Source organism: Pseudomonas oryzicola (assembly GCF_014269185.2).
GTDB lineage: Bacteria > Pseudomonadota > Gammaproteobacteria > Pseudomonadales > Pseudomonadaceae > Aquipseudomonas > Aquipseudomonas oryzicola.
This window is the reverse complement of sequence record NZ_JABWRZ020000002.1, coordinates 168,521-623,024: the sequence shown is the minus strand read 5'-3', so window position 1 is coordinate 623,024 and position 454,504 is coordinate 168,521. Positions and strand designations below refer to the sequence as shown.

The following is a 454,504-nucleotide window of genomic DNA, read 5'->3' as shown; positions in this document are numbered from 1 at the left end:
TGATGCGCTACTGCCAGATCGGTTCGGTGCCGTTGTCGCACTTCCTGTCCAGTGAGCAGATCGAGCAGATCGTCGAGCGCACGCGCAAAGGTGGCGGCGAGATCCTTGGCTTGAAGAAGCTGGGCAGCGCCTGCGATGCGCCGGGCGTGGCCATTGCGCAGATGGTGGATGCGATCGCCAACGGGCGCAACCGCATCTTGCCGGCGGTGGCAATTCTGGAGGGCGAGTATGGGCGCAAGGATATTGCCATGGGCGTGCCTTGCGTATTGGCCGATGAGGGGCTGGCGCAGGTTATCGAGTTGCCGCTGGATGCGCAGGAACAGGCAATGTTCGACCAGTCGGCCGATCAGGTGGCGCGGGATATCGCCGAAATGAAAGCGCTGTGACTGTGTGGGAGCGGGCATGCCCGCTCCCACAGGGACCCTGCCTGCTGAGCCTGGCCCTTAGCGCTGATACGCCCGGCCAAAATGCCGCTCCAGCCGCGCCTGCACCAGCTCCAGCAGGATCGACAGCACCCAGTAGATCACTGCTGCCGTGGTCAGCATCTCCAGGTAGCGGTAGCTCGAGCGCCCGTACGACTGCGCCAGGAACATCACCTCCCAGACACCCATCACCGAGATCAGCGACGAGTCCTTGAGCATCGAGATGAACTGGTTGGCCGTCGGCGGAATGATCACGCGCATGGCCTGGGGCAGGACGATGTGCCAGAAGATCTGCGGCGTGCGCATGCCCAGCGCCAGCGCCGCTTCACGCTGCCCGCGGGCGACGCCGAGGATGCCGGCGCGGAAGATCTCGCTCAGGTAGGCCCCATAGTTCAGCGACAAGGCGATGATGCCGGCACTGATGGCGCCCGGCACCAGGCCCAGCTGTGGCAGCCCCAGGTAGATCAGCAGGATCTGGATCAGCAGCGGTGTCCCGCGAAAGAACGAGGTGTAGAAGCTGGCGATGCCCACCAGCACCGCACTGGTCGACAAGCGCGCCAACGCGGCGGCAAAGCCGAACAGTACCGACACCACCATCGAACACAGGCACAGGAACAGGGTCAGCGCCGCACCCTGCAGAAAACCGTTGGGCCCGAGCTTGAAACCGGCGAGGTTCGGGAACTTCTCCAGGATGATCGAGAACTTCAGGTCGAAGCTGAGAAAAAATGCGACGAACAGGCCGAACAGCGCCAGCCAGGTCAGCAGCAACCGGGTGCGAAAGCCGAACAGGCCGGCACCCGTGGCTTTCACCACGGGTTTGAGGGACGGGGGAAAGGTGCTCATTTGCTGATATCGGCGCCGATCCATTTCTGCGACAGCTTGGCCAGGGTGCCATCAGCCTTCAGCTCGGCAAATACCTGACGCACCTTGGCATCCCACTCGGGGTCGCCTTTTTCGATGGCTACCGAGTTCGGCTCTTCATACAGCGGGGCGCCGGCCAGCTTGAAGCGCTTGTCCTGGTCCAGGCGCGGCTGCGCCGTCACCAGATTGGTGAGGATGGCGTCCAGGCGCACACCGGCACCCAGGCCCAGGTCCTGGAAGGCGACGTTGTCGGTGTCGTACGGCGCGATCTGCACGAAGTCGAAGGGGTAGTCGATCTTCTGCTCTTCCTTGCCTTCTATCACCAGGTTCTTGTTCAGGTAGCTCTCGTAGCTCGATGCACTGGTCAGACCAACCTTGCGACCGTCCAGGTCTTTCGCCCCATGGATGCGTTCATCCTTGGCGTTGACCACGATCACCGCAGGCGATGCGTAGTACTCCACCGGGAAGTCGAACACCTCGGCGCGGGCCTTGCTCGGGGTCATCGAGCAGATGCAGATGTCATAGCGGCCACTCCAGCGGCCAGCGGCGATCACGTCCCACGACGGGGTTTCCAGGCGCAGCTTGACGCCCAGCTTGTCTGCCACGGCCTTGGCCACATCCACGTCGAAACCAGCCAGCTGGTTCTGCTCGTTGACGAAGGAAAACGGCGGGTAGCTTTCCATCAGCACGTTGACCAGTTCCTTGCGCGATTCAACCCGCTCCAGCGTGGCGCCAGCAAAGGCCTGGGAAGCAGTAGCGAGCAGCACGAGGCCCGCACCGAGCACAGTAGAAAATCGCATGCACATAACCTGAAATGTTGGCCAATTGGGAGAAAGCGTATTTAATAGTTATAAATGAAACTCACATAATGAATTTAATTCATAAGAACCTGCAGAGTAGTTATATGAAACAGCGAGCGATGGTGATTCTCGACGGTGGCATGGGCCGTGAACTGCAGCGCAGTGGGGCGCCGTTTCGCCAGCCCGAATGGTCGGCCCTGGCGCTGAGCGAGGCGCCCGAAGCGGTGGTCGGCGTACATGCCTCGTTCATCGCCGCCGGTGCCCAGGTCATTACCAGCAACAGTTATGCGGTGGTGCCTTTCCACATTGGCGAGGAGCGTTTTGCCAAGGAAGGGCGCCAGCTGGCCAATATCGCGGGGCAGCTGGCGCGGCACGCAGCCGATGTCGCTGCGCACCCGGTCAAGGTCGCGGGCTCGTTGCCGCCGCTGTTCGGCTCCTACCGCCCGGACCTGTTCCAGCCCGAGCGCGTCGCGGAAGTGCTGTCGCCGCTGTTGCAGGGCCTGGCTCCGCACGTCGACCTGTGGCTGGCAGAAACCCAGAGCTCGGTGGCCGAAGTACGGGCCATCCATGCCCACCTGCCGGAAGACGGCAAGCCGTTCTGGGTGTCTTTCACCCTGCAGGACGAAGAAGTGGACGACACCCCGCGCCTGCGTTCCGGCGAGCCGGTGGCCGATGCCATCGAAGCCGTGGTCGGTATGGGTGTGGCGGCCGTGCTGTTCAACTGCAGCCAGCCCGAGGTCATCGGTGCTGCGGTGGATGTGGCGCGCTCGGTGATCGAGCGACACAACGCTGACGTTGCCATCGGCGCCTATGCCAACGCCTTCCCGCCGCAGTCGAAGGAAGCCACCGCCAATGATGGCCTGGATGAGCTGCGCGAAGACCTCGATCCGCCGGGTTACCTGGCATGGGCCGCTGACTGGCGCAAGCGGGGTGCGAGCATGATCGGTGGCTGCTGTGGCATCGGCCCGGAGCACATTGCCGAGCTGAAACACAATCTGTCGTGAAGCCATAAGGGGGCAGGGTGGCTGCCGTACCGCCCGGTCCCCCAGCCATTAAAAAAAACGCCAGTCAGACCCGGATTCCATCGTTTTTCAGTCTCCCGCCATGTCCCTATAGTCCGCTGAAAGCCGATGCTCGATCGGCATACACAACTCAGCCGTGCGGAAAACCGGATATGAACAACAACGAAAAATTCGAGGGCAGTGCAGCGGCCGGTGTCGGTACGCGCGTGGTGTGGGGCGGGGAGCAAGTGCAGCACCCGTACAACGCCACCCAGACCCCGATCGTGGTCAGCGCCGCCTACGGCTACAACGATATCGACGCCTGGTACGACGTGGCCCTGGGCAAGCTGCCGGGCTACATCTACAGCCGCATGAGCAACCCGACGGTCGCCACCCTGGAAGCCAAGCTGTGCGAGCTGGAGCAGGCCGAGTCGGCAGTGGCGTTCAGCAGTGGCATGGCGGCCATCAGCGCGGTGCTGCATACCTTCCTCTGCACCGGCAAGCGCGTGGTGTCGACCCGCGACAGCTACGGTGGCACCAACAAGATCTTCGAAGAGTTCCTGCCGCGCATGGGCGTGCAGGTGTGCCTGTGCGATACCCTCGATACCGAGGTGCTGGAGCGCGAAATCGCCGCGGGCTGCGACCTGCTGTACCTGGAAACCCCTACCAACCCGACCTTGAAGGTACTGGACATCCAGCGCCTGTGTGCGGCCGCCCGGCAGGTAGGTGCGGTGGTGGTGGCCGACAACACCTTCGCCACCCCGCTGAACCAGAACCCGCTGGCCCTGGGCGTGGATGTGGTGGTGCACAGCGCCACCAAATTCCTCTCCGGGCACGGTGACGTGCTGGGCGGGGTGGTTTGCGGTGCCGAGCCACTGATGGCGCAGGTACGTCACTACCGTGAGATCAACGGTGCGGCGCTGGACCCGTTTTCCGCCTACCTGATCATCCGCGGTATCAAGACCCTGGCTTTGCGCCTGCGGCAGCAACAGGCCAGTGCCCAGGCCCTGGCCCAGTACCTGAGCAGCGAACCGCTGGTCGAAGCGGTCAATTACCCGGGGTTGCCCGAGCACCCGGGCCATGCGATTGCCAAGGCCCAGATGCGCGGCTTCGGAGCCATTGTCAGCTTCGTGCTCAAGGGCGGCATGCCCACCGTGGCGCGGCTGCTGCCGCGCCTGAAGTATGCCCATCGGGCAGGCAACCTGGGCGCGGTGGAAACCATCTATGGCCCGGCGCGCACCACCAGCCATGTGGAAAACACCCTCGAAGAACGCTTGGCCCTGGGCATCTCCGAAGGGCTGGTGCGTATTTCGGTGGGCATCGAAGACACCGAGGACCTGCTGGCAGACCTGGCACAGGCTTGTGCATCGGTGCGCCAGGAGTTGGCCGCAGCAAAGGAATTGCACGGTGACGCGTACGCCGGCCTGGCCGAAGTACAGGCCTGAGGCAGGCGCGTGGCACCCGTTCCTTGCGGTGGGTGCCAGTTCATGAAGTCGAACAAAAACAATATGCAAGGCAATTCGCTTCGCTCTGCCAAGACGAGGTCGTTGCAACGTCCTTGCCCGCCAACTTTCATGAGAAAACCACAATGTCCCTGCAGACAACTACAACGAGAAATGCTTCTGCGCATGGCTTCAAGCAGGATATGCAAACCCGCCATATCGTCATGCTGGCGCTGGGCGGTGTCATCGGTACCGGCCTGTTCCTGACCTCGGGCTACACGGTCAACCAGGCGGGGCCCCTGGGTGCGGTCATCGCCTATATCCTCGGCGCGATCATGGTCTACCTGGTGATGATGTGCCTGGGCGAACTGGCGGTGCACATGCCCGAGGTCGGCTCGTTCAGCAGTTATGCCACGCGCTACATCGGGCCGGGTACAGGCTACATGGTGGCCTGGATGTACTGGCTGACCTGGACCGTGGCCATCGGCTCGGAATTCACCGCCGCCGGTATCCTCATGGTGCGCTGGTTCCCCGAAACGCCTGTGTGGCTATGGAGTGCCCTGTTCGGCCTGGCGGTGTTCATCAGCAATATCATTTCGGTGCGCTCGTTTGCCGAAACCGAATTCTGGTTGTCATTGATCAAGGTGCTGGCCGTGGTTGCCTTCCTGGTGGCAGGTGGTGGAGCGATCCTCGGCGTCTTCGAAATCACTCAGGCCCACAGTGTCGGGCTGGGCAACTTCACCCGCGAAGGGCTGTTCCCCACCGGCTTCTGGTCGATTGCCATGACCCTGCTGGCGGTGGCCTTCGCCTTCTCGGGCACCGAGCTGATCGGCATTGCCGCCGGCGAAACCCGCGACCCGGAAAAGAACGTACCCAAGGCCATCCGCACCACGGTGCTGCGCCTGGCGCTGTTCTTCGTCGGCACCATTTTCGTCCTCGCCACCTTGTTGCCGCGTGAGCAGGCCGGCGTGGTGGAAAGCCCGTTCGTGATGGCCTTTGAAATGATCGGCATCCCCTACGCGGCGGACATCATGAACTTCGTCATCATCACTGCACTGCTGTCTGCAGCCAACTCCGGGCTCTATGCCGCTGCACGCATGCTCTGGACCCTCAGCGACCAAGGCAACATGCCACGCCGCTATGCCGCGCTGTCCCGCCGCGGCACGCCGTTCAATGCCATCGTCCTGAGCATGGCCGGTGGCATGGCTTCGCTGCTCAGCAGTGTGTTCGCGCCCGACACCATCTACCTGGCGCTGGTGTCCATTTCCGGGCTGGCAGTGGTGGTGGTGTGGATCAGCATCGCAGCCAGCCAGATGGCCTTCCGTCGTCATTACCTGGCCAATGGCGGCAAGCTCGAAGACCTGAAGTTCCGCGTGCGCGGCTACCCGTTCGTGCCACTGGCGGCGATCTTCTGCTGCGTACTGGCCTGCGTCGGCATCGCCTTCGACCCGGCCCAGCGCGTGGCCCTGTACTTTGGCTTGCCGTTCATCGCCTGGTGTTACCTGGCGTACTGGCTGACCTGCAAGTACCGCGCGCAGCGTTCGCTGCCGCTGCAGGCCGTGACGCCAGGTTCCGAGGCTGCCTGAGCAGAGTGATACTAGGCCACCGGAACGTTGCCACGAGAAACCGCCGATGACCCAGAAAACCCTGCCCCCCTTGAACTGGCTGAGAGCCTTCGAAGTGTCGGCGCGTTACCTGAACTTCACCCATGCCGCAGAAGAGCTGCACCTCACCCAGGGCGCCGTGAGCCAGCAGATACGGCATCTGGAAGGCCAGCTGGGGGTGGCGTTGTTCAAGCGTCTGCCCCGGGGGCTGGGTTTGACCGAAGAAGGGCAGTCCTACTTGCCGGTGGTGCAGGACGCGATCAGCCGCCTGGCGGTGGGCACCAATGAAATCTTCGGGCAACGCCAGCGGCGGCCCCTGAAGGTGCGCGGCAGCCTGTCGTTCCTGCACTTCTGGCTGGCCCCGCGGCTGGCCGATTTCCGCCGTGCCCACCCGCAGGTGGATATCCGTTACATCAGCAACCTGTGGGTCAAGGAGCTGGATGCCGAAGACGACCTGGAAATCCGCTGGGGCAGCGGCCAGTGGACTGGTGTGGAGGCACAGCGCCTGACCCGCGACCTGCTGGTGCCGGTCTGCTCGCCTGCGCTGATCGCAGGCTCCCCGTTGCGCGAGCCGCGCGACCTGGCCCATGTGCCGTTGTTGCATGTGCTGGGTTACGAGGAGGGCTGGGGCTACTGGCTGGAGCGGGTTGGCGCCGATCAGGTCGATTCCTCCAGCGGCCTGCAGTTCGACACGTTGGTGTCAACCTTGCGTATGGCGGAGTTGGGGCTTGGGGTGGCGCTGGCGCGTTCCTCGCTGGTCGAAGACTTGTTGCAGGAAGGGCGGCTGGTAGCGCCTTTTACCCAGCGTATCGAGGCCAGCGAGTCGTTCTACCTGGTGCGCGGCCTGGGTGAGGCGTTGTCCAGCGATGCCCAGGCCTTCAGCCACTGGCTGGTGGCGATGGCTCACCGTTAATTCAATACAAACCTGGAGCACCGATGCAGTACACATCCACGCGCGGCAACGAGATACGAGTTGATTTCCGCACGGCGCTGCTTTCCGGGCTGGCCGCCGATGGCGGGCTGTACGTGCCGACTGCGGTGCCGATATTCAGCCAGCAGGAAATCGCCAGCTGGTCCTGGCTGCCGTTCGATGAACTGGCCTGGCGGGTGATGGCACCGTTTGTCGGCGATACCCTCGATGAGCCGACCCTCAGGGCGCTGGTCAGCGACAGCTATCGCGGGTTCAGGCACCGTGGCATCGCGCCGTTGCAGCAGATTGGCCATAACGAATGGATCCTGCAGCTGTTTCACGGGCCGACCCGCTCCTCCAAGGACTTTGCCGCGCAGTTGCAGGCGCGGCTCATCCGTCATTTCCTCGGCGCCGATTGCGAGCGGGTGATGCTAGTCGGTGCCAGCAACGGCGATACCGCGGTGGCGGCCATCGACGCCTTGCGTCATTGCCCGACGGCACGCCTGCTGGCGCTGTACCCCAACGCCGGTACGCCGCCCGATCGGGCCGCGGTGATGCGCAGTGCCGCGGGCGAAAGCGTCAGTTGCGTGGCCGTGGCCGGCAGCTTCGATGACTGCCAGTCGCTGGTTTCGGCGCTGCTGCGCGCATGGCCGTGCCCCGAGCTGATTCCGGTCAGCTTCAATTCGACCAACTGGGTCGGCGTGCTGGCGCAGATCGTGTTCTATTTCCACGCGGCGCTGCAGTTGGGCGGGGGAATCCGGCCGGTCGGTTTCAGCATTCCCACCGCCAGTTTTGCCGAGATCTACGCGGGCTTCATCGCCCAGAAGATGGGCCTGCCGATCAACCAGATCATTGTCTCCACCAACCGCAACGATGCCTTGCACCGGTTCATCCATTGCAACCGCTACAGCCGTGGCTCAACCAGCCAGACCTTGTCGCCGGTCATGGACTTCTCGCTGTTCTCCAACCTGGAGCGCTTCGTCTGGGAGCTATACGACCGCGACGGCGGGGCGACCAGGGCGCTGATGGAGCACTTCGAGGATTGCGGTGAGCTGAGCATCGGCAACCGCCAGTGGCTGCACGCGCGCATGCTGTTCGACTCGTACGCCGTGGACGACGCGCTGATCCGCGAGGAAATCGTCACGCTGTTCCAGGAAACCGGCACTGCGGTAGACCCGCATGCGGCAACCGGGGCATTCGCCGGGCGCCTGCACCGGCGCAACATTGGCGCGCCGATCGTCACGCTGGGGCAGTTTGCCCCGGAAAAGTCCGCCGCGCTGCTAGCGGAACTTGGGGCCTGGCACGGCGAGGTGCCAGCCAGCGGCGCTGGCGCTGCAGGCAGCGGGCCGCTGCTCGCGCCCGAGGACCTGGCGGGGGTTCATGAACTGCTGGCCCAGTTGCAGGCAAGACGATGAAGCGCATTCTCGACCCCCTCGACGAGCGCATTCTCGCCGAACTCACCGCCAATGCGCGCATTGCCCATGCCGAGCTGGGGCTGAAAGTGAACCTGTCGCGCAACGCGGTTCGCCAGCGCATCGAGCGCCTGGAGCGTGACGGGGCCATCCAGGGCTACACCTTGCGCATTGGCGAAGGACGACGGCCGACCTCGTTGATCAACGCGGTGATCTTCGTCTACCGCTACGACCGCATGCGCGGTGAAGCGGTGCTCGATGCCCTGCGCCAGATCCCCGAGGTGATCCAGTGCGAGGTGCTCAGCGGCGAATTCGACCTGCAGCTGCGCGTCGAGGCCTCCAGCCCGGAGCGGGTGCATCATGTATGGAAGGAAATTGCTGCCATGCCCGGGGTCGAGAACACGGTGACGTCGTTCGTCCTGGCCACGGTGATCTGAACCGCGTCTTTGCCCTCGACAACCCTCGATACAACAACGCCGCCTGGGCTTGCGCCCTGGCGGCGTTGTGCATTCCTGGGGCGCTCGGATGTGGTTTGGGCACTGGCCAGATTGGCCAATAAATACAGCGGATTGCCATATTCAACTGGCACTGCCCGGCTCATAGGCTTGTCCTCATCGACCCATCGCCTGGAAAGGACAGCAAACATGACCGAATACAAGATCGCACTCGTTGGCTTTGGCGGCGTGAACCGTGCCCTGGCCCAACTGATCGCCGAGCGCAACGCGCGCTGGCAGCAAGAACTGGGCTTTGCCCTGAAGATCGTCGGTGTCACCGACCTGTTCCTCGGCTCGGTGATCGACCGCGATGGCCTGGATGCCGCCAAGCTGGCGGCCTTGCCTGCTGAAAAGGGCGCCCTGGCGCAGTTCCCTCAGGGTTCGGCAGAGGCATTCAACGAAGCGGTGATCAAGCAGTCCGGCGCCGACATCATCGCCGAAGCTACCTTCACCAACCCCAAGGATGGCGAGCCGGCGGCGACCTTCTGCCGCTGGGCACTGGAAGCGGGCAAGCACGTGGTCACCACCAACAAGGGGCCAGTCGCCTTGCATGCCCAGGCGCTGAAAGCCCTGGCCAAGGCCAACGGCGTGTCGTTCGAATACGAAGGCGCGGTGATGAGCGGTACTCCCGTGCTGCGCATGGCTCGTCAGACGTTGGCTGGCGCAGGCCTGGTCGGCTTCGAGGGCATTCTCAACGGTACTTCGAACTATGTACTGACGCGCATGGAAGAGGGGCTTGGCTTTGCCGATGCGGTGGCGCAGGCCCAGGCGCTTGGCTACGCCGAGGCAGACCCGACGGCCGATGTCGAAGGGCATGACGTGCGCCTGAAAGTGGTCATCCTTGCCAACGAACTGCTCGGTGCCTGCCTGCAGGTGAATGATGTCGCTTGCAGCGGCATCAGCCGCCTCGACAGCGCGGCTATCCAGCAAGCGCAAGCGGCCGGCCAACGCTGGAAGCTGATCGGCAGCGCCAGCCGGGAAGCCGATGGCTCGGTGCGTGCCAGCGTCGAAGCGCGCCTGTTGCCTGGCAACCACCCCCTGGCCGGCATCAGCGGCGCGACCAATGCGGTGGCGTTCGACACCGAGTTGCTGGGCGCCGTGACCGTGTCCGGCCCGGGTGCGGGGCGTGTCGAAACGGCCTTTGCCCTGTTGTCGGATATCGTCGCCATCCACACCGCTGGCCGTTCGGCCTGAGGAGCTACGTTCATGAGCCTGACTTCCCTGTCCCGGGTAGCGTTCCAGCAACCCGCCTTGATCGATGTGTATAGCCCCTACGACGGCAGCCTGGTCGGCAGCGTCGCCAACCTCACTGCCGACGCGGTGCCGGGCCTGCTGACGCGTGCTCGCCAGGGTGTACGCGAAAGTGCCGCGCTGCCCCGGCACCGTCGCGCCAGCATCCTTGAGCAGGCCGCCCGCCTCATCGAACGCGATGCTGCCGATTTTGCCGGGCTGATTGTCGATGAAGCGGGCAAGACCCTGCGCCAGGCCGAAAAGGAGGTAAAACGCTGCATCAACACGCTCAAGCTGTCAGCCGAGGAAGCGCGGCGCAACGCCGGAGAAGTGGTGCCGTTCGATGCCTATGAAGGCTCCGAGTCGCGCCAGGGCTGGTTCACCCGCGAGCCGCTGGGGCTGATCCTGGCCATCACCCCGTACAACGACCCGCTGAACCTGGTGGCGCACAAGCTGGGCCCGGCCATCGCCGGCGGCAATGCCGTTATCCTCAAGCCTTCCGAGCTGGCCCCGTTATCGGCGCTCAAGCTGGTGCAGTACCTCACCGATGCAGGGCTGCCGGAAGCCGTTGTCAGCGTTGCCACCGGCGGCGCCGAGCTGGGCAAGGCGCTGGTGGCTGTGCGTGATGTGCGCATGGTTTCCTTTACCGGCGGCTTCGCCACGGGCGAGCAGATTGCCAAGGGCGCGGGCCTGAAAAAGCTCGCCATGGACCTGGGCGGCAACGCCCCGGTGCTGGTGCTCAAGGATTGCGACCTCGAAGCCACTGTCGAGTCGTGCGTATCGGGCGCGTTCTGGGCCGCCGGGCAGAACTGCATCGGCACCCAGCGCATCCTGGTCGACGCCTCGATCTACGAAGCGTTTCGCCAGCGCTTCGTCGCCCTGACCCAGGCCATGGTGCTGGGTGACCCGGGCCTGCGCGAAACCGACATGGGGCCGATGATCAGCGAAGCCGCTGCACGGCACATCGAAGAACGTGTCAACCAGGCCCTGCAGGGCGGCGCCCGCCTGCTCTGTGGCCACAAGCGCCAGGGCGCCAATTATGCGCCGACGGTGCTGGAAGGTGTCGATCACAGCAGCCGGCTGTGGCGTGAAGAGGTGTTCGCCCCGGTGGTAATGCTGGCGCCCTTCGAGGACATCGAACAGGCCGTCGCCCTGGCCAATGCCCCTGAGTACAGCTTGCATGCCGGGGTGTTCACCCGCGACTTGTCCTTGGCGCTGAGCCTGGCGAAGCGCATCGAGGCAGGCGGCGTGATGATCAACGACTCGTCCGACTACCGCTTCGACGCCATGCCATTCGGCGGTTCCAAGTATGGGAGCCTGGGCCGCGAGGGGGTGCGGTTCGCCTATGAGGACATGACCCAGCCCAAGGTCGTGTGCATCAACCAGATGGGCTGAGAGGGGAAGCTTATGATCGAGCGATATGGGGTCGGCCAGCGGATGTCGTTGGCGGTCAGCTACAGGGGCCTGTTCGAAACCGCTGGCGTGGTCGCCGACGACCTGCAGCTGGACGTGCAGGGGCAGTTGCGCCAGGCACTGAATACGATCGACAGGCTGATGGCTGAGGCCAGGGTGACCAAGGACCAGTTGACCCGGGTTCAGCTATGGATCGCCGACTACCGCCACTTCGACCTGGTGAACGAGGTGTATGACGCCTGGTTGCAGGGTTGTGCAAAACCGGCACGGGCCTGCGTCGGCGCCGACCTGGGGGAGCGCTACCTGGTCGAGGTGCAGGTGTTTGCCGTGTGTAGCGAGCGCCCGTGACCCCCAGTGGCGTATGTCTGCGGGTCAGCGCACCAGCCGTGGTACCAGCCGTACATAGACGAGCTCGCTTACCAGCTCGACCAATGTCTGGGTAATCACGGCGGCCGCCGCCAACCCGCGCACCTCTTCGGGCAACGCCAGCGCCAGCGGCAGCACCACCAGCGAGTTGCGCGTGGCGGCGCTGAAGGTCACCGAGCGTGCTTCGGTGGCCGACAGGCACAACAGGCGCGCCGCGAACATGCCGAGCAACGGTGCCGCAAGCATGAAGCCCAGGTATACCGGAACCACCGGCAGTAAATGCTTGAAGTCACCCTGCACCACGGCGATCTGCGAGGCGATCACCACCAGCAATACCAAAGCCATCGCCGGTACCGGCAGCCATGCCCAGGCGTGGTTCCAGGCGGCGACTACACGTGAGCGACGGGCGCCAGCGCTGGTCACTACGGCCAGGGCCATCGGCAGCACGATCAACAGCACGAACGCTTCCACGAACGGAGTGATGGCGAGGCGCACGTTGTCGCCCAGCATCAGCGCCAGATACAACGGCAGCAGCGCCAGTTGCGCCAGCAGCAGCACAGGTGTGGCGGCCAGGGTCAGGCGCGCATCGCCCTTGCCAATGTGGGTAAACACCACCACGTAGTCGATGCACGGGGTGAGCAGCACCAGCAGCGCACCGACGAGGAGTGCCGGCTGGTCGATCAGCCCACGGGTGATGGCCCAGACCAGCAATGGCACAAGAATGAAGTTGGCCAGCAGCAAGGCCGCCATGAAGCGGCGGTTACCCAGGCCTTGGCGCAGGTCGAGGAAGGGGATTTGCAGGAACATCGCGTACATCAGCACGGCGATGGCGGGCGTGACCAGAGCTTGCAACGGGCGTGCGGTATCGCTGGCCAGCAGGCCGAAGGCGACGGCGGCGAGTACCGCAGCGAAGTAAATGGGGATCTGATGGGTTTCGAGTTGTTCTCTGGTCAAAGGTCAGCCTGTGTCTGATCATGCTCAAGATGGACAGAGTACCGTGATAGCGGGTGGTAGTTTTACTTATCAGCACTTTTAGCAGGTCTGTTGTCGGTCAACCGGCCCCACAGGTTCCAGAGCCAGTTGAGCGTCGAGTCGGTCAGGCAACACTCCCTCCCCGGTTTGCGGGCCGCTGCGTAGGTCAATGTCCAGCGCTTGAGCGGCCTCAAAGGTGACAGGGAAGGTCAGTGCTGCCTGGTCAGTCGTGGCTGGGCTTGTTGGAAAAGTGATTGAAATCAGCCTTGAGCCCAGTCGACTCCGCGTTCGACGATGTTCAGGCGCAAAGATGTGGCAGGCACGGACCTGCGAGTGATGAGGTAGCCGCCTTCACCGTCGCCGATCAGGTTGGTGGCCAGGCTTTGCGCGCTCGTGGCGCATTCCAGGTTGAGCATGGCGAAGTCGTTGGGCAGGTTGGCAAGGGTGACGGTTTGCCCTGTATGAGCCAGGCGCAGCAGCCAGGGCGTCGGGACGGCGCCCTCTACCGGAGCGACGTTGGCAACGCCGTATTTGCTCTTGAACACAGCTTGCCCGTAATGCGCACCACTACGCACATACAGGTGGTAGCCCTGATCGCTGTGACGGAAGTAGAAAAGGGTGGGAGATATCTCGCTTTTGAGGTGGAAATCGACGTGCCCGGCTTCTCGAGCAGCGTCCCAGGCTTCGTCAGGACCGCTCAATACTCCAAGCGCCTGAGCAATATCCATCATGCCCAGGCTGGAGTCGGGGTGGGGCACCTGGATAATGCCTTCTGCTGCGTCGCTGAGCACGGTAAGTGGATGGCCGTTGACCAGCAGCGTGGCAGTAAAGGAAAGGGATTCGTGAGCCGTCATGTGCAGTCTCCTGCTCGCTGATTAGAGGAAACGGCAGGTTATGCAGCCTGGTTCACCCAACCCATTCGGAAGAGATACCACCCTCAGGCGCCAGGTATGAAAAAGCCCGGCACAAGGCCGGGCTTTCTCTACCTCAGGCTGGGGCCAATCAGTTGCCGTAGACCGGCAGCTTTTTGCAGATGGCCTTGACCTTCTCACGTACGGCGTCGATTACCGCTTCGTTGTTCAGGTCAGCCAGGATGTCGCAGATCCAGCCAGCCAGCTCGCGGCACTCGGCTTCCTTGAAACCACGGGTGGTCACGGCCGGGGTGCCGAAGCGCAGGCCCGAGGTGACGAACGGGGAACGTGGGTCGTTCGGTACCGAGTTCTTGTTGACGGTGATGAAGGCTTTGCCCAGTGCGGCGTCAGCATCCTTACCGGAGATTTCCTGCTTGATCAGCGACAGCAGGAACAGGTGGTTCTGGGTGCCGCCGGAAACCACGTCGAAACCACGCTCGATGAACACGCTGGCCATGGCCTGGGCGTTCTTCACTACCTGCTGCTGGTAAGCCTTGAACTCAGGCTGCAGGGCTTCCTTGAAGCAGATGGCCTTGGCCGCGATGACGTGCTCCAGCGGGCCACCCTGGGCGCCCGGGAACACGGCGGAGTTCAGCTTCTTCTCGATCTCTTCGTTCTTGCGAGCGAGGATCAGGCCGCCGCGCGGGCCGCGCAGGGTCTTGTGGGTGGTGGTGGTGACCACGTCGGCGAACGGCACCGGGTTCGGGTACACGCCAGCGGCAACCAGGCCGGCAACGTGAGCCATGTCGACGAACAGGTAGGCACCGACCTTGTCGGCGATGGCGCGGAAGCGGGCGAAGTCCAGAACCTGCGAGTAGGCCGAGAAACCGGCAACGATCATCTTCGGCTTGTGCTCGACAGCCAGGCGCTCGACTTCGTCGTAGTCGATCAGGCCGTTGGCATCGATGCCGTACTGGATGGCGTTGTACAGCTTGCCCGAGGCGCTTACCGAAGCACCGTGGGTCAGGTGGCCACCGTGGGCCAGGCTCATGCCCAGGATGGTGTCACCGGCCGACAGCAGGGCCAGGTAGACAGCGGCGTTGGCCTGGGAGCCGGCGTGCGGCTGAACGTTGGCGTAGTCGGCGCCGAACAGCTCCTTGGCACGGTCGATGGCCAGTTGCTCGACGACGTCGACGTACTCGCAACCACCGTAGTAGCGCTTGCCCGGGTAGCCTTCGGCGTACTTGTTGGTCAGGACCGAGCCCTGGGCTTCCATGACTGCCGGGCTGGTGTAGTTTTCCGAAGCGATCAGCTCGATATGCTCTTCCTGGCGCAGAGCTTCTTGCTGCATGGCTTCGAAGAGCTCGGCGTCGTACTTGGCAATGGTCAAATCACGGCTGAACATGGCGGTCCTCAAGGATCGGGGTGAATTGGGGGGGCATTCTAACCGATTGATTCGCCGCTGGCATATGAAGTGGCATCAAGTCGCGGACCAATGGGCTTCATGTTGCATCCCGCGCCGTGCCTGGGCTGGGCGGGGATCGGAGTTGACTCGCAGGTCCGTTTTTCAGGCCGCGGCCCCAGGCCCGGCACGGGCTCCTGCAAGTGCCCGCGTATGCCAGGAAATCGCAGGCTCAATTGAACATGAACAACGTCTCGTTGGCGAACTGCGCCTCGAACTGATGCGCCGGCATCGGCCGCCCGAACAGGTAGCCCTGCACTTCGTCGCAACTGTGCTCGCGGAGGAATTCCAGCTGCTCGTGGGTTTCGACGCCTTCGGCGATCACCGCCAGGTTGAGGCTGTGGGCCATGGCGATGATCGCCCGGGCAATCTGTGCATCCTGCTCGCCTTCCGGCAGGCCGTCGACGAAGGTGCGGTCGATCTTCAGCACGTCGATGGGAAACTGCTTGAGGTAGTTCAGCGACGAGTAGCCGGTACCGAAGTCGTCCACCGCGATGCTCAGGCCAAGGTTTTTCAGGCCGGCCAGAATCTGCAGCGCTTCGTTCACTTCACGCATCAGGATGCTTTCGGTCAGTTCCAGCTCCAGGCAGGCTGGCGGCAGGCCGGTTTCTTCCAGGACCCTGGCGATGCGCGTACCCAATTGGCCGTCGGAAAACTGCCGTGCCGAGATGTTCACCGAAACCTTCGGTACGCGCACTTTGGCCTTGTGCCAGGCCTTGAGCTGGCGGCTGGCTTCGCGCAGCACCCAGTCGCCCACGTCGACTACCAGGCCGAGCTCCTCGATCACCGGGATGAAGTCGCCCGGTGGCACCAAGCCGCGGGTCGGGTGCCGCCAGCGCAGCAGGGCTTCGGCACCGGTCAGGCGCTTGCCGTCGCCGCTGAACTGCGGCTGGTAGTAGAGGATGAACTCGTTCTGCTCCATGGCATGGCGCAGGTCGCTTTCCAGCTCCAGACGCTCCAGGGCGCTGGCGTTCATCTCGGCCTGGTAGAACTGGAAGTTGTTCTTGCCACGCTCCTTGGCGTGGTACATGGCGGTGTCGGCGTTCTTCATCAGTTGGCTCAGTTCGCTGCCGTCCTGCGGGCTGAGGGCGATGCCGATACTGGCGGTGACGAAGAACTCGCGGTTCTCCAGCACGAACGGCCGCACCAGGCTGGCGAGGATGTTCTCGGCCACGTGAATCGCGCGGTTGAGCGCTATCTCGCGGGTGGCACGTGGTTGCAGCAGCAGGGTGAACTCGTCGCCGCCCATGCGCGCCACGGTATCGTCGTCGTCCACGCAGGCCAGCAGGCGTTGGGCCATGTCCTTGAGCATGCGATCGCCGGCGGCGTGGCCGAGGGAGTCGTTGATCGGCTTGAAACGGTCCAGGTCGAGGAACATCAGCACCACCCAGGCCTTCTGCCGCTCGGCCTGCTGCAGGGCGTTGTACAGGCGATCCTGGAACAGCGTGCGGTTGGGCAGGTGGGTGAGGGCATCGTAGTACGCCAGGCGGTGAATGCGCTGCTCGCTGGCCTTGCGCTCGCTGATGTCGGTGAAGAAGCACACGTAGCTGGCCAGGTCGCCCTCGTCGTCCAGCACCGCAGTGATGCCGACCCAGGCCGGGTAGTGGTCACCGTCACGGCGCTTGAGCCACACTTCACCTTCCCAGCTGCCGCGCTGGTGCAGCTGCTTGACCACATAGCGCAGGTGGCCTTCCTGCTGTTCGTCGACGGTGAGCATGCCCGGCAACTGGTCGAGCACCTCGCTCACCGCGTAACCACTGACGCGGCTGAACGCCTCGTTGGCCTGGACGATATAGCCGGCCGGGTCGGTGATGAGAATGGCCGATGTCGAGTGCTCGAATACCGTGGCAGCCATGCGCAGGTCTTTTTCGGCGCGGCGTTGCTGGCTGATGTCGCGGCCCACCCCGAGCACGCCTTCGAAGTGCTGCTCATCGTCCCATACCAGCACCAGGCGCAGTTCGATGGGGATCTTGCGGCCATCGGCGCGCAGGCAGTCGAACAGGAACAGCTGGGTTGGCAACTGGCTGCGCAGCTGGGCCAGCAGCGCGGGGTCGCCCATGGCCTTGCTGACGCGCTCCATCAAGCTGTAGATGCCGGTCAGCTGCGCCGGGTTGGCGATGATCGACTGCCAGCCATTGGTGAAGATCCAGTCGGCCTGGTAGCCCAGCACGCTCTGCACCGAGGGGCTGACATAGTTGAGCTGGAGCCGGCTGTCGGTGGAGAAGATCACGTCGCTGATGCTCTCGGCGAGCATGCGGTAACGCTGTTCGCTGTCGCGTAGCGACTGGCTGGCTTCGATCTGCACTGTCACGTCCTTGCCCACGCCGATGATGCGCGTGACCAGGCCATCGGCGTCACGGGTCAGCACCTGTTCGCGGATGTCGTAGCAGCGCCAGCCGCCATCGCGATGACGGAAGCGCAGTTGGCAGTGCAGCGGCTGGTCATGGCCGCTGTCGCGCTGCTGGCGGCGCAGTGCCTGGTAGTGCGTGGCGTCTTCGGGGTGCAGCAGCAGCTCCCAGAAGCGGTCGCCCATCTGCGCCAGTTCGGTACGGTCGTAGCCCAGAGTCTGGCCGAGATGGCGGTTGCTGAAGATCATCCGCTGGCTGAGCACTTCCTGCACGTACAACTGGTCGGGCACGGTGCGCACGACGTCCGACCAGAAGCTTTCGCGCTCCAGCAACGACAGCTCCACCTGCTTGCGGCTGGTGATATCGCTGATGCTGAGGATCACTGCCTGGTAATCACGGCGCTGTTGCGGCAAGCGGGCCATCAGCCACAGGTGCAGCTCGCCACCCAGGGGTGCCGGCAGGCGCACTTCGAGCTCCAGCAACGCGCGTTGTTCGATCAACGCATCGATCAATTGCATGCCCACACTGTCGCGACCATCGCCGGTGCCGTCGATCAGGCGCTGCCAGGCACCTTGGTGGCACTCGATGTTCAACAACTGGCGTGCCACCTGGTTGATCTCGGTGATCTTCAGTTCCAGCAGCAGCGAGCGGCGCAGGTTCGGGTCGAGAGCCAGGCTGTGCTTGAGCGCGGCGCGGTTGCGCAAGTGGTAGCGGTCGAGCTGGCCGGGCAGGCTGGACAGGTCGAGCACGCACAAGGCCACGCCGGTGCCTTCGAAGATTTCCTGGTAGCGCCGGCGGTCTTCCTGCAGCGCCCGGTGCCGGCGGCGCATGTTGATCAGCGCCACAACCGGCAGCATGGCGCAGAACAGCACCAGCAGGCATTTGCCCAGCAGTGCGGGCAGCAGTGTCTGGCGCGCCAGCTTGGCGTCGAACAGGCCGCGCAGCTGCCAGGTGCTGTTATCGATGAAGGCCAGCATCACGCTCTGCAGCGGCGCATTGCTGCCAGGGGTTGGCGCATGGCGCTGCAGCACCTCGCCGCTGCGGCTGTTTTCCAGCAGCCACAGCGGACGACCGGGGCCATCCAGGTAAGTGATGAGAGGCCGGTAGTACGCCGGCGCCAGGCGCAACAGCCAGTAGCCGCTGTGTTCATCGGAACCCTGACGCAGCAACAGGTAGACGGAGCTGTTGTCGGCCGAATTGGTGAAGAAATACGGGTGGCCCTGGCTCAGCTTGAGCAATTCGTCAATCAACTGACGGTCGGGGCTGCCGGCAAGGCTGTCGGCCTGCAGCTGCCCGGCGGCATCCAGCCAGGCCAGGCTCTGCAGGTCCGGCAGATGCTTGCGCAAACTGGCCAGCACGGCGGGCAGGGCGGTGGGCGTCGGTACATTGGCGTAGGGCTGCACCACATTCGTGGCCTGTTGGGCCTTGAATGCCAGGTTCAGGCTCAGGTGGTCGGCCAGCTCGGAGGTGCCTTCCAGGGTTTTCTTGCGCAGGTCGGCCTGGGTATGGCTGAACTGGGCGAACAACTGCCACAGCAGCAAACCCAGCAGGATCAGGGCCAGCAGCGCCAACGCACCCTTGATCGACCCGCGCAGGGAGGCAGCGGGCGCCTGGGGCGCGGAACGCAATGACGGCGGATGAGAGAGATTGGTCAAGCGTTGATCCTGCGATTGGGCTGGCGATGGCAGGGGTTGATGATGCACGGTATGTGCCGGTATCTGGTTGCCAGACCGCGGTGGCGCACTATAAGGCCGGACACCCGAAACGGGCTAGCATGCCTAGGATTATGGCAAAGTGCCAGCCAAGATGACCGGTGGTGCCTGCCGTGTGGTTCGGCAAGCCCCTGCAACCTGTGCGAGAATAGCGCCCGCTTTACATGACAACGCATCGGAGATGTTCGGTTTTGGTTACTCACTTTTCCTCCAATGGCCTCGATTCCGCCTGCGGGCGCAGCAGTCAGACCCTTGTCAGCACTGCTGTGACCGAGGACGTATCCTGCAAGTCTTGCCAGCGTTCGCTGAGCAAACCCGAGCTGGCCACTGCCGCCAGGGGCAAGAGCCCATCGCTGGCTGAACTGCGCAAGACCGCCAAGGCGGCAGCAGAGCCGGCAGTTGCCGTAGTTGCGGCCAGCAAGCCGGCCACCAGGGTGGTCAGCGTGCCTGCTGCGCAGCCGGCCAAGGTGGCGCAACAACCGGCCCGTGCTGGTGGCTTCAGTGTCAAGGCAGCCTGGGCCGCGCGCCTGGCCGAGCAGGGCGACCGTTGCCGCTTGCCACGCGGCAAGGCCAAGCAACGTCACGTCTGAGCCATCTTCGGCTGTTGTGCCGGCCCTTTCGCGGGCGAGCCCGCGAAGCGGCCGGTACTGGCAACCATTTTCCCCTGGGGATCACCCCACCATCGGCCCCTCCTGTGCAACGCTGCGCGTTGGCGTAGAATGGTCGACTTTGTTCAATGACACCCCGTAAACACATCCCCCTGGCCAGCGCGCCGGGGCGATCGTCGATGTCTTTACCTATCTGATTAGAGGGCTTGGTTTTGGCTCAATACGTCTACACCATGCATCGGCTGAGCAAGGTCGTGCCGCCGAAGCGGGAAATTCTCAAGAATATTTCCCTGTCGTTCTTCCCGGGCGCCAAGATTGGCGTGCTCGGCCTGAACGGCGCCGGTAAATCGACCCTGCTGCGGATCATGGCGGGCGTCGACAAGGAATTCGACGGCGAAGCCCGTCCGATGCCCGACATCAACGTTGGCTACCTGCCGCAGGAACCGCAACTGGACCCGAACAAGTCGGTGCGTGAAGTGGTCGAGGAAGCGGTCAGCGTGATCAAGGACGCCCAGGCCCGCCTGGACGAGGTCTACGCGGCCTATGCCGAACCCGATGCCGACTTCGACAAGCTGGCCGCCGAGCAGGCCAAGCTCGAAGCCATCCTGCAGGCAGCCGACGGCCACAACCTGGAGCGCCAGCTGGACGTTGCCGCCGACGCTCTGCGCCTGCCGGCCTGGGATGCGCGCATCGAGCACCTGTCCGGTGGTGAAAAGCGCCGTGTGGCCCTGTGCCGCCTGCTGCTGTCGGCTCCCGACATGCTGCTGCTGGACGAACCGACCAACCACCTGGACGCCGACTCGGTGGCCTGGCTGGAGCGTTTCCTGCACGACTTCCCGGGTACCGTGGTAGCGATTACCCACGACCGTTACTTCCTCGACAACGTCGCCGGCTGGATCCTGGAACTGGACCGCGGCGCCGGCATTCCGTACGAAGGCAACTACTCGGGCTGGCTGGAAGCCAAATCCGAGCGCCTGGCGCAGGAATCGAAGCAGCAGAGCGCTCATGAAAAGGCCATGAAAGAGGAACTGGAGTGGGTGCGCAAAGGCGCCAAGGCCCGCCAGTCCAAGTCCAAGGCCCGTCTGCAACGCTTCGAGGAAATGCAGTCTCAGGAATTCCAGAAGCGCAGCGAAACCAACGAGATCTACATCCCGGCCGGTCCGCGCCTGGGCGACAAGGTCATCGAGTTCAAGAACGTCACCAAGGGCTACGGCGACCGCGTGCTGATCGACAACCTGTCGTTCTCCATGCCGAAAGGCGCCATCGTCGGTGTGATCGGTGGTAACGGTGCCGGTAAGTCGACCCTGTTCCGCATGCTGATGGGCAAGGAGCAGCCGGACTCGGGCAGCATCGAGATCGGTGAAACCGTGCAGCTGGCCTGCGTGGACCAGAGTCGTGAAGACCTGGACGGCAGCAAGACTGTATTCCAGCAGATTTCCGACGGTTCCGACGTGATCCGCATCGGCAACTACGAGATCCCGTCGCGTACCTATGTGGGCCGTTTCAACTTCAAGGGTGGCGACCAGCAGAAGTTCGTCAAGGACCTGTCCGGTGGTGAGCGCGGCCGTCTGCACCTGGCCCTGACCCTGAAGGAGGGCGGTAACGTCCTGCTGCTCGACGAGCCGTCCAACGACCTCGACGTCGAAACCCTGCGTTCGCTGGAAGAAGCCCTGCTGGACTTCCCGGGCGCCGCGATCGTGATTTCCCACGACCGCTGGTTCCTGGACCGTGTGGCTACCCACATCCTGGCGTACGAAGACGACTCGAACGTGGTGTTCTTCGAAGGTAACTACACCGAGTACGAAGCCGACCGCAAGAAGCGCCTGGGCGATGCCGCTGCCCAGCCGCACCGTGTACGGCACAAGAAGCTGGCCCAGTAAGCCGGATTCTGCTGCACAACAATGGGGCCGTTCGTGGCCCCATTTTTGTGCCTGGCTGGAAATTGGAGTTGGCTTCATTTCGCGGGCATGCCCGCTCCCACAGCAGCCCTTGGAACCTCAGGCCTGTAATGAGCCTGTGGGAGCGGGCGAGCCCGCGAAGAAGCCGTCGCCGACATCGGGTTTTGTATACACTTATAGAAAGCGCACCAAATAATTTCAAATAAACGACATGTCGCCCTGTTCCGGTGCGATTGCTTCTTGGTACATTCGGGAAAAAACCAATAAGTCCAATCCTCGGTGAGATGTCTACCATGATCGAATCTGTCGACAATTTCCTCGCGCGCCTGAAGCAACGCGACCCGGCCCAGCCCGAATTCCACCAAGCGGTGGAAGAAGTGCTGCGCAGCCTGTGGCCGTTCCTCGAAGCCAACCCGCATTACCTGCAGGCCGGCATTCTGGAGCGCATGGTCGAGCCGGAGCGCGCCGTGCTGTTCCGCGTGTCCTGGGTCGATGACCAGGGCAAGGTTCAGGTCAACCGCGGCTACCGCATCCAGATGAGCAGTGCCATCGGCCCGTACAAGGGCGGCCTGCGCTTCCACCCGTCGGTCAACCTCGGCGTGCTCAAGTTCCTGGCTTTCGAACAGGTGTTCAAGAACTCCCTCACCTCGCTGCCCATGGGCGGCGGCAAAGGCGGCTCGGACTTCGACCCGAAAGGCAAGAGCGACGCTGAAGTGATGCGCTTCTGCCAGGCGTTCATGAGCGAGCTGTACCGCCACATCGGCGCCGACCTGGACGTGCCGGCCGGTGACATTGGCGTGGGCGCCCGCGAAATCGGCTTCATGTTCGGCCAGTACAAGCGCCTGGCCAACCAGTTCACTTCAGTGCTGACCGGCAAGGGCATGACCTATGGCGGCAGCCTGATCCGCCCGGAAGCCACTGGCTACGGCTGCGTGTACTTCGCCGAAGAAATGCTCAAGCGCCAGGACAAGCGCATCGACGGTTGCCGCGTGGCGATTTCCGGCTCGGGCAATGTGGCCCAGTATGCGGCGCGCAAGGTCATGGACCTGGGTGGCAAGGTCATCTCGCTGTCCGATTCCGAAGGCACGCTGTACGCCGAGGCCGGCCTGACCGACACCCAGTGGGATGCGGTCATGCAGCTGAAGAACGTCAAGCGTGGCCGCATCAGCGAACTGGCAGCACAGTTCGGCCTGGAGTTCCGCAAGGGCCAGACCCCATGGAGCCTCCCGTGCGACATCGCCTTGCCGTGCGCCACACAGAACGAGCTGGACGCCGAAGACGCCCGCACCCTGCTGCGCAATGGCTGCATCTGCGTGGCGGAAGGCGCCAACATGCCGACCACTCTGGCGGCTGTGGATATCTTCCTCGACGCCGGCATCCTGTATGCCCCGGGCAAGGCCTCCAACGCTGGCGGCGTAGCCGTGTCGGGGCTGGAGATGTCGCAGAATGCGATGCGTTTGCTGTGGACCGCCGGTGAGGTGGACAGCAAGCTGCACAACATCATGCAGTCGATTCACCATGCTTGCGTGCATTACGGTGAAGAGGCGGATGGCAGCATCAACTACGTCAAAGGTGCGAATATCGCAGGCTTCGTCAAAGTGGCTGATGCGATGCTGGCGCAGGGCGTGGTCTGATTCGAGACCTTTGGGGCCGCACAGCGGCCCCTCAGGGTTCAGCCTCGACTTCGAGGATCTCGATCACCTGCTCTCCTACCGGTCGCCGCCAGACCACCTCATCCCCAGGTCCCGCCCCCAGTAATGCCTGCCCCAGCGGCGAGCCCCAATTGATCAGCCCGTGCCCGGCATCTGCTTCGTCCTCGCCTACCAGCCGCACCACGTGTTCCTGGTTCTGGGCATCGACAAATCGCACCCGGCTACCAATCTGCACCTTGCTCTGCGACGTAGCCGCCGCCACCACCTGGGCGCTCTGCACCCGCGCGCTGAAATAGCGCAGGTCTCGCTCGGTATCGGCCAGGCGCTGCTTGTCGCCACGCTCGCCTTGTGCCAGCAGCTCGTTGCGCAGGGCATTCAGCTCGGCCACGCGGTCTTGCAGCTGGCGCAGGCCACTGGCGGTCACGTAGTTGGGTTGTTCGCTGACCCGCCGCTCGACGGGCTGGTCGGCCTGGGCGGCAGCCTGGTCTTCGTTGACGAATGCTCGGCTCATGGTTACCTCCTTGTGCAGGAGACCATCATGGCTGGCTGCCGGTTTCAAGGAATGTCCGATTACGACTCAGTCGTGCCGATAAGCCTTGGCGGCGCCGCGATCCTTTTCCTGCTGCCAGTCGCGTTCACGCTCATCCCAGAAGCGCTCGTGGTACTGGCGCTGTTCTTCACTGTTCTGCATGGCCTGGCACTGGCGGAAGCCGTCGTCCCAGCCCGATTCGTACTGTCGGTCGTGCAGGTAGCGTGGCACATCCTTGCGGAAGTCGCCGACCATCAGCCCGGCCGCCTGCCTGCCGCTGCTGCAGCCATCTTCGTAGCCGTCGGCGAATGCGGGGGGATAGCCATGGTTGACCATCTGTTCATGGGTCGTTTCGCAACCCGCCAGCAACAAGGCAATGCACAAGCCCGACCAATACCGCGACATGACCACCTGGACCTTCGGAGAGATACCGGAAAGTCTAGGTGGCGATTTGTCGGGGGGCTGTCAAAACAGTGTCAAAGGGTCGGTTGGTTCACACTCAATAGTGGTACCACTTCAACTCCAGCATCACCTCGTTCTGCGCCGTTGCCAGGTGGCTGAACTCGCGCGAGGCGCTCAGGCGCACCCCCAGGTTCTGGCTGATTTCCCACTGCTGGTTCAGGCTCACGCTGCGTCGCACCTCGCCATTGCTGAAGTAATCCCCCTTGGCCTCGAGCGTCATGTTGCCCAGCCCGTTGCGCCACAGCAGCCCGCTGTTGAATCCCGCCGCCGGGGCGATGAACTGGGCAAAGTCATTGTGGTGTTCGACTCGAAGCGTGCCCAGCGCAAAGCCCAGCAACCCGTCCGCCAGCTGCCAGGTGCCGCCCGCTCCGCCATTCACATGGCTCACCAGCACTTCGTCATCATGCTTGCCCGGTACCCGTTCCAGCCCACCGGCGACCTGCCACGACCACGGCTTGAGCAGCTCATTGCGCGGGGTCAGCGAGCGGATGGTAGCCAGGTCCAGGCGCTGTACCTGCCAGTCGTTGCCTTCGTACTGGCGCACTTTCAGCTGCAGGATCTCGATCTGCGCCCCCAGCGGGAAGCCATAAGCGTTGTCATTCAGGTCGTGGTAGGCCATGCGCAGGCCATACTCGGCGTAGGCGCGGTCGTCACGGGTGCCTGCGCCCAATTGCCAGGTGCGTGATTCGTGGCCGTCCTCGGGCAACCCCGGGCGCTCGATGTCCAGCGCTGGTGGCGGGTTGCGGTTGATCGCCTGCAGCAGCTCGAAGCTGCGCCGGGCCTGGCCGGCGTCGCGCTCCTGGCCGTTGGCGCGGTAACGCTCCAGGCGATACGCGGCATCCTGCACCAGCGCCTGGCGCTGGCGGGGCAGGGCGGTAAAGTCACGGCTCTGCAGCTGTGCGGTGTCGGCGCTGATGGCCAGCACCTGCTGCTTTTCATGATGGTCCAGCGGTTCGGCCCGGGCCAGCAGCTCGCGCTCGCGCGAAGGGCGGTATTTCACGCTGGAGACCAGGCCGGACTGGCGCACCGCCTTCACCGTGTCGGTGGGGATGGCCGTGAGCGGGAACTGTGAGGTCAGGTCCAGGCTCGGCCGGGCTACCTGCAGCAACTCCAGCAGGCGATACGAGCAGTTTTCGTCGAAGAAGAAGTAGTCGAACTGGATCTGCTTCAGCTCCCACACGTGCTCGACCATGCGCCCGGTTTCGGCTGGCGTCAGGTCCAGCTGGTATTCCCACAGGTCGCGGTTTTCCAGGCTGCGGTACTCGGAGAGTTTTTCCTGGTAGGGCATCAGTGCGAACAGCCCCGGGTAGCCGCCCATCAGGCCTTTCCAGGCATACAGGATGCTGTTGTCGCTGCCTTCGATATAGGCGCCGAAGTTGATCGCGTAGCTCAGCAGCGTGGTGTCGTCGCTGCGGGTTTTCGACTGGTCGATGCGCAGCAAGGTATGGCCGAACATCGAGGACGGGCTGTTCAGGTAGGCCGCCGGGAAGATCAGCGCCGCGCTGTGCGGGTCGATCGATTGGTACCAGGTGGTGAATTCCTGGCAGGCCGGCTGTGGCAAGCCTTGCAGGTCGAGCTGTTTGCGCAGCCAGCGGGTGCGCGCGGGGAAGCGGCACTGGGCGTGCTGGTCGCCGAGGCTGGCCGGGGCGTACAGCGCTTCGACCGTGGCTTGCAGCTCCTGGTCGGGGTGGTGCGCGCCATCCTGGGCGAGGAAGAACGCGTCATCGTCCACATAGCTGCGCCAGCCACCGAGCTTGGCGGTTTCGTAATGGCCCAGGGCAATCCAGTAGGGGCTGTTGGCCAGTTGCTGGAGACGGCCTTGGTCCAGCACAGGTGTGGCATGTACAGGGGCGCAGGCACACAGCGCCAGGGCAACGAGGCGTTTGAGCATATCGGGCAACTACTTCTTAACGATGCCGAAAAAAGGCGAAACCCGCCCCGTAGCCGGGGCGGGAGCAGCTGCGCTTAGGCCTCGGTGGCGTATTTGGCCAGGCGTGGATCGTTCTTCAGAACGGCCAGGGTGTTGCTGTGTACCGTTTCGGCAGTGACGTCGGCACTGCTGAAGATCTGGTTGAAGTGCTGGTGGGTGACCGCTGCGAAGTAGCCACGGTCTTCCGGGGCCACGCCGAGCACCACGGCATAGGTGGTCAGTGCTTCGCCCTGGCCCATGGCCATGTCTTCGGACAGCTCGTTCATCATGCCGTTCATGGCGAACCAGGACTTGCCGCCGTAGGTCAGCGAAGCCTTGGTCGAGCAACCGTTGGTGCCGGACGTCATGCCGAACGTAGCGTTACCGGAGGTGCCGTTGGTGGTGGAAGCCAGGAAGTGTGCCGGAGTGCCACGCTGGCCTTCGAACAGCATGTTGCCCCAACCGCAGTTCGGGCCGCCTGGCGCTTCGGCCATGGCGTTAAGCGAAACCACGGTGAACAGAGTACCCAGAAGAATCCGTTTCATAGCATTTGTTCTCTATTTGACTTAACCAAGGGTCAGGGTTTCTGGCAACTCGGTTGCCAGGTCGGGAAAGCTTTTCACCCACCCGCGCAGCTTGGAGTTTAGGCACGATCTAAAGGTTGCGTTGCTGATTGCGAAAAATTTGCTGTCGGATGACCCGCTGCGGCTGCGAGATAAAGTCCTGCGGAGCCTTGCAAGGCGCGCGCGGGCAGCGCCAGAATGCTGCGTATCTGCCCCGCCGAAGTAAGGAAACCCAATGCCCGATCCTGTCGCTGCGCGCCTGCGTCTCGCGCCTGAAGCCCTGACCCGGCGTTTCTCCCCCGAGCAGTTTGCCTTTACCAATACCGACGATCTGGAGCCGTTTCGCGGAGTCCTGGGCCAGGAACGTGCTGTCGAGGCCCTGCAGTTCGGCGTGGCCATGCCGCGCCCCGGTTACAACGTATATGTGATGGGCGAGCCCGGCACCGGCCGCTTCTCGTTCGTCAAGCGCTACCTCAAGGCCGAGGGCAAGCGCCAGCAAACCCCGGCGGACTGGGTCTACGTCAATCACTTCGATGACACCCGTGAGCCGCGCGCGCTGGAATTGCCCTCCGGCAGCGCCGGGGCGTTCATTGCCGACATGAACGGCCTGATCGACAACCTGTTGTCGACGTTCCCGGCGGTGTTCGAGCACCCGTCCTACCAGCAGAAGAAAGGTGCCATCGACCGTGCCTTCAACCAGCGCTACGACCGCGCCCTGGATGTGATCGAGCGCGCCTCGCTGGAAAAGGACGTGGCCCTGTACCGCGACGCCAGCAATGTCGCCTTCACCCCGATGGCCGACGGCAAGGCCCTGGATGAAGCCGAATTCGCCCAGTTGCCGGAAGAGGTGCGCGAGCAGTTCCACGAAGACATCGCCCTGCTCGAGGAACGCCTGAACGAAGAGCTGGCCAGCCTGCCGCAATGGAAGCGCGAGTCGAACAACCAGCTGCGCCAGCTCAACGAAGAAACCATCACCCTGGCCCTGCAGCCGTTGCTGGCACCGTTGTCGGAAAAATACGCGGAGAACGCGGCGGTCTGTGCCTACCTGCAGTCGGTGCAGTTGAACCTGCTGCGTACGGTGGTCGAGCAACTGGTCGACGACAGCAAGAGTGACGCCGCCGCGCGCAAGCTGCTCGAAGAGCAGTATGCCCCCAGCCTGGTGGTCGGCCACCACGCCGACGGCGGTGCGCCGGTGGTGTTCGAGCCCCACCCGACCTACGACAACCTGTTCGGCCGCATCGAATACAGCACCGACCAGGGCGCGCTGTATACCTCTTACCGCCAGCTGCGCCCCGGCGCGTTGCATCGTGCCAACGGTGGTTTCCTGATCCTCGAAGCCGAGAAGATGCTCGGCGAGCCGTTTGTCTGGGACGCGCTCAAGCGTGCCCTGCAGTCGCGCAAGCTGAAGATGGAGTCGCCGTTGGGCGAGCTGGGCCGCGTGGCTACCGTCAGCCTGACGCCACAGATGATCCCGCTGAACGTCAAGTTGATCATCATCGGTTCGCGCCAGCTGTACTATGCGCTGCAAGACCACGACCCGGACTTCCAGGAGATGTTCCGGGTGCTGGTGGACTTCGATGAAGACATGCCCATGGTCGACGAGAACCTGGAGCAGTTCGCCCAACTGTTGCGCACCCGCACCAACGAAGAGGGCATGGCGCCCCTGACCAGTGATGCGGTGGCGCGCCTGGCCACCTACAGCGCCCGCCTGGCAGAAAACCAGTCACGCTTGTCGGCGCGTATCGGTGACCTGTTCCAGCTGGTCAGCGAAGCCGATTTCATTCGCCAGCTGGCCAGTGACGAGATGACCGACGCCGGCCATATCGAACGTGCACTGAAGGCCAAGGCCACCCGCACCGGGCGTGTTTCGCAGCGGGTGCTGGACGACATGCTGGCCGGCATCATCCTGATCGATACCGAAGGCGCGGCCATCGGCAAGTGCAACGGCTTGACCGTGCTCGAAGTGGGCGATTCGGCGTTCGGCATGCCGGCGCGTATCTCCGCCACCGTCTACCCGGGCGGCAGCGGCATCGTCGACATCGAGCGCGAGGTCAACCTCGGCCAGCCAATCCACTCCAAGGGCGTGATGATCCTTACCGGCTACCTGGGCAGCCGTTATGCCCAGGAGTTCCCGCTGGCGATCTCGGCGAGCATTGCCCTGGAACAGTCCTACGGCTATGTCGATGGTGACAGCGCCTCGCTGGGCGAGGCCTGCACGCTGATCTCGGCCTTGTCGCGCACCCCCCTCAAGCAATGCTTCGCCATCACCGGTTCGATCAACCAGTTTGGTGAAGTGCAGGCGGTGGGTGGGGTCAACGAGAAGATCGAAGGCTTCTTCCGTTTGTGCGAGGCGCGTGGCCTGACCGGCGAGCAGGGGGTGATCATCCCGCGTGCCAACGTCGCCACGCTGATGCTCGACGAGCGCGTGCTGCAGGCGGTGGAGAACGGCATGTTCCATGTCTATGCGGTCAGCCAGGCCGACGAGGCGCTGAGCCTGCTGGTGGGCGAGGAGGCCGGCGTGCTGGATGACAAGGGCCAGTTCACGGAAGGCAGCGTCAATGCCCGCGTAGTAGAGCGCCTGCGCGAGATTGCCGAGATGATCGGCGAGGAAGAAATCGAGAAGGCGGAGAAAGAGCGCCTGGAAGAGGTGATTGCCCAGGCCAAGCCGGCCTGAGTCAATAAATCGGCGCTGGCGGCGATGTGCTACCGTTCAGCGCCGGTTTTCCATCTTTTCGTGCTGTTCTTCTATGCTGGAACTTAAGGACGTTATCAGCGTTCAGGATGGAAACAGCCTGACTCCAGGCTGAACAAGGCTCTTTGGAGGGGACGCGGCCATGCGCAACCTCAGCCTCACACGCCAGTGCCTGGGCCTGGTGACCCGTATCGAATGTTGCATCCGACCGCTGGCCGGGGACAACGGTATGTGGACGCTGCTGTTCGCTGCCGGAATGGCCGGTGAACAGCCTTCCGCGATCAAGGCCCAGGGGCCGTTTCATGGGCCGCTGGTGGCCGAGTCGGTAATGAATGCCATTGTCGACAGCCTGACCTTGCATGGCTACCAGGTGGCCGAGGACCCGCAGATCTGGTGTTTGCATCTGCAGGCGCAGTTGCGGCGGATCAATGGCGATCGTTGTCGTAACCTTGGCGATTTCCAGTTTCATCCTGAAACCTGAAGCATTACCGGGCTGCAGCGCAGCCCCTTTTCAGCGGGCTTTTGCTGCAACAGGTGGCTGGCTATACTCGCCGTCGCTTTTTTAGTCACCTGATGAGTCCCAACCCTCCATGGAACGTATCCTCGAAAACGCGATGTATGCCTCGCGCTGGCTGCTCGCACCGATCTACTTCGGTCTGTCCCTTGGCCTGTTGGCCCTGGCGCTGAAATTCTTCCAGGAAGTGATCCACGTCCTGCCCAACGTCTTCGCCCTGAGCGAAGCCGACCTGATCCTGGTGATCCTGTCGTTGATCGACATGTCGCTGGTCGGTGGGCTGCTGGTGATGGTGATGATCTCCGGCTATGAAAACTTCGTCTCGCAACTGGATATCGACGAAAGCAAGGAAAAGCTCAACTGGCTGGGCAAGATGGATTCTTCGTCGCTGAAGATGAAAGTCGCGGCGTCGATCGTGGCCATTTCGTCCATCCACCTGCTGCGGGTGTTCATGGATGCGCAGAACATCTCCACCGACTACCTGATGTGGTACGTGATCATCCACATGACCTTTGTGGTTTCGGCGTTCTGCATGGGCTACCTGGACAAGCTCACCAAGCACTGAGTGCTGTCAGGCCTCTTCGCAATCCCTTTGGGAGCGGGCAAGCCGGCGAAGGGGCCGCCTCGGCCTAACTGACGAGCGGCGTCAGTCGTACCTTGTGTATTCTGCGTTTCTGTACAAAAAATGAGCTTTCATGCGTGGTTCCCGTCCCGAGGTGCTCTCATGAACCTGCATCAGCTCAACACCGAGGCCAGAGCTGGCCATGTCGAAGAACTGAACCTGATCGCCATCGAAGGCGGTGACTACCTGCTCGAGGCCCGGGTCAAAGGCCACGCCCATCCGCTGTCCGACACCCGTGGTCAACGCTTGCGCGTGCACTCGGTAGAGGATGCGCGCAAGCTGCTGCAAACCATTCCCATGGTTTCGATGAACCTGGTGCACTGGTCGGTGCAGGACGAAATGTGTGGCATGGGTACGCACCCGGAAGAAGACTTGAAGGTGCCGATTTCCCAGCGCTCGGCCTGGTAGCTGCTCGCGGCGCCCCAGTGTGCTAGGCTGCTCGCCCTTTTCATCAAGGGCGCGGCTTCACTGCGCCCTGCAGTGGAGCACGACAATGTCCGAACTCAACCTGTCCACCGACGAAACTCGCGTCAGCTACGGCATCGGCCGTCAGCTGGGCGGCCAGCTGCGTGACAACCCGCCACCAGGCGTGAGCCTGGAAGCCATCCTGGCCGGCCTGACCGACGCCTTCAACGGTGCCGACAGCCGCGTCAGCGAAGCCGACCTGTCGGCCAGCTTCAAGGTCATCCGCGAAGTGATGCAAGCTGAAGCGGCCGCCAAGGCCGAAGCCGCTGCCGCCGCTGGCAAGGAATTCCTGGCTGAGAACGCCAAGCGCGAAGGCATCACCACCCTGGCTTCGGGCCTGCAGTTCGAAGTGCTGACCGCAGGTGAAGGCGCCAAGCCGACCCGCGAAAGCAACGTTCGCACCCACTACCATGGCACCCTGATCGACGGCACTGTGTTCGACAGCTCCTACGATCGTGGCCAGCCGGCCGAATTCCCGGTTGGTGGCGTGATCGCTGGCTGGACCGAAGCCCTGCAACTGATGAACGCCGGCAGCAAATGGCGCCTGTACGTGCCGAGCGAGCTGGCTTACGGCGCCCAGGGCGTCGGCAGCATCCCGCCGCACAGCGTGCTGGTGTTCGACGTCGAGCTGCTCGACGTTCTGTAATACCGCTGGGGCCGCTTTGCGGCCCTTTCGCCGGCAAGCCAGCTCCCACACCGACCGCATTGACTTCAAGGTCCCTGCAGGAGCCTGGCGTGCCAGCGATGAGGCCGGGCCTGCCAACCTCAATTCCAGTCCGTTCCCCCAGGGCGCAATGCCCGCGCATAGCAGAACAGAAACAGGTTGCGCACCAGCTCCTTGAGCACCCCAGGTTCACTCGAGTTCAGCCCGCTCATGTCCAGGTCACCCTGGTCACGCAGCTCGTCGAGCGCTTCTTCTTCAAGCACCGCGCATACTTCGCCGGTTTCCCGATGAAGGATGCGCAGATAGGGGTGGGGGCGGTCCAGCCAGGCGTCGATCAGATAAGTCATGGCTATTCTCCTTGGATAGTGGCTCCAATGAGAATAATTCTTATTATCTAAATAGCAAGCGCCAATTGGCGGTTTCTGCGTTATCAGACTTTACGCACGAACTCGGACTTCAGCTTCATGGCGCCGATGCCGTCGATCTTGCAGTCGATGTCGTGGTCGCCATCGCACAGGCGGATGTTCTTGACCTTGGTACCGACCTTGACCACCAGGGACGAACCCTTGACCTTGAGGTCCTTGATCACGGTGACGGTATCGCCGTCCTGCAGGATGTTGCCGACCGAGTCCTTCTTTACCACCTCGTCGCTGGCTGCCTCGGCATCGCCGCTGGCCGACCATTCGTGGGCGCATTCAGGGCAGATCAGCTGAGTGCCATCCTCATAGGTGTATTCGGAGTTGCATTTTGGGCAGGGTGGCAGAGTGCTCACTTCGGTTCCTCAAACAGACAGGCGGTAAAAGCCCAACATTGTAAGAGGTATTTGTTCAGAAGGGATTATGTCCGGACAAAAGCATTCGCGGGCTTGCCCGCTCCCACTGGGATAGCACCAACCTCAAGGGCTGCACTGATCCTGTGGCAGCGGGCAAGCCCGCGAATGAAGTTGACGCGATCTATCAGTGAGTGCGCGCTACGGCAAATTCGCTCAGCTCGACCAGCGCATCACGGTATTCGCTGGCCGGCAGCACTTCCAGGCACTGGATGGCACGCTTCACGTAGTCACGCGCCAGCTCGGCGGTGTAGTTCAGTGCACCCGACGCCTCGACCGCCGCGCGAATCTGCTCGAGGTCTTCCAGGCCACCCTTCTGGATCGCCTGGCGCACCAGGGCAGCCTGTTCGGCGGTGCCTTCGCGCATGGTGTAGATCAGTGGCAGGGTAGGCTTGCCTTCGGCCAGGTCGTCGCCGACGTTCTTGCCCAGGGTTTGCGAGTCGCCCTTGTAGTCCAGCAGGTCGTCGACCAGCTGGAAGGCCACGCCCAGGTGGTCGCCGAAGGTGCGCAGGGCTTCGCGCTGCTCGTCGCTGGCATCGGCCAGCGCGGCGGCGCTGTGGGTCGAGGCCTCGAACAGCATCGCGGTCTTGCCGCGGATGACCTCCATGTAGACTTCCTCGGTGGTGCTGGCATCGCGTACCCGCGACAGCTGCAGCACTTCACCCTCGGCAATCACCCGGGTGGCCTTGGACAGGATCTGCATGACCGGCATCGAGCCGAGTTCGACCATCATCTCGAACGAGCGCGAATAGAGGAAGTCGCCCACCAGCACGCTTGGCGCATTGCCCCACAGGGCATTGGCGGTGGAGCGGCCACGGCGCATGCCGGACATGTCGACCACGTCGTCGTGCAGCAGGGTGGCGGTGTGCAGGAACTCGATGGTGGCGGCCAGCAGGCGCAGGTCGTCGCCTTCGCGGCCCAGGGCCTTGCCGCACAGCAGTACCAGCAGCGGACGCAGGCGCTTGCCGCCGGCCGACGTGATATAGTCGCCGATCTTCGATACCAGCGGCACGCGCGAGGTCAGCTGCTTCTTGATGATCTCGTCGACGGCGCTGAAATCATCAGCCACCGCTCGGTAGAAGGATTGGGGTTGCATCGGCTGCTCCAGTGAGGTTGCGCGGCATGCTAGGTCGCGGGTCCCGGTGTGTCAAGGCACGGTGCCGCCTGCCCGGGGGCGGTACTTGCAAGCAAAACCGCGGTTGCGTACAATCGCGCACCCTAACTTCCTGGGCAGCACCTGCCTTACGCAATTGCACCGGGCCGTTCCAGCCCTGTGCAGCCATGCCAGCCAATACTCATCATATAAAGCGCTGGGTGAGCAGGATTATCGGAGAAATACCATGTCTTACGCAGTAATCGTTACCGGCGGCAAGCAGTACAAAGTCGCTGAAGGTGAATTCCTCAAGATCGAAAAACTGGAAGTCGCCACTGGCGAATCCGTGACCTTCGATCGCGTTCTGCTGGTCGCCAACGGTGAAGAAGTCACCATCGGTGCTCCAGTTGTTGCTGGCGCTAAAGTAGTGGCCGAAGTCGTTTCGCAAGGCCGCCACGACAAGGTTCGCATCATCAAGTTCCGTCGTCGTAAGCACCACATGAAGCGCATGGGCCACCGCCAGTGGTTCACCGAGATCAAAATCACCGGTATCCAGGCTTAATCCCCTAGATCCCCTGAATTTATTTGGAGAATTGAACCATGGCTCACAAGAAGGCTGGTGGTAGTACTCGTAACGGTCGCGACTCAGAATCGAAACGCCTTGGCGTGAAGATGTATGGCGGCCAGGTTATCAAGCCAGGCAACATCATCGTCCGCCAGCGCGGCACCGAATTCCACGCCGGCTACGGTGTTGGTATGGGCAAGGATCACACCCTGTTCGCCAAGATCGAAGGCGTGATCAAGTTCGAGAAGAAAGGCGAGTTCAATCGCCGTTACGTGAGCATCGTCGCAGCTTAATCGCGACGTCGCTCCAGAAGCCCCGTCATGCGACGGGGCTTTTTCGTTTGTGGTGAGCCTCTTGCAAAGCTGTTTGTATGGGCTGCCGGCGTGGGTTTCTACGGTCGTACGGGGCCGCCGCGCTCATTTTTGCAAGAGCCTCAGGTTTATCAGTATTCAGCTCGTCGGAAGGCGAGAGGCGGTTTTGAATGAAGTTTGTTGACGAAGTATCCATTCGGGTCAAGGCCGGTGACGGTGGCAACGGTTGCATGAGCTTCCGTCGCGAGAAGTTCATCGAGAACGGTGGTCCCAACGGCGGTGACGGTGGCGACGGCGGCTCGGTGTACATGGTCGCCGACGAAAACCTCAACACCCTGGTCGACTATCGCTACACCCGTCACCACGAGGCCCAGCGTGGCGCCAACGGTGGCAGTACCGATTGCACCGGCAAGAAAGGCGACGACCTGTTCCTGCGCGTACCGGTCGGCACCACCGTGATCGACGCTTCCACCCAGGAAGTGATCGGTGACCTGGTTACCCCGGGGCAGAAGCTGATGGTCGCCCAGGGCGGCTGGCACGGCCTGGGCAACACCCGTTTCAAGTCCAGCACCAACCGTGCACCGCGGCAGACCACCCCAGGCAAGCCGGGTGAACAGCGCGACCTGAAGATGGAAATGAAAGTGCTGGCCGACGTCGGCCTGCTGGGCCTGCCGAACGCCGGCAAGAGTACCTTCATCCGCTCGGTTTCGGCGGCCAAGCCGAAAGTGGCCGACTACCCGTTCACCACCCTGGTACCGAACCTGGGTGTGGTCAGCGTCGACCGCTGGAAGAGCTTCGTGATCGCCGACATCCCCGGCCTGATCGAAGGCGCTTCCGAAGGTGCCGGCTTGGGGATCCGCTTCCTCAAGCACCTGGCGCGTACCCGCGTGCTGCTGCACCTGGTGGACATGGCGCCGCTGGACGGTAGCAGCCCGGCCGATGCGGCCGAGGTCATCGTCAACGAGCTGACCCGCTTCAGCCCGTCGCTGGCCGAGCGTGAGCGCTGGCTGGTGCTGAACAAGGCCGACATGGTCATGGATGACGAGCGCGACGAGCGGGTCAAGGAAGTGGTCGAGCGCCTGCAGTGGGAAGGCCCGGTCTACGTGATCTCGGCCATCGCCAAGCAGGGCACCGAGAAGCTCAGCCACGACCTGATGCGCTACCTCGAAGACCGCGCCGACCGCCTGGCCAATGACCCGGCCTACGCCGAAGAGCTGGCCGACCTCGACCAGCGCATCGAAGACGAGGCGCGTGCCCAGCTGCAAGCCTTGGACGACGCTCGAACCCTGCGTCGTACTGGCGTCAAGAGCGTGCACGACATCGGCGACGATGACGGTTGGGACGATGATTTCGAGGACGACGAAGACGGCCCGGAAATCATTTACGTGCGCGACTGACCGGTTGCAGTACACTAAACGCCGCTCTCGGGAGCGGCGTTTTTGTATCCACGGTATCTACAGATTCGACATAGGTTGGAAGAAGATGCGAAGCAAGGTGACGGGCGCCAAGCGCTGGGTCGTGAAGATTGGCAGTGCTCTGCTGACCGCCGATGGCAAGGGCCTCGACCGCGGTGCCATGGCCGTTTGGGTCGAGCAGATGGTTGCGCTGCGTGAGGCGGGCGTGGAGTTGGTTCTGGTCTCCTCCGGGGCCGTGGCTGCCGGCATGAGCCAGCTGGGCTGGACTTCGCGACCGAGTGCGATGAACGAGCTGCAGGCGGCCGCCTCGATTGGCCAGATGCGCCTGGTGCAGGCCTGGGAATCGAGCTTCGGCGAGCACGGCAAGCACACCGCGCAGATTCTCCTGACCCATGACGACCTGTCCGACCGCAAGCGCTACCTGAACGCCCGCAGCACCCTGCGCACGCTGGTCGACCTGGGCGTGGTGCCGGTGATCAATGAAAACGACACCGTGGTCACCGACGAGATCCGTTTCGGCGACAACGACACCTTGGCGGCGCTGGTGGCCAACCTGGTCGAGGCCGACCTGCTGGTGATCCTCACCGACCGCGATGGCATGTTCGACGCCGACCCACGCAACAACCCCGAAGCCCAGCTGATCTACGAAGCCCGCGCTGACGACCCGGCGCTGGATGCCGTGGCCGGCGGCACCGGTGGTGCCCTGGGCCGTGGCGGCATGCAGACCAAGCTGCGCGCCGCACGCCTGGCGGCGCGTTCCGGTGCCCACACCATCATCATCGGTGGCCGCATCGAACGCGTGCTGGACCGGCTCAAGGCCGGCGAGCGCCTGGGTACCCTGCTGTCGCCAGAGCGCGGCATGCTCGCGGCGCGCAAGCAGTGGCTGGCGGGCCACCTGCAGACCCGTGGCACCCTGGTGCTGGATGCTGGTGCCGTGCAGGCCCTGCGCCAGGCCAACAAGAGCCTGCTGCCGGTTGGCGTGAAGACCGTGCAAGGCAGCTTCCGCCGCGGCGAAATGGTGGTGTGCGTCGGCCCGGACGGTCATGAAGTGGCGCGCGGCCTGGCCAACTACAGCGCCCTGGAGGCGCAGAAGATCATCGGCCAGCCATCGGATGCCATCGAAGGTATCCTCGGCTACATCGCGGAGCCCGAGCTGGTGCACCGCGATAACCTGGTTCTGGTCTGAGGGGGCCTACGTGCTGAAAAGGATGATTGCCGTGGTGGCACTGGTCCTGCCGATGCTGGCCGGGGCTGAGGAAATCGGCCAGGTGTCCACCGTGTTCAAGTTCCTCGGGCCGAACGATCGAATTGTCGTCGAGGCGTTCGACGACCCCAAGGTCGAGGGCGTGACCTGCTACCTGTCGCGGGCCAAGACCGGCGGCGTGAAGGGTGGGCTGGGGTTGGCGGAAGACCGGGCCGAGGCATCGATTGCCTGCCGTCAGGTGGGGCCGATCAATTTCAAGGGTGAGCTGAAGGATGGCGAGGAGGTGTTCAAGGAACGCACCTCGCTGGTGTTCAAGACCATGCAGGTGGTGCGCTTCCTGGACAAGAAGCGCAATACCCTGGTGTACCTGGTGTACAGCGACCGCATGATCGAAGGCAGCCCGCAGAATGCGGTGACCGCGATTCCGATTCTGCCTTGGGCTCATTGATAGCCTGACAGATCGCCGGGAGGCCTTTGGCCTCCATCGCGACACAAGGCCGCTCCCACAAAGGTCCTGCGTACACCGGTCAATGTGGGGGCGGCCTTGTGTCGCGAAAGGGCCGCCAAGCGGCCCCACTACTCCGATATCAGGCCAACTCTTCGGCCTGATGATCCTCACGCACAACCGCCTTCACCTCATCCCGACGGCTGATGAACTTCCAGTCCGCCTCGTCGATGTAGATACCGTTCGGCCCGCTGCCACCTTCCAGGTCGATTGCCACGCGCGCCGACACCTGCGGCTTCACGCTCGCCAGAATCGGCACGAAGCCCAGCTGCAGGCTGGTCTCCAGCAGTGCGGCCTGGTTGCGTTCGTCGATGTCCGCCGCTTCGTCCAGGTAGTACGGCAGGCGGATGCGCCCGGCCAGGTCACGGTCCATCAGGTGCAGCAACAGGTACATGTTGGTCAGCGCCTTGATGGTCATGGTGGTGCCGTTGGATGCCGCGCCGTCGATGTCGGCGTGGATCACTGGCTGGCCGTTGACCTTGGTGATCTCGAACGCCAGTTCGAACAGGTCCTTGAGGCCCAGCTGGTTGTGGTTGGCCGCCACCAGGCGTGCCAGATACTCCTTGGCCTCTTCGTTCTTGTTGTCCTGCTCGGCGCTCTGGGTGAGGTCGAACACCGACAGGGTCTCGCCCTCTTCGTACTGGCCGGCGCTGTGGATGATCTGGTCGATGTGCTTGAGCGCCTCCTTGTTCGGTGCCAGCACCACGCGGAAGCTCTCCAGGTTGGACACCTGGCGCCGGTTGATCTCGCGGTTGAACAGGGCCAGTTGATGCTCGAGGCTGTCGTAGTCGCTACGGATGTTGCGCAAGGTCCGGGCGATGTCGGTGACCGCGGCGCGACGGGCCTTGGCCAGGGTCAGGGCCTCGTCGGTGCGGTGCGCATAGGCGTTCACCAGCAGTTGCAGGCGGCGTTCCATGTCGTCTTCGCTATCGAACTTGGCCACGCCCTTGAGGCGTACCTGGGCGTACAGCGCCTCGATCTGGTTATCCACCCGCTGCAGGCTCTGCCAGCTGTCCTGGTAGTCGTTGAGCAGCGGCAGCAGGTTGTCCATCGAATCGTCGATGGCCTCCATGTACGGCGTGCCGTAGGGCAGGTCGGCCGGCAACAGCTGGCGACGGCGCAGGGCGTCTTCCAGGGTGCGCTGCTTGGCTTCGAGGTCGCCGATCTGCCGGCCTACCAGCTGCAGCTTGGCCGACAGCTGCTGGACGCGCTCGGTGAAGGCATCGCTGGAGCGCTTGAGTTCGTCCTGGGCGGCTTCGAGCTGCGCCAGCTGCTCCAGCTTCTCGGGCTCTTCGGCGGCCAGGGTTTCGCTGCGGCGGAAGTCTTCCAGCGCTTTCTGCGCGTCCAGCACCTGCTGGTACAGGGCTTCGGTCTGGGCCTTGGACGCGGAGCGGTCGGCGGCTACGGCTTGCTGGGTCTTGAGCTGCTTCAGCTCCTTTTCCAGGCGCTCCTTCTGGTCGCGCAGGGCGGCGCGGTCGGCCAGGGCCTGCAGTGCCGGCGGGTCGATGTGCGACAGGTCGATGGACAGGCCGGGCGCCTCGAAACGCTCGCCCTTGAAGCCGTCGAGCACCGCTTCCAGCGATTTTACCCACAGCTCGCTGTCGTCCAGCTCGATACCCCGGTCGCCCAGCGGCAGGCTGAACAGTGCCCCGTTGAACAGGCGCATCAGGCGGTCGACGTCCTGCTGCGAGAACTCTTCGCGCAGGCGGGCGTAGCTGTTGTTGTCTGCGTGGTCGAGCTGCTGGCGGACCTGCTTCAGGCGTTTTTCCAGGTCGCGAACACGTTCGTCCAGGTCTTCGGCGCTGAACTGCCGCGACTGGGCCAGGGCGCCGGCCAGTTCGTCGTGGGCGTCCTTGGCTGCCAGCAACTGCTGCTCCAGGACCTTGACGTCATCGACCAGGGCAAAGCGGTGCTTGAGCACCGACAGCTCGCCCAGCCAGCGCTGGATGCCGGTGATTTCCCGCTCCAGGCGCATCAGTTCCTGGGTGCCGCCGCGCTGGTCGTTCTGCAGGCGGTCCTGCTCGCCACGGTAGTGCTCGGCCTGGATCACCAGCTCTTCCTTGCGTGCCATGGCGTATTCCTGCCAGGTGGCCAGCAGGGTGTCGAGCACTGGTGAAATGCGGTGCAGCTTGCCGCGCAGGATGTCGCGCTGCGCTACACCCCCGGCCAGGGCCTCGACCAGTGGGCCGGCGGCGACCAGGGCGTTGTAGTCCTGCTCCATGCGGCGTACATCGCGGAAGGCCTCTTCGCAAGCAGCGATGTAGTCGACACTGCCGGAGCGCAGGCTGTGCTCGAAGGCATCGAGGAACAGCTGCTTGAGCTTGGCGGCGGTGATTTCGCGCATGTGCAGCAGGTTGATGAACAGCGCGCGGAAGGTTTTCAGGCTTTGCTCGCTGGTCGAGCGCAGCGGGATCATGGTCAGGTCCAGCGGCACCGAGGTGTGGCCGCCGACCAGCAGCCGGCGCAGCTCGTCCGGCTTCACTTCATAGGCCTTTATGCCCAGGCGTTCGAGGTTGGTGAACAGCTCTTTCTGGCGCAGGCAGGTGTCGTTCTTCTGGTAGTGGGCCAGGTCCAGTTCGCCCTTGTAGGCAAAGAACTGGTGGCCGAAACCGCCGCCCGGGCCACGGCCGACCACGCCGATCACGTGCGGGCCGTGGGGCAGGCTCAGCTCGCAGAGAATGTACGAGGTGTCGCTGGCGAAGTAGAAGCGGCGCGACTGCTCCAGGCTGTACTTGCCGAAGCTCATGTCCGACATGCGCGCCAGAATCGGGAACTGCAGGGCGTTGATCGACGCCGATTTACCCAGGTTGTTGGCACCGTATACCGACAGCGGCTGCTCCAGCGGGAACAGGCCAAGGCTGTAGCCGGCGGTGTTGAGCAGTGCGAAGCGGCGGATGCCGTAGCGTTCCTGGCTCATGCGTCAATCTCCTGTTGCTCTTCGCGGATCGCCCGGGCGAGGGCTTCCTCTTCGCTTTCCTCACCCTCGAAGGGGCTGAGGTCGAGCGGGTCGTCGGTGCGGTTGAGTTCTTCGGCGCTTTCTTCCTCGACCAGCACCGGGGTCGGCAGTGGCAGGTCGCTGTGCAGGGTGGCCGCCAGGTCGCGGTCCTGCTGCACGGCCAGGCACACGTCGAGGAAGCGGTGCATCGGCGGCAGGAAGCGGTAGATACCGCCTTCCTCGAAGGCGAAACCGAGCTGGGTCATGCGCCGCAGGATTTTTTCTTCCAGCTCGTCCACGGTCTGCACTTCGGCCTGCAGGAACAGGTCGCGATACTTGTCCAGCAGCGACGGCAGTTCGTCGCGGCCGATGCTGCCGCCATCGAGCACCGCCATCGGGTCGCGGCCCTGATCGGCCAGGTGCTCGACCAGGATGAAGGTGAACAGCGACAGGCGCTGCGCGGTCTTGTTGACCTGCGCGGCGGTCATGTCCGGCACGAAGTAGTAGAAACCACGGGTGTCGCACACCAGTTCGAAGCCCAGGGCCTTGAACAGGGTGCGGTACTGGTCCTGGAAGTTGGACAGTTGGGCGTACAGCTCGGGGTCGCGGCGGCTGACGTGGAAGCCTTTGAACAGCTCGCGGAAGATCGGCGCGAGCTGGGACAGTTCGGAAAGATCAAGATGCATGGGCTGGGCTCGCGTTGGTTTCGGTAGACGCAGTGGCGTCTTCGCGGCTGGAGGTCAGGGCGAACGAGCGCAGGCTGACCAGGTGTTCCTGGGTGGTGTATTCGCGGCGGTCGAGGCGTTCGCGCTTGAAGCGCTTTTCCCGCGACAGGCGCGAGAACCAGTACAGCAGCTCGTCGGTGGCGCTTTCCGGTTCCTGTTCCAGCAGCCAGACCATCAGGTCGGGCAGCGGTAGGGCCTGTTCGCAGCGTTCGGCCATTTCCTTGACCGTACGCGGTGCACGGGGCAGGGCGCCGGACTGGGTCTTGTGGGCCTTGGGGAAACGCGCCGGCTTGGGCTCGAAGCGAGCCAGGGCGTAGACGTAGGCTTCAACCTGGCTGGCACTGCCGAGGAAAGTGCTTTGCGGGCGGGTGAACAACGGCATCGCGGCTTGCGGCACGGCGTCGATGCCCTTGCGCCGGATCACCGACAGGGCCAGCGCGGCGCCACGGGTCACGGCATTGTGCCGGCGGGCTTCTTCACGCAGCGGCAGCAACAGTTCGCGGGCATGGCGCAGGGTCAGCTGGGCGCTGGTCTGCATTTCCAGGATGCGCGCGTGGGTGCGCAGCAGCATGTCGTCGTCGACCAGGTGGCCCAGGCGCGCCTGTTCGCCGAGCAGTTTCAGCAGCACGGTCTCGACCTTGCGCACGCCCTGCTCGAAGGCGCCGTCGGCGTTGACCAGCTGGATCATCGGCTCGACGTACTCGTCCCAGGTCGCCAGTACTTCGGCATAGCGCTGGCGCAGCGGGATCTGGCGGTTGCTGGTCTTGGCCCGTTCGGCCACGGCTACCAGTGCCTGTTCGTCGTTGTCGAGCTTCTTAAGTACATCGCGCACGCGCATGTCGAGCAGGCGCAACTGGCGCGCCAGGTCGTCGCTGTCGCGGTTGTCGAAGGCGTCCTGGATATGCCCGGCCAGGCGCTCCAGGTGGCGCAGGTAGGCTTCGATCTCCAGGCACAGGCCCAGCCGGTGTTCGCGGCGCAGGTAGGCGAGGAAGTCGTGGATCTGCGCGTTGAGCTCGAAACGGTTCGGGCTCTTGGCCACCGGGACCAGGATGTCCAGGCGGATCCACACGTCGAGCAGCTGGGTGATGTCCTGCGGGGTGCTCTCGACCTGCTGACGGGCAACATGCTGGCGCAGTTCGACCAGGCTCAGGGTGCCCTGGTCGAAACGCTCGCACAGCGGCTCGATCAGGGCCCAGTGTTCGGCTAGGGCGCGCAGGACGCGCTTGGGTTCGATCATTGGCTTCGACTCGTTGCCAAGAAAAAGGGGGCGATTGTACTGCATCCGGGGGGGAGGTTTTCACCCCTTGGTCTGTAATGGGGGATCACCCTTGCTTTGATGAGGGTTTCACTGGCCCTTTTGCGGGCACGCCCGCTCCCACAGGTACTGCGCAAGGCCCTGTGGGAGCGGGCGTGCCCGCGAAAGGGCCGGTACAGGCAATAAAAATCCGCCGACCAGTTGCGGCACTCGCATGCCAACGGCGTTAGAATGGCCCTTTGTCTTCACCCCTCGGAACCCCGCCCCTTGCTCACCGAACCCCGTCGCCGCGCCTACCTTTCCGCCATGCAAGTGGTGCACTGGCTGCCGCGCGCCGAACTGCCGTTCGCTGCACCGTCGCGGCCCGAGCTGCTGCTGCCGGTGGCTCCGGTCGAAGACCTCGATTTCGAAGTCAGGCCCGCAGCCGCCAACGAAGCGCCCGCCACCCCGCAGGCGCGTTCCGGCGAGCGCCCGAAAATCGAAATACCGCGCCCGGCCAGTGCGCCCAAACCGGTCGCCAAAGCCGCCGAGGCGGAGGAGCCGGTCGCAGCCGCTCGCCCGGCACCCGTGCCGCCCCCGCGCTTCTCGCTGCAGCTGCTGCGCGCCGGCAGCTGCCTGCTGCTGGTGGAACTGGCCACCGGCCAGCCGTTCCAGAGCCGCGACCCGTCCTACCTGCTGCTCAAGGACATGCTGCGCGCCGCCGGCCTGCCCGACGCCCCGCAGATCATCGGCGAACCGGTGCGCTGGCCGCTGCTGGTGCGCGGCAACCTGGACCAGGGCCCGGAGGCCGCGCGCGATTTTGTCCAGGGCTTTGTCCAGGCGCGCCTGGAAGACGCCCCGTGCGCCTGCCTGTGGCTGGTCGGCCTGCCGGCGCTGCGCTTTGCCGCCAATGCCGACAGCGACGCCTATTACCAAACCCTGACGCTCGAGGGCCTGGGCGACGCCTGGGCCTTGCCGGGCCTTGAACTGTTGATGGACGAGCCGCAGCGCAAGGCGGACGTCTGGAAAGCCATGCGCCAGCTGATGGCGCGCTGGAAGAGCGTTGAATGAGTGACTCGATCAGCTTCCGCCCGATGACCGAGGCGGATCTGGATGCCGTACTTAAAATTGAATATGCCGCGTTCAGTCATCCCTGGACCCGTGGGATCTTTCAGGATGCGCTCAAATCCTACGAAGTCTGGCTGATGTTCGACGGCCAGCAGCAGGTGGGGCATGGCGTGATCAACGTGATCATCGACGAGGCGCACCTGCTCAATATCACGGTCAAGCCGGAAAACCAGGGCCGTGGCCTGGGCCTGCGCCTGCTCGAACACCTGATGGCCCGGGCTTACCAGCTCAATGGTCGCGAGTGTTTCCTGGAAGTGCGTGCCAGCAACCAGTCTGCCTATCGCCTGTACGAGCGCTATGGTTTCAACGAAATCGGGCGCCGTCGCGACTATTACCCGATCGCCGGCGGCCGCGAGGATGCGCTGGTGATGGCCTGTACCCTGCTCGAAGACTGAGCAGGCCTGCACGGCCCCCTTCGCGGGCATGCCCGCTCCCACAGATGAAGTGCAAGGCCTGAGGCTTATGCTACCTGTGGGAGCGAGCGTGCTCGCGAAGACACCGGATGTCGTTTACAGACCCTGCGGTTGAGCCTCGACCGGCTTGTCCAGTTCGCGCAGGCTTCGGGTCACGCTGGCGGTATTGCATTTTGCTGCAGCCTGCTCCGGCGTGTACTTGCGCACAGTGCGGAAGAACAGTTCACAGGTCTGCTTTTTCTGTGTCACCTGCCACTTGGTCGCGCAGGCATCCAGTGTCAGCTTGGCATCGGCCCGTTGATTGCGCCCCATCCCGGCTTGCCAGCAGGCGGCTGTCAGATCCTGCCCCATCATCTTCAGCCCGGCGGCATCGGCTGCGTCCTGATTGCCGCCATGGCTATCCTTGTCCGCTGCATACCAGATGGCACTGGGGTGGTTGGCGCCCAGTACCGGCACCTTGGCCCCGGCTTGCGGGCTGATGGTGACCAGACCCAGCACATTCACCTGCGGGCCGTATTGCTGCTGGATCCAGCTGCGCACCGGCGCGCCGAAGGCAACCATCGGTAGCGGTTTGGCGGGGTTCTGCAGGGTCATCTCGCTGACCATGCGCACCTGATAGTCCTTGAAGTAGCTGTAGGTGTCCTTCAGCGTTTCACCGGCGCTGGCCGGTGCGGCGATGGGGGCGATATCGATGATGGTCTGGTAGGCCGGGGTCTGGCTGGCGTCGACACCGTTGAAGGTCAGCAGCTCGGCCCAGCGGTCGGTGGTGTTGGAGCGCAGGTAATCCTGGGCCTGGGTCAGCGAGTAATCCGGCGGGAAGTGCAGCAGCTCGATACTGCGGCGGTTCTGCAGGGCCATGCCCAGCGGCAGGAACAGGTACCAGTCGTAGGACCATTTGCCGTCCTTGTTCAGCTGGGTGGCGCCCTGGTAGGCCAGTTCACCGGTGTCGAGCAGTTTGCGCAGGGGCTTGGCATAGCTGGCGGGTACACCGGTGATGGTCGCCTGCAGGCGGTCGTTGTCGCGGCTGACCTTTACCTGGGCATCGGCATGGCCATCGCGCCGTACGCTCTGGGTCAGGTAGTGCTCGACGGTCTGTTCCAGGGTCCAGTCGCGATAGCAGATGACGTGGCAGTTGTTGGGGAAGGCGAACAGGCGGGTAACGCGTTGGGTGTCGCCCAGGTCGATGTGCGCGTCGGCTGCGGCCAGGCCGCTGAAGGCGAGGGCGATGAGGCCCGGTAGGGCAATCTTGTGCATGCTTAACTCCTTGTCGTGCGCCGCCGTGTTTGGCAGCGTTGCACATACTGGGGCAGGGAGAACAGGGATGGAAAGGGCTAGATGGTTGCTGCTGGCGCTGGGCATGCTGGGGGCTGCGGTGCAGGCCGATGAGCGTGACCTCTGGATGTTCGCGCAATGGGCCGGGGACCATCAGACCCGGCCATTTCGCCAGATGCTGGTGGACGCCCGCCTGTATGGTGTGGTGCCGATCCATCAGTTGCTGCGTTCGGCTTCGGACTGGCGGCTGTGCCGGGCTTCGCCTTTTGCGCTGCCGCCTGCGAGCAACTGGCCGGCAGTGCGGGCCACGCTGTCGTTGATCAAGGTGCTCGACCAACAAGGCATCCTGCGCCAGTTCGAGGTGGTGTCGGCCTACCGTGACCCAGGCCTCAACCGCTGCGCGGGGGGTGCCGTGGGTAGCGCGCATACTCGCGCCTTTGCGGTGGATATCCTGCTGCCGGCGTGGGCCGACCCCAACCCGCTATGCCGTTTCTGGCAGCAATCCGGCCAGGCCTGGAACATGGGGCTTGGGCGCTACCCGAGCGGGCGCATTCACATCGATACCGCAGGCTATCGCACCTGGGGCGGTGACGGCCGTTCGGGTTCGTCGTTCTGCACCAGGCCCAGCTGAGCCAGGCAACTGCGGCATTCGTCCGTCACCCAGGCGGCGAAGCGCTGGCGCTTGCCGTCGTCCTGCAAAGGCTGGGGGCTGAGCAGGTGATAGGCCGAGCCGTCGCGCACAAAACCGAAGGGGGCTTGCAACTGCCTGCTGTCGAGTTCGTCGCGTACCATCAGGGCGGAGGCCATGGCCAAGCCCAGGCCAGCGCTGGCGGCCTGGATCGACAGGTAGAAGTGCTCGTAGTCGCTGCGCTCGCTATGCCGGGCCTGCTGGCCGCTCAGGCGCAGCCAGGTGGGCCAGGCAGCGGGGCGGGTGCTGCTGTGCAGCAGGCGCTGGTGGTCGAGCCGCACGTTGGCGGTGGGGTGGCACACCGGGCCGATCCATTCATCACAAATCTTCACGCTATGCAGCTGGTTGCCCCAATGGAAGTCGTCGCGGCGGATCGCCAGGTCGACGCCGCTGCGGCTGAAGTCCAACGGCCCGCCTGCAGCCACCAGGTGCAACTGCAGGTCGGGATGGGCAGCGTGGAAGCGGGGCAGACGCGGAATCAGCCAGCGCATGGCGATGGTGGGCTCGCAGGACAGCACCAGCACATTATCGCGGCCCTGTTGTTGCAGGCGCTGCACTGCGCCTTCAAGCTGCTCGAAAATCGCCTGGGTAGTGCTGTGCAAGGCACGCCCGGCCGGGGTCAGGAAAATGGCCCGGTTGCGGCGTTCGAACAGTTCCACGCCAAGGCTTTCTTCAAGCAGGCGCACCTGGCGGCTGACCGCACCATGGGTGACGTGCAGGTGCTCGGCTGCGCCCACGAAGCTTTCGGTCTGCGCGGCGATGTCGAAATAGCGGAAGGCGTTCAGTGGCGGCAGCTTCATGGCGTCCCTGTTTGCCTGTGCCGGCCTGTTCGCGGGTAAGTCCGCGAAGAGGCCGGCACAGGCCCTTATGATCAGTGAGAAAAACTAGCAGATTCATCTCACTTTAAATCGATTTTTCCATGTTCATAAGCGCTCGATAATCAACGCATCTGTGCATTTCCATCGTCTATCGAGAGCCCGTCATGACCGAACTCATCGCCATCTCCCTGTTCACCCTGCTCGCCGTCATCAGCCCCGGCGCGGATTTCGCCATGGTTACCCGCAGCAGTTATGCACAGGGCCGCAAGGCCGGGCTGGCTGCCGCCGTGGGCATTGCGCTGGGCGTGCAGGTGCACGTGCTGTACACGGTGCTGGGGATTGCCCTGATCATCAGCCACAGCCCGGCATTGTTCCTGGCCATGAAAGTGCTCGGGGCGGGTTACCTGATCTACCTGGGTTACCGGTTGCTGACCCGCCGCAGCCAGGTAAGCGTGGACGGGGAGGCGGGCCAAGCGGGTTCGCTGGTTGCACTGCGTACCGGCTTTCTGACCAATGCTCTCAACCCCAAGACCATGCTGTTCGTGATCAGTGCCTATACCCAGGTGGTTCAGCCGGGCAGCTCACTGGCACTGGACTTGGCTTATGGCGGGTTCATGTCGTTTGCTCACTGGGCCTGGTTCAGCCTGGTGGCGGTGTTCTTTTCCAATGCGGTATTGCGCAAGGCGCTGCTGGCAAAGCAGCAGCTGGTCGACCGGATGATCGGCGTCGCGCTTATCGGTCTAGGCCTGGCCGTGGCGTTCGCCGGGGTGAAGTGAGGGAGGGCGAGTTTTCTGCAGGCAAAGAAAAAGGGCTTACCTTGCGGTAAGCCCTTCGTCTTTGTTTGGTGGCTACACAGGGACTTGAACCCCGGACCCCAGCATTATGAATGCTATGCTCTAACCAACTGAGCTATGTAGCCGATGGCGCGCATTATTCTCTTGAACGGCCCCCCTGTCAACACTCATTTCAAAAAAAATTTGCACGCTTTCAAAAACTTAGCGGCCAGGCACGGTTTCTACCTGCGCTGACGGGATTGGTCTGCCAGCGACAAGGCCGTTTCACCCAGCAATGGCGGGGATGAGGCAGGGAGGGGGCTAATCGGAGTCAGCCCATTTCCAGGAAATGTATGACAGGGCTGTAAAAAAGGTAGCTAGGTAGCTATCTATTTCCTGATAATCGGATCCCAGACTACGGACGGAGATTCAGGCACATGGCTATCAGCGCCTCCACGGCGTCCACCAGTGCAGCGGCGAGCCACGCTACGCCGTTGGTGATGCGCATCATCGGTTTCTGCGCGCTGGCGCACCTGATCAATGACCTGATCCAGTCGGTGCTGCCGGCGATCTATCCGATGCTCAAGGCCAACTACGACTTGAGTTTCGCCCAGATCGGCATGATCACCCTGACCTTCCAGATCACGGCCTCGTTACTGCAGCCCTGGGTCGGCTTCTTCACCGACCGCCGGCCAGCACCCAACCTGTTACCGCTCGGCACCCTGTGCACCCTGGTGGGCATCGTGATGCTGGCTTTCGTCGGCAGCTTCCCCATGATCTTGCTGGCGTCGGCGCTGGTAGGCATCGGCTCATCGACCTTCCACCCGGAGACCTCGCGCATCGCCCGCCTGGCTTCGGGCGGGCGTTTCGGCCTGGCCCAGTCGACTTTCCAGGTGGGTGGCAACAGCGGTTCGGCGCTGGGTCCGCTGCTGGCGGCGGCGATCGTCATTCCGTTCGGCCAGAGCCATGTGGCCTGGTTCGGCCTGGCCGCGTTGTTCTTCCTGTGCGTCACCCTGATGCTGCGCAACTGGTACAAGGAACACCTCAACCAGGCCAAGGCGCGCAAGGTGGTGCAGGCGACCCACGGCATTTCCCGCACGCGGGTGGTCGCGGCGCTGATCGTGCTGGGGCTGCTGGTGTTCTCCAAGTACTTCTACATGGCCAGCTTCACCAGCTACTTCACCTTCTACCTGATCGAGAAATTCCAGGTATCGGTGGCCAGCTCGCAGCTGCACCTGTTCCTGTTCCTCGGTGCGGTGGCGGCGGGTACGTTCTTTGGTGGGCCCATCGGTGACCGCATCGGGCGCAAGGCGGTGATCTGGTTCTCGATCCTCGGCGCGGCGCCGTTCACCCTGGCACTGCCGTATGCCGACCTGTTCTGGACCGCGGTGCTGAGCGTGGTGATCGGTTTCATCCTGGCTTCGGCGTTTTCCGCCATCGTGGTGTATGCGCAGGAGCTGGTACCAGGCAGCGTCGGCATGATCGCCGGCATTTTCTTCGGGCTGATGTTCGGCTTCGGCGGCATTGGCGCGGCACTGCTGGGGTATGTGGCAGACCTGCGCGGCATCGAATATGTATATGGGCTGTGCTCGTTCCTGCCATTGTTCGGGTTGTTGGCGGTGTTCTTGCCGAGTACCGGTAAGCATTGATCTTGCCGGGGCTGCAAGGCAGCCCCGGCGATTGACGACCTGACCCCCTTGGCCTAGAGTGCCGCCTCTTCCCCAGCCACCTGCGTAGTAGCCATAGCAATGCGCCGTACCCAGTCCCAGCCAAACGCCCGCCAGCCTGCTCTCCAGGCTCTGCGTCGTGCGTGGCCGAGCGACACTGTGCTCAAGCGCCGCCGCAGCGTGCTGTTTGCCTTCACCTTCTCGCCACACCTCGCCTGACCTGATCTGCGCTTTCGCGTCGCGCGCCGTCCTGGCGTGCGCGCCTGTGTCTGCACGTCTTTTTGGTTTGCAAGGAGTGGTACATGAACATGCGTTTGCTGGCGGGCCTGTTGTTCGCCGTCTCGGTTGTGGGTTTCAGCCTGGGAGCCAGCCTGCCGCTGGTGTCGTTGCGCCTGCATGAGGCCGGGGCGAGCACGCTGGAGATCGGCGTCATCTCGGCCATTCCTGCTGCGGGCATGATGCTCTCGGCGTTTCTGGTCGATTGCTGCTGCCGCCATTTCACCCGGCGCACCCTCTATCTGCTGTGCTTCAGCCTGTGCACAGTAAGTATCGCCCTGCTCGAATCGGCGTTCGGCTCCCTGTGGCTGCTGGCGTTACTGCGCCTGGGCCTGGGGCTGGGCATGGGTATCGCCATCATCCTCGGCGAATCGTGGGTCAACGAACTGTGCCCGGAACATAACCGCGGCAAGATCATGGCCCTGTACGCCACCAGTTTCACCGGCTTCCAGGTGCTCGGCCCGGCCATGCTGGCCGTGCTGGGTGCCGACAGCCCATGGATCATCGCCGTGGTCACCGCCTGCTATGGCCTGGCATTGCTGTGCATCGTGCTGACCGTGCCCAACGACTTTGTCGAACATGAAGAAGGCGACAAAAGCTTCGGCCTGGCCGGTTTCTTCCGCGTGGCACCGGCGTTGTGCGTGGCGGTGCTGTTCTTCTCGTTCTTCGATGCGGTGGTGCTGTCGCTGCTGCCGGTCTATGCCAGCAGCCATGGCTTTGCCGTGGGCGTGGCGGCGTTGATGGTGACGGTGGTGTTTGCCGGCGACATGCTGTTCCAGCTGCCGCTGGGCTGGTTGGCCGACCGGGTCGAACGTACCGGGCTGCACCTGGCCTGCGGGCTGGTGGCGATGGCGATCGGTATCGGCTTGCCATGGCTGCTGAACATGGCCTGGCTGCTCTGGCCGCTGCTGGTGCTGCTGGGGGCCGTGGCCGGAGGTATCTACACCTTGGCGCTGGTGTTGATCGGGCAGCGCTTCAAGGGCCAGGACCTGGTTACCGCCAACGCCAGCGTAGGGTTGCTGTGGGGTGTCGGTAGCCTGGTCGGGCCGCTGTTGAGCGGTGCGGCGATGGACGTGGCGCCGCATGGTCTGCCGATGGCGCTGGCACTGATGGCCGGCTTGTTCGTGTGCTTTGCCCGGCAGTCGTACCGGCGTGCGGGGCGTTTGCGGGCGTTGGCTGACTGAGGGTATTCAGGCCGCGGCGATGCTCACCCAATAGCGCGTGCGATAATCGACCCGCACCGGCAGGCTGCGGGTGAGCAACTGCAGGATCTGCCCGGTGTCGTTCAACTGGTAGGTGCCGGACACGGTCAGCCCGGCCACCTCGGGTGCGCAGCGCAGCAGGCCCGGGCGGTAGCGGGCGAGCTCGGCGATGAACTCGCCCAGCGGCATCTGTTGCACGCTGAGCACTCCGTCGGTCCAACCCCATGGATCGCTGCGCAGCGTCACCGCCTGGAAGCTGCCGCTGGCCCACACCTGCAAGGTTTCGCCAGACAGCACCCGGCGTGGCGAGGCAGAGGCGGGGAACAGCGTGACGTCACCCCGGCGCACTGCCAACAGCAGGCCGTGCTCGTTCTCGCGCAGCAGCAGTTGGCCGCCGAGGGTGGTCATAGGGCCGACGCGCGTGTCGATGCGGAATGGGCGGTTGTCGTTGGGGTTGCTGTCCAGGCTTACCTCGCCGCGCAGCAGTTGCAGTCGGCGTTGCCCGGCACTGTAGTGCAGGTCGATGGCGCTGGCAGTATTGAGCTGGATGTGGCTGCCATCGCTGCCTTGCAGTTGGCGGCGCTCGCCAGTGGCGGTACGGCTGTCGGCCAGCAACTGAGGCAGGCCCAGCGGTTCACGCGCGGCCCAGCCCAGGCTGCCGGCCCCGGCCAGCAAGGCCAGCAGCTTGAGGTGGTCGCGGCGACTGCTGCGTTGCTGCTGGCACGTCTGCAGGGTGCGCCGGCTCAGGTCGTTGGGTAGCCCGGCCAGCTCGTCGCCAAGGCGACTCACTCGCTGCCAGGCCAGGGGGTTGTGCGGGTGGCTGGCCAACCATTGCTGGAACTGCTGCTCGAGACGTGGGCTGGGGCGGTCGAAGCGCAGCTTCACCAGCCAGTCGATCGCCTGGTCAACGTGCGCCTGCGCGGGCGTGCTGTCAGGCATCGGCATAGCGCAACCGGTAGCAGGCGCCCAGGGCCTTGGCCAGGTCACGCTCGACCGTGGCGCGCGACACGTTCAGGCGTTGGGCAATCCGCACGATGCTCAAACCCTCGAGTTGCGCCAGCAGGAATGCCTGGCGAGCGCGCGGCTTCAGTTGCTGCAAGGCCTGGTCGAGGCGCGCCAGGGTATCCAGTATGACCAGTCGATGTTCTTCGCTGGGCACGTGGGCTTCGGGCAGATGGGCCAGGCTTTCCTGGAAGGCCCGTTCCAGCGCGCGGCGGCGGAACTGGTCGATCATCAGGCCACGGGCAATGCTGCTGAGGTAGGCGCGTGGCTCCTTCAGTGGCGACACCTGGCGCGCCCGCAACAGCCGCACGAAGGTATCCTGGGCCAGGTCGGCGGCATGCTCGCTGCACCCGACCCGGCTGCGTAGCCAGCCGCGAAGCCAGGTGTGATGGGCCTGATAGAGCAGAGCGACCTCGGCCGGCTTGAGCATGTCGTTGGTCTGCATCTTGGTGAAGGCCCGGTTCCGTGCGCATGCGATTGTGAATGGTTCTCAATTCTATGCGGGGATGAGGCTACTGGGCAACGGTATGCGAGCAATTACCGCGCAAGAACCGGCGTTTACCCATTGCATGGCTGCGCTAAGCTGGACCTGCAATCGACCTGATGGAGGTGCCATGATCCTCGCCGACCTTTCGCCTGACGCCTACCGTGAGGCCACTGAATACCTGGCGGCGCTCGACCCGGACTGGTCACGGCATATCGCCGCGACCGGGCCTTGCCTGCACCAGGCCACACCGGGGCGTGAACCCTATGAAGTGCTGGTGCGGGCCATTGCCTACCAGCAACTGCATGCCCGTGCCGCAGAAGCGATTATCGGGCGGTTGCTGGCGCTGTTCCCGGACACCGCGTTCCCAGAGCCGGAACAGTTGTTGGCGATTACCCCGGAAACGATGCGCGCCTGTGGCTTTTCGGCAAGCAAGATGGCGACGGTACAGGGCATTGCCCAGGCCCGGCTGGAGGGCCTGGTGCCGACCCGGGAAGAAGCCATGGCCATGGCCGACGAGGCGTTGATCGAGCGGCTGGTGGCGCTGCGCGGGGTAGGGCGGTGGACAGTGGAAATGTTGTTGATCTATAGCCTGGCCCGTTCGGATGTGCTGCCGGTGGACGATTTCGGCGTGCGTGAGGGATACCGGCGGCTGAAAGGCCTGGACAAGGCGCCGACGCCGGCACAGATGCGCTCTCTGGGGGGCGGTTGGCGGCCGTATCGCACCGTGGCGGCGTGGTACCTGTGGCGGGCCTGAAGAGGGCGGCACAGGCAGCAACCTATCAGGACACTGACCAATGAATTTCTACACCACCCCCGAGCAACGCTGGCAAGCCGTAGAATCCCGGGACACCGCTGCCCGCGGCCACTTCGTCTACGCCGTGCGCACCACCGGTATCTATTGCCAGCCCGGCTGCAAGTCACGCCTGGCCAAACGTAGCAACGTTGCGTTCTATGACACCCCGGCCGCCGCCGAAGCGGACGGTTACCGCGCGTGCAAACGCTGCACCGCAACCACCACGCCCTGTCGCCACAGCCAGCTGATCACCCGCGCCTGCCGCCTGATCGAAGCGTGCGACCCCGCGCCCAGCCTGGACCAGCTCAGCGCCGAGCTGGCCATCAGCCCGTTCCACCTGCACCGGCTGTTCAAGGCCGAAACCGGCCTTACCCCCAAGGCCTACGCCACGGCCTTCCGTGCCCGACGCCTGCGTTCGCACCTGGGGGATGGCCAGCGTTCGGTCACCGATGCCATCTACGACGCCGGCTACAACTCCAACAGCCGTTTCTACGAAAGCGCCGAGCAACGCCTGGGCATGCGCCCGCGGCAATACCGCGCCGGTGGTGCCGGGGCGACCATTCACTTCGCCCTTGGCCAGTGTTCGCTGGGCGCGATTTTGGTGGCCCAGAGCGAGAAGGGCATCTGCGCGATCCTGCTGGGCGACGACCCCGAAGCTTTGCTGCGCGACCTGCAGGACCAGTTTCCCAAGGCCAGGCTGATCGGCGGCGATAGCGCCTACGAACAGCTGGTTGCCGAAGTGGTGGGCTTTGTCGAAGCGCCGTCATTGGGCCTGGCCCTGCCGCTGGATGTGCAGGGCACCGCCTTCCAGGAGCGAGTGTGGCAGGCCCTGCGTGAGGTGCCGGCCGGTAGCCGGGTCAGCTATACCGAGATCGCCGAGCGCATTGGTGCGCCGAAAGCGGTACGTGCGGTGGCGATGGCCTGCGCGGCCAACCACATTGCTGTGGCGATCCCTTGTCATCGGGTGGTGCGCCGCGACGGCGACATCAGCGGCTATCGCTGGGGCGTAGCGCGCAAAGCGCAACTGCTCAAGCGAGAAACGGCACTCTCCTGAAGGCCTGAAGCCGCGTAGAATCCCCCGCCAAATCGAATTGCAAGAGGAATATTCGATGAGGCGTGTCAGCCTTGCCCGTTATTGCCCAGGCCTGCTGGTCCTGGTGGCCTTTATGCTGGTTGTTGCCAGCCCTGCCTGGTCGGCCAACGCCACGCCGTTATCCAACCTGGCTGTCGCCGAAGCGCCCGTGCTGGATGAAAACGCCAGCTTCGAGCAACTGAGCGAACGCCTGGATCAGATCCGCCAGGGCGTAACCAGCGAGGCCAACGACGACCTGCTGTCGCAACTGCGACTCGGCGCCGTGCAGGTTCAACGCCAGGCTGATGCATTGAGCGCCCTGCGCACTGCCGACGTGGAAAAACTCGATGACAAGCTCAAGGTCATCGGCCCGCGTCAGCCGGACGAAGCAGCAGCCCTGACCCAGCAGCGCAAGGAACTGGAGGCTGAGAAAAAGGCACTGGTGGCGCAGCAGGACCAGGCCATCAAGCTGACCCAGTCGGCGCGCGACCTGTCTACGCAGATCGTCAACCTGCGCCGCAGCCAGTTCAACTCGCAGATCACCAGCCGCGCAGCCTCGCCGCTCAGCCCGGCATTCTGGCAGAGCATCATTCGCCCCACCCAGGATGATGTGGCGCGCTTGCGTGACCTGCGTGGCGAGGCGGCCGATGCCATTGGCAGTGCCTTCAGCGCCGAGCACCGCTGGTTGTTCATCACCAGCCTGGTGGCGGCGATTCTGGTCTGGACCTTGGTGCGCCGTGTATTCGAGCGCCTGCTGGCCAGCGCCATGGTCCGCTGGCTGCCGGAAGGCCGCCTGCGCCGCAGTTCGTTGGCGTTGGGCGTGAGCCTGGCAACCCTGGGCACCATCGCCGGCTCGGTTTCGCTGCTGCGTTGGGGGCTGGAGAGCAGCGCCGAACTGGGCTCCGATATCGCCAGCCTGGCCAACCATGTGCTCGCTCTGGTGGTGTTCAGTGCCTTCATCACCGGCCTGGGCCGGGCCATGCTGATGCTGCAGCGGCCGTCCTGGCGCCTGCCGCCGATCCATGACGAAGTGGCCAGCGCGCTGGGCTGGTTCCCCAAGGTGCTGGCGCTGGCGCTGATGGTCATGATGACCATGGAGCGCATCAACAGCGTTATCGGCGCCAGCCTGGCGTTGACCGTGGCCGTCAACGGTCTCACTGCGCTGGTGGTGTCGGTTACCTTCGCCGGTGCACTGCTGCGTTATCGCCGCACCCTGCGCAAGCATGACCTGCAGCGCCCCACGGGCCTGGCCGGGTTGATTCCGTTCGTGATGGTGATCTGGCTGACACTGATTCTGCTGGCCCTGCTTGCCGGTTACCTGACGCTCGCCTACTTCCTCACCGCCAAACTGCTGTGGGTCAGCCTGGTGATCACCTGTGCCTACTTGCTGACCACCTTCCTTGGCGACCTGTGCGAAACCTTGCTGTCGCCGCGCCAGCCCGGTGGCCTGACGCTAGCCTCGACCCTGGGTTTGGCTCCCCGTCACCAGGCTCAGGCCAGCACCATCCTTGCCGGTATCGGCCGCACCGTGGTTCTGTTCCTGGCGCTGTTGCTGGCCCTGATGCCGTCGGGTACCAGCCCCAGCGAGCTGCTGCTGAGCCTGGCTGACTGGGACGGGACCGGTGGCAAGCTGCTCGGCAACATGAACATCGTGCCCCAGGACATCCTGCTGGCGCTGGTGATTTTCTTCGGCGGGCTGTTCGCCATCCGCGTGGTCAAGCGCTGGCTGAGTGAGCGTCTGCTGCCGGAAACCGACATGGACGCTGGCATGCGCGCCTCGTTGGTCACCCTGGTGGGTTACCTGGGCTTCATCTTCCTGGCCATGCTGGTGATGTCGACCTTGCGCATCAACCTCACCAGCCTGACCTGGGTGGTCAGTGCCCTGTCGGTGGGTATCGGTTTCGGCTTGCAGCAGATCGTGCAGAACTTCATCTCCGGCCTGATCCTGCTGACCGAGCGCCCGGTTAAGGTGGGCGACTGGGTCAGCCTGGCTGGTGTCGAGGGCGATATCCGGCGCATCAACGTGCGCGCCACCGAGATCCAGATGTCCGACCGTTCGACGGTGATCGTGCCCAACTCGCAGTTCATTTCCCAGAACGTACGTAACGTGACCATGGGCAATGCGCTGGGTGTGGTCGGTATCACCCTGACCTTGCCGCTGGAGACCGATGCCAACCGCGTGCGTGAGCTTTTGTTGGCGGCGTATCAGGAGCATGAGGCAATTCTCGACGCTCCGGCCACGTCGGTGTCGTTCAAGGATCTGACCAGCAGTGGCATGGTGATCGGCGTGAGTGGTTACGTGGCGGGGCCGCGGCAGGTGTCGGGTACCCGCAGCGACCTGCTGTTCACCATCCTTGGGCGTTTGCGTGCCGAAGGCATTGCCCTGTCTTCGCCGCAGAGCCTGGTACTGGTGCAGGACAACGCGCGGACGGCTGACGAAACGGCGTGAATGCTTGGGGGCGCAAAGCGCCCCCGCATTCTGGCGGCAACCCTATCTTTGCAAGATCAGCCCAGACACCGCGTCACATGCTTCACCGACTGGTACGCCGACAACCCCCACGGCCCCAGCTCGCGGCCGATCCCGCTGCCCTTGGTGCCGCCCCACGAAGTTTCGACGAACACAGCCTGCACCGAGTTGATCCACACATGGCCAACCTCCAGCGCATCGGCCACCCGCTCGGCGCGCGCCAGGTCGGCGGAGCACACCGTCGCCACCAGCCCGAAGCGGCTGTCGTTGGTTTCGGCAATCGCTTGCGCCTCGGTAGCGAAGCGACGCGCGCACAGCACCGGGCCAAAAATCTCCTCGTTCCACAAGCGGCTGTCCTTCGGCACATCGGTATACAGCGTCGGGCTGACGAACCAGCCATCCCGGTCCAGCGCCCTGCCACCGGCCAGGCACTGCAAACCTTCTTCCCGCGCCGTGGCAAAGTAGCTGGCCACCTTCAGCCACTGTGCCTGGCTGGTCAGCGGCCCCATGTCGACCTCTTCGGTCAGCGGGTTGCCCACCCGCAGGTTTTCCAGTGCCGCCTGCAAGCGAGGCAACAGCGCATCGGCAATGCCGTCGTGCACCAGCAGCCGCGACGTGGCCGAACACATCTGCCCGGCGTTCCAGGTGATGCCGGCGACGATCCAGTCCACCGCCTGGTCGACATCGCAATCATCGAACACCACGATTGCCGATTTGCCGCCCAGTTCCAGTGTTACCGGCCGGCACTGCGCTGAAGCGCTGCGCATCACCTGGCTGCCGACGCTGTTGCTGCCGGTGAAGGACAGCTTGTCCAGGCCCGTGTGGTTGCCCAGTGCGGCGCCGGTCTCGGCCTTGCCGTTGACGATGTTCAGCACCCCGGCGGGCAGGCCCAGGCTGTCGGCGATCTGGCCGTAGGCCTGTTCGACCAGCGGGGTAACCTCCGAGGGCTTGAGCACCACGGTACAGCCCGCTGCCAGGGCCGGGGCGAGCTTCCAGGCGCTGGTCACCAGCGGGAAGTTCCACGGCACGATCAGACCGACCACACCCACCGGTTCCAGGCGGGTGCGCGCAGTGAAACCCGGGGCAGCCAGGGGTACCTCACGGTTTTTCGACGGCAGTTGCTCGGCCAGCTCGGCGTAGTAGTTGAACGTGGCAATGGCATCATCCAGGTCGATTTCCGCCTCGTGGCGCGGCTTGCCATTGTTGCGCATCTGCAAGCTGATCAACGCTTCGCGGCGCTGGCCCAGTTGCTCGGCAAAGCCGCGCAGGTAGCCAGCGCGCTCGCTGGCGCTGGTGGCTTTCCAGGCGGGCAGGGCAACACGGGCGGCGGCCACGGCCTGGTCGACCTGGGCTGCGCTGGCCGCCATCAGTTCGGCGAACGGTTGCCCCAGCGCAGGGTCATTGACGCTGATGCAGTCGCTGCCCTGGCCTTCGACCCAGCGGCCGGCGATGTAGTGGGAAGTGGTCATGGTCAGTTTCCAGTCAGGCCATTTCGGCAGTGGTTACCGGCGTATGCGCGGTGCTTTTGCAACGCACCCAACGCGGGCCCAGGGGGCCATACACGCCAGCGGGTTCGGGGAACAGGTTGAGCAGTGCCAGGTACAACACACCGGCCAGGCCCAGGGTGACCGGCAGGCTCAGGTCGATGCCGCCAGCCAGGTCACCCAGTGGGCCGACGAATTGCCCCGGCAGGTTGACGAAGCACAGGCCGACTGCCGCGCTGGGGATCCATGCCCCCATGCCGCGCCAGTTCCAGCCATGCAGGAACCAGTAGTGGCCGCCACGCTGGCCGCGGGTGAACACCTGCAGGTCATCGGCATGGTAGAAGCCGCGGCGGGTGACCAGGCCAAGGATCATGATCACCATCCACGGGCTGGTGCAGGTGATGATCAGCACGGCAAAGGTCGACACACTCTGTACCAGGTTGAAGGTGAAGCGGCCGATGAAGATGAAGCCGATCGCCAGCACACCGATCAGCAGGGTGGCGCCGGCACGGCTGAGCAGGCGCGGGAACACGCTGGACATGTCCAGGCCGGTGCCATACAGCGCGGTGGTGCCGGTGGACATGCCGCCGATCACGGCAATCAGGCACACCGGCAGGAAGAACCAGCTTGGCGCCACCGCCAGCAGGCCACCGACGTAGTTGTTGGCGGTGATGTAGTCGGGTGCCTGGGTCGCTACCAGCGTGGCGGTGCACAGGCCGAACAGGAACGGGATCAGCGTCGCCCCCTGGGCCGCGATTACCGCCAGCATGATGCGCGCCTTGGGCGTTTCTCGCGGGATGTAGCGCGACCAGTCGCCCAGAAACGCACCGAACGACACCGGGTTGCTCATGGCCAGGATCGCCGCGCCGACGAATGCCGCCCAGAAGCCTGGCTGGCCGAGGTTGACGCTGCCGGCGTAACCGGCATCGAACGGCCCGGCAAAGGCGACGATGCCGAGCAGGAACAGCAGGCTCGAAGCCCACACGGCTACCTTGTTCACCCACAGCATGAAGCGGAAGCCGAAGATGCACACCACCAGCACCAATACCGCGAACAGGCCATAGGCCAGGCCCAGGGTCAGGTCGGTTTCCGGCAGGCCGGCCAGGCGCTTGGCACCGCCCACCAGGGCATCTCCGGAACTCCACACCGACAGCGAGAAGAACGCCACCGCCGTGAGCAGTGACAGGAACGAGCCGACGATGCGCCCGTGCACGCCAAAATGCGCGCCCGACGACACCGCATTGTTGGTGCCGTTGAGTGCGCCGAACAGGCCCATCGGTGCGAGGATCAGGGCGCCCACGCCGACGCCAAGCAGGATCGCCCATACCCCGGCCTGGAACGACAGCCCGAACAGTACCGGGAAGCTGCCCAGCACTGCCGTGGCGAAGGTATTGGCACCGCCGAAGATCAGGCGGAACAGGTCCAGCGGGGAGGCGTCGCGTTGATCGTCAGGGATCTGTTCGACGCCGTTGGTCTCGATACCGGTCGAGTGGCTCATGGTGATGCTCCAGCGCGGTTGTTGTGGGCCGACGCGGTGCGCGGGCCTTCTTGTGGGTGCGATGGCAGGGCGGCAAGGCCGCAGGAAAGATGAAGATCAGCCCGGGGAGACGACTGACAGGTGCTCGTGGCAGGCCAGCCAATGTTCGCCGTGGCGGCGGAAGACGATGGTCTCGCGTTCGCTCAGCTGGTGTTCTGCACCGGCACTGCGGATGTGCGTGGCCACGTCATGCATGAAGATCGCCACATCGCCTTGCAGGCTCACCTGGGCGTTGCCTGATTCGCAGGCGAGCACGGCAAAGCCATCGGCCTGCCACTGCGCCCACAGTTCTTCATAGGCCCGGCGTGACAGCAGGGGCTGCGGCAAGGTGTGGAACAGGAAGGTGGCGTCTTCGCTGAAGCAGGCGAAATAACGGGCGGTGTCGTTGCTGGCGAACGCGGCAACGAGATCGGCGGCGGCTTGCCGTACCTGGAGTGTCTGGTCCACGGGAGTGGCCTCACGGTTCTTGTGATTATGGGTGAAGCGATTCTGGTGGCGGCCGGCGGGCGGAAAAATCGCTGCAGGCAAATAATCAGTTCAGGAATTCGTGAAGTGAACCTGCAAGCGCGCTGGGCAGCACAGGCAGCCGCGAGTGAACCGACTGGCGGCATGCCCCGTCGCAGATCCTTGCCTACGCTGATATTCCCAACCCGCCGAAGCAAGGAGATTCGCCATGGCCTTCCAATACAAGCGCCTGGACAAGAACAATGCCGCCGTGCTGCTGGTCGATCACCAGACCGGTCTGCTCTCGCTGGTGAGGGATATCGACCCCGACCGCTTCAAGAACAATGTCCTGGCCCTGTCGGACCTGGCCAAGTACTTCAAGCTGCCGACCATTCTCACCACCAGTTTCGAAACCGGCCCCAACGGCCCGCTGGTCCCCGAACTGAAAGAGCAGTTCCCCGACGCCCCCTACATCGCCCGCCCCGGCAACATCAATGCCTGGGACAACGAGGACTTCGTCAAGGCGGTCAAGGCCACCGGCAAGAAGCAGTTGCTGATCGCCGGGGTGGTTACCGAAGTGTGCGTGGCTTTCCCGGCACTGTCGGCGCTGGAGGAGGGGTTCGAGGTATTCGTCGTCACCGACGCCTCCGGTACTTTCAATGAACTGACCCGTGACTCGGCCTGGCGGCGCATGGAGGCGGCGGGAGCGCAGTTGATGACCTGGTTCGGCGTGGCCTGCGAGCTGCACCGCGACTGGCGCAACGACATCGAAGGGCTGGGAACCCTGTTCTCCAACCATATTCCGGACTACCGCAACCTGATGACCAGCTACAACAAGCTGGCCAGGTAAAGACTCCAAAGCCACCTACCCTGTGGAAGCGGGTCAGCCCGCTCCCACAATCAGCCGAACACCCACAAAATCAATCGGCTAGAGGCAAATCCTGCGGAAACTGCAAGCGAAGCGGCAAATCGCCATGGATCGACCATACTGATTCCTCAATCGCCTCAGGAGAGCGCCATGTCGAAGCCGTCCAGGAATAAAGCCACCCTCGACCAACCGGAAAAACTGGGCAGCAAGGCATACGAGAAGGAACTTAAGCGCCTGCATGTGGAGCTGGTAAAACTGCAGGAGTGGGTGGTGGCCAAGGGGCTGAAGGTCTGTATCGTCTTCGAAGGGCGCGATGGCGCTGGCAAGGGCGGCACCATCAAGGCCATCACCGAGCGCGTCAGCCCTCGGGTATTCCGTGTGGTGGCGCTGCCGGCACCGACCGAGCGGGAAAAGACCCAGATGTACCTGCAGCGCTATGTGGGCCATCTGCCTGCCGCAGGCGAGGTGGTGATCTTCGATCGCAGCTGGTACAACCGCGCCGGGGTTGAACGGGTGATGGGCTTCTGTTCAAGCGAACAGGTCGACAGGTTCCTCACCGGTGTGCCGCTGTTCGAAAAGCTCATGGCCGAGTCGGGCATCATCCTCATCAAGTACTGGCTTGAGGTCAGCGCCGAAGAGCAGACCCGGCGCCTGCAGGATCGCATCAATGACGGCCGCAAGCTGTGGAAACTCTCGCCGATGGACCTCAAGTCCTACACCCGTTGGGATGACTATACCCAGGCCCGCGATGACATGTTCGCCGCGTCGGACACCGCCTGGGCGCCCTGGTTCATGGCCCACTCCAACGACAAGCGGCGTACCCGGCTGAACATCATCAGCCACATGCTCAGCCGCATCCCCTACAAGGACATCACCCAGGACCAGGTGGTGAAGCTGCCCAAGCGCGGCAAGATCGGCAAGTACAAGGCTGTTGCCTACCCGTTCAAAGTGGTCGAAGAGCGTTTCTAGGTCCCCTCCCTGCGGGGAGCAGCAAGGGTGCAAACCTATGCCACATGACGGCAGCCTGCTACAGGCAACGGTAGTGTTCCTGCTGGCCGTGGTGCTTCTGGTGCCGCTGGCGCAGCGTCTGAAAATGGGCGCGGTGCCGGGCTATCTGCTGGCCGGCATCCTCATCGGCCCCTCTGTGCTCGGGCTGCTCGACAACCCCGAGAACGTGGCGCGGCTATCGGAAATGGGCGTGGTCATGCTGTTGTTCGTCATTGGCCTGGAGCTGTCACCGCAGCGCCTGTGGACCATGCGCCGGGCGCTGTTCGGCGTCGGTTCGCTGCAGGTAGGGCTGACGGCAGTCGCGCTGGGCCTGCTGGCGTATTTCGCGTTCGGCCAGTCGAAGGCTGCAGCAATCGTGCTGGGCCTGGGCTTGGCATTGTCTTCGACAGCGTTCGGCCTGCAAGTACTGGCCGAACGCAAGGACCTCGGCAAGCCCCACGGTCGCCTTGCCGTGGCCATCCTGTTGTTCCAGGACATAGCGGCCATTCCATTGATCGCCGTGGTGCCCCTGCTCGGTGGCAACGTCAGCACCGCCGACGAAGGCTCCTGGCCGCTGCTGGCGGTGGCGGTCGGCCTCGGCACGTTGATCGTCTTTGGCCGCTACCTGTTGAGCCCGGTGTTCAAGTGGACGGTCGGTTCGGGCTTGCCGGAACTGTCGACCGCTACCGCCTTGCTGGTGGTGCTGGGCACGGCCTGGGTGATGGAGCATGTGGGCGTGTCGATGGCCCTGGGTGCCTTTCTCGCCGGCGTGCTGATGGCCGAGTCGCCTTTCCGGCATGAACTGGAGACCCAGATCGAACCACTCAAAGGCTTGCTGCTGGGGCTGTTCTTCGTCGGCGTCGGCATGAGCGCCGACCTGCGCCTGCTGTTCGACCGGCCGCTGCTGGTGTTGGGGCTGACGCTCTTGCTGGTGGCCATAAAACTGCCGCTGCTGTATGGCCTGGGGCGTACGGCCGGTGGTCTCAACCAGGCGCAGGCGCTGTGCCTTGGCGTGGTGCTGGCCTCTGGCGGCGAGTTTGCCTTCGTGGTGTTCAAGCTGGCACTGGAGCACCAGGTGCTGGCGCAGCAGGTGCACGACCTGTTGGTGCTGGCCATCACCTTGTCGATGGCAGTGGTGCCCCTGGTAATGATGGCCCTGGCGCGACAACTGCGTGGCGACAGCCCCGCCCAGGCAAGCCCCGAAACGGGCCATTGAAACGCGCCACAAGGCGTAGCTTAAGGTCGGAGGTGAAGCATGCAACCGGGTATCAAGCTGGACAGCAGCCTGTCGCGGGGCTTGCTCGATGTGTTCATCAAGGCTGGCCTGATAGCTGCCCTGGTGATGTTTGCCTTCCAGACGTTCCAGCCGTTCCTGGAGCTGATGCTGTGGTCGGTGATCCTGGCAGTAACACTGTATCCCCTGTATTGCCGTATCCAGCGCCGGACGGGCCTCAAGGACGGTATCTCGGCGACCCTGGTGGTGGTGCTGGTACTGGTCGTGCTGCTGGTGCCGATCTACCTGGTGGTGATGTCCATCGGCGAATCGGTGGACAGCCTGGTGACCTTGCTCAAGAGCGGTGCCTGGAGCGTGCCGCCACCCCCTGAGTCGGTGGCGACCTGGCCGCTGATCGGGCCGAAAGTCCATGCCCTGTGGCTGGCGGCCTCGGAAAACATGGCCAGTGTGCTGAACCAGTGGATGCCGCAACTCAAGGGCGCAGGGCGCACGGTGCTGGGGGCTGCTGCCAGCGCCGGGGGCGCGTTCCTGCTGTTCATCGCGGCAATCGTCATCTCCGGCATCATCATGGCCTTCGGTGACCGTGGCGAAATCGCCGCGCAGCGCATCGCCATGCGGGTATCGGGCGAGGAGCGCGGCAAGCCCCTGGCCAAACTGTGCACCGCCACCATTCGCGCCGTGGCCCAGGGCGTGATCGGCATCGCCTTCATCCAGATGTTGCTGATCGGTGTCGGCTTCGTCGTCAAAGGGGTACCAGGTGCCGGGATGCTGGCCATCGTCATCCTCATGCTGGGGATCGCCCAGGCACCCGCCACGCTGATTACCGTGCCGGTGATCATCTATGTGTTCAACGCCGAAGGCTTCACCGTGGCCACCATCGTGTTCGCCATCTACACCTTCGTCGCGGGGCTTGCCGACAACGTGCTCAAGCCGTTGCTGCTGGGGCGCGGTGTGGACGTGCCGATGCCGGTGGTACTGATCGGCGCACTTGGCGGCATGGTGGTCAAAGGCATCATTGGCCTGTTCATCGGCCCGGTGATCCTCGGCGTCACCTATGTGCTGTTCTGGCAATGGGTGGCATTGCAGGTGCCGGAAAATCCCACAGAGCCGACGGCCTGAGCCAAGGCCTGCCATGTCCGGGCGCATCTACGGTTGTGCATTGAGCCTGGTTGCCATGTTCACCGGCTGCACCCAGGTCGGCCCGGATTTCCAGACGCTGCAGGACCCCTGGCTGCACAGTTGGGATACTCCTCTGCTGAAGCAGGCCGGGCAGCAGGCCGCGGCACCCGACCTGCGTCAGTGGTGGGCGGTGTTCGCCGACCCTGCGCTGGACGCCCTGATTGCCGAGGCTGATGCCAACAACACCAACCTGCGCGTAGCTGGCTTGCGCATCGCCGAAGCGCGCGCCCAGCTGGCTATCGTGCAGACTGGGCGTTATCCACAACTGCAGCAACTGCGTGCCCAGAGCCTGTACCTGAAGCAGGACCAGTCTGGCACCGCTAGTGCTCGCGACTCGGTGTTCTGGCAATCCAGCGCAGGGTTCGACATCGGCTGGGAAATCGATTTCTGGGGGCGCTTCAGCCGTGCCATTGAAAGCGCCGACGCCGCCTACTTTGCCTCCCAGGCCAATTATGCCGATGCCATGCTGCTGTTGCGGGCGCAGGTGGCCGATACCTACTTTGCCCTGCGCACCGCCGAGGCGCGGCTGGATATCGCCGAAGAAAACGCCCGGCGCCAGGCGCGCAGCCTGGAAATTACCGAGCGGCTGTTCCGCCATGGTGAAAACGACGAACTCGACTGGCAACAGGCGCGCACCCAGTTCCTCGCTACCCAGGCCACCATCCCCGAGTTTCAGAACCAGCTCAATGCCCTGCGCAACGTGCTGTGTTCGCTGTTGGGCCGGCCACCCGGGCCGTTGCCGCAGCTGGATGCAGGCCATGGCCAGCTGCCGTTGCCGGACCGTGCCGTGCTGCAGGACGTACCCGCCAACCTGCTGCAGCGGCGCCCGGACATCCGCGCCGCCGAGCAGGCAGTGGCCGCGCAGTCGGCGCTGGTCGGGGTGGCCGAGGCCGATCTCTACCCCCAACTGAGCCTGCTCGGCAGCATTGGCTGGAGTTTCGTCACGGCCAGTCACCTGCCCGACACCTTCGACCTCGCCGCCGGGCCAAGCCTGATCTGGAACCCGTTCGACTACGGCCGACGCAAGAATGCCGTGCGCGTGGAGGATGCCCGCTTGCAGCAGCTGATCGAGCTGTACCACCAGGGGGTGCGCGAAGCCGCGCGCGAGGCGGACGACGCCGCCAGCGGGCTGGTGCGCTCGCTGCAGAGCGCGCGCATTCGCGACCAGGCCTCGCAGGCCGCGCAACGCTCGTTGAGCCTGGCCAGCTCGCAGTACCGCGAAGGTTTCGCCGACTTCCAGCGCGTACTCGACGCCCAGCAGCTGCTGTTGCAGCAACAGGATGGTTACCTGGTCAGCCGCGGCAATGCCGTGAGTAGCCTGGTGACCTTGTACAAGGCCCTGGGTGGCGGTTGGGACGCCAGCCGCGCGCCGATCGACCCGGCTACACGCCAGCAGATGCAGCAACGAACCGACTGGGGCGAGCTGCTCGACGAGCCAGCCCCCAGCGTACATGCACAAGGTGAAACCAAATGAGTGACGCTGCACCAACACCGCCCCCGGCCGCGCCGGATCGCGGCATGCGCTGGGTACTGCTGCTGATTATCGTGAGCCTGCTCTGGTATCTGCTGGCCGACCGTTTCACACCCTACACTCAGCAGGCCCGCCTGCAGGCCTATGTGATACCGGTCAGTGCCGAGGTGGCCGGCCAGGTGAAGCGCGTGGCGGTGGGCAACAACCAGGAAGTACGCCGGGGCGAAGTGCTGTTCGAGCTGGACCAGGAGCAATACCGCATCGCCCTGGCGCGTGCCGAGGCCGATCTGGACACGGTGCGTCGGCAGATCGGCGCCCACACCGCCGGCATCGATTCGGCGCAGGCGGCGTTGGTGGCGGCGCAGGCCAACGAGCGCAAGGCGCGGCAGGACGCCGAGCGGCTCAAGCGCCTGATCGACGAAGACCCGGGTACGGTGTCGGTACGCCGCCTGGAAGGCGCCCAGGCCACTCGCGACCAAGCCATCAGCCAGGTGGCTGCAGCCCGCGCCGAAGTGGAGCGGGCACGGGAGCAGCAGGGCGGAGGGCAGGATGACAACGCCCAATTGCGCAGTGCCGCAGCCAATGTGGAAAAGGCCCGCCTGGACCTGGCACGCACCGTGGTGCGCGCCGATGCGAACGGCTTGATCACCGACCTGCGTACCGACGTCGGCCACTATGTCGGGGCCGGCAGCCCGATGATGACCCTGATTGCCATCCATGACGTGTGGATAAGTGCCGACATGACCGAAAACAACCTCGGCCGCCTGCGCCCCGACACCCCGGTGCTGGTGGTGCTCGACGCACTGCCCGGTATGGTGTTGAAGGGGCGCATTCGCAGCATCGGCTATGGCGTGAGCGTGGGCCAGAGCACACCGCCGGGTACGCTGCCGACCGTGCAGAACAGCCGCGAGTGGCTGCGATCGTCGCAACGCTTTCCGGTCATCGTCGAACTGGAACGTGACCAGTTGCAGGACAAGAGCGGACTGCGGGTTGGCGGCCAGGCCGAGGTCATGGCCCTGCCCAGCGAAGGCAACCCGTTGAACCTGCTCGGCCGGCTGTTCATGTGGTTGATGAGCTGGCTGTCGTATGCCTATTGAATTGCGCCGCCTGCGCGCCCTGCGCCTGGCCTGGGGTGTGGCGCTGTGCCTGGCGGTGAGTTTCGGCATTGGCTTGCCGGTGCCGATCCTGGCGCCGGTGTTCGCGGTGCTGTTGCTGGCCATGCGCAGCCAGCCTTTGCCGCTGCGTGCGGCACCGGCCCTGGCGCTGCTGGTGCTGCTCAGTTGCGGCAGCGGGCTGTTGCTGATTCCGCTGCTGCGCCATGCGCCGGTCAGTGGAGTGTTGCTGGTGGGCGTAGGCGTTTTCCTGACCTTGCGCTACGCCCTCAAGGGCGGTAACGGCTTGCTGGCGAACCTGCTGGTGATCGGGCTGACCATGATCGCCGCCGCCGGTACCAGCGACTTCACCCTGGCATTGTCGGTGGTCGAAGCATTGGCCAAGGGCATGCTGCTGGCGGTGTTGGGCACGGCCGTGGCACATCTGCTGTTTCCCGAACCTGCCGATGCGCCGTTGCAACCGGCACCGTCGCTGCTGGACCGTGAGCAGGTCAGCTGGGTGGCGCTGCGTGCCACGCTGATCGTGATGCCGGCGTTCCTGCTGGCGCTGATCGCACCGGACCAGTACATGCCACTGATCATGAAGGCGGTAAGCCTGGGGCAACAGGCTGGTGAGACCCGCGCGCGGCATGCCAGCCGGGAACTGATCGGCTCGACCTTGCTGGCCGGCTTGCTGGCGATCCTGCTGTGGGGGGCGTTGAGCCTGTTCGTGCACCTGTGGATGTTTTTCCTCTGGGTGCTGCTGTTCGCACTCTGGCAGGGGCGGCGGATGTACCAGGCCGTGCCCAACCGGCAGGGCCCGGCCTATTGGCTGAGCTGCCTGATGACCATGCTGATTCTGCTGGGGCAATCGGTGCAGGACAGTGCTGGCGGACAGGATGTCTACCGCGCCTTTGCCGTGCGCATGGCGCTGTTCCTGGCGGTGTCGGTGTATGCCAGTGCCATGTTGATCTGGATCGACCGGCTTCGGCTAAGGCGCGGCCTTCTTCGCGGGTGAACCCGCGAAGACGCCGATACGGAAAAACCTAGGGCTTCCAGTCAACCCCGCTCTCATCCAGATAAGCATCCACCGCCGCGCCCACAGTGGGATGAAACGCGGTCTCCCCCATGTGCTCGAACAATTCGAACTGGCGCATCTTGTCCTTCACCGGGTCTTTCATCTCGGCAAACTGCAACTCCACCCCCCGCGCCTCCAGGGCCCGGTCCAGCTCGGCGAGCATGTCCGCCGAGGTGACATCGATACTGGTCACCGGTTCTGCCGCAATCACCAGCCGTTGCACCGGGGTAGGCGACGCGTCCACCGCCGCCATCACCGTGCTCTGGAATTGTTCGGCATTGGCAAAGAACAACGGCGCATCCCAACGCAGCAGCACCAGCCCCGGAATGCGCCGGGCCTGTGGATAACGCTGCACGTCATGGTAGCCGCGGGTGCCATCCACCCGGCCCAGCACCGCATGATGCGGTCGCCAGCCATCCCACAGGAACTCGATCACCGACACCACCACGGCAATGCCGATACCGGGGATCGCACCGAACACCGCCACTCCGACAAAACAGGTGATGGACAACCAGAACTCCCACTGCTGCATGCGGAAGATGCGCTTGAGGTCGGCGACCTCGAACAGCCCCAGTGCGGCTGCAATCACCACCGCAGCCAGGGCGCTGTTGGGCAGGTATTGCAGCAGGTTGGGCGCCGCCAGCAGCAACAGTGTCACTGCCAGCGCACCGATGATACCGGTGAGCTGGGTCTGCGAGCCGGCCGCTTCGGCCACGGGGGTACGTGATGAGCTGCTGCTGATGGGGATGCCCTGGAACAGCCCGGAGGCCAGGTTGGCCACGCCCAGGCCGAACATTTCCTGGTTCGGGTTGACCGGCATCTTCATGCGCGCGGCATAGGAGCGCGACAGCACGCTGGTATCGGCGAATGACACCAGCGCCACGGCAATGCCGCCCAGTACCACTTCGACCAGGTCGATGTCGGAGACCCAGGGGAACACGAAGCTGGGCAGGCCTTGGGGTAGTTGGCCGAGTACCTTGACGCCCATCTGCTCGAGGTCGAGCAGGCTCACTGCGAGCGTTGCCAGGACCACGGCGATCAGGATCCCTGGCAGGCGTTTGAAGGGTTTGAGCAGCAGGATCAGCAGCAGGCTGCCGGCACCGACGATGAAGCTTGGCCAATGCCCTTGGCCGGCAAGCAGTGCTTCGCCCAGTTGCCAAAGGTCGCGTAAAGGCCCCTGGCTAGCGACCTTGATACCGAACAGCTTGGGCAACTGGCTGATCAACACGGTGAGGGCAATGCCGTTCATGTAGCCATAGCGGATCGGCTTGGACAGCAGTTCGGTGATGAAGCCCAGGCGCAACAGCCCGGCGATCATACAGAAGGCCCCGGCGACCAGGGCCATCAGGCTGGCGATGGCGATCGCCCGCTGCGGATCGCTGGCGGCGTACTGCACCACCACCGCCAGGATCGGTGCGGCCAGCGCCGAGTCCGGGCCCAGCACCAGGATGCGGCTGGGGCCGAACAGGGCATAGGCCAGCAACGGGATGATGGTGGCGTACAGGCCATAGATGCCCGGTACGCCGGAGGCCTCGGCGTAGGCGATGCCCACCGGTACCAGCATGGTGGTGAGCACCAGGCCGGCAGCGATGTCCTTGGGCAGCCAGGCGGGTTGGTAATGGAGCAGGGTGACCAGGCCGGGTAACCAGCGTTGCCAGTCGAAGCGGTTCTTTTCCGCCATGGTGCGCTCCGAGGGAACAGTGCTGAATCACAGCTTAGATGCTGTTTTTTCTGCCCGCTGGCAAACGCTGCCATGTCGAGAAGGCAGCACGAAGCTGCTTCTTGCCTATCGTCATTCGCTGCTAGCTCGGATGGTGCCCTGGGTGTTCAACACCAGCCAAATTTCCAGCGCTGGCTATCCCTGAGTTCTCGCCAGTCGAGCACCTGTTTGCGTCGGCTGTAGACGGCCTCCAGTTCAATCTGCAGAGGCGTACCGTCTTCGTCGCAAATCAGCTCGGTTACCATGAAGTGCTTTTCCCGGTTTACAGGCTGACACGCCGTCCATTTGGACGACCCCAGCTTGCGCGGATTGAATCTGTTCATCATGTGGATCCCCGGATCACGTTGAGGTTCGTGACGCTCTCCGCCCGACCGGGTCCGGGCCGGCGGAAGCTGCTGGCGACATTTCGAGCTGGGAGCCAGAGCGGGTATTGCTTATTTCTGGCTCTCGGCTAAATTGTACAAAACCTATACAATAATTCAATCTTGTACATATTTTGCCGATCGTCGCCGTAGCGGTGAGGAGTCCAAATGGCCCATTCGTTAGCTGAAAACTATCGCGAAATTCTGCTCGAAGTAGGCGAAGATCCGCAGCGAGAAGGGCTGTTGGACACTCCCCAGCGCGCGGCCAAGGCCATGCAGTACTTGTGCAACGGCTACAGGCTGAATATCGAAGAGGTTATCAATGGAGCGCTGTTCGAGTCCCAGAACGACGAGATGATCGTCGTGCGCGATATCGAGCTTTATTCATTGTGCGAGCACCACATGCTGCCCTTCATCGGCAAGGCGCATGTTGCCTACCTACCCACTGGCAGGGTGCTGGGGTTGTCCAAGGTCGCGCGCGTGGTCGATGTCTTTGCCCGCCGTCTGCAGATTCAGGAAAACCTCACCCGGCAAATTGCCTGTGCCATACAAGACATCACCGATGCGGCAGGGGTCGCTGTGGTCATCGAAGCCAAGCATATGTGCATGATGATGAGAGGTGCCGAAAAGCAGAACTCGGTGATGGTGTCATCCGTGATGCTGGGTGTGTTCCGCGACTCGGCGACGACGCGCCAGGAGTTTCTGCAACTGATTGGTCGAAACAATTGACCGCAACCTCTACGCCAGCGTCACCAGTGCCTCGCACTCGACCGGGAAATTGACCGAATTGGCAATGAAGCACTCATGATGCGCCTCCTCATGCAACCGCAAGGCAAGCTCACGGTTCGAACCGGCGCTGATGGTCACCTGCGGGCGCAGCAGCACATGGGTGAAGCGGCCTTTGCCCTGAGCGTCGCCTTCCACCATGCGTCCCAGAGGCTGGTCGACATAGGCCAGCACATTCACGCCATTTACCGCGCACAAGTGCAGGTACCAGAGCTTGTGGCACGCCGACAGTGAGGCCACCAGCAGGTCTTCCGGGTTCCAGCGCAGGGGGTTACCGCGAAAAGCCGGGTCGGCAGAACCTTCCAGAGTCGCCTTGCCCGGGGCTTCGACGCTGAAGTCACGAGCGTAAGCGGTGTAGCTGGATGTGCCGTTGCCATTGTTGCCGGTCCAGGCCACCTGGACCTCGTACTGGTGTTCTTTCATGGTTCCTCCTTGAATCGACCTTTCAACAACGGACAGCGCTCACGAGAGCGCTCTAGACGGTTGTGCATGGAGTCGCTCAGCGCTTTGGGCTTCGCTGCCACGCTAGGAACAGGCCCTGGGTGCGCATTTTGTCAAAAGTGACAACAACAACCTTGAGACCATAGAATATATTGATAGGCGAAACCAAGGACGTTTCTAAAAAATTGTCGATTCTGAGTGCCGCTCAGGTTTCCTTGAACTGTAGGCGGCGCAAACTTCGTGCGCCTTTGTTGGCGCCATATTCAAACGATGATCCTAGCGAGGGACTGCAATGAAAATGTATCGAGCATTAGCGCTTCTGCCTTTTTTTGTGACGGGTTGTTCGTCAACAGATATGCAGGGTGCGTTGAACTCGCTCAATGGTGTAGGGCAATCGATCAGTGCCAATCTGAAGCAGGTATCCCCTGCATCGGCTGGCACAACCAGCAAGAACAGCTTGCTGCGTACACCACTATACAACGCTTTGCGGCAGAATATCTCTACGGACGGGCGCGCACCTGAGTGGCCAAAGGTAGTTATCACGAACCTCGACATTCCGGCCGATCAACGTAGCCTGTCCCGCAGTCTAACCCTCAAGGCAAACGACTGCGTTCATTTCGACGCAGTGCTTTGGCACGATGCCAGAAGGTCCGAACATTTTGAGAACCTTTCCCTGTGCGCGCCGGACCTGCCCAAGCAGTCCAACAACTTTGTGTTGACCTGGAAGAGCTTTTCCGTTTCAGGAAAGACGACAGGCCAAGCCCGCACGGATGGACCAACGCCACCGTACAGCAAGTTACCCAGTGATGCGGCCATGGACAGTTGGGTGATGAACCAGTTTGGCCTTTACTATGTGGGCTCGATGTTGACACTGGTTGGCTACGATCCCAACTTCAGCGTTGATGATCGACGTTTTTGGATCAAGAACATCAAGTGATCTAATTGAAACGAAAAAGCCGCGCTATTGCGCGGCTTTTTCGTATCGAGCCGTTTGGGGTGGCTAATTAAACAGAATGGAAGGCGTTGCCTGACGCAGACGTTGAAGCGCAAGTGCGGGGTCAGCCACTCGAGAATGGCATTCTGCGCCAAGGCGTTGGTGGCGTTTCGTGCAGGACGGAGGGTAGAGCCTGCCGCAAGCAAATAGCTGGAAACAGCCCCGGCAACCTGTCTGATGTAAGAGAATTCTGAACTTGAAAGTAAATGCTTCCGTTCAAGTTAGCTTGGGAATTACCCTACGCGCTCCGCTGCCGTTTCTCTGTTGTCGATGTAGAGCATCAGGGCTAATTTCCCCGAGTCGTCGTGCTTTGGCGACCGGGTGTGAGAGCCCGGCAGTACATCGTGCCGTGTTATGGCAGCCGTTCGTGGGCAGGCTTCGGCCTGGCCGGAATTCCGATGTTCGCCGGTCTCTCACCTCGCGTTCGGCTGCCACCCTGATTCTGTGAGAGGAAGAGGGTGATAGCTCCGCAAACCGAACTCGGAGAAATCATCATGAAGAAGCTTGTTCCCGAGCCGCCCGTCAAGGTTACTTTCTTCCCGTTCTACACCATCAACAAAGACATGCCCTCACCCGAGGCATTGCTCTTTGCCATTCAGTTGCTACGTGGGATTGAAGATACTCTCGACGAGTACATCTGCGGCAATGCAGGCCAGCCGGGTATCGGCATGCTTCAACACTGTGCACAACAGGCAGATGGGGAGGGCGTTGGCTGAGCTGGTCCTGACTCGGGAGGCGGGGGAGATCACCTGGCACTGATGCCAGAGGCTGTGCAAAGCATGGGCGCCGCACAAAACAAAACCCCTTGAAGCCATGGGCCTCAAGGGGTTTGTCAGTAATGCAGACTGGCGCTTAGACGTTGAAGCGGAAGTGCATCACATCACCGTCCTTGACGATGTAGTCCTTGCCTTCCAGGCGCCATTTACCGGCTTCCTTGGCACCGCTTTCACCCTTGAACTGGATGAAGTCGTCATAAGCCACCACTTCAGCGCGGATGAAGCCTTTTTCGAAATCGGTGTGGATAACCCCGGCCGCCTGCGGTGCGGTGGCACCCACGCGCACGGTCCAGGCGCGTACTTCCTGCACGCCGGCAGTGAAGTAGGTCTGCAGGTTCAGCAGTTCGTAACCGGCGCGGATCACACGGTTCAGGCCAGGCTCTTCCAGGCCCAGGGCCTCGAGGAACATGTCCTTCTCTTCACCGTCTTCCAGTTCGGCGATTTCTGCTTCGATCTTGTTGCACACCGGCACCACGACCGCGCCTTCTTCCTCGGCAATGGCCTTGACCACGTCCAGGTGCGGGTTGTTCTCGAAGCCGTCTTCGGCCACGTTGGCGATGTACATCACCGGCTTGCTGGTCAGCAGGTGGAAACCGCGAATGACCGCCTTGTCTTCGGCGCTCATGTTCTTCATCAGGCTGCGCGCTGGCTTGCCTTCGGTGAAGTGCGGGATCAGCTGCTCGAGAATGGCCTTCTGCGCCAGGGCGTCCTTGTCGCCGCCCTTGGCGTTGCGGGCAACCTTCTGCAGCTGTTTTTCGCAGCTGTCGAGGTCGGCGAAGATCAGCTCGAGGTCGATGATCTCGATGTCACGCTTGGGGTCGACGCTGTTGGAAACGTGGATCACGTTTTCGTCTTCAAAGCAGCGCACCACGTGGGCAATGGCGTCGGTCTCGCGGATGTTGGCGAGGAACTTGTTGCCCAGGCCTTCGCCCTTTGACGCACCGGCCACCAGGCCGGCGATGTCGACGAATTCCATGGTGGTCGGCAGGATGCGGTTGGGCTTGACGATTTCAGCCAGCGCATTCAGGCGTGCATCGGGCATCGGCACGATGCCGCTGTTGGGCTCGATGGTGCAGAAAGGGAAGTTCTCCGCCGCGATGCCAGACTTGGTCAGGGCGTTGAACAGGGTGGACTTGCCGACGTTGGGCAGGCCGACGATGCCGCAATTGAAACCCATGGGTATTCCCCTCTCTAAAGGAAATCAGGCCTTCTGGCTGTGCAGCTCGCGCATCGCCTTGGCGAAGTCGCCGGCAAGCACGTCCGGCAGCACGCCGAGGGCAAAATTGATGCTGGCGTCGAGCTTCTCCTGCTCGGCGCGCGGCGCGCGGCCCAGGACGAAGTTGGAGACCAGTTTGGCGTCACCCGGGTGGCCGATGCCAAGCCGCAGGCGGTGGAAGTCGTTCTGGTTGCCGAGCTGCGCGATGATGTCGCGCAGGCCGTTGTGCCCACCATGGCCACCGCCGCGCTTGAGCTTGGCGACGCCCGGGGGCAGGTCGAGTTCGTCATGCGCCACCAGGATCGCTTCCGGCTTGATGCGGAAGAAATTGGCCAAGGCCGCCACGGCCTGGCCGCTGCGGTTCATGTAGGTGGTGGGGATGAGCAGACGAACGTCGTTGCCCTGATGGCTGAATTTAGCCGTCAGGCCGAAATATTTGCGGTCAACGGTCAACGAGACACGCTGGGCGCTGGCAATGCGTTCAACGAAAAGAGCCCCTGCGTTATGCCGGGTCTGTTCGTATTCGGGGCCGGGGTTACCCAGGCCGACGATCAACTGGATGGCGGTCACGTCAGGGGCTCTTCCTTGGAGTTGGTGGGTTACAGTGCGCGCGGCACTGTAACCCGATCAACGCCGGCGCGCGAGTGGATTACTCGGCAGCGCCTTCTGCTTCTGGAGCAACGCGTGGAGCGTGAACGTTGGCAACAGCTTTGTCATCACCGTGGGCCAGAGCGACGAACTCTACGCCTTTCGGAGCTTTCAGGTCCGACAGGTGGATGATGGTGCCGATTTCAGCGTTGGCCAGGTCGACTTCGATGAACTCAGGCAGGTCCTTGGCTTCGCAGGAAACTTCGATCTCGGCTTCTACGTGGGAGATCTCGCCGCCTTTCTTGACCGGGGCTTCTTCGTTGATGAAGTGAACCGGTACCTTGGCGGTCAGTTTCTGGCCAGCAACGACGCGAACGAAGTCGGCGTGCATGATGAAGCCTTTGGCCGGGTGGCGCTGCAGGGCCTTGACCACGACGTTCTGTTTGGCGCCGTCGACGTTCAGTTCCAGAACGTGGCTGAAGGCAGCCTCGTTTTCGAACAGCTTGGTGATTTCCTTGGCCAGGATGGTCAGGGACTGAGCGTCCTGGTTACCACCGTAGACAACGGCTGGGATGTTCGCGGAGTGACGCAGGCGGCGGCTCGCACCTTTCCCCAGGTCAGTACGCGCTTGGGCGTTCAGAGTGAATTCGGTCATTTTGTTTCTCCAAAATAGCCCCCCGAGGGCGTTTGCGACCAGCGCCAACGGGGATGGCAAAAAAGCCCCGCCCCAACAACCAGTGTTGGGGCGGGGCGCTTTTCGTCAGCGTGTGTTCCGCTTAGCGGAACATCGCGCTGATCGATTCTTCGTTGCTGATGCGGCGTACCGCTTCAGCGACAACCGGTGCGATATCCAGCTGGCGGATACGGTCACAGGCTTGAGCAGCGGCGGACAGCGGAACGGTGTTGGTCACCACCAGCTCGTCCAGTACCGACTTCTCGATGTTCTCGATCGCGCGGCCCGACAGGACAGGGTGCGTGCAGTAGGCGTAAACCTTGGCAGCACCGTGTTCTTTCAGGGCTTTGGCCGCGTGGCACAGGGTGCCGGCGGTGTCGACCATGTCGTCTACCAGGATGCAGGTGCGCCCTTCGACGTCGCCGATGATGTGCATGACCTCGGAGTGGTTAGCCTTCTCGCGGCGTTTGTCGATGATACCCAGGTCGACACCCAGGGACTTGGCGACGGCACGTGCGCGCACGACACCACCGATGTCCGGGGAGACGATCATCAGGTTCTCGAAACGCTGGTCCTCGATATCGTCGACCAGTACGGGCGAGCCGTAGATGTTGTCGACCGGGATATCGAAGAAACCCTGGATCTGGTCAGCGTGCAGGTCGACGGTGAGTACACGGTCGATACCGACGACAGTGAGCATGTCAGCGACGACTTTGGCGCTGATGGCTACACGTGCCGAACGCGGACGGCGGTCCTGGCGGGCGTATCCGAAGTAAGGAATCACGGCGGTGATTCGGGATGCTGAGGAGCGGCGGAAGGCGTCGGCCATCACTACCAGTTCCATCAGGTTATCGTTGGTCGGGGCACAGGTCGGCTGAATAATGAAGACGTCTTTACCGCGAACGTTTTCATTGATCTCGGCACTGATCTCGCCGTCGGAAAACTTACCGACAGAGACGTCACCGAGAGGGATATGCAGCTGACGTACTACACGCCGAGCCAGATCGGGGTTGGCATTCCCCGTAAAGACCATCATCTTGGACACGCGCAGTACCTGGAGGCTGAGGGTAACCTGGATGAGTATAAGGAAAATGGCAGGGGCGGCTGGATTCGAACCAACGCATGGCAGGATCAAAACCTGCTGCCTTACCGCTTGGCGACGCCCCTGTATCTGTTGCTGCGAACGCTTATGCGCTCGACTTCTTGATCAGACTTTGCAGCTTGCGATGCAACATCGAAATATTGCTTCCTTTCGCCACAAACCCTGTTTGGGTCGCTGAAAGAAGGGCCAGAACTTTATCAGCTTCGGCTTTGCTTGGGAAGGCCCCAAACACACAACTTCCAGTTCCGGTTAGTCGAGCTTCAGTGAATTTGCCCAAAGAATTCAACGCATTGCGAACTTCCGGGTAACTCTGCTCTACCACCGGTTGGCAGTCATTTCGACTGTTTCCCTCGGGAACGGGGCGCATCTTAAGGGGCAGTGAATCACGTGTCAACTGCGGATGTGAAAAAATTTCTGCTGTGCTGACAGACACTTGCGGCACCAGCACGACATACCAGGGCTCGATCGGGTCGACCGGGGTCAGTTGTTCGCCCACGCCCTGGGCGAATGCCGCATGGCCGCGCACGAACACCGGTACATCGGCACCCAGGCTCAGGCCCAGGGCGGCCAGGCGGTCTTCGTCCCAGTCCAGCTGCCACAGGTGGGCGAGGGCCAGCAGGGTGGTGGCGGCATCCGAGCTGCCACCACCGATGCCACCGCCCATGGGTAGTATCTTGGTCAGCCAGATGTCGGCGCCCAGCATTGTGCCGGATTGTGCCTGCAGCATGCGTGCGGCACGCACGATCAGGTTGCTGTCGTGCGGCACGGCCTCGATCTCGGTGTGCAGGCGGATCGCGCCGTCGTCACGCACGGCGAAACTCAACTCGTCGCCGTGGTCAAGGAACTGGAACACGGTTTCCAGCTCGTGATAGCCGTCGGCACGGCGGCCGATGATATGCAGCCACAAGTTGAGCTTGGCCGGGGCGGGCAGGGTAAGTGTGTGCATGTGTCAGTGCCCCAGCTGGCGCGGCTGCCAGTCCTTGACCACCAGGGTCACGTCGAGGTCCTTGCCGTGCAGCTTCAGGCGTTCGGGCAGCCAGTAGCCGTTCTGTTCGGTGTAGCTCAGGTACTGTACCTGCCAGCCATCCTGGTCGAGGCTGGCCAGGCGGCTGTCGCCGTCCAGGGTCAGTTTGCTCTTGCTGTCGGGGGCGGGCAGGCCGCGGACCCACCAGACCAGGTGCGAAACCGGCAGTTGCCAGCCCAGCTGTTCTTCCAGCAATGCCTCGGGGCTGCTGGCCTCGTAGCGGCCCTGGTTGGCCACTTCCAGCACCACGCCGCCGGGGCGGCCGGTCAGGCGTGCGGCGCCACGGCCCAACGGGCCGGCCAGGCGGATGTCGTAGTAGTCCTGGCGTTGCAGCCAGAACAGCGTGCCGCTGCCGGAGTCGCGCGGGGCGCGGATGCCGACCTTGCCGTTGATCTGCCAGCCATCGAGGCTGCTCAACTGCTCTTTATGGGCGCGCCACTGTTGTGGGTTGCCGTGGCCCTCCAAGGCCTCGCGGCTACCGAAGCCGGCACAGCCGGCCAGCAGGGTGATCAGGGTGAAGGTGATGCAATGGCGCAGGAACATGGCGTTAAAGGGTCTCGGATCCGGTCAGGCGCAGGAGGGTTTTGCGCAGGATGGGGCTGTCGGCCTGGGCGTCGAAGCCCTTGGCCCAGACCTGGCGGGCTTCGCGGCGCTTGCCGTTGGCCCACAGTACTTCGCCCAGGTGGGCGGCCACTTCATGGTCGGGGAAGCTGGCGAAGGCCCGGCGCAGGTACGACTCAGCCTCGTCAAGGTTGCCCAGGCGGTAGTTGACCCAGCCCAGGCTGTCGAGTATCGCCGGGTCATCCGGGGTCAGCTGGTGCGCCTTGTCGATCAGCGCCTTGGCTTCGCTGTAGCGGGTGGTGCGGTCGGCCAGGGTATAACCCAGGGCGTTCAGGGCCATGGCGTTTTCCGGCTCGCGGGCGATGATCGCGCGCAGGTCTTTTTCCATCTGTACCAGGTCATCGCGCTTTTCCGCCAGCATGGCGCGGGTGTACAGCAGGTTGAGGTCATCCGGGTAGCGCTGGATGGCTTGCTGCAGGACCTGGCTGGCCTGGGTGTCCTTGTTGTTGTTGCTGTAGCTTTCCGACTCGATCAGGTACAGCTGGATAGCGTAGTCCGGCTGGGCTTCGCGGGCCTCGGCGAGCAGGCGGGAAGCTTCGCTGCCGCGGCCGTTGGCAACCAGTATGTCGGCCTGGCGCAGCTGCGCCGGCAGGTAATCGGGGCCTGGGCCGACCAGAGCGTATTCACGCAGCGCGCCGGCGGGGTCGTGGCGCTCCTCGCGGATGCGGCCCAGGTTCAGGTGCGCGGCGTCGACATTGCTGTCGCGCTCGATCAGCTCCTGCAGATAGCCTTCGGCTTCATCCCAGTCCTTGTTTTCCAGGCATACCAGGGCCAGCGAATAGCGCAGTTCGTCGTCGTCGGGGTATTGCTGGACCAGGCTGAGGAACTCGCCCTTGGCATCGGCGATGCGGTCCTGTTCGACCAGGGTGCGGGCGTAGGTCAGGCGCAGGCGTTTGTCGTCCGGGTTGTCGCGAATCGCTCCGCGCAGCAGGGGCAGGGCCTCCGGACCACGGTCCAGGGCCTGCAGTAGACGGGCGCGGAGCAGGATGGGGGCGACCTCGCCGTTTTGCGGCGGGTGCGACTCGAGCAGCTCGAGGGCCTCTTCGGCTTTGCCATCCTGATTCAGCAGCAGGGCCTTGCCGAACACCAACTGGCTGTTTTGCGGGTACTTGACCAACAGGCGCTCGAAGCTTTGCAGCAGGCCGTCGCGGGTGCTCTGGTCAGTCTCTGCCGCAGACAGGGCCAGGAAGTCGAAATGGGTGTCGCCCTGGCCTTGCAGGACCTTTTCCATGTACGCCATGGACTCGTCATAGCGGCCGGCGCGGGCCAGCTGGATGGCAGCGGCGCGCTGGGCGTCGAGGTTCTGCGGGTCGTTGCGGGCCCAGACCAGCGCATTGTCCAGGGCCGGTTCGTCGGCGCCGAGGTACTCGGCAATGCGGTAGGCGCGCTCGGAAACTCCGGGGTCCTGGGTTTTCGCGGCCTGGTCGGTGTAGTTGGCCAGGGCGATGTCGAAGCGGTTGCGCTGGCCGGCCAGCTCCGCCACCAGCAGGCTATAGAGTGTTTCCTGTGTGAACGAGCCATATACCACGGGCTTTTCCGCCTCGCGCTTGGCGGCCTCGGCAGTGGGAGGCTCGGCCTTTTGTGGGGCCAGGCTCTGGCAGCCCTGGAGCAGGGCGAAGGCAAGCAGCAATGCGTATGGTTTGTTCATAAAAGGCTTTAGAAAGACTCACCGGCGGTCGGAGCATGATGACACAAGCGCGGGGGCAAACCCACCTGCGAAGGTATGAAGCTATCGCTTCGCTCATGAAGACCGCGCCATGCACGGGCGGTTCGTCCCAGAGCAGTCACGATGGTACCTGGACTGTCGTTTTTGCTCTTGCTTTTGCTTCTAAGCGCGCAGTAGTCCAGGCGCCGCCGAATGCGACTTCAGGAGCCCTTCGCTCGGCCTCCTGAAGTCGCGAAGATCAAGATCAAGATCAAAAGCGGAGCAGAGCAAGAGCGGAGCATGCCTGAAATCGCTGCTTGTGCGGGCCTGGAGGCGGCGATAGCCGCAGCGCTACCAGCGCAATAGCGAACGGTGGTTGTCCTGAAACCTGCGAAAGAGGACAATTATCGGCTTCCCGTCACAACCAGCGACCTTGCATGGCCTTTCTTGCACTTGGTATCAACCATAAGACTGCCTCGGTAGACGTACGCGAGCGCGTGGCGTTTACCCCAGAGCAGCTGGTGGACGCCCTGCAGCAGCTCTGCCGGCTGACATCCAGCCGCGAAGCGGCGATCCTGTCGACCTGCAACCGCAGCGAGCTTTACATAGAGCAGGATCACCTGTCCGCCGATGCCGTGCTGCAATGGCTGGCCGACTATCACCGGCTCAACCTGGACGAACTGCGCGCCAGCGCCTACGTGCACGAAGAACACGAGGCGGTGAAGCACATGATGCGCGTGGCCTCGGGCCTCGATTCGCTGGTGCTCGGCGAGCCGCAGATCCTCGGTCAGATGAAATCCGCCTATGCCGTGGCGCGTGAAGCCGGTACCGTCGGCCCATTGCTCGGGCGCCTGTTCCAGGCCACCTTCAGCGCCGCCAAGCAGGTGCGCACCGACACCGCCATCGGCGAAAACCCGGTGTCGGTGGCGTTTGCCGCCGTCAGCCTGGCCAGGCAGATCTTCAGCGACCTGGGCCGCAGCCAGGCCCTGCTGATCGGCGCCGGCGAAACCATCACCCTGGTCGCCCGCCACCTGCACGAGCAGGGCGTGCGCCGCATCGTCGTCGCCAACCGTACCCTGGAGCGGGCCAGCATCCTCGCCGAACAGTTTGGCGCACATGCCGTGCTGCTGGCCGATATCCCCCAGGAACTGGCCAACAGCGACATCGTCATCAGCTCTACCGCCAGCCAGTTGCCGATCCTCGGCAAGGGCGCGGTGGAAAGCGCACTGAAGCAGCGCCGGCACAAGCCCATCTTCATGGTCGACATCGCCGTGCCACGCGACATCGAAACCGAAGTCGGCGAGCTGGACGATGTCTACCTGTACACTGTCGATGATCTGCACGACGTAGTGGCGGAAAACCTCAAGAGCCGCCAGGGCGCAGCCCAGGCCGCCGAAGAGCTGGTGGCAGTCGGGGCTGAAGATTTCATGCTGCGCCTGCGTGAGCTGGCCGCAGTGGACGTGCTCAAGGCCTACCGCCAGCAAAGCGAGCGCCTGCGTGACGAAGAACTGCAAAAGGCCCAGCGCCTGCTGGCCAATGGCGGCAACCCCGAGGACGTGCTGGCCCAACTGGCCCGGGGGCTGACCAACAAACTCCTGCATGCGCCCAGCGTGCAACTGAAAAGGCTCTCGGCCGAGGGCCGCCTCGATGCGCTGGCCATGGCCCAGGAACTCTTTGCCCTCAACGAGGGCTCGACGGACAAATCCCCGCAATGAAAGCGTCGCTGCTGAACAAACTGGAAATCCTCCAGGACCGCTTCGAAGAACTCACCGCACTGCTCGGTGATGCCGAGGTCATTTCCGACCAGACGCGCTTCCGCGCCTATTCCCGTGAATACGCCGAAGTCGAGCCGGTCTACGCTGCATATAAAGAGTGGCGCAAAGTCCAGGACGACCTCGAAGGCGCCCAGGCGCTACTCAAGGACAGTGATCCGGACCTGCGCGAAATGGCCGTTGAAGAAGTGCGTGAAGCCAAGGAGCAACTGCTGACGCTGGAGGCGCAGCTGCAACGCATGCTGCTGCCCAAAGACCCCAACGACGGCCGTAACGTGTTCCTCGAAATCCGCGCCGGTACCGGTGGCGACGAGGCGGCGATCTTCTCCGGCGATCTGTTCCGCATGTATTCACGCTACGCCGAAAAGCGTGGCTGGCGCCTGGAAATCCTCTCCGAGAACGAAGGCGAGCACGGCGGCTACAAGGAAATCATCGCCCGCGTCGAGGGTGACAACGTGTACGGCAAGCTCAAGTTCGAGTCCGGCGCGCACCGTGTACAGCGCGTGCCCGAAACCGAGTCCCAGGGCCGTATCCACACGTCGGCGTGCACCGTGGCGGTACTGCCCGAGCCGGACGAACAGGCCGCCATCGAGATCAACCCGGCCGACCTGCGTGTGGACACCTACCGCGCATCCGGTGCCGGCGGCCAGCACGTCAACAAGACCGACTCGGCGATCCGCATCACCCACTTGCCGACCGGCATCGTGGTCGAGTGCCAGGAAGAGCGTTCGCAGCACAAGAACCGCGCCCGCGCCATGTCCTGGCTGTCGGCCAAACTCAATGACATGCAAACCAGCGCCGCGCAGAACGCCATTGCCACCGAGCGCAAGCTGCTGGTGGGCTCTGGCGACCGGTCCGAGCGCATCCGCACGTACAATTATCCACAGGGCCGGGTAACCGACCACCGTATCAACCTGACCCTGTACTCGCTGGACGACATCCTCGCCGGTGGCGTGGAGGCGGTGATCGAACCGCTGCTGGCCGAATACCAGGCCGATCAACTGGCCGCCCTGGGGGACTGATGACCATCATCGCCAGCCTGCTGCGCAACGCGCAGTTGCCAGAATCGCCTACCGAGCGACTGGATGCCGAGCTGTTGTTGGCCGCGGCCATCGGCAAGTCGCGCAGCTACCTGCACACCTGGCCCGAGCGGATCGTCAGCAGCGAAGATGCCGAGACCTATGCCAGCTACCTGCAGCGCCGCCGCGACGGCGAGCCGGTCGCCTACATCCTTGGGCAGCAGGGTTTCTGGACGCTCGACCTGGAAGTGGCCCCACACACCCTGATCCCGCGGCCGGATACCGAGCTGCTGGTCGAAACCGCCCTCGAGCTGCAGCCCGCCACGCCAGCCAAGGTCCTTGACCTGGGCACCGGCACCGGCGCGATTGCCCTGGCCCTGGCCAGCGATCGCCCGGCCTGGCAGGTAACTGCGGTGGACCGGGTGGAGGAGGCCGCTGCCCTGGCCGAGCGCAACCGCCAGCGCCTGGGCCTGGCAAACGCCCAGGTGCGGGTCAGCCACTGGTTCGACAACCTGGCCGGCGAGCGTTTCGACCTGATTGTCAGCAACCCGCCCTACATCGCCGCCGCCGACCCGCACCTGGCCGCCGGCGATGTGCGTTTCGAGCCCAGCAGCGCGCTGGTGGCCGGCGCCGATGGCCTTGACGACCTGCGCGTCATTGCCGCCCAGGCCCCCGCCCACCTGGTCGCGGGCGGCTGGCTGCTGCTGGAACACGGCTACGATCAGGCAGCGGCAGTACGCGCCTTGCTGGCTGAACAAGGCTTCAACGAGGTCGCCAGCCGCACCGACCTGGGCGGCCATGAACGCATTACCCTGGGGCGCCTGCCATGCTGAGTGATCAGGAACTGCTGCGTTACAGCCGGCAGGTATTGCTGGCTCAGATCGACATTGATGGCCAGTTGCGCCTCAAGCAGAGCAAGGCGCTGATCGTCGGGCTCGGTGGCCTTGGTTCGCCGGTCGCCTTGTACCTGGCCGCTGCCGGGGTGGGCGAGTTGCATCTCGCTGACTTCGATACCGTCGACCTGACCAACCTGCAACGCCAGGTCATTCACGACAGTGCCAGCGTCGGCATGAGCAAGGTCGATTCGGCCTTGCAGCGTTTGCAGGCGATCAACCCGGAAATCAGCCTGGTCGCCCATCGCCAGGCACTGGACGAGGATTCGCTGGCCGCTGCGGTGGCGGCAGTCGACCTGGTGCTGGACTGCTCCGATAATTTCAGCACCCGCGAGGCAGTCAATGCCGCCTGTGTAGCAGCGGTCAAACCCCTGGTCAGCGGTGCGGCGATCCGCCTGGAAGGGCAGCTGTCGGTATTCGACCCACGGCGCGATTACAGCCCTTGCTATCATTGCCTCTACGGCCATGGCAGCGAAGCCGAACTTACCTGCAGCGAAGCCGGGGTAATCGGCCCTCTGGTCGGCCTGGTAGGCAGCCTGCAGGCCCTGGAGGCCATGAAGCTGCTGGCCGGGTTTGGCGAGCCGCTGGTCGGGCGCCTGCTGTTGATCGATGCCCTTGGCACCCGCATGCGCGAATTGCGGGTCAAGCGCGACCCGGCCTGTTCGGTCTGCGGCAAGCGCGATGGCTGAGCGCTCGGCGCCGATCGGCGTGATGGATTCCGGAGTTGGCGGCCTGTCGGTGCTCACCGAGATCCAGCGCCTGCTGCCCAACGAGACGCTGCTGTACGTGGCCGATTGTGGCCACGTACCTTATGGCGAGAAGACGCCAGACTATATCCGTGAGCGCTGCCGACGCATTGCCGGGTTCTTCCATGAACAAGGCGCCAAGGCCATGGTGCTGGCCTGCAACACGGCAACGGTGGCTGCGGTGGCCGACCTGCGTGAGTTGTTTCCGAGCTGGCCGCTAGTGGGCATGGAGCCCGCGGTAAAGCCCGCCGCGGCCGCTACGCGTTCGGGGGTGGTGGGAGTGCTGGCGACTACCGGTACCTTGCAGAGCGCCAAGTTCGCCGCCTTGCTCGACCGTTTCGCCAGCGACGTACAGGTCATCACCCAGCCTTGCCCTGGCCTGGTAGAGCGGATCGAGGCGGGTGACCTGGGCAGCCCGGCGTTGCGCCAGTTGCTGTTGGGTTATGTGCAGCCCTTGCTGGCTGCGGGCTGCGATACCCTGATCCTCGGCTGCACCCATTACCCCTTCCTGCGCCCGTTGCTGGCCGACATGGTGCCTGCCGACGTGGCAATCATCGACACCGGCGCCGCGGTGGCGCGCCAGTTGCAGCGGTTGCTATCTACTAATGACCTGCTGGCCGATGGGCCTGCCGGCGATACCCGCTTCTGGACCAGCGCTGATCCGCAAGCGTTGAGAAAAATCCTGCCTTTGCTGTGGCAGAAGTCCGACAGTGTGCAAAGCTTTGCGTTGTGAAAAAAACGTGAAATCGAGCTGAACTATCGTACCACTGCCGCTTTCTACCGTTTGCCTGACTTGAGGCGGACACTAATAACAGCATCAGGAAGAAGGATGTTTCTCATGAAGAAACTGCTGTGCTTGGCGGCGGCTGCCGTCGTAACCCTGGGGCAAGCATTGACGGCGCAGGCTGCCGACGTTTCGTTTTCGGTGGGGCAGACCGGCGACTCGACCATGGTCTATCGGTTGGGGCTGCAGTCGAACTGGGACGCGAGCTGGTGGCAGACCAGTGTCGGTCGCCTGACCGGCTACTGGGATGGGGCCTACAGTTACTGGGAGGGGGATGAGACCGCCAGCAACCACAGCCTCTCGTTCGCACCGGTATTCGTCTACGAGTTTGCTGGCGACTCGGTGAAACCGTACATCGAGGCAGGTATTGGCGTGGCGGCCTTCTCCAGCACCGAACTGGAGGACAACGACCTAGGCTCGTCGTTCCAGTTCGAAGACCGTATCGGCTTTGGTCTGCGCTTTGCCGGTGGGCATGAGATCGGGGTACGGGCGACCCACTATTCCAACGCGGGCATCAAACAGCCCAACGATGGGGTGGAAAGCTATAGCCTGCATTACCGCATGGCGCTCTGAGCCAGCCCGGCAGGCGCGCCCTGCAGGCGCCGTGCCGGCTAGCGTGGCAGAGGCCACAACCTGCTTGGGTCAAGGGTTTCCAGCACCAGCTCCGGTTCCCGCTGCGGCCACCGCCGCAGCAGTTCTTCTGCCGCGCTCTGCGGTGTCCAGGCCTCCGGTATCGCCTGCGCAGGGGTCACTGGTGCCTTGAGCGACTGTGGCCCCACCACGGTCAGCTCGACCCCTTGAGCCTTCAATGCCTGGCGCTGCTCGCGGATCCACTGCGGCATGTTGTTCCAGCCCGCGTTCGGCTGCGTCGGCGCGTACAACTGCAACGCTGAGTAACGGTTGAAAATCGCCATCACCTGCGGCGAGTCGCCTTGGGCCAGTAAAGGCAGGGTATTGACCAGGCAATGTTCGCCGGCCAACTGGTTGCTGGTGACGATCGCCTCGAACAGCTCGCTGTCTGCCTCATTGTCCGCCAGGTAATCGCTGGTCCCTGCATTGAGGATCAGACCATCCAGCGAGCACCAGGCATGGCAGACCTGTCGGGCGGCCTGCGCCGCCTGCTGTTCGTCATGCAGTTGCCAGGGCAAGCGCAGCAGTTGGCGGCCATAGCGCACCGCCAAGGCGTCCAGCGCCTCGTCATCCTTGCCACTTGCGGCAACCCGGTGCCCTTGCCCGAGTAACCCCTCCACCAACGCCAGGCCTAGTCCACTGCCGGCGCCCGTCACCCAGATATTACGAACATTACTCACGATATTGCCCTCTGATTCTGCCGACGCGGGAGGTTCTTGAATGCTTCCAGTGCGCGTTGGCGACTGCTGTCGAGATCGACAATGGGACTGCGATACGAATGTTTAGCAAAAAGATCGGCTGTCTTCATCGGCAGATGAATTGTTTTTTCATCTAGCCCCTGTAATTCAGGCAACCAGTGGCGAATGAAGTGCCCCTGGGGATCGAAACGCTGTGACTGCGAAACCGGGTTGAAGAGGCGGAAATAGGGTACAGCGTCGGTGCCGGTGGACGCGCTCCACTGCCAGCCGCCGTTGTTGGCGGCGAGATCGCCATCGATCAGGTGGCGCATGAAGTACCGCTCGCCCTTGCGCCAGTCGATCAGCAGGTTCTTGCTGAGGAACATGGCCACGATCATGCGCAGGCGGTTGTGCATCCATCCGGTGTGCAACAGCTGGCGCATCGCGGCATCGATGATCGGAAAGCCGGTGCGGCCCTGTTCCCAGGCTTCGAGATCGGCCGGTGCGTCGCGCCAGGGCAAGGCTTCGGTGTGGGGGCGGAAGGCGCGGTGGCGCGAGACCTGTGGATAACCGGTCAGGATGTGCTTGTAGAATTCGCGCCAGAGCAGTTCGTTGATCCAGGTTTGCACGCCGCTGCTGCCGCTGTCGAGCTCGCCCCGGTTGCTGGCCAGGGCGCCATGCAGGCACTGGCGCGGCGAGATCACGCCTGCGGCCAGGTAGGGGGAGAGCTGGCTGGTGCCAGGCTTGGCTGGCAAGTCGCGCAGTTGTTGATAATCGTCGATGGTCTGGTCGACAAAGCGGGCCAGCCGCGCCTGTGCCTCGGCTTCACCGGCAGGCCAGTGTTCGCGCAGGGCGCGCCCCGGCTGTTCGAAGCCATTCACCTGCGTGGGTATGGGGTCGCTGGCGATCTGTAGCGGTGCCTGACGCTGCACCCGCCGGGCCAGGGCCGGCAGGCTGCGGTGCAGGTGCTCCAGGCAGCTCTTCCTGAACTGGCTGAATACCTGAAAGTAATCACCACTGCGGGTGAGGATGGTACCCGGACGGAACAACAGCTGATCGAGATGGCTATGAACCTGGATGGCTGAGCCTTCCAGCAAGGCCTGCGTGGCGTCGTCGCGGCGCTGCTCGTTGAGGCCGTACTCTTCGTTCCAGTGCACACGTTGCACCCGATGCTGGCGGCATACCTCAAGCACGGTCTGTGGCGCCTGCTCCCAGGTGTCGACCGTGCGAATCAGCAGAGGAATGTTCAAGCGCGCCAGTGACTGACTAAGGTCGCGCAGGTTGCGCAGCCAGAAGTCGACTTTGCAGGCGGCATCGTCATGAGCCCGCCACTGCTCGGGGCTGACCAGCCACAGGGCGATGGTCGGGCCGCTTTCACTGGCGGCACTGAGTGCGGTGTTGTCATCGATGCGCAGGTCGCTGCGCAGCCAGGTCAATTGCATGATGGGTCCAGTCCTGCAGGCGGCCGGTGATTGCCTTGAAGCAAGCGCAGGGCGGCCTGGGGGGTGTCGAAGAAGGAGAGGTCGGGGTGGTCGAGGTTACCGAGCTGCACTTCGTGCATGGCCATTGTCGATCCGCCCAGCAGGGCGGGAGTTGGCAGACTGTGCAGCATGCGTTGCAGCGCCTTTGCATCGATGCGCGGGCCAAGGTGCAGGATGACGGCTCGCACTTTCAGGGTGGTGGCGGCATGGCTGAGTTGAGCACCAGCGATGGGATGCTCCAGCACTTCGACGGCGATACCGTTATTGGTCAGCAGCCAGGCGCATAACCATAGTTCTGGGTTGAAGCCGCGCTCGTGATCATCGGCCAACAGCACCGCCGGGCCCTGCAGCAACTGGTTGTCGTGATAGACCCGGGCACCGAGCTTGCTGCGCAGCCATGTGTTGAAAAAGATCTGCTCCAGCCCTGCATTGAAGTAGTTGCGCCAACGCAGGTCGAGTATGTCGAGCAGCGGCAGCAGCAATTGCTCGCACAGGGTCACTGCCGGGTACAGTGCCATGGCTTGGTTGAGCTGCTGGTCGAGCGCGCGTTGGGAGAGATTGGCGATGGCTTCGACCAACTGGAACTGCCTGGCCTGCCAGTCTCCTTTGGGAGGCGTGGCAGTGGGCTTGTCGAGCAGCTCGCCTACCTGGCTGACTGATGCACCGCGCTGCAGCCAGGCGAGGATTGTCAGTACCCGCTCGACCTGGTCCAGCGGGTACAGGCGATGGCCCTTCGCGGTGCGCTGAGGCTTGAGCAAGCCATAGCGCCGCTCCCAGGCCCGCAGGGTAACCGGGTTGACGCCGGTGCGGCGGGCCAGTTCACCGATGGGCAGCAGAATCTCAGACAGCATTGCGCAACCCCAGGCGCTCGGGATGCGGTTGCAGGTAGGCCTGTTGCAACAGGTACGGATCGGGGTGCTTGCGCAAATGGTGCTTGAGCAAGGTCAGCGGCACGACCAGCGGCACGACGCCCTGCTGGTACTGGCTGATGATGCTCTGCAGTTCGGCCTTGTCCTGGCGTGTCAGGGCATCCTTGAAGTAGCCGCTCAGGTGCTGCAGCACATTGCCATGGGTGCCGCGGCTGGCGCAGCGACGCAAGGCCTGCATCAGCTGGCTGAAGTAGCGCGGCCCTATGCTTTGCGGGTCGTCATCGCGGCGCATGCTGCCGAGCATGCGCCCCAGGGTGCGGTAGGCCTGGGGGTTGTTGGCCATCAGCAGGTACTTGTAGCGCGAATGGAAATGCACCAGCGCCCCGCGGCTGAGGCCCTCGGCCAGCAGACGCTGCCAGTCGGCATAGGCGTACACCCGGCTGATGAAGTTCTCGCGCAGTACGGCGTCGTGCAGGCGGCCTTCTTCTTCCACGGGCAGGTCGGGACGCTGTGCGCAGAACGCCTGGGCGAACACGCCACGCCCGCTGTGGAAGGCCGGGCGGCCGTTGTCCTGGTAGACTTTTACCCGCTCCAGCCCGCAGGACGGCGACTTCTGCATGAAGATGTAGCCGCAGATGTCATCGAGCTCTACCGCCATCTGCTCACCATAGCTACGCAGCGGGCCGGTCAGGTCGATGTCGGGATTGCGCGTGCCAACCACTTCCGGTTGCTCGGGGTCGCCGACCAGGCGAATCGGGTCGCGTGGTACACCCAGGCCGATGGCCACCTCCGGGCACACCGGCAACCAGTCGAAATGTTCCTCGAGCTGCGTTCGACACAAGTCGGAGGCCTTGTGGCCGCCGTTGTAGCGCACGCTGTGACCAGTCAGGCAGGCGCTGATGGCAATGCGCGGCTTGCGGTGCGTGGAGGGGTCGTGCATGGCTGTCTCCATAAACCTGTACATGGTCAATAACTTGTACAGGTTCATTCCAGCACAGCCAAGAAATTATGCAAACTAGTTTTTTTGTATAACTAGGTCACTCAAGGTGTTCCAGCAACCGCCGCGCTGCCTCCTGGCCGCTCAGCCAGGCACCTTCGACACGCCCGGACAGGCACCAGTCGCCACAGGCGTACAAGCCTTGGTCGGCATCGGCCAGCGCCCCCCACTCATGGTTGCTGGTCGGGCGGGCGTACAGCCAGCGGTGGGCCAAGGCAAAGGTCGGCGCCGGTACCACGCAGCCGACCAGCTCGGCGAATTCGCCCCACAGCTGTTCGATCACCTCTTCCTTGGGCAGGTCGATGTGTTGCCGGCTCCAGGCTGAGGTGGCATGCAGCACCCAGGTGTCGAGCTGCTCGTCACGGCCAGGTTTGCTACGGTTGCGCGCCAGCCAATCGAGCGGGTTGTCCTGTACGAAGCAGCCTTGCATAGGCGTGTCCAGCGGGGTCTGGAAGGCCAGCGCGACGGCCCAGGTGGGCTCCATCTGTACGCCAGCTGCAACGGCCGCCAGCTTCGGGGTAGCGGCCAGCAGCGGCGTGGCCTGTGGGGCCGGCACGGCGATGACCACGCGGCTGTACGGGCCGTGGCTGCAGCCGTCGGTATCCTGCAGGTGCCAGTACTGCTTGCCTCGGAATACCTCGGCGATGCGGCAGCCGAAGTTGACGGTTACATCCTTGAGCAGGCCGCGGGTGATGGCGCTCATGCGCGGTACCCCCACCCAGCGCGTCTGCTCGTCGGGAGAGGGGCTGAGTTCGCCATCACGATAATTGTACAGCTGCGGCTTCCACTGCTCGGCCCAGCCGGCGGCAACCCACTGTTGCACCTGCTCGACGAAGCGCCGGTCGCGGGCGGTAAAGTACTGGGCACCGAGATCCAGCGCGCCAGCTTCGCTGCGCTTGCTGGCCATACGCCCGCCACTGCCATGCCCTTTGTCGAACAAGTGCACGGACTGCCCGGCCTTCTGCAAAGCCTGGGCGGCAGACAGGCCGGCGATACCGGCCCCGATGATGGCGATAGGTACTGTCATGATGGCCTCTTTAAACCTTGCTGTGAGCAGACTACGCTTTCAGGCAAACCTGTACAATGCACAAATTCTGTATAAGGTTATTCCGCTTTGGCGGGCAGGTTGGCCTATGTTTATCCGAGAGCGTCGGGTCAAAAAAGTGCCTTGTTGTTAAAAATAGACCACCGCCGCATTCTGCGAGGACACAGCCATGCATATATTACTGACAGGCGGCACCGGGTTGATTGGCCGTCACCTGTGCCGGTACTGGCTTGGCCAGGGGCATCGACTGACGGTGTGGAGCCGGCGGCCTGAGCAGGTGCCGACAATCTGTGGGACTGGTGTGCGTGGCATCGGCCACCTGGAGCAGCTGGAAGCTGGCGAACAGCTCGATGCGGTGATCAACCTGGCTGGTGCACCGATCGCCGACCGGCCCTGGACGGCAACTCGGCGCAACCTGCTGTGGGCCAGCCGCATCGCCCTTACCGAACAGTTGCTGAGCTGGCTGGGCAGCCGTGAGCAACGCCCGGAAGTGCTGATTTCCGGTTCGGCGGTGGGCTGGTACGGGGATGGGGGCGAACGCGAGCTGACCGAGGCTTCACCGCCGGTGCGTGAAGATTTCGCCAGCCAGTTGTGCATTGCCTGGGAAGAAACCGCCCTGCGTTCCCAGGCCCAGGGCATTCGCGTGGTGCTGGTACGGACCGGGTTGGTGCTGGCCGGTGATGGCGGCTTTTTGTCGCGCCTGCGCATGCCCTTCAAACTGGGACTGGGCGGGCCGCTGGGCAATGGGCGGCAGTGGATGCCCTGGATCCATATAGACGACCAGGTCGCCCTGATTGATTTTCTCTTGCAGCACAAGGACGCCAGCGGTCCCTATAATGCCTGCGCCCCAGAGCCGGTACGCAACCGCGAGTTCGCCAGGCGCCTGGGCCGCACCTTGCATCGCCCGGCGTTGCTGCCGGTGCCGGCAGTGCTGCTCAAGGCCGTGCTTGGCGAACTGTCGGTCCTGCTGCTCGGCGGCCAGCGCGCGCGCCCGGTACGCTTGCTGGCGGCAGGCTTTACCTTCCGCTTCAACGATTTGCAATCGGCCCTGGACAACTTGTCCAGCCAACTCTGACATAGGACGCTGCATGACCGATCACGCCCTGCTGCTGGTCAACCTGGGTTCCCCTGCTTCCACCTCGGTGGCCGATGTGCGCCGCTACCTCGACCAGTTCCTCATGGACCCGTATGTGGTCGACCTTCCCTGGCCGCTGCGGCGCCTGCTGGTGTCGCTGATCCTGATCAAGCGGCCGGAGCAGTCGGCACACGCCTATGGCTCGATCTGGTGGGACGAGGGCTCGCCGCTGGTAGTGCTGACCCGGCGCCTGCAAGCGGCAATGGTCGACCACTGGCCCCACGGCCCGGTGGAAATCGCTATGCGCTACGGCCAGCCGGCCTTGCCTGACGTGCTGGAACGGCTTGCGCAACAAGGTGTGCGCAAGGTGACCCTGGCCCCGCTTTATCCACAGTTCGCTGACAGCACGGTGACCACCGTGATAGAGCAGGCCAGGCAGACCATCGACAAGCAGCGGTTGCCGCTGCAGATGCGCGTGCTGCAACCGTTCTACCAACACCCGGCGTACATCGAGGCGCTGGCCGCCAGCGCCCGTCCTTACCTGGAGCAGCCGTATGACCACGTACTGCTCAGCTTCCACGGCCTGCCGGAACGACACCTGAAGAAGCTGTTCCCGAAAGGCAGCCGCCACGACCTGCGGGCTGCCGATTGTTGTCATGATGCATCCAGCGAAGTGCGTGCGGTTTGCTACCGTGGGCAGTGCCTGGCCACGGCCAGGGCTTTTGCGCAGAGCATGGGCATTGCCGAGGGTAAATGGTCGGTATCGTTCCAGTCGCGACTGGGCCGGGACAAGTGGATCGAGCCCTACACCGAGACGCGGCTGGATGAACTGGCCAAGGCCGGGGTGAAGAAGTTGCTGGTGATGTGCCCGGCGTTTGTCGCTGATTGCATCGAGACGCTGGAAGAGATCGGCATGCGTGGCAGCGAGCAGTTTGTCGAAGCCGGTGGGCAGGAACTGGTGCTGGTGCCTTGCCTGAATGACCACCCGGAGTGGGTGAGGGTGTTGGCCGATATGTGCAAGAACGCTTGAATAGCTGGGGCCGCACAGCGGCCCCAGGATCTCAAGGCATCGGATCATCCAGCTTCTTGTGCTTCCAACCATCATTGCCCGGCAGGATCAGGTTCAGGGCGATCGCCACGATGGCGCACAGGGCAATGCCCTTCAGGCCCCAGTCGTCCGGGCCATCGCCGCTGCCGATGAGCACGCCGCCGATACCGAACACCAGGGTCACCGAGACGATCACCAGGTTGCGCGCTTCGGCCAGGTCGATCTTGTGGCGGATCATGGTGTTCATGCCCACCGCTGCGATCGAGCCGAACAGCAGGCACAGGATGCCGCCCATCACCGGCACCGGGATGCTCTGCAGCAGCGCACCGAACTTGCCGATGAAGGCCAGGGTGATGGCGAAAATCGCCGCCCAGGTCATGATCTTCGGGTTGTAGTTCTTGGTCAGCATCACCGCGCCGGTCACTTCGGCGTAGGTGGTGTTGGGCGGGCCGCCGAACAGGCCGGCTGCGGTGGTGGCCAGGCCGTCACCCAGCAGGGTGCGGTGCAGGCCGGGTTTCTTCAGGTAGTCACGGCCGGTCACGCTGCCGACTGCGATCACCCCGCCGATGTGCTCGATCGCCGGTGCCAGGGCAACCGGGACGATGAACAGGATGGCCTGCCAGTTGAACGCCGGCGCGGTGAAGTTGGGCAGCTCCAGCCAGGGGGCGGCGGCGATTTTGGCGGTATCGACCACGCCAAAGGCGAACGACAGGGCAAAGCCTACCAACACGCCGGCAATGATCGGCACCAGGCGGAAGATGCCTTTGCCGAACACGGCGACGATCAACGTGGTCAGCAGGGCGGGCATCGAGATCATCATCGCGGTCTTGTACGGCAGCAGCACACTGCCGTCCCCGGCCTTGCCCATGGCCATGTTCGCAGCGATCGGTGCCATGGCCAAACCGATGGAAATGATTACCGGGCCGATTACGACCGGTGGCAACATGCGGTCGATGAAACCGGTGCCCTTGATTTTCACCATCAGGCCCATGAAGGTGTAGACGAAGCCTGCGGCCATCACGCCGCCCATCGTTTCGGCCAGGCCGAACTGGCCCTTGGCGAGGATGATCGGGGTGATGAAGGCAAAGCTCGAGGCCAGGAACACCGGTACCTGGCGGCCGGTGACCAGCTGGAACAGCAGAGTGCCGATGCCGGCGGTGAACAACGCGACGTTCGGGTCGAGGCCGGTGATCAATGGCATCAGCACCAGCGCGCCGAACGCCACGAAGAGCATCTGCGCGCCCGAAACGACCTGGCGCCAGAGCGGGTCGTTGAAGCCGTCCTGCATGGTCAGGCGTCCTTTTGCTTGGTGCCGAAGATCTTGTCACCGGCATCGCCAAGGCCAGGCACGATATAGCCGTGCTCGTTCAGGCGCTGGTCGATCGACGCGGTGTAGATCTGCACGTCCGGGTGGGCTTTTTCCACCGCTTCGATGCCTTCCGGCGCGGCCACCAGGACCATGGCACGGATTTCCTTGCAGCCGGCCTTCTTCAGCAGGTCGATGGTGGCGACCATCGAACCGCCGGTGGCCAGCATCGGGTCGATGATCAGGGCCAGGCGCTGGTTGATGTCCGGGGCGAGCTTTTCCAGGTAGGTGTGGGCTTCGAGGGTTTCTTCGTTGCGGGCAACGCCGACCGCGCTGACCTTGGCCCCCGGGATCAGGCTGAGCACCCCGTCGAGCATGCCGATGCCGGCGCGCAGGATCGGCACCACGGTAATCTTCTTGCCAGCGATCTTTTCAGCCTGCACCTTGCCGCACCAGCCGTCGATCTCGTAGGTTTCCAGCGGCAGGTCCTGGGTCGCTTCGTAGGTCAGGAGCGCGCCGACTTCCTGGGCGAGTTCGCGAAAATTCTTGGTGCTGATATCGGCACGGCGCATCAGGCCGAGCTTGTGGCGGATCAGCGGATGGCGGATCTCACGAGTGGGCATAGGGGGCTCCGAAAGGCGGGCAAAAAAACCGGGCTAGATTAATCTATTCAACCTGTGCTGTCGTCTGGTCATTTTGGACGTTAGTCCATAAATGCTTGATCTGTGACGAGCGGATGCGTACCTTTGCCCGCTTTTCCAAAGTGCCACCCGGAGAGCGCCATGTCCGCCGATCTCGAGCATATCCGTCAAGTCATGCATGAGGCTGACTGCCTGTACACCGAAGCCGAAGTCGAAGCGGCCATCGCCAAAGTCGGCGAGCAGATCTGCAAGGACCTGCACGACAAGAATCCGGTGGTGTTCTGCGTAATGAACGGCGGCCTGATCTTTTCCGGCAAATTGCTGACCCACCTGCAGTTCCCGCTGGAGGCCAGCTACCTGCACGCCACCCGCTACCGCAACCAGACCAGTGGCGGCGAGTTGTTCTGGAAGGCCAAGCCGGAAGTTTCGTTCATTGACCGTGACGTGCTGATCGTCGACGACATTCTCGATGAAGGCCATACCCTCAGCGCCATTATCGAGTTCTGCAAGCACGCCGGCGCGCGCTCGGTGCACACTGCAGTGCTGATCGACAAGGACCACGACCGCAAGGCCAGCCCGGACCTCAAGGCCGACTATGTGGGCCTGCCCTGCGTCGACCGTTACATCTTCGGATATGGCATGGACTACAAAGGTTACTGGCGCAACGCCAACGGCATCTTCGCCGTCAAGGGGCTGTAACCATGTGCCAGCCTGCGTTCATCGACCAAGCGTTGTTCGCCGGGCTGGCCGCGCAGGCTGCTGCCAATCCACGCCGGCGTCAGCACCATAACTTCCACGAGATGGAAGAACCCTGCCACCGCATGGCAGCGGGGTTGCAGCCAAGCACTTACATCCCGCCGCATCGGCACCTGAGCGACGACAAGGCGGAAACTCTGATCGTGCTCAAGGGGCGCCTGGGCCTGCTGCTCTTCGATGAGCAGGGCGCGGTGACCGGCAAGCGGATATTGCAGGCTGGCGGCGACTGCCTGGGCGTGGACCTGGCGCCCGGCACCTACCATGGGTTGGTGGTACTGGAGCCGGACAGCATCCTGTTCGAGTGCAAGGCCGGTCCGTACCGCCCGGTGGGCGAGGGCGAACATGCGCACTGGGCACCGCGCGAGGGTGACGGGCGCGTTGCCGAGTACCAGGCCTGGATGCTTGCGCAGTTCGATTGATGTGGCCGCCCCTGGCCCAAACCCAGCATGCTAGAGTGCCCCTTCATACAAGGAGCCTCACATGCGTGCGTTTCTTCCCGTTCTGCTGGCGGTCAGCCTGCCACTCGCCGCCGCACCGCTGCACAGCCAGTTCCTGCCACCTGACGACCAGGCCCTGCGCCAGGAAGCGCCGACCGGCCAGCAATTGCTGCAAGTGACCGATTATTCGGTGGTCGTCGGGGCCCAGCGCCAGTCCGACCAGCAGCCGATCCCGATCACTTCATCATTGCAGGTGCGCCTCAAGGGCAAGCCACTAAACAAGGGCGCCACCATTGCCCAGGTGCTGCTGACCTTCGACGGGGAAGCGGCGAAGAGCCTGAAGAAGCCGGTGTATGACGAGAAGACCCGCACCCTGAGCCTGAATTACCCGGTCAGCGACTACCGGGTGATCATGGACCTGCTGCGCAACGAGACGCTGTATGTGCAGTTCCTCACCTACGGTAACGGCCATATCTGGGCCGACCTGCACACCGGCACCGTACGTACGCGTTGAGGCGCGCGGCCTGCGGGGGGTACACTGCCGGCCTTCGAAATTCCGTGATGGTCCAGTTGGAGTCGGCAATGCGTAAAGACAAGAAACAGGTAATCGGCGACGAAATCAGCGACGACTACATCAAGACGTTCCTGCAATTCGAGCCCGCCGACGGGGTGACCTCGCCGTCGCTGCACAAGCTGGTCAAGGCCTACCGCGGCCTGCGTGTCGATGACTTCGAACGCTTTATCGGCTTCTTCGTCGAAGCGGGCCTGGACCTGGATGGCAAGGACGAGCACGGCAAGACCTTCGTCGAGCAGATTGCCGACCAGCGCAATGCGGCGGAGTACCTCGAGATCATCGCCAAAGCCCGTGGCTGATAAAGGTCCAGGCACAAAAAAACGCCCCGAGGGGCGTTTTTTCGTTACCGGTCAAGTCAGGCGTAATGCTTGGCCGCCGGGCTGCTCTCCACCAGGTCCAGCGCCACGTCGTTGTCGGCACTGATCTTGTGGTACAGGGCAGCGTCGGTCGCCAGGGTCTTCTCGCGAGCCGGGAAGATTTCCTTGAGCTTGGCAGCCCAGGCACCTTTGGCCTGCTCGGGGAAGCAGCGCTCGATCAGTTCCAGCATGATCGACACGGTTACCGAAGCACCCGGCGATGCGCCGAGCAGTGCGGCCAGACTGCCGTCCTGGGCCGAAACCAGCTCGGTACCGAACTGCAGCACACCGCCTTTCTTCGGGTCTTTCTTGATGATCTGCACACGCTGGCCAGCCACTTCCAGGCGCCAGTCTTCGGCCTTGGCCTGTGGGTAGAAGCGACGCAGGGCCTCCAGGCGCTGTTCCATCGACTGCATCACTTCACTGACCAGGTACTTGGTCAGGTCCATGTTGTCGCGGGCCACGGCCAGCATCGGGCCGATGTTACCCATGCGCACCGACAGGGGCAGGTCCATCAGCGAACCGTGCTTGAGGAACTTGGTGGTGAAGCCGGCGTACGGCCCGAACAGCAGTGATTTCTTGCCGTCGACCACACGGGTGTCCAGGTGCGGTACCGACATCGGCGGGGCGCCGACCGCAGCCTGGCTGTAGACCTTGGCCTGGTGTTGCTTGACGATTTCCGGGTTGTCGCAACGTAGCCACTGGCCGCTGACCGGGAAGCCACCGAAGCCTTTGCTTTCCGGAATGCCAGACATCTGCAGCAGTGGCAGGGCCGCGCCACCGGCGCCGAGGAAGACGAAGCGAGCGTCCACTTCGCGGCTGCCGCCGCTGTTCACGTCCTTGATGCTCACGGTCCAGCCGCTGCCGTTACGGCGCAGGCCGACGACCTTCTTGCTGTACTTGACCTGTGCATGCTCGGCGTCGCCCAGCAGCTTGAGCAGCTTGTTGGTCAGTGCGCCGAAATTGACGTCGGTGCCCTTGAGGACGCGGGTGGCGGCGATGCGCTGGTCGGCCGGGCGGCCTGGCATCATCAGCGGCATCCATTCCTTCATCAGCGCCTTGTCTTCGGTGTATTCCATGTCGGCGAAGGCATGGTGCTGCTTGAGCAGCTCGAAGCGCTTCTTGAGGAAGGCAATACCCTTGTCACCCTCGACGTAGCTCAGGTGCGGGACAGGGTTGATGAAAGCACGCGCCGAGCCGAAGTTGCCCTTCTTGCTCAGGTAGGCCCAGAACTGGCGCGAGACCTCGAACTGGGTGTTGATGTGCACGGCCTTCTTGATGTCGATGCTGCCATCGGCGGCCTGCGGCGTGTAGTTAAGCTCGCACAGGCCGGCGTGGCCGGTACCTGCGTTGTTCCAGGGGTTGGAGCTTTCCGCGGCTCCGGAGTCCATCGCCTCGACGACCTCGAGTTTCAGGGTCGGGTCGAGCTCCTTGAGCAGTACGGCCAGGGTGGCACTCATGATGCCCGCGCCTACCAGTACCACATCAACCGATTCGTTCTGCGCCATTTAACGCGTCTCCACAATCTACAGCTACCTAATTGACAGCATAGGACCTGGGGTCACCAGGATCGCCATGTCCGACTTATCGCAGTTCTTGCAACTTCCGCGGGCACCGCCAATCAGTCTTCGGGTTCGCTATTGAACGCCGTTTGCCACGGGTGCGGCAATTCGACTTATGGTCAAGGTGTCGTGCGTGCGTTATGGAACGGCTCAGATGCTCATCCGGGATGAGCGCATTTGCCGCCTGTTCAGGGCTGTTCGGGACACATCTGCCGCTTTTGCACATGCCAGACTGTTCATTTGCTCGCCACACTCTTGTGAAGTTGTGAAAACCGTTTTTTCACGCTCTTTTGGAGACGTGAACCTCAAAAGGGGGCTGCGCGATGGCAACCCGCAGGTTCATGCAGTGTGAAGGGCCGGAAAGCAGGCACGACAGCCGATGCAAGACCTGAGTGGAAGGCTCTCTGTGGGCGAAGCGGTGAAGTTGCCGGGGTCAATCGGCGATGCGGGGCCCGATCAGGAGACGTCCTTATAATCGGGGGGAGATTATAGCGATGTCGCGCGCAGAAATGTCGCCATTCGTGGTTTTTATTGCAGCGTTTGTCAGGCCGCGAGGATGCGCTGGTGCCAGCGGCGGCTTGCTCGTGCGCAAACCCGGGCGCTGGCGGGCAGCTCGCGGCCCAGCCAGGCGAGCTGGATTTCCTCGACCCGGACCCAGCCGCTGCCGCTGGGCGCCTGGCTGCATTGCTTGAAGGCCAGGCATTTGCCGTCGGCGTCGAGGTGGGCATAGGCGTTGTGGCGCGGGCGTCGGAAGAGCAGGGTCCAGAGCGAGGCCATGGCAGCAGGTCCTGTGCGTTAGGGCTTGGCGCTAGGATAAGGGCGTGGCGATGAAACGATTGTGACAAGCGGGCCGGACCGATGACTGGTCGATGTGTCGCTGGGTATACTGTGGGCCTTCGCCGCATTTTCTGGAGTAACGCGCATGTTGCAACGTCTGTTGTTCGGTTTGATCGCCGTGGCCAGTCTCAGCCTGGTTGGTTGTGCCCACAGCCCGCAACAACTCAACCCGCAACCCACGCTCAAGGCCCAGCTTGCCCCGGTCGGCCATGGCCAGCCGGTCGTGGTCCGGGTCGTTGATGGCCGGGCGTCGCAGTCCCTGGGCACTCGTGGTGGCATGTACCCCGAAACCAGCACCATCAGCGTCAGCGGTAACGACATCGTGCCCAAGCTACAGGCCCAGGCCGAAGCCGCAGTGCGCCTGCTCGGCTTTACCCCGACGCCGAATGCCTACAACGCGCCGAAGCTGACCGTAACCCTGGCCGAATTGAAGTACCAGTCGCCGAAAGACAACCTGTACGTCACCGAGGCGACCATCGGCGCTACCTTCCGTGCTGACGTTGCCAATGGCGGCCGCAGCTACAGCGGCCGTTACGGTGCTTCGCTGGACCAGCGTTTCGGCATGGCGCCGAACCAGGAGACCAACAACCAGTTGGTGGGCGATGTGCTGAGCGATGCCCTGACCCGCCTGTTCAAGGACCCGACCATCGGGCAGGTGCTGGGGCAGTAAGCCTCTAGCCGCATGAAGAAAACCCGCTGCCTGTGTTTCAGGTAGCGGGTTTTTTGTTGGCTGTACTTTTCGCGGGTTCAGCCGCGAAGAGGCCGGCCCAGGCTTACGCAGCTTCTATCCGGAAATCCAGCACGCTGAAGCCGGTATGGGTATCGATATCCGGCAGGCTCTCATGCGCATGCCCGCCCAATGCGCAATACACCAGCCATTGGCGGTCCTGCACGTTGATGGCAAAACCATCGATCAGCGCCTGTTGGTCATCGTTCTGGGTAACCAGATAGAGGCGGTCCTGGTTTTCGGCGTGCAGCATGAACAAGCTCCGGATCATGGAAAGGCCGACAGGATGGCCTGTTCAGATGACGAGCAGGTGACAGATGAAATTTAATGACACTTTGTCGCCCGGGCGGGGCGTCAGGGCTTGACTTGGGTAGAATGCGGGCCTTTGCCGTCGCTCACACCGAGGTTGCGTGATGTCCTTGCAAGTGCTCTGGGGGTTTCTGGCCGCCCACCCGACCAAGCTGATCAATCTGCTGGCGCTGCTGCTGACCTGCCCGGGCGGGTTGCTGCTGCACAGTGCACGGCGCCGCGAGGCGGAAACCCGCGAGATGCTGGCGCTGGAGGATGTGCTGGTCGATGCATTCGACCTGCGGGTACCGCGGTATTTCTATATTCTTGGTTTTTCGTGCCTGGCGATGGCTTTGCTGCTGTCCTGGCTCAGTACCTGGGTCTGATTTCGGGGCTGCAAAGCAGCCCCGGCGTGCCATCAGGCAACCGATGCCTGCTGCCTGACCTGATACTGGTTACGCACCGGCGTCGCATACTGCAACACCAGGTACGGCCGCTGCTCTTCAGGGCAAGCCTCCAGGCGGCGTTGCCATTCCTCCCTGGCGCGGGCCAGTTCATCAGCCGGGAATACCTTTTCGGCATTCGGCACCTGCAACGACTCATCCTTGCCGTCCCACATCGCATACGCCAGGTAATGGACCGGGAACAGCCGGTAGCCACCGAGGATCTGACGGTCGATTTCCGCGGCCAGTTGCTTGGTGTCCTCGTAGTACTCGGTCACCGGTGGGGCGAAATTGATATGTACCCTGCCTTTGTAGCCGGTAATACCCTTGGCGATGCTGTTGTCGTCCTCGCCCGGTGCCTTCTTGTAGGTGCCGGTGGTGGCGCGGATATAGAGCTCGCGGGCCTTGGCCTGGTCGCACGGGTCGTATTCGTAGCTGATCGACACCGGCGTCAGGTTCAGGCTCTGGATCACTGCGCCGAACGGTTCGTCCTTGCGGCTCATGTGGAACATCTTGAGGATCGCCGAATCGGTGCGATCGTCACCGTCCTTGGCACGGCCTTCGGCCTGGGCGATCCAGATCGACGTAACGTCGTTGCGGATCGAGTGGTTGATGTACGCCGAAAGCAACTGGTAGGCGGCCAGTTTCTCGCGCCGCCCACTGATAGAACGGTGCACGATGAAGCTCTTGTTCAGGCGCATCATGTCGCTGACAAAGGGTTTCTGCAGCAGGTTGTCACCGATGGCGATGCGCGGCGTGGGCAGGCCAGCGTGGTACACCGCGTAGTTGACGAAGGCCGGGTCCATGACGATGTCGCGGTGGTTGGCCAGGAACAGATAGGCAGTGCCGGCCTTGAGCTGCTCGACGCCAGAGTAGGTGACGCCGTCGGTAGCGCGATCGATGGTCTGGTCGACGTAGTACTCGACTTTGTCCTGCAAGGTCGAGACACAGGTAACACCGGCGAATTCCTTGCGCAGGCGGCGGGCGATCAGCGGCTTGAGCAGCCAGCCCAGGGCGCCGGCCGCACGCGGGAAGCGGAAGTGCGTGAGGATATCGAGGAATGCCGGGTCGCTGAGCAGGCGTGCCAGAACGGCAGGGACCTCAGCGTCGTCGTACGGTCGGATGGCATCGAATTCGCCCATCATGCTCTCTTGTTGGAAACGGCTAGGGTAATAAGGTAGGGACGGGCTCCGAAAAACGGCTCGGACGCACGCAGGCCCTGTAAACAGACCGGCAATTATACGCATAAGTCACTGCGGAGACCGCGATGCTGGAAACCGACTTCTACGATTGCCCTTATTGTGGCGAACGGGTGGAAACTACCGTCGACCTGTCTGCTGGCGACCAGGTCTATACCGAGGATTGCCAGGTGTGTTGCCAGCCTGTGGTGTGCATTCTGCAGGTGCATGGTGACGAATGGTTGCTCGAAGTCCGCCGTGAGGATGACACCTGATGCAGCGCATCTACGAACCGGAAAGCCTGCTCGAGGCGGAAATGCTGGCGGGTATGCTCGCCAGCGAAGGGGTCGAGGTGCACGTGGTTGGCCGTGACCTGGTTGGTGCCGCCGGTGAACTGCCCCTGCAAGGCCTGTTGGGGCTGGCTGTGGTCGATGAGCAGGCCGAATACGCACGACAGCTGATCGATGCGTACAATGACGCCCAGCCACTGGTTGGCGACGAACCGGAGAGTTTCCCCGGTACCTTGATCTGCTAGGTTCTGAATTCGCCCATGTGTGGACGTTACGCGCTGTTTCGCTGGCCCCAGGCGCTGACCTGCCTACCGGGCTTTCCTGCCGGGCAACCGGCTCAATGGAACATCTCGCCCGGAGCTTCGGTGCTGATCCAGCGCCAGTTGGACGGCCAGTTGCAACTGGCCAAGGCGCGCTGGGGGCTGACCCCGGCCTGGCTCACCGACCTGTCCCGCACCCCTGCCCATGCCCGCGCCGAGACGCTGGCCGAACAGCCGATGTTTCGCGATGCGTTCCGCCAGCGGCGCTGCCTGATGCCGGCCAACGGTTTCTACGAATGGCGTGGCAGTGTGCGCAAGCGCCCGTATTGGTTGACCCCAGGGGAGGGCGCATCGCTATACTTCGCCGCCGTGTGGGAGGCTTACCCGGTGCAGGACCAAGTGTGGCTGAGCTGTGCAGTGGTGACCCAGGCGGCAATGAACCAGCGCCGGCCGCTGATCCTGGACGAAGCAGGGCAGGCGGCCTGGCTTGACCCGGGCACGCCACTGACGCGCCTGCACGAGCTGCTGGCCAGCCCGTCGGCACAGTTGCGTGAGCGGGCATTGGCCAACTTTGTCAATGATCCGAAGCTGGACGCCCCGGAGTGCCTGACCCCGGCCTGATGGCCTGTCTGCACCCCGAGTTTTCGGGCTTCAGTGTGAAATCTTCTCTACGGCTATGGCGGCCCACAGGCCAGTCAGCCTAGGATACGGCGCATGTAGGAAAGGGAGTGTTTTCATGCGTAAGTCTTTTGTCGTCAGCCTGTTGAGTGCTGGCATCCTGCTAGCCGGCTGCCAGGCGGTGAATACCACCAGCGGCGGTGCTGTCGGCGTCGAACGCCAGCAATACATGTTCAGCATGCTTTCGGCCGATGAGGTCAACCAGATGTACGCCCAGTCGTACCAGCAGACCCTCGGCGAGGCGTCCAGCAAGGGTGTGCTCGACAAGTCCAGCGCCGATGCCAAGCGCGTGCAGGCCATCGCCAACCGCCTGATCGCTCAGACACCCAAGTTCCGTCCGGACGCCGCGCAGTGGGACTGGCAGGTCAACGTGATCAAGAGCGATGAACTCAACGCCAACTGCGGCCCGGGTGGCAAGATCATCGTTTATACCGGGCTGATCGACCAGCTCAAGCTCACCGACGCGGAAATCGCGGCGGTGGTCGGCCACGAGATCGCCCACGCCTTGCGTGAACACAGCCGCGAGGCAATGTCCAAGGCGTACGGTGTGGAAATGGCCCGCCAGGGTGCTGGTGCCATCTTTGGTCTGGGCCAGAGCAGCATGGCCCTGGCCGACACCGTGGTGAACTATGCCATGACCCTGCCCAACAGCCGGGCCAACGAAAACGAGGCCGACCTGATTGGCCTGGAGCTCTCGGCACGTGCCGGTTACGACCCGAATGCCGCGATCACCCTGTGGAACAAGATGACCAAGGCTTCCGAAGGTGCACCGCCCGAGTTCATGAGCACCCACCCGGCGTCGGAGAGCCGTATCGCTTCGCTGCAGGCGGCGATTCCGAAGGTGATGCCGCTGTATCAGGCGGCCAGGAAGTAATTGCTGGTCATGGGGCCGCGAAGCGGCCCCGCCTTCCAGGTTATCCCACCCAGCCACTGGCCTTCATCGCCGAATAAACGGCCACGATCGCCAGCACGAAGAACGCCGTCGCCGCCAGGCGACGGATCAGCGTCAGCGGCAGTTTGTCGGCTGCGAAATTACCTGCCAGCACCACCGGTACGTTGGCAATCAGCATGCCCAGGGTAGTGCCGATGATGACCATGATCAGGTGCGGATACTGAGCTGCCAGCATCACCGTGGCGACCTGGGTCTTGTCACCGATTTCTGCCAGGAAGAACGCGATCAGCGTCGTCAGGAACGGCCCGAAGCGGCGCGCGGGGCTCTCGTCATCATCCATCTTGTCCGGCACCAGGGTCCACAGTGCAGTGGCGGTAAAGCTCGCGGCCAGCACCCAGTGCAAAGCCGAATCGCTGAAGAAGCTGCCGACCCACGCTCCCACGGCACCGGCCGCAGCATGATTGGCCAGGGTCGCCGCGATGATGCCGGCGATGATTGGCCATGGCTTGCGGAAGCGGGCAGCGAGAATGAGCGCGAGCAGTTGCGTCTTGTCACCAATTTCGGCGAGCGCAACGATTGCGGTGGGGACCAACAGAGATTCCAGCATCAGGATTCCTACGGGGGCGGGTCGACACGGCTATGACACGTACAGCCTCCCCGCCCCGGGTAAGGTGTGCGTGTCATAGGTCTTGTCAAACCCCTGGATCCGTCTATGCGGATCTCGCCATGCAGGCTGCATGGTGGGTCGCACGCGCCATGGTCTGTGGACCAAGTATGTTGACGCGCACCGGGCGAGCTGGGCGCTCGCGGGAGACTACTCCCCTAGGACGGTGCGGATTCTGCCTAGGCAAAACGCATTCGGCAAGCGCTGTTTTTATCCACGTGTTGCCCGGTAGATGCGAAACCCGTCGGCTTCGTCGCGCACCTGGCAGTTGCCCAGCGCACCTTCGATCAGCGGTTGGTAGCGCAGGAAGCTGTTGGCGACCAGGCGCATTTCACCACCTTTTCGCAGATGAATTGCGGATTTTTTCAGCAGGTTTTCCGAGGCCTGGTAGTTGGTGTGAACCCCGCTGTGGAACGGCGGGTTGCTCAGGATCAGGCTTAGCTCGGTGGGTGCCGCGTCGATGCCGTCGCCGCTGATCACTTCGCCTTCCAGGCCATTGGCCGCCAGGGTCAGGCGGCTGGCGGCCACGGCGAAGGCATCCACGTCCAGCAGTGTCACGCGGCTTTGCGGATAACGGCGTTTGACCGTGGCGCCGAGCACCCCGGCGCCGCAGCCGAAGTCCAGCACATGCCCGCTCGGCAGGCCATCGAGGTGCTTGAGCAGCAGGGCAGTACCGCGATCGAGACGCCCATGGCTGAACACCCCGGGCAGGCTGACCACGTGCAACGGGCCGTCTTCCAGAGCGAGTTCGAAGCGTTCGGCCAGGCTTGCCAGGGGTTTGGCTTCTGGCGCCTGGGCGATGGTTACTTGCCACAGCTGGCAATGGCGGGCGCTGTCGAGTTTGCGCGGTTTGCCGAACGCCTGCAGCTGCCTGGCTGCGCCTTCGATGCCACCGCGTTTCTCGCCGACCAGGTACAGGTCGCGGCCGCCCAGGCGCGATGCCAGGGCATTGAGCAGGTAGGCCGCCAGTTCGCGGGACTTGGGCAGGAACAGTACGGCACTGTCGAAAGCCACCTCCGGCGGCTCGACCCCGTAGTGGCTACGGCCGGCGTAACGGCTTTCGAGCATGCCCTGATCGCCGGCATGCCAAGTCCATGCCTGGGCCTGGGGCAACTGGCCGAGCAGGCCGTCGGCTGGGGCGCCGGCGACCAGCAGCGGCCCCTGGAACAGCTCTGCCTGGCGGAGCAACACTTCACTGCGCGGGTCCATGGACGACGCCTCCTGAAAAAGTGGCGCAGTGTAGCAGAGCCGGGCGCCGCGCTCAGCTGACCACGCGGCGCGGCTGCCCGGCGAAGAAGGCCTGGGCGTTCTCGCTCAGCTGGCCGACGATGCGCTGGCGCGACTCCACTGCGCCCCAGGCGCTGTGCGGGGTGATGATCAGGCGCGGAATGCCGGGTTCAAGCAGCGGATTGCCGTTGATCGGCGGCTCCACGCTCAGCACGTCAGTGGCGGCGCCACCCAGGTGGCCGCTGCGCAGGGCATCGGCCAGCGCCTGCTCGTCGATGAGGCCGCCGCGAGCTGTGTTGACCAGCAGTGCGTTGGGCTTGAGCATGGCCAGTTCGCGGGCACCGAGCATGTGCCGGGTGTGCTCGTTCAGCGGGCAATGCAGGCTCAGGGCGTCGACGTGCGGCAGCAGCTCGTCCAGCGGCAGCCGGTCGGAGCGTTCCGGGCGGCCGGGGATCTGCCCGCTCAACACGCGCATGCCAAAGGCTTCGGCCAGCCGCGCCACCGCGCCGCCCAGCTCGCCGTGGCCGAGCAGGCCCAGGGTCTTGCCTTCGAGTTCGACGATGGGGAAGTCCAGCAGGCAGAACTGGCTGGCCTTGGCCCATTGGCCGTTGGCTACCGCCTGGTTGTAGTCGCACAGGCGGGTGGCCAGTGCCAGCAGCAGGGCGAGGGTGTGCTGGGCCACGGACGGTGTGCCATAGCCCTGGCAGTTGCATACGGTGATGCCTTGGGCACGGGCCGCCGCCAGGTCGACATTGTTGGTACCGGTGGCGGCGATCAGGATCAGTTGCAGTTGCGGGTTGGCGGCCAGCGTCGCGGCGTCGAGCATGACCTTGTTGCTGACCACCGCTACCGCGCCCTGCAGGCGTTCGGCGACCTGGTCCGGGCGGGTGGCGGCGTAGAGCTCGAATTCGTCGAACTGCTGCTTCAAGGGCGAGAGGTCGAGATCGCCCAGGTCCAGGGACTGGTGATCGAGAAACACGGCGCGACGCGGGCTGGGCATGGGGCTCTCCGGGGCAGGGCAGGGGATCGGTGTTCTGGGCCGCGAAAGGGCCCTCAAATCCTGAAGCTGTCGGCGCAGTGTCTAGCCCGCGGTTACCGCCCGTCAACGCCCGCCACTCATACCTTTGGCGCACAAATCATTCCTTCGGCTGATTTGGCCGTCACATTGGCGGACTACAGTAGTTGCCAGAGTTGCCCAGCCCGCCTTTTCCGAAAAGGGATACCCATGTTGCAGACCCGCATCATCAAGCCCGCCGAGGGCGCCTATGCCTACCCGCTGCTGATCAAACGCCTGCTGATGTCTGGCAGCCGCTATGAAAAGACTCGCGAAATCGTCTACCGCGACCAGTTGCGGCTGACCTATCCACAGCTCAACGAGCGCATCGCGCGCCTGGCCAACGTGCTGACCGAGGCGGGGGTGAAGGCGGGTGACACCGTGGCCGTGATGGACTGGGACAGCCACCGCTATCTGGAGTGCATGTTCGCCATCCCGATGATCGGTGCGGTTGTGCACACCATCAACGTGCGCCTGTCGCCTGAGCAGATCCTCTACACCATGAACCATGCCGAAGACCGCGTGGTGCTGGTCAACAGCGACTTCGTCGGCCTGTACCAGGCCATTGCCGGGCAATTGACCACTGTCGACAAGACCCTGCTGCTGACCGATGGCGCGGACAAGACCGCCGAGCTGCCCGGGCTGGTCGGCGAATACGAGCAATTGCTGGCCGCCGCCAGCCCGCACTACGCTTTCCCGGATTTCGACGAAAATTCGGTGGCCACCACTTTCTACACCACGGGCACTACCGGTAACCCCAAAGGTGTGTACTTCACCCACCGGCAACTGGTGCTGCACACCCTGGCCGAAGCTTCGGTGACCGGCAGCATCGACAGCGTGCGCCTGATGGGCAGCGACGACGTATACATGCCGATCACCCCGATGTTCCACGTGCACGCCTGGGGCATCCCCTACGTTGCCACCATGCTTGGCATGAAGCAGGTTTACCCGGGGCGCTACGAGCCGGAGATGCTGGTCAAGCTGTGGCGTGAGGAAAAGGTCACGTTCTCCCATTGCGTGCCGACCATCCTGCAGATGCTGCTCAACTGCCCGACCGCCCAGGGGCAAGGCTTCGGCGGCTGGAAGATCATCATTGGCGGCAGCGCGCTCAACCGTTCGCTGTACCAGGCCGCCCTGGCACGCGGCATCCAGCTGACGGCGGCGTATGGCATGTCGGAAACCTGCCCGCTGATTTCCGCCGCCCACCTGAACGACGAGCTGCAGGCCGGCAGCGAGGATGAGCGCGTCACCTATCGCATCAAGGCCGGCGTGCCGGTCCCGCTGGTGGAGGCGGCGATAGTCGACGGCGATGGCAACTTCCTGCCCGCTGACGGCGAAACCCAGGGCGAGTTGGTGCTGCGTGCCCCGTGGCTGACCCTGGGCTATTTCAAGGAACCGGAGAAGAGCGAGGAGCTGTGGCAGGGGGGCTGGCTGCATACCGGTGACGTCGCCACCCTGGACGGCATGGGCTACATCGACATCCGCGACCGCATCAAGGATGTGATCAAGACCGGCGGCGAGTGGATTTCTTCGCTCGATCTGGAAGACCTGATCAGCCGCCACCCGGCCGTGCGCGAAGTGGCCGTGGTGGGGGTGGCCGACCCGCAATGGGGCGAGCGCCCGTTTGCCCTGCTGGTTGTGCGTGAAGGCCAGGCCATCGACGCCAGGGCACTCAAGGAGCACCTCAAGCCCTTTGTCGAGCAAGGGCATATCAATAAATGGGCGATTCCAAGCCAGATCGCCATTGTTACTGAAATTCCCAAGACCAGTGTAGGCAAGCTCGACAAGAAACGCATCCGCCAGGACATCGTCCAGTGGCAGGCCAGCAACAGCGCCTTCCTTTCCACGCTATAACTGCCCTGCGGGTCGCGTTGCCTGGCACGCGACCCGCACCCTAGAGCGGTCTGGCCTTGCCAAACGGCGGAAATACGCCATCCTTTAGCACCGCCAGCGCGCCACCGACAGCACGCGGCTGCGCGTTGGCAGCACGGAGCGCAAATCACACTTTAGAGGGATCAAGCGCCTGTGCCTTGCTGGCTATAGTCGGGGCCAGGGGATTTTCAGGAATGGGGGTAGGCGACATGTGCAAGCCGTGTCGTCGCGGGCGCAAGCCTGCAATCCGGTTGCTCGGGCCGTTCTTGAAAGGACTCACTGCCATAACAAAAAAAGTACATGGAGTAGCGTCGATGAAATCTGCAAACCCGTTCTGGCGCCGGGCCAAGTTGCCCTTGGCCGTCAGCCTTGCTTCCACGCTCGCAAGTCCTGCTTTCGCTGTCAGTTTCAACATTGGTGAAATCGAAGGCCAGTTCGACTCGTCGCTCTCCATCGGCGCCAGCTGGTCGACGGCCAACCCCAACAAGAACCTGATCGGGGTGAACAACGGCGGCAAGGGCCTGTCGCAGACATCGGATGATGGCCACCTGAACTTCAAGAAGGGCGAAACCTTCTCCAAGATCTTCAAAGGCATCCATGACCTGGAGCTCAAGTACGGCGATACCGGTGTGTTCGTGCGGGGCAAGTACTGGTACGACTTCGAACTCAAGGACGAAGGCCGCGAGTTCAAGGACATCAGCGACTCCAACCGCAAGGAAGGCGCCAAGTCGTCCGGCGCGGAGCTGCTCGATGCCTTCGTCTACCACAACTATTCCATTGGCGATCAGCCGGGCTCGGTACGCCTGGGCAAGCAGGTGGTCAGCTGGGGTGAAAGTACCTTCATCGGTGGCGGCATCAACTCGATCAACCCGATCGACGTGTCGGCGTTCCGCCGTCCGGGGGCCGAGATCAAGGAAGGCCTGATTCCGGTCAACATGTTCTACATTTCGCAAAGCCTGACCGACAACCTGTCGGCAGAGGCCTTCTACCAGATCGAATGGGACCAGACGGTTGTCGACAACTGCGGCACCTTCTTCTCGCAGCCGGACATCATTGCCGACGGCTGTACGGACAACCTGCGTGTGCTCAACAGCAGCCGTACGGTGCCGGGCGCGGCGCAGCAGTTCCTGGCCAGCCGGGGCGTGAACATCAACGAAGAGGGGGTGATGGTGCGCCGTGGCGCTGACCGCGATGCGCGTGACAGCGGCCAGTTCGGCGTAGCGATGCGCTACATGTTCGAGCCGCTGGACACCGAATTCGGCGCCTATTTCATGAACTACCACAGCCGTGCGCCAATCTTCAGCGCCACAGGTGCACCGCCTTCCGTGTTTGGCGGGTTGAGCGCCCTGCCTGCACAACTGCGTGCGCTGGCACCGCTGATCGTGGCCGGCAATTCCGAGTACTTCGTCGAGTATCCCGAAGATATTCGCCTTTATGGCTTGAGCTTCTCCACCACTTTGCCCACCGGGACCGCCTGGAGCGGCGAACTCAGCTACCGCCCCAACGCACCCGTGCAGCTCAATACCACGGATATCCTGTTCGCCGGGGTCCGTCCGATTGGCGGCGCCTTGAGCAATGCTTCGTTGCTGAGCGGTACGCCAGGGCAGGACCTGCACGGCTATCGCCGCAAGGAAATCACGCAGTTCCAGACCACCCTGACGCACTTCTTCGACCAGGTGATGGGCGCCAGCCGCATGACGGTGGTCGGTGAGGTGGGTATCACTCATGTCGGCGGCCTGGAGAGCGCACACGATACCCGATACGGTCGTGACCCTGTATTCGGCCCCGGCCCGCTGCCATCCACCGGCGGTGCCAATACTTGCCAGGCGCTCAATGCCAGCACCATCGCGGGCGCAGGCGCTGGAGCCTCTACCGCCAACCTGTCTCGCAACTGCGAGAACGATGGCTTTACCACCAGTACTTCCTGGGGTTACCGCGCTCGGGTCATCTGGGACTACAACGACGTTTTCGCCGGGGTCAACCTGAAACCCAGCGTGGCCTGGTCGCATGACGTTTCCGGCTACTCGCCAGGCCCTGGCGCCAACTTCGAGGAAGGCCGCAAGGCGGTCAGCCTGGGCCTCGACGCCGAGTACCAGAACACCTACACGGCAAGCCTGTCGTACACCAACTTCTTCGATGGCGAGTACACCACCGTGGATGACCGTGACTTCGTCGCGCTCAGCTTCGGCGTGAACTTCTAAGCATACAGATCCAGGACGACACGACATGAACAAGACCAGAAGTCTGCTGAAGGCCGGTGTACTGGGCCTGTCCCTGCTGGCGACCAGCGTCATGGCTGCGGTATCCGCCGACGAGGCGGCCAAGCTGGGCAGCACCCTGACCCCGATGGGCGCCGAAAAGGCCGGCAACGCCGACGGTTCGATCGGCCCATGGGAGCCGTTGTCGAAGAGCGCCGGCAGCGCCGACGGCAGGGGCTTCCTGTCCGACCCGTACGGCAGCGAAAAGCCGCTGTTCACCATCACCGCGCAGAATGCCGACCAGTACAAGGACAAGCTCTCGCCGGGCCAGCTGGCCATGCTCAAGCGCTACCCGGACACCTTCAAGATTCCGGTATACAAGACCCATCGCGGTTCCACGGTACCGGCTGACGTGTTCGCCGCCATCAAGGAAAACGCCACCAAGACCACTTTGGTCGAAGGCGGCAACGGCTTGAACAACTTCCGCACCGCTGTGCCGTTCCCGATTCCGAAAAGCGGCCTGGAAGTGATCTGGAACCATATCACCCGCTACCGCGGTGGCAGCGTCAGCCGCCTGGTGACCCAGGCCACCCCACAGCAGAATGGCTCGTTCAACCCGGTGTACTTCTCCGACCAGTTCGTCTTCCGCGAAAGGATGAAGGACTACGACCCGAACAACCCGGGCAACATCCTGTTCTACTTCAAGCAGGAAGTGACTGCGCCTGCACGCCTGGCAGGGACCGTGCTGCTGGTGCACGAAACCCTCGACCAGGTGAAGGAACCGCGCAAGGCGTGGATCTACAACGCTGGCCAGCGCCGCGTGCGTCAGGCGCCGCAGGTGTCGTATGACGGCCCGGGTACCGCCGCCGATGGCCTGCGTACCTCGGACAACCTGGACATGTTCAACGGCGCGCCAGACCGCTATGACTGGAAGCTCGAAGGCAAGAAGGAGCTGTACATCGCTTCCAACGCCTTCAAGCTCGACGACCCCAAGCTCAAGTACACCGACATCATCAAGGCCGGGCACATCAACCAGGACCTGGCGCGTTACGAGCTGCGTCGCGTGTGGCATGTGGTCGCCACCTTGAAGCCGGGCCAGCGGCACATCTATGCCAAGCGTGACTTCTACATCGACGAAGACACCTGGCAGGCAGCGGTAATCGACCAGTATGACGGCCGTGGCCAGCTGTGGCGGGTGTCCGAGGCCCATGCCCAGCCGTACTACAACGTGGAGGTACCGTGGTACACCCTGGAGGCTATCTACGACCTGCAGTCGGGCCGTTACCTGGCCCTGGGCATGAAGAACGAAGAGAAACGCGCCTACGACTTTGGCTTCAGTGCCAGCAAGGCGGACTTCCAGCCAGCGGCATTGCGCCAGTCGGGTATTCGCTAGGTTGTGTAGTTCCACGCCCCGGCTTGCCGGGGCGTTTTTATTTGCCTGATCCGGCCTCTTTACAGGTAAGCCCGCCAAGAGGCCGGATCAGCCGATAAACCTGCTGAATACCTCACCAAACCCCCGCCCCAGCCCCTGTCCTTCAGCGTTGTTGCTTTTTGTCGTAGTCTTTTCCGGCCCAACTGCGCCCATTATCTTCAAATGCGCAGCATTACCCGCTAGTCTCGCAAACATCCATATCGCCGTAGTCTTCCAACCAGAACGAGCCGGCCATGACAGATCTGTCCCGTATGCATGGATTCACCAGCCAGGCCCTTGGCCTGCTGGGCGGGCGTTTCTTCCGGCCGCCCTTGCCGGACGGCCATGTACCGCGCCTGCGTCTGTGCGAGCGGCTGCAGGCCGGCCTCGGCGGGCGGCTGTTGCTGGTCAACGCCCCTGCGGGGTTCGGCAAAAGTTCGCTGGCCATCGAATTTTGCGAGGCGCTACCCGAACACTGGCGCAGCCTGTGGCTGGGCCTGAGCCAGCGCGATGCCGACCCTGGCCGTTTCCTCGAACGCCTGCTCGAAGGCTTGCAGCAGTATTGCCCGGCGCTGGGCGGCCAGGCCATGGGCCTGCTGAAGATGCGCCAGCGCCACCAGCCATTCGCCTTCGAGGAATGGCTCGATGGCCTGCTCGACGAGCTGGCGCTGTATCTGCAAACCGACACGCCGCTGTTGCTGGTGCTGGATGACTACCACCTGGCCCAAGGGCCGGTGCTCGACCGTTGCCTGCAGTTCTTCCTCAATCACCTGCCGCCCGGCCTGGTGCTGCTGGTCACCAGCCGCCAGCGCCCGGACTGGCACCTGGCGCGTCTGCGCCTGTCGCGGCAACTGGTCGAGCTCAATGAGCAGGACCTGCGCCTGACCGCTGAAGAGTCCTTGGCAGTGATCGGCCGTCAGCCCACCGGCCTGCGTGGCCAGGCCCTGGACAACCTGATCCAGCGCAGCGACGGCTGGGTGGCCGGGTTGCGCTTCTGGCAGTTGGCGGCCAGCGAGTCGTCTGACGAGCAGGCCCTGCCCCAGGCATTGCATGGCGGCGAAGGCCTGATCCGCGACTACCTGCTGGAAGAAGTCATCGACAGGCTACCCGTCGACGTGCAGGCCTTCCTGTACGACACGGCCTGCCAGGAGCGCTTCTGTGCCCCGCTGTGCGATGCCGTGCGTGGCCGCCACGACAGTGCCGCGATCCTGCAGTTCCTGCAGGCACACCAGGTGTTCCTGGTGCCGCTGGACGAACATGGCAACTGGTTTCGCTATCACCACTTGTTCTCCGACCTGTTGCGCAGCCGCCAGGCCAGCCAGCCGCTGGCAGCGCTGCAATTGCGCGCCAGCCGCTGGTTCGAAAGCCAGGGCCTGCTGGATGAAGCGGTGGAGCAAGCCCTGCGTGCCGGCCACCTGGATGTCGCCGCCAACCTGGTGCAGAGCCTGTCCGAGGAGCAGTTACTGGCCGAACAGAACGTCGGCATGTTGCTGCGCTGGAAGATGGACCTGCCCGACAGCCTGTTGATCAGCACGCCGCGGCTGATCGTACTGTACAGCTGGGCGTTGGGCCTGGCCTGCCAACTGGACGCGGCCGAGGAACTGGCAGGCTACCTCAGCCGCTTCCTGCCGGCGCCTTCGGCAACCGCGCAAAGGTCCATGCTGGCGCAGTGGCTGGCGCTCAGTGGTGTGATCGCCCGTGGCCGAGGCGACCGCGAGCGCACCCTGGCCTATTGCGCTGAAGCGCTGCAAAGCCTGCCGAGCAAGCGCTATGGGCAGCGCCTGGTGTGCCTGTCGACATTGTCCAACCTGGCGATTGCCGATGGCGATTTCTGGCGCGCCCGTGGCTGGAACCGCGAGGCCCTGGAACTGGCGCAGCGCGTCGGCAACCCCTTGTTCGAGGCCCTGGCCCATTATGACCGCGCACGGGTGCTGCACGCCCGTGGCGAGGTGCTGCGGGCACTGGACGAAGTGCGCCAGGGGCTGCAACGCCTGCAAGGGCTCTCGGCGCAGCGCCTGTATGCCGTGCGCGCGCGCCTGACCCTGTACGAGGGCTACCTGCTGGTCTCACGCCTGCAACCGGCTCAGGGCCGTGCACGCTTGCGTGCAGGACTGGGCGAGGCACGGGCGTGCCGTGATATCAGCGTGCTCATCGGCCACTGCGTGATCGCGACACTGGATGGCCGCGAAGGGCACTTTGCCGAGGCCTTTGCCGAACTGGCCGAGGCCGAGCGGCTGATGCACATCTGGGACGTTCCGCCGGTCTACTACCTGGCCATGATCACCCTGGTCAAGTGCGAGTTGTGGCTGGCCCAGGGGCGCTTGGACCTGGCCGAGTCCTGGTTGCTGCGCCTGGGCCAGACCTACGGCGGCGAACAACCGGCGGCGGCACCGGAATTCCACCCGTTGCTGCCACTGCACATCGCCTTGCAGCAGGCGTTGCTGGAACGCACCCAGTCGCGTGGCGACGACGCCGAGCAACGCCTGGCCAGCCTGGTCGAGCGCGGCCAGGCCAGTGGCGGCATGCTGCTGGCCGTCAACGCCCTGTGCCAATGGCTTGCCTTGTTGTTGGGCGCAGGTCGGGAAGGGCAGGCCGCCCAATTGTTGCCCAGGCTGTTGGAAGCCGCCCGTGGCGGCGTGCTGCAACCGTTTCAGCCGTTGCTGGAGCAGCACCCGCAGTGGCTTCACGAACACTTGCAGGCACGCGCCGCTTGCCCGGTGCAGGCCGAGCTGCTCAAGCGCCTGCCACAGATGCCCTGCACCGGTAGCGGCGAAGCGCTGAGCGGCCGTGAGTTGGCGGTACTCGAACTGATTGCCCAAGGCTGTTCCAACCAGCAGATCAGCGAGCGGTTGTTCATTTCCCTGCACACGGTGAAAACCCACGCCAGTCATATCAACAGCAAGCTGGGGGTAGAGCGGCGTACCCAGGCGGTGGCCAAGGCCAAAACCCTGGGGCTGCTGGCCTGAAACTGGCTGCGCAGGGCATTGCCCGCTAGCATCATGACCGCGGTCAGGCTCGCTGGCCGCCAATGCTCTACCCTCATCTTTTCCGACCAGCTGCCGATACAGCTATCGCTGGCATCGCTTCGCGCGATTTTTCAATTATTCCAAGGCAGGTCGTGTTGATGCTGCAGTACGGGCAAAAGAGCTTTCTGATCGTCGACGACTTTACCGACTTTCGCACGTCGACCCGGTCCATGCTGCGCGAGCTGGGTGTGCGTGATGTGGACACTGCCGACAGCGGCGAGCAGGCGTTGCGCATGTGCGCGCAGAAGCGCTATGACGTGATCCTGCAGGATTTTCACCTGGGCGATGGCAAGAAGAACGGCCAGCAGGTGCTCGAAGACCTGATCCTCGACAAGCACATCAGCCATGAGTGCATATTCATCATGGTCACGGCCGAGAGCAGCCAGGCCATTGTCCTCAGCGCCATCGAGCACGAGCCCGATGCCTACCTGACCAAGCCGTTCAACCGGGTTGGCCTGGCCCAGCGCGTCGAGAAGCTGTACCAGCGCAAGAACCTGCTGAAGCCGATCCTGCAGGCGCTGGACCGCGACCGCCCGGCCGAAGTGCTGGCTGCCTGCGCCGAACTGTGCAAGCGTGACCCGCGCCTGGCGCCGCTGTGCCTGCGTTATCGGGCCGATGCCTTGCGCAATCTCAATCGCTTCGAGGAACTGGAGAAATTTCTCAAGGCCATCCTCGCCAGCCGCCCGCAGCCGTGGGTGTACGCGGCACTGGGCAGCCTGATGCACAAGCGTGGCCAGGACGCCCAGGCGCAGGGGGTGTACGAGCAGGCGCTCAAGGCCTTCCCGATCATGCCGAGCCTGTACGATGGCATGGCCGAGGTGCTGGTAGCCCAGGGCGAAACCAGGCGTGCCCAGAGCATGCTGGAAGAAGCCGTGCGGCTATCGCCGTTGTCGGTGCGCCGGCAGTCGACGCTGGGCAAGCTGGCATTGGAAAACGAAGACTTCGAAAGCGCGTCGAAGGCGTTTCGCCATGCGGTGAACCAGGGCCAGAGCTCGCGCTACAAGGACCCCGAGAACAACCTCGGCCTGGTGCAGTCGCTGATGAGCAAGAATTCCGGCTTTGGCCTGGATGCGCGCACCCGGGTCGAGATCAATGCCACGCTCAGCGAGGTGGCCAAGGACAACCCCGAGGACCAGGGGCTGCAAGTGCGCGCGCGCATGATGAAGGCCGCCAGCCTGCAGCAGGCCGGCGACCCTGAAACGGCGGCCAAACTGACCGAGCAGGCTCTCCAGCGGCTGGACAAGATGAATCAGTTCTTCTCGGTCGATTCGGCCCTGACTGTCGCCGCACAGTTGCAGGCCATGGGCCAGGAAGCCGCCGCCATCGGCGTGCTGAAGGGCTGTGTGGAAAGCTATGGTGATGACCCCAAGGTCATGGAGAAGGTGGGCAAGCTGACCAGCGACCCGAGCGTGCTCAGCGCCATTACCGAAGCCGTCAGCCTCAATCGCCAAGGCGTGCGCAGTTACCAGGGGGGGCAACTCGGCGAGGCGTTGCAGCTGTTCCGCAAGGCGTTGGGCTTGCAGCCGAAAAACATCAGTATCGCCTTGAACACCGCCCAGGCGCTGCTGCGCATCGGCGGTGAAAACCCCCAGCCCGCGATCATGCAGGAATGCCGCGACGCCCTGACCAGCGTGGCCGGCATTCCCGCCAGCGACAACCGTTACGACCGTTACCGCAAATTGCACATTCGGGTGTTCGGCGCATGAATCAAGACAGCAAAGGGCTGGATTTCTCCACGGTGATCGCCTCCACCGTGCACGACCTGAAGAATTCCCTGTCGGCACTGATCCAGTCCCACAACCAGTGGATGGAGCGCTTGCCCGAGGAACTGCGCGGTGGTACCGAGCAGGGGGTGATGGAGCATGAGTTTCGCCACCTCAATGGCATGCTGGTGCAGCTGTTGGGGCTGTACAAACTGGATGTCAATCAGCTGCCGGTGTGCCCGGACTACCACGAGCTGGACGACTTCATCGAAGCCCAGCTGGCCGCACACGAGGAAGTGCTCAGGCACAAGGACATCCTCGCCACCTGGCGCGTCGACACCGACAACCCACTGGGCTTCTTCGACCGCGAACTGGTGGCTTCGGTGGTCGCCAACGTCATCACCAACGCCACCCGCTTCGCCGCTCATGCCTTGCTGATCACCATCGAGGAAGCCGACAACCAGCTGGCCATCTGCGTCAACGATGACGGGCCAGGTTATCCACAGCGCATGCTCGAACGCCAGGAGGAATTCATCCAGGGCATCGACTCGAGCACCGGCAGTACCGGCCTCGGCCTTTACTTTGCCGCACGCATCGCGGCGCTACATGAAAGCGGCGGGGTGCGTGGGCGCATCGAGATCGCCAATGGCGGGGCGCTCGGCGGGGGGCTGTTCAAACTGTTTTTGCCTTGAAACTGGCTGGGTTTGCATTTCGGACTGGCACGCGTGCAAACTCTTCCGATCTACCAGCTTCCGTATTTCCCATGCAGAATTCATCGTCAGCGCTTATCCGCGAAACCTTCCCCGTAGGGCCTCTGCAATGTAATTGCACCCTGATTGGCGACCCGCTGAGTAGAAAGGCCATCGTCGTCGACCCGGGCGGCGACCCGGAGAAAATCCTGGCCCGCCTGCAGGCCCATGGCCTGACGCTGGTGAGCATCATCCACACCCACGCGCACTTCGATCACTTCCTGGCCTCTGGCAAGCTCAAGGCGTTGACCGGTGCCACCCTGCACCTGCACAAGGGCGATCAGGCGCTGTGGGACAACCTGGAAATGCAGTGCCAGATGTTCGGCGTGCCATATACCCCGGTACCGGCGCCAGACCGCTGGCTGAATGACGACGAAGAGCTGGCCTGCGGCTGCGGCGTGGCTCTGCATACGCCAGGCCACACGCCGGGCTCGATGAGTTTCTGGTTTGCCGATGCCAAGCTGCTGATCGCCGGTGACACCCTGTTCCGTCGCGGCATTGGCCGCACCGATTTGTGGGGCGGCGACCAGCGGGCTATCGTGCGTTCGATCAAGGAGCGGCTGTACCGGCTGGATGAAGAGGCCGTCGTGGTGACCGGCCATGGGCCTGATACCCGGCTGGGCGACGAGATGCGCGAAAACCCCTTCGTGCGGGCCTGATGGCACATGAAGGCACTTTCACGGAATTTTTCGTTGCCTATGCAATCCAAGGCTGGCATAGATCCGTTTGCGATCTCTCGCATTCATGAATTCAGTAGGAGCTTGTCCATGTTCACCATGCGTCGTCTGATTATCGTCGCAACCGCCGCTGCCCTGATGACCGGCTGTGCCGGCCAGAACCCGTATGACAGCCAAGGTCAGGCGCAGGGTTCCACAGGGATGAGCAAGACCGCCAAGTACGGTGGCCTGGGCGCGCTGGCCGGCGCTATTGCCGGTGCCGCCATCGACCACAACAACCGCGGCAAGGGTGCGCTGATCGGCGCTGCTGCCGTGGGTGCCGCCGCCGCCGGTTACGGCTACTACGCCGACAAGCAGGAAGCCGAGCTGCGTGCGCAAATGGCCAACACCGGTGTGGAAGTGCAGCGCCAGGGTGACCAGATCAAGCTGATCATGCCGGGCAACATCACGTTCGCCACCGACTCGGCCAACATCGCGCCAAGCTTCTATTCGCCGCTGAACAACCTGGCCAACTCGTTCAAGCAGTTCAACCAGAACACCATCGAGGTGGTCGGCTTCACCGACAGCACCGGCAGCCGTCAGCACAACATGGACCTGTCCCAGCGTCGCGCGCAGGCAGTCAGCACCTACCTGACTTCGCAGGGCGTGGACGCCTCGCGTATTTCGGTACGTGGCATGGGCCCGGACCAGCCTATCGCCAGCAACGCCGATGCCAATGGCCGTGCGCAGAACCGTCGGGTGGAAGTGAACCTGAAGCCGATTCCGGGCCAGCAGTATGACCAGCAAGGCCAGGTTCAGCAGTATCCCTGATCGACCCTTGGGGCCGCCGCAAGGCGGCCCCAGCTTTTAGCGCGCCACGCTGGCCTGAATCGCCGTCAGGGCGATGGTATGCACGATATCGTCTACCTGGGCCCCACGCGGCAAGTCGTTCACCGGCTTGCGCAGCCCCTGCAGCATGGGCCCCAGGCTGACCCCGTCGGTACTGCGCTGCACTGCCTTGTGCGTGGTGTTACCGGTATTCAGGTCGGGGAACACGAACACCGTGGCACGCCCGGCCACCGGGCTGTCCGGCGCCAGCTCACGCGCAATCGCCGGGTTGGCTGCGGCGTCATATTGCAACGGCCCATCGATCAGCAGCTCCTGTGCCGCCCCCTGCGCCAGGCGGGTCGCTTCGCGCACTTTTTCGACTTCTTCATCGCTGGCCGAATCGCTTGAATAACTGATCATCGCCACGCGCGGTGCGATGCCGAAGGCCTGCGCCGATTCGGCACTCTGGCGGGCGATTTCGGCCAGTTCGGCAGCGCTCGGGTGCGGGTTCATCACGCAGTCGCCGTACACCAGCACCTGCTCGGGGAACAGCATGAAGAACACCGACGACACCAGGCTCGAGCCCGGTGCAGTCTTGATCAGCTGCAGGGCCGGGCGGATGGTGTTGGCGGTCGAGTGCACCAGGCCCGATACCAGGCCATCCACTTCATCCAGCGCCAGCATCATGGTACCGATCACTACCGGGTCTTCCAGTTGCTGCTCGGCCATTGGCGCGTTGAGGTTCTTGCTCTTGCGCAGCTCGACCATCGGCTCCACGTAGCGCCCGCGAATCAGTTCCGGGTCAAGAACTTCCAGGCCCGGTGGCAGGGTGATGCCCTGCGCGCGGGCCACCGCGTCGACCTCCTCGGGCTTGGCCAGCAGCACGCAGCGGGCGATGCCACGGGCCTGGCAGATGGCCGCAGCCTGTACCAACAGTGGCTCGGCGCCTTCCGGCAGGACGATGCGCTTGTTGGCCTGCTGCGCCCGCTGGATCAGCTGGTAGCGGAATACTGCCGGCGACAGGCGCAGTTCGCGCGGAGTTCCGCAACGCTGGTGCAACCAGGCGGCGTCGAGGTGGCTGGCGACGAAGTCGGTGATGAATTCGGCGCGCTCGCGGTCGTCCACCGGGATTTCACGGTTCAGCGAGTTGAGCTGGTTGGCGGTGTCGTACGAGCCGGTACTGACCGACAGAATCGGCAGGCCGGCCTGCAGGGCGCCACGGCACAAACCGAGGATGCGCGCGTCAGGCTTGCTGTCGCTGGTCAGCAGCAGGCCTGCCAGCGGTACGCCGTTGATCGCCGCGAGGCTGACGGCGAGGATGATGTCGTCGCGGTCGCCCGGGGTGACCACCAGCGTGCCCGAGGTCAGCAGCGGCACCGTGTTGGCCACGGTACGTGCGCAGATGATGATCCTGCTCATGCGTCGCTGCTCGTAGTCGCCGGCGTTGAGCACCTGGGCACCGAGCAGCTCGGCCACGTCGCGGGTGCGCGGGGCGTTCAGTTCCGGTTGGTAGGGGATGCAGCCGAGCAGGCGGAAGTCGTCGCCGCGCAGCAGCGGCGAGTGCTCGCGCAGGCGGGTAGAGAATTCCGCCATGCTCTCGTCGGTGCGCACCTTGTTGAGGATCACCCCGAGCACTTTCGGGTCCCGCGGACCACCGAACAGCTGCGCCTGCAGTTCGACCCGGCCAGACAGCTCGCTGAGCACTTCGTTTTCCGGTGCCGATACCAGGATCACCTCGGCATCCAGGCTCTTGGCCAGGTGCAGGTTGACCCGTGCCGCATAGCTGGCGTGGCGGGTAGGCACCATGCCCTCGACCACCACTACGTCGTTGCCGATGCAGGCTTGCTGGTACAGGCGGATGATTTCTTCGAGCAGTTCGTCCAGCTGGCCTTCGCCGAGCATCCGTTCGACGTGGGCCAGGCTCAGCGGTACCGGGGGCTTGATGCCGTGGGTGCGGGCGACCAGTTCGGTGGAGCGCTCGGGGCCAGTGTCACCCGGGTGCGGCTGGGCGATCGGCTTGAAGAAGCCAACCTTCAGGCCGGCGCGCTCCAGGGTGCGCACCAGGCCCAGGCTGATGGAGGTCAGGCCGACACCGAAGTCGGTCGGCGCAATGAAAAATGTCTGCATGCGTGCTTCTCGAAATAAGCGGTGCAAGAAATTAGCGGCCAAGGGTAGCGCTATCGGCCCCCTGTGCGCACCAGCCGCAAGCGAAAGGCTGGCCGATGTGCTGCGCGCGCCGAGCCGGGTCCAGCACCCACGGGCGAGCCTGCCACGGCGGCTGGTGGCGCAGATGCTGGGTATGGCCGCAGGACAGTTCGGCCACCCAATGGCCTTCTTCGTCCTGGTGAAAGCCGATGATCCGACTGATGGGCCGCTGCTCATCCGCAGCGCGGTCGCAATCGGACGATGGCTTGGTTACACTTGTGCGCTCTACATTCTTTTGCAAAAGGTCTTGCCCCATGCTGATCGCCGCCAACAAGGCTGTCTCCATCGACTATACCCTGACCAACGACGCCGGGGAGACCATCGACAGCTCCGCCGGTGGCGCGCCGCTGGTTTACCTGCACGGTGCCGGCAACATCATCCCGGGCCTGGAAAAAGCCCTGGAAGGCAAGCAGGCCGGTGACGAACTGAACGTTTCCGTCGAGCCGGAAGACGCCTACGGTGAATACCTGGCCGAGCTGGTCAGCACCCTGAACCGCAGCCTGTTCGAAGGCGTCGACGAGCTGGAAGTGGGCATGCAGTTCCACGCTTCGGCGCCGGATGGCCAGATGCAGATCGTCACCATCCGCGACATCGACGGCGATGACATCACTGTGGATGGCAACCACCCGCTGGCCGGCCAGCGCCTGACCTTCCAGGTCAAGGTAGTCAACGTGCGTGACGCCAGCGACGAAGAAATCGCTCACCGTCACATCCACGGTGAAGGTGGCCATCACCACTGATTTTCTGCGCTAAGCTCAGAAAGTCGCCAGGCGCTCGGGCAAGCCGACTTGCCTTCCTTTGGGAGGTGGACGGCTTGGACGGGCGCCTTTTTAATGGGTGGAATTCGCCTGCGCGGCAACCGGCAACCTGAGAGGGATTCATCATGAGTGCATTTCACGACCTGAAACTGGACGCGCTGAACGGCGGGGAGCTGCCTCTCGCCCCCTTCAAGGGCCAAGTGGTGCTGGTGGTCAACGTAGCTTCCAAGTGCGGCCTGACACCGCAATACAAGGCTTTGGAAAATCTCTATCAGGACTACAAGGACAAGGGTTTCAATGTGCTTGGCCTGCCGTGCAACCAGTTTGCCGGCCAGGAGCCGGGCAGTGAAAAGGAAATCCAGGAGTTCTGCAGCCTCAATTACGGGGTGAGCTTCCCGCTGGGAGCAAAGCTTGAGGTCAACGGGCCACATCGCCATTCGCTGTATCGCCTGCTGGCGGGCGAGGGCGCCGAATTCCCCGGCGACATCACCTGGAACTTCGAGAAGTTCCTGGTTGGCAAGGACGGGCGGGTGCTGGCGCGCTTCTCGCCGCGCACGGCGCCGGATGATCCTGCGGTGGTGCAAGCCATCGAAAAGGCGCTCGCCTGAACCGGGGCCGCTTTACGGCCTCGGCGGTTCAGCCCCGAGGTGCCGTTGAGCCTGGCTTGGCCCTGAGCGTGGCTGCTTGAGCTTGCTCAGCTGCCGCGCTGGTTTGTCGGCAGGCGCTGTACAGATAGCCTTCGAACTGCTCGACAATCGCTGGCCAGCCCTGGCGGCTGGCATGCTGCCGTGCATTCAGGCGCACCCGGCGCAAGGTTTCCGTTTCTTCCAGCAGCCAGCAGGCTGCATCGACAAATGCTGTCTGGTCCCCCGGCATGGCTAGTGCACCGCTGTGGCCATGGCGAATATGCTGCGCTGCGGCCGCCTCGTCATAGGCGACCACCGCCAACCCCGAAGCCATGGCTTCGAGCACCACGTTGCCAAAGGTCTCGGTCAGGCTTGGGAACAGGAACAGGTCACCGCTGGCATAGTGCTCGGCCAGCACTTCGCCGCGCTGGGCGCCGCAGAACACGGCATCGGGTAGCTGCTGCCCGAGGGTGCTGCGCTGCGGGCCATCACCTACCACGATCAGGCGCAGGTGCTTGTGTGGATAAGCCTTGTGCAAAGCATCGAGGCATGGGCGCAGTAAGCTCAGGTTCTTTTCCACCGCCAGCCTGCCGACGTGCAGCACGGCGATATCGTCCGGGCCAAGCCCCCAACTGTCGCGCAATGCCTGGCTGCGGCGTGCCGGGTTGAACAGGCAGGCATCGACCCCCCTTGCCAGCAGTTCCAGGCGTTCGAAACCACGGCGTTCAAGTTCCAGGCGCTGGCTGAGGCTGGGAACCAGGGTGGTGGTCGTGCACCGATGGAACCAGCGCAGGTAATGGGTGAGCACGCGCGTCAGCAGGCCCAGCCCGTACTGGCCGGAATACTGCGGGAAATTGGTGTGAAAGCCGCTGACCACCGCCACTCCAAGGCGTCGCGCGGCGCGCAGTGCGCTGAGCCCCAGCGGCCCTTCGGTGGCGATGTACAACACATCCGGGCGTTGCCGACGCCAGCGGCGCAACAGCTTGTGCATCGACACCTCGCCCCACTGCAAACCGGGGTAGCCAGGCAATGGCCAGCCACGGCATAGCATCAGGGCCGGGTCGTTGTGCAGCGGCCCTTCACCGGCCTGGCGCGGGCGCACCACCTCTACCGTGTGGCCGCGTTGGCACAAGCCTTCGCTGAGGCGGCCAAGGGTGTTGGCCACGCCATTGATTTCGGGTGGGAAGGTTTCGCTGACCAGCGTAATACGTAGGGCAGGTGTATTCATGACAAAAAGTTTCCGCCTGCTGAGTTGCGCCAATGTGACAGCTATGTGGCAGATGGATGACGCCTGATCGCTGACGCTTTTCGTTGTATGAATTTTTCCTTGCGAGGCACTCAAGAAGGTATGAGCGGCAGCCGATGCAGATGCATTCGACGACCTGATGCGCTCCAGGAGAGCGGTGATGTTCAACAACAAGCTCAAGCAAGAAATCCGGCAACTGCGTGAAGACCTGATGTCCATCGAACAGGTCAAGAGCAGCCTCGACAGTGAAATGTTGGTACTGCAACTGGACCCTCAGGGGCGGATCGAGATGGTCAACGGCAACTTCGAGAGCGAGATGCTCTACCGTGCCGAACAACTGCTTGGTCGCAACATCGAGGAAATCGTCCCGGCGCAGGTGAAGTCGCTGGACTTCTACCAGCGCATGAAAGGGGCGATCAGCCGCGGTGAACACCTCAATGGTGCCTTCCGCCTGCTGCGCGGCAATGGTCAGGAAGCCTGGCTGCGGTCGATCCTGCAGCCGGTAAAGGACAGCCAGGGACGCATCAAGTATTTCACTCTGCATTCCAGCGACCTGACCCGAACCATCGAGACCTCTCGCGAGCACGAGAGCCTGATCAAGGCGTTGATGCGTTCCACCGCCGTGATCGAATTCGACCTCGACGGCAACATCCTAACCGCCAACGATCGATTCCTGACCACCGTCGGTTACCGCCTGGAACAGATCCGGGGCAAGCATCACCGCATTTTCTGCGAGCCGGAGGAGGCAAACTCGGCCGGCTATCAGGCGTTCTGGGACAAGCTGCGCCGTGGCGAGTACGTTGCCGAGCGCTTCAAGCGTATCGATGCCCACGGCCGGGTGGTCTGGCTGGAAGCTTCGTACAACCCGATCTTCGATGCCCATGACGTGCTGTACAAGGTGGTGAAGTTCGCCACCGTCATCACCGACCAGGTCAACCAGGAACATGCGGTGGCCGAGGCGGCGGACGTGGCGTTCAATACCTCGCTGGGCACCGATGCCAGCGCCCGCAAGGCCACCGATGTGGTGACCCAGAGCGTCAGCGTGATGCGTGGGCTGGAGGCCTCGATGCAAGAGGCGGCCGAGGGCATCCAGGCGCTGGACACCCAGTCGCGGGTGATCGGCTCGATCATCAAGACCATCAGCGACATTGCCGGGCAGACCAACCTGCTGGCGCTGAACGCGGCCATCGAAGCGGCCCGCGCCGGCGAGCAGGGGCGTGGGTTTGCCGTGGTTGCCGATGAAGTGCGCCAACTGGCCTCGCGCACCAGCACCGCCACCGAGGAAATTGCCCGGGTGGTGCAGCAGAACGAGCAGCTGGCCCAGGCGGCAGTGGCGATCATCGACACCAGCAAGCGCCAGGCCGAGCAGGGGCTGGCGCTGGCGGACGAGACCGGGAGCGTGATTGTCGAGATCCAGGACGGGGCGAAGCGGGTGGTGGATGTGGTGGGGCAGTTTTCCAGCCGGTTGAGTCTTTGATATGGCCTGGGGTTTGTAGCGCCTATGAAATCGAGCTCCGTCCAGGTGGGGCTCGATCTCAGGAACGACAAAGAACTGCCCTGTGCATGATGCCGGCTGAACAGCTCAACTTTGCTGAACCTGCTGTAAACACAGTCGCATTTTCCTACAACTGACTCAGAAACCTCCGATCCGAATCCATGATGGGATTTCCCCCTGCACACGTTGTCAGGGAGACACCTCATGTACCTGGATTACCTCGTGCCCTCCTGGCACGAGATCGAGTCACGTGTCATCGCCATGGTGGGCTACCAAAGCGGTGGCCAGTTCCGCACCAGCCTCAATGAAGAGGTCGCCTCGCTAGGCCTCAACCTGCGCCGGATCGAAGCTGTCCGCACCGCCTTCTACCACGCCGAATGGCAGGCGGCGCACACGCTGCGCCAGCGCTTCGCCGATCTCGACATCAACAGCATCGTCGACGAACTGCTGATGGTCGTGCGGCAGATGGCGATGATTGTCGCAGGCAGCACCATTACCGGTGGCCTGCTTGGCGCGGGGGTTGGCGCATTCGCCAGCGGCGCCGGAACCATTCCGTTCGCCGGCGCGGGCGCGGCCATGGGCCTCAAGGTCAGTGGCTGGATCCTCGGCGCGCTGGGGATGGCCTCCATCGCCGAGTTCTTCATCGAGGGCTTGCCGCGTATCGGCGAGTACTACGTCGATGGCATTCGCTTCGCCTGGGAAGGCACCTGCGCCAGTGAAGGCACGGGCCCGCTCTGCCGGGACGATCCCTATGCGATATCCCGGGCCACGCATCAGATTGCCCAAGGCCACGTGGAAGTCGTGCTGCTGTTGTTGGGGGCGATCGTGTCGTACCTCACCCGCGGCCGCGGCGATGCCCGGGTGCTAGCCCAGGAGATGGCGGCCAGCCGCAAAGGTGCGCGGCTGGGGCAATGGATGCTCAAGCATGAAGAAGGGTTGAAGAAACGGCCGGACCTGCAGGTGCCGGAGCGGCGCAAGGGGGCAGCGAATGAGCCGCAACCGGTGCAGCCGAATCGGCCAGCGGGAAAAGACAAGGAGCCCTCGACGGGGAAGCCCGGTAGCATGCCGTTGCATACGGTGGCGTGTTTCAAGGCAGACAAATTGCCAGTATCCAAGCATGGCGAGTTTGAACGGCAGTTGAAGGGACAGCAGGATGGGCTAAACCGGCTGACGGTTGAAGAGTTTCTTGAAAACCTTACTCATCCAGTCAGGCGGGATCCGAACATTGCCAGGAAAGCAAGGAAGAAACTGTATGATAAATTGAAAGTTAGAATTCAGAAAGATTTGATGAAAAGTATGAGCCCTATCGAAGCTAAAAAGCTTTCAGTAAAGCAAGCAAAGGAAACCATGTCGTCGCTTGCGGCATTGCATAATCCAGATTTGAGCGCGGGTGGTAGGGACGCTATTTCTGACTTCGGCGACAGACAAGTCAACTCTACTATAGGTCCGCAGTGGAAAAATAGAGTGGGAGGATTAAAGCAAGCTGCTGAAGAGCTATCCAGATCGGGTGGTGCATCAAGCCTTTTGAATGTCAGGTTGCATAAATGCCAATAGTTAGAGATTTTTAATATGGATGAATTCTTTTCAATTTTTATAAAGGAAATGGGTAATCCTGTATTCCGCCAAGAGGTTCCGCCTTCGAGCATACAGCGTTATAGTGGAAAATTGCCGGAAAAATTATTGGAATATTGGGCTGAGCACGGATGGTGTGGATACGGCGACGGGATATTCTGGACTGTCAATCCACAGGATTACGAGGGGGTGGTCGCTTCATTCATTGAAGGTACTGCATTAGAGGGGCGTGATACGTATCATCTAGTCGCTCGCGGTGCCTTTGGTGATCTCTATCTATGGGGTGAAAATTCCGGGTTTTCATTGGACATCATAGCCTACGCGTCACGTTATTCTGGCAATGACCATGAATTAGCGACAGCTGATATCGATAGGGAAGTGCAAGGTTTTTTCCTGGGCATGGAGAAGGAATCCAATGATTTCGGCGACCTATTCGAGCCAGCAAAGAGAAAATTAGGCATGCTAAAGCACGATGAAATGTATGGTTTTGTTCCGGCCTTGGCGTTCGGTGGGCCAAGTGAGCTTGCTAACATCGAAAAGGTTAAGGCAGTGGAACATTTGATATTGCTTTCTCAGATTTCTACTCTAGAACCCTACAGCTTCTCTGACTTCTAGAAACGCAATCTGCGAAAAGGGGCCGCCCTGCAGCCCCTCGCTCCCTCAGTTACGCTCCCGCACCCAGAACAACGTAGCCCCGGCCACCGCCGCCGGCATCATCAGCACGTTCACCAGCGGGATCATCAACGCCAGGTAGGTAATGCCGCCAAAGCCCAGGCTCTGCCAGCGTTTCTGGCGCAGCCAGGCCAGCATGTCCTGCCAGCTCATCTTGTTGTTGTCCGCCGGGTAGTCGATGTACTGGATGGCCATCATCCAGACCCCGAAGATCAGCCACAGCGGCGCCGCCACCACGTTGACCACCGGTACCAGCGACAGGATGAACAGGCCGATGGCCCGCGGCAGGAAGTAGCCCAGCTTGCGCATTTCGCGGCTGAAGGTACGTGGCACCATGGCCACCAGCTCGGCCCAGCTGAAGGCCGGGAAGGTGTCTTCGCCACGCAGCACCACCTCGACCTTTTCCGCCAGGAAGCCATTGAACGGTGCGGCAATGATGTTGGCCACCAGGGTGAAGGTGAAGAACACCATCAGCACCACCAGGGCGACGAACAGCGGCCAGAGGATGTAGGTGAGGAAGCTCAGCCAGCTCGGCAGGGTGGGCATCAGGGCATCCACCCACAGGCTGAACTGGTGGCCGGCGAAGTAGATCAGGCCACCGAACAGCAGCAGGTTGACCGCCAGCGGCAGCAGCACGAACAACCGCAGGTTGGGGCTCAGCACCAGTTTCAGGCCTTCGCGCAGGTACTGGGGGCCAGACAGGACAGGGGCTTGCATCGGGAGACTCCGCAGAGAAGGTAAACGCGCTGACCTTACCGAGTTTGCCGCGCCGACGAAAGGCGGGCAGCGGCAGGGAAACGGGGTGTAACAAAAGCGCCAGTCCATGGCTATCCGAACAAATCGATGGATAGGCGATGCCTATGAGGTGGATTGTCTAAGGATATTTCCTTAATCTTTGCCACCTCGCTACAGTGCGTTCAACTTTGCGCTTTTCGGGCCTGCGCGTTGTAGCCTTCCCCAAGTGCTGCGTGGGTCCCTTTTAAATTCCAGCTGGCGCAGCCGGTGCCCATGATGCCGGCCCGTGCGGCCCGCTCGACAGGAGTTCGACATGTCTGAAGTACGTCATTCGCGCGTCATCATTCTCGGTTCCGGCCCTGCCGGTTACAGTGCCGCGGTATACGCCGCCCGGGCCAACCTCAAGCCGCTGCTGATCACCGGCATGCAGGCTGGCGGCCAGCTGACCACCACCACCGAAGTCGACAACTGGCCGGGCGACCCCCATGGCCTGACCGGCCCGGCGCTGATGCAGCGCATGCAGGAGCACGCCGAGCGTTTCGAAACCGAAATCGTCTTCGACCACATCAATGCCGTCGACCTGGCCAACAAGCCCTTCACCCTGCAGGGTGACAGTGGCAAGTACACCTGCGATGCGCTGATCATCGCCACGGGTGCCAGCGCCCGCTACCTCGGCCTGCCGTCCGAAGAAGCGTTCATGGGCAAAGGTGTCTCGGCCTGCGCCACCTGCGACGGCTTCTTCTACCGCAACAAGCCGGTTGCCGTGGTCGGCGGCGGCAACACTGCCGTTGAAGAGGCGCTGTACCTGGCCAACATCGCCAGCAAGGTCACCCTGGTGCACCGTCGCGATACCTTCCGCGCCGAGAAGATCCTGGTCGACAAGCTGCACGCCCGTGTCGCCGAAGGCAAGATCGAGCTCAAGCTCAACGCCACCCTGGATGAAGTACTGGGCGACAACATGGGTGTGACCGGTGCGCGCCTGAAGAACAGCGACGGCAGCAGCGACGAAATCAAGGTCGACGGCGTGTTCATCGCCATCGGCCACACCCCGAACACCTCGCTGTTCGAAGGCCAGCTGACCCTGAAGGACGGCTACCTGGTGGTCAACGGTGGCCGTGAAGGCAATGCCACCGCCACCAACGTCGAGGGCGTGTTCGCCGCCGGTGACGTGGCTGACCACGTTTACCGTCAGGCCATCACCTCGGCCGGTGCCGGTTGCATGGCGGCACTGGACGTCGAGCGTTACCTGGACGGTCTGGCCAACGCCTCGTTCTGATCCGGGAATGCCGGGGCCGCTTTGCGGCCCATTGCGACACAAGGCCATTGCAACAGAATGGCTACGCCCCAGATGTCGCATGAAAAAACCGGCCAGAGGCCGGTTTTTTCATGCCTGCAATTCGATTACAGGCTCAGTCGCATCGACAGGTCCACTGCCTTCACATCCTTGGTCATGGCACCAATCGAGATGTAGTCCACCCCGGTCTCGGCAATCACGCGCAAGGTCTGCTCGTTGACCCCGCCGCTGGCCTCGAGCTTGGCCTTGCCGGCGGTAATGCGCACCGCTTCGCGCATTTCCTCCAGGTTCAGCTCGTCGAGCATGATGATATCCGCACCGGCGGCCAGCGCCTGGCGCAGTTCGTCCAGGCTTTCCACTTCGATTTCCACCGGCTTGCCCGGTGCAATGCGGTGCGCTGCTGCCACGGCCTCGGCCACGCCGCCACTGGCTGCAATGTGGTTTTCCTTGATCAGGAAGGCATCGTACAAGCCGATGCGGTGGTTGTCGCAACCCCCACAGGTCACCGCGTACTTCTGCGCCAGGCGCAGGCCCGGCAGGGTCTTGCGGGTGTCGAGCAGGCGTACCTGGGTGCCTTGCACCAGGTCGGCGAGGAAGCGTGCTCGGGTGGCGACACCGGACAGCAGCTGCAGGAAGTTCAGCGCACTGCGTTCACCGCTGAGCAGCGAGCGTGCCGGGCCTTCCAGGTGGAACAGCGGCTGGTCGGCCGTGGCGCGTTCACCATCGGTCACTTGCCAGTGCACCGCCACGCGAGGGTCGAGTTGACGAAACACCGCATCGACCCAGGCGGTGCCAGCAATCACACAGTCTTCGCGGGTGATGATGGTTGCCTTGGCCAGGCGCTCGGCCGGAATCAACTGTGCGGTTATATCGCCACTGCCGATGTCCTCCAACAGTGCGCGGCGCACGTTGGCTTCGATTTCAGCGGTCAGGTCGGCAAGGCGTAGGTTCGGCATGGTCGGCTCCACAAGCTAGATGCCCGCGATTATAGGGCAGGGGGCTGGTGTGTACAGCCGCCTTGGCTGCGACCTTTGGTCGGTCGGATTGAGCAATCGGGGCAAATCAGGGTCACTTGCCAGCGAGTGAAACGGCGCTGGCAGCGGTATGGATTTTTGCTGATAATGGCGACCAGTATTTGGCGTCATAGCTTTGACGATTTTCAGTCCCTTCGGGCGAGGCCCCCTGCAAGGAGTCCAGGATGCAAAAAGAAGGCAAGGTGGTGCCCTTGGCGGCCGCCATCGACCGAGGGGGGCATGTGGCCCTGCCTTGCCTTCCGGTATTGCTGCTGCAGGTGCGCGACAAGGCCGCCTTGCAGTTGCGCCAGGGCCTGCAGGATTTGTTCGACAATGCCGATGACACCCTCTTCGAGATGGCCGACAAGGCTTTCGACCGCGGTGACCAGCACCTCTACTTCGAGGCCATGCGTGACCTGCGGCTGAAGCGCAAGAGCATCGAACGGGGCTTTCTCGACACCTTCTACGACGCCTTTTCCCGTATGGGCCAGATCGACCTGCTGGCCCGCCTTGGGGAACCTGGCGACCTGCGCAGCCAGGCCCAGGCCGAGCGGGCCGCCGCGATCGAAGGCATGGTCGCACGGGTGCTGTCGCGGGATGGCATTGCCCTGCAGCAGCTGGGCCTGCGCTTGCAGGCACTGCTCGACCGCCCCCTGCATGAGCAGCACAACCCATTGGGGCCCGCGGCACTGTGTGGCTTCTTCCTCGATGCCGGGCGTAACCTGGGGGTTGGCCTGCGGGTAAAGCTGGTCCTGCTTAAACTGTTCGAGCGCTATGTACTGCGCGATGCCGATGTCCTCTATGGTGAAGCCAACCAGTTGCTGGCTGCTGCGGGCGTGCTCTCCGAGTTGCCGCCGGCACCTCGCCGGCGTGCCGAAGACCGGCGTATGGGCGCTCGACGTGGGGCGGCAAAACTGGCGCAGGAGGTTGGCGCCGACGCGGCAGGGCAGGCCTTCCTTGCCTCGTTGCAGCCCCTCCTGGTCCCGTTGCGCGGGCAGTTCGCGCCGCGTCTGCAAACGGTGGCTGCTGCCCAGCCGATAAGCACTGGCGACCTGCTGCGCCTGCTTTCCCATTTGCAGCACTATGTGCCCGCTACCCACGATGACGAGGATTTCGAGCTCGGCCAGCAGCTTGAACAATTGCTCTTGCGGGTCAGCGTGCGCAGCGGCACACGTCGGCGCATCGAAGTGGCCGACGAGGACATGATCAACCTGGTTGGCCTGTTGTTCGGCTACATCCGCAGCGACGACAATTTGCCGGCCAGCCTGCGCGCGTTGATCGCGCGCCTGCATATTCCGCTGTTGAAAGTCGCCCTGCTGGACAAGGGGCTGTTCAGCCGGGCCAGCCACCCGGCCCGGCGGCTGCTCAACGAGATTGCCGCCGCCGCCATCGGCTGGGAACGCGCCGGCGACGGGTTGCGCGATAGCCTGCACCTGCGAGTGGAGCGGACCATCCAGCGTCTGCTCAACGATTTCTCCGAAGATACCAGCCTGTTCGCCGAACTGCTTGAAGACTTCCTCGCTTTCCACCAGGACGAGCGGCGGCGCAACGAGTTGCTCGAACAACGCACTCGCGATGCGGAAGAAGGGCGTGCCCGCGCCCAGCAGGCCAGGCAACAGGTGCAGCAGGCGCTTAACCAGCGCTTGCGCGGCCGGGTATGGCCGCAGGTGGTGGTGCAGATGCTGGTGCAGTCGTGGAGCCAGGTCATGTTGCTGGCCTGGCTCAAGCAGGGCGAGGCTTCTCAGGCCTGGCGGGATACATTGCAGACCATGGACACGCTGCTGGCCAGCATCACCCCGCCACATGAAGCACAAGCCTTGCTGCAGCAGGTGCCCGGCTTGCTCAAGGCACTGCGCGGTGGCTTGGCCAACGTGGCCCTGGACTCGGCTGCGACCCGTGAATTTTTCTTGCAGTTGGAGCAATTGCACTTGCGCGCCTGCGCAGCTACCGCGGTGCCGTCGGGCGCAGAGGCTCAACGCCTGAACGAGGTGCTGGTGGCCGAGGATATCGTGTTGGCCATTGCCGAAGAGCCCGCCTGCGCGCCGTTGCCCGTTGCCCATGGCCACGCCGCTGCGCTGCATCAGGTACAGCGCCTGCGTATCGGTACCTGGGTCGAGGTGCTCGATGAGGACGAACCGCTGCGTTGCAAACTGGTGGCGCGCATCGACAGCAGCGACAGGCTGGTGTTTGCCAACCGCACCGGCATGAAAGTGCGCGAGTGGAGTGGCGCCAGCCTGGCCCAGGCCCTGTACCGGGGCGAGGTGCGGGTGCTGGATGACGGACTGCTGTTCGAGCGAGCGTTGGATGCGGTGCTCGAGGCGCTACGACAGCAACGGGGCCTGTAGGCGCAAACATTACAATCATTCACATGCAAACGGCCTTGGCCACAGGGCATACTGGTGCTCTGTTCACGGCGCTTTCAGGATCTGCCCCATGCAATTGGACCGTGCCACCGGCTGGTTCCACGGAATCGGAATTACCCACTGCCCCTCGCCGAATTTCAATGCCCGCCCCGAAGGCGAATCGATTTCCCTGCTGGTGATCCATAACATCAGCCTGCCTCCGGCCTGTTTCGGCACCGGCAAGGTCCAGCAATTCTTCCTGAACCGCCTGGATCCTGACGAGCATCCGTATTTCGCCAGCATCAACCACCTGACCGTGTCGGCGCACTTGTTCGTCGAGCGCGACGGCGCGGTGACCCAGTTCGTGTCATTGCTCGACCGTGCCTGGCATGCCGGCGTGTCATGCTTCGACGGGCGCGAGGGCTGCAACGACTTTTCCATCGGTATCGAGCTGGAAGGCACTGACAGCCTGCCCTATACCGATGCCCAGTACACGGCGCTGGAGCAACTTACCCGGCATATCCGCCGTGCCTGGCCGGCCATCGACCTCGGCCGCATCCAAGGCCACAGCGACATTGCCCCGCAGCGCAAGACCGACCCTGGCCCGGCCTTCAACTGGCTACGCTATCGGGAAGCGCTGCAGCACAACGAGGACAAGGCATGAGTTTTCTGGTGTTGTTGCTGGCGCTGTGGGTCGAGAAGTTCTCTGCGCTGCGCCATCAGGTGCAGCGTGACGGGTTCTTCCTTGGCGAGCTGGTGCGCCTGGAGCGCAGCGGCAAGGTGCACCCGTGGTGGACGCTGGCCATTCTGGTGCTGGCTCCGGTCGCGTTGCTGGTGTTGCTGCTACATGTGCTGGACCCTGTGGCGTATGGCCTGCTGGCCTTGCCGGTGCACCTGCTGGTGCTGATCTACAGCCTGGGCCGCGGCGATGCCAAGGCATCCCTGGGGCCATTCCGCGATGCCTGGCGCAGGGGGGATGACCAAGCTGCGCTGCACGTGGCAGAGCGTGACCTCGGGCTGGCCGCCGACAATCCCCGCAGCCTGCTGATAAGTGTTCAGGGCAACCTGTTGTGGCAGGTGTACCAGGGCTTTTTCGCGGTGATCTTCTGGTACTTCGTGCTTGGCCCGGGCGCTGCGCTGGCCTATCGCCTGCTGGCGCTGTGTGGCGAGCACAGCAAGCAAGCGGCGCTGAAGGCACGCGCCGAACAGCTACGGCATGTCATGGACTGGCTGCCGGTACGGGTATTGGCATTGAGCTTTGCCTTGGTGGGCAATTTCGTCGCGGTAACGCGGGTGATGCTGCATGAGTTGCTGAACTGGCATATCAGCGCCGCGCATCTGGTGGCTCGGGTCGGACGCATTGCCGACGACATTCCTGAGGAAGAAGACGACCAGCGTGGGCTGGGGCGGTTGGACAGCCTGTGGGAATTGCTGCTGCGCTGTGCGGTGCTGTGGTATGCCGGGTTTGCGCTGTGGACGGTACTGGTTTGAACTGGCCTTTTCGCGGGTGAACCCGCGAATGGGCCAGCAACGGCGATAGTACCGCTACCAGCCAAGCACCTCACAGGCATTGCGGCTGCTGGCTTCTGCCAGCGCCCTGACGTCCACCCCCATCACCTCCGCCAGCACCGCGGCAATCTCCGGCAGATGCTCCGGGCTGTTCCGTTCGCCCGGGTACATCACCGGTGCCATGTCCGGTGCATCGGTCTCCAGCACCACGCTCTCCAGCGGCAACCGCGCCAGAGTCTTGCGCAGCCGCAGTGCCTGTGGCCAGGTCCCGGCACCGCCCAAGCCAAGCCGGAAGCCCAGCTTGATGTATTCCCTGGCTTCCTCGTAACTGCCGGCAAACGCATGAATCACCCCCGCCCGGGCGGGCCTGTAGCGCTTGAGTGTGGCAATCACCTGGGCGTGGCTGCGGCGCACGTGCAGCAGGGCGGGCAGCTCGAAGTCGCAGGCGATTTGCAGTTGTGCTTCGAACAGGTCCTGCTGGCGCGCCTTGTCCAGGTCTTCGAGGTAGTAGTCCAGGCCGAACTCGCCCACGGCACACAGCCGAGGATTGTCGCGCAGGCGCTCCAGCCACTCGCGCAATTGCGCCAGGTGCTCCGGGCGGTGTTGGTCGAGGTAGATCGGGTGCAGGCCGAGCGCGGCGAACAGGTGCTGATCGCTGCAGGCCAGGTCCCACACCCGTTGAAAATTTGCCTGGTACACCCCCAGCACCACCATCCGTTCCACCCCACGCGCCGCCGCGTTGGCCAGCAGGCGCGGGCGGTCGACGTCAAAGTCGGGAAAGTCCAGGTGGGTGTGGGTGTCGATCAGGCGCATGTTCAGGCCGCTGCGATGCGTTGCTTGAACGTTCGACCGACGGCGTGGACACCAGGTTCGTAGCGTTTTTCTTCGATCGCGGCCAACGCCAGTTCCAGGGCGGTGGCGGCAATCAGGCCGTGCTGCTGGGCCATGGCGTTCACCGGCAGCGGCAGGAAGTCGAGCAACTGGTTGTCGCCAAAGGTGCCCAGCTGCAGCTGACGTGAATCGGCCGGGCGCGCCTGAAGGGCGTCGAACACCCCTTGCAGCAGCACGTACGAGGTGGTCACCAGGGCATCCGGCAGGCCGCCGAGGTCGTCAATCAGCTGTTGCATCAGGCGTTGGCCGCATTCGCGGCTGAACGCCTCGCCCTGGTAGCGGCGAACTTCGCCGGCATAGCCTTGCAGGGCCTCGTCGAAGCCGCCGGCGCGGGCCTGGCTGACCGAAAGCTCTGGGCGTGCGCCGATCAGGGCGATGCTGCGCGGGGCGGCGTTGAGCAGGCTGGCGGCCAGTTGGCGGCTGGCATCGCGGTCATCGCTGATGACCGAACAGAAGTGCGCCGGGTCCAGACGGCGGTCGATGGCGATCACCGGTAAGCCCTTGTCCTGCAATTCGCGGTAGCTGTCGTCCTGCGGTGGCAGGCAGCTGGCAACGAACAGTGCGTCACAACGGCGCGCGCGGAACAGCTGCTGCAATTGGCGCTCGCTGTCGGGCTGGTCGTCGCTGCTGGCGATCAGCAACTGGTAACCACGGGCTCGGGCACCTTGTTCGAGCTGCTTGGCGATGCGAGCGTAGCTGGGGTTCTCCAGATCGGGGAGAATGAAGCCCAAGGTACGCGTATGCCGGCTGCGCAAGCCAGCAGCCTGCGGGTTGGGGGTGAAGCCATGGGCTTCGACCACCGCACGCACCCGCTCGACGGTGCTGTTGCTGATGCGCTGTTGTTCGGCCTTGCCATTGATGACGTAGCTGGCAGTGGTCACGGACACACCGGCCAGACGGGCGATATCGCTGAGTTTCACCGAATTTTCCTTGTTATTACCGGGGCTGGCTGTGAAGCCTGACCGGGTAGTTTGACCCGGCAGCGGCGCCACGCGCAGACGACCATTGTCGCAATTGTCCGACAGGATGGGGCTTTTTCCCTGGCAGATTATCGAGTAACGTGGCCGCCTGGTCAGATTAAACGTTTCAGCTACCGATTTTTCTGCCTCGGTTGCCATCGTGCAAGGCTGTCGAACTGGCCGTTCATGTGAATTCCACAACAATACTCCAGTACCCGACCGGGAACTGCAAAAGGAGAAGGTCATGCTCGAGCTCGCCAAGGAGCAGATAGCCATGGGCCAGAAGGCCGCCAGCAAGGCCGAGGCATTGTGCCTGCTGGCCGACCGGCTGGTCGCTGACGGCCTGGTCGCCGAGGGGTACCTGCAAGGGCTGCAGGCCCGCGAGGCGCAGGGCTCCACATTCCTTGGCCAGGGCATTGCCATTCCTCACGGCACCCCGCAGACACGCGACCTGGTGTATGCCACCGGCGTGCGCCTGCTGCAGTTTCCCGAGGGGGTGGACTGGGGTGATGGACAAATGGTCTACCTGGCCATTGGCATTGCCGCCCGCTCCGACGAACACCTGCGCCTGTTGCAACTGCTGACCCGTGCGCTGGGCGAGACCGACCTGGCCGAAGCGTTGCGTCGCGCCGGTTCCGCCGAGGCGTTGTTGAAGCTGTTGCAAGGTGCGCCACAGGAGTTGGCGCTGGATGCACAACTGGTCGGCCTGAACCTGCCCGCTGAAGACTTCGACGAACTGGCCTGGCGCGGCGCCCGCTTGTTGCAGCGGGCCGAGTGTGTCGACAGCGGGTTCGCTGCCGTGCTGCAGCAGGCCGAACCGTTACCGCTGGGCGAGGGCCTGTGGTGGTTGCACAGCGAACGCCAGGTGCGCCAGCCGGGCTTGGCCTTCATCACCCCGCAACAGCCATTGCGCTACCGCGACCAGCCGCTCAACGGCCTGTTCTGCCTGGCCAGCCTCGGCGCTGCCCACCAGGCCTTGCTCGAACGCCTGTGCGAAGTGCTGATCGAAGGGCGCGGGCAGATGCTCTACCAGGCCACCAGCAGCCGCGCAGTACTGGAAGTGCTGGGCGGTGAGGCGCCGGCGGACTGGCCCAGCGCGCGTATCGTGCTGGCCAACCCGCATGGTTTGCATGCCCGTCCAGCCAAAGTGCTGGCGCAACTGGCCAAAGGTTTCGAGGGGGAAATCCGTGTGCGCCTGGTCGATAGCGCGCAGCCAGCGGTGTCGGTGAAGAGCCTGAGCAAGCTGCTCAGCCTTGGCGCCCGCCGTGGCCAGGCGCTGGAACTGGTGGCTGAACCAGGCATTGCCGCCGATGCCTTGCCGGTGCTGCTGGCTGCCATCGAACAAGGTTTGGGCGAAGAGGTGGAACCGCTGCCGCAGGCCAGCGCAGCTGCTGCCAGCGCTGCCGCCGAAGTGCTGCAGGCACCACCGGCCGGTAGCCGTGTCCAGGGGGTGGGCGCCGCCCCGGGTATTGCCAGTGGCCCGGCGCATGTCTGTGTCGAGCGCGAGCTCGACTACCCCCTGCGTGGCGAGTCGTACGCCCAGGAGCGGGCAAAGCTGCGTGAAGCCTTGGCAACTGTGAATAGTGAACTGCAAGCCTTGGTCCAGCGCAGTGACAAGGCCATTGGCGAGATCTTCGTGACTCACCAGGAAATGCTCGCCGACCCGGCCCTGAGCGACGATGTCGAGCAGCGCCTGACCCAGGGCGAAAGTGCCGCGGCGGCGTGGATGGCGGTGATCGAGGCGGCGGCACGCCAGCAGGAGTCGCTGCACGATGCCTTGCTCGCCGAACGTGCCGCTGACCTGCGCGACATCGGCCGTCGGGTGCTGGCGCAACTGTGTGGCGTGCAGGCGCAGCCCGAACCGCAACAACCGTACGTACTGGTGATGACTGAAGTCGGTCCGTCCGATGTCGCCCGGCTGGACCCGAGCCGTGTTGCCGGTATCGTCACTGCCCAGGGCGGTGCCACCGCCCACAGCGCCATTGTCGCCCGTGCCCTGGGCATCCCGGCGGTAGTAGGCGCTGGCGCCGCGATCCTGCTGCTGGAGGCGGGTACGCCGTTGCTGCTCGATGGCCAACGCGGAGTGGTCAGCGTGGCGCCGCCGGCAGATGAACTGCAACGTGCCCTGGCCGAGCGGGATCTGCGCGAGCAACGCTTGCAGGCGGCCTGGGCCAACCGCTTCGAGCCGGCAGTTACCCGCGATGGGCATGCCATCGAGGTGTTCGCCAACATCGGCGAAAGCAGCGGTATCGCCAAGGTGGTGGAGCAGGGCGCCGAAGGCGTGGGCTTGCTGCGCACCGAGCTGATTTTCATGGCCCACCCCCAGGTGCCGGACGTGGCCACCCAGGAGGCGGAATACCGGCGTGTGCTCGATGGCCTCGACGGTCGCCCGCTGGTGGTGCGTACCCTCGATGTCGGCGGCGACAAGCCGCTGCCGTACTGGCCGATCGCTGCCGAGGAAAACCCGTTCCTCGGCGTGCGCGGGGTACGCCTGACGTTGCAGCGCCCGCAGGTGATGGAGGACCAGTTGCGCGCCTTGCTGCGGGCCGCCGACCAGCGCCCGCTGCGCATCATGTTCCCGATGGTTGGCCAGGTGCACGAGTGGCGCGAAGCGCGGGCCATGGTCGAGCGCCTGCGGGCGGAAATCCCGGTGGCCGACCTGCAACTGGGCATCATGGTCGAAGTGCCGTCGGCGGCCCTGCTGGCCCCGCAACTGGCGCGCGAAGTCGACTTCTTCAGCATCGGTACCAATGACCTGACCCAGTACACCTTGGCCATCGACCGTGGCCACCCCAGCCTCTCGGCCCAGGCCGATGGCCTGCACCCGGCGGTACTCAGCCTGATCGACATGACCGTGCGCGCTGCTCATGCCCACGGCAAGTGGGTGGGTGTGTGCGGTGAACTGGCCGCCGATCCGCAGGCGGTGGCCGTGCTGCTCGGCCTGGACGTGGACGAGCTCAGCGTCGCGGCGCGCAGCATTGCCGAAGTCAAGGCCCTGGTCCGCCAGGCCGATCACCAGACGGCCCGCGCCCTGGCGCGTGAGGCCCTGCAACAGGACAGCGCCGCAGCGGTTCGCGCGCTGGTGGAGCGTTACTGAATGGCCAACATCCTCACCCTCACCCTCAACCCGGCGCTGGATATCACCATCGGCCTGGATACCCTGCGCCCGGGACAGGTCAACCGCAGCCAGACGCGGCATAGCCACGCAGCGGGCAAAGGGCTGAACGTTGCCCAGGTACTGGCCGACCTGGGGCATAGTGTCACGGTTGGTGGCTTCCTCGGCCGCGAAAACCTGCAGCCGTTCGAAGCACTGATCCAGTGGCGTGGCTTTGCCGACTGCTTTGTCCGCGTGCCTGGCGAGACCCGCAGCAATATCAAGCTGGTCGAGGCCGATGGCCGTGTCACCGACATCAACGGCCAGGGCCCGGAGGTCGATGAGGCGGCCCGCAACGCCTTGTTGCGCCTGCTGGAGCAGGTCGCTCCGGGGCATGACGCGGTGGTGGTGGCGGGCAGCCTGCCGCGCGGCATCAGTGCCGAGTGGTTCCGCCAGTTGCTCGAACGACTGAAAGCCCTGGGGCTGAAGGTTGCTCTGGACAGCAGCGGCGAAGCCCTGCGTGCTGGCCTGCAGAGTGTCCCCTGGCTGGTCAAGCCGAATACCGAAGAGCTGGGCGAAGTGCTGGGCCTGGCTGTAGATAACCCGCAACAGCAGCGTGCCGCCGCCACGCGCCTGGTGGCCAGTGGCATCGAACACGTCGTGGTGTCGGCGGGCGAGCAGGGCGTCAGCTGGTTCACCCGTGACCTCGCCGTGCATGCCCGCCCGCCCAAGGTGCAGGTAGCCAGCACGGTAGGGGCGGGGGATTCGCTGGTGGCCGGCATGGTTCATGGCCTGCTGCAGGGCGAAGCCCCGGCACAGACCTTGGCCCGTGCCACCGCGATCGCCGCCCAGGCCGTTACCCAGGTGGGTTTCGGCATCTGTGACCGGGAGCAACTGGCGCGCCTGGAAGCCGCCGTGCAACTGACAGAACAACAAGAGGGTTGCCGATGAACATTGCCATTGTCACCGCCTGCCCCAACGGCCAGGTGTCGAGCGTGCTGAGCGCGCGTTTGCTGTCTGCCGCGGCTCAGCGGCGCGGCTGGAGCACCAGCGTCGAAGTGCAGGACGCCGAGCACCCCGAGCGGCAACTGAGCGCCGCGCAGATTGCCGATGCCGACTGGGTACTGGTAATCAGCACCGGGCCGGTGGACCTGGCCCGCTTCGTTGGCAAGCGTGTCTACCAGAGTACGCCATCCCAGGCCTTGACCGATCGCGAGGGTTTTCTCGATGAAGCAGCGGCCAACGCCAAGCTGCTGACGTCAGTGGCAGCCGGCCCGGCCGAGGTGGCCAGCACCGGTGCACGCATCGTAGCGATCACGGCCTGCCCGACGGGCGTCGCACATACCTTCATGGCCGCAGAAGCGCTGCAGCAGGCCGCGCAGCAACTGGGCTACCAGCTCACCGTCGAGACCCAGGGTTCGGTCGGCGCGCGCAACCCCTTGTCTGCCGAAGCCATCGCCGCCGCCGACGTGGTGCTGCTGGCCGCCGACATCGAAGTGCCCACCGCGCGTTTCGCCGGCAAGCGCATCTACCGTTGTGGTACCGGCATCGCCCTCAAGCAGGCCCGTGCCACCCTGGACAAGGCCCTGGCCGAAGCCAAGGTGGAGAATGGCGCCGATGCCGCTGCAGCGGCTACGCCAACCAAGGGTGAGAAGACCGGGGTGTACAAGCACCTGCTCACCGGTGTGTCGTTCATGCTGCCCATGGTGGTGGCGGGTGGGCTGTTGATCGCCCTGTCGTTCGTGTTCGGTATCGAGGCCTACAAACAGCCGGGCACCCTGCCGGCGGCGTTGATGCAGATTGGTGGTGAGGCTGCATTCAAGCTGATGGTGCCATTGCTGGCGGGTTATATCGCCTGGTCGATCGCCGACCGCCCGGGGCTGGCACCCGGCATGATCGGCGGGCTGCTGGCCAGTACCCTGGGAGCTGGCTTCATCGGTGGCATCGTCGCCGGCTTCCTCGCCGGATACAGCGCCAAGGCCATTGCCCGCTGGGCACGCCTGCCCAGCAGCCTGGAGGCGCTCAAGCCAATCCTGATCATTCCGTTGCTGGCCAGCCTGTTCACCGGCCTGGTGATGATCTACGTGGTTGGCCAGCCGGTGGCGGCGATGCTCGCCGGCCTTACCCACTTCCTCGACAGCATGGGCACCACCAACGCCATCCTGCTTGGGCTGTTGCTGGGCGGCATGATGTGCGTCGACCTCGGCGGGCCGATCAACAAGGCCGCCTATGCCTTTTCGGTGGGGCTGTTGGCCTCGTCAAGCTACGCACCGATGGCAGCGACCATGGCCGCGGGGATGGTGCCGCCGATCGGCCTGGGTATTGCCACCTTCCTGGCCCGTCGCAAGTTCGCCCAGAGCGAGCGCGAGGCGGGCAAGGCAGCCCTGGCGCTGGGCCTGTGCTTCATTTCCGAAGGGGCGATACCGTTTGCCGCCAAGGACCCGCTGCGGGTCATTCCCGCCAGCATCGCCGGCGGCGCGCTTACCGGGGCCTTGTCGATGTACTTCGGCTGCAAGCTGATGGCACCGCATGGCGGCCTGTTCGTGCTGCTGATCCCGAATGCGATCAACCATGCGGCACTGTACTTGCTGGCAATCGTGGCTGGGAGCCTGCTGACAGCGGTGGTGTATGCGCTGATCAAGAAGAGCGAAGGGGTAGAACTGGCGGTGGCACCGGCGAAAGGCTAGAGGCCTGGGTTGGCCGCACCGGCCGCTTCGCGGACTCATCCGCGAGGCGGCCGGTGCTGGCTAGCGACGATGCTTCTGCCGCAACGGCACCAGTAAGTCGCCCAACCCGTTATGGTCGATCTCATGCATCAACGCCAGCAACCCACCCAGTTCCCCTGCCGGGAATCCTTTGCGCGCGAACCATGCCAGGTAGTCCCCCGGCAGGTCGGCAATCAACCGGCCCTGGTACTTGCCAAACGGCATGCTGCGGGTCACCAGCAGTTCGAGGGTTTCCGGCTTCATCATCGGCGCACCTGGCTGTAGGGAGCGCCGACCATACTGCAATCTGCACGAACGCCCAAGCGGCAATCATGCAGAACGCCGCTTGCCGATGTTCCGTCTTGTTACCTAACTACTTGATAGTTGGGGTGTTTCGTTTTTGAAACGGGTTGGCACGATCGCTGCTCCTACCCAGTGGACTATCACCTGCCAAGGAGTATTGCCATGAGCAACCCGAACAAAGAAGTGATCGATGTACTGAACGACCTGATCGAGTACAGCAAGGACGGCGAAAAGGGTTTCCGCGAATCGGCTGATGATGTCAAGAACCCGGAACTGAAAGCGTTCTTCGTGCAACGTGCCGGCGAATGCGCCAATGCTGCAGGTGAGCTGCAAAGCGAGGTGCGCCGCCTGGGTGGTGATCCGGAAACCTCGACCAGCCTGAGCGGCGACTTGCACCGTGGTTGGGTCAACTTCAAGTCCATGCTTACCGGCAAGAGCGAAGAGGCGGTATTGAACGAGGTCGAGCGTGGTGAAGATTACGCGCTCAAAGCGTACAAGGACGCCAGGGAAAAACTGGTCAAACTGGGCCGCACCGCCAGCGACCAGACCTACAACCTGGTGGAAAAGCAGCTGCAGGGCGTACAGCGCAATCATGACCAGGTCAAGGCACTGCGCAACGCTGCACGCGCCAGTTCCTAATCGGCCGGCCCTTCTACCCGGTTGCGGCCCTTGGCCTTGGCCCGGTAGAGCGCTTCATCCGCTGCACCCAGCACCCTTGCCAGGTCGTGCTGGGTGCCGGAAACGCCGATGCCGATGCTCACCGTGACCGAGTGGGCATCATCGGCGAACGGCGCCAGCGCCTCGACACTGGCGCGGATGCGTTCGGCCAGCCAATGCGCGCCCGCCAGGTCGGTTTCCGGCAGCACCACCTGGAATTCCTCCCCACCATAACGCGCCGCCAGGTCGGCAGGGCGGCGGATGCAAGCCTCGATGGTCTTGGCCACTTCGCGCAAGGCATGGTCGCCACCAGCATGGCCGTGGCGTTGATTGAATGCCTTGAAATGGTCCACATCCACCATCAATACCGCCAACGGCTTGCGGTTGCGCTGCGCACGCGCCCACTCCTGGCGTAGCACCTGGTCCAGGCGGCGGCGGTTGGCCAGGCCGGTCAGGCTATCGGTGGAGGCCAGCGTTTCCAGGCCTTGTTCGGCCTCGTGTCGGCGGCGCAATTCGCGGCCCAACAGCAGGGTCAGCCAGAGGATGCCCACGCACAGTACGCCGGTGGCGACGCTGACCATGATCGCGGTGCGGCGCCAGGACTGGAACACTTCGTCGGCAGAGTGCGCCACCAGCACAATCAGCGGCAGCTGCGGGACTCGAGCAAAGGTATAGATGCGCAGTTTTGCGCTACTGCTGGAGCGGGCGGTGAAGCTGCCGCTCTGTTCGTTGAGTATGCGTTTGAAATTGGCCCGGTCGGCGTAGTTGGTGCCGATCAGTGGCGCCTGTGCGCGTGAGGGCTGGCGCGCGAGCAACTGGCCGTCAGTGTTGATCAGGTTGATGCTGCTGTCGTCGCCAATGTCCAGGCGCCGAAACAGTTCGCTGAAGTACGACAGGCGCAGCGCGCCAGCCGCCACCCCGGCAAACTGGCCGTCAGGCCCGGAGATGCGTCGGCTGAAACTGATGCACCAGTCCAGGTCGCCAAGCTGCGCCTTGAATGGTGGGCCCACCAGCAGGCCGAGATTGGCATCGCGCTGGTGCGCCTGAAACACACCGGTAGCGCCGAAGTTGGCGGTACGCGGTACGCTGCTGGTGGAGTCGCCCACCACATTGCCCTGTTTGTCGAGCCACAGCACGTCACCGCGCTTGCGGTCGACGAAGGCTTCATTGAACAGCAGGCGCTGGCGCAGTGGACCGGGTATGTTCGGCAGTTCCTTGCGCCCGACCGCCCAGATCAGGCCCTTCAGGGACTGGTCGTAGAGCTCGACGTTGCGCAGGATATCGCTTTCGATCAACTGGACGATGTTGTTGGACGAACGGATCGCCGACAGCTCGACGCTGTCGCGCTCACGGGCCAGCAGGTAACTGACGATGGCCACAATGGCGAGCACGGCAAGGCAACTGCCCAGGTTGAGGATCAGCTCGGGGTGTGACCTGTAGAGTGCGAAACGCGGGGGTCGGGGGGTCATGCTCGCTACTGCGTGGGCAGGGCCATTCGCGGCGGCCATATTCTAGGGAAGTGAGGATTGTCGAACAAGATTTGTCCGACGGAATTACGCAGGCGATTCTGCGCAGCCCATCGCTGGCGAGCTCCCACAGCTACCGCGTTGCCTGCTTCGCGGATAAATCCGCTCCTACAGATGTGAACTGCCCTGTAGGAGCGGCTTCAGCCGCGATCACCGGCGAAGCCGGTGCCATCCACCGTCTTAGCGAACCGAGGGCAAAGCCTTCGCTGGCGGTTTCGAATCAGAACACGTTCAACGGGTAATCGACGATCACCCGCAGTTCATCGTTGTCGCTGTTGCTGTCGATCGACGCATAGCCCTGGCTACCACGGTGCACGGCATAGCGCAGTAGTACCGACAAGTCCTTCAGGTCACCCGCCTGGAATACGTACTTCAGATCCAGGTCACGCTCCCAGTGCATGGCGTTCTTGCCATCGGCACGGTAATAGTCGTAGTGGCTGGTGTCCTGAGTGGCCTTGGTCAGGTCGGCCTCACCGCGTGAGTATGACAGCGAGCTGGTCAGGCCTGGGACGCCCACGCCAGCGAAGTCATAGTTGTACTGCAGCTTCCACGAACGCTCGTTCGGCGCGTTGAAGTCGGAGTACATGCGCGAGTTGTCCAGGTAGATGCTGTCGCCAAGGTTGATGTAGTCGAACGGCGTGTTGCCATTGACCCGCTGGTAGGCGGCGGTGACGCTGTGGTACCCGGCGTTGACGGTGAAATGCACGCTGTAGGTGTTGTTGTCGATCTTGCCCAGCAGTGCCTGGCCGGTGTCCTGGGTGTGATAGAAATGCACGCCCGGGTTCAGACTGACCAGGTCATTGACCACGTAGGTATAGTCGACGTCGGCGTAGTACTGGTTCCAGATGTCCTTCAGCTCGGCGGCATACAGGTTGGCGGTGATGTTCGGGGTACCGCTCCACGATGCGCCGGCCCAGCTCAGGTGCTTGCTCTTGTCGTGCTCGTCCAGCGCGCCGTAGTAGGTGTCGATACGGCGATGGCCGCTCTGGTTGTAGGGCTTGGTGAAGCTCACCTGGCCACCTTCGAGCAGCAACCCATCGATGCTGGTGTTGGTCAGGCTCAGGCCACGGAAGGTCTGCGGCAGCATGCGGCTTTCGCCGCCGGCAATCACCGGGTTGGTGAGGAACAGGTCACCGGCTTTGAGCTCGGTGTCGAATGCCTTGAGCTTGACCGCAGCCCCGGCGGTGGAGAAGGAATGTGGCGCCGCACCCAGCTCGCCATCGTCCTTGATGTGCTCGGGCAGGATGCTGGTGCCGGCGTGGCCGCCACCGCCATCGAGCTTCAGGCCCAGCATGGCATGGGCATCCAGGCCAATGCCAAGCACACCTGGGGTGTAGCCCGATTCGAAGCGCGCAACCGCGCCCTGGCCCCACTCGCGGGTGTCACGCACGCCGGCGTTGTGGTTGTCGCGGTTGAAATAGGCATTACGGAAATGCAGGTTGAGGGACGACCCTTCGATGAAGCCATCAGCCTTGTCTTCATCTGCCTGGGCGGCGAAAGGGATCGTTGCAGTCAACGCAATGAACAGCGGGGTAAAACGAAACGCGGAAGGCACCGGTACTCGCTCCTTTGGTCTGGCGGTGGGGCAGTTGTTATTTTCGAATGTGCGTCTTTTTATAGGTGTACGTTACAGCCGGGCTGATGGTTGAAGCACATAAAAAAAGCCGCTGATCGGCAGCGGCTTTAAAAGGCTAACATATCGGCACCGGCAGTGCCCATGGCGTAGCCAAGGGAAAACGGGAGCAGTGTCAGCACTTGCTCAACTGTCGGCATTGGCATCGACAGAAACTTTTGAAGCTGTCTGGTTTGCGCCTTTGGCAGCATCAGCCTTCTGTGCGGCTACGGCTTCGCGGGCCTCTTGATGAATGGCGGCGAGCTCAGCGTTACGGGCGATGAACGCCTGGGATTCTTCGGCCATGGCCAGGGGCGACAACAACAGGGAAGACAGGATGAAGAGGCTGGCAATACCCTTACTGTTGGACATTTGAAACTACCTTCTTGCAGTGCAAGTGCTAATGAGGACAGGGCTAAAGTTAGTCCTTTCAATACATTCGAAACAGAGCCAACGGCGATAAGCACTGTTGCGCAAAAGGTAATTATCGCAGGGAAATCAATTGGACTTTCGCCGGGAACCCCCGTGCTAGACGTACTCATGCACGGGGCGCGTGCCGCCAGGTCAGAAGCCGATGAAGGCGTAGTACACCGGCGATTCATGGGTGGTGCGCAAACCCTGCTGGCGCAAGTTCGCCAGCAGCGCCTCATCCTCCACGTGCAGGGTCCACTGTGCTCCGGCATCTTCCGGCATTTGCGCCAGCGCAGCGGCAAACGCGCCCATGTCGGGCAGATAAGCAGTAAAACCGTTGCCCTTGAGCGCACTGGTGGTCATGCCTAGCGCCTGACATAGCGCCACCTTGGCCGCAATGTCATCCCGGTCGGCCTGGCGCGAGGCCTGCACCAGCGTCTCCAGCTCGGTGTCGATCAGCTGCGTGCCGTGAATCAGCACAGGCCCCTGCTGCCAGGCTTGCGGCGGGCAGTCCTTGCTGCCTGGACGCAGCGGAATATGCGGGTTGATTTCTACCGGGTAAATGCGGCAGACCAACGGGCGTTGGTCATAGATGGTGCATCGGTCGTTGTCGTCGAGGTTGCGGCAGCGCCCAGGGTTGAACGCGGCAAAGGTTACCGCGACGCGTATTTCGCCTTCGCCGCAGCGCACGGGATGGGAACGGCGCATTACGTGCTCGCGCTGCTCCTGCGGCATGCCAGGGCCGTCGGTCACGAAGGCTTCGAGCAACACGATCACCTGGCCGGCGTCTGCTGCCCAGCGACGGGTTTCGGCCAGGGTCAGCGGCACGTGGTGGCCGGTGCAGCACTTGCCGCAGCCGGTGCAGGCGAAACGCAGGCTGCCGGTCACTTGGCCTCCAGGTTCCATTCGCTGACGAAGGCCCGCTGCTGGCGGCGGTCGTACAGGCACAGTTCGGTACCGGTACGCTGCTGCATGTGCTGCTGTGGGTAGACGCCTTCGATCAGCAGGGCAGTCATGCCGACCTGGTCATCGAACTCGGCGGGCTTGCTGCGGGCGTGGGCATCCTTGAACTGGCTGGCGGCCAGGCAGGCCTTGAGCATCTGCTGGCGCTGCTCGTTCCAGGCCTGGCTGGTAGAGGCCTGGGCGGCTCCGCTTAAAAGGGCGTAGACGACCAGGATGGAGCTGAAGAACTTCATGGCGATACCGGCAAGTTGCATGCGTGCGCGCGATTATGCCTGTCTCGACCCCGGTGGCAAGCCGGGGATTTTGTCGCTGGATTTGTCAGCGCTCGGCGAACACCACGGTACGCGCCGCCACCACCAGGCAATCGGTCAGCTCCGGCGAGGAGAACTTGGTGAGGATGGCATTGGCCCCGGCCAGCCTGGCCTTCTCGGCGCTCATGGTGCTGTCCAGCGAAGTATGCAGCAGGATGTACAGGTGCTGGAAATCAGGGGTCTCGCGCAGGGTGCGGGTGAACGCGTAGCCGTCCATCTCGGACATTTCGATATCGGAGACGATGATGTTGATTTCCTGCGCGGTGCCTTGCAGCTCCAGCAGCACATTGATGGCGTCCTTGGCGCTGCGCGCGGTGTGGCATTCGATGCCGAGGTTGCGCAAGGTATGCACCGACTGCTGCAGGGCCACCTGGCTGTCGTCTACCACCAGGATGTTGGCCGCGGCCAGCAGGCTGATGTCTTCTTCACTCAAGGTTTTCTGAGGAGGCTCAGGCACCGGCGGGGCAATGGCGTGGATGACTTTTTCGATGTCCAGCACCTGCACCAGGGTGTTGTCGACCCGGGTCACGCCGGTAATGAACGAGCGGTTGCCCGAGCCGTAGGGTGGCGGTTTGATGTCGGTGCTCAGGCAATGCACGATACGGCTGACCGCCTGCACATGCAGGCCCTGGCGCGATCGGCTGATCTCGGTAACGATCAGGCAGCCGCCGTGCGGGTCGGTCAATGGCTGCTCACCGATGGCGCGGGACAGGTCGATGACTGACAGCGAATGGCCGCGCAGGGTCGCCACGCCTTTCACGTGCGGGTGCGATTCGGGCAGCTTGGTCAGCGGCGGGCAGGGGATGATCTCGCTGACCTTGAGCAGGTTGATTGCCATCAACTTGCCGCTGCGCAGCGTGAACAGCAGCAGGGACAGCGAGTCCGCGCGGGCATTTTGCGTGGCCATGGTGACCTTCGTCGGGAACAGGGGTAACCGGTTATCGGCCTGATCTGTTCGGGCTTTAGGGGCAACCCCTCAGCGTAATCCCAGGCGGTGCGCAAGACGGCTGAGATTGGCCCGATCCAGGCCCAGTTCTCGGGCGGCGGCCGCCCAGTTGTGCTGATGCCGTTGCAGGCAGACTTCGATCAGCTGGCGCTGGTAGACGTCGACGGCTTCGCGCAGTCCACCTTCGGCCAGCGCCGCCGCCTGTATGGGGGCAGCAGGGGAGGGCGGGGTACCGGGCGCGGCCGTTACGCGCAGGTCCAGGTCGATGGCTTCCAGGGTGAGGATGCGTGGTCTGTCCGTGTGCTGGCCCAGCGCCTTGAGCGCCGAGCGACCGATCAGGTGTTCCAGTTCGCGCACGTTGCCTGGCCAGTCGTAGGTCAGCAGTGCCGCCTGGGCGCCGCTGCTCAGGCGCAGGCTGTTCAGGCCCAGGCGCGAACGGTTCTGTTCGAGGAAGTAGCCAGCCAACAGCAGCACGTCGCGCCCGCGTTCGCGCAACGGCGGCACATGCAGCGGGTACACGCTGAGGCGGTGGTAGAAATCGGCGCGGAAGTTACCGCTGCGCACCTCCGCCGCCAGGTCGCGGTTGGTGGCGGCGATCAGACGCACATCCACCCGGTGCTCGCGGTCCGAGCCAAGGCGTTGCAGCTGGCCGCTTTGCAGGACACGCAGCAACTTGGCCTGCACTGTCAGCGGCAGTTCACCCACTTCGTCGAGGAACAGCGTGCCACCGTTGGCCAGCTCGAACTTGCCGCGGCGCTCGCCATGGGCACCGGTGAAAGCGCCGCGCACATGGCCGAACAGTTCGCTTTCCACCAGCGTGTCGGGCAAGGCGGCGCAGTTGAGGCTGATCAGTGGTTTGTCGGCGCGGTTGCTGGCCTGGTGCAGGGCCTGCGCCACCAGTTCCTTGCCAACCCCGGTTTCACCGGTTATCAGCACGGTCAGGTCGCTGCCACCGACCAGGCGGATTTCTTCCACCAGGCGCTTGTGGGCCGGGCTCTGGCCAATCAGTTCTCTGTCCTGGCCGCTGGCCTGGCGGTAGATCTCGGCGCGATGGTGCTCGTCTTCGGCACGCAGGGCCAGGTGCTCGATACGTTCGGCCACGGTAACCGTGGCGGCCGCCAGGCTGGCGAAGGCCTGCAGGGCTTCCAGCTCCAGGCTCTGGAACTGCCCGGGGGTGAGGGCGTCGAGGGTGACCAGGCCCCAGGGGCGCTCATCGACCATCAGCGGGCAGCCCATGCAGTCATGCACTTCCAGGTTGGCATGGGCGGCGTTGACCAGGCCATCGTAAGGGTCGGGCAGCTCGGAGTCGCTGGCGAAGCGGGTGGGCTCCGGGCGGCTGAGCAGAATCTGGAAACGGGGGTGCTCGCTGACCCGGAAGCGCCGGCCAAGGGTGTCCGGGCTCAGGCCGTCCACCGCCAGCGGTACCAACCATTCACCGTCCAGGCGCAGCAGCGCGGCGGCATCGCATGGCAGTAGCCCGCGCATGGCCTGCAACAGGCGGCGGTAACGCTCCTGGTCGGGCAAGTCGCGAGACAGGTCACTGACCAAGGGCAGCAGGGCGGTGAGTAGCGGCTTTGTAGTCATATGGACTCCTGTGGGTCGATATGACTATACGCGCGGATAGGTCGTTTTGACATGATGCCGGTCAAGACCCTGATTTTGCTGGAGAAAAAAGTTGGCACGATTGCTGTAACAACCGCGGCAGTCATTCGAAGCCACAGGCTCAGGAGTTGTCGCAATGCTCAATGCCGAACAACGTGCAATCATCAAGGCCACTGTCCCCTTGCTGGAAAGCGGTGGCGAAGCGCTGACCACCCACTTCTACAAGATGATGCTCAGCGAGTACCCACAGGTACGCCCGCTGTTCAACCAGGCCCACCAGGCCAGCGGTGACCAGCCGCGTGCCCTGGCCAACGGCGTGCTGATGTATGCCCGCCACATCGATCAACTGGAGCAGCTGGGCGGCCTGGTCGGTCAGATCATCAACAAGCACGTCGCCTTGCAGATTCTGCCGGAGCACTACCCGATCGTCGGCAGCTGCCTGCTGCGCGCCATCGAAGAGGTGCTGGGCAAGGACATCGCTACCCCTGCCGTCATCGAGGCCTGGGGCGCGGCCTATGGCCAACTGGCCGAGATTCTGATCGGCGCTGAAGAAAATCTCTACAAACAGAAGGAAGAAGCCGAAGGCGGCTGGCGCGGTACCCGTGAATTCCGCCTGGTACGCCGTGAGCAGGAAAGCAGCGAGATCGTTTCGTTCTACTTTGCCCCAGTGGATGGCAAACCGGTGCTCAAGGCCGAGCCTGGCCAGTATATCGGCCTGAAGCTGGACATCGACGGTGCCGAGCAGCGCCGCAACTATTCCCTGTCGGCCCTGTGCGATGGCAAGGAATATCGCATCAGCGTCAAGCGTGAGCAGGGCGGCAAGGTTTCCAATTACCTGCATGACCAGTTGGCCGTGGGCGATACCCTGCAGCTGTTCCCGCCGGCAGGCGATTTCACCCTGGCCGCGGGCGACAAGCCGCTGGTACTGATCAGTGGTGGCGTTGGCATCACCCCGACCCTGGCGATGCTGCAGGCGGCCTTGCAAACCCGGCGCGAGGTGCATTTCATTCACTGCGCGCGTAACGGTGCCGTGCATGCCTTCCGTGACTGGGTCGACGGCCTGGCCGCGCATTATCCACAGCTCAAGCGCTTCTATTGCTATGCCGAGCTGGAAGGTGGTGCTGCTGCCGATGCGGTGGGCTTGCTAAGTGAAGACCTGCTGGCCGAGTGGCTGCCGCAGGAGCGTGATGTGGATGCCTACTTCCTTGGGCCGAAGGGCTTCATGGCGGCGGTCAAGCGCCAGTTGAAGGGCCTGGGTGTGCCTGAGCAGCAGAGCCGCTACGAGTTCTTCGGGCCAGCGGCGGCGCTGGAGTGATGTAGCGCCTGTATCGGCCTTTTCGCGGGTTTACCTGCGAAAGGTCCGGTACGGGCTTGCGAAAGTTGTCATCCCAGCCGCTGGCAAGCCAGCTCCCTTGCGGCATTGCTCCCGCCCGTGGGTAATCGAGAACGAAACGGTCGACAGCATTCGCTGCCTGGGGGCTGGCTTGCCAGCGGCTGGGCTACCCCACCTTATGCCTATATATAAGGAAGGATTAAAATCGCGGTTCAGGTTTCATCCTTAATTCTCCTTTAATCACGGTATCCTTCACTCCCGGGTGTCGAGGGGCTTGGCCCTGCGTGGCACCCGGGCAGCCGCTTTTTTGCCGCCCGACGTTGAACCGACGTCGCAGCGGCCGGTCTCAGCCACACCGGATAGCCCTGCGCCGCGCTATCACGCCGCTTCCTCGGCACGCCACAGGCCCTGCCGGCGTGTAGACTTGCGCCCAGGCAGGCGGACCACGCTGCCACTATCCATCGAAGGAACCGGCAATGAACGAACAAACATCGCGCCTGAATCGGGAACGGCGCTTTCTGGTGCTGTTGGGCCTGATCTGCATTTCACTGATTGGTGGCGCCCTGTACATGCAGATCGTGCTCGGCGAGGCGCCGTGCCCTCTGTGCATCCTGCAGCGTTATGCGCTGCTGTTCATTGCCCTGTTCGCCTTCATCGCGGCGGCGATGCCCGGGCGCCGTAGCCTGACCTTCTTCGAGGCTCTGGTAGTGCTCAGCGCCATTGGCGGAATCGTTGCGGCCGGCAACCATGTGTATATACTCGCCAACCCCATGGTCAGTTGTGGCATCGATACCCTGCAGCCGATCGTGGACGACCTGCCGCTGGCCAAGCTGTGGCCGCTGGTGTTCCAGGTCGATGGTTTCTGCAGCACGCCGTATCCGCCGATCCTCGGCCTGTCCCTGGCGCAGTGGGCGTTGCTGGCGTTTGTCCTGACGGCTGTGCTGGTTCCGCTCGGAATCTACCGCAACCGACGCCGGGCTTAGACAAAAGTACCGAATGGCATGGGGTCTTTTACGCCCCATGAGAAGAGTGAAAAGTTGCTTCCCGCTTGACTCAGATCAACCCGTAGGCCTTGCGGAATGCGGCTTTGGGGGCTAGCAAGCGGGGTGCGACAAACTGTCGCGAAGTTGAATTTTTGAGCAGTATTGTTGCGGATTCTGTAAAAGACTGTTGCTCAATAAGTCATAGTCAAGGGTTGGCGACCTATCTACAATCGCCCCCAATTTCCGTTCGGCACTGCTTGCGAGTCGCAGGATTGAAGGAAGCCCCAGCGCTCCTTTTTGCTGACTTCGTCAAGTTTCGCCCAACGGCGATACCGGGCGGACCCCCCTCCGCGTTTTCCCGCACCAAATGGACTTGGTCTGAAGTACAGGCCTGTTGCCTACGAAACCATAAGCACCGCTAACCCGCTTGACGCCAAGGTCCTGCAGTCGGACCCGGGCAGGAGCGAGTACGGGCGCGAAATGCCGCACTTGGCAGGACGAAGTGTTGGCTACCAAAACACAAATTGCATTGAAGCAAGCTGATCTAGAGGTCGTGAGATGAGTAAAAAGCGTTACCCCAGACTGTTTGGCATATTGCCCTTTTTAGGCATGCTTTTACTCAGTGGGTGCAACTGGACCCTGCTCGACCCGAAGGGCCAGGTCGGCATTGAGCAAAAGAACCTGATCCTCATCGCTACCGGTCTGATGCTGCTGGTGGTGATTCCGGTCATCATCATGACCGTGGTTTTCGCCTGGAAGTACCGTGCTTCCAACAAGGCCGCCACCTACACCCCTGACTGGTCGCACTCGACCAAGATCGAAGCCGCGGTGTGGATCATCCCGATCCTGATCATCATCGCCCTGGGTTACTTCACCTACCACTCCACCCACAAGCTGGACCCGTATCGTCCGCTGGATTCCGATGTGAAGCCGGTGCAGATCGACGTGGTCGCGCTGGACTGGAAATGGCTGTTCATCTACCCGGAGCAGGGCATTGCCACGGTCAACAAGATCGTCTTCCCGGCTAACACCCCGGTCAACTTCCGCGTCACTTCCGACGCCGTGATGAACTCGTTCTTCATCCCGGGCCTGGGCGGCCAGATCTACGCCATGGCCGGCATGACCACCAAGCTGCACCTGATCGCCAACGAAAACGGCGAGTTCGACGGTATCAGCGCCAACTATAGCGGTGCTGGCTTCACCGGCATGAAATTCAAGGCTACTGCCACCTCCCAGGAAGACTTCGACAAGTGGGTCGCCGAGGTCAAGCAGTCGCCGAAGAAGCTGGACAAGGCCGAATACGACGCCTTGGCCAAACCAAGCGAAAACAACCCGGTCGCGCTGTACAGCGAGGCTTCGCCTGACCAGTTCCAGCTGATCGTCGACAAGTACGAAGGCATGAACCGCGGTCGTCCGAGCCACGAAGAAGCAGGCAGCAAAGATCTGGCCACTACCAAGGGTGTGGAATCGAGTATGCAACCAGCTGCCGGTGCAGAGGAGTAAGAGATGTTCGGTAAACTAAGCCTGGAGGCGATACCCTATCACGAGCCGATAGTCATGGTGACACTTGCCATGATTGCGCTCGGTGGTATCGCTGTCGTCGGTGCTATCACCTACTTCCGCAAGTGGACCTACTTGTGGACCGAGTGGTTGACGACTGTCGACCACAAGAAGATCGGGGTGATGTACATCATCGTCGCGATGGTCATGCTGCTGCGCGGCTTTGCCGACGCCATCATGATGCGTACCCAGCTGGCTGCCGCTACCGGTGGCTCCGAAGGCTACCTGCCGCCAGAACACTATGACCAGATCTTCACCGCTCACGGTGTGATCATGATCATCTTCATGGCGATGCCGTTCTTCACCGGCCTGATGAACCTGGCGGTTCCTCTGCAGATCGGTGCACGTGACGTTGCCTTCCCGTTCCTGAACTCGCTGAGCTTCTACCTGCTGCTGGCAGGCGTGCTGCTGGTCAACATCTCGCTGGGCGTTGGTGAATTCGCCAAGACCGGCTGGGTTGCCTATCCGCCGCTCGCGGGCATTCAGTACAGCCCTGGGGTGGGTGTCGACTACTACATCTGGGCGCTACAGCTATCAGGCCTGGGTACGACGCTTACCGGTGTGAACTTCCTCGTCACCGTGATGAAGATGCGCGCACCTGGCATGAAGCTGATGGACATGCCGATCTTCACCTGGACCTGCACCTGGGCCAACGTGCTGATCGTGGCTTCCTTCCCGATCCTGACCGCTGCACTCGCTCTGCTGACTGTTGACCGTTATCTGGACTTCCACATCTTCACCAACGAGCTTGGTGGGAACCCGATGATGTACGTCAACCTGTTCTGGGCGTGGGGTCACCCTGAGGTCTACATCCTGATCCTGCCGGCCTTCGGTGTGTTCTCGGAAGTCACCTCGACCTTCTCCGGCAAGCGTCTGTTCGGCCACCACTCGATGATCTATGCATCGGGCGCCATCGCCGTGCTGGGCTTCGCTGTATGGCTGCACCACTTCTTCACCATGGGTGCCGGCGCCAGCGTCAACACCTTCTTCGGCCTGGCGACGATGCTGATCTCCATTCCGACCGGTGTGAAGCTGTTCAACTGGCTGTTCACCATCTACCAGGGCCGTCTGCGCTTCACCGCGCCGATCATGTGGACCCTGGGCTTCATGATCACCTTCTCCATCGGTGGCATGACTGGCGTTCTGCTGGCTGTTCCGGGCGCTGACTTCGTCCTGCACAACAGCCTGTTCGTAATTGCTCACTTCCACAACGTGATCATCGGTGGTGCGGTATTCGGCTACATCGCCGGCTTCGCCTACTGGTTCCCGAAAGCCTTTGGTTTCACCCTGAACGAGAAGTGGGGCAAAGCTGCCTTCTGGTTCTGGATCTCGGGCTTCTACGTAGCGTTCATGCCGCTGTACGCCCTGGGCTTCATGGGCATGACCCGTCGTCTGAACCACTCCGACAACCCGCTGTGGGAACCCTACCTGTACGTAGCCGTTGTCGGCGCCGTGCTGATCCTGTTCGGTATCGCCTGCCAGCTGATCCAGCTGTACGTATCGGTTCGCGACCGCAACCAGAACCTGGACGTGACCGGCGACCCATGGGGCGGCCGTACCCTGGAATGGTCGACTTCGTCGCCACCTCCGTTCTACAACTTCGCCCATATGCCCGAGAAGGTTGGCCTGGACGCCTGGCACGAAGCCAAGGAAGCCGGTGTTGCCTACAAGCCAGCGGCCAAGTACGAAGCGATCCACATGCCGAGCAACACCTCCACCGGTTTGTTCATGGGCCTGTTCCTGACCGTCTTCGGCTTCGCCTTCATCTGGCACATCTGGTGGCTGGTTGGCGCGAGCCTGGTTGCAACCATCGCTGTCTTCGTTCGCCACGCTGCGCGTGACGACCAGGGCTACATGGTTCCGGCCGAAGAAGTGGCGCGCATCGAAGGCGAGCGCATGAAAGCGTTGGCCAAAGCAGGTGCTCTGCCTGCCGGCGCACGTGTCGAATCGTTTGAGCGGGTGTAATCAATGTCCAGTCAAGTAATGCACGGTGCTGCTCATGGTCACGACCATGGGCATGACGACCACCACCACGACTCGGGCCAGATGACCGTACTGGGTTTCTGGCTGTACCTGATGACCGACTGCATCCTGTTTGCGTCGCTCTTCGCCACCTACGCGGTGCTGTCCGGCAGTTTTGCCGGCGGCCCGTCGGGTCATGACATCTTCCAGCTCGATTTCGTGGCTGTTGAAACACTGTTCCTGCTGCTGTCCTCGATCACCTTCGGCTTCGCCATGCTGAAGATGTTCGATGGCAAGAAAGCTGGCGTACTGGGCTGGTTGGCTGTGACCTTCCTGTTCGGTGCAGGCTTCATCGCGATGGAAATCTATGAATTCCATCACCTGATCGGCGAAGGCTTCGGCCCGAACCGCAGTGGCTTCCTGTCGGGCTTCTTCGCCCTGGTAGGTACCCACGGTCTGCACGTGACCGCCGGCCTGATCTGGATGGCAGTCATGATGTACCAGATCAACAAGCACGGCATCACGCCGACCGCCAAGACCCGCATGAGCTGCCTGAGCCTGTTCTGGCACTTCCTGGACGTGGTCTGGATCTGCGTATTCACCGTTGTCTACCTGCTGGGAGTTCTGTAATGGCTAACGCATACGACACTCATCACGAAGGTAACCACGGCAGCGTCAAGTCGTACATGATCGGCTTCATTCTGTCGATCATCCTGACTGCGATCCCGTTCGGCCTGGCCATGTCGCCAAGCCTGCCGAAGAACCTGACCGTTCTGATCATTGTTGCCATGGCCGTGATCCAGGTAGTCGTACACCTCGTGTACTTCCTGCACATGGACCGCTCGAAAGAGCAACGCAACAACGTTTCGACGTTCCTGTTCACCACCTTGGTGATCGCCCTGCTCGTCGGCCTGTCGCTGTGGATCATGTTCAGCATCCACTTCGAAATGTTGGCCAAGTGAGGTAAGACTGCATGTCCGTTAAGCACTTTATCCAAATCACCAAACCGGGGATCATTTTCGGTAACGTGCTTTCCGTGGCAGGCGGTTTCTTCCTTGCCGCGAAGGGCCATGTGGATTTCGCCCTGTTCCTGGCGGTGGTAGTGGGTACTTCGCTGGTAGTCGCGTCCGGTTGCGTGTTCAACAACTGCATCGACCGCGACATCGACCAGAAGATGGAGCGCACCAAGAACCGCGTCATGGTCCAGGGCGGCATGCCGCTGCCCCTCGCGCTGATCTACGCCACCCTGCTTGGGGTGGCGGGTTTCAGCCTGCTGTATGTCCAGGCCAACCCGCTGTCGGCGTTCTGCGCGCTGATTGGCTTCATCGTCTACGTCGGTTTCTACAGCCTGTGGCTGAAGCGTAAATCGGTGCACGGTACCCTGGTTGGCAGCCTGTCCGGTGCCATGCCTCCGGTGATCGGCTATTGTGCCGTCAGCAACAGCTTCGACCTGGCTGCGGTCACCCTGCTGGTGATGTTCAGCCTGTGGCAGATGCCGCACAGCTTTGCCATCGCGATCTTCCGCTTCAAGGACTACAGCGCTGCCGACATTCCGGTTCTGCCGGTGGCTCGCGGCATCCTTGCGGCGAAGAAGCAGATCGTGCTGTACGTGCTGGCCTTCGTGCTCGCAACCCTGATGCTTACCCTCGGCGGTTACGCCGGCCTCGGCTACCTGGCCGTGGCAGCTGCCATGGGCCTGTACTGGCTGTACATGGCCTGGGGTGGCTACAAGGCTGAGGATGACAGCAAATGGGCTCGCAAGGTCTTTGGCTTCTCCATCCTCACCGTCACTGCCCTGAGCGTGATGATGGGTGTGGACAGCCAGACCGCTGCGGACGTGCTGATGACCTACGCGCGCTGAAACTGCTGCCTGTAACACGAAAACCCGGCCTTTGTGCCGGGTTTTTTTTTGCCTGTTCCGGCGACAAGACCAGGGCTGAAACATAAATTTCCTGATTTTCAAAAAATATATCTGAAAATAAATAATAAAACGGGAAATTGACCTTTACAGAATTCATGTTTCGGCACTATCTTCTGTTCTTGGCCGCCACATCGGCCAACGTCGCTCGGACGGTTCCGGGCGCTTACGTACTCAGAGGAAGCCATGGCCAATTCAGGTTCGCCGCGCCGCTTTGCGCGCATCGATCGTCTCCCCCCTTACGTCTTCAACATCACTGCCGAGCTCAAGATGGCTGCCCGCCGCCGTGGCGAGGACATCATCGACCTGAGCATGGGCAACCCCGACGGCGCCACCCCGCCGCACATCGTCGAAAAGCTGGTGCAGGTCGCCCAGCGTGAAGACACCCACGGCTACTCCACCTCTCGCGGTATTCCGCGCCTGCGTCGGGCCATCTCCAACTGGTACAAGGAACGCTACGAGGTCGACATCGACCCGGAAAGCGAAGCCATCGTCACCATCGGTTCGAAGGAGGGCCTGGCACACCTGATGCTGGCCACGCTCGACCAGGGCGATACGGTGCTGGTGCCCAACCCCAGCTACCCGATCCATATCTACGGTGCGGTGATCGCCGGTGCCCAGGTGCGCTCGGTGCCGTTGGTGCCGGGGGTAGACTTCTTCAATGAACTTGAGCGGGCCATCCGCGAGTCGATCCCCAAGCCGAAGATGATGATCCTCGGTTTCCCGTCCAACCCCACCGCCCAGTGCGTGGAGCTGGACTTTTTCGAGCGCGTGGTGGCGTTGGCCAAGCAGTACAACGTGCTGGTGGTGCATGACCTGGCCTACGCCGACATCGTCTACGACGGCTGGAAAGCCCCGTCGATCATGCAGGTGCCGGGCGCCAAGGACATCGCCGTGGAATTCTTCACGCTGTCAAAGAGCTACAACATGGCCGGCTGGCGGATCGGCTTCATGGTCGGCAACCCGGAGTTGGTCAGTGCTCTGGCGCGGATCAAGAGCTACCACGACTATGGCACCTTCACCCCACTGCAGGTGGCCGCCATCGCTGCGCTGGAAGGTGACCAGCAGTGTGTGCGCGACATCGCCGAGCAATACCGCCAGCGCCGCAACCTGCTGGTGAAGGGGCTGCACGAGCTGGGCTGGATGGTCGAAAATCCCAAGGCCTCGATGTACGTGTGGGCGAAGATTCCGCCGGAGTATGCACACCTGGGTTCGCTGGAGTTTTCCAAGAAGCTGCTGGCCGAGGCCAAAGTGTGCGTGTCGCCGGGGATCGGCTTTGGTGACTACGGTGATGACCACGTGCGCTTTGCCCTGATCGAGAACCAGGACCGCATACGCCAGGCGATTCGAGGGATCCGGCAGATGTTCCGGGCTGATGGCTTGGCCCGCAGGTAATCCTGTCGGGGGCTGCCAGGCAGCCCCCGGTTTCGCAGCAGGGCGCGCTTTCCGCCTGCATTCCTGCACTATGCCCGCCTATCTTCAGCACTCATCTCTCACCACAGAGATTTCCCCATGAGTGTTTTCACCGCCTACTTCTGCGGTACCGGCTCGCACCGCTTCGACCAAGCCAACCCCAACTTCTGGAACGGTGAGCTGGTCTCTACCCTGGCCAGCAACGATCTGGGCCGCGAGTTTGCCCACTGGATCGCGGTGGACGGCCCCGGCAGTGGCAACCTGCAGGATGACAACCTGTTCGTCGAGCCCGGTGGCTATTTCAACTGGACCGGCCAACTGTTTGGCCATGGCTGGGAAGAGAACGTCAACCATGTGTTGCAGGTGATCAAGGGCGTAAGCAACTGGCAGCGCACCAAGTTGAGCGAGCAAGAATACCAGCATCTGAAAGACGCTGGCGTACCTGTTCCGGACCCTTCCTCCACTGCTTCCTGGTTCTGGCGAACCTACGATTATGGTGACCGCCACTCAACGCCCCAGGAACTGCAGGAGCGCATTATCAGCATTTTCCGCAAGCCGCGCATTCCAACTCAGGTCAATCTGGTCGGTTGGAGCAGGGGAGGGATTAGCTGTCATATGCTGGCCAATGCCATGGCTCAGGATCCGGTGTTGCGCGGCATACCGGTGAACATCTTCGCCATCGATCCGGTGCCTGGCGTCGGCAATGTACAGACCGAGCGCGTGACCTTGGCGGATAACGTCAAAGAATACGTAGGTTTCTATTCGCGGGATGAGCGCTCCAAAGGTTTTGCCTGTGTGATCCCTTCGGTCGCAAGCGGGATACAGTTATGCGTCTATCCCATGCCTGGCCGGCATGCCACGCTCGTCGGCAACGCCTCGGCAGATGGCGCAGGCGCGGGCAAGGTGCTGGCAGAGCCGGGGCTGATCGTTCGTCATTTTGCCGAAGTCTGCCTGACCCGCTGGGGTGTGCAGCTCGACAAGTGCCTGGCCCTGGACGACAGACAGTTGATGAAGTATCACCAGGCCATGGCGGCAGCGGATAGCCAATATCAGGCCATGCGCAGCGTGTCCTACACAGTACTCACCGAGGGTGAGAAGAGCGACCGCCTGGTGCACTGTGGTGAAGCGTACACCTACTTCAGCATGGTGCAGGGCAAGGAATATGACCCGAGCGCAGGGCTTGCTCTGCAGCGCGCGGATGCTACGACTTACAAGGCTATCTGCTAACAGAAACGGGTGGTCGTGCAGGTATTGGCCGCGCTTGGCCGGCTGCCGGATCAGCGGCAAAAATTTTTGCATCGCCCCCCTATCCAGCAGCCCCGGCTTGGATTGAAAATGGCGCCGCGGGCCACGCCCGATAACAACAACCTTCCCTCCGTGCCATCATGTCCGAATACAACCCTTGCCTTGACTGCGGCGCCTGCTGCGGGTACTTCCGTGTGTCCTTCTTCTGGGGCGAATGCCAGTCTTCCGGCGGCCTGGTACCGGATGATCTGGTGGTGCAGATCAACCCCACCCGTGTCGCCATGATCGGTACCGACGCCAAGCCATGCCGCTGCATCAGCCTGCAGGGCGAGATTGGCCAGCAGGTGGCGTGCACCATCTACGCCAACCGTTCCAGCCCCTGCCGCGAGTTCGAGGCGTCGTGGGTGGGTGGGGTACACAACCCCAGCTGTGACGATGCGCGAGCGGCATATGGCCTGCCACCGCTGACCCCGCCAGGGGCCAATGAGCCGCATTGGCCGGATGACGGCGCTGAGGTGGCCTGACCGCCAGCCAGCGTCGGTCCCCCGGATGCCTGAACCGTGCGCTTGACGTTAAACTGTCATTTCCCCAGCCATGGACAGGAGATCCGGCGTGACCCCACCCCGCAGTTTCCCCAGTGACCTCTGCCTTGACAGCCCGCGTCTGCAACTGCGCCCCATGCGTCATGCCGATGCGGCACAGTGGTTGGCAATCATGGCCGACCCCGAGGTCATGCGCTATTGGCACCATGCTCCCTGGCAAGACCTGGCCGAAGCCGAAAGCGCCCTGGCCGCCGATCGTGAGGCCTATGCCAACGGTGACCAGCTCAAACTGGGCATGTACCGGCGCGACAACGGTGAACTGATCGGCATGGTCCAGCTGTTCAACATCGACGATGTCTCGCGCCGTGGCGAGATCGGTTATTGCCTGGCCAGTGCTGTGCAGGGCCGAGGCTACATGGATGAGGCGCTGACCTGCTTCATCGATTACCTCGCCCACACCCTGCACATGCGCCGCCTGGAAGGCGAGATCGACCCACGCAATCAAGGCTCGGCACGTACCCTCGAACGCCAGGGCTTCGTGCTCGAAGGTACCCTGCGCGCGCGCTGGTGTGTGGCTGGCGAGCTGTCCGATTCCGGCATCTATGGCCTGCTACTGGAGCCGCCGGTTGCCTGACCGGCATGGCATCCCATCGAAGGTTTGGAAGCGGGGCCGGGCCTGGGTTATGGTCGCAGCCTGTTCCTTTCTTCCTGGTATGCCCCTTGCCCGTTTTCTACCTGAGCGCCAGCTTGCTGCTGTACCTGCTCGCACTGTTCTTCGATGGTGCGCTGATGAGTGGCGATCGTCACATGCCGGCCTTGCAGATGCTGTTGTACGGGCCTTGGGGCATGCCTTTCGGCATGTATCAGTGGTTCGCCAACCCACTGCTGGCTCTGGCGATCCTGGCCCATCGACGGTTCCGCCGGCTGGCGCTCCTGGTCGGGCTGGTTGCGCTGTACCTGGCTGCCAGCAGTTTCGGAATTGACCGCTTGCCGGACAACCAGAGCTACGCGTTTCATGAGCGTACTGGCTTTGGTGCCGGGTTCTATCTGTGGCTGGCGGCCATGATGGTGTTCTGCCTGGGGCAGGCCTGGCATTGCTGGAAGGCGCGCTGTGCCGCCGATATGCCGGGTTGGAGCTGGCTCGACGTGGTGTTGGTTGCGGCACTGGGCGTGGCGTTTTATGCCGCGACGCAGATGCCGACGTTACGCTTCGAGCCGGGCAGGGTGCTGATGCCGCAAGAGCCGCCGCAGACGCTTTGAAATCCACAGGGAGGGTTTGCATGATCAAGCATTACCTGGCAGGCACGGCATTGGCCTGTTCGCTGCCATTGGCAGCGGCCGATGATTACACGGCGGACTATGGGCAGTGCATGGACAGAGCGTCCAGCACCGTGGCCATGAGTGAATGCATCAGGGCCGAAACGCAGGTGCAGGACCAGCGGCTGAACCGGGTGTACAAACAACTGATGAGCAGGCTCGATGCCGGGCAGCAGAAGAGCCTGCGGGATGTGCAGCGCAAATGGCTGGCTTACCGCGATGGCAATTGCCAGTTCCATGTACAGGCCAGTGGCGGGACCATGGCGGCACTGGAAGGTGGCACCTGCCTGATGGACATGACCCGTGACCGCGCAGCGGAGCTGGAGCGGCTGCTCAGCCCGGGGCAGTGAGAAACCTGTACAGGCCGCCTGGTGGGTGAACCCGCTGCCACGAGCAGGCAGGCTCATGGCCACGCTGTGGGAGCCGGCTTGCCGGCGATGGGGCGCAAAGCGCCCCGTTTCTACCGGCGCGGTCTGCGCAACGCCCGCGCCTTCAGGTACTCGCGCACTTCCACGGCATCCCCGGCAAACTCGATACGCTCTGCCTTGGCTGCACGCTGGTAGGCATACATCGGGTCGTAATACTCACTGAGCAAACCTTCGATGAAGACCCGGTGCAGGTCTACCGAGCCGCTGCGCTGTTGTTCTTCCAGCGCCTGGCGCAGAATTTCCGAGAGCCGCTGATAGCGCTCGCCGCCGAGGCGTTTGTGGATCCTGCCCATGCTCTGCAGAAGCGCCTCGGCAAACATTCGGCGGCCATCTTCTTCACCATGCAGGCTGACGAACTCGGCGCTCAGGTTGATCACGTAGTCGCGCAGGATGCGCTCAACGCGGTTGGCCAGACTGTCTTCCAGCCACACCAGCGGGTAGTGCTGCATGCCCTGGTACAACTCCAGCGGTACGGTGCAGCTACCCACGATTCGGCCTTCATCTTCCAGCACGAACTGCTCGATACCCCGGGCGCGCTTTTTCAACACATCGATGGCCAGCCTGTTCTCGAAGTCGATCTGCGCTGGCTGTGCGGTGGCGCGCTTGCCAAAGCTGGAACCGCGATGGTTGGCGTAGCCCTCCAGGTCCAGCTCGTTGTCCAGCAGATGCAGCACATCGGTCTTGCCGGTGCCGGTCAGGCCGCCCACGAGCACGAAATCACATTGCGCGACCGCCTGTTGGGTCGTCTCCAGCAGGAAGTGGCGCATGGCCTTGTAGCCGCCCTCGACGAGGGGGTAGTCGATGCCCTTCTCATCGCGCAGCGCTTTCTGCACAAGATGCGAGCGCAGGCCACCACGGAAGCAGTACAGGTAACCATCAGGGTGGGCCCGGGCAAAAGCCGCCCAGGCCTCCAGGCGGGCCTCCCGGGTGGCACCACTGACCAGCTGGTGGCCCAGGGCGATGGCGGCGGTCTGGCCCTGCTGCTTGTAGCAGGTGCCGATCTTCTGCCTTTCCTGGTCGTTCATCAGCGGCAGGTTGACGGCGCCGGGGAAGGCGCCTTTGGCGAATTCGACGGGAGCACGCATGTCCATCATCGGCACATCGTCGAGGAACAACTGGCGGAAGTCGGTGCAGTCGGGGCGCATCAGATCACCTCGACCGCGTGGCTCTGTCGCTCGACCAGCTGGCCGATCGCTGCCAATTGCAGGCCCAGCCCGGCGGCTTCGGCAAGGAACTCGGCTTCCCCTTCCGGGGTGACCGCCACCAGCAGGCCGCCGCTGGTCTGCGGGTCGCACAGCAGGTGCTTCTGGTCGTCACTGAGGGCGCCGATCTTGTGCCCGTAGCTGTCGAAGTTGCGCAGGGTGCCGCCGGGGATGCAGCCCTCGGCCAGGTAGTGTTCGACACTCGGCAGCCGTGGGACAGCGGCGTAGTCCAGGTACGCGGTGAGGCCACTGCCTTCGGCCAGTTCCACCAGGTGGCCGAGCAGGCCAAAGCCGGTGACGTCGGTCATCGCCTTGACCCCGTCGAGTTTGCCGAAGCGGCTGCCGGGGGTGTTCAGGGTGCACATCCAGTCGCGGGCCAGGCCCTGGTCCTGTGGGCGCAGCTTGGCCTTTTTCTCGGCGGTGGTGAGGATGCCGATGCCCAGTGGCTTGGTCAGGTACAGGCGGCAGCCTGCGCTGGCGGTGTCGTTGCGCTTGAGGTGACGCTTGCTGACCACGCCGGTGACGGCCAGGCCGAAGATCGGCTCGGGGGCGTCGATGGAGTGGCCGCCGGCCAGCGGGATGCCGGCTTCGGCGCATACCGCACGGCCACCGCGAATCACTTCCCGGGCCACTTCCGGCGGCAGCACGTTGACTGGCCAGCCAAGAATGGCAATGGCCATCAGCGGGTCGCCGCCCATGGCGTAGATGTCACTGATGGCGTTGGTAGCGGCGATGCGGCCGAAGTCGTACGGGTCATCGACGATCGGCATGAAGAAGTCGGTGGTCGAGACCACGCCGCGCTCGTCGTCCAGCGCGTACACCGCAGCGTCGTCGCGCGAGGCGTTGCCGACCCACAGTTTCGGGTCCAGGGCCTGGGTACCGCTTTCAGCGAGGATCACATCCAGCACCTTGGGGGAGATCTTGCAGCCACAGCCGGCACCATGGCTGTACTGGGTCAGGCGAATCGGCTCGCTCATGTGCACCTCAGGAGGTCTATTTGATGCGCGATTGTAGCAAAGCTGGCCTTTGCGCCTGCGCCTCTTATAATTCCCGTCGTCGGCGCATAGGCCGACCCTTCCCCGCTATTGAACCGGAGAACACCCATGCTCAAACGCCCTCTGGCGCTCGCCGCCGGCCTCGTGCTGTCCTGCTGTGCCGTAGTCGCCCAGGCTGCTGAAACCCTGCGGGTCAGCGCCATTCCCGACGAAGCGCCGACCGAACTGCAGCGCAAGTTCAAGCCGTTGGGCGAGTACCTGGCCAGGCAACTGGGCATGGAAGTCAAGTTCGTGCCGGTTGCCGACTACCCGGCAGTGGTCGAGTCGCTGGCCTCCGGGCGCCTGGACCTCGCCTGGCTGGGCGGTTTCACCTTCGTTCAGGTCCGCCTGAAGGACCCGACCGCCACGCCGCTGGTGCAGCGTGAGCAGGATGCGCAGTTCACCTCCAAGTTCATTACCGCCAACCCCGACGTGAAGAGCCTGGCCGACCTCAAGGGCAAGTCGTTTGCCTTCGGTTCCATCTCGTCCACCTCGGGCAGCCTGATGCCGCGTTACTTCATGCTCAAGCAGGACAACATCAAGCCTGAAGACTACTTCAGCCGAGTGGCCTATTCCGGCGCCCACGATGCCACCGTGGCCTGGGTGCAAGCCGGCAAGGTCGACGGCGGCGTGCTCAACGCCAGTGTCTGGCAGAAGCTGGTCGATGCCGGCAAGGTCGATACCGCCAAGGTGAAGGTGTTCGCCACCACCCCGACCTACTTCGACTACAACTGGACCGTGCGCGGCAACATGGACCCGGCGCTGAAGGAAAAGATCAGAAAGGCGTTCCTCGACCTCGACCCGGCCAACCCGGAGCACAAGGCCATTCTCGACCTGCAGGCGGCCAGCCGCTTCATCGAGACCAAGCCTGAGAACTACGTGGGCACCGAGCAGGCTGCGCGCGAGGCCGGCCTGCTCAAGTGACAGACTCCTGCGAAGTGGCCATTCAGCTGCACGGCGCCGGCCTGCGCCATGGCCAGGTGCGTGCGCTTGATGCGGTGAACCTGCGCATCTGCCAGGGCGAACGCGTCGCCATCATCGGGCCGTCGGGGGCGGGCAAGTCCAGCTTGCTGCACCTGATGGCGACCGCCGTTCAGCCCAGTAGCGGGCGCCTGGAGCTGCTCGGCGAGCAGCCTTGGGCGTTGTCCGCCAGAGCCCGCCAGCGCCTGCGTGCGCGGATAGGCCTGGTGCACCAGGCACCACCCTTGCCGCCGCGCCAGCGGGTGGTGACGGCGGTGCTGGCCGGTCGCCTGGGGCAGTGGGGTGTGCTGCGCGGCCTGCTCAACCTGCTATACCCCTGTGATGTCCCGGGGGCGCGTCAAGCCCTGGCCGAGCTGGGCCTGGCCGACAAACTGTTCGTGCAGTGCGGGCAATTGTCCGGCGGCCAGTTGCAGCGCGTGGGCATTGCCCGGGCGTTGTACCAGCAGCCGCAGGTGTTGTTGACCGATGAACCGGTGTCGGCCATGGACCCGGTGCTGGCTGACCACAGCCTGGCCTTGCTCAACCGTCACGCCCAGGCCAATAGCGTGACCCTGGTGGCCAGCCTGCACGCGGTGGAGCTGGCGCTGGCGCACTTTCCGCGGGTGATTGGTATTCGTGAGGGGCAGGTGGTGTTCGACTGCCCGGCGCAAGCGGTGACCGAGCAGTTGCTCGATGCGCTGTACGCCAATGAACAGCTGGCTCCGCCGCCGACTCCGGGGCCGGCGCTGACCGTGCAGATCCCGCGATGCTGAAGGCTGACGCGCGCGACCCGGCCCTATTGCCAAGGTTGCTGCTGGCCCTGCTGGCGGTGGTAGTGCTGTGGCCGGGTGTGCAACTGAGCGAACTGAACCCGGGGGTACTGTTGCAGGCGCAGAACCGCCAGCAGATCGCCGGTTTTGTCAGCGCCTTCTGGCCGCCGGCTCACGGTGCGGACTTCCTTGAACTGCTGTATGAAGCCACCTTGCAGACGCTGGCTGTGGCCACCGCCGGCATGGCGTTGGCTTTGCTGCTGGCGATCCCGGCCGGGCTGCTGGCCAGCCGCGCGCTGTCGTTGCGCGCGGCCTCGCGTGGCGGTCGCGCCGGGCTGTGGTCACGTGTGCTGCGCCTGCCGGTGCGCTGGCTGCTGATATTCCTGCGCAGCGTGCCGGAAATCGTCTGGGCGTTGCTGTTCGTGCGGGCTGTCGGGCTGGGGCCGACGGCCGGTGTGCTGGCTATCGCCATCACCTACAGCGGCATGCTCGGCAAGGTCTACGCCGAAATCTTCGAGTCGGTCGACCAGCGCCCGGCCCACGCACTGCTGCAAGCGGGCAGTGGCAGGCTGGCGGCATTTTTCTACGGCATCCTGCCCAGTGCTGCGTCGGAGGTCGTGTCCTATACCGTGTATCGCTGGGAGTGCGCGGTGCGGGCCTCGGTGGTCATGGGCTTTGTCGGTGCCGGTGGGCTGGGGCAGCAGATCGACCTGTCGATGCGCATGTTCGCGGGTGCGGAAGTGGCGAGCATGCTGCTGACGTTCCTGATGCTGGTGATGCTGGCCGATCTGCTCAGCCGCCTGCTGCGCTGGAGGCTGGCATGAGCCGGGCGATCAACCTGTTGCTGCTCGGGGCCATCATCGCCGCAGTGGTGGCCTCGTTCGCGTACCTCGAGCTGGACTGGCCAGCGCTGTTCGGCAATGGCGGGCTGGGGCAGATGGCGGAATATGCCGGGCGCTTCCTGCACCCGGACCTGTCTGCCGGGCATCTGCGCGCGGTCGCGCATGGCGCGCTGGAAACCTTGGCCATGTCCGGGCTGGGCACTTTGCTGGCCATGGTGTTGGGCCTGGTGCTGGCGCTACCGGCCGCAGGTCGCTTCGGTTGGCCATTGCAGGGTTGCGCGCGGTTGCTGCTCAATGCCCTGCGGGCCATTCCGGAACTGGTGTGGGCCGCGCTGACGGTACTGGCCGCCGGGCTCGGTCCCAATGCCGGCACCCTGGCCCTGGCACTACACACCGCCGGGGTGCTGGGGCGGTTGTTTGCCGAGGCCCTGGAGAATGCGCCGCCGGAGCCGGCGGCGGCCATCCGCCTACAGGGTGGCAGCCAGCTGGCGGCGTTCTGCTTCGGCACTTTGCCTAACCTGTGGCCGCAGTTGCTGGCCTACAGCTTGTACCGCTGGGAGAACAACATCCGTATGGCCAGCGTGCTGGGGTTCGTCGGCGCCGGTGGTTTGGGACAGATGCTGTACACCACCTTGAGCCTGTTCCAGGAGGCGCAGGCCAGCACGGTGATCATGGGTATGCTGGTGCTGGTGTTGCTGGTGGATGCCTTGAGCGATGTATTGCGCCAGCGCTACGTGCGCGCCTGATCGGTAGCTGGGGGCTGCTCTCCAGGCTGGCGCTGTAGCTGTAGGAGCGGATCTATCCGCGAAGCAGGCGACGCGCTGGCTGGCACCGGCTGTGCCGGTGATCGCGGCTGAAGCCGCTCCTACGAGGATCGCGCAAGGCTTAGGATCCCGAGCAAGGCAGATGCTTGCGTGGTATCGGAATCGTTCACGCACCAACCACTTCGGCACATTGCGCTTCCCGCTGCATCGACTCCAGGTTGCGCTCGATCGTCTCGCAAATGCTGTCCATCTGGATCTGGTGCTCACTGAAGCGGAACGGGCTCTGCAAATCCGTTCCGATCCGTTCGATCGCCAACAGCATGAACCCTACAACCGTCGACGCCAGCGGCGTGAACCAGCCCAGCGACTCCACCAGCCCCACCGGCACGATCAGGCAGAACAGGGTAATGAACAGCCGCGGGAAATACACATAGGGGTAGGGGAGCGGGGTGTTGGCGATCCGCTCCATGCCGCCCTGGGCGTTGGACAGGTCTACCAGTGTCGACTCCAGCCGCGCCAGGCGAATGCTGTCCAGCCGGCCTGCCTGGTATTCCCGCGCCAGCAGGGCCGCCGAGCCGCTGAGAATGTCGTTGGCGAAGTTGTTCGAGCGGTTGCGCCGTTCGAACTCTGCGGGCGGGATGAAGGCCATCAGCTCATCCGGGCAGCTTTCACCCTTAAGGTGCGCCGCCAGGCAGTTCACATAGGCGATATGCCGACGCAGCAGGGTGGCCTTGACCGGGTTGAGCGCGTCATCCGGGTTATCGATCAAGGTCAGCGTTTGCCGGGCGAAGCTGCGCGAACTGTTGACCAGCGCTCCCCACAAGGTGCGTGCCTCCCACCAGCGGTTGTAGGCGCTGCTGTTGCGAAAACTCACCAGCACCACCAGCGCAGAACCCAGCAAGGTCAACGGGATCAGTGGCAGGGTGAACTTGCTGTTGAAGAACAGCATGAAGTCGATGGTGACCAGCACATCCCAGATCAGCAGCCAGAACAGCGACCAGCCGATGTAGCCGATGGTCTTCACGGCCAGGCGATACTTGCGGACGATGATGTCTTTCACGCGGGACGCCTCGAAAATGGGCAGATGCAGGATCCGACGTCGAGGTAGGGGTAAAGGTTCGCTGGGTGATTGTTGCAAGGGATTTTGAATTTCCCGTCCAGCCCAATGTGCTGTCTCGCTGAATCAGGCGGGTTGAATCAGCACCTGTTTCATTTGCACCAACGCCACCCGTGAACCCTCCCACGCCTGCCGTTCCTCGATACCGAACGGCACGAAGCCCAGCTGTGGATACAGCAGCAGGCCCGCTGTGTTGTGGTTGAAGCACGACACCCACACCTCCCTAGCTGCGAACTGTTGGCGGGCCAGGTCGATCATGGCCGCTACCAGGTAGCGTGCTACGCCGTGGCCGCGTGCGGCGGGGGCCACGACCACGTTACCCAGGGCGCACACGCCGCCGTGTTCGGCCTTGTAGAAGTTGGCGAAGGCCAGCACCGTGCCGTTGCCTTCCACCACCGTGGAGCCGCTGCGTTGGGCAATGGCATCGCTCAGCTGGGCGGGGGTAAGTGGGTAGTTGGCTTTGGGGAACATATGGAACAGTTCGGCCGGGCTTTGCGGGAAGCTGCAGATTCCGGCGATGTCGTCGGGCCGTACGGGGCGGTGGGTCAGGTGCATGGCGAGTCCTTGTGTGCTGGCTGATCGGGGCTCTTCGCGGGCAAGCCCAATCCCATGGAGTTGGTGCAGTATTGGTGGTCGCTGTTTGTAAAAACTATTTCCCCCCTTGGTTCGGGCTCGCGTTTCGCAGCAGCTCTTTGCGCAATTTGCCGGGGGACATGCCAAACAGGTTCTGAAAATGCCGAATGAAATGGGGCGCATCGGCAAAACCGCATTCAAAGGCGATTTCGCCGATATGTCGATCCGAGCTGATGAGCAGCCAGCGGCCAAACCTGAGCCGAACCTGGCGATAGAACTGGGCCGGAGTACTACTGGTTTCGGCAACGAACAGCCGCTCCAGCTGCCGTTTGCTGGTGCCGACAAGGTTGGCGATCGCGTCGATATCCAAAGGCTCGGTCATGTGCTTTTCCATCAGCATCACGGCCTCGTGCAGGCGCCTGTTCGAAGAGCTGGCGTAGCCCAGTGCCTTGCGCCGGTCGACGAAACTCCCCGAGCTGCTTTTCGCGACGGTCATCTGGTGCACAACCTTGCCGGCCCGATCCGGGCCGCAATGCAATCCGACAAGATGGATGGCCAACTCGATGACCGAGATACCGCCTGCGCAGGTGATGCGATCCTTGTCGATGAGGAAGTCGCTGTTGCTGACGAAGCGCAATCTGGGGAACAGGCGTTTCCAGTCGTCGCAATGGTAGGCATGCACGCAAGCTGTACGCCCCTCCATCAGGCCATGCCGCGCGAGCACGAAGCTGCCCGTGCACAGGCCGATCAATGGCACGCCAGCGGCAGCCGCCTGATGCAGGAATGCCGGATAAGTCTTTGGCGCTGTCTCCAGGTAGTCCAGTAGCCCACCAATCACCACGATGTAATCGAATTGATGAGGGTCGCTGAGTTCACTGTCGATGGGTACATCCAGCCCGCAACTGGAAACGACCCTTTGCCCGGGGCTACCGAGGACATTCCATCGGCATCGTATCGGGCGGCTCTGATCGCCCGTATCGGCAGCATGGCGCAACGCATCGGTCAGCCCCGAGAGTGACAGCAAGGGGAAGCGCGGCCATAGCACGATCCCGATGGACAACTCGGTGGCGCCGCGCCGGCTAGGCGGGTGTCGTGCCTGACCCTTGTCGAGTGCTTCCACGAGGCTTGCGCTGGAGGCGTTGGGCAATGCATCTCCGAAATGTCGCAAATGTTCAATCATTCCTGCAAACCATCCAACAAGTTATGCCGCTGATCACCATACGATGAGCGCCTGCCTAACACCATGCTGTTCATAGAAAAACAATCAAGGAGCACGTGATGCAGAAGCCCAATGTTCAACGGTTTGCCGGTATCTATGCGGGTTTGCTGGTATCCATGCTGGCCTCGCTACCGGCATTCGCTCTGGAAACGGTAGAGCCGGGAAGCCTGACTGTCGCCTTCACCGGGGATATGCCAGGGACCGGTTATCAGGACAGCCGGATGGTCGGCTACGACGGTGAAATCCTTCAACAAATATCCGAGAAGCTGGGTTTGAAGGTCAAACCTGCGTTGATGGACTGGGCCAGCACCATTGCCTCGGTACAAGCCAACCGCGTGGATGTCATGGCCGGCACCATGGGCTGGACCGAGCAACGCGCGAAGATCATGACCGTGAGCGACCCGATTCACTATTTCAAGAACGGCATCACCCAGACCGACAAGACCAACTGGAGCAGCCTCAAGGATCTGCAGGGCAAGAAAGTCGGCACCATCACCGGTTTTTCGTTCATCCCGGAGATGCGCAAGATCGAAGGGTTGCAAGTGGCGCTGTACGACACCTCGGATGCTGCGGTGCGTGATCTGCTCGCCGGGCGCATCGATGCAGTGATTGGCGACCCTCCAGTCATGCAATACGCCATTTTCCGCAATCAGCAATGGCACCTGCGCTTCAACGCGTTCACCGACAACGATCCGGAATTTCCACTGCTGACGGGCCTGGGGCAGGTGGTCTACGGCTTCAACAAAGAGGCCAGCCCGCAACTGGTGGCCGCCGTCAACGAGCAGATCCAGACCCTCTGGAAAAGCTGTGAAATGCGCAAGATCGGTGCCCGCTACGGCTTGACCCAGGATGTCTGGTATGTGCCGCAAGGCAACAACCTGAGGTCGGGTGTCGACCGCCCGGCGGACTGGCAATTGCCTGGTTGCAAGTAAGCGCTTGAGCGGATGAATCGGCCTGGCGGCCCGTGCCGGTTCATCGCCATACCGATAACAATAAAGAGGTTAACCAAGATGTCGACCCCGTCCGAACCTGCGTTGCTGCGCGTGCATGACCTGCACAAGAGTTATGGTGACCTGGAGGTGCTCAAGGGCATCAACCTGGAGTTGAAAGCCGGTGAAACGCTGTCGTTGATCGGCCCCAGCGGGTCGGGCAAGTCCACTTGCCTGCGCTGCATCAATTACCTGGAAAAACCCACCCGAGGCGATATCTGGCTGGGTGACGAACTGATCGGTCAGGTCAAGGACGGCAAGCGCATCCGCCTGATGAGTGATCGGGAAATGGCCCCACAGCGACGCGAGATCGCGATGGTGTTCCAGTTGTTCTACCTCTGGCCACATCTGACTGTGCGCGACAACGTCGCGCTGGGGCCGATCAAGGCGCAGGGCATGCCACGCAAGCAGGCCTACGAGCTGGCTGATGCCATGTTGGAAAAAGTCCACCTGCGGCACAAGGCCGAGGTCTACCCCGAGCAGTTGTCCGGCGGCCAGCAACAGCGGGTGGCTATCGCCCGCGCATTGGCCCAACAACCCAAAGTCATCCTGTTCGACGAGCCGACCTCGGCACTCGACCCCGAACTGGTGGGGGAAGTACTGGCCGTGATTCGTGAACTGGCGCAAGAGGGCCGCACCATGATCATGGTGACCCATGAAGTGCGCTTCGCTCGGGACGTGGCGGACCGGGTGATCTTCATGGACGGTGGGCACATTGTCGAGCAAGGGCCGTCGGCCCAGGTAATCGACAGCCCGCGTCATGAGCGTACCCGCAGTTTTCTCGGGCGCATGGCCATGGAGGGCGCTTGATGGCGAACTTCGAGGTGTTTCTCGGGCTGCTGCCCCTGTTGTTGAAAGGCGCGCTGACCGCCCTGGAGATTGCGCTATGCACCTTGCTGCTGGCGAGTGTCGGAGGCGTGGTGCTGGCCGTGGTGCTGACGTTCAGTCGGTCACGGCTGCTGCATGGCGTGATCGGCTGCTTCATTGAGTGGATGCGCAATGTGCCGGCGCTGGCGCATCTGTTCCTGATCTATTTCGGTCTTTCCTACCTTGGCATCAACTTGCCCGCTTGGCTGGCCGCTATCGTTGGCTTGAGCCTGGTCGGCAGTGCGGTGCTGGCCGATATTTTCCGTAGTGGCTTGCAGTCGCTGCATGTCGGCCAGCATGAAGCCGGGTTGGCTGTCGGCCTGAGCCGCATGCAGATTCTGCGCTGCATTCTCCTGCCCCAGGCCCTGCGCGTAACCTTGCCAGCGTTCGCCAACTACGTCACGCAATTGATCAAGGACACCTCCATCGCCTCGGCCATTGCCGTGCCGGAAATCATGTTCCTGGCGCGCAACCTGGTGACCTCAACCTTCCAGACGTCACTGATCTATCTGGCGGTGATGTGCATCTACGCCGCGATGATTATGCCGATCGGTGTGGGATTCATTCGGCTCGAACGTCATTTGGGGAGTGCGCGATGATCGGTTTCTTCCAGCAATACCCGGAGTACTGGAGCGACTGGAGCGTTCGCTTGCTGCTCGGCGCACGGATCACTGCCGAATTGTCCCTGATCGGGTTCGCCCTGGCGGTCGTGCTGGGCGCGTTGCTGGTCTGGGCGCTGAGAAGTCCTAACAGCATCCTCAAGCGCTTGGCTGCGTTGTTCATTCAGAGCATGCGTGCAGTACCGCTTCTGGCGTTGCTGCTGGCCCTGTATTTCGCGCTGCCCAGCCTGGGGTTGACCTTGTCCGGCTATTGGGCCGGGGCCATCGGCCTGGGTTTGCAGGGGGCCGCATACGTTGCGGAAATCCTCCGTGGCGGCCTGGATTCGCTGCATCGCGGCCAGCGCGAAGCTGCTATCGCCATTGGCCTGACGCCGCTGAAAGCGTTTACCTCGGTCATCCTGCCGCAAGTGTTTCGGGTCATATTGCCGCCCCTGCTCAATGCCTACGTATCGATCCTCAAGGACAGCTCGTTGTGCGCCCTGATTGCCACCGATGAGTTGATGCTGGCAGCGCGGGCCATCGCTTCGGAAACCTTCCTGCCAATGCATGTCTTCCTGCTGGTAGGGCTGTTCTATTTCGTTATCGCCTTCCCTCTTTCAATGCTGTCGCGGGTGCTTGAAAAGCACGTTTCACGCGGCCGCAAAACCGTGCGAGGTTGAACATATGAACACCATGGATCAGGTAGCTTCCCACAGCATTGCCCAGTTGCAACAGGCGTTGCAGGCCGGCTCGCTGACCAGCGAAGCGCTGGTGCGTGCGCAACTGGCGCGCATCGAGCGCTTCGACGAGCAGCTGAATGCGTATGTCGAGGCTTACCCCTCGCGTGCCTTGAGCGCGGCCATTGCTGCGGATCGTCAGCGTGCATCTGGCATAAACCTGGGGCCACTGCATGGCATTCCGGTGGCGATCAAGGACTTGTTCGAGATCGATGGCCAGGCCATCACCGGTGGCTCATTGGCGCAGGAACCGCGTGTTTCGAGGTTGACCGCCACCGCAGTACAACGCCTGGAGCGTGCCGGTGCGATCATTCTCGGCAAGACCCACACCGTCGAATTCGCTTTCGGTGGCTGGGGCACCAACGCGGTCATGGGCACGCCGTGGAACCCGTGGGACCGTAACGTACATCACGCGCCGGGTGGTTCCAGCAGTGGTTCGGCAGTGGCCGTGGCCAGTGGCCTGGCGAGTGCGGCGTTGGGTACCGATACCGGCGGTTCGGTGCGGATCCCGGCGGGTATGTGCGGCCTGGTCGGGCTGAAAACCACGCGTGGGCTGGTCAGTCGCCATGGCTTGATCGAACTGTGCCCTTCGCTGGACTCGGTAGGGCCTATCACGCACACGGTTGAAGATGCAGCGTGGATGCTGGATGCCCTGCTGGGCCCAGACCCGCTGGATCCGGTTTCGGCCCGGGCACCGGTATTCAGCGCCGCTGCGGGTCTCGAGCGGCCGGTAGCCGGTTTGCGCATCTGGGTGTTGCCGGAAGCGGAACGCGCGCTTATCGCTCCCGGGGTGCTGAAGGCCTATGACCTGGGGCTCAAACAGCTGGCCGCGCTGGGCATGCAATTGATCGAGCAACCGCTGCCCACGTCGCTGGAGCAATGCATGCGCATCGCTGGCGGGCTGATGAGCGCCGAGGGTTACGCCAACCTCGGGCGCTTGTTCGAGCGCGACGACCTGCGTTTCGACCCCCATGTCCAACGTCGCATACTCAGCGGGCGCGCCATCGACGCGGCGTCGTATATCCAGCTGCACAATCAGCGCCGCGCCGCCCGGCAAGCCATGCAGGAGGCGATGAGCAACATAGACGCCTGCGTTTTCCCGACCAACGCTATTGGCAGTGTGCCGTTGGAGGAGGTCGACGAATATGGCACGCCACTGGCCTTGTTAGGGCGCTTCGCCAACTTGTTGAACCTGTGCTCGGTGGCGCTGCCCATCGGCTTCGATGAAAAGCGTATGCCTGTCTCGATGCAGGTTGTCGGGCCGGCCTTCGCTGAAGCGCTGGTTCTTCGCATCGGTCATGCCTATCAACAGGTCAGCGACTGGCACACGCTACGGCCTGAGGGCTGGGCGCTGGCGGGCAAAGCGGTGGCATGATCCATGTGACGGTTTGATATATCCCTGAGTATCACTTTGGCAGTATTAAAGTTGCGGGCGTTTCAAACTTCTTGACCCTGTGTTTAGTTTTTTGTCGCTGTTGGTGAAGTTTATTGCTGCACGTCAAGTCAAGCCATTTTCTGCCCCGGTTAATGGCTTGCAGAGGGCAATACATGACTGTAAGCTTCGCCGCCCTCATCAGCTGTATAGTGTACCCGGAGATGTATTGTATGCCTTTAACACGGACTGTTATTGCTCTTTCCCTGGCGATGATCATAGGGCAAGGGTATGTTCAGGCTGCACCGTTGCTTGCTGTGGATAATGCGCAATCTGAACAGGCCGTGGCAACCAGTAACGCCTGGGTTGAAGTTAACCAGGCGGTGTTTGAAAACAATATCCGTATGCTGCAGAGCACCTTGACGAATAAAGCGAAGCTGTGTGCCATTCTCAAGGCGGATGCTTATGGGCACGGTGTCGCTTTATTGATGCCGTCGGTCATGAAAATGGAGGTGCCCTGCGTAGGCGTTGCCAGCAATGAAGAGGCTCGCATCGTACGGGAAAGCGGCTTCAAGGGTGAACTTGTCCGCGTGCGTACAGCGACGTTGGCCGAGGTGGAAGGTGCACTGCCATACCAGATGGAAGAGTTGGTCAGTGGCCTCGATTATGCTCGAAAAATGGCCGCCGTTGCGGAAAAGCACGGGAAGCGCCTGAAGGTCCACCTGGCCTTGAACGCAGGTGGCATGAGCCGTAACGGCCTTGAGATGAGCACTGAACACGGTCGGCAAGAAGCCTTGGCTATCACGCGTCTGGCGCCCCTGGAGTTGGTCGGCATCATGACTCACTTCGCGGTGCAGGATAAGGATGATGTTCGCCAAGGGCTCAATGCCTTCAATGAGCAAACGGCTTGGCTGATCAAGGCTGCCGGCATCGATAGAAGTAAAATTACTCTTCATGCGGCGAATTCCTACGCGACGTTGGAAGTGCCAGAGTCGCACCTGGACATGGTGCGTGCCGGTGGTGCCTTGTATGGGATGATGCAACCTTCGCATGCCCAGTACAAACCTGTCATGCAGGTCAAGTCATACGTGGCGTCTGTTAACCAATACCCTAAAGGCAATACCGTGGGGTATGACCGAACAGTGACGCTCAGTCGTGATTCAAGGCTCGCGAATATTCCAGTAGGCTTCTCTGACGGTTACCGTCGCGCGTTTACCAATAAAGGCGTTGTCCTGGTAAATGGACAGCGTGCGCCAGTGGTAGGGAAAGTTTCCATGAATACCGTCATGGTGGACGTGACAGATATTCCGGCTGTGGCGGCCGGCGATCAAGTTGTGCTGTTCGGTAAACAGGGTGAAAGTGAGATCACCCAGGGTGAAATCGAAGAACTCAGTGGGACATTGCTGGTTGACCTTGCTACCGTTTGGGGGAGCAGTAACCCGCAAACGCTGGTGACGGGTAAAACTTCTGATTAACCCATAAGCGTGGCGAGTCGCTACTGCGGCAATGATGCTCCGCAGTAGCGACGTTTGGCCGTGACACATCGTTTCCTGATGTTTATCCCGATGGGCGTCGGGCTGAAGTTACTGCACCGGGTCGCTCACCGGCTTGGCAAAGATGGCCTTGAGTTCGCTGGTCATCGGGAATTCCAGGTTCAAGCCTTTAGGCGGGATTGGCTGTTGGAACCAGCGTTGGTAGATGCCGTTGATTTCCCCTGAGCTGTACAGCTCGCCCAGCGACGCGTTCACCAGAGCGAGGAACTGCGGGTCACCCTTGCGCACCATGCAGCTGTAGATTTCCCGCGACTGCTCTTCCCCGACCACTATCCAGTTGTGCGGATCACGGGCCTTGGCGCGCTCGCCGTAAAGTAGCGCATCGTCCATGTAGAACGCCGCCGCCCGGCCGGACTGCAGCATCTGGAAGGCTTCGCCATGGTCCTTGGCGCTGACCACGAACATGTCCATCTTGTGATCGACGTTGTAGCTTTTCAGGTAGCGTTCGTTGGTGGTGCCGGCGGTGGTCACCACATTCTTGCCGCGCAGGTCGGCGAAACTTTTGATCCCGCTGTCCTTGGCCGTCAGCAACTGACCTTTGACATAGATGAACCCATAGGAAAACGCCACCTGTTTCTGCCGCTCTGCGGTGACGCCGGTCGAGCCGCACTCCAGGTCAACGGTCCCGTTCTGCACCAGGGGAATGCGGCTCTGCGAGGTCACCAGGTTGTACTTCACCTTGAGTTCGGGCAAAGCCAGCTTCTGCCGCACACGCTCGACGATCTTGTTTGCCAGGTCGACCGAGTAGCCCATGGGTTGGCCCGAATGGTCGCCCACGTAGGAGAACGGCACTGAAGCATCGCGATAGCCCAGGGTGATGCTGTTGGCTTTGGCAATCTTGCTTAGCGTGGGCCCCAACGTTGCTTCGTCAGCATGGGCCTGGGCACCTAGCAGCAGGGCGAGGGTGCAACCGATCAACGTGATTTTTTGCATTGTTGTTCTCCGTTGTGGGTAAGAGGGGGTCAGCGGCGTGCCGCGATCACGGATATTTCCACCAGCACCTGCGGGCGTGCCAGTTCGGCCTGCAAGGTGGTGCGGCTGGGGGCCTGGCCGGGCGACAACCAGGCGGACCAGACGTCATTCATCGCGGCGAAATCCCTGCCGATGTCCTTCAGGTAGATGGTCGCGCTGAGCAGGTGGTCTTTGTCGCTGCCTGCCTCGGCCAGCAGTGCGTCGATTTTTTCCAGTACCTGGGCAGTCTGGCCGGTGGCATCGGTGGCGTCACCCGGCACCTGGCCGGAGAGAAACACCAAGTCGCCATAGGTCACCGCGGCGGACAGGCGTGGGTTGGGCTGGATGCGGTCAATGATCATTGGGTAGTCCTTTCAGGGGTTGGGGTTCAGGCCGCACGGGGGGTAAAACCCTGCAGGTCGATGGCGGGGCGGCGCTGGCCAATCAGTTCGCTGAGCAGGCGTGCGCTGGCGCAGGCCAGGGTGAAACCCAGCGCGCCGTGGCCAAGGTTCAGCCACAGGTTGCGATACGCCGTTGCGCCTAGCAGCGGTACGCCGCTAGGGGTTGCCGGCCGCATGCCGGCCCATTCGACGGCGTAGTCATAGTCGCCGGCATTGGCGAAGGTTTCGCGAGCCTGGCGTTTGAGCAGGGCCAGGCGCTTGGGGTCGAGCGACGGGTCGAAACCGACGATGTCGACCATCGCCGCCACCCGCAACTGCGCACCGATGCGGGCGTAGACGATCTTGCGGTCGTAATCGGTGATGCTCAGGTCTGGCGCCCGGTGCTGGGTGCCGATCGGTACGGTCAGGCTGTAACCCTTGAGCGGGTACAGCGGCAGGTCGACGCCCGGCAGTGCCAGCAACGCACTGCGATGGCCGGCAGCAACCACCAGGTGCTCCACCGGCAGCACTTCGTCACCCAGCTCGATCGCACTCACCGCGCCATGCGCATGGCGAATGCCGGACACAGCCTGGCCCAGGCGGAACTGGCAACGTCCCGACGCCCGCAAGCGCACCGCCAGTTGCTGGCAGAAAGCGTGGCAATCACCGACTTCTTCATCCGGGGTATAGACGGCGCCGACAAAGGGCGCCTCCGCCAGCGCCGGGTCCAGGCGGGCGCAGTCGGCGTGCGACAGCACCTGCTGCTGCTGGGGCGCGGCAAGGTTGTTGCGTGCATGTTCGAAGCTGCTGGTCTGGCGGAAGGTGACCAGCTTGCCGTTGCGCCGCCAGTTGAAATCACCCAGGCCATCTTCTTCTCGCCAGGCCTGCAAGGTCGACTGGCTCAACAGCGCGAGGCGCAACAGGTGGCCTGCATTGGCGCGGTTGACCGAGGAGCGGCAAGCACCGAGGAACGCGGCCATCCAACGCCACTGTGCCGGATCGAAGCGTGGGCGCAATCTCAGCGGTGAGTCACCGCGCAGCATCCAGCCAATGGCCTGCAACGGCACACCGGCATCCGCCAGGGGCGCCACGTAGCGATAGGACAACTGGCCGCCGTTGGCGAAGCTGGTTTCACTGCCCAGCGAATCGCGAGCCTCGACCAGCGTCACCTCAACGCCGTCGCGCACCAGGGCGTAAGCCGTTGCCAGGCCAATCACGCCACCGCCAATGATGCATACATGCTTTGCCATGTCAGTCCTTGTTCGTGGTTGGAACAAGCTCGAGGTTAGGGCCAGGTGACAGGCGGCGAAAAATGAATAAAGATCGCTGAGCCATAAACAAAGGTTATAGGCTTGCCATGCGCCTTCGCCATATCGAGATTTTCCAGGCCATCCGCCAGACCGGCTCGGTCAGCGGTGCCGCGCAGTTGCTGCACGTGTCCCAGCCAGCCGTGACCAAGGTGCTGCAACACGCCGAGCAGCAGCTGGGCTTCCCGTTGTTTCTGCGGGTGCGCGGCAAGCTGCAGCCGACGCCCGAAGCGCTGGAGCTGGAGCGTGAGGTCGACAAGGTCACGGAGAGCCTGCAAGGGGTGCGCCGCCTGGCGCAAAGCCTGCGTCGTGAGCCGGGCCACAGCCTGCGCATCGGTGCGACCCCGGCGCTGGCGCTGGCGCTGTTGCCGCCGGCGATTCACGAGTGGACCCAGCGTTATCCGGACATCGCCTGTGAACTGTCCAGCGCCCACAGCCGCGAACTGGTGCAGAACCTGCTGATGCGCGAGATCGACGTCGCCCTGACCCTGCAGCAGCCCGATCACCCTGCGCTCAAGGCGCAGGCGCTGGCCAGCGGGGTGTTGGTGGCGTTGGCACCGGCAGGTTATTGGCCGCCAGCGGATGAGGGCAAGCCGCTGCCGTTGACGGCGCTGGCCGATGCGCCCTTGATCGGCCTGAGCAGCGCCGACCCGCTGTCGGCCCGCCTCGACAGCTACCTCAAGGCGGTAGAGCCACCGCCACGGGTGAGCATTGCGGTGCAGACCTATTCGCTGGCCAGGGCGATGGTCGAATCCGGGGCAGGGCTGGCGGTCATCGACCCGTTCACCGCGTTTGGCGCATCGCCTGGGGCGACCACCATTCGTCCGCTGGCACCGGCGCTGCCGATCAGCTTGTATGCGGTGACCCGCGCTGCCGAGCCGTCAGCGCATACCCTGAGCGAGCTGCTGGCCATCTTCAGCAGCCGTGCCCAGGGGCAGCTGGACCGTTGGCGCTGATGGAAAACCGGGCGAGTGAAAACCGATAGACACAAAAAAACCGGCTCAGTGGCCGGTTTCTCTGCTGTCCCGGGTCCGCTAGGGACCGCTTGGAACGATGTGATGGTGCCCGAGGGAGACTCGAACTTTGTCTTATAGGTCGCGGGATTTGTAGGTTTAACCAGTTCAGTCATGGGGTCTACTCATAATCCTACTCACACTTTATTGAGTGACCGGTCTCCTCAGATTTGAGGAGACCCTATAATCCTGGGCGAGCTCACGAAAATGATCACGGACGGAAATTATGGCTGACCAGGAAAATTGGATAAGTGCGGTACTGGGTTTTGGGGGAATGCTTGCGACCTTCGTGACAGCGGTTGCTACGATATTTCTGTGGCGTGTCACAAAATTACTCGCAAAAGAAACCACACGGATGGCCGAAGCGTCAGATCAGCCGCATGTGGTCGCGACGCTCAGCCCAAATCGCTGGTCTCTGCGTCACTTTGACTTGGTTGTGGATAACACTGGAAATGCCACGGCCTACGACATCCAAATTCAGTTTGATCCCGCTCTTCAAAATGGAGAGGCCCGCAGGGAGGATGCGAAAATTCCTTTTGAGTGCGTGAGTGTTTTGAAGCCAGGGCAGGGCTTGCGGAGCTACCTCGCCGACGTCAGCATCCTAGAGGGAAAGGCTTTCGAAGTTACGATTTCGTGGCGCCGAGGCAGCAAAGACAAACCGAGGGAAACCAATGTCTATACACTGGATATGGCTGACTATGCTGGAGCTAGTGAGCTTGGGCGCGACCCGGTAATCGGGATAGCTCGTAGCTTGGAGGGCGTGCAGAAGAGCCTGTCCAGCCTAACAGGCACCAAACGTCTCAAAGTTGACCTTTACACCGCTATTGATAGATCTGAACAAAAGCGTCGAGCGGCCAGGGAGTTGAGACGTATGAGGCGTGCACGTATTGCAACCCAGGCTTTGCAATCGCAGCAAGGCAGCGAAAGCTCTGACCCTAGGCCCACTCCTCAAGAACTACGTTAAATATGACTGCGATCCCGAAGGGGGCGGTATCCACCGTTCTTTCAGTCGCCAAGGACGGTTCGAGCTCGTGTGAGGCATCAATAAAATCAATGACTTAGCCTCACTCTTCGAGTGGGGCTTTTTGTCTGCAAGTGATATGTAAGAGAATGGCCCGACATCCCTATACGTCAGGCGTCATGATGAAGTCCTTTCTTCTCGCTGTTGCGAAGCTCGCCACAGGCCTCTTCCTTGCAAGTGTGGCCCTAGCCATCGTAATCGGGCTTTACTCATGGGTAGCTGATAGCTACGAGCGGCGCCAGGCCCAGCAGTACGAGTCCCCGAGGGAGTGGTCAGCAGACCTTAGCAAAAACCTCGGCATGGAGCTCCACGTCAAGACGAAGGTGGTGTCCGGGAAGCTCTTGCTATCCGTAGATGTTGCCGGCTATCCCGCATATCTAGCCGATCCTCGTCTAGCTGAACAAAACCGGAAGGCACAATTCATCCTTAACTTCATGGACTCGGATGGTTTCAGGGTCCTCAGTCAGCCGATCGAGCTTTCAGAATTTAGCGCCATTGTAGGCACGAAGGGCGTGGAAATTGGCCTTCGAACTCAACTAGAGAAATACGTCTCTATCGAGGAATATAAGAGGTTTAAGAGTCTTCAGGTTGAATGGACCCTGGAAACCAAGATCCCGCCAGCTACGGTATCAAACGTACAGAAAGACCAGCGTCTCCTAGATCACTGCGCTCCCGGAATTTCTCGCGCAGAAAGACTCAAGCGCTTGGCAAAGTATGGGGAGCTAAGGGAGACAGGCGTGGGCTTTTACTCCGCGGGCGGTCGATCCGTGAAATTTTTTTACGATGGAACGTTACTTAGTTGCAGTTAACGAGCGTCCTGCTCCGATCCCCGAGCTTAGGGGGCCTCAGATCTGAGGACACCCCTTTATCGTCCGGCAGCTCGGTTCAGTGGTTGCGCCGCTCGGACCATTTTCGCACGAAGCTGCTTCAGGGTTTGCTCCTGCATGTGGCGGATGCACGACTCGACATTGTTGGCTACCGTATCGCCGTGAACCTCATCCTCCATCAGCATGACCAGAATCCTTCCCATCACCTCACCCTGCAGGCAGCCGCGCTCGGTTTAGGTCTTTGCCGACGTTTCAGGGCCTAGATCAAGACACAAAAGGCGGCACCGGCCTGGCGATCTCATAATCCTTTGGTCCACGGTTCGAGTCCGTGTGGGCCCACCAGAAAAATCAAAGGCTTGCAGCGTCGCTGCAGGCCTTTTTCATTTTTTGTCAGGTCGGCTTTCCCCGTTCGTTCCCCGTTTTCGCGTAATCGTCTTCCCAGACAGGGTGTGGCGCCAAGCCTTCACAACTGTTTCAAACGTTGTCATGACGTATTGCCATCAGTCGCTTCCTTAGCGTACCCTCTTCTCGCCTCCATCCAGGTATTAAATTGGGTTGTTCAAACGCGACCCTACACGAAAACGCTATACGCAACATCGCGATGATAACTCTGGACGATACTCTGAACGAATAGGGTGAAATATGGATGGGGGCATCCTCATTAATGATTGTTTGAATCCAAGCACTACACCAGAAGATTTGGCATTCATGCTTGGCACTTCATACAACAAGATCAAGCGCTTTTATTACGATCGCGACATGAGCGCAAACTACCGGCACTTCACCATACCCAAAAAAAATGGTGAGCCGCGTCATATATTAGCGCCTGAGAACTGGCTAAAAACTTTACAAATACGCTTAGCTAGAAGACTGACCCTTCTCTATACCCCTAGAAAAGGCGTTACAGGCTTCATTAAAGAATCCGGAATCGTCGTAAACGCTGACAAGCACAAGCGCAGCAGCTATGTGTTCAACGTTGACCTACAGGACTTCTTCCCCTCAATTAATTTTCATCGATTAAGGGGTATGCTTATAGCTAAGCCATACTCACTACTACCTCAAACAGCAAGCGTCATAGCGCACCTCTGCACATACAGAGGTTCGCTTCCACAGGGCGCACCCACATCACCAGTTTTATCGAACATGTTTTGTGCCAGCATGGATCGGAAACTTTATGAATTGGCGATTAGGCACAAAGCAACTTATTCACGGTACGCCGATGACATAACTTTTTCATTTTATTGCCCCTTGCGCTACGTTAGTTCAGCAATCGTCAAAGCATCCGGAAGACAAGGCGAGCTAAGTCACTACAAAGCCACGCTAGGCGATGAGTTAAAATCAATAATCAACAACTTCGGCTTTGTTGAAAACGAGCGCAAGGTTCGTTTATTGTCGCGTACGGAACAGCAACTAGTCACTGGTTTACTAGCTAACGCAAAGGCTAATATTGACCGGAGATATATCCGCAAAACGGCGGCGATGATCCATTCGCTAGAGCGCGATGGTGAGACCGTAGCGAACGAGCGGCGTAAGGAGCAAAACGCAGACTCCTCAACGCCATTGGCGGCTCACGTTCAGGGAAGGCTCCTCTTCCTTCATCAGGTTTTAGGGAAGACTTCGCCTGTATATGCCCGACTGGCCAACCGATTTAACGTCCTTCCTTTAAAGTTCAAGGTTCCGCCACCACAGCTTACAACCTCAGAGCGCGAAGCTATTATCGCAGTAAGCAAATTCGTTCGCGCCAAATGCTGGGTCGTACAAGTGGCTATAGACGTAAATGATGATTGCATCATAGCGCAAGGCTCAGGATTCATGATCGAAAGCGGGATCTTGGTTACATGCGCGCACGTCCTAGAGGAAAAAGGCGTAACCGTAGATGAGTGCGAAATATACCAAGTAGACGATGACGGCCAGAAGTTAACAGCTGAAGTCATATATCGCAACAGAGCAATAGACATAGCAATCCTAAAGGTACATGACTGCGGCACCCAGGAATTCTTTCACTTGGAAACCGATGAAGAGCCAAACATCGGCGACCAAGTAGTTATCCTTGGATTCCCAAATGTCAAAGACGGCGCAAGGGTTGGTGTTATTCAGGCTAGAATTTCGAATAAATACCCGCTATACAAACCTGAGGTAATGCATTCCGAAGTTGATAAAATGCTCTACCCAGGCAATAGTGGCGGCCCTGTTATTAACTCTCGCCAGCGAGTGGTTGGAATCGCAGCCAAAGGAGCTGCCGGCAGCTCTGAGGGGCAGAATAGCTTTATACGCGTCTCTGAACTTATAAAAATTCTACCTGCGCTGAAAGAACGACTGTAGTTGGGTATCCTCAAAGTTGAGGACACCCCTGAATGGCTAGATCGGGTGCCTCAAAATAACTCAGGCTTAGTTTAAGCTTTGTCCTGCGCCATGATCGATGCCGAGATGATGGCCCCGCCCCAGCGCCGCTCGCCGATGCAAATTGGCACTGGTAAGCCGCTGGCTGTGGTGTTCTTGGCGCTGCCGAAGGCATAGCTCGCTAGGTTCTCGGGCGAGCCGCTGTGGCTTAGTCCGCTAGCCTGTGGGCTAAGCATCTGCAGAACCCCTCCCGCTACGTTGGCAATCCCTGCGCCCATCAGGCCGGCAGCTAGGCCGCCTGTGGCGAACGAAGCGGCGACGATCAGTGCTACGCCAAGCACAGTCTGCAACAGACCGCCCCGCTTACTGCCGTGAATGACGGGGACAAACCAGAGCTCCCGTGCGCCGCCTCGTTCCAGGTCACCCTCACCAATGTTTTTGCCATTCTTGAACACGGCGAAGCGTAGGCCGCGACCCTCAGCTTCAGCCAGGTCACGGGCGAAGCCCGGATAGTTCGCATCCAGCGCTTTGGCGGCCTCTTTTGCGTCACCGCGCTCTAGCACGAAGTGATGGTGCTTGCCGTATTTCTTGCCCAAGAAACCGCCCAGGCGGATTTTGGTTTTTGGCGCATAGTCGATCACGGTCCCAGTCATCACACCGCCTCTTGTGGCATAGCCAGGTGCACGCCCAGACGCCGGGCGAGCATTTCGCGGCACTGCAGTGCTTCCAGGCGAATGGAAGCCTTTCGGGCAGAGCAAGGGTTCCAATTGGGCGCATAGCTCGACATGGAAACGCGGGCGCCGCGCAGGGTGCCACGCAACAAGTCAGCGGATATGCGTGCCTCCTCCTCGGTGAAGAACACGCCATCGAGCTTCACCCTTCGGCCGGCCTGGACATGATCGACTTCCCACAGCAGATAGCAGGGGCCGCCTTTGTCCAGGGTGAAGGTAGCTACCTCGCAGGCTCGGGCGAAACGCTCTTGAAAGGTGGATGGAACTGGTTGAGTGATCATCAGCGGGAAGCCTCCGGGTGTTAACTCGTGGGTGTTAAGGCGTTAACTTTTTGGTGTTAAAGGTGTTAACCCTGTTAACGTCCGTCAGAGGGCGCTATCGGCCTGTACGCCTCTGTTTACGTGGCTTCCAGCCCTATGCACGTTCGGCATGGTGTTAACGTCGGATTAACATTTTTTGCTAAACGGGGAAAAATCTGTGCGTGGGGTCGGAGGCGGTCTAGGTCGGCGGACCTTCCAGACTTTCGACCCGCCCCCCCTCAGTAGTCCGGTGCTTTGTACGGCGGCGCCGACCGGATCTGCTCCAGCGCTTCTGCGCTCAGGCCGCTGGCCAATAGGCGATCGATCTCTTTGCTCAGCCGCTCACGCTCCTCCATCTGGCGCAGCAGGGCACGGCTGTGAGCGATCTGGTTGAGCGCTCGTTGAATGGGCTTAAATAGTTGGGTATGGCTGATCGCCGCGCGGATGCCCACCTCGCAATTGATTTGCCCGGTGGACTTCTGGCGACCGTTGCGCATTTCGCCTACGCCGTCTGCTTCGAGAACGCTAGCGGTGACGACATTGCGATCAGTGCCGCCGCTAGGGGCTGGGCTACCGTGGCGGCCAGAGGCGAGCTTCTGTTCAGTTTCGAGCAAGCGTGCGCTGAGCTCGGCCTGCTTGGTGTTGAGGCCTTCTTTGAACTCGGTGATCTGCGCACCGATCTTGGCTGGCTGACGTCCTGCTGATACGGGTCTGGCATAGGATTCTCCGGGGTGTTGAGTTGATGTCCTCTACCCTATGCGCGCACGCACACCCCGGTCAGCGGTTAACTTCGACGTCCTCAGTCGGTATCCGTCGCAAAGCGCACTATGTCGGCTATTTTGTAGAACCGCCGATTGCCGCGGCGCACGAATGGAAGCGGTGAGCGACCCTCGGCAGCCAGGCGGCGCAGGTAGCTGGGGGCATATCCCAGCAGGTCTGCCGTGGCCGGCTCGGGTACCAGGCCCCCAATCAATGGCGTGATGCCGGCCTGGGCCAACCGCTCGGTAACGTCCTGTTCAACGTCCACCATGATTTACATGCTCCTCTGTGATGCATCCTGAATTTCGCTAGGGGCCGCGTGGTCTGTGGCCTGTGTCGAATCTTGTGAAATTGCGTATCTCGGGTATGTCTCGCCTGTGAGTGCGCTCAACCCGAGCCCGTCTAAATGGTCGTGCCAGCGTTCGAGGGCTTGGCGCTTGAGGGCTTCGGCGGTGGTGTGGATGTAGGTCGCGTCCATGTTGCGCAGGGCGTGGTTCACCAGCATCTCGCCCACCAAGTAATCCACGCCCAGGTCCATCCAGCAGGTGCGGGCGACCTTGCGCACATCGTGGCTGGTCCACTGGCGGTTGCTCAGTTCGGCAAACACCTGGCTCGCTGCCGTGGCGCCCAGTGGCCCGCGCCGGCTGGCTGGGAACAGGTACGCCCCTTGGTAGCCCTGCGCGGCTTGCTGGGTCTGATAGCGGCTCAACAGTGCACAGGCCTGGCGGGTGAGCGGCAGGGTGTGGTTCTGTTTGGTCTTGGTGTCGTCAGCGGGGATGAACCACTGGCCGGCCTGTAGATCGACGTTGCGCCACAGCGCGCTGCGCGTCTCGCCCAGGCGGGTACCGTGGCACAGCATCATCAGCGCCAGCAGGGCGCCACCGGGCCGCGCCTCGCTCCAGGTGGCCAGCTTGGCCAGCAGATCAGGCAAGTCTCGCTCCCGCAGCCGTGACGACTTCGGCTTGATCCGCACCGCCACGAAATCCCCGAAGCGCAGCGAGCCCAAGGGGTTCTGCTCGATCATCCCAAGCCGGTGCGCCTTGCGCATGGCCACCGCCAGCACGTTGAACACCAGGCGCACGAACGACAGGGCATAGCGCTCTTGCAGTGGCCACATGAGCCGCTGATCGAGCGTGGCCTTGCTCACCTCGGCCAGTGGCAAGTCATGCAGCCGTGGCGCTAGGTGGCAGGTGATGGCCGACTTCGCGCCGGCCTTGCGCTTGGCCGACAGGTTGCGATCGCGCAGCATGCGATCCAGGTACCAGTCCAACAGCTCCCCGGTGCGGCTCCAGGTGCTGGTCAGCGAGGTGGCCTCGGCATCTGCGGCACGGCGCCCCAGGATGGCCGGCAGGGCGGTCAGCATGGCCTTGGTGGTCAGGCTGGGGAAGTCGCCGGCCTTGCCCCACTTGCCCCTGACAACGACGTGCCAGGCGCCCCGGGTGCGGTCGACGGTCGAATAGCGGAATCGCAGCTCGGGGTAACGCGGGTCACGCAATTGGCGCACTGGCTGGCCGGCCTGCTTGCGTATCTCGGCGTCACTGAGGGTGATGTGTTTGGTGGTCATGTTTGCTCCTCAAACTGAGGGTGTCGTTTAACCGAACCAGGCCAGATGATCCGAATCAGACCAAATGAGCCGATTCGGATCAGGGCGCCACTGTGTCGAAAGCAACACACTGTGGCGTTTTCTACACAGTGGCGAACGGGCTCGGGCCATCCGATAAGGTGGGAAAATCCCGTGTTTTGCCGAAGCGGGGATTCGCGCCAACCTCGTCGAGCGCTCGCCGATTGCTCGCCTAGGTATCCACTGAGTCTCGTCACGGCCCCACCTTCGCACCTGGCCAGCGCACGCGCACGTCGGCCAGCGCTTCGTCGCGGGTAATTGGCTCGCTGATCATGGTGAATGGCCGGCACCCCGGGACCAGCACCGTCCAGTTGCAGCGGCGCTCCAGGCCATCGTTCGCAGCCAGCTCGGCCAGCAGTGCGAGCCGGTGTGCCTTCATGTACTTGCGCACATCGTCGGTCAGCTTTGAGGCGGGGGAGATCCGCACCCGCATACCTTGCTTCTTTGCGGAAAATCCACGTTCCAGCAGGTAGTCGAGCGCAGCCATCACAGGTCCTCCGCGTCATCATCCAGCGATGGAAACGACGCGGCGCCCGGCTGCGGATCTCCTTGCTGATCCTCACACTCGTGCCCATTTTCGTTACTCGTGCCCACGCCAAAGGATGGGCACGAGTGGGATTCTGTGGGCACGAGTGGTTGAAAGGGCGCGAATGAGCCACCCGCTTGGGGCAATGACCAGAACGACTTCACATCCTTTTTGTTGCCGGTTCTGGCGGTGACAACAGACAGCTTTTCTCTGGCCCGGCGAATCTGCTTTTCGGTGTAGCCATTGCGCCTCATCAGGGCTTTCGCTTCATTACTTTCGAGGGGGTTGTCCTTCAAGATTCGGTAGAGGCAGTCGCTGGGATCATCCAGGTCTTGTGCCTCCTCATCACTGGATGCCTCCGCTTCTCCTAGGATTTCCCGGGCGCTACCTTCGATGGCTTCGCCCCACACCACGCGAGTAGCTTCAATCCCATCTCCGATGTCACATGGCTCGATGGTGTAGGAGACACCTCCCTCGTCAGCGCCGATGTTCGACTTCGCTCGCGCCAGCACGCGTTGGTCGGAGTCTTCCTGCTTGGCGGCTACCAGTACTGTGCGCGCCAGCGCCGAGAACGCTTGCGATCCGATAACTCGATCAGCAGGCGACGAGCCAGCGCCACCCTTGGCAAAGTGGGAAATTCCCACCACGGCGCAAAGGTTCTGCTCGGCGAAGTCCACTACGCCTTGCAGCGCCCGACGCACGTCATTGGCCTTGTGCATGTCGCCTTTCACTGCGCTGACGATGGGGTCGAGCATCAGAAGCGACACACCGCCAATCTCGCTGGCCGTCTCACGCAAACGGACAATGTCGTTTGCTGGGTCGAATGGATCGGCGTCGCCCCTGGCGTTGGTGAGCCCCTGGATGATGTAGACGCGGCTCATGTCAGCGCCAGCAGCGGTTAAACGGGGAATCAACGTATCCGCTGGATCATCTTCACTCGACCAGATGAGTGCATTACCCGGCTCGCTACAACGGTTGCCATCGGGCCAGCGTCCACCAGTGGTGATGGTGGCGATCAGACCGATCAGCAGCGTGGTCTTCCCGGTACCGCCAGCGCCGGCGAGGATGTGCAGCTTTCCTTTAGCCAGCCATCCAGGCCACAGCCAGCGGATGGGAACGGCCTTGATTGTCGACGCCTTAACCGCATTGACGCGCCATAGGGGGGTTACGTTTTCACGATTGATGGGGCTAAGAGGCTCGGTCCATTCTTGTGCAAAGCGATCTGTAGTCATTTTACCCCCAGGCGCAGCTTGGCGAGGTTGAAGCGCGCCAGGTCGTCACCTTCCAACTTCCCTTGTCGCTGGAGAAGGTGGCCGATTCGATAAACCATGCGCTCATGTTCAATTGCCGTCTTGCTTGGGCCGCGCCGCGGTTGTTTATCGCCGGGAAACAAGTCTCGCAAATCCAGACCGATTGCCGAGACAATCTCTTTTGTTGTGCAGCCGGCCCAGCATTTGAGCAAGACGACACCATCCGAAGTTTCGGTAATTGCCAAACTGGGATGCTTGTCGCTGTGCGCGGGGCAGCAGGCTTTCCATTTGTCGGCGCCAGCAGACCTAACTTTGTCTAATCGGATAAGCACTTTATCCAGGCAAGCCGACCCCATCGGCGCATGTGCACCGTTTTGGATGTTCATGGCTATGCTCCGGGTTTGACTTCGGACAAATGGAGAGTTGCTGCTGCGCTTGTGTCAGACAAGTTAGCAACGAGACTGCCTAGGCTTTCGAGAAGCCAGCCTATATCAGTTACTGCTCCAGAGTTCAGGCCGGTGTCGTCGTTCGAGGCTGTACAAGCCAGCAGGTGACCAATGCCGGATATCCCATGCGCGAGTACGGAAACACAGCTTTCAGTTGCCTGCTCTGTCGCTTTCAGCTGACCGGGAGTCATGTTCTTCAGCGCTTCGTGGCGTGGCAGAAGATCGTTCCAGTAGCTCATTGAACACCCCCAACTTCGGTCGCGCTGTAGCTATAGCCGATGTGCCGGTGCCGCCAGCAAAAGTTCTGCGAGCCGAGTTTGACATTATCGAGCTGCGCGTAGAGGTCTTTCGAGATCGGATGCTGCTGACCAAGAGCCGGGATAATCATCGCCGTAAGGATACATTCGAGCTTTTTGAAAGCCTCCCTGGCCTGGTTTTGGTGGTGGCATTCGAAATCGGCGAGAACGGCCGGCGCCAGCACTGTTTGCTTCGGACCACGGATCATTGCTCACCTCCTTGGGCTTCCAGGGCGCGGGCTTGATCCATGTGGTGGTTGTAGCGCTTCAAGCGGACGGACAGGGACGAGTTTGCGCGGAGGGCGCTGAGGGCCATCTTGCGGTGGGCAAGGGCGCGAATTTTGGACGGAATGAGGGCGGTCATGGTTGTAGCTCCTTGATTTGAGGAGCTGCCACGGATCGTCGCCAAACGATTTAGGGTGGCAGCTGTACGCAGGTTGGCGAACCGGGAATCAAGGAACCCGGCAGACCCGAAGGTCTCCCGCGCACAGCCACCATAGAGCCGAATGCTGGGCACAAAAAAAGCGCCAGATTCAGTTGGGGCGCTTATGCGCCTTGATTTGTACGGGTCGCCAAACCCGGTCGCTGAATTTGCAACGACAACCGGACGATACAGCGAGCGTTGGATGGGTGCAAGTCTTACTCGTGCCCATTTTTTCCACTTGTGCCCATCCCTGTGAGTGGGCACGAGTGAGAAATATGGGCACGAGTAAGGAGAAAGGGCATCAGTGGAGCCAGGGCAGGTCATCACGCTACCTCCCCGCGGCTGGCTGCAATCTGCTCATCGCACCAGGCATGAACCTCGGCCTCAATCCACACGACGCACTTCGGGCCGAGAGTAACTTGCTTGGGGAAAGCGCCAGCAGCGATACGGCGGTAAATCTCGGTGCAGGACAGGCCGGTGATCGACTCAACGTCCTGGCGCTTGATGAAGCGGCGAGCGGGTCGGGAGGTGTTGGTAGGGTTAGCCATCGTCTGCGCCTCCTTGGGCGGTTTCGGTAATCGACGTTGGCAATGCTGGCGGGTCGTGGTTGGGGAGTCATTGCAACTGCAAAAATCAGTTTTGCAGTTGCAATTGCAGTCAGATTTTCGTCGCCCTCGCATCGGTGAGCTTGCGGTTGGCCTGAGAGAACATTTTCTCCAGGTTGCTCCTGCTCAGGCCGCGGAGTTCGTATTTGTCGAGTATCTCGTCTATCAAGGATGACTGGTTGCGTTTCTTGGTTTCGCCGTTGGTTGCTATTTCGACCAGCGCTGCGACAGCGAGAGCAAATGACGGGGCTTCTTGTGCTGCCTGCAGCATAATGGCTGGCGCTTGCTTTATTGGCCGGTTATCACCAGGAGGGAAGTTGTATAGCGTCATCGAGCATATACAGTTGTCGTTTGGTCGGACTCTCCCTTTTGGTGCTTGAACGGGTTTGTCGTCATTTGCAGACTCTGCCAGTTCATATATTTCCGAGGGTGATATGAAGCCCTCTTCGAAGTGCGGCATGCTGTCGTGAATATCATTCAGAAAGGATTCCGTTGCATGATCTCTAAGCGCATAGAAACCGCCATCGTCATCCCTTAGAACATAGGCTCTACCACCGTCTCCTATGTCTACTTGATCGGCAGGTATGTCAAACCCTACGCATAGCCCGCAATCTTCGCCGGGCTTCATAAAGTAACGGCCTAACTCGACTTGCTTTGCGTGCTCCTCGGGGGCGAGTAACGGTGTTAGTTTTACGATGGTGGCGAAGCAGTTAACCCTGGCAGTTATCCAGCCGTTGGTATACATCATTGAGATATCGTTCTCGGTCACTTCCTCATCGATAAGGCGCGAAAGAAGCACAGCAGCTTCTTTGGGCGAAATTCTGCTCTTGAACTTGCTCAGCTTGCTCATCAGGAAGCGCTCCGAATAGAAACCACATTCGCGCCAGCGCAAAGGGCGTCAATCTCATCTGCCCAGCTCTGCATCATTTCCCGTCGCTGCTCCAGGTAGTGCGCATGGTTGTACGTGTCGCGGATCGAGTCTTGATCGCCGTGGGCCAGTTGCCGCTCGATCCAGTCACGGTTGTAGCCTCGGGTGTTCAGGCTGGTGCTCAGCAGATGCCGGAAACCGTGGCCAGTCTGGCGCCCCTCGTAACCCATCGAAGAAAGTGCCTTGTTCACCGTGTTCTCGCTCATGGGCCTGGCCCGGTTGTTGCGCCCAGGAAAGGCGAGGGGATAGGAGCCGGTCAGTTCATGCAGGGCACGCAGCAGGACCACGGCCTGACGTGGGAGCGGAACGATGTGAGGGCGCCGTGCTTTCATCCGTGCTGCAGGGATCGTCCAGGTGGCTGACTCGAGGTCGAACTCGTCCCAGGGCGCCAGCCGCAGCTCACCTGGCCGCACTGCTGTCAGCAGTAGCAGGCGAATGGCGATCTTGCTGGTGATATCACACTGGGCCGCGTCCAGTTTCTCCAGCAGCTCGGGCAGTTCGCTTTCTGATACGTGCGGATGGTGGCGAGTGCGCGGGGCGTGCGCGGCTACCACGTCCAGATCGGTGGCGGGGTTGCCGGGTACCGCGCCCTTTGCCAAGCCGAAACGGAATATCTGGCTAAGCCACTGGCGAACCTTGCGGGCGACGTTGAATGCCTCGCGCCGCTCGATCTTGCGCACCAGGTCAACCAGCTCAGGGCGTTTCACCTCGGCAGCGGGCCGTTTGCCAATGACCGGGAATATGTCCGACTCCAGATACTGCATTGCCTTCGATGCGGTGGCTGGCGCCCATCGTGGCTGGTTGTAGTCGTACCATTCCCGCGCTAGCACTTCGAGCGTCAAGACCTGGGCGGCAGCAGCGGCCTTTTCCTGCTGCTTATGTGCGCTTGGGTCTATGTCCTGTGCCAGCAGCTTTCGCGCGGCATCCCGGCGCTCGCGTGCCTGGACAAGTGTAACGGCGGGGTAGGCGCCCAGGCCCAGCATCTTGGCCTTGCCCTCGAATCGGTAGCGAAGGCGCCAGAGCTTCCCGCCAGCGGTCGTCACCTCAAGGCAAAGGCCTTGGGCGTCAGCGAGGCGATAGAGCTTGTCGCGGGGCTTGGCGGTGCGGATGGCGGTATCTGTGAGCGCCACGGCTATTCCCTTGCAGTGCCGAACCGCGCTGGATTGCGGTCGGTGTGTGAGTAGGATTCTGGACCGAACTCGTCCTACTCACAAATCTACTCACATACTTTGGGGCTTACAAGGGAATCACTGGGAACGATGGGCACAAAAAAACCGGCTCAGTGGCCGGTTTCTCTGGTGTTCCGGGTCTGGTAGGGACCGCTTGGAACTATGTGATGGTGCCCCGAGGGAGACTCGAACTCCCACTCCTTTCGAAAACGGATTTTGAATCCGCCGCGTCTACCAATTCCGCCATCAGGGCTTGTGGCGCGCAGTATAGAGAGGCTCCGCTGGTCGGTCAATCGGCTTTCATGGTCAATTTTCACACATTGGGCTAAACTTCCCGGCCCTGCCGAACCGAACATCATCATGCGCGTCGCCGATTTTTCCTTCGAACTCCCTGATTCCCTGATCGCCCGCCACCCGTTGGCCGAGCGCCATGGCAGCCGTCTGCTGGTGCTCGATGGGCCAACCGGCGCGCTGGCGCACCGGCAATTCCCCGACCTGCTCGAGTACCTGCGCCCGGGCGACCTGATGGTGTTCAACAACACCCGGGTGATCCCGGCGCGCCTGTTCGGCCAGAAGGCTTCCGGCGGCAAGCTGGAAGTGCTGGTCGAGCGCGTGCTCGACAGCCACCGGGTGCTGGCCCACGTGCGTGCCAGCAAGGCGCCCAAGGAGGGCGCGGTCATCCTCATCGACGGTGGTGGCGAGGCGGAAATGGTCGCGCGCCATGACACCTTGTTCGAGCTGCGCTTCAGCGAAGAGGTGCTGCCGCTGCTCGACCGCGTCGGCCACATGCCGTTGCCACCCTACATCGATCGCCCGGACGAGGGCGCCGACCGTGAGCGCTACCAGACCGTGTACGCCGAACGCGCCGGCGCGGTCGCCGCGCCGACGGCCGGCCTGCACTTCGACGAGGCACTGCTGGAGAAGATCGCCGCCAAGGGCGTCGAGCGCGCCTTCGTTACCCTGCACGTGGGCGCAGGTACCTTCCAGCCGGTGCGGGTCGACAGGATCGAAGACCACCACATGCATAAAGAGTGGCTTGAAGTGAGCCAGGATGTGGTAGATGCCATCGACGCCTGTCGCGCCCGTGGCGGCCGGGTGATCGCGGTTGGCACCACCAGCGTGCGTTCGCTGGAAAGCGCAGCGCGCGACGGCGTGCTCAAGGCCTTCAGCGGCGATACCGACATCTTCATCTACCCGAGCCGGCCGTTCCATGTGGTCGACGCCCTGGTCACCAACTTCCACCTGCCGGAGTCCACGCTGCTGATGCTGGTCTCGGCCTTCGCCGGCTACCCCGAGACCATGGCTGCCTATGCGGCGGCGGTGGCGCAGGGGTACCGCTTCTTCAGTTACGGTGATGCCATGTTCATCACCCGCAATCCGGCGCCACGCGGGCCCGAGGATCAAGCATGAGTCGCACCTGTCGAATGTCCTTCGAACTGCTGGCCACCGACGGCAAGGCCCGTCGTGGCCGCATCACCTTCCCACGTGGCACCGTGGAAACGCCGGCCTTCATGCCGGTCGGTACCTATGGCACGGTCAAGGGCATGCTGCCGCGCGATATCGAGGCCATCGGCGCCGAGATGATCCTGGGCAACACCTTCCACCTGTGGCTGCGCCCGGGCACCGAGGTGATCAAGAAGCACAACGGCCTGCACGACTTCATGCAGTGGAAAGGCCCGATCCTCACCGACTCCGGTGGTTTCCAGGTGTTCAGCCTGGGCGCCATGCGCAAGATCAAGGAGGAGGGCGTGACCTTCGCCTCGCCGGTCGATGGCGCCAAGGTGTTCATGGGCCCGGAAGAGTCGATGCAGGTGCAGCGTGACCTGGGCTCGGACGTGGTGATGATCTTCGATGAGTGCACGCCGTATCCGGCCGAGCACGATGTGGCGCGCGCTTCCATGGAGCTGTCGCTGCGCTGGGCCCAGCGTTCGAAGAACGCCCATGCCGACAACACCGCGGCGCTGTTCGGTATCGTCCAGGGCGGCATGTACCAGGACCTGCGCATGCGCTCGCTGGAAGGCCTGGAAAATATCGGTTTCGATGGCCTGGCCATCGGCGGCCTGTCGGTCGGCGAACCCAAGCACGAAATGATCAAGGTGCTGGATTACCTGCCGGGCCAGATGCCTGCTGACAAACCTCGTTACCTTATGGGGGTAGGCAAACCGGAAGATCTCGTTGAGGGTGTGCGCCGCGGCGTCGACATGTTCGACTGCGTGATGCCTACGCGTAACGCGCGCAACGGCCATCTGTTCGTCGATACCGGGGTGATCAAGATCCGCAACGCGTTCCATCGCCACGATGATTCGCCGCTGGATCCGACCTGTGATTGCTATACCTGCAGCAACTTCTCCCGCGCCTATCTGCATCACCTGGACAAGTGCGGCGAAATGCTGAGCAGCATGCTGAATACCATCCACAACTTGCGCCATTACCAGCGCTTGATGGCCGGTTTACGCGAGGCTATTCAACAAGGTAAATTGGCCGCCTTTGTCGACGCCTTCTACGCCAAGCGCGGGCTTCCGGTACCGCCCTTGGACTGACTGTCCGCATCCATTATTAGAAAATTACATTAGGAGTGCCCAATGAGCTTCTTGATCCCCGCCGCATACGCGGACGCCGCAGCACCCGCAGCCGGCCCAGCCGGTACTGGCTTCGAGTGGATTTTCCTGGTCGGTTTCCTGGTCATCTTCTACCTGATGATCTGGCGCCCGCAGGCCAAGCGCGCCAAAGAGCAGAAGAACCTGCTGAGCAACTTGCAAAAGGGTGACGAAGTTGTCACCAACGGCGGCATCGCCGGCAAGATCGTCAAGGTTTCCGATGATTTCGTGGTTCTGGAAGTTTCCGACAGCGTCGAGCTGAAGTTCCAGAAGGGTGCCGTTGCGGCCACCCTGCCAAAAGGTACGCTCAAGGCTATCTGAGTTACCGGTTTCATTTTTCCAGTCGGGGCGCGCAAAGCGCCCCGCGTCTTGAACGGGCGGCGTGATGCTGAACAAATACCCTCTGTGGAAATACGCACTGATCGTGCTGGTACTGGCGATCGGTTTTATTTATTCCGCTCCCAACCTCTACCCGGATGATCCGGCGGTGCAGATCAGTGGTGCCAGCTCGGCGCTGCACGTGAGCCAGGCCGACCTCGATCGCGTCAGCAAGGCGCTGGTCGATGCCAAGATCGCCGTCAAGGGCGCGAGCCTGGGTGAAAAGGGCAGCGGGCTGATCCGCCTGACCAGTCAGGAAGACCAGCTGCCAGCCAAGGATGTAGTGCGCAAGGCACTTGGCGATGACTACGTCGTGGCTCTGAACCTGGCCCAGACCACCCCGCAATGGCTGCGCAGCCTGGGCGCAAGCCCGATGAAGCTGGGCCTGGACCTGTCCGGTGGTGTGCACTTCCTGCTGGAAGTGGACATGGACAAGGCCATGAGCGCGCGCATGAAAGTCTACGAAGGCGAGGTCAAGACCTTGCTGCGCAAAGAGCGCGTCCGCTACCGCAGCCTGCCTCAGCAGGATGGCGGCATCATGCTGGGCTTCGCTGACGATGCCACCCGCGAGCAGGCGCGTGCCCTGATTCGCAAGAATTTCAATGATTTCGACCTGACCACCACCGAGCGCAACGAGCTCGCCGTGCTGCGTCTGGCGCTGACCCAGGCGAAAGTCGCCGAGATCCGCGAATACTCGATCAAGCAGAACCTCACCACCGTGCGCAACCGGGTCAACGAGCTGGGCGTGGCCGAGCCGCTGGTGCAGCGCCAAGGCGCCAACCGCATCGTGGTCGAACTGCCGGGCGTGCAGGATACTGCCGAAGCCAAGCGCATCCTCGGCAAGACCGCCAACCTGGAGTTCCGCTTCGGTGCCGAGCCGGGTGCCTCCAAGGCCACCACCGAAGTGTTCGAGTTCCGTGAAGGCGGCCGTTCCGCCGCGGTCGAGCGCGGCCTGATCATCACCGGTGACCAGGTGACCGACGCCCAGGCCAGCTTCGACGAGCATGGCCGCCCGCAGGTGAACATTCGCCTCGACGGCCATGGTGGCGAGCTCATGAGCCGTGCGACACGCAGCAATGTCGGCCGCAGCATGGCGGTGATCTTCATCGAGCAGAAGCCGGTCACCCGCTACGTCAAGCAGACCGTCGACGGTGTCGAGAAGGACGTTGCCGTACAGAGCTTCCAGGAAGAGAAGAAGATCATCAGCCTGGCGACCATCCAGTCGCCGCTGGGCAGCCAGTTCCGCATCACCGGCCTGAACGGCCAGGGCGAATCGTCCGAACTGGCCCTGCTGCTGCGTGCCGGTGGCCTGGCCGCGCCGATGTACTTCGCTGAAGAACGTACCATCGGCCCGAGCCTGGGTGCCGACAACATCACCAAAGGTATCGATGCATCGCTGTGGGGCATGCTGTTCGTCTCGCTGTTCATCATCGCCATCTACCGCGGTTTTGGCGTGCTGGCCACCATTGCCCTGGCTGGCAACATGGTGTTGCTGCTGGCGTTGATGTCGTTGCTGGGGGCCACCCTGACCCTGCCGGGTATCGCCGGTATCGTACTGACCATGGGTATGGCGGTAGACGCCAACGTGCTGATCTTCTCGCGTATCCGTGAGGAGCTGGCAGCGGGCATGTCGGTCCAGCGTGCCATCCATGAAGGTTTCAACCGCGCCTACTCGGCCATCGTCGACGCCAACCTGACCACCTTGCTCGTAGGTGGCATCCTGTTCGCCATGGGCACCGGGCCGGTCAAGGGCTTTGCGGTCACCATGTCCCTCGGGATTTTCACATCGATGTTCACTGCCGTGATGGTGACCCGTGCACTGGTCAACCTGACCTGCGGCGGGCGTGACATCAAGAAGCTGTGGGTTTGAGGGAGCTGCGATGAAAACCATCAACTTCATGGGCGTGCGCAATGTCGCGTTCGCCGTTACCTTGCTCCTCACTGTGCTGGCGCTGTTCAGCTGGTGGCACAAGGGCCTGAACTTCGGCCTGGACTTCACTGGCGGTACGCTGATCGAGCTGACCTACGAGCGCCCGGCCGACCTTGAGGCGGTGCGCACCGAGCTGGTCGGTTCCGGCTTCCACGAGGCGGTGGTGCAGAGCTTCGGCGCCACCACCGACCTGCTGGTGCGCATGCCGGGTGATGACCCGCAGCTGGGTACCAAGGTGGCCGAGGCCTTGCAGAAGGCTGGCGGCGACAACCCGGCCACGGTCAAGCGGGTCGAGTTCGTCGGCCCGCAAGTGGGTGAAGAACTGCGCGACCAGGGTGGCCTGGGCATGCTTCTGGCCCTGGGCGGCATCCTCATCTACCTGGCCTTCCGCTTCCAGTGGAAGTTCGCCGTGGGCGCGATCGTCTCGCTGATCCACGACGTGGTGGTGACCCTGGGTATCCTGTCGTTCTTCCAGATCACTTTCGACCTGACCGTGCTGGCGGCGGTGCTGGCGATCATCGGCTACTCGCTGAACGACACCATCGTCGTGTTCGACCGGGTGCGCGAGAACTTCCGGGTGATGCGCAAGGCCTCGCTGATCGAGAACATCAACGTTTCCACCACGCAGACCCTGCTGCGCACCGTTGCCACCTCGGTTTCGACCTTGCTGGCGATTGCAGCGCTGCTGTTCTTCGGTGGTGACAACCTGTTCGGCTTCTCGCTGGCGCTGTTCATCGGCGTCATGGCCGGTACCTACTCGTCGATCTACATCGCCAACGTGGTGCTGATCTGGCTGAACCTGAACAGTGAGGACCTGATCCCGCCGGCCAAGACCGACGGTGTGGACGATCGTCCATAAGGCATGCTGCATGCCGCCTGGCGGCCCGAAAGGCGCAAGTGTTGAACTTGCGCCTTTTTTTTTGCTCCAAGGCTGGGAGAAGGCGGGTCGGACCCGCGGGTATGATCAGGAGGTTCATGTGAACAAATCAATGCTTGTGGGTGCGGTACTGGGTGCTGTCGGTGTGACTGCCGGAGGTGCTGTCGCGACCTACAGCTTGGTCAACAAGGGGCCTGAGTATGCGCAGGTCACCGACGTGCAACCGATCAAACAACAGGTAAAAACCCCGCGTGAGGTCTGCAAGGACGTCACCGTGACGCGTCAGGCGCCGGTCAAGGACCAGCACCAGATCGCCGGTACCGTGGTGGGCGCCATTGCCGGTGGCCTGCTGGGTAACCAGATCGGCGGCGGGACCGGCAAGAAGATTGCTACCGTGGCTGGTGCGGTCGGTGGCGGTTATGCCGGTAACAAGGTGCAGGAAGGCATGCAGGAGCGTGATACCTACACGACCACGCAAACCCGCTGCAACACGGTCAACGACATCAGCGAGAAGGTGGTGGGCTACAACGTCAAGTACACAATTGGCGATCAGGTAGGGCAGGTGAAGATGGATCACGAACCCGGTTCCACCATTCCGGTGGACAAGAATGGCAAGCTGATCCTCAGTGAAGCCGGGCAGTAAGCCGGCGCGCTCTGCTTTTTGTAGGCACAAGTCCTCGAAGGCTTGGCATCAGGCACAAAAAAAGCACCCCAAGGGTCTCCAAGGGGTGCTTTTTTTTTACCTGCAATCCGCGCTTAGCGCTTCATGCTTTCTGGCAGGTGCGGCTGGATGGCGGTCAGCACCGCCTTGAAGCACTTGATGTTGCCAGCAACGATATGGCCTTTCTCGAGGAAGTCATGGCCACCGTTGAAGTCGCTGACCAGGCCGCCCGCTTCCTGGATCAGCAGTACGCCAGCCGCCATGTCCCACTCGGACAGGCCCGACTCCCAGAATGCGTCGAAACGGCCGGCGGCCACATAGGCCAGGTCCAGGCTGGCGGAGCCGGCGCGGCGGATGCCGGCGGTCTGGCCGGTCAGGGCGCGGAACATGCCCAGGTAGTTGTCCAGTTCGGCCATCTGGCTGTCACGGAACGGGAAGCCGGTGCCCAGCAGGGCGCCTTCCAGGCTGCTGCGCGAGCTGACGCGCAGGCGGCGGCCATTGAGCTGGGCGCCACGGCCACGGCTGGCGGTGAACTCTTCCTGGCGAACCGGGTCGACGATCACGGCGTGCTCAAGGCGGCCACGGTATTTGCAGGCGATGCTGACTGCGAAGTGCGGGATGCCACGCAGGAAGTTGGTGGTGCCGTCCAGCGGGTCGATGATCCACAGGTAGTCCTTGCCTTCTTCGCCGCTACCCGCGTGCAGGCCGGTTTCCTCGCCCTGGATGGAGTGGTTCGGGTAGGCTTTGCGCAGCGCGTTGACGATGCTCTGCTCGGCGGCGCGATCGACTTCGGAAACGTAGTCCTTGGCCTCTTTCTCATCGACCTTGATGCTATCCAGGCGTTCGATGGAGCGGAAAATCAGTTCACTGGCGCTGCGAGCGGCGCGCAGGGCGATATTCAGCATAGGCTGCATGGGCGGTTCACCTGGAGATGTTAAAGAAGAAAGCCGATCATTCTAGCAGAAAACTTTGGCGGCAGAAGTGTCACATTTGCTTTCGTGGCGTTACGTCTGTCGGTTCTGTAAGATCGAAAGCCCTGATTCCTGCATCTGTGAGCACAACACCTTGCTGCAAAATATTCGTGTTGTTCTGGTCAATACCAGCCACCCCGGCAACATCGGCGGCGCTGCACGTGCCATGAAAAACATGGGCTTGTCGCGTCTGGTGCTGGTGCAGCCGAAAGAATTTCCCGCAGTGGATGCAAGCGCCCGAGCCTCGGGGGCCGACGATGTGCTGGACAACGCCCAGGTGGTAGACAGCCTGGAGCAGGCACTGGTCGGCTGCAACCTGGTGATGGGCACCAGCGCCCGCGAGCGGAGCATCCCCTGGCCGCTGATCGGGCCGCGTGAATGCGGGGCCAAGGCGGTGGAGCATGCCAATGGTGGCGAGGAGATCGCCCTGGTGTTCGGGCGCGAGCACGCCGGCCTGACCAACGAAGAACTGCAGCGATGTCACTTCCACGTGCACATTCCCTCCAACCCCGACTTCAGCTCGCTGAACCTGGCTGCGGCTGTCCAGGTGCTCGCCTACGAGGTGCGCATGGCCTGGCTGGCGGCCGGTGAAGCACCGGGCAAGGTCGAGAAGGTTGACGCCAGCGAACTGGCGACCATGGACGAAATGGAGCTGTTCTACGACCACCTGGAGAAGACCCTGGTCGGTATCGGCTTCCTCGACCCCGAAAAACCCAAGCACTTGATGCCGCGCCTGCGCCGGCTGTATGGACGGGTCGCGGTCGAGCGTTCGGAAATGAGCATTTTGCGTGGCATCCTCACCGAGACCCAGAAAGTGGTCCGGGGCGAGCCGCATAAACGGAAGGACTGACAGATGTTCGAACGCCTGCGTGAAGATATTCAAAGCGTATTCCACCGCGACCCGGCCGCGCGCAATGCCTTCGAGGTGCTGACCTGCTACCCCGGCATGCACGCCATCTGGCTGCACCGCCTGGGCCATGCCCTGTGGAAGCGTGATTTCAAATGGCTGGCCCGCCTGGTGTCGAACTTCGGGCGCTGGCTGACGGGCATCGAGATCCACCCCGGCGCCACCATCGGCCGGCGCTTCTTCATTGACCATGGCATGGGCATCGTCATCGGTGAAACCGCCGAGATCGGCGATGATGTCACCCTGTACCAGGGGGTGACCCTGGGCGGCACCAGCTGGAACAAGGGCAAGCGCCACCCTACCCTGGAAAACGGCGTGGTGGTAGGGGCGGGGGCCAAGGTACTGGGCCCGTTCACCGTCGGCGCCGGGGCCAAGATCGGCTCCAATGCGGTGGTGACCAAGGCGGTGCCGGCGGGCGCCACGGCGGTGGGTATCCCGGGGCGAATCATCGTCAAGAGCGAAGACACTGAAGTCGAGGCCAAGCGCAAGGCCATGGCCGAGAAGATCGGTTTCGATGCCTACGGTGTCAGCGGTGACATGCCCGATCCGGTGGCCCGTGCCATCGGCCAGATGCTCGATCACCTGCAAGCGGTCGACGAGCGGCTTGAAGGTATGTGCGGCGCCCTGACCAAGATGGGCAGCGACTATTGCGCCAAGGAACTGCCGGCCCTGCCGGAAGATGACTTCAAGGATGTCGCCCAGGTGGCCCGGCGCGACACTCAGCCGCATTGATTGCGCCGTGCCCAGCAAGCAGTGACATACGGGGCGTGTGCTCACGCCCCTGGTCTGCTACAATCGCGCCCGCCTCCCTGATGCAAACCCGACTAAAGCACTAGGTCTAATAGTTGACTTAAATGCTCGGGAATCGCATACTCGCACACATCCCGAAACTCCCGTGGTACCCAATAGCCATGCGACTGACTACCAAAGGCCGATACGCCGTGACCGCCATGCTCGACCTGGCGTTGCACGCGCAGCATGGGCCGGTGTCTTTGGCCGACATTTCCGAGCGCCAGGGCATTTCCCTCTCTTATCTGGAGCAGCTGTTCGCCAAGCTGCGCCGCAGCAGCCTGGTTTCCAGCGTGCGCGGTCCAGGCGGTGGCTACCAGCTGTCGCGGGGCATGGAAACCATCCAGGTGGCCCAGGTCATCGATGCGGTCAACGAATCGGTCGATGCCACCCGCTGCCAGGGCCTCGGGGACTGCCATGCCGGTGACACCTGCCTGACCCACCACCTGTGGTGCGACCTCAGCCAGCAGATCCATGAATTCCTCAGCGGCATCAGCCTGGCCGACCTCGTCATGCGCCGTGAGGTGCAGGAAGTCGCCCAGCGCCAGGACCTGCGTCGTGTCGCAGGCCGGGCCGCCCAGCTGGACAAGATTGAGACGTCCGCCGTCGATTGATCCCCTTGGGACGACGAGCGACGCCACCGCCTGATAGGAGAGACAAATGAAGTTGCCGATCTACCTCGATTACTCCGCGACCACCCCGGTCGACCCACGCGTGGCCCAGAAGATGGCCGAATGCCTGCTGGTCGACGGGAACTTCGGTAACCCGGCTTCGCGCTCCCATGTCTTCGGCTGGAAGGCCGAGGAAGCGGTCGAGAACGGTCGCCGTCAGGTTGCCGAACTGATCAATGCCGATCCGCGTGAAATCGTCTGGACCAGCGGTGCCACCGAGTCCGACAACCTCGCGCTGAAAGGTGTCGCGCACTTCTATCAGACCAAAGGCAAGCACATCATCACCTCCAAGATCGAGCACAAGGCGGTGCTGGACACTGCTCGCCAGCTGGAGCGTGAAGGGTTCGAAGTCACCTACCTGGAGCCGGGCGAAGACGGCATCGTCACCCCGGCCATGGTCGAGGCGGCGCTGCGTGACGACACCATCCTGGTCTCGCTGATGCACGTGAACAACGAAGTCGGCTCGATCAACGACATCGCCGCCATCGGTGAACTGACCCGCTCGCGCGGCGTGCTGTTCCACGTCGATGCCGCGCAGTCGGCCGGCAAGGTCGAAATCGACCTGCAGAAGCTGAAGGTCGACCTGATGTCGTTCTCGGCGCACAAGGTCTACGGCCCCAAAGGTATCGGCGCGCTGTACGTCAGCCGCAAGCCGCGCGTGCGCCTGGAAGCCATCATCCACGGCGGTGGCCATGAGCGCGGCATGCGTTCGGGCACCCTGCCGACCCACCAGATCGTCGGCATGGGCGAGGCGTTCGCCATCGCCAAGCAGGAAATGGCCGCTGAAAACGCGCGCATCAAAAACCTGAGCGACCGTTTCTTCAAGCAGGTCTCGGGCCTGGAAGAGCTGTACGTCAACGGCAGCCAGACCGCCCGCGTGCCGCACAACCTGAACCTGAGCTTCAACTACGTCGAAGGCGAATCGCTGCTGATGTCGCTGAAGGACATCGCCGTATCGTCCGGTTCGGCGTGCACCTCCGCGTCGCTCGAACCGTCGTACGTACTGCGCGCCCTGGGCCGCAACGACGAGCTGGCGCACAGCTCGATCCGCTTCTCCTTCGGCCGTTTCACCACCGAAGAAGAAGTCGACTACGCCGCGCAGAAGGTCTGCGAGGCGGTGAACAAACTGCGTGAGCTGTCGCCGCTGTGGGACATGTACAAAGACGGCGTTGACATCTCCAAGATCGAGTGGGCCGCCCACTAAGCAGTCGCCGGCAAGAGCGGCTCCCTGATGAGGAAGGAATTGCACCATGGCATACAGTGAAAAGGTCATCGACCACTACGAAAACCCGCGCAACGTCGGCAAGATGAATGCCGAAGACCCGGACGTCGGCACCGGCATGGTCGGCGCCCCGGCCTGCGGTGACGTGATGCGCCTGCAGATCAAGGTCAACGAACAGGGTGTGATCGAAGACGCCAAGTTCAAGACCTACGGCTGCGGCTCGGCCATCGCTTCCAGCTCCCTCGCCACCGAGTGGATGAAAGGCAAGACCCTGGACGAAGCCGAAACCATCAAGAACACCCAGCTGGCCGAAGAACTGGCGTTGCCGCCGGTCAAGATCCACTGCTCGGTACTCGCCGAAGATGCCATCAAGGCAGCGGTGCGCGATTACAAGCAGAAGAAAGGCTTGATCTAAGTCGCCTGTTGCGAGGTAAGGAGTCCAGATGGCTATCAGCATGACAGAAGCCGCCGCCAACCACGTGCGGCGTTCCCTGGAAGGGCGCGGCAAGGGTGAAGGCATTCGCCTGGGCGTGCGCACCACCGGTTGCTCGGGCCTGGCCTACGTGCTGGAGTTCGTCGACGAACTGGCGGCGGAAGACCAGGTGTTCGAGAACCATGGCGTCAAGGTGATCATCGATCCCAAGAGCCTGGTCTACCTCGACGGCACCGAACTGGACTTCGTCAAGGAAGGGTTGAACGAAGGCTTCAAGTTCAACAACCCCAACGTGCGCGGTGAGTGTGGCTGCGGCGAAAGCTTCAACGTTTGAGGCTGGCTGTGGGTACTCCTTGTCATTTCGCATTGTTTGACCTCCAGCCAAGCTTCCGCCTGGATCTCGATAAGCTGGCCACTCGCTATCGCGAGTTGGCCCGCGAAGTCCATCCCGACCGCTTTGCCGATGCCTCCGAGCGCGAGCAACGCGTAGCGCTGGAAAAGTCCGCAGCCCTCAACGACGCCTACCAGACCCTGCGCAGTGCGCCGCGTCGCGCCCGCTACCTGCTGGCCATCAGCGGCCACGAAGTGCCCCAGGAAGTCACGGTCCACGACCCGGACTTCCTGTTGCAGCAGATGCAGTGGCGCGAGGAGCTCGAAGAGCTGCAGGACGAAGCCGACCTTGACGGTGTCGGTGTGTTCAAGAAGCGCCTGAAGGTCGCCCAGGACACGCTGAACGAGGACTTTGCCGCCTGCTGGGACGCGCCGGGCGAGCGCGACAAGGCCGAGCGCCTGATGCGCCGCATGCAATTCCTCGACAAGCTCGCCCAAGAAGTGCGCCAACTGGAAGAGCGCCTCGACGACTAACCCGGTGCTGCCCGTGATGGCACCTAAGGTATTCAGATAAGCATGGCCCTACTGCAGATTGCCGAACCCGGTCAAAGCCCTCAGCCGCATCAGCGCCGCCTGGCGGTGGGGATCGACCTGGGTACCACCAACTCCCTGGTCGCCGCACTGCGCAGCGGCCGTAGCGAGCCCCTGCCCGACGCGCAGGGCAACGTCATTTTGCCGTCCGCGGTGCGCTACCTCGAAGGGCGCAACGAGGTGGGGCAGGCTGCGCGTGACGCTGCGTCCAGCGACCCGCTGAACACCGTGCTGTCGGTCAAGCGCCTGATGGGGCGCGGCCTGGCCGACGTCAAGCAACTGGGCGAGCAGTTGCCCTACCGCTTCGTTGGCGGTGAATCGCACATGCCGTTCATCGATACCGTGCAGGGGCCGAAGAGCCCGGTTGAAGTGTCCGCCGACATCCTCAAGGTGCTGCGCGAGCGTGCCGAAGCCACCCTGGGTGGTGAGCTGGTGGGGGCGGTGATTACCGTGCCGGCCTATTTTGACGACGCCCAGCGCCAGGCCACCAAGGACGCTGCGCGACTGGCCGGCCTGAACGTGCTGCGCCTGCTCAACGAGCCGACCGCGGCCGCCGTGGCTTATGGCCTGGACCAGAACGCCGAAGGCGTGGTGGCCATCTATGACCTGGGCGGTGGTACCTTCGATATTTCCATTCTGCGCCTGACCGCCGGCGTGTTCGAAGTGCTGGCCACCGGTGGCGATACCGCCCTGGGTGGTGACGACTTCGATCACGCGATTGCCGGCTGGATCATCGAACAGGCCGGCTTGTCGTCCGACCTGGACCCAGCCACCCAGCGCGCTCTGCTGCAAACCGCCTGTGCCGCCAAGGAAGCGCTGACCGACGCTGACGTAGTCAGCGTTCGCCATGGCGCCTGGCAGGGTGAACTGAGCCGTGCCGGTTTCGAAGCCATGATCGAACCGCTGGTCGCTCGCAGCCTCAAGGCCTGCCGCCGCGCCGTGCGCGACAGCGGCGTCGAGCTGGAGGAAGTCAGCGCCGTGGTCATGGTCGGTGGCTCGACCCGCGTGCCGCGTGTGCGCGAAGCGGTGGGCGCGTTGTTCGGGCGCACCCCGCTGACCTCGATCGACCCTGACCAGGTAGTGGCCATCGGTGCCGCGATCCAGGCCGATACCCTGGCTGGCAACCGCCGTGAGGGTGGCGAATTGCTGCTGCTCGATGTCATCCCGCTGTCGCTTGGCCTCGAGACCATGGGCGGGCTGATGGAAAAGGTGATCCCGCGCAACACCACCATTCCGGTGGCGCGTGCCCAGGAGTTCACCACCTACAAGGATGGCCAGACGGCCATGATGATCCACGTGCTGCAGGGTGAGCGCGAACTGATCAGCGACTGCCGCTCGCTGGCGCGTTTCGAGCTGCGCGGCATTCCGGCCATGGTTGCCGGTGCGGCGAAGATCCGCGTCACCTTCCAGGTCGACGCCGATGGCCTGCTCAGTGTCGCTGCCCGCGAACTGGGTTCGGGTGTGGAAGCCAGCATCCAGGTCAAGCCGTCCTACGGCCTGACCGACGGCGAAATTGCGCGCATGCTCAAGGACTCCTTCGAACACGCAGGTTCCGACAAGCAGGCCCGCCAGCTGCGCGAGCACCAGGTGGATGGCGAGCGCCTGCTCGAAGCGGTACAGGGCGCCCTGGACGCCGATGGCGAACGCCTGCTCAGCCGTGACGAACGCGCAGCCATCGAATTCCAGATGCAAGAACTACGTGATTTGCTGGCCGGCACCGATGGCGCAGCCATCGAGCAACAGACCAAGCGTCTGTCGCAGGTGACTGATGCATTTGCCGCCCGTCGCCTTGATTCGACGGTCAAAGCCGCACTGGCCGGGCGCAACCTGAATGAGATCGAGGAGTAACCGATGCCGCTGGTGACATTCCTGCCGCACGAGAAATTCTGCCCCGAAGGGCTGACCGTGGAGGTTGAGCCCGGGACCAACATCCTGGAACTGGCCCACGACCATCACATCGAGATGGAAAGCGCCTGCGGCGGCGTCAAGGCCTGCACCACGTGCCACTGCATTGTGCGCAAGGGCTTCGACTCGCTGGAAGAGGCCGACGAACTGGAAGAGGACATGCTGGACAAGGCCTGGGGCCTGGAGGCTCAATCGCGCCTCGGCTGCCAGGTGGTCGTCGCTGACCAGGACCTGGTCATCGAGATTCCCAAGTATTCGCTCAACCACGCCGCCGAAGCGCCGCACTGAGGTTTGCCCCATGAGCCTGAAATGGATTGATGTACTTGAGATCGCCATCCAGCTTGCAGAAAGCAAGCCGGACGTCGATCCTCGTTATGTGAATTTCGTCGATCTGCACCGTTGGGTGCTGGCCTTGCCAGAATTCAGCGACGATCCGTCACGCGGCGGTGAGAAAGTCCTCGAGGCCATCCAGGCGGCCTGGATCGAAGAAGCCGACTGAACGCGTCCTGCAGGTTAGGCAATCCCCTGGAACCCGCGTATAATTCGCGGGTTTAATTTTTCGCAACACTCATTTTTCTGGAGTTTTCCATGGCTGTTCAACGTACTTTCTCCATCATCAAGCCTGACGCTGTCGCCAAGAACGTCATCGGCGAGATCACCACTCGTTTCGAGAAAGCCGGCCTGCGCGTCGTCGCTTCGAAAATGAAGCAACTGTCCAAAGCCGAAGCCGAAGGCTTCTACGCCGAGCACAAAGAGCGCGGCTTCTTCGCTGACCTGGTTGCCTTCATGACTTCCGGTCCGGTCATCGTTCAGGTTCTGGAAGGCGAAAACGCCGTTCTGGCCAACCGCGAGCTGATGGGCGCCACCAACCCGAAAGAAGCTGCTGCCGGCACCATCCGTGCTGACTTCGCCGTTTCCATCGACGAGAACGCCGTTCACGGTTCCGACTCGGAAGCTTCGGCTGCCCGCGAAATCGCTTACTTCTTCTCCGCTACCGAGCTGTGCGACCGCATTCGCTAAGCGAAGCAGGTCTTGGGTGATTCCATGAGTGACATGACTGGCAAGATCAACCTGTTGGGCCTGACCCTGCAGGAAATGGAAAAATTCTTCGAATCGATCGGAGAGAAGCGTTTTCGTGCCGGTCAGGTCATGAAATGGATTCACCACTATGGCGTCGACGATTTCGCCGCCATGACCAATGTCGGCAAGGCCTTGCGCGAAAAGCTCGAGGCCGTTGCCGAGATTCGGGGCCCGGAAGTGGTCAGTGAAGACATTTCCGCCGACGGCACCCGCAAGTGGGTGGTGCGCGTTGCTTCCGGCAGCTGCGTCGAAACCGTCTATATCCCCACCGATGACCGCGGCACCCTGTGCGTGTCTTCGCAAGCCGGCTGTGCCCTGGACTGCAGCTTCTGCTCCACCGGCAAGCAAGGCTTCAACAGCAACCTCACCGCCGCCGAAGTGATCGGCCAGGTGTGGCTTGCCAACAAATCCTTCGGGACCGTCCCGGCCAAGATCGATCGCGCCATCACCAACGTGGTCATGATGGGCATGGGCGAACCCCTGCTGAATTTCGACAATGTCATCGCCGCCATGAAGATCATGATGGAAGATCTGGGCTATGGCATTTCCAAGCGCCGCGTCACACTCTCGACATCAGGCGTCGTGCCGATGATCGATGAGCTGGCCAAGCACATCGACGTGTCGTTGGCCCTGTCGCTGCACGCGCCGAACGACGAACTGCGCAACAAGCTGGTACCGATCAACAAGAAGTACCCGCTGAAGATGCTGCTGGAGTCGTGCATGGGCTATATGTCCACCTTGGGTGGCAAGCGTGTGCTGACCATCGAGTACACCCTGCTCAAGGATGTCAACGACCAGCCCGAGCACGCTGCACAAATGATCGAGCTGCTGCGCGACGTGCCGTGCAAGATCAACCTGATCCCGTTCAACCCGTTCCCGCATTCGGGCTACGAGCGGCCGAGCAACAACGCCATCCGCCGCTTCCAGGACCTGTTGCATCACGGTGGCTTCAACGTCACCACCCGTACTACCCGTGGTGATGACATCGACGCCGCCTGCGGCCAGCTGGTTGGCCAGGTCAACGACCGCACCCGCCGCAGCGAACGCTATATCGCTGTGCGCCAGCTTTCTGCGGACGCCGACCTGCAAGACAGCGCTGCGCAGCACTGACCGGGACCTTGCCCATGAGCCTGCGCGCCGCGCTGTCGATCCTTGCGCTTTCGCTGCTGGCCGGCTGCGTGTCGGGCGGTGCGGGCGAGCCCCTGGCCAGCCGCCAGGGGAGGGCAGAGGCGGGACGGGCTTATGTGCAGCTTGGCCTGGGCTATTTGCAACAAGGCTTGACCGAGCAGGCCAAGGCACCATTGGGCAAAGCCTTGGCTTTGGACAAGGGCGACGCCGATGCGCACGCCGCCCTGGCGCTGGTGCTGCAGGCCGAGGGCGAGGCCGAAATGGCTGGAAACCACTACCGCCAGGCGCTGCAGGCCCGTCCTGGCGACACGCGAATTCGCAACAACTACGGCAGTTTCCTTTATGCTCAGGGGCGATTTGCCGAGGCCGAGCAGATGTTTCGCCTGGCCAGCGCCGATACCCTGTATCCTGAGCGTTCACGCGTTTACGAGAACCTGGGCCTGACCGCCCTGAAGCTTGAGCGCCGCGACCAGGCGCACGCCTATTTGCTGAAAGCTTTGCAACTCAACCAGCGGCAACCGAAGGCGTTGCTGGAAATGGCTGAGTTGTCCTACGAAAACAGGCATTATGTGCCGGCCCGGGACTACTACGATCGTTTCAGCCAACTGAGCGAACACGATGCCCGTAGCCTGCTGCTGGGCAGCCGCCTTGCCAGGGTATTCGACGAGCAGGGCAAACTGGCCGAGTTGGGCCAGCAATTACAACGACTTTATCCCGGTACGCCGGAATATCAGCAATACCTGTCGGAGCAACGATGAAAGCCGCGCAACCCGAAGTAGCAGTAGCGCCTGGCCAGAACCCCGGTGAGCTTTTGCGTCAGGCCCGTGAGAACCGGGACTGGTCACAAGCCGAGGTGGCCCGCAAGCTCAACCTCACTGTCAGTTCGTTGAACCACGTGGAAACCGGCGCCTTCGACAAGCTGCCCGGGCATACGTTCGCCCGTGGCTACATCCGCGCCTATGCCAAGCTGATGGACCTGGACCAGGCCGCCCTGGTAGATGCCTTCGACCGCTACACCGGTACCCACGCCAAAGGCAGCGACGTGCACTCGCTGGGCCGTATCGAAGAGCCGGTGCGCCTGTCGCACAACATCCTGCGTGGCGTCAGCCTGCTGCTGCTGCTGGCCGTAGTCGGTGGCGGCTTCGTCTGGTGGCAGGACCAGGGCAGCCTGCGTGGCAAGGACCTGGCGAAGATCGCCCTGGAGCACGTCGAAGTCGAAAGCGCCGACGGCACCACCCAGATTCACCCGCTCGATGAGCCTGAAGACCAGGCCGTTTCGGTTGGCCAGCAGCCCGAAAGCGCACCGCTGCCGCTGGAGCAGGGCGCTAGTGGGCAGCCCGCCGCTGTCGCCGAACAGGCCCCGGCAAGCCCCGCGGCCTCCGTTGCCGCAGCACCCGCCCCGGCGCCCGTGCAGCAGGCTCCGGCGCAGTCAGCGGTCAGTGCACCGATGGTCGCGCCTGCGCCGGCAGCACCGGTCGCTCCGGCCCCGGCGGCTGCGCCGATGGCCCCGGCAGCGACCGTAGCCGCCGCCGAGCCTGCCACGCCAGCCGTGCCCACCGAAGTGCCGGCCGGCAGCGGCAAGGTGGCCATCCAGTTCAGCGCCGATTGCTGGACCCAGGTCAGCGACGGCAATGGCAAGGTGCTGTTCAGCGCCATCAAGCGCAAGGGGGACAACCTCGAACTGACCGGCAAGCCGCCATTCGCGGTACGCCTGGGCTTTGCCCGGGGCGCCCAGGTCAGCTACAACGGCCAGGCCGTCGATGTTGCCCCGTTCACCAGTGGCGAAACCGCTCGCCTGAAGTTGGGACAGTAAGTCATGCACGGCGAATCTCCGATCAAACGTCGCGAATCCCGCAAAATATGGGTCGGCAATGTGCCTGTGGGTGGTGATGCGCCCATCGCGGTGCAGAGCATGACCAATACCGACACCAACGATGTCGCCGCCACCGTGGCGCAGATCCAGCGCCTGGTGGATGCCGGCGTGGACATCGTGCGGGTCTCGGTGCCGGACATGGACGCCGCCGAGGCGTTCGGCCGCATCAAGCAGCAGGTCAGCGTGCCGCTGGTTGCCGACATTCACTTCGACTACAAGATCGCCCTGCGCGTAGCCGAACTGGGCGTCGACTGCCTGCGTATCAACCCGGGCAACATCGGCCGTGAAGACCGTGTGCGCGCGGTGGTCGATGCGGCCCGCGACCGTGGTATCCCGATCCGTATCGGCGTCAACGCCGGCTCCCTGGAGAAGGACCTGCAGAAGAAGTATGGCGAACCGACCCCGGCTGCGCTGGTCGAGTCGGCGCTGCGCCACGTCGAGCACCTCGACCGCCTGGACTTCCAGGACTTCAAGGTCAGCGTCAAGGCTTCCGACGTGTTCATGGCCGTCGAAGCCTACCGTCTGCTGGCCAAGCAGATCGTGCAGCCGCTGCACCTGGGCATCACCGAAGCCGGTGGCCTGCGCTCCGGGACGGTGAAATCCGCTGTCGGCCTCGGTATGCTGCTGGCCGAAGGCATTGGCGATACCATCCGTATCTCGCTGGCGGCCGACCCGGTCGAAGAAGTGAAGGTCGGCTACGACATTCTCAAGTCGCTGCACCTGCGCTCGCGTGGCATCAACTTCATCGCCTGCCCGAGCTGCTCGCGGCAGAACTTCGATGTGGTCAAGACCATGAACGAGCTGGAAGGGCGCCTGGAAGACCTGCTGGTGCCGCTGGACGTGGCGGTGATCGGTTGCGTGGTCAACGGCCCGGGCGAAGCCAAGGAGTCCCATGTGGGGCTGACCGGCGGCACGCCGAACCTGGTCTACATCGACGGCAAGCCGGCGCAGAAGCTGACCAACGACAACCTGGTCGACGAGCTGGAAAAGCTCATCCGCCAGAAAGCGGCCGAAAAGGCCGAAGCCGACGCGGCGCTGATCGTCCGTGGCTGACACACAGAATTCGTAAGGACTTTTCGTGAGCAAATCGCTGCAAGCCATCCGTGGCATGAACGACATCCTGCCTGATCAGTCGCCGCTGTGGCGCTACTTCGAAGGCACCGTGGCCGGCCTGCTGGATACCTACGGGTACAGCCAGATCCGCACGCCGATCGTCGAGTTCACCGAGCTGTTCAAGCGCTCTATCGGTGAAGTGACCGACATCGTCGAAAAAGAGATGTACACCTTCGAAGACCGCAACGGCGATTCGCTGACCCTGCGCCCGGAGGGCACTGCCGCCTGCGTGCGCGCCGTGCTCGAGCATGGCATCACCGGCAACGGCCAGGTACAGAAACTGTGGTACATCGGCCAGATGTTCCGCCACGAGCGTCCGCAGAAAGGCCGCTACCGCCAGTTCCACCAGATTGGCGTGGAAGTGTTCAACCTGGACGGCCCGGACATCGACGCCGAGCTGATCATGCTGACCTGGCGCCTGTGGGGCCTGCTGGGCATCCAGGACGCGGTCAAGCTGGAGCTCAACAGCCTTGGCACCAGCGAAGCCCGTGCGCGCTACCGGGACGCGTTGGTCGAGTTCCTCTCGGCACGCCTGGAGCAGCTGGATGAAGACAGCCAGCGCCGGCTGAAGAGCAACCCGCTGCGCATCCTCGACAGCAAGGACCAGAACACCCAGGCGGTGCTGGTCGACGCACCGAAGCTGGAAGACTACCTGGACGAAGAGTCGCGCGTGCACTTCGAGGGCCTCAAGGCCCGCCTGGATGCTGCGGGTATCCCGTTCGTGATCAACACCAAGCTGGTGCGTGGCCTGGACTACTACAGCAAGACCGTGTTCGAGTGGGTTACCGACAAGCTCGGCGCCCAGGGCACGGTCTGCGCCGGTGGCCGCTACGACGGCCTGGTCGAGCAGATGGGCGGCAAGCCGACCCCGGGTGTCGGTTTCGCCATGGGCATCGAGCGCCTGATCCTGCTGCTGGAGACCCTGGGCAAGGTGCCTGAGTCCATCAGCCGGCAGATCGACGTCTACCTGTGCGCCTTCGGCGAACCGGCCGAACTGGCTGGGCTGCGCTTGTCCGAAGGCCTGCGCGACCGCCTGCCGGGCCTGCGCCTGGCCGTCAACGCCGGTGGCGGCAGCTTCAAGAGCCAGTTCAAGAAAGCCGACAAGAGCGGCGCGCTGTTCGCGCTGATCCTCGGTGATGACGAACTGGCCAAGCAAGAGATCGGCTTCAAGCCCCTGCGTGGTCAGGGCGAACAACAGAACATTGCCTGGGATGCTCTGGCTGAGCACCTGGAAACCGCGATCGCGCAGGCGTAACGCGGTTCAACAAGCGAATAGGCGAAAAGGAGTATTGGGGTGTCGAGTACCGATGATGAACTGGCAGGGGTCAAGGACTGGTGGAACCGCAACGGCAAGCCGCTGCTGACCGGTGCCCTGCTGGCTGGCGTGGTGGTGTTGGGCTGGAATACCTGGCACAAGTACCAGAACAATCAGTCGCAAGGTGCCTCGCAGCTGTACCAGGCCTTGCTGGAAACCAGCCTGACGCCCACCGGCCAGCCTGACGCGACCAAGGTCGCGGAACTGGCCGGCAAGCTCAAGAGCGAGTTCGGCGGTACCGCCTACGCCCAGTACGGCAGCCTGTTCGTGGCCAAGGTCGCGGTCGAGAGCGGCAAGCTCGACGACGCCGCTGCCGAGCTGAAAAGCGTGCTGGACAAGCCGGCCGATGCCACCCTGGGCGAAATTGCACGCCAGCGCCTGGCTCGCGTACTGGCTGCCCAGAACAAGGCCGAGGACGCCCTCAAGCTGCTCGACGGTGACGCCGACAAGGCCTTCCTGGCCAGCCGTGAAGAATTGAAGGGTGACCTGCTGGTGCAACTGGGTCGTGCCGATGACGCGCACAGTGCTTACGAGAAAGCCAAGGCTGCGTTGTCCGATGAGGCGGCGGTCGGTGGCCTGCAATTGAAGCTGGATGACTTGGCCAGAGGGGACGCGTAAGTGATCGGTTGGAAACATGCAGCAGTGCTGACCCTGGCCGTACTGGCCGCGGGTTGCAGCAGCAACAGCAAGAAGGAACTGCCCCCGGCCGAGCTGACCAAGTTCACCGAGGAAGTGGTGCTGAAGAAGCAGTGGAGCCGTTCGATCGGTGACGGCCAGGGCGAAACCTACAACACCCTGGTGCCGGCAATCGAAAACGACCGCATCTACGCCTCCGACGTCAACGGTGAAGTCTTCGCCCTTGACCGCATCACTGGCGACGTGGTGTGGAAGAAAGACCTCGAGCTGCCGGTTTCCGGTGCTGTCGGCGTCGGTTACGGCCTGGTCATGCTGGGTACCCTCAAGGGTGAGGTGATTGCCCTGGACTCCAGCACTGGCGAGGAGCGCTGGCGTTCCCGCGTGACCAGCGAAGTGCTGGCCCCGCCTGCCAACAACGGTGATGTGGTGGTGGTGCAGACCCAGGACGATCGCCTGATCGGCCTGGATGCCGCTACCGGTGACCGCCGCTGGATCTACGAGAACAGCCCGGCCGTGCTGACCCTGCGTGGCACCGGCGCGCCGATCGTCACCAACCGCCTGGCCGTCGCCGGCCTGTCCACCGGCAAGGTGGTGGCGGTGGACATCAACAACGGTGTACCGGTGTGGGAAAGCCGTGTGGCGATTCCGCAAGGCCGTTCCGAGCTGGACCGCGTGGTCGACATCGACGGCGGCCTGCTGCTGTCGGGTGGTACCCTGTACGTCAGCACCTACCAGGGCCGCGTCGCGGGCCTGGACCTGGAAAGCGGCCGGGTGCTGTGGCAGCGTGATGCCTCCAGCTACGTGGGTGTCGCCCAGGGCTTTGGCAACGTCTACGTCAGCGAAGCTTCGGGCACTGTCGAAAGCGTCGATGAACGCTCTTCCAGCGCGTTGTGGAGCAACGACACCATGGCGCGTCGCCAGCTGACCGCGCCGGAAGTGTTCTCCAGCTACGTGGCGGTGGGCGACTTCGAGGGGTACCTGCACCTGCTGAGCCAGGTCGATGGCCGCTTCGTCGGCCGTGAGCGTATCGACAGCGATGGCTTGCGTGCCCGCCCACTTGTGGTCGGCGACACCATCTACGTCTTCGGCAACAGCGGCAAGCTCGAGGCACTGACCATCCGCTGAAGCTATGCTTGAAGCCTTGGCGGGTTTCAAGCCGCGGCGCTGGACACGCCGCCCGAACTCCGGCCGCTGCCTTGCAGCGGCCTTTGCATTTTCAAGAATTCAAGAGTGGAGAGCCGAATGGTTCCCGTAATCGCCCTGGTGGGCCGCCCGAACGTCGGCAAATCCACCATGTTCAACCGCCTGACCAAGACCCGCGATGCCATCGTCGGTGATCTGTCCGGCCTGACCCGTGACCGCCAGTACGGTGATGCCACCTGGCAGGGTCGTTCCTTCATCCTGATCGACACCGGTGGTATCACCGGTGACGAAGTGGGCATGGACGAGAAAATGGCCGAGCAGTCGCTCATGGCCATCGAAGAAGCCGACTATGTGCTGTTCCTGGTCGATGCCCGTGCCGGCATGACCGCCGCTGACCAGATGATCGCCGAGCACCTGCGCAAGCGGAACAAGGAAGCGATCCTGGTTGCCAACAAGATCGACAACATCGATGCCGACGTCGCCCGCGCCGAATTCTCGCCGCTGGGCATGGGCAATGCCATTCCGGTGGCGGGCTCCCAGGGCCGTGGCATCAATGCGTTGATGGAGGCCGTGCTCGGCCACCTGCCGCGCGACCAGGTCGAGGAAGCGCTGGATGCCGAAGTCGCCGAAGGTGAAGAAGCGGTGCGCATCCCGGGTCCGAGCGAGAAGGATGGCATCAAGATCGCCATCATCGGCCGCCCCAACGTCGGCAAATCGACCTTGGTCAACCGCATGCTCGGCGAAGAGCGCGTGGTGGTGTACGACCAACCGGGCACCACCCGCGATAGCATCTACATTCCGTTCGAGCGCGATGACGAGAAGTACACCTTCATCGATACCGCCGGCGTGCGCAAGCGCGGCAAGATCCACGAGGAAGTCGAGAAGTTCTCGGTGGTGAAGACGCTGCAGGCGATCAAGGACGCCAACGTGGTGATCTTCGTCATGGACGCCCGTGAAGGCGTGGTGGACCATGACCTCAACCTGCTGGGCTTCGCCCTGGAAGCCGGCCGCGCCATTGTCATCGCCCTGAACAAGTGGGATGGCATGGAGCCGGGCGAACGCGACTACGTGAAGACCGAGCTGGAGCGCCGGCTGTTCTTCGTCGACTTCGCCGACATTCACTTCATCTCCGCCCTGCACGGCACTGGTGTAGGCCACCTGTACAAGTCGGTGCAGGCTGCGTTCAAGTCGGCAGTGACCCGTTGGCCGACCAGCCGCCTGACGCAGATCCTCGAAGATGCCGTGAGGGAGCACCAGCCGCCGCTGGTCAATGGCCGCCGCATCAAGCTGCGCTATGCCCACCTCGGTGGTGCCAACCCGCCGCTGATCGTGATCCACGGTAACCAGACCGACAAGATTCCGAAGTCGTACTCGCGGTACCTGGAAAACACCTACCGCCGTGTGCTGAAACTGGTCGGTACGCCGATCCGCATCGAATACAAAGGCGGTGAGAACCCGTATGAGGGCAAGAAGAACACCCTCACCGATCGTCAGGTCAACAAGAAACGCCGCCTGATGTCGCACCACAAGAAGGCCGAGAAGAAGCGCCGCGACAAGCGCTGATTCCGCGTCAGCTTCTTCGCGGGCTTGCCCGCTCCCACAGGTCCCCACAGTTTTCGAATTCTGTGAAGTACCTGCGGAGCGGGTTTACCCGCGAAGAGGCCCTTTGATCCAGCGCAAATCTCCCTATTGTTTCAACCTTTTTCCTGACCGCTCGATCCGCTATGCTCGGACTCCACCCCGTGCCGGATACACCCCAGGAAAGAGGGCTTCATGATCCGCAGCAAACTGCCGAACGTCGGCACGACCATCTTCACCAGCATGTCCCAGCTCGCCGCGCAGACCGGCGCGCTCAACCTGTCGCAAGGCTTCCCCGACTTCAATGGCCCGCAGGCGCTGCTCGATGCAGTGGGCCGGCATGTGGCTGCCGGGCATAACCAGTATTCACCGATGACCGGCCTGCCGGCCTTGCGCCAGCAGGTGGCGGCCAAGGTCGCGCGGCTATACGGCGCACAGGTGGATGCCGACCAGGAAGTGACTATCACGCCCGGTGCCACCGAGGCGATTTTCTGTGCCATCCAGGCGGTGGTCCATGCTGGCGACGAGGTGATCGTCTTCGACCCGTGTTACGACAGCTACGAACCGTCTGTGGAATTGGCCGGTGGCCGTTGCGTGCATGTGCGACTGAGCGATGGCGACTTTCGTATCGACTGGCAGCAGTTCGCCGATGCGCTCAGCCCGCGCACGCGCATGGTCATCCTCAACTCGCCGCACAACCCCAGCGGTGCGCTGATCAGCCGCGCAGACCTGGACCAGCTGGCGCAGCTGATCGCCGACCGCGATATCTACCTGATCAGCGATGAAGTGTACGAACATCTGGTGTATGACGGGGTGCGCCATGCCAGCGTGCTGGCGCATGAGCAGCTGTACTCGCGCGCTTTCGTGGTCAGCTCGTTCGGCAAGACCTATCACGTTACCGGCTGGAAGACCGGCTATGTGATCGCACCGCCGGCGCTGAGCGCTGAGCTGCGCAAGGTGCACCAGTACGTCAACTTCTGCGGGGTGACGCCGCTGCAGTGCGCCCTGGCCGACTTCATGGCCGAGCACCCCGAGCATATCGATGAACTGCCGGCCTTCTACCAGGCCAAGCGCGACCTGTTCTGCGGTTTGCTGGACGGCTCGCGGTTTCGTTTCACCCGCACGGCGGGAACCTATTTCCAGCTGGTGGACTATTCGCAGATCCGCCCGGACCTGAACGATGTCGACATGGCACTGTGGCTGACCCGTGAGCACGGTGTGGCGAGCATCCCGGTGTCGGTGTTCTACCAGCAGCCCATCCCCGAGCAACGCCTGGTCCGCCTGTGCTTTGCCAAACGAGAGGAGACGCTGCGTCAGGCAGCGGAAAGACTATGCGCGATCTGAGCACACTGCCCAACCTGAAACTCGCCCTGGTGCAAACCACTCTGGCCTGGCACGACCGCGAGGCCAACTATGCGCACTTCGAGGAGCTGCTGGAGCAGGTTGGCGAGGTGGACCTGGTGATTCTGCCGGAAATGTTCACCACCGGTTTTTCGATGCAGTCGGAGAGCCTGTGCGAGCCAGAGAATGGCCCGACCTACAAATGGTTGAAGGCCCAGGCGAAGAAGTGCAACGCGGTTGTCACCGGTAGTGTGATCATCCAGGCCGCCGATGGTAGCCACCGTAACCGCCTGCTGTGGGCGCGGCCGGATGGCGAGATCCTGCACTACGACAAGCGCCACCTGTTCCGCATGGCCGGTGAGCACAAGCATTACACCCCGGGCGAGCGCCAGGTGCAGTTCGAGCTCAAAGGCTGGCGGATTCGCCCGCTGATCTGCTACGACCTGCGCTTCCCGGTGTGGAGCCGCGATGCCCAGGACACCGACCTGCTGCTGTACACCGCCAACTGGCCGGCTGCGCGCCGCCAGCACTGGAACCGCCTGCTGCCAGCCCGGGGCATCGAGAACCTGTGCTATGTGGCGGCGGTGAATCGGGTGGGCACCGATGGCAAGGGCTTCGCCTACTCCGGCGACAGCCAGGTGCTGGACTTCCAGGGCGAGAGCCTGCTCAGTGCCGGGGAGGCGGACGGGGTGTTCACCGCCGTATTGAGCGCGGCGGAACTGGCGGCGTACCGGGCCAAGTTCCCGGCCAACCTGGATGCCGATACCTTCGAACTCCATTGAGCTGACACTGGCCCCTGTAGGCGCGGCCTTGTGTCGCGAAAGGGCCGCTCCTACAGCGATTGCAGTGCTAGCTCAGGTCAGTATCAGTACACATCCCGCCGATAGCGCCCATCCTCGATCAGCTGCTGCACCACGGCTTCGCCCAGGATGTCGTTGAGCGCCGCGTCGACACCTGCTGCCATCCCTTGCAGGCTGCCGCAGACATACACACAGGCCCCGTCCTGCACCCAGCGCTTGAACTCATCGGCCTGTTGCAACAACACATCCTGCACATACACCTTCTCGGCCTGGTCCCGCGAAAATGCCAGGTCCAGGCGCGCCAGGTCACCGCTGGCCAGCCAGCCTTGCAGTTCCTCGCCACACAACAGGTCGTGCGCCCGGTTGCGCTCGCCAAACAGCAGCCAGTTGCGTTGCTCACCTGCATTCACCCGCGCGCGGATCAGGCTGCGCAGGCCGGCCAGGCCGGTGCCGTTACCGATCAGCACCAGCGGTGCCGCCGTTTCCGGTAGGTGGAAGCTGCTGTTACGCCGCATACGCAGGCTCAGCGTGCCGTTCAGCGGCAGGTACTCGGTCAGCCAGCCGGAGCCCAGGCCCAGCTGGCCATCGGCGCGGCGTTCCTGGCGCACGATCAGTTCCAGCACGCCGTCGCTGGCGATCGAGGCGATCGAATACTCGCGGCTGCCGATCGGCACCAGTGCATCGACCAGCGCTTGTGGCTGCAAGCCGATCAGGTGCTCGCGACGGGTTGGCAACTGGCGACCGGCCAAGGCCTGGGCGAGGGTTTCAGTCAGGCCGTTCACCTGCACCTTGGCCCCGGCATCCAGCGCCATGCCAGCGAGGAAGGCGTCGATCCGAGGTTGGCCATTGAGTGGCAGGATCTCCACCAGGTCGCCGGCTTCCCAGCTGGCGGGCTGTTGCGGCTGCAGACCGAGCAGGTACACCGGTTGGCCCTGACTGCCCGGGTTGAGCAGTACGCGGCGCACCAGTGTCCAGTTGCCGAAGCTCGGCGGCTGCCAGGCAGCCACGGGCCGGGCACCAGTCAGTTGCGCCAGTTCCTGCTGCCACTGCTGCAGGGCAGCCTGGTCGGCGTTGTCCACCTCCACCGGGCTGAATGCGCTGCTGGCACCGCGCTCAGCCAGCCATGCTTGCAGGCGCCGGCCGAAGCCGCAGAAGTGCGGGTACTGGCGGTCGCCGAGGGCGAGCAGGGCATAGCTGAGGTTGTTTAGCACCCAGGGCTGGCCAAGCACCTTGCGCTCGAACACGCGGGCGCTGTCGGGGGCTTCACCGTCGCCGAAGGTGCTGACCACGAACAGCGCGCGGCGTGCCTGGCGCAGGTCGTTCTCACCCAACTCAGCCAAAGCGCGCACTTGTACCGGCAGCCCGGCTGCCTGCAGCTGACCGGCGCTTTGCCAGGCAAGCTGCTCGGCAAGGCCGCTCTGGCTGGCAAAACCGATCAGCCAGCTGTCGTTGCTGTCGTGGCTGTCGGCGACCTTGCCCCGTGCGGCACGCACCTGACGCTTCTTGCGGCGGCGGTCGAGGTACAGCAGCCAGCCGGTGATGAAGAACAGCGGCATGCTCAGGCTGGCGAGGGTGACGATGATACGCCCCGGCAGGCCGAAGTATTCGCCGACATGCAAGGCGTAGACACTCTGCAGCAGTTGCGCCTTGAACGACTTGTCGGCGTAGCGGTCATGAGATTTCACCTGGCCGCTGGCCGGGTCCAGCACCAGGGTGTTGAAGGCGCGCGGGTGCGTGGCGTTGTCCAGCAAGTAGAACAGATTGGCCGGTTGACCGCCCACCGGTGGCAGGCGCAGGTTGTACATGGCCAGGCCCGGGCCCGCGGCGTCCTTGAGGTTGGCCCAGATCGCGTCATAGTCGACCACCAGCGGCGGGGCGTTCTTGTCGATGTGCTGCGGCCCGTGGCGGCCACGGCCTTCGCCGCGTTTCTGCTGCTGGCCGGTGGTTGGCGCGTCGGCCAGCAGCCGGTTCAGGCCTTCGCGGTACCAGTCGTAGGACCAGAACAGCCCGGTCAGGGCGAACAGCAGGTAGAACAGCAGGCACCAGGTGCCGGCCACGGCGTGCAGGTCCCAGTTGAACGCTCGGCCCGTCTTGGCCCAGTCGAAGGTCAGCCAGGCGCGCCAGTCCAGCGCCTTGCGTGGCCAGCGCAGGTACAGGCCGGACAAGCAGAAGAACACCAGCATCAGGGTGCAGGCCCCGGTAATCTGCCGGCCAGTGTCGCCCATGGCCAGGAAGCGGTGCAGGTTGAGCATGAGGTTGAAGAAGCCTTGGCCGACTGCTTCACCCTTGAGCTCGCCGGTGTAGGGATCGGCATAGCGCAGTGGGCCACGGCGTTCGCCTGGTGGGGGCTTGAAGAAGATGCGTGCGGCATTGCCGTCGCGCACGTCCACCCACAGCATCGCCACCTTGTCGTGTTGCTGGGCTTCCACCCGCCGTACCAGCTCGGCCGGCGGCAGCACGCCTTCGGCGCGCACTTCTACCTTGAGGACATCGGCATTGAAGGCACGCAGCAGTTCATCCTGAAACGAATACAAGGCCCCGGTAATGCCCATCAAGGCCAGCACCAGGCCGGCGCTGATGCCGAACAACCAGTGCAACTGGAACAGCGTCTTTTTCACGTAATGCGGTCCTTGGAAACGGTTCGACCTGTGGGGAGGGCGGCGAGCGACATTAAATTGAGGGTGCCTTACCTTTCAATCTCGGAATAGACCAATGTCATACATGTTATCCAGGAGCTTTACCGCGCAGATTTTCGTACTTGGCGAAGAACACCAGAAAAGATTGGGCGTAACACTTTCATCTGTGCCTGCCCAGAGCGGTTGGCTGACGACAGTTGAGGGCGACGAACGTAGCCTGCCGATTGATTTCAGGTTCGATTTCATTCACCGCGAGTCTGAAGCGCGCCTGCTTTACATGATTACCAGTGTCACGCGCGCAGGAGGTTACTGGCAAACGCAGCTCAATCTTAGCCGCAATGGTTACGCTGGACTGTATCGGGTGGACGCCGAAGACACCCGCTGGAAAGTCGAGCCGCTCAATGCCTGGAACGATGAATCCGATCTGCAATTTCACCTGCGCACGGCCAGTGGTGAACGCCTGGGTAGAACCCACGACGGATTGCTCAATGCGCGCGAGGGAAACGTCGTCGTATTCAAAGCCAAGGTTATAGGTTACTGACAACTGCCATATCACTCCTGGGCCAGGGCCCAGGAGTTTCTCACGATCAGAAGTGCACGCTGGTGGTCAACAGCGCAGTCCGCCCGGCCGCCTGGTTGGCGAAGTGGGTGGAGAACGCTTTGTCGTAGTACACCTCGTTGGTCAGGTTCTGTACGTTCAGCTGCAGGTCGACATTCTTGGTCAGCTTGTAGGCGGCCATGGCGTCGTAGCGCACGTAGCTGTCGACCATGGTGGTGTTGGCCACGTTGCCATACACGTCATCTACGTAGAACGCGCCACCGCCGACGGTCAGCTTCGGCGTAATGGCGTAAGTGGTCCACACGCTGGCGCTGTTGTTCGGCGTGTTCGGCAGCTGGTTGCCATCGCTGGCCTTGCCCATTGGCCCGCCGTCGATCTGGCGGGCCTGCAGGTAGGTGTAGCCGGCGAATACCTGCCACTTGTCGGTCAGCTTGCCACTGGCCGACAGCTCGATACCTTGTACCCGGGTTTCGCCGACATTCTCGTAGCTGGTGGTGTCCACCTGCACACGGGCGTTTTCCTTCTCGGTGCGGAAGATCGCGGCAGCCAACGACAGGCGTTCGTCCAGCAAGTCCCACTTGGTACCGATTTCGTAGTTGGTGGTTTCTTCCGGCTCCAGGTCGCTGCTGAGGATGTTGCCGCTGCGGTCAGTGGTGCCTGACTGTGGGTTGGTCTCGGTACCTTCGCCGAGCATGGCGCCAGGCGGGGTTGCGGACGTGGCATAGGAGACGTAGATGCTGCCGTTCTCGGCAGGCTTCCAGACCAGACCCAGCTGGCCGGTAAAGAACTCGCTCTTGTCGCGGCCTTCAAGGGGCACGCCATTCTTGTTCACGCTGGTAGCGCCGTCGGCATTGTAGGTGCGGAAGCGGGTATCGAAATGGTCGTAACGCAGGCCCATGTTCAACAGCCACTGGGGCGTCAGCTCCAGTGTGTCGAAGGCATAGATCGCCCGGGTCTTGCCGCGGGTCCTGGTGCCGGCGTAGTTGCGCGAGACGGTGCCGTCCCAGATGTCGTCCGGGTTCGGGTCGCTCAGCGAGGTGCAGCTACCGCCGTTGCCGGGCCCGCTGCAGGTGAGCTTGCTGTTTGGCGTGACGGTGTAGCTCTGACGGTCGGATTCTTCCTTGCTGAACTCGATACCGGTGGAGAAACTGTTCTTGAAACCTGCGACGAAGAACTCGCCGAACAGGTCGGTCTGGTTGGTGGTGGTAGCGGTATTGCCCACGCGGCTGTTGGCGCGACGCCATACACCATTGTTGTTCACGTTGCCGGCACTGTCGTCAGGCTGGGTCAGCACGTAGTCCTGCATGCTGTTGCCGTGACGCAGGGTGTTCTTGATGGTCAGCGAATCGCTGAGGTCATGCTCGATGGCGATGGTCGCGATATCGGTGCGGGTCTTGCGGAAATCGCGACCGGTCAGGCCATAGAAGTTGTCGCTGTCACCGCCATCGATCGGCTTGTTCGGATGGGCCGAAGTACGCGCGTTGCTGCCGCCAGCCGGGATGCTGTAGGGGATGCCGGAATCCGGCAGGTCGTCGCTTTCCAAGTGGTAGTAGTCGAGGTTGACGCGGGTCGGCGTGCCGAGGCCGAAGGCCAGCGACGGCGCGATACCCCAACGGTCGTAGTTGACCTTGTCGCGGCCGGCGACGTTGCTTTCGTGGGTCATCAGGTTCAGGCGGCCGGCAGCGCTGTCGCTGAACTGGTAGTTGCCGTCGAAGGTGTAGCGCTGGGTCTGGTCGCTACCCCAGGTCCAGGCGCCGTCCAGCGAGTTGCCCAGATGCGCGCGCTTGCTCACCAGGTTGATGGTGCCGCCAGCGGCGCCGCGGCCACCGATGGCCGAGTTCGGGCCCTTGGCCACTTCCACCGATTCGATGGCGAAGATTTCGCGGGTTTGCGCGCCGGTATCACGCACACCGTCCAGGTAAGTGTCGCCCTGGGCATCGAAACCGCGGATGAACGGGCGGTCGCCTTGCGGGTTGCCACCTTCGCCGGCACCGAAGGTGATGCCTGGCACGGTGCGCAGGGCATCCTGCAGGGTCAGCGCACTGGTGTCCTTGATCACTTGCTGCGGGATCACGGTGACTGAGCGCGGGGTGTCTACCAATGGCGCGGTGTACTTCTGCGAGGCAGCCTTCTCGACCTTGTAGTCGGTGCTGGCCTGTTCGGCCTTGCCGTTGACGCTGGTGGCGTCCAGGGTAATCGCGTTGCTGGTGACCGGGTCGGCGGCGTAGGCCGACGAGGCACTGAGGGCAACGCCGATGGCGGACGCGATCAGGCGTGGTGAACTGACTGCAGATGGTATGGATTGGCGCATTGCTTAGGACCTTCCCCAAGGTGTCAAGGCCGCGGATCTTAATGTAAGCAATTTGGACTCTCAATTGAGAGCGGTTACCATTCGCGAATAATTTACAAACTTTACAATTTACCCTTACGGTTTCATCCGGTTGTAGCGTCTTGGTTGGTGGAAGGGCTTGTGAAGCGCAAAAGGGAATCAATATCATTGGAGCCTCTTCCTGTTCCCAATGGTGCTGACGCCATGCTGCTTCACATTCCCGGCCTGTTCGTCGCCGATGAATTGGCCCGTATCCGCGAGGCGCTGGAGCGGGCCGACTGGGCTGATGGCAAGATCACGGCGGGCTACCAGTCGGCCAAGGCCAAGCACAACCTGCAACTGCCGGAAGGCCACCCGCTGGCCAAGGAGATCGGCAGCGCCCTGATCGACCGCCTCTGGCAGAACCCGCGCTTCATGTCTGCAGCCTTGCCGCACAAGGTTTTCCCGCCGCTGATCAACTGCTACCGCGCAGGCGGCAATTTCGGCTTCCACATCGACAACGCCCTGCGCCAGCCCAAGGGCAGCCCGGAGCGGGTGCGTACCGACCTGTCTTCCACGCTGTTCCTCAGCGATCCGGACAGCTACGACGGCGGCGAGCTGGTGATCCAGGACACCTATGGCGAGCAGCAGGTCAAGCTGGCTGCCGGTGACCTGGTGCTGTACCCCGGCACCAGCCTGCACAAGGTCAACCCGGTGACCCGTGGCCAGCGTTACGCCGCGTTCTTCTGGACCCAGAGCCTGGTGCGCGAGGACAGCCAGCGGGCGTTGCTCTTCGAAATGGACAATGCCATCCAGCAACTGACTGCCGATGTGCCGGACCATCCATCACTGCTGCAGTTGACCGGCACCTACCACAATCTGCTGCGCCGCTGGGCCGAGGTCTGAGCCGTGTTCTTTCAGTTGCGACGTGAGGAAGTGGTGGATGTGGCCGGTTTGCAGGCCATGCTGGAAGAAAGCCCTGGCAAGGCCGCCCAGGCGATCCTGGCGGCGGCAGGGCAGGGCGCGGTCGAGGCACAGTTGCTGCTGGGGCAGATCCTGCTCGACGGGCGCGGCATTCAGGCAGATGCCGCCGTCGCCAGGCGCTGGTTCGGCATCGCCGCGCAGGGCGGCAGTGCCATGGCGCACAATATGCTGGGCCGTTGCCTGGAGCATGGCTGGGGCGGTGAGCCAAGCCAGGCACAGGCGGCCATTCACTATGCGCGTGCGGCCGATGCCGGGCTGGACTGGGGGCTGTACAACCTGGGCAACTTGCTGGCCACCGGGCGCGGCATACCGGCCAACCAGGCACAGGCGCTGATGTGCTACGAGAAGGCCGCGCACATGGGGCATGCCAAGTCGATGAACCTGTACGGGCGTTACCTGGAACAAGGCATCGCCACGGCGCCCAATCCGACACGGGCGGTGCGCTGGTATCGGCGCTCGGCCGAGGCGGGGGATTTTCGTGGCATGTTCAGCCTGGCGATGGTGCTGGTCGAGCGCGGGCAGGTGGCGGATGCCGCGCCTTGGCTGGAGCGGGCGCGGGTTGAGGGGAACATGAATTTTCTGCGCAGTGCATTGGTGACCTTGCAGGGGGCGGGGCCGGTGTTGATGGGTTTTGCGGCTCGGTATGCCGAGGAAATCGAACGACGCGGGGAGTGAGGGTGCCTGTGCGGGCCTCTTCGCGGGTAAACCCGCTCCCACAGGGTACGCAAAACGCCTGCATATTCAGCTATTGGCGCGATAGCGCAGCCCGAAGGGCTGCACTGTACCTGTGGGGCCGGTAGCCGTTCCAGATTACCTTCCGTGGACTTGCTGACAATACTGAAAGCCCATTCGCCGAGGGGCTGACATGTCATTCATTCAAGAACGTTCTTTCATTGCCACACTGACTTCCACTACGCCTGGATATGAGGGCATTCTCGACTCCGTTGAGTCCAAAACTACCCCAGCCTTGCGTGGTAACAACTGGCTCACGGTTACATCAGCGCTATCAGTCAGCGCGCAGCAACGATTTTGGTTTGGTTACTACGAGGGGGACAGGCCTGGTTACAGGATTGTCACCGTGGAATCGGAGGAGGGGGCGTCCCATAAAGATACCTGGGACCTGGGCAGAGGAGATTGCGTGGGTTATTACCCGAAAGTCGCCAAGCCACTGTTATGGCGCATCTGGGTCAGTGGCCAAGCGCTGGCGGTCCCTGAGGTTACCGACTATTCGGGGGTGACGATTGCTGCAGTGGGTAGTGTACCGATCGGGGTTCGTAACCGGAAATCCTGGGAAGATCACTATGTCAGCGCAGGTGCGCCGAACAAACTGATCATGCGGATGTGTGTCAGCGAGGTAAATGTGCCGAGTTTCGACAGCTTTTCGATGTTTCGGCGCCGCTGAACGGGCATGAAAAACGGAGCCTTGCCCAGACTGTGTGAAGCCTGGCAATCTGCCCGGCCCTTTAAGAAAATGCTCCGTATCGAAAGATACGGAGCATTTTTCGTTATGGCCTACATACAAGCAAGTCCCGCAGCCAGACCAGCCTGTTCCCGGTCTCGCTGGAGGAATTGATGTGCAGTTCTGCCGAACTACCGGTACCTGTTTGCCATCCACGGGAGCAGGTTCCAGGCAGTCGCTCCCGCGCGACGCCACCTGAATCAGCTTACGCGTCAGGACGAGAAGCTTGACAAGCGGATCTCCCGATATCTGGTTGACCTGAACGGGCTGAAGAGCCTTTTTCTGCACAAAAACAAACGCCCCGAACAAGTCGGGGCGTTTGGTCCAGGGCCTGTCAGTGTGTCACACCGTCTGTTGCGGCCCCGTTTCGCTTTACAGGTAGTAAGCCTTCAGCGGCGGGAAGCCGTTGAATTCCACTGCGCTGTAGCTGGTGGTGTAGGCGCCGGTCGACAGCCAGTACAGGCGGTCACCGATGGCCAGGTTCAGCGGCAGGCCGTACTTGTAGTGCTCGTACATGATGTCGGCGCTGTCGCAGGTCGGGCCGGCGATGACCACTTCTTCGGTCTCGCCTTTCTTCTCGGTCCAGATCGGGAATTTGATGGACTCGTCCATGGTTTCGATCAGGCCGGAGAACTTGCCCACGTCGGTGTAGATCCAGCGCTCGACGGCAGTGCGCGACTTGCGTGCAACCAGCACCACTTCGCTGACCAGGATACCGGCGTTGGCAATCAGCGAACGGCCTGGTTCGAGGATGATTTCCGGCAAGTCGTCACCGAAGTCTTCCTTGAGGAAGCGGATGATCTCTTCGGCATAGGTTTCCAGGCTGTTGGTACGGGTGATGTAGTTGGCCGGGAAGCCGCCACCCATGTTGATCAGCTTCAGCTCGATGCCGTCTTCTTCCTTCAGGCGCTCGAAGATCACCTTGACCTTGGCAATGGCTGCGTCCCAAACGCTGATGTCGCGCTGCTGCGAGCCCACGTGGAAGGAGATGCCATAGGGCACCAGGCCCAGGTCGCGGGCGAGGATCAGCAGGTCCATGGCCATGTCGGTCTGGCAGCCGAACTTGCGCGACAGCGGCCAGTCGGCAGTGGTGGAACCTTCGGTGAGGATGCGCACGTACACTTTCGAGCCCGGCGCGGCCTTGGCGATGTTGCGCAGGTCGGCTTCCGAGTCGGTGGCATACAGGCGCACGCCCTTCTCGTAGAAGTAACGGATGTCCTTGGACTTCTTGATGGTGTTGCCGTAGCTGATGCGCTCGGCGGTGACTCCGCGGCCCAGCACTTTGTCGAGCTCGTAGATCGAGGCGATGTCGAAATTCGAGCCTTTTTCCTTGAGCAGGTCGATGATCTCGACGGCCGGGTTGGCCTTGACCGCGTAGTACACCTTGGCGAACTCGAAGCCCGCGCGCAGGTCGTCATAGGCCTGGCTGATCATCTGGGTATCGATGAGTACGAACGGGGTTTCCTGCTTGTCGGCGAACGCCTTCATTTTCTGGAAGGTGTCACGCGCGAAATAGTCTTCGACCTGGATCGACATGCTCAGGGACTCCATGGGCAAACTGAAAGATTAAGTGGCTGCAAACTGAACGTCCTCCGTATCCCCACTTTGGTTCGCCTACTCAGTACTTGAGCCGGATGGATCGTTTCCAGCATGGACGTTCGGCGCGCACTTTAGGGCGTGAAGAATGCAGAATCAACAGGTAATCCGGGCGTGATCGAGGCGGATCGACGATCAGCCATTTGAATAACCGACTCGTGTGACCGGCTGATGTTCCCCACACTGTTTCAAACGTAAAAAATAGTGGAATGGAACGCGTTGGCTCCTTCGCGGGCACGCCCGCTCCCACAGGCATCTCGCGGTTCCTGTGGGAGCGGGCGTGCCCGCGAAGAGGCCTCAGGTGTTCATATTTATGGCCACATTTTCCTGGCACTGCCGTGCATGAAAAAGACCATAAATTTTTTGTTACCGACTGGCGGATTTGCCGTGCTTGATGAGAAACATTACTATTCGCACCCTCGTCCGCCTCCCTGATGACCACCTACCGTGTCTGGACCCAAAGGCTTCCTCGACTACTACCATGAGCTGATCGGCACCTGGACGCGCAAACTGCGCAGTCGTCAGCAGGCCGAGGACCTCGCCCATGATGCGTTTGTCCGGGTGCTGGAAAGCCCGGGCGAGCAGGTCGAGCAGCCACGCGCCTACCTGCACCAGACCGCACGCAACATCGCCGTGGATACTTTCCGCCGCGAGGACCGCCGTGAGGTACTGGAGCTGCAAGCGTTCGACGAAAGCCCGGTCGGCAGTGGCGACCCCGAGGCCTACGTGCACGCCCTGGAACTGGCCGACAGCGTCGAGCGGGCGCTGGCCGAATTGCCGCTCAACTGCCGACAGGTGTTCATCTGGCAGAAGCTCGAAGGCCGCACCCAGGCAGAGATTGCCGCGCGCATGGGGTTGAGCAAGAACATGGTCGAAAAGTATATGATCCGCACGCTCCGGCATCTGCGTGAGCACCTGGATGTGTCGGCATGATGAGTCAGGAGACCTTTTCGATGGAACAGCACGGTAGCGAAACCGTCCGTGAGCAGGCGGCCGCATGGTTCGCCCGCGTGCAGGATGCGCCTCGGGATGCCGGGCTGCAGGCGCAGTTGCGGGCCTGGCTGGAGGGGGACAGGCGGCACCGTGAAGAGTACGAGCAACTCGCCTGTCTGTGGCAGGCTGCCGACCTCATCCCCCGCCAGCGCCTGGAAGCGCTGGCCCGGCCGGCCCCGGTACCCCAGTCGTCACGGCGGCGCCTTGTGCGCATGGCTTTGGCCGCCACGCTGGGCGCAGTGGCGGTGGGGCTGGGCTGGGGCGGCTGGCAGTACCAGCAGCTGAATCACCAAGGCGGCCTGCAGACCGCCTTCAACGAACGCCGCCAGGTCGAATTGCCAGATGGTTCATACCTTGAACTCAACGGCAGCACCCATGTACAGGTCGCGTTCAGCGCTGGCCAGCGTCATGTCCGGCTGATCGCAGGCGAGGTGATGTTCACCGTCGCCCACGACAGTGGCAGGCCGTTCGTGGTCGACACTGCCCAAGGCAGCGTGACGGTCACCGGTACCCGTTTCGACGTCCGTCAGGACACGGCCGGCACTCGCGTGGCGGTGGAGCAGGGTTCGGTGCGCGTGCACGGCAGGGGCGCTTCGCTGGCCCAGCTTACCGCTGGCCAAGGGTCGCACATCGATGCCCAGGGCCAGGTGGCTGCCCCCTATGCGGTGAATGCCGCCGCGCTGACGGCCTGGCGCCAGGGCAAGCTGGTGTTCGACAACGCCACCCTGGCCGATGTGGTGGCGGAAGTATCCCGCTACCGCAGCCAGCCGCTGCGGGTCGCCCCCGGCAAGGTTGCCCAGCTGCGCCTGTCCAGCACGTTCCGCAGCGACGACACCGACGCCTTGCTGCGCGCCTTGCCGAGCATCCTGCCGGTGGCCATCAAGGCCCATGCCGATGGCTCCAGCGAAATAATCGCGAAATAGATTCAGGTTTTTTTTCGCTCGTTCGTCTTCCTCGCCAGCTGCAACTGCCAAGCATTTCCATTTGCATGCAGTTGGCGTTTATTCGGTATTCCAGGAAGTCTCGACGACGTGAACAACAACAAGCCCCTCCCACGCTTGCGCGCCCTGGCCTTGACCCTGATGGTCAGTGCCGTGGCCGCCGGCAGCCAGGCCGCAGAAACTGGCAACACCATCCAGATCCAGGCACAACCGTTGGCTTCGGCACTGAATCAGCTGGGTCAGCAGACCAACCTGCAGCTGTTCTTCAGCCCCGAGCTGGTGGCTGGCAAGCAGGCGCCGGCAGTGTCCGGCCAGCTGGCGCCCGAGCAGGCGCTTCAGCAGTTGTTGCAAGGCAGCGGCCTGACCTACGAGATGTCCCAGGGCACCGTGGTGCTCAAAGCGGCCCAGGCCGATGGCGCCCTCACCACCGGTAGCCTGGAGCTGGCGCCCACCGACATCAAGGTGGTGGGTGACTGGCTGGGTGATGCCCAGCAGAGCGTGGTGCAGAACCACCCCGGCGCGCGCACCGTGGTACGCCGCGAGGCGATGGTGGAGAAGGGCGCAATGAACGTGCGCGACGTGCTGCGCGGCATCCCGGGCGTGCAGGTGCAGGACTCCAACGGCACCGGCGGCAGCGACCTGTCGCTGAACGTGGGCGTTCGCGGCCTGACTTCGCGCCTGTCGCCACGCTCCACGGTGCTGATCGATGGCATCCCGGCGGCCTTCGCCCCCTATGGCCAGCCGCAACTGTCGATGGCGCCGATTTCCTCGGGCAACCTCGACAGCATCGACGTGGTGCGTGGCGCCGGTTCCGTGCGTTATGGCCCGCAGAACGTCGGTGGGGTGATCAACTTCGTTACCCGGGCAATCCCCGAGAAGCCCTCGGCCGAGCTGTCCACCACCCTGGAAACCTCCCGGCATGGCGGCTGGAAGCACACCGAGTCCGCCTTCGTCGGCGGTACGGCGGACAACGGCATGGGCGTGGCGCTGCTGTACACCGGGGTGAATGGCAACGGCTACCGTGAAAGCAACAATGGCAACGACATCGACGACGTCATCCTCAAGACGCACTGGGCACCGACCGACGTTGACGAGTTCTGGCTCAACTTCCACTACTACGACGGCCGTGCCGACATGCCTGGCGGCCTGACCCAGGCGCAATACGACAGCAACCCGTACCAGTCGCTGCGCGACTACGACTACTTCGCTGGCCGGCGCAAGGACGTGTCGTTCAAGTGGCAGCGCCAGCTCGACGACGCCACCCAGTTCGAAGTGCTGACCTACTACACCGACAGCTTTCGCGGCAGCGCCATTGCCTCGCGGGACATGAAGACTCTGTCGACCTACCCGCGCAATTACCATACCTTCGCCATCGAGCCGCGGCTGTCACGCATCTTCTTCGCCGGTCCCACCACCCAGGAAGTCAGCGTGGGCTACCGCTACCTGAAGGAAGCGATGCGCGAACAGTCGACGCGCCTCGGCCTGGTCGACAACGTGCCGACCCCCGTGCCGGGCTCCGACGGCCATGTGTTCCAGGACCGCAGCGGGGGGACCGAGGCCAGCGCCTACTACATCGACGACAAGATCGACGTGGGTAACTGGACCATCACCCCGGGCCTGCGCTTCGAGCACATCAATACCGACTGGCGCGATCGCCCGGTGCTCGGTGCCAACGGCAAGCCGGTGGCGGAGAAGAACCGCAGCATCACCAGCAACGAGCCGCTGCCGGCGCTGAGCGTGATGTACCACATCTCGGATGCATGGAAGCTGTTCGCCAACTACGAGACCTCGTTCGGCAGCCTGCAGTACTTCCAGCTGGGCCAGGGTGGTACCGGCAACAGCACGGCCAATGGCCTGGAGCCGGAAAAGGCCAAGACCTACGAAATCGGTACGCGCTATGACAATGGCAGTTTTGCCGCTGAGCTGACGGCGTTCTACATCGATTTCGACGACGAACTGCAGTACATCAGCAACGACGTGGGCTGGACCAACCTGGGCGCGACCAAGCACCAGGGTATCGAGGCCTCGGTGCGCTATGACCTGGCCGGGTTGGACCCGCGTCTGGACGGGCTGTCGGTGAGCGGTGGCTACACCTATACCCGCGCCACTTATGAAGGGGACATTCCTGGCTTCGAGGGTCGTGACCTGCCGTTCTATTCACGCCAGGTGGCCACTGCAGGTGTGCGTTACGCGGTCAACCACTGGACCTGGAACCTGGATGCCTACGCGCAATCCAAGCAGCGCGCGCCGGGTACCGGGATCAACGCCGATGGCAGCTTCAACGGCGACTACATCACCGAGCCGAGTGCCGATGGGCAGTATGGCGACATTCCGGGTTATGTGACCTGGCATGCCCGTGGCGGGTATGAGTTCGGGCCCCAGATGTCCAACCTGAAGCTGGCGGCGGGGGTGAAGAACCTGTTCGACAAGCAGTACTTCACCCGCTCCAGCGACAACAATGCCGGCATATATGTGGGGGAGCCGCGGACCTTCTATGTGCAGGCCAGTGTAGGGTTCTGACATCGCGTCGCCTGCTTCGCGGGTGAACCCGCTCCCACAGGTACCGCGCAGGTCTTTAGCCTTGCACCGACCCTGTAGGAGCGGGTTTACCCGCGAAGAGGCCGGCACAGGCAATCCATTACTTGGGTTTTGAGCCGAGATTGCCGGGGCCGCTTTGCGGCCCCAGCTATTCAAGAGGTCACCGCCTCGGCCGGCGAGACAATGCTGGTCTTGGCCCCCCGCGAGCGCCCCGAACTCAGGTACGCCGCAATCGACTCCTGCGTCACCTCGCCCAGAAACACCTGCTCGGCATCCAGCACCGGCAGCCACGCCCGGTTGAACTCGTACATCCGCGACAGCAGGATGCGCAAATGCTCATCATGCGACGCCGTGGCATTGAACGGCCGCAGGAAGTCGCCACAAGTCCCTTGCTGGCGATGCATGTCACGCCGGCGTACGTAGCCCAGCGCCTTGTTCTGCGCATCGGCCACCACCACGTAGCGGCGGTCGTGCTCGTCGAGCAGTTCCAGCGCCTCGCTTACTGGCGTCTGCGGGCTCACCGATGGCGCGTTGTCCGCCGCATCCTCCGCACGCACCAGCAGCAGGCGCTTGAGGGTGCTGTCCTGGCCGACGAAATTGCTCACGAACTCATCCGCCGGGTGCGCCAGCAAGGTGTCCGGATGGTCCAGCTGCAACAGCTTGCCGGCGCGGAAGATGGCGATCTTGTCGCCCAGCTTGATCGCTTCGTCGATATCGTGGCTGACCATGATCACGGTCTTGTTCAACGCCCGCTGCATCTCGAAGAATTCGTTCTGGATCATCTCGCGGTTGATCGGGTCGACCGCACCGAACGGCTCGTCCATCAGCAGCACCGGCGCTTCCGCCGCCAAGGCGCGGATCACGCCGATACGCTGCTGCTGACCGCCGGACAGCTCGCGCGGGTAGCGCTGCAGGTACTGCTTGGGCTCCAGCTTGATCATGTGCATCAGCTCGCGGGCGCGTTCATGGCACTTCTGTTTGTCCCAGCCGAGCAGGCGCGGCACCACGGTGATGTTCTCCTCGATGGTCATGTTGGGGAACAGGCCGATCTGCTGGATGACATAGCCGATATGGCGGCGCAGGGTGACTTCGTCCAGCCCGGTGGTGTCTTCGCCATTGATGAACACCTGGCCGGAAGTGGGCGTGATCAGGCGGTTGATCATTTTCAGGGTAGTGCTCTTGCCGCAGCCCGAGGGGCCGAGGAACACGCAGATCTCACCTTCGTTGACGGTGAGGCTTACCGAGTCGACGGCTTTGACGTCCTTGCCGTTGACGTTGAAGGTTTTGCTGAGGTTCTTCAATTCGATCATGGGCGCAGTCCTTCTGGAGTCAGGGCACGTTGCAGGGTTTGCAGGAGCAGGTCGGCGACGATCGCCAGCAGGCTGACCAATACCGCACCGACCAGCAGCATCGACATGTCGCTGCGGCTGATGGAGGTGAGGATGAGCACACCCAGGCCGCCAGCGCCGATGGTGGCGGCAATGGTCATCACGCCGATGTTCATCACCACGGCGGTGCGCACGCCAGCGAGGATCACCGGCACCGCGATGGGCAGCTCGACCATGCGCAGGCGCTGGCCGAAGGTCATGCCGATGCCACGTGCGGCTTCACGGATGCCGGGCTCGACGTTGGTCAAAGCCAGGTAGGTGTTGCGCATGATCGGCAGCAGTGAGTAGAGGAACACCGCAGTGATCGCCGGCAGCGGCCCGAGGCCCTGGCCGAACCTGGAGTAGAACGGCAGCAGCAGGCCGAACAGGGCGATCGAGGGGATGGTCAGCAACACCGTGGCACTGGCCTGCAATGGGCCGGCAACGGCGGGGAAGCGGGTCATCAGGATGCCCAGCGGTACGCCGACGATGATCGCCAGGCCCACGGCGACGCCGACCAGCATGATGTGTTGCCAGGTCAGCTGCAGTACCTGGGCCCAGTCGAGGTGGGCGAACGTGTCGAGCAGGCTCATGGTTGTACCTCGCCAGGCATTGGGTGGTCACGCAGGAAGGCGGCGGCCACCGTGGTCGGGTTCTGGTGTTCGACGTCGACCTTGGCATTGAGCTGGCGCATGGTTTCGTCATCCAGTTGCTCGGCCAGTGGCTTGAGCAGGCCGGCCAGTTGCGGGTTGGCGTCGAGCACCTGCTTGCGCACCACCGGGGCGGCGGTGTAGTCGGGGAAGTAGTGCTTGTCGTCTTCCAGCAGCTTGAGGTTGAACGCGTTCAGGCGACCATCGGTGGTGTACACAAGGCCGGCGAACACCTGGTTGTTGTGCATGGCGGTGTAGACCAGGCCGGCATCCATCTGGCGGATGTTGGCGCGGCCCACTTGCAGGTCGTACATCGCTTTCAGGCCTACCAGGCCGTCCGGGCGGTTGGCGAATTCGGTGTCCAGCGCCACCAGGTGGTTGCGGTGGCTTTCGTCACGCAGTACCTGGTTGAGGTCGCTGATCGAGTTGATCTGCGGATAAGCCTCGGCGACCTGCTTGGGCAGGCCCAGCGCGTAGGTGTTGCTGAACTTCGACGGCGTCAGCCAGATCAGGTCCTTCTTCGCGTCCAGTGCCTTGACCTTGGCGTAGGTGGCCTCGGCACTGGGCATGCGCTCGTCGATATGGTTGTACGACACCAGTGACACGCCGGTGTATTCCCACATCAGGTCGAGCTGGCCGGTTTCCTGGGCCTGGCGTGCGATGTTGCTGCCAAGGCCGCTGGTGACGCGCACATCAAAACCGTTGGCGCGCAGGTACTGCGCGGTGATTTCGGCGAGTACGGTCTGTTCGGTGAACACCCGCGCGCCGATACGGACAAGTGGTTTTTCCGCTGCCTGGGCGAATCCTGCGAACAGCAGGGTCGCGCCCAGCAACAAGGCGATTCTCTTGTTCATACGTTCCCTCTCGTTATCCAGCCAGGCCACGTTCCAGCCAGCGCTTGCTGGAGAAACTCACCGCTGCGTCCAGCGCCAGCGCCAGCAGTGCGGTGCAGGCAGCCCCCAGCAGCAGTTGTGGCTGGTTGTTCAGGGCGATGCCGGGGAAGATCAGGCTGCCCAGGCTGTTGGCGCCAATCAGGAATGCCAGCGGTGCGGTGCCCACGTTCAATGCCAGGGCCACGCGCACGCCGCCGACGATGATCGGCACGGCGTTGGGCAGCTCCACCTGCCAGAGTTGCTGGCGCGGGGTCATGCCGATGCCGGTGGCGGCTTCCTTGAGCGAGGCAGGGACGTTTTTCAGGCCCTCGTAGGTGTTGCGCACGATGGGCAGGAGGGAGGCGAGGAACAGCGCGAAGATCGCGGGCCCGGCGCCGATGCCCAGGATACTCAGGGCGATGGCCAGAACGGCCAGGGGAGGGATGGTGTTACCAACGTTGAACAACTGCATGAAGCGCTCGGCTTTGTCGACCCGCTGCGGTCGACTCAAGGCAATGCCGGCGGGGATGCCCACGGCCAGCGCCGCCGCCATCGAAGCCAGCACCAGTACCAGGTGCGCTTGCAGGTAGAACCCAAGATCGTCGCGATAATGCGCGATCGTGTCGATGCCGATCCAGTGGACCAGCAGGGCCAGGATGACGAGCACGGTGGCCCATCCCAACAGCCCTTTTCCGTAGCGTTTTGCCACAGGCGGACTCCTTGTGTAGTCGGCGAGCACACTTCTTGGTTGCCGGCCAGTCCTGGCGGCGGGTGGTGTGTTCGCGAGTAGCAGCGTGACGCACGCCGAAGGCTGCGATCAGGCCATGAGCCGAACCCCGTCGGGCCCGAAAATGCTGATGAAACCAGCTCTCCAACCGAAGCGGGTTGCAGGGGAGTGGACGTCTCCGTGGGCGTAAAGGTTCCCATCTGAGGCGGCATTTGGCCAGCGTTAATCACTGGGTGGTTGGAAAATTGACGAGAAAAAGCAGCGGGTTGGTGCACTGTAGGCGTTGAAATAACTGCCCTTTGGCCATTTGTCGTGATAAAGCGATTGCCTGGCGAATTTGTGGCCTCTGGGCGGGCCCTTTCGCGGGTAAACCCGCTCCCACAAGTCCTGCACAGGTTTCAAAGGCGGTGTGATGCCTGTGGGAGCGGATTTACCCGCGAAGAGGCCGGAACAGGCACCGCCGGTTCAGCAAATTTTGGTCCCGGCCCAACTTCAGGTATGATATCGCCCCTTTTTAATCCCCCAGTCAGGCGATTTCCCATGACCAACCAGGCCGCCGAAGTCGCGAAGCGCCGCACTTTCGCAATCATTTCCCACCCCGACGCCGGTAAGACCACCATCACCGAGAAGCTGCTGCTGATGGGCAAGGCCATTGCCGTCGCCGGTACCGTGAAGTCGCGCAAGTCCGACCGCCACGCCACCTCCGACTGGATGGAAATGGAGAAGCAGCGCGGCATCTCCATCACCACCTCGGTGATGCAGTTCCCGTACCGCGAGCACATGATCAACCTGCTCGACACCCCCGGCCACGAAGACTTCTCGGAAGACACCTACCGCACCCTGACCGCGGTGGACTCGGCGCTGATGGTGCTCGACGGCGGTAAAGGTGTAGAGCCACGTACCATCGCCCTGATGGACGTGTGCCGCCTGCGCGACACGCCGATCGTCAGCTTCATCAACAAACTCGACCGCGACATCCGCGACCCGATCGAACTGCTCGACGAGATCGAAGCCGTGCTGAAGATCAAGGCCGCACCGATCACCTGGCCGATCGGTTGCTACCGCGACTTCAAGGGCGTGTATCACCTGACCGGCGACTACATCGTGGTCTACACCCCGGGCCACGGCCACGAGCGCACCGAAGCCAAGATCATCCAGAAGCTGGATTCGGACGAAGCCCGGGCCCACCTGGGCGACCAGTACGATTCGTTCGTCGAACAGCTGGAGCTGGTGCAGGGCGCCTGCCACGAGTTCAACCAGGAAGAGTTCATCAACGGCCAGCTGACCCCGGTGTTCTTCGGTACCGCGCTGGGCAACTTCGGTGTCGACCATGTGCTTGACGCCGTCGTCGACTGGGCGCCGCGCCCGCTGGGCCGTGTGGCTCACGAGCGCACCGTGGAGCCTGTGGAAGAGAAGTTCACCGGTTTCGTGTTCAAGATCCAGGCGAACATGGACCCGAAACACCGCGACCGCATCGCCTTCATGCGCATCTGCTCGGGCAAGTACGAGAAGGGCATGAAGATGCGCCACGTGCGGATCAACAAGGACCTGCGCATCGGCGACGCGCTGACCTTCTTCTCCTCCGAGCGTGAGCAGCTGGAAGAGGCCTATGCCGGCGACATCATTGGCCTGCACAACCACGGCACCATCCAGATCGGCGACACCTTCACCGAAGGCGAGGCACTGGGCTTCACCGGTATCCCGCACTTCGCCCCGGAGCTGTTCCGCCGCGTGCGCCTGAAGGACCCGCTGAAATCCAAGCAGCTGCGCCAAGGCCTGCAACAGCTGGCCGAAGAAGGTGCTACCCAGGTGTTCTTCCCTGAGCGCAGCAACGACATCATCCTCGGTGCAGTCGGTGTGCTGCAGTTCGACGTGGTCGCCAGCCGCCTGAAGGAAGAGTACAAGGTCGAGTGCGCCTACGAGCCGATCACCGTGTGGTCGGCCCGCTGGATCGGCTGTGACGACAAGAAGAAGCTCGAGGAATTCCAGAACAAGGCCATGGAGAACCTGGCCATCGACGGTGGCGGGCACCTGACCTACCTGGCGCCGACCCGGGTCAACCTGTCGCTGATGGAAGAACGCTGGCCGGACATCAAGTTCCGCGCTACCCGCGAGCACCACTGATTTCGAGAGCTTGCTCCTGATTTTCAGGGCCTGCTCCTGACCCTTGTGGGAGCGGGTTTACCCGCGAATGCGTCGGTAAACTCAACATCGCATTCGCGGGTGAACCCGCTCCCACAGGGACCGTGTTAAGGCCGAAATCAATTCCCGGCCTTGATACTGGTCCAGATCCGCGTGCGAATACGGTCGATCTTCGCCGGCATCGCCTCCAGCGCATACAGCTTGCCCATTACTTCCTCGCTCGGGTAAATCATCGTATTACCCTTCATCGCCGGTTCCACCAGCTCGTCCGCCTTGAGGTTGCCGTTGGCGTATTGCACATGGTTGCTGATGTTGGCCATCACCTCCGGCTGCAGCAGGTAGTTCATGTAGGCATACCCGGCCTTCTCATCCGGTGCATCGGCCGGCATGGCAACCATGTCGAACCACATCGGCGCGCCTTCCCTGGGTATCGAGTAGCCCACCTTCACCCCGTTCTTCGCCTCCTCGGCGCGGTTCTTCGCTTGCAGTACATCCCCCGAGAAGCCCACCACCACGCAGATATCGCCATTGGCCAGGTCGCCGGTGTACTTCGAGGAGTGGAAGTAGCTGATATACGGTCGCACCTGCATCAGCAGCGCCTTGGCCTTGTCGTAGTCCGCCGGGTCCTGGCTGTGGTGCGGCAGGCCCAGGTAGTGCAGGGCGATCGGTAACAGTTCAGGGCCGTTGTCCAACACCGCGACGCCGCAGCTTTTCAGCTTGCTCATGTACTCGGGCTTGAAGATCAGGTCCCAGGAGTCCACCGGGGCATTGTCGCCCAGCACTGCCTTGACCTTGTCGATGTTGTAGCCGATGCCGGTGCTGCCCCACAGGTATGGGAAACCGTACTGGTTACCCGGGTCGTTCACTTCGAGCGCCTTGAGCAGCACCGGGTTGAGGTTGTGCCAGTTGGGCAATTGCGACTTGTCCAGGCGCTTGAGGGCCTTGCCCTGGATTTGCCGGGCCATGAAATGGTTGGACGGAAACACCACGTCGTAGCCGGAGTTGCCGGTCATCAGCTTGCCGTCGAGGGTTTCGTTGCTGTCGTAAACGTCGTAGGTGGGCACGATACCGCTGGCTTGCTGGAAGTTCTTCAATGTGTCGGGGGCAACGTAGCTGGACCAGTTGTAGATCTTCACCGTTTCGGCGGCGCCGGCCACGCTGGCGGCCAGCATCAGGGGGGCGAGAAGGAGCGTGCGCATGTCGGGGTTACCTTGCTTTGTGTGTTGTTATCGAAGGCAGGCGATCAGCGGATCAGAAGACAAGAACGTAGGTTTTGCGCACGGTCTCCTGGATGTCCCAGGTGCCAGTGCTGTCGGCCGGTAGCATCAGTGCGTCTCCGGCTTCTATGAGCAGGGGCTCGCCACCGTCGGGGGTGAAGGTGCAGCGGCCCTTGATGAAATGGCAGAACTCCTGCTGCACGATCTGTCGCCGCCAGCGCCCGGGCGTGCACTCCCAGATGCCGGTTTCGACGCCGTCGCTGCGTTCCACGCAGGTGACCGAAGTCACTGCAACGGGGTCGCCAAGCGGCACCGCGACCGGGTTGGAGCTGTCGAGCACGGCGCTGTCTGTGTTCTTGAAATGGGTGATGCTCATGACCGGTAAATCCTGTGTCAGTGAGGGGGAAAATCAGCGCATGAAGCCTTCCATGAAGTCCGCAAGATTGCTGGCAAGGCGCCGCCTCCAGGGCGCACTGGCGGGGTTGGCGAGGGTCCGGTCCTCGTGGACGAAGCTCTGGATGATCGCGTTGTAGCCCAGCCATCGGCAGGGCTCGGGTGGCCAGCTGGCCAGGCTTGAAAGCGGGCGGTTGTCGAGCACCCAGGGTTGCGCGGTCAGTTCGTTGTGCTGGTTGAGGATCAGCGCGGCCAGGGTGCGTCCGCCCAGGTTGGTGGCGCCGACGCCTTCGCCGCCGTAGCCGCCCGCCAGGGCGATGCCGCGTTGACGGTCGCAGAGCATGTGCGGGCGGAAGCGCCGCGCCATGCCCAGGTTGCCGCCCCAGGAATGGGTGATGCGTGCGTGCTTCAACTGTGGGAGCAACTCGCTGAACAGGTAGCGGCGCAGCTCGATTTCCTGTTCGTCGAGGTTGAAGTTTTCGCGCAGGCGGCCACCGAAGCGGTAGCCGCCACGGGCGCCGAATACCAGGCGGTCGTCGGCGGTGCGCTGGCCGTAGGTGACCTGGCGGCTGCTTTCGCTGAACGCCTGGCCCTGGTTCAGGCCGATCTGTTGCCAGGTGGCCTCCGGCAGTGGTTCGGTGGCCACCAACAGGCTCTGTACCGGCAGCTGATGTTTGCCCAGTGGCGGCAGGCTGACGGCATAGCCCTCCACGGCGGGTACCGTCCATTGGCAGCGGATGCGCGCCAACGGGGTGCGCACCTCACCCGGCTGCCAGTCGATGGCTGGGGTGTTTTCGTAGATGGGTACGCCCAGCGCTTCTACCGCCCGGGCCAGGCCACGCGCCAGCTTGGCGGGTTGGATGGTTGCGGTGTGCGGGCTGTAGATGGCGCCATAGGCGTTGCTGACCCGCAACTGAGCGTCAAGCTGTTCGGGGCGCAGCCAGCGGTAGTCGTCCTCGGTCATGCCTTGGCGATAAAGGTCGTCTAGGTAGGCGCGCAGGCTGCGCTCCTGTTCCGGGTAGCGCGCGGCGCAGTACAGCACGCCGCCTTTGCGGTAGTCGCAGTCGATGCCTTCCTGTTGCAGCACGCGGTGTACTTCATCGGGAATGCCATGCAGCAGGTCGATGCTGGCGCGGCGCTGTTGCGGCGACAGGGTGGCCAGCAGGCGGTCTTCGCCGAGCAGGTTGCCCATCAGCCAGCCGCCGTTGCGCCCCGAGGCGCCGAAGCCGGCGATGTTGGCGTCGATTACCGCGATGTTCAACTGTGGCGCCTGGCGCTTGAGGTAGTAGGCGGTCCACAGGCCGGTGTAGCCAGCGCCGATGATGCATACATCCGCGTCCAGGTCCTCGCGCAGGGCCGGGCGGGCGCACAACGGCTCGTCGAGCTGGTCCATCCACAGGCTGAGCGTGCGCAGGGGTTGCATCGGGTTCGGCTCCACATCCGTCAAGGTCTGTGGGCGATCCTAGTGGTGTCGGCGGGCGGCTGTCCTACGTGCGTGCACGCAGGGAAATTTGCTTCAGGTACGCCTTGGGCGTAAGCCCGGTGTGTTCGCGAAAACACTTGTAGAACGCCGACAACGAGTTGAAACCGGCATTGAACGCCAGCTCGTCGATCGTGGCCTCGATGCTGTCGTTATCAAGGCTGGCCATCAGGTGCTGCAGGCGGGCCTGGTTGACGTAGCGGTAGAAACTTTGCCCGAGCACCTGGTTGAGCAGGTAGGAGATCTGGTTGCGGCTGTAGCCGCTGGCGTCGGCCACCTGCTGCAGGTCCAGCTCCGGGTCCAGGTAGGGGCGCTGGCGCTGGAAGTAGTGTTCCAGGTCCTGGGCCATGGTCGACAACTGCCTCGGCGACAGGCCCAGGCGGCTGGTGGCCGGGCGTGGGCCACTGCTGGCGTGGCCGCTGCCGTTGCGGCGGACCAGCGTGGCATATTCGTTGACCTGCCAGATCAGGCCGTCCTTGACGGTAATCGCCTCGCTGGACTGGAACGCCACCAGGCCATCGCCGCCCTGGACCGTGACCTGGTACTGGATGAACGCGGTACAGCCGTCGACGCGGATGCGGTCGCTGTGCACGATATCTTCGCCAGCTTCATGGGGCAGGCAGGCGCGCACATAGTCGCGCAGTTCCTGGTAGCCGAGCACGCGGTTCTGGAAGAAGTCGTGATATTGAATGTCGGGGTGGTAGAGCGCCATGACGCCGTCGAGGTTGCGGTGCTTCCAGCACAGGTGGTAGCGCAGCACGGTGTCGGCGGTGAGCGGGGTCTGCTCGGGGCCGTCGGGGAGGGTGGTGGCGGTCATGAGCCTGATAGTGCATTGCAGAACACCCAGCTGCAAGGGGGCGGATCCGGCATATTGCACGGTTTTTTCAAGCGGCTTGGGCAGTAAGCCGTTGATTCGGTTGAGAGTGCTTTTTTGACAGGGATGGCATGGCGAGTGCACCGGTCTGTTCAACATCGAACAAGGAGAAAGGCCATGCGCTCGATACTGCTCTGGATGATTGGGGTGCCGATTCCGGTGATTATCCTGATCTGGTTCTTCATGCATTGAGATTTTGGGGCCGCTTTGCGGCCCTTTCGCGACACCAGGCCGCTCCTTCAGGAGATCGCGGTCCCTTGTAGAAGCGGCCTGGTGTCGCGAAAGGGCTGCAAAGCAGCCCCGGCTATCTAAAGGCTAAAGAAACTGCTCGGCATAGTGACAAGCCACCTGCCGGGTACTCACCTGCCGCAACGCTGGCACCTCCTTGGCACACCGCTCGGTCGCATACGGGCAGCGCTTGTGAAACGCACACCCATCTGGCGGGTTCAGCGGGTTGGGCAACTCCCCAGCAATGCGGATCTTCGGCTTCAAAGGGTCCGGGTGAATCGCCGGCGTCGCTGACAGCAACGCCTGGGTATACGGATGCAGCGGCCTTTCGTAGATATCCTCTTTCGGCCCCATCTCCGCCGGCCGGCCGAGGTACATCACCAGCACCTGATCGGCCACATGCCGCACCACCGCCAGGTTGTGCGAGATGAACACGTAGGCGGTGTTGAACTCTTTCTGCAAATCCATGAACAGGTTCAGTACCTGGGCCTGGATCGACACGTCCAGTGCCGAGGTCGGCTCGTCCGCCACCAGCACCTTGGGCTGCAGCATCATCGCCCGGGCCAGGGCGATACGCTGGCGCTGGCCACCGGAAAACATGTGCGGGTAGCGCTGGTAATGCTCGGGGCGCAGGCCGACCTGTTCCATCATTTTCTGCACCTTTTCGCGTCGCTCGGCCTTGCTCAGCGAGGTGTTGATCAGCAGTGGCTCGGCCAACTGGTCGCCGATCTTCTGCCGCGGGTTGAGCGAAGCGTAGGGGCTCTGGAACACCATCTGCACGTCGCGGCGCAATTGTTTGCGCTCACTCTTGCTGGCGCCCTTCACCTCGGTGCCGGCAATTTGCAGCGAGCCGGACGACGGCTCTTCGATCAGGGTCAGGGCGCGGGCCAGGGTCGATTTGCCACAGCCGGATTCGCCGACCACGGCCAGGGTCTTGCCAGCCTCCAGCTCGAACGACACGCCATTCAGTGCGCGCACCAGCGCATGGCCCTTGAACAGCCCGCGGGAGACTTCGTAGTGCCGGGTGAGCGCCCGGGCGGAGAGAACGACGGCCATCACGCCACCTCCTGGTTCAGCGGGTAGAAGCAACGTACCAGGCTGTTGGCCTGGGGATCGAGGGGCGGGCGCTGGCGCCGGCAGTTGTCCTGCACGTAGGGGCAGCGCGGCGACAACAGGCAACCCGTCGGGCGGTCGTAGCGACCGGGGACGATGCCGGGCAGGGTAGCCAGGCGCTCGGCGCCGATGCTGTGCTCAGGGATCGCCGCCAGCAGCGCTTCGCTGTAGGGGTGGGCGGGCACGTCGAACAGCTCGGGCACCTGGCCAACTTCCACGGCCTGGCCGGCGTACATCACACACACTCGTCTGGCCGTTTCGGCGACCACTGCGAGGTCGTGGGTGATCAGGATGAGCGCCATGTTGCGCTCTTTCTGCAGGTTGACCAGCAGCTCCATGATCTGCGCCTGGATGGTCACGTCCAGCGCCGTGGTAGGTTCGTCGGCAATCAGCAGCTTGGGCTCGCCGGCAATCGCCATGGCAATCGCCACGCGCTGGCTCATACCGCCGGACAGCTGGTGCGGGTAGGCGTCGAGGCGGCTTTCCGCAGCCGGGATCTCGACCTTCTTCAGCAACTCCAGGGCCCGCTGGCGCGCAGCCTTGCCCTTCAGGCCCAGATGCTGGCGCAGCACTTCCTCGATCTGGTAACCCACGGTGTAGCTGGGGTTGAGCGCGGTCATCGGGTCCTGGAAGACCATGGCGATGTCCTTGCCCACCACCTTGCGCCGCTGGCGGCCGCTGAGCTTGAGCATGTCGGTGCCGTCGAAGGTGAGCGAGTCGGCAGTGATGCGCCCGGGTGCGTCGATCAGGCCCATCAGGGCCATCATGGTGACCGACTTGCCCGAGCCGGATTCACCGACGATGGCCAGGATCTCGCCGGCCTCCACCGTCAGGTCCAGGCCATCGACCACCGGTACCGCATTGGCGTCGCCGAAGCGCACGTTCAGGTTGTTGATCTGCAACAGTGACATGGCGTTCTCCTCAGGCGGCGTTCTTGAGTTTCGGGTCCAGCGCATCGCGCAGGCCGTCGCCCATCAGGTTGATTGCCAACACACTGAGCAGAATGGTGAGACCGGGCAGGCTCACTACCCACCAGGCGCGCTCGATGTAGTCGCGGGCCGAAGCCAGCATGGTGCCCCATTCGGGGGTCGGTGGCTGTACGCCAAGGCCGAGGAAGCCCAGGGCGGCGGCGTCGAGAATCGCCGAAGAGAAACTCAGGGTGGCCTGCACGATCAGCGGCGCCATGCAGTTGGGCAGCACGGTGACGAACATCAGCCGTGGCAACCCGGCACCGGCCAGGCGTGCGGCGGTGACGTAGTCGCGGTTCAGCTCGCCCATCACGGCGGCGCGGGTCAGGCGCACATAGGATGGCAATGAAACGATAGCGATGGCGATCACCGTGTTGATCAGACCTGGGCCGAGGATGGCAACGATGGCCACCGCCAGCAGCAGCGAGGGCAGGGCCAGCATCACGTCCATCAGGCGCATGATCGACGGGCCGAGCAGTTGCGGGAAGAAACCGGCCAGCAGGCCCAGCAGGATACCCGGGATCAGCGACATCACCACGGAAGACAGGCCGATCAGCAGCGACAGCCGTGCGCCCTGGATCAGTCGTGAAAGCAGGTCGCGGCCCAACTCGTCGGTGCCGAGGATGAACTGCCAGCTGCCGCCTTCAAGCCACACTGGCGGGGTCAGCAGGAAGTCACGGTACTGCTCGCTCGGGTCGTGCGGGGCGACCCACGGCGCGAACAGCGCGCAGAACACCACCAGGCACATGAAGGCCAGGCCCATCACCGCGCCTTTGTTGCGCGCGAAGGCTTGCCAGAATTCTTTGTACGGCGAAGGGTAGAGTAGGCTCTGGTCCACCGGGCTGGCCGGTGCGACGGATTTCGGAATCGGGCTAGTCATGGCGAGGGCCTCAGCGCTGATGACGGATGCGTGGGTTGGCCAGGCCGTAGAGGATGTCCACGACGAAGTTGACCAGGATCACCAGGCAGGCGATCAACAGGATGCCATTCTGGACCACGGGGTAGTCACGGGCGCCGATGGCTTCGATCAGCCATTTGCCGATGCCCGGCCAGGAAAAGATGGTTTCGGTCAGCACCGCACCGGCCAGCAGGGTGCCGACCTGCAAGCCGAACACGGTCAGCACCGGGATCAAGGCATTGCGCAGGCCGTGCACGAACACCACGCGGGCTGGCGACAGGCCTTTCGCGCGGGCGGTACGGATGTAGTCCTCGCGCAGCACTTCAAGCATTGACGAGCGGGTCATGCGGGCGATTACCGCCAGCGGGATGGTGCCGAGCACGATGGCCGGCAGGATCAGGTGCATCACCGCGTCCCTGAATGCGCCTTCCTCGTCGCTGAGCAGGGTGTCGATGAGCATGAAGCCGGTCTTCGGCTCGATGTCGTAGAGCAGGTCGATGCGCCCGGATACCGGGGTCCAGCCCAGGCTAACCGAGAAGAACATGATCAGGATCAGGCCCCACCAGAAGATCGGCATGGAGTAGCCCGCCAGGGAAATCCCCATCACGCCATGGTCGAACAGCGAACCGCGCTTGAGCGCGGCGACCACCCCGGCCAGCAGGCCGACGACGCCGGCGAACAGCAGGGCGGCGAAGGCCAGTTCGAGGGTAGCCGGGAACAGAGTGAGAAACTCTTGCCACACGCTCTCGCGGGTGCGCAGCGATTCACCCAGGTCGCCCTGGGCCAGCTTGCCAACATAGTCCAGGTACTGGACCGGCAGCGGTTTGTTCAGCCCCAGACGCTCCATGGCCTGGGCATGCATTTCGGGGTCGACCCTGCGCTCGCCCATCATCACTTCCACCGGGTCGCCGGGGATCAGGCGTATGAGCGCGAAGGTCAGCAAGGTGATGCCGAAGAACGTCGGTATCAACAGGCCAAGGCGCCGGGCAATAAAACTCAACATTGTCGGGGTTACCTCATCAGGCCGTGGGGCGATCAGCCCGTTACGGCGGAGCCGCCGGGCCCCGTGTGGGCGGCCGGCGGTCGTTGTTGTTCTACTTCACCTTGGTGGTGGCGAAGTTGTTGTTGGTCAGAGGGTTGATCACGTAGCCCTCCACGTTGTCACGCATGGCGGTGAACATCTTCGGATGGGCCATGCTGATCCAGGGTTGTTCGTCATCGTACACTTTCAATGCCTCGTTATAGAGCCTTGCGCGCTCGTCGTTGTCGATCACTTCGCGGGCGCGGCTGATCAGCTCCTGGAACTTAGGGTTGCACCAGCGCGCATAGTTCTCGCCGCTTTTGACGGCATCGCAACTGAGCATCGGGCTGAGGAAATTGTCCGGGTCGCCGTTGTCGCCGGCCCAGCCGGCGGACACTAGGTCGGCTTCGCCCTTCTTCGCCCGGCGCAGCATCTCGGCCCACTCCATGACGCGGATATCCAGCTTGAGGCCGATCTGCTTGAGGTCGGCCTGCAGCATTTCGGCGGACAGGCGCGGGTTGGGGTTGGTCGGGCCACCGCCGTTGCGGGTGAACAGCGTGAACACCGTGCCCGGTGGTACGCCGGCTTCCTTGAGTAGTTCGCGTGCCTTGGCCAGGTCGCGGGGCGGGTTCCTGTTCTCGTTGTTGTAGCCGATCATGGTCGGCGGGTAAGGGTTCACGCCTACCAGCGCATTGCCCTTGCCGAACAGCTGGTCGACGTGAGTCTGGCGGTCGAAGGCCATGTTGATGGCTTTGCGCACGCGCACGTCGCTCAGGTACTTGTGTTCGGTGTTCATCGAGATGTAACCGGTGACCAGGGCCTCGATCTCGTCGACCTTGAGGTTCGGGTCTTGCTTGATCGACGGCACATCATCGGGCTTGGGATAGAGCGCCACCTGGCACTCGTTGGCGCGCAGTTTCTGCAGACGCACGTTGCTGTCGGTGGCGATGGCGAACACCAGCGCATCGGCCGGCGGTTTGCCGCGGAAATAGTCGGGGTTGGGCTTGAAGCGGACCTGGGCGTCCTTGTTGTAGCGCTGGAAGATGAACGGACCGGTGCCGATCGGCTTGCTGTTCAGCTCGGCGGTCTTGCCAGCCTTGAGCAACTGGTCGCCGTATTCGGCAGAGTAGATCGAGGTGAAGCCCATGGCCATGTCGCGCAGGAACGGCGCTTCCGGTCGGGTGAGGGTAATCACCACGGTGTGCTCGTCAGCCTTGCTGACCGACTTGAGCAGTTCCTTGAACCCCATGCTTTCGAAGTACGGGTAGCCGACGCTGGTCTTGTCATGCCATGGATGGTTCGGGTCGAGCTGGCGGTTGAGGCTCCACAGCACGTCATCGGCGTTGAAGTCGCGGGTGGGTTTGAAGTAGTCGGTCGTGTGGAACTTCACCCTCTGGCGCAGATGGAAGGTGTAGGTCAGGCCGTCGGCTGAAATGTCCCAGCGCTCGGCCAGAGCCGGCTGGATTTCAGTGGTACCGGGCTTGAAGTCGACCAGGCGGTTGAACACCGTCTCGGCCGAGGCATCGGCGGTGACTGCGGTGGTGTACTGGACGATGTCGAACCCTTCCGGGCTGGCTTCGGTGCACACTACCAACGGTTTGGCCGCCAGTTGCGTGGCTCCGCCCAGAAGCAGCGCGGCCAGGGCCAGGCGCAGTGGCCGCGATTTCTTGAAAGCTCTCTGCATGGGTTGAAACTCCCTGCTTGCATTGGTTCCAGCGTAGCCGCCCCGGCACGCAGCGAAGCAGGCCGGGGCGCCGACGGTCAGAGGATGTTGAACGGAATGGTGGTGACCACCCGGAACTCGTCCAGGCTGCCATCGCCCTGGGCCTTGCTGGCGCGGTGCGCGGTGTAGGTGGCGCGAATGCTGGTGTCTTTCAGCGGCCCGCTCTGCACCGCGTAGCTGGTGCCAATACCCCACTCGTAGTGGGTTTCGCCATCCAGGCCGTTCACGTCATAGGCGGTACCACGGTAATGGGTGCCGTCGATGCCCCAACCGCGAGCGTTGTACAGGTTGAATTTCAGCCCCGGCACGCCGTAGGGCGCCATGTTCAGCACGTAGGAAAGCTGCAGCGATTTCTCGTTGGGGCCGTTGAAGTCCGACAGCAGCGAGTTGGCCAGGTAGATGCCGTTGGTTTCGTGCAGGTAGTCGAAGTACTCGTTGCCGTTGACCTGCTGCCACGAGGCGCTGACGGTGTGGGCCTGGTGGGTCAGGCCGAACGACAGGCTGTAGGTGTCGTTGTCGATTTCGCCCATCTTCTGGCTGCCGGCGTCGACGGTCTTGTAGTAGTTCAGGCCGGTGCTCAGGCTCAGCACTGCGCTGTCGCCGAGCACGTGGTTGGCGCCGAAATAGTACTGGTTCCAGAAGTCGTCGACCTTGGTGGCGTACAGGCTGGTGGTCAGGCTCTTGAACGGCTGGTAATTGATGCCGGCGGTGCTGGCGCGGTCGGTTTCAACGCCAGTGGCACTGTACTCGCTGCGGAACTTGCTGAGGCTTTGTTCGGTGCGTGGCGACACGCGGTCGAAAGTGCCCAGGTCGAAGCTCAGGTTGTCGAATTCGGCGCTGTGCAGGAATGCCCCCTGGAAGCTCGAAGGCAGGGCGCGGTTGCCGATGTAGGCGATCATCGGTGTGTCCACCGATTGGCGGCCGACAGTCAGGGTGGTGTTGGACACGCGTGCCTTGACGTTGGCCAGGCCCATCTTGCTCCACTGGCCGACCGGGTCGCCGTCGCTGTGGGTCAGGGTGCGGTTGTTGGGGCCGGCGACCGCCTCGCGGCTTTGCTGCAGGGCAATGGCATTGTAGCCAGCGGCTTCGACGGCGAAGCCGACGGTGCCCTGGGTGAAGCCGGAACTGTAGTTGAGGATGGTGCCCTGCACCCAGTTTTCGCGGCTGTGGGTGTCATGACGGGTGCCGTCGCTCTTGTAGTACTTCCACAGCGGTGCGCGGGCGGCGCGTTCGTGGGCATACCAGTTGCGGGTGCTGCCCGACAGGCTCTGGCCGTCGATGAAACCGCTGGCCTGCTCCTGCTCGCTGCTGCCTTTGAGGGTGACGGGCACATAGTCCTGGCTTTGCGGGTCGGCCAGGGTCACGGTGGATAATGCACTGATGGATAACGCCAGTGCGGTCAAGGTGAATAATCTCAAGGTTAAAGCTCCCTTTCTGTTCTTCTAGTTATTCCCTGGCCTTGTGGGCCGGGGCTCTTGCTGCGGTGTTGCCAGGGTTGCCCGGGGTCACCGGGCTGAATCGGGGCGTTGTGTTGGCTGTGCCGGCCTCTTCGCGGGCGCGCCCGCTCCCACAGGTTTCGTGAACCTGAGGAGAACCCTGTGGGAGCGGGTTTACCCGCGAAGAGGCCGGTACCGGCTAATGCTCAATCAACACTCACACCGGAAAAATCGTTGCGCCCGAAAGGGCTGACCTTGAATTCGGAAACCTTGATGCTCAGCGGTTGGTTGACCGTTGAATGTGCCACCGGGGTAATCGGCACCTGTTGCTTGAGCCGCTGCTGGGCCTGCTGGTACAGGGCGGTGCGCTGCGCGCGGTCGGTGACCTGCTTGGCCTGCTTGACCAGGCTGTCGTACTGCGGATCGCACCACAGCGAGTAGTTGTTGCTGCCGATGGCATCGCAGTTGTAGAGGGTGCCCAGCCAGTTGTCCGGGTCACCGTTGTCCCCGGTCCAGCCGATCAGGGCAATATCGTGCTCGCCGCTTTTCATGCGCTTGAGGTACTCGCCCCATTCATAGCTGACAATGCGCACCTTGAAGCCGAGCTTGCTCCAGTCGGCCTGGAGCATTTCCGCCATCAGCTTGGCGTTTGGGTTGTACGGGCGCTGCACCGGCATGGCCCACAGGGTGATCTCGGTGCCCGGCTTGACTCCGGCCTGCTGCAGTAGCTGTTTGGCCTTTTCCGGATCGAAGGGTGCGTCCTTGATGCTGTCGTCATAGGACCACTGGGTCGGCGGCATGGCGTTGACTGCCAGCTGGCCGGAATCCTGATACACAGCCTGGATGATCGCCTGCTTGTTCACTGCCATATCCATTGCCTGGCGCACTTCCAACCGGTCGAACGGTGGGTGCTGAGTGTTGTAGGCGATATAGCCGAGGTTGAAGCCAGGCTGTTGCAGCACCTGCAGCTTGCTGTCGGCCTTGAGCGCCGGCAGGTCAGCCGGGCGCGGGTGCAGGGTGACCTGGCATTCGTTGCGGCGCAGCTTCTGGATGCGCACCGAAGGGTCGGTGTTGATCGAGAACACCAGGTTGTCGATCTTCACCTCATGCGGTGCCCAGTAAGCCTGGTTGCCCTTGTAACGAATCTGCGAATCCTTCTGGTAGCGCTGGAACACGAACGGCCCGGTGCCGATCGGTTGCTGGTTGATGTCGCTGGCGCGCCCGCTGGCCAGCAACTGCCCGGCGTATTCGGCCGAGAGAATGGAGGCGAAGCTCATGGCCAGGTTCTGGATGAAGGCGGCATCGACCGCGTTCAAGGTGAACACCACGGTCATGGGGCCGGTTTTCTCGACACGGGCGATGTTCTTGTCCAGGCCCATGCTGACGAAATAGGGGAACTCGGTGGGGTAGGCCTGGCGGAACGGGTGGCCCTTGTCGAGCATGCGGTTGAAGGTGAACAGCACGTCGTCGGCATTGAAGTCGCGGCTGGGTGTAAAGGCCTTGTTGCTGTGGAACTTCACCCCCTCGCGCAGCTGGAAGGTGTAGCGCAGGCCATCGTCGGATACCTCCCAGCGGGTCGCCAGCGCAGGCTGCACGGCGGTGCCACCGCGCTCGAACTCGACCAGCCGGTTGTAGATGGGTTCGGCGGCGTCGTTGTCAGTGGCACTGGTGTATTGCGCGGTGTCGAAGCCGGCGGGGCTGCCTTCGGAGCAGAACACCAGGTTGTTGGCCAGCACGGCCGGGGATTGGCTGACCAGGCCAAGGGCCAGCAGGGCGTAAAGGCGGGGGGTGTAGCGCATGAAAAAGTCCTTTTACGTCTGTTTGTGTCGCCGCCTGCAAAAATGGCGGCAACAGCGCGCCGCCCCCGCATGGATAGCGGCGGGGCGACATGAAGGGGGTGGCAAGGTTGACAGGGCACCCGCGGTTCAGCGGGTGCCGGAGCTAGCCTATTTGTCCACGCTGACGCCGTAGAAGGAGTTCAGGCCGAACGGGCTGATCTTGAAGTCCTTCACTTTGGCGCTCATGGGCTGGTACACGGTGGAGTGAGCGATCGGGGTGATCGGCACCTGCTCCTTGAGGATGTGCTGTGCCTGCTTGTACAGCTCGGTGCGCTTGGCCTGGTCGGAAGTCGCCTTGGCCTGCTTGATCAGGTCGTCGTAGGGCTTGTAGCACCACTTGGAGAAGTTGTTGCCGTTCATGGCATCGCAGCCGTACAGGGTACCCAGCCAGTTGTCCGGGTCACCATTGTCGCCGCTCCAGCCGATCAGCATGGCGCCTTGTTCGCCGCCTTTGGAGCGCTTGATGTACTCGCCCCATTCATAGCTGACGATCTTGGCCTTGATGCCGACCTTGGCCCAGTCGGATTGCAGCATCTCGGCCATCAGCTTGGCATTGGGGTTGTACGGGCGTTGCACGGGCATCGCCCACAGGGTGATTTCGGTGCCTTCCTTGATGCCGGCTTCCTTGAGCAGTTGCTTGGCTTTTTCAGGGTCGAATGGCGCGTCCTTGATGCTGTCGTCATAGGACCACTGGGTCGGGGGCATGGCGTTGACCGCCAGTTGGCCGGCGCCCTGGTAGACCGACTCGATGATCTTCTTCTTGTCCACGGCCATGTCCAGCGCCTGGCGGACTTTCAGCTGGGCCAGCGGGTTGGCTTCGTTGCTGCCCTTGACCTTGTCCATCACGTTGTAGGCGATGTAGCCAAGGTTGAAGCCGGCCTGGTCAGGCATCTGCAGCTTGGGGTCCTGTTTCAGCGGCTGGATGTCGGCGGGGCGCGGGAACAGGGTGACCTGGCACTCGTTCTTCTTCAGCTTCTGCATGCGCACCGAGGCGTCGGTAGTGATGGCGAAGATCAGGTTGTCGATCTTCACGTCATCAGGTTGCCAGTAGTCCTTGTTGCCCTTGAAGCGGATCTGCGCGTCCTTCTGGTACTTGCTGAACACGAACGGACCGGTGCCGATCGGCTTCTGGTTGATATCGGCAGCCTTGCCGTCCTTGAGCAACTGGTCGGCATATTCGGCGGACTGGATCGAGGCAAAGCTCATGGCCAGGTTCTGGATGAATGCGGCGTCGACCTCGTTGAGGGTGAACCTCACCGTGTGTTCGTCAAGCTTCTCCAGCTTGGCGATGTTCTTGTCCATGCCCATGTCGGTGAAGTAGGGGAACTCGGTGGGGTAGGCCTTGCGGAACGGGTGGTCCTTGTCGAGCATGCGGTTGAAGGTGAACAGCACGTCGTCGGCGTTGAATGCGCGGGTGGGCTTGAAGTAGTCGGTGGTGTGGAACTTGACCCCTTCGCGCAGGTGGAAGGTATAGGTCTTGCCGTCGTCGGACACTTCCCACTTGGTCGCCAGGCCCGGGATCACGGCGGTGCCGCCGCGTTCGAACTGGGTCAGGCGGTTGAACACGGTCTCGGCCGAGGCGTCGAAATCGGTCCCCGTGGTGTATTGCCCCGGGTCGAAGCCGGCCGGGCTGCCTTCGGAGCAGAACACCAGGTTGGACGCGGCGAGGGCCGACGGTGCGCCGGAGAGCAAGCCTGCGCCTAGCAGGAACGGAATGACTGCGTGTTTGAGCATGGTGGCCTCATTGTTGTCATTTTTCGATTTGAGGTGGCCTCGTGAGCCGACCTGCGGATACTTATGCAGGGGCTGTACCCAATGCAATACGCAGAAGGATAGTTGGCGCCAGAAAAGTGGTACGACCGTACATGGATGTCGCATTGGTGTAACTTTTCGGGAAGTTGAACGTTTGCGCGGGCAGAATGATGGCTTTTTGCGGGATATTTCGGGGCGAGGGAAGCTGTAGGAAGCACCTGAATGGTGCGTAGGAGTGTTCTGAAAAGCTTGAAGTTGACGCGATCTCAGAGAGCGGGCTCGCCCGCTCCCATTGCTTGGATCAAGGCATTTGCACTTCGATCAGGCCATCGGCATTCATGCTGACTTCGCTGGTACCAGCCTCGATATCCGGTGCCAGCGCCGCTTCATCGGCTGCCATTGCCTTCATCGGCATCGGCGCGCTGCGCATGTAGGGGCGTGGATAACCGCTGCTGTTGAGGTTCAGGCTGACCACCTTGTAGCCTTTGCCGCCCAGCGCCTCGGTGGCCAGCTGCGCGCGTGCCTTGAAGGCGTCCACCGCATCCTTGAGCAGCGCATCCTCACTGGCCTTGCGCGTGGCCGGAGCGATGGAGAAGTCCATGCCACCCATTTTCAGCTCTTGCAGCAAGTCGGCGGTCAGTTGCGACAGGGCCGGGAAGTTGGCGCTTTCCAGGCGCAGTTCGGCGCGCTCGCGCCAGCCGGTGATCTTCTGGCCCTTGCTGTCATACACCGGGTAGCTGTTGCGGCTGCCCTGGCTGATCTTCACGTCCTTGACCTGGCGCGCCTGCTTGACGGCCTTGTTCATGGTTTCGGTGATCTGCTGGGCGAGCTTGCCCGGGTCGGTGTTCTGCGCTTCGCTGTAGAGGGTCACCACCATCAGGTCGCGCGCTACTTCCTTGCTGACTTCAGCACGTAGCGATACCTGGTTGTAGCGCGGTTCATCGGCAGCCAGCGCCGGCAAGCTGGCAAGCAGGCCGCAGGACAGGATCAGCGCGGCGCCGCGACGAGGGTTTTGCATGTGGGATACTCCTTGGCAATAAAAGGCGTGGGCTTTGGCCATCCATTCCACGCATGGGCCATCAGACCGGCAACAGTGTAGTGGGTTCAAAAGTGCCATCATGGACTTGTGACAAAGTGTGGCGCTTTGCCGCATCACTGCAGCGGGGCGCCAGGCTTCGGTATACTCCAGCCGATTTTCTGGAGCACTCATCAGGAGAGCTCATGCTCGCCGCCGTACAACCGCTGTCCGCTACCCGCCAGAACCTCTGGCGCCTGACCGTCATTCGGGTCCTGGTCCTGGCTGCCCAGGCCGGTTCCGTGGGTGTCGCCTACTGGACCGAACTGCTGCCGCTGCCCTGGCTGTCGCTGGCTGGCACCTTGGCCTTGTCTTCGCTGCTGTGTGCTTTCACGGCCCTGCGCCTGCGCCTGTCGTTGCCGGTCACCGAGCTGGAATACGCCCTGCAACTGGCCTGTGACCTGCTGATCCACAGTGCCTTGCTGTACTACTCCGGCGGTTCGACCAACCCGTTCGTCTCGTATTACCTGGTGCCGCTGGCGATTGCTGCGGTGACCTTGCCGTGGTTGTATTCGCTGATTCTTTCCGGCATCGCGCTGACGGCCTACAGCCTGCTGCTGGTGCAGTTCTACCCGCTCGAAGGCTTGCCGATGGCGCGGGACAAGATGCAGGTCTATGGCATGTGGCTGAGCATTGCCCTGGCCGCCGCAGTCATCACCTTCTTTGCCGCACGCATGGCCGAAGAGCTGCGCCGCCAGGAGCAGTTGCGCTCCGAGCGGCGCGAAGAAAGCCTGCGCGACGAGCAGTTGCTGGCCGTGGCCACCCAGGCTGCCGGCGCAGCCCACGAGCTGGGTACGCCGTTGGCGACCATGAGCGTGTTGCTCAACGAAATGCGCCAGGACCACGCCGACCCGCTGCTGCAGGAAGACCTGCAGATCCTTCAGGACCAGGTGAAGCTGTGCAAGGAAACCCTGCAACAGCTGGTGCGCGCCGCCGAAGCCAACCGTCGCCTGGCGGTGGTGGAGCAGGACGTGACCGCCTGGCTCGACGAAGCGCTCAACCGCTGGCACCTGATGCGTCCGGAGGCCAGCTACCGCTTCCAGCGGCTGCGCGACGGCCAGGTACCGCGCCTGACCCCGCCACCCGACCTGACCCAGGCGCTGCTGAACCTGTTGAACAATGCTGCCGATGCCTGCCCCGATGACCTTGAAGTGCGCCTGGACTGGGATGCCCATGACATCGTCATCAGTATCCGCGACCATGGCCCCGGCGTGCCGCCAGCCATTGCCGAAGCCATCGGCAAGCCCTTCATTACCACCAAAGGCAAAGGCTTCGGCCTGGGCCTGTTCTTGAGCAAGGCCAGCGTGACCCGTGCGGGCGGTTCGGTGAAACTCTATAGTCATGAACAGGGTGGCACCCTGACCGAACTGCGCCTGCCCCATGGCAAGCGAGGAGATGAATGATGAGCGAAGAAAACCAGGTCGAAAGCGAAGAGCTTCCGCACCTGCTGCTGGTGGATGACGATGCCACCTTCACCCGAGTCATGGCCCGAGCCATGAGCCGCCGTGGGTTCCGCGTGAGCACCGCCAGCTCGGCCGAGGAAGGGTTGCTGCTGGCCCAGCAGGACCTGCCGGACTACGCCACGCTGGACCTCAAGATGGACGGCGATTCCGGCCTGGTGCTGCTGCCCAAGCTGCTGGAGCTGGACCCGGAAATGCGCGTGGTGATCCTGACCGGCTACTCGAGCATTGCCACCGCCGTGGAGGCGGTCAAGCGTGGTGCCTGCAACTACCTGTGCAAACCGGCCGATGCCGATGACGTGCTGGCGGCGCTGCTGTCGGAACACACCGACCTGGATACCCTGGTGCCGGAAAACCCGATGTCGGTCGACCGCCTGCAGTGGGAGCACATCCAGCGCGTGCTGAACGAGCACGAGGGCAATATCTCGGCCACTGCGCGGGCGCTCGGCATGCACCGCCGGACCTTGCAGCGCAAGCTGCAGAAGCGCCCGGTGCGGCGCTGATTCCTGCCGGGCTTGTACCGGCCCTTTCGCGGGCTCGCCCGCTCCCACAGGTACTGCACAGGTCTTGGGCTTGTGGAATACCTGTGGGAGCGGGCAAGCCCGCGAAGAGGCTGGTACTGACAGAGATTTCTCTGTATTACCCCGCGATCCCCGCAAGTCCCGGCCGTTGGCGTATCATTAGCCGCCTAACGGCAACTCCTTCAGGATCGCTTGCGCATGCTCGCCCTTCTTATCCAGACGCTGAACATCACGGCACCGGTCTTCGCCATGCTGTTCATGGGTGTGCTGCTCAAACGCATCCGTCTGATCGATGACAATTTCAACCGCGTCGCCTCGCAGCTGGTATTCAACGTATGCATGCCGGCGCTGCTGTTCCTCGGCATCTACCACGCCGACCTGGGCGCTGCGGTCAAACCCGGGGTCCTGCTGTATTTCATCGCCGCCACCCTGGTCGGCTTCGCCATCGCCTGGGGGCTGGCCATCTGGCGCTGCCCCGAGGCGGACCGGGGCATCTACACCCAAGGCGCATTCCGTGGCAACAACGGGGTAATCGGCCTGGCCCTGGCCGCCAGCCTGTACGGCGACTACGGTATTTCCCTGGGGGCGGTGCTCGCCGGCCTGGTGATCCTGCTGTACAACTCGCTGTCGGCAGTGGTGCTGGCGGTATACAGCCCGGACCTGAAGTCCGACCCGTGGAGCATCTGCAAGAGCATCTTCAGCAACCCGTTGATCATCAGCGTGCTGGTGGCCACGCCGATGGCCTACGGCCAGGTGCCGCTGCCCAACTGGCTGCTGACTTCGGGCGACTATCTGGCGCAGATGACTTTGCCGCTGGCGTTGATCTGCATCGGCGGCACCCTGTCGCTGGCGGCGTTGCGCGACAGCGGCAGGTTGGCCATCGACGCCAGCCTGGTGAAGATGCTCTGGCTGCCCCTGGTCGGTACCTTGGGCGCCTGGCTCTGTGGTTTCCGGGGGGCCGAACTGGGCATCCTGTTCCTGTACATCGGTAGCCCGACCGCAGCAGCCAGCTACGTGATGGCGCGGGCAGCCAGCGGCAACCATGAACTGGCAGCGTCAATCATCGTCGTTACCACGCTGATGGCGGCAATTACCACCAACATTGGTATTTTCATCTTGCAGTGGGGCGGATGGATCTAGATCCTTCACTGCAAATAACACAACAACACTGCCTCACTGAGCTAAAGGACACTTCATGCAAGACCAGAGCACGCCCGAGCGGTTGCAGCGCGGGCTGAAGAATCGCCATATCCAGCTGATTGCGCTGGGCGGGGCTATCGGTACCGGCTTGTTCCTGGGCATCGCCCAAACCATCCAGCTTGCCGGCCCCTCCGTCCTGCTGGGCTATGCCATTGCCGGCCTGATGGCCTTCCTGATCATGCGCCAACTCGGCGAAATGGTGGTGGAAGAGCCGGTGGCCGGTAGCTTCAGTCACTTCGCTCACCAGTACTGGAGCGAGTTCGCCGGCTTCGTCTCGGGCTGGAACTACTGGGTGGTGTACGTGCTGGTCGGCATGGCCGAACTCACCGCGGTGGGCATCTACGTGCAGTACTGGTGGCCGGGCTTCCCCACCTGGGCCACGGCAGCGATCTTCTTCGTGGTGATCAACCTGATCAACCTGACCCAGGTGAAGGTCTACGGCGAGATGGAATTCTGGTTCGCCCTGGTCAAGGTGGTGGCCATCGTCAGCATGATCGGTTTTGGCGCCTGGCTGCTGACCAGTGGCCATGGCGGCCCGGATGCCAGCGTGGCCAACCTGTGGCAGTACGGCGGCTTCTTCCCCAACGGTGTCACAGGCCTGGTGATGGCATTGGCAGTGATCATGTTCTCCTTCGGCGGCCTGGAGCTGGTGGGTATCACTGCCGCCGAGGCCGACAACCCGCGCCAGAGCATCCCCAAGGCCACCAACCAGGTGGTGTACCGCATCCTCATTTTCTATATCGGTGCCCTGGCGGTGCTGCTGTCGCTGTACCCGTGGCAGAAGGTGGTGCAGGGCGGCAGCCCGTTCGTGATGATCTTCCACGAACTGGACAGTGACCTGGTGGCGAGCATCCTCAACATCGTGGTGTTGACGGCCGCGTTGTCGGTATACAACAGCTGTGTATATGCCAACAGCCGCATGCTGTTCGGCCTGGCCAGCCAGGGCGACGCGCCGCGGCAGTTGCTCAAGGTCAGCCGCAGCGGCGTGCCACTGACCGCGCTGGGCGTGTCGGCGCTGGCGACCGGGCTGTGTGTGCTGATCAACTACCTGATGCCGGGTGAAGCGTTCGGGTTGCTGATGGCGCTGGCGGTCTCGGCGCTGGTGATCAACTGGGCGAGCATCAGCATTACCCACCTGAAATTCCGCAAGGCCAAGCTGGCAGCCGGGCTCATTCCGTTCTACAAGAGCTGGGGGCACCCATTGACCAACTACCTGTGCCTGGCGTTCATCGTGCTGATTTTGGTGGTGATGTACCTGACCCCGCCAATTCGCATTTCGGTGATGCTGATTCCAGCGTGGATTGCTGCGCTGTGGGTGGCCTTCAAGCTGAAGAAGGCGCGCCAGGCCAAATAGGCAAGGCAGGCCTGGCCTCTTCGCGGGCACGCCCGCTCCCACAGGGACCCCACAGGCTCCGAAACCTGTGCAGTATCTGGGGGAGCGGGCGTGCCCGCGAAGAGGCCGGGCCTGAAAAAGGCTGAATCAGCCTTGATAGCTGTCGATCACTTCCTGCGCCGCGCGGAACGCATCGATCGCCGCCGGCACCCCGGCGTACACTGCGCAATGCAGCAGCGCTTCACGAATCTCCTCCACGGTACAGCCATTGTTCAACGCCCCGCGTACATGCCCCTTGAGTTCCTGTGGGCACTTCAGTGCCGTCAGCGTGGCCAGGGTAATCAGGCTGCGGGTCTTCAACGGCAAGCCGTCGCGCGCCCATACGCTGCCCCAGGCATGTTCGTTGACGAAGTCCTGCAGCGGCTGGGTAAAGTCGGTGGCATTGCCCAGGGCGCGGTCGACGAACGCATCGCCCATTACCTGGCGGCGAATCTGCTCGCCGGTCTTGTTGCTATCAGCCATGTTGTTTTCCTTAGTGTTGGCGGCGCCATGCACGCACGGTGGTGTACAGCAATACCACAGCGAGCACTGGCAGTACGTAGAACAGCATCAGCCGCTCCAGGCGGCCGGCCAGCGGCAGGCCCATGGTAAACGCCGCCACGTGCAGCCCATAGGCCAGGTACAGGCAGAGGAACACCAGGCCTTCGGCGCGGGTGATGCGATAGCCGGAATAGAACACCGGCAGGCTCAGTGCGGCAACGCCAAGCATCACTGGCAGGTCGAAGGCCAGGGCGTTGGGTGAAATCGACAGCGGTGCCGGGGTGACCAGTGCGGTAAGACCCAATACAGCCAGCAGGTTGAACAGGTTGCTGCCGATCACCGTACCCACGGCGATTTCCCGTTCCCCTCGCAGTGCAGCGATCAGCGCGGCGGCCAGTTCCGGCAGGGAAGTGCAGACGGCGACCACGGTCAGGCCGATGATGCGCTCGGACAGGCCGAGGTCGGTGGCCACTTCCACGGCGGCTTCCAGCAGCAGGTGGCCGGCCAGGCTCAGCAGGCCCAGGCCGGCCAGCACCTGCAGCAGCGTGCCCGACCAGAAGCGACTGGCGCTGGTGACGACCGTGGCTGGAGCAGGGTAGGTGCGCGCATAGTGGCGGGACTGATGCCACAGCGTGGCCAGGTAGCCGGCCAGGCCGAGCAGCAGCAATACCCCTTCGATCCGGCCCAGGTGACCGTTGGCGGCTAACCCGAAGACCAGCCCGCTGGCGGCGATCATCAGGGGAATGTCCAGGCGCACCAGCTGCCGTGACACCCGCAGCGGAATGATCAGCGCGGCCAGGCCCAGAATGACCAGCACGTTGAAGATGTTGCTGCCGACCACACTGCCCACAGCCACGTCCGGCGCGCCCTGGTAGGCGGCCTGCAGGCTCACGGTCAACTGCGGCGCGGTACTGCCGAAGGCCACCAGGCTCAGGCCGATGATCAAGGGGCGTACATGCAGGCGCTGGGCCAGGCGCAAGGCTGCGCGCACCAGCAGTTCGGCGCCAGCCACCAGCAACAGCAGGGCAATGCCCAGTTGCAGAAGGCTGAAGGTAGGTAGGGTAGCCAGGTCGAAAATGGTCGGACTCCTGTCGCGTCAGTCGCTAAGCCCTTGTACTCGCACCTGCGCGGTTCCGCTACGGATCATGCCGATTTTTTCCGCCGCGGCACGTGACAGGTCGATGAGGCGGCCACGGGTATGCGGCCCGCGGTCGTTGATGCGCACTATCACGCTGCGCTGGTTGGCCGTGTTGGTGACCCGTACGCGGGTGCCGAAGGGCAAGCTGCGGTGGGCAGCAGTGAGGCCGTTCTGGTTGAACGGTTCGCCGCTGGCGGTGCGTTTGCCGTGGTGGCGCGAGCCGTAGTAGGAGGCGGTGCCCGTCTGGTCATAGCCGCGCGGGTCGATGTCCTGGCTGGCACAGCCGGCCAGCAGGGAAAAGAGGGCGAGGGTGCTCAGGGATCGCTTTAGCAATTCAGATGCTCCGATGCAGCAATTGGGGCCGCTGTGCGGCCTATCGCCGCAAACCGGCTCCTACAGGGCCCCGACTGCCTTTGGGGGCGGTACAGTACCTTGTGGGAGCTGGCTTGCCGGCGATCGAGGGCACAGCCCTCGCCGATGTTCAGATCACCCTTCGAGCTTGGCCTTGAGCAGTTGGTTCACCTGCCCCGGGTTGGCTTTGCCTTTGGAGGCTTTCATCGCCTGGCCGACGAAGAAGCCGAACATCTTGCCACGCTTGGCCTCGTCGGCTGCGCGGTATTGTTCGACCTGCTCGGCGTTGGCCGCCAACACCTCGTCGAGCATCTTGTCGATCGCGCCGGTATCGGTGACCTGCTTCAGGCCTTTGCTGTCGATGATGCTGTCGGCATCGCCTTCACCGGCGGCCATGGCCTCGAACACGGTCTTGGCGATCTTGCCACTGATGGTGTTGTCGCGAATACGCAGCAGCATGCCACCCAGTTGCGCGGCGCTGACCGGCGCCTGGTCGATCTCGATGCCCAGCTTGTTCAGCAGGCTGCCCAGCTCGACCATGACCCAGTTGGCAGCCAGCTTGGCATCGCCACCGATCTTCACCACTTCCTCGAAGTAGTCCGCCTGCTCGCGGCTGGAAGCCAGTACGTTGGCGTCGTAGGCCGACAGGCCGTACTGGTTCTGGAAGCGCTCGACCTTCTGCGTCGGCAGTTCCGGCAAGCCGGCGCGGACGGTTTCGAGGAAGCTGTCCTCGATCACCACCGGCAGCAGGTCCGGGTCGGGGAAGTAACGGTAGTCGTTGGCTTCCTCCTTGCTGCGCATGGAGCGGGTCTCGTCCTTGTTCGGGTCGTACAGGCGGGTTTCCTGTACCACCTTGCCGCCGTCCTCGATCAGGTCGATCTGGCGCTGGATCTCGCTGTTGATCGCGCGCTCGATGAAGCGGAACGAGTTGACGTTCTTGATCTCGCAGCGGGTGCCGAACTCGGCCTGGCCTTTCGGCCGGATCGACACGTTGCAGTCGCAACGCAGCGAGCCTTCGGCCATGTTGCCGTCGCAGATGCCCAGGTAACGCACCAGCGCGTGGATTGCCTTGACGTAGGCCACGGCTTCCTTGGCGCTGCGCATGTCCGGCTCGGAAACGATCTCCAGCAGCGGGGTGCCGGCACGGTTGAGGTCGATGCCGGTGGAGCCACTGAAGTCTTCGTGCAGGCTCTTGCCGGCGTCTTCTTCGAGGTGCGCACGGGTTACGCCGATGCGCTTGATGGTGCCGTCTTCCAGGGCGATATCGAGGTGGCCCTTGCCGACGATCGGCAGGTCCATCTGGCTGATCTGGTAGCCCTTGGGCAGGTCGGGGTAGAAGTAGTTCTTGCGCGCGAACACGTTGCGCTTGCCGATCTCGGCGTCGATGGCCAGACCGAACATGCACGCCATGCGCACGGCTTCCTGGTTCAGCACCGGCAGAACGCCGGGCATGCCCAGGTCAACCAGGCTGGCCTGGGTGTTCGGCTCGGAACCGAAGGTAGTGGCGCTGCCGGAGAAGATCTTCGACTGGGTGGCGAGCTGAGTGTGGATTTCCAGCCCGATCACAACTTCCCATTGCATGTGTGAATTCCTCAGAAGCCGTTGGGGGCGCGAGTGTGCCAGTCGGTCACTTGCTGGTAGCGGTGCGCGACGTTGAGCAGGCGTCCTTCCTGGAAGTACGGCGCCAGCAGTTGCACGCCGACCGGCAGGCCATCGACGAAGCCGGCCGGCATCGACAGGCCCGGCAGGCCTGCCAGGTTGGCGGTGATGGTGTAGACGTCTTCCAGATACGCGGCGACCGGGTCGCTGCCCTTGGCGCCGAGCTTCCAGGCCGGGTTCGGCGTGGTCGGGCCGAGGATCAGGTCAACGTCGTTGAACGCGGCCATGAAGTCGTTCTTGATCAGCCGGCGGATCTGCTGCGCCTTCACATAGTAGGCGTCGTAGTAGCCAGCCGACAGGGCATAGGTACCGACCATGATGCGGCGCTGCACTTCGATGCCGAAGCCTTCGCCACGGGAACGCTTGTACATGTCGGTCAGGTCTTTCGGGTTTTCGCAGCGGTAGCCGAAGCGCACGCCGTCGAAACGCGACAGGTTGGACGAGGCTTCAGCCGGGGCGATCACGTAGTAGGCCGGAATCGCGTGCTGCATGTTCGGCAGGCTGATTTCCTTGACCACCGCGCCGAGCTTTTCCAGCTCCCTGACGCTGGCCTGGACCAGGTCGGCAATGCGCGGGTCGAGGCCGGCACCAAAGTATTCCTTCGGCAGGCCGATGCGCAGGCCCTGCAGCGAGGCGTCGAGGCTGGCGCTGTAGTCCGGCACCGGTTCTTCGATGCTGGTGGAGTCCTTGGCGTCGAAGCCGGCCATGCCTTGCAGCAGCAGGGCGCAGTCTTCGGCGGTGCGCGCCAGCGGGCCACCCTGGTCGAGACTGGAGGCATAGGCGATCATGCCCCAGCGCGACACGCGACCGTAGGTCGGCTTGAGGCCGGTGAGGTTGGTCAGGGCTGCCGGCTGGCGGATCGAGCCGCCGGTGTCGGTGCCGGTGGTGGCTGGCAGCAGGCGCGCGGCCACGGCTGCGGCCGAACCGCCCGACGAGCCGCCCGGGACGTGCTCGAGGTTCCATGGGTTCTTCACCGCGCCGTAGTGGCTGGACTCGTTGGCCGAACCCATGGCGAACTCGTCCATGTTGGTCTTGCCCAGGCTGACCATGCCGGCTTCGGCCAGCTTGGCTACCACGGTGGCGTCATATGGCGCCTTGAAGTTGTCGAGCATCTTCGAGCCGCAGCTGGTGCGTACACCGTTGGTGCAGAACAGGTCCTTGTGGGCGATCGGGGCACCCAGCAGGGCACCGGTTTCACCAGCGGCGCGACGGGCGTCGGCAGCACGCGCCTGGCCCAGGGCCAAGTCTTCGGTGACGCTGATGAAGCTGTTGATCTGTGGGTCGAGCTGCTTGATGCGCGCCAGCAGGGTGCCGGTCAGCTCTTCGGAGGAAAACGACTTGTCGGCGAGTCCGCGGGCGATCTCGGCCAGGGTCAGTTGATGCATGGCAGGCTCTATCCCTTACTCGATGACTTTGGGTACCAGGTACAGACCGCTTTCGGTCGATGGCGCGATGGCCTGGTAGGCTTCGCGGTGGTTGCTCTCGGTGACCTGGTCGGGGCGCAGGCGCTGGCTGGCCTCCAGAGGGTGGGCGAGGGGCTCGATGCCTGTGGTATCGACCGCTTGCATCTGGTCGACCAGCCCGAGAATGCTGTTGAGGGCGTCGGTAATTCGTGGCAGTTCGCCATCATTCAGCCCCAGACGGGCCAGATGGGCGATCTTTTCCACGTCGCAGCGTTCAAGCGCCATGGGGATCTCCAGGGGAAACAAAGAACGGAATTTGGGTCCGCAGTGAGGAACATGTCAGCTTTCTGACGGTCTATCGGCCGCGATCATCTGCTGGCTTGCTCGGAAAAACAGTCAATTTAACATATTGGCTCCTTGCCCAAAATCCCTGCCATTGTTAGAGTTTGCCGCACTTTTTTACCCACGCTTTCCCCAGGGTCACTTTCCCATGTTCAAGAAACTGCGTGGCATGTTTTCCAGCGATCTGTCCATCGACCTGGGTACTGCCAACACCCTTATTTACGTGCGTGAGCGCGGTATCGTCCTGAATGAGCCCTCGGTTGTTGCCATCCGTACCCATGGCAACCAGAAAAGCGTCGTCGCCGTCGGTACCGAAGCCAAGCGCATGCTGGGCCGCACGCCTGGCAACATCGCTGCCATTCGTCCGATGAAGGACGGCGTCATCGCCGACTTCAGCGTCTGCGAAAAAATGTTGCAGTATTTCATCAACAAGGTTCACGAGAACAGCTTCCTGCAGCCTAGCCCGCGCGTGCTGATCTGCGTGCCGTGCAAGTCGACCCAGGTAGAGCGCCGCGCCATTCGCGAGTCGGCCCTGGGTGCCGGTGCCCGTGAAGTGTTCCTGATCGAAGAGCCGATGGCCGCTGCCATCGGTGCCGGGCTGCCGGTTGAAGAAGCCCGCGGTTCGATGGTCGTCGATATCGGTGGCGGTACCACCGAAATCGCGCTGATCTCGCTGAATGGCGTAGTTTATGCCGAATCCGTGCGCGTTGGCGGCGACCGCTTCGACGAAGCCATCGTTACCTACGTGCGTCGCAACTACGGCAGCCTGATCGGCGAATCCACCGCCGAGCGCATCAAGCAGGAAATCGGTACCGCCTACCCGGGCGGCGAAGTACGTGAAGTCGATGTCCGTGGCCGCAACCTGGCCGAAGGCGTACCGCGTGCCTTCACCCTGAATTCCAACGAAGTGCTCGAAGCGCTGCAGGAATCCCTGGCGACCATCGTCCAGGCGGTCAAGAGCGCCCTGGAGCAATCGCCGCCCGAGCTGGCCTCGGACATCGCCGAGCGCGGCCTGGTGCTGACCGGTGGTGGCGCGCTGCTGCGTGATCTCGACAAGCTGCTGGCCCAGGAGACCGGCCTGCCGGTAATCGTCGCCGAGGACCCGCTGACCTGTGTAGCCCGTGGCGGCGGTCGCGCCCTGGAGATGATGGACAAGCACGCGATGGACCTGCTCTCCAGCGAGTGATCCCGCTCGCTGTTCACGAGCGCCCGGTTTACAGGTAGCACGCACAGTGCTACCTGTATGTGCTGGGCTGGCGCCTGTTCGGGGCGCCGTATCCATCAACCCGCAACCAGGCTGGTGCGTTGTCCCATGTCCAATGACCTCCTGAGTCGTCCACGAGGAACGGCCCATTAAACCGCTTTTCTCCAAGGGCCCTTCGCTGGGCGTTCGCCTGCTCGTTCTGGTGGTGCTGTCGGTCGCGTTGATGGTGGTCGACGCGCGCTTCGACGTGCTCAAGCCAGTACGCAGCCAGATGGGCCTGGTACTCATGGAGTCGTACTGGATCACCGACCTGCCGCAGCGTGCCTGGCAAGGTGTGGCCGGCCAGTTCGGCAGCCGCACCGAACTGATCGCGGAAAACGAAAAGCTCAAGACCGAAGCCCTGCTGCTGCAGGGGCGCCTGCAGAAACTGGCGGCCCTGACCGAGCAGAACGTGCGCCTGCGCGAGTTGCTCAACTCGTCGGCGCTGGTCAACGAAAAGGTCGAAGTGGCCGAGTTGATCGGGGTCGACCCCAACCCCTTCACCCACCGTATCCTGATCAACAAGGGCGAGCGTGATGGCGTGTTCCTTGGCCAGCCGGTGCTCGATGCCCGCGGCCTGATGGGCCAGGTGGTCGAGTTGATGCCCTATACCTCGCGGGTGTTGTTGCTGACCGATACCACCCACAGCATCCCGGTGCAGGTCAACCGCAACGGCCTGCGCGCGATTGCCAGTGGCACCGGTAACCCGGAGCGCCTGGAGCTGCGCCATGTGGCCGACACCGCCGACATCAAGGAAGGCGACCTGCTGGTCAGTTCCGGCATGGGCCAGCGTTTTCCGGCCGGCTACCCGGTCGCCACGGTCAACGAAGTGATCCACGATTCCGGCCAGCCGTTCGCCATCGTGCGTGCCATCCCCACTGCCGCACTCAACCGTAGCCGCTACATGCTGCTGGTCTTCAGTGACCGGCGTAGCCCCGAGCAGCGTGCCACCGATGCTGCCATCGCCCAGGAAGAGGCTGACCGCAAGGGCGTTGCGGCACCTGGCCAGACGGCCAGCGCGGGCGCGCAGGGGGCACCCGCCGGTAGCGTGCCAGCCACCCCGGCCACCTCGGCGGCCCCGGCAGCGCAGCCTGCAGCGCCGGCGGCCGCGCCTGCCACGCCTGCCGCAGCGCCTGCCGCACCTGCTCACCCCCGGAGGCAATGATGGCTGTATCACGCCGCAACAATGGCTGGGTCATCTGGCTGACTTTCGCCCTCGGCCTGCTGCTCAGCGTCTCGCCCATGCCACAGTTCATGGAAGTGTTCCGGCCCATGTGGCTGGCCTTGCTGGTGTCGTTCTGGACCCTCGCCGTACCGGGCAAGGTCGGCATGACCACGGCGTTCGTACTGGGCCTGGCCGAGGACGTGCTGTATGGCACCTTGCTCGGGCAGAACGCGCTGATTCTCACCCTCATCACCTTTTTGGTGCTGTCTTTGCAGCAGCGCCTGCGCATGTTCCCCATGTGGCAACAGAGCCTGGTGATCCTGGTGATCTTTGGTATCGCCCAGTTGATCCAGCTGTGGCTCAGCGCGCTGACCGGTAATCGCCTGCCCACCCTGGCGCTGGTCTGGTCGGCGGTGATCAGTGCTTTGCTCTGGCCATGGATCAGCTTCGCCCTGCGCGACCTGCGCCGCCGCTTGCATATCAACTGACGGCTGCCACTGACAGGGAGATGTCTGCATGACCCCGCTATTCCTGGCCTCCGGCTCGCCCCGGCGTCGTGAACTGCTGACCCAGATCGGCGTACCGTTCAGCGTCGTCAGCGCCCCCATCGATGAAAGCCCGCTACCCGCCGAAGGCGCCCCAGCCTACGTCGAGCGCCTGGCCAGGGCCAAGGCTGCCGCCGGCCTGGCCAGCATCCCAGGCCGGGCCGTGGTGCTGGGGGCAGACACCGCCGTGGTGCTGGATGGTCGCATTCTCGGCAAGCCAGAAAATCGCGAAGACGCTCTGGCCATGCTGGCCGGCCTATCGGGCCGCGAGCATCAGGTACTGACTGCAGTCGCCCTCGGCGATGGCCAGCGCATGCACAGCGTGTGCGTTACCAGCACGGTGCGTTTTCGTGCGATCAGCGCCGATGAGGCGCAACGCTACTGGTCCAGCGGCGAACCGGTTGACAAGGCTGGCGGCTATGCCATCCAGGGCCTGGGCGCAGTATTCGTCACCGGCCTTTGCGGCAGCTACTCGGCGGTGGTCGGCTTGCCCCTCAGTGAAACGGCCGAGCTGCTTGGCCAATTCGGCATCGCCTGCTGGCAATCCCCTGCGCAGGCGCCAGAGGTAACAAACCAGCGGTAGCCAGCACTGCATACGCCGTCCATCATTACCAAAGACCTTTGACGAGAGCCTGCCATGAGTGAAGAGATCCTGATCAACATCACCCCGATGGAGTCACGCGTGGCGGTGGTGGAAAACGGGGTACTGCAGGAAGTACACGTCGAACGTACCCAGCGCCGAGGCATCGTCGGCAATATCTACAAGGGCAAGGTGGTGCGCGTGCTGCCAGGCATGCAGGCGGCGTTCGTCGACATCGGCCTGGAGCGCGCGGCGTTCATCCACGCCTCGGAAATCTCCCAGCGCGAAGGCTCGGCGGTGGAGAACATCACCGCTCTGGTGCATGAAGGCCAGGCGCTGGTAGTGCAGGTGACCAAGGACCCGATCGGTACCAAGGGCGCGCGGCTGACCACCCAACTGTCGATTCCGTCGCGCTACCTGGTGTACATGCCGCGCAGCAGCCATGTCGGCATTTCCCTGAAGATCGAAGACGAAACCGAGCGCGAGCGCCTCAAGCAGGTGGTCAGCGACTGCATGGAAAGCGAAAACATCAAGGACGCCGGCGGCTTCATCCTGCGCACCGCCGCCGAAGGTGCGCGCGCTGAAGAGATTCTGCAGGATATCCGCTACCTGCGTCGCCTGTGGGAGCAGATCGGCACGCAGATCAAGACTTGCGGCGCGCCCACGGTCATCTACGAAGACCTGGGCCTGGCCCTGCGAACCTTGCGTGACCTGGTCAACCCGAAGATCGAGAAGATCCGCATCGACTCGCGGGAAACCTTCCAGAAAACCATGCAATTCGTTGGCGAGCTGATGCCGGAAATCGCCGATCGCCTTGAACACTACCCGGGCGAACGGCCGATCTTCGACCTGTACGGTGTCGAGGACGAAATCCAGCGCGCCCTGGAACGCAAGGTACCACTCAAGTCCGGTGGTTACCTGGTGGTCGATCCGGCCGAAGCGATGACGACCATCGACGTCAACACCGGTGCCTTCGTCGGCCATCGCAACCTTGAAGAGACCATCTTCAAGACCAACCTCGAGGCTGCCACCGCCATCGCCCGGCAGCTGCGCCTGCGCAATATCGGCGGCATCATCATCATCGATTTCATCGACATGGAAGACGAGGAGCACCAGCGCCAGGTACTGCGTACCCTGGAAAAGCAGCTCGAACGCGACCATGCCAAGACCAACATCATCGGCATCACCGAGCTGGGCCTGGTGCAGATGACCCGCAAGCGCACCCGTGAAAGCCTGGAACAGGTGCTGTGCGAGCCCTGCCTGGCTTGCCAGGGGCGCGGCAAGCTGAAAACCGCCGAAACCATCTGCTACGAGATTTTCCGCGAGATCCTGCGCGAGGCACGTGCCTACCAGGCCGAAGGCTACCGCGTGCTGGCCAACCAGAAGGTGGTCGACCGGTTGCTGGATGAAGAGTCCGGTAACGTCGCCGAGCTGGAGGCCTTCATCGGCCGAACCATTCGCTTCCAGGTCGAGTCGATGTATTCGCAGGAACAGTACGATGTGGTGCTGCTCTGAGTCTCTCTGAAATGCACTGCGGGTGGATCGGGCTGGCAGAACCGGTGCTACCGCTCATCATGGATAAACGACCTGGAGGGCCGTGGCCATGGGACGTCTGAACCACGTTCTTGTTGCCTTGACCCGCTGGGGGCTGGGCATTTGCGCCCTGCTGGCCGTTCTGGTGGCGCTGTATGTCAGCCTCGGTCGCGAGCTGGTGCCGTTGGTGGCCGAGTACCGTGCCGATGTGCAAAGCAAGGCTGAACAGGCCTTGGGCCTGCCTGTACACGTTGGTGCCCTGGAAGGCCGCTGGAGCGGCCTGGCACCTGTGTTGCGGGTGCGCGACCTGCAACTGGGCGAGGGTGCCTCGGCCTTGCGCCTGGACGACGTCAAGGTAGTCCCTGATATCTGGGCCAGCCTGACTGCAGGTGAAGTACGCTTGGCACGCATACAGCTGGGCGGCCTGCAACTGATCCTGCGCGAGAGCGAGCAAGGCAACTGGGCCCTCGAAGGCCTGCCGAAGAAGGACGATGCGCCACTCGACCCTGCCGAGTTGCTGCAGCGTCTGCGGCAGCTGGGCCGCATCGACGTGTTCGACAGCCAGGTTACCCTGCACCCCTGGCAGCGCGAGCCGCTGACCCTGACCTATGTCAGTGCCGGCCTGCAGGCCGGCGCTTCGCGCCAGGCCCTGGACCTGCGCGCGACCTTGCCTGATGGTCAACCCCTGGCGCTGAACCTGCGCAGCAGTGCCTCGGCCAGTACCTGGCGCGACGGCCAGTTCGAGGCCTACCTCAGCTTGCCGCAGAGCGACTGGGCGCGTTGGCTGCCGCCACGGCTGCTGGGTCAATGGCATGCTGACGCCTTGCGGGCGGGGGGCGAGTTCTGGGTCGACTGGCAGGAAGGGCAGTTGCAGCAAGCCGTGGTGCGTCTCAATGCTCCCGCGCTGCAGGGCGCCTATGCCGGACGCAAGGCGGCCAAACTGCACAACCTTGCCCTGGGGGCCTGGTTCCAGCGGCGCGAGCAAGGCTTCGACGTGGTGTTGGATTCGTTGGCCATGGATATCGGCAAGACCCGTTGGGAGTCGCACCTGCAGTTGCAGCAGCGTCCCGGCGAAAGCGCTGCCGATGAAAGCTGGCAGTTGCAGGCTGACCGCCTCGACCTGACGCCGCTGACCCCGTTGATCGATGCCCTGGCGCCGCTGCCGGATAAAGTCATGGCGGTGGTCGATGGCCTCAAGGTGACTGGCGCATTGCGCAACGTGCGTCTGGAGGCCAGGCCCAAGGCCGAGGGAGACCAGCGTCTGCAGTTCGCAGCCAACCTGGAGAAGGTCGGCTTCGATGCCTATCACAATGCGCCGGCTGCCGGTAACGTCAGCGGCAGCATCAGCGGTGACCTGGGCCATGGCGAGCTGCGCCTGGACACCGACGCGTTCATGCTGCATCTGTACCCGATTTTCGCCAAACCCTGGCATTACCAGAAGGCCAATGCGCGCCTGACCTGGACCCTGGACCAGCAAGGTTTCACCCTGATCGCGCCGTACCTCAAGGTACTTGGCGAGGAGGGCAAGATCGCCGGTGACTTCCTGATCCGCCTGCTGTTCGAAGAGGGGCGGGAGGATTATATGGATCTGCGTGTCGGCCTGACCGAAGGCGATGGCCGCTACACCGCCAAGTACCTGCCCGAGGTACTCAGCCCGGCCCTCGATGAATGGTTGCGCAGTGCCATCGTCAAGGGCACGGTGGATGAAGGTTACTTCCAGTACCAGGGCTCGCTGAACCATGGCGTGGCGCCGGAAGCGCGCAGCATCAGCCTGTTCTTCAAGGTGCGTGATGCGGCGCTGGACTTCCAGCCCGGCTGGCCGCAGGTGCAGCACGTGGATGGCGATGTGCTGATCGAGGACAGCGGTGTGCGCATCAAGGCCCAGCGTGGTGTACTGCTCGATACCAAAGTCAGCGATGTGAGTGTAAATATCCCGCATGCCGAGGCGGGCCAGCCCAGCCACCTGTACCTCGATGGCGCCTTCGACGGCAGCCTCGGCGATGGCCTGAAGATTCTCAAGGAAGCGCCTATCGGCACGGGCGAGATTTTCGCCGGCTGGGAGGGCGAGGGACCACTCCAGGGTAAGGTCAGGCTCGACATCCCGCTGGCTCACGGGCAACGGCCGAAAGTGCAGGTGGAATTCGCCACCCACGATGCACAGCTGAAGGTGGCGCCACCAAGCCTGGAACTGAGCAATCTGAAGGGTAACTTCAGCTTCGATTTCGACCAGGGCCTGAGTGGCAAGGGCATCAGCCTGCAGGCTTTCGGCAAACCGGTGACGGCGCAAATCACCGCCGAAGGCCAGCCAGGGCAGATGCAGACCCGCATCAATGCCAATGGCCAGGTGCCGCTCAAGGCGCTGGCCGACTGGTTGCAGTTCAAGCAGGCCTTGCCGGCCTCCGGCGAGCTGCCGTACCGGTTGCAGCTCAGCCTGGGGAGCCGCGACAACCGCCTGAGCGTCAACTCCAGCCTCAAGGGCCTGGCGATCGACTTGCCGGCACCGTTCGGCAAGGCAGCGGCCGAGGCCCGTGACAGCCGGTTCAGCATGACTTTGCAGGGGCCAGAGCGGCGCTTCGATGCTGCATACGCTGATCTTGCCCGCTTTGCCTATGCAGCCCCGGCCGACAAGCTGGCTCAGGGCCGTGGTGAGCTTGTGCTGGGCAGCGGTGATGCGCAGCTGCCTGGCGGCCAAGGCTTGCGTGTGCGCGGCCACCTGGAGGCGCTGGACCTGGCGCCCTGGCAAGAACAGGCCGCACGCCTGGCTGGCGACAACCCAGGCGACAGCGCGCGGCATAACCTGCAGGGTGTCGATTTGAGCATCGGCCAGTTGAAGGCTTTCGGCATGGACCTGAACCAGGCCGTGGTGCGCCTGGTCCGCGGTGGCCCGGCTTGGGACCTGCGTCTGGACAGCAAGGAAGTCATCGGCAACGCCCGGCTGCCGGATGCCCAGGGTGCGCCGCTGGTCGTGCGCCTGCAGACCTTGCGCCTGCCGGCTGCCAGCGCTGCTGAGCAGCGGGCGGAAGAGGGCCTGGACCCGCTGGCTGCATTCGACCCGCGCAAGGTCCCGGCGTTGAACCTGAGCATCGACAAGCTGTACCGCGGTGACGACCTGTTCGGCAGCGCATCGCTGAAGTTGCGCCCGACCGCGCATGGTGTGACCGCCAGCGATATCGATCTGGCCTTCAAAGGCCTGCATATCAACGGTGGCGGCGGCTGGGAAGGCGAACCGGGCAGCACCAGCAGCTGGTACAAGGGGCGTCTGGACGGCAAGAACCTGGCCGATGTGCTCAAGGCCTGGGGCTTTGCCCCGACCGTGACCAGCCGCGACTTCCGCCTGGATGTCGATGGCCGCTGGCCGGGTTCGCCGGCAGCAGTCGGCCTCAAGCGCTTCTCCGGCAGCATGGATGCGGCGCTGCGCACCGGCCAGTTCGTCGAGGTCGAAGGCAGCGCCCAGGCGCTGCGGGTATTTGGCCTGCTCAATTTCAACTCGATTGGCCGACGCCTGCGCCTGGACTTCTCCGACCTGTTCGACAAGGGCCTGGCCTACGACCGGGTCAAAGGCCTGCTGGTGGCCAGCGATGGTGTCTACGTGACCCGCGAGCCCATCACTGTGACTGGCCCGTCGAGCAATTTCGAGCTGGATGGCACGCTGGACATGGTGAACGACCGGGTCGATGCCAACCTGCAAGTGAGCCTGCCAGTGACCAACAACCTGCCATTGGCGGCGCTGATTGTCGGCGCGCCAGCGGTTGGCGGGGCGCTGTTCCTGGTCGACCGGTTGATTGGTGAGCGCGTGTCGCGTTTTGCCAGTGTGCACTACCGTGTCGAAGGGCCATGGAAAGAGCCTAGAATCACATTTGTGAAACCTTTCGAGAAATCCCGCCAGGAGTAGCCATGAAGGCAGCGGTCATCCAGATGGTCAGTCAGGACGATGTGCTGGCCAACCTGCAACGCGCCGGTGCCCTGCTGGAGCAGGCGGCACTCGGCGGCGCGCGTCTGGCCGTGCTGCCGGAAAACTTCGCCGCCATGGGGCGCAAGGATGCCGCTGCCATTGGCCGCACCGAAGCATTGGGCGAAGGGCCTATCCTGCCATGGTTGAAACGCACCGCCCGCGCCCTCAGGTTATGGATTGTCGCCGGTACCCTGCCATTGCCGCCGGTCGGGCAGCCCGAGGCCAAGGCTCATGCCTGTTCGCTGCTGATCGACGAGTACGGCGAGGTGGTGGCACGCTATGACAAGCTGCACCTGTTCGATGTGGACGTTGCCGACAACCGTGGCCGTTACCGGGAGTCTGACGACTACGCCCATGGTGCACAGGTGGTGGTGGCCGATACGCCGGTAGGGCGCCTGGGGCTGAGCGTGTGTTACGACCTGCGCTTTCCCGAGCTGTACAGTGCACTGCGTGCAGCAGGTGCAGAGCTGATCACGGCGCCGGCTGCCTTTACCGCAGTAACGGGTGCGGCGCACTGGGAAGTGCTGGTGCGCGCCCGTGCCATCGAAACCCAGTGCTACCTGCTGGCAGCGGCGCAGGGCGGCACTCACCCGGGGCCACGGGAAACCCATGGCCATGCGGCGATAGTCGACCCCTGGGGGCGCATCGTCGCGGAACAGGCGCAAGGCGAAGCGGTACTGCTGGCCGAGCGCAACATCGACGAACAAGCGTCCATCCGGGCGCGCATGCCGGTGCTGTCGCACCGGCGCTTCTTCTCGCAGGACGCATTGCGGCCTGCGCACACCTCGGAGTGACTATGAGCCAGATGTTATCCACCGTCAGCGAACATCTCCTGGCCCCAGGCGGCTTGACCGTGGACAGCCTGCAGAGCGTGCTCGGTGAGTTGGCCGGCCCCGGCATCGATGCCGCCGATCTGTATTTCCAGGGCCAGATCTCGGAAACCTGGGCGCTGGAAGACGGCATCGTCAAGGAAGGCAGCTTCAACCTGGACCAGGGTGTGGGCGTGCGTGCCCAATCCGGTGAAAAGACCGGCTTCGCCTACAGCAACGCAATCAACCTCGAGGCGTTGACTTCGGCAGCCCGCGCCGCCCGTTCGATTTCGCGCGCCGGGCAGAACGGCAAGGTGCAGGCTTTCCGAAGCCAGGATGTGACCGCCCTGTACCCGGCGGACAACCCGCTGGATGTGCTGAGCCGCGCCGAGAAGGTCGAGCTGCTCAAGCGTGTCGACGTCGCCACCCGGGCCCTCGATCCGCGCATTCAGCAGGTCAGCGTGAGCATGGCTGGGGTCTGGGAGCGCATCTTGATCGCGGCCGCCGATGGCAGCCTGGCCGCCGATGTGCGCCCGCTGGTGCGTTTCAACGTCAGCGTCATCGTCGAGCAGAACGGCCGTCGTGAACGAGGCGGGCAGGGCGGTGGCGGGCGTACCGACTACCGTTTCTTCACTGAAGAACGGGTAATGGGCTATGCCCGCGAGGCGCTGCGCCAGGCCCTGGTAAACCTGGAGGCTATCCCGGCGCCGGCTGGTACCTTGCCGGTGGTGCTGGGGTCGGGCTGGTCGGGCGTGCTGCTGCACGAGGCGGTCGGCCATGGCCTGGAAGGCGACTTCAACCGCAAGGGCAGCTCCGCGTTCAGTGGCCGCATTGGTGAGAAAGTGGCATCGAGCCTGTGTACCATCGTTGACGACGGTACCTTGGAAGGCCGCCGTGGCTCGCTGAGCGTGGATGATGAAGGTACACCGACCGAGTGCACCACCCTGATCGAAAACGGTGTGCTCAAAGGCTACATGCAGGACAAGCTGAACGCCCGCCTGATGGGTATGGCGGTGACCGGCAACGGCCGCCGCGAATCCTACGCGCACCTGCCGATGCCACGCATGACCAACACCTATATGCGTGCTGGCGAAAGCGACCCGCAGGAAATCATCGCTTCGGTGAAGAAAGGCATCTACTGTGCCAACCTGGGTGGTGGTCAGGTGGATATCACCAGCGGCAAGTTCGTGTTCTCGACCAGTGAGGCCTACCTGATCGAAGACGGCAGGATTACCGCGCCGGTCAAGGGCGCGACCCTGATCGGCAATGGGCCGGAGGCGATGAGCCGGGTGTCGATGGTCGGTAACGACCTGGCACTGGACAGCGGGGTAGGGACCTGTGGCAAGGACGGGCAGTCGGTGCCGGTCGGGGTCGGCCAGCCGACCTTGAAACTGGATGCGATCACCGTGGGTGGTACCGGGGCGTGACGACCTCGCGGTCCGTTGTGGGAGCGGGCTTGTCGGCACTTCGACAAGCCCGCTCCCACACAGCCGCAAAGCGGCCCTCAAGGACTCAGCGCAGGCCGCGCTGCAGTTCGTCGAGGTCGCGGATGTACTTGAACACCTTGCGTGCGGCAGCCGGCGGCTTGTTCCGCGCCTTTTCGTGCTTGGCATGGCGCACCAGCGAGCGCAACTGCTGGCGGTCGGTATCGGGGTATTCGTTGACGAAGCGCTCGAGATCTTCGTCGTTACCGTCGATCAACCGGTCGCGCCAGCGCTCAAGGTTATGGAAGCGCTCGTTGTACTGGCGAGTGGAACTGTCCATCTGTTCGAGCAGGGCGTGGATGGCATCCAGGTCTTGCACGCGCATGAGCTTGCCGACGAACGACATATGCCGTTTGCGGGCACCATGAGCGGTGTGCTTGCCGGCCTCGGCCAAGGCCTTGCGCAACTCGTCGGTCAACGGCAGGCGGGCCAGGGTATCGGCCTTGAGCGTGGTAAGGCGCTCGCCGAGTTCGACCAGCGCATGCAGTTCACGCTTGATCTGGGTTTTGCTTTTTTCGCCGTCGAAGGCGTCGTCGTTTGAATCAACCATGGTGGCAGTCCGCTAGAAATCGCCGCCATGATAACCAGTCGGGGGCCGCTTGTCCGGCCCGGTCGTAGAATGATCCTTGCCGAACGCAGAATTTGAGTGGAGAGAACCATGAGTGCAGTCCAGAGCGTAGGTCCGAAGGACCTGCCAGCATTGCAGGAGCAGGTTGAGGCGATCATCGCCGAGGCGCGCCGCCAGGGGGCCAGTGCCTGCGAAGTGGCGGTGTCGCTGGAGCAGGGCCTGTCCACCACGGTACGTCAGCGCGAGGTCGAAACGGTCGAGTTCAATCGCGACCAGGGCTTTGGCATCACCCTCTATGTCGGCCAGCGCAAAGGCTCGGCCAGCACTTCGGCCAGTGGCGCGGAAGCGATTCGCGAAACCGTTGCCGCTGCCCTGGCGATCGCCAGGCATACGTCCGAGGACACGTGCGCCGGCCTGGCCGATGCGGCCCTGATGGCCCGTGAGATCCCAGACCTTGACCTGTACCACGACTGGGACCTGGAGCCCGAGAAGGCTATCGAGATGGCGCTGGCCTGCGAGGCGGCGGCATTCGACGCCGATCCACGCATCCTCAACGCTGACGGCACCACCCTCAATACCCACCAGGGCTGCCGCGTGTATGGCAACAGCCATGGCTTCATCGGCGGCTACGCCTCGACCCGGCACAGCCTGAGCTGTGTGATGATCGCCGAAGGCGACGGGCAGATGCAGCGCGACTACTGGTACGACGTGAACCGTCAGGGCAACCTGCTGGCCGACCCGCGCAGCATCGGCGCGCGCGCTGCCCAACGTGCCGCCAGCCGCCTGGGTGCACGGCCAGTGCCGACCTGCGAAGTGCCGGTGCTGTTTTCCGCCGAGCTGGCGGGTGGCCTGTTCGGCAGTTTCCTGTCGGCCATTTCCGGCGGCAACCTGTACCGTAAGTCGTCGTTCCTGGAGGGGACCATCGGCCAGCGCCTGTTCCCCACCTGGCTGACGCTCGACGAGCGCCCCCACATTCCGCGTGCGCTGGGTAGTGCCGCGTTCGATGGTGACGGCCTGGCGACCTATGCCAAGCCGTTCGTCGACAAGGGCGAACTGGTTTCTTACCTGCTGGGTACCTATTCCGGGCGCAAGTTGGGGCTGCCAAGCACGGCCAATGCCGGCGGCGTGCACAACCTGTTCGTCAGCCATGGCATCGAAGACCAGGCGGCGCTGATCCGGCGCATGGGCCGCGGGCTGCTGGTGACCGAACTGATGGGGCACGGCCTGAACATGGTGACCGGGGATTATTCTCGCGGCGCGGCAGGGTTCTGGGTGGAAAACGGCGAGATCCAGCATGCAGTGCAGGAAGTGACCATCGCCGGTAACATGAAGGACATGTTCCAGCAGATTGTGGCAATTGGCAGCGATCTTGAGACCCGCAGCAATATCCACACCGGGTCCGTGCTGATCGAGCGGATGACCGTGGCAGGCAGCTGATTCGCTGCTTTTGTCGCCCTCTTCGCGGTAATCCAGGCAGAAGAAATCCAATCCCGGCCCTCACGCCGGGATTTCTGTCTGCGCACTTTTTTCTTGAAGTGAGTTATTTTCTCAATTAATAATGAATATCATTATCCAGTAACCCGGTGATGATGTTCATGAAACCTGTCCTCCGCGAACTGCCCTACCTGGACAACTGGCGCTGGCTCAGCCGGCGCGTTCGGTGCGCGCTCGAACCCGACGAGCCGCGCCTGATCGAGCATTACCTGGCCGAAGGCCGCTACCTGGTGCGCTGCACCGAAACCTCGCCATGGACCGTGGCGCTGACCTCCTTCCGCCTGCTGCTGGATACCGCCTGCGATCGCATGCTGCCCTGGCACTGGCGCTGCCAGTGCCTGGATCAGGCTTGGCGCCCGCTGCTGGACCTGCGCAACCTCGACCGCCAGGCACACAACCGACGCTGGCAGCCCTACGCTTTGCAGTTGGCCAATTGCCGCCTGCTGCCGTCGATTTCTCCCGATGAACTGATGCAAGGATTGTGAAGATGAGCGATACCCGTATCGAACGTGACAGCATGGGCGAACTGCAGGTACCGGCCCAGGCCCTGTACGGTGCCCAGACCCAGCGTGCGGTAGACAATTTCCCGATCAGCGGCCTGCGTATGCCGGCCCAGTTCATTCGGGCGCTGCTGTTGGCCAAGGCTGCCGCAGCCAAGACCAACGTCGAGCTGCAACAGCTGTCTGCAGCACAGGGCCAGGCGATCGTCACGGCAGTCGAACAACTGTTGGCGGGGGACTTCATCCAGCATTTCCCGGTGGATGTATTCCAGACCGGCTCTGGTACCAGCTCGAACATGAACGCCAACGAGGTGATTGCCACCCTGGCCAGCCGTGTCCTGGGTGATGCTGTCAGCGCCAACGACCACGTCAACTGCGGCCAGAGCAGCAACGACATCATCCCTACCACCATTCATGTCAGCGCGGCCTTGGCCGTGCATGAGCAACTGTTGCCTGCCCTGGCGCATCTGGTCCAAGTCATCCAGGCCAAGTCGCAGCAAGTGCATCAGTACGTCAAGACCGGCCGTACCCACCTGATGGATGCCATGCCGGTGCGCATGAGCCAGGTGCTGGATGGCTGGGCTGCGCAGCTCAACGGTGCCAAGGCGCATATCGAAGCTACCTTGCCGAGCTTGCAGGCGTTGGCCCAGGGCGGGACTGCAGTGGGTACCGGCATCAACGCCCACCCGCAATTCGCTGTCGGCTTCGCCCGGCAACTCAGCAGCCTGACCCGGGTCGAATTCACTCCCGGGCAGAATCTGTTCGCCTTGATTGGCTCGCAGGATACCGCCGTGGCCCTGTCCGGCCAGCTCAAGACTACTGCGGTGGCGCTGATGAAAATCGCCAATGACCTGCGCTGGATGAACTCCGGGCCATTGGCCGGCCTCGGGGAAATAGAGCTGCAAGGCCTGCAGCCGGGCTCTTCGATCATGCCAGGCAAGGTCAACCCGGTCATTCCGGAGGCCACCGCCATGGTCGCCGCTCAGGTGATCGGCAATGACGCCACCATCGCCATTGCTGGCCAGTCCGGCAACTTCGAGCTGAACGTGATGCTGCCAGTGATTGCCCGCAATCTGCTGGAAAGCATCGAGCTGATGGCCAACGCCAGCCGCCTGCTGGCTGACAAGGCCATCGCCAGCTTCAGGGTCAATGAAAGCAAGCTCAACGAAGCCCTGGCGCGCAACCCGATCCTGGTCACGGCGCTGAACCCGATCATTGGTTATCTGAAGGCCGCCGAAATCGCCAAGAGCGCCTACAAGCAGGGTCGCCCGATCATCGACGTGGCCCTGGAGCACACCGACCTGTCGCGTGAGCAACTGGAAGCACTATTGGACCCGGAGAAGCTCACCGCTGGCGGTATCTGACCCTGCGTCATCGCCCGGGGCTGGCTGGCGCCGAAGCGCTGCCCTGGGCGGGTATGCCGCGCATCAAGGCGGCCTTGACCGGCTTAGGGCTATTCGCCTTCGTCAAAGAAGTTGTTGATAAGCTCGACCAGGGCTTCCATGGCTTCGTTGTCCTGCTCCCCTTCGGTATGCAGGTGCACCTGGGTGCCTTTGCCTGCCGCCAGCATCATCACCGCCATGATGCTTTTGCCATCCACCAGCTTGTCTGGAGCGCGGCCCACCCTGACCTGGCAGGGGAAGCGGCCGGCCACGCCGACGAACTTGGCTGCCGCCCGGGCGTGCAGCCCCAGCTTGTTGATGATGGTGATTTCACGGGCGGGCATCGTGGGGCGGATCCTTGGGCTAGAGGTCGCGGTGGCGGACCTGGACGTTTTTCAGGGATTGCTGCAGCAACTGGCCGAGGCGCTCGGTGATGTATACCGAACGGTGGTGGCCGCCGGTGCAGCCAATGGCAATGGTGACGTAGGCACGGTTACTGGCGGCGAAGCGGGGCAGCCACTTGAGCAGGTAGCTGGAAATGTCGTTGAACATTTCTTCGACGTCCGGCTGCGCGGCCAGATAGTCGATCACCGGTTGCTCCAGGCCGGAATGCTCACGCAACTCGGGCTTCCAGTAGGGATTGGGCAGGCAGCGCACGTCGAACACCAGGTCGGCATCGACTGGCATGCCGCGCTTGAAACCGAACGACTCGACCAGGAATGCAGTGCCAGGCTCGGGCTGGTTGAGCAGGCGCAGCTTGATCGAATCGCGCAGCTGGTACAGGTTCAGGCTGGTGGTGTCGATCTTGAGGTCGGCCAGGTCGGAAATCGGCCCCAGCAGGGCGCTCTCTACGCGAATCGCCTCCGCCAGCGAGCGGTTGGCGTTGGTCAGCGGGTGGCGTCGACGGGTTTCCGAAAAACGCTTGAGCAGCGTGTCTTCGTCTGCGTCGAGGTACAGCACGTCACACTGGATATGCCGGGCGCGGGCTTCCTCGAGCAACTCGGGAAAACGGGACAGGTGGCTGGGCAGGTTGCGTGCGTCGATCGACACGGCGACCTTGGGTTGCAGCAACTCGGTGTTGATCAGCGCGTTTTCCGCCAGTTGCGGCAGCAGCCCGGCGGGCAGGTTGTCAATGCAGTAGAAACCGTTGTCTTCCAGGACATCGAGGGCGGTGCTCTTGCCGGAGCCGGACCGGCCGCTGACGATGATCAGGCGCATGTTCAGTGCTCGTTCTGTACGTCCAGGACAACCTGGAACAGGGCCTCGCTGCTGGTGGCCGCACGCAGGCGATCACGTACCTCCTTGCGATCAAGCATGCTGGCAATCTGTCGCAGCAACTCCAGATGAGCATCGGTAGCGGCTTCAGGCACCAGCAGGACGAACAGCAGGTCCACTGGAGCACCGTCGATGGCGTCATAGTCGATAGGAGCTTCCAGGTGCAGCAGGGCGCTGACCGGAGCGGAACATCCTTGAAGCCGGCAGTGCGGTATGGCGATGCCATTACCGAAACCGGTCGAGCCGAGTTTTTCCCGGGCAACCAGTTTTTCGAAGACGTCCTGCATCTCCAGTTCTGGCACTTGTTCGGCGATGACGGTAGCGACCTTTTCCAGGGCGCGCTTCTTACTGCCGCCCGGCACGTTCACCAGGGAACGGCCGGGGGTCAGGATGGTTTCAAGTCGGATCATGGATGAGGGGTATCAGCGGGCGGCTGCACCTTGCAGCAGGCTTTGCTGTTTTTCCTTGTGTTTTTTCAGTTGGCGGTCGAGCTTGTCAGCCAAGGCGTCGATCGCTGCATACATGTCTTCGTGTTCGGCGTTGGCAACCACTTCGCCGCCGGGAATCTGCAGGGTCGCCTCGACCTTCTGTTGCAGCTTCTCGACCTTCATGATGACCTGCACGTTGGTAATCTTGTCGAAGTGACTTTCCACCCGAGCGAGTTTTTCAAGCACGTAATCGCGCAGTGGCTGGGTGACTTCTACATGCTGTCCACTGATATTGACTTGCATACAGCTTCTCCTTTGTTGCCCGTGCATAAAGAGGCAGGTCTTGCACCTGCCCCACAAACGCTGTGGCGCATCTCAGGGGCTACATCAGTCGCTTGCGTTCACTCGACGGTGCGATGCCGAGGGACTCGCGATACTTGGCGACGGTGCGACGGGCTACCTGGATGCCTTGTGCCTCCAGTAAACCAGCGATCTTGCTGTCACTCAATGGCTTTTTCTGATTTTCCGCCGCAACCAGTTTCTTGATGATCGCACGGATCGCCGTGGACGAGCATTCTCCGCCTTCGGAGGTGCTGACGTGGCTGGAGAAAAAGTATTTCAGTTCGTAGATGCCACGTGGCGTGTGCATGTATTTCTGCGTGGTAACCCGCGAAATGGTCGACTCGTGCATGCCTACCGCCTCGGCGATGTCATGCAGCACCAGGGGTTTCATCGCTTCGTCGCCGTGGTCGAGGAAGCCGCGCTGGTGCTCGACGATCTGCGTGGCCACCTTCATCAGCGTCTCGTTGCGGCTTTGCAGGCTCTTGATGAACCAGCGCGCTTCCTGCAGCTGGTTGCGCATGAAGGTGTTGTCGGCACTGGTGTCGGCCCGGCGCACGAACCCGGCGTACTGCGGGTTGACGCGCAGCCGCGGGATGGCTTCCTGGTTCAGCTCCACCAGCCAGCGGTCATTGTCCTTGCGCACGATGACGTCGGGCACCACGTACTCAGGCTCGCTGGACTCGATCTGCGAACCGGGGCGCGGGTTGAGGCTCTGTACCAGCTCGATGACCTGGCGCAGCTCGTCTTCCTTGATTTTCATGCGCCGCATCAGCTGGCTGTAGTCGCGGCTGCCGAGCAGGTCGATGAAATCGGTGACCAGGCGCTTGGCTTCGGTCATCCACGGGGTGTTGGCTGGCAGCTGGCGCAGTTGCAGCAGCAGGCATTCGCCCAGGTTGCGGGCACCGACACCAGCCGGCTCGAACTGCTGGATGCGGTGCAGCACCGCTTCGACCTCGTCCAGTTCGATATCCAGCTCGGGGTCGAAACCGGCACAGATCTCCTCGAGGGTGTCTTCCAGGTAGCCCTGGCCATTGATGCTGTCGATCAGGGTGACCGCAATCAGTCGGTCGGTGTCCGACATCGGTGCCAGGTTCAATTGCCACAGCAGGTGGCTTTGCAGGCTTTCGCCGGCCGATGTCCGCGTGGTGAAGTCCCATTCGTCATCGTCGCTGCTTGGCAGGCTGCTGGCGCTGGTCTGGTAGATGTCTTCCCAGGCGGTGTCCACCGGCAGCTCGTTGGGAATGCGCTCGCTCCACTCACCGTCTTCAAGGTTGTCGGCACTGGTGGTGCTTTCCTGGAAGCTGTTGTCCTGAACTTCGGCGGCCGGTTTGTTCTCGGCGTTGTCCGCCATCGGGTCGCTGTTGTCGAAGTCGTCGCCGTCTTCCTGACGTTCGAGCATCGGGTTCGACTCCAGCGCTTCCTGGATTTCCTGTTGGAGGTCCAGGGTGGAGAGCTGGAGCAGGCGGATGGCCTGTTGCAACTGCGGCGTCATCGTCAGTTGCTGGCCCATTTTTAGGACGAGCGATGGTTTCATGGCTGGGGCTAAATACCTTGTTCGCCGGCGCGCATGCGCCATCCACTACACGAGGGCGCCGGGGCGCCAGATCAAGCAAGTTTTATGCCTTAAATTGTAGCGTTTGCCTAGAGCACTGTAACAACTTTACCCTCGATTGCAGGGCGAATTGCCGGCACTCCAGGCGCGCACTGGGTTCAGAGCCGGAACTCGTGGCCCAGGTAAACCTCTTTGACCAGGTCGTTGGCCAGGATGGTCTCGGCGTCGCCTTCGGCGATGAGGCGGCCATCATTGACGATATAGGCGGTTTCGCAGATATCCAGGGTCTCGCGGACGTTGTGGTCGGTGATCAGTACGCCGATGCCCTTGGCCTTGAGATGGTGGATGATCTGCTTGATGTCGCCGACGGAGATCGGGTCGACACCGGCAAACGGTTCGTCCAGCAGGATGAACTTGGGCGCGGTCGCCAGTGCGCGGGCGATTTCGACGCGACGGCGCTCGCCACCGGACAGGCTCATGCCGAGGTTGTCGCGAATGTGGCTGATGTGGAACTCCTGCAGCAGGCTTTCCAGTTCCTTGCGACGGCCTTCGCGGTCGAGGTCCTTGCGGGTCTCGAGAATGGCCATGATGTTATCGGCCACCGACAGCTTGCGGAAGATCGAGGCTTCCTGCGGCAGGTAGCCGATACCGGCGCGGGCGCGGCCATGCATGGGCTGGTGGCTGACATCGAGGTTGTCGATCAGCACGCGCCCCTGATCGGCCTGAACCAGGCCGACGATCATGTAGAAGCAGGTGGTCTTGCCGGCGCCGTTGGGGCCGAGCAGGCCGACGATCTGGCCGCTGTCGATCGACAGGCTGACGTCACGTACGACCTGCCGCCCCTTGTAGCTCTTGGCCAGGTGCTGGGCTTTGAGGGTTGCCATTTACTCGGCCTTCTTCTTGGGCTGGATCACCATGTCGATACGCTGACGCGGCGAAGTCACGTTGCCACCACGACCGGCGGTCGCCACCTGGGTCTGGGTGTTGTAGACGATCTTTTCGCCTTCGGTGGTGTTGCCTTCGTTCTCGACCTTGGCGCGATCGGTAAGGATCACCATGTCCTTCTGCGACTGGTACTGGATGGTGACTGCCCAGCCTTTCATCTTGTCCGCCTTGGCGGCGCTTTGTTGCTGCTCGAAGTAGGCCAGGTTGCCCACCGAAGTCACCACGTCGATGTCGCCGGAGGCGGAGCGGGTGATGGTCACGGTGTTGCCTTTGATCATCATCGAACCCTGGGTGATGATCACGTCGCCGGTATAGGTGGCCACGCCCTGCTTGTCGTCCAGGTGGGCATTGTCGGCCTGGATGCGGATAGGCTGGTCACGGTCATTCGGCAGGGCGAGGGCGCTCGCGCTTCCCAGTGCTGCGCTCAGGCTGAGCAAAAGGGGGAGGGTTTTAACGAGCCTCATACTGTCCTCTTACGTTAGAGAGCAAGTCCATCTTGCCTTCTTTCAAATACGCTTTCATTCCTTTGCCCGTAGTCGTGCCACCGGCGCCGTCGATTCTAACGGCTTGCTCGGTCTGCGCATATTGCTTCTGCGGGAACACGGTCATGCGCGAGCTGGTAATGATGGTTTCGCGCTGTTTTTCGTCGCTGCGGGCAACCCGTACGTTGTCGATCAGTTCAACCTCGCTGCCGTCCGGGTTGACCTCGGCGCGGGTGCTCTGTACGTGCCACGGGAACGCAGTACCGCGGTACAGGTGCAGGTCCGGCGTGGTCAGCAGGGTGATTTCGCTGGCCTTGAGGTGCTCGACCTTGTCGGCGGTCATTTCATACTGCAGCTTGCCGTCGGGCAGGAACTGCACGCTGTGGGCGTTGACGGCGTAGTAATCGATGGCGCTCTTGTCGGTCCGGGCTACCGGTTTGTCGAGGAAGCTCTCCGGGCTGACATTCCAGTAGCCGATCGCCACCAGCAGGGCGGCGATCACTGCGAGCAGCGCAATGTTGCGGGCTTTCTTGCTGAACATGGGCAGCCTTACAGGTAGTTGGCGTTGGCAGCGTCCAGGGTGCCCTGGGCCTGCATGATCAGTTCGCAGAATTCACGGGCCGCACCTTCGCCGCCACGTGCCTGGGTCACGCCATGGGCGTGCTGGCGAACGAATGGGGCGGCGTTGGCCACCGCCATGCCCAGGGCGACCCGGCGGATCACCGGCAGGTCCGGCAGGTCGTCGCCGAGGTAGGCCACTTCAGCATAGCTCAGGCCCAGTTCGGCGAGCAGGCCGTCAAGTACCACCAGTTTGTCCTCGCGGCCCTGATAAAGGTGCGGGATGCCGAGGTTCCTGGCGCGGCGCTCGACCACCGGGGTCTTGCGCCCGCTGATGATCGCGGTGGTCACGCCCGAGGCCATGAGCATCTTGATGCCCTGGCCGTCGAGGGTGTTGAAGGTCTTGAATTCGCTGCCGTCCTCGAGGAAGTACAGGCGCCCGTCGGTGAGCACGCCATCCACGTCGAACACTGCCAGCTTGATGTGCTTGCCGCGTTGCATGAGGTCCTGGTTCATTCCATCGCTCCTTTACATTACGCCGGCGCGCAGCAGGTCGTGCATGTTCAGGGCGCCGGTGGGGCGGTCCTCGCGGTCTACCACCACCAGGGCGCCGATCTTGTGGTCTTCCATGATTTTCAGCGCCTCGGCCGCGAGCATGTCGGCGCGGGCCGTCTTGCCGTGCACGGTCATGACCTGGTCGATCAGGGTGGTGTGGACGTCGATGTTGCGGTCCAGGCTGCGGCGCAGGTCGCCGTCGGTGAAGATCCCGGCCAGCTTGCCGTCGGCTTCGACGATCACGGTCATGCCCAGGCCTTTGCGGGACATTTCCAGCAGGGCGTCCTTGAGCAAGGTGCCGCGCGGAACCTGGGGCAGGTCGTCACCGGCGTGCATCACGTTCTCGACCTTCAGCAGCAGGCGGCGGCCCAGCGCCCCACCCGGGTGCGAGAAGGCAAAGTCCTCGGCGGTGAAGCCACGGGCTTCGAGCAGGGCGATGGCCAGGGCGTCGCCGAGTACCAGCGAGGCGGTGGTGGAAGAGGTGGGGGCCAGGTTGAGCGGGCATGCCTCTTGCTCGACGCGCGCGTCGAGGTTGACCTCGGCCGCCTGGGCCAGGGGGGAATCCGGATTACCGGTCAGGCTGATCAGCTTGATGCCCAGGCGCTTGATCAGTGGCAGCAGGGTGACGATTTCGGCGGTGCTGCCGGAATTCGACAGGGCCAGGATGACATCATCGCGGGTAATCATGCCCATGTCGCCATGGCTGGCCTCGGCGGGGTGCACGAAAAACGCCGGCGTGCCGGTGCTGGCGAGGGTGGCGGCGATCTTGTTGCCGATGTGCCCGGACTTGCCCATGCCAACCACGACGACCCGGCCCTTGCTGGCCAGGATCAGTTCGCAGGCCTTGACGAAATTGTCGTCGATGCGCGCCAGCAGGGCCTCTACGGCCTCGACTTCCAGGCGCAGGGTGCGTTGGGCGGATTGGATCAGCTCGCTGGATTGGCTCATGTCGAAAAAGCAATGCCTGATGAAAAGGCGGCGATTATAGCTGCAATGGAAGAAACCCTCACGCTTTCGATTGCCGCGGCGAATCTCTCATCAGCCTGTCACCGTGCTGAACGACTCGTTAGCCGGCCTTGGGGCGGCGCTGTCAGCGGTGCTATAGTTCGCCGCTATTCGGCCTGCCAGGGGCGCGTGTGCCTTCCAGATGGAGGCCAGCGTCCATTAGGACGAGGCTGCATCAGCAAGGAGTCTAGATGAGTGTGGATAGCGCCTACGCGGTCGAGTTGAAGGGGGTTACCTTCAAACGCGGTTCGCGCAGCATTTTCAGCAACGTCGACATTCGCATCCCGCGCGGCAAGGTCACCGGTATCATGGGGCCATCGGGGTGCGGCAAGACCACGTTGCTCCGTCTGATGGGCGCGCAATTACGCCCTTCCAGCGGTGAGGTCTGGGTTGCCGGGCAGAACCTGCCGACGCTGTCGCGCAGCGACCTGTTCGATGCCCGCAAGCAAATGGGGGTGCTGTTCCAGAGCGGCGCGCTGTTCACCGATCTCGATGTATTCGAGAACGTCGCGTTCCCGCTGCGCGTGCACACTCAGCTGTCGGACGAAATGATCCGTGACATCGTGCTGATGAAACTGCAGGCCGTGGGCCTGCGCGGTGCCATCGACCTGATGCCGGACGAACTGTCCGGTGGCATGAAGCGTCGGGTAGCGCTGGCCCGGGCGATTGCCCTGGACCCGCAGATCCTCATGTACGACGAACCGTTCGTCGGCCAGGACCCCATTGCCATGGGAGTGCTGGTGCGCCTGATCCGTCTGCTCAACGATGCGCTGGGCATCACCAGCATCGTGGTTTCCCATGACCTGGCGGAAACCGCCAGCATCGCCGACTACATCTATGTGGTGGGTGACGGCCAGGTGCTCGGCCAGGGTACCCCTGACGAGCTGATGGGGTCGGACAACCCGCGCATTCGCCAGTTCATGAAAGGCGACCCGGACGGTCCGGTACCTTTCCATTTTCCCGCGCCGGACTACCGCGCCGACCTGCTGGGGGCGCGTTGATGCGCAGAAAATCCTTACTCGAACGTGTGCGCCTGCTCGGGCGTTCGGCAATCGACGTGCTGGCGGTGTTGGGCCGTTCCTGCCTGTTCCTGTTCCACGCCCTGGTCGGCCGCGGCGGTATCGGTGGCGGTTTCCAGCTGCTGACCAAGCAGCTGTACTCGGTGGGCGTGCTGTCGCTGGCGATCATCGTCGTGTCCGGGGTGTTCATCGGCATGGTACTGGCGCTGCAGGGCTACAGCATCCTGACCAAGTACGGCTCGGAGCAGGCCGTGGGGCAGATGGTCGCCCTGACCTTGCTGCGTGAGCTGGGCCCGGTGGTAACCGCCTTGCTGTTCGCCGGCCGCGCTGGCTCTGCGCTGACCGCTGAAATCGGTAACATGAAGTCCACCGAGCAGCTGTCGAGCCTGGAAATGATCGGTGTCGACCCGCTCAAGTACATCGTCGCACCGCGCCTGTGGGCCGGTTTCATCTCGCTGCCATTGCTGGCGCTGATCTTCAGCGTGGTGGGCATCTGGGGTGGCTCGTGGGTGGCCGTGGACTGGCTGGGCGTCTACGAGGGCTCGTTCTGGGCCAACATGCAGAACAGTGTTTCGTTCACCGACGACGTGCTCAACGGGCTGGTCAAGAGCCTGGTATTCGCCTTCGTCACGACCTGGATCGCCGTATTCCAGGGGTACGACTGTGAGCCCACCTCAGAAGGGATCAGCCGTGCCACCACCAAGACCGTGGTCTATGCCTCGTTGGCAGTGCTGGGTCTGGACTTTATTCTGACCGCCTTGATGTTTGGAGATTTCTGATGCAAAACCGCACCCTGGAAATCGGTGTCGGCCTGTTCCTCCTGGCCGGGATCCTGGCGCTGCTGCTGCTGGCCCTGCGTGTCAGCGGCCTGTCGGCCAGCCCGAGCAGCGATACCTATAAAGTTTACGCCTACTTCGACAATATCGCCGGTTTGACGGTCAGAGCTAAAGTGACCATGGCCGGTGTGACCATCGGCAAGGTCACCGCCATTGACCTGGACCGCGATTCCTACACCGGTCGGGTGACGCTGCAGTTGGACAAGTCGGTGGACAATCTGCCGGTCGACTCCACTGCCTCGATCCTGACTGCCGGGTTGCTGGGCGAGAAGTACATCGGCATCAGCGTGGGCGGTGAAGAGCAGGTACTCAAGGATGGCGCGACCATCCATGACACCCAGTCTGCCCTGGTGCTGGAAGATCTGATTGGCAAGTTCCTGCTCAACTCCGTTGGCAAGGAACCGAAAGAAGCGCAACCGGCTAATTAAGGAGTTTCCATGATTTCCATCCTGCGACGTGGCCTGCTGGTCCTGCTGGCGGCCTTCCCCCTGCTGACCATGGCCGCACAGACGCCCCATGATGTGGTTCAGGGCACCACCACCGAACTGCTCGGCGACCTGAAGGCCAACAAGGAACAATACAAGTCCAACCCCAACGCCTTCTACGATGCGCTGAATCGCATTCTCGGCCCGGTGGTTGACGCAGACGGTATTTCCCGCAGCATCATGACCGTCAAGTACTCGCGCAAGGCCACCCCGGAGCAGATGCAGCGCTTCCAGGAAAACTTCAAGCGTAGCCTGATGCAGTTCTATGGCAACGCCCTGCTCGAATACAACAACCAGGGCATCACCGTCGACCCGGCCAAGGCCGATGACGGCAAGCGCGCCAGTGTCGGCATGAAGGTCACCGGCAACAACGGTGCCGTGTACCCGGTGCAGTACACCCTGGAAAACCTCGGCGGCGAGTGGAAGGTGCGTAACGTGATCGTCAACGGCATCAATATCGGCAAGCTGTTCCGTGACCAGTTCGCCGACGCCATGCAGCGCAACGGTGGCGATCTGGACAAGACCATCGACGGCTGGGCCGGTGAAGTGGCCAAGGCCAAGCAGGCCGCCGACAACTCCCCGGAGAAGACTGTCAAATGAGTGAGGCTGCTGTGAGCATGGCCGAGCCGGGCGTGCTGCGCCTGGCTGGCGTGCTGGACTACCGCAGCGGCCCGGTGCTGCGCAAGCAGGGCAAGGCGCTGATCGGCGCCTGTCGCGAGGCGCAGGTGGTGCTCGATTGCGCGGCAGTGCAGCGCTCCACCAGTGTCGGCCTGTCATTGCTGCTGGCCTTCATGCGCGATGCCCAGGCAGCCGGCAAGGGCTGCCAGGTGCGCAACATGCCCGACGACATGCGCGAAATTGCCGAGGTCTATGACCTCGACGAAGTGCTGGCAAGCTGATGGCAATACGGAAATGATGGCCCCTCGGTCAGTGAAGCCCTCGTTGGGCTTCGCAGGCGAGGGGCTTTTTTGTATGATGGCCGACCCGTGCGCATCGGGCGCCGATTGAGGTTGAGCATGCAGGCCGTAGAAGTTAAAAGCTTCCTTGAAGAGAAATTGCCGGGTTCCCGGGTCGAAGTTGAAGGCGAAGGCTGCAACTTCCAGTTGAACGTGATCAGCGACGAGTTGGCTGGCCTGAGCCCGGTCAAACGCCAGCAGGCGATCTATGCTCACCTGAATCCGTGGATCGCCAATGGCAGCATCCATGCGGTAACCATGAAATTTTTCAGCAGCGCAGCCTGGGCTGAGCGCACCTGAGCCAACGTGGCGGCGAGATTCCAATGGACAAACTGATTATTACTGGCGGCGCTCGCCTTGATGGCGAGATCCGCATTTCGGGCGCGAAGAACGCAGCCCTGCCGATCCTGGCGGCGACCCTGCTGGCCGACGGCCCGGTCACCGTAGGCAACCTGCCGCACCTGCACGACATCACCACCATGATCGAGCTCTTCGGGCGCATGGGCATCGAGCCTGTGATCGACGAAAAGCTGGCGGTAGAGATCGACCCGCGTACCATCAAGACCCTGGTCGCGCCGTACGAACTGGTCAAGACCATGCGTGCCTCGATCCTGGTATTGGGCCCGATGGTCGCCCGCTTCGGCGAGGCCGAAGTGGCCCTGCCTGGCGGTTGCGCCATCGGCTCGCGGCCGGTCGACCTGCACATCCGTGGTCTCGAAGCCATGGGCGCGAAGATCGAAGTCGAGGGCGGTTACATCAAGGCCAAGGCACCTGAAGGTGGCCTGCGCGGTGCGCACTTCTTCTTCGACACCGTCAGCGTGACCGGTACCGAGAACATCATGATGGCCGCAGCCCTGGCCAAGGGGCGCAGCGTGCTGCAGAACGCCGCGCGCGAGCCGGAAGTGGTCGATCTGGCCAACTTCATCAACGCCATGGGCGGCAAGATCCAGGGCGCTGGTACCGACACCATCGTCATCGATGGCGTCGAGCGCCTGGCTTCGGCCAACTACCGCGTGATGCCGGACCGTATCGAGACCGGTACCTACCTGGTTGCCGCTGCCGTGACCGGTGGCCGCGTCAAGGTCAAGGACACCGACCCGACCATCCTTGAAGCAGTCCTGGAAAAGCTCAAGGAAGCTGGCGCCGACATCAACACCGGCGAAGACTGGATCGAGCTGGACATGCACGGCAAGCGGCCGAAAGCCGTCAACCTGCGTACCGCCCCGTACCCGGCATTCCCGACCGACATGCAGGCGCAGTTCATCTCGCTCAACGCCATTGCCGAAGGCACTGGCGCCGTGATCGAGACGATCTTCGAAAACCGCTTCATGCATGTCTATGAAATGCACCGCATGGGCGCGCAGATCCAGGTCGAAGGCAACACCGCAATCGTCACCGGCGTGAATACGCTCAAGGGCGCCCCGGTCATGGCCACCGACCTGCGTGCTTCCGCCAGCCTGGTGCTGTCGGCACTGGTAGCCGAAGGCGACACGCTGATCGATCGCATCTACCACATCGACCGTGGTTACGAGTGCATCGAAGAGAAACTGCAGATGCTGGGCGCGAGAATCCGTCGCGTACCGGGCTAGTCGTCTGCCGGTTCAGGTATGGAGGTGAGCCTGCTCACCCCATGCCTGGGCCTGATGAATTGAATGCGGTCGGGCCAGTGGCCCGGCCGGCAGTAGCCGCTTGAGGACCGACGTTCCAATGTTGACCATCGCGCTTTCCAAAGGCCGTATTCTCGACGATACCCTGCCGCTGCTGGCGGAAGCCGGTATCGTGCCGACCGAGAACCCGGACAAGAGCCGCAAACTGATCATCCCCACCACGCAGGACGATGTGCGCCTGCTGATCGTGCGCGCCACCGATGTGCCGACCTATGTCGAGCATGGTGCCGCCGACCTGGGTGTGGCCGGCAAGGACGTGCTGATGGAATATGGCGGCCAGGGCCTGTACGAGCCCCTGGACCTGCAGATTGCCCGTTGCAAGCTGATGACCGCCGGCGTGGTCGGTGCAGCCGAGCCCAAGGGCCGTCTGCGCGTGGCTACCAAGTTCGTCAACGTAGCCAAGCGCTACTACGCCGAACAGGGCCGTCAGGTAGACATCATCAAGCTGTACGGCTCGATGGAACTGGCGCCGCTGATCAACCTCGCCGACAAGATCATCGACGTGGTCGACACCGGTAATACCCTGCGTGCCAACGGCCTGGAGCCTCAGGAACTGATCGCCACGATCAGCTCGCGCCTGGTGGTCAACAAGGCCTCCATGAAAATGCAGCACGCCCGTATCCAGAGCCTGATCGACACACTACGCCAAGCGGTCGAGTCGCGACACCGCGGTTGACTCCTGCGCGCGGCCTTCGCTGTCGCGCCCGTCTATCCGCGTCATAGCCACTTTTCTCGGGTGCCCGCGCGGATGGACTGGTAGCCTAGGGCGCCTGAGCATTCGCCAATAATCGAGGCCCTCGCCATGACCGTGTCCACTGCAATTGCCCGTCTCAACGCTGCTGATCCGGATTTCGCCCGACATCTGGATCATCTGCTGAGCTGGGAAAGTGTGTCCGATGACGCGGTCAACCAACGCGTGCTCGACATCATCAAGGCCGTGCGCGAGCGTGGCGATGCGGCGCTGGTGGAGCTCACCCAGCGTTTCGATGGTGTCGATGCCAAGTCGATCGACGACCTGATCCTCAAGCGCGAACGCCTGGAACTGGCGCTGACCCGCATTACCCCTGCCCAGCGCGAAGCCCTGGAAAAGGCCGCCAGCCGCGTGCGCCTGTACCACGAGCGGCAGAAGCAGGACTCCTGGCAGTACACCGAAGCCGACGGCACCGTGCTCGGCCAGAAGGTCACCCCGCTTGACCGTGCCGGCCTGTACGTGCCGGGTGGCAAGGCGTCGTACCCGTCGTCGGTGCTGATGAATGCCATCCCGGCCAAGGTTGCCGGCGTGGCCGAAGTGGTCATGGTGGTGCCGACCCCACGTGGCGAGGTCAACGAGCTGGTGCTGGCGGCAGCCTGCATCGCCGGTGTCGACCGGGTGTTCACCGTCGGTGGTGCCCAGGCTGTTGCCGCGTTGGCCTACGGTACCGAGAGTGTGCCGCAGGTAGACAAGATCGTCGGCCCGGGCAACATCTACGTCGCCACCGCCAAGCGCCATGTATTCGGCCAGGTGGGTATCGACATGATCGCCGGCCCGTCGGAAATCCTCGTGGTGTGCGACGGCCAGACCGACCCGGACTGGATTGCCATGGACCTGTTCTCCCAGGCCGAACACGACGAAGACGCCCAGGCGATCCTGGTCAGCCCGGATGCCGCTTTCCTTGACCGCGTTGCCGCCAGCATCGACAAGTTGCTGCCGACCATGGAACGTGCCGCGATCATCGAGAAATCGATCAACGGCCGTGGCGCGTTGATCCAGGTACGTGACATGCAGCAGGCCATTGAAGTGGCCAACCGTATCGCACCGGAGCACCTGGAGCTGTCGGTGGCCGACCCGCAGGCCTGGCTGCCGCATATTCGCCACGCTGGCGCGATCTTCATGGGCCGCCACACCAGTGAAGCACTGGGCGACTACTGCGCCGGCCCCAATCACGTGCTGCCCACTTCCGGCACCGCGCGTTTTTCCTCGCCGCTGGGGGTGTATGACTTCCAGAAGCGTTCGTCGATCATCTTCTGCTCCGAGCAGGGCGCGTCCGAACTGGGCCACACAGCTTCGGTCCTGGCCCGTGGCGAATCGCTGACCGCCCACGCCCGCAGCGCTGAATACCGTATCCTGACCCAAGAAAAGGGGAACTGAGCATGAGTCGATTCTGGAGCCCCTTCGTCAAGGGCCTGGTGCCTTACGTGCCGGGCGAGCAACCCAAGCTGGCCCGCATGGTCAAGCTGAATACCAACGAGAACCCCTATGGCCCATCGCCGAAGGCGCTGGAGGCCATGCGTGCCGAGCTGAACGACAACCTGCGCCTGTACCCGGACCCGAACAGTGACCGGCTGAAGCAGGCGGTGGCCGAGTATTACGGCGTGACCCCGGCGCAGGTGTTCGTCGGCAACGGCTCCGACGAGGTGCTGGCACACATCTTCCACGGCTTGTTCCAGCATGCTCGCGGCCCGTTGCTGTTCCCCGACGTCAGCTACAGCTTCTACCCGGTGTACTGCGGCTTGTATGGCATTGCGTTCGAGCAGGTGGCGCTGGATGAACAGTTCCAGATCCGCATTGCTGACTACGACAAACCCAATGCCGGGATAATCTTCCCCAACCCTAACGCGCCGACCGGCTGCCTGCTGCCGTTGCAGGCGATCGAGCAATTGCTGCGAGCCAACCGCGACTCGGTGGTGGTGGTGGACGAAGCCTACATCGACTTCGGCGGTGAGACGGCCATCAGCCTGGTGGATCGCTACGACAACCTGCTGGTGACCCAGACCCTGTCGAAGTCCCGCTCGCTCGCCGGTTTGCGTGTGGGCCTGGCGGTCGGCCACCCGGACCTCATCGAGGCGCTGGAGCGGATCAAGAACAGCTTCAACTCCTACCCGCTTGACCGCATGGCGATCGTGGGCGCTGCAGCTGCCTTCGAGGACAAGACCTACTTCCAGGCCACCTGCCGCAAGGTGATCGACAGCCGTGAAGCGCTGGTGGAACAGTTGGTCGGCAAGGGCTTCGAGGTATTGCCATCGGCGGCCAACTTCATCTTCGCCCGCCATCCTCGGCAGGACGCGGCGCAACTGGCGGCCCGCCTGCGCGAGCAGGGCGTGATCGTACGGCACTTCAAGCAGGAGCGCATTGACCAGTTCCTGCGTATCACCATTGGCACGCCGGAAATGAACCAGGCGTTGCTCGATGCGTTGAGCTGAGCCAGGGATTCTGCAGGAGTGGAGACATCCGCTCCTGCAGGACAGGCCCGCTCAGTACCTGATTTCCTCGATATTCAATCGCGCGCTGGCTGGCCGGGTGCGCACTGCGACCGGCGTGCCATCTAGTTCGAGCACGTAGTCGTTGGCCTGGCGCATGCCTTCTGGATCGGTCCACTGCTGCAAGTGAGCCTGCGCATTGGCGACGACCTGGCCATTTTTGTGAATGATCACGGTCCCTGGCGAGTCGCTGTTCCACAACAATTTGCCTTCGGCTTCGATGGCCCGTGCCTTGCGCACGCCGGTTGCGCCCAGTAGCGGCGTCCCATCAAGCAGCCATTCCGGCAGCAGGTTGAGGCCCATATGCCTGAGCACGGTCGGGGCCACCGATGTTTGCGCTGCGTAGCCATACAAGTTGTTGGGTCCAGGGTTGTCTTCGGGAATGCTGGGTTGGTTCAGCTCTCCATTCAACGGTTTGTTGCTGGCGATGAACACCGTCTTCTCCTGCTCGGTCACACCGCCGTGGCCAGTGCCCCAGAAATCACGACCGTGGTCAGTGCAGACAATCACCAGCCAGTCCTCCTGCGGTTGCTGGGACATCCGCTCTTCCACCTTGTCCAGCAGGCGCCCAAGGCGCTCGTCAGCTTCGCGCAGGGCTGCCTGATAGGCCGGCCCGAAGCCACTGGCGTGGCCGACCTGGTCGGGTTCGTCGAGCTGAATGAAGGTGAAATCGGCCGGGGTATTGCCAAGTATCTGCAGGGTTCGCGCGGTGACCTGCTCATCATTCAGTCCGCTTTCGCGCACATTGTTGCCCTGCGCGTCGACCAGCAGATAGGCGGTGTTGATCGGCGACCAATTGATGATGCTGGCAATATGGGCGTTCGGCAGCGCGTCACGCAGTCGCTTGAACAGGCTGGGGAACCCAGGGTCAATCCGCAAGGCTTCCGAGTTGGAATCCACCTTGTGCTTGTTGGCCCACACACCTGACAACAGGGTGACCCACCCCGGGCCGCTGACCGTAGCCTGCTCGCTGGCCCGCCCGGTTATGCCGCCGGCATAGGCCTTGCCATAGAGCAGACGCTTGTGCAGGTTGGTATCGCCGCCCAGCTGTTCGTAGCGCTGAAGCTGGACGCCGTCCATGCCGATGATCAGCGTCTTGGGTTGCGTTTGCAGCGGTTTGAAGTCGCAGCCATTGATCAGCAGCGCAGCCAGCAGCAGGGCGGTACAGCGTAGGGTTCCACTAATCGACATAGGGCATGCCTCGATGAGGTCGGGGTGAAGCGTTGCAACAACCCCGCGCGCTCGCAATTGGCAGAAATGCCAGTTGAATTGCTGTGCGGGAGGCTTTCCATTAAGCTCCGCGAATTCATCGGATGATTGGTTGAGTCAAATGAACAGCGAATTGACCAGGCGCTCTCTGGTCGAACTTGCCGTCGAGCGCATGCGCGAACGCATTCTTCAGGGCGACTGGCAAATCGGCCAGCGTCTGCCTACCGAGCCGGTTTTGGCCGTGGAGCTGGGGATCAGCCGCAATACCGTGCGTGAGGCCATGCGCGTGCTGGCATTCAGTGGCCTGGTGGAAATTCGCCAGGGCGATGGCAGTTACCTGCGCACGGCCCAGGATCCGCTACAGGCCGTGCAGGCGATGTCACGCTGCTCACCTGAACATGCCCGTGAAACCCGCCACATCCTGGAAGCAGAGGCTATCGGCCTGGCCGCGCTGCGGCGTACCGATGCCGACCTGCAGGCGTTGCGTGATGCCCTGGTAGTCAGTGCCGGGCATTTTCATGGGGATGTTGCAGCCTACGTTGCCTGCGACCTGGTGTTTCACCAACGGTTGGTCGATGCCGCCCACAACCCGGCACTCAGCGAGTTGTACCGCTACTTTTCCGGGGTGGTGGCTGCTGCGCTGCAGCACAACATGACCACTGTTCCGCGCTGCCAGGCTACGTTCGACCTGCATGGGCAGATCCTCGATGCCATCGAGCAACGCGATGCGGAGCGGGCCAAACGCCTGAGCCGTACCCTTATCGAATCCTGAGCCGAGAATGTCATGGCTGAATCCATCACCCGCAATACCCCGCTACCTGAACGGGATCTCGATGAGCTGCTGATCGATGCCGAGGCGGACGACGAGCAGGTCCAGCAGCAGCCAGTGCTGCTGCGGCGGCCGTGGTTGCTGCTGCTCGGCCTGGTGCTGGTGGCGCTGAACCTGCGCCCGGCGTTGTCGGGCATGGCGCCGGTGCTTGGCCAGGTGTCCGCAGGCCTGGGGCTGAACGCCTCGCTGGCTGGCCTGCTGACCACCTTGCCGGTGCTGTGCCTGGGCCTGTTCGCCCCGCTGGCACCAGTGCTGGCGCGTCGCTTCGGCAGTGAACGGGTGATCCTCGGCATCCTTGCCAGCCTGGCGCTGGGCATCGTGGTGCGCAGTAGCTTCGGTGCTATCGGGGTGTTTTTCGGCAGCCTGATGGCCGGGGCCAGCATCGGTATCATCGGTGTGCTCTTGCCAGGTATCGTCAAGCGCGACTTTCCGCAGCACGCCGGCACCCTGACCGGCGTGTACACCATGGCGCTATGCCTGGGCGCAGCCATGGCAGCGGGGGCCACCGTTCCTCTGACACAGCGCTTCGACGGCAGCTGGGCGCTGGGGCTGGGCTTCTGGGCGGTTCCGGCGTTACTGGCCATGCTGGTCTGGCTGCCTCAGGCACGCCAGGGGCATGGCTTGCACAAGGTGGCCTATCGCGTGCGTGGGCTGTGGCGTGATCCCTTGGCCTGGCAGGTGACCTTGTACATGGGGCTGCAGTCGTCGCTGGCCTACATTGTGTTCGGCTGGTTGCCATCGATCCTGATTGGTCGGGGCCTGAGCCCGACCGAGGCGGGGTTGGTGCTGTCTGGGTCAGTGATCGTGCAGTTGGTCAGTTCGCTCAGTGCGCCATGGTTGGCCACCCGCGGCAAGGACCAGCGGCTGGCGATCGTGGTGGTCATGCTGATTACCCTGGCCGGCTTGTTCGGTTGCCTGTATGCGCCGATTTCCGGGCTGTGGGGCTGGGCGGTACTGCTGGGCCTGGGGCAGGGCGGTACCTTCGCCCTGGCGCTGACCTTGATCGTGCTGCGTTCGAAAGATGCGCATGTGGCGGCCAACCTGTCGAGCATGGCCCAGGGGGTGGGCTATACGTTGGCTTCGATGGGGCCGTTTGCGGTGGGTTTGGTGCATGACTTGAGCGGGGGCTGGGCGGCCGTGGGCTGGATTTTTGCCGTGCTGGGGCTAGGGGCTATCGTGTTCGGGTTAGGGGCCGGGCGAGCCATGCATGTGCAGGTGAACAGCGAGAAGGTCTGACGGGGCCGGCACTGGCATATGCGAACGGAGCGGATTATCGTGCTGCTCTCGACCCAGCACGGACCAGCCCCCATGAGCGACGCCAACCGCGCCCTGATTACCCGCTTTTACCAAGCGTTCCAGCGCCTCGACGCAGAGGCCATGATTGCCTGCTACAGCGACGATATCGTTTTCAGCGACCCGGTGTTCGGCACCTTGCGTGGCAAGGACGCAGGCGATATGTGGCGAATGCTGACTTCGCGTGCCAAGGACTTCACCCTGACCTTCGACAATGTCAGCGCAGACGAGCGCGTTGGTCACGCACACTGGGTGGCCACCTACTTGTTCAGCCAGACCGGTCGTACGGTGGTCAACGATATTCAGGCGCGCTTCGTGATCCGCGATGGGCTGATTTGCCAGCATGACGACTCCTTCGACCTGTGGCGTTGGGCGCGGCAGGCGCTGGGTGCTCCAGGCCTGCTGCTCGGCTGGTCGCCGCTCGTCCAGAACAAGGTACGCCAGCAAGCGTTCAAGGGCTTGCGGGCATACCAGCAGGCTCAGGGCAGCGCCACGGCCTGATCACTGTCGTGGTAGCTGAATATGGCACGCTCAGTCACGTTGTCCGGTAGGCGGATACGAATCACCGGAATGAAACTGCCATAAGTCTGGTGCCAGTCCTGCTGGTCGGCTTGAGCCTGCTGCAGGGCACCATGCTCGCCCTCGATGTGGAAAAACGACTGGATCGGCAGGCGATCTGCGCTCGCTTCGTCCCAGGCGCCAATCAACACTTCGTTCCAGGGAAACGGCAGCTCACGGGCGAACAATTGTTTTGCGCGCAGGCTTTGATAGAAGGCCTCTGCCCGTTCCGGCACCCTCGCGCGGCGGATGTCGAAGGCGCATTGGCGTTTATAATCCTTGCTCTGCCTGAAGCGCGTCATCCATTGTTCGGCAGTGAACACCCCCTGTTCATGGCAGGCTGCCTCGATTTCGGCAGTTTGCCGGTTATCGCCGCAGCCTCGATTGTCGCGTTCCCAGGTATCGCCGTCCGTGGGCCAGGCGCACAGCATTTCGTAGCGTAGGGAGCCTTGCGGACGTTGCAGCATTGGGTACAGGGTGAAGCCGCTGCGGCCATCGGCAGCCAGCCGGGTCGTGGGGATATCGCTGCGCAGGTAGGAGAACGATACGCCGCCCTTGTCTTTGCTGTTCTGGCTATGATGCCAGGTGTGATAGCGCGGTGACGGCTTGGTCGAGCGCAGCAGCACACCCGAACAGGCATGGGCAGGTACGGCTTTGCCCTCGCACTGGGCGGGCGTGGCGTCGTAGTTGTTCTGCATTTGCCTGGCGGTTTCTAGGCCAGTCGATGCCTGCGTGGCAAATGCAGCCACAAGCAGTGCTGTACCCAAGCCAATATGGCGAAATGAATCAAGCATGATGAAGCCCTCGATGAGTGGGCTCACCAAACTAATGATGAAAAGAGCAGGTGTCGTGAGTGAACAAGTGCCGGATCAGGTAGTGAAACCCTGGTATGTCTACCTGGTACGGGCTGCCAATGGTTCGTTGTATTGCGGCATCAGTGATGATCCGCAGCGGCGCTTTCTGGCGCACCAGAAAGGGCAAGGTGCACGTTATTTCAAGACCAGCCCGGCCCAGGCGCTGGTGTACATGGAGCAATGGCCGGACAAGGGCGAGGCGTTGCGTCAGGAACGGCTGGTGAAGCGCCTGCGCAAATCGGCGAAGGAGGCGTTGGTCGCCGCCTATGACATCGCCTCCGCGACCTAGGGCCGCCTCACGCCCTTCAGGGTATCGCGTTGCCGGTAGGCCCTTGTACTGCGATGGGACTGCGCAGCAGTCCCCTGGGCCATCAGTCCTTGCGCCGCTTCAGCTGATCCACCAGCGTGGTTGGCAAGCCCTTGATGATCAACGTCCCAGCCGCTTCGTCATACTCCACCCTGTCCCCCAGCAGGTGTGCTTCAAAGCTGATCGACAGACCCTCGGCACGCCCGGTGAAGCGGCGGAACTGGTTGAGGGTGCGCTTGTCCGCGGGGATTTCCGGTGACAGGCCGTAATCCTTGTTACGGATGTGGTCGTAGAACGCTTTGGGCCGGTCCTCGTCGATCAGGCTGGACAGCTCTTCCAGGGTTACCGGTTCGCCCAGCTTGGTCTGGGTGGTGGCGTAGTCCACCAGGGTCTGGGTCTTTTCGCGAGCGGATTCTTCCGGCAGGTCTTCGCTCTCGACGAAATCACTGAAAGCCTTGAGCAGGGTGCGGGTTTCACCCGGGCCGTCAACGCCTTCCTGGCAGCCGATGAAGTCGCGGAAGTAATCGGAGACCTTCTTGCCGTTCTTGCCCTTGATGAACGAAATGTACTGTTTGGAGTTCTGGTTGTTCTTCCATTCCGACAGGTTGATGCGCGCCGCCAGGTGCAGTTGCCCAAGGTCAAGGTGGCGTGATGGTGTTACATCCAGTTCGGCGTTCACCGCCACGCCTTCGCTGTGGTGCAGCAGGGCGATCGCCAGGTATTCGGTCATGCCTTGCTGGTAATGGGCAAACAGGATGTGGCCGCCGGTGGACAGGTTGGACTCTTCCATGAGCTTTTGCAGGTGTTCCACGGCCACGCGGCTGAAGGCGGTGAAATCCTTTTCCTGGTCCAGATACTGCTTCAGCCAGCCGCTCAGCGGATAGGCGCCGGATTCACCGTGAAAGAAACCCCAGGCCTTGCCTTGCTTGGCGTTGTAGCTGTCATTGAGGTCGGCCAGCAGATTTTCGATGGCATCGGAGGTGGCCAGTTCGGTATCGCGGGCATGCAGCACGGCGGGGCTGCCATCGGGCTTTTTGTCGATCAGGTGAACGATGCAATGACGGATTGGCATGGAATTCTCGGCGGGCTGCAAAAGTTGCCAAGTTTACCCCAGACGCCAGGTGATGCAGTGGCCGGATGTTGGCAGAAATGCCGGTTGTTCGTTTTTTGTTCAAATTTGTGCGTTCAAGGCTAAAACCCCCGAAAAACCTGCATTTAATCGAAGTGCGCAGCGGATATTTATCCGTTCCTGTGGTAGCTTTGCGCGCTCTTGCGCCCAGTATGTGGCGCATTGCTGGCAACGTGCTGCCGTCGTGTCGAACCAAACGCCGATTTGCGTATCTACATACGCGATTGGCGCGGCCCTCCACTTTCAGGGGCTGGCCCGATAACGTCGTAGTTCGCTGCATAACCATCGAATTTGATAGGGAAGGAACACCACCATGGCATTGACCAAAGACCAACTGATTGCCGACATCGCCGAATCGATCGCCGCGCCAAAAGCCACCGCCAAGAACGCTCTGGAGCAACTGGGCCAGATCGTTGCCGACCAGCTGGAAAACGGCGCTGAAATCACTCTGCCAGGCATCGGCAAGCTGAAAGTCACCGAGCGTCCTGCCCGTACCGGCCGCAACCCTTCGACTGGCGCTGCCATCGAAATCGCTGCCAAGAAAGTCGTCAAGTTCGTTCCAGCCAAAGTGCTGACCGACGCCATCAACAAGTAATTGTTGAAGCTTTGACGAAACCGCGCCCGGCTTGCCCGGGCGCGGTTTTTTCACGCCTGTGGTTTACGCCGGGCGTGCCAGGCCTGGCGCGCCGCCTCGTCGAGGAAGCTCCAGGCGGCCATGCGGCTCTGTTTCTGCCCCTGGCCCATTTCGGTTACGCGCACGGCCTTGGCGCCAGCCTTCTTCAGTGCGGCCTCGATCCCTGGCAAGTTGCTGGCCTTGGAAACCAGGCTGGTGAACCACAGCACCCGTTCTGCGTACTGCACGCTTTCGCCAACCAGTTGGGTGACAAAGCGGATCTCGCCACCTTCGCACCACAGTTCATTGTTCTGGCCACCGAAGTTCAGCACCGGTAACTTGCGTTTGGGGTCCTGCTTGCCGAGGTTCTTCCACTTGCGCTGGCTGCCGCGGGTAGCTTCGTCGCGCGAAGCGTGGAAGGGCGGGTTGCACAGGGTCAGGTCGAAGCGCTCGTCCTCCTGCAGCAGGCCGCTGAGGATGTGGCCGCGGTGGGCCTGGTGGCGCAGGGTGATGGCCTTGTCCAGGCGGTTGGCCTGGACGATGGCCTTGGCCGAGGCCAGGGCCACCGGGTCAATGTCCGAACCCAGGAAGCGCCAGCGGTAGTCGCTGTGGCCAAGCAGTGGGTAGATGCAGTTGGCACCGACGCCGATGTCCAGGGCGCGGACCTGCGCGCCCTTGGGGATCTGGCCGGCATTGTCGTCAGCCAGCAGGTCGGCGGCCACATGGACGTAGTCGGCGCGGCCTGGGATCGGCGGGCACAGGTAGTCGGCCGGGATGTCCCAGTGCTGGATGCCGTATTGCGCCTTGAGCAGGGCACGGTTGAATACCCGCACGGCTTCGGGGTTGGCAAAGTCGATGCTGGGTTTGCCGTGAGGGTTGGTGATGGTGAAGCGCGCCAGGTCGGGGAGGGCCTTGATCAGGCTGGGGAAGTCGTAGCGGCCCTGGTGGCGGTTGCGCGGGTGCAGGGTGGGTTTCTGGGTCATCGTCGGGTCCTGAAAAGCATCGCCGGCAAGCCGCCCCCCACAGGTATAGCGCTTTCCTGTGGGAGCCGGCTTGCCGGCGAAGGGCTGCGAAGCAGCCCGCTAAGGCTTCACTCTTGATTACAGCGCCGCAATCCGCGCGTGCTGCTCGGTGAAGTTGGCCAGGGCCTGTTCGGACTCGGCCAGCTTGGCGCGTTCCTTCTCGATCACCGCAGGCGGAGCCTTGTCGACGAAGGCCGCGTTGGACAGTTTGCCACCCACGCGTGCCACTTCACCTTGCAGGCGCTGGATTTCCTTGTTCAGGCGCGCCAGTTCGGCATCCTTGTCGATCAGGCCGGCCATTGGTACCAGCACCTGCAGGTCACCGACCAGGGCGGTGGCCGACAGCGGTGCTTCATCGGCATCGCTCAGCACGGTGAACGACTCGACCTTGGCCAGCTTCTTCAGCAGGGCTTCGTTTTCCTGCAGACGACGCTGGTCGTCGGCGTTGGCATTCTTCAGGAACAATGGCAGTGGTTTGCCCGGGCCGATGTTCATCTCGGCGCGGATGTTGCGCAGGCCGACCATCAGCTCCTTGAGCCATTCGATGTCACCTTCGGCGGTCGGGTCGATGCGGCTTTCATTGGCCACCGGCCATGGCTGCAGCATGATGGTCTTGCCGCTGATGCCCGCCAGCGGCGCAATGCGTTGCCAGATCTCTTCGGTGATGAACGGCATGAACGGATGCGCCAGGCGCAGTGCCACTTCCAGCACGCGTACCAGGGTACGACGGGTGCCACGGGCGCGTTCGACCGGTGCGTTCTCGTCCCACAATACCGGCTTGGACAACTCCAGGTACCAGTCGCAGTACTGGTTCCAGATGAACTCGTACAGCGCCTGGCTGGCCAGGTCGAAGCGGAACTGTTCCAGCTGGCGGGTCACTTCGGCTTCGGTACGCTGCAACTGCGAGATGATCCAGCGGTCGGCCAGCGACAGTTCGACGGCTTCGCCGTTCTGGCCGCAGTCCTCGCCCTTGTCCAGCACGTAGCGGGCGGCGTTCCAGATCTTGTTGCAGAAGTTGCGGTAGCCTTCGACGCGGCCCATGTCGAACTTGATGTCGCGGCCGGTGGAGGCCAGCGAGCAGAAGGTGAAGCGCAGGGCATCGGTGCCGTAGCTGGCAATGCCTTCAGGGAACTCGGCCTTGGTCTGCTTGGCGATCTTCTCGGCCAGCTTCGGCTGCATCATGCCGCTGGTGCGTTTTTCCAGCAGGGCGTCGAGGGTGATGCCGTCGACGATATCCAGCGGGTCCAGCACGTTGCCTTTGGACTTGGACATCTTCTGGCCCTGGCCGTCACGCACCAGGCCGTGCACGTACACGGTCTTGAACGGTACCTGCGGGGTGCCGTCCTCGTTCTTGATCAGGTGCATGGTCAGCATGATCATGCGCGCAACCCAGAAGAAGATGATGTCGAAGCCGGTCACCAGCACATCGGTGGAGTGGAACTTCTTGAGGAACTCGGTCTGCTCCGGCCAGCCCAGGGTGGAGAAAGTCCACAGGCCGGAACTGAACCAGGTATCGAGCACGTCGTCATCCTGGCGCAGGGCCACGTCAGCGCCCAGGTTGTGTTTGGCGCGCACTTCCTGCTCGTTGCGGCCGACATAGACCTGGCCGGCCTCGTCGTACCACGCCGGGATGCGGTGGCCCCACCACAGCTGGCGGCTGATGCACCAGTCCTGGATGTCGCGCATCCACGAGAAGTACATGTTCTCGTATTGCTTGGGCACGAACTGGATGCGGCCATCTTCCACGGCGGCGATGGCAGGTTCTGCCAGCGGTTTGGTGGAGACGTACCACTGGTCGGTCAGCCATGGCTCGATGACGGTGCCCGAACGGTCGCCTTTCGGCACCTTCAGGGCGTGGTCGTCGATGCTCACCAGCAGACCCTGGGCGTCCAGGTCGGCGACAATCTGCTTGCGCGCGACGAAGCGGTCGAGGTTGGCGTACTGGGCCGGCAGGCGGGTGTCGACCTGTTCGTTGACGCTGCCGTCGAGGTTGAAGGCCTGGGCGCTGGCCAGCACGAAGGCGTTCTTGTCGAAGATGTTCAGCAGTGGCAGGTTGTGGCGCTTGCCAACTTCGTAGTCATTGAAGTCGTGGGCCGGGGTGATCTTCACGCAACCGGTACCGAACTCGGGGTCGCAATAGTCGTCGGCGATGATCGGGATGCGACGGCCGACCAGCGGCAGTTCGACGAACTTGCCGATCAGCGCCTGGTAGCGCTCGTCGTTCGGGTTGACCGCTACCGCGGCGTCACCCAGCAGGGTTTCCGGACGGGTGGTGGCGACGACCAGGTAATCCTTGCCTTCGGCGGTCTTGGCGCCGTCGGCCAGCGGGTAGCGCAGGTTCCACAGGTGGCCCTTCTCGTCGTGGTTTTCCACTTCGAGGTCGGAGATGGCCGTGTGCAGTTTGGTATCCCAGTTGACCAGGCGCTTGCCGCGGTAGATCAGGCCGTCCTCGTGCAGGCGCACGAAGGCTTCCTTGACTGCTTCGGACAGGCCGTCGTCCATGGTGAAGCGCTCGCGGCTCCAGTCCACCGACGAACCCAGGCGGCGAATCTGCCGGCTGATGTTGCCGCCCGACTGGTCCTTCCATTCCCAGACCTTTTCCAGGAACTTTTCGCGGCCCAGGTCATGCCGGTTCTGGCCTTTGGCCTCGAGCTGGCGCTCGACCAGCATCTGGGTGGCGATACCGGCGTGGTCGGTGCCGGGCTGCCACAGGGTGTCGCGGCCTTGCATGCGGCGGAAACGGATCAGGGCGTCCATGATCGCGTTGTTGAAGCCGTGGCCCATGTGCAGGCTGCCGGTCACGTTCGGCGGCGGGATCATGATGGTGTAGGACTCGCCTGCACCTTGTGGGGCGAAATAGTTCTCGGACTCCCAGGTGTTGTACCAGGAAGTTTCGATGGCGTGCGGCTGGTAGGTCTTATCCATGCGCGGCGGGACCCTGTGCATTTATTCGGGAAAGCCGGGAAGTATAACCAAGCTGGGGGGTTGAGGCGACAGCCGCTGGGGCTGCTTTGCCGCCCTGTCGTGACACGAGGCCGCTCCTGCAGCGATCGCATATGCCTGTCGGAGCGGCCTTGTGTCGCGATAAGGGGGGCGATGCGCCCCCGGGGATGTCACTCGGAACGCTTGATCAACCGCTCGATCCGCGCATCGAGCCGGCGTTTGATCTCGTTTTCGATGTGCGGGGTAAAGTCGTTGATCACGTCCTGCATGATCATCTGCGCCGCGGCACGCAGCTCGCTTTCCAGGTGCAGCAGGGTGTCCTGGCGCCGAGTCTGCGGGTCGTCCACGGCGTCGGGTTCGACCGGCTCGGCCAGCGGTGTGGGGGTGTCGGGCGCTGCTTCCAGCAGCAAGGGAATCTGTTCGACCGTCTCGGTCAGCAGTGGCGGTTGCAGGTCGGCATCGCCAAGCAACTGGCGGATCGACTCGAGGTCATCGAGCAGGTGGGCGGAATCGGGTAGCGGGGAGGGTTTGTCCATCGTCGTCAAAGTCGCTGTAAGCGGTGGTCTTGCAGAGCATAGCCCTGTTCACGGTAGAAACGGAATCGCTCACGTGCCGATTGGCGGATGCCAGGTTCTTCGACGACGATTTCGGCGATACGCTCGAACTGGCTGACGAAGCCCGGCACGTCGACGCCCAGGTTGATCAGCAGGTCGCGATGGTCGCCTGCGTCATCGGCCAGGCCCAGGGCCACGCGCGCATCGGCATGCGCCTCTGCCAGGTCGTGGGGCACGAAAGCCTCGCCCTTGAAGCGCCACAAGAGCTGGTCCAGCAGGTCGCGCTGGTCGGCATCCTGGCAATGCAGGTAGACCCGATGGCCAAGGCGCCAGGCTTTTTCACACAACTTGCAGGCGAATTCCAGCCGCGCCGACAGCGAGTCGGTGGGCAGGATGTAGAAGTCGACTTTGCTCATGGTGATATCGCCGGCCGATGGCGCGCGAGGCGCCATCGGCTGCATGGCGTCAGGCGCCAGCGCGGTCCAGCAGGTACTGGGTCAGCAGGGGGACCGGGCGGCCGGTGGCCCCCTTGTCCTTGCCACCGCTGACCCAGGCCGTGCCGGCGATATCCAGGTGTGCCCAGTCGTAGGCCTTGGCGAAGCGCGACAGGAAGCAGCCGGCGGTGATGGTGCCGGCCTTCGGCCCGCCGATGTTGCCCATGTCGGCGAACGGGCTGTCCAGCTGCTCCTGGTATTCATCGAACAGCGGCAGCTGCCAGGCGCGGTCGTCGGCGCGCTTGCCAGCGTCGAGCAACTGGCCGACCAGGTCGTCGTTGTTGCCCATCAGGCCGGAGGTATGGCTGCCCAGGGCGACGATGCAGGCGCCGGTGAGGGTGGCGATGTCGATCACCGCCTGCGGCTTGAAGCGTTCGGCGTAGGTCAGGGTGTCGCACAGCACCAGGCGGCCTTCGGCGTCAGTGTTGAGGATTTCCACGGTCTGGCCGCTCATGGTAGTGACAATGTCACCTGGGCGGGTGGCGCCGCCGCTCGGCATGTTTTCGGCGCAGGCCAGCAGGCACACCAGGTTGATCGGCAGTTGGAGCTCCAGTACCGCACGCAGGGTGCCAAGCACGCTGGCCGCCCCACACATGTCGTATTTCATTTCGTCCATGCCGGCACCCGGCTTGAGGCTGATGCCGCCGGTGTCGAAGGTGATGCCCTTGCCCACCAGCACGAACGGCTTGTCGGCCTTCTTGCCGCCCTGGTAGTTGAGCACGATCAGGCGTGGCGGCTGGTCGCTGCCCTGGCCGACGGCATAGAACGCGCCCATGCCCAGGTCCTTGATCTTCTTCTCGTCCAGTACCTCGACCTTCAGCGCCTTGTGCGCCTTGCCCAGGTCCTTGGCCTGTTCGGCGAGGAAGCTCGGGTGGCACAGGTTGGGCGGCAGGTTGCCGAGGTCGCGGGTGAAGGCCATGCCGGTGGCGATGGCGCTGGCGTGCTTGACTGCGCGCTCGACGTCGGCCTGGCCGGCCTTGTCGGCCAGCAGGGTGACCTTTTTCAGGGCGCGAGACTCGGCCTTCTGGCTCTTGAAACGGTCGAACGCGTACTCGCCATCGAGCAGGGTTTCGGCCAGCAGGCGGTACTTGCCGTAATGGGCATCGCGGTTGTTGACCGCAATGTCGTCCAGGGCCAGCACTGCATCGCTACCGTTCAGGCCCTTGAGCACGCCGGCGACGCTGCTGACCAGTTTGCGCCAGGCGCGGTCGCCCAGGGCCTCGTCCTTGCCGCTGCCCACCAGCAGCACGCGTTCGGCCTTCAGGCCGGGGACGCTCTGCAGCAGCAGGGTCTGGCCCGGCTTGCCAGCCAGGTCACCACGCTTGAGCACGGTACTGATGGCGCCGTCACAGGCCTGGTCGACGGCCTTGGCCACGGCGCCGAGCTTGCGGTTTTCACCTACCGGAATGACCAGGGTGGCGGTTTTTACGGATGCAGCAGCTACGCTTTTTACAACCAGTTCCATGTCAGGATCCCCGAATGATCGATACAGTCGGCGCTGTGTGCTGCAGCGCTCTGGGCGGGCCTGGCTGCGTCATCGCGCGCCAGCGGAAAAGCTGCCAGTTTGAGCCTGCGGCAAGCGTGCTGACAACCCCGTTGTACGGCTTCATGCGCGGCGAAGTGACAGGGGCGTCCAATCACAGGATAATGCGCGCACTTTACATGGAGGTTCGCCTTTGGCGAACCGGCATTGGTCTTGGATGTACTAAGTCATTGTCTGGCGCCATTGCTTGGCAGTCCGCCCTGACAACCCAGGAGTGTCTGGTTTGATCGTCTTTCGTTATCTGTCCCGCGAGGTCCTGGTGACCTTGAGCGCCGTCAGCGCCGTGCTGTTGGTGATCATCATGAGCGGGCGCTTCATCAAGTACCTGGCCCAGGCTGCCCAGGGCGTGCTCGACCCGAGCGTGTTGTTCCTGATCATGGGCTTCCGCCTGCCGGGGTTCCTGCAGCTGATCCTGCCTCTGGGGTTGTTCCTGGGTATTCTCCTGGCGTACGGGCGCCTGTACCTGGAAAGCGAGATGACCGTGCTCTCGGCCACTGGCATGAGCCAGCAGCGCCTGTTGGGCCTGACCATGGCACCGGCCGCCCTGGTCGCCCTGCTGGTGGCCTGGCTGAGCCTGAGCCTGGCGCCACTGGGCGTTGCCCAGGTGCAGCAGATCATCAGCCAGCAGGATGCCCTGACCGAGTTCGACACTCTGGTGCCGGGCCGCTTCCAGACCCTGCGCGATGGCTCGCGGGTTACCTACACCGAACAGTTGTCTGACGATCGCATCAACCTGGCCGGGGTGTTCATCTCCGAGAAACGCTTCAACCAGGACAAGACCAAGGACCGCGCTCCGTCGGTGCTGGTCGCCGAAAAAGGCCACCAGGAAATCCAGGCCGACGGCAACCGCTACCTGGTGCTGGAAAACGGCTACCGCTACGACGGCAACCCCGGCCAGGCCGACTACCGCGCCATCAAGTACGACACCTACGGCGTGCTGCTGCCCAAGCCGGAGGTCAGCGAGGAAGTGACCGAGCGCGAAGCCATCCCCACCTCCGAGCTGATCGGCAAGCCGGACCTGCGTGAGCGTGCCGAGCTGCAATGGCGCCTGTCGCTGCCCATCCTGGTGTTCGTCGTCACCCTGCTGGCGGTACCGCTGTCCCGGGTAAATCCACGCCAGGGCCGCTTCCTCAAGCTGCTGCCGGCAATTCTTCTGTACATGGCCTACCTGACAATGCTGATTTCCGTACGCGGCGCCCTCGAAAAGGGCAAATTGCCGATCGCCCTGGGCATGTGGTGGGTCCACGGCCTGTTCCTGCTGATCGGCCTGGGCCTGATGTACTGGGAGCCGCTGCGCCTCAAGCGCGCCGCTCGTCGTGCGGAGGTGGCCCGTGGGTAAGCTCGACCGTTACATCGGCCAGAGCGTGCTGCTGGCCATCCTCGCCGTGCTGGGAATTATCCTTGGCTTGGCCTCGCTGTTCGCCTTCATCGATGAAATGAGCGACCTGAGCGATACTTATTCGGTGATGGAGGCGGGCAACTTCGTTTTGCTGACCGCTCCACGGCGCCTGTACGAAATGCTGCCGATGGCCGCCCTGATCGGTTGCCTTATCGGCCTGGGTAGCCTGGCCAGCAGCAGCGAACTGACCATCATGCGTGCTGCCGGGGTGTCGATCGGCCGCATCGTCTGGGCGGTGATGAAGCCGATGCTGGTGCTGATGCTGGTCGGCCTGCTGATCGGCGAATACGTGGCGCCGGTGACCGAGAACAAGGCCCAGGCCGACCGCTCGCTGGCCCAGGGGGGGGGTGAGGCACAGAGCTCCAAGCGAGGCATGTGGCACCGCCAGGGTGACGAGTTCGTGCATATCAACGCCGTGCAGCCCAACGGCCTGCTGCTGGGGGTGACCCGCTACCGCTTCGACAACGAACGCAAGATCGTCAGCTCGAGTTTCGCCCGCCGCGCACAGTACCAGGACGACCACTGGCTGCTTGCCGACGTGCGCACCACCTTCTTCCGTGGCGATCATACCGAAGTCGTGAACACACCACAGGAGCGTTGGGATGTTTCGCTCACGCCGCAGTTGCTCAATACCGTGGTCCTGGCACCGGAGTCGCTATCGATTACCGGTTTGTGGGATTACATCCACTACTTGTCCGACCAGGGCCTGAACAACGCGCGTTACTGGCTGGCGTTCTGGACCAAGGTGTTGCAACCGATGGTGACTGCGGCGCTGGTGCTGATGGCGATTTCCTTCATCTTCGGCCCGCTGCGTTCGGTAACCCTTGGCCAGCGCGTGTTCACCGGTGTGCTGGTAGGCTTCGTGTTCCGCATCGCCCAGGACCTGCTGGGGCCGTCGAGCCAGGTGTTCGGCTTCCCGCCGCTGTTGGCGGTGGTCATTCCGGCGGGTATCTGTGCGCTGGCAGGGTTGTGGTTGTTGCGCCGGGCCGGTTGATTGGCCTGAGCTGCACAAGAAAGCCGACCTCAGGGTCGGCTTTTTCATGGGTGTTTACCTGAACTGTTGGCTCACTTCTTCTGCTTCGGCACCCGCACTAGCTGGCTTTCCGAATAGATGTCATGCCAGCCGCGCTTGCGCTTGTCGATCAACGCCCAGAAGAAACCCAGCCCCAGGCACAGCCACGAGGCGATCGACACCACGAAGCGCAACAGCGCCTGCCACAGGCTGATGGCCGTGCCATCGGCGTTCTGCACCCGCACCCCCCACACCTGCATGCCCAGGGTCTGGCCGCCATGGGTCCAGAACTTGGCAAAAAAGCCGAACAGGGCAAACAGCAGTAGCGTCGACAGTAGCGGATCGCCATCCAGCGCACCGGCCTCGGTCAGCTCGCGCATGCGTGCTTCGCCGATGATCGCCATCTGGATCATCTTGTAGGCGCCAGCGGTCACGATCAGCAGTGCCGTGCACAGCAAAAAGTCGTAGAACATCGCCGCCAGGCGCCGGCCCAGGCCGACCGGTGGAAAATCCCCTTGGGGTACGAGCAGAGGCTTGGACATGCAGCGCGGCTCCAGAAAACGAAGCGGCTATTCTACGGGCAAAAAAAAACCCCTGCACTTGGCAGGGGCTTTTTTCGAAGTCGGGTTCGGCTTAGCCGGCAACCTGAACCTTGTCAGCTTGCATGCCTTTTTGGCCCTGAACTGCTTCGAAGGTTACTTTCTGGCCTTCTTTCAGGCTCTTGAAGCCGTTGCCTTCGATAGCGCGGAAGTGCACGAACAGATCCGGACCCTGTTCTGGGGTGATGAAGCCGTAACCTTTTTCGTCATTGAACCACTTGACGGTACCGTTCTGACGCTCAGCCATTGTCTTATTTCCTATGAAGCTTGAATTTTGATGACAGTTTCTTTTGCAATAAATAGGCAGCAAAAGATTACTGGGCTGGGTTGCAGGAAAGTAAGAGACGTCAAACGGGTTGTAGCAGATTGCGGCTACTGGCCCAGGTCACGAACTGTTGCGACCCATGCAAACACAGTGCAGTGACTCTACGCCAACTCTCGAGCGAAAAACAAGCCCTTGGTCGTATGGAAAATCGGCCGTTTGCCGATAACCGACCGCTTTGTCGGAAACGGCGTGGCGCCTGGCCTGGCGCCATGTTCAAAAGTTATTGGGCAGGTTCGAAAACGAATAAGCCGAACCTGCCTGCACGCTTCACAAAACGGCTTCAGCCTCGGTAGTAACGTTGCGCCACGAAAGGCATTTTGCTGACTTTCAAAGCCACCTTCTTGCCACGCACCACGGCAAACAGTGACGTGTCGATTGCTGCATGTTCGCTATCGATATAACCCATTGCGACCGGTGCGCCGAGTGTCGGGCCAAAGCCGCCACTGCACACTTTGCCTACCGGTTGATCTTTGTTATCGACAATGTCAGCGCCTTCGCGTACTGGCGTACGTTCCTGCGGCAACAGGCCCACTCGTTTGCGCGCCACGCCATCGCGTTGCTGGGCGAAGACGGCCTCGGCGCCCGGGAAGCCGCCAGCACGCGCACCATCGGCCCGGCGGACCTTGGAAATGGCCCACAGCAGGCTGGCTTCGACCGGGCTGGTTTCGCTGTTCATGTCGTGGCCGTACAGGCACAGGCCTGCTTCCAGGCGCAGCGAGTCGCGCGCGCCCAGGCCGATCGGCTGCACTTGCGGCTCGGCCAGCAGGCGGCGGGCCAGGGCTTCGGCGGCGTGTACCGGTACCGAAATCTCGTAGCCGTCTTCGCCGGTATAACCCGAACGGCTGACGTAGCAGTCTTCACCCAGCAACTTTACTGCGCGGAATTGCATGAAGGTCATGCTGGCTACTTCCGGGGCCAGGCGCGCCAGCACCTCGGCTGCCGCCGGGCCTTGCAGGGCCAGCAGGGCACGCTCCTCGAACAGCGCTTGCACCTCGCAGCGGCCACCGATATGCGTTCGCAGGTGGGCCAGGTCCTGGTCCTTGCAGGCAGCGTTGACTACCAGGAACAGGGTGTCGTTGCCCAGGTTGGCGACCATCAGGTCGTCGAGGATACCGCCTTGCTCATTGGTGAACATGGCGTAGCGCTGCATGCCTACCGGCAGGTCGAGGATATCCACCGGCACCAGGCTTTCCAGGGCCTTGGCGGCGTCGCTGCCGTGCAGCTTGATCTGGCCCATGTGCGAGACATCGAACAGGCCGGCCTGCTCGCGAGTGTGCAGGTGCTCCTTGAGCACGCCCAGCGGGTACTGCACTGGCATGTCGTAGCCGGCGAACGGCACCATGCGCGCACCCAGTTCCAGGTGCAGGGCGTGCAACGGGGTCTTGAGCAGTGTTTCGGACATCGGTGACTCCTTGTTGTAGTTGTCGGGTCAACATTCGATGATGTTGACGGCCAGGCCGCCTCGGGCGGTCTCTTTGTATTTGCTTTTCATGTCGGCGCCGGTCTGGCGCATGGTGCGGATGACCTTGTCGAGCGACACGTAGTGCTGCCCGTCGCCGCGCAAGGCCATGCGCACCGCATTGATCGCCTTCACCGAGCCCATGGCGTTGCGCTCGATGCAAGGTACCTGGACCAGCCCGCCAATCGGGTCGCAGGTCAGGCCCAGGTTGTGTTCCATGCCGATTTCGGCAGCGTTTTCCACTTGTTGCACGCTGCCACCCATCACCTCGCACAGCGCCCCGGCGGCCATCGAGCAGGCCACGCCGACCTCGCCCTGACAGCCCACTTCGGCACCGGAGATGGAGGCGTTTTCCTTGTACAGGATGCCAATTGCCGCAGCGGTGAGGAGGAAGCGCACCACCCCGTTTTCGCTGGCGCCTGGCACAAAGCGCATGTAGTAGTGCAGCACCGCCGGAACGATGCCTGCGGCGCCATTGGTGGGCGCGGTGACCACACGTCCGCCGTTGGCGTTTTCCTCGTTGACTGCCAGGGCGTAGAGGTTGACCCAGTCGAGTACCGACAGGGCATCGCGCAGGCTGGCTTCCGGATGGCTGCTCAGTTGGCGGTACAGCGCCGGTGCCCGGCGCTTGACCTTCAGCCCACCCGGCAGGATGCCTTCATGCCGGCAGCCGGCGTCAACGCAACCCTGCATCACCTGCCAGATGCGCAACAGGCCGGTACGAGTTTCCGCCTCCGGGCGCCAGGCCGCTTCATTGGCCAGCATCACCTGGCTTATCGCCAGATCTTGCGCGGTGCAATGGCCAAGCAGCTCCTTGGCGGTCTTGAACGGGTAAGCCAGCGGCGTACGGTCCTCGACGATGCGGTCGTGGCCGGCAGCGTCCTCGTCGACCACGAAACCACCGCCCACCGAGTAGTACTCGCGGCTGCGGATCTGCAGGCCGGCCTCGTCGAAGGCGCGGAAGATCATGCCGTTGGGGTGGTACTCCAGTGGTTTGCGGATCATCGCCAGGTGCTGCTTTTCGATGAATGCGATGCTGTGCTCACCGAGCAGGTTGATGCGGCCGTTGTCGCGGATCGCCTGCAGGCGGGCGGGGATGGTATCGGTATCGACGCTGTCGGGGTGTTCGCCTTCAAGACCCAGCAACACGGCCTTGTCACTGCCGTGGCCCTTGCCGGTGGCGCCCAGCGAGCCATACAGCTCGGCCTTGACGCTGACGGTACGGGCAAGCAGGCCGTCACGGCGCAGCCCCTCGGCGAACCGTGCAGCAGCGCGCATCGGGCCGACCGTGTGGGAGCTGGAGGGGCCGATGCCGATCTTGAACAGGTCGAAGACGCTCAGTGACATGGTGACCTCCTGCCAGGTTCAGTGGGCGGACGGTGAACCCTGCAGGAGCGGGTTTACCCGCGAATGCGAGGGTGGCTTCACCGCCGCTTTCGCGGGTAAACCCGCTCCCACAAAGGGCCACGCCTCGAGTCAGGTAGCCGCCCCGAAGGCTATCAGGCGTCCTGATAGCTCTCGATCGACGGACAGGCGCAGATCAGGTTGCGGTCGCCGAACACGTTGTCAACCCGACCAACCGGCGGCCAGTACTTGCCTTCCACCAGGCTCGGCAGCGGGAACACCGCCTGCTCGCGGCTGTAGCCGTGGGCCCATTCGCCAGCCAGCTCGGCCGCAGTATGCGGGGCGTTCTTCAGCGGGTTGTCGTCCTTGTCCAGGCTACCGTTCTCGACCGCGCGGATTTCTTCGCGGATCTGGATCATCGCCTCGCAGAAACGGTCCAGTTCTTCCTTGGACTCGCTCTCGGTCGGTTCGATCATCAACGTACCGGCCACCGGGAAGGACATGGTCGGGGCGTGGAAACCGAAGTCGATCAGGCGCTTGGCCACATCGTCGACGCTGATGCCACTGGTGTCCTTCAGTGGGCGCAGGTCGAGGATGCACTCGTGGGCCACCAAACCGTTGCCGCCGGTGTAAAGAACAGGATAGTGCTCTTCCAGGCGACGGGCGATGTAGTTGGCGTTGAGGATCGCCATTTGTGAAGCACGCTTGAGGCCGGCACCGCCCATCATGCGAATGTACATCCAGGTGATCGGCAGGATGCTGGCACTGCCGAACGGTGCGGCGCTTACCGCGCCTTCGGTGTGGTCCAGCTGCGCGTGACCAGGCAGGAACGGTGCCAGATGCGACTTGACACCGATCGGACCCACGCCTGGACCCCCGCCACCGTGCGGGATGCAGAAGGTCTTGTGCAGGTTCAGGTGGGAAACGTCGCCACCGAACTTGCCCGGGGCGCACAGGCCGACCATGGCGTTCATGTTGGCGCCGTCGATGTATACCTGGCCGCCGTTGTCGTGGATGATCGCGCAGATTTCGCCGATCGCTTCCTCGAACACACCGTGGGTCGACGGGTAGGTGAGCATGATGGCGGCCAGGTGCTCGCGGTGTTCGATGGCCTTGGCGCGCAGGTCCTCGACATCGACGTTGCCGCGGGCATCGCAGGCAGTGACCACCACGCGCATCCCTGCCATGTGCGCGGTTGCCGGGTTGGTGCCATGGGCCGACGACGGGATCAGGCAGATGTCGCGGTGGCCTTCGCCACGGCTGCGGTGGTAGGCACGGATGGCCAACAGGCCTGCGTACTCGCCTTGCGAACCAGCGTTGGGCTGCAGCGACACGGCATCATAACCGGTGGCGGCGCACAGCATGGCTTCCAGTTCGCTGGTCATCTGCAGGTAGCCCTGGCTCTGTTCGGCCGGGGCGAACGGGTGCAGGTTGCCGAACTCGGCCCAGGTGACCGGGATCATTTCGCTGGCAGCATTGAGTTTCATGGTGCATGAGCCCAGCGGGATCATGCTGCGGTCCAGCGCCAGGTCCTTGTCGGCCAGGCGGCGCAGGTAACGCATCAGCTCGGTTTCGCTGTGGTAGCGGTTGAACACCGGGTGCTGGAGGATGGCTGACTGGCGCAGCAGCGCGGCGGGCAGCAGCGTGCCGGTGCTGCTGGCCAGGGCGTTGAAGTCTGGTTGGGCCTGGTCGCCACCGAGCAGCTTCCACAGGGCCTCGACATCGGCCTGGCTGCTGGTTTCGTCCAGTGACAGGCCGAGGTGGTCGGCGTCGATCTGGCGCAGGTTGATGCCCTGGGCGCGGGCCTTTTCATGCAGGCCGGCGGTGGCATTGCCGGTGGCCAGGGTCAGGGTGTCGAAGGCGCTGCTGCCGACTACCTGAAGGCCCAGTGCCTTCAGGCCGGCGGCCAGGATCGCGGTCAGCGCATGGGTGCGTTCGGCGATGCGCTTGAGGCCGGCCGGGCCGTGGTACACGGCGAACATGCTGGCGATGTTGGCCAGCAGCACTTGGGCGGTGCAAATGTTGCTGGTGGCCTTTTCGCGGCGGATGTGCTGCTCGCGGGTCTGCATGGCCAGGCGCAGGGCGGTCTTGCCGAAGCGGTCGATCGAAACACCGACCAGGCGGCCCGGCATGTCGCGCTTGAATGCATCGCGGGTGGCGAAGTAGGCCGCGTGCGGGCCGCCGAAGCCCAGTGGCACGCCGAAGCGCTGTGCGCTGCCGATGGCCACGTCGGCGTCGAACTCACCCGGTGGGGTCAGCAGGGTCAGGGCCAACAGGTCGGCGGCCACGGCGACCAGGGCATTGGCAGCGTGGAAGCGCTGCACCACTTCGCGGTAGTCGAACACTTCACCGTTGCTGGCCGGGTATTGCAGCAGGGCGCCGAAGAAAGCGCTGACATCACCCAGCTCTCGCTCGTCGCCCACCACGACCTCGATACCCAGCGGCTCGGCACGGGTGCGCAGTACGTCGAGGGTTTGCGGGTGGCAGTGCACCGAGGCGAAGAAGGCATGGCTGGCCTTGTTCTTCGACAGGCGCTTGCAGAAGGTCATGGCCTCGGCTGCGGCGGTGGCTTCGTCGAGCAGCGAGGCGTTGGCGATCGGCAGGCCGGTCAGGTCGCTGATCAGGGTCTGGAAGTTCAGCAGCGCTTCCAGGCGGCCCTGGGAGATTTCTGGCTGGTAGGGGGTGTAGGCGGTGTACCAGGCCGGGTTTTCCAGCAGGTTGCGCAGGATTGGTGCCGGGGTGTGGGTGTTGTAGTAGCCCTGGCCGATGTAGCTTTTGAACAGCTGGTTCTTGCCGGCAATGGCCTTGAGCGCGGCGAGCGCGTCGGCTTCGCTTTGGCCGTCGTGTGCACCCAGCACGCTGGTGCCCTTGATGCTGTCGGGGATGACCGCGTCGGTCATGGCTTCCAGCGAGTCGAAGCCGAGGGCGGCCAGCATGGCCTGCTCGTCAGTGGCACGCGGGCCGATGTGACGGGCAATGAATTCGTTGGCGGTACCGAGGTTGATGGTCATGGCGGGGCTCCTCAGGCGTCGTCGTTGGCTTTGATCAGGCGCTCATAGGCGTCCTGGTCGAGCAGGGCGGATACGGCGCTGGCATCGGCGGGGATGAAGCGGAAGAACCAGCCTTCACCCAGCGGGTCTTCGTTGACCAGTTCCGGTCTGTCTTCGAGCTGGTCATTGATCTGCACCACTTCACCGGTCAGCGGCATGTACACGCCGCTGGCGGCCTTGACCGACTCGACGGTGGACGCTTCGCTGCCTTTCTCATACTGCTGCAACTCTGGCAGTTGCACGAAAACCACATCGCCAAGGGCGTTCTGGGCGTAGGCGGTAATGCCCACGGTAACGCTGCCATCGGCTTCGACGCGCAGCCATTCGTGATCTTCAGTGAAACGCAACTCGCTCATGGGAAATCCTCGGGAAGCAGGGGCGTTGGGCGCGGTGGTCCCGCGCTCTTGGGGTAGGATTTCCTTAGCAAAAACGCGGCCAATCAATTAAATTCGTTTTAAATCAACTGGTTATATATTTTTGCGGATTTTGCCGCGCCCACGATGGAATGAAAACGCTACACGCAATCACTGCGGGAAAAGCGTTTGGGGATCAAACCCTTGTCCAGCCCTTCCCGGATTGGTCTGTAGCGAATCCATTACGATGTAATGAAATGGATACAGTGGCTAGTCGACGATGGGCAGGTAGCACAGACTGTCGCGCCTGAAGCTCCTTGCAGGCGCGTGTCCTTCTGCCTAGAAGCGCCAGAATGCGGGGGCAACCAGTACCAGCACGGTAAGGATTTCAAGCCGGCCGAGCAGCATCCCGATTGTCAGCAGCCACTTTGCCGCATCGGGCAGTGAAGCAAAGTTGCCGGCCGGTCCGATCAGATTGCCCAATCCTGGCCCAACATTGCACACGGCGGTGGCTGCACCGCTCAAGGCGGTGGTCCAGTCCAGCCCAATCAGGGTCAGCAGCAGGGCGATCACCGCGATGGTGATGAAGAAAAAGAACGAGAAGGTCAGCAGCGAACGCACGATGTCTTCGTCGATGGGATGGCCATTGTACTTTTTCGAAATCGTCGCGCGCGGGTGGATCAACTGCTTCAGGCTGCTGACCAGCAACGATGCCGCCACCTGGAAGCGGAAGATTTTCAGCCCCCCGGCCGTCGACCCGGAGCAGCCCCCGACGAACGTCAGGTAGAAGAACAACAGCACGGCAAAGCTGCCCCACAGCGTGTAGTCACCGACCGCAATCCCCGTCGTGGTGACCACCGAGGTGACATTGACCGCCACGATCCTCAACGCATCCCACCACGGCAAGTCGCTGTGCCAGCACAGCCAAGTGCCCACCGTGACCGATACGAAAGCCAGAAAGCCGAGGAAGCCGCGCACCTGATGATCCTTGATCAAGGCCCGGCGATGGCCGCGCAAGGTCGCCACATACAAGGTGAAGGGCAGGCTGCCGAGGATCATGATGACCACGGCCACCCAATGCACTGCGGGCTGGGTCCAGTGCCCGAGCGATGCATCGGAAGTCGAGAAGCCACCGGTCGAGATCAGCGACATCGAATGATTGATCGCTTCGAACGGGGTCATTCCGGCGATCCACAGTGCCAGCGTGCCGACTGCGGTGAGCCCCAGGTACACCGCCAGAATCATCTTCGCCGCGACATGCGAGCGTGGTGTCACTTTGTCCGACCAGTCCGAGGACTCGGTCTGGAACAGGCGCATGCCACCGACGCGCAACAGCGGCAGGATCGCGACGGCCATGCCAATGAAGCCGATACCGCCTAGCCAGTGCAGCATCGAGCGCCAGATCAACAGCCCGGGCGAGGCGCTGTCGAGGCCTGTCAGTACCGTAGAGCCGGTGGTGGTGATGCCCGACATGGTTTCGAAGAATGCATCGGTGTAGCTGATGTGCCGAATCAGCACCATGGGCAAGGCGGCGAACGCGCAGACCACGATCCAGCTCGCCGTGGTCAGGAAATACATGTCCCTGGCCCGGATCTGCGGCGCTTCAGGCACGCCACGGGCTACCAATACCAGGCCAGCGCACAGTGCGATCAGGCTCGACCAGAGAAATGCCCCCAGATCGTCGCTACGGCTGTGCAGGATCAACGTGGCCATGGGCACGATCATGCTCAGGGACAACGTGATCAGGAAGACACCGATGATGAAGGCGATGAAGCGCAGCGCGGGCAGAGGCATCGAACAAGCTCACTTGGGTTATGCCGGGCAGTATTTACAGCGCCACGGCATTGTCGAGTAAAAAAACCGTAAAGGTCATGACCCGGCCGTCGCATGGTAAGGGCTGTCCGACAGTCTATCAGCGGTGCGTTTGCTTCATGGGGCTTTGCCTGCTCAGTTCGAGCCCTCAATGCGCTTGGCAAGCACGACTGCGCTCCAATAGTGGCTGCCATTGCGGCTTTGGCGAGTCCACCCCTGTGCCATCAGTTGCTTGGCAATCATCCGGTTCATGAAGCCATGACCTAGCAGCAGTACCGGCCCCTCGCCGGCAAGTGATAACAGCCGTTGCGCTGCCATGCTGGCACGAAGCTTGGCAGCGCTGACGGTTTCGACATCCCGCGAGTAACCGCACAACCACAGCAGGCGAAGGATGAAGGCCCAGGTAAACGGTGAAAGTCGAGGTAGCCTCCATTGGCCATGGGGCAGCTGCGCTTCACAAAAGAGCGCATCGACGTGGCTGGGCTCAAGACCGAGCGCCTGCAGCGAGCTCAATGCACGTGGCGCGGTGCTCGATACGATCACCCTTGCCGTCGTGGCAAGCTGCCGGCTGGTGGCCGGGACGGGCTGGTCGGTGATTCCGGCGCGGTTGTAGCCGTCGATCCAGCCCTGCATATCCAGTGCGGACATTTTCTTACCGGCAACCAGTGCCGGCTGGCCGTGGCGCATCAGGATTATTTCCCTGTCCATGGGTTATTGGCTTTCCTGTTCCGTGAGCGAGCCGTGTTCTGCAAACCAGCCGTGGTCTCGATACCACGCCACGGTATCGGCGACAGTCAGCTCCAGTGCCCTGAAACTCAGGCCAAGCGCCTGTTCGCTTTTGCTGTGGTTGAAACGCGTACGGTCGTTTTCCCGGACCAGCAGGCGCAGCGTGGCCAAGCTTAGCAGGATGGGCTTGCCGGTGAACCGCGCATACATTTCCTGGACTGCGGCCAGGCAGAACAACAACGGCAATGGCAAATGCCGTTTCGGCGCCCGTACGCCGGCCAGACGGCTCACTATCGGTACCAGTTCGGCCATGGTCATATGCCGCCCGGCGGCCAGGTAGCGTTCACCGCTGCGTCCTTGTGTGGCCGCGGCAATCTGCGCCAAAGCCACATCGCGGGCGTCCACCACCGAGAAACTACCCGGGATCAAGCCAGGCAGTTTGCCTTGCACCACATCGTTGACCAGTTGCCCGGCCGACGTAGGGCCGATGTCGCCCGGGCCCCACATCCAGCCTGGAAGCACCATGCAGGCGTGCATGTCGGGGTGGGCTTGGAGAAACGCAGCTACCACGCGGTCGGCGAGGATCTTGCTGCGGTAGTAATCATCGGCATTGGCTTCGGCCCGCAGGCATGTCTCATCGATCGACGTGCCAGGTGCCCCGTCAAGCACAGCGATGGACGAGGTATGAACGAACCGTCGGATGCCGGCCTGGTAGGCCTGTTCCAGCAGGCGGCGGGTACCGCTCACATTGATCTGCTCAAGCGCTTGCCAATGGCTGCCGCCTTTGTAGTTGTCCCGAAAGAACGCTGCCGTATGGAATACCGTATCGCAGCCATGCAGCGACGCCGCAAAAGCGTCGACATCGGCCATGTCGCCTTCAACCAGCTCCACTTCGGGCAGGTCAGCGAACTGCTGTTGGCCCTTTGCGCTGGAGCGCACCAGCCCTTTGACCATGTAGCCACGTGCGACCAGTTCACGCACCAGGTTGTTGCCCAGCAGGCCGGTTGCACCGGTAACGAATACATCGTGCATGGCTCAACCCTCGGCCTGTTCGGCAGACGGCTGCAACGTGGCGCTGTCGAAAAATACCGTTTCGCGAACCGCCAGGCCGTTTCTGAAGGTGAAGTGGGCCGCATACTGCACGCAGACCCGACGCCCGTGGGCCGGAACGATCACCCCTGCTGGCAGCCACAGTGGGGCGCTGAAGGTGCCGGTCAGGACGGCAGTCACTGCCAGCCGATCGTCCGAGACCATGAAGGGGGTCAGGGCCACCTGGGCATCAGGGAATGCGCTGAACAGCGCCATCTCGCGGGCACGCATCGCTTCACGTCCGGTTTGCCTGGTCATGCCATCCAGGTAAACGAAGTCTTCATCAACCAATGCCAGCAGCCCTTGCACATCGCGCTGGTTGAAGGCGTTGGCGGCACGCAGGGCATAGTCCTCGGGGCCAGTCATCATGCATTCCATTCCATCCGTTCAGAGATGGTTCAAGGTACCCCCGCGCATGCTGTCGAAAAACAGCGGCTGTTGCATAATCGCTTTGCATATTTGCAGACCAGGGAGAGTCCAGGGCATATGGCATTGCAAGAAAACTGGGATGATCTTCGGTTGCTGCTGGCAGTAGCGCGGCGTGGCAGCTTTCTTCGTGCAGGCGAATTGCTGGGAATCGCGGCGTCGACCGTGTCGCGTCGCCTGACCCAGCTTGAGGCCGCGTTGGGCGAACCGCTCGTCGAGCGGGGGGTAGAAGGTTGCCGGCTGACCTCACGGGGCCAATCGCTGGTCGAAGTAGCCCTGGCAGCGGAAGCTGGCCTGCGCCGGCAAACGCGTACCGGCGCAGCCGAGCTGTCTTGCGAACTTTCTGGCACCGTCCAGGTGAGCGCGGGTGACGGCTTCTCGACTTGCGTGCTGGAGGCGGCCAAGCGCTTTACCTGCCTGCACCCGGCTTGTTCAGTGGAACTGACCGTGACCGCCGACTTTCACAAGATCGCCCGCGGGGTGGCGGACATTGCCGTGCGCACGGTCCACCTGGGCGAGCCCTCACTGATCTATCGGCCCATAGGGCGGCTTGGCTATGGCGTGTTCGCCGCTGCTGGTTATCTGCAGGGGTGTCCGGACGTTACTCCGGCGACGGCGGTCAATATCGGCCTGCTGCCGCCGCTGGACGCACTACCGCAACTGCGTGCGGCAAAGGCAGGGGGGCTGGACCGGGCGCCGATACGCGTGAGTTCGTTCACCGCACAACTCGAATCGGTGAGACGGGGCATGGGGGTTGCCGTACTGCCGAGGATACTGGCGAACGACCTGATCGAGCTGTTCCCGGAGCTGCGTCTGCCAGACATGGATGTGTACATGGTTACCCGCCCTCAGGCCCTGAAGCAGGCCCACATAAAGGAGTGTTTTGCAATCCTTGAGCAGGTGCTGCAGGAGGCTCTGGGAGCGGGCTGAAGAACATTCGATCAAGCCTTGCCCGGTATTCCATATTTACGCAGGCGCTGGGCAATGGCGGTGTGCGAGGTTTGCAAGCGCCCGGCCAGTTGCCGTGTCGATGGGTAGCTGGTGTAAAGGCGTTGCAGCAACTCGCGCTCGAAATCGGCCACGGCCCGCTCCAGGCTGGTCACTTCGCCATCCTGGCCACGTGCCACCGAAGTGCCGGCGATATCCAGGTCGCCGATATCCACCAGATTGCCCTCGCAGATGGCGGCAGCGCGGAAAATCACGTTCTGCAACTGGCGCACGTTGCCTGGCCAAGGGTTGGCCAGCAGTGCGGCATGGGTCGCCGGGGCCAGCCGGCAGGGCGGACGCTGGATTTGCGTGCAGGCCTGTTGCATGAAGAAATGCGCCAGCATCAGGATATCCTGGCCTCGGTCGCGCAGCGGCGGTACCTGCAGGTTGAGCACGTTGAGGCGGTAGAACAGGTCTTCACGGAAGCTGCCGTCGGCGACCATGCGTTGCAGGTCACGGTGGGTGGCGCTGATGATGCGTACATCCACCTTCACTTCGCGGTCGCCGCCTACCCGGCGGAAGCTGCCATCGCTGAGAAAACGCAGCAGCTTGGCTTGCAGGTACGGGGACATTTCGCCGATTTCATCGAGAAACACCGTGCCCTGGTTGGCCAGCTCCATCAGCCCGGGCTTGCCACCTCGTTGCGCGCCGGTGAAAGCGCCCGGGGCGTAGCCGAACAGTTCGCTTTCGGCCAGGCTCTCGGGCAGTGCGGCGCAATTCAGGGCCAGGAAAGGCGCCGCGTGGCGGCTGCTGATGGCGTGGCAGGCGCGGGCTACCAGCTCTTTGCCGGTACCGGTTTCACCATGCACCAGCAGCGGCGCATCGAGCGTCGCCACACGCAGGGCGCGGGCCTTGAGGGTACGAATGGCCGGCGACTCGCCGAGCAAGGCATCGAAGCCCTCGGCATGATCGTGGTGCAGGGCCGACAGGCGTTCGCCCATGCGCGTGGGCGGGTACAGCGTCAGCAGGCCGCCGGCATTGGTGATCGGCGTGGCGTCCAGCAGCAGGCTCTGCCCATTGAGCTGCATCTCGCGCATGGGCAGATGAAAGTTGTTGTCCTGCAGCGCCTGCAGCAGTGCCGGGTCGCCGAACAGCTCGCCCACCGAGCGCCCTGCGGATTCGCGGCCGCACAGTTCGATCAACGCCGGGTTGGCCAACAGCACCTTGCCGGCACTGTCCACGGCCAGTACCGGATCGCTCATTGCCGCCAGCAGCGCATCGAGCTGCAGGTGGCGGCGTTGGCCGGGAAGGATGTCGACTACATCCACCGATTGCACGCCCTGTACCTCGAACAGCGCGTCGTGCAGTTCTTCGAGCACGGCGGGGCTGAGGGTGGGTGCGTCGATGTAGACGTTCGGCGGGACCATCTCCACTGCGTCCAGGTTGAGGTTGCGGGCACCGAGCAGGGCAAGGACTTCCTGGGTGATGCCGACGCGGTCGATGAAGCTGACGTGGATGCGCATGGGGAGCTGCGGTGGTGGCTGGGGAGGAGGGTAGTATGCCTTAACATCGTCGGGGCCGCAGAGCGGCCCCGGATGGTGGCATCACTCCAGATGTTCAGGCTTGATCGGGTCGCCCGACTTCACATCGAGTTTTTCGCGAATATCCGAGAACATATGGTCGTAGAGTTTGTGCGGCGAACCCAGGCTTTCGAATTTTTTCGGCGGCGCCAAGTATGACTGGGCCTTGCGGCTCAGGACCATGAGAAAACTGGGTAGCACCTGGTCCTTGGCCAGGAAGAACTTTTCTTCCACTGGCTTGCCCTCGATGCTGCCATGCATGTGAAACTGGATGCCTCTGCCTTCCTTGGGGTCCGACGCTGCCTCGTATTCGATGTTCAGGTCATAGCTGTGGTCGTTCTTGTTCAGCGCGGTGCGCTCGATGTGTACATGACCGGGGTGGTACTGGGCCATGGCAAGCTCCTTTGGAAGGTCGAAAATGGCGGGCATCAGGCGCCCGCCCACTGCATTCAACGGTAGCTGATACCCGGCTTCGCGGTGGAAACGCGTGTACCGGCGGTGCCTTTGACGATGTCCTCGATGTTTTCCAGCGAACTGATCACCGCCACCTTGCCGGTGTGGCGGGCAAAATCGCAGGCAGCCTGCACCTTGGGGCCCATGGAGCCGGCGGCGAAACCCAGGCGCTCGAGTTCGTCGGGGTGGGCCTGGGCGATGGCTTTCTGCGTGGGTTTGCCCCAGTCAATGTAGGCGGCATCGACGTCGGTGGCGATTATCAAAAGGTCGGCATCCAGTTGCTCGGCCAGCAGGGCCGAGCACAGGTCCTTGTCGATCACCGCCTCGATACCTTTGAGCTTGCGGTTTTCGTCGTACATGGTGGGGATGCCGCCGCCGCCGGCGCAGATCACGATGCTGCTCTTTTCCAGCAGCCACTTGATCGGGCGGATCTCGAAGATGCGCTTGGGTTTCGGGCTGGCCACCACGCGGCGGTACTTGTCGCCGTCGGCCTTGACCACCCAGCCTTTCTCCTTGGCCAGGCGCTCGGCCTCATCCTTGGCATACACCGGGCCGATGAACTTGGTCGGGTCCTTGAAGGCGGGGTCGTCGGCGTCCACTTCCACCTGGGTCAACAGGGTGGCGAACGGCACTTCGAAGTCCAGCAGGTTGCCCAGTTCCTGCTCGATCATGTACCCGATCATGCCCTCGGTCTCGGCACCGAGCACATCCAGCGGGTAGGCCTCGTCGGGCTTGTAGGAAAGCCCTTGCAGCGACAGCAGGCCGACTTGCGGGCCGTTGCCGTGGGCGATGACCAGTTCATTGCCAGGGTGGATCTTGGCGATCTGCTCGGTGGCGGTGCGGATATTGGCGCGCTGGTTCTCAGCGGTCATGGGCTCGCCGCGACGCAACAGGGCGTTACCGCCCAATGCAACAACGATACGCATGGGGAATGTCCTTTAACGAAATTGAGCGGTCGCTGCACGGAGGCGGGTGGTTTCCCTGTGGGAGCGGGCATGCCCGCTCCCACAGGTACCGTTCACTTCCCGGCAGACGGACCAGACTTACAGGTCAGCCAGGGTCGACACCAGGATCGCCTTGATCGTGTGCATGCGGTTTTCTGCCTGCTCGAAGGCGATGCAGGCCGGCGACTCGAACACGTCGTCGGTCACTTCGATACCGTTGGCCAGGTCCGGATACTGTTCGGCGATCTGCTTGCCCACCTTGGTTTCGGAGTTGTGGAACGCCGGCAGGCAGTGCATGAACTTGGTCCGCGGGTTGCCGGTGGACTTCATCAGTTGCGTGTTGACCTGGTACGGTTTGAGCAGCTTGATGCGCTCGCCCCAGGCCTCGATCGGCTCGCCCATCGATACCCAGACGTCGGTGTGCACGAAGTCCACGCCTTTGACCGCGGCCACCGGGTCTTCGGTGAGGGTGATACGCGCGCCGCTTTCCTCGGCGTACTTGTGGCAACGCTCGACCAGGTCGTCATGCGGCCACAGTGCCTTGGGCGCGGCGATGCGTACGTCCATGCCGAGCTTGGCGCCGATCAGCAGCAGCGAGTTGCCCATGTTGTTGCGGGCATCGCCCAGGTAGGCATAGCTGATGTCGTGCAGCGGCTTGTCGCTGTGCTCGCGCATGGTCAGCACGTCGGCGATCATCTGGGTCGGGTGGTATTCGTCGGTCAGGCCGTTGAACACCGGTACGCCGGCGAACTTGGCCAGCTCCTCGACGATTTCCTGCTTGAAGCCACGGTACTCGATGGCGTCGTACATGCGCCCGAGCACACGGGCGGTGTCCTTCATGCTTTCCTTGTGGCCGATCTGCGAGGAGGTCGGGTCGATGTAGGTGACGTTGGCGCCCTGGTCATAGGCGGCCACTTCGAAGGCGCAGCGGGTACGGGTGGAAGTTTTTTCGAAGATCAGCGCGATGTTGTTGCCCTTCAGGTGCTGTTGCTCGGTGCCGGTGTACTTGGCGCGCTTGAGGTCGCGGGACAGGTCCAGCAGGTAGCGCAGCTCACGGGTGGTGTGGTGTTCCAGGCTGAGCAGGTTGCGGTTGTGAATGTTGAACGCCATGACTTGTCTCCTTGAGTTTGGTGAACGCACCGGCCGCCGCTGGGTGTGGGCGGCCGGGGGTATGGTCGTTAGTAGTCGATCGGGTCGCGCACGATCGGGCAGGTCATGCAATGGCCGCCGCCCCGGCCCCGGCCCAGTTCACCGGCGCTGATGGTGATGACTTCGATCCCGGCCTTGCGCAGCAGGGTATTGGTGTAGGTGTTGCGGTCGTAGCCAATGACCACCCCCGGCTCGATGGCCACCACGTTGTTGCCGTCATCCCACTGTTCGCGTTCGGCGGCGAAGCTGTTGCCGCCGGTTTCGACCACGCGCAGCTTGACGCCCAGTTGCTCGCCCACCACCTCGATGAACGACTTGTGTTCGCGGCGCACGTCCATGCCGTATGGCTTGCTCTCGTCCGGGCGGATGATGAACGGCACGATCTCCTTGACCACTTCCGGGAAGACCGTGACCAGGTCGCGATCGCAGAAGCTGAACACGGTATCCAGGTGCATGGCGGCACGCGATTTGGGCAGGCCGGCAACAATGACCTTTTCCACCGCGCCCTTGGCGAACAGGTTCTGCGCCAACTGGCCGATGGCCTGGCGCGAGGTGCGCTCGCCCATGCCGATCAGCACGATGCCCTTGCCGATCGGCATGACATCGCCGCCTTCGAGGGTGGACTGGCCGTGCTCCCTGTCCGGGTCGCCGTACCACACCTGGAAGTCGGCGTTGGTGAACTGGGGGTGGAACTTGTAGATGGCAGTGGTCAGCAGGGTTTCCTGACGTCGCGCCGGCCAGTACATCGGGTTCAGTGTCACGCCGCCGTAGATCCAGCAGGTGGTGTCACGGGTGAACTGGGTGTTGGGCAGCGGTGGCAGGATGAAGCTGGAGTGGCCCAGATAGTCGTTGTACATCTTGACCACCTCGGCACCTTCGCTTTGCGGCAGGTCCTGGCCGGCAACGCCGCCAATCAGGAACTCGGCCAGATGGCGCGGCTCGAGGCTTTCCAGCCAGCTGCGCACCTCGTTGGTCAGGCCGACGCCGACGGTGTCGGGGGTGATCTTGCGATCGAGAATCCACTTCAGCGCTTCGGGTTGCTGGACGATGTCGGTCAGCAGGTTGTGCATCTCCAGCACATCCACGCCACGTTCGCGCATCTTGGTGACGAAGTCGAAATGGTCACGCTTGGCCTGGTCGACCCAGATCACGTCGTCGAACAGCAGCTCGTCACAGTTGCTCGGCGTCAGGCGCTTGTGCGCCAGGCCCGGCGAGCAAACCATCACTTTGCGCAGTTTGCCGGCTTCGGAGTGGACACCGTACTTCTGTTTTTCAGCGGACATGGTTTCATTCCTCCAATTGAGCGAAGACGTGGGTCAAAGGGTCAGGAAGCCGTCGTACAGGCCGAAGGCTGCCACCAGGGCACCGATGACCACGGCTGCAAAGATCAGTTTTTCCACGTTGGTAAAGACAGGCTGGCCTACTTCACGCTTGGCCTTGGCGAACAGGATCGCGCCAGGTGCGTAGAGCAGGGCCGAGAGCAGCAGGTATTTCACGCCGCCGGCGTACAGCAGCCAGATGGCGTACACCAGGGCGATGCCACCGATGACCAGGTCTTTCTGCCTTTCGGCCAGGGCCTGTTCGTAGGTTTCACTGCGCACTGCCAGCAGTACGGCATAGGCTGCCGACCACAGGTAGGGCACCAGGATCATCGACGTGGCCAGGTAGATCAGCGACAGGTAGGTGCTGTTGGAGAACAGCGTGATCACCAGGAAGATCTGCACCATGGCGTTGGTCAGCCACAGGGCGTTGGCCGGTACCTGCTTGGCGTTCTCGCGGCGCAGGAACTCCGGCATGGTGTGGTCCTTGGCGGCGGCGAACATGATCTCGGCGCACAGCAGCACCCACGACAGCAGGGCGCCGAGCAGCGAGATGACCAGGCCGACGCTGATCAGTACCGCGCCCCAGTGGCCGACTACATGTTCCAGCACGGCAGCCATCGACGGGTTCTGCAGCTTGGCCAGTTCCGGTTGGGTCATGATGCCCAGCGACAGCACGTTGACCAGTACCAGGAACAGCAGCACGGTCACGAAGCCGATCACCGTGGCCTTGCCCACGTCGGTGCGTTTTTCCGCCCGCGCCGAGAAGATGCTCGCGCCTTCGATGCCGATGAACACCCACACGGTGACCAGCATCATGTTGCGTACCTGGTTCATCACGCTGCCCAGCTCGGGCGTGCCCAGGCCCCAGATGTCGGCGGTGAATATGTCGAGTTTGAAGGCGAACAGGCAGATCAGGGCGAACAGCACCAGCGGCACCACTTTGGCGATGGTGGTGACCAGGTTGATGAATGCCGCTTCCTTGATGCCGCGCAGCACCAGGAAATGCACTGCCCACAGCAGCACCGAGGCGCCAATGATGGCAGCCGGGGTGTTGCCTTCACCGAAGATCGGGAAGAAGTAGCCCAAGGTGCTGAACAGCAGCACGAAGTAGCCGACGTTGCCCAGCCAGGCACTGATCCAGTAGCCCCAGGCCGAGGAGAAGCCCATGTAGTCGCCGAAACCGGCCTTGGCGTAGGCATACACCCCGCCATCCAGGTCAGGCTTGCGGTTGGCCAGGGTCTGGAACACGAACGCCAGGGTCAGCATGCCGACCGCGGTGATGGCCCAGCCGATCAGTACTGCGCCGACCCCCGCGCTGGCTGCCATGTTTTGCGGCAGCGAGAAGATCCCGCCACCAATCATCGAACCGACGACAAGTGCAACTAATGCGCCGAGCTTTAGTTTTCCGGATGAATCAGACATTTAACAACTCCTGCCAGGAGAAAGTTGACGACAGAGTAAATCCGACGCCGCTGCCATACGCTGACTTGGGTCAGTTCATGGCGACGTGAAGTGCGAAAATACCTTCACGGTACTCCTGGAGAGTGCCGACAGCTTCTGCTGCAGGCCTTGCGCGCTGGCACCTCCATGTCCTTTTAGAGCAAACGCTCTGTACAGCCTGCGATGCTTGACGCTAGCCTTTTTTGCCGCTTTCGCAAATTTTTTTGCAGGAATTTCGAGTTTTACCGGGCGCTTTTCTAGTTGCCCGGTAGCTGCCGATTTTTCCATAAGCGTGTCATAGACAAAGCAGTTATGAGTGCTATAGCTTTCTACACCGGGAAGATTATAAGTAATGTTACTTATATGGCCCGCATGGCTGTTTCAAACCTGTGACAGCGCGCAAGAAAAGGAGACACATGAGCGAACCGGGACAGAAGCTGCGCCTGGGCGCGCTGATCGCGCTGGTGGTCGGCTCGATGATCGGTGGTGGGATCTTCTCGCTGCCGCAGAACATGGCGGCGCGTGCGGAAGTGGGGGCTGTGCTGATCGGCTGGGCCATTACCGCGGTCGGCATGCTGGCGCTGGCATTCGTGTTCCAGACCCTGGCCAACCGCAAGCCGGCGCTGGACTCAGGGGTATACGCCTACGCCAAGGCCGGCTTTGGCGATTACATGGGCTTCTCTTCGGCATGGGGTTACTGGATCAGCGCCTGGCTGGGCAACGTCGGCTACTTCGTGCTGTTGTTCAGCACCTTGGGGTTCTATTTCCCCGTGTTTGGCGAAGGTAACACGCCGATTGCCATCGGTTGTGCCTCGCTGCTGCTGTGGGCGGTGCATTTTCTGGTGCTGCGCGGCATCAAGGAAGCGGCGTTCATCAACCAGGTGACCACCGTGGCCAAGGTCGTGCCGTTGCTGATCTTCGTGGTTATTGCAATATTCGCCTTCCGTGCCGACATCTTCACCCGGGATATCTGGGGCCTGGGCAACCCGCAGTTCGGCAGCGTGCTGGAGCAGGTGCGCAACATGATGTTGGTGACCGTGTTCGTGTTCATCGGCATCGAAGGCGCCAGCGTGTATTCCGGGCGTGCCCAGCGCCGTTCGGATGTGGGCAAGGCCACGGTGATCGGCTTTCTCGGCGTGCTGGCGCTGCTGGTGCTGGTCAACGTGCTGTCCTTGGGCACGATGACCCAGCCGGAGCTGGCCGGGTTGCAGAACCCGTCGCTGGCCTCGGTGCTGGAGCATATCGTCGGGCCCTGGGGCGCTCTGCTGATCAGCATCGGCCTGGCAGTTTCGCTACTCGGCGCGCTGTTATCGTGGGCGCTGCTGTGTGCCGAGATCCTTTACGCCACGGCGCGGGACAAGACCATGCCGCGTTTCCTGGCCAAGGAAAACGCCAACCATGTGCCGGCCAACGCGCTGTGGCTGACCAACTGCATGATCCAGGGTTTTCTGCTGATCACGCTGTTTTCCGCTGGAACCTACACCAGCCTGATCTACCTGGCCTCGTCGATGATTCTGGTGCCCTATCTGTGGTCGGCGGCCTACGCCGTGCTGCTGGCGGTGCGCGCAGAAACCTACGCCGGGCAATCGGCGCTGCGCCGCAAGGACCTGCTGGTGGCGTTGGTTGCCCTGCTGTATGCCATCTGGTTGCTCTACGCTGGTGGCCTCAAGTACCTGTTGTTGTCGGCGCTGCTCTATGCCCCAGGGGTAATCCTGTTCGCCAGGGCCAAACGTGAACAGGGCCAGAGCTTGTTCACCCATTGGGAAAAACTGATTTTCGCCGCTGTGCTGGCAGGCGCCGCGTTAGCCGCCTACGCCCTGTACTCAGGGCTGCTGAGCTTGTGATCGGGCCGGGCAAGGATGTTCCGGGCGTGACCAGATCCACAGGTTGCCCAAGGTCATGCCGGCAATGGCCAGGTACACCGGCCAGTGGTGTTCCAGCAGCGCCAGCATCAGGCCCGCGCACAGCAGCATGCTGAGTGTCGCGCTCACTTTTGCTCGCCGCTGGATCACCTTGCCATTGCGCCAGTTGTACAGGATCGGCCCGAACAGCCGGTGGTTTTCCAGCCAGGCCGACAGCCGTGGCGAACTGCGGGTAGCCGCCCAGGCAGCCAGCAGAATGAATTCGGTGGTCGGCAGGCCGGGAATGGCAATCGCGACCAGGCCCACGCCCAGGCTGACATAAGCCAGGATCGCATACAGCAGGCGGGCGAGTTTCGAGCGGGCGGGTCGGGTCATGGTCTCACTGCATAAAAAGCGGTTCGACCACCGACAGGGTGGCCGGGTATGGCGTATCAAGCCAGTGCGGCATCTGTAGCATAGGCGTGCCTGAGCAGCTCGGTGAAGCGCTCGAAGGCAGCCACTGCGCCGCGCTCGGCGGCAGTCTCGTCGTCGGCCGACAGCGCCAGGCCATCGAGAATACGGGTGAACTGTTTCCAGCCTTCGGCCCGGCCACCGGCCGGCTCGCCGAGGTGGCGAGCACCGAAGCTGTCGGACAGCCCCAGGGCCATGGCGCGCTTGATCAGAAACGCCGCGCCCAGTTTGGAGCCTTCGGAGACGAAGATCCAGCCCATTGCCTCGCCCAGGCCTGGATTGTGCAAGGCACCTGGCACGGCTGGCGGCACGTCGGTGTCGAGGTCGGCGAGGTCCTGGCGGGCCTGCTCGGCACGGCAGCGCTGGGCCAGGTCGGGGACGATGGCGGTCAGTTGCGGGTCGTTGTACAGGGCCTGCAATTCGGCCTGGAACAGGTATTGGGCGACCACGAAACGGGCAAAACTGTCGCGGCTATCGAAGGGCGCGTGGGATTTGACCAGGGCATCCAGCTCGGCGTGCGGGGCATGGGTGATCTGGTTCAGGCGTTGGGAGCGCAGGGCTGGGCGGTCGGTCATGGGGCAGTCCTTGGAAAAGGGGCGTCTAGGGACAAGACGAAATAGCGGGGGTGGGACAGTAAAAAAATCGGGATTTCGTGTTGCCTGTACTGGCCTCTTCGCGGGCATGCCCGCTCCCACAGGTTCATCGCAGGCCCAAGGCTTGCGCAGTATCTGTGGGAGCGGGCAAGCCCGCGAAGAGGCCGGCACAGGCGCAAGGGGTCAGATATCCCAAACCACATTGATGCCGAAGTTGCGCCCCGGCATGGTCAGGCGGTCGATGTTGGCCGGCTGGGTCACGGCCGCTTCACCCTGGCCGTCGTAGCTGCGTACCGAATCCCACTGCCAGTACTTCTTGTCGGTGAGGTTGTACAGGCCGGCGTTGATGGTCACATCGTCGGTGACCTTGTAGTAACCGGTCAGGTCCAGCACCCCGTAGCCTGGGGTGCGGAACTTGCTGCTGGAGCCGTCGGGCGAATAGAAGGTGCTGTCATCGACGCGGGTCTTGCGCTTGACCAATGTCCAGCTCAGCAGGCCGCCGTAGTGTTGTTGTTCGTAACCCAGGCCGAACACGCCCTTGAGCGGGTTGACGCTGTTCAGCGGCGCGCCAGTGTCATCGTTGCGGCCGTAGGTGTAGGCAATCGAGCCCTGGCCATAAAGGCCCTGCGGTGCGCCGAAGCGGTCGAGGTTCAGGCGGCCCTTGAACTCGGCGCCCTTGATGGTGGCGTGCTTGATGTTATTGGCGCGGAAGGTCTGTTCCAGGTTGGCGCTCTGCACGGCGTCTTCATCGATAAAGTCGCGATACTTGTTGTAGAACACCGCCACATCGAAGCTGCCGGCATCGAAGTTGCCACGCAGGCCGGTTTCGTAGCTCTTGCTCTTCTCCGGTTCGAGGCCTGGGTTGCCTTCCACGCGGTAGCCCTGTTCGAGGTTCTGGAATTTCCCGAACATGGCTTTGGCGGTCGGCGTGCGGAAGCCTTCGGCGTATTGGCCGTACCAGGTGTAGTTGGCATTGAAGGCGTAGGTCAGGCCGAACTTGGGCGAGACACGGTGCCACTTCCTGGCGGAGTCGTCCTGGGAGGTCGGCGCTGTACCGGTGGCTTCCAGGCCGCGCAGGTATTCCTCGGTGAACCTTGGCTCCATGCGTGTGTAGTCGTAGCGGGCACCGGGCAGGAAGGTCCAGTCGTCCCAGCGGATTTCATCCTGCAGGAACAGGCTGTAGGTGTTCACGGTCGGGTCCGGGAAATCGCTGACCAGAGCCTGGCCATCGGCCGGGCGGTCAGCGCCGGCCGCGGAACAACCTGCGCCAACGGCCAGGCAGGTACCGGTGCCGCTGCGCGAGCCGGTAACCTTTTCGTGCCTGAGGGTGGTGCCGTAGGTCAGCAGATGGTCGCTGGCGCCAATGCTGAAGGCCTTGTCCAACTGCGCGTCGAACACCCACTGGCGGTCCTTGTAGGTGGTATCGCGGGTGCGCAGCACCTGGCGGGTGAAGGGGGCGTAGATTTCCTCGGTGTGCTGGTCGGTCTTGGCAATCTGGTAATTGAGGCTCCACTTCAGGTGGTCGGCAACATGCGATTCCAGGCCTGACTCATGGCTGATGCCGAAGCGCTCACGGGTAATGGTGTCGTTGCCGGTGCGCGCTTTGTAGAACCCCATGCCATTGGCGCCGCCGATGAACGGCCCGCCCACCGCGCTGAGGATGTTCTGGTCGCGGTCATCCTTGTAGTGCTCGTAGGTAAAGCCCAGGCGAGCATTTTCGGCGTAATCCCAACCCAGCTTGGCCAGCACATTGGTGGTGCGCGCGTCCATCGGGTTGGCTTCGCTACGCGACAGCCCGGCGCCGCTGTGGCCGCCGTGGGTCTCGGTTTCGTGGCCGTTGCGCTGGCTCAGGTGCAGCAGGCTGTCGAAGTCACCCTGGCGAGCGGCGACAGTGGCGGAAGTCAGCCAGCTTTCGTCGGCCGAGCTGTAGCCGCTCTTCAGGCGGGCGCCCACGTCCTTGCCGGGCTTGATGATGTCGTCCGGGTCGAGGGTGAAATAGCTGACCGCGCCGCCGATGGCGTTGCTGCCGTACAGCACCGAGGCCGGGCCGCGAAGGATTTCCACGCGCTTGACGATTTCCGGGTCGACGTAGTTGCGCTGGGTCTGGGCGTAGGGGCCATAGAAGAAGCTGTCGGGGATCGACACCCCATCGACCTGGGTAAGGATTCGCTCACCGTCGATGCCACGGATGTTGTAGCCGTTCAGGCCGCTGCGCTGGCCGGTGCCAGCCACTGACACACCTGGCTCATAGCGCACCAGGTCGTGGATGGTGTTGACGTTCTGCCGGTCCAGTTGTTCGCGGGTCTGCACGCTGACGGTACTCGGCACCTGGCTGACGTCCTGGGCGCTGCGGGTGGCGCTGACGGTGACTTGCTGCAGCGCGACCACGTTGCTGCCAGCCTGGCGTTCGAGCACCACATTGCCGTTGCCGATCTTGCGCAGGCCCAGGCCGGTGCCGTGCAGCAGGCGCTTGAGTGCGGCTTCCGGCAGTAGCGAGCCCTGCACCCCTGGCGAGACTATGCCATCGGCCAGTTCGGCGCTGAAGCCGACCTGCCAGCCGGTGACCTGGCTGAACGCATTCATGGCCGTCACCAGCGATTGTTGACCGATGTTGAAGCGGTATTCGCCCATGCGCGGGCTACTGGCCGGGGCCGGCTCGACTGCTAGCGCCGGCAGGCTGCAGGTGCCGCTGGCGAGCAGGGCCAGGGTCAGCAGGGACAGTGGCCCTGTACGACGGGGAAGGGTGGAGGGGCGGGTAAGACCTGTGGACATCGGAAGCGCTCCCTGACGCGCGGGCTGTTATAGGTGTTGGCTGTTCCTGTGTTGGAACAAGAATCAGTCGCATTGGCTATAACGAGACGGGCGGGGTAGCGTTACTGCGTAAAAAAAGTTGGATTGCGCTCTGGCGGTCTGTATCGCGATTTCTGTGGGAGCGGGCACGCCCGCGAAACAGGCACCGCGGTGGATGGCACGGGCGTTGCCCGTGTTCGCGGGCACGCCCGCTCCCACAGGGAGCGTGTCGGGCTTCAGATTTGCGGATCAGTTCAGGATGACCAGCGCCGGGTACTCATGCAGCCGGGCCGAGGTGATGTGGGCCAGCGCGCGCAGGGTTTCCAGGGGCTGGTCGAGGCGGTAGTTGCCGGTCACCGTCATGTTTTCCAGTTGCGTGTTGCGATTGATGATCCAGCCTGGGTAGTAGCGCCGCAGCTCCGCCAGCACCTGGCTGAGCGGGCAGTTTTCAAACACCAGGCGGCCATCGACCCAGGCCAGGTCCTTGCGCATGTCGGGGCGCTGACGTTGGCCAAAGCCATGGGGGCCGATACTGATGCTATCGCCGGCACGCAAGCGGATACGTTGGTCGCGGGTGCCCTGCAGGTCGACATCGCCGCGTTGCACCCGCACTTGTGCCTCGCCGCCGAGGTAGCGCACGGCAAAGTCGGTGTCACGCACCTGCGCGCGCAGCGGCCCGGCCTGAACTTCCAGCGGCAGCCGCGCACCCTCGGCGACCTGGAAATAGGCCTCGCCTTGCAGCAGGCGGGCAATCTGGCGGCCTTCACGGTACTCGCTGGCGAACGCCGAATCGGTGTTGAGCAACACTTTGGTGCCGTTGTCCAGTTGCAGGCGCTGGCGTTCACCGACCACGGTGAGGTGGTCGGCCTGCAGGCGCAGGGGCAGGTTGCCAAAGGTGCACAGCCCGACCAGCAGCAGCGCGGCGGTAGCCAGCGGTTTCCAGTGGCTGCGCAGGCGCCCGCGCCACGACCGGCGCTGTTGCTGATGCATCTGCGCGGCCACCTGTCGCAGCGGCGCGCCATGCCACAGGGCTTCTGCCTCGACATAGGCTTCGGCGTTTTCTGGCGCCGCGCTCAGCCAGGCTTCGAAGGCCAGGGTATCCTCGGCATCGGCGCATTGCAGGCGTACCAGCCAGTCCAGCGCCTCGTCCATGGCACGAGCACGGGCACGGGCACTGGGCCCGGCGGGTGTCGGGCGGGGAGCGGGGCTATCGGTCACGGTAAATCCCTGAATGGTCCTTTTTTTTGCGAATGATCAAGGCTGGGGCGGGTAGTAGCAAGGGCTTTGCATTGCCTCACTTGAGCCGGTCGGCAACACCCATGCATATCGCCATGATCAGTTTCAGTTCCTTCTGCACCGTGCTGGGCGAAACCTTCAGTTGTTCGGCAATTTCCAGATAGGTGGCGCCATGCAGGCGGCTGAGGATGAAGATGCGCTGCTGGCGTTCGCTCAGTTGGCCAAGGCTGACGCTCAGCTGCTTGAGCAACTGTTCGGCATGGGCGGCATCTTCGCTGCTGGTGGCCGGCGCGGCCACGCTATGCAGCACCTCGTCGGGTACGTCGTCGACCAGCATGCGCGATTGCACCCGGCGTGCGCGCAGGTGATCGAGGGCCAGGTTGCGCGCGGTCTGGAACACGAACGGTTCGATGTGTTCGACGCGCCGCTCTGCAAGGGCGCGGGATACGCGCAGGTAAGTCTCCTGCAACAGGTCCTCGGCCGTGGTCGGGTTGCCGACCATGCGCTGCAGGGTGCGCAGCAAGGAAAGGCGCTGGACGAGGAAGACGGAGTTGAACCGGGACTGACTCACGATGGGACCTGGCCGATGAAGGGTTGATGATAATGCTTATCATCCGCGCCATAGGTCAAGTTTGGAAATGTTAGGAAAAGGTAAAGATTGTGAGTGTGGGGCGCATGAGGGAGTTTTTTGTATTTGTGAGATAGAGCGCCGCCGCGCGGCGCTCTATCTCACAGGCGGCGAAAATGCCGCGGCCTACTCAGCGTGCCCGGCACAGCGCCAGGCAGTTATCCAGCATACGGTTGGAGAAGCCCCACTCGTTGTCATACCAGGCCAGCACCTTGAGCATGCGCCCGTTGGCCCGGGTATGGTTGGCATCGAAGATCGACGACAGCGGGTTGTGGTTGAAATCGCAGGAAACCAGCGGCAAGGCGTTGTAGCCCAGTACCCGCGAATGCTTGCTGGCTTCGAGGAACAGCTGGTTGACCTGATCGGCCGTGGCCTCGCGTCGGAGGTTGACGGTGAGATCCACCAGCGACACGTTGATCACCGGCACGCGCACCGCCATGCCGGTCAGCTTGCCGGCCAGTTCCGGCAGCACCAGGCCTACGGCCTCGGCGGCCCCGGTCTTGCTGGGGATCATCGACTGGGTCGCCGAGCGTGCGCGGTACGGGTCGCCGTGATACACGTCGGTCAGCACCTGGTCATTGGTATAGGCATGGATGGTGGTCATCAGGCCTTGCTCGATACCGAACTCGCGGTGCAGCACCTGGGCAATCGGCGCCAGGCAGTTGGTGGTGCAGGAGGCGTTGGAAATGACCTGGTGCGAGGCCCGCAGGATGTCATGGTTGACGCCGTATACCACGGTGGCATCGGCACCTTTGGCGGGTGCCGAGACGATCACCTTGCCTGCCCCCGCAGCCAGGTGCGCGGCAGCCTTGGCGCGCTCGGTGAACAGCCCGGTGCATTCGAACACCACGTCGATCGCCTCGGCCTTCCAGGGCAGTTCGGCCGGGTTGCGGATGGCGCTGACGGCGATACGGTCACCATTGACCGTCAGGCTTTCGTGGTCAGCCTCGACGCTGGCGTCAAAGGTGCCGTGCACGCTGTCGTACTTGAGCAAGTGGGCGTTCATGGCGCTGTCGCCCAGGTCATTGATGGCGACGACCTGCAGGTCCTGGCGGTAGCCTTGGGTATACAGTGCGCGCAGGACGTTGCGCCCGATGCGGCCGAATCCATTGATGGCGATGCGTAAAGTCATGGCAGTACCTCTGGCAGTCCGAGTGAAACCTGTGGCACAAAGGAGCTTCACTGAAACGGTTTTGTTGTTGGAATTACAAGATTATTCACTGGCCGATAGAAAACAAGCCTTTTTAGTGGCAATATTTTGTTTAAACATACAACGAGTGGTCGGGCAACGTGCCTCCACCGATGCAGCGGGCTCCTCTACCTTCAGCCTAGGCCGCAATCGTTTGGAGGGGAAATGCCTGGTAAACCGCCCTTACAATTAGCCTGGAGTCCAGTACATGCATCCGCGCATCCTTGAGGTCACCCAGCGGCTGGTCGAGCGCAGCCGTGCCACCCGCGAACGCTACCTGCAGCTGATTCGCGGCGCGGCCAGTGAAGGCCCCATGCGTGCCAGCCTGCAATGCGCCAACTTCGCCCACGGCGTGGCCGGTTGCGGCAGCGAGGACAAGCAGACCCTGCGCCTGATGAACGCGGCCAACGTGGCCATCGTCTCGGCCTACAACGACATGCTCTCGGCGCACCAGCCGTACCTGCACTTCCCCGAGCAGATCAAGCAGGCCCTGCGCGAGGTCGGTTCGGTCGGCCAGTTTGCCGGTGGCGTACCGGCCATGTGCGATGGCGTGACCCAGGGCGAGCCGGGCATGGAACTGGCCATTGCCAGCCGTGAAGTGATCGCCATGTCCACCGCCGTGGCCCTGTCGCACAACATGTTCGACGCTGCGCTGATGCTGGGCATCTGCGACAAGATCGTCCCCGGGCTGATGATGGGCGCACTGCGCTTCGGCCACCTGCCGACCATTTTCGTCCCGGGCGGGCCGATGGTGTCCGGCATCTCCAACAAGCAGAAGGCCGACGTGCGCCAGCGCTACGCCGAGGGCAAGGCCAGCCGCGAGGAGCTGCTGGAGTCGGAGATGAAGTCCTACCACAGCCCGGGCACCTGTACCTTCTACGGTACGGCCAACACCAACCAGCTGGTAATGGAAGTGATGGGCCTGCACTTGCCCGGCGCTTCCTTCGTCAACCCGTACACGCCGCTGCGTGACGCCCTCACTGCCGAGGCTGCGCAGCAGGTCACGCGCATGACCAAGGCCAGCGGCAACTTCATGCCGCTGGGCGAAATCGTCGATGAAAAGGCGCTGGTCAACTCCATCGTCGCCCTGCACGCCACCGGCGGTTCGACCAACCATACCCTGCATATTCCGGCGATTGCCCAGGCTGCTGGGATCCAGCTGACCTGGCAGGACATGGCCGACCTGTCCGAAGTGGTGCCGACCCTGTCCCACGTCTACCCCAACGGCAAGGCCGACATCAACCACTTCCAGGCGGCTGGCGGTATGGCCTTCCTGATCCGCGAGCTGCTCGATGCCGGCTTGCTGCACGAGGACGTCAACACCGTGGCCGGCCATGGCCTGCGCCGCTACACCCGGGAACCGTTCCTCGACGACGGCAAACTGGTGTGGCGCGAAGGGCCGCAGCACAGCCTGGACGAAAGCATCCTGCGCCCGGTGGCTCGACCGTTCTCGGCCGAAGGCGGCCTGCGGGTGATGGAAGGCAACCTTGGCCGAGGCGTGATGAAGGTGTCCGCGGTCGCCCCGGAGCACCAGGTGGTCGAAGCCCCGGCACGGGTATTCCACGACCAGCAGTCGCTGGCCGATGCCTTCAAGGCCGGCGAGCTGGAGCGCGACTTCGTTGCCGTGGTGCGCTTCCAGGGCCCGCGCTGCAACGGCATGCCGGAACTGCACAAGCTCACGCCGTTCCTCGGTGTGCTGCAGGATCGCGGCTACAAGGTGGCGCTGGTCACCGACGGGCGCATGTCCGGTGCCTCCGGCAAGATCCCGGCAGCCATCCACGTCTGCCCCGAAGCGTATGACGGTGGCCCGCTGGCGCGGGTGCGCGACGGTGATATCGTGCGGGTTGACGGCGTCGAAGGCACGCTGCGGGTGATGGTGTCGGCCGAGGAACTGGCCAGCCGCGACCTGCCACCCGCTCCCCAGGGCAACGACCTGGGCTGCGGGCGCGAGCTGTTCGGCTTCATGCGCATGGCGTTCAGCCCGGCAGAGCAGGGCGCCAGTGCCTTCACCTCGGCCCTGGAGAACCTCAAATGAAGGACCTGCTGGTTGGCGACATCGGCGGCACCAATGCCCGTTTTGCGTTATGGCGTGACAACCAGCTACATGCAGTGAAAGTCTTCGCCACCGAGGACTACACCAGCCCGGAACAGGCCATCGAGGCTTACCTTGAAGGCCAGGGCATTCCTCGCGGTGACGTGGTTGCTGCCTGCCTGGCGGTGGCCGGGCCGGTCAATGGCGACGAGTTCCGCTTCACCAACAACCATTGGCGCCTGAGCCGTCTGGCGTTCTGCCAGCGGCTGCAGATCGAGCAGCTGCTGCTGATCAACGACTTCACCGCCATGGCGCTGGGCATGACCCGCCTGCGCGATGGCGAGTTCCGCGAGGTGTGTCCGGGCCAGGCCGACCTTTCGCGCCCGGCGTTGGTCATCGGCCCGGGTACCGGTCTGGGTGTCGGCTCCCTCTTGCGTGTGGGTGAGCGTTGGTGCGCCTTGCCGGGTGAGGGCGGGCACGTCGACCTGCCGGTGGGCAATGCCCGCGAAGCCGCGATTCACCAGCAGATTCACGCCCAGATCGGCCACGTCAGCGCTGAAACCGTGCTCAGTGGCGGTGGCCTGCTGCGCCTCTACCAGGCAATCTGTGCACTGGACGGCGACACACCCAGACACAAGACCCCTGCGCAGATCACCGATGCTGCGCTGGGCGGCGAACCACGGGCGCTGGCGGTGATCGAGCAGTTCTGCCGGTTCCTCGGCCGAGTGGCGGGTAACAATGTGCTGACGCTGGGCGCGCGCGGTGGGGTCTATATTGTTGGCGGTGTGATCCCGCGTTTTGCCGAGCTGTTCCTGCGCAGCGGGTTTGCCGCCAGCTTTGCCGACAAGGGCTGCATGAGTGGCTATTTCGCCGGGGTGCCGGTATGGCTGGTGACGGCGGAATTTTCCGGGTTGCTGGGGGCTGGAGTGGCCTTGCAGCAGGCGCTGGATCACGGATAGATGGTTGGGTTGCGCAGCGGCCCCGATAGCAGGCAACCAAGACCTGTAACCAGACAATAGGAAGGACCACCTTGAGCACTGCCGGTAAATCGATCCTGATGGTCGACGACGACCAGGAAATCCGCGAACTGCTGCAAACCTACCTGAGCCGCTCTGGTTTCCAGGTACATGCCGAAGCCGACGGCAGGGGCTTTCGCCGCGCCCTGGAAACCACCCCCTGCGATCTGGTCATCCTGGATGTCATGTTGCCCGACGAAGACGGCTTCAGCCTGTGCCGTTGGGTGCGCCAGCACCCGCGCCAGGCACGGGTTCCGATCATCATGCTCACCGCCAGCTCAGACGAAGCCGACCGGGTCATCGGCCTGGAACTGGGCGCCGACGACTATCTGGGCAAACCGTTCAGCCCGCGCGAATTGCAGGCGCGGATCAAGGCCCTGTTGCGCCGTGCCGAGTTCGGCCAGGCGGCGCCAGGCAGTGCGGTGCTGGCCTTCGACGACTGGCGCCTGGACACGGTCAGCCATCGCCTGTTTCATCGCGACGGCGAGGAGGTGATGCTCTCTGGTGCCGACTTCGCCCTGCTCAAGCTGTTTCTCGATCACCCGCAGCAGATCCTTGACCGCGACACCATCGGTAACGCTACCCGCGGCCGTGAGCCGATGCCGCTGGACCGTATCGTCGACATGGCCGTGAGCCGTCTGCGCCAGCGTCTGCGCGATACCGACAAACCCCCTCGGCTGATCCGCACCGTGCGCGGCAGTGGCTACCTGCTGGCTGCTCATGTCTGCAGTGCCTGCTGAGCGGCGCTGGCGGTTGCTGCCGCGCTCGCTGCTGGGGCGCATGCTGCTGCTGACCTTGTTGGTGGTTCTGCTGGCCCAGGGTTTGTCCAGCATCATCTGGGTCGCCCAGTTGCGGGCCAGCCAACTGCAAGGCCTGCGCGCCAGCGCCAGCAGCCTGGCTCACTCGATGAGTGCCAGCGTCAGCTACTTTCGTTCGCTGCCGGTGGGCTACCGGCCCATGGTGCTCGACCAACTGCGCAGCATGGGCGGCACGCGCTTCTTCGTGTCGCTCAACGCCAAGCCGCTGGACATGCCGGTACTGCCGGTCACCCCGCGCAAGCAGGCGGTGATCGACGTGTTCCAGCAAGTGCTGCATGAACGCCTGGGTTCGCAGATGGAAATTTCCGTGGCGTTCGTCAACCCCGACGACCTGCGCATCTTCAACAGCGGACTCAAACTCGACGAGCTGCCACGCTCGTGGGCGCACTACTCGTTGACCCTGGAACCGCTCAACCCGCCGGTGCTGGTGACGCAGATCCGCCTCGGCGAGGGCGAGTGGCTGTACATCGCCTCGCTGTTGCCCGAACCCTATACCAGCCTGGAGGCCGAACGCCTGCCACGCCAGCAGATCGGCTTCATCGTGCTGACCACTGTTTTGCTGTTGCTGTTCATCGGCCTGCTGGTGCACTGGCAGAGCTGGCCGCTCAAGCGCCTGGCTCGGGCCGCACGCGAGATGTCGCTGGGTGCCGATGTGGCGCCGGTGGCCGAAGGCGGTGGCAGTGAGGTGGTGGAAGTGGGCCGGGCGTTCAACAGCATGCGCGAACGTATCAGCCGCTACCTGACCGAACGTAGCCAGCTGTTCAGCGCTATCTCGCATGACCTGCGCACGCCGATCACCCGGCTGCGTCTGCGGGTGGAACTGCTGGAGGACGAACGCCTGCAGGCCAAGTTCAGCCAGGACCTGGATGAACTGGAGTTGCTGGTCAAAGGTGCCTTGCAGTGCGTTAAGGACACCGACATTCATGAAAACATCGAGCCCATCGACCTCAACCAGGTATTGGAAATCCTTGCCGAGCCCTACCTCGGCGATGGCCGCATCACCCTCGAAGGCCGGGCGCTGGCGCCGTACCCGGGCAAGCCGCTGGCATTGCGACGGTGTATCGGCAACCTGATCGACAATGCAATCAAGTACGGCGAGCGGGCACGGTTGCGCATCATCGACAGTGCCGAGGGTTTCGTGCTGCAGGTCGATGACCGCGGGCCAGGGGTGCCCGAGCAGCAGCTGGAGCAGGTGTTCGAGCCGCACTTCCGCCTGGCGGGGCAGCAGCAGGGTTATGGGCTGGGGTTGGGGATTGCACGCAACATTGCCCATAGCCATGGCGGTGAGGTGAGTTTGCTCAACCTGCGCGAGGGCGGGTTGCGGGTGACGTTGTATCTGCCGCGGGGCATGGACTGAGCGTCCAGGGGGGGGCGCACAGCCAGGCGAATGTCACTGCCTGGTGACAATTCCGCCGTCCTTCGTGACATCCCGCCCAACCGCGCTGACTAGAATTCGCCCACGACTGGCAAGGATCAAGCTGGCCCATGAACACCCATAACCTACCTGCCCCCTGCTGGCTCGACAACCCGGACCACACCGCCTGGCGCCTGGCCGAAGCGCAGCGCCTGCTGGCCTTCGCCAAGGCCTCGAAACTGCCCGACGGCTTCGGCGGACTGGATGCCAAGGGGTGGCTTGCCCCCGGTGCCCGTGCCGACACCCTGAACACTGCCCGCATGACCCACTGCTTCGCCCTGGCCCACCTGCAGGGCCAGCCCGGTTACCTGGCCTATGTCGAACACGGCGTGGCTGCCCTGCGCGGTGCCATGCAGGACGCCACCTATGGCGGCTGGTTCGCCCATCCCGGTGGCGATACCGACAGCGGCAAAGCGGCCTACCTGCATGCCTTCGTCGCCCTCGCCGCCAGCTCGGCCGTGCTGGCCGGCGCTGTCGACGCGCCCGCCCTGCTGGAAGACGCGGTACAGATACTTGAAGCGCATTTCTGGAGCGAAGAAGAGGGCGCCCTCAGCGAATCCTTCTCCCGTGGCTGGCAGTTGCCCGAACCGTACCGTGGCGCCAACAGCAACATGCACGCGGTCGAAGCCTTCCTGGCCTTGGCCGACGTCACAGGCAACCACCTGTGGCTGCAACGTGCCCTGCGCATCGCCGAACGCATCATTCATGGCCATGCCGCCGCCAACGGTCACCGCGTCATCGAGCACTTCGATGCCTTCTGGCAGCCACTGCCGCACTACAACCAGGAGCGCCCGGCTGATCCTTTCCGCCCTTATGGCACCACCCCCGGGCATGCGCTGGAGTGGGCGCGGTTGCTGCTGCATCTGGAGGCCAGCCTCGAACGGGCCGGCCTGGGTGCACCGGGCTGGCTGGTGGATGACGCGAGCGCGCTGTTCGACGCGGCCTGTTTGCACGCGTGGAGCGTCGATGGCGCGGAGGGTTTTGTCTATACCCTGGACTGGGCCGACCGCCCGATGGTGCGCGCTCGCCTGCATTGGGTGCATGCCGAGGCCTGCGCCGCCGCAGCGGCGCTGTTGCAGCGTACTGGCGAGGCACGCTACGAGCAGTGGTACGGGCGCTGCTGGGGCTTCATTGCCAACTATTTCATCGACCTGGTTGCGGGCAGCTGGCATCACGAACTCGATGCGCACAACCAGCCGGCCGGCACGCTGTGGCCGGGCAAGCCCGACCTCTACCACGCCTACCAGGCACTGCTGCTGCCGGGCTTGCCGCTGGCACCGAGCCTGGCCAGCAGCCTGGCGGCCAATGTAACCAGATGATGACATTCACGCATCGCTTCGTTACCTGACGAGGCGCGCACGCTGTTTAGACTCAATGCAACGCAAGCGACCGACTTGCACGGCATAACAACAAGAAAGGTGCTTCGATGAACTCTACGTTTCGTCTCGCTGCCGCAATCTCCATTGCCTCGCTAGGGGCTTCCCTGCTCCCGCTCACTGCCCTGGCTGCCGATTCCAAAGGCAGTATCGAGGTGGTGCACTGGTGGACATCCGGTGGTGAAAAAGCGGCAGTCGATGTGCTCAAGGCCCAGGTCGAAAAAGACGGCTTCACCTGGAAGGACGGCGCTGTCGCAGGCGGCGGGGGCGCGACGGCCATGACCGTGCTCAAGAGCCGCGCCGTGGCTGGCAACCCGCCGGGTGTCGCGCAGATCAAAGGGCCGGACATCCAGGACTGGGCAGCCACCGGCCTGCTTGATGCCGACGTACTCAAGGACGTGGCCAAGGAAGAGAAGTGGGACACGCTGCTGGACAAGAAAGTCGCCGACACCGTGAAGTATGACGGTGACTACGTCGCCGTACCGGTGAACATCCACCGCATCAACTGGCTGTGGATCAACCCCGAAGTGTTCAAGAAGGCCGGCATCGACAAGGCGCCGACCACTCTCGACGAATTCTACGCCGCCGCCGACAAGCTCAAGGCCGCCGGCTTCATCCCGCTCGCCCATGGCGGCCAGCCGTGGCAGGACAGCACCGTATTCGAAAGCGTGGTGCTGGCCGTGATGGGGGTCGATGGCTACAAGAAGGCCCTTGTCGACCTCGACAGCGACACCCTGATCGGCCCGCAGATGGTCAAGGCGCTGACCGAGCTGAAGAAGGTCGCCACCTACATGGACCCGGATGGCAAGGGCCAGGACTGGAACCTCGAAGCGGCCAAGGTCATCAACGGCAAGGCCGGCATGCAGATCATGGGCGACTGGGCCAAGAGCGAGTGGACCCTGGCGAAGAAAACCGCCGGCAAGGACTACCAGTGCGTGCCATTCCCCGGCACGGACAAGGCGTTCCTGTACAACATCGATTCGCTGGTGGTGTTCAAGCAAAACGACGAAGGCACCGCCGCCGGCCAGCAGGACATTGCACGCAAGGTGCTGGGCCAGGACTTCCAGAAGGTTTTCAGTATCAACAAGGGCTCCATCCCGGTACGCAACGACATGCTGGCCGACATGGGCAAGTACGGCTTCGATGCCTGCGCGCAAACCTCCGCCAAGGACTTCCTCGCCGACGCCAAGAGCGGCGGGCTGCAGCCGAGCATGGCGCACAACATGGCCACCACGCTGGCCGTGCAGGGCGCGTTCTTCGATGTGGTGACCAACTACATCAACGACCCGAAGGCCGACCCGGCCGATGCGGCGAAGAAGCTGGCGGCGGCGATCAAGGCAGCCCAGTAAAGCCATTCGCGGGCAAGCCCGCTCCCACAGGTTCGGCGTCCTGCCCGGGACCTGTGGTGAGCAGGCCCCCTGTGGGAGCGGGCGTGCCCGCGAAGCGGTGCAAAGCATCGCCTTTACCTCGAGATCCACAACATGACCACAACAACCGCCCAACTGCGGGCCTCACCCCTGGACGCGCTGCAGCGCTGGCTACCCAAGCTGGTGCTGGCGCCAAGCATGTTCATCGTCCTGGCGGGCTTCTACGGCTACATCCTCTGGACCTTTGTCCTGTCCTTCACCACTTCGACCTTCCTGCCGACCTACAAGTGGGCCGGCCTGGCCCAGTACGCCCGGCTGTTCGACAACGACCGCTGGTGGGTAGCGAGCAAGAACCTGCTGCTGTTCGGCGGCCTGTTCATCGCCATCAGCCTGGTCATCGGCGTGCTGCTGGCGGTCCTGCTGGACCAGCGCATCCGCCGCGAAGGCTTCATCCGCACCATCTACCTGTACCCCATGGCGCTGTCGATGATCGTCACCGGCACCGCCTGGAAGTGGCTGCTCAACCCGGGCATGGGCCTGGACAAGCTGCTGCGTGACTGGGGCTGGGAAGGTTTCCGCCTGGACTGGCTGATCGACCCGGACCGGGTGGTGTACTGCCTGGTGATTGCCGCGGTATGGCAGGCATCGGGCTTCATCATGGCGATGTTCCTCGCCGGCCTGCGCGGTGTCGACCCATCGATCATCCGCGCCGCGCAGATCGACGGCGCCAGCCTGCCGCGCATCTACTGGCGCGTGGTGCTGCCCAGCCTGCGCCCGGTGTTCTTCAGCTCGCTGATGATTCTCGCGCACATTGCCATCAAGAGCTTCGACCTGGTGGCGGCGATGACGGCTGGCGGCCCGGGCTACTCCTCCGATCTGCCGGCGATGTTCATGTATTCGTTCACCTTCAGCCGTGGCCAGATGGGCATGGGCTCGGCCAGCGCCATCCTCATGCTCGGAGCGATCCTGGCGATCCTCGTGCCTTACCTGTACTCGGAGCTGCGGAGCAAACGCCATGCATAGCCCTGTCGACAAACCCGTGCTGAGCCTCAGCCGCATCGCCATCCACGCGGTGCTGTTGCTGGCCGTGTTGCTGTACCTGGTGCCGCTGGTGGTGATGCTGCTGACCAGCTTCAAGACCCCGGACGATATCAGCACCGGCAACCTGCTGAGCTGGCCGACGGTATTCAGCGGTATCGGTTGGGTCAAGGCCTGGGCCACGGTCAGCGGTTACTTCTGGAACTCGATCATGATCACCGTGCCGGCAGTGCTGATCTCCACCGCCATCGGCGCGCTGAACGGCTACGTGCTGTCGATGTGGCGTTTCCGCGGTTCCCAGCTGTTCTTCGGCCTGCTGTTGTTCGGCTGCTTTCTGCCGTTCCAGACCGTGCTGCTGCCGGCCTCGTTCACCCTCGGCAAGCTCGGCCTGGCCAGCACTACCAGCGGCCTGGTGCTGGTGCATGTGGTCTATGGCCTGGCCTTTACCACGCTGTTTTTCCGCAACTTCTACGTGAGCGTCCCCGATGCGCTGGTCAAGGCTGCGCGGCTGGATGGCGCCGGTTTCTTCACCATCTTCCGCCGCATCATCCTGCCGATGTCCACGCCGATCATCATGGTCTGCCTGATCTGGCAGTTCACCCAGATCTGGAACGACTTCCTGTTTGGCGTGGTGTTCTCCAGTGGCGACTCGCAACCGATCACCGTGGCCTTGAACAACCTGGTCAACACCAGTACAGGGGCCAAGGAATACAACGTCGACATGGCGGCGGCGATGATAGCCGGCCTGCCAACCCTGCTGGTCTACGTGGTGGCAGGCAAATATTTCGTCCGCGGCCTGACGGCTGGCGCGGTAAAGGGGTAAGTCATGGCAACGCTCGAACTTCGCAATGTGAACAAGACCTACGGCAGCGGCCTGCCGGACACCCTCAAGGACATCCAGCTGTCGATCAAGGATGGCGAGTTCCTGATCCTGGTCGGCCCCTCGGGCTGCGGCAAGTCGACCTTGATGAACTGCATTGCCGGCCTGGAGCAGATCACCGGCGGGGCGATTCTCATCGACCAGCAGGATGTCAGCGGCATGAGCCCCAAGGACCGGGACATCGCCATGGTGTTCCAGTCCTACGCGCTGTACCCGACCATGAGCGTGCGCGAGAACATCGAGTTCGGCCTGAAGATCCGCAAGCTGCCCCAGGCTGCCATCGACGAGGAGGTGGCGCGGGTGGCCAAGCTGCTGCAGATCGAGCACCTGCTGGCGCGCAAGCCGGCGCAGCTGTCCGGCGGCCAGCAACAGCGCGTGGCCATGGGCCGGGCGCTGGCGCGGCGGCCGAAGATCTACCTGTTCGATGAACCGCTGTCCAACCTCGATGCCAAGCTGCGCGTCGAGATGCGCACCGAAATGAAACTGATGCACCAGCGCCTGAAGACCACCACCGTGTATGTCACCCATGACCAGATCGAGGCCATGACCCTGGGCGACAAGGTGGCGGTGATGAAGGACGGCATCATCCAGCAGTTCGGCACCCCGCAACAGATCTACAACGACCCGGCCAACCAGTTTGTCGCCAGCTTCATCGGTTCGCCGCCGATGAACTTCATCCCGGTACGCCTGAGCAAACAGGATGGCCGCCTGCTGGCGCTGCTCGACAGCGGCCAGGCGCGCTGCGAACTGCCTTTGGGTCTGGCTGCCGACGAACTCGAGGGGCGCGAGATCATTCTGGGCATTCGTCCCGAACAGATCGCGCTGGGCACCGGGGAGGGCAACGGCTTGCCTGGCATCCGTGCCGAGGTGCAGGTGACCGAGCCTACCGGGCCGGACCTGCTGGTGTTCGTCACCCTCAACCAGACCAAGGTTTGCTGCCGCCTGGCGCCGGATGTGACGTGCCAGGTAGGTGACAACCTGAACCTGCAGTTCGACCCGGCCCGGGTGCTGCTGTTCGACGCCGAAAGCGGCGAGCGCGTGCATCTGGCCAGCTCCGCCGCAGCAGTAAAGGACAACGTGGCTCACTTCAAGGGCCGTTGACTCGTCTACACCACCAATAAGAAAAAAGAGGACGCAAAGGGATGGAACAGCGCAAACGCATCAGGACATTGGGCTCGTTGGCCTTGCTTGCCATCGTTGGTAGCAGCGGCACGCAGGCTGCCGAGGCCTTTTCCAGCGAATCGAAGTGGATGACCGGCGACTGGGGCGGCACCCGCACCGAATTGCTGGAAAAAGGTTACGACTTCACTCTGGATTATGTCGGTGAGGTCGCCGGCAACTTGCACGGCGGCTACAACGATGACAAGACCGCGCGCTATAGCGACCAGTTCGCGCTTGGCGCACACCTGGACCTGCAGAAGATCCTTGGCTGGCACGATGCCGAGTTCAAGCTGGCAATCACCGAGCGCAGTGGTCGCAACCTGTCCAACGACCGCATCAGCGACCCGCGCGCCGGGCAGTTCAGTTCGGTGCAGGAAGTGTGGGGCCGCGGCCAGACCTGGCGTCTGACCCAGATGTGGATCAAGCAGAAATACTTCGACGGCGCGCTGGACGTGAAATTCGGTCGCTTCGGTGAAGGCGAGGACTTCAACAGCTTCCCCTGCGACTTCCAGAACCTGGCCTTCTGCGGCTCACAGGTGGGCAACTGGGTCGGCGGTATCTGGTACAACTGGCCGGTCAGCCAGTGGGCCCTGCGGGTCAAGTACAACATCACCCCGGAATTCTTCGTCCAGGTCGGCGCCTTCGAGCAGAATCCTTCCAACCTGGAAACCGGCAACGGCTTCAAGCTCAGTGGCAGCGGCACCAAGGGCGCGATACTGCCGGTGGAAGCGGTGTGGTCACCCAAGGTCAACGGCCTGCCGGGCGAGTACCGCCTGGGTTACTACTACAGCACGGCCAAGGCCGATGATGTATTCGACGATGTCAACGGTAACCCGCAGGCGCTGACTGGCGAAGCCTTCAAGTCGCACTCCAGCAAGCACGGCTGGTGGGTCGTGGCGCAGCAGCAGGTGACCGCCCATGCTGGCGATGTCAACCGTGGCCTGAGCCTGTTCGCCAACTTCACCGTGCACGACAAGGCCACCAACGTGGTCGACAACTACCAGCAGGTAGGCTTGGTCTACAAAGGTGCCTTCGACGCCCGGCCCAAGGACGATATCGGCTTTGGCGTGGCACGCATTCATGTGAATGACGACGTGAAGAAACGCGCCGAGCTGCTCAACGCCCAGAGCGGTATAGACGATTATGACAATCCCGGGTTCGTGCCACTGCAACGTACCGAGTACAACGCCGAGCTCTATTACGGCTTCCACGTCACCAACTGGCTGACCGTGCGGCCCAACCTGCAGTACATCAAGAGCCCTGGCGGGGTCGACGAGGTGGACAATGCGCTGGTCGCAGGCTTGAAGATTCAGTCGTCATTCTAAGAACAATTGTTGTAAATTTACGCCAATCCAATTTCGGCTCCCGGCACCCACTGGCCTGCAGTGGGTGCCAGGGATAGGTCGAGACAGCGCTATCTCAAACAACAAGAGCCCTGAACATGCCTGAACATCCGCTTCATCGCTTCTTTACCTCGCAACGGCCCCGGCCGACGTTCGAGTGGGAGCGTTACCAGCAGCGCGATGTGCTGATCATCGACCACCCACGCTGCCAGGCGGTGTTCAGCCGCCAGGGCGCGCAACTGCTGCATTTTCAGCCGGCCGGCGAACGGCCCTGGCTGTGGTGTGCCGAACAGTGGCCGCAGGTTGGGGCGATCCGCGGTGGCGTGCCGGTGTGCTGGCCTTGGTATGGCCGTCACCCCAGCGAGGACCTGTGGCCGGCCCATGGCTGGGCGCGCCTGCTGGACTGGAAGCTGGTGGAGAGCCGCGAGGACGAGGAGGGCGTGACCCTGAAATGGCGGCTGGACCTGTGCGACTGGCAGGTCGACCTGCATGCCCGGCTGGACAGCCGCATGGAGCTGAGCCTGAGCACCGAGCACCAGGACAGCGAACCCTGCCAGCTGAGCCATGCCCTGCTGGCCTACTGGTGTATCAGTGACGTGTCCGAGATAGCGCTGTCCGGGCTCGAGGACATCGAAGGCTATGACCGCCTCAACCGCCAGGCCTGCCGTGAGGATGGCGCGCTGAAGCTCAAGGGCGGCTGCCAGAAGGTCTACCCCGGCACGCCACGGGTGCAATTGCAGGACCCGGCCTGGCAGCGTGAGCTGTGCATCGATACTGGCGACAGTGACGACACCGTGGTCTGGCACCCGGGCAATCGCCCGCTGATGGGCGTGACCGGCCGCGAGTGCCAGCGCTTCGTCTGCGTCGAGGCCGCCAGCGGCAGTGGTGAAGGCCTGAGCCTGGCGCCGGGGCAGCGTGCCCACCTGCGTTTGCAGGCGCACCGGCTCAGTTGAGTTCGTCGTCCTCGATCGGGTAGCGGCTGGCGTTGAGGCTTTCCTTGATCTTGCGCAGGTGCGGCTGGAAGTCCACGCCACGGCGCAGGGTCATGCCGGTGGCCAGCACATCGAGCACGGTCAGCTGGATGATCCGCGAGGTCATCGGCATGTAGATGTCGGTGTCTTCCGGCAACGGAATATGCAGGCTCAGGCTGCAGGCATTGGCCAATGGCGAACCGGCGGCCGTCAGGCCCAGCACCGAGGCGCCATTTTCCCGGGCAAGGCGTGCCACTTCGACCAGTTCGCGGGTGCGTCCGGTGTAGGAAATGATCACGAACAGGTCGCCGGTGTGGGCGACCGAGGCCAGCATGCGCTGCATCAGCACGTCGGCGTGGGCCGACACCGCCAGGTTGAAGCGGAAGAATTTGTGCTGGGCATCCAGCGCCACCGGGGCGGAGGCGCCCAGGCCGAAGAAGTGGATCTGCCGCGCCTGGATCATCATGTCCACGGCACGGCTGACCTGCTGCGGGTCGAGTTGCTGGCAGGCGCTGTCGAGCGAGGCAATGGCGCTGGCAAAGATCTTCTGGGTATAGGCTGCCGGGTCATCGTCGGCTTCTACCGCGCGGCTGACGTACGCGGCGCCGCTGGCCAGGCTTTGCGCCAGCTGCAGCTTGAGTTCGGGGTAGCCGCTGACGCCGAACGAACGGCAGAAGCGGTTGACGGTCGGCTCGCTGACCTTGGCTGCCTGGGCCAGCGCAGCGATGCTGAAACGGGTGGCTTGTTGCGGGTTGAGCAGGATGACTTCGGCGACTTTGCGTTCGGCCTTGTTCAGCTCGTCGAGGCGTCCCTGGATCTGTTCCAGGAGGTTTCGCACGCGGTCCATGGGGTGTGTCCTTGGGTCGGGAAGACAGCCGGCTGTGGGAGCAGCAGGCTTTTTGCACGGTCGTCTATCGTACTGTCGGCGCGGTTGGCGTACCACTTGTCTGTAACACTTGTGTCTAATGTTGTGGTTTTTACTACATTATCCCTTGAAAACCGTATGTGAAAGCGGTATTCCTAGACCAACTTTAGGAAAGAACCAACATCATGGCTGCGATCAGTGTCGAACCTTGCACCTTTGCCCTGTTTGGCGCCCTTGGCGACCTGGCATTGCGCAAGCTGTTTCCAGCGCTTTATCAGCTTGACCGGGCCAACCTGTTGCACCCGGATACCCGCCTGCTGGCCCTGGCCCGCGAGGCCGGTACTGCACAGGAACATCTGAACAGTATCGAAGCGCACCTGCGTCGGCATGTGCCCGAGGCTGACATAGAGCCTGCTGCGCTGGGCCGCTTCCTCGCCCGGTTGAGCTACCAGCACCTGGACTTCCTCCAGCCCGAGGGCTATCAGGCCCTGGCCGAGCAGTTGCAGGGCGAGTTGCCGCTGATTGCCTATTTCGCCACGGCGGCGGCGGTGTATGGCGCCATCTGCGAGAACCTCGACAAGGCCGGGCTGGCTGCGCGCACCCGGGTGGTACTGGAAAAGCCCATCGGCCACGACCTGGAGTCGTCGCGCCGAGTCAACGACGCCGTGGCGCGGTTCTTCCCCGAGAACCAGGTCTACCGCATCGACCATTATCTGGGCAAGGAGACGGTGCAGAACCTGATCGCCCTGCGCTTTGCCAACAGCCTGTTCGAAACCCAGTGGAACCAGAACTCCATCTCCCATGTGGAGATTACCGTCGCCGAAAAGGTCGGCATCGAAGGCCGCTGGGGCTACTTCGACAAGGCCGGCCAGCTGCGCGACATGATCCAGAACCACCTGCTGCAGCTGCTGTGCCTGATCGCCATGGACCCGCCCAGCGAACTGTCCGCCGATGCCATCCGTGACGAGAAGGTCAAGGTACTCAAGGCCCTGGCACCGATCACTGGCGAAGGGCTGAGCACCCGTGTGGTGCGCGGCCAGTACATTGCCGGCTACAGCGATGGCAAGCCGGTGCCTGGCTACCTCGAGGAAGACAACGCCAACGCCCAGAGCGATACCGAAACCTTCGTCGCCCTGCGTGCCGACATCCGCAACTGGCGCTGGTCGGGCGTGCCGTTCTACCTGCGTACCGGCAAGCGCATGCCGCAGAAACTGTCGCAGATCGTCATCCATTTCAAGGAAACGCCGCACTACATCTTCGCCCCGGAACAGCGTTTGCAGATCGGTAACAAGCTGATCATCCGCCTGCAACCGGACGAAGGTATTTCCTTGCGGGTGATGACCAAGGAGCAGGGCCTGGACAAAGGCATGCAACTGCGCAGCGGGCCGTTGCAGCTGAATTTTTCCGACACCTGGCGCAGCGCGAGGATTCCGGATGCCTACGAGCGGCTGTTGCTCGAGGTGATGCGGGGTAACCAGAACCTGTTCGTGCGCAAGGACGAAATCGAATATGCCTGGAAGTGGTGCGACCAGTTGATCGCCGGCTGGCGTAACGCGGGCGATGCCCCCAAGCCTTATGCGGCTGGTTCCTGGGGGCCGATGAGCTCGATTGCTCTGATCACACGTGACGGGAGGGCGTGGTATGGGGATATCTGAACTGAAACTGCCAGCGACCGTGACGGTACATGAGCTGGTGGATGCCAAGGCTCTCGCCGCAGCCCAGGCCCATGACGTGGCCGAGCGCCTGCGTGCAGCCATTGCCGCCAACGGCCAGGCCTGCGTGGTGCTGTCCGGCGGCCGCAGCCCAGTGCCGTTCCTGGAAAAGCTGGCCAGCGAAAACCTCGACTGGGCCAAGGTCACCGTCAGCCTGGCCGATGAGCGCTGGGTGCCGGTGGAGCACGCCGACAGCAACGCCGGCCTGCTGGCCCGCCACCTGTTCAAGGGCACGGCGGCCAAGGCTCGCTTCGTTGGCCTTTACCAGCAGGCGGATAACCTCGATGCCGCTGCAGGCAAGGCCGATCAGGCGCTGGCCGAGCTGCCGCCAATCGACGTGCTGGTGCTGGGCATGGGTGATGATGGCCATACCGCCTCGCTGTTCCCCGCCAGCCCCAACCTGGACGCCGCCCTCGACCTGGCCAACCCACGCCGCTGCCTGCCCTTGCTGGCACCGAGCGTACCGCGCCAGCGCCTGTCGATGACCCGCTCGCTGCTGGCCAGTGCCGCTTTCACTGCGCTGTCCGTGCAAGGGCAGGGCAAACTCGCTACCCTGCGCGCCGCGCTGGCTGGCACCGACCTTACGGAAATGCCGATTCGCGCTTTTCTTCACGCCCCCCTGGACATCTACTGGTGCCCATGAGCCAAGGATCCACAGTCATGACCACCCTCGAACGCCCACAGCCCAAGCTCTCGATGGCCGACAAAGCCGCACGGATCGATGCCATTTGCGATAAGGCGCGCATCCTGCCGGTGATCACCATCGCCCGCGAGGAAGACATCCTGCCGCTGGCTGATGCCCTGGCCGCCGGCGGTATCCGTACCCTGGAAGTGACCTTGCGCTCGCAATATGGCCTGAAGGCCATCCAGGTATTGCGCGAGCAGCGCCCGGAGCTTTGTGTCGGCGCCGGCACCGTGCTCGATCGCAGCATGTTCGCGGCGGTTGAAGCTGCAGGGGCGCAGTTCGTCGTTACCCCGGGCATTACCCAGGACATTCTCGAAGCGGGTGTAGACAGTGAGATCCCGCTGCTGCCGGGTATCAGCACGCCATCCGAAATCATGATGGGCTACGCCCTGGGTTATCGCCGTTTCAAGCTGTTCCCGGCGGAAATCTGCGGTGGCGTCGCGGCAATCAAGGCCTTTGGCGGCCCGTTCGGTGACATTCGCTTCTGCCCGACTGGCGGGGTCAATCCGGCCAACGTGCGCAACTACATGGCGCTGCCGAATGTGATGTGCGTGGGCGGCACCTGGATGCTCGACAGCAGCTGGATCAAGAATGGCGACTGGGCGCGGATAGAGGCGTGCAGTGCCGAGGCGATCGCGCTGCTGGACGCCAACTGAATTTGTTGTGTGCTTTACGGCTTGTGGGGCGCTTGGTCAGCGCCCCTTTTTTTGCCTGCAGTTTTTGCATTGCCTGTGCGGGCCCTTTCGCGGGCTTGCCCGCGAAGAGGCAGGCACAGGCCAACAAAAAAGCCCGCATCAAACGATGCGGGCTTTCTCATTCATTGCGGTACGGCTCAGGCCGCCTTGGCTTCCTGCTGGCTCAACGAGCGGTTCAGCGCGCTGAACAATGCCTTGAAGCTGGCGGTGGTGATGTTTTCATCGATACCCACGCCATGTACCGGGCGGCCGCCGGCCACGCGCAGTTCGATATAGGCTGCGGCCTTGGCATTGGTGCCTGCGCCAATGGCATGCTCGTTGTAGTCCATGATCTCGACGGCAATCGGCAGGCCGGCCACCAGGGCCTCCAGCGCGCCATTACCCTTGCCGCGCCAGTGCAGGGTGGTCTCGCCTTCGCCGGCGACTTCCACTTCCACGGCGCTGTGGCCGTTCTCTTCCTGCAGGCGGTGGCTGACCAGCGCGTACGGCGCGTTGGCCTGGAGGTATTCCTTGTGCAGCAGGTTGTAGATCTGCTGGGCAGTCATTTCCAGGCCCAGGCGGTCGGTTTCACCCTGTACTACCTGGCTGAACTCGATCTGCATGCGGCGCGGCAGGCTGATGCCGTATTCCTGCTCCAGCAGGTAAGTGATGCCGCCTTTGCCCGACTGGCTGTTGACGCGGATCACCGCCTCATAGCTGCGACCGATGTCGGCCGGGTCAATCGGCAGGTACGGCACTTCCCACAGCTCGCCTTCCTGTTGCTTGGCGAAGCCCTTGCGGATGGCGTCCTGGTGCGAGCCGGAGAACGCGGTGTGAACCAGGTCGCCCACGTACGGGTGACGCGGGTGTACCGGCAACTGGTTGCACTCTTCGACCACCTTGCGCACGCCGTCGATGTCGGAGAAATCCAGCAGTGGGTCGATGCCCTGGGTGTAGAGGTTCAACGCCAAGGTCACCAGGTCAACGTTGCCGGTACGCTCGCCGTTGCCGAACAGGCAGCCTTCGGCGCGATCGGCACCGGCCATCAGGCCCAGTTCGGTGGCGGCGATGCCGGTGCCACGGTCGTTGTGGCAGTGCAGGCTGATGATCACGCTGTCGCGACGGCTGACATTACGGCAGAACCACTCGATCTGGTCGGCGTAGATGTTCGGGGTGGACACTTCCACGGTGGCCGGCAGGTTGAGGATGATCTTGTGCTCAGGCGTGGGGTTCCACACCTCGATGACCGCGTCGCAGACTTCCTTGGCGAACTCCATTTCGGTGGCGCTGAAGGTTTCTGGCGAGTACTGGAAGGTCCACTGGGTTTCCGGCTGCTGGGCAGCGTACTTGACGAACAGCTTGGCCGCGTTCACCGCGATGTCCTTGACGCCTTGCTTGTCCTGGTTGAAGACGATGCGGCGGAACGACGGGCTGGTGGCGTTGTACAGGTGGACGATGGCCTTCTTCGCGCCGCGCAGCGACTCGAAGGTGCGGGCGATCAGGTCTTCACGGGCCTGGGTGAGCACCTGGATGGTGGTGTCGTCCGGGATGTGGCCGTCTTCGATCAGCATGCGCACGAAGTCGAAATCGGTTTGCGAGGCGGACGGGAACGAGGCTTCGATTTCCTTCACGCCTACCTGCACCAGGGTCTTCCAGAAGCGCAGTTTCTTCTCCGAATCCATCGGCTCGATCAGCGACTGGTTGCCATCACGCAGGTCGGAGCTGCACCAGATCGGCGCGGCAGTGATGGTCTTCGACGGCCAGGTACGGTCAGGCAGGTCGATGGTCGGGAAAGCACGGTATTTCTTCGAAGGGTCTTTGAGCATGGTCATGGAAGCAATCCTTTTGTGTGCGGCCGAGATCGGGCCTGCCGAGCGATAACGAGATGAATTGGCGAGGCGACGCGATTCAGCCTGGTAGTCGGGCGCTGACCAGGCAGAGGCTGCGATGTTGTCGGAGCAGGATGAGGGTGCTGAAGGTTTTCATGCCTTCAACCCTAACCAGTGGGGTGGGGGATGGCAAGCGTTCAGAAAAAATTGAGAGGAATGCTTAAAAAAAGCTGTTTTGCGAGATTATATGGCTGAAAAAATACAGGTGCTTATTGATTTTTGCGCAGTATTTTTAGAAGGCGCAACGCAGTGAAACTGACTTGGCAGTGCCGGTTCAGGGCTGGAACGCCCCAATGAAAATCGCCGGATCCACCCGCGCATCATTCAGGCTGACATTCCAGTGCATGTGCGGCCCGGTGGCCCGCCCGGTCGAGCCCACCCGGCCGATCACGTCCCCTCGACGCAGCTGCTGGCCCAGCTGCACATCGATCCTGGACATGTGGCAGAACATGCTGATGAAGCCCTGCCCATGGTCGACGAACACCGTGCGGCCATTGAAGAAGTAGTCGCCTACCAGGATCACCTTGCCATTGGCCGGGGTCTTGATCGGCGTGCCGGCCGGCACCGCGAAGTCCAGGCCGGCATGCGGGTTGCGTTCTTCTCCATTGAAGAAGCGCCGCACGCCGAACTTGCTCGACAGCGGGCCATTGACCGGTTTGTCGAGGATCAGGTTGCTCGGCAGGGCTGGGCTGAAGCTGCGGTAGGCCGCGATCTGCTCGGCCAGTTCGCGGTCGATGCGCTTGAGGTCGGCCGGGTTCGGGTTGACCTGGCGGGTGTTCTTCAGGGTAATGCGCTGCTCGGGGTATTTCTTGCTACCGACGGTGAAGGGCAGGGTACGGCCGCCCTGGTTCAGCAGCGCGGTACCCGGCTTCTGGGTCAGCGGGATACCAACGATGGCCAGCCAGTTGTCCTGCTCCTTCACCACCAGCACCGGCTTGCCGTCGAAGCGGGCACTGGGCGCACTGGCGGCGGGGCCGAGGTCGACCACCGCAACGCCACCGGGTACCGGCTTGTTCAGCGTGCGAGTGATGTAGCTGGCCTGGGCGCCGCCGGCCAGCAGCAGGAGGGAAAGGGCAAGCAGGGGCGCGAACAGGCGGGGCATGTGTCAGTCCAGAAGCGAGAGGGTGACCGGGGTCAGGTGGTTGTCTTCGACCCGCACCAACAGCTCGCCTTCGTTCAGACGGGCGGTCAGGCGCTGGCCATTGCGGGCCTGTGCGGCGCTGCGGATAGCCTGGCCCTGCTCGTCCAGCAGAATGCTGTAGCCGCGGGCAAGCGTGGCCAGGGGGCTGACCACCTGCAGCGTCTGCAGTTGGGCCTGGAAGCGCTGGCGGCGGTCCTTGAGCACCTCGCGCATGGCCCGTGGCAGGCGTTCGGCCAGGCTGTCCAGGCGCTGGCCCAGCAGTTTCAGGGTGCGCCCGGGGTGCTGCGCAGCCAGGCGGGTATCCAGCCGTGCCAGGCGTTCGTGGCGCTGGTTGAGGCTGAGCATGAACGCCCGGCGCAGACGCATGTCCAGGTCGTCCAGGCGCTGTGCCTGCTGGCGCAGGCGCTCGCCCGGGTGGCGCAAGCGTCGGGTCAGCGATTCCAGGCGCAGGCGGTCGTGGGTCAGGCGGTTCTGCATGCGCAGCAACAGGCGCCGTTGCAGGCCATCCAGGCGTTGCTGCAGGCCACTGTTGTCAGGTGCCAGCAGCTCGGCGGCAGCTGACGGCGTGGGTGCGCGCACGTCGGCGACGAAGTCACTGATCGAGACATCGGTTTCATGGCCCACGGCGCTGACGATCGGCGTGACGCAGGCCGCTACGGCCCGTGCCACGGCTTCTTCGTTGAAGCACCAAAGGTCTTCCAGCGAGCCGCCGCCCCGGGCCAGGATCAGCGCATCGAAACCGAGGCTGTCGGCCAGGCGGACGGCGCGCACGATCTGGGCAATCGCTTCGCGACCCTGCACGGCGGTGGGGATCAGGTTCAGTTCCACCTGCGGGGCGCGGCGAGCGAACACGCTGATGATGTCGCGGATCACCGCACCGGTGGGCGAGGTGATGATGCCGATACGCTGCGGGTGGGTAGGTAACGGCTGCTTGCGTTCGGCGCTGAACAGCCCTTCGGCACCGAGCTTTTCCTTCAGCGCCTCGAAAGCCAGGCGCAAGGCGCCATCACCGGCCGGCTCGACGGTATCGAGGATCAGCTGGTAATCGCCACGCCCTTCGAACAGCGATACCTTGCCGCGCACTCGCACTGCCAGGCCGTCGCGCAGGGCCTGGCGCACCCGCGTGGCGTTCTGCCGGAACAGCGCACAGCGCACCTGCGCGCCGCTGTCCTTGAGGGTGAAGTACATGTGGCCTGACGCCGGGCGGGCGAGGTTGGAAATCTCGCCTTCCACCCATACGCTGCGAAACACGTCTTCCAGCAGCACGCGGGCACGGCCGTTGAGTTGGCTGACGGTCAGAACCTCGCGGTCCAGGCCGAGTCGTTCGAAAGGGTCTCTGATCATGCCGGGCATCATAAAGGACATCGGCCCCGGTTGTCTGTCCCGGCCCTATCGCCGGCAAGCCGGCGATCGAGCTCTTCAGGCCCGCATCGCCGTCACGAACTGGCGCACCATCTGACCTGCATCGCGCCTGCAAGCCAGCGCCACGGTACTCTCACATCCACCCTCCAGCGCCACGAAGCTGACTGAGGCTGGCGCAATCTCGCGCATGCACGCCGGCAGCAACGCCACCCCGAACCCTGCCTGAATCAGCTGCAACTGGGTGGTCTTGCGTGACAGCACCTGCGCCGCGCGCGGGAAAAAGCCTGCATCCATGCACAGTGAGGCCGACAAGTAGCTCAGCCCGCCACGGTCCCGGTGCGGGATGGAAACGAATCGTTCCACCCGCAACTGTTCAAGCTTCACCTCTGGCGCGTCAGCCAGCGGATGCCCGGCGGCAACCGCGAGCAGCAATGGCTCACTGAACAGCGTATGCAGCACCACGCCTTCATGCTGGCGCAACACAGGCAATCGCAGTAGACCGAGATCCAGGCGTCCATCGGCAATATCCTCCAGTTGCGCCTCCGACGACTGCTGGGCAATTTCCAGCGAAACCCCAGGGTTGTCGCGCAAGTAGCCGCCCAGGCGAGCCAGCAATGGGCCGGTCAGCGGTACGGTGCTGGAGTGGTTCAGACGCAGGCTGCCCTGCAGCCCCTCACCAATGTCGCGGGTCATGCGCTCGGCCTGCGCCAGGTCGGCCAGCAAGCGCCGCGCCCGTTGCAGAAAGGCCTGGCCCGCCGGTGTCAGGCGCGGCAGGCGCGCGGTGCGTTCGAACAGCGTCGTGCCCAGTTGCTGTTCCAGCTCCTTGATCTGCCGGCTCAGCGCCGACTGGGCGATGTACAACCGCTCGGCGGCCGCACTGAAGCTGCCGCATTCGGCGATTTCCACGAAGTAACGCAACTGGCGGATCGACGTCATATCATGCCTTTTCGAGATGGATGTGGCGATAAAGGCATATTAGTCGGCATGGCTCTTCGCTGGCTAACCTGTGCCTGTATTCCTCGGAACCGCTGCCATGCTTGCTCAACTGTCGTTCTCCGGCCTCGACTGGCTACCCATCCTGCTAGGTGTCGGCATCGCCTACATCGTGTTCGGCATCGCCGGGTTCGGTACCGCGCTGGTGGCTGGGCCGATCCTGATCCACTTCATGCCGTTGTCGCGGATCATCCCGTTGCTGGTGCTGCTCGACTTCGTCGCCGCCTTTGGCAACCTGCTGCCCTCGCGCCGCGATGTGGTGCGCAGCGAACTCCTGCGGCTGCTGCCGTTCATGGCCATCGGTTGCACGCTGGGCGTGGTGTTCCTGTTGCAACTGAAGTCCGACCTGCTACTGCTGTTGATGGGCTTGTTCGTGACCGCCTATGCGTTGTACGGGCTGGCGGTGAAGGTGCGGCCGGCCAACCTGTCGGGTGCCTGGGCGGTGCCGATGGGGACGGCAGGCGGAATGTTCGGAGCCTTGTTCGGTAGCGGTGGCTTCCTTTACGCGCTGTACCTGAGCGCGCGGCTGGAACCGAAGGAGCAGGTCCGCGCCACCCAGAGCGCGCTGATCAGTTGCAGCACGATGGTGCGCCTGACGTTGTTCCTGGTTGCCGGCGTGTATGCCGACCAGAGCCTGTTGCTGCTTGCCGCCTGCCTGTTGCCGGTGATGTTCGTCGGGCTCTGGGCCGGGCGCAGGCTGGCCCACCGGCTGTCCCGTGAAGCCTTTGTACGCCTGGTCACCTGGCTGGTGCTGGCCAGCGGCCTGGCACTGATCGGTCGCTACCTGAGTACCTGAGCAGGCGGTAGAATTGCAGCACAACCGCAGTTTTCAGGCTTGCCCCGTTCATGAACACCCAGAGCATCATCGTTCCCAAACTGTCCACCGTCCCGGTGCACGAAGCCCGGGCTCGCGCCATCCTGCGCTGGCTGGTGCGCGAAAAGATCGTCGAGGAGCAACTGACCACTTGTGGTCGTACCGGCAACCGCATGGGCCATGCCTTGGCCGAAGGCGCCCGCAAAGTGGCCCTGCACCCGGCAAAACTGCCCTTCGATGAGCCGGTCAACGGCCTGGAAGTGATGCTCAAGCGCTGCATCTATACGCCCACCGAAGGTTTCCTCGAAGAGGCCGGTTGCCCGGAATGCCGGCGCGAGGTGGGCGAACCGCTGTTCGAAAGCCTGGAAGAATGGATGCCGGCGGTGAGCGACAACTTCACCTGCCCGCTGTGCGGTTTCGAAGACGACATCAACGGCTTCATTTTTCTGCAGCCATGTGCCTTTTCCAACCTGGGCTTCATCTTCAACAACTGGGGCGAGGCCGGATTCACTCCGGCCTTTCTCGACAGCTTCGCCGACTGGCTCGACCAGCCGGTGGCGGTGGTACAGGTAAAACTGCCACAAGGCTGACCGAAGGCCCTTATTTTGCATTGAGCGGCGCGCCGTGCATGAGTATAATGGCGCGCTTCCATTTTTCCCGCCCGGGAGCCCCCGCGATGCTGCGTATCAGCCAAGAAGCCCTGACCTTCGACGATATCCTCCTTGTACCTGGCTATTCCGAGGTACTGCCCAATGAAGTCAGTCTCAAGACCCGTTTGACCCGTGGCATCGAGCTGAACATTCCGCTGGTTTCCGCCGCCATGGATACCGTGACCGAAGCGCGCCTGGCCATTGCCATGGCCCAGGAAGGCGGTATCGGCATCATCCACAAGAACATGACCATCGAACAGCAGGCCAGCGAAGTACGCAAGGTCAAGAAGTTCGAGGCTGGCGTGGTCAAGGACCCGATCACCATCGATGCCGACGCTACCGTGCGCGACCTGTTCGACCTGACCCGCCTGAACAACATTTCCGGCGTTCCGGTGCTGGCCAATGGCGACCTGGTCGGCATCGTCACCTCCCGTGACGTGCGCTTCGAAAGCCGCCTGGACGCCAAGGTCCGCGACGTGATGACCCCGAAAGAGCGTCTGGTCACTGTCCGCGAAGGCGCCGACAAGAACGAAGTCCGCGAGCTGCTGCACAAGCACCGCCTGGAAAAAGTCCTGATCGTCGACGACAAGTTCAACCTCAAGGGCATGATGACCGTCAAGGACATCGAAAAGGCCAAGGCCTACCCGCTGGCCAGCAAGGACGACCAGGGTCGCCTGCGCGTCGGCGCCGCCGTCGGTACCGGCAAGGACACCGGCGAGCGCGTTGCCGCCCTGGTTGCCGCTGGCGTTGACGTGGTGGTTGTCGACACCGCCCACGGTCACTCCAAAGGCGTTATCGACCGTGTTCGCTGGGTGAAGGAAAACTACCCGCAAGTGCAGGTTATCGGCGGCAACATCGCCACCGGCGCTGCGGCCAAGGCCCTGGCCGAAGCCGGCGCCGATGCCGTCAAGGTCGGTATCGGCCCAGGCTCGATCTGCACCACCCGTATCGTTGCCGGTGTCGGCGTGCCGCAAATCAGCGCCATCGCCAACGTCGCCGCGGCACTGGAAGGCACTGGCGTGCCGCTGATCGCCGATGGCGGCATCCGTTTCTCCGGTGACCTGTCCAAGGCCATCGTCGCCGGTGCTTCCTGCGTGATGATGGGTTCGATGTTCGCCGGTACCGAAGAGGCCCCGGGTGAAGTCGAACTGTTCCAGGGCCGTTCCTACAAGGCCTATCGCGGCATGGGCTCGCTGGGTGCCATGGCACAGGCGCAAGGCTCGTCCGACCGCTACTTCCAGGACTCCTCGGCCGGTGCCGAGAAGCTGGTACCGGAAGGCATCGAAGGCCGCGTTCCTTACAAGGGTGCCCTGGCGGCGATCATCCACCAGCTGATGGGCGGCCTGCGTTCGTCCATGGGCTACACCGGCAGCGCGACCATCGAAGAGATGCGCACCAAGCCGGAGTTCGTGCGCATCACCGGTGCCGGCATGGCCGAGTCCCACGTGCACGACGTGCAGATCACCAAGGAAGCCCCTAACTACCGCGTAGGCTGAGGCTTCCGGCAATACCTGTTAGCGGGGCTGTCACGACAGCCCCGCGTCGTTTCCGATTTCCACTGACGAGATTGAGTCATGGCCCTCGACATTCACGCTCACCGCATCCTGATCCTCGATTTCGGTTCCCAGTACACCCAACTGATCGCCCGCCGCGTGCGCGAGATCGGCGTGTACTGCGAACTGCACCCGTTCGACATGGACGATGAAGCGATCCGTGCATTCAACCCGCGCGGCATCATCCTCGCCGGCGGCCCCGAGTCGGTCCACGAAGCCAACAGCCCACGTGCCCCGCAGGCGGTGTTCGACCTCAACGTACCAGTGCTGGGCATCTGCTACGGCATGCAGACCATGGCCGAGCAGATGGGCGGCAAGGTCGAAGGTTCCGACCTGCGTGAATTCGGTTATGCCCGCGTCGACGTGGTCGGCAAGAGCCGCCTGCTCGATGGCATCGAAGACCACATCGACGCCGACGGCCTGCTGGGCCTGGACGTGTGGATGAGCCACGGCGACAAGGTCACCCAGATGCCGGGCAACTTCCACGTGCTGGCCAGCACCCCGAGCTGCCCGATTGCCGGCATGTTCGACGACGCGCGTGGCTACTACGGCGTGCAGTTCCACCCGGAAGTGACCCACACCAAGCAGGGCGGTCGCATCCTGTCCCGCTTCGTGCAGGACATCTGCGGCTGCGAAGCCCTGTGGACGCCTTCCAACATCGTTGAAGACGCCATCGCCCAGGTACGTGAGCAAGTCGGTTCGGCCAACGTCCTGCTGGGCCTGTCCGGCGGTGTCGACAGCTCGGTGGTTGCCGCACTGCTGCATCGCGCCATCGGCGACCAGCTGACCTGCGTATTCGTCGACAACGGCCTGCTGCGCCTGCACGAAGGCGACCAGGTAATGGCCATGTTCAAGGAGAACATGGGCGTCAAGGTGATCCGCGCCGACGCTGAAAAGCAGTTCCTCGACAACCTGGCCGGCGAAGCCGACCCGGAGAAGAAGCGCAAGATCATCGGCCGCACCTTCATCGACGTGTTCGATGCCGAAGCCAGCAAGCTGGAAAACATCCAGTTCCTGGCCCAAGGCACCATCTACCCGGACGTGATCGAGTCGGCTGGCGCCAAGAGCGGCAAGGCCCACGTGATCAAGTCGCACCACAACGTGGGTGGCCTGCCGGAGGAAATGAACCTCAAGCTGGTCGAGCCATTGCGTGAACTGTTCAAGGACGAAGTGCGCAAGATCGGCCTGGAACTGGGCCTGCCGTACGACATGGTCTACCGCCACCCGTTCCCGGGCCCGGGCCTGGGCGTGCGTATCCTCGGTGAAGTGAAGAAGGAATACGCCGACCTGCTGCGCCGCGCTGACCACATCTTCATCGAAGAGCTGCGCAAGGCGGACTGGTACCACAAGACCAGCCAGGCCTTCGTGGTGTTCCAGCCGGTCAAGTCGGTGGGTGTCGTCGGCGATGGCCGTCGCTACGCCTGGGTCGTGGCCCTGCGTGCCGTCGAGACCGTGGACTTCATGACCGCGCGCTGGGCGCACCTGCCGTATGAGCTGCTGGAAACCGTCAGCGGCCGTATCATCAACGAAATCGAAGGTATCTCGCGCGTTACCTACGACGTGTCGAGCAAGCCGCCAGCGACCATCGAGTGGGAATGATTGGACGTCCGGCATTGCCCGGCACGATTTAGCAAAAAATGCCCTGAAGCCCGCGTAATTGCGGGCTTTTGGCTTTTTGGGTCTGGCAAATTCGGGTAGCGTTCTGCATCGCCAAGCACGGTGTTTTTGTGGCATGGTACGGGGTATTGACTGCATCTGATGCCATGCATGACGCTCAATACCATGTCCTTTGCCTCAGTGTTGGCATGGTATCGAGTTGGCCTAAAGGCCCGGTTTTACTGGGGATGGACCCCATTTTTCCGAGCTTTTCAGAGCATGGTATTTTTTCATGGAAATAGTGGAAGCCATGCTCACCGATACCAAGCTTCGAAATCTCAAGCCCCAGGACAAGCTCTACAAGGTGATTGACCGTGACGGCTTGTACGTGGCCGTCACCCCAGCCGGCTCAATCTCCTTTCGCTACAACTACTCCATCAACGGCCGGCAGGAGACCATCACCTTCGGTCGTTATGGCTTAGGGGGGATCACTCTGGCAGAGGCTCGCGAGCGGCTAGGGGAGGCGAAGAAGATGGTCGCCGCTGGAAAGTCTCCAGCTAAGGAAAAAGCGCGTGCGAAGGCGCGCACGAAGGGTGCTGAGACTTTTGACGCTTGGGCTGAAAAATGGCTGCGCGGTTACCAGATGGCGGATTCGACGCGAGACATGCGTCGATCAGTCTACGAGCGTGAGTTGAAGCCGAAATTTGGCAATCAGAAGCTGGTCGAAATCACCCATGAGGATCTGCGTGCGCTGACGGATGCCATAGTGGAGCGGGGTGCCCCTGCAACCGCCGTCCACTCGCGGGAGATCGTGCTGCAAGTTTTCCGTTGGGCCATTGAGCGTGGCCAGAAGGTTGAAAACCCGGCAGATCTGGTACGGCCTGCCAGCATCGCGAAATTTGAGCCACGTGACCGTGCGTTGACGCCCGATGAAATTGCGCTGATGTACCAGTACATGGACAGAATCGGTACCGCGACTTCGGTTCGTGCTGCGGCAAAGCTCCTTCTGCTGACAATGGTGCGCAAGAGCGAGCTTACCAATGCGACGTGGGGTGAGATCAATTTCAGCGAGGCGCTGTGGACGATCCCCAAAGAGCGGATGAAGCGTCGTAACCCTCATTTGGTGTTTCTGTCCCAGCAGGCATTGGATTTCTTCATCGCGTTGAAAACCTTGGCTGGAGGTTCAGACTACGTTCTGCCGTCACGCTACGACTCCGATTTACCAATGAGTGCGGCCACGATCAACCAAGTACTGACGCTCACTTATCGCCTTGCGCAAAAGGAAGGGGTGCCATTAGGCAAATTCGGTCCCCACGATCTGCGACGCACGGCCAGCACGCTGCTGCATGAGGCGGGCTACAACTCCGACTGGATCGAGAAGTGTCTTGCGCATGAGCAGAAAGGCGTGCGCGCCGTTTACAACAAGGCCGAGTATCGGGATCAGCGTCGAGCGATGCTACAAGATTGGGCGGACATGATCGACGAGTGGACGGTTAAGAAACCTCGAAAAAAGAATGAGTAGCTTGCACAGTTGTCCCTTCATATAGCTAATCGCTTGAGCGGGAATTGCCTGCACTTGAACAGCCGTTTGCATTCGACGTGCCTGGTCATTATGTTCGATATGACCAGTCGCACGCATGTGTGAGGGACGAATGTATCGCTTACGACCCATAGAAGCCAGTCTTGGTTGCAAGAAATTTAGGATTTCTATACGGGGCCTCAACTATTTAGCTAGTAAGCATCGTTGATTTTCAAGTGCTCGTTCAATCATACTTAGGAAGTAATATGGCCTTCTCAGTGAAAATAGCAAATCTCTTAGCCTATCGCTCGGGTTACATTTGCAATAATCCAGAGTGTAATGTACTCACTATCGGCCCGGCATCCTCTGACCCGCACCTGCAAACCAAAAAAGGAGAGGCGGCTCATATCGTCGGAGAGAAGCCTGGTGCCGCACGCTATAGGGATATCGGTAAAGCAAGTATTGAGAGCGATCAAAATGGGATTTGGCTTTGCGTTGCTTGTCATACTCTAATTGATAAAAACAATGGTAAAGATTATGAGGAGAAGGAGCTGATTCGATGGAAGAGTAGCCATGAAGAGCTGATTTCGGTACTTCTCAAGACTCATCGAAGTCCGCTTCCATTAGTGAGGCGATTCAGTTCGAATATGAAGGTTGCGCAAGACATGGTGGATACACTTGCTCATAAAGGAGTAATGTACCAACCCCATGCTATGGAAAATCCAATATTTGTGATTCAGTCGATTGATCAAATTAAACGAAAGTTGCTGCGGCTTTTGCGCCAGATTGACCTTGATAAGAGACTCAGGGAAATTTGTGAAGGTTTGATTAGTGCGTGTCGAGAAGTTATGAATGAGAACTCTCGAGATGGAAGTGCTCTTAACGCTTTTCTCGATATACTTAGAATACGGGTTGGCAGATTTTTATATCAGTTGCAGCATGAATATGGGTGTTCGGTTTCTGGAGGTATTTCAGTAATTGTGCGTCCTTAAGTGGCTCGCTAAATTTCCTAAGAGCTGTATGGGGAATTGCCATCAGTGCGGGGTAATCGTGCTGGTGGTTTTATTTATAGTTTTGATTTACATTAATATATGGGTGTGCTTTGTATATGGAAAAGACGTTCAATAAGAGGCAGTATTTGCTTTTGACCGCCTGTGCTGAAAAGGGGGATTTTTCTGACTGGAATAGTTATGTTGGATCCACTGAAGATCTTATTGATTTGCGTGAGGCAAATTTAGAGAATCTGAAAATTGTCGGGGCGAAATTTCAGAATGCTCAAGGAGAGGGAGCAAACTTCAATGAGGCTATTCTGACTGGTGCAGTATTAGATGGGGTGGATCTTTCGGGTTCCCACTTTTTAAATGCGGAGCTTACCGGAGTTAAAGTAAGCGGATCAGCTTTTCATGACTGTATATTTGATCGAGCCAAGCTGTCGGCTGGAACCTTTACCATGTGTAATTTCAATGGTTCAAGGTTTCATTCGGCTAAACTAGTATCTGTAGAGTTTTGGGAGTCTAACTTTCAAGATTCTACCTTTTATGCTGCGGACTTGTCGGATGCAAAGTTTTATGGTGGGGGCTATAATCCAATTGCCCGAAAGGAATTAAGGTTTAACCTTTTTGGAACTAGCTTTAAAAACGCAAAATTCACAAGTTCAACATATTTTCACTTGGCTAATGTGTCGCGCGAGACGGACTTTCGAATCACTAGCTTTGAAAGTGCTTGTTATTCAACTGGGTTGCGCCAGAGTCTTCAATATTGTAATCGGAGGCACAACTGGAATGATTGGTGTGAGAACAATGGGGTAGTAAAAGGCCTGTTGGTGAAAATGTTTTGGCTTGCATCAGATTATGGTAGGTCGCCTAATCGGGTGATTATTTCATTCTTCTCAATCAGTCTGATTTATACGTTGCTGTATTTTTTGTTCCCTCTACTAACGTCGGAGGGTAATTTGAGCTTTATAAGGAGTTTCTACTTCTCCGTGGTCACGATGACGACTCTCGGATTTGGTGATATCTACGCTAACAAAATTAGCTGGCTGTCTCAATTGGTATTGGTCACTCACGTCTTTTTTGGTTATATATTGTTGGGTGCGCTACTGACGGTTCTATCAAACCTATTTACCGCGGATGGCCCTTCTCAAGGTTTAGCTAAGCATCCTGGAAAAAATAAAAATAGAATTACATTTAGTCTTTCAAAGTTATAGTCGTGGATGATGGTCTGGGCCAATAAACGGGTGTTGGCCCGCCAGTAGGTAAGATCGATAAATACGTCTGATCACTTGAATACAGCTGCGTAGCTCGACTTGCTCAAGCTATCGAAATTCGAAAACAATCAGGGATTGAGCGAAGAGCTTTGGATACTGCTTGGCGCTCGATTTCCAACCTGCGAGCAATTTCTGACTGGTTGAAGCCAAGTTTCTGAAGTGCGAGGATTTGTTTTTTTCGGTCTGTCAGCTTCATGTCAACCATTAGACGAGCGAGGTTTCTTAGCTCCGCTTCGTCCGCTAGGTGTAAGGTCTGGCCAAGCATATATCTAAAGATATACGTGTCGACGAGCTCGTCGCCTGACTTCGCCAGAGGCTCTGTTCGTATCGCGCATTGCCTACTGAGTCTGGCTAGTTCTAGATCGAACTGTGTTACAGATCTCATTGCTTGCCTGTATGCCGGGTTCCAGCTCCCATCTGGCGTCTTTGGGCGATGAGCACTGCAGTACAGGTTGCTCAGACGTAGGTGTTCGTCGATATCACGCTGGCTCTCACCTTCAGCGAACATTGCAAGTTCAGCTCGCACGCCGCAGAACCTACAGAATCCTTTCAAGCGCTGACCGTTTAAACCGCCCATATCTTTGTTCGACGGCTGCTTGCGCTTACATGCCATCACCAGTTCTATCAACGTCTCAAGCGTTGCAATGAAGCAACGATCAACTCCTGACTGCTTGTCATGCGTCAGAACAAAAGCTAGCAGCAATTGGCGCTGTAGGCGAACCATGGCGGCAATACCAACCAGCTGCATAATCGTGCTGAACGCTACGTTCGTTCCTGCTCCGGGAATATGGCCCTGATAGCTCGATGGAAGGTTTTTGGCGTATGCCGCTACGGCAGGGTCGATAAGCTCTTCGACCAGGCGAACGATCGAATAACGTTTAGATGCTGTGGAGTAGGGCTCCCAGCGATCAAGAAATCTGTATAGGGCCTCTGTGACGGAGGCGTCACACCCCTTCCAAATAGCTATGGTTGATGGTTTCTTCATGTCAACCATTTTAGCCAATCATTCCGTCGAAGCAATAGGCACTTAGAGGCACGATCAGGCACACATTCGTTGTGACTGACAGGGCCTAGCTATGCATTCATCGAGCAAAAAACTGATCGACAAAAAGACCCTCCTGGCGATGATCCCGCTGTGTGAGCGCACGATCTATAACTTTGAAATGAAGGGTAAATTCCCGCGCCGCATTGCGGTGAGTAGTCGCAAGGTCGTGTGGGATTTGGCCGAGGTAGAGGAATGGATTGATTCGTGCAGGGAGTCTGGTCCCGCCCCAAGGCCAGGAATGGCAGTCTGAGCGGTGCGGACCGGGCCTGAGACAAGGTCGATATCAGACACTGCCAACTCTCTGGCAGAGCTGACTGGCGCAAGCTCACAGCTCGCGCTTTTCAGTTCTCAGGACGAAGCGCAGATGTACCATGACAGGGCGAGAGCCGGTTTTTTTTCGTTACTCGTCGACTCCCGAGGCGAAAAGCGCCAGTCTTCTCATCGTCTGGCTGATATGCCAAAAGTGCTTAATTTGTTGGACAAAAAACGCGACACGTGGATGTCCCAAGCAGAGTTCATCCGACCCAATAGGCGAGTCGTAAATCTTCTGCGGCTTGGCCTGCTGTTCGCCGACCTTGACACCTACCGCGTGCCCGCGCTGGCTGGGCGAGCGCCTGACCAACTGGTCGCGTCCGTCCTATATTTCTGCGCCGAAGAGGGCTTGCCGCCGCCGTCCGTGCTGATCTACAGCGGCCGGGGCATACAGGCCAAGTGGCTGCTGGAGGGCACGATTCCACGACAGGCCCTGCCCCGTTGGAATGCTTGTCAACGCTACCTTGTGGATCGTCTTGCGCACGTCGGCTCTGACCCGATGGCCAAGGACGCCAGCCGTGTGCTGCGCATCGTGGAGACGGTCAACAGCAAGAGCGGGGAAGTCTGCCGCGTTGTTCATGTCCAGAGAGGCGCTGACGGCGAACCGATTCGCTACAACTTCGAGTATCTGGCCGAGGCGCTGCTGCCTGCGGCACGCTGGACAATCGAGCAGCAGCGGCAGGAACTGGCCGAACAGCGTGAGCGGCGCACCACGAAGAAGCCTTTCCGTTTGGTGCCTGGGGGCAAGGCCGGCAATCTGCGTGGGTTCTCCGGTAGACAGCTCGCATGGGATCGCCTCGAAGACCTGCGCAAGCTCGCTGAGCTGCGCGGCGGCGTCAGCGAAGGCAGCCGGATGCAGCACCTGTTTTGGCGGCTGAATTTCCTACTGCTGTCAGGGGCGACCAACAGCAAGCAGATGTACCACGAGGCGGCCGCGCTGGCCCGCGAGCTTGACCCGCAATGGAATAGCCGCTCGAAAGAGCTTATGACGCTGTTCAGCAAGGCCAAAGCCTATGAAGCCGGGGAAAAAATCAGCTTTGGTGGTAAGGACTACGCGCCGCTCTACACGCCGCGAAACGACACGCTTATCAACCTGTTCGGGATCACCACCGATGAACAGGGTCAGCTTAAAACCATCGTTAGCCAGACCGAGGCCGCGGAACGGCACAGGAAGCGCGAGGAATGCCGCAGACGCGCTTCCGGTGCGGTAGACCGGGAAACCTACCTTGAAGCTGCGAACTCCAAGCAGGCAAAGGCACAGTCCCTCAGGCGCGAGGGCTTGAGCGTGCGAGCCATTGCTAAGCAAATGGCTGTATCAGTCATGGCGGTTTCTAGATACATAAATGCACCGGCGATTCAGTGTACCAAGTTCGTGCGTATTACTAATGGCGAAGCCCCCGCGCAATAGATGGGGTCCTGTCCGAGCTGTTGGTCAAGGTGTTCAAAGTCCGTGCGTATTACTAATGACAGAGTCTTCCGCACTTTTGATCAAGGCGATCTGGGGGGCGTCGTTTTGATGGAGTAGCGGTAGGGGCTTGTCCGGTAGGGTGAGCTGAGACAAGTCCGTGCGTACTACTTAGATTTGGTGTCTCCGGAAAACAAACCCCCGCACTCTGGCGGGGGATTGTAGGGTCAGCGGTTGCTGGGGGAGTCGAGCCTTTGGGCTTCCTGCGCCGCTCGGATCGCCATCAGAACTTGCTGGGTTTGAGCTGCATTGCTCTTGCTACCAAGCAATGGGAGGCGACTCAGGTGTTGCACTCCGGAAAACATGTGGAAGGAAGCCGAAAGGGCCAGCGGGCTAACTCGAAGCTGCAACGCGGTGCATTGTCGATCCAGTCTATCGAGCAATGGCCCGTAGCCTTTGCTTCGTAGCCAGCGGCCGAACGCCCATATGGCTATGGCCAAGGTGGAGGCGAGTACGGCGAATCCAGCGAACATCAGAATGCTATTCATGGTTATTTCTCCGGCTGGTCATTGCTTGAGGTTATGCTCGAAACGTCGGTGCGACCGGAATTCGAGCTGGTGTTCGTATCTGGTCGAATGATATTTGATTCCATACCTGGGGCTTCCGCTGTCGGCGCTGCGGATTTGAGCGAACTGGAGTCACCGTGAGCTGGCTGTATAAGACCAGCGCCAAGCGACGCTGAGTGTGCATTCTCCATGCCCGGGACTGTCAGCGAGGCGATTACGCCAAGCGCTTTTGCACCACCATTGGCCGCTTGGGACAGTGTGTTGCCGGAACTAACAGTTCCCCCTTTCGGTGTTGCTTTCTGATCATTGTCATCGCCGCTCTGTGCGGCGTTCCTGGCTTGCTGGACGCCATTGCTTGGCGTAGCCGATGGATTGGCTGCAGCACCGCCAGTCCTCGCACCTGCGGAGCTTGCCCCGTTGGTCGCTGCGCCGCCGCCAGTGCAGGCCCCCACGCCGGAGGACGTTGCGCCACCTACAGACGAAGCGGCACCACCGGCAAAGCTGGAGTTGATAGCCCCTGCCAGACTGCCACTGCTGATGTCACCGGCACCCGCTGCACCGGCCGCACCACTGCTGCCAGCAGCACCGAGAGCACCGGCAGCGGCAGGTGCGGCCGACCCGGCGGTGGCGATGGTCGCGATTGCCGCCGCTGCACCGGCAGCACCAGCCGCCGCCATACCACCGATGGCTGATCCACCACCCATCGAGGTGCCACTTATCATGCCGCCGATGAGGTCAGGAATGGTCTTTGTCAGATAGCAGCACACCAGGGCCAAACCAACCATCGTCATCAACGACGCTTCGTCATTGGTGTAGGCGGCCAACCACTGCTTGGCCGACTGAATGATTAGGCCGACAATCAGCGTTAAGACGAACAGCTTGGCTCCGATTGCGACGGTGAAACGCATTGGGGCGATTGCAAAATCACGCGTCCATTGTGAGCCGCCAAAGCCAAAGAACAGCACCGAAGCATTGATGATGACGTAAGACTCTACGAGCGTTACGAACATGAATGCAGCGATGAAGGCGAAACACGCCAATACAAGGATTGCGCAAACTGCGATCAGAAGTCCTTTCGCCGGCGAAAACACTGATATGCCCTTCACCATGGTGCGGCCAAAATCCAGCGCAACCGCCAACATATCGCCGGGTTCTAACGCGCGCTCGAGGCCGCTCGCAGATGCCGCCGCATCGCGGAAACTATCGACAATGGCAGATGACCACTCCACCGAGTACTTCATAACGGCAAGGAAGAAACCGACCACCAGGACGAAGCGCAGCAGCTCGCCGACAATCTCGCCGAAGTCGGCTTGCTTCATGACCAGAGGCATGAACGTCCAGATGAACTGAATCGAGGCCAACAGCCAGAATAATCTGATCGCGTAGTCATACAGCTTTCCTGACCACTGGTGCGACTGCTGTAAAACGAGGTCGAGTAGGCCCTGGACCGAAGTGTCGGCATGGGAAAGGTCGGTCGCGGCCATAGCATCTCCGCTCACGAATACACTCGCCAAGACGAGGAAGAACAGTAGGCGACGATCCATAGCTAGTACCCCTTAACGCCGCCGCGAGTGTTCGGGCGTGCTTCAAACGAGGCATCAGCGTCGCGCTGTTGCTGCTCCGCCACCGATGTACATTCGCTGTTGCGTTGAACCGCCACGGTGACCATAGAACCGGTTAGTGCAGAGCCGGAGCAGATCAACGCGATGAGCCATTTCGAAATAGTCATTCTCAGTACCCCTTTACGCCGCCGCGTGTATTTTTGCGCGCTTCAAACTGCTGTTCGGTAGCTTCGCTGGCTGCTGTACGGTCACCCTGTTGAGCCAGATAGTTGCCCTGCATGTTGATTTGCGTAGCCACCAGATCGCGCAACTTTTGCAACTGCTGTACGTTCTGCGAGGCTATTTCGTTGCCCGCCTGAAGTGCTTGCATCCGGCCCACAGCCGACTGTGAACGGGTCATCATGCGGTCAAGCTGCTCGCCCTCAGACTCAAAGGTGCTGGTATTGAGGTTCGCCGCTTCTAGCGCAGCTTTCACGTTATCGCGGCCTTGCTCAGACCACGTCTGATAGCGATCTTGTGTCGGTGACTCAGCCGAGTTGGCAGCTTGATTCAGGTACGAAATGAAGCCGGGGAAAGCCGTGTTGAACTGCGAATCCATATTCTGGATTTGGCGGCCCAACGCCTGCGAGCGGTCGTAGACGTTCATCACGTTTTTAAGATCAGCCGCGATACTGCCGAACATCGAATCAGGCAAGCCCGTGCCCTGCGTGATCATGCTTTGATACTGCTGCATCTGGGTTTGCAGTTGCTTGGCGGTGTTCAGAGCCGTGTTAACCGCCTCAGCGTACTCAAAAATTTGCTGATAGAACGTTGAGCAGTTCGAACAGTAGATTGCATAGGCCGGGGCCGGGGCGATGTATACGGCCATCGCTATAAAAGCGGCTCCGACTATTTTGGTGCTATAGGCCGCTTGGCGTAGGAGTTTTTGGAGCGGAGAAGCGGGTGTTTCGTTCGAGATGTATTCTGACAGCGTTTTGTCTTTGAATCGGGCTGCGAATATATTACGCATATGATTGACCTCGATCAGTCACTATTATTCGTGCCTGATCGTGCCCCGATATGCCAGTTGCATCGATAGAATGATTGGCTAGTTAGGTTGACATGGACGATATCGACTGTGATGAATGTCGCTGTGGTTCGCCCTAAAAATAATTAAACGCCAGACTGACCGTGATTTTCGGTCAGTCGGCACTGATCGTGTCCCAGGTAGGCACAGAAACTCATAAATTTTAGATGAGATCGTCACGATTGTTTCCGCTGCTTGGGTCATGCTGAAACCCAGGCTGACGTTTCGACATGGTGCTTGGTTGCGTTGGGTGGGTAGATTGCCTTTGCTCAAGCAACGGTGTCGTTGGGGTTTGTGTTCCGTCCGTAGCCCTTGCTCGCTGGGCTCCGCGTTTGGTCGGTGTGCGGATGTATTTACCAACGTATCGGGCGAACTGACTGTAGCTGAGGCTCGTCTTATGTCCACCATGATTCTCGTATACGACCGTCACCGGCCAACCGGCCTGAATCAGGACTCGGAATTCCTCAAGACGCGCTAGAAATGCTACCCGACCCGCGCCGCTAAGTCCCTCTTTCGGTGTGTTCTTCATCGCAAGCTCTGCCTAAGCATGATTACGCAAGTATGCGCATAAAGTTGCATCTGTGCCACGCTCAACCTAGCGTATATATGCGTAAGTATGCTTAGTGGTACTAGTCCAGAGCTATTCGCAGAGATATGCACATGTTTGCGCTTCATTGGACGGCAAGATGTGTGTTGTACGGGTACGGGCAAGCCCTTCCCCATCCAACACCGCCCCCTTATTCCCCTTCGGCTCAACGGTATCTTGCTCTGCGAGGCCCAACCGCTGCCGCGTCTAATAGCTGAAAAGCAACAACAGGAGAAAAAGCCATGACAGAGGGCACCAACGGAAAGGCCCCACCTCGAAGACGCGGAAAGCCGATAGAGGTGTGGGTGACTAACGAGGAAAAGGCGACTATCACCGAGCGCGCCGAAGAAGCGGGCATGTCACGTTCGGGCTACCTGCGGGCACTCGGGCTGAACACGCCCATTCGATCGGTCGTTGACCTGACCGCCGTGGGTGACTTGGCCAAGGTGAGTGGCGACCTCGGACGGGTTGCTGGTCTGTTAAAACTCTGGCTTGCAGAGAAACGTGGAGAAGGCGCGAGCGCGATTGATGTGGAAAGTGTGATGGTGGAGTTTCGGAGGTTACAGGTAGCCATAGGAATGAAGATGGGAGATATTGTTAAAGCTCACAAATGATCTCCCAGGTCTGGTCGGTTCTTTGGACATACAAACTCAAAAACCGATAGCCGATTTGCTACCTTACGTTCGACTCTGTGGGCTCGGTGCAGTCCTGTCTTGCTCGATGCATGCTGGATTGCTTTAGTTCATGTGTGTCAAAGGGAAGGGCAGGAATGAGAGATCGATCGCACGACGAGGCGATGTCCGAGCAGCTGAGTGCAGACCCTGCATATGCGGCTGAACTGCTCGCTGACGTGATACGCAAAGGCGACCCAGCAGAGCTGGTTATTTTGTTGCGACAGCTAGCCCTTGCGATTGGAGCGCACGACCAGACCACGCACGAATAGTGGCTGTGCATCAGCCTCTCATTTTTTCAACAGGCGCTCATTCCAAACCTCTTGCTGCTTCCGCGAGCGCCCTTGGCGCGCTTGTAGCTCCAAGCGGGCGTCTAGAGGAAGGCGGGGCGTTCACAAAACGGTAGTTTTCTGAACACCTGTGGCCAGTACTCGTTCGTCTGTCCAGAATGCCATTAGGTTGTTAATATTTCCGTCAATTTTTCAAAGTCCGCCAAACATGCGTTTGCTGGACATATTCATGTACGACGGAAGCGAACGGCATGGGGCAACGCATCGGATACGCCCGAGTTTCAACAGATGACCAGAACCTTGACTTGCAGCTTGACGCGCTGCATCGGGCTGGCATTGCCGACGGCTGCTTGTACTCCGACACCGCCAGCGGCAAAGATGCCGAGCGCAGAGAACTGGCAGCGTGCCTGAAAGCCCTGCGCGAGAGCGACACCCTCGTGGTTTGGCGTCTTGACAGGCTGGGGCGCAGCCTGCCCGACCTTGTGCGCATCATCGGTGAGCTAGAGAAGAAGGGCGTCGGTTTTGAAAGCCTAACCGAAAAAATCGAAACAAATAGCGCAGCGGGCAAGCTGGTTTTCCATGTTTTCGCCGCACTCGCCGAGTTCGAGCGCAACCTGATCCGAGAACGCACCCGAGCAGGGCTTGTGGCTGCACGTGCCCGTGGCCGGTCGGGTGGCCGCAGGCCAAAGCTGACACCTCAGCAGGTCAAAGAGATCAAGCGACTCATGTCTGATCCGACCATTCCGGTCAGCCAGATCGCTGAACGCTACAACGTATCCAGAACGACAATCTACAAGGCCGCACCACGCCGGGAGCTTGGAGTGGTCGAGGCCCAGCCAGTGAAGAAAACACCATGATCCGTGACATCCTCCAGCAATACAGGAATGAATCCGCTTTCAACCGTGACCTAGGCGACCGCTTCGAGCGGCTGATGCGTACCTACCTCAAACTTGACCCGCAGTACCTTGCATTGTTTGAAGACGTCTGGTTCTGGAAGGACTGGCCTCAGCGGGAAGCCCTTGGTTATAAGTTGCCGGACACCGGTATCGACTTGGTGGCGAAGCTGCGCGATGAGGATGGTTACTGCGCGATCCAGTGCAAGTTTTACGACTCCCAGATTCCAATGGGCGATCTGGGTAACTTCTTCACACTCTCCGGCAAGGGGGGCTTTACCCAGCGACTTATCGTGGCAACTGCGCCGCTCTCCAAGCACGCGGCGGATGCACTGGAAGGCCAGACCATACCGGTCGAACTGATGACCTTGGAGGACCTGGAAGCCTCCCCGATTGACTGGTCACAGTTCTCGCTGGACAAGCCCGATCAACTGCGCAAACTGCCCAAGAAAGACCCTCGCCTACATCAGAGCGAAGCCCTGCTCAATGTCACCAAAGGCTTTCAGGCCCACGACCGTGGCAAGCTCATCATGGCCTGCGGCACTGGCAAAACCTACACCTCGCTCATCATTGCCGAGCAGATGGTTAAGCCGGGGCAGAACATACTGTTCCTAGTGCCATCCATCGCACTGCTGTCGCAGACGTTGCGGGCCTGGACAGCCGATGCCAGAGTGCCGTTGCGCTGCTTTGCTGTGTGCTCGGATAGCAAGGCCAGCCGCAATGAAGAGGACATGCGCATCTACGAACTGGCTTATCCGGCCACGACGAATGCAAACAAGCTCGCGGCCTCCCTCACCGCAACGCAGGACGAGAGCGCCATCACGGTGATCTTCTCGACCTATCAGTCCATCGAAGTGGTACATCAGGCGCAGCAGAGAACCGGTATGGCGTTCGACCTGGTGGTGTGCGATGAGGCTCACCGCACTGCGGGCTATACCGCTCCCGGCGAAGACCACTCCGCATTCGTGCGCGTCCATGACAACGCCTACATCAAGGCAGGCAAGCGGCTTTACATGACCGCCACGCCGCGCATCTATGCCGAAGCCAGCAAGAGCAAGGCTGAAGAAAACGATATGCAGGTTTTCTCGATGGACGATATGGCCACCTTCGGCCCGGTGTTCCATCAGCTTCGCTTCGATGAAGCTGTCCGTCGTGATCTGCTGTCCGACTACAAGGTGCTGGTGATCGCTGTTGATGAATTGCACGTCAGCAGGGTGCTCAATAGGCGCATCGCCGACAGCGGCGACGAACTCAAGCTGGATGACGCGGTGAAGATCGTCGGCTGCTGGAACGGCTTGGGTAAGCACGTCGCCGCCGAGGATGGCATGGATGTCAGTGTCGATCCGCAACCAATGCGCACTGCCATCGCCTTCGCACAGTCGATCAAGCACTCCAAGCTGCTGACCGCCGAGTTTGTGCGCATTTCCGACGACCTGGGCGACCAGATCGACTACCTGCCAGCACTGGAGGCGAAACACGTCGATGGCACCATGAACGTAGTCGAGCGCAACCAGAAGCTCTCCTGGCTCAAGGGCAACATCGGCAAGGAAGAGCCGCTATGCCGCATCCTGACCAATGCCCGCTGCTTGTCCGAAGGCGTGGATGTCCCGGCACTGGACGCTGCCATTTTCCTGAACCCCCGCGATTCCGTGGTGGACGTGGTGCAGTCGGTCGGTCGTGTGATGCGTAAAGACCCGGCTGGTCGCAAAAAGTACGGTTATGTGATTCTGCCCATCGGTATCCGCAAGGACACCTCGCCCGAGACGGCACTTGATGACAATAAGAAATACCGCGTGGTTTGGCAGGTACTCAATGCCTTGCGTGCCCACGATGACCGGCTGGACAAGCAGTTCGCCACCATCGACCTGACCGGCAAAGGCAATGGTGTGGTGAACGTCATTGGCGTGGGCGGCGGCAACGAGAAGGCCAATTCCTTCGGCGGGGAACAGCTTGGCTTTGCCTTCGATCCAGAGGAACTCGGCAAGTGGCAGGATGCCATGTTTGCCAAGATCGTCACCAAGTGCGGCAATCGCCGCTACTGGGAAGACTGGGCCAAAGACATTGCTGAGATTGCCGATCGTCACCAGATGCGTATTCGCGCCCTGCTGGAGAAACCGTATTCCAAGGGAAAAAAAGCATTCGATGAGTTCCTCAAGGGGGTCAGGAAGAACCTAAACCCTAGCGTCAGCCAGAACGACGCCATAGAGATGCTGGCCCAGCACATCATAACCAAGCCGGTGTTCGATGCGCTGTTCGAGGGCTACGCCTTCACCAGCATGAACCCCGTGTCGCAGTCCATGCAGAAAATCATGGACATTCTCGAAGCGCAGGCGCTGGACAAGGAGCATGAGACGCTGGAGGGCTTCTATGCCAGCGTGCGCGAGCGGGCATCCGGCATCACCGACCCGAAAGGGCGGCAAAAGATCATCGTCGAGCTGTACGACAAGTTCTTCAAGACCGCTTTCCCGCGCATGGTCGAACGGCTGGGTATTGTCTACACCCCGGTCGAGATCGTGGACTTCATCCTGCACAGTGCCGATGCCGCCCTCCAGGAGCACTTCGGCACCCGGCTGGCCGACCAGAACGTCCACATCCTTGACCCCTTCACCGGCACAGGCACCTTCCCCGTGCGGCTGATCGAAACGGGACTGATTCCACCTGACCAGCTGCCCTACAAGTATCGCCATGACATGCACGCCAACGAAATTGTGCTGCTGGCCTACTACATCGCGGCAATCAACATTGAGGAAGCGTTCCATCGCGTCACAGGGCAGGAATACGAGCCGTTCCCCGGCATCGTGCTGACTGATACGTTCCAGATGAGCGAGCCGCAGAACGGTGACATCGACGAGGGCCTGCCGGAGAACCATGAGCGGGCCGACCGCCAGAAGGCTCGCGATATCCGGGTCATTGTCGGCAACCCACCGTACTCCGTTGGTCAGGACGGCGGGAACGACAACAACCAGAACCTCAAGTATTCCCGACTCGACGGGCGCATTGCGGTGACCTACGCCGCGCATTCCACCGCGAAGCTCAAGAACAGCCTGTATGACTCCTATATCCGTGCGTTCAGGTGGGCGAGCGACCGCATTAAGGACGAGGGAATCGTCTGCTTCGTTACCAATGGTGGTTGGATCGACGGCAACACGATGGACGGCTTCCGCAAGACGCTCCAAGACGAGTTCTCTGACGTTTACGTGTTCAACCTTCGCGGCAACCAGCGCACCAGCGGCGAGCTGTCACGCAAGGAAGGCGGCAAGGTCTTTGGCTCTGGTTCCCGCACGCCCGTCGCCATCACCCTGCTCGTCAAGCGCAAGGCACACACCGGCAAGGCGACGGTTCGCTATCACGACATCGGTGACTACCTTACTCGCGAACAAAAACTGGACATCATCACCGGCTTCGGCAGTCACCAAAGCGTGCCGTGGCAGACACTTGAGCCGAACGAACACCACGATTGGATCAATCAGCGCAGCGGTGACTTCAACGCCTTCGTACCCTTCAATGACGCGCCGGATGCCATCTTTGCGATGCGCTCTAGCGGCGTGAAAACCAACCGCGACACATGGGTCTACAACCCAAGCCGGGCGGCCCTCGAAGGCAACGTCAAGCGGATGATCGACCGCTACAATGAGCAGGTGGCGCTGCATAGCGAGCGCTGCAAGGCGGCTGGCAGCGATGCCTATAAAATGGCGATGGACTTGGCTGACCCGAATCCGCGAAACATCAAGTGGACGCGCGAGCTGTTCACCGATCTCAGTCGTGGGAAACTGTGCGAGTTCGACCCGGACGGGATTCGTGTGGCCGAGTACCGCCCCTTCTGCAAGCAGTGGGTGTATTTCAACCGGCGACTCAACAACTGCGTTTACCAGCAGCCGAAGCTGTATCCCACGGCGAAGCATCGGAACTTGGCCATCCAGCTCACCGGCAATGGAGCGAGCAAGGATTTCTCATGCCTGATGGGGAACATCCTGCCTGATCTTGAGGTGATCTCGAAGGGTCTGTGCTTCCCTCTCTACTGGTATGAGCCTGCCACCGAGAAGGCCGCGCAGTCTGGATTCAGCTTCGATGGTGACAATGGCGATGCCGCCGAGGCCCACGGCTATGTGAAGCGTGATGGCATCACCGACGTGGCGTTGGCCAACTTCCGCAAGCACTACGCGGACGCAACCATCACCAAGGAGGCCATCTTCTACTACTGCTACGGAGTGCTGCACTCTCCCGAGTACCGGGAGCAGTACGCATCCGATCTCAAGAAGGTGCTGCCACGGATTCCCTACGCCCCTGACTTCGGGGCATTTGAGCAGGCCGGGCGTGCTCTTGCCGCGCTGCATCTCGACTATGAAGTGATCGAGCCGTGGCCGGTGATTGAAGAGGCCAAGGAAAAGGGAGACCTCAACGACTTCGCGTACTACCGGGTTGAGAAGATGCGCTTTGCCTCGGCAGGTGGCCGGGAGAAGGACAAGAGCGTGCTGATCTTCAACGGCCGCATCACCCTCAAGAACATCCCGCCAGAGACGCACGAATACGTGGTCAACGGCAAGAGTGCGCTTGAGTGGGTGATGGAACGCTATGAGCCTTACACCGACAAGGACAGCGGCATCAAGAACGACCCGAACGAATGGTGCCGCGAGCACGAAGATCCGACCTACATCCTGAATTTGGTCAAGCGCGTGATCCGCGTCAGTGTGGAGACAGTCAAGATCGTCGGAGGTCTGCCTTCGATCCAGTGATATCAGCTATTCATAGGGGTAAGGCTGCATAGATAGCTGCGCCATGTCGAGCAACGTGCATGGTATTTTTCATGGTCTTTAGCGATTTGTCTCGCCAGAGGTTCAGTTTTAAAAGATGTTTATATGCTTATTGATAATAGAGTGGGAGTGATCCCGCGTCTGGCATAAGCCGGCAGCAAGTTGCAGGAAACACCCAAAAGCCCGCGTAATCGCGGGCTTTTGGCTTATTGGATGTGCCGGGGCCATTCTCAGAACAAGCGGACGCAGCAATTGTCCTTCAGGACGCCGCCTCGGGCACGTTGGTACCCATGCCCTCGGGCAGCAGCAGTGCGATCTCGGCCAGCTCTTCCGCGCTCAGCTGCAAGTCCGCCGCGCCAAGCAGCCCGTCGACCTGCGCCGGCCGGCGCGCTCCGACGATGGCGCCCGTCACCGTTGGCTGCCGCAGCACCCAGGCGATCGCCACCGCCGCAGGCGTCAGCCCGTGGCGTGCGCCGATGCGGCGCAAGCCTTCCACCAGCGCAAGGTTGCTGGTCAGGCGCGGCTCCTGAAAGTCTGGACTGCGGCTTTTGCGCCAGTCGTCATCCGCCAGGCGGGCGATGCGCTCGCGGCTCATCGCGCCGGTCAGCAGCCCCGATTGCAAGGTGGAATAGGCGATAACGCCGATGCCTGCTTGCCCGCAGTACGGCAGGATTTCGGCCTCGACCTCGCGCATCAACGCCGAATACGGTGGTTGTAGCGACGCGATCGCTGTTACCGCCTGGGCGCGCTTGAGCTGGACGACATCGAAATTGGATACGCCGATGGCGCGAATTTTCCCTTGTTCGCGCGCCTTGGCCAGCACCGTCAGCGCCTCCTCGATGCCATCGTCCGGGCCGCCCGGTGGAAATGCAGGCCAGTGAAGCTGGTACAGGTCGATGGTTTCAACCTGCAGGCGGCGCAGGCTGTCCTCGATCTCCCGGGCCAGCGAGTCCGCGGCCAATGAGTGCGAAATCTGCCGGGTGGCACGGTCCCATACCAGGCTGCCCTTGGTGAACACCAGCGGACGGCGTGAAGCCGGCACGCGGCGCAGGAGCTGGCCGACGACGCCTTCGGCGTGGCCCAGGCCATAGACGGCGGCGGTGTCGATCCAGTTCACGCCTTGGTCCACGGCGTATTCCAGCGCGGCCAGGCTTTCGCTATCGTCCTGCGCGCCCCAGCCAAATTCCCACCCCGGCCCGGCGATGGCCCAGGTACCCAGGCCGATGGGCGAAATCGTGAAGTCGGTATTACCAAGTCGTCGTTGCTGCATGGCCGAACCTTTCGATCAGTGAGAAAGCGCCAGTGTCTCGCCGCAGACAACCTATGATAAGCCGCGTTATGCTTGATGAACTACTGAGCAGAATTCATCAATATGGCCTTTGATCTGCACGCACTGGACGCCTTCGCCGCGGTGGCGCGGCATCGCAGCTTTCGCAAGGCTGCCGCCGAGCGCGGGGTATCCGCTTCGGCCTTGAGCCACGCCCTGCGCGGGCTGGAAGAACGCTTGGGCGTGCGCCTGCTGCACCGCACCACGCGTAGCGTGACGCCGACCGAAGCGGGCCAGCGCCTGTTGGCACGGTTGCTCCCGGCCTTGCACGAGGTGATCGACGCGCTGGCCGATGTGACCGCCATGCAAGCCGAGCCAACCGGCACGCTGCGGCTGAACGTGCCGCGCCCGGCGGCGCGGCTGGTGCTGGCGCCGCTGCTGGCCGGCTTCGTGGCCAAATACCCGCGGGTGCAGGTGGAAGTCGTGACGGATGACGCCCTGGGCGATATCGTGGGCGATGGTTTCGATGCCGGTGTCCGCTTCGGCGAGAGTCTGGCCGGCGACATGGTCGCGGTACCTGTCGGGCCGCCGCAGCGCTTCGTCTGCGTGGCCGCGCCGTGCTACCTGGCGGCCCGACAGGTACCGCAAACGCCGCGCGAATTGCTCAGCCATGCCTGTATCGGCCGACGCTTTCCCAGTGGCCAGCGCTATGCCTGGGAGTTCCTCGCCGACGGCGAACCGTTGGCCATCGAAGTCAGCGGCCCGCTGGTGTTTGACGACGACATAGCGATGCTCCAGGCTGCGCGCGACGGCGTGGGCATTGCCTACGTCTATGAGGCGATGGTGCACGACGACCTGGCCGCAGGCCGGCTGGTGACAGTACTCGATGCCTGGGCCGCACCGCCGGGCCGGTTCTTCCTCTACTACCCTGGCAGGCGGCACCTGCCCGCGGCGCTGCGAACGCTAGTGGATTTCATTCGGGCGTGAGGGCGCAGGCCGGGGCGTTGTGCTTTCCGATCAAGCCGCCAGTAAGACCCTATTCGGCCCCGGGCGGATGCCCGAAATACGCCTTGTAGGCATGGCAGAAGTTGGCCGGGTTGGCATAACCGACGTGATAGGCAATTTGCGAGACCTGCCAGCGACGTTCCAGCAGCAGGGCACGGGCCAGTTCCAGGCGCTGTTGCCGCACGTATTGCAGGATCGAGCGGCCATATTCCTGGCTGAACGCGCGGCGCAGGGTGGTCTCGCTCACACCCAGCTGGCGGGCAAGGGTTGCAGCGGTCGGCGTGGCGCTCAGGTTGGCATCGAGCTGGCGGCGCGTCTCGATGGCCAGGTCGCGCCACCCGCGGTCCCGGGGTTTCCTGGTGAACCGGTGGCCGATGAGGTGGTTGGCCAGCTCCAGCACGATGGCCAGGCTCAGGCTTTCGCAATGCAGGCGCCGGAGCCCGCCGGTGTAGGGCGACAGATACAGCTGCTGGAACAGGCGGCTCACCGTTGGCCACTGCGGCAACTGGTCGAAGCGCATGCCATCCGCGGACAGTGCCAGCAGCGGCTTGAGCTGCAGGTCGTCGCGGACCAGTTCGAGCAGGTAATCACCGGCAAGACGGACCCCGGCCATGCGGGCGTGGCTGTTGGCGGGCAACTGGTCCTGCGCTTCCAGGCTTTCGCCCAGGCCCAGCATGTGCAACCGGCCAGGGGCATAGCTGTTGAGCTTGCCGTCGACCTTGTGCTGCCACGCACCGTCGAATACCTGCACGAAACACAGGCTTTGTGGCAGCACCTTGTCGATCCTCAGCGGCTCGGGGAACTGCAGGTTGCAGTCGAAGTACTGCAACCCGCCGTGCACCGTCTGCGCCTGATAATGGCCGGTCGCGCTACCCATCACCCGCGCGCTGCGCGCATCCAGCACCCCGGCCTCGGCAAGTGAGCCGGGGCTGTCGAAGGAAAAGGCGGTGTCGAGGTAAGGGCTGATCGATCGCATGTGCGCTTCGCATCCTTGGCTGAGGGCGGCATGGCCGGAAATGGTAACGCGTGCACATATTCAGCGACAGCCATTGTGCGCAAGGCGCTGTCTGTTGTGCGAACCGGTCAGCGGGGTTGGCAGCGCGGACAAGGCTTATTTCAATGTGCGTTTGTTCCAATTCAGGATGAAAAACATGCTCGCTTATCGCAAGTTCGCAGCGCTGCTGGTGGCTTCGCTCACCCTGTGGCTGGGCCAGGCTCACGCCGAACAACGGCCGCAAGTGGCCGACCAGGTGGTGGCTTACACGGGCGCGCACGGGGCCAAGGTATGGACGCTGCGCATTGGTGAACGCGCCGCCAACGAAGCACTGGTGCAGGTTGAAGGGGTCGACCACGACTGGAACATGCGCATCCAGAAAATGCAGGTGGAGAAGACCAGCCGGGATACCCGTTATTCCACCACCGTGGACGGCAAGAAATTCGTGGTCCTGATCGTCCAGGGCAGCTGGGGTGGCGAACTCTATCTGCCGGGCGAGGCGCAAGCGCTGCAGGTCGGCTATTCGCAAGAGCTGTCGCAGCAGGGTAACGCGCAGGCATTCCTCACCGATTACCTGGCGGCACAGAACCAGGAGGGGCAATGACCATGAGCGAATTCACCGACCCGTTGTCCGAGCTGTCCGGCTCGCTTGGCCAGGACTACGAGCATACCCGTGCCGCCCAGCGCGAGCGGGTGATCGCCGAGCTCAAGCAGGTGATCGAGCGCGTGCCCGAGCAGAGCGAGTTCACCAACTCCCGGCGTTACCGGGTGTGGGGGCCGATACTGTTGCTGGGTTCACTGATTATCACTGCCACCACCTTCAACCCCGAGCGCTTGGGGGCAGTTGCAGCCGGTGTCTTCATAACCTTGATTGCCGCGGCAGTGACCTGGCAGCACCGCAATGCCGGTACCCAGGTATTCATGCGCCTGACCCGCCGGCAGTTGTTCGTCGATACGCTGGATGCGCCGGTAGACCTGGCTGAAGTGGAGGATGTTTCGGTCAAGGATGAAGGGCTGGTCACGGTGCAGACGCTGGAGATGAGCAGCGAAGCCGCCCTGCCGAAACACCATGTGGTGAAACTGCAGTTTTTCGGCAACCAGGCCATGGCGCTGAAAAAACCGCGACCGCAGATCCGCATCATGTCCGCGGGCCTGGCCAGCAACGGGCGCAAGCTGGACAACGAGGAAGTGCTGGCGGTGCTGGGGGCCTATCGCGATGCGGCACATGCACAACGGCAACTGGAGCTGCTGCAGGCTGATGGATAACGACGAACGCGAAGCTGACCTGGCGTACCTGCAGGCGCAGGCCGACGGTCCCACCGACAGCTTCGAACTGCTGGAGAACTCGCTCGGCAAGGCACTGGCCTGCGCTGTGATTGGCCTGTTGCTCGGCAGCCTGGGGGCATGGCTGATCGCCCTGGTGGTGCAGTTCAGTGCCAATGCCGGCAGCGCTACCATCTGGCTGATGTCTGGTTTCGGCCTCGGCCTGGCCGGCGCCGGAGTGGCGGCACTGGCCTGCGCCGCCGCGCTATACCGCCGGCACGGCAAGCGGGTGCTGAGCGTGACGCCCGATACGCTGTGCTTTGCCAACGCGCAGGCGCCGACACCTCTGCATACCTTCGACGGCTTCGAGGTCGAGCAGGGTTATTTCACCACCCGGCTGATCTTTACCGTGTCGGCGTTCAGTCACGCGCCAGCGCTGACACCGGCCTGTTTCAGGGCGCTGGCCTCGCCTGACGCGGTAACCATCGCGGGCGGCTTGCGGATAAGGCTGTGGTTGTGCACGCCCGCCGTTGCCGGGCGCCGCCTGAGCTTGCAGGAACTGGTGGATCTGCTTTATGCCTATGTGCAAGCGGCCCAGGCCAGGCGTAGCTTGGCGCAGCTGTTTCCGGGCGTGGCGCGCCTGGGCGAAACGGCCAGATGAGCCGGCTCGGGACTACCGGCGTCCGCTGGCGATGAGGCGCCTGGGTTGGGGCTTGACCCTGCTGTTGCTGCCATTGGCGCTGTTCGGCTGGGGGCAGGTGCAACACTGGCGTGCCGACACGGCGCAGGAGCAGGCACGGATCATCCGCCAATGGCTGGCTGCACCCAGCGATGCCTTGTTGCAAAGCCTGCCTTGGGCCGCACGCAAGCAGCTCAACGGGCGGCTCGACAGGCGCGAAGCGCTGCAGGCGCAGTTGGCCGTGCTCGACGCCGACCGTCACTGGCTGGGTGTGCGCAAATGGATGGCCAGCCTCAGTGGCTGGTTGGCACTGGCGGCTTTGCTCACGGGTGTCGGCGCCTGGCTCAGGCTGAGGGTCGACGCCTGGCGAGCGCTGCGCTCGGCGCATTACCTGCAGGGGCGCATGACTGCCAACTGGTTGGTGCTGGGCCGTTGGTTGAGTGCCTACCTGATCCTGCTCGCAAGCTCGCTGTGCCTGTCATTGCTCTATGAGACCAGCTTAGGGCTGAGCCATGCCGCGCAGGGCGGTCTGACCGTTCTGATCGTGGTGCTGCCGCTGACGTCTGTGCTCCTCGTCTGCATGCGCACCCTCTGGCGCTTGCGCCAACAGTGGCCGGGCATGAGCGCGCCGAGTGCGAGCTTCCTTGGCCGGCAGCTCCCCAGGCAGGCGGCGCCGGCGCTGTGGCGCTGGGTCGAAGGCCTGGCTGCGCAACTGCATGCGCCTGTGCCCGATCATATCGTGGTCGGGCTTGACCAAGGCTTTTTCGTCACCAGCGTGCCCGTCGTGCTGCAGCCCGGCGGGAGCTTGCTCAACGGTCGGATACTATATCTGCCGCTGCCTTGCCTGGCGGCCATGAGCCAGGCAGAGGCAGCCTCGCTGATCGGCCATGAGCTGGGCCATTTCCGCCGCCGTGACACCGAGCGAGGCAGCGAAATCTGCGCGCGTTTCAGCCTGATGTGCGCGCACTACCAGGCCATGCTCGGCGCCGACAGCGCCCCGCCTTGGGCTGTTCGCCCGATCCTGTGGATGGCCGGGCAGTTCCTGCACCACTTCCAGGTCGCGGTACACCATTGGGGGCGGGCGCAGGAATTGCTGGCTGACCGGGCGGGTGCCGAGGTCGGTGGCCCGAAGTTGTTCATCCAGGCGCTGCTGCGGGCCATTGCCCTGGGCAGGGTGATCGACGGTTTGCTGCTCGCTCGCGGTGGCGAAGGCCTGCCGCAGGCCCTGGCGTTGCACTTGCAACGCACACCTTTGCAGCTGGGCGAGGAGGCGCTGGCGCTGACCATTACCCATCCGTTCGATACCCACCCCGACACCGCCACGCGCTTGCAGAACCTGAACATACTGCTCGACCCGCAGTTGCTGCAGGCGGCCCTGCGCGTGCCGTCCAGCGATGACCAGCGGTGGTTCAACGAGCTTTGCCTGGCCCCCGACGGCAGTGCCGATGGCAAGGCTGCGGGCGGTGTTGCCAGAGACTTCACTTAATATTTCCCATTCGCAGGTGTATCGTATTCGCCCTTCATCGCCAGCCATGCTGGCAGCTTGATTGCGCAGAACATGAGGTACCCGCACCGATGTCCTTCACCCGTCGACAAATGCTCAAGGGCCTGACCGGCCTGGTTGTGGTTGGCCTGGGCGCCGGTGGCGCGGCGCGTTACTGGCTGGGCCGGGTCGAGGACGATAATGCCGGGCATGATTACCAACTGATCGCCGCGCCGCTGGATGTCGAGCTGGTACCGGGGTTCAAGACCGAGGCCTGGGCCTTCGGCCCCTCGGCACCGGGCACCGAGCTGCGCGTGCGCCAGGGTACCTGGCTGCGGGTGCGCTTCATCAACCACCTGCCGGTGGAAACCACCATCCATTGGCACGGCATTCGCCTGCCGCTGGAAATGGACGGCGTGCCCTATGTGTCGCAGCTGCCGGTCAAGCCGGGCGAGTACTTCGACTACAAGTTCCGCGTGCCGGATGCCGGCAGCTACTGGTACCACCCGCATGTCAGCAGTTCCGAGGAGCTGGGCCGTGGCCTGGTCGGTCCGCTGATCGTCGAGGAGCGCGAACCCACCGGGTTCCGCCATGAACGTACCCTGAGCCTGAAGAACTGGCACGTGGACGAGCAGGGCGCCTGGCTGCCTTTCAGCATCCCCCGCGAGGCCGCGCGCAACGGCACGGCCGGTCGGCTGATCACCATCAATGGCCAGGCCGATTCGGTCACCGAGCTGCCCGCCGGGCAAGTGGTCCGTGTACGCCTGTTGAACCTGGACAACACCTGGACCTACCGCATCAACCTCAAGGGCAATTGCGAGGCGATGATCTATGCCCTGGACGGCAACCCGGTAACGCCACGGCCGCTGGACGACGATTACTGGCTTGGCCCAGGCATGCGGATCTGCCTGGCCATTCGCATTCCCCAGGCAGGCGAGGAGATTTCCCTGCGCGATGGCTTTGTCCGCCTGGGTACGTTGCGTTCGGTGGCCAGCAGCGACGCACCAGGCGACTGGCCGCCAGCGCTGCCGGCCAACCCGATTGCCGAACCGGATCTGGAGAACGCCGAAAAGCTCAACTTCAATTTCGAATGGGCGGCCAAGGTGTCTGTCACGACAGACCAGGACAAGCCCTCGAGCATGTGGCAGATCAACGGCCAGGCCTGGGACATCACCGACAAGACTTGCGCCGACCGGCCGATCGCCACGTTGAAGAAAGGCAAGAGCTACATCTTCGAGCTGAAGAACATGACCCAGTACCAGCACCCGATCCACCTGCACGGCATGAGTTTCAAGGTGATTGCCTCGAACCGCCATGACATCAAGGAGCCGTGGTTCACCGACACCTACCTGCTGGGCCGTAACGAGCGCGCCCAGGTGGCGCTGGTGGCAGATAACCCGGGCACCTGGATGTTCCACTGCCACGTCATCGACCACATGGAAACCGGCCTGATGGCCGCGATCGCGGTGGTCTGATGCGCCCGCAGATCATCGACCGCAGCCGCGATCAGGAATTCATGCGCCTGGCCCTGGCCCTGGCCGCCGAGGGCGCGGCCCTGGGCGAAGTGCCGGTGGGCGCGGTACTGGTACAGCATGGCCAGGTGATCGGCCAGGGTTTCAACCGGCCGATCATCGACAGTGACCCCAGCGCGCATGCCGAGATGGTGGCGATCCGGGCGGCGGCCAGGTCGGCCAGCAATTACCGCCTGCCTGGCAGCACCCTGTACGTGACCCTGGAACCCTGCAGCATGTGTGCAGGGCTGATCGTGCATTCGCGGGTCATGCGGGTGGTGTATGGCGCGCTGGAACCCAAGGCGGGGATCGTGCAGAGCCAGTGGCAGTTCTTCGGGCAGGGTTTTCTCAACCACCGGGTGATGGTGGAGGGCGGGGTGCTGGCCGAGGAGTGCGGGCAGATCCTGACTGAGTTCTTCAGGGCGCGCCGGGCCAAGGGTTGACCTGCACCGGTCGCTACAGGAATACCCTCCGTTGGGGCCTGTGGCTGCACCTGTGGGAGCGGGCACGCCCGCGAAAACACCAGTACAGGCCTACATCGGTGGCGACTGTTCCGCCGGCTTGTCCTTGTTCACCCCCGGCACATGCAGGTTGCCCTCGGCCATCTGGCCTTCGAGCTGCGGTTGGGTCACCCAGGTCAGGATGTCGTAGTAACGGCGGATGTTGGCGACGAAATGCACCGGTTCGCCGCCCCGTGCATAACCGTACTTGGTCTGCCGATACCACTGCTTCTGCGACAGACGTGGCAGCATCTTCTTCACGTCCAGCCATTTGTTCGGGTTGAGTTTCTCGCGCTTGGCCAGGGTGCGGGCGTCTTCCAGGTGGCCGGTGCCGACGTTGTAGGCGGCCAGGGCGAACCAGGTACGGTCCGGCTCCTGGATGCTGTCGTCGAGCTCTTCCTTGATCTTCATGAAGTACTTGGCGCCACCCTGGATGCTCTGTTTCGGGTCCAGGCGGTTGGACACGCCCATGGCCTGGGCGGTGCGCTGGGTCAGCATCATCAGGCCGCGTACGCCGGTCTTGGAGGTGACTTCCGGCTGCCACATCGATTCCTGGTAACCGATGGCCGCCAGCAGGCGCCAGTCAACCTGCTCGACCTTGGCGTAGCTCTTGAAGTGCTTCTCGTACTTGGGCAGGCGCTGTTGCAGATGCTGGGCGAAGGTGTAGGCGCCGACATAGCCCAGCACGTCGACATGGCCGTAGTAACGGTCCTTCAGGCGCTGCAGGGTGCCGTTCTTCTGCGCCTTGTCGAGGAAATCGTTGACCTCGTTGAGCAGGCTGTTGTCTTCGCCTGCGGCGACTGCCCAGCGCTGGTCGCGTGTGTCGCCCAGGTCGAAGGCCACCCGCACGTTGGGGAAGTACACCTGGTTCATCGCCAGCTCGTTGGAGTCGACCAGGGTCAGGTCGATCTGCCCTTCGTCGACCATGCGCAGCAGGTCGACCACCTCGACGGCGTCGGATTCTTCGTATTCCAGTGTCGGATACTGCTTTTTCAGTTCGGCCAGCTGGTCGGCATGGCTGCTGCCCTTGAGCACCATGATCTTCTTGCCGATCAGGCCCTTGGCCTCGGTGGGGCGGGGGCGGCCGTTGCGGTAGATGACCTGGGGGGTCACTTCCAGGTAAGGGTGGGAGTATTTCACCTGGGCCTTGCGCCGTTCGCTGCTGACCAGGCCGGCCGCCGCCAGCACCGGGCCGGAGGGTTTGCCGAGGGCATCGTACAGCTCGTCGAGGTTGTCGGCGGTCTCGATCTGCAGCTTCACGCCGAGATCCTCGGCGAAGTGCTGAACCAGCTCGTACTCGAAGCCGGTTTCGCCATTGCGGTCCTGGAAGTAGGTAGCCGGGCTGTTGCGGGTGATCACGCGCAGCACGCCATCCTCCTTCACGCGCTCGAGGGTGCTGGGTTTTTCAACGCAGGCACCGAGCAGCAGAAAGAGTCCGGTTGCGAAAAGCCATCTGGCGCAACGCTGGCGCAAAGCAGTGTGGGCGAACATAGGTTGCAGTATACGCAAAGGACTGGCCCAACCATATCTCGACAACTGTTAGCTTGTCTGGTAGCGGGTTGTGTGGTTGGAGGGCATTGCGTCAAGGCCGCCAGGCGCTCGCCTCGACGCATTCTGTGCCTGTGAGACCGAGCGCCGCCCGCGCGGCGCATCGCGGATGAAATCCGCTCCTACACTTGTTGCAACGTGGCCACGCCTGTAAGGCCATGGTTGTCAGCCGGTTTGCACGGCTCAAGTGATGCGCCAAGGCTGGCGACCCTGGCGTGACAGGTTCGGCACGTTGCAACAGATGTAGGAGCGGATTTCATCCGCGATGCGCCGCGCGGGCGGCGCTCGGTCTCACAGGCACAGAATGCGTCGAGGCGAATACCCCCCCTCCCAGAAATCTGACCCCGAAGTCCGGTTCCACCGCCCGGCAGTCGTGGCTTAGAGCGGGTGCCGAAACCCTTCGAATTAGGCTAGAATGCACGGCCTCTAAGCACACCCCTTCCTGAGGCTGTCCCGACGATGTTGATCCTGCGCGGCGCTCCTGCCCTTTCTGCCTTTCGCCACGGTAAATTACTCGAGCAACTGAGCCAGAAAGTCCCCGCTGTTACTGGTTTGTATGCCGAATTCGCCCACTTCGCCGATGTCGACGGCGAGCTGACCGCCGACCAGCAGCAGGTGCTGGGCCGTCTGCTCAAGTACGGCCCGAGCGTGCCGGTACAGGAGCCGAGCGGCCGCCTGTTCCTGGTCGTACCGCGCCTGGGTACCATTTCGCCGTGGGCCAGCAAGGCCAGCGACATCGCCCACAACTGCGGCCTGCAGGCCATCCAGCGCCTGGAGCGCGGTATCGCCTACTACGTCGCTGGCGACCTGAGCGCCGCCGATGCCGAGCTGGTCGCTGCCGAACTGCACGACCGCATGACCCAGCGCGTGCTCGGCCAGCTGGAGCAGGCCGCCGACCTGTTCAGCCACGCCCAGCCCAAGCCGATGACCTCGGTGGATATCCTGGCCGGCGGCCGTGACGCCCTGGCCAAGGCCAACATCGACCTGGGCCTGGCCCTGGCCGAAGACGAGATCGACTACCTGGTCAATGCCTTCCAGGGCCTCAAGCGCAACCCGAACGACATCGAACTGATGATGTTCGCCCAGGCCAACTCCGAGCACTGCCGCCACAAGATCTTCAACGCCAGTTGGGACATCGACGGCCAGGCGCAGGAAAAAAGCCTGTTCGGCATGATCAAGAACACCTACCAGATGCACAGCGAAGGCGTGCTGTCTGCGTACAAGGACAACGCCTCGGTGATCGTCGGCAACGTTGCCGGCCGTTTCTTCCCGAACCCTGAAACCCGCCAGTACGGCGCGGTGCAGGAGCCGGTGCACATCCTGATGAAGGTGGAAACCCACAACCACCCGACCGCCATCGCACCGTTCTCCGGTGCTTCCACCGGTTCTGGCGGCGAAATCCGCGACGAAGGCGCGACCGGCCGTGGTGCCAAGCCCAAGGCTGGCCTGACCGGTTTCACCGTGTCCAACCTGCGCATCCCGGGCTTCGAACAGCCGTGGGAGCAGAACTACGGCAAGCCCGGCCGCATTGTCGACGCCCTCGACATCATGGTCGAAGGCCCACTGGGTGGCGCTGCGTTCAACAACGAATTCGGTCGCCCGGCCCTGACCGGCTACTTCCGTACCTTCGAGCAGGCCATCAACACCCCGCGCGGTGAAGAAGTACGCGGCTACCACAAGCCGATCATGCTCGCCGGCGGCATGGGCAACATCCGTGAAGACCACGTACAGAAGGGCGAGATCACCGTCGGCGCCAAGCTGATCGTGCTCGGTGGCCCGGCCATGCTGATCGGCCTGGGCGGCGGTGCCGCTTCGTCGGTGGCCACCGGTGCCAGCTCGGCAGACCTCGACTTCGCTTCGGTACAGCGCGAAAACCCTGAAATGGAACGCCGTTGCCAGGAGGTCATCGACCGTTGCTGGCAGCTGGGCGACAAGAACCCGATCGCCTTCATCCACGACGTCGGCGCTGGCGGTATCTCCAACGCCTTCCCCGAGCTGGTCAACGACGGTGGCCGTGGTGGCCGCTTCGAACTGCGCAACGTGCCCAATGACGAGCCGGGCATGGCCCCGCACGAAATCTGGAGCAACGAGTCGCAGGAACGTTACGTGCTGGCCGTCAGCGCCGAGGACTTCGAGCGCTTCCAGGCCATCTGCGAGCGCGAGCGCTGCCCGTTCGCGGTAGTCGGCGAAGCCACCGCAGAGCCGCACCTGACCGTTACCGACAGCCACTTCGGCAATACCCCGGTGGACATGCCGCTGGACGTGCTGCTGGGCAAGCCGCCGCGCATGCACCGTTCGGTAACCCGCGAAGCCGAGCTGGGCGATGATTTCGACCCGAGCCAGCTGGACCTGGACAACGCCGTGCAGCGCGTGCTCAGCCACCCGGCCGTGGCCAGCAAGAGCTTCCTGATCACCATCGGCGACCGCACCATTACCGGCCTGGTAGCCCGCGACCAGATGGTCGGCCCGTGGCAGGTACCGGTGGCCGACTGCGCCGTCACCGCCACCAGCTTCGACGTCTACACCGGTGAAGCCATGGCCATGGGCGAACGTACCCCGCTGGCCCTGCTGGACGCCCCGGCGTCGGGCCGCATGGCCATCGGCGAGGTGCTGACCAACCTGGCCGGCGCGCGTATCGAAAAAATCTCCGACATCAAGCTGTCGGCCAACTGGATGTCCGCTGCCGGCCACCCCGGTGAAGATGCCCGCCTGTACGACACCGTCAAGGCTGTCGGCATGGAGCTGTGCCCGGAGCTGGGCCTGACCATTCCGGTCGGCAAGGACTCCATGTCGATGAAGACCAAGTGGAGCGAGGACGGTGTCGAGAAGAGCGTCACCGCGCCGATGTCGCTGATCGTCAGCGGCTTCGCCCCGGTGGTCGACATCCGCAGCACCCTGACCCCGCAACTGCGCATGGACAAGGGCGAGACCGACCTGATCCTGGTCGACCTGGGGCGTGGCAAGAACCGCATGGGCGCCTCGATCCTGGCCCAGACCTACGGCAAGCTCGGTGCCGAGGCTCCGGACGTCGACGATGCCGAAGACCTGAAGGCGTTCTTCGCCGTGATCCAGGGCCTGAACGCCGATGGCCACCTGCTGGCCTACCACGACCGTTCCGATGGTGGCCTGATCACCACCGTGCTGGAAATGGCCTTCGCCGGCCACTGCGGCCTCGACCTGCACCTCGACCCGCTGACCGACAGCAAGGCCGATGTGGCGGCCATCCTCTTCAACGAAGAGCTGGGCGCGGTCATTCAGGTTCGCCAGGACGCCACCCCGGATGTGCTGGCACAGTTCAGCGCCGCTGGCCTGGGTGAAGAATGCGTCGCGGTGATCGGCAAGCCGGTCAACAACGGTGAAGTGTCCATCAGCCTGAACGGCGACGTGCTGTTCGACGACGACCGCCGCATGCTGCAGCGCCAGTGGGCTGAAACCAGCTACCAGATCCAGCGCCTGCGCGACAACGCCGACTGCGCCGACCAGGAATTCGACCTGCTGCTTGAGGAAGACAACCCGGGCCTTTCGGTAAAGCTGGGCTTCGACGTCAACGACGACATCGCCGCACCGTACATCAAGAAAGGCGTTCGCCCGCAAGTGGCCATCCTGCGCGAGCAGGGCGTCAACGGCCAGGTCGAGATGGCTGCCGCCTTCGACCGCGCCGGTTTCGCTGCCATCGACGTGCACATGAGCGACATCCTCGCTGGCCGTGTCGACTTCGAAGCGTTCAAGGGCCTGGTCGCCTGCGGCGGCTTCTCCTATGGCGACGTGCTGGGTGCCGGTGAAGGCTGGGCCAAGTCGGCGCTGTTCAACAGCCGCGCCCGTGACGCCTTCCAGGCCTTCTTCGCGCGTACCGACAGCTTCGCCCTGGGCGTGTGCAACGGTTGCCAGATGATGTCCAACCTGCATGAACTGATCCCGGGCACCGAGCACTGGCCGCACTTCGTGCGCAACCGCTCGGAGCAGTTCGAGGCGCGTGTGGCCATGGTCGAAGTGCAGAAGTCCAACTCGATCTTCCTGCAGGGCATGGCCGGTTCGCGCATGCCGATCGCCATCGCCCACGGCGAAGGCCATGCCGAATTTGCCAGCGAGGAGGCACTGCTGGCTGCGGACCTGTCCGGCTGCGTGGCCCTGCGCTACGTCGACAACCACGGCAAGGTCACCGAAGCCTACCCGGCCAACCCGAACGGCTCGCCGCGTGGTATCACCGGCCTCACCAGCCGCGACGGCCGCGTGACCATCATGATGCCGCACCCGGAGCGGGTGTTCCGCGCCGTGCAGAACTCCTGGCGCCCGGATGAGTGGCAGGAAGATGCCGCGCTGATGCGTATGTTCCGTAATGCACGGGTGTGGGTGAACTAAGGCGTGTACAAGCTCGCCTTCTTCGTCCCCGCCAGCCACGTCGAGGTGGTCAAGGCCGCTGTGTTCGCCGCAGGTGGCGGGCGCATCGGTGATTATGACCACTGCGCCTGGCAGACCCTGGGCCAGGGCCAGTTCCGCCCGCTGGACGGCAGCCAGCCGTTCCTCGGGCAAACCGGCCAGGTCGAGGTGGTGGAGGAGTGGAAGGTGGAACTGGTGGTGGCCGACGAACTGATCGCTCAGGTCGTCGCTGCGCTCAAACGGAGCCATCCCTACGAGGCACCGGCATACGAAGTATGGCCATTGGCTGACTTCTGAGCGCGTTGAAGTGTCACTGGTCAAAACCAGAAGCCCCGGCAGTTTCCTGTCGGGGCTTTTGTGTTTCAGGGCCTATCCGAACAGCCCTCGCACGCGGTCCCAGACGCTTGTATCGACCTCTTGGTGAGCATGATCGTGCAATGTGGCAAAGATCGAGACATTGCCGGCTTGCTCGATCATCTCACGGTGCTCGGATGCCCAATGGCTGACCAGTTCGTCCTGCCACTCGCTGTCAAAGGGGTGGGTAAAGTAGCTGCGCGCGATTTTCACCGGATCGAGCAGGCGCGTTCCGTGCCAGTGATGGTACATGGCCTTGCCCACCTCGCGTACCGCAACGCGAGCCATGAGCGCGGCCAAGGTATGCAGAGGATGGACGTCATGGTCTTTGGCGAGTTGTGAATGGGTCGGGTTGGTCGAACCGCACAGTTCAGGATTGCCCAGGCGCAGCGTCTGTAGGTCGTCAACGCTATTGCCGATCAGGTTGAGCAGGGTCTTGTAGCCCAGCTTGAGCAGGTCCTGGGCGCCCCTTATGGGCGAACTGATGAGCCATGAGACCAGCCGCAGGCCATTGAACCCTGGGAGGTCAGCCAGCGTGTCGCGCACCTCGAGGGAGGTCTGCAGATACTGCTGCCATTTCGGGTCAGGATGGTCTTGCAGCAGAATCAACAATGCAACTTCCGAGTTCGCGCGTTGGCCGGGGGTAATGCTCTCGAAGCTGCCGGAAGGCTTGAACAACAGGTTTGCCATTGGCTCGGCCAGGCTGGCGATCACATCGGAGCCGGCGAACATGCCGGTGACTACTGGCCAATCGTGCCTGCAATCGACCTTTGCGGTCCATGGTAATACACGGTCGTGTTTTTGTTTGCGCAGGCTCAGTTCTGCATAGTTGGAGTGGGCGAAGTAGTCTTCGAGCACATGCAAGGCCGCGCCGAACAGGCGCATGCCTTTCGGCGTTGGACCCGCCGCCATGGCGTCACGCAGGCAGTTGCTCATGTAGTCGACCGAAGTGAAGATGTAGCGCTTCATGGAGGTATCAGGGTCGACCTGGAGCAGGGCGTGATCCTCGGCGATGGGCGCCTCGAAGGCTTCGTCGATGGTGCGTGGGTCGACGGTGGGAGGCCAAGGATTGAACGGGTTGTCTATGTGTTCGCTGGGGCGATAGACCCCAAGCATGTCTGGCGTGACCACATAGTGGCTGCGCTCTTGCGGCGTGCTTTGCAGGCTGGGGAAGGCTCTCAGTGCCAGAAGATCGACGAGCTGGGTAAGCACGGCCCTTGAAATCTTGGCCGGGAAGTCCTTGGGGGCATCGGCGGCTCGCACCAGCTTGGGGTCGAGCAACTGTGAGTAGTCGCGCAACCAGTTGCCAAAATAGATCGCCTTGCGCTGCTTTTCGTCAAAGCCTGCATACTTCAGATCTTCCTCGATCGAGCCGTGGCCCCAAGACTCGTACCCATGCGCCTCATTGCCTTGCCCAGCCGAAAAGCCCTCATGGCTCGCATAGCGGTTTTCTCTGTGCTGCGCCCCATGGCCCTGGCTCAGGCGTATGTAGTGCTGCAGCGCCTGCTGATCGACCTGAATGTGTATATCCGCATCACCGCCGTGGAGGTGAGCGACCGTCAACTTGCCAGGCTCGCGTGGTCCAATTTCGCAGAACAGATAAGCAAAGCGGGCACCCTCTTCGAGCCTGGCGTCCTGGGCAACGTGGATGCTGCCTGCGGTCAGGCGAGGTGCGTATTCCTGGCGCAGGAGGCAGTCCAGGTGGTGACCGAACTCGTGTAGCAGGATGATCGCCAGTTCGCAGGCGCCGCTCGGCTGTCGGCGTGCAGCCTCGATCACATCGGGATGCAGGTGGATGATGCGGGTGGCATTGTCGTAGCTGGCCCTGCCTTTGGCTTGTGTACCAATCTGGTGGACCGGGTTGGCCAACGTGCCTTCACCCAGTGCGTCGTGCAAGCACTGATAGCACGCTTCAGGCAGGTCGTCGCCGAATACAGGTGCAAGCAGCAAGTGGAAGGCTTGTGGCGAAAGTGAGGCGGCGGTTTCAGTCAGTTGGTCGAGGGCGAAAGTAGTCGTCAGGCGGTCGAGTAAAGCGCTCATGGCTGGAACTCATGCTGGGGAGAAAAAACCAGCATGAGAATTCCAAATCACCCTGTGGAGCGGGTAACGTGTCCCGCCGCAGGATGATGACCGAACCGTGTCAGCCTCGCGCTCCAACAGTACGCGTAACCCGCGCATCGCCACGGCCGAGGTTGCATGCCGCCAGCGACAGGCGCACCGTGCCCAGCACCAGCAATGCGACGATGCCGACCGGCAGCCGCTCGCTGAAGCCTGCTTCGAGCATCAGGCCTGGCGTTCCGCTTGCTGCTGCCGCGCAGCCTGGCCGGTCAGCGGGCATTGCTGTTGCACCTGCGTGTGGTCACGGGCGTTGGCTTCATTGTCGCCGCCCATGGACTTGCGAAACCCCTGGATCGCCTCGCCCACATCGCTGCCCAGGCCCTTGAGGCGCTTGGTACCAAACAGCAGGAATACGATCAGCAGTACGATCACCAGTTGCCAGATGCCAATGCCACCCATTGCGACCACTCCTGTAAGGTCATGAGAAGGAAGGGCAATCGTGCCTTGCCCAGATGACGGGCACATGACGAATGGTCGCCGGGGCCGGTACAGCAGCACCAGGCGGGGAGGCCGGGCACCTTGTCATACGGTCCCGATCTCCCCACCATCAATACGCTGAATCACTACCGTCGCCGCCCGCGGCCTTAGCGTGGTCCCTGCCGGGGTGGCCTCGGTGGCCCTGTCGGTATACGGCCAGTTGCCCGGGTGTTGGACGTTGATGAACAGCGTCTTGTTGTCGGGGGTGAAGGTGATTCCGGTCACCTCGCAACCATTCGGGCCGACGAAGAAGCGGCGCAGGTCCACCTGGTTCTGCGCATTCACCGGCACCTGTTTGCCGCTGGCATCGACCAGGTTGGTCGGGATCACCGCCAGCAACTGGTCATTGGTGTAGTCGGTCACTGTGCTCTCGCCGTTGTCGGTCTCGAACCACAGCACGCCACGGCTATCGAAGCTCATGCCGTCAGGGCTGGCGAACTGGTTCAGTTCGGTCAGGCCCGAGCGGTTGATGTCGGCGGTGCCAGCCGCATTGGCGCCGAACACGAAGATGTCCCAGGTGAAGCTCAGCTGGTCGTCGCTGTCGTGCCAGCGGATGATGTGGCCGTGACGGTTCGGGCCGCGCGGGTTGGCGGCATCGACCTTTCCAGGGGAACGCGCGCTGTTGTTGGTCAGGGTCAGGTATACGTCGCCGTTGAGCGGGTTGACCGTGGTCCATTCCGGGCGGTCCATCGGCGTTGCACCCACGGCATCGGCAGCGCCGCGGGTGTTGAGGATGATCCCCGGCAGGTCGCCATACAATGCGCCCAGCGTGCTGCCGGCAGTGGTCGTGGTGGCGACGTCCAGCAGCAACCATACCCCGGTGCCATCAGCATTGAAGCGCGCCACGTAAAGCCTGCCCCGGTCGAGGTACTTGGCGCCGGTGGCCAGGCGGTTGGCCGGGTTGGCGTCGGCGGCATCCCACACGGCGGTGGACACCCACTTGTACAGGTACTCGTTGTTCGAGTCGTCACCCATGTACCACACCAGCGGCTTGCCGGCGACCGGCAGGCCCGGGGCGCAGCCCTCGTGACGGAAACGGCCCAGCGCGGTGCGCTTGGTGGCCAGAGTGCCGCTGTCATACGGGTCGATCTCGACGATGTAGCCGTAGGTGCTGGCTTCGTTGCGATAGTCGTCGGTGGCGCTGGCACCTTTGACGGTGACGTCGAAACGGGCGAATTCGTCGGCTACCTCGCTGTTGTCACCAGCCGCGGTTTCCCATTTGTACTGGCCGCTGGAAGTGCTTACGCCAATACGGCGCTGGTCCTCGGGGCAGGTACCTTTGTTGACGAAAATGCCTGGCCAGTTCTCTTCACAGGTCAGGTAGGTGCCCCACGGGGTGTAGCCGTTGCCGCAGTTGTTATTGGTGCCGCGGCAGTGGGTGCCATCCGGCGAATACTTGGTCTTCACATGATCGGTGCCGCGCAGGGGGCCGGTGATGTCCATGCGCGAAGCCGTGGTGAAGCGCCGGTTCAGCGGGTCGTTGTCGACCACCTGCCAGCGCCCGTCGACTTTCTGCAGGCGCACTACGCCGGCGCCGTGGGCGTTGATTTCCTTGCGTACTTCCTCGGCCGGGCGTTTGCCCTTGACATCGGTGGTCGGGCCGGCCGGGTGCAGCGCGGCGGTGTCGATGTACTCGAAGTTGATCGCCAGCAGGCCGTCTTCCGAGCTGCCGTTGATGGGGAAGAAATGCATGCCGTCATGGTGCATGCCCATGGCGTTGGCCTGGTCGGTCGAGGTATTGCTGCCGTCGGCCTTCCATGGGTTGCCGTTGCTGTTGATCGGCGTGCCCCACGGGGCCAGCACATAAGCGCTGTAGCCGGCTGCAACCACGCAGGCGTCAGTGCGCGAGCCGGGGATGGACTGGAAGCCCAATGCCAGTTTTGGCACTTCCGGCTCGGTCACCGGCGGTTCGGTGACGGGATCATCCTGATGCGAACCGCCACCGTCGAAGCAGCCTGTCAGGCCGGTACCGGCAATCATGGCGATGGCGGCACCCAGGCTGCCACGCATCACGCTGCGACGGCTCAGGTAGGCGCCCATGACGCTGGCCATCGGCAGGTTGCCGCTTTGGTTCCGGTCCAGGTTGTCGCCGGTATCTCGACTCATCAAGGTGTCCTTATGTTGGCTGAGTTGGAGGAACCCGCGACTTTAGTGGGCAAATATGATGATTCGTTGGCAGAAATGTTAACGGGGCTTGAAAAAACGGCGCTCAAAAGCAGGCCAGTGCCAGGGCAGCGAGACCTGCACACGCGAAACCCACTGCTCGCTGCTATCCAGCGTCTCGCCGTCCTTTGGCAGGGAGGTGGCAGGGACGGGGCGTCCGGCTGGGGAGGGCGTGCTGCAAAAGGCCAGCAGCCAGCGCCAGGACGGCAACATGGCGAATTCCGGTACGGCAGGCGCCTATCAGGCGAGTGCTCGCCTGTTTGGAAGTTACTTCCTGCAAACTCAAGGCGAAGGCGCTAGGCTCTGTGTGAAAAGCCTTGATACTCGGTGATGCTGCGTTGAAAACAGCCTCGGAATGCTCATTTACAACCCGTAAACTCCGCTTCCTCGGCTGTTTTCGCCTTGCCTGACCTTCGTCTCAAGACTTTTCACACAGAGCCTAGATCAAGGGCGGATCTCGATCAGCGTGCCGTCGCGCACCAGGTCCCACACTTCCTGCATGTCGCGGTTGCGCATGGCAATGCAGCCGTCGGTCCAGTCCAGCGTATGGAAGTACCACTCCGGGTACTCGTCGTTGATCGGCGTGCCGTGAATCATGATCATGCTGCCGGCACTCACCCCTTCACGGGTCGCACGGGCGGCATCGTTGACGTTCGGGTAGTTGATGTGGATGGCCAGGTTGAAGCGGTCGCTTTGCTTGCGCCAGTCCAGCCAGTAAAGGCCCTCGGGGGTCTTCTTGTCACCCTCGCGCTCCTTGGCGCCCTTGGGCTGCTTGCCCAGGGAGATGCGGTAGGTTTTCAGGGGTTCGCCACGGCTGATCAGTTGCAGGCGACGTTCGGACTTGATCACCAGCACCTTGTCGATCAGCGGTTGCATGGCCTGTTGCGAGGGCGATGGGGTTTGCGCTGCCGGCTGGGGTTTGCGGATGATGGTCTCGGTGAACGCCGCCTGGGACACTGAGGTAACGCAAAGGCAGAAAAGGGCAAGCAACCAGCGCATGTAACGGTTTCCCTGAAGGCTTCTAGGTAGTGGTCGAGACATTCATCGGCGGCAGGTATTCATGGCCTATGGGGTACTGCTGCCCGATGCGGTCGCGATAGTAGCATTCTAGTGTGCGTGTGACTGTGCGGAAAGCCAGCTCGCCCCACGGTATCTCGTGTTCCTCGAACAGCCGCACCTCCAGGCTTTCGACGCCGATAGCGAAATCAAGGTCCGCCAGCTCGGCGCGGAAGAACACATGCACCTGGTTGATGTGCGGCAGGTCGAACAGCTGGTACAGCGTCATGCTGCCGAGCCGTGCGCAGGCTTCCTCGACGGTTTCACGACGGGCCGCCTGGTCGAGGGTTTCGCCATTTTCCATGAACCCGGCAGGCAGGGTCCAGAAGCCCCGGCGCGGCTCGATGGCGCGCCGGCACAGCAATACCTGGCTGCCCCAGGTCGGCAGTACGCCGGCAACGATATTGGGGTTCTGGTAGTGGATGGTCTGGCAGGATTCGCAGACATACCGCAAGCGGCTGTCGCCTGCAGGGATCCGCTGAGTGACCAGCTGGCCGCATGTGCTGCAGAATTTCATGTCGGTTTCCTTTCGCTCTGGCTTATCTTGGCGCGACGGCCGGGCCGCCGCAAGCGTACGGGGCTTGGGTGCTGCGCGGCTTTGGTGCATCATGCAGGCAGGCCTTGAATACGAGTGTGCGCAATGCTGGACGAGCTACTTCGCCGAATGAGCAACCACCAACCCGCCTCAATGGAAACCGACCGGCGGTTCCCCGAAGCAGCGGTCCTCTTGCCCATTACCCGTAGCGAAGTACCCGAACTGGTCCTCACCCTGCGCGCCAAGGGCTTGTCCACGCATGGCGGCGAAGTGGCCTTTCCCGGTGGCCGCCGCGACCCGGAAGACCCGGACCTGGTGTTCACCGCATTGCGCGAGGCCGAAGAGGAAATCGGCCTGCCGCCCGGCCTGGTGGAAGTGATCGGCCCGCTCAGCCCGCTGATTTCGCTGCACGGCCTGAAAGTGACGCCATTCGTCGGGCTTATTCCGGATTTTGTCGAGTACCGCGCCAATGACGCCGAGATCGCGGCAGTATTCAGCGTGCCGCTGGAATTCTTCCGCCAGGACCCGCGCGAACATACCCACCGTATCGATTACCAGGGGCGCAGCTGGTATGTGCCCAGCTATCGCTACGGCGAATACAAGATCTGGGGCTTGTCGGCAATCATGATCGTCGAGCTGGTCAACCTGCTGTTCGATGCCGGCATCAGCCTGCACCAGCCGCCTGAGCGTTACATCGAAAACTGAGCGGGGCCTACCCCGCCGTCTGCGTCGCAGCCTGAGGAGCAAGCATGAAATACCGCCTGGGCGACCTGCGGGTCGAGAGCCACCCCACCAGTTGGGCCGCACCCACTGCCACCCTGATCGGCAAGGTACGCCTGCAGGCCAATGCCAGCGTGTGGTTTGGCGCGGTGTTGCGGGGCGACAACGAGCTGATCGACATCGGCGAAGGCAGCAACGTGCAGGATGGCACGGTGATGCACACCGACATGGGGTCGCCGCTGACCCTGGGCAGGGGCGTGACCGTCGGCCACAACGCCATGCTGCATGGCTGCACGGTAGGCGACTACAGCCTGATCGGTATCAACGCAGTCATCCTCAACGGCGCGCGTATCGGCAAGCACTGTATCATCGGTGCCAATGCGCTGATTGCCGAGGGCAAGGAGATTCCCGACGGTTCCCTGGTGATGGGCTCACCAGGCAAGGTCGTGCGCGAGCTGACCGAACAGCAGAAGCGCATGCTCGAAGCCAGTGCCGCGCATTACGTGCACAATGCCCAGCGTTATGCTCGGGAACTGGTGGTTGACGATGAGTGATGCCATGGAACGGCCGGTGGCCTCGCCGTGCGTGAGCATTTGCGCGCTGGACGAGCAGGACATCTGCACCGGCTGCCAGCGCAGCGTGGCGGAAATCAGCCGCTGGGGGCGAATGGACAATGACGAACGCCGTGCGGTGTTGAAGCTGTGTCATGAAAGGGCAAAAGAGGCCGGCCTGGTTTTCGGAAACTGAATGCGCTGCTGGCTCGAGCGCCTGCAGGCAGTGCCGTTGCCTGCTCGGGAAGCCAGCGGTAATCTGTGCGGCTTGCCCCCAGACCACTCGCCATGTTCTATCTGATTGCCTACATCAGCAGCGTAGTGCTGATCAACTACGCCTTCTCCAGCGCACCGCACCTGGACATCATCTGGTCTGCCTGGGGCGGCCTGGTGTTCATCCTGCGCGATATGGTGCAGACCCGCTTCGGCCATGGCGCACTGGTCGCCATGCTGGTGGCGCTGGTGTTGTCCTATGTCACCTCGGAGCCGGCCATTGCGCTGGCCAGCGCCAGCGCATTCTTTATTTCCGAACTGATCGACTGGCTGGTGTTCAGCATCACTCGCCGGCCCCTGCGCGACCGCCTGTGGCTGAGCTCGGCGTTGAGCATTCCGGTGGACACGTTCATCTTCTTCGGCATGATCGGTGCCCTGGCCCCAGCGGTGATCGGCACGGCCATGGCCTCGAAGTTCGCCGGAGTCACTGCCGTGTGGCTGGCCATGGCATTTCGCGCCCGGCGCGCTGCCGCCGTCGGCTGATGGTGTAGAATAGCGGTCCTTTTTCAGCGGGCGGCGCCAAGCCTGGTGCGGCCCCGGACGCCTTCGAGGACCTGAAATGACCCGTATCGGAACCCCCTTGTCGCCCACCGCGACCCGAGTACTGCTTTGCGGCTGTGGCGAGCTGGGCAAGGAAGTGGTGATCGAGCTGCAGCGCCTGGGCGTCGAAGTGATCGCCGTCGATCGCTACGCCAATGCCCCGGCGATGCAGGTGGCGCACCGCAGTCACGTGGTCAACATGCTCGATGGCGTTGCCCTGCGTGCCGTGATCGAGGCGGAGAAGCCGCACTATATCGTCCCTGAAATCGAAGCCATCGCTACCGCCACCCTGGTCGAGCTGGAAAACGAAGGTTTCAACGTGGTGCCGACTGCCCGCGCCACCCAGCTGACCATGAATCGCGAAGGCATTCGCCGCCTGGCCGCCGAGGAACTGGAGCTGCCGACTTCGCCGTACCATTTCGCCGACACCTATGAAGACTACGCCAAGGCCGTGGCCGATGTCGGTTACCCGTGCGTGGTCAAGCCGGTGATGAGTTCGTCGGGCAAGGGCCAGAGCCTGTTGCGCAGCGATGCCGACCTGCAGAAATCGTGGGATTACGCCCAGGAAGGCGGCCGCGCCGGCAAGGGCCGGGTGATTGTCGAAGGTTTCATCGACTTCGAGTACGAGATCACCCTGCTTACCGTGCGCCACGTGGGCGGCACCACCTTCCTCGAGCCGGTCGGCCACCGTCAGGAAAAAGGCGACTACCAGGAGTCGTGGCAGCCGCAGGCCATGAGTCCGAAAGCGCTGGCCGAGTCGCAGCGTGTGGCCAAGGCCGTCACCGATGCCCTGGGCGGCCGTGGCCTGTTCGGCGTGGAGCTGTTCGTGAAGGGGGACCAGGTGTGGTTCAGTGAAGTGTCGCCACGCCCGCATGACACCGGCCTGGTAACCCTGATTTCCCAGGACCTCTCGCAGTTTGCCCTGCATGCCCGGGCGATTCTTGGCCTGCCGATTCCGGCAGTGCGTCAGTTCGGCCCGTCAGCTTCGGCGGTGATCCTGCCGGAAGGCCAGTCGCAGCAGACCAGCTTCGCCAACCTGGGCGCAGCGCTGAGCGAGCCGGATACCGCGATTCGCCTGTTCGGCAAGCCGGAAATCAACGGTACGCGGCGTATGGGTGTGTGCCTGGCGCGTGATGAGTCGGTCGAGCTGGCGCGGGCCAAGGCGACCCGTGCTTCGCAGGCGGTCAAGGTCGAATTCTGATCTGGCCGTATGGGGCCGCAACGCGGCCCCAATCATTCAAAGTGCAGTGTCGCGGGTTTCTTTCAGGCACAGCACGGCAATCAGGCTGATCACCGCCGCCGCCGACACATAGCCCCCCACCCAGCTCAACCCACCCATGCTCACCAGCTTCTGCGCAAAGAACGGTGCCGCCGAAGCCCCGACGATACCGCCCAGGTTATACGCAGCCGAGGCCCCGGTGTAGCGCACGTGAGTCGGGAACAGTTCCGGCAGCAGTGCCCCCATCGGCGCAAAGGTCACGCCCATCAGGAACAGTTCGATGGCCAGGAACAGCGCCACGCTTGCGGTCGACCCCGAGGTCAGCAGCGGTTGCATGGTAAAGCCCGAGAGCACCGCCAGCAGGCCGCCCACCACCAGCACTGGCTTGCGTCCATAACGGTCGCTGAGCCAGGCCGACAGTGGCGTGGCCAGGGCCATGAACACCACTGCGAAGCACAGCAGGCCGAGGAATGTTTCGCGGCTGTAGCCCAGCGTAGTCACGCCATAGCTCAGCGAGAACACCGTCGAGATGTAGAACAGTGCGTAGCACACCACCATGGCCGCTGCGCCCAGCAGGGTTGGCCGCCAGTGTTTGGCAAACAGGTCGACCACCGGCATCTGCACCCGTTCCTGGCGGGCGACTGCCTTGGCGAACACCGGGCTTTCCTCGAGTTTCAGGCGCACATACAGGCCGACCAGCACCAGCGCCGCGCTGAGCAGGAACGGAATGCGCCAGCCCCAGGCACGGAACTGCTCATCGCTGAGCACCAGGGCCAGGGTCAGGAACAGGCCGTTGGCGGCCAGGAAGCCGATCGAAGGCCCTAACTGCGGGAACATGCCGAACCAGGCGCGTTTGCCTTGCGGCGCGTTCTCGGTGGCCAGCAACGCCGCGCCACCCCATTCGCCACCCAGGCCCAGGCCTTGGCCGAAGCGCAACAGGCAAAGGATGATCGGCGCCCACACGCCAATGCTGTCATAGCCCGGCAACACACCGATGGCGGTGGTGGACACGCCCATCAGCAGCAGTGAGGCGACCAGGGTCGATTTGCGGCCGATGCGGTCGCCAAAGTGGCCGAACAGTGCCGAGCCCAGCGGGCGGGCGAGGAAGGCAATACCGAAGGTGAGGAAGGCGGCGAGCATCTGCGCGGTGCCCGACCCGGAAGGGAAGAACACCGGGCCGATCACCAAGGCCGCAGCAGTGGCGTAGACATAGAAATCGTAGAACTCGATGGCGGTGCCGATGAAGCTGGCAGTGGCGACTCGCGCTGGCGAGTTGACCGGCGTGGCAGGCGCTTCGGCATAAGTGCTGGTGGTTGTCATTGAATAGGTCCCTGACATTCTGGTCCGGCTCCATGGGGCTCCATGGATCGGCCTCCGCGAAGGCGTGCATTGCCAAGGGCAGGCACTGTCGCGCGGGTGCCGGTGCGTTTTGTTGTTGTGTGCGCCCGACTGACGATAGCCCAAGGGGATAGGGGCGGGGCGGGCGCTGTTCGGGATGCTGAAGCAGGACCGCAGGGCGTGTCAGGGGAGCGGAGCGGCCGTGGGGCGCCAGGTGCGGGTAGCGGGCGGGACGGCAGGGCTGGGTAAGCGTGACCCGAGTATAGCTAGCGGGTCACGGTCCATACCAGTACCTTGCGAGCACAATTGTCCTCAGTTTCGAGGATTTCCAGGCGATAGCGGCCGATCTTCAGGCAAACGGCGCTTTCCGGGATGCTTTCCAGCGCTTCGGTGACCAGCCCGTTGAGAGTTTTCGGCCCGCCGTCGCAGGGCAGGTGCCAGCCCAGGGTGCGGTTGATCTCGCGCAGTGACGCGGTGCCATCGATGACGAAGGTGCCATCGGGCTGTGGATGCACGTGGGGGTTGTCCAGGCTGTGCTCGTCCTCGAATTCGCCGACAATTTCTTCGAGGATGTCTTCCAGGGTGACGATGCCCAGCACTTCGCCGTATTCGTCCACCACCACGCCCAGGCGGCGTTGCTGTTTGTGGAAGTTCAGCAGCTGCATCTGCAGGGGCGTACTTTCCGGCACGAAATACGGCTCGTAGCAGGCGCTGTGGAGTTTCTCCAGGGTCAGCTCGGCCTTGGGCAGCAGGTGGCTGATCAGCTTGGTGTTGAGGATCGCTTCCACCTGGTTGATGTCGCTGTGGTACACCGGCAGGCGGGTGTGGCGGCTGACGATCAGTTGCTCGATGATGCGTTCGATCGGCTCGTCGAGGTTGATGCCGTCTACTTCGCTGCGCGGCACCAGGATGTCGTTGACGGTGATCTTGTCCAGTGACTGCAGGCCGTCGAGCAGGCCATGGCGCGGCGCTTCGTGCTCGTCGTCCTCATCGAAGTCGTCCGCTTCCGGCGGATGCACGGCCACGGCAGTGGGTTGCATGCGGAATGGGCGCAGGATCAGCCTGGCAATGCCATCCAGCAGGCAGGCCAGTGGTTGCAGCAGGGTCAGGGGCACTTTCAGCAGGCTGACGCCGAGGCTGAAGAAGGCCTGCGGATTGCGCCGAGCCAGGCGCCGCGGCAGGTATTCGGCGAACACCAGCAAGGTGAGAGTGGCGGCCAGGCCTGCCAGCCAGAAACCGTGCTCGCCGCTATGACGCTGGCCGATCAGGCAGGCCAGGCCCAGCACCAGCAACTTGCCCAGGCTGGCGCACAGCACCAGGGCCTGGGCGGGCAGTGCGGCGCCGTCCTCGCCATTGCGCGCGCCATTGAGCAGCTGGCGGGCGGCATCCACCGCAGTGAACAGTGCCGACCACAACAGCGCCAGTGCCAGGGTGCCGAATAGCGGTGCGTACGGCAGGGTATCCATGGGCGGCCGTCAGATATGCAGAATGAATTCGCGAACCAGCTTGCTGCCGAAATAGGCCAGCATCAGCAGGCAGAAACCGGCCAGCGTCCAGCGGATCGCCTTGTGGCCACGCCAACCGAGGCGGGTGCGGCCCCACAACAGCACGCTGAACACCACCCAGGCGACACAGGCCAGCAAGGTCTTGTGCACCAGGTGCTGGGCGAACAGGTTGTCGAGGAACAGCCAGCCGGAGATCAGCGACAGCGACAGCAGGCACCAGCCGGCCCAGAGGAAACCGAACAGCAGGCTTTCCATGGTTTGCAACGGCGGGAAGTTGCGGATCAGCCCGGACGGGTGCTTGTTTTTCAGCTGGCGGTCCTGCAGCAGCAACAGCAGCGCCTGGAACACCGCGATGGTGAACAGCCCGTAGGCCAGGATCGACAGCAGGATATGCGCGAGGATGCCCGGTTCCTCGTCGATCAGCGGCACCGTGCCGGGCGGCGCGAACTGCGCCAGCAGCGCAGTCACCGCGCCCAGCGGGAACAGCAGCACCAGCAGGTTTTCCACCGGTATGCGCAGGCAGGCCAGCAGGGTCAGGGCGATGACTGCCACGGCGATCAGGCTGGCGGCGCTGAAGAAGTCCAGGCTCAGGCCCAGCGGAGTGATCAGCTGGAAGAACAGCGCTCCGCCCTGGGCGAGCACCGCGAAGGTGCCCAGCAGGGTCAGCAGACGCTTGTCGGCCTTGCGGTTGCGGGCCAGGAACGAGCCCTGGTAGATGGCCGCAGCTATATAGAGGACGGCGGCGATCAGGTTGGGGATGAGGCTGGGTGAGGAGACCATAAGTCCTGGTTGGCGAGCCTTTAAAGAGACGGAGTTTGGCATAGATTCCGCTGCTCTAGGAAGACTGGTAGACCGCGTCAGGGCATTCGCGGGCACGCTCACTGCCATAGCCACCGAATATCCCCATAGGTGTGCGCCGCCGCCGCACTTCGCTATAATCGCCGCCTTGCTGTGCCCGGCGGGTATGCAATCCCCCCCTGGGCGCCTGACAAACCTCGGCTTTTACTGGGCCTGAAAGGATCACCATGTTCGAAAACCTGACCGACCGCCTGTCACAGACGCTGCGCCATGTCACCGGCAAGGCCAAGCTGACCGAAGACAACATCAAGGACACGCTGCGCGAAGTGCGCATGGCCCTGCTCGAGGCCGACGTTGCCCTGCCGGTGGTCAAGGATTTCGTCAACAGCGTCAAGGAGCGTGCGGTCGGCACCGAAGTGTCGCGCAGCCTGACCCCGGGCCAGGCCTTCGTGAAGATCGTCCAGGCCGAGCTGGAAAGCCTGATGGGCGCGGCCAACGAAGACCTCGCGCTGAACGCTGCGCCACCTGCCGTGGTGCTGATGGCCGGCCTGCAGGGCGCCGGTAAGACCACCACCGCCGGCAAGCTGGCGCGCTTCCTCAAGGAACGCAAGAAAAAGAGCGTGATGGTGGTGTCCGCCGACGTCTACCGCCCAGCGGCGATCAAGCAGCTGGAAACCCTGGCCAACGACATCGGCGTCACCTTCTTCCCGTCCGACATCAGCCAGAAGCCGGTGGCCATCGCCGAAGCGGCCATTCGTGAAGCCAAGCTGAAGTTCATCGACGTGGTCATCGTCGACACCGCCGGCCGTCTGCACATCGACGCCGACATGATGGACGAGATCAAGGCACTGCACGCTGCGGTCAAGCCGATCGAGACCCTGTTCGTGGTCGATGCCATGACTGGCCAGGACGCCGCCAACACCGCCAAGGCGTTCGGCGAGGCGCTGCCGCTGACCGGCGTGGTGCTGACCAAGGTCGACGGTGATGCCCGTGGCGGTGCCGCCCTGTCGGTGCGAGCCATCACTGGCAAGCCGATCAAGTTCATCGGCATGGGCGAGAAGACCGAAGCGCTCGAGCCGTTCCACCCCGACCGCGTCGCCTCGCGCATCCTTGGCATGGGCGACGTGCTCAGCCTGATCGAGCAGGCCGAGCAGAATATCGACAAGGCCAAGGCCGACAAGCTGGCCAAGAAGCTGAAGAAGGGCAAGGGCTTCGACCTCGAAGACTTCCGCGACCAGTTGCAGCAGATGAAGAACATGGGCGGCCTGGGCGGCCTGATGGACAAGCTGCCAAGCATCGGCGGGGTCAACCTGTCGCAGATGGGCAATGCCCAGGGCGCGGCCGAGAAACAGTTCAAGCAGATGGAAGCGATCATCAACTCCATGACCCCGGCCGAGCGCCGTGATCCGGAGTTGATCAGCGGCTCGCGCAAGCGCCGTATCGCCATCGGCTCCGGTACCCAGGTGCAGGACGTGGGCCGCCTGATCAAGCAGCACAAGCAGATGCAGAAGATGATGAAGAAGTTTTCTGCCAAGGGCGGCATGGCCAAGATGATGCGTGGCCTGGGCGGGATGCTGCCAGGCGGCGGCATGCCCAAGCTGTAACCCCTATTCCGGGTGCCTGCCGGTTGTCCGGTCGGCGCCCTGAACCCCCGCCTTGGTGGGGCAACGGCCGCGAATTTCGCGGCTCAACCGGCGAATCTGGACGGCAGGGCGGGGCCTTGCCGAAAAAGTCATTTGCAAATGTCCGTGTATTCCCCGAGAATATGCGGCCTTTTGGGCACCCGTGTGCCTATTTGGCATTCAGATTTGCAGTACCAGCTGCTGTATCAACTGCAGCACCGACTATAGGAACGATGTTCACATGGTAACCATTCGTCTGGCCCGTGGCGGCTCGAAAAAGCGCCCATTCTACCACCTGACCGTGACCAACTCGCGTAACGCCCGTGACGGCCGTTTCGTTGAGCGCGTAGGTTTCTTCAACCCGATCGCTGCTGGCGCCGAAGTCAAGCTGTCGGTCAACCAAGAGCGCGTCAACTACTGGCTGAGCCAGGGTGCACAGCCGTCTGAGCGCGTTGCTCAGCTGCTGAAGGACGCTGCCAAGGCTGCTGCCTGAGCAGTATGAACGCGACGCCAGAAAAGGCTGACGACCTCATCGTCGTTGGCAAGATTTTTTCGGTTCACGGCGTTCGCGGCGAGGTGAAGGTGTATTCCTTTACCGATCCGATTGAAAACCTGTTGGATTATCCGCGCTGGACGCTACGGCACGAAGGCAAGGTAAAGCAGGTCGAGCTGGTCAGCGGTCGTGGCTCCCAGAAGGGCCTGGTCGTGAAACTGAAAGGCCTCGATGATCGCGATGAAGCGCGTCTTCTGAGTGGTTACGAAATCTGCATTCCGCGGAGCCTTTTGCCCAGCCTGGCTGCCGACGAGTACTACTGGTACCAGTTGGTAGGCCTGAAGGTCATCAACCAGGACGAACAGCTGTTCGGCAAGGTCGATCACCTGCTGGAGACCGGTGCGAACGATGTCATGGTGGTCAAGCCCTGCGCAGGCAGCCTGGATGATCGCGAGCGTCTGTTGCCCTATACGGCGCAATGCGTGCTCGACGTCGACCTGGAAGCAGGCGTGATGCGGGTTGAGTGGGACGCGGACTTCTAAACGATGGGTAACCTTCGCGTAGACGTCATCACGTTGTTCCCCGAGATGTTCTCGGCCATCACGGAGTACGGCATTACCAGCCGCGCGGTGAAACAGGGGTTGCTTCAGGTGACCTGCTGGAACCCGCGGGACTACACCACAGATCGTCACCACACGGTGGATGATCGGCCGTTTGGCGGTGGTCCGGGCATGGTGATGAAAATCAAGCCTCTGGAAGACGCCCTGGTTAGCGCCAGGCAGGCGACCGGAGCAGCGGCGAAGGTGATCTACCTTTCGCCACAAGGCCGCAAGCTGACACAGCAAGCGGTCAAAGGCCTGGCCGAACAGGAATCGTTGATCCTGATCGCCGGTCGTTATGAAGGCATCGACGAGCGCTTTATCGAGGCTCATGTCGATGAGGAGTGGTCGATTGGCGACTATGTGCTTTCCGGTGGCGAGCTGCCGGCCATGGTACTGATCGATGCGGTTACACGGCTGCTGCCCGGAGCTTTAGGGCATGTGGACTCGGCGGAAGAAGATTCCTTCACCGACGGTCTGCTCGATTGCCCGCACTACACCCGACCTGAGGTGTATGCGGATCAGCGTGTTCCCGACGTGTTGCTAAGTGGCAACCATGCACACATCCGGCGTTGGAGAATGAAGCAGTCCCTTGGTAGGACCTTCGAACGACGCGCCGATCTTCTGGAAAGTCGCTCGCTTTCTGGAGAAGAGAAGAAGCTGCTCGAGGAATATCTCCGCGAGCGGGACGATAGTTAAACGTATCGATGGTGGATCGCGTATCCATCTTAGGAGCACAGCATGACCAACAAGATCATCCAGCAGCTCGAAGCCGAGCAGATGAGCAAGGAAATCCCGACCTTCGCACCAGGCGACACCGTTGTCGTTCAGGTTAAAGTGAAGGAAGGTGAGCGTTCCCGTCTGCAGGCGTTCGAAGGCGTCGTTATCGCCAAGCGTAACCGCGGTCTGAACAGCGCCTTCACCGTGCGCAAGATCTCCAGCGGCGTTGGCGTAGAGCGTACCTTCCAGACCTACAGCCCGCAAATCGACAGCCTGGCCGTGAAACGTCGTGGTGACGTGCGTAAAGCCAAGCTGTACTACCTGCGCGACCTGTCCGGCAAAGCCGCTCGCATCAAGGAAAAACTGTCCTGAGTGCAGTTTGCCTGGTGGCCGCGGCCGCCTAGCGAGAAAAAGCAGCCTTCGGGCTAATGCCAGTCAGTCAAGACTGACGCATTTACCTTTAGCCCATAGGCCGCAAAATCCGATGCTTGGAAACGAGCATCGGATTTTTTTTTGCCTGGCAAAAGCACTGTCCTCACTCACGAAATGGCATCAAGGCCAAATGCCCTTGACGGACCAGGGGCTTTGCTTGATCCGGATATCGTCAGGCAGGCTTTTGAAGCAGCAGGTGTCTCGACCATCCACAAGCGCCGCCTGCCGCTTGAAAGCCTCTTCTCGCCGATTTGCAGGCATCAGCGTCGCAATACCTCCTGCCCCATCGGCGATCGGTGGTTTCCTAGAGTGGTAAAGCAACGACCCGCGAAATACCCGACTCGCAAATGAAAATGCCAGTCAGCTTAGCTGACTCGGCCTAGTGCCGGGCTTTTTCGTTTTCCGTCGCTGCGCGGAAGCGGTTCCGAATGGGCGCCTCATCCAGGTCGGTCTAGCCTGCCCGTCTTGCCCACCAACCGGAAATACGCCATGACCGACCACAAAAAACAGTCCTTCACCGCAGTTCTGCAAATTGCCGGCTGCCCGTTGAATACCTTGGACAGCCTGTGCACCGGGCCCGTTATTCTGAGCAATCCCATTGACGGGTTCGGCCCAGGCATAGACGGCAGCCGTGCAATTGGCATGTTGGATTGCTCGGACGAAGATTGGCAGCTAGGCAAAGACATCGGGCTGATTACCTTCGACAGGGGCGCAGTTGCGCTATCGCTGCTTCTGTACTTTCGCCATTTTGATGATGGCTACCGGCTTTATCTGCGCAGCGGCAAGCATCTGGGCGAAGGTGTATTCACCCACGCCAACGGCTTGGTAACTGCCCAGCCCATAGAAGCCAAAGATCCTTCCCTGTGGAAAATGGTCGATGTCCGAACGAGCCAACCCTTCGACCTGACACGGTGCGAGGGCACTGCTTGTGAGATCAGGCTTACAAGTGCCGATGGGCACCCAGTCGAGGTTCACAACCTGTACCCCGTAGGCGCATTTCTGGCCTGTTACCCCGCAGCCCAACAAGGTGACCTGAGCTTGGTCATTCAGCAGCGGGAAGTCGATTGGCTCAACGCGAACTGACAAGCATTGGCCTTCGGGCTGCTTTTTGCGTCTTGAAACCCGTAGATGTGATTGTCATGCCCCCCGAGACCAGGAAATCCACCAACCACCACAACACCTTGCCCGGCGGCACCGCCCTGGCCTGGATGGACGAAGTGTCGTTCATCGCTGCCACGCGCTTCTGCCGCCTGCCATTGGTGACCGTGTCCACGGAGCGGCCCTGTGTGCATGGCAGCCCCAGGATTTCCTCAGCGCTGTGCCATTTGGGGGCTGCCATGCAGCCCAGCGCGACACAAGGCCCCTCGTACAAGGCCCGCGACAACTTGTCGAATGCTGTGAAACACTAGCTCCACCTCAAGTACCCAGCAGCCTCCGAATGCCCGCCCTAGACCATCCCCTGATCGACCAGTTCCTCGACGCCCTGTGGCTTGAAAAAGGCCTGTCCGACAACACCCGCGTGTCCTACCGCAGCGACCTGGCCCTGTTCAATGGCTGGCTGCAGGAGCGTTCGGTCAGCCTGCCCGACGCCGGCCGCGAGCTGATCCTCGATCACCTGGCCTGGCGCCTCGACCAGGGCTACAAGCCACGTTCCACTGCACGCTTCCTGTCCGGCCTGCGCGGTTTCTTCCGCTACTTGCTGCGGGAAAAGCTGGTGGCCGTCGATCCGACCCTGCAAGTGGACATGCCGCAACTGGGCAAGCCCCTGCCCAAGTCGCTGTCCGAAGCCGATGTCGAAGCCTTGCTGCAGGCCCCGGATCTGGGCGAGGCCATCGGCCAGCGTGACCGTGCCATGCTCGAAGTGCTCTACGCCTGCGGCCTGCGCGTTACCGAACTGGTCAGCCTGACTCTCGACCAGGTCAACCTGCGCCAGGGTGTGCTGCGGGTGATGGGCAAGGGCAGCAAGGAGCGCCTGGTGCCCATGGGCGAAGAAGCGGTGGTGTGGTTGCAGCGCTACCTGCGCGATGGTCGCGCCGAACTGCTCAATGGCCGCCCCAGCGACGTTCTGTTCCCCAGCCAGCGTGGCGAGCAGATGACCCGCCAGACGTTCTGGCACCGTATCAAGCACCACGCCCGGGTAGCTGGTATCGACAAACCATTGTCACCGCACACCCTGCGCCATGCTTTCGCCACGCACCTGCTCAACCACGGCGCCGACCTGCGTGTGGTGCAGATGCTGCTGGGCCACAGCGACCTGTCGACCACGCAGATCTACACCCATGTCGCCAAGGCTCGCCTGCAGCAGTTGCACGCCCAGCATCACCCGCGTGGATGAATGTTTTTCATGTTCCGCCGACCGGTCCTTGCAGGGCCCTTCATTGGCGGTGTGATGTGGTAGGCTTGAGCGGTTTGCACCAAGGGCCGCATTGTCATTGCGCATTTTGCGTAGCTGACGCCCTCCGGCCCCTGTCCGCCTTCAGGAGTTCCCATGCGCGTGACCCCGTTTTTCGCCGCCGCCGCGTTGGCGCTGGCCAGTACCTTTGCCCTTGCCGCGGCAACCGACAGCACTGCCGGCGCCGAGCAGGCCATCCGTAAATCATTGCAGAACCTCGAGCTGGAAGTACCGGTAGAAAGCGTGGCCAGCAGCCCGGTCAGCGGCCTGTATGAAGTCAAGCTGCAAGGTGGCCGCGTACTGTACGCCAGCGCTGACGGGCAGTTCGTGATGCAGGGCTATCTGTTCCAGATCCAGGACGGCAAGCCGGTCAACCTGACCGAGAAGGCCGAGCGCCTGGGTATCGCCAAGCTCATCAACGGCATTCCAGCCGCCGAGATGGTGGTTTATCCTGCCAAGGGCGAGACCAAATCGCACATCACCGTGTTTACCGATACCACCTGTCCGTACTGCCACAAGCTGCACGCCGAAGTGCCCGAGCTCAACCGCCGCGGTATCGAAGTGCGTTATGTCGCTTTCCCGCGCCAGGGCCTCGGCTCGCCGGGTGACCAGCAGTTGCAGGCCGTGTGGTGCTCCAGCGACCGCCGTGCAGCGATGGACAAGATGGTCGAAGGTGAGGAAATCAAGGCAGCCAAGTGTGCCAACCCGGTCAGCAAGCAGTTCCAGCTGGGCCAGTCGATCGGTGTCAACGGTACACCGGCGATCGTGCTTGAAAGCGGCCAGGTCATTCCGGGCTACCAGCCGGCACCGCAGGTGGCCAAGCTGGCGCTGGCCAGGTAATCCAATTTAGTGCGCCGTCGTCATGGGGTGACGGCATGTTTCACGGCCGGCAAAGGTGTCGGCCGTTCAATGGGGAGTTCACAGTGAAACCGGTCAAAGTAGGCATCTGTGGGTTGGGGACCGTCGGTGGCGGAACCTTCAATGTACTTCAGCGCAACGCCGAGGAGATTGCCCGCCGTGCCGGGCGCGGTATTGAAGTGGCACAGATCGCCATGCGCTCGCAGAACCCGAACTGCCAGATTACCGGTACCCCCATTACCGCTGATGTGTTCGACGTTGCCAGCAACCCGGAGATCGACATTGTCATCGAACTGATCGGTGGCTACACCGTGGCCCGTGACCTGGTGCTCAAGGCCATCGAAAACGGCAAGCACGTGGTCACCGCCAACAAGGCGCTGATCGCCGTGCACGGCAACGAAATCTTCGCCAAGGCACGCGAGAAGGGCGTCATCGTCGCCTTCGAAGCGGCCGTGGCCGGTGGCATCCCGGTGATCAAGGCCATCCGCGAAGGGCTGTCGGCCAACCGTATCAACTGGCTGGCCGGCATCATCAACGGCACTGGCAACTTCATCCTGACCGAAATGCGTGAGAAGGGCCGGGCCTTCCCTGACGTTCTGGCCGAAGCCCAGGCGCTGGGTTACGCCGAAGCCGACCCGACCTTCGACGTCGAAGGCATCGATGCCGCACACAAGCTGACCATTCTCGCCTCGATCGCCTTCGGCATCCCGCTGCAGTTCGACAAGGCCTATACCGAAGGCATCACCCAGCTGACCACCGCTGACGTGAACTACGCCGAGGCCCTGGGCTACCGCATCAAGCACCTGGGTGTGGCCCGCCGCACCGTCGACGGCATCGAGCTGCGGGTACACCCGACGCTGATCCCGGCCGACCGCCTGATCGCCAACGTCAATGGCGTGATGAACGCCGTCATGGTCAACGGTGATGCTGCCGGCTCCACCCTGTACTACGGCGCCGGTGCCGGCATGGAGCCTACCGCTTCGTCGGTGGTCGCCGACCTGGTCGACGTGGTGCGGGCGATGACTTCCGACCCGGAAAACCGCGTACCGCACCTGGCCTTCCAGCCGGACTCGCTGTCGGCCCACCCGATCCTGCCGATCGAAGCCTGCAAAAGCGCCTACTACCTGCGCATCCAGGCCAAGGATCACCCGGGCGTACTGGCCCAGGTGGCCAGCATCCTCTCGGCGCGCGGCATCAACATCGAGTCGATCATGCAGAAGGAAGCCGAGGAACAGGACGGCCTGGTGCCGATGATCCTGCTGACCCATGGCGTGGTCGAGCAGCACATCAACGATGCCATCGTTGCCCTGGAAGCCCTGCAGGACGTGGTCGGCAAGGTCGTGCGCATTCGCGTCGAACAGCTCAATTAATTTTGCCGCCGGGCCGCCTGCGCGGCCCGGCCCCAGTATCGAAGGTTTGCACCCATGCGCTATATCAGCACCCGCGGCCAGGCACCGGCCCTGAATTTCGAAGACGTCCTGCTGGCCGGCCTGGCCAGTGACGGCGGCCTGTACGTGCCAGAGAACCTGCCACGCTTCACCCAGGAAGAAATCGCCTCGTGGACCGGCCTGCCGTACCACGAACTGGCCTTCCGGGTAATGCGCCCGTTCGTCGAAGGCAGCATCGCCGATGCCGACTTCAAGAAGATTCTCGAAGAAACCTATGGTGAATTCGCCCATGCCGCCGTGGCGCCGCTGCGCCAGCTGAACAGCAATGAGTGGGTGCTCGAGCTGTTCCACGGCCCGACCCTGGCGTTCAAGGATTTCGCCCTGCAACTGCTGGGACGCCTGCTCGACCACGTGCTGGCCAAGCGCAACGAGCGTGTGGTGATCATCGGTGCCACCAGCGGTGACACTGGCTCCGCCGCCATCGAAGGTTGCCGCCGTTGCGACAACGTCGACATCTTCATCCTGCACCCGCACCAGCGCGTGTCGGAAGTGCAGCGTCGGCAGATGACCACCATCTTCGGCGACAACATCCACAATATCGCCATCGAAGGCAACTTCGATGACTGCCAGGAAATGGTCAAGGCCAGCTTCGCCGACCAGTCGTTCCTCAAGGGCACCCGCCTGGTTGCGGTCAACTCGATCAACTGGGCGCGGATCATGGCCCAGATCGTCTACTACTTCCACGCCGCCCTGCAGCTGGGTGGCCCGGCACGTTCGATCGCGTTCTCGGTACCTACCGGCAACTTCGGCGATATTTTTGCCGGCTACCTGGCGCGCAACATGGGCCTGCCGGTCAGCCAGCTGATCGTCGCCACCAACCGCAACGACATCCTGCACCGCTTCATGAGCGGCAATCAGTACGTCAAGGAAACCCTGCATGCGACTCTGTCGCCGTCGATGGACATCATGGTCTCGTCCAACTTCGAGCGCTTGTTGTTCGACCTGCACGGCCGCAACGGTGGCGCGATTGCCGAGCTGATGGCGAACTTCAGGCAAGGTGGCGGCTTCAGCGTCGAGCAGGACCGCTGGACCGAAGCCCGCAAGCTGTTCGACTCGCTGGCGGTCAGCGACGAGCAGACCTGCGAAACCATTGCCGAAGTGTTCGCCGCCACCGGTGAAGTGCTCGACCCGCACACCGCGATTGGCGTCAAGGCCGCGCGCGAATGCCGCCGCAGCCTGGATACGCCGATGGTGGTCCTGGGCACAGCGCATCCGGTGAAGTTCCCGGAAGCGGTGGAGAAGGCCGGTGTGGGCAAGGCGCTGGAACTGCCGGCGCACCTCAGCGACCTGTTCAGCCGTGCAGAGCGCTGCACGGTGCTGGCCAATGACTTGAAGGCTGTGCAGGGCTTTGTCAGCCAGCACGGTAACCGCGGCAAGCCGCTGTAATCACCTTGCATGGGCTGCGTCGCAGCCCATCGCGCCCCAAGGCCGCTCCTGCAGGAACATCGCGTTGCGTGCAGGCGCGGCCTTGGGTCCCGATAGGCCGCAAAGCGGCCCCAGCACCTCAGCCTTTTCCTTCGCCCCTCTCAGAAAAATCCTATTCAGGTCGACCTTCACAACACCTAAATTAGCCGGCTCTCCCTTCAGGAGCGGCTCATGCACCAGCCCTACGTGTTGATCCACCAGGCTCGCCCATCTCACCAGATTCTTCTGCACCAGGCCCTCAACGCCCAGGGCGTCTTTGACGTTCGCGTCAGCGCAAACACCACTGAACTCGACGCGTGCCTTGGTGCCGAGCGTCGTCCCGACCTGCTGATTCTCGACCACGCCATGCCAACCCTGGCCGGCCTTGCCCTGCTCGAGCAGCAGTACCCCGCACGCGCGTTGCTGTTCGTCGGCCAGGCTACCGGCAAGCACCATGACCTTGCGCAGGAGGCCAGAAACCGTGGCCTTTGGGTGCTCGCCGAGCTGCCCTGGCCGCTGTCGATGCCACGCCTGCAGCATGCTTTGCAGGCACTGCAAGTGCGCCCCTGGCGGCGTATTCAAACTGTCACCTGCGCCCCGCATGCTCATTGACGAAGGCGCGGTGTGACGAACTTTCCGCTGCGTCTGTTGGTCAGTTCCTCTATATCCCACCACGCAGCGAGTGATCCGGATGGAAAGAATCTGCAGACTGCTCAACGAAGCCCTGACCCCTTACCAAGCCCACCTTGGCGTCGCCGATGCACAGGGTAATCGCCAGTTGACCGTGCGCGAGCCGCTCGGCGGCATCACCTTGCGGCGTACGGTCAGCGAACGCCAGTTGCAGGAGCAACGCCTGCTGGTCGATCTGGTAGATGGTTTGCACCGTGACTTGCAGATTGCCGAGGGGCGTTTGCAACCCTGCGTAATCGCAGCACTGCAGCAGCGCCAGCAGCCCCCTGGAACCTTTGCCTGAGTGGTTGATCAGACACTGTAGGGCAGCCAGCCAATGCTTTGCTCCGGTGTTGGCCAGGCTGTCGCAGGAGTCCCCAAGGACTTTCGCTTGGCCCCGGACGTTTTCCCCAGCGTCCGGGGTTTCTTTTGTGTGGGCTGCCCGTTCCTATACGGTCGGTGTGTTTTTTTTCGCCTTCCGTGGTTGTTTGTCTGGACGCCTGCCGGGCTTTAGCTGCCAACGATCGGCATTGGCGAGCAGGCGCTCCTGGATCGCTGGCGGGTAATCGGCCAGGGTTGTCACAGGCGGGATGGGTTTGCCGGGCCTGCCGGCCTCGCGGATCACCTTTGGCCAACGTGGTCGCCAGCACATCAGCAGGCTGAGCCAGTGGCCGGTACCGATGATGACGAAGGCGGGCCAGACCATGAGCAGCACGACTTTGAACGGCCAGCTACTCTTGCGGAAGAAACGGCCCAGGCCCTCGAACTGGGCGCTGAATGCCTGGATGGGCGAAGGTAACTGCGTACTCAGGCGGGGGCGGGGGACGGCGTCCGGACCTTCTTCCATGTAGCGGCGGATGAACTCCCACTCGTCACGCAATTCGCTGCCGCCTTGGCCTTGCTTGCCGAGCAGGGCCATTTCCATATGCGGGAGACCGGTATGGCTGGGGTGCCAGACTAGCCCAAGTCTCATCCCCGCGCTGAGTGAATCATCTTCTGGATATATCGCGGTGCTTCCGGTTGTTTTCCATTGAAATGTCACGATGCCGCCGCAACTTCTAGGCCGATGTAGATGGACTTGCTGTGTTTTTCGATTGAAACGAATGAGCAGATGACGGGTGGTAAGCATCTCTAGTCGTGTAAATTGCAGGCCGTATTTTAGATAAAAATAGATGATTGCGGCGTCCATTGTGAGCATCAGTATTGTTATTATAACGTTAACCAGAGAGGTTGAGTGGAGTGAGAAAAGATCAAGGTATAGGGAGTAGAGAGTTATTGTGAATCCAGTATATAAAATTGGGCCTAATCCACCCAGTGTCATAATTGTAATTAGCCCGCGTTTTTCCTCTGAGCCTCCGCAGCGTACTTCTAGGAAAGTTTCATTGAAAGCGAAGACAGGCCCGTGTGCACGAGGTTTCTCACTGACTTGTTGAAAATGTAACTCTTCTGTCAAGTCGCCTTGATAAAAATCCTGCGTTGCGCGTCTCTCTGCTGGCGTCATCTCTTCTTCATGCGCATTTCGTGCGGCTTCCGACTCGATTGCCATTTGCCAGAAGCCCCATTCAATTAAATACATTATATGATCTCGCCGAAAGCTGAATGAAGATTATGTAACTCTTCATTTTCTTCATAAAGTCGTGAGGTTTTTTGGATGCGGAAGCAGCTGCGTTTGCACCATTTTTCTAATGCATCGTCTTCAAGGAGATAAATGACGGTCGTCAGGATTAGACCAATCCAAAAAGCTCCGATTACCAAGCGTAAGAGTAATAGTCGAGCCGAGCTAGTACCTAATTTTCGGGAGAGTGATCCTAGCGAAGTGGCTAGGTTTCTTCCATACTTGGTCCTGGCGTTATGAGATAGATAGTCGAATAAAGGTTTTGCAGTTGCTACAGCTGTTCCTGTTTCTGCTAGTCCAAGTACTATCGTTGCCACCCCTCGAGCACGATAGGCATTAGCCAGACTTTTGACTCGAGCATTCCCGTGTGCTTCACGAAAATACCGTGCAGCATCCACAAAGTCCCACCATGCCAAAACTAGCCCTCCTGTACCGGCCAAGCCTGCGGCCCACAGCTTAAGCCTTCCCAAGGTTGTCGCCGCACCTTTCCCTGTTACGCTATTCGCGCCATAACGAGTCACCACTTGATCTACATAACTGGCTCCAATTTCAAAGCCCGCCGCAGCCGTGGTCATGGCAGCCGCCATCAATTCAGTCTTAACCCGTGTATCGCTATCGGGCAGCTCCCGCGCCTTGAAGGCCATCAACATCCCTTCGATCAGGCAGACCACGCCAGCAGCGCGAACCTTATAGAAGTCGCTTTTTTTGCTGTCGGCCTGCATCAACCCTTCAGCCCAAGCCTGATCCAGATATCTCGATACTTGGCCAGCGCTTCGCTGTGGGCTTAAAACCTCTCCGTTGCGAACGGCTTCGCCCAGCCGGATGTCAAGCGCTGCTTCGTTTACCGAAGCAAACAGGGTCAGGCGCAAACCTTGGTGCAGGGCGCGATCCATGCTGTTCGGTGCAGCGGTACGCAGCACCTGGCGCCCGAGCGCAACGTACCAGGCATACAAGCCGATGCTGGCGGTGCTGTTTCCCTTTTGCAGTTCTTCGTACAGTGCGTTGATGCGGTTGAAGGCAATGGCAGCAGCGTGCGCCCGTTTGGCAAGGCCTTCAGCCAGCGTGAAGCTGGTTTCTGACGACGCAGGTGCGGCCTTCGCCGCTTCCAAAAGCGCTGCAAGCTCTTCTCGCAGGTCTTCCTGATTGTGCGTAATGCCGCGCATTGCCAGGTTGGCCCGGTCCGCCACGTCACTGCGCCACCAGTGATCCAGGACGGTCGAGCCCCATTCACTGAGTTCCATGCCAATCACACACTGGCCGGTCTGTTCGGCAAAGGCCAGGCCATTGACCAGGTCGGCATTGTCGTAACGGTCCAAAACCTGTAGCAGTCGCTCGCTGATTACCCAGCGAGCATGATCCTTGGCCCGGTCTTCCGCAGCCTGTTGCGCCTGTTGCATGACCTGTTCGAAGCTTTCGAGCTGATTGTGCATGGCCTGGCGGTCGACCAGGTGCCCGTATTTCTCGTCGAATTTCTTGCTGAACTCGCCGGCATCCTGGCGGGCCTGAACCTTGGCGCGAACGTCGCGCTCGAATTGCGCGAGATGCGGTTTCATCTGCTCGTCATGCGCGTCAGCCTGCCGATTGGCCCGTTCGGAAAAAGCGTAGATTTCCGGGTGAATGAACGGCTGGTTGCGAATGGTTTCGGCCATGACCTCGCGCTGGACGATTCGGTCTGCCACCATCTGCGGGTAGAGTTTTTCGATCTCCAGGAACGACTGCGCGACCAACAACCTGCGTTCGTTGTCCACGCCGGGCTCAACGGTGCGTTGCAGCCATTTCACCTTTACATCCTCGACTGCCGCGTTGCGCCAGGCGTTGAGCTCCTGGGTGATACCGATGGCGTCTTCGATGACGATGGCGGCGCCGCGGGGCTTGGTTTGATCGATGAGCGGCGCCAAGGCTTGACGTGACGCGTGTGGCGAGACGATCTGGTTGCTATTGAACGGCTGTAGGTTCAGCAGCGCTTGCAGCTGTGGATCGTCCTGGGCCTTGAAATCAGCGACCCATCCAAGCTGGTCATGCTTGAGTACGTGAGGCTGTGGGGGCGCGTCGGAGGGCTGGATGAAGCGAGCGATATCGATGGCTGGCAGGCTGCTGCGGTACTCATCTTCAAGCAGGCGATAGTTGTCGAGCATGCGCGACGTGAGCGGGGAAGGACTGAACAACGGTCGCAATTCCTGGATGTCATCCAAGTCATAAAGGGTGATGGTCCAGCCAAAACCCCGCACGACTTCGTCCAGGTTGCCTGCGCTGGGCGCCGGTTCCCATGGGGCATCGGCACTGATGTACAGCAGCGAGCCGTTGGGCGCCACGCGGTACTGGCTGTGCCATTCGTAGGCTGCTGCGCTGTGACGCTTGATCAGCAGGTAGAGAAAACCCTCGCGCAACGGGCGGATGGCGTAACTGGAGTGGGTAAGTTCGCCGACATCCTGGAACGGGTTGAGATAGCCTGGCAACTTGGGCAAGCGAGCGCGTTGCACCGGGTTGCCACCGACTGCGGCGTAGCGCAGCGGCAGCAGCTCGAAGCGGCGGGTGCAGTCGGCGACGGGGCTGTTGCGCAGAGCAGGGCGATAGCCGCTGGTAACGCGCCTGCACAGTTCCAGGGTTTCGGTGAGCGAGTCCATGTAGTGTGCCTCAATCCTTGTTGTGCAGGCGTTGCTGCACGTTTTCCAGAAGGGGAGTCAACTGCTCCCGCGTAGCAGTGATAGCGTCCTGCCAAGCCGCTGATTGCCTGAGTTGTTCGCCCTCACGCGCCATCATGAGTACAAAGCTGAGGAGGTCTTCCTCCCGAGCCAAGCCCTGTTCGCGAGCCTGGTTCAGGTAAAACTGGATCAGGCCAAGCCGTGTACCGTGGCAGTTGACAGACAAGGCCGAGCACGATTGTTGCTCCTTGAGCAACTCGGCCAGTTGATAGCTCAGGGGGTCACCTGTCAGTGCCGCCCAGCAGTCTTCAGTCAAAGTGATGGGCGTTACTTGTATGCCTTGCGGTTGGTCGCCTCCGGTGATTTGCAGCCACAACCGCTTGTCTGGGTGTGCGACGGGCACCCACCAGTGGCACACAGGGGCCAGCCACTCGCTGACGCCTGGTAAGTCGCGGTGGTTGTCGAACATTTGCAAGGCTGCTGCAGTGTGGTAGCGCAGCAGGTAGGAATGCCCATCTGCGCCAGTGACAATGTTGGCCTGGCTCAAGTGCTGGGCGAGTCGGACTGGGGGCAGCGCGCTGACGATCCAGCCACACACCGCACCCGGTGCGCCTTGTTCGAGCTGCCATTGGAAATCGTACTGGGCCGACACATCGGAGCCGGGCCTTGAACCGAATAGCCAAGGGCCTGCTGTTCGCAGGTTGCTGAACCGGGCTTGTTGCAACAGGGGCCAACAGCGGCCTGAGTAATGCCGGGTCAGTGTTTGCCGTATTTCAGGTGGCAGTTTGGCCATCTCTACTACGGCGCTCAGACGATAGCGGTCGGATCGGCGCAGTGCTTCTACCATTGCTCTGACAAATGGACTGGGCATCAGCCTGCTCCTTCCATGCGAACCAGGTTCTGGTCGTCCGCAATCGCTTTGAGCAGGCAACTGAGGCAAATGGGGTCGCCGGGCTCGGGTATGCCAGAGGTTGAAGTCGTGCGCTGGCTACCCTCTGCCTGTTGACTGACGGGTCCTTTGAATGCCAGTGCCAGGCCATCCAGCGTAATACCTGCCCCATCGATGCGCAGCAGACCGGCCGGGCTCCTGATCGTCAGGCTCTCGCTGACCTGGATGTCATAGACCTTGGTGGTGTGCCGGATTGCCTCGCCGGTTTGCAGAGTGCTATGACCGGCCACGACCTGCTCTTGGTGACCACCGATTTCCACGGTGTGGTTGGCTTTGGTGGTGTCCTGGCGATGATTGCCGACCTGTTCGATGCGGTCCTGGCCTGTGATAATGGTATGGGTCCGGCCGATGGTCAGGCTGTCGTCGTTGCCGATTGCCTGTATCCGGTTCTGGCCGATACTGAGGGCCTCATCTCGCGCAACCTCTTCCCGGCGGTCCTGCCCGATCGTAATCGTCTCGTCCCTTGCGACACGTTCGAGGCGATCGTTACCGATTTGTGTGGTTTCGTCATGTTTGACGACGTTGTTCTGGTCCCTTTCTGCGTGGATGAAAACTTCCTGCCGGCCCAGTTCATCCTCGAAACGCAGCTCGTTGAAGCCGTTGCCCTTGTGGGTCTGGCTCTTGATGGTCATGCGCGTTTTGTGCAGCGGCAAGTCATAGGGCGGCAGCTGGTCGCCACAGTAGGTCCGCCCGATGATCAGCGGCTGGTCGGGGTCGGCGTTGACGTACTGGATGATCACGTCCTGGCCGATGCGCGGGATGGCCATCGAACCCCAGCTGCCGCCGGCCCAGCCTTGCGATACGCGTACCCAGCAGGAACTGAACTCGTTGTCCCTGCTCTCGCGGTCCCAGGGGAAGCTGACCTTGACCCGCCCCCATTCGTCGCAATAGATCTCCTCACCAGGCGGGCCGACGACGGTGGCCATGTGCGGGCCATCGATACGCGGTTTGGGCAACGGCGCCGGGCGCCATTCACCTCTTCCCGGCACCAGCACCGCTGTCTGCTGGTAACGCGTGCCTTGCTCACTGCCAGCAGCCTCCTCCTGCAGGCTGGTGAACTGAATGCCCTCGTGGTGCACGCTGATCGTGCGCCAATGCACATTGAGGTCCTCGCGAGGGTGTTCGACGAGGGTAAAGCTCAACCCCGGTTGCAGGCGCACATCGTCACCCTCCACTTCGGCAAGGCGGGCGTCATGGCGCAGGGCAGTGAGGCGGGTGGCGGTGAAGGGGGCACCGACCGCATCGCGCTTGTAGCGGCCGGGGTAGTCGAAACGCTCGTAGTTCAGCGACTGATGGGTGATGCTGCTGTCACTCGCGCGATGTTCCTGGCGGTACTGCGGGTTGGTGAAGGTGTAGTCTCGCTGCACCTGCTTCGCGGTACGCACCTGTTCGCTGTAGCGCAGGCTCCACAGGCACGGGCGTGCCTGATCGCCACCGCTGTTGGCGCGGTACAGCACCTGGTCGCAACCAGTCTCGTCCGCTTCGTGAAAACCTTCGTCATCATTATCGTCATCCGGCTTGATGGCGCCGAGGCTGATCGCCCCCAGCGCCAACAGCCGATCGGTGATGACCAGCAGGTGGTGCTTCGGCGTGTGTTCGAAGCGGTAGACGAAACCCTCCTCGGCGGCCAGTCGGGCCATGAAATCGAGGTCGGTTTCACCGGCCTGCACACAGAACTCGCGCACCTGATGTGCGCCGATACTCTTGATTTCAAAACGGCTGATGCCCTGGCGCTGGAGCATCAGTTCGAGAATCTGCGGCACGCTCTTGTGCTGGAAGATGCGCCAGTTCGAACGCAGCCCGGCCCGCGCCAGCACAGGTTCGACCAGCGCGCGGTAACGGGTGCGGAAATGGCCTGTCTCGCCCTGGCTGAAGCGGCTGACCAGGCCGTGCACATAGCGTAGCGGGCGTTCGCCGCGCCACAGGGTGAACAGTGCCGGTTTGTCGAGCAATGCGCCGAAGTCGACGTCGCTGTCGAAACTGATCAGCTCCAGGCTCAGCTGGAACGGTGAGCTGAGCGCTTCGTCGAGTTCGAACGAAACCACTTCGAATTCAAGCTGGCCCGCCAGCGGCTGAAAGGTAAAGCGCAACTCGGATTGGCTAGGCATGCAGGTTACCCCTGGCTACGGCTGCAGGATGATGCTGTCGAGCGACTCCAGGACCTCGCCGGTGATCAGGCTCAGGCGATAGCTGTAGTAGCAGTAGGCGCACGCCATGGCGACGGCAGACACCACCAGCGGGCTCCACCAGGGCCAGGTCCAGCGCCGCCGGCGATAGGGACGATCGACAATGTTGGTGTAGGGGTCGCACACGCTTTCGGGGGTGGGACCACGCAGTTCGCGAAGTACCTTGTGCATGCGTGAAATCAGCGCATTGATCAGGTCATCGCCCTTGGGGGCGAGCGCGTACTTGCCCTTCAGGCCCAGGCAGAAACAGAAGTACATGAACTCCAGCACATCCTGGAATTCCGCAGGCGACTGCATCATCCGCTCCAGCAGCACGAAGATCTTTTCGCCGCCGTGGGTTTCGTGATGGAACACACTCAGCAGCGGTTCATGGCTCCAACACGAATTGCGCCCCCAGGGGCGACTCATCACCGCCTCGTCCAAATACAGGCACAGGGCATAGGAGTACGCTTCGAGATGCGCGGCGGGATAGCCGTGCTGCTGGATTTCCTCGCGGATGGCGCTGACCTGCGTTTGCAGGGCCTTGTGCACGTAGTCGATGTTTGGCAGGTCATCCAGCGTGCGCAGGCGAATGACCAGGCCGAACAGCGGGTTTGCCGCGTCGAGCATCAGGTTGTCGAAGCCGCCACGTAGCCGGAACTCAGGGTCGGCTGAGTAACCGGGTAGATCTGCTGGGGGGTGAGGGCTGGCGCCAGTGCGAGGTGGATGGCCACCTTTCAGATCCTCAAGCAGTATCGTATTTTTCTTGATGGGCACTGGTTGTTCAGTACCCTTGGACTCGTTGGACATCCTTAATCCTCGTCTCTTACCGGGGCGACTTCACGCAACGGCTGCGGACTTTCCAAGCAGTCGGATGCAAGCAATCTGCGGAACGCGAAGAGTAACGAGGAATCAATTCACATGGGAGATTGAAACTTCCTAACGCTTTGTAGGAATTATCTTTTTGGCTATATTTTTATTATTTAATGCCCACTAAAAGAATATGAGTGACTTGTGATTTTAGCTTCATCGAAGTTGGCAGTAAGTTGCCAGAGAAAGATGCGGAAGACTTGCTCGGTGCTCACTGATGTTCAAAAAAACCTTTGCTTTCTTCCAGGTAGCCGCCTTGCAATGCCGGGTCCAGCCAGCGCGCATATTGCGCCGGCAGCACCTCCTGACGCAGGGCCGGCAGCAACTGGTCGATATGCGCAATGGCTGCACGCCCCAGCTCGGTGTCCGAGCACCCTACATGCAGAAACTGGTAGCGGGGCACCCCCTGCACCGGGTAGAACCGATAGTCATCCAGTGACCCGCCTTGCTGCTGGACCAGGTAACGCACTTCGTGCCAATAGCCAAGCACCAGGCGCAAGCGCCCCAGTTGCTGCATCTGCAGCAGGTTGGCGGTGGCGTCGTTGCCGTAGTGGCGGCTGAGTGCGTTGTCAGGCAACTGCCGCAGGATGGCGTCGATCTGCGTGCCGTAGCTGCGTTCGGCAACCACACCCAGCTGCAGCATGGTCTTGCTCAGCAGGCCATGCAGGTCTACCTGCTGGCCGTCCAGGTAGGGCGCCACCAGCGCCTGGCTGTCCTTGCGCAGCACCAGGCCGCCGCTGAGCACGCCCACAGCAGGCATGGAAAAACGTACATACTCGGCGCGCTCCGGAGTCCACAACAGGGTCGGGTCGCAGGTGAAGCTACTGTGGTCTTGCAGCATCTGGATACCACGGGCGCGGTTGACCCGCACGATGCTGTGGTCGTATTCGGGCATCTGGCCGATGAGCAGTGGCAACAGCTGGTCGATCACCCCCTGGCCTTTTTCCGGCCCTTCGAAAATGGTGAATGGTGGCAGGTCGCGCACCAGCCAGAACAGGCGCTCCTTGGCGTTGGCAGGTTGCATCAGCAAGGCCGGCAGCAGCCCGCACAGCAGGACCAGGTGACGTAGGCGACGGGCAGCGCGCATGGGGCCAGGGTCAGACCGTGCCGGCTGCGCGCAGGCTGGCGATGGTGGCCGCGTCGTAGCCCAGGGCGCCAAGCAACGCCTCGGTGTGCTCGCCCAGCGCCGGGCCAACCCATTCGGCCGAGCCGGGGGTATCCGACAGTTTGGGGACGATGCCCGGCATGCGGAACGGTTTGCCGTCCGGCAGCTTGGCCTGCAGGAACATTTCACGCGCCAGGTACTGCGGGTCGTTGAACATGTCTTCGGCCGAATAGATGCGGCTGGCTGGCACTTCGGCGGTGGTCAGTATCTGCATCAGTTGCTCCAGCGGCAGGCTGTTGGCCCAGCGGTCGATCACCCCATACAGCTCGTCGCGGCGCAGGTCGCGGCCATCGTTGGTGGCCAGGGTCGGATCGTCGGCCAGGTCGGTGCGGCCAATGGCGTGCATGAAACGCTTGAAGATGGCATCGCCATTGGCGCCGATCTGCACATGCTTGCCGTCGGCGCTGGTGTGAATCGAGGAGGGCGTGATACCCGGCATGATGTTGCCGGTGCGCTCGCGGATGAAGCCGAACACATCGAATTCCGGGACCATGCTTTCCATCATGGCGAAAATCGCCTCGTACAGCGCCACATCCACCACCTGGCCCTCACCGCCATTGACCTCCCGGTGGCGCAGGGCCATCAGCGCGCCGATCACGCCCCACAAGGCGGCAATCGAGTCACCAATGGAAATGCCCGTGCGCACCGGCGGACGGTCGGCGAAACCGGTTATATAGCGCAGGCCGCCCATCGATTCGCCCACGGCGCCGAAGCCTGGCTGGTCCTTCATCGGCCCGGTCTGGCCAAAACCCGACAGGCGCACCATCACCAGGCGCGGGTTGAGGGCATGCAGCACGTCCCAGCCCAGGCCGAGTTTTTCCAGCACTCCCGGGCGGAAGTTCTCGATCAGGATGTCGGCTTCGGCCAGCAGCCGCTTGAGAACCTCGCGGCCCTCGGGATGCTTGAGGTTGAGGGTGAGCGATTGCTTGTTACGCGCCTGCACGAACCACCACAGCGAAGTGCCTTCGTACAACTTGCGCCATTTGCGCAGCGGGTCGCCGCCATCGGGCGATTCGACCTTGATCACCTCGGCGCCGAATTCGGCGCAGATGCGCGAGGCGAACGGCCCTGCGATCAGGGTGCCAAGTTCGATGACTTTAAGGCCGGCGAGGGGTTTGCTGGGCGTAGGCATGGGGCATCCGTGGCAGCTGGGCAGAGCGGTGGTTTTATCATAGGACGCAAGCGGCAGATACTGCCGCGGCGCAACGAAGGACAGGATCGGTTAGACTGTGCCACTTTTCTTTGCGCAAGAAGCCCGTCGACCATGGCCCAGCCGTCCACCACCTACAAATTCGAACTGAACCTGACCGACCTCGACCGTGGCGTATACGAAAACGTCCGCCAGACCATCGCCCGTCACCCTTCGGAAACCGAAGAGCGCATGGCCGTGCGCCTGCTGGCCTATGCGCTGTGGTACAACGAGAATCTGGCGTTCGGCCGCGGCTTGTCCGATGTCGACGAAGCGGCCCTGTGGGAAAAGAGCCTGGACGATCGCATCCTGCACTGGATCGAAGTGGGCCAGCCGGACGCCGAGCGCCTGACCTGGTGCTCGCGCCGCACCGAGCGTACCAGCCTGCTGGCCTATGGCAGCCTGCGCGTGTGGCAGAACAAGGTGGTGGACGCGGTCAAGGGCCTGAAGAACCTGAGCATCGCCGCCGTCCCGCAGGAGGTGTTGGCAACCCTCGCTACCGACATGCCCCGCACCATCAAGTGGGACGTGATGATCAGCGAGGGCACGGTGTTCGTCACCGATGACCGGGGCCAGCACGAAGTGCAGCTGGAGTGGCTGCTGGGTGAGCGTGGCTGAAGCACCCCATGCGTATCGAACCTCGCCCGCTGCCGCCGACCCTGCCATTTCTCGGTAACCTGCCCCCCTTGCTGACCCGCCTGTACGCCGCCCGCGGCGTGCAGAGCGAGGCCGAACTGGACAAAAGCCTGGCGCGCCTGCTGCCGTTCCAGCAACTCAAGGGTATGGAAGCCGGTGTCGATCTGCTGGTCGAGGCCATCGACCAGCGCCAGCGCATCCTGATTGTTGGCGACTTCGATGCCGATGGCGCCACTGCCAGTACGGTCGGTGTGCTGGGCCTGCGCCTGCTGGGCGCGGCGCATGTCGATTACCTGGTGCCCAACCGCTTCGAGTATGGCTACGGCCTGACCCCGGAAATCGTCGCGGTAGCGCTGCAACGCCAGCCGCAACTGCTGATTACCGTGGACAACGGCATTTCCAGTGTCGACGGGGTAGCGGCGGCCAAGGCGGCGGGGCTCAAGGTGCTGGTGACCGACCACCACCTGCCGGGTGAGCAGTTGCCCGCTGCCGATGCCATCATCAATCCCAATCAGCCGGGCTGCACCTTCCCGAGCAAGGCATTGGCCGGAGTCGGGGTGATCTTCTACGTGCTGATGGCCCTGCGTGCACGCCTGCGCAGCCTTGGGCGCTACGAGACGCAGCCACAGCCGAACATCGGCGAACTGCTTGACCTGGTCGCCCTGGGCAGCGTCGCCGACGTGGTGCCGCTGGACGCCAACAACCGTATCCTGGTGCACCAGGGCCTCGAACGTATTCGCGCCGGCCGTGCCCGTCCGGGGCTCAAGGCCATTCTCGAAGTGGCTCGCCGCGACCACCGGCGTATCACCTCGACCGACCTCGGCTTCATCCTGGGCCCGCGCCTCAACGCTGCCGGGCGCCTGGACGACATGAGCCTGGGCATCGAATGCCTGCTGTGCGAGGACGCTGCCCTGGCCAAGGACATGGCCCAGCAGCTGGACGACCTGAACCAGGACCGCAAGTCCATCGAGCAGGGCATGCAGCGTGAGGCACTGGCCCAGCTCAAGGACCTGCCGGTCGAGTCGATGCCCTACGGTCTGTGCCTGTTCGATGCGGACTGGCACCAGGGGGTGATCGGTATCCTGGCCTCGCGCCTGAAGGAGCGTTATCACCGGCCGACCATTGCTTTCGCCGATGCCGGTGAGGGCATGCTCAAGGGCTCGGCGCGTTCGGTGCCGGGCTTCCATATTCGCGATGCGCTGGATGCCGTGGCCGCGCGCCAGCCGCAATTGATCAGCAAGTTCGGCGGCCACGCCATGGCCGCCGGGTTGTCATTGCCCGAGGCGAATTTCCCGGCATTTGCCCAAGCGTTCGACGAAGAAGTCCGCCGTCACCTGGTTGAAGACGACCTGACCGGCCGCCTGTTGTCAGATGGTTGCCTGGCGGTGGAAGAGTTCCACCTCGACCTGGCCAAGGCCCTGCGCCATGCCGGCCCTTGGGGGCAGCACTTCCCCGAGCCGCTGTTCCACGGCGTGTTCCAGCTGGTGGAGCAGCGCGTGGTGGGCGAGCGGCACCTGAAGGTGGTACTCAAGAGCGAATGTGGTTCGGTGCGGTTGGACGGCATTGCCTTCGGTATCGACCGTGAAGTGTGGCCGAACCCGACGGTGCGTTGGGTCGAACTGGCGTACAAGCTGGACGTGAACGAGTTTCGTGGCAATGAAAGCGTGCAGTTGATGATTGCCCACATGGAGCCGCGCTGAGTTTACCGTCAGGTGTCTGCCTTGGTTTTTGCGGTGGGGCACAAATCGAGCGGCGCCCGCGCGGCGCTCGATCTCACAGGCGCTGCAAACCTTTCGGCAAACACCTCGCCATCCCACTGAACCTTCCCCCCCACCATTCTGGTCTAGTCTGAATATTGACCGGACCCGGGCCAGGGACGTGCAATTGAGTGTCCGGGCCGAATCACCATTGGAGTCCTTGGGAGGTGCCCTCATGAGCCTGCTGCTCGAGCCTTACACCCTGCGTCAGCTGACCCTGCCCAACCGCATCGCCGTTTCGCCGATGTGCCAGTATTCCGCTGTCGATGGCCTGGCCAACGATTGGCACCTTGTTCATCTAGGCAGCCGCGCCGTGGGTGGCGCAGGCCTGGTCATCACCGAAGCGGTGGCGGTGACCGCCGATGGCCGCATCACCGCCGAAGACCTCGGCCTGTGGGACGATACACAGATCGCCCCGTTGCAGCGCATCACCCGGTTCATCACCGCCCAGGGCGTGGTACCTGGCATCCAGCTGGCCCACGCCGGGCGCAAGGCCAGTACCTATCGGCCTTGGCTGGGCAAACAAGGCAGCGTCAAGCCGGAAGAGGGTGGCTGGCAGCCGGTAGGGCCATCAAGGATCGCCTTCGACCCGCAGCACACGACACCTCACGAACTGAACCACGACGAAATCCAGGGCGTGATCGGCGCTTTCGTCGCCTCGACCGAGCGTGCCCTGAAAGCTGGATTCAAGGTCGTGGAAATCCACGCCGCGCATGGCTACCTGCTGCACCAGTTCCTGTCACCGCTGAGCAACCAGCGCCGTGACGAGTACGGCAGCTGCTTTGAAAACCGCATCCGCCTGACCTTGCAGGTGGTCGAGGCCGTGCGCAAGGTGTGGCCGGCCGAGCTGCCGCTGTTCGTGCGGGTGTCGGCGACCGATTGGGTAGAGGACGGCTGGAACCCGGATGAAACCGTCGAACTGGCGCGCCGCCTGCGTAGTCTGGGCGTCGACCTGATCGATGTGTCCTCCGGCGGCACCTCGGTCAATGCCGAGATCCCCACCGGCCCGGGCTACCAGACCCGTTTCGCCGAGCGTGTGCGCAAGGAGTCGGAAATAGCCACCGGCACCGTGGGCATGATCACCGAACCGGCCCAGGCCGAGCACATTCTGCGCACTGGCCAGGCCGACATCATCTTCCTTGCCCGCGAACTGCTGCGCGACCCGTACTGGCCGTTGCACGCCGATGATGACCTGGGCGGCAACAAGGCCACCTGGCCAGCGCAATACCAGCGCGCGACCAGCCGGGCCAACCCGATTCACGAGTCGGACCTGCGGGACTAGGTTCTACCTGCACTTGCCTCTTCGCGGGCTTGCCCGCTCCCACAGGTACATCACAAACCTCAAGGGCTGTGATGTACCTGTGGGAGCGGGCAAGCCCGCGAAGAGGCCAGTAGATTCAACCTTGGCCTAGTGCTTGATCATCACATGCCGTACACAGGTGTAGTCTTCCAGCCCATACATCGACATGTCCTTGCCATACCCCGAATGCTTCTGCCCGCCATGGGGCATTTCGCTGACCAGCATGAAGTGGGTGTTCACCCAGGTGCAGCCATACTGCAGGCGCGCCGCCAGGCGGTGGGCGCGGCCAGTGTCGCGGGTCCATACCGATGAGGCCAGGCCGTAGTCCGAGTCGTTGGCCCATGCCAGCGCCTGCGCTTCGTCGCTGAAGCGGGTGACCGAGACCACTGGGCCGAACACTTCGTTTCGCACGATCTCGTCGTCCTGCAGGGCATCGGCCAACACCGTCGGCTCGAAGAAGAAACCGTCACCCTCGATCGCCTTGCCGCCGGTCACCAGGCGGATATGCGGCTGGGCAATGGCCCGCTGTACCAGGCCAGCGACCTTGTCGCGGTGCTGGGCACTGATCAGTGGCCCCAGCTCGGTGTCTTCGGCTTCCTGCAGGCCGGGCTTGAGGCTGGCCACCGCTTCACCCAGGCGTTCGACGAAGCGCTCGTAGATGCCGTCCTGCACATACAGCCGGCACGCGGCTGTACAGTCCTGGCCGGCGTTGTAGAAGCCGAAGGTGCGGATACCGTCGACGGCCGCGTCGAGGTCGGCATCGTCGAACACCAGCACCGGCGCCTTGCCGCCCAGTTCCATGTGCATGCGTTTCACGCTGTCGGCGGTGGCGCTGATGATGCGCGCGCCGGTGGGAATCGAGCCGGTCAGCGACACCATGCGCACCTTGGGGTGGGTCACCAACGGGTTGCCGACGGTCTGGCCGCGGCCGAAGAGGATGTTCAACACCCCCGGCGGCAACAGGTCCAGGGCCAGCTCGCCCAGGCGCAAGGCGGTCAACGGGGTCATCTCCGAGGGCTTTATCACCACCGTGTTGCCGGCGGCCAGGGCCGGAGCGATCTTCCATGCCAGCATCATCAACGGGTAGTTCCACGGCGCGATCGAGGCGACCACGCCCAGCGGGTCACGGCGGATCATCGAGGTATGGCCCGGCAGGTATTCGCCAGCTGCCGAACCGCCCAGGCAGCGTGCTGCACCGGCGAAATAGCGAAACACATCGGCGATCGCCGGGATCTCGTCATTCAGCGCGGCGCTCAACGGCTTGCCGCAATTCTGCGACTCCAGGCGGGCCAGCTCGTCGCCATGCGCCTCGATGGCGTCGGCCAGCGCCAGCAACGCTTGCGAACGCTCCTTGGGGCTGGTTTGTGACCAGCTGTCGAAGGCCTGGTCGGCGGCGCGTACCGCGCTGTCCACCTGCGCCTCGGTGGCTTCGTTGATCTGCGCCAGGGCGCTGCCCAGTGCCGGGTTGAGCACGGTCCAGGCCGGGCCTTCGCCGGCGACCAGCTGGCCATTGATCAGCATCTGCGTTTGCATCGGGGACTCCTCCAGGGTCATTTGCCACTGCCCGCGACGCTTTCGCCGCCGCGGGTCAGGTAATAGGCGCCAAGAATTGGCAGCATGGTCACCAGCATCACCAGCATGGCGACCACGTTGGTCACCGGCACGTCACGCGGGCGGCTGAGCTGGTTGAGCAGCCAGATCGGCAGGGTGCGTTCGTGGCCGGCGGTGAAGGTGGTGACGATGATCTCGTCGAACGACAGGGCAAAGGCCAGCATGCCGCCGGCCAGCAGCGCCGAGCCGAGGTTGGGCAGGATGATGTAGCGGAAGGTCTGCCAGCCATCGGCGCCCAGGTCCATCGAGGCTTCGATCAGGCTCTGCGAAGTACGTCGCAGGCGAGCGATGACGTTGTTGTAGACGATCACCACGCAAAAGGTGGCGTGGCCGACCACGATGGTGAACACCCCGGGTTCCAGGCCCAGGCTCTTGAACGCCGAGAGCAGGGCGATACCGGTGATGATGCCGGGCAGGGCGATGGGCAGGATCAGCAGCAGCGAAATGCTCTCCTTGCCGAAAAAGCTGCGCCGATACAGCGCCGCCGAGGCCAGGGTACCCAGCACCAGGGCGATCAGCGTGGCCAGGCAGGCTACCTGCAGCGACAGCTGGATCGCCTCCAGCACATCGGGCCGGGCGAACGCTACGGCGAACCACTTCAAGGTAAAGCCCTTGGGCGGAAAGCTGAACGCCGCATCTTCGGTGTTGAAGGCGTACAGGAAGATGATCAGGATCGGAAAGTGCAGGAACAGCAGGCCGCCCCAGGCGGCCAGGCGCAGCCCGACCGAGGCTTTTTCAGAGTGCATCGAAGGCCCCCAGGCGCTTGACCAGGCACAGGTATACCGCGATCAGCACGATCGGCACCAGGGTGAAGGCAGCGGCCATCGGCATGTTGCCGATCGCCCCTTGCTGGGCATAGACCATGCTGCCGATGAAGTAGCCAGGCGGGCCGACCAGCTGCGGCACGATGAAGTCGCCGAGGGTCAGCGAAAAGGTGAAGATCGAGCCGGCGGCAATGCCCGGGATCGACAGCGGCAGGATCACCTGCACGAAGGTTTGCCCAGGCCGGGCGCCGAGGTCTGCCGAGGCTTGCAGCAGCGACGGCGGCAAGCGTTCCAGCGAGGCCTGGATCGGCAGGATCATGAACGGCAGCCAGATGTACACGAACACCATGAAGCGCCCCAGGTGCGAAGTCGACAGCGTGCTGCCGCCCACGCCCGGTACCGCCAGCACCGTTTGCAGCAGGGCATCCAGGTGCAGCTGCTGGACGAACCATTGGGCCACGCCGCCCTTGGCCAGCAGCAGGGTCCAGGCGTAGGTCTTGACGATGTAGCTGGCCCACATCGGCATCATCACCGCGATATAGAAAAACGCCTTGGTCTTGCCGCTGGTGTAGCGCGCCATGTAGTAGGCGATGGGGAAGGCCAGCACCGCACTGGCCAGCGACACCGCCAGCGCCATGCCCAGGGTGCGCAGGATGATGTCGAAGTTCGACGGGTTGAACAGCGCGGCGAAATTGCCCAAGGTCAGGTCCGGCGTCACCGCCATGGTGAAGTCGTCGAAGGTATAGAAGCCCTGCCACAGCAGGTTCAGCAGCGAGCCCAGGTAGATCGCGCCGAACCAGGTCAGCGGTGGGATCAGCAGCAGGGCCAGGTACAGGTTGGGGCGCCGGTACAGCAGGTTGGACAGGCCGCGCAGTGTGCTCATGTCAGCGGCCCTCGGTTTCCTGCAGCACCGTCATGGCTTCGCGGGGCCAGTGCGCCTGTACCCGTTGCCCGGGTTGCCAGGCCTGTGCCTGCGCCTGCCAGCGGTCGTTGGCCTGGCTCACCGCCAGCAGCTGGCCGCTGTCCAGTTGCAGCTCGTAGCGGGTGGCACTGCCCTGGTACTGGATATCGCGCAGCAAGCCGCTGACCTGGATGTGCTGGCCGGCTGTGGCCGGGTCGCCGAGGCGGATATGTTCGGGGCGGATGGAGAAGGGCGCCGGGCTGCCATTGAGGGCCATGGCCAGTTCGCCACGCACCACATTGGAGGTGCCGACGAATTCGGCGACGAAGGTGGTGGCAGGTTGCATGTACAGGTTGCGCGGGGTGTCGACCTGCTCGATGCGGCCGCGGTTGAATACTGCAACGCGATCGGACATCGACAGCGCCTCGGTCTGGTCGTGGGTGACGAAGATGAAGGTGATGCCCAGCTGGCGCTGCAGCTTTTTCAGCTCGCCCTGCATCTGTTCGCGCAACTTCAGGTCCAGCGCGCCAAGCGGCTCGTCCAGAAGCAGTACCCGTGGCCGGTTGACCAGCGCGCGGGCCAGGGCCACGCGTTGGCGTTGGCCCCCGGACAACTGCGCCGGTTTGCGCGCGCCGTAGCCGGCCAGGGCCACCATCGCCAGGGCTTCTTCGGCACGGCTGTGGCGTTCGGCCTTGGCCACGCCTTTTACCTTCAGGCCGTAGGCGATGTTGTCCAGTACGTTCATGTGCGGGAACAGGGCGTAGTCCTGGAATACGGTGTTGACGTCGCGCTGGTAGGGCGGTACGCCCGCAGCCTCGACACCGTGGATGCGGATCGAACCGCTGGTGGGTTGCTCGAAGCCTGCGATCAGGCGCAGGCAGGTGGTCTTGCCCGAACCAGAGGGGCCGAGCATGGAGAAGAATTCGCCATCGATGATGTCGATGCTGACCTGGTCGACGGCCTTGACCTCGCCGAAGGTGCGGGAAACCTGGGTGAACTGGACGGCTAGGGGCATGCGTGTGCTCCGGACAACTGGCTTACTCCTGTGCCTGCCTCTTCGCGGGTGAACCCGCTCCTACAGGTTCATCACCGCCTGTAAGGGTGGTGCTCTACCTGTGGGAGCGGGTTCACCCGCGAAGAGGCAGGCACAGGCATTCAGGCAACCTCAGCGCCCGCCCATGATCGCAATGTAATCCTGGGTCCAGCGGCTATACGGCACGAACTTGCCGCCCTGGGCCTGCGGGGTTTTCCAGAAGGCGATCTTGTCGAAGTTGTCGAAACCGTTGGTCTTGCAGCCCTCGGCCCCCAGCAGCTCGTTGCCGGTGCAGGCCGCCGGCACCGCCGGCAACGAACCGAACCAGGCCGCCACGTCACCCTGGACTTTCGGCTGCAGCGACCAGTCCATCCATTTGTAGGCACAGTTGGGGTGCTTGGCCTCGCTGTGCAGCATGGTGGTGTCGGCCCAGCCGGTCGCGCCTTCCTTGGGAATGGTCGAGGCCACGGGCTGCTTTTCGGCTTTGAGGCCATTGACCATGTAGCCCCAGGAGCTGGAGGCAACCACGCCTTCGTTCTTCACGTCGCTCATCTGCACCGTGGCGTCATGCCAGTAGCGGTGGATCAGCGGTTGCTGCTGGCGCAGCAGCTCCAGCACGGCCTTGTACTGGGCCTCGTTGAGTTGGTACGGGTCCTGGATGCCCAGCTCCGGCTTGGCGGTTTTCAGGTACAGCGCCGCATCGGCGATGTAGATCGGCCCGTCGTAGGCCTGCACGCGCCCCTTGTTCGGCTTGCCGTCGGGCAGGTTCTGCGGTTCGAACAGCACACCCCAACTGGTGGGCGCCTGCTTGAACACCTCGGTGTTGTACAACAGCACGTTCGGCCCCCACTGGTACGGGGTGCCGTAGACCTGCTTGTCGACCACGTACCAGCCGCCATTCTGCAAGCGCGGGTCGATGTTCTTCCAGTTGGGGATCAACGCGGTATTGATCGGCTGCACCCGCTTGCCTGCGATCAGCCGTAACGAGGCATCACCCGAAGCAGTGACCAGATCGTAGCCGCCCTTGGTCATCAGGCTGACCATCTCGTCCGAGGTGGCGGCGGTCTTGACGCTGACCTTGCAGCCGGTTTCCTTCTCGAAACCGGTGACCCAGTCGTAGGCCTTGTCGCTTTCACCGCGCTCGATGTAGCCCGGCCAGGCGACGATGTCCAGGCGCCCTTCGCCAGGGCCCAGGGCCTTGGGCGGTTCGGCAGCCTGCAGGCTGGCGCTGGCGAGCACGGCACCGGTCATGGCGCCGAGCAATGCGGTCTTGTGCACTGACATGGTGTTCCCTCTTCTTGGAGATCTTGTTCGGGGCAGTCATCAAGCAAGCCGTGAAGCGTTTGTTATCAGCGTAGTGCGTGGGCGCGGGGTGTTGGCGATATCGAGTCTAGTTGGCTTTTTGCCAGCCAATGCAACATCCGGAAGCAAATCCACAGTGGCGTGCGTTTTGCCAAGCCTTACTCTGGCGTATGAATTTTCTTGCGTGGAGACCTGTGAATGAACACCCGCAACCTGCTCGATCAGCTTCTCAAGTCCGGCCAGCAGCTGCTCGAAAAACAGGGGGCTGCCGGTAAGCCCGGCAGCACTGCCGGCGGGCTTGGCGGGCTGTTGTCCGGCGCCGGTGGTGGTTTGTTGGGTGGCGGCGCCCTGGGCCTGTTGCTGGGCAGCAAGAAGGCCCGCAAGTATGGCGGCAAGGCGCTGACTTACGGTGGCCTGGCCGCGCTGGGCGTCTTGGCCTACAAAGCCTATGGCAACTGGCAGGCCAACCAGCGGCTGGCCGCCAGCGAGCCCCGCACCGTCGACCGCCTGCCGCCGGCCCAGGCCGAACAGCACAGCCAGGCCGTGCTGCGGGCACTGGTGGCGGCGGCCAAGTCCGATGGCCACATCGACGAGCGCGAGCGGGCGCTGATCGAGGGCGAGTTCAGCCGCCTGGACAGCGACCATGAACTGCAGCACTGGCTGCATGACGAGTTGAACAAGCCGTTGGACCCGGCCGAAGTGGCCCGGGCTGCGCAAACGCCGGAAATGGCCGCCGAGATGTACCTGGCGAGCGTGATGATGGTCGATCAGGAAAACTTCATGGAGCGCGCCTACCTGGACGAGCTGGCCCGCCAGCTGCGCCTGGACCCGGGCCTGCGCCAGGAGCTGGAAAGCCAGGCTCGGCTTGCAGCAGGCTGATATCGAGCGGATGGGGCTGCACACGCGCAGCTCCAATGGCCTGTCTAGCGCGCGCCTTCCATTCAGCCGCAAAAGCGGCGGACGCCTGAGCTATACTTCGGCGATTTTTCCCGCTCGTTGCGAATTCCTGAGGGCTGAATGTGAAGAACTGGACCTTGCGCCAACGGATCCTGGCAAGTTTCGCCGTGATCATCGCCATCATGCTGCTGATGATCGTGGCCGCCTACTCGCGGTTGGTGGCCATCGAAGTGGCCGAAGAGGCGGTGGGGAGCGACAGCATTCCAGGGGTTTACTACAGCTCGATGATCCGCAGCGCCTGGGTCGACAGCTATGTCACCAGCCAGCAACTGGTGGGCCTGTCCAACCGCCGCGAAATCACCTCGGCCGACATGGAACTGTTCAAAGGTTTCGAGGATCGTCTGAAGCAGCACATGGTGAGTTACCAGGCCACGATCCTGACCAAGGACGACCAGACCCGCTTCGATTCCTTCGTGCAACTCGAAGAAAACTACATGAAGATCGTTGGCCAGGTACTGGACGCCTACCGTCAGCATGACTACGACGGTGCCCAGCGGCTGATCAACGAGGTGCTCACCCCGACCTGGGTGGATGGGCGCAAGCACCTGACCGAAGTCATCGAGGAGAATCGGGCCTCGGCCGAAGCCGCCACCAACGACATCGTCAATGCCGTGAGCACGGCCAAGGGCAGCATGGTGGTTTCGCTGTTGCTGGCAATCATCGTTGCGGGCATTTGCGGGCTGCTGTTGATGCGTGCCATTTCGGCGCCCATGCAGCGCATTGTGCATGCCCTCGACAAACTGCGCTCAGGCGACCTGAGCATGCGCCTGAGCCTGGAGCGCAAGGACGAATTCGGTGCCATCGAAAGCGGTTTCAACGAAATGGCCGAGGCCTTGGCCAACCTGGTAGCCCAGGCCCAGCGCTCGTCGGTACAGGTGACCACCTCGGTGACCGAGATTGCCGCCACTTCCAAGCAACAGCAGGCCACTGCCACCGAAACGGCCGCCACCACCACGGAAATTGGTGCCACTTCGCGGGAAATCGCCGCCACCTCGCGCGACCTGGTGCGCACCATGACCGAAGTGACCTCGGCTGCGGACCAGGCTTCCAGCCTGGCCGGTTCCGGCCAGCAGGGCCTGGCGCGAATGGAAGAAACCATGCACCAGGTGATGGGCGCCGCTGACCTGGTCAATGCCAAGCTGGCCATCCTCAATGAAAAGGCCAGCAACATCACCCAGATGGTCGTGACCATCGTCAAGGTCGCCGACCAGACCAACCTGTTGTCGCTCAACGCCGCCATCGAGGCGGAGAAGGCCGGTGAATATGGCCGCGGCTTTGCCGTGGTCGCCACCGAAGTGCGTCGCCTGGCCGACCAGACCGCCGTGGCCACCTACGACATCGAGCAAATGGTACGCGAGATCCAGTCGGCCGTATCGGCTGGGGTCATGGGCATGGACAAGTTCTCCGAAGAAGTGCGCCGCGGCATGTTCGAGGTGCAGCAGGTGGGCGAGCAACTGAGCCAGATCATCCACCAGGTGCAGGCCCTGGCGCCGCGCGTGCTGATGGTCAACGAAGGCATGCAGGCCCAGGCCACCGGGGCCGAGCAGATCAACCAGGCGCTGGCCCAGCTCAGCGATGCCAGCACCCAGACGGTCGAGTCGCTGCGCCAGGCCAGTTTCGCCATCGATGAGCTGAGCCAGGTGGCCGCTGGCCTGCGTGGCGGCGTGTCGCGCTTCAAAGTCTGACGGCGATGAACGACATGCAACCGCGTGCTGCGCGGGAAAACAACGCCAAGGGGGTGTTGTACCTGCAGTTTCGCATTCAGGAACAGCGCTTCGCCCTGAGCGTGCACGAGGTGATCGAAGTGCTGCCGCGCCAGCCGCTCAAGCCGATCGCCCAGGCGCCTGGCTGGGTCGCGGGCGTCCTTGCATACCGTGGCCAACTGGTGCCGGTGGTCGACCTGGCGGCGTTGAGCTTTGGCCAGCCGGCCGCGCAACGCACCAGTACCCGGCTGGTGCTGGTGCACTATCGAGGTGGCCTGCAGCTTGGCCTGATCCTGGAGCAGGCCACCGAAACCCTGCGCTGCCACCCCGACGAGTTCCAGCCCTATGGCGTGGACAGTGCTGAAGCCGCGTACCTGGGGCCGGTGCGTCAGGATGAGCAGGGCTTGCTGCAGCGCATCGAGGTCAACGACTTGCTGCCCGACGTCGTACACCAGTTGTTGTACCCGGGCGAGCCGACAGGGATGCCGACATGAACGAACAGCGTTTCTTCCGCTTCCTGCGCGAACGTATCGGCCTGGACGTGGAGTCGGTTGGGGCGTCCATGGTCGAGCGTGCGCTGCGCCAGCGTTGCGTGGCCGTGAATGCCACCGACCTGGACGATTACTGGCTGCGCCTGCAGCAATCGATGGAAGAGCAACAGGCGCTGATCGAGGCCGTCATCGTCCCGGAAACCTGGTTCTTCCGTTACCCTGAATCCTTCACCGCCTTGGCCAGCCTGGCTCACAAGCGCCTGGCCGAGCTTGCCGGGGCGCGCCCGCTGCGCTTGCTCAGCCTGCCATGCTCGACCGGCGAGGAACCCTATTCGTTGGCCATGGCCTTGCTCGACGCTGGTATTGCGCCGGGTGCGTTCCTGATCGATGGCATGGACATCAGCCCCAGTTCGGTGGCCAAGGCCGGGCAGGCCGTATACGGGCGCAATGCCTTCCGTGGCAGCGACCTGAGCTTTCGCGAGCGTTATTTCGATGCTGTCGATGAAGGCCACCAGCTCCATCAACGGGTGCGTGAACAGGTCAACCTGCAGGTGGGCAATGTGCTCGACCCGGCGCTGAGCAGCCGCGATGGCCTGTATGACTTCGTGTTTTGCCGCAACCTGCTGATCTATTTCGATCTGGCAACCCAGCAACGGGTGTTCGAGGTGCTCAAGCGCCTGCTGCACCCGCAGGGCGTGTTGTTCATCGGCCCGGCCGAAGGCAGCCTGCTGGCGCGGCTGGGTATGCGCCCATTGGGCATTGCCCAGTCATTCGCCTACGTGCGCCACGAGGGTAGTGACGCCGCGCAGGTTGCAGCTCCGGCCCTGCCGACGCGCCGCCGGTTGCCAGCACAGCCAACGCCAGGCTATTCGCTGCCAAGTGCCGCGTTGCCACGGCCAGTGCGCGTGCTGCCCGCGGCCGTCAGGCCAGCGCCGGTGCGCGAGCACAAGGGCGAGCAGGCGAGCGAGGTCCTGGCCAGCATTGCCCGGCTTGCCAATGCCGGCGCCAGCGAGCGGGCCCGTGCCGAATGCCAGCGCTACCTCGCCCAGTTCGCGCCTTCGGCGCAGGTGTACTACTGGCTGGGGCTGCTCAGCGATACCGAGGGCGATGCGCAGCAGGCACTGAGTCACTATCGCAAGGCGCTGTACCTGGAGCCGCAGCACCCCGAGGCACTGGTGCATCTGGCGGCCTTGCTGGCGGCCCAGGGCGACCTGGCCGGTGCCCGGCGCCTGCAGGAGCGGGCCGCGCGGGTGGGGCGGGAGTCTGAACGATGAAAGGTGAGTCCGCGATGCAACTGCTCGCCGAAGATGATGCACACGTCGACGACTGCTGGAACCGCATAGGGGTACATGGCGACAAGCAATGCCCGTTGCTGGCGCGGCACGTGCACTGCCGAAACTGTGAGGTATATGCCGCCGCCGCCACACGCCTGCTCGACCGCTACACGTTGATGGACAATCACCAGGCAGCGCAGGCCGCTCCTGCCGAGGAAGCCTCGGGTGTTTCGATGCTGCTGTTCCGCCTGGGGGAAGAGTGGCTGGCGCTGGCCACTGCCAGCCTGGCCGAAATCGCCCCTTTGCAGGCGGTGCATTCACTGCCGCACCAGCGTTCGCGGGTGCTGCAGGGCGTGGCCAACGTGCGTGGTGCGCTGGTGCCGTGCCTGTCGCTGGCCGACCTGTTGGGGGTACAACCCGGCAGCGCCGAGCAACGTGGCGGCCGGGCGACGCCACGCATGCTGATCCTGGCCGCCGATGGCGGGCCGGTGGTGATGGCGGTCGAGGAAATCGACGGCATTCACCGGCTCGACCCGCAACTGCTCGACAGCGGCCAGGATGCCACCCGTTTCACCGCAGCGGTGCTGCAATGGCGGGGCCGCAGCGTGCGGGTGCTGGACGATCAACATTTACTGTCTGCCGTGCAGCGGAGCCTGTCATGACCCCAGAGCAAATGCGCGACGCATCGTTGCTCGAGCTGTTCAGCCTGGAGGCCGAGGCACAGACCCAGGTGCTCAGTGCCGGCTTGATGGCGCTGGAGCGCAACCCTACCCAGGCCGACCAGCTCGAGGCCTGCATGCGTGCTGCCCACTCGCTGAAGGGGGCGGCGCGGATCGTTGGCGTGGACGCGGGTGTCAGCGTCGCCCATGTCATGGAAGACTGCCTGGTAGCCGCCCAGGAGGGGCGCCTGTACCTGACCGCCGAGCATATCGATGCCTTGCTGCAAGGTACCGACCTGCTGATGCGCATCGCCACGCCTGGGGATACCGGGGCGCAGGCGATCCTGCCGGTGTTCCTCGCGCAAATGGCCTGCCTGCTCGAGCCTGGGAACGCGGCCATGCCTGCCGTGCCGCCCGGCGTCCCGGCACTGCCGCAGGTGCCAGCGCCTGCCCAGCAGGCCGAGCCTGTGCCGCTGCCCGCCGCTTTCCTCGAACCAGACCCCGAGCCCGAGCCGATGTCGCGCCGCAAGGCGGGCAAGCGTGCCGGCGACGGTGCGGAACGGGTGCTGCGGGTAACAGCCGACCGCCTCAACAGCCTGCTCGACCTGTCCAGCAAGTCGCTGGTGGAAACCCAGCGGCTCAAGCCTTACCTGGCCACCCTGCAGCGCCTCAAGCGCATGCACGGCCAAGGCATGCAGGCGCTCGATGGCCTGCGCATGCAACTGGAGGACAGTGGCCAGAGCAGCGAGGTGCTCGAAGCCTTGGCGCAGACCCAGCGCCTGCTGGCGGAAACCCAGCAGATCCTGCAGCAGCAGGCTGCCGACCTGGATGAGTTCGTCTGGCAGGCCAGCCAGCGCGCACAACTGTTGTACGACACGGCGCTGGCCTGCAGGATGCGGCCGTTTGCCGATGTATTGGCCGGCCAGAGCCGCATGGTCCGCGACCTTGGACGGTCGCTGGGCAAGCCGGTGCGGTTGCTGGTGGAAGGGGAAAAGACCCAGGTCGACCGTGATGTGCTGGAAAAGCTCGAAGCACCGCTGACCCATCTGTTGCGCAACGCGGTCGACCATGGCATCGAACTGCCCGAGCGGCGCCTGCTGGCGGGCAAGCCGGAGGAGGGCGTGATCCGCCTGCGCGCCTCGCACCAGGCCGGCATGCTCAGCCTGGAGCTGATCGACGATGGTGCCGGCATCGACCTCGAACGCCTGCGCAGCAGCATCGTCGAACGCGCCCTGTCACCTGCCGACACCGTGGCGCGGATGAGCGAGGCGGAGTTGCTGACGTTCCTGTTCCTGCCCGGGTTCAGCCTGCGCGACACGGTCACCGAGGTCTCCGGGCGCGGGGTCGGCCTGGATGCCGTGCAGCACATGATCCGTGAGCTGCGCGGCTCCATCGAGCTGACCCAGACAGCCGGGCAGGGCTGCCGTTTCCACCTGCAGGTACCGTTGACCCTGTCGGTGGTGCGCAGCCTGGTGGTCGAGGTGGGCGGCGAGGCCTACGCCTTCCCGCTCGCCCACATCGAACGCACGCTGGACGTGGCTGCCGAAGAGATCGTGCAGATCGAAGGGCGCCAGCACTTCTGGCACGAAGGCCGGCATATCGGCCTGGTCGCAGCCAGCCAGTTGCTCAACCGCCCGGCCGGGCAGGCCGAGGAAAGCCGGCTGCGGGTGGTGGTGATTCGGGAGCGCGAGCAACTGTACGGCGTGGCCGTGGAACGGCTGGTGGGCGAGCGGGTGCTGGTGGTGATGCCACTCGATCCGCGGCTGGGCAAGGTGCAGGACATTTCTTCCGGCGCCCTGCTCGACGATGGCTCGGTGGTGCTGATCATCGATGTCGAGGACTTGTTGCGCTCACTGGACAAACTGCTCAGCACCGGCAGCCTGGAACGCATCGCGCGCGGCAGCGGCGGCGCCCGCGGCGTGGTGCGCAAGCGCATTCTGGTGGTCGATGATTCGCTGACCGTGCGTGAACTGCAGCGCAAATTGCTCGGCAACCGTGGCTACGACGTGGCCGTGGCGGTGGATGGCATGGATGGCTGGAACGCCTTGCGTGGCGAGGACTTCGACCTGCTGATCACCGACATCGACATGCCGCGCATGGACGGCATCGAGCTGGTCACCCTGGTGCGCCGCGACCAGCGCCTGCAGTCGCTGCCGGTGATGGTGGTGTCCTACAAGGACCGCGAGGAAGACCGGCGGCGTGGCCTGGATGCTGGCGCCGACTACTATTTGGCAAAGGCCAGTTTCCACGACGATGCGTTGCTGGATGCTGTGGTGGAGCTGATCGGGGGGGCGCAGGGATGAAGATCGCCATCGTCAACGACATGCCCATGGCGGTCGAGGCACTGCGCCGGGTGGTCGCCTTCGAACCTGCGCACGAGGTGATATGGGTGGCCGGTAATGGTGCCGAGGCGGTGCGGCTTTGCGCTGAAGCGTTGCCAGACCTGATCCTTATGGACCTGATCATGCCGGTGATGGACGGCGTCGAGGCGACCCGCAGGATCATGGCCGAAACCCCTTGCGCCATCGTCATCGTGACGGTCGACCGCAAGCAGAACATGCACCGGGTGTTCGAGGCCATGGGCCACGGCGCGCTCGACGTGGTCGACACGCCGGCGCTGGGGGCGGGCGACCCGCGCGAAGCGGCGGCGCCCTTGTTGCGCAAGATCCTCAACATAAGCTGGCTGATCGGTCAGCAGAATGCCCCGGCCACACGCCCGGTCGCCGCGCCTGTGCGGGCCGCGTCGCAGCACCGCGGGCTGGTGGCGATCGGCTCGTCCGCGGGCGGCCCGGCAGCCCTCGAAGTGCTGCTGAAGGGGCTGCCGGCGGCGTTTCCGGCGGCCATCGTGCTGGTCCAGCATGTGGACCAGGTGTTTGCCGCAGGCATGGCCGAATGGCTCAGCAGCGCAGCCGGCCTGCCGGTGCGCCTGGCCCGTCAAGGTGAACCACCGCAGCCCGGCCAGGTGTTGCTGGCCGGCACCAACCACCACATCCGCCTGCTACAGAACGGTCAACTGGCCTACACTGCCGAACCGGTCAATGAGATTTACCGGCCCTCGATCGATGTGTTTTTCGAGAGTGTGGCGCGCTACTGGACCGGCGATGCGGTCGGTGTACTGCTCACCGGCATGGGCCGCGACGGTGCCCAGGGCCTGAAACTGATGCGCCAGCAGGGCTTCCTGACCATTGCCCAGGACCAGGCCAGCAGTGCGGTGTATGGAATGCCCAAAGCTGCTGTGGCCATCGATGCCGCGGTGGAGGTCCGCCCGCTGGAACGCATCGCCGGGCGCTTGATGGAAATTTTTGCAAAATGACGAAGTGTATTGAATCACGCCGCCAGGCCGGTAGTGATCGGGTGAACAGCCATGAATGATTTACCGATCGAAGGTTTCACGACCGCCAACGAGAACTCGGCGATGGTATTGCTGGTCGACGACCAGGCCATGATCGGTGAGGCGGTGCGGCGGGGCCTGGCCAATGAAGAGAACATCGACTTCCACTTCTGCGCCGACCCGCACCAGGCGGTGGCCCAGGCGGTGCGCATCAAGCCCACGGTGATTCTCCAGGACCTGATCATGCCTGGCCTGGACGGGCTGACCCTGGTACGTGAATACCGCAACAACCCGGCGACCCAGGACATCCCGATCATCGTCCTGTCGACCAAGGAAGACCCGCTGGTCAAGAGCGCAGCCTTTGCTGCCGGGGCCAACGACTACCTGGTCAAGCTGCCGGACACCATCGAGCTGGTGGCGCGCATTCGCTACCACTCGCGCTCCTACCTGACCCTGCTGCAGCGCGACGAGGCTTACCGCGCCCTGCGCGTCAGCCAGCAGCAATTGCTCGACTCCAACCTGATGCTGCAGCGGCTGATGAACTCCGATGGCCTGACCGGGTTGTCCAACCGCCGCCACTTCGACGAATACCTGGAGCTGGAATGGCGCCGCGCCATGCGTGAGCAGCAGCAGTTGTCGCTGCTGATGATCGACGTGGACTTCTTCAAGGCCTACAACGACAGCTTCGGCCACCTGGCCGGTGACGAGGCCCTGCGCCAGGTAGCCGAGGCGATCCGCGGCGTGTGCTCGCGGCCGACCGACCTGCCGGCGCGCTACGGTGGCGAGGAGTTCGTCCTGGTATTGCCCAACACCTCGCAGGGTGGAGCACGCCTGGTGGCCGAGAAGCTGCGCCAGACCATATTGGGCCTGGGCATCCCGCACACCGCACCGACGACCGACTCGTACCTGACCGTGAGCATCGGCCTGGCAACCCAGACCCCGGCCATCGGCAGCCATAGCCGGCAGTTGATCTCTGCGGCGGACAAAGGGCTGTATCTGGCGAAAAACAGTGGGCGAAATCAGGTGGGAATTGCTTAGTTGGAGGTCGAGGCAGTACTAACTGCCTCGAATGCTGCGGCTAGGGATATCGTCGAGTTATTTTCTCACCACCGTGTAACTGTCAGACCGGTCGCGATAATCTAACTCGGTGTTGTCTAAAAATTCATACACCAGTCTGTATTCCAAGTAAGCTTCATCAGAAAAAATAGCTTTAGGAATCTTTAGTTCAATCAGTGCTTCGGGCAGATCGGCAGCGTCACCGAGATAATCCGTGCCTCCGAACGTGCCTGCTGAATGCGACGATATCATGAGGATGCATCGTTTGATGCCTTCCACACCTTGGTGTCCAGGGAAGTGAAAAATCGCGACTACGTCCCCTTCGATCTTTCCAAGGTTCAGTATTGACCCCTCCGCATCTCTATAAACGGGCTTCTTGATAGGGCGCGGCAGGTTGTGGGTTTTGAACTTTCTAACGGTTTTCATTGTTGGTTCTCCGAGGCAATGAATAAAGTAAGTCGAGCACGCAATCGA

426 protein-coding genes, 4 tRNA genes, 3 pseudogenes and 1 riboswitch (1 of these 434 only partly in view) are annotated in these 454,504 nt (G+C 62.6%); of the genes and pseudogenes, 243 read left to right on the top strand and 190 right to left on the bottom strand.

Annotation, left to right across the window (positions count from 1 at the left end; genetic code table 11):
- On the top strand, positions 1-386 hold the end of the coding sequence (locus HU760_RS21025; protein ID WP_186673917.1) for a malate dehydrogenase. It extends 544 nt beyond the left edge of the window; 386 of the gene's 930 nt are visible here — the last part of the coding sequence; the start codon falls outside the window, past its left edge; its stop codon occupies positions 384-386.
- A gap of 57 nt (positions 387-443) precedes the next feature.
- On the opposite strand, the gene HU760_RS21020 is transcribed toward HU760_RS21025, so the two are convergent.
- Together HU760_RS21020 and HU760_RS21015 are read right to left on the bottom strand one after the other, a co-directional pair.
- Positions 444-1,265 carry an amino acid ABC transporter permease gene (locus tag HU760_RS21020; RefSeq protein WP_186673915.1) on the bottom strand — a complete coding sequence of 274 codons (822 nt, stop codon included), beginning with the start codon at positions 1,263-1,265 and terminating at the stop codon, positions 444-446.
- Positions 1,262-2,083, bottom strand: coding sequence for an ABC transporter substrate-binding protein (locus HU760_RS21015; RefSeq protein ID WP_186673913.1), 822 nt, complete (start codon positions 2,081-2,083; stop codon positions 1,262-1,264). Before HU760_RS21015 ends, HU760_RS21020 begins: the two co-directional genes overlap by 4 nt.
- A gap of 119 nt (positions 2,084-2,202) precedes the next feature.
- Between HU760_RS21015 and HU760_RS21010 the strand changes: the two genes are divergently transcribed.
- From HU760_RS21010 to HU760_RS20970, 9 genes are all read left to right on the top strand, one after another.
- Entirely contained in the window at positions 2,203-3,087 is an 885-nt protein-coding gene (locus tag HU760_RS21010) for a homocysteine S-methyltransferase family protein (RefSeq protein ID WP_186674050.1), read from the top strand.
- A 170-nt stretch (positions 3,088-3,257) separates the two neighbouring features.
- Positions 3,258-4,529, top strand: a complete 1,272-nt coding sequence (locus HU760_RS21005; RefSeq protein WP_186673911.1) for a cystathionine gamma-synthase family protein — start codon at positions 3,258-3,260, stop codon at positions 4,527-4,529.
- Positions 4,530-4,672: 143 nt separating this feature from the next.
- Positions 4,673-6,112 (top strand): amino acid permease, encoded by a 1,440-nt coding sequence (locus HU760_RS21000; protein WP_186673909.1) that lies wholly within the window; start codon positions 4,673-4,675, stop codon positions 6,110-6,112.
- Positions 6,113-6,158: 46 nt separating this feature from the next.
- Positions 6,159-7,043, top strand: a complete 885-nt coding sequence (locus tag HU760_RS20995) for a LysR substrate-binding domain-containing protein (RefSeq protein ID WP_186673902.1) — start codon at positions 6,159-6,161, stop codon at positions 7,041-7,043.
- A 23-nt stretch (positions 7,044-7,066) separates the two neighbouring features.
- Positions 7,067-8,455 (top strand): threonine synthase, encoded by a 1,389-nt coding sequence (locus HU760_RS20990; protein WP_186673900.1) that lies wholly within the window; start codon positions 7,067-7,069, stop codon positions 8,453-8,455.
- Positions 8,452-8,889, top strand: coding sequence for an Lrp/AsnC family transcriptional regulator (locus HU760_RS20985; protein WP_186673898.1), 438 nt, complete (start codon positions 8,452-8,454; stop codon positions 8,887-8,889). The genes HU760_RS20990 and HU760_RS20985 overlap by 4 nt, the downstream gene beginning before the upstream one ends.
- 207 nt (positions 8,890-9,096) lie before the next feature.
- A complete protein-coding gene (locus HU760_RS20980; RefSeq protein ID WP_186673896.1) occupies positions 9,097-10,140 on the top strand; it encodes a homoserine dehydrogenase in 1,044 nt (347 codons plus the stop codon).
- A 12-nt stretch (positions 10,141-10,152) separates the two neighbouring features.
- Positions 10,153-11,571, top strand: coding sequence for an aldehyde dehydrogenase family protein (locus HU760_RS20975; protein ID WP_186673894.1), 1,419 nt, complete (start codon positions 10,153-10,155; stop codon positions 11,569-11,571).
- Between the two features lie 42 nt (positions 11,572-11,613).
- A complete protein-coding gene (locus tag HU760_RS20970) occupies positions 11,614-11,937 on the top strand; it encodes a RidA family protein (protein ID WP_186674049.1) in 324 nt (107 codons plus the stop codon).
- Positions 11,938-11,961: 24 nt separating this feature from the next.
- On the opposite strand, the gene HU760_RS20965 is transcribed toward HU760_RS20970, so the two are convergent.
- The 4 genes and pseudogenes from HU760_RS20965 to HU760_RS20950 all read right to left on the bottom strand — a co-directional run.
- Positions 11,962-12,909 (bottom strand): arsenic resistance protein, encoded by a 948-nt coding sequence (locus tag HU760_RS20965; RefSeq protein ID WP_186673892.1) that lies wholly within the window; start codon positions 12,907-12,909, stop codon positions 11,962-11,964.
- A 278-nt stretch (positions 12,910-13,187) separates the two neighbouring features.
- Positions 13,188-13,781, bottom strand: coding sequence for a hypothetical protein (locus HU760_RS20960; protein ID WP_186673890.1), 594 nt, complete (start codon positions 13,779-13,781; stop codon positions 13,188-13,190).
- Positions 13,782-13,929: 148 nt separating this feature from the next.
- Positions 13,930-15,183, bottom strand: a complete 1,254-nt coding sequence (gene glyA, locus HU760_RS20955) for a serine hydroxymethyltransferase (protein ID WP_186673888.1) — start codon at positions 15,181-15,183, stop codon at positions 13,930-13,932.
- 229 nt (positions 15,184-15,412) lie between these two features.
- A pseudogene (locus HU760_RS20950) lies at positions 15,413-18,397 on the bottom strand (bifunctional diguanylate cyclase/phosphodiesterase); the annotation flags it as partial.
- 1,094 nt (positions 18,398-19,491) lie between these two features.
- Between HU760_RS20950 and HU760_RS20945 the strand changes: the two are divergent.
- The 3 genes from HU760_RS20945 (at position 19,492) to gdhA (ending at position 23,440) form a co-directional block, all read left to right on the top strand.
- Positions 19,492-19,890 carry a hypothetical protein gene (locus HU760_RS20945; protein WP_186673878.1) on the top strand — a complete coding sequence of 133 codons (399 nt, stop codon included), beginning with the start codon at positions 19,492-19,494 and terminating at the stop codon, positions 19,888-19,890.
- Between the two features lie 230 nt (positions 19,891-20,120).
- Complete coding sequence (gene ettA / locus HU760_RS20940; RefSeq protein ID WP_186673876.1) at positions 20,121-21,788, top strand: energy-dependent translational throttle protein EttA; 1,668 nt, start codon at positions 20,121-20,123, stop codon at positions 21,786-21,788.
- 311 nt (positions 21,789-22,099) lie between these two features.
- Positions 22,100-23,440, top strand: a complete 1,341-nt coding sequence (gdhA, locus tag HU760_RS20935) for an NADP-specific glutamate dehydrogenase (RefSeq protein ID WP_186673874.1) — start codon at positions 22,100-22,102, stop codon at positions 23,438-23,440.
- Between the two features lie 31 nt (positions 23,441-23,471).
- Here gdhA and HU760_RS20930 read toward each other — a convergent pair whose 3' ends face one another.
- The 4 genes from HU760_RS20930 to HU760_RS20915 form a co-directional block, all read right to left on the bottom strand.
- Complete coding sequence (locus HU760_RS20930) at positions 23,472-23,969, bottom strand: GreA/GreB family elongation factor (RefSeq protein ID WP_186673872.1); 498 nt, start codon at positions 23,967-23,969, stop codon at positions 23,472-23,474.
- 66 nt (positions 23,970-24,035) lie between these two features.
- Positions 24,036-24,392 carry a hypothetical protein gene (locus HU760_RS20925; RefSeq protein WP_186673864.1) on the bottom strand — a complete coding sequence of 119 codons (357 nt, stop codon included), beginning with the start codon at positions 24,390-24,392 and terminating at the stop codon, positions 24,036-24,038.
- Between the two features lie 94 nt (positions 24,393-24,486).
- Positions 24,487-26,340: an Lnb N-terminal periplasmic domain-containing protein gene (locus HU760_RS20920; protein WP_186673863.1), complete on the bottom strand. Its 1,854-nt coding sequence runs from the start codon at positions 26,338-26,340 to the stop codon at positions 24,487-24,489.
- A gap of 74 nt (positions 26,341-26,414) precedes the next feature.
- Positions 26,415-26,903 (bottom strand): DUF3015 domain-containing protein, encoded by a 489-nt coding sequence (locus tag HU760_RS20915; protein ID WP_170028199.1) that lies wholly within the window; start codon positions 26,901-26,903, stop codon positions 26,415-26,417.
- Between the two features lie 253 nt (positions 26,904-27,156).
- Here HU760_RS20915 and HU760_RS20910 point away from each other — a divergent pair, with 253 nt between their 5' ends.
- The 5 genes from HU760_RS20910 (at position 27,157) to bamJ (ending at position 31,860) form a co-directional block, all read left to right on the top strand.
- A complete protein-coding gene (locus HU760_RS20910) occupies positions 27,157-29,595 on the top strand; it encodes a Lon protease family protein (RefSeq protein WP_186673861.1) in 2,439 nt (812 codons plus the stop codon).
- A gap of 160 nt (positions 29,596-29,755) precedes the next feature.
- On the top strand, positions 29,756-30,094 hold the full coding sequence (locus HU760_RS20905; protein ID WP_186673859.1) for a PA4575 family protein: 339 nt from the start codon (positions 29,756-29,758) through the stop codon (positions 30,092-30,094).
- Positions 30,095-30,203: 109 nt separating this feature from the next.
- Positions 30,204-30,692, top strand: a complete 489-nt coding sequence (locus HU760_RS20900) for a TIGR00645 family protein (protein ID WP_170028202.1) — start codon at positions 30,204-30,206, stop codon at positions 30,690-30,692.
- 159 nt (positions 30,693-30,851) lie between these two features.
- Positions 30,852-31,157 carry a DUF6482 family protein gene (locus tag HU760_RS20895; protein ID WP_186673857.1) on the top strand — a complete coding sequence of 102 codons (306 nt, stop codon included), beginning with the start codon at positions 30,852-30,854 and terminating at the stop codon, positions 31,155-31,157.
- A gap of 85 nt (positions 31,158-31,242) precedes the next feature.
- Entirely contained in the window at positions 31,243-31,860 is a 618-nt protein-coding gene (gene bamJ / locus HU760_RS20890) for a BamJ family beta-barrel-assembly machinery protein (protein ID WP_170028204.1), read from the top strand.
- Between the two features lie 119 nt (positions 31,861-31,979).
- Here the strand turns inward: bamJ and HU760_RS20885 are convergent, their stop codons facing one another.
- From HU760_RS20885 to HU760_RS20875, 3 genes are all read right to left on the bottom strand, one after another.
- The gene (locus tag HU760_RS20885; protein ID WP_003256316.1) at positions 31,980-32,225 is read right to left on the bottom strand and encodes a PA4570 family protein; all 246 of its coding nucleotides are present in this window, start codon (positions 32,223-32,225) and stop codon (positions 31,980-31,982) included.
- An 83-nt stretch (positions 32,226-32,308) separates the two neighbouring features.
- Positions 32,309-32,650 (bottom strand): zinc ribbon domain-containing protein YjdM, encoded by a 342-nt coding sequence (locus HU760_RS20880; protein WP_009686103.1) that lies wholly within the window; start codon positions 32,648-32,650, stop codon positions 32,309-32,311.
- A 184-nt stretch (positions 32,651-32,834) separates the two neighbouring features.
- Positions 32,835-33,803, bottom strand: coding sequence for a polyprenyl synthetase family protein (locus HU760_RS20875; protein ID WP_186673855.1), 969 nt, complete (start codon positions 33,801-33,803; stop codon positions 32,835-32,837).
- Between the two features lie 244 nt (positions 33,804-34,047).
- Here HU760_RS20875 and rplU point away from each other — a divergent pair, with 244 nt between their 5' ends.
- The 5 genes from rplU (at position 34,048) to HU760_RS20850 (ending at position 37,743) form a co-directional block, all read left to right on the top strand.
- On the top strand, positions 34,048-34,362 hold the full coding sequence (gene rplU, locus HU760_RS20870) for a 50S ribosomal protein L21 (protein WP_003247466.1): 315 nt from the start codon (positions 34,048-34,050) through the stop codon (positions 34,360-34,362).
- Between the two features lie 38 nt (positions 34,363-34,400).
- Positions 34,401-34,658 (top strand): 50S ribosomal protein L27, encoded by a 258-nt coding sequence (gene rpmA / locus HU760_RS20865; RefSeq protein WP_070092741.1) that lies wholly within the window; start codon positions 34,401-34,403, stop codon positions 34,656-34,658.
- 188 nt (positions 34,659-34,846) lie between these two features.
- The gene (gene cgtA, locus HU760_RS20860) at positions 34,847-36,073 is read left to right on the top strand and encodes an Obg family GTPase CgtA (protein ID WP_186673853.1); all 1,227 of its coding nucleotides are present in this window, start codon (positions 34,847-34,849) and stop codon (positions 36,071-36,073) included.
- Between the two features lie 85 nt (positions 36,074-36,158).
- On the top strand, positions 36,159-37,277 hold the full coding sequence (proB, locus tag HU760_RS20855) for a glutamate 5-kinase (RefSeq protein ID WP_186673845.1): 1,119 nt from the start codon (positions 36,159-36,161) through the stop codon (positions 37,275-37,277).
- A 22-nt stretch (positions 37,278-37,299) separates the two neighbouring features.
- Entirely contained in the window at positions 37,300-37,743 is a 444-nt protein-coding gene (locus tag HU760_RS20850) for a CreA family protein (protein ID WP_437179864.1), read from the top strand.
- A 139-nt stretch (positions 37,744-37,882) separates the two neighbouring features.
- Here the strand turns inward: HU760_RS20850 and mksF are convergent, their stop codons facing one another.
- Genes mksF through mksB form a run of 3 tightly spaced genes read right to left on the bottom strand, consistent with a single transcriptional unit; the run spans position 37,883 to position 42,697 of the window.
- Complete coding sequence (gene mksF / locus HU760_RS20845; protein ID WP_186673843.1) at positions 37,883-40,717, bottom strand: Mks condensin complex protein MksF; 2,835 nt, start codon at positions 40,715-40,717, stop codon at positions 37,883-37,885.
- Positions 40,714-41,421, bottom strand: coding sequence for an Mks condensin complex protein MksE (gene mksE, locus HU760_RS20840; RefSeq protein ID WP_186673841.1), 708 nt, complete (start codon positions 41,419-41,421; stop codon positions 40,714-40,716). Before mksE ends, mksF begins: the two co-directional genes overlap by 4 nt.
- Positions 41,411-42,697, bottom strand: coding sequence for an Mks condensin complex protein MksB (gene mksB, locus HU760_RS20835; RefSeq protein ID WP_170028211.1), 1,287 nt, complete (start codon positions 42,695-42,697; stop codon positions 41,411-41,413). Before mksB ends, mksE begins: the two co-directional genes overlap by 11 nt.
- 285 nt (positions 42,698-42,982) lie before the next feature.
- Between mksB and HU760_RS20830 the strand changes: the two genes are divergently transcribed.
- Together HU760_RS20830 and rimI are read left to right on the top strand one after the other, a co-directional pair.
- Complete coding sequence (locus HU760_RS20830; protein ID WP_186673839.1) at positions 42,983-43,765, top strand: energy transducer TonB; 783 nt, start codon at positions 42,983-42,985, stop codon at positions 43,763-43,765.
- A complete protein-coding gene (rimI, locus tag HU760_RS20825; RefSeq protein WP_085626970.1) occupies positions 43,762-44,217 on the top strand; it encodes a ribosomal protein S18-alanine N-acetyltransferase in 456 nt (151 codons plus the stop codon). Before HU760_RS20830 ends, rimI begins: the two co-directional genes overlap by 4 nt.
- Before the next feature lie 114 nt (positions 44,218-44,331).
- On the opposite strand, the gene HU760_RS20820 is transcribed toward rimI, so the two are convergent.
- On the bottom strand, positions 44,332-45,489 hold the full coding sequence (locus tag HU760_RS20820) for a hypothetical protein (RefSeq protein WP_186673838.1): 1,158 nt from the start codon (positions 45,487-45,489) through the stop codon (positions 44,332-44,334).
- A 67-nt stretch (positions 45,490-45,556) separates the two neighbouring features.
- On the opposite strand from HU760_RS20820, the gene HU760_RS20815 reads away from it, so the two are divergent.
- Positions 45,557-46,138 carry a D-Ala-D-Ala carboxypeptidase family metallohydrolase gene (locus tag HU760_RS20815; protein ID WP_186673836.1) on the top strand — a complete coding sequence of 194 codons (582 nt, stop codon included), beginning with the start codon at positions 45,557-45,559 and terminating at the stop codon, positions 46,136-46,138.
- Here the strand turns inward: HU760_RS20815 and HU760_RS20810 are convergent.
- Positions 46,078-46,995: a LysR substrate-binding domain-containing protein gene (locus tag HU760_RS20810; RefSeq protein WP_186673834.1), complete on the bottom strand. Its 918-nt coding sequence runs from the start codon at positions 46,993-46,995 to the stop codon at positions 46,078-46,080. The genes HU760_RS20815 and HU760_RS20810 overlap by 61 nt on opposite strands.
- Positions 46,996-47,177: 182 nt before the next feature.
- Here HU760_RS20810 and HU760_RS20805 point away from each other — a divergent pair, with 182 nt between their 5' ends.
- Entirely contained in the window at positions 47,178-47,789 is a 612-nt protein-coding gene (locus HU760_RS20805) for a LysE family translocator (protein WP_186673832.1), read from the top strand.
- Between the two features lie 66 nt (positions 47,790-47,855).
- Here HU760_RS20805 and HU760_RS20800 read toward each other — a convergent pair.
- Positions 47,856-47,932 (bottom strand) — tRNA-Met (locus HU760_RS20800).
- Positions 47,933-48,223: 291 nt separating this feature from the next.
- On the opposite strand from HU760_RS20800, the gene HU760_RS20795 reads away from it, so the two are divergent.
- Both HU760_RS20795 and HU760_RS20790 read left to right on the top strand, forming a co-directional pair.
- A complete protein-coding gene (locus HU760_RS20795) occupies positions 48,224-49,435 on the top strand; it encodes an MFS transporter (RefSeq protein WP_186673830.1) in 1,212 nt (403 codons plus the stop codon).
- Positions 49,436-49,755: 320 nt separating this feature from the next.
- Positions 49,756-50,913: an MFS transporter gene (locus HU760_RS20790; RefSeq protein WP_186673828.1), complete on the top strand. Its 1,158-nt coding sequence runs from the start codon at positions 49,756-49,758 to the stop codon at positions 50,911-50,913.
- A gap of 6 nt (positions 50,914-50,919) precedes the next feature.
- On the opposite strand, the gene HU760_RS20785 is transcribed toward HU760_RS20790, so the two are convergent.
- Positions 50,920-51,876 (bottom strand): FecR domain-containing protein, encoded by a 957-nt coding sequence (locus HU760_RS20785; protein WP_186673826.1) that lies wholly within the window; start codon positions 51,874-51,876, stop codon positions 50,920-50,922.
- Positions 51,863-52,378 (bottom strand): sigma-70 family RNA polymerase sigma factor, encoded by a 516-nt coding sequence (locus HU760_RS20780; protein WP_186673824.1) that lies wholly within the window; start codon positions 52,376-52,378, stop codon positions 51,863-51,865. Before HU760_RS20780 ends, HU760_RS20785 begins: the two co-directional genes overlap by 14 nt.
- Positions 52,379-52,547: 169 nt before the next feature.
- Here HU760_RS20780 and HU760_RS20775 point away from each other — a divergent pair, with 169 nt between their 5' ends.
- Genes HU760_RS20775 through HU760_RS20765 form a run of 3 tightly spaced genes read left to right on the top strand, consistent with a single transcriptional unit; the run spans position 52,548 to position 56,734 of the window.
- Complete coding sequence (locus HU760_RS20775) at positions 52,548-53,174, top strand: DNA-3-methyladenine glycosylase family protein (protein WP_186673822.1); 627 nt, start codon at positions 52,548-52,550, stop codon at positions 53,172-53,174.
- 40 nt (positions 53,175-53,214) lie between these two features.
- Positions 53,215-54,267, top strand: a complete 1,053-nt coding sequence (ada, locus tag HU760_RS20770; RefSeq protein ID WP_186673820.1) for a bifunctional DNA-binding transcriptional regulator/O6-methylguanine-DNA methyltransferase Ada — start codon at positions 53,215-53,217, stop codon at positions 54,265-54,267.
- 55 nt (positions 54,268-54,322) lie between these two features.
- Positions 54,323-56,734, top strand: a complete 2,412-nt coding sequence (locus tag HU760_RS20765; protein WP_186673818.1) for a DUF3772 domain-containing protein — start codon at positions 54,323-54,325, stop codon at positions 56,732-56,734.
- A gap of 56 nt (positions 56,735-56,790) precedes the next feature.
- Here the strand turns inward: HU760_RS20765 and HU760_RS20760 are convergent, their stop codons facing one another.
- From HU760_RS20760 to HU760_RS20750, 3 genes are all read right to left on the bottom strand, one after another.
- Positions 56,791-58,221 (bottom strand): aldehyde dehydrogenase family protein, encoded by a 1,431-nt coding sequence (locus HU760_RS20760; RefSeq protein ID WP_186673817.1) that lies wholly within the window; start codon positions 58,219-58,221, stop codon positions 56,791-56,793.
- 13 nt (positions 58,222-58,234) lie between these two features.
- Positions 58,235-59,734 (bottom strand): purine-cytosine permease family protein, encoded by a 1,500-nt coding sequence (locus tag HU760_RS20755; RefSeq protein ID WP_186673815.1) that lies wholly within the window; start codon positions 59,732-59,734, stop codon positions 58,235-58,237.
- 96 nt (positions 59,735-59,830) lie between these two features.
- Positions 59,831-60,220: a YybH family protein gene (locus HU760_RS20750; protein WP_186673806.1), complete on the bottom strand. Its 390-nt coding sequence runs from the start codon at positions 60,218-60,220 to the stop codon at positions 59,831-59,833.
- 226 nt (positions 60,221-60,446) lie between these two features.
- Here HU760_RS20750 and ycaC point away from each other — a divergent pair, with 226 nt between their 5' ends.
- The 7 genes from ycaC (at position 60,447) to HU760_RS20715 (ending at position 68,065) form a co-directional block, all read left to right on the top strand.
- A complete protein-coding gene (ycaC, locus tag HU760_RS20745) occupies positions 60,447-61,067 on the top strand; it encodes an isochorismate family cysteine hydrolase YcaC (protein WP_186673804.1) in 621 nt (206 codons plus the stop codon).
- 168 nt (positions 61,068-61,235) lie between these two features.
- The gene (ppk2, locus tag HU760_RS20740; RefSeq protein WP_186673802.1) at positions 61,236-62,054 is read left to right on the top strand and encodes a polyphosphate kinase 2; all 819 of its coding nucleotides are present in this window, start codon (positions 61,236-61,238) and stop codon (positions 62,052-62,054) included.
- Between the two features lie 37 nt (positions 62,055-62,091).
- Positions 62,092-63,288: a monovalent cation:proton antiporter-2 (CPA2) family protein gene (locus HU760_RS20735; RefSeq protein ID WP_186673796.1), complete on the top strand. Its 1,197-nt coding sequence runs from the start codon at positions 62,092-62,094 to the stop codon at positions 63,286-63,288.
- Positions 63,289-63,327: 39 nt separating this feature from the next.
- On the top strand, positions 63,328-64,425 hold the full coding sequence (locus tag HU760_RS20730; protein WP_186673791.1) for an AI-2E family transporter: 1,098 nt from the start codon (positions 63,328-63,330) through the stop codon (positions 64,423-64,425).
- A gap of 13 nt (positions 64,426-64,438) precedes the next feature.
- The gene (locus tag HU760_RS20725; protein ID WP_186673782.1) at positions 64,439-65,959 is read left to right on the top strand and encodes an efflux transporter outer membrane subunit; all 1,521 of its coding nucleotides are present in this window, start codon (positions 64,439-64,441) and stop codon (positions 65,957-65,959) included.
- Entirely contained in the window at positions 65,956-67,053 is a 1,098-nt protein-coding gene (locus HU760_RS20720; RefSeq protein WP_186673780.1) for an HlyD family secretion protein, read from the top strand. Before HU760_RS20725 ends, HU760_RS20720 begins: the two co-directional genes overlap by 4 nt.
- Positions 67,043-68,065, top strand: a complete 1,023-nt coding sequence (locus tag HU760_RS20715) for a DUF2955 domain-containing protein (protein WP_186673778.1) — start codon at positions 67,043-67,045, stop codon at positions 68,063-68,065. Before HU760_RS20720 ends, HU760_RS20715 begins: the two co-directional genes overlap by 11 nt.
- Before the next feature lie 28 nt (positions 68,066-68,093).
- On the opposite strand, the gene HU760_RS20710 is transcribed toward HU760_RS20715, so the two are convergent.
- Together HU760_RS20710 and HU760_RS20705 are read right to left on the bottom strand one after the other, a co-directional pair.
- Positions 68,094-69,806 (bottom strand): SulP family inorganic anion transporter, encoded by a 1,713-nt coding sequence (locus tag HU760_RS20710; RefSeq protein ID WP_186673776.1) that lies wholly within the window; start codon positions 69,804-69,806, stop codon positions 68,094-68,096.
- Positions 69,807-69,952: 146 nt separating this feature from the next.
- Positions 69,953-70,168 carry a TIGR02450 family Trp-rich protein gene (locus HU760_RS20705; protein WP_186673774.1) on the bottom strand — a complete coding sequence of 72 codons (216 nt, stop codon included), beginning with the start codon at positions 70,166-70,168 and terminating at the stop codon, positions 69,953-69,955.
- Between the two features lie 207 nt (positions 70,169-70,375).
- On the opposite strand from HU760_RS20705, the gene folE reads away from it, so the two are divergent.
- A complete protein-coding gene (gene folE / locus HU760_RS20700) occupies positions 70,376-70,936 on the top strand; it encodes a GTP cyclohydrolase I FolE (protein ID WP_186673772.1) in 561 nt (186 codons plus the stop codon).
- A 9-nt stretch (positions 70,937-70,945) separates the two neighbouring features.
- Here the strand turns inward: folE and HU760_RS20695 are convergent, their stop codons facing one another.
- On the bottom strand, positions 70,946-71,416 hold the full coding sequence (locus HU760_RS20695) for an OsmC family protein (RefSeq protein ID WP_186673770.1): 471 nt from the start codon (positions 71,414-71,416) through the stop codon (positions 70,946-70,948).
- 310 nt (positions 71,417-71,726) lie between these two features.
- Here HU760_RS20695 and HU760_RS20690 point away from each other — a divergent pair, with 310 nt between their 5' ends.
- Together HU760_RS20690 and HU760_RS20685 are read left to right on the top strand one after the other, a co-directional pair.
- Positions 71,727-72,371: a hypothetical protein gene (locus HU760_RS20690; RefSeq protein WP_186673768.1), complete on the top strand. Its 645-nt coding sequence runs from the start codon at positions 71,727-71,729 to the stop codon at positions 72,369-72,371.
- A 551-nt stretch (positions 72,372-72,922) separates the two neighbouring features.
- A complete protein-coding gene (locus HU760_RS20685) occupies positions 72,923-73,144 on the top strand; it encodes a hypothetical protein (protein ID WP_225932877.1) in 222 nt (73 codons plus the stop codon).
- A 136-nt stretch (positions 73,145-73,280) separates the two neighbouring features.
- Here HU760_RS20685 and ychF read toward each other — a convergent pair whose 3' ends face one another.
- The 8 genes from ychF to HU760_RS20645 all read right to left on the bottom strand — a co-directional run bounded on the left by ychF (position 73,281) and on the right by HU760_RS20645 (position 80,076).
- Positions 73,281-74,381: a redox-regulated ATPase YchF gene (ychF, locus tag HU760_RS20680; RefSeq protein WP_170028247.1), complete on the bottom strand. Its 1,101-nt coding sequence runs from the start codon at positions 74,379-74,381 to the stop codon at positions 73,281-73,283.
- A 24-nt stretch (positions 74,382-74,405) separates the two neighbouring features.
- Complete coding sequence (gene pth / locus HU760_RS20675; RefSeq protein WP_186673766.1) at positions 74,406-74,990, bottom strand: aminoacyl-tRNA hydrolase; 585 nt, start codon at positions 74,988-74,990, stop codon at positions 74,406-74,408.
- A 79-nt stretch (positions 74,991-75,069) separates the two neighbouring features.
- Positions 75,070-75,663 carry a 50S ribosomal protein L25/general stress protein Ctc gene (locus tag HU760_RS20670; RefSeq protein WP_013970896.1) on the bottom strand — a complete coding sequence of 198 codons (594 nt, stop codon included), beginning with the start codon at positions 75,661-75,663 and terminating at the stop codon, positions 75,070-75,072.
- 121 nt (positions 75,664-75,784) lie between these two features.
- Positions 75,785-76,726 (bottom strand): ribose-phosphate pyrophosphokinase, encoded by a 942-nt coding sequence (locus HU760_RS20665; protein ID WP_016391678.1) that lies wholly within the window; start codon positions 76,724-76,726, stop codon positions 75,785-75,787.
- A gap of 47 nt (positions 76,727-76,773) precedes the next feature.
- Positions 76,774-76,848 (bottom strand) — tRNA-Gln (locus HU760_RS20660).
- A gap of 20 nt (positions 76,849-76,868) precedes the next feature.
- A complete protein-coding gene (gene ispE, locus HU760_RS20655; RefSeq protein WP_186673764.1) occupies positions 76,869-77,729 on the bottom strand; it encodes a 4-(cytidine 5'-diphospho)-2-C-methyl-D-erythritol kinase in 861 nt (286 codons plus the stop codon).
- Positions 77,730-77,732: 3 nt separating this feature from the next.
- Positions 77,733-78,350, bottom strand: coding sequence for a lipoprotein insertase outer membrane protein LolB (gene lolB, locus HU760_RS20650; RefSeq protein WP_186673762.1), 618 nt, complete (start codon positions 78,348-78,350; stop codon positions 77,733-77,735).
- Positions 78,351-78,354: 4 nt separating this feature from the next.
- Positions 78,355-80,076, bottom strand: a complete 1,722-nt coding sequence (locus HU760_RS20645; RefSeq protein WP_186673760.1) for a tetratricopeptide repeat protein — start codon at positions 80,074-80,076, stop codon at positions 78,355-78,357.
- 434 nt (positions 80,077-80,510) lie between these two features.
- On the opposite strand from HU760_RS20645, the gene hemA reads away from it, so the two are divergent.
- The 6 genes from hemA to HU760_RS20615 all read left to right on the top strand — a co-directional run bounded on the left by hemA (position 80,511) and on the right by HU760_RS20615 (position 85,860).
- Positions 80,511-81,788, top strand: a complete 1,278-nt coding sequence (hemA, locus tag HU760_RS20640; protein WP_186673758.1) for a glutamyl-tRNA reductase — start codon at positions 80,511-80,513, stop codon at positions 81,786-81,788.
- Positions 81,785-82,867 carry a peptide chain release factor 1 gene (gene prfA, locus HU760_RS20635; protein WP_186673756.1) on the top strand — a complete coding sequence of 361 codons (1,083 nt, stop codon included), beginning with the start codon at positions 81,785-81,787 and terminating at the stop codon, positions 82,865-82,867. The genes hemA and prfA overlap by 4 nt, the downstream gene beginning before the upstream one ends.
- On the top strand, positions 82,867-83,697 hold the full coding sequence (gene prmC, locus HU760_RS20630; protein ID WP_186673754.1) for a peptide chain release factor N(5)-glutamine methyltransferase: 831 nt from the start codon (positions 82,867-82,869) through the stop codon (positions 83,695-83,697). Before prfA ends, prmC begins: the two co-directional genes overlap by 1 nt.
- Positions 83,691-84,446 (top strand): molybdopterin-synthase adenylyltransferase MoeB, encoded by a 756-nt coding sequence (locus tag HU760_RS20625; protein WP_186673753.1) that lies wholly within the window; start codon positions 83,691-83,693, stop codon positions 84,444-84,446. The genes prmC and HU760_RS20625 overlap by 7 nt, the downstream gene beginning before the upstream one ends.
- On the top strand, positions 84,439-85,236 hold the full coding sequence (gene murI / locus HU760_RS20620) for a glutamate racemase (RefSeq protein WP_186673751.1): 798 nt from the start codon (positions 84,439-84,441) through the stop codon (positions 85,234-85,236). Before HU760_RS20625 ends, murI begins: the two co-directional genes overlap by 8 nt.
- A 105-nt stretch (positions 85,237-85,341) precedes the next feature.
- Positions 85,342-85,860 (top strand): acyloxyacyl hydrolase, encoded by a 519-nt coding sequence (locus HU760_RS20615; RefSeq protein ID WP_186673749.1) that lies wholly within the window; start codon positions 85,342-85,344, stop codon positions 85,858-85,860.
- A gap of 38 nt (positions 85,861-85,898) precedes the next feature.
- On the opposite strand, the gene HU760_RS20610 is transcribed toward HU760_RS20615, so the two are convergent.
- The 5 genes from HU760_RS20610 to HU760_RS20590 form a co-directional block, all read right to left on the bottom strand.
- Positions 85,899-86,597 (bottom strand): SDR family NAD(P)-dependent oxidoreductase, encoded by a 699-nt coding sequence (locus HU760_RS20610; RefSeq protein WP_186673747.1) that lies wholly within the window; start codon positions 86,595-86,597, stop codon positions 85,899-85,901.
- Positions 86,594-88,036, bottom strand: coding sequence for a deoxyribodipyrimidine photo-lyase (gene phrB, locus HU760_RS20605; protein WP_186673740.1), 1,443 nt, complete (start codon positions 88,034-88,036; stop codon positions 86,594-86,596). The genes HU760_RS20610 and phrB overlap by 4 nt, the downstream gene beginning before the upstream one ends.
- Positions 88,027-88,926 (bottom strand): MerR family transcriptional regulator, encoded by a 900-nt coding sequence (locus HU760_RS20600; RefSeq protein ID WP_186673738.1) that lies wholly within the window; start codon positions 88,924-88,926, stop codon positions 88,027-88,029. Before HU760_RS20600 ends, phrB begins: the two co-directional genes overlap by 10 nt.
- Positions 88,916-89,884 carry a YbgA family protein gene (locus HU760_RS20595; protein WP_186673736.1) on the bottom strand — a complete coding sequence of 323 codons (969 nt, stop codon included), beginning with the start codon at positions 89,882-89,884 and terminating at the stop codon, positions 88,916-88,918. The genes HU760_RS20600 and HU760_RS20595 overlap by 11 nt, the downstream gene beginning before the upstream one ends.
- 97 nt (positions 89,885-89,981) lie before the next feature.
- A complete protein-coding gene (locus tag HU760_RS20590; RefSeq protein WP_186673734.1) occupies positions 89,982-90,968 on the bottom strand; it encodes an NAD(P)/FAD-dependent oxidoreductase in 987 nt (328 codons plus the stop codon).
- A 187-nt stretch (positions 90,969-91,155) separates the two neighbouring features.
- Between HU760_RS20590 and HU760_RS20585 the strand changes: the two genes are divergently transcribed.
- Both HU760_RS20585 and hemH read left to right on the top strand, forming a co-directional pair.
- A complete protein-coding gene (locus HU760_RS20585; RefSeq protein WP_186673733.1) occupies positions 91,156-92,061 on the top strand; it encodes a TIGR01777 family oxidoreductase in 906 nt (301 codons plus the stop codon).
- A gap of 13 nt (positions 92,062-92,074) precedes the next feature.
- Entirely contained in the window at positions 92,075-93,091 is a 1,017-nt protein-coding gene (gene hemH, locus HU760_RS20580; protein ID WP_186673731.1) for a ferrochelatase, read from the top strand.
- Between the two features lie 31 nt (positions 93,092-93,122).
- On the opposite strand, the gene HU760_RS20575 is transcribed toward hemH, so the two are convergent.
- Both HU760_RS20575 and upp read right to left on the bottom strand, forming a co-directional pair.
- Entirely contained in the window at positions 93,123-94,397 is a 1,275-nt protein-coding gene (locus HU760_RS20575) for a uracil-xanthine permease family protein (RefSeq protein WP_186673729.1), read from the bottom strand.
- 2 nt (positions 94,398-94,399) lie between these two features.
- The gene (gene upp / locus HU760_RS20570; protein ID WP_186673728.1) at positions 94,400-95,038 is read right to left on the bottom strand and encodes a uracil phosphoribosyltransferase; all 639 of its coding nucleotides are present in this window, start codon (positions 95,036-95,038) and stop codon (positions 94,400-94,402) included.
- Between the two features lie 159 nt (positions 95,039-95,197).
- Here upp and HU760_RS20565 point away from each other — a divergent pair, with 159 nt between their 5' ends.
- The 4 genes from HU760_RS20565 to HU760_RS20550 all read left to right on the top strand — a co-directional run bounded on the left by HU760_RS20565 (position 95,198) and on the right by HU760_RS20550 (position 97,122).
- On the top strand, positions 95,198-95,755 hold the full coding sequence (locus HU760_RS20565) for a hypoxanthine-guanine phosphoribosyltransferase (protein ID WP_186673726.1): 558 nt from the start codon (positions 95,198-95,200) through the stop codon (positions 95,753-95,755).
- 2 nt (positions 95,756-95,757) lie between these two features.
- Positions 95,758-96,231, top strand: a complete 474-nt coding sequence (locus HU760_RS20560) for a WbuC family cupin fold metalloprotein (RefSeq protein ID WP_186673724.1) — start codon at positions 95,758-95,760, stop codon at positions 96,229-96,231.
- 61 nt (positions 96,232-96,292) lie between these two features.
- A complete protein-coding gene (locus HU760_RS20555) occupies positions 96,293-96,763 on the top strand; it encodes a hypothetical protein (protein WP_186673722.1) in 471 nt (156 codons plus the stop codon).
- 68 nt (positions 96,764-96,831) lie between these two features.
- Complete coding sequence (locus HU760_RS20550; protein ID WP_186673721.1) at positions 96,832-97,122, top strand: PA4642 family protein; 291 nt, start codon at positions 96,832-96,834, stop codon at positions 97,120-97,122.
- Between the two features lie 56 nt (positions 97,123-97,178).
- On the opposite strand, the gene mqo is transcribed toward HU760_RS20550, so the two are convergent.
- Together mqo and HU760_RS20540 are read right to left on the bottom strand one after the other, a co-directional pair.
- Complete coding sequence (gene mqo / locus HU760_RS20545; protein ID WP_186673719.1) at positions 97,179-98,687, bottom strand: malate dehydrogenase (quinone); 1,509 nt, start codon at positions 98,685-98,687, stop codon at positions 97,179-97,181.
- Positions 98,688-99,284: 597 nt separating this feature from the next.
- Entirely contained in the window at positions 99,285-99,518 is a 234-nt protein-coding gene (locus HU760_RS20540; protein WP_186673710.1) for a hypothetical protein, read from the bottom strand.
- Positions 99,519-99,663: 145 nt separating this feature from the next.
- Here HU760_RS20540 and HU760_RS20535 point away from each other — a divergent pair, with 145 nt between their 5' ends.
- Positions 99,664-100,248, top strand: coding sequence for a YajG family lipoprotein (locus HU760_RS20535; protein WP_186673708.1), 585 nt, complete (start codon positions 99,664-99,666; stop codon positions 100,246-100,248).
- 103 nt (positions 100,249-100,351) lie between these two features.
- Here the strand turns inward: HU760_RS20535 and HU760_RS20530 are convergent, their stop codons facing one another.
- Positions 100,352-100,558 (bottom strand): hypothetical protein, encoded by a 207-nt coding sequence (locus HU760_RS20530; RefSeq protein WP_186673706.1) that lies wholly within the window; start codon positions 100,556-100,558, stop codon positions 100,352-100,354.
- A gap of 160 nt (positions 100,559-100,718) precedes the next feature.
- Between HU760_RS20530 and HU760_RS20525 the strand changes: the two genes are divergently transcribed.
- The gene (locus HU760_RS20525; protein ID WP_186673704.1) at positions 100,719-100,979 is read left to right on the top strand and encodes a hypothetical protein; all 261 of its coding nucleotides are present in this window, start codon (positions 100,719-100,721) and stop codon (positions 100,977-100,979) included.
- A gap of 32 nt (positions 100,980-101,011) precedes the next feature.
- Here HU760_RS20525 and HU760_RS20520 read toward each other — a convergent pair whose 3' ends face one another.
- Positions 101,012-102,181 (bottom strand): 1-acyl-sn-glycerol-3-phosphate acyltransferase, encoded by a 1,170-nt coding sequence (locus HU760_RS20520; RefSeq protein WP_186673702.1) that lies wholly within the window; start codon positions 102,179-102,181, stop codon positions 101,012-101,014.
- 122 nt (positions 102,182-102,303) lie between these two features.
- Here HU760_RS20520 and HU760_RS20515 point away from each other — a divergent pair, with 122 nt between their 5' ends.
- The 4 genes from HU760_RS20515 (at position 102,304) to HU760_RS20500 (ending at position 104,316) form a co-directional block, all read left to right on the top strand.
- Positions 102,304-102,489 carry a CPXCG motif-containing cysteine-rich protein gene (locus tag HU760_RS20515; protein WP_170028275.1) on the top strand — a complete coding sequence of 62 codons (186 nt, stop codon included), beginning with the start codon at positions 102,304-102,306 and terminating at the stop codon, positions 102,487-102,489.
- Positions 102,489-102,749 (top strand): putative signal transducing protein, encoded by a 261-nt coding sequence (locus tag HU760_RS20510; RefSeq protein WP_186673694.1) that lies wholly within the window; start codon positions 102,489-102,491, stop codon positions 102,747-102,749. The genes HU760_RS20515 and HU760_RS20510 overlap by 1 nt, the downstream gene beginning before the upstream one ends.
- A 15-nt stretch (positions 102,750-102,764) precedes the next feature.
- A complete protein-coding gene (locus tag HU760_RS20505) occupies positions 102,765-103,385 on the top strand; it encodes an SOS response-associated peptidase (protein WP_186673692.1) in 621 nt (206 codons plus the stop codon).
- A 115-nt stretch (positions 103,386-103,500) separates the two neighbouring features.
- Positions 103,501-104,316 (top strand): M48 family metallopeptidase, encoded by an 816-nt coding sequence (locus HU760_RS20500; protein ID WP_186673690.1) that lies wholly within the window; start codon positions 103,501-103,503, stop codon positions 104,314-104,316.
- A 40-nt stretch (positions 104,317-104,356) separates the two neighbouring features.
- On the opposite strand, the gene HU760_RS20495 is transcribed toward HU760_RS20500, so the two are convergent.
- The 3 genes from HU760_RS20495 to HU760_RS20485 form a co-directional block, all read right to left on the bottom strand.
- Positions 104,357-104,941 carry a TMEM165/GDT1 family protein gene (locus HU760_RS20495; RefSeq protein ID WP_186673688.1) on the bottom strand — a complete coding sequence of 195 codons (585 nt, stop codon included), beginning with the start codon at positions 104,939-104,941 and terminating at the stop codon, positions 104,357-104,359.
- Positions 104,942-105,028: 87 nt separating this feature from the next.
- Positions 105,029-105,169: riboswitch (yybP-ykoY riboswitch) on the bottom strand.
- A 39-nt stretch (positions 105,170-105,208) separates the two neighbouring features.
- On the bottom strand, positions 105,209-106,207 hold the full coding sequence (locus HU760_RS20490; RefSeq protein WP_186673686.1) for a methyltransferase: 999 nt from the start codon (positions 106,205-106,207) through the stop codon (positions 105,209-105,211).
- A gap of 52 nt (positions 106,208-106,259) precedes the next feature.
- A complete protein-coding gene (locus HU760_RS20485; RefSeq protein ID WP_186673683.1) occupies positions 106,260-107,225 on the bottom strand; it encodes a 2-hydroxyacid dehydrogenase in 966 nt (321 codons plus the stop codon).
- Positions 107,226-107,450: 225 nt separating this feature from the next.
- Between HU760_RS20485 and HU760_RS20480 the strand changes: the two genes are divergently transcribed.
- The 8 genes from HU760_RS20480 to HU760_RS20445 all read left to right on the top strand — a co-directional run bounded on the left by HU760_RS20480 (position 107,451) and on the right by HU760_RS20445 (position 119,725).
- Complete coding sequence (locus tag HU760_RS20480) at positions 107,451-109,133, top strand: fatty acid--CoA ligase (RefSeq protein ID WP_186673682.1); 1,683 nt, start codon at positions 107,451-107,453, stop codon at positions 109,131-109,133.
- Between the two features lie 332 nt (positions 109,134-109,465).
- The gene (locus HU760_RS20475; RefSeq protein WP_186673680.1) at positions 109,466-111,352 is read left to right on the top strand and encodes a DUF1302 domain-containing protein; all 1,887 of its coding nucleotides are present in this window, start codon (positions 109,466-109,468) and stop codon (positions 111,350-111,352) included.
- Between the two features lie 25 nt (positions 111,353-111,377).
- Positions 111,378-112,742: a DUF1329 domain-containing protein gene (locus HU760_RS20470; RefSeq protein ID WP_186673678.1), complete on the top strand. Its 1,365-nt coding sequence runs from the start codon at positions 111,378-111,380 to the stop codon at positions 112,740-112,742.
- A 272-nt stretch (positions 112,743-113,014) separates the two neighbouring features.
- A complete protein-coding gene (locus tag HU760_RS20465) occupies positions 113,015-115,726 on the top strand; it encodes a winged helix-turn-helix domain-containing protein (RefSeq protein ID WP_186673676.1) in 2,712 nt (903 codons plus the stop codon).
- A gap of 158 nt (positions 115,727-115,884) precedes the next feature.
- Positions 115,885-117,492 (top strand): response regulator, encoded by a 1,608-nt coding sequence (locus tag HU760_RS20460; protein WP_186673674.1) that lies wholly within the window; start codon positions 115,885-115,887, stop codon positions 117,490-117,492.
- Entirely contained in the window at positions 117,489-118,181 is a 693-nt protein-coding gene (locus HU760_RS20455) for a sensor histidine kinase (RefSeq protein WP_186673660.1), read from the top strand. Before HU760_RS20460 ends, HU760_RS20455 begins: the two co-directional genes overlap by 4 nt.
- A 71-nt stretch (positions 118,182-118,252) precedes the next feature.
- Positions 118,253-118,897, top strand: a complete 645-nt coding sequence (locus tag HU760_RS20450) for an MBL fold metallo-hydrolase (protein WP_186673658.1) — start codon at positions 118,253-118,255, stop codon at positions 118,895-118,897.
- A 108-nt stretch (positions 118,898-119,005) separates the two neighbouring features.
- On the top strand, positions 119,006-119,725 hold the full coding sequence (locus tag HU760_RS20445) for a YiaD family glycine zipper/OmpA-like lipoprotein (protein ID WP_170028287.1): 720 nt from the start codon (positions 119,006-119,008) through the stop codon (positions 119,723-119,725).
- Positions 119,726-119,761: 36 nt separating this feature from the next.
- On the opposite strand, the gene pta is transcribed toward HU760_RS20445, so the two are convergent.
- Entirely contained in the window at positions 119,762-121,849 is a 2,088-nt protein-coding gene (pta, locus tag HU760_RS20440; protein WP_186673656.1) for a phosphate acetyltransferase, read from the bottom strand.
- Positions 121,850-121,880: 31 nt separating this feature from the next.
- On the bottom strand, positions 121,881-122,183 hold the full coding sequence (locus HU760_RS20435) for a DUF3565 domain-containing protein (protein WP_186674047.1): 303 nt from the start codon (positions 122,181-122,183) through the stop codon (positions 121,881-121,883).
- On the opposite strand from HU760_RS20435, the gene HU760_RS20430 reads away from it, so the two are divergent.
- Together HU760_RS20430 and HU760_RS20425 are read left to right on the top strand one after the other, a co-directional pair.
- The gene (locus tag HU760_RS20430; RefSeq protein WP_170028289.1) at positions 122,182-122,667 is read left to right on the top strand and encodes an FKBP-type peptidyl-prolyl cis-trans isomerase; all 486 of its coding nucleotides are present in this window, start codon (positions 122,182-122,184) and stop codon (positions 122,665-122,667) included. The two genes, HU760_RS20435 and HU760_RS20430, sit on opposite strands and share 2 nt — an antisense overlap.
- A 143-nt stretch (positions 122,668-122,810) precedes the next feature.
- Positions 122,811-123,293, top strand: a complete 483-nt coding sequence (locus tag HU760_RS20425; protein WP_170028290.1) for a glutathione peroxidase — start codon at positions 122,811-122,813, stop codon at positions 123,291-123,293.
- Positions 123,294-123,321: 28 nt separating this feature from the next.
- Here the strand turns inward: HU760_RS20425 and HU760_RS20420 are convergent, their stop codons facing one another.
- Complete coding sequence (locus tag HU760_RS20420) at positions 123,322-124,539, bottom strand: glycosyltransferase family 4 protein (protein ID WP_186673648.1); 1,218 nt, start codon at positions 124,537-124,539, stop codon at positions 123,322-123,324.
- Positions 124,540-124,696: 157 nt separating this feature from the next.
- On the opposite strand from HU760_RS20420, the pseudogene HU760_RS24780 reads away from it, so the two are divergent.
- The 4 genes and pseudogenes from HU760_RS24780 to HU760_RS20405 form a co-directional block, all read left to right on the top strand.
- Positions 124,697-125,443, top strand: a pseudogene (locus HU760_RS24780) (PAS domain S-box protein); the annotation flags it as partial.
- Positions 125,444-125,602: 159 nt separating this feature from the next.
- Positions 125,603-126,034, top strand: a complete 432-nt coding sequence (locus HU760_RS24775) for a methyl-accepting chemotaxis protein (RefSeq protein ID WP_437179863.1) — start codon at positions 125,603-125,605, stop codon at positions 126,032-126,034.
- 222 nt (positions 126,035-126,256) lie between these two features.
- Positions 126,257-127,606, top strand: a complete 1,350-nt coding sequence (locus HU760_RS20410) for a DUF6861 domain-containing protein (protein WP_186673644.1) — start codon at positions 126,257-126,259, stop codon at positions 127,604-127,606.
- A 15-nt stretch (positions 127,607-127,621) separates the two neighbouring features.
- On the top strand, positions 127,622-128,239 hold the full coding sequence (locus HU760_RS20405; protein WP_186673643.1) for a GAD-like domain-containing protein: 618 nt from the start codon (positions 127,622-127,624) through the stop codon (positions 128,237-128,239).
- 45 nt (positions 128,240-128,284) lie between these two features.
- Here HU760_RS20405 and cysZ read toward each other — a convergent pair whose 3' ends face one another.
- Positions 128,285-129,013, bottom strand: a complete 729-nt coding sequence (gene cysZ / locus HU760_RS20400) for a sulfate transporter CysZ (protein ID WP_170028293.1) — start codon at positions 129,011-129,013, stop codon at positions 128,285-128,287.
- 331 nt (positions 129,014-129,344) lie between these two features.
- Here cysZ and trxB point away from each other — a divergent pair, with 331 nt between their 5' ends.
- Positions 129,345-130,307: a thioredoxin-disulfide reductase gene (gene trxB / locus HU760_RS20395; protein ID WP_186673635.1), complete on the top strand. Its 963-nt coding sequence runs from the start codon at positions 129,345-129,347 to the stop codon at positions 130,305-130,307.
- A gap of 125 nt (positions 130,308-130,432) precedes the next feature.
- Here trxB and nadC read toward each other — a convergent pair whose 3' ends face one another.
- Positions 130,433-131,281: a carboxylating nicotinate-nucleotide diphosphorylase gene (nadC, locus tag HU760_RS20390; RefSeq protein ID WP_186673633.1), complete on the bottom strand. Its 849-nt coding sequence runs from the start codon at positions 131,279-131,281 to the stop codon at positions 130,433-130,435.
- Positions 131,282-131,523: 242 nt separating this feature from the next.
- On the opposite strand from nadC, the gene HU760_RS20385 reads away from it, so the two are divergent.
- The 3 genes from HU760_RS20385 (at position 131,524) to ampE (ending at position 135,171) form a co-directional block, all read left to right on the top strand.
- Entirely contained in the window at positions 131,524-133,683 is a 2,160-nt protein-coding gene (locus HU760_RS20385) for a DUF1631 domain-containing protein (protein ID WP_186673631.1), read from the top strand.
- 88 nt (positions 133,684-133,771) lie between these two features.
- A complete protein-coding gene (gene ampD / locus HU760_RS20380) occupies positions 133,772-134,344 on the top strand; it encodes a 1,6-anhydro-N-acetylmuramyl-L-alanine amidase AmpD (protein ID WP_186673629.1) in 573 nt (190 codons plus the stop codon).
- Positions 134,341-135,171, top strand: coding sequence for a regulatory signaling modulator protein AmpE (gene ampE, locus HU760_RS20375; protein ID WP_186673628.1), 831 nt, complete (start codon positions 134,341-134,343; stop codon positions 135,169-135,171). The genes ampD and ampE overlap by 4 nt, the downstream gene beginning before the upstream one ends.
- Before the next feature lie 54 nt (positions 135,172-135,225).
- Here the strand turns inward: ampE and HU760_RS20370 are convergent, their stop codons facing one another.
- Both HU760_RS20370 and cra read right to left on the bottom strand, forming a co-directional pair.
- On the bottom strand, positions 135,226-136,002 hold the full coding sequence (locus HU760_RS20370) for a TatD family hydrolase (protein WP_186673620.1): 777 nt from the start codon (positions 136,000-136,002) through the stop codon (positions 135,226-135,228).
- A gap of 2 nt (positions 136,003-136,004) precedes the next feature.
- The gene (gene cra / locus HU760_RS20365) at positions 136,005-137,000 is read right to left on the bottom strand and encodes a catabolite repressor/activator (RefSeq protein ID WP_186673618.1); all 996 of its coding nucleotides are present in this window, start codon (positions 136,998-137,000) and stop codon (positions 136,005-136,007) included.
- A 283-nt stretch (positions 137,001-137,283) separates the two neighbouring features.
- On the opposite strand from cra, the gene ptsP reads away from it, so the two are divergent.
- From ptsP to HU760_RS20350, 3 genes are read left to right on the top strand one after another with little or no spacing between them, the layout of a single operon-like run.
- Positions 137,284-140,136 (top strand): phosphoenolpyruvate--protein phosphotransferase, encoded by a 2,853-nt coding sequence (ptsP, locus tag HU760_RS20360; RefSeq protein WP_186673617.1) that lies wholly within the window; start codon positions 137,284-137,286, stop codon positions 140,134-140,136.
- Positions 140,137-141,084 carry a 1-phosphofructokinase gene (gene pfkB, locus HU760_RS20355; protein WP_186673616.1) on the top strand — a complete coding sequence of 316 codons (948 nt, stop codon included), beginning with the start codon at positions 140,137-140,139 and terminating at the stop codon, positions 141,082-141,084.
- Complete coding sequence (locus tag HU760_RS20350) at positions 141,081-142,820, top strand: PTS fructose-like transporter subunit IIB (RefSeq protein ID WP_186673615.1); 1,740 nt, start codon at positions 141,081-141,083, stop codon at positions 142,818-142,820. Before pfkB ends, HU760_RS20350 begins: the two co-directional genes overlap by 4 nt.
- Positions 142,821-142,880: 60 nt before the next feature.
- Here HU760_RS20350 and HU760_RS20345 read toward each other — a convergent pair whose 3' ends face one another.
- Positions 142,881-143,102, bottom strand: coding sequence for a DUF3820 family protein (locus HU760_RS20345; RefSeq protein WP_170034042.1), 222 nt, complete (start codon positions 143,100-143,102; stop codon positions 142,881-142,883).
- 201 nt (positions 143,103-143,303) lie between these two features.
- On the opposite strand from HU760_RS20345, the gene HU760_RS20340 reads away from it, so the two are divergent.
- Complete coding sequence (locus HU760_RS20340; protein WP_186673614.1) at positions 143,304-143,780, top strand: ferritin-like domain-containing protein; 477 nt, start codon at positions 143,304-143,306, stop codon at positions 143,778-143,780.
- Here HU760_RS20340 and HU760_RS20335 read toward each other — a convergent pair.
- The 7 genes from HU760_RS20335 to norR all read right to left on the bottom strand — a co-directional run bounded on the left by HU760_RS20335 (position 143,777) and on the right by norR (position 151,151).
- Positions 143,777-145,267 carry a GGDEF domain-containing protein gene (locus HU760_RS20335; RefSeq protein ID WP_186673613.1) on the bottom strand — a complete coding sequence of 497 codons (1,491 nt, stop codon included), beginning with the start codon at positions 145,265-145,267 and terminating at the stop codon, positions 143,777-143,779. The two genes, HU760_RS20340 and HU760_RS20335, sit on opposite strands and share 4 nt — an antisense overlap.
- 277 nt (positions 145,268-145,544) lie before the next feature.
- Positions 145,545-146,879, bottom strand: a complete 1,335-nt coding sequence (locus HU760_RS20330; protein ID WP_186673612.1) for an OprD family porin — start codon at positions 146,877-146,879, stop codon at positions 145,545-145,547.
- 204 nt (positions 146,880-147,083) lie between these two features.
- Positions 147,084-147,308, bottom strand: a complete 225-nt coding sequence (locus HU760_RS20325) for a hypothetical protein (protein WP_186673610.1) — start codon at positions 147,306-147,308, stop codon at positions 147,084-147,086.
- A 192-nt stretch (positions 147,309-147,500) separates the two neighbouring features.
- Positions 147,501-148,235: a YkgJ family cysteine cluster protein gene (locus tag HU760_RS20320; RefSeq protein WP_186673608.1), complete on the bottom strand. Its 735-nt coding sequence runs from the start codon at positions 148,233-148,235 to the stop codon at positions 147,501-147,503.
- Complete coding sequence (locus HU760_RS20315; protein WP_186674046.1) at positions 148,232-148,543, bottom strand: hypothetical protein; 312 nt, start codon at positions 148,541-148,543, stop codon at positions 148,232-148,234. The genes HU760_RS20320 and HU760_RS20315 overlap by 4 nt, the downstream gene beginning before the upstream one ends.
- Before the next feature lie 85 nt (positions 148,544-148,628).
- Positions 148,629-149,528, bottom strand: a complete 900-nt coding sequence (locus HU760_RS20310) for a chemotaxis protein (protein WP_186673606.1) — start codon at positions 149,526-149,528, stop codon at positions 148,629-148,631.
- A gap of 69 nt (positions 149,529-149,597) precedes the next feature.
- A complete protein-coding gene (gene norR / locus HU760_RS20305) occupies positions 149,598-151,151 on the bottom strand; it encodes a nitric oxide reductase transcriptional regulator NorR (protein ID WP_186673604.1) in 1,554 nt (517 codons plus the stop codon).
- A gap of 154 nt (positions 151,152-151,305) precedes the next feature.
- On the opposite strand from norR, the gene hmpA reads away from it, so the two are divergent.
- The 13 genes from hmpA to HU760_RS20240 all read left to right on the top strand — a co-directional run bounded on the left by hmpA (position 151,306) and on the right by HU760_RS20240 (position 163,792).
- Positions 151,306-152,484, top strand: coding sequence for an NO-inducible flavohemoprotein (gene hmpA, locus HU760_RS20300; protein WP_186673602.1), 1,179 nt, complete (start codon positions 151,306-151,308; stop codon positions 152,482-152,484).
- A gap of 494 nt (positions 152,485-152,978) precedes the next feature.
- Positions 152,979-153,485 (top strand): disulfide bond formation protein B, encoded by a 507-nt coding sequence (locus HU760_RS20295; protein WP_186673600.1) that lies wholly within the window; start codon positions 152,979-152,981, stop codon positions 153,483-153,485.
- Between the two features lie 558 nt (positions 153,486-154,043).
- Positions 154,044-154,988 carry a ubiquinol oxidase subunit II gene (gene cyoA / locus HU760_RS20290; RefSeq protein WP_015268993.1) on the top strand — a complete coding sequence of 315 codons (945 nt, stop codon included), beginning with the start codon at positions 154,044-154,046 and terminating at the stop codon, positions 154,986-154,988.
- 3 nt (positions 154,989-154,991) lie between these two features.
- A complete protein-coding gene (gene cyoB, locus HU760_RS20285) occupies positions 154,992-157,010 on the top strand; it encodes a cytochrome o ubiquinol oxidase subunit I (RefSeq protein ID WP_063911280.1) in 2,019 nt (672 codons plus the stop codon).
- Between the two features lie 3 nt (positions 157,011-157,013).
- Positions 157,014-157,637 (top strand): cytochrome o ubiquinol oxidase subunit III, encoded by a 624-nt coding sequence (gene cyoC / locus HU760_RS20280; RefSeq protein ID WP_063911281.1) that lies wholly within the window; start codon positions 157,014-157,016, stop codon positions 157,635-157,637.
- Positions 157,637-157,969 (top strand): cytochrome o ubiquinol oxidase subunit IV, encoded by a 333-nt coding sequence (cyoD, locus tag HU760_RS20275; protein WP_186673598.1) that lies wholly within the window; start codon positions 157,637-157,639, stop codon positions 157,967-157,969. Before cyoC ends, cyoD begins: the two co-directional genes overlap by 1 nt.
- Positions 157,970-157,980: 11 nt before the next feature.
- On the top strand, positions 157,981-158,868 hold the full coding sequence (gene cyoE / locus HU760_RS20270; RefSeq protein ID WP_186673596.1) for a heme o synthase: 888 nt from the start codon (positions 157,981-157,983) through the stop codon (positions 158,866-158,868).
- 243 nt (positions 158,869-159,111) lie between these two features.
- Complete coding sequence (gene alaC, locus HU760_RS20265; RefSeq protein ID WP_186673594.1) at positions 159,112-160,320, top strand: alanine transaminase; 1,209 nt, start codon at positions 159,112-159,114, stop codon at positions 160,318-160,320.
- Positions 160,321-160,437: 117 nt separating this feature from the next.
- Entirely contained in the window at positions 160,438-161,565 is a 1,128-nt protein-coding gene (locus tag HU760_RS20260; RefSeq protein ID WP_186673592.1) for a hypothetical protein, read from the top strand.
- A gap of 158 nt (positions 161,566-161,723) precedes the next feature.
- On the top strand, positions 161,724-162,107 hold the full coding sequence (locus HU760_RS20255; RefSeq protein ID WP_170028317.1) for a YkgJ family cysteine cluster protein: 384 nt from the start codon (positions 161,724-161,726) through the stop codon (positions 162,105-162,107).
- An 88-nt stretch (positions 162,108-162,195) separates the two neighbouring features.
- The gene (locus tag HU760_RS20250) at positions 162,196-162,759 is read left to right on the top strand and encodes a GNAT family N-acetyltransferase (RefSeq protein WP_012270565.1); all 564 of its coding nucleotides are present in this window, start codon (positions 162,196-162,198) and stop codon (positions 162,757-162,759) included.
- 86 nt (positions 162,760-162,845) lie between these two features.
- Positions 162,846-163,385, top strand: a complete 540-nt coding sequence (locus HU760_RS20245; RefSeq protein WP_186673590.1) for a hypothetical protein — start codon at positions 162,846-162,848, stop codon at positions 163,383-163,385.
- A gap of 20 nt (positions 163,386-163,405) precedes the next feature.
- A complete protein-coding gene (locus HU760_RS20240) occupies positions 163,406-163,792 on the top strand; it encodes a lysozyme inhibitor LprI family protein (protein ID WP_186673588.1) in 387 nt (128 codons plus the stop codon).
- Between the two features lie 110 nt (positions 163,793-163,902).
- Here the strand turns inward: HU760_RS20240 and mnmH are convergent, their stop codons facing one another.
- Together mnmH and selD are read right to left on the bottom strand one after the other, a co-directional pair.
- Positions 163,903-165,015 carry a tRNA 2-selenouridine(34) synthase MnmH gene (mnmH, locus tag HU760_RS20235; protein ID WP_186673577.1) on the bottom strand — a complete coding sequence of 371 codons (1,113 nt, stop codon included), beginning with the start codon at positions 165,013-165,015 and terminating at the stop codon, positions 163,903-163,905.
- Complete coding sequence (gene selD / locus HU760_RS20230) at positions 165,015-166,049, bottom strand: selenide, water dikinase SelD (RefSeq protein WP_186673575.1); 1,035 nt, start codon at positions 166,047-166,049, stop codon at positions 165,015-165,017. Before selD ends, mnmH begins: the two co-directional genes overlap by 1 nt.
- A 126-nt stretch (positions 166,050-166,175) precedes the next feature.
- Here selD and HU760_RS20225 point away from each other — a divergent pair, with 126 nt between their 5' ends.
- The 4 genes from HU760_RS20225 to phnE are packed head-to-tail and all read left to right on the top strand — an operon-like array spanning position 166,176 to position 169,424.
- Complete coding sequence (locus HU760_RS20225; protein WP_186673573.1) at positions 166,176-167,030, top strand: putative selenate ABC transporter substrate-binding protein; 855 nt, start codon at positions 166,176-166,178, stop codon at positions 167,028-167,030.
- A 14-nt stretch (positions 167,031-167,044) separates the two neighbouring features.
- Complete coding sequence (locus tag HU760_RS20220; RefSeq protein WP_186674045.1) at positions 167,045-167,839, top strand: phosphonate ABC transporter ATP-binding protein; 795 nt, start codon at positions 167,045-167,047, stop codon at positions 167,837-167,839.
- Positions 167,833-168,660, top strand: a complete 828-nt coding sequence (locus tag HU760_RS20215) for a PhnE/PtxC family ABC transporter permease (RefSeq protein ID WP_186673571.1) — start codon at positions 167,833-167,835, stop codon at positions 168,658-168,660. The genes HU760_RS20220 and HU760_RS20215 overlap by 7 nt, the downstream gene beginning before the upstream one ends.
- On the top strand, positions 168,657-169,424 hold the full coding sequence (phnE, locus tag HU760_RS20210; RefSeq protein WP_186673569.1) for a phosphonate ABC transporter, permease protein PhnE: 768 nt from the start codon (positions 168,657-168,659) through the stop codon (positions 169,422-169,424). Before HU760_RS20215 ends, phnE begins: the two co-directional genes overlap by 4 nt.
- 184 nt (positions 169,425-169,608) lie before the next feature.
- On the opposite strand, the gene HU760_RS20205 is transcribed toward phnE, so the two are convergent.
- The 3 genes from HU760_RS20205 to HU760_RS20195 all read right to left on the bottom strand — a co-directional run bounded on the left by HU760_RS20205 (position 169,609) and on the right by HU760_RS20195 (position 172,312).
- The gene (locus HU760_RS20205) at positions 169,609-170,502 is read right to left on the bottom strand and encodes a bestrophin family protein (RefSeq protein WP_186673568.1); all 894 of its coding nucleotides are present in this window, start codon (positions 170,500-170,502) and stop codon (positions 169,609-169,611) included.
- A gap of 123 nt (positions 170,503-170,625) precedes the next feature.
- Complete coding sequence (locus HU760_RS20200) at positions 170,626-171,114, bottom strand: GNAT family N-acetyltransferase (protein ID WP_186673567.1); 489 nt, start codon at positions 171,112-171,114, stop codon at positions 170,626-170,628.
- Positions 171,115-171,208: 94 nt separating this feature from the next.
- A complete protein-coding gene (locus HU760_RS20195) occupies positions 171,209-172,312 on the bottom strand; it encodes a GlxA family transcriptional regulator (protein ID WP_186673566.1) in 1,104 nt (367 codons plus the stop codon).
- Positions 172,313-172,410: 98 nt separating this feature from the next.
- Between HU760_RS20195 and HU760_RS20190 the strand changes: the two genes are divergently transcribed.
- The 6 genes from HU760_RS20190 (at position 172,411) to alr (ending at position 178,390) form a co-directional block, all read left to right on the top strand.
- Positions 172,411-173,283, top strand: a complete 873-nt coding sequence (locus HU760_RS20190) for an ABC transporter substrate-binding protein (RefSeq protein ID WP_186673565.1) — start codon at positions 172,411-172,413, stop codon at positions 173,281-173,283.
- Between the two features lie 78 nt (positions 173,284-173,361).
- A complete protein-coding gene (locus tag HU760_RS20185) occupies positions 173,362-174,150 on the top strand; it encodes an amino acid ABC transporter ATP-binding protein (RefSeq protein ID WP_170028331.1) in 789 nt (262 codons plus the stop codon).
- The gene (locus tag HU760_RS20180) at positions 174,150-174,806 is read left to right on the top strand and encodes an amino acid ABC transporter permease (protein WP_186673564.1); all 657 of its coding nucleotides are present in this window, start codon (positions 174,150-174,152) and stop codon (positions 174,804-174,806) included. The genes HU760_RS20185 and HU760_RS20180 overlap by 1 nt, the downstream gene beginning before the upstream one ends.
- On the top strand, positions 174,803-175,486 hold the full coding sequence (locus tag HU760_RS20175) for an amino acid ABC transporter permease (RefSeq protein WP_186673563.1): 684 nt from the start codon (positions 174,803-174,805) through the stop codon (positions 175,484-175,486). The genes HU760_RS20180 and HU760_RS20175 overlap by 4 nt, the downstream gene beginning before the upstream one ends.
- A gap of 4 nt (positions 175,487-175,490) precedes the next feature.
- Entirely contained in the window at positions 175,491-176,918 is a 1,428-nt protein-coding gene (locus HU760_RS20170) for an amidase (RefSeq protein WP_186673561.1), read from the top strand.
- Positions 176,919-177,148: 230 nt separating this feature from the next.
- Positions 177,149-178,390, top strand: a complete 1,242-nt coding sequence (alr, locus tag HU760_RS20165; RefSeq protein WP_186674044.1) for an alanine racemase — start codon at positions 177,149-177,151, stop codon at positions 178,388-178,390.
- A gap of 108 nt (positions 178,391-178,498) precedes the next feature.
- On the opposite strand, the gene HU760_RS20160 is transcribed toward alr, so the two are convergent.
- Genes HU760_RS20160 through HU760_RS20150 form a run of 3 tightly spaced genes read right to left on the bottom strand, consistent with a single transcriptional unit; the run spans position 178,499 to position 181,049 of the window.
- Positions 178,499-179,401: a transporter substrate-binding domain-containing protein gene (locus tag HU760_RS20160; RefSeq protein ID WP_186673559.1), complete on the bottom strand. Its 903-nt coding sequence runs from the start codon at positions 179,399-179,401 to the stop codon at positions 178,499-178,501.
- A 29-nt stretch (positions 179,402-179,430) separates the two neighbouring features.
- Positions 179,431-179,781, bottom strand: a complete 351-nt coding sequence (locus tag HU760_RS20155) for a RidA family protein (RefSeq protein ID WP_186673557.1) — start codon at positions 179,779-179,781, stop codon at positions 179,431-179,433.
- A gap of 26 nt (positions 179,782-179,807) precedes the next feature.
- Positions 179,808-181,049, bottom strand: coding sequence for a D-amino acid dehydrogenase (locus tag HU760_RS20150; RefSeq protein ID WP_186673555.1), 1,242 nt, complete (start codon positions 181,047-181,049; stop codon positions 179,808-179,810).
- A 107-nt stretch (positions 181,050-181,156) separates the two neighbouring features.
- Between HU760_RS20150 and HU760_RS20145 the strand changes: the two genes are divergently transcribed.
- The 5 genes from HU760_RS20145 (at position 181,157) to HU760_RS20125 (ending at position 186,289) form a co-directional block, all read left to right on the top strand.
- Entirely contained in the window at positions 181,157-182,062 is a 906-nt protein-coding gene (locus tag HU760_RS20145) for a LysR family transcriptional regulator (RefSeq protein WP_186673553.1), read from the top strand.
- A 283-nt stretch (positions 182,063-182,345) separates the two neighbouring features.
- On the top strand, positions 182,346-183,083 hold the full coding sequence (locus HU760_RS20140) for a DUF8453 domain-containing protein (RefSeq protein ID WP_202883402.1): 738 nt from the start codon (positions 182,346-182,348) through the stop codon (positions 183,081-183,083).
- Positions 183,084-183,262: 179 nt separating this feature from the next.
- On the top strand, positions 183,263-183,949 hold the full coding sequence (locus HU760_RS20135; RefSeq protein ID WP_186673551.1) for a hypothetical protein: 687 nt from the start codon (positions 183,263-183,265) through the stop codon (positions 183,947-183,949).
- A 273-nt stretch (positions 183,950-184,222) separates the two neighbouring features.
- Positions 184,223-184,309: transfer RNA gene (locus HU760_RS20130), tRNA-OTHER, on the top strand.
- Between the two features lie 300 nt (positions 184,310-184,609).
- Positions 184,610-186,289 carry a trypsin-like peptidase domain-containing protein gene (locus HU760_RS20125; protein ID WP_186673549.1) on the top strand — a complete coding sequence of 560 codons (1,680 nt, stop codon included), beginning with the start codon at positions 184,610-184,612 and terminating at the stop codon, positions 186,287-186,289.
- Between the two features lie 71 nt (positions 186,290-186,360).
- Here HU760_RS20125 and HU760_RS20120 read toward each other — a convergent pair whose 3' ends face one another.
- The 15 genes from HU760_RS20120 to HU760_RS20050 all read right to left on the bottom strand — a co-directional run bounded on the left by HU760_RS20120 (position 186,361) and on the right by HU760_RS20050 (position 195,614).
- On the bottom strand, positions 186,361-186,960 hold the full coding sequence (locus HU760_RS20120) for a tail assembly protein (RefSeq protein ID WP_186673547.1): 600 nt from the start codon (positions 186,958-186,960) through the stop codon (positions 186,361-186,363).
- Positions 186,960-187,319, bottom strand: a complete 360-nt coding sequence (locus HU760_RS20115; protein WP_186673545.1) for a hypothetical protein — start codon at positions 187,317-187,319, stop codon at positions 186,960-186,962. The genes HU760_RS20120 and HU760_RS20115 overlap by 1 nt, the downstream gene beginning before the upstream one ends.
- Before the next feature lie 257 nt (positions 187,320-187,576).
- Positions 187,577-187,834, bottom strand: a complete 258-nt coding sequence (locus tag HU760_RS20110) for a hypothetical protein (protein ID WP_225932876.1) — start codon at positions 187,832-187,834, stop codon at positions 187,577-187,579.
- Between the two features lie 302 nt (positions 187,835-188,136).
- Positions 188,137-188,367: a helix-turn-helix domain-containing protein gene (locus HU760_RS20105; RefSeq protein ID WP_081874717.1), complete on the bottom strand. Its 231-nt coding sequence runs from the start codon at positions 188,365-188,367 to the stop codon at positions 188,137-188,139.
- Between the two features lie 3 nt (positions 188,368-188,370).
- Positions 188,371-189,660 (bottom strand): tyrosine-type recombinase/integrase, encoded by a 1,290-nt coding sequence (locus HU760_RS20100; RefSeq protein ID WP_186673543.1) that lies wholly within the window; start codon positions 189,658-189,660, stop codon positions 188,371-188,373.
- A gap of 250 nt (positions 189,661-189,910) precedes the next feature.
- The gene (locus tag HU760_RS20095; protein ID WP_186673541.1) at positions 189,911-190,204 is read right to left on the bottom strand and encodes a hypothetical protein; all 294 of its coding nucleotides are present in this window, start codon (positions 190,202-190,204) and stop codon (positions 189,911-189,913) included.
- Positions 190,204-191,475, bottom strand: coding sequence for an AAA family ATPase (locus HU760_RS20090; RefSeq protein ID WP_186673539.1), 1,272 nt, complete (start codon positions 191,473-191,475; stop codon positions 190,204-190,206). The genes HU760_RS20095 and HU760_RS20090 overlap by 1 nt, the downstream gene beginning before the upstream one ends.
- The gene (locus tag HU760_RS20085) at positions 191,472-191,879 is read right to left on the bottom strand and encodes a virulence-associated protein E (RefSeq protein WP_186673536.1); all 408 of its coding nucleotides are present in this window, start codon (positions 191,877-191,879) and stop codon (positions 191,472-191,474) included. Before HU760_RS20085 ends, HU760_RS20090 begins: the two co-directional genes overlap by 4 nt.
- A 2-nt stretch (positions 191,880-191,881) precedes the next feature.
- Positions 191,882-192,178 carry a hypothetical protein gene (locus HU760_RS20080; protein ID WP_186673534.1) on the bottom strand — a complete coding sequence of 99 codons (297 nt, stop codon included), beginning with the start codon at positions 192,176-192,178 and terminating at the stop codon, positions 191,882-191,884.
- Positions 192,175-192,444: a hypothetical protein gene (locus HU760_RS20075; protein ID WP_186673532.1), complete on the bottom strand. Its 270-nt coding sequence runs from the start codon at positions 192,442-192,444 to the stop codon at positions 192,175-192,177. Before HU760_RS20075 ends, HU760_RS20080 begins: the two co-directional genes overlap by 4 nt.
- On the bottom strand, positions 192,441-192,599 hold the full coding sequence (locus HU760_RS20070; RefSeq protein ID WP_186661797.1) for a hypothetical protein: 159 nt from the start codon (positions 192,597-192,599) through the stop codon (positions 192,441-192,443). Before HU760_RS20070 ends, HU760_RS20075 begins: the two co-directional genes overlap by 4 nt.
- A gap of 383 nt (positions 192,600-192,982) precedes the next feature.
- Positions 192,983-193,207 (bottom strand): helix-turn-helix transcriptional regulator, encoded by a 225-nt coding sequence (locus HU760_RS20065; protein WP_186673529.1) that lies wholly within the window; start codon positions 193,205-193,207, stop codon positions 192,983-192,985.
- 109 nt (positions 193,208-193,316) lie between these two features.
- Complete coding sequence (locus tag HU760_RS20060) at positions 193,317-194,114, bottom strand: hypothetical protein (protein WP_186673527.1); 798 nt, start codon at positions 194,112-194,114, stop codon at positions 193,317-193,319.
- Positions 194,114-195,322, bottom strand: a complete 1,209-nt coding sequence (locus HU760_RS20055; protein ID WP_186673526.1) for a tyrosine-type recombinase/integrase — start codon at positions 195,320-195,322, stop codon at positions 194,114-194,116. Before HU760_RS20055 ends, HU760_RS20060 begins: the two co-directional genes overlap by 1 nt.
- 207 nt (positions 195,323-195,529) lie before the next feature.
- Positions 195,530-195,614, bottom strand: a tRNA-Leu gene (locus tag HU760_RS20050).
- Positions 195,615-195,721: 107 nt separating this feature from the next.
- On the opposite strand from HU760_RS20050, the gene queA reads away from it, so the two are divergent.
- The 6 genes from queA (at position 195,722) to HU760_RS20020 (ending at position 201,786) form a co-directional block, all read left to right on the top strand.
- Positions 195,722-196,771: a tRNA preQ1(34) S-adenosylmethionine ribosyltransferase-isomerase QueA gene (queA, locus tag HU760_RS20045; RefSeq protein WP_186673525.1), complete on the top strand. Its 1,050-nt coding sequence runs from the start codon at positions 195,722-195,724 to the stop codon at positions 196,769-196,771.
- A gap of 14 nt (positions 196,772-196,785) precedes the next feature.
- Complete coding sequence (gene tgt / locus HU760_RS20040; RefSeq protein ID WP_161959640.1) at positions 196,786-197,901, top strand: tRNA guanosine(34) transglycosylase Tgt; 1,116 nt, start codon at positions 196,786-196,788, stop codon at positions 197,899-197,901.
- Between the two features lie 42 nt (positions 197,902-197,943).
- A complete protein-coding gene (gene yajC, locus HU760_RS20035; protein WP_186673523.1) occupies positions 197,944-198,279 on the top strand; it encodes a preprotein translocase subunit YajC in 336 nt (111 codons plus the stop codon).
- 64 nt (positions 198,280-198,343) lie between these two features.
- Positions 198,344-200,206 (top strand): protein translocase subunit SecD, encoded by a 1,863-nt coding sequence (gene secD, locus HU760_RS20030; RefSeq protein ID WP_186673521.1) that lies wholly within the window; start codon positions 198,344-198,346, stop codon positions 200,204-200,206.
- Between the two features lie 10 nt (positions 200,207-200,216).
- The gene (gene secF / locus HU760_RS20025; RefSeq protein ID WP_186673520.1) at positions 200,217-201,125 is read left to right on the top strand and encodes a protein translocase subunit SecF; all 909 of its coding nucleotides are present in this window, start codon (positions 200,217-200,219) and stop codon (positions 201,123-201,125) included.
- Positions 201,126-201,243: 118 nt separating this feature from the next.
- On the top strand, positions 201,244-201,786 hold the full coding sequence (locus HU760_RS20020; RefSeq protein ID WP_170028342.1) for a glycine zipper 2TM domain-containing protein: 543 nt from the start codon (positions 201,244-201,246) through the stop codon (positions 201,784-201,786).
- Positions 201,787-201,899: 113 nt separating this feature from the next.
- On the opposite strand, the gene suhB is transcribed toward HU760_RS20020, so the two are convergent.
- Positions 201,900-202,718 (bottom strand): type III secretion system regulator SuhB, encoded by an 819-nt coding sequence (gene suhB / locus HU760_RS20015; RefSeq protein ID WP_186673518.1) that lies wholly within the window; start codon positions 202,716-202,718, stop codon positions 201,900-201,902.
- Positions 202,719-202,869: 151 nt separating this feature from the next.
- On the opposite strand from suhB, the gene trmJ reads away from it, so the two are divergent.
- From trmJ to HU760_RS19910, 21 genes are all read left to right on the top strand, one after another.
- Positions 202,870-203,625, top strand: coding sequence for a tRNA (cytosine(32)/uridine(32)-2'-O)-methyltransferase TrmJ (gene trmJ, locus HU760_RS20010; protein ID WP_186673516.1), 756 nt, complete (start codon positions 202,870-202,872; stop codon positions 203,623-203,625).
- Positions 203,626-203,628: 3 nt separating this feature from the next.
- Positions 203,629-204,414: a serine O-acetyltransferase gene (gene cysE, locus HU760_RS20005; RefSeq protein WP_186673514.1), complete on the top strand. Its 786-nt coding sequence runs from the start codon at positions 203,629-203,631 to the stop codon at positions 204,412-204,414.
- Between the two features lie 179 nt (positions 204,415-204,593).
- Positions 204,594-205,085, top strand: a complete 492-nt coding sequence (iscR, locus tag HU760_RS20000; RefSeq protein WP_051099959.1) for a Fe-S cluster assembly transcriptional regulator IscR — start codon at positions 204,594-204,596, stop codon at positions 205,083-205,085.
- Positions 205,086-205,131: 46 nt separating this feature from the next.
- Positions 205,132-206,346, top strand: coding sequence for an IscS subfamily cysteine desulfurase (locus tag HU760_RS19995; protein ID WP_186673513.1), 1,215 nt, complete (start codon positions 205,132-205,134; stop codon positions 206,344-206,346).
- A 46-nt stretch (positions 206,347-206,392) separates the two neighbouring features.
- Complete coding sequence (gene iscU, locus HU760_RS19990) at positions 206,393-206,779, top strand: Fe-S cluster assembly scaffold IscU (protein ID WP_003248539.1); 387 nt, start codon at positions 206,393-206,395, stop codon at positions 206,777-206,779.
- Positions 206,780-206,807: 28 nt separating this feature from the next.
- On the top strand, positions 206,808-207,131 hold the full coding sequence (gene iscA / locus HU760_RS19985; protein ID WP_043208089.1) for an iron-sulfur cluster assembly protein IscA: 324 nt from the start codon (positions 206,808-206,810) through the stop codon (positions 207,129-207,131).
- An 8-nt stretch (positions 207,132-207,139) separates the two neighbouring features.
- Positions 207,140-207,661, top strand: coding sequence for a co-chaperone HscB (gene hscB / locus HU760_RS19980; protein ID WP_170028348.1), 522 nt, complete (start codon positions 207,140-207,142; stop codon positions 207,659-207,661).
- Between the two features lie 42 nt (positions 207,662-207,703).
- Complete coding sequence (hscA, locus tag HU760_RS19975) at positions 207,704-209,566, top strand: Fe-S protein assembly chaperone HscA (RefSeq protein WP_186673505.1); 1,863 nt, start codon at positions 207,704-207,706, stop codon at positions 209,564-209,566.
- Positions 209,567-209,569: 3 nt separating this feature from the next.
- Positions 209,570-209,911 carry an ISC system 2Fe-2S type ferredoxin gene (gene fdx, locus HU760_RS19970; protein ID WP_025337773.1) on the top strand — a complete coding sequence of 114 codons (342 nt, stop codon included), beginning with the start codon at positions 209,570-209,572 and terminating at the stop codon, positions 209,909-209,911.
- A gap of 10 nt (positions 209,912-209,921) precedes the next feature.
- A complete protein-coding gene (gene iscX, locus HU760_RS19965) occupies positions 209,922-210,122 on the top strand; it encodes a Fe-S cluster assembly protein IscX (protein ID WP_023382209.1) in 201 nt (66 codons plus the stop codon).
- A gap of 89 nt (positions 210,123-210,211) precedes the next feature.
- On the top strand, positions 210,212-210,643 hold the full coding sequence (gene ndk / locus HU760_RS19960) for a nucleoside-diphosphate kinase (RefSeq protein ID WP_023382208.1): 432 nt from the start codon (positions 210,212-210,214) through the stop codon (positions 210,641-210,643).
- A gap of 24 nt (positions 210,644-210,667) precedes the next feature.
- On the top strand, positions 210,668-211,813 hold the full coding sequence (gene rlmN, locus HU760_RS19955; protein ID WP_170028351.1) for a dual-specificity RNA methyltransferase RlmN: 1,146 nt from the start codon (positions 210,668-210,670) through the stop codon (positions 211,811-211,813).
- A 14-nt stretch (positions 211,814-211,827) separates the two neighbouring features.
- Entirely contained in the window at positions 211,828-212,589 is a 762-nt protein-coding gene (pilW, locus tag HU760_RS19950) for a type IV pilus biogenesis/stability protein PilW (RefSeq protein WP_186673496.1), read from the top strand.
- Positions 212,586-213,644 carry a RodZ domain-containing protein gene (locus HU760_RS19945; RefSeq protein WP_186673488.1) on the top strand — a complete coding sequence of 353 codons (1,059 nt, stop codon included), beginning with the start codon at positions 212,586-212,588 and terminating at the stop codon, positions 213,642-213,644. Before pilW ends, HU760_RS19945 begins: the two co-directional genes overlap by 4 nt.
- 3 nt (positions 213,645-213,647) lie before the next feature.
- On the top strand, positions 213,648-214,757 hold the full coding sequence (ispG, locus tag HU760_RS19940) for a flavodoxin-dependent (E)-4-hydroxy-3-methylbut-2-enyl-diphosphate synthase (RefSeq protein ID WP_038408727.1): 1,110 nt from the start codon (positions 213,648-213,650) through the stop codon (positions 214,755-214,757).
- Between the two features lie 25 nt (positions 214,758-214,782).
- Positions 214,783-216,072, top strand: a complete 1,290-nt coding sequence (gene hisS / locus HU760_RS19935) for a histidine--tRNA ligase (protein WP_186673486.1) — start codon at positions 214,783-214,785, stop codon at positions 216,070-216,072.
- Positions 216,073-216,111: 39 nt separating this feature from the next.
- Positions 216,112-216,750 (top strand): tetratricopeptide repeat protein, encoded by a 639-nt coding sequence (locus tag HU760_RS19930; protein WP_186673484.1) that lies wholly within the window; start codon positions 216,112-216,114, stop codon positions 216,748-216,750.
- Positions 216,751-217,893 carry an outer membrane protein assembly factor BamB gene (bamB, locus tag HU760_RS19925; protein WP_170028355.1) on the top strand — a complete coding sequence of 381 codons (1,143 nt, stop codon included), beginning with the start codon at positions 216,751-216,753 and terminating at the stop codon, positions 217,891-217,893.
- Positions 217,894-218,010: 117 nt separating this feature from the next.
- Positions 218,011-219,474 carry a ribosome biogenesis GTPase Der gene (gene der / locus HU760_RS19920; protein WP_186673482.1) on the top strand — a complete coding sequence of 488 codons (1,464 nt, stop codon included), beginning with the start codon at positions 218,011-218,013 and terminating at the stop codon, positions 219,472-219,474.
- A 210-nt stretch (positions 219,475-219,684) separates the two neighbouring features.
- Positions 219,685-220,833 carry a pyridoxal phosphate-dependent aminotransferase gene (locus HU760_RS19915; protein WP_186673474.1) on the top strand — a complete coding sequence of 383 codons (1,149 nt, stop codon included), beginning with the start codon at positions 219,685-219,687 and terminating at the stop codon, positions 220,831-220,833.
- Positions 220,821-221,612, top strand: a complete 792-nt coding sequence (locus HU760_RS19910) for an amidohydrolase (RefSeq protein ID WP_186673472.1) — start codon at positions 220,821-220,823, stop codon at positions 221,610-221,612. The genes HU760_RS19915 and HU760_RS19910 overlap by 13 nt, the downstream gene beginning before the upstream one ends.
- 83 nt (positions 221,613-221,695) lie before the next feature.
- Here HU760_RS19910 and HU760_RS19905 read toward each other — a convergent pair whose 3' ends face one another.
- Positions 221,696-224,248 carry a PepSY domain-containing protein gene (locus HU760_RS19905; protein WP_186673470.1) on the bottom strand — a complete coding sequence of 851 codons (2,553 nt, stop codon included), beginning with the start codon at positions 224,246-224,248 and terminating at the stop codon, positions 221,696-221,698.
- A gap of 94 nt (positions 224,249-224,342) precedes the next feature.
- Here HU760_RS19905 and HU760_RS19900 point away from each other — a divergent pair, with 94 nt between their 5' ends.
- The gene (locus HU760_RS19900) at positions 224,343-224,807 is read left to right on the top strand and encodes a hypothetical protein (RefSeq protein WP_186673468.1); all 465 of its coding nucleotides are present in this window, start codon (positions 224,343-224,345) and stop codon (positions 224,805-224,807) included.
- Positions 224,808-224,853: 46 nt separating this feature from the next.
- Here HU760_RS19900 and HU760_RS19895 read toward each other — a convergent pair whose 3' ends face one another.
- Entirely contained in the window at positions 224,854-227,136 is a 2,283-nt protein-coding gene (locus HU760_RS19895; protein WP_186673467.1) for a TonB-dependent receptor, read from the bottom strand.
- A gap of 222 nt (positions 227,137-227,358) precedes the next feature.
- Here HU760_RS19895 and HU760_RS19890 point away from each other — a divergent pair, with 222 nt between their 5' ends.
- The 3 genes from HU760_RS19890 (at position 227,359) to HU760_RS19880 (ending at position 229,519) form a co-directional block, all read left to right on the top strand.
- Entirely contained in the window at positions 227,359-228,039 is a 681-nt protein-coding gene (locus tag HU760_RS19890; RefSeq protein WP_186673465.1) for a Fe2+-dependent dioxygenase, read from the top strand.
- A gap of 3 nt (positions 228,040-228,042) precedes the next feature.
- The gene (locus tag HU760_RS19885; protein WP_186673463.1) at positions 228,043-228,792 is read left to right on the top strand and encodes a tetratricopeptide repeat protein; all 750 of its coding nucleotides are present in this window, start codon (positions 228,043-228,045) and stop codon (positions 228,790-228,792) included.
- 190 nt (positions 228,793-228,982) lie between these two features.
- A complete protein-coding gene (locus HU760_RS19880; RefSeq protein ID WP_186673461.1) occupies positions 228,983-229,519 on the top strand; it encodes a hypothetical protein in 537 nt (178 codons plus the stop codon).
- 429 nt (positions 229,520-229,948) lie between these two features.
- On the opposite strand, the gene HU760_RS19870 is transcribed toward HU760_RS19880, so the two are convergent.
- Entirely contained in the window at positions 229,949-231,112 is a 1,164-nt protein-coding gene (locus HU760_RS19870) for a type III PLP-dependent enzyme (RefSeq protein WP_186673459.1), read from the bottom strand.
- Between the two features lie 507 nt (positions 231,113-231,619).
- On the opposite strand from HU760_RS19870, the gene HU760_RS19865 reads away from it, so the two are divergent.
- From HU760_RS19865 to HU760_RS19855, 3 genes are all read left to right on the top strand, one after another.
- On the top strand, positions 231,620-232,105 hold the full coding sequence (locus tag HU760_RS19865) for a sigma-70 family RNA polymerase sigma factor (RefSeq protein ID WP_186673457.1): 486 nt from the start codon (positions 231,620-231,622) through the stop codon (positions 232,103-232,105).
- Positions 232,106-232,125: 20 nt separating this feature from the next.
- Positions 232,126-233,088, top strand: a complete 963-nt coding sequence (locus HU760_RS19860) for a FecR family protein (protein WP_186673455.1) — start codon at positions 232,126-232,128, stop codon at positions 233,086-233,088.
- Between the two features lie 108 nt (positions 233,089-233,196).
- Positions 233,197-235,626 carry a TonB-dependent siderophore receptor gene (locus HU760_RS19855; protein WP_186673453.1) on the top strand — a complete coding sequence of 810 codons (2,430 nt, stop codon included), beginning with the start codon at positions 233,197-233,199 and terminating at the stop codon, positions 235,624-235,626.
- A 170-nt stretch (positions 235,627-235,796) separates the two neighbouring features.
- On the opposite strand, the gene HU760_RS19850 is transcribed toward HU760_RS19855, so the two are convergent.
- The 4 genes from HU760_RS19850 to HU760_RS19835 are packed head-to-tail and all read right to left on the bottom strand — an operon-like array spanning position 235,797 to position 239,242.
- Positions 235,797-236,954 (bottom strand): osmoprotectant ABC transporter ATP-binding protein OsmV, encoded by a 1,158-nt coding sequence (locus HU760_RS19850; RefSeq protein WP_186673452.1) that lies wholly within the window; start codon positions 236,952-236,954, stop codon positions 235,797-235,799.
- On the bottom strand, positions 236,951-237,604 hold the full coding sequence (locus HU760_RS19845) for an ABC transporter permease (RefSeq protein ID WP_186673450.1): 654 nt from the start codon (positions 237,602-237,604) through the stop codon (positions 236,951-236,953). Before HU760_RS19845 ends, HU760_RS19850 begins: the two co-directional genes overlap by 4 nt.
- Positions 237,601-238,515 carry a glycine betaine ABC transporter substrate-binding protein gene (locus HU760_RS19840; protein WP_186673448.1) on the bottom strand — a complete coding sequence of 305 codons (915 nt, stop codon included), beginning with the start codon at positions 238,513-238,515 and terminating at the stop codon, positions 237,601-237,603. The genes HU760_RS19845 and HU760_RS19840 overlap by 4 nt, the downstream gene beginning before the upstream one ends.
- Positions 238,516-238,528: 13 nt before the next feature.
- Entirely contained in the window at positions 238,529-239,242 is a 714-nt protein-coding gene (locus tag HU760_RS19835; RefSeq protein ID WP_186673446.1) for an ABC transporter permease, read from the bottom strand.
- 558 nt (positions 239,243-239,800) lie between these two features.
- Here HU760_RS19835 and HU760_RS19830 point away from each other — a divergent pair.
- Positions 239,801-241,384 carry a peptide chain release factor 3 gene (locus HU760_RS19830; RefSeq protein WP_003257876.1) on the top strand — a complete coding sequence of 528 codons (1,584 nt, stop codon included), beginning with the start codon at positions 239,801-239,803 and terminating at the stop codon, positions 241,382-241,384.
- Positions 241,385-241,521: 137 nt separating this feature from the next.
- Here the strand turns inward: HU760_RS19830 and HU760_RS19825 are convergent, their stop codons facing one another.
- The 13 genes from HU760_RS19825 to HU760_RS19765 all read right to left on the bottom strand — a co-directional run bounded on the left by HU760_RS19825 (position 241,522) and on the right by HU760_RS19765 (position 257,361).
- Positions 241,522-242,601, bottom strand: a complete 1,080-nt coding sequence (locus tag HU760_RS19825) for a polyamine ABC transporter substrate-binding protein (RefSeq protein WP_186673444.1) — start codon at positions 242,599-242,601, stop codon at positions 241,522-241,524.
- Positions 242,602-242,653: 52 nt separating this feature from the next.
- Positions 242,654-242,995 (bottom strand): cupin domain-containing protein, encoded by a 342-nt coding sequence (locus tag HU760_RS19820; RefSeq protein WP_186673442.1) that lies wholly within the window; start codon positions 242,993-242,995, stop codon positions 242,654-242,656.
- A gap of 33 nt (positions 242,996-243,028) precedes the next feature.
- Positions 243,029-244,435, bottom strand: coding sequence for an NAD(P)/FAD-dependent oxidoreductase (locus tag HU760_RS19815; protein WP_186673440.1), 1,407 nt, complete (start codon positions 244,433-244,435; stop codon positions 243,029-243,031).
- Positions 244,436-244,499: 64 nt separating this feature from the next.
- Positions 244,500-245,309: an AraC family transcriptional regulator gene (locus tag HU760_RS19810; RefSeq protein ID WP_186673439.1), complete on the bottom strand. Its 810-nt coding sequence runs from the start codon at positions 245,307-245,309 to the stop codon at positions 244,500-244,502.
- A 372-nt stretch (positions 245,310-245,681) separates the two neighbouring features.
- Entirely contained in the window at positions 245,682-246,650 is a 969-nt protein-coding gene (locus HU760_RS19805; protein ID WP_186673437.1) for a peptide ABC transporter ATP-binding protein, read from the bottom strand.
- Positions 246,650-247,618, bottom strand: a complete 969-nt coding sequence (locus HU760_RS19800; protein ID WP_186673435.1) for an ABC transporter ATP-binding protein — start codon at positions 247,616-247,618, stop codon at positions 246,650-246,652. The genes HU760_RS19805 and HU760_RS19800 overlap by 1 nt, the downstream gene beginning before the upstream one ends.
- 10 nt (positions 247,619-247,628) lie before the next feature.
- Positions 247,629-248,555: an ABC transporter permease subunit gene (locus HU760_RS19795; RefSeq protein ID WP_186673433.1), complete on the bottom strand. Its 927-nt coding sequence runs from the start codon at positions 248,553-248,555 to the stop codon at positions 247,629-247,631.
- 10 nt (positions 248,556-248,565) lie between these two features.
- Positions 248,566-249,576 carry an ABC transporter permease subunit gene (locus HU760_RS19790; RefSeq protein ID WP_186673431.1) on the bottom strand — a complete coding sequence of 337 codons (1,011 nt, stop codon included), beginning with the start codon at positions 249,574-249,576 and terminating at the stop codon, positions 248,566-248,568.
- Positions 249,577-249,667: 91 nt separating this feature from the next.
- A complete protein-coding gene (locus tag HU760_RS19785) occupies positions 249,668-251,278 on the bottom strand; it encodes an ABC transporter substrate-binding protein (RefSeq protein WP_186673429.1) in 1,611 nt (536 codons plus the stop codon).
- Between the two features lie 77 nt (positions 251,279-251,355).
- The gene (locus tag HU760_RS19780) at positions 251,356-252,735 is read right to left on the bottom strand and encodes an OprD family porin (RefSeq protein WP_170028383.1); all 1,380 of its coding nucleotides are present in this window, start codon (positions 252,733-252,735) and stop codon (positions 251,356-251,358) included.
- A 224-nt stretch (positions 252,736-252,959) separates the two neighbouring features.
- Positions 252,960-254,552: an ABC transporter substrate-binding protein gene (locus tag HU760_RS19775; protein WP_186673427.1), complete on the bottom strand. Its 1,593-nt coding sequence runs from the start codon at positions 254,550-254,552 to the stop codon at positions 252,960-252,962.
- A gap of 147 nt (positions 254,553-254,699) precedes the next feature.
- Entirely contained in the window at positions 254,700-256,325 is a 1,626-nt protein-coding gene (locus HU760_RS19770) for an ABC transporter substrate-binding protein (RefSeq protein ID WP_186673425.1), read from the bottom strand.
- A gap of 319 nt (positions 256,326-256,644) precedes the next feature.
- On the bottom strand, positions 256,645-257,361 hold the full coding sequence (locus HU760_RS19765) for an SIMPL domain-containing protein (RefSeq protein WP_186673423.1): 717 nt from the start codon (positions 257,359-257,361) through the stop codon (positions 256,645-256,647).
- Between the two features lie 203 nt (positions 257,362-257,564).
- Between HU760_RS19765 and HU760_RS19760 the strand changes: the two genes are divergently transcribed.
- The 4 genes from HU760_RS19760 (at position 257,565) to HU760_RS19745 (ending at position 261,953) form a co-directional block, all read left to right on the top strand.
- Positions 257,565-258,821: an ATP-binding protein gene (locus HU760_RS19760; RefSeq protein WP_170028387.1), complete on the top strand. Its 1,257-nt coding sequence runs from the start codon at positions 257,565-257,567 to the stop codon at positions 258,819-258,821.
- A complete protein-coding gene (locus HU760_RS19755) occupies positions 258,821-259,381 on the top strand; it encodes a response regulator transcription factor (protein ID WP_186673416.1) in 561 nt (186 codons plus the stop codon). The genes HU760_RS19760 and HU760_RS19755 overlap by 1 nt, the downstream gene beginning before the upstream one ends.
- Positions 259,382-259,597: 216 nt before the next feature.
- Positions 259,598-260,539, top strand: coding sequence for an AEC family transporter (locus HU760_RS19750; RefSeq protein WP_186673414.1), 942 nt, complete (start codon positions 259,598-259,600; stop codon positions 260,537-260,539).
- A 55-nt stretch (positions 260,540-260,594) separates the two neighbouring features.
- A complete protein-coding gene (locus HU760_RS19745; protein ID WP_186673412.1) occupies positions 260,595-261,953 on the top strand; it encodes an amino acid permease in 1,359 nt (452 codons plus the stop codon).
- A gap of 126 nt (positions 261,954-262,079) precedes the next feature.
- On the opposite strand, the gene HU760_RS19740 is transcribed toward HU760_RS19745, so the two are convergent.
- The 6 genes from HU760_RS19740 to gatC form a co-directional block, all read right to left on the bottom strand.
- Complete coding sequence (locus HU760_RS19740; RefSeq protein WP_012270635.1) at positions 262,080-262,454, bottom strand: carboxymuconolactone decarboxylase family protein; 375 nt, start codon at positions 262,452-262,454, stop codon at positions 262,080-262,082.
- A gap of 10 nt (positions 262,455-262,464) precedes the next feature.
- Entirely contained in the window at positions 262,465-263,508 is a 1,044-nt protein-coding gene (locus HU760_RS19735) for a calcium/sodium antiporter (protein ID WP_186674042.1), read from the bottom strand.
- 60 nt (positions 263,509-263,568) lie between these two features.
- Positions 263,569-263,943: a septal ring lytic transglycosylase RlpA family protein gene (locus tag HU760_RS19730; RefSeq protein ID WP_186673410.1), complete on the bottom strand. Its 375-nt coding sequence runs from the start codon at positions 263,941-263,943 to the stop codon at positions 263,569-263,571.
- A gap of 153 nt (positions 263,944-264,096) precedes the next feature.
- Positions 264,097-265,542 (bottom strand): Asp-tRNA(Asn)/Glu-tRNA(Gln) amidotransferase subunit GatB, encoded by a 1,446-nt coding sequence (gatB, locus tag HU760_RS19725; RefSeq protein WP_186673408.1) that lies wholly within the window; start codon positions 265,540-265,542, stop codon positions 264,097-264,099.
- Positions 265,543-265,553: 11 nt separating this feature from the next.
- Positions 265,554-267,005, bottom strand: coding sequence for an Asp-tRNA(Asn)/Glu-tRNA(Gln) amidotransferase subunit GatA (gatA, locus tag HU760_RS19720; RefSeq protein ID WP_186673406.1), 1,452 nt, complete (start codon positions 267,003-267,005; stop codon positions 265,554-265,556).
- 15 nt (positions 267,006-267,020) lie between these two features.
- Positions 267,021-267,308, bottom strand: coding sequence for an Asp-tRNA(Asn)/Glu-tRNA(Gln) amidotransferase subunit GatC (gene gatC / locus HU760_RS19715; protein ID WP_186673404.1), 288 nt, complete (start codon positions 267,306-267,308; stop codon positions 267,021-267,023).
- A 205-nt stretch (positions 267,309-267,513) separates the two neighbouring features.
- Here gatC and mreB point away from each other — a divergent pair, with 205 nt between their 5' ends.
- From mreB to tldD, 8 genes are all read left to right on the top strand, one after another.
- Positions 267,514-268,551: a rod shape-determining protein MreB gene (mreB, locus tag HU760_RS19710; protein WP_003255163.1), complete on the top strand. Its 1,038-nt coding sequence runs from the start codon at positions 267,514-267,516 to the stop codon at positions 268,549-268,551.
- A 196-nt stretch (positions 268,552-268,747) separates the two neighbouring features.
- Complete coding sequence (gene mreC, locus HU760_RS19705) at positions 268,748-269,773, top strand: rod shape-determining protein MreC (RefSeq protein WP_189665372.1); 1,026 nt, start codon at positions 268,748-268,750, stop codon at positions 269,771-269,773.
- Entirely contained in the window at positions 269,773-270,261 is a 489-nt protein-coding gene (mreD, locus tag HU760_RS19700; RefSeq protein ID WP_170028395.1) for a rod shape-determining protein MreD, read from the top strand. The genes mreC and mreD overlap by 1 nt, the downstream gene beginning before the upstream one ends.
- Before the next feature lie 28 nt (positions 270,262-270,289).
- Positions 270,290-270,901, top strand: a complete 612-nt coding sequence (locus tag HU760_RS19695; RefSeq protein WP_186673395.1) for a Maf family protein — start codon at positions 270,290-270,292, stop codon at positions 270,899-270,901.
- Positions 270,902-270,955: 54 nt separating this feature from the next.
- A complete protein-coding gene (rng, locus tag HU760_RS19690) occupies positions 270,956-272,413 on the top strand; it encodes a ribonuclease G (RefSeq protein ID WP_186673393.1) in 1,458 nt (485 codons plus the stop codon).
- Positions 272,414-272,501: 88 nt separating this feature from the next.
- Positions 272,502-276,323, top strand: coding sequence for a YhdP family protein (locus HU760_RS19685; RefSeq protein ID WP_186673391.1), 3,822 nt, complete (start codon positions 272,502-272,504; stop codon positions 276,321-276,323).
- A gap of 2 nt (positions 276,324-276,325) precedes the next feature.
- Positions 276,326-277,177: a carbon-nitrogen hydrolase family protein gene (locus HU760_RS19680; protein WP_186673389.1), complete on the top strand. Its 852-nt coding sequence runs from the start codon at positions 276,326-276,328 to the stop codon at positions 277,175-277,177.
- 2 nt (positions 277,178-277,179) lie between these two features.
- Complete coding sequence (tldD, locus tag HU760_RS19675) at positions 277,180-278,619, top strand: metalloprotease TldD (RefSeq protein WP_186673387.1); 1,440 nt, start codon at positions 277,180-277,182, stop codon at positions 278,617-278,619.
- An 85-nt stretch (positions 278,620-278,704) separates the two neighbouring features.
- Here the strand turns inward: tldD and yjgA are convergent, their stop codons facing one another.
- Complete coding sequence (gene yjgA, locus HU760_RS19670; RefSeq protein WP_186673379.1) at positions 278,705-279,226, bottom strand: ribosome biogenesis factor YjgA; 522 nt, start codon at positions 279,224-279,226, stop codon at positions 278,705-278,707.
- A gap of 108 nt (positions 279,227-279,334) precedes the next feature.
- On the opposite strand from yjgA, the gene pmbA reads away from it, so the two are divergent.
- From pmbA to HU760_RS19655, 3 genes are all read left to right on the top strand, one after another.
- A complete protein-coding gene (gene pmbA, locus HU760_RS19665) occupies positions 279,335-280,681 on the top strand; it encodes a metalloprotease PmbA (RefSeq protein ID WP_186673377.1) in 1,347 nt (448 codons plus the stop codon).
- A gap of 149 nt (positions 280,682-280,830) precedes the next feature.
- Positions 280,831-281,223 (top strand): FagA protein, encoded by a 393-nt coding sequence (locus tag HU760_RS19660; RefSeq protein ID WP_186673375.1) that lies wholly within the window; start codon positions 280,831-280,833, stop codon positions 281,221-281,223.
- A 2-nt stretch (positions 281,224-281,225) separates the two neighbouring features.
- On the top strand, positions 281,226-282,602 hold the full coding sequence (locus HU760_RS19655) for a class II fumarate hydratase (RefSeq protein ID WP_186673373.1): 1,377 nt from the start codon (positions 281,226-281,228) through the stop codon (positions 282,600-282,602).
- A gap of 89 nt (positions 282,603-282,691) precedes the next feature.
- Here HU760_RS19655 and HU760_RS19650 read toward each other — a convergent pair whose 3' ends face one another.
- The 10 genes from HU760_RS19650 to HU760_RS19605 form a co-directional block, all read right to left on the bottom strand.
- Positions 282,692-282,964: an HPr family phosphocarrier protein gene (locus tag HU760_RS19650; RefSeq protein WP_186673371.1), complete on the bottom strand. Its 273-nt coding sequence runs from the start codon at positions 282,962-282,964 to the stop codon at positions 282,692-282,694.
- A 19-nt stretch (positions 282,965-282,983) separates the two neighbouring features.
- On the bottom strand, positions 282,984-283,838 hold the full coding sequence (rapZ, locus tag HU760_RS19645; protein WP_186673369.1) for an RNase adapter RapZ: 855 nt from the start codon (positions 283,836-283,838) through the stop codon (positions 282,984-282,986).
- Positions 283,839-283,840: 2 nt separating this feature from the next.
- Positions 283,841-284,305: a PTS IIA-like nitrogen regulatory protein PtsN gene (gene ptsN, locus HU760_RS19640; protein WP_186673367.1), complete on the bottom strand. Its 465-nt coding sequence runs from the start codon at positions 284,303-284,305 to the stop codon at positions 283,841-283,843.
- 12 nt (positions 284,306-284,317) lie between these two features.
- The gene (gene hpf, locus HU760_RS19635) at positions 284,318-284,626 is read right to left on the bottom strand and encodes a ribosome hibernation-promoting factor, HPF/YfiA family (RefSeq protein WP_003255135.1); all 309 of its coding nucleotides are present in this window, start codon (positions 284,624-284,626) and stop codon (positions 284,318-284,320) included.
- A 79-nt stretch (positions 284,627-284,705) separates the two neighbouring features.
- The gene (locus HU760_RS19630; protein ID WP_186673365.1) at positions 284,706-286,199 is read right to left on the bottom strand and encodes an RNA polymerase factor sigma-54; all 1,494 of its coding nucleotides are present in this window, start codon (positions 286,197-286,199) and stop codon (positions 284,706-284,708) included.
- 176 nt (positions 286,200-286,375) lie between these two features.
- On the bottom strand, positions 286,376-287,101 hold the full coding sequence (gene lptB, locus HU760_RS19625) for an LPS export ABC transporter ATP-binding protein (RefSeq protein ID WP_186673363.1): 726 nt from the start codon (positions 287,099-287,101) through the stop codon (positions 286,376-286,378).
- Positions 287,102-287,626 carry a lipopolysaccharide transport periplasmic protein LptA gene (gene lptA / locus HU760_RS19620; protein WP_186673355.1) on the bottom strand — a complete coding sequence of 175 codons (525 nt, stop codon included), beginning with the start codon at positions 287,624-287,626 and terminating at the stop codon, positions 287,102-287,104. It lies immediately after the preceding gene.
- Entirely contained in the window at positions 287,613-288,185 is a 573-nt protein-coding gene (gene lptC, locus HU760_RS19615) for an LPS export ABC transporter periplasmic protein LptC (protein WP_186673353.1), read from the bottom strand. The genes lptA and lptC overlap by 14 nt, the downstream gene beginning before the upstream one ends.
- An 8-nt stretch (positions 288,186-288,193) precedes the next feature.
- Complete coding sequence (locus HU760_RS19610; RefSeq protein WP_186673351.1) at positions 288,194-288,718, bottom strand: KdsC family phosphatase; 525 nt, start codon at positions 288,716-288,718, stop codon at positions 288,194-288,196.
- A 12-nt stretch (positions 288,719-288,730) separates the two neighbouring features.
- Positions 288,731-289,705, bottom strand: coding sequence for a KpsF/GutQ family sugar-phosphate isomerase (locus HU760_RS19605; RefSeq protein ID WP_170028409.1), 975 nt, complete (start codon positions 289,703-289,705; stop codon positions 288,731-288,733).
- Positions 289,706-289,953: 248 nt separating this feature from the next.
- Between HU760_RS19605 and HU760_RS19600 the strand changes: the two genes are divergently transcribed.
- The 10 genes from HU760_RS19600 (at position 289,954) to hisC (ending at position 297,905) form a co-directional block, all read left to right on the top strand.
- Positions 289,954-290,763 (top strand): ATP-binding cassette domain-containing protein, encoded by an 810-nt coding sequence (locus tag HU760_RS19600; protein ID WP_012270662.1) that lies wholly within the window; start codon positions 289,954-289,956, stop codon positions 290,761-290,763.
- Positions 290,763-291,560: a lipid asymmetry maintenance ABC transporter permease subunit MlaE gene (gene mlaE, locus HU760_RS19595; protein WP_186673349.1), complete on the top strand. Its 798-nt coding sequence runs from the start codon at positions 290,763-290,765 to the stop codon at positions 291,558-291,560. Before HU760_RS19600 ends, mlaE begins: the two co-directional genes overlap by 1 nt.
- On the top strand, positions 291,560-292,045 hold the full coding sequence (mlaD, locus tag HU760_RS19590) for an outer membrane lipid asymmetry maintenance protein MlaD (RefSeq protein ID WP_170028411.1): 486 nt from the start codon (positions 291,560-291,562) through the stop codon (positions 292,043-292,045). The genes mlaE and mlaD overlap by 1 nt, the downstream gene beginning before the upstream one ends.
- A 9-nt stretch (positions 292,046-292,054) precedes the next feature.
- On the top strand, positions 292,055-292,702 hold the full coding sequence (locus HU760_RS19585) for an MlaC/ttg2D family ABC transporter substrate-binding protein (RefSeq protein ID WP_186673347.1): 648 nt from the start codon (positions 292,055-292,057) through the stop codon (positions 292,700-292,702).
- Complete coding sequence (locus HU760_RS19580; RefSeq protein WP_186673345.1) at positions 292,699-293,001, top strand: STAS domain-containing protein; 303 nt, start codon at positions 292,699-292,701, stop codon at positions 292,999-293,001. The genes HU760_RS19585 and HU760_RS19580 overlap by 4 nt, the downstream gene beginning before the upstream one ends.
- A 117-nt stretch (positions 293,002-293,118) precedes the next feature.
- Positions 293,119-293,358 carry a BolA family protein gene (locus HU760_RS19575; protein WP_003255121.1) on the top strand — a complete coding sequence of 80 codons (240 nt, stop codon included), beginning with the start codon at positions 293,119-293,121 and terminating at the stop codon, positions 293,356-293,358.
- A gap of 23 nt (positions 293,359-293,381) precedes the next feature.
- Positions 293,382-294,647 carry a UDP-N-acetylglucosamine 1-carboxyvinyltransferase gene (gene murA / locus HU760_RS19570; RefSeq protein WP_186673343.1) on the top strand — a complete coding sequence of 422 codons (1,266 nt, stop codon included), beginning with the start codon at positions 293,382-293,384 and terminating at the stop codon, positions 294,645-294,647.
- 118 nt (positions 294,648-294,765) lie between these two features.
- The gene (gene hisG, locus HU760_RS19565) at positions 294,766-295,401 is read left to right on the top strand and encodes an ATP phosphoribosyltransferase (RefSeq protein WP_051096610.1); all 636 of its coding nucleotides are present in this window, start codon (positions 294,766-294,768) and stop codon (positions 295,399-295,401) included.
- Positions 295,402-295,527: 126 nt separating this feature from the next.
- Positions 295,528-296,853: a histidinol dehydrogenase gene (gene hisD, locus HU760_RS19560; protein WP_186673342.1), complete on the top strand. Its 1,326-nt coding sequence runs from the start codon at positions 295,528-295,530 to the stop codon at positions 296,851-296,853.
- Positions 296,854-296,855: 2 nt separating this feature from the next.
- Entirely contained in the window at positions 296,856-297,905 is a 1,050-nt protein-coding gene (hisC, locus tag HU760_RS19555) for a histidinol-phosphate transaminase (RefSeq protein WP_186673340.1), read from the top strand.
- A 51-nt stretch (positions 297,906-297,956) separates the two neighbouring features.
- Here hisC and HU760_RS19550 read toward each other — a convergent pair whose 3' ends face one another.
- A complete protein-coding gene (locus HU760_RS19550) occupies positions 297,957-299,153 on the bottom strand; it encodes an alkaline phosphatase family protein (RefSeq protein ID WP_186673338.1) in 1,197 nt (398 codons plus the stop codon).
- 139 nt (positions 299,154-299,292) lie between these two features.
- On the opposite strand from HU760_RS19550, the gene HU760_RS19545 reads away from it, so the two are divergent.
- From HU760_RS19545 to HU760_RS19535, 3 genes are all read left to right on the top strand, one after another.
- Positions 299,293-299,943, top strand: a complete 651-nt coding sequence (locus tag HU760_RS19545) for a FadR/GntR family transcriptional regulator (protein WP_186673330.1) — start codon at positions 299,293-299,295, stop codon at positions 299,941-299,943.
- A gap of 12 nt (positions 299,944-299,955) precedes the next feature.
- A complete protein-coding gene (locus HU760_RS19540; RefSeq protein WP_186673328.1) occupies positions 299,956-301,236 on the top strand; it encodes a CynX/NimT family MFS transporter in 1,281 nt (426 codons plus the stop codon).
- Between the two features lie 72 nt (positions 301,237-301,308).
- Positions 301,309-301,794, top strand: a complete 486-nt coding sequence (locus tag HU760_RS19535) for a nuclear transport factor 2 family protein (RefSeq protein ID WP_186673326.1) — start codon at positions 301,309-301,311, stop codon at positions 301,792-301,794.
- Here HU760_RS19535 and HU760_RS19530 read toward each other — a convergent pair.
- On the bottom strand, positions 301,773-302,549 hold the full coding sequence (locus tag HU760_RS19530; RefSeq protein ID WP_186673324.1) for a hypothetical protein: 777 nt from the start codon (positions 302,547-302,549) through the stop codon (positions 301,773-301,775). The genes HU760_RS19535 and HU760_RS19530 overlap by 22 nt on opposite strands.
- Positions 302,550-302,700: 151 nt before the next feature.
- Here HU760_RS19530 and HU760_RS19525 point away from each other — a divergent pair, with 151 nt between their 5' ends.
- Positions 302,701-302,994, top strand: a complete 294-nt coding sequence (locus HU760_RS19525; RefSeq protein WP_367615791.1) for a GIY-YIG nuclease family protein — start codon at positions 302,701-302,703, stop codon at positions 302,992-302,994.
- An 82-nt stretch (positions 302,995-303,076) separates the two neighbouring features.
- On the opposite strand, the gene yejK is transcribed toward HU760_RS19525, so the two are convergent.
- Positions 303,077-304,084, bottom strand: coding sequence for a nucleoid-associated protein YejK (yejK, locus tag HU760_RS19520; RefSeq protein ID WP_186673321.1), 1,008 nt, complete (start codon positions 304,082-304,084; stop codon positions 303,077-303,079).
- A gap of 370 nt (positions 304,085-304,454) precedes the next feature.
- Between yejK and HU760_RS19515 the strand changes: the two genes are divergently transcribed.
- A complete protein-coding gene (locus tag HU760_RS19515) occupies positions 304,455-304,736 on the top strand; it encodes an HU family DNA-binding protein (RefSeq protein WP_112250800.1) in 282 nt (93 codons plus the stop codon).
- A 50-nt stretch (positions 304,737-304,786) separates the two neighbouring features.
- Here the strand turns inward: HU760_RS19515 and rlmF are convergent, their stop codons facing one another.
- The 5 genes from rlmF to HU760_RS19490 all read right to left on the bottom strand — a co-directional run bounded on the left by rlmF (position 304,787) and on the right by HU760_RS19490 (position 311,232).
- The gene (gene rlmF / locus HU760_RS19510; protein ID WP_186673319.1) at positions 304,787-305,737 is read right to left on the bottom strand and encodes a 23S rRNA (adenine(1618)-N(6))-methyltransferase RlmF; all 951 of its coding nucleotides are present in this window, start codon (positions 305,735-305,737) and stop codon (positions 304,787-304,789) included.
- 117 nt (positions 305,738-305,854) lie between these two features.
- Positions 305,855-308,701: a valine--tRNA ligase gene (locus HU760_RS19505; protein ID WP_186673317.1), complete on the bottom strand. Its 2,847-nt coding sequence runs from the start codon at positions 308,699-308,701 to the stop codon at positions 305,855-305,857.
- A 188-nt stretch (positions 308,702-308,889) separates the two neighbouring features.
- Positions 308,890-309,255 carry a DNA polymerase III subunit chi gene (locus HU760_RS19500; protein WP_186673308.1) on the bottom strand — a complete coding sequence of 122 codons (366 nt, stop codon included), beginning with the start codon at positions 309,253-309,255 and terminating at the stop codon, positions 308,890-308,892.
- A 5-nt stretch (positions 309,256-309,260) separates the two neighbouring features.
- The gene (locus HU760_RS19495; protein WP_186673306.1) at positions 309,261-309,689 is read right to left on the bottom strand and encodes a DNA polymerase III subunit chi; all 429 of its coding nucleotides are present in this window, start codon (positions 309,687-309,689) and stop codon (positions 309,261-309,263) included.
- 49 nt (positions 309,690-309,738) lie between these two features.
- Positions 309,739-311,232, bottom strand: a complete 1,494-nt coding sequence (locus tag HU760_RS19490) for a leucyl aminopeptidase (RefSeq protein WP_186673305.1) — start codon at positions 311,230-311,232, stop codon at positions 309,739-309,741.
- 301 nt (positions 311,233-311,533) lie between these two features.
- Between HU760_RS19490 and lptF the strand changes: the two genes are divergently transcribed.
- Complete coding sequence (lptF, locus tag HU760_RS19485) at positions 311,534-312,649, top strand: LPS export ABC transporter permease LptF (RefSeq protein ID WP_186673303.1); 1,116 nt, start codon at positions 311,534-311,536, stop codon at positions 312,647-312,649.
- Entirely contained in the window at positions 312,642-313,703 is a 1,062-nt protein-coding gene (gene lptG / locus HU760_RS19480) for an LPS export ABC transporter permease LptG (protein ID WP_186673301.1), read from the top strand. The genes lptF and lptG overlap by 8 nt, the downstream gene beginning before the upstream one ends.
- 71 nt (positions 313,704-313,774) lie before the next feature.
- Here the strand turns inward: lptG and HU760_RS19475 are convergent, their stop codons facing one another.
- The 10 genes from HU760_RS19475 to HU760_RS19430 form a co-directional block, all read right to left on the bottom strand.
- The gene (locus HU760_RS19475) at positions 313,775-314,263 is read right to left on the bottom strand and encodes an RDD family protein (protein ID WP_186673299.1); all 489 of its coding nucleotides are present in this window, start codon (positions 314,261-314,263) and stop codon (positions 313,775-313,777) included.
- Between the two features lie 91 nt (positions 314,264-314,354).
- Positions 314,355-314,567, bottom strand: a complete 213-nt coding sequence (locus HU760_RS19470) for a cold-shock protein (protein ID WP_186673297.1) — start codon at positions 314,565-314,567, stop codon at positions 314,355-314,357.
- 358 nt (positions 314,568-314,925) lie between these two features.
- Positions 314,926-316,047 carry a glycine cleavage system aminomethyltransferase GcvT gene (gcvT, locus tag HU760_RS19465; protein ID WP_186673295.1) on the bottom strand — a complete coding sequence of 374 codons (1,122 nt, stop codon included), beginning with the start codon at positions 316,045-316,047 and terminating at the stop codon, positions 314,926-314,928.
- A gap of 27 nt (positions 316,048-316,074) precedes the next feature.
- The gene (locus HU760_RS19460; protein WP_186673294.1) at positions 316,075-317,451 is read right to left on the bottom strand and encodes an L-serine ammonia-lyase; all 1,377 of its coding nucleotides are present in this window, start codon (positions 317,449-317,451) and stop codon (positions 316,075-316,077) included.
- Between the two features lie 152 nt (positions 317,452-317,603).
- Positions 317,604-320,459 (bottom strand): aminomethyl-transferring glycine dehydrogenase, encoded by a 2,856-nt coding sequence (gene gcvP / locus HU760_RS19455; protein ID WP_186673292.1) that lies wholly within the window; start codon positions 320,457-320,459, stop codon positions 317,604-317,606.
- 11 nt (positions 320,460-320,470) lie between these two features.
- Positions 320,471-320,854, bottom strand: a complete 384-nt coding sequence (gene gcvH, locus HU760_RS19450; RefSeq protein WP_186673290.1) for a glycine cleavage system protein GcvH — start codon at positions 320,852-320,854, stop codon at positions 320,471-320,473.
- Positions 320,855-321,190: 336 nt separating this feature from the next.
- Positions 321,191-322,645, bottom strand: a complete 1,455-nt coding sequence (locus HU760_RS19445; RefSeq protein ID WP_186673288.1) for a TrkH family potassium uptake protein — start codon at positions 322,643-322,645, stop codon at positions 321,191-321,193.
- 153 nt (positions 322,646-322,798) lie between these two features.
- On the bottom strand, positions 322,799-323,371 hold the full coding sequence (locus tag HU760_RS19440; RefSeq protein ID WP_186673285.1) for a histidine phosphatase family protein: 573 nt from the start codon (positions 323,369-323,371) through the stop codon (positions 322,799-322,801).
- 3 nt (positions 323,372-323,374) lie between these two features.
- Positions 323,375-324,421: an SDR family oxidoreductase gene (locus HU760_RS19435; RefSeq protein WP_186673283.1), complete on the bottom strand. Its 1,047-nt coding sequence runs from the start codon at positions 324,419-324,421 to the stop codon at positions 323,375-323,377.
- Positions 324,422-324,424: 3 nt separating this feature from the next.
- Entirely contained in the window at positions 324,425-324,847 is a 423-nt protein-coding gene (locus HU760_RS19430) for an ester cyclase (protein WP_186673282.1), read from the bottom strand.
- A gap of 117 nt (positions 324,848-324,964) precedes the next feature.
- Here HU760_RS19430 and HU760_RS19425 point away from each other — a divergent pair, with 117 nt between their 5' ends.
- A complete protein-coding gene (locus HU760_RS19425; protein WP_186673280.1) occupies positions 324,965-325,834 on the top strand; it encodes a LysR family transcriptional regulator in 870 nt (289 codons plus the stop codon).
- Between the two features lie 11 nt (positions 325,835-325,845).
- On the opposite strand, the gene gcsR is transcribed toward HU760_RS19425, so the two are convergent.
- The 7 genes from gcsR to HU760_RS19390 form a co-directional block, all read right to left on the bottom strand.
- Positions 325,846-327,354 carry a transcriptional regulator GcsR gene (gene gcsR / locus HU760_RS19420; protein WP_186673278.1) on the bottom strand — a complete coding sequence of 503 codons (1,509 nt, stop codon included), beginning with the start codon at positions 327,352-327,354 and terminating at the stop codon, positions 325,846-325,848.
- 81 nt (positions 327,355-327,435) lie between these two features.
- Complete coding sequence (locus HU760_RS19415; protein WP_186673276.1) at positions 327,436-327,804, bottom strand: DUF5064 family protein; 369 nt, start codon at positions 327,802-327,804, stop codon at positions 327,436-327,438.
- 56 nt (positions 327,805-327,860) lie between these two features.
- Positions 327,861-328,790, bottom strand: a complete 930-nt coding sequence (arcC, locus tag HU760_RS19410) for a carbamate kinase (protein ID WP_186673274.1) — start codon at positions 328,788-328,790, stop codon at positions 327,861-327,863.
- A 117-nt stretch (positions 328,791-328,907) separates the two neighbouring features.
- Entirely contained in the window at positions 328,908-329,918 is a 1,011-nt protein-coding gene (locus HU760_RS19405) for an ornithine carbamoyltransferase (RefSeq protein WP_186673268.1), read from the bottom strand.
- Between the two features lie 68 nt (positions 329,919-329,986).
- Positions 329,987-331,240, bottom strand: a complete 1,254-nt coding sequence (arcA, locus tag HU760_RS19400; protein WP_186673266.1) for an arginine deiminase — start codon at positions 331,238-331,240, stop codon at positions 329,987-329,989.
- A gap of 33 nt (positions 331,241-331,273) precedes the next feature.
- Positions 331,274-332,701 (bottom strand): arginine-ornithine antiporter, encoded by a 1,428-nt coding sequence (gene arcD / locus HU760_RS19395; protein ID WP_186673264.1) that lies wholly within the window; start codon positions 332,699-332,701, stop codon positions 331,274-331,276.
- Positions 332,702-332,776: 75 nt separating this feature from the next.
- Positions 332,777-333,007 (bottom strand): hypothetical protein, encoded by a 231-nt coding sequence (locus HU760_RS19390; RefSeq protein WP_186674052.1) that lies wholly within the window; start codon positions 333,005-333,007, stop codon positions 332,777-332,779.
- Positions 333,008-333,135: 128 nt separating this feature from the next.
- Here HU760_RS19390 and arcD (HU760_RS19385) point away from each other — a divergent pair, with 128 nt between their 5' ends.
- Positions 333,136-334,563, top strand: a complete 1,428-nt coding sequence (arcD, locus tag HU760_RS19385; protein WP_186673262.1) for an arginine-ornithine antiporter — start codon at positions 333,136-333,138, stop codon at positions 334,561-334,563.
- Here arcD (HU760_RS19385) and HU760_RS19380 read toward each other — a convergent pair.
- The 6 genes from HU760_RS19380 to gap all read right to left on the bottom strand — a co-directional run bounded on the left by HU760_RS19380 (position 334,543) and on the right by gap (position 341,410).
- The gene (locus tag HU760_RS19380) at positions 334,543-334,956 is read right to left on the bottom strand and encodes a YbaN family protein (protein WP_186673260.1); all 414 of its coding nucleotides are present in this window, start codon (positions 334,954-334,956) and stop codon (positions 334,543-334,545) included. The genes arcD (HU760_RS19385) and HU760_RS19380 overlap by 21 nt on opposite strands.
- A 56-nt stretch (positions 334,957-335,012) precedes the next feature.
- Positions 335,013-335,606 carry a biliverdin-producing heme oxygenase gene (locus tag HU760_RS19375; protein WP_186673258.1) on the bottom strand — a complete coding sequence of 198 codons (594 nt, stop codon included), beginning with the start codon at positions 335,604-335,606 and terminating at the stop codon, positions 335,013-335,015.
- A gap of 201 nt (positions 335,607-335,807) precedes the next feature.
- Positions 335,808-338,396: a TonB-dependent receptor gene (locus tag HU760_RS19370; protein ID WP_186673256.1), complete on the bottom strand. Its 2,589-nt coding sequence runs from the start codon at positions 338,394-338,396 to the stop codon at positions 335,808-335,810.
- Positions 338,397-338,663: 267 nt separating this feature from the next.
- Positions 338,664-339,632, bottom strand: coding sequence for a FecR family protein (locus HU760_RS19365; protein ID WP_186673249.1), 969 nt, complete (start codon positions 339,630-339,632; stop codon positions 338,664-338,666).
- 76 nt (positions 339,633-339,708) lie between these two features.
- Positions 339,709-340,221, bottom strand: coding sequence for an RNA polymerase sigma factor (locus HU760_RS19360; protein ID WP_186673248.1), 513 nt, complete (start codon positions 340,219-340,221; stop codon positions 339,709-339,711).
- 187 nt (positions 340,222-340,408) lie between these two features.
- On the bottom strand, positions 340,409-341,410 hold the full coding sequence (gene gap / locus HU760_RS19355; protein WP_186673246.1) for a type I glyceraldehyde-3-phosphate dehydrogenase: 1,002 nt from the start codon (positions 341,408-341,410) through the stop codon (positions 340,409-340,411).
- Positions 341,411-341,675: 265 nt separating this feature from the next.
- On the opposite strand from gap, the gene edd reads away from it, so the two are divergent.
- The 11 genes from edd to HU760_RS19300 all read left to right on the top strand — a co-directional run bounded on the left by edd (position 341,676) and on the right by HU760_RS19300 (position 354,865).
- Positions 341,676-343,502, top strand: a complete 1,827-nt coding sequence (gene edd, locus HU760_RS19350; protein ID WP_186673239.1) for a phosphogluconate dehydratase — start codon at positions 341,676-341,678, stop codon at positions 343,500-343,502.
- Complete coding sequence (locus tag HU760_RS19345) at positions 343,499-344,458, top strand: glucokinase (protein WP_186673237.1); 960 nt, start codon at positions 343,499-343,501, stop codon at positions 344,456-344,458. Before edd ends, HU760_RS19345 begins: the two co-directional genes overlap by 4 nt.
- Positions 344,459-344,529: 71 nt before the next feature.
- Positions 344,530-345,255, top strand: a complete 726-nt coding sequence (gene gltR, locus HU760_RS19340; protein ID WP_186673235.1) for a two-component system response regulator GltR — start codon at positions 344,530-344,532, stop codon at positions 345,253-345,255.
- Positions 345,236-346,690 (top strand): ATP-binding protein, encoded by a 1,455-nt coding sequence (locus HU760_RS19335; RefSeq protein WP_186673233.1) that lies wholly within the window; start codon positions 345,236-345,238, stop codon positions 346,688-346,690. The genes gltR and HU760_RS19335 overlap by 20 nt, the downstream gene beginning before the upstream one ends.
- A 128-nt stretch (positions 346,691-346,818) precedes the next feature.
- The gene (locus HU760_RS19330) at positions 346,819-348,066 is read left to right on the top strand and encodes a D-mannose isomerase (protein WP_186673231.1); all 1,248 of its coding nucleotides are present in this window, start codon (positions 346,819-346,821) and stop codon (positions 348,064-348,066) included.
- A 107-nt stretch (positions 348,067-348,173) separates the two neighbouring features.
- Entirely contained in the window at positions 348,174-349,472 is a 1,299-nt protein-coding gene (locus HU760_RS19325) for an ABC transporter substrate-binding protein (protein WP_186673230.1), read from the top strand.
- A 132-nt stretch (positions 349,473-349,604) separates the two neighbouring features.
- Positions 349,605-350,513: a carbohydrate ABC transporter permease gene (locus HU760_RS19320; RefSeq protein ID WP_186673229.1), complete on the top strand. Its 909-nt coding sequence runs from the start codon at positions 349,605-349,607 to the stop codon at positions 350,511-350,513.
- Positions 350,506-351,351 carry a carbohydrate ABC transporter permease gene (locus tag HU760_RS19315; RefSeq protein WP_186673228.1) on the top strand — a complete coding sequence of 282 codons (846 nt, stop codon included), beginning with the start codon at positions 350,506-350,508 and terminating at the stop codon, positions 351,349-351,351. The genes HU760_RS19320 and HU760_RS19315 overlap by 8 nt, the downstream gene beginning before the upstream one ends.
- 3 nt (positions 351,352-351,354) lie before the next feature.
- On the top strand, positions 351,355-352,509 hold the full coding sequence (locus HU760_RS19310) for an ABC transporter ATP-binding protein (RefSeq protein ID WP_186673227.1): 1,155 nt from the start codon (positions 351,355-351,357) through the stop codon (positions 352,507-352,509).
- Between the two features lie 41 nt (positions 352,510-352,550).
- Entirely contained in the window at positions 352,551-353,894 is a 1,344-nt protein-coding gene (locus tag HU760_RS19305; RefSeq protein ID WP_186673226.1) for a carbohydrate porin, read from the top strand.
- 116 nt (positions 353,895-354,010) lie between these two features.
- Positions 354,011-354,865 carry a D-hexose-6-phosphate mutarotase gene (locus HU760_RS19300; RefSeq protein WP_186673224.1) on the top strand — a complete coding sequence of 285 codons (855 nt, stop codon included), beginning with the start codon at positions 354,011-354,013 and terminating at the stop codon, positions 354,863-354,865.
- Here HU760_RS19300 and hexR read toward each other — a convergent pair.
- Positions 354,858-355,721, bottom strand: coding sequence for a DNA-binding transcriptional regulator HexR (gene hexR, locus HU760_RS19295; protein ID WP_169774905.1), 864 nt, complete (start codon positions 355,719-355,721; stop codon positions 354,858-354,860). The two genes, HU760_RS19300 and hexR, sit on opposite strands and share 8 nt — an antisense overlap.
- Before the next feature lie 212 nt (positions 355,722-355,933).
- Between hexR and zwf the strand changes: the two genes are divergently transcribed.
- Genes zwf through HU760_RS19280 form a run of 3 tightly spaced genes read left to right on the top strand, consistent with a single transcriptional unit; the run spans position 355,934 to position 358,801 of the window.
- Complete coding sequence (gene zwf, locus HU760_RS19290) at positions 355,934-357,403, top strand: glucose-6-phosphate dehydrogenase (RefSeq protein WP_186673222.1); 1,470 nt, start codon at positions 355,934-355,936, stop codon at positions 357,401-357,403.
- Positions 357,390-358,103, top strand: coding sequence for a 6-phosphogluconolactonase (gene pgl / locus HU760_RS19285; RefSeq protein WP_186673220.1), 714 nt, complete (start codon positions 357,390-357,392; stop codon positions 358,101-358,103). The genes zwf and pgl overlap by 14 nt, the downstream gene beginning before the upstream one ends.
- Before the next feature lie 17 nt (positions 358,104-358,120).
- Positions 358,121-358,801, top strand: a complete 681-nt coding sequence (locus tag HU760_RS19280) for a bifunctional 4-hydroxy-2-oxoglutarate aldolase/2-dehydro-3-deoxy-phosphogluconate aldolase (RefSeq protein WP_186673218.1) — start codon at positions 358,121-358,123, stop codon at positions 358,799-358,801.
- A 176-nt stretch (positions 358,802-358,977) separates the two neighbouring features.
- Here the strand turns inward: HU760_RS19280 and leuA are convergent, their stop codons facing one another.
- From leuA to HU760_RS19260, 4 genes are all read right to left on the bottom strand, one after another.
- Positions 358,978-360,651, bottom strand: a complete 1,674-nt coding sequence (gene leuA, locus HU760_RS19275; protein WP_186673217.1) for a 2-isopropylmalate synthase — start codon at positions 360,649-360,651, stop codon at positions 358,978-358,980.
- Between the two features lie 331 nt (positions 360,652-360,982).
- On the bottom strand, positions 360,983-361,810 hold the full coding sequence (locus HU760_RS19270; protein WP_186673215.1) for a M23 family metallopeptidase: 828 nt from the start codon (positions 361,808-361,810) through the stop codon (positions 360,983-360,985).
- A 3-nt stretch (positions 361,811-361,813) separates the two neighbouring features.
- The gene (gene xseA, locus HU760_RS19265; protein ID WP_186673213.1) at positions 361,814-363,193 is read right to left on the bottom strand and encodes an exodeoxyribonuclease VII large subunit; all 1,380 of its coding nucleotides are present in this window, start codon (positions 363,191-363,193) and stop codon (positions 361,814-361,816) included.
- A 75-nt stretch (positions 363,194-363,268) separates the two neighbouring features.
- Entirely contained in the window at positions 363,269-364,147 is an 879-nt protein-coding gene (locus HU760_RS19260) for a LysR family transcriptional regulator (RefSeq protein ID WP_186673211.1), read from the bottom strand.
- A 97-nt stretch (positions 364,148-364,244) separates the two neighbouring features.
- Here HU760_RS19260 and HU760_RS19255 point away from each other — a divergent pair, with 97 nt between their 5' ends.
- The 7 genes from HU760_RS19255 to HU760_RS19225 all read left to right on the top strand — a co-directional run bounded on the left by HU760_RS19255 (position 364,245) and on the right by HU760_RS19225 (position 372,542).
- Positions 364,245-365,000, top strand: a complete 756-nt coding sequence (locus tag HU760_RS19255) for a sulfite exporter TauE/SafE family protein (RefSeq protein ID WP_186673209.1) — start codon at positions 364,245-364,247, stop codon at positions 364,998-365,000.
- A 50-nt stretch (positions 365,001-365,050) separates the two neighbouring features.
- Complete coding sequence (locus HU760_RS19250) at positions 365,051-365,608, top strand: sugar ABC transporter ATPase (RefSeq protein ID WP_186673207.1); 558 nt, start codon at positions 365,051-365,053, stop codon at positions 365,606-365,608.
- A gap of 86 nt (positions 365,609-365,694) precedes the next feature.
- Positions 365,695-367,164: an IMP dehydrogenase gene (gene guaB / locus HU760_RS19245; RefSeq protein ID WP_085624113.1), complete on the top strand. Its 1,470-nt coding sequence runs from the start codon at positions 365,695-365,697 to the stop codon at positions 367,162-367,164.
- Between the two features lie 78 nt (positions 367,165-367,242).
- Positions 367,243-368,820, top strand: a complete 1,578-nt coding sequence (gene guaA, locus HU760_RS19240) for a glutamine-hydrolyzing GMP synthase (RefSeq protein ID WP_186673206.1) — start codon at positions 367,243-367,245, stop codon at positions 368,818-368,820.
- Positions 368,821-369,127: 307 nt separating this feature from the next.
- The gene (locus HU760_RS19235) at positions 369,128-370,339 is read left to right on the top strand and encodes a tyrosine-type recombinase/integrase (RefSeq protein WP_186674040.1); all 1,212 of its coding nucleotides are present in this window, start codon (positions 369,128-369,130) and stop codon (positions 370,337-370,339) included.
- Between the two features lie 263 nt (positions 370,340-370,602).
- On the top strand, positions 370,603-371,328 hold the full coding sequence (locus tag HU760_RS19230) for an HNH endonuclease signature motif containing protein (RefSeq protein ID WP_186673203.1): 726 nt from the start codon (positions 370,603-370,605) through the stop codon (positions 371,326-371,328).
- Positions 371,329-371,444: 116 nt separating this feature from the next.
- Positions 371,445-372,542: a pentapeptide repeat-containing protein gene (locus tag HU760_RS19225; protein WP_186673201.1), complete on the top strand. Its 1,098-nt coding sequence runs from the start codon at positions 371,445-371,447 to the stop codon at positions 372,540-372,542.
- Between the two features lie 103 nt (positions 372,543-372,645).
- On the opposite strand, the gene HU760_RS19220 is transcribed toward HU760_RS19225, so the two are convergent.
- Positions 372,646-373,596, bottom strand: a complete 951-nt coding sequence (locus HU760_RS19220) for a LuxR family transcriptional regulator (protein ID WP_186673194.1) — start codon at positions 373,594-373,596, stop codon at positions 372,646-372,648.
- A gap of 82 nt (positions 373,597-373,678) precedes the next feature.
- Between HU760_RS19220 and HU760_RS19215 the strand changes: the two genes are divergently transcribed.
- Positions 373,679-373,897 (top strand): helix-turn-helix transcriptional regulator, encoded by a 219-nt coding sequence (locus HU760_RS19215; RefSeq protein WP_128733840.1) that lies wholly within the window; start codon positions 373,679-373,681, stop codon positions 373,895-373,897.
- A gap of 114 nt (positions 373,898-374,011) precedes the next feature.
- Entirely contained in the window at positions 374,012-375,367 is a 1,356-nt protein-coding gene (locus HU760_RS19210) for a replication protein (RefSeq protein ID WP_186673192.1), read from the top strand.
- 224 nt (positions 375,368-375,591) lie between these two features.
- Here the strand turns inward: HU760_RS19210 and HU760_RS19205 are convergent, their stop codons facing one another.
- The 3 genes from HU760_RS19205 to trbJ all read right to left on the bottom strand — a co-directional run bounded on the left by HU760_RS19205 (position 375,592) and on the right by trbJ (position 378,501).
- On the bottom strand, positions 375,592-375,912 hold the full coding sequence (locus HU760_RS19205; RefSeq protein WP_186673190.1) for a hypothetical protein: 321 nt from the start codon (positions 375,910-375,912) through the stop codon (positions 375,592-375,594).
- Positions 375,913-375,914: 2 nt separating this feature from the next.
- The gene (gene trbL / locus HU760_RS19200; protein WP_186673189.1) at positions 375,915-377,474 is read right to left on the bottom strand and encodes a P-type conjugative transfer protein TrbL; all 1,560 of its coding nucleotides are present in this window, start codon (positions 377,472-377,474) and stop codon (positions 375,915-375,917) included.
- 187 nt (positions 377,475-377,661) lie between these two features.
- The gene (trbJ, locus tag HU760_RS19195; protein ID WP_202883401.1) at positions 377,662-378,501 is read right to left on the bottom strand and encodes a P-type conjugative transfer protein TrbJ; all 840 of its coding nucleotides are present in this window, start codon (positions 378,499-378,501) and stop codon (positions 377,662-377,664) included.
- 885 nt (positions 378,502-379,386) lie between these two features.
- Here trbJ and HU760_RS19185 point away from each other — a divergent pair.
- The 3 genes from HU760_RS19185 to HU760_RS19175 all read left to right on the top strand — a co-directional run bounded on the left by HU760_RS19185 (position 379,387) and on the right by HU760_RS19175 (position 385,731).
- Positions 379,387-379,758: a plasmid mobilization protein gene (locus HU760_RS19185; protein ID WP_186673182.1), complete on the top strand. Its 372-nt coding sequence runs from the start codon at positions 379,387-379,389 to the stop codon at positions 379,756-379,758.
- A 598-nt stretch (positions 379,759-380,356) separates the two neighbouring features.
- Entirely contained in the window at positions 380,357-380,962 is a 606-nt protein-coding gene (locus HU760_RS19180; RefSeq protein WP_186673180.1) for a recombinase family protein, read from the top strand.
- The gene (locus HU760_RS19175; RefSeq protein WP_186673179.1) at positions 380,959-385,731 is read left to right on the top strand and encodes a DEAD/DEAH box helicase; all 4,773 of its coding nucleotides are present in this window, start codon (positions 380,959-380,961) and stop codon (positions 385,729-385,731) included. Before HU760_RS19180 ends, HU760_RS19175 begins: the two co-directional genes overlap by 4 nt.
- Before the next feature lie 277 nt (positions 385,732-386,008).
- Here HU760_RS19175 and HU760_RS19170 read toward each other — a convergent pair whose 3' ends face one another.
- A complete protein-coding gene (locus tag HU760_RS19170; RefSeq protein WP_186673177.1) occupies positions 386,009-387,019 on the bottom strand; it encodes an aldo/keto reductase in 1,011 nt (336 codons plus the stop codon).
- Positions 387,020-387,121: 102 nt separating this feature from the next.
- Here HU760_RS19170 and HU760_RS19165 point away from each other — a divergent pair, with 102 nt between their 5' ends.
- Positions 387,122-388,003 (top strand): LysR family transcriptional regulator, encoded by an 882-nt coding sequence (locus HU760_RS19165; RefSeq protein ID WP_186673175.1) that lies wholly within the window; start codon positions 387,122-387,124, stop codon positions 388,001-388,003.
- A 49-nt stretch (positions 388,004-388,052) separates the two neighbouring features.
- On the opposite strand, the gene HU760_RS19160 is transcribed toward HU760_RS19165, so the two are convergent.
- The gene (locus HU760_RS19160; protein ID WP_186673173.1) at positions 388,053-388,997 is read right to left on the bottom strand and encodes a helix-turn-helix transcriptional regulator; all 945 of its coding nucleotides are present in this window, start codon (positions 388,995-388,997) and stop codon (positions 388,053-388,055) included.
- A 175-nt stretch (positions 388,998-389,172) separates the two neighbouring features.
- Here HU760_RS19160 and HU760_RS19155 point away from each other — a divergent pair, with 175 nt between their 5' ends.
- The 6 genes from HU760_RS19155 to tadA all read left to right on the top strand — a co-directional run bounded on the left by HU760_RS19155 (position 389,173) and on the right by tadA (position 394,394).
- The gene (locus HU760_RS19155) at positions 389,173-389,619 is read left to right on the top strand and encodes a hypothetical protein (protein WP_186673171.1); all 447 of its coding nucleotides are present in this window, start codon (positions 389,173-389,175) and stop codon (positions 389,617-389,619) included.
- 2 nt (positions 389,620-389,621) lie between these two features.
- Positions 389,622-390,281 (top strand): hypothetical protein, encoded by a 660-nt coding sequence (locus HU760_RS19150; protein ID WP_186673170.1) that lies wholly within the window; start codon positions 389,622-389,624, stop codon positions 390,279-390,281.
- Positions 390,274-390,939 carry a hypothetical protein gene (locus HU760_RS19145; protein ID WP_186673168.1) on the top strand — a complete coding sequence of 222 codons (666 nt, stop codon included), beginning with the start codon at positions 390,274-390,276 and terminating at the stop codon, positions 390,937-390,939. The genes HU760_RS19150 and HU760_RS19145 overlap by 8 nt, the downstream gene beginning before the upstream one ends.
- Before the next feature lie 31 nt (positions 390,940-390,970).
- Entirely contained in the window at positions 390,971-392,443 is a 1,473-nt protein-coding gene (locus HU760_RS19140) for a M48 family metallopeptidase (protein ID WP_186673167.1), read from the top strand.
- An 89-nt stretch (positions 392,444-392,532) separates the two neighbouring features.
- Complete coding sequence (locus tag HU760_RS19135) at positions 392,533-393,915, top strand: multicopper oxidase family protein (protein WP_186673165.1); 1,383 nt, start codon at positions 392,533-392,535, stop codon at positions 393,913-393,915.
- On the top strand, positions 393,915-394,394 hold the full coding sequence (gene tadA / locus HU760_RS19130) for a tRNA adenosine(34) deaminase TadA (RefSeq protein WP_186673163.1): 480 nt from the start codon (positions 393,915-393,917) through the stop codon (positions 394,392-394,394). Before HU760_RS19135 ends, tadA begins: the two co-directional genes overlap by 1 nt.
- A 90-nt stretch (positions 394,395-394,484) precedes the next feature.
- Here tadA and mltF read toward each other — a convergent pair whose 3' ends face one another.
- A complete protein-coding gene (gene mltF, locus HU760_RS19125; protein WP_186673161.1) occupies positions 394,485-395,942 on the bottom strand; it encodes a membrane-bound lytic murein transglycosylase MltF in 1,458 nt (485 codons plus the stop codon).
- Between the two features lie 516 nt (positions 395,943-396,458).
- Between mltF and purL the strand changes: the two genes are divergently transcribed.
- Positions 396,459-400,358 (top strand): phosphoribosylformylglycinamidine synthase, encoded by a 3,900-nt coding sequence (purL, locus tag HU760_RS19120; RefSeq protein WP_186673160.1) that lies wholly within the window; start codon positions 396,459-396,461, stop codon positions 400,356-400,358.
- Positions 400,359-400,361: 3 nt separating this feature from the next.
- Complete coding sequence (locus HU760_RS19115) at positions 400,362-400,673, top strand: YqfO family protein (protein WP_186673158.1); 312 nt, start codon at positions 400,362-400,364, stop codon at positions 400,671-400,673.
- 72 nt (positions 400,674-400,745) lie between these two features.
- On the opposite strand, the gene HU760_RS19110 is transcribed toward HU760_RS19115, so the two are convergent.
- The 6 genes from HU760_RS19110 to HU760_RS19085 all read right to left on the bottom strand — a co-directional run bounded on the left by HU760_RS19110 (position 400,746) and on the right by HU760_RS19085 (position 407,061).
- Positions 400,746-402,770: an HET-C-related protein gene (locus HU760_RS19110; RefSeq protein WP_186673156.1), complete on the bottom strand. Its 2,025-nt coding sequence runs from the start codon at positions 402,768-402,770 to the stop codon at positions 400,746-400,748.
- Positions 402,771-402,870: 100 nt separating this feature from the next.
- Positions 402,871-403,014, bottom strand: coding sequence for a Sec-independent protein translocase subunit TatA/TatB (locus HU760_RS19105; protein WP_186673154.1), 144 nt, complete (start codon positions 403,012-403,014; stop codon positions 402,871-402,873).
- The gene (tatA, locus tag HU760_RS19100) at positions 403,014-403,247 is read right to left on the bottom strand and encodes a twin-arginine translocase TatA/TatE family subunit (protein ID WP_186673152.1); all 234 of its coding nucleotides are present in this window, start codon (positions 403,245-403,247) and stop codon (positions 403,014-403,016) included. The genes HU760_RS19105 and tatA overlap by 1 nt, the downstream gene beginning before the upstream one ends.
- 123 nt (positions 403,248-403,370) lie before the next feature.
- Positions 403,371-405,431 (bottom strand): PhoX family protein, encoded by a 2,061-nt coding sequence (locus HU760_RS19095; protein ID WP_186673150.1) that lies wholly within the window; start codon positions 405,429-405,431, stop codon positions 403,371-403,373.
- Between the two features lie 501 nt (positions 405,432-405,932).
- A complete protein-coding gene (locus HU760_RS19090; protein ID WP_186673148.1) occupies positions 405,933-406,487 on the bottom strand; it encodes a L,D-transpeptidase family protein in 555 nt (184 codons plus the stop codon).
- 22 nt (positions 406,488-406,509) lie between these two features.
- Positions 406,510-407,061, bottom strand: coding sequence for an NUDIX hydrolase (locus HU760_RS19085; RefSeq protein ID WP_186673146.1), 552 nt, complete (start codon positions 407,059-407,061; stop codon positions 406,510-406,512).
- A gap of 123 nt (positions 407,062-407,184) precedes the next feature.
- Between HU760_RS19085 and HU760_RS19080 the strand changes: the two genes are divergently transcribed.
- The 5 genes from HU760_RS19080 to purT all read left to right on the top strand — a co-directional run bounded on the left by HU760_RS19080 (position 407,185) and on the right by purT (position 410,364).
- A complete protein-coding gene (locus HU760_RS19080; RefSeq protein WP_186673145.1) occupies positions 407,185-407,784 on the top strand; it encodes a CoA pyrophosphatase in 600 nt (199 codons plus the stop codon).
- Positions 407,785-407,828: 44 nt separating this feature from the next.
- Positions 407,829-408,353, top strand: coding sequence for a gamma carbonic anhydrase family protein (locus HU760_RS19075; RefSeq protein ID WP_186673143.1), 525 nt, complete (start codon positions 407,829-407,831; stop codon positions 408,351-408,353).
- Positions 408,346-408,546 carry a DUF1289 domain-containing protein gene (locus tag HU760_RS19070; RefSeq protein ID WP_186673141.1) on the top strand — a complete coding sequence of 67 codons (201 nt, stop codon included), beginning with the start codon at positions 408,346-408,348 and terminating at the stop codon, positions 408,544-408,546. The genes HU760_RS19075 and HU760_RS19070 overlap by 8 nt, the downstream gene beginning before the upstream one ends.
- Before the next feature lie 92 nt (positions 408,547-408,638).
- Positions 408,639-409,106 (top strand): VUT family protein, encoded by a 468-nt coding sequence (locus HU760_RS19065; RefSeq protein WP_186673139.1) that lies wholly within the window; start codon positions 408,639-408,641, stop codon positions 409,104-409,106.
- A gap of 76 nt (positions 409,107-409,182) precedes the next feature.
- On the top strand, positions 409,183-410,364 hold the full coding sequence (purT, locus tag HU760_RS19060) for a formate-dependent phosphoribosylglycinamide formyltransferase (protein ID WP_186673137.1): 1,182 nt from the start codon (positions 409,183-409,185) through the stop codon (positions 410,362-410,364).
- Between the two features lie 36 nt (positions 410,365-410,400).
- Here purT and HU760_RS19055 read toward each other — a convergent pair whose 3' ends face one another.
- The 3 genes from HU760_RS19055 to HU760_RS19045 form a co-directional block, all read right to left on the bottom strand.
- Positions 410,401-411,702, bottom strand: coding sequence for an MFS transporter (locus HU760_RS19055; protein WP_186673136.1), 1,302 nt, complete (start codon positions 411,700-411,702; stop codon positions 410,401-410,403).
- A gap of 284 nt (positions 411,703-411,986) precedes the next feature.
- Positions 411,987-413,186, bottom strand: coding sequence for a transporter associated domain-containing protein (locus tag HU760_RS19050; RefSeq protein WP_186673134.1), 1,200 nt, complete (start codon positions 413,184-413,186; stop codon positions 411,987-411,989).
- 9 nt (positions 413,187-413,195) lie between these two features.
- A complete protein-coding gene (locus HU760_RS19045) occupies positions 413,196-414,005 on the bottom strand; it encodes a cytochrome C assembly family protein (RefSeq protein ID WP_186673123.1) in 810 nt (269 codons plus the stop codon).
- Between the two features lie 245 nt (positions 414,006-414,250).
- Between HU760_RS19045 and ffh the strand changes: the two genes are divergently transcribed.
- From ffh to HU760_RS18980, 13 genes and pseudogenes are all read left to right on the top strand, one after another.
- Positions 414,251-415,627, top strand: coding sequence for a signal recognition particle protein (gene ffh, locus HU760_RS19040; protein WP_170028509.1), 1,377 nt, complete (start codon positions 414,251-414,253; stop codon positions 415,625-415,627).
- 259 nt (positions 415,628-415,886) lie between these two features.
- Complete coding sequence (gene rpsP / locus HU760_RS19035) at positions 415,887-416,138, top strand: 30S ribosomal protein S16 (RefSeq protein WP_003259424.1); 252 nt, start codon at positions 415,887-415,889, stop codon at positions 416,136-416,138.
- Positions 416,139-416,143: 5 nt separating this feature from the next.
- The gene (rimM, locus tag HU760_RS19030) at positions 416,144-416,680 is read left to right on the top strand and encodes a ribosome maturation factor RimM (RefSeq protein WP_186673121.1); all 537 of its coding nucleotides are present in this window, start codon (positions 416,144-416,146) and stop codon (positions 416,678-416,680) included.
- A 3-nt stretch (positions 416,681-416,683) separates the two neighbouring features.
- A complete protein-coding gene (trmD, locus tag HU760_RS19025) occupies positions 416,684-417,436 on the top strand; it encodes a tRNA (guanosine(37)-N1)-methyltransferase TrmD (RefSeq protein ID WP_003252146.1) in 753 nt (250 codons plus the stop codon).
- Between the two features lie 42 nt (positions 417,437-417,478).
- Positions 417,479-417,829 carry a 50S ribosomal protein L19 gene (rplS, locus tag HU760_RS19020; protein WP_003252148.1) on the top strand — a complete coding sequence of 117 codons (351 nt, stop codon included), beginning with the start codon at positions 417,479-417,481 and terminating at the stop codon, positions 417,827-417,829.
- 549 nt (positions 417,830-418,378) lie between these two features.
- Positions 418,379-418,972 (top strand): hypothetical protein, encoded by a 594-nt coding sequence (locus tag HU760_RS19015; RefSeq protein WP_186673119.1) that lies wholly within the window; start codon positions 418,379-418,381, stop codon positions 418,970-418,972.
- A gap of 56 nt (positions 418,973-419,028) precedes the next feature.
- Positions 419,029-419,169 (top strand): annotated as a pseudogene (locus HU760_RS24520) (hypothetical protein); the annotation flags it as partial.
- A 158-nt stretch (positions 419,170-419,327) separates the two neighbouring features.
- Positions 419,328-420,224: a site-specific tyrosine recombinase XerD gene (gene xerD / locus HU760_RS19005; protein WP_186673117.1), complete on the top strand. Its 897-nt coding sequence runs from the start codon at positions 419,328-419,330 to the stop codon at positions 420,222-420,224.
- 153 nt (positions 420,225-420,377) lie between these two features.
- Positions 420,378-421,121, top strand: coding sequence for a thioredoxin fold domain-containing protein (locus tag HU760_RS19000; RefSeq protein ID WP_186673115.1), 744 nt, complete (start codon positions 420,378-420,380; stop codon positions 421,119-421,121).
- Positions 421,122-421,204: 83 nt separating this feature from the next.
- Positions 421,205-422,509: a homoserine dehydrogenase gene (locus HU760_RS18995; protein ID WP_186673113.1), complete on the top strand. Its 1,305-nt coding sequence runs from the start codon at positions 421,205-421,207 to the stop codon at positions 422,507-422,509.
- Positions 422,510-422,563: 54 nt separating this feature from the next.
- Positions 422,564-423,973, top strand: coding sequence for a threonine synthase (gene thrC / locus HU760_RS18990; protein WP_186673111.1), 1,410 nt, complete (start codon positions 422,564-422,566; stop codon positions 423,971-423,973).
- A gap of 210 nt (positions 423,974-424,183) precedes the next feature.
- Positions 424,184-424,603: a DNA-binding transcriptional response regulator gene (locus HU760_RS18985; RefSeq protein ID WP_186673109.1), complete on the top strand. Its 420-nt coding sequence runs from the start codon at positions 424,184-424,186 to the stop codon at positions 424,601-424,603.
- 79 nt (positions 424,604-424,682) lie between these two features.
- Positions 424,683-424,964 carry a DUF3509 domain-containing protein gene (locus HU760_RS18980; protein ID WP_186673107.1) on the top strand — a complete coding sequence of 94 codons (282 nt, stop codon included), beginning with the start codon at positions 424,683-424,685 and terminating at the stop codon, positions 424,962-424,964.
- Positions 424,965-425,108: 144 nt separating this feature from the next.
- On the opposite strand, the gene HU760_RS18975 is transcribed toward HU760_RS18980, so the two are convergent.
- From HU760_RS18975 to HU760_RS18945, 7 genes are all read right to left on the bottom strand, one after another.
- A complete protein-coding gene (locus tag HU760_RS18975) occupies positions 425,109-426,236 on the bottom strand; it encodes a DUF6708 domain-containing protein (protein WP_186673105.1) in 1,128 nt (375 codons plus the stop codon).
- Positions 426,236-428,899, bottom strand: a complete 2,664-nt coding sequence (locus HU760_RS18970; protein ID WP_186673103.1) for a T6SS effector BTH_I2691 family protein — start codon at positions 428,897-428,899, stop codon at positions 426,236-426,238. The genes HU760_RS18975 and HU760_RS18970 overlap by 1 nt, the downstream gene beginning before the upstream one ends.
- A gap of 10 nt (positions 428,900-428,909) precedes the next feature.
- Positions 428,910-429,788, bottom strand: a complete 879-nt coding sequence (locus tag HU760_RS18965; RefSeq protein WP_186673101.1) for a DUF4123 domain-containing protein — start codon at positions 429,786-429,788, stop codon at positions 428,910-428,912.
- The gene (locus tag HU760_RS18960) at positions 429,788-431,974 is read right to left on the bottom strand and encodes a type VI secretion system Vgr family protein (protein ID WP_186673099.1); all 2,187 of its coding nucleotides are present in this window, start codon (positions 431,972-431,974) and stop codon (positions 429,788-429,790) included. The genes HU760_RS18965 and HU760_RS18960 overlap by 1 nt, the downstream gene beginning before the upstream one ends.
- A gap of 15 nt (positions 431,975-431,989) precedes the next feature.
- Positions 431,990-432,841, bottom strand: coding sequence for a type IVB secretion system protein IcmH/DotU (gene icmH, locus HU760_RS18955; RefSeq protein ID WP_186673090.1), 852 nt, complete (start codon positions 432,839-432,841; stop codon positions 431,990-431,992).
- Positions 432,842-433,112: 271 nt separating this feature from the next.
- On the bottom strand, positions 433,113-433,988 hold the full coding sequence (locus tag HU760_RS18950) for a TIGR02285 family protein (protein ID WP_186673088.1): 876 nt from the start codon (positions 433,986-433,988) through the stop codon (positions 433,113-433,115).
- A gap of 10 nt (positions 433,989-433,998) precedes the next feature.
- Entirely contained in the window at positions 433,999-435,198 is a 1,200-nt protein-coding gene (locus HU760_RS18945) for a CaiB/BaiF CoA transferase family protein (RefSeq protein WP_186673086.1), read from the bottom strand.
- 132 nt (positions 435,199-435,330) lie between these two features.
- Between HU760_RS18945 and HU760_RS18940 the strand changes: the two genes are divergently transcribed.
- From HU760_RS18940 to HU760_RS18930, 3 genes are all read left to right on the top strand, one after another.
- Positions 435,331-435,873, top strand: coding sequence for a YaeQ family protein (locus tag HU760_RS18940; RefSeq protein ID WP_170028531.1), 543 nt, complete (start codon positions 435,331-435,333; stop codon positions 435,871-435,873).
- A gap of 8 nt (positions 435,874-435,881) precedes the next feature.
- The gene (gene recJ / locus HU760_RS18935; protein ID WP_186673084.1) at positions 435,882-437,591 is read left to right on the top strand and encodes a single-stranded-DNA-specific exonuclease RecJ; all 1,710 of its coding nucleotides are present in this window, start codon (positions 435,882-435,884) and stop codon (positions 437,589-437,591) included.
- A gap of 232 nt (positions 437,592-437,823) precedes the next feature.
- Positions 437,824-438,930 (top strand): NADH:flavin oxidoreductase/NADH oxidase, encoded by a 1,107-nt coding sequence (locus tag HU760_RS18930; RefSeq protein WP_186673082.1) that lies wholly within the window; start codon positions 437,824-437,826, stop codon positions 438,928-438,930.
- Between the two features lie 126 nt (positions 438,931-439,056).
- Here the strand turns inward: HU760_RS18930 and HU760_RS18925 are convergent, their stop codons facing one another.
- The 5 genes from HU760_RS18925 to ydcS all read right to left on the bottom strand — a co-directional run bounded on the left by HU760_RS18925 (position 439,057) and on the right by ydcS (position 444,541).
- Positions 439,057-440,481, bottom strand: coding sequence for a gamma-aminobutyraldehyde dehydrogenase (locus tag HU760_RS18925; protein WP_186673080.1), 1,425 nt, complete (start codon positions 440,479-440,481; stop codon positions 439,057-439,059).
- 17 nt (positions 440,482-440,498) lie between these two features.
- Positions 440,499-441,305: an ABC transporter permease gene (locus HU760_RS18920; protein WP_186673078.1), complete on the bottom strand. Its 807-nt coding sequence runs from the start codon at positions 441,303-441,305 to the stop codon at positions 440,499-440,501.
- A complete protein-coding gene (locus HU760_RS18915; RefSeq protein ID WP_186673076.1) occupies positions 441,295-442,206 on the bottom strand; it encodes an ABC transporter permease in 912 nt (303 codons plus the stop codon). The genes HU760_RS18920 and HU760_RS18915 overlap by 11 nt, the downstream gene beginning before the upstream one ends.
- A 1-nt stretch (position 442,207) precedes the next feature.
- Complete coding sequence (locus HU760_RS18910) at positions 442,208-443,239, bottom strand: ABC transporter ATP-binding protein (RefSeq protein WP_186673074.1); 1,032 nt, start codon at positions 443,237-443,239, stop codon at positions 442,208-442,210.
- A 150-nt stretch (positions 443,240-443,389) separates the two neighbouring features.
- Positions 443,390-444,541, bottom strand: coding sequence for a putative ABC transporter substrate-binding protein YdcS (ydcS, locus tag HU760_RS18905; protein ID WP_186673067.1), 1,152 nt, complete (start codon positions 444,539-444,541; stop codon positions 443,390-443,392).
- 216 nt (positions 444,542-444,757) lie between these two features.
- Between ydcS and HU760_RS18900 the strand changes: the two genes are divergently transcribed.
- The 8 genes from HU760_RS18900 (at position 444,758) to wspR (ending at position 454,012) form a co-directional block, all read left to right on the top strand.
- The gene (locus tag HU760_RS18900; RefSeq protein ID WP_186673065.1) at positions 444,758-445,438 is read left to right on the top strand and encodes a tellurite resistance TerB family protein; all 681 of its coding nucleotides are present in this window, start codon (positions 444,758-444,760) and stop codon (positions 445,436-445,438) included.
- Positions 445,439-445,578: 140 nt separating this feature from the next.
- Positions 445,579-447,201, top strand: a complete 1,623-nt coding sequence (locus tag HU760_RS18895; protein WP_186673063.1) for a methyl-accepting chemotaxis protein — start codon at positions 445,579-445,581, stop codon at positions 447,199-447,201.
- Positions 447,202-447,206: 5 nt separating this feature from the next.
- On the top strand, positions 447,207-447,713 hold the full coding sequence (locus tag HU760_RS18890; protein ID WP_186673061.1) for a chemotaxis protein CheW: 507 nt from the start codon (positions 447,207-447,209) through the stop codon (positions 447,711-447,713).
- Positions 447,710-448,984, top strand: coding sequence for a CheR family methyltransferase (locus HU760_RS18885; protein WP_186673059.1), 1,275 nt, complete (start codon positions 447,710-447,712; stop codon positions 448,982-448,984). Before HU760_RS18890 ends, HU760_RS18885 begins: the two co-directional genes overlap by 4 nt.
- Positions 448,981-449,646, top strand: a complete 666-nt coding sequence (locus tag HU760_RS18880) for a chemotaxis protein CheW (RefSeq protein WP_186673057.1) — start codon at positions 448,981-448,983, stop codon at positions 449,644-449,646. Before HU760_RS18885 ends, HU760_RS18880 begins: the two co-directional genes overlap by 4 nt.
- Positions 449,643-451,946 carry a hybrid sensor histidine kinase/response regulator gene (locus HU760_RS18875; RefSeq protein WP_186673055.1) on the top strand — a complete coding sequence of 768 codons (2,304 nt, stop codon included), beginning with the start codon at positions 449,643-449,645 and terminating at the stop codon, positions 451,944-451,946. The genes HU760_RS18880 and HU760_RS18875 overlap by 4 nt, the downstream gene beginning before the upstream one ends.
- Positions 451,943-452,956, top strand: a complete 1,014-nt coding sequence (locus HU760_RS18870; protein WP_186673053.1) for a chemotaxis response regulator protein-glutamate methylesterase — start codon at positions 451,943-451,945, stop codon at positions 452,954-452,956. The genes HU760_RS18875 and HU760_RS18870 overlap by 4 nt, the downstream gene beginning before the upstream one ends.
- 51 nt (positions 452,957-453,007) lie before the next feature.
- Entirely contained in the window at positions 453,008-454,012 is a 1,005-nt protein-coding gene (gene wspR / locus HU760_RS18865) for a Wsp signal transduction system regulator diguanylate cyclase WspR (protein ID WP_186673051.1), read from the top strand.
- Positions 454,013-454,069: 57 nt separating this feature from the next.
- Here the strand turns inward: wspR and HU760_RS18860 are convergent, their stop codons facing one another.
- Positions 454,070-454,456 (bottom strand): hypothetical protein, encoded by a 387-nt coding sequence (locus HU760_RS18860; RefSeq protein WP_186673050.1) that lies wholly within the window; start codon positions 454,454-454,456, stop codon positions 454,070-454,072.
- Positions 454,457-454,504: the final 48 nt, after the last annotated feature.

Bases quoted from the DNA above. Each gene is read 5' to 3' on its own strand.
- HU760_RS20255 (WP_170028317.1), top strand. From the start codon at position 161,724: ATGTCCGAATACAACCCTTGCCTTGACTGCGGCGCCTGCTGCGGGTAC.
- HU760_RS19335 (WP_186673233.1), top strand. From the start codon at position 345,236: ATGTCTGCAGTGCCTGCTGAGCGGCGCTGGCGGTTGCTGCCGCGCTCG.
- HU760_RS18925 (WP_186673080.1), bottom strand. From the start codon at position 440,481: ATGCAAACGCAGATGCTGATCAATGGCCAGCTGGTCGCCGGCGAAGGC.
- HU760_RS20450 (WP_186673658.1), top strand. From the start codon at position 118,253: ATGCAGAATTCATCGTCAGCGCTTATCCGCGAAACCTTCCCCGTAGGG.
- HU760_RS19790 (WP_186673431.1), bottom strand. From the start codon at position 249,576: ATGTTGAGTTTTATTGCCCGGCGCCTTGGCCTGTTGATACCGACGTTC.
- HU760_RS19380 (WP_186673260.1), bottom strand. From the start codon at position 334,956: ATGACCCGACCCGCCCGCTCGAAACTCGCCCGCCTGCTGTATGCGATC.
- HU760_RS20460 (WP_186673674.1), top strand. From the start codon at position 115,885: ATGCTGCAGTACGGGCAAAAGAGCTTTCTGATCGTCGACGACTTTACC.
- HU760_RS19840 (WP_186673448.1), bottom strand. From the start codon at position 238,515: ATGAACAAGAGAATCGCCTTGTTGCTGGGCGCGACCCTGCTGTTCGCA.
- HU760_RS19860 (WP_186673455.1), top strand. From the start codon at position 232,126: ATGGAACAGCACGGTAGCGAAACCGTCCGTGAGCAGGCGGCCGCATGG.
- HU760_RS18920 (WP_186673078.1), bottom strand. From the start codon at position 441,305: ATGCACTCTGAAAAAGCCTCGGTCGGGCTGCGCCTGGCCGCCTGGGGC.
- HU760_RS20520 (WP_186673702.1), bottom strand. From the start codon at position 102,181: ATGATGGGCGAATTCGATGCCATCCGACCGTACGACGACGCTGAGGTC.
- HU760_RS20470 (WP_186673678.1), top strand. From the start codon at position 111,378: ATGAACAAGACCAGAAGTCTGCTGAAGGCCGGTGTACTGGGCCTGTCC.
- trxB (WP_186673635.1), top strand. From the start codon at position 129,345: ATGTCTGAAGTACGTCATTCGCGCGTCATCATTCTCGGTTCCGGCCCT.
- purT (WP_186673137.1), top strand. From the start codon at position 409,183: ATGACCCGTATCGGAACCCCCTTGTCGCCCACCGCGACCCGAGTACTG.
- rpmA (WP_070092741.1), top strand. From the start codon at position 34,401: ATGGCTCACAAGAAGGCTGGTGGTAGTACTCGTAACGGTCGCGACTCA.
- trbJ (WP_202883401.1), bottom strand. From the start codon at position 378,501: ATGCGTAATATATTCGCAGCCCGATTCAAAGACAAAACGCTGTCAGAA.
- HU760_RS19170 (WP_186673177.1), bottom strand. From the start codon at position 387,019: ATGCAGCAACGACGACTTGGTAATACCGACTTCACGATTTCGCCCATC.
- xseA (WP_186673213.1), bottom strand. From the start codon at position 363,193: ATGATCAGAGACCCTTTCGAACGACTCGGCCTGGACCGCGAGGTTCTG.
- HU760_RS19540 (WP_186673328.1), top strand. From the start codon at position 299,956: ATGGCTGAATCCATCACCCGCAATACCCCGCTACCTGAACGGGATCTC.
- pmbA (WP_186673377.1), top strand. From the start codon at position 279,335: ATGAGTGCAGTCCAGAGCGTAGGTCCGAAGGACCTGCCAGCATTGCAG.
- hemH (WP_186673731.1), top strand. From the start codon at position 92,075: ATGACCGATCACGCCCTGCTGCTGGTCAACCTGGGTTCCCCTGCTTCC.
- HU760_RS20735 (WP_186673796.1), top strand. From the start codon at position 62,092: ATGCCACATGACGGCAGCCTGCTACAGGCAACGGTAGTGTTCCTGCTG.
- HU760_RS19235 (WP_186674040.1), top strand. From the start codon at position 369,128: ATGCTCACCGATACCAAGCTTCGAAATCTCAAGCCCCAGGACAAGCTC.
- HU760_RS20930 (WP_186673872.1), bottom strand. From the start codon at position 23,969: ATGAGCCGAGCATTCGTCAACGAAGACCAGGCTGCCGCCCAGGCCGAC.
- HU760_RS20575 (WP_186673729.1), bottom strand. From the start codon at position 94,397: ATGCAGGACGGCTTCAACGACCCGCTCTGGCGCCAGGTCGTTTCGGGC.
- HU760_RS20185 (WP_170028331.1), top strand. From the start codon at position 173,362: ATGTCGACCCCGTCCGAACCTGCGTTGCTGCGCGTGCATGACCTGCAC.
- HU760_RS18875 (WP_186673055.1), top strand. From the start codon at position 449,643: ATGACCCCAGAGCAAATGCGCGACGCATCGTTGCTCGAGCTGTTCAGC.
- HU760_RS19815 (WP_186673440.1), bottom strand. From the start codon at position 244,435: ATGCAACCCCTGCGCACGCTCAGCCTGTGGATGGACCAGCTCGACGAG.
- cgtA (WP_186673853.1), top strand. From the start codon at position 34,847: ATGAAGTTTGTTGACGAAGTATCCATTCGGGTCAAGGCCGGTGACGGT.
- cyoD (WP_186673598.1), top strand. From the start codon at position 157,637: ATGGCTAACGCATACGACACTCATCACGAAGGTAACCACGGCAGCGTC.
- edd (WP_186673239.1), top strand. From the start codon at position 341,676: ATGCATCCGCGCATCCTTGAGGTCACCCAGCGGCTGGTCGAGCGCAGC.
- mqo (WP_186673719.1), bottom strand. From the start codon at position 98,687: ATGGCGCAGAACGAATCGGTTGATGTGGTACTGGTAGGCGCGGGCATC.
- murI (WP_186673751.1), top strand. From the start codon at position 84,439: ATGGCTGAGCGCTCGGCGCCGATCGGCGTGATGGATTCCGGAGTTGGC.
- HU760_RS20585 (WP_186673733.1), top strand. From the start codon at position 91,156: ATGCATATATTACTGACAGGCGGCACCGGGTTGATTGGCCGTCACCTG.
- HU760_RS20995 (WP_186673902.1), top strand. From the start codon at position 6,159: ATGACCCAGAAAACCCTGCCCCCCTTGAACTGGCTGAGAGCCTTCGAA.
- HU760_RS19825 (WP_186673444.1), bottom strand. From the start codon at position 242,601: ATGCGCACGCTCCTTCTCGCCCCCCTGATGCTGGCCGCCAGCGTGGCC.
- HU760_RS19630 (WP_186673365.1), bottom strand. From the start codon at position 286,199: ATGAAACCATCGCTCGTCCTAAAAATGGGCCAGCAACTGACGATGACG.
- bamJ (WP_170028204.1), top strand. From the start codon at position 31,243: ATGTCCGAACTCAACCTGTCCACCGACGAAACTCGCGTCAGCTACGGC.
- hisG (WP_051096610.1), top strand. From the start codon at position 294,766: ATGTTGACCATCGCGCTTTCCAAAGGCCGTATTCTCGACGATACCCTG.
- HU760_RS18860 (WP_186673050.1), bottom strand. From the start codon at position 454,456: ATGAAAACCGTTAGAAAGTTCAAAACCCACAACCTGCCGCGCCCTATC.
- HU760_RS20100 (WP_186673543.1), bottom strand. From the start codon at position 189,660: ATGACCACCAAACACATCACCCTCAGTGACGCCGAGATACGCAAGCAG.
- HU760_RS21000 (WP_186673909.1), top strand. From the start codon at position 4,673: ATGTCCCTGCAGACAACTACAACGAGAAATGCTTCTGCGCATGGCTTC.
- HU760_RS20445 (WP_170028287.1), top strand. From the start codon at position 119,006: ATGTTCACCATGCGTCGTCTGATTATCGTCGCAACCGCCGCTGCCCTG.
- HU760_RS19260 (WP_186673211.1), bottom strand. From the start codon at position 364,147: ATGACGTCGATCCGCCAGTTGCGTTACTTCGTGGAAATCGCCGAATGC.
- HU760_RS19440 (WP_186673285.1), bottom strand. From the start codon at position 323,371: ATGGACAGGGAAATAATCCTGATGCGCCACGGCCAGCCGGCACTGGTT.
- HU760_RS20495 (WP_186673688.1), bottom strand. From the start codon at position 104,941: ATGCTGGAATCTCTGTTGGTCCCCACCGCAATCGTTGCGCTCGCCGAA.
- HU760_RS19325 (WP_186673230.1), top strand. From the start codon at position 348,174: ATGAACTCTACGTTTCGTCTCGCTGCCGCAATCTCCATTGCCTCGCTA.
- HU760_RS19795 (WP_186673433.1), bottom strand. From the start codon at position 248,555: ATGACTAGCCCGATTCCGAAATCCGTCGCACCGGCCAGCCCGGTGGAC.
- selD (WP_186673575.1), bottom strand. From the start codon at position 166,049: ATGAGCGAGCCGATTCGCCTGACCCAGTACAGCCATGGTGCCGGCTGT.
- phnE (WP_186673569.1), top strand. From the start codon at position 168,657: ATGAGCCGGGCGATCAACCTGTTGCTGCTCGGGGCCATCATCGCCGCA.
- HU760_RS20315 (WP_186674046.1), bottom strand. From the start codon at position 148,543: ATGAAGTTCTTCAGCTCCATCCTGGTCGTCTACGCCCTTTTAAGCGGA.
- iscU (WP_003248539.1), top strand. From the start codon at position 206,393: ATGGCATACAGTGAAAAGGTCATCGACCACTACGAAAACCCGCGCAAC.
- HU760_RS20170 (WP_186673561.1), top strand. From the start codon at position 175,491: ATGAACACCATGGATCAGGTAGCTTCCCACAGCATTGCCCAGTTGCAA.
- HU760_RS19370 (WP_186673256.1), bottom strand. From the start codon at position 338,396: ATGTCCACAGGTCTTACCCGCCCCTCCACCCTTCCCCGTCGTACAGGG.
- HU760_RS18975 (WP_186673105.1), bottom strand. From the start codon at position 426,236: ATGTATTTAATTGAATGGGGCTTCTGGCAAATGGCAATCGAGTCGGAA.
- HU760_RS21020 (WP_186673915.1), bottom strand. From the start codon at position 1,265: ATGAGCACCTTTCCCCCGTCCCTCAAACCCGTGGTGAAAGCCACGGGT.
- HU760_RS20370 (WP_186673620.1), bottom strand. From the start codon at position 136,002: ATGCGCCTGATCGACACCCACACCCACCTGGACTTTCCCGACTTTGAC.
- prmC (WP_186673754.1), top strand. From the start codon at position 82,867: ATGACCATCATCGCCAGCCTGCTGCGCAACGCGCAGTTGCCAGAATCG.
- HU760_RS18900 (WP_186673065.1), top strand. From the start codon at position 444,758: ATGAACACCCGCAACCTGCTCGATCAGCTTCTCAAGTCCGGCCAGCAG.
- arcC (WP_186673274.1), bottom strand. From the start codon at position 328,790: ATGCGTATCGTTGTTGCATTGGGCGGTAACGCCCTGTTGCGTCGCGGC.
- guaA (WP_186673206.1), top strand. From the start codon at position 367,243: ATGGCCCTCGACATTCACGCTCACCGCATCCTGATCCTCGATTTCGGT.
- HU760_RS19760 (WP_170028387.1), top strand. From the start codon at position 257,565: ATGCTCGCCGCCGTACAACCGCTGTCCGCTACCCGCCAGAACCTCTGG.
- HU760_RS20780 (WP_186673824.1), bottom strand. From the start codon at position 52,378: ATGCAGACCAACGACATGCTCAAGCCGGCCGAGGTCGCTCTGCTCTAT.
- HU760_RS20905 (WP_186673859.1), top strand. From the start codon at position 29,756: ATGCGCAACCTCAGCCTCACACGCCAGTGCCTGGGCCTGGTGACCCGT.
- HU760_RS20925 (WP_186673864.1), bottom strand. From the start codon at position 24,392: ATGTCGCGGTATTGGTCGGGCTTGTGCATTGCCTTGTTGCTGGCGGGT.
- purL (WP_186673160.1), top strand. From the start codon at position 396,459: ATGTTGATCCTGCGCGGCGCTCCTGCCCTTTCTGCCTTTCGCCACGGT.
- fdx (WP_025337773.1), top strand. From the start codon at position 209,570: ATGCCGCTGGTGACATTCCTGCCGCACGAGAAATTCTGCCCCGAAGGG.
- tgt (WP_161959640.1), top strand. From the start codon at position 196,786: ATGTCCTTCGAACTGCTGGCCACCGACGGCAAGGCCCGTCGTGGCCGC.
- HU760_RS20420 (WP_186673648.1), bottom strand. From the start codon at position 124,539: ATGAATACACCTGCCCTACGTATTACGCTGGTCAGCGAAACCTTCCCA.
- secD (WP_186673521.1), top strand. From the start codon at position 198,344: ATGCTGAACAAATACCCTCTGTGGAAATACGCACTGATCGTGCTGGTA.
- HU760_RS20430 (WP_170028289.1), top strand. From the start codon at position 122,182: ATGCTGATCGCCGCCAACAAGGCTGTCTCCATCGACTATACCCTGACC.
- pta (WP_186673656.1), bottom strand. From the start codon at position 121,849: ATGCAGACATTTTTCATTGCGCCGACCGACTTCGGTGTCGGCCTGACC.
- HU760_RS19080 (WP_186673145.1), top strand. From the start codon at position 407,185: ATGCTGGACGAGCTACTTCGCCGAATGAGCAACCACCAACCCGCCTCA.
- HU760_RS20455 (WP_186673660.1), top strand. From the start codon at position 117,489: ATGAATCAAGACAGCAAAGGGCTGGATTTCTCCACGGTGATCGCCTCC.
- HU760_RS19345 (WP_186673237.1), top strand. From the start codon at position 343,499: ATGAAGGACCTGCTGGTTGGCGACATCGGCGGCACCAATGCCCGTTTT.
- hpf (WP_003255135.1), bottom strand. From the start codon at position 284,626: ATGCAAGTCAATATCAGTGGACAGCATGTAGAAGTCACCCAGCCACTG.
- tatA (WP_186673152.1), bottom strand. From the start codon at position 403,247: ATGGGTGGCATTGGCATCTGGCAACTGGTGATCGTACTGCTGATCGTA.
- HU760_RS19995 (WP_186673513.1), top strand. From the start codon at position 205,132: ATGAAGTTGCCGATCTACCTCGATTACTCCGCGACCACCCCGGTCGAC.
- hemA (WP_186673758.1), top strand. From the start codon at position 80,511: ATGGCCTTTCTTGCACTTGGTATCAACCATAAGACTGCCTCGGTAGAC.
- HU760_RS20590 (WP_186673734.1), bottom strand. From the start codon at position 90,968: ATGACAGTACCTATCGCCATCATCGGGGCCGGTATCGCCGGCCTGTCT.
- HU760_RS19580 (WP_186673345.1), top strand. From the start codon at position 292,699: ATGAGTGAGGCTGCTGTGAGCATGGCCGAGCCGGGCGTGCTGCGCCTG.
- yjgA (WP_186673379.1), bottom strand. From the start codon at position 279,226: ATGGTTGATTCAAACGACGACGCCTTCGACGGCGAAAAAAGCAAAACC.
- HU760_RS20075 (WP_186673532.1), bottom strand. From the start codon at position 192,444: ATGATCCGTGGTCCGAAGCAAACAGTGCTGGCGCCGGCCGTTCTCGCC.
- HU760_RS18945 (WP_186673086.1), bottom strand. From the start codon at position 435,198: ATGCCTACGCCCAGCAAACCCCTCGCCGGCCTTAAAGTCATCGAACTT.
- HU760_RS19330 (WP_186673231.1), top strand. From the start codon at position 346,819: ATGAACACCCATAACCTACCTGCCCCCTGCTGGCTCGACAACCCGGAC.
- HU760_RS19765 (WP_186673423.1), bottom strand. From the start codon at position 257,361: ATGCAAAACCCTCGTCGCGGCGCCGCGCTGATCCTGTCCTGCGGCCTG.
- iscX (WP_023382209.1), top strand. From the start codon at position 209,922: ATGAGCCTGAAATGGATTGATGTACTTGAGATCGCCATCCAGCTTGCA.
- arcA (WP_186673266.1), bottom strand. From the start codon at position 331,240: ATGTCCGCTGAAAAACAGAAGTACGGTGTCCACTCCGAAGCCGGCAAA.
- HU760_RS20295 (WP_186673600.1), top strand. From the start codon at position 152,979: ATGAACGAACAAACATCGCGCCTGAATCGGGAACGGCGCTTTCTGGTG.
- HU760_RS20080 (WP_186673534.1), bottom strand. From the start codon at position 192,178: ATGAGCTACTGGAACGATCTTCTGCCACGCCACGAAGCGCTGAAGAAC.
- HU760_RS20775 (WP_186673822.1), top strand. From the start codon at position 52,548: ATGATCCTCGCCGACCTTTCGCCTGACGCCTACCGTGAGGCCACTGAA.
- rplU (WP_003247466.1), top strand. From the start codon at position 34,048: ATGTCTTACGCAGTAATCGTTACCGGCGGCAAGCAGTACAAAGTCGCT.
- HU760_RS20600 (WP_186673738.1), bottom strand. From the start codon at position 88,926: ATGCTGTCTGAGATTCTGCTGCCCATCGGTGAACTGGCCCGCCGCACC.
- HU760_RS19495 (WP_186673306.1), bottom strand. From the start codon at position 309,689: ATGAGCAAAGTCGACTTCTACATCCTGCCCACCGACTCGCTGTCGGCG.
- HU760_RS20105 (WP_081874717.1), bottom strand. From the start codon at position 188,367: ATGGTGGACGTTGAACAGGACGTTACCGAGCGGTTGGCCCAGGCCGGC.
- lptA (WP_186673355.1), bottom strand. From the start codon at position 287,626: ATGAGGCTCGTTAAAACCCTCCCCCTTTTGCTCAGCCTGAGCGCAGCA.
- alaC (WP_186673594.1), top strand. From the start codon at position 159,112: ATGGCCAATTCAGGTTCGCCGCGCCGCTTTGCGCGCATCGATCGTCTC.
- HU760_RS19545 (WP_186673330.1), top strand. From the start codon at position 299,293: ATGAACAGCGAATTGACCAGGCGCTCTCTGGTCGAACTTGCCGTCGAG.
- HU760_RS19910 (WP_186673472.1), top strand. From the start codon at position 220,821: ATGCGCGATCTGAGCACACTGCCCAACCTGAAACTCGCCCTGGTGCAA.
- HU760_RS19095 (WP_186673150.1), bottom strand. From the start codon at position 405,431: ATGAGTCGAGATACCGGCGACAACCTGGACCGGAACCAAAGCGGCAAC.
- HU760_RS19065 (WP_186673139.1), top strand. From the start codon at position 408,639: ATGTTCTATCTGATTGCCTACATCAGCAGCGTAGTGCTGATCAACTAC.
- gcvH (WP_186673290.1), bottom strand. From the start codon at position 320,854: ATGAGCGAGTTGCGTTTCACTGAAGATCACGAATGGCTGCGCGTCGAA.
- nadC (WP_186673633.1), bottom strand. From the start codon at position 131,281: ATGCCGAACCTACGCCTTGCCGACCTGACCGCTGAAATCGAAGCCAAC.
- HU760_RS20795 (WP_186673830.1), top strand. From the start codon at position 48,224: ATGGCTATCAGCGCCTCCACGGCGTCCACCAGTGCAGCGGCGAGCCAC.
- iscR (WP_051099959.1), top strand. From the start codon at position 204,594: ATGCGACTGACTACCAAAGGCCGATACGCCGTGACCGCCATGCTCGAC.
- HU760_RS20595 (WP_186673736.1), bottom strand. From the start codon at position 89,884: ATGCACGACCCCTCCACGCACCGCAAGCCGCGCATTGCCATCAGCGCC.
- ffh (WP_170028509.1), top strand. From the start codon at position 414,251: ATGTTCGAAAACCTGACCGACCGCCTGTCACAGACGCTGCGCCATGTC.
- HU760_RS20725 (WP_186673782.1), top strand. From the start codon at position 64,439: ATGTCCGGGCGCATCTACGGTTGTGCATTGAGCCTGGTTGCCATGTTC.
- ptsN (WP_186673367.1), bottom strand. From the start codon at position 284,305: ATGATCCGACTTGAAACCATCCTGACCCCCGGCCGTTCCCTGGTGAAC.
- HU760_RS19945 (WP_186673488.1), top strand. From the start codon at position 212,586: ATGAAAGCCGCGCAACCCGAAGTAGCAGTAGCGCCTGGCCAGAACCCC.
- HU760_RS19900 (WP_186673468.1), top strand. From the start codon at position 224,343: ATGTCATACATGTTATCCAGGAGCTTTACCGCGCAGATTTTCGTACTT.
- HU760_RS20120 (WP_186673547.1), bottom strand. From the start codon at position 186,960: ATGACTGGGACCGTGATCGACTATGCGCCAAAAACCAAAATCCGCCTG.
- HU760_RS19470 (WP_186673297.1), bottom strand. From the start codon at position 314,567: ATGGCTGAGCGTCAGAACGGTACCGTCAAGTGGTTCAATGACGAAAAA.
- HU760_RS20875 (WP_186673855.1), bottom strand. From the start codon at position 33,803: ATGCAACCCCAATCCTTCTACCGAGCGGTGGCTGATGATTTCAGCGCC.
- HU760_RS19810 (WP_186673439.1), bottom strand. From the start codon at position 245,309: ATGACCGCCACCACCCTCCCCGACGGCCCCGAGCAGACCCCGCTCACC.
- HU760_RS19070 (WP_186673141.1), top strand. From the start codon at position 408,346: ATGAGTGATGCCATGGAACGGCCGGTGGCCTCGCCGTGCGTGAGCATT.
- mksE (WP_186673841.1), bottom strand. From the start codon at position 41,421: ATGCATCTTGATCTTTCCGAACTGTCCCAGCTCGCGCCGATCTTCCGC.
- HU760_RS20910 (WP_186673861.1), top strand. From the start codon at position 27,157: ATGCCCGATCCTGTCGCTGCGCGCCTGCGTCTCGCGCCTGAAGCCCTG.
- lolB (WP_186673762.1), bottom strand. From the start codon at position 78,350: ATGTTCCTGCGCCATTGCATCACCTTCACCCTGATCACCCTGCTGGCC.
- HU760_RS19805 (WP_186673437.1), bottom strand. From the start codon at position 246,650: ATGGCCGTCGTTCTCTCCGCCCGGGCGCTCACCCGGCACTACGAAGTC.
- ydcS (WP_186673067.1), bottom strand. From the start codon at position 444,541: ATGTCAGTGCACAAGACCGCATTGCTCGGCGCCATGACCGGTGCCGTG.
- HU760_RS20645 (WP_186673760.1), bottom strand. From the start codon at position 80,076: ATGAACAAACCATACGCATTGCTGCTTGCCTTCGCCCTGCTCCAGGGC.
- rplS (WP_003252148.1), top strand. From the start codon at position 417,479: ATGACCAACAAGATCATCCAGCAGCTCGAAGCCGAGCAGATGAGCAAG.
- HU760_RS20915 (WP_170028199.1), bottom strand. From the start codon at position 26,903: ATGAAACGGATTCTTCTGGGTACTCTGTTCACCGTGGTTTCGCTTAAC.
- HU760_RS24775 (WP_437179863.1), top strand. From the start codon at position 125,603: ATGCGTGGGCTGGAGGCCTCGATGCAAGAGGCGGCCGAGGGCATCCAG.
- HU760_RS19530 (WP_186673324.1), bottom strand. From the start codon at position 302,549: ATGCAGAACAACTACGACGCCACGCCCGCCCAGTGCGAGGGCAAAGCC.
- HU760_RS19475 (WP_186673299.1), bottom strand. From the start codon at position 314,263: ATGTCCAAGCCTCTGCTCGTACCCCAAGGGGATTTTCCACCGGTCGGC.
- HU760_RS21015 (WP_186673913.1), bottom strand. From the start codon at position 2,083: ATGCGATTTTCTACTGTGCTCGGTGCGGGCCTCGTGCTGCTCGCTACT.
- suhB (WP_186673518.1), bottom strand. From the start codon at position 202,718: ATGCAGCCTATGCTGAATATCGCCCTGCGCGCCGCTCGCAGCGCCAGT.
- HU760_RS19610 (WP_186673351.1), bottom strand. From the start codon at position 288,718: ATGAACCAGGACCTCATGCAACGCGGCAAGCACATCAAGCTGGCAGTG.
- HU760_RS20490 (WP_186673686.1), bottom strand. From the start codon at position 106,207: ATGGACCCGCGCAGTGAAGTGTTGCTCCGCCAGGCAGAGCTGTTCCAG.
- HU760_RS20810 (WP_186673834.1), bottom strand. From the start codon at position 46,995: ATGAAGCTGCCGCCACTGAACGCCTTCCGCTATTTCGACATCGCCGCG.
- HU760_RS19215 (WP_128733840.1), top strand. From the start codon at position 373,679: ATGCATTCATCGAGCAAAAAACTGATCGACAAAAAGACCCTCCTGGCG.
- HU760_RS20115 (WP_186673545.1), bottom strand. From the start codon at position 187,319: ATGATCACTCAACCAGTTCCATCCACCTTTCAAGAGCGTTTCGCCCGA.
- ptsP (WP_186673617.1), top strand. From the start codon at position 137,284: ATGCTCGAGCTCGCCAAGGAGCAGATAGCCATGGGCCAGAAGGCCGCC.
- yejK (WP_186673321.1), bottom strand. From the start codon at position 304,084: ATGCCAATCCGTCATTGCATCGTTCACCTGATCGACAAAAAGCCCGAT.
- HU760_RS19445 (WP_186673288.1), bottom strand. From the start codon at position 322,645: ATGCCTCTGCCCGCGCTGCGCTTCATCGCCTTCATCATCGGTGTCTTC.
- HU760_RS20760 (WP_186673817.1), bottom strand. From the start codon at position 58,221: ATGACCACTTCCCACTACATCGCCGGCCGCTGGGTCGAAGGCCAGGGC.
- phrB (WP_186673740.1), bottom strand. From the start codon at position 88,036: ATGCAATTGACCTGGCTGCGCAGCGACCTGCGCATCGATGACAACACC.
- HU760_RS19185 (WP_186673182.1), top strand. From the start codon at position 379,387: ATGACAGAGGGCACCAACGGAAAGGCCCCACCTCGAAGACGCGGAAAG.
- cysZ (WP_170028293.1), bottom strand. From the start codon at position 129,013: ATGCAAGCCCCTGTCCTGTCTGGCCCCCAGTACCTGCGCGAAGGCCTG.
- lptB (WP_186673363.1), bottom strand. From the start codon at position 287,101: ATGGCAACCCTCAAAGCCCAGCACCTGGCCAAGAGCTACAAGGGGCGG.
- gcvT (WP_186673295.1), bottom strand. From the start codon at position 316,047: ATGTCCGAAACACTGCTCAAGACCCCGTTGCACGCCCTGCACCTGGAA.
- ppk2 (WP_186673802.1), top strand. From the start codon at position 61,236: ATGTCGAAGCCGTCCAGGAATAAAGCCACCCTCGACCAACCGGAAAAA.
- HU760_RS19225 (WP_186673201.1), top strand. From the start codon at position 371,445: ATGGAAAAGACGTTCAATAAGAGGCAGTATTTGCTTTTGACCGCCTGT.
- HU760_RS19850 (WP_186673452.1), bottom strand. From the start codon at position 236,954: ATGATCGAATTGAAGAACCTCAGCAAAACCTTCAACGTCAACGGCAAG.
- HU760_RS19600 (WP_012270662.1), top strand. From the start codon at position 289,954: ATGAGTGTGGATAGCGCCTACGCGGTCGAGTTGAAGGGGGTTACCTTC.
- HU760_RS19165 (WP_186673175.1), top strand. From the start codon at position 387,122: ATGGCCTTTGATCTGCACGCACTGGACGCCTTCGCCGCGGTGGCGCGG.
- ada (WP_186673820.1), top strand. From the start codon at position 53,215: ATGAATTTCTACACCACCCCCGAGCAACGCTGGCAAGCCGTAGAATCC.
- HU760_RS20975 (WP_186673894.1), top strand. From the start codon at position 10,153: ATGAGCCTGACTTCCCTGTCCCGGGTAGCGTTCCAGCAACCCGCCTTG.
- HU760_RS18930 (WP_186673082.1), top strand. From the start codon at position 437,824: ATGAGCCTGCTGCTCGAGCCTTACACCCTGCGTCAGCTGACCCTGCCC.
- HU760_RS20065 (WP_186673529.1), bottom strand. From the start codon at position 193,207: ATGGCTAACCCTACCAACACCTCCCGACCCGCTCGCCGCTTCATCAAG.
- hscA (WP_186673505.1), top strand. From the start codon at position 207,704: ATGGCCCTACTGCAGATTGCCGAACCCGGTCAAAGCCCTCAGCCGCAT.
- HU760_RS19145 (WP_186673168.1), top strand. From the start codon at position 390,274: ATGGATAACGACGAACGCGAAGCTGACCTGGCGTACCTGCAGGCGCAG.
- HU760_RS19305 (WP_186673226.1), top strand. From the start codon at position 352,551: ATGGAACAGCGCAAACGCATCAGGACATTGGGCTCGTTGGCCTTGCTT.
- cyoC (WP_063911281.1), top strand. From the start codon at position 157,014: ATGTCCAGTCAAGTAATGCACGGTGCTGCTCATGGTCACGACCATGGG.
- cyoA (WP_015268993.1), top strand. From the start codon at position 154,044: ATGAGTAAAAAGCGTTACCCCAGACTGTTTGGCATATTGCCCTTTTTA.
- HU760_RS19255 (WP_186673209.1), top strand. From the start codon at position 364,245: ATGCTTGCTCAACTGTCGTTCTCCGGCCTCGACTGGCTACCCATCCTG.
- gatB (WP_186673408.1), bottom strand. From the start codon at position 265,542: ATGCAATGGGAAGTTGTGATCGGGCTGGAAATCCACACTCAGCTCGCC.
- pilW (WP_186673496.1), top strand. From the start codon at position 211,828: ATGAGCCTGCGCGCCGCGCTGTCGATCCTTGCGCTTTCGCTGCTGGCC.
- HU760_RS18885 (WP_186673059.1), top strand. From the start codon at position 447,710: ATGAACGAACAGCGTTTCTTCCGCTTCCTGCGCGAACGTATCGGCCTG.
- HU760_RS19660 (WP_186673375.1), top strand. From the start codon at position 280,831: ATGATGTTCATGAAACCTGTCCTCCGCGAACTGCCCTACCTGGACAAC.
- HU760_RS19845 (WP_186673450.1), bottom strand. From the start codon at position 237,604: ATGAGCCTGCTCGACACGTTCGCCCACCTCGACTGGGCCCAGGTACTG.
- HU760_RS20820 (WP_186673838.1), bottom strand. From the start codon at position 45,489: ATGCACAAGATTGCCCTACCGGGCCTCATCGCCCTCGCCTTCAGCGGC.
- rimI (WP_085626970.1), top strand. From the start codon at position 43,762: ATGAGTGACTCGATCAGCTTCCGCCCGATGACCGAGGCGGATCTGGAT.
- HU760_RS19375 (WP_186673258.1), bottom strand. From the start codon at position 335,606: ATGACCGACCGCCCAGCCCTGCGCTCCCAACGCCTGAACCAGATCACC.
- HU760_RS20960 (WP_186673890.1), bottom strand. From the start codon at position 13,781: ATGACGGCTCACGAATCCCTTTCCTTTACTGCCACGCTGCTGGTCAAC.
- HU760_RS19505 (WP_186673317.1), bottom strand. From the start codon at position 308,701: ATGGATAAGACCTACCAGCCGCACGCCATCGAAACTTCCTGGTACAAC.
- prfA (WP_186673756.1), top strand. From the start codon at position 81,785: ATGAAAGCGTCGCTGCTGAACAAACTGGAAATCCTCCAGGACCGCTTC.
- HU760_RS19680 (WP_186673389.1), top strand. From the start codon at position 276,326: ATGAAGGCAGCGGTCATCCAGATGGTCAGTCAGGACGATGTGCTGGCC.
- HU760_RS19230 (WP_186673203.1), top strand. From the start codon at position 370,603: ATGGCCTTCTCAGTGAAAATAGCAAATCTCTTAGCCTATCGCTCGGGT.
- HU760_RS19890 (WP_186673465.1), top strand. From the start codon at position 227,359: ATGCTGCTTCACATTCCCGGCCTGTTCGTCGCCGATGAATTGGCCCGT.
- HU760_RS19150 (WP_186673170.1), top strand. From the start codon at position 389,622: ATGAGCGAATTCACCGACCCGTTGTCCGAGCTGTCCGGCTCGCTTGGC.
- HU760_RS20755 (WP_186673815.1), bottom strand. From the start codon at position 59,734: ATGAGCCACTCGACCGGTATCGAGACCAACGGCGTCGAACAGATCCCT.
- HU760_RS18910 (WP_186673074.1), bottom strand. From the start codon at position 443,239: ATGCCCCTAGCCGTCCAGTTCACCCAGGTTTCCCGCACCTTCGGCGAG.
- arcD (WP_186673262.1), top strand. From the start codon at position 333,136: ATGAGCGAACCGGGACAGAAGCTGCGCCTGGGCGCGCTGATCGCGCTG.
- HU760_RS20135 (WP_186673551.1), top strand. From the start codon at position 183,263: ATGAAGTCCTTTCTTCTCGCTGTTGCGAAGCTCGCCACAGGCCTCTTC.
- HU760_RS20895 (WP_186673857.1), top strand. From the start codon at position 30,852: ATGAACCTGCATCAGCTCAACACCGAGGCCAGAGCTGGCCATGTCGAA.
- hisD (WP_186673342.1), top strand. From the start codon at position 295,528: ATGACCGTGTCCACTGCAATTGCCCGTCTCAACGCTGCTGATCCGGAT.
- yajC (WP_186673523.1), top strand. From the start codon at position 197,944: ATGAGCTTCTTGATCCCCGCCGCATACGCGGACGCCGCAGCACCCGCA.
- HU760_RS20525 (WP_186673704.1), top strand. From the start codon at position 100,719: ATGTCCTTGCAAGTGCTCTGGGGGTTTCTGGCCGCCCACCCGACCAAG.
- HU760_RS20555 (WP_186673722.1), top strand. From the start codon at position 96,293: ATGCGTGCGTTTCTTCCCGTTCTGCTGGCGGTCAGCCTGCCACTCGCC.
- pfkB (WP_186673616.1), top strand. From the start codon at position 140,137: ATGGCCAACATCCTCACCCTCACCCTCAACCCGGCGCTGGATATCACC.
- mksF (WP_186673843.1), bottom strand. From the start codon at position 40,717: ATGAGCCAGGAACGCTACGGCATCCGCCGCTTCGCACTGCTCAACACC.
- HU760_RS20540 (WP_186673710.1), bottom strand. From the start codon at position 99,518: ATGGCCTCGCTCTGGACCCTGCTCTTCCGACGCCCGCGCCACAACGCC.
- HU760_RS20180 (WP_186673564.1), top strand. From the start codon at position 174,150: ATGGCGAACTTCGAGGTGTTTCTCGGGCTGCTGCCCCTGTTGTTGAAA.
- HU760_RS20990 (WP_186673900.1), top strand. From the start codon at position 7,067: ATGCAGTACACATCCACGCGCGGCAACGAGATACGAGTTGATTTCCGC.
- HU760_RS20215 (WP_186673571.1), top strand. From the start codon at position 167,833: ATGCTGAAGGCTGACGCGCGCGACCCGGCCCTATTGCCAAGGTTGCTG.
- HU760_RS20125 (WP_186673549.1), top strand. From the start codon at position 184,610: ATGGATGGGGGCATCCTCATTAATGATTGTTTGAATCCAAGCACTACA.
- HU760_RS18870 (WP_186673053.1), top strand. From the start codon at position 451,943: ATGAAGATCGCCATCGTCAACGACATGCCCATGGCGGTCGAGGCACTG.
- HU760_RS18960 (WP_186673099.1), bottom strand. From the start codon at position 431,974: ATGCCTAGCCAATCCGAGTTGCGCTTTACCTTTCAGCCGCTGGCGGGC.
- HU760_RS19055 (WP_186673136.1), bottom strand. From the start codon at position 411,702: ATGACAACCACCAGCACTTATGCCGAAGCGCCTGCCACGCCGGTCAAC.
- HU760_RS18965 (WP_186673101.1), bottom strand. From the start codon at position 429,788: ATGCCCAGTCCATTTGTCAGAGCAATGGTAGAAGCACTGCGCCGATCC.
- HU760_RS20465 (WP_186673676.1), top strand. From the start codon at position 113,015: ATGACAGATCTGTCCCGTATGCATGGATTCACCAGCCAGGCCCTTGGC.
- HU760_RS20340 (WP_186673614.1), top strand. From the start codon at position 143,304: ATGAGCAACCCGAACAAAGAAGTGATCGATGTACTGAACGACCTGATC.
- HU760_RS18970 (WP_186673103.1), bottom strand. From the start codon at position 428,899: ATGGACTCGCTCACCGAAACCCTGGAACTGTGCAGGCGCGTTACCAGC.
- mlaE (WP_186673349.1), top strand. From the start codon at position 290,763: ATGCGCAGAAAATCCTTACTCGAACGTGTGCGCCTGCTCGGGCGTTCG.
- HU760_RS18985 (WP_186673109.1), top strand. From the start codon at position 424,184: ATGCACCAGCCCTACGTGTTGATCCACCAGGCTCGCCCATCTCACCAG.
- HU760_RS20240 (WP_186673588.1), top strand. From the start codon at position 163,406: ATGATCAAGCATTACCTGGCAGGCACGGCATTGGCCTGTTCGCTGCCA.
- mreD (WP_170028395.1), top strand. From the start codon at position 269,773: ATGGCTGTATCACGCCGCAACAATGGCTGGGTCATCTGGCTGACTTTC.
- icmH (WP_186673090.1), bottom strand. From the start codon at position 432,841: ATGTCCAACGAGTCCAAGGGTACTGAACAACCAGTGCCCATCAAGAAA.
- HU760_RS19755 (WP_186673416.1), top strand. From the start codon at position 258,821: ATGAGCGAAGAAAACCAGGTCGAAAGCGAAGAGCTTCCGCACCTGCTG.
- HU760_RS19775 (WP_186673427.1), bottom strand. From the start codon at position 254,552: ATGCGCTACACCCCCCGCCTTTACGCCCTGCTGGCCCTTGGCCTGGTC.
- HU760_RS21010 (WP_186674050.1), top strand. From the start codon at position 2,203: ATGGTGATTCTCGACGGTGGCATGGGCCGTGAACTGCAGCGCAGTGGG.
- HU760_RS18890 (WP_186673061.1), top strand. From the start codon at position 447,207: ATGAACGACATGCAACCGCGTGCTGCGCGGGAAAACAACGCCAAGGGG.
- HU760_RS19075 (WP_186673143.1), top strand. From the start codon at position 407,829: ATGAAATACCGCCTGGGCGACCTGCGGGTCGAGAGCCACCCCACCAGT.
- HU760_RS20110 (WP_225932876.1), bottom strand. From the start codon at position 187,834: ATGCGCAACGGTCGCCAGAAGTCCACCGGGCAAATCAATTGCGAGGTG.
- HU760_RS20625 (WP_186673753.1), top strand. From the start codon at position 83,691: ATGCTGAGTGATCAGGAACTGCTGCGTTACAGCCGGCAGGTATTGCTG.
- HU760_RS20535 (WP_186673708.1), top strand. From the start codon at position 99,664: ATGTTGCAACGTCTGTTGTTCGGTTTGATCGCCGTGGCCAGTCTCAGC.
- ispE (WP_186673764.1), bottom strand. From the start codon at position 77,729: ATGCACACACTTACCCTGCCCGCCCCGGCCAAGCTCAACTTGTGGCTG.
- rlmN (WP_170028351.1), top strand. From the start codon at position 210,668: ATGAGTGACATGACTGGCAAGATCAACCTGTTGGGCCTGACCCTGCAG.
- HU760_RS20790 (WP_186673828.1), top strand. From the start codon at position 49,756: ATGAACATGCGTTTGCTGGCGGGCCTGTTGTTCGCCGTCTCGGTTGTG.
- HU760_RS19085 (WP_186673146.1), bottom strand. From the start codon at position 407,061: ATGAAATTCTGCAGCACATGCGGCCAGCTGGTCACTCAGCGGATCCCT.
- HU760_RS20310 (WP_186673606.1), bottom strand. From the start codon at position 149,528: ATGGCCACGCAAAATGCCCGCGCGGACTCGCTGTCCCTGCTGCTGTTC.
- wspR (WP_186673051.1), top strand. From the start codon at position 453,008: ATGAATGATTTACCGATCGAAGGTTTCACGACCGCCAACGAGAACTCG.
- HU760_RS20710 (WP_186673776.1), bottom strand. From the start codon at position 69,806: ATGGCGGAAAAGAACCGCTTCGACTGGCAACGCTGGTTACCCGGCCTG.
- ispG (WP_038408727.1), top strand. From the start codon at position 213,648: ATGCACGGCGAATCTCCGATCAAACGTCGCGAATCCCGCAAAATATGG.
- glyA (WP_186673888.1), bottom strand. From the start codon at position 15,183: ATGTTCAGCCGTGATTTGACCATTGCCAAGTACGACGCCGAGCTCTTC.
- HU760_RS20765 (WP_186673818.1), top strand. From the start codon at position 54,323: ATGAGGCGTGTCAGCCTTGCCCGTTATTGCCCAGGCCTGCTGGTCCTG.
- HU760_RS19180 (WP_186673180.1), top strand. From the start codon at position 380,357: ATGGGGCAACGCATCGGATACGCCCGAGTTTCAACAGATGACCAGAAC.
- HU760_RS19310 (WP_186673227.1), top strand. From the start codon at position 351,355: ATGGCAACGCTCGAACTTCGCAATGTGAACAAGACCTACGGCAGCGGC.
- guaB (WP_085624113.1), top strand. From the start codon at position 365,695: ATGCTGCGTATCAGCCAAGAAGCCCTGACCTTCGACGATATCCTCCTT.
- thrC (WP_186673111.1), top strand. From the start codon at position 422,564: ATGCGCTATATCAGCACCCGCGGCCAGGCACCGGCCCTGAATTTCGAA.
- ycaC (WP_186673804.1), top strand. From the start codon at position 60,447: ATGGCCTTCCAATACAAGCGCCTGGACAAGAACAATGCCGCCGTGCTG.
- HU760_RS19415 (WP_186673276.1), bottom strand. From the start codon at position 327,804: ATGGCCCAGTACCACCCCGGTCATGTACACATCGAGCGCACCGCGCTG.
- HU760_RS21005 (WP_186673911.1), top strand. From the start codon at position 3,258: ATGAACAACAACGAAAAATTCGAGGGCAGTGCAGCGGCCGGTGTCGGT.
- gcsR (WP_186673278.1), bottom strand. From the start codon at position 327,354: ATGCGCATCCACGTCAGCTTCATCGACCGCGTCGGCATCACCCAGGAA.
- HU760_RS20260 (WP_186673592.1), top strand. From the start codon at position 160,438: ATGAGTGTTTTCACCGCCTACTTCTGCGGTACCGGCTCGCACCGCTTC.
- HU760_RS19500 (WP_186673308.1), bottom strand. From the start codon at position 309,255: ATGGACAAACCCTCCCCGCTACCCGATTCCGCCCACCTGCTCGATGAC.
- HU760_RS19315 (WP_186673228.1), top strand. From the start codon at position 350,506: ATGCATAGCCCTGTCGACAAACCCGTGCTGAGCCTCAGCCGCATCGCC.
- HU760_RS19685 (WP_186673391.1), top strand. From the start codon at position 272,502: ATGGGACGTCTGAACCACGTTCTTGTTGCCTTGACCCGCTGGGGGCTG.
- HU760_RS20900 (WP_170028202.1), top strand. From the start codon at position 30,204: ATGGAACGTATCCTCGAAAACGCGATGTATGCCTCGCGCTGGCTGCTC.
- HU760_RS19175 (WP_186673179.1), top strand. From the start codon at position 380,959: ATGATCCGTGACATCCTCCAGCAATACAGGAATGAATCCGCTTTCAAC.
- HU760_RS19425 (WP_186673280.1), top strand. From the start codon at position 324,965: ATGGCATTGCAAGAAAACTGGGATGATCTTCGGTTGCTGCTGGCAGTA.
- ndk (WP_023382208.1), top strand. From the start codon at position 210,212: ATGGCTGTTCAACGTACTTTCTCCATCATCAAGCCTGACGCTGTCGCC.
- HU760_RS20155 (WP_186673557.1), bottom strand. From the start codon at position 179,781: ATGATCATTGACCGCATCCAGCCCAACCCACGCCTGTCCGCCGCGGTG.
- HU760_RS19250 (WP_186673207.1), top strand. From the start codon at position 365,051: ATGAACACCCAGAGCATCATCGTTCCCAAACTGTCCACCGTCCCGGTG.
- leuA (WP_186673217.1), bottom strand. From the start codon at position 360,651: ATGACCATGCTCAAAGACCCTTCGAAGAAATACCGTGCTTTCCCGACC.
- hisC (WP_186673340.1), top strand. From the start codon at position 296,856: ATGAGTCGATTCTGGAGCCCCTTCGTCAAGGGCCTGGTGCCTTACGTG.
- murA (WP_186673343.1), top strand. From the start codon at position 293,382: ATGGACAAACTGATTATTACTGGCGGCGCTCGCCTTGATGGCGAGATC.
- HU760_RS20160 (WP_186673559.1), bottom strand. From the start codon at position 179,401: ATGCAAAAAATCACGTTGATCGGTTGCACCCTCGCCCTGCTGCTAGGT.
- HU760_RS20550 (WP_186673721.1), top strand. From the start codon at position 96,832: ATGCGTAAAGACAAGAAACAGGTAATCGGCGACGAAATCAGCGACGAC.
- HU760_RS20090 (WP_186673539.1), bottom strand. From the start codon at position 191,475: ATGACTACAGATCGCTTTGCACAAGAATGGACCGAGCCTCTTAGCCCC.
- HU760_RS19205 (WP_186673190.1), bottom strand. From the start codon at position 375,912: ATGAATAGCATTCTGATGTTCGCTGGATTCGCCGTACTCGCCTCCACC.
- HU760_RS19740 (WP_012270635.1), bottom strand. From the start codon at position 262,454: ATGGCTGATAGCAACAAGACCGGCGAGCAGATTCGCCGCCAGGTAATG.
- HU760_RS20335 (WP_186673613.1), bottom strand. From the start codon at position 145,267: ATGACCCCCCGACCCCCGCGTTTCGCACTCTACAGGTCACACCCCGAG.
- lptC (WP_186673353.1), bottom strand. From the start codon at position 288,185: ATGTTCAGCAAGAAAGCCCGCAACATTGCGCTGCTCGCAGTGATCGCC.
- HU760_RS19140 (WP_186673167.1), top strand. From the start codon at position 390,971: ATGAGGCGCCTGGGTTGGGGCTTGACCCTGCTGTTGCTGCCATTGGCG.
- secF (WP_186673520.1), top strand. From the start codon at position 200,217: ATGAAAACCATCAACTTCATGGGCGTGCGCAATGTCGCGTTCGCCGTT.
- HU760_RS20385 (WP_186673631.1), top strand. From the start codon at position 131,524: ATGCAAAAAGAAGGCAAGGTGGTGCCCTTGGCGGCCGCCATCGACCGA.
- HU760_RS19750 (WP_186673414.1), top strand. From the start codon at position 259,598: ATGCTCGCCCTTCTTATCCAGACGCTGAACATCACGGCACCGGTCTTC.
- HU760_RS20085 (WP_186673536.1), bottom strand. From the start codon at position 191,879: ATGAACATCCAAAACGGTGCACATGCGCCGATGGGGTCGGCTTGCCTG.
- HU760_RS20730 (WP_186673791.1), top strand. From the start codon at position 63,328: ATGCAACCGGGTATCAAGCTGGACAGCAGCCTGTCGCGGGGCTTGCTC.
- HU760_RS19745 (WP_186673412.1), top strand. From the start codon at position 260,595: ATGCAAGACCAGAGCACGCCCGAGCGGTTGCAGCGCGGGCTGAAGAAT.
- zwf (WP_186673222.1), top strand. From the start codon at position 355,934: ATGGCTGCGATCAGTGTCGAACCTTGCACCTTTGCCCTGTTTGGCGCC.
- hmpA (WP_186673602.1), top strand. From the start codon at position 151,306: ATGCTCAATGCCGAACAACGTGCAATCATCAAGGCCACTGTCCCCTTG.
- HU760_RS20805 (WP_186673832.1), top strand. From the start codon at position 47,178: ATGACCGAACTCATCGCCATCTCCCTGTTCACCCTGCTCGCCGTCATC.
- HU760_RS20345 (WP_170034042.1), bottom strand. From the start codon at position 143,102: ATGAAGCCGGAAACCCTCGAACTGCTGGTGACCCGCAGCATGCCGTTT.
- HU760_RS20480 (WP_186673682.1), top strand. From the start codon at position 107,451: ATGTTGCAGACCCGCATCATCAAGCCCGCCGAGGGCGCCTATGCCTAC.
- HU760_RS20705 (WP_186673774.1), bottom strand. From the start codon at position 70,168: ATGAACAGATTCAATCCGCGCAAGCTGGGGTCGTCCAAATGGACGGCG.
- HU760_RS19110 (WP_186673156.1), bottom strand. From the start codon at position 402,770: ATGAGCGCTTTACTCGACCGCCTGACGACTACTTTCGCCCTCGACCAA.
- HU760_RS19405 (WP_186673268.1), bottom strand. From the start codon at position 329,918: ATGGCGTTCAACATTCACAACCGCAACCTGCTCAGCCTGGAACACCAC.
- HU760_RS19210 (WP_186673192.1), top strand. From the start codon at position 374,012: ATGTACCATGACAGGGCGAGAGCCGGTTTTTTTTCGTTACTCGTCGAC.
- alr (WP_186674044.1), top strand. From the start codon at position 177,149: ATGCCTTTAACACGGACTGTTATTGCTCTTTCCCTGGCGATGATCATA.
- ampE (WP_186673628.1), top strand. From the start codon at position 134,341: ATGAGTTTTCTGGTGTTGTTGCTGGCGCTGTGGGTCGAGAAGTTCTCT.
- HU760_RS20815 (WP_186673836.1), top strand. From the start codon at position 45,557: ATGGAAAGGGCTAGATGGTTGCTGCTGGCGCTGGGCATGCTGGGGGCT.
- gap (WP_186673246.1), bottom strand. From the start codon at position 341,410: ATGACTTTACGCATCGCCATCAATGGATTCGGCCGCATCGGGCGCAAC.
- HU760_RS20195 (WP_186673566.1), bottom strand. From the start codon at position 172,312: ATGATTGAACATTTGCGACATTTCGGAGATGCATTGCCCAACGCCTCC.
- HU760_RS19015 (WP_186673119.1), top strand. From the start codon at position 418,379: ATGACCGACCACAAAAAACAGTCCTTCACCGCAGTTCTGCAAATTGCC.
- queA (WP_186673525.1), top strand. From the start codon at position 195,722: ATGCGCGTCGCCGATTTTTCCTTCGAACTCCCTGATTCCCTGATCGCC.
- HU760_RS19575 (WP_003255121.1), top strand. From the start codon at position 293,119: ATGCAGGCCGTAGAAGTTAAAAGCTTCCTTGAAGAGAAATTGCCGGGT.
- HU760_RS19090 (WP_186673148.1), bottom strand. From the start codon at position 406,487: ATGCGCTGGTTGCTTGCCCTTTTCTGCCTTTGCGTTACCTCAGTGTCC.
- cyoB (WP_063911280.1), top strand. From the start codon at position 154,992: ATGTTCGGTAAACTAAGCCTGGAGGCGATACCCTATCACGAGCCGATA.
- upp (WP_186673728.1), bottom strand. From the start codon at position 95,038: ATGCCCACTCGTGAGATCCGCCATCCGCTGATCCGCCACAAGCTCGGC.
- HU760_RS19435 (WP_186673283.1), bottom strand. From the start codon at position 324,421: ATGCACGATGTATTCGTTACCGGTGCAACCGGCCTGCTGGGCAACAAC.
- cysE (WP_186673514.1), top strand. From the start codon at position 203,629: ATGTTCGAACGCCTGCGTGAAGATATTCAAAGCGTATTCCACCGCGAC.
- pgl (WP_186673220.1), top strand. From the start codon at position 357,390: ATGGGGATATCTGAACTGAAACTGCCAGCGACCGTGACGGTACATGAG.
- HU760_RS20885 (WP_003256316.1), bottom strand. From the start codon at position 32,225: ATGACTTATCTGATCGACGCCTGGCTGGACCGCCCCCACCCCTATCTG.
- HU760_RS20225 (WP_186673573.1), top strand. From the start codon at position 166,176: ATGCTCAAACGCCCTCTGGCGCTCGCCGCCGGCCTCGTGCTGTCCTGC.
- iscA (WP_043208089.1), top strand. From the start codon at position 206,808: ATGGCTATCAGCATGACAGAAGCCGCCGCCAACCACGTGCGGCGTTCC.
- HU760_RS20325 (WP_186673610.1), bottom strand. From the start codon at position 147,308: ATGTCCAACAGTAAGGGTATTGCCAGCCTCTTCATCCTGTCTTCCCTG.
- HU760_RS19300 (WP_186673224.1), top strand. From the start codon at position 354,011: ATGCCTGAACATCCGCTTCATCGCTTCTTTACCTCGCAACGGCCCCGG.
- HU760_RS20850 (WP_437179864.1), top strand. From the start codon at position 37,300: ATGATTGCCGTGGTGGCACTGGTCCTGCCGATGCTGGCCGGGGCTGAG.
- HU760_RS19155 (WP_186673171.1), top strand. From the start codon at position 389,173: ATGCTCGCTTATCGCAAGTTCGCAGCGCTGCTGGTGGCTTCGCTCACC.
- HU760_RS20410 (WP_186673644.1), top strand. From the start codon at position 126,257: ATGTACCTGGATTACCTCGTGCCCTCCTGGCACGAGATCGAGTCACGT.
- HU760_RS20475 (WP_186673680.1), top strand. From the start codon at position 109,466: ATGAAATCTGCAAACCCGTTCTGGCGCCGGGCCAAGTTGCCCTTGGCC.
- HU760_RS19895 (WP_186673467.1), bottom strand. From the start codon at position 227,136: ATGCGCCAATCCATACCATCTGCAGTCAGTTCACCACGCCTGATCGCG.
- HU760_RS19830 (WP_003257876.1), top strand. From the start codon at position 239,801: ATGACCAACCAGGCCGCCGAAGTCGCGAAGCGCCGCACTTTCGCAATC.
- mltF (WP_186673161.1), bottom strand. From the start codon at position 395,942: ATGTTCGCCCACACTGCTTTGCGCCAGCGTTGCGCCAGATGGCTTTTC.
- arcD (WP_186673264.1), bottom strand. From the start codon at position 332,701: ATGTCTGATTCATCCGGAAAACTAAAGCTCGGCGCATTAGTTGCACTT.
- HU760_RS19390 (WP_186674052.1), bottom strand. From the start codon at position 333,007: ATGGAAAAATCGGCAGCTACCGGGCAACTAGAAAAGCGCCCGGTAAAA.
- HU760_RS18915 (WP_186673076.1), bottom strand. From the start codon at position 442,206: ATGAGCACACTGCGCGGCCTGTCCAACCTGCTGTACCGGCGCCCCAAC.
- HU760_RS19785 (WP_186673429.1), bottom strand. From the start codon at position 251,278: ATGCAGAGAGCTTTCAAGAAATCGCGGCCACTGCGCCTGGCCCTGGCC.
- proB (WP_186673845.1), top strand. From the start codon at position 36,159: ATGCGAAGCAAGGTGACGGGCGCCAAGCGCTGGGTCGTGAAGATTGGC.
- xerD (WP_186673117.1), top strand. From the start codon at position 419,328: ATGCCCGCCCTAGACCATCCCCTGATCGACCAGTTCCTCGACGCCCTG.
- HU760_RS19000 (WP_186673115.1), top strand. From the start codon at position 420,378: ATGCGCGTGACCCCGTTTTTCGCCGCCGCCGCGTTGGCGCTGGCCAGT.
- HU760_RS20510 (WP_186673694.1), top strand. From the start codon at position 102,489: ATGCAGCGCATCTACGAACCGGAAAGCCTGCTCGAGGCGGAAATGCTG.
- rimM (WP_186673121.1), top strand. From the start codon at position 416,144: ATGAACGCGACGCCAGAAAAGGCTGACGACCTCATCGTCGTTGGCAAG.
- HU760_RS20095 (WP_186673541.1), bottom strand. From the start codon at position 190,204: ATGGCTGCGCTCGACTACCTGCTGGAACGTGGATTTTCCGCAAAGAAG.
- HU760_RS19695 (WP_186673395.1), top strand. From the start codon at position 270,290: ATGACCCCGCTATTCCTGGCCTCCGGCTCGCCCCGGCGTCGTGAACTG.
- HU760_RS20175 (WP_186673563.1), top strand. From the start codon at position 174,803: ATGATCGGTTTCTTCCAGCAATACCCGGAGTACTGGAGCGACTGGAGC.
- HU760_RS19820 (WP_186673442.1), bottom strand. From the start codon at position 242,995: ATGAGCATCACCCATTTCAAGAACACAGACAGCGCCGTGCTCGACAGC.
- HU760_RS20070 (WP_186661797.1), bottom strand. From the start codon at position 192,599: ATGACCGCCCTCATTCCGTCCAAAATTCGCGCCCTTGCCCACCGCAAG.
- HU760_RS19135 (WP_186673165.1), top strand. From the start codon at position 392,533: ATGTCCTTCACCCGTCGACAAATGCTCAAGGGCCTGACCGGCCTGGTT.
- ychF (WP_170028247.1), bottom strand. From the start codon at position 74,381: ATGGGTTTCAATTGCGGCATCGTCGGCCTGCCCAACGTCGGCAAGTCC.
- HU760_RS20690 (WP_186673768.1), top strand. From the start codon at position 71,727: ATGAAAATGTATCGAGCATTAGCGCTTCTGCCTTTTTTTGTGACGGGT.
- folE (WP_186673772.1), top strand. From the start codon at position 70,376: ATGGCCCATTCGTTAGCTGAAAACTATCGCGAAATTCTGCTCGAAGTA.
- cyoE (WP_186673596.1), top strand. From the start codon at position 157,981: ATGTCCGTTAAGCACTTTATCCAAATCACCAAACCGGGGATCATTTTC.
- tadA (WP_186673163.1), top strand. From the start codon at position 393,915: ATGCGCCCGCAGATCATCGACCGCAGCCGCGATCAGGAATTCATGCGC.
- HU760_RS18950 (WP_186673088.1), bottom strand. From the start codon at position 433,988: ATGCGCGCTGCCCGTCGCCTACGTCACCTGGTCCTGCTGTGCGGGCTG.
- recJ (WP_186673084.1), top strand. From the start codon at position 435,882: ATGCGTATCGAACCTCGCCCGCTGCCGCCGACCCTGCCATTTCTCGGT.
- HU760_RS20145 (WP_186673553.1), top strand. From the start codon at position 181,157: ATGCGCCTTCGCCATATCGAGATTTTCCAGGCCATCCGCCAGACCGGC.
- mksB (WP_170028211.1), bottom strand. From the start codon at position 42,697: ATGATCGAACCCAAGCGCGTCCTGCGCGCCCTAGCCGAACACTGGGCC.
- HU760_RS18940 (WP_170028531.1), top strand. From the start codon at position 435,331: ATGGCCCAGCCGTCCACCACCTACAAATTCGAACTGAACCTGACCGAC.
- HU760_RS20530 (WP_186673706.1), bottom strand. From the start codon at position 100,558: ATGCTGCACGCCGAAAACCAGGACCGCCTCTATCTGGTTACCCAGAAC.
- rng (WP_186673393.1), top strand. From the start codon at position 270,956: ATGAGTGAAGAGATCCTGATCAACATCACCCCGATGGAGTCACGCGTG.
- HU760_RS20970 (WP_186674049.1), top strand. From the start codon at position 11,614: ATGTCGTTGGCGGTCAGCTACAGGGGCCTGTTCGAAACCGCTGGCGTG.
- der (WP_186673482.1), top strand. From the start codon at position 218,011: ATGGTTCCCGTAATCGCCCTGGTGGGCCGCCCGAACGTCGGCAAATCC.
- rlmF (WP_186673319.1), bottom strand. From the start codon at position 305,737: ATGACCCAGAAACCCACCCTGCACCCGCGCAACCGCCACCAGGGCCGC.
- HU760_RS19650 (WP_186673371.1), bottom strand. From the start codon at position 282,964: ATGCCCGCCCGTGAAATCACCATCATCAACAAGCTGGGGCTGCACGCC.
- mlaD (WP_170028411.1), top strand. From the start codon at position 291,560: ATGCAAAACCGCACCCTGGAAATCGGTGTCGGCCTGTTCCTCCTGGCC.
- HU760_RS19430 (WP_186673282.1), bottom strand. From the start codon at position 324,847: ATGATGACTGGCCCCGAGGACTATGCCCTGCGTGCCGCCAACGCCTTC.
- gcvP (WP_186673292.1), bottom strand. From the start codon at position 320,459: ATGACCATCAACCTCGGTACCGCCAACGAATTCATTGCCCGTCACATC.
- HU760_RS19605 (WP_170028409.1), bottom strand. From the start codon at position 289,705: ATGAGCCAATCCAGCGAGCTGATCCAATCCGCCCAACGCACCCTGCGC.
- HU760_RS20485 (WP_186673683.1), bottom strand. From the start codon at position 107,225: ATGCCCAGCCCGCGTCGCGCCGTGTTTCTCGATCACCAGTCCCTGGAC.
- HU760_RS19655 (WP_186673373.1), top strand. From the start codon at position 281,226: ATGAGCGATACCCGTATCGAACGTGACAGCATGGGCGAACTGCAGGTA.
- HU760_RS20720 (WP_186673780.1), top strand. From the start codon at position 65,956: ATGAGTGACGCTGCACCAACACCGCCCCCGGCCGCGCCGGATCGCGGC.
- HU760_RS20685 (WP_225932877.1), top strand. From the start codon at position 72,923: ATGAAGAAGCTTGTTCCCGAGCCGCCCGTCAAGGTTACTTTCTTCCCG.
- rapZ (WP_186673369.1), bottom strand. From the start codon at position 283,838: ATGCGCCTGATCATCGTCAGCGGCCGGTCCGGCTCCGGCAAGAGCACC.
- HU760_RS19870 (WP_186673459.1), bottom strand. From the start codon at position 231,112: ATGTCGATCCAGGTCGAAGACTATTTCGCGCGTGACACCTTCCAGAAA.
- HU760_RS19880 (WP_186673461.1), top strand. From the start codon at position 228,983: ATGTCATTCATTCAAGAACGTTCTTTCATTGCCACACTGACTTCCACT.
- HU760_RS20515 (WP_170028275.1), top strand. From the start codon at position 102,304: ATGCTGGAAACCGACTTCTACGATTGCCCTTATTGTGGCGAACGGGTG.
- HU760_RS20985 (WP_186673898.1), top strand. From the start codon at position 8,452: ATGAAGCGCATTCTCGACCCCCTCGACGAGCGCATTCTCGCCGAACTC.
- trmD (WP_003252146.1), top strand. From the start codon at position 416,684: ATGGGTAACCTTCGCGTAGACGTCATCACGTTGTTCCCCGAGATGTTC.
- HU760_RS20615 (WP_186673749.1), top strand. From the start codon at position 85,342: ATGAAGAAACTGCTGTGCTTGGCGGCGGCTGCCGTCGTAACCCTGGGG.
- HU760_RS19490 (WP_186673305.1), bottom strand. From the start codon at position 311,232: ATGGAACTGGTTGTAAAAAGCGTAGCTGCTGCATCCGTAAAAACCGCC.
- HU760_RS19460 (WP_186673294.1), bottom strand. From the start codon at position 317,451: ATGTCACTGAGCGTCTTCGACCTGTTCAAGATCGGCATCGGCCCCTCC.
- HU760_RS18980 (WP_186673107.1), top strand. From the start codon at position 424,683: ATGGAAAGAATCTGCAGACTGCTCAACGAAGCCCTGACCCCTTACCAA.
- HU760_RS19515 (WP_112250800.1), top strand. From the start codon at position 304,455: ATGGCATTGACCAAAGACCAACTGATTGCCGACATCGCCGAATCGATC.
- ampD (WP_186673629.1), top strand. From the start codon at position 133,772: ATGCAATTGGACCGTGCCACCGGCTGGTTCCACGGAATCGGAATTACC.
- tldD (WP_186673387.1), top strand. From the start codon at position 277,180: ATGAGCCAGATGTTATCCACCGTCAGCGAACATCTCCTGGCCCCAGGC.
- HU760_RS20560 (WP_186673724.1), top strand. From the start codon at position 95,758: ATGTGCCAGCCTGCGTTCATCGACCAAGCGTTGTTCGCCGGGCTGGCC.
- HU760_RS19770 (WP_186673425.1), bottom strand. From the start codon at position 256,325: ATGCTCAAACACGCAGTCATTCCGTTCCTGCTAGGCGCAGGCTTGCTC.
- gatC (WP_186673404.1), bottom strand. From the start codon at position 267,308: ATGGCGCTTGAACGCTGCGACGTGGAAAAGATCGCCCATCTGGCCCGT.
- HU760_RS20670 (WP_013970896.1), bottom strand. From the start codon at position 75,663: ATGACCGAATTCACTCTGAACGCCCAAGCGCGTACTGACCTGGGGAAA.
- HU760_RS20060 (WP_186673527.1), bottom strand. From the start codon at position 194,114: ATGAGCAAGCTGAGCAAGTTCAAGAGCAGAATTTCGCCCAAAGAAGCT.
- trbL (WP_186673189.1), bottom strand. From the start codon at position 377,474: ATGGATCGTCGCCTACTGTTCTTCCTCGTCTTGGCGAGTGTATTCGTG.
- gatA (WP_186673406.1), bottom strand. From the start codon at position 267,005: ATGCATCAACTGACCCTGGCCGAGATCGCCCGCGGACTCGCCGACAAG.
- HU760_RS20980 (WP_186673896.1), top strand. From the start codon at position 9,097: ATGACCGAATACAAGATCGCACTCGTTGGCTTTGGCGGCGTGAACCGT.
- gdhA (WP_186673874.1), top strand. From the start codon at position 22,100: ATGATCGAATCTGTCGACAATTTCCTCGCGCGCCTGAAGCAACGCGAC.
- HU760_RS20200 (WP_186673567.1), bottom strand. From the start codon at position 171,114: ATGCACCTGACCCACCGCCCCGTACGGCCCGACGACATCGCCGGAATC.
- HU760_RS20695 (WP_186673770.1), bottom strand. From the start codon at position 71,416: ATGAAAGAACACCAGTACGAGGTCCAGGTGGCCTGGACCGGCAACAAT.
- HU760_RS20150 (WP_186673555.1), bottom strand. From the start codon at position 181,049: ATGGCAAAGCATGTATGCATCATTGGCGGTGGCGTGATTGGCCTGGCA.
- HU760_RS19320 (WP_186673229.1), top strand. From the start codon at position 349,605: ATGACCACAACAACCGCCCAACTGCGGGCCTCACCCCTGGACGCGCTG.
- HU760_RS20500 (WP_186673690.1), top strand. From the start codon at position 103,501: ATGCGTAAGTCTTTTGTCGTCAGCCTGTTGAGTGCTGGCATCCTGCTA.
- HU760_RS19535 (WP_186673326.1), top strand. From the start codon at position 301,309: ATGAGCGACGCCAACCGCGCCCTGATTACCCGCTTTTACCAAGCGTTC.
- rpsP (WP_003259424.1), top strand. From the start codon at position 415,887: ATGGTAACCATTCGTCTGGCCCGTGGCGGCTCGAAAAAGCGCCCATTC.
- HU760_RS19050 (WP_186673134.1), bottom strand. From the start codon at position 413,186: ATGGATACCCTGCCGTACGCACCGCTATTCGGCACCCTGGCACTGGCG.
- HU760_RS18880 (WP_186673057.1), top strand. From the start codon at position 448,981: ATGAAAGGTGAGTCCGCGATGCAACTGCTCGCCGAAGATGATGCACAC.
- HU760_RS19550 (WP_186673338.1), bottom strand. From the start codon at position 299,153: ATGTCGATTAGTGGAACCCTACGCTGTACCGCCCTGCTGCTGGCTGCG.
- norR (WP_186673604.1), bottom strand. From the start codon at position 151,151: ATGACTACAAAGCCGCTACTCACCGCCCTGCTGCCCTTGGTCAGTGAC.
- HU760_RS20920 (WP_186673863.1), bottom strand. From the start codon at position 26,340: ATGCTCAAACGCCTCGTTGCCCTGGCGCTGTGTGCCTGCGCCCCTGTA.
- HU760_RS19160 (WP_186673173.1), bottom strand. From the start codon at position 388,997: ATGCGATCGATCAGCCCTTACCTCGACACCGCCTTTTCCTTCGACAGC.
- mnmH (WP_186673577.1), bottom strand. From the start codon at position 165,015: ATGCGCCCCGACTGCACCGACTTCCGCCAGTTGTTCCTCGACGATGTG.
- HU760_RS20405 (WP_186673643.1), top strand. From the start codon at position 127,622: ATGGATGAATTCTTTTCAATTTTTATAAAGGAAATGGGTAATCCTGTA.
- HU760_RS20350 (WP_186673615.1), top strand. From the start codon at position 141,081: ATGAACATTGCCATTGTCACCGCCTGCCCCAACGGCCAGGTGTCGAGC.
- HU760_RS20190 (WP_186673565.1), top strand. From the start codon at position 172,411: ATGCAGAAGCCCAATGTTCAACGGTTTGCCGGTATCTATGCGGGTTTG.
- HU760_RS20715 (WP_186673778.1), top strand. From the start codon at position 67,043: ATGCCTATTGAATTGCGCCGCCTGCGCGCCCTGCGCCTGGCCTGGGGT.
- HU760_RS20785 (WP_186673826.1), bottom strand. From the start codon at position 51,876: ATGCCGATGCCTGACAGCACGCCCGCGCAGGCGCACGTTGACCAGGCG.
- HU760_RS19915 (WP_186673474.1), top strand. From the start codon at position 219,685: ATGATCCGCAGCAAACTGCCGAACGTCGGCACGACCATCTTCACCAGC.
- HU760_RS20565 (WP_186673726.1), top strand. From the start codon at position 95,198: ATGTCCGCCGATCTCGAGCATATCCGTCAAGTCATGCATGAGGCTGAC.
- HU760_RS19800 (WP_186673435.1), bottom strand. From the start codon at position 247,618: ATGTCACTGTTGCAGATCAACAACCTGAACGTGCGCTTCGGCGACGCC.
- HU760_RS20140 (WP_202883402.1), top strand. From the start codon at position 182,346: ATGGCTGACCAGGAAAATTGGATAAGTGCGGTACTGGGTTTTGGGGGA.
- HU760_RS19280 (WP_186673218.1), top strand. From the start codon at position 358,121: ATGACCACCCTCGAACGCCCACAGCCCAAGCTCTCGATGGCCGACAAA.
- HU760_RS19220 (WP_186673194.1), bottom strand. From the start codon at position 373,596: ATGGTTGACATGAAGAAACCATCAACCATAGCTATTTGGAAGGGGTGT.
- HU760_RS19105 (WP_186673154.1), bottom strand. From the start codon at position 403,014: ATGCTCGAAGCAGGCTTCAGCGAGCGGCTGCCGGTCGGCATCGTCGCA.
- mreB (WP_003255163.1), top strand. From the start codon at position 267,514: ATGTTCAAGAAACTGCGTGGCATGTTTTCCAGCGATCTGTCCATCGAC.
- HU760_RS20505 (WP_186673692.1), top strand. From the start codon at position 102,765: ATGTGTGGACGTTACGCGCTGTTTCGCTGGCCCCAGGCGCTGACCTGC.
- HU760_RS19045 (WP_186673123.1), bottom strand. From the start codon at position 414,005: ATGGTCTCCTCACCCAGCCTCATCCCCAACCTGATCGCCGCCGTCCTC.
- HU760_RS19270 (WP_186673215.1), bottom strand. From the start codon at position 361,810: ATGCCCCGCCTGTTCGCGCCCCTGCTTGCCCTTTCCCTCCTGCTGCTG.
- HU760_RS20425 (WP_170028290.1), top strand. From the start codon at position 122,811: ATGAGTGCATTTCACGACCTGAAACTGGACGCGCTGAACGGCGGGGAG.
- HU760_RS20435 (WP_186674047.1), bottom strand. From the start codon at position 122,183: ATGGGGCAAGACCTTTTGCAAAAGAATGTAGAGCGCACAAGTGTAACC.
- HU760_RS19585 (WP_186673347.1), top strand. From the start codon at position 292,055: ATGATTTCCATCCTGCGACGTGGCCTGCTGGTCCTGCTGGCGGCCTTC.